Source organism: Candidatus Limnocylindrales bacterium (assembly GCA_035626395.1).
Taxonomy (GTDB): domain Bacteria; phylum Desulfobacterota; class Binatia; order UBA1149; family CAITLU01; genus DASPNH01.
The window spans coordinates 288,358-684,999 of record DASPNR010000031.1; the positions used below are offsets into that span (position 1 = coordinate 288,358).

The 396,642-nt window shown below is 68.3% G+C and carries 335 protein-coding genes (1 of these 335 only partly in view); 203 read left to right on the forward strand and 132 right to left on the reverse strand.

Going from position 1 to position 396,642, the window contains the following annotated elements; all coding sequences use genetic code 11:
• A protein-coding gene (locus tag VEC57_12780) for a glutathione S-transferase N-terminal domain-containing protein (GenBank protein HYB99999.1) crosses the window boundary here: on the reverse strand, nucleotides 1-524 show its 5' portion. It extends 502 nt beyond the left edge of the window; 524 of the gene's 1,026 nt are visible here — the first part of the coding sequence; the start codon lies at nucleotides 522-524; its stop codon lies off the left edge, out of view.
• Between the two features lie 37 nt (nucleotides 525-561).
• Here VEC57_12780 and VEC57_12785 point away from each other — a divergent pair, with 37 nt between their 5' ends.
• From VEC57_12785 to VEC57_12800, 4 genes are all read left to right on the forward strand, one after another.
• Nucleotides 562-1,653, forward strand: coding sequence for an AraC family transcriptional regulator (locus tag VEC57_12785; protein HYC00001.1), 1,092 nt, complete (start codon nucleotides 562-564; stop codon nucleotides 1,651-1,653).
• A 46-nt stretch (nucleotides 1,654-1,699) separates the two neighbouring features.
• On the forward strand, nucleotides 1,700-2,866 hold the full coding sequence (locus tag VEC57_12790; protein ID HYC00002.1) for a glutathione S-transferase family protein: 1,167 nt from the start codon (nucleotides 1,700-1,702) through the stop codon (nucleotides 2,864-2,866).
• Nucleotides 2,867-3,036: 170 nt separating this feature from the next.
• A complete protein-coding gene (locus VEC57_12795) occupies nucleotides 3,037-5,355 on the forward strand; it encodes a hypothetical protein (GenBank protein ID HYC00003.1) in 2,319 nt (772 codons plus the stop codon).
• Nucleotides 5,356-5,398: 43 nt separating this feature from the next.
• Entirely contained in the window at nucleotides 5,399-5,809 is a 411-nt protein-coding gene (locus tag VEC57_12800; protein ID HYC00004.1) for a GFA family protein, read from the forward strand.
• Nucleotides 5,810-5,884: 75 nt separating this feature from the next.
• Here VEC57_12800 and VEC57_12805 read toward each other — a convergent pair whose 3' ends face one another.
• A complete protein-coding gene (locus tag VEC57_12805; protein HYC00005.1) occupies nucleotides 5,885-7,636 on the reverse strand; it encodes a hypothetical protein in 1,752 nt (583 codons plus the stop codon).
• A gap of 1 nt (nucleotide 7,637) precedes the next feature.
• Nucleotides 7,638-8,192 (reverse strand): DUF2889 domain-containing protein, encoded by a 555-nt coding sequence (locus VEC57_12810; GenBank protein ID HYC00006.1) that lies wholly within the window; start codon nucleotides 8,190-8,192, stop codon nucleotides 7,638-7,640.
• A 172-nt stretch (nucleotides 8,193-8,364) separates the two neighbouring features.
• Between VEC57_12810 and VEC57_12815 the strand changes: the two genes are divergently transcribed.
• Complete coding sequence (locus tag VEC57_12815; GenBank protein HYC00007.1) at nucleotides 8,365-9,894, forward strand: right-handed parallel beta-helix repeat-containing protein; 1,530 nt, start codon at nucleotides 8,365-8,367, stop codon at nucleotides 9,892-9,894.
• Between the two features lie 62 nt (nucleotides 9,895-9,956).
• Here VEC57_12815 and thiC read toward each other — a convergent pair whose 3' ends face one another.
• On the reverse strand, nucleotides 9,957-11,576 hold the full coding sequence (thiC, locus tag VEC57_12820; protein ID HYC00008.1) for a phosphomethylpyrimidine synthase ThiC: 1,620 nt from the start codon (nucleotides 11,574-11,576) through the stop codon (nucleotides 9,957-9,959).
• A gap of 179 nt (nucleotides 11,577-11,755) precedes the next feature.
• Here thiC and VEC57_12825 point away from each other — a divergent pair, with 179 nt between their 5' ends.
• The 4 genes from VEC57_12825 to VEC57_12840 are packed head-to-tail and all read left to right on the forward strand — an operon-like array spanning nucleotide 11,756 to nucleotide 14,635.
• On the forward strand, nucleotides 11,756-13,309 hold the full coding sequence (locus tag VEC57_12825; GenBank protein HYC00009.1) for a redoxin domain-containing protein: 1,554 nt from the start codon (nucleotides 11,756-11,758) through the stop codon (nucleotides 13,307-13,309).
• A gap of 1 nt (nucleotide 13,310) precedes the next feature.
• Complete coding sequence (locus VEC57_12830) at nucleotides 13,311-13,586, forward strand: hypothetical protein (protein HYC00010.1); 276 nt, start codon at nucleotides 13,311-13,313, stop codon at nucleotides 13,584-13,586.
• Between the two features lie 9 nt (nucleotides 13,587-13,595).
• The gene (locus tag VEC57_12835) at nucleotides 13,596-13,826 is read left to right on the forward strand and encodes a hypothetical protein (GenBank protein ID HYC00011.1); all 231 of its coding nucleotides are present in this window, start codon (nucleotides 13,596-13,598) and stop codon (nucleotides 13,824-13,826) included.
• On the forward strand, nucleotides 13,823-14,635 hold the full coding sequence (locus tag VEC57_12840) for an exodeoxyribonuclease III (protein HYC00012.1): 813 nt from the start codon (nucleotides 13,823-13,825) through the stop codon (nucleotides 14,633-14,635). Before VEC57_12835 ends, VEC57_12840 begins: the two co-directional genes overlap by 4 nt.
• 78 nt (nucleotides 14,636-14,713) lie before the next feature.
• Here the strand turns inward: VEC57_12840 and VEC57_12845 are convergent, their stop codons facing one another.
• Together VEC57_12845 and VEC57_12850 are read right to left on the reverse strand one after the other, a co-directional pair.
• Nucleotides 14,714-14,932 (reverse strand): hypothetical protein, encoded by a 219-nt coding sequence (locus VEC57_12845; GenBank protein ID HYC00013.1) that lies wholly within the window; start codon nucleotides 14,930-14,932, stop codon nucleotides 14,714-14,716.
• A 283-nt stretch (nucleotides 14,933-15,215) separates the two neighbouring features.
• Nucleotides 15,216-16,442: a DUF4215 domain-containing protein gene (locus VEC57_12850; GenBank protein HYC00014.1), complete on the reverse strand. Its 1,227-nt coding sequence runs from the start codon at nucleotides 16,440-16,442 to the stop codon at nucleotides 15,216-15,218.
• 115 nt (nucleotides 16,443-16,557) lie between these two features.
• On the opposite strand from VEC57_12850, the gene VEC57_12855 reads away from it, so the two are divergent.
• Entirely contained in the window at nucleotides 16,558-17,964 is a 1,407-nt protein-coding gene (locus VEC57_12855; protein HYC00015.1) for an amidase, read from the forward strand.
• Between the two features lie 52 nt (nucleotides 17,965-18,016).
• Here VEC57_12855 and VEC57_12860 read toward each other — a convergent pair whose 3' ends face one another.
• Nucleotides 18,017-18,673 carry a methyltransferase domain-containing protein gene (locus tag VEC57_12860; protein ID HYC00016.1) on the reverse strand — a complete coding sequence of 219 codons (657 nt, stop codon included), beginning with the start codon at nucleotides 18,671-18,673 and terminating at the stop codon, nucleotides 18,017-18,019.
• Between the two features lie 153 nt (nucleotides 18,674-18,826).
• Between VEC57_12860 and VEC57_12865 the strand changes: the two genes are divergently transcribed.
• The 5 genes from VEC57_12865 (at nucleotide 18,827) to VEC57_12885 (ending at nucleotide 23,662) form a co-directional block, all read left to right on the forward strand.
• Nucleotides 18,827-20,227 (forward strand): sulfatase, encoded by a 1,401-nt coding sequence (locus tag VEC57_12865; protein ID HYC00017.1) that lies wholly within the window; start codon nucleotides 18,827-18,829, stop codon nucleotides 20,225-20,227.
• A 114-nt stretch (nucleotides 20,228-20,341) separates the two neighbouring features.
• The gene (locus VEC57_12870) at nucleotides 20,342-20,611 is read left to right on the forward strand and encodes a BolA family transcriptional regulator (GenBank protein HYC00018.1); all 270 of its coding nucleotides are present in this window, start codon (nucleotides 20,342-20,344) and stop codon (nucleotides 20,609-20,611) included.
• A gap of 29 nt (nucleotides 20,612-20,640) precedes the next feature.
• Nucleotides 20,641-20,964, forward strand: a complete 324-nt coding sequence (grxD, locus tag VEC57_12875; protein ID HYC00019.1) for a Grx4 family monothiol glutaredoxin — start codon at nucleotides 20,641-20,643, stop codon at nucleotides 20,962-20,964.
• A 29-nt stretch (nucleotides 20,965-20,993) separates the two neighbouring features.
• A complete protein-coding gene (locus VEC57_12880) occupies nucleotides 20,994-22,556 on the forward strand; it encodes a DUF4301 family protein (protein HYC00020.1) in 1,563 nt (520 codons plus the stop codon).
• Between the two features lie 128 nt (nucleotides 22,557-22,684).
• A complete protein-coding gene (locus VEC57_12885) occupies nucleotides 22,685-23,662 on the forward strand; it encodes a serine hydrolase (protein ID HYC00021.1) in 978 nt (325 codons plus the stop codon).
• Between the two features lie 46 nt (nucleotides 23,663-23,708).
• Here the strand turns inward: VEC57_12885 and VEC57_12890 are convergent, their stop codons facing one another.
• On the reverse strand, nucleotides 23,709-26,552 hold the full coding sequence (locus tag VEC57_12890; protein ID HYC00022.1) for a helicase C-terminal domain-containing protein: 2,844 nt from the start codon (nucleotides 26,550-26,552) through the stop codon (nucleotides 23,709-23,711).
• A 261-nt stretch (nucleotides 26,553-26,813) separates the two neighbouring features.
• On the opposite strand from VEC57_12890, the gene VEC57_12895 reads away from it, so the two are divergent.
• Nucleotides 26,814-27,080 (forward strand): hypothetical protein, encoded by a 267-nt coding sequence (locus tag VEC57_12895; GenBank protein HYC00023.1) that lies wholly within the window; start codon nucleotides 26,814-26,816, stop codon nucleotides 27,078-27,080.
• Here the strand turns inward: VEC57_12895 and VEC57_12900 are convergent.
• The 3 genes from VEC57_12900 to thiS are packed head-to-tail and all read right to left on the reverse strand — an operon-like array spanning nucleotide 27,064 to nucleotide 28,748.
• Entirely contained in the window at nucleotides 27,064-27,744 is a 681-nt protein-coding gene (locus VEC57_12900) for a thiamine phosphate synthase (GenBank protein HYC00024.1), read from the reverse strand. The two genes, VEC57_12895 and VEC57_12900, sit on opposite strands and share 17 nt — an antisense overlap.
• A 25-nt stretch (nucleotides 27,745-27,769) precedes the next feature.
• Entirely contained in the window at nucleotides 27,770-28,546 is a 777-nt protein-coding gene (locus VEC57_12905; GenBank protein HYC00025.1) for a thiazole synthase, read from the reverse strand.
• 1 nt (nucleotide 28,547) lies between these two features.
• Nucleotides 28,548-28,748: a sulfur carrier protein ThiS gene (thiS, locus tag VEC57_12910; protein ID HYC00026.1), complete on the reverse strand. Its 201-nt coding sequence runs from the start codon at nucleotides 28,746-28,748 to the stop codon at nucleotides 28,548-28,550.
• A gap of 62 nt (nucleotides 28,749-28,810) precedes the next feature.
• Here thiS and alr point away from each other — a divergent pair, with 62 nt between their 5' ends.
• Genes alr through VEC57_12940 form a run of 6 tightly spaced genes read left to right on the forward strand, consistent with a single transcriptional unit; the run spans nucleotide 28,811 to nucleotide 35,372 of the window.
• On the forward strand, nucleotides 28,811-29,938 hold the full coding sequence (gene alr / locus VEC57_12915; protein ID HYC00027.1) for an alanine racemase: 1,128 nt from the start codon (nucleotides 28,811-28,813) through the stop codon (nucleotides 29,936-29,938).
• Between the two features lie 18 nt (nucleotides 29,939-29,956).
• Nucleotides 29,957-31,528 (forward strand): bifunctional phosphoribosylaminoimidazolecarboxamide formyltransferase/IMP cyclohydrolase, encoded by a 1,572-nt coding sequence (purH, locus tag VEC57_12920; protein HYC00028.1) that lies wholly within the window; start codon nucleotides 29,957-29,959, stop codon nucleotides 31,526-31,528.
• A gap of 10 nt (nucleotides 31,529-31,538) precedes the next feature.
• The gene (gene purD / locus VEC57_12925; protein HYC00029.1) at nucleotides 31,539-32,846 is read left to right on the forward strand and encodes a phosphoribosylamine--glycine ligase; all 1,308 of its coding nucleotides are present in this window, start codon (nucleotides 31,539-31,541) and stop codon (nucleotides 32,844-32,846) included.
• The gene (purE, locus tag VEC57_12930) at nucleotides 32,843-33,481 is read left to right on the forward strand and encodes a 5-(carboxyamino)imidazole ribonucleotide mutase (protein ID HYC00030.1); all 639 of its coding nucleotides are present in this window, start codon (nucleotides 32,843-32,845) and stop codon (nucleotides 33,479-33,481) included. The genes purD and purE overlap by 4 nt, the downstream gene beginning before the upstream one ends.
• Before the next feature lie 21 nt (nucleotides 33,482-33,502).
• Nucleotides 33,503-34,111 carry an L-threonylcarbamoyladenylate synthase gene (locus tag VEC57_12935; GenBank protein HYC00031.1) on the forward strand — a complete coding sequence of 203 codons (609 nt, stop codon included), beginning with the start codon at nucleotides 33,503-33,505 and terminating at the stop codon, nucleotides 34,109-34,111.
• Complete coding sequence (locus VEC57_12940; GenBank protein ID HYC00032.1) at nucleotides 34,104-35,372, forward strand: DUF1015 domain-containing protein; 1,269 nt, start codon at nucleotides 34,104-34,106, stop codon at nucleotides 35,370-35,372. Before VEC57_12935 ends, VEC57_12940 begins: the two co-directional genes overlap by 8 nt.
• Nucleotides 35,373-35,589: 217 nt before the next feature.
• Here the strand turns inward: VEC57_12940 and VEC57_12945 are convergent, their stop codons facing one another.
• Both VEC57_12945 and rlmD read right to left on the reverse strand, forming a co-directional pair.
• Nucleotides 35,590-35,850: a hypothetical protein gene (locus VEC57_12945; protein HYC00033.1), complete on the reverse strand. Its 261-nt coding sequence runs from the start codon at nucleotides 35,848-35,850 to the stop codon at nucleotides 35,590-35,592.
• 49 nt (nucleotides 35,851-35,899) lie between these two features.
• Nucleotides 35,900-37,168 (reverse strand): 23S rRNA (uracil(1939)-C(5))-methyltransferase RlmD, encoded by a 1,269-nt coding sequence (gene rlmD, locus VEC57_12950; GenBank protein HYC00034.1) that lies wholly within the window; start codon nucleotides 37,166-37,168, stop codon nucleotides 35,900-35,902.
• A 95-nt stretch (nucleotides 37,169-37,263) separates the two neighbouring features.
• Here rlmD and VEC57_12955 point away from each other — a divergent pair, with 95 nt between their 5' ends.
• On the forward strand, nucleotides 37,264-37,995 hold the full coding sequence (locus VEC57_12955) for an MBL fold metallo-hydrolase (GenBank protein HYC00035.1): 732 nt from the start codon (nucleotides 37,264-37,266) through the stop codon (nucleotides 37,993-37,995).
• Between the two features lie 154 nt (nucleotides 37,996-38,149).
• On the opposite strand, the gene VEC57_12960 is transcribed toward VEC57_12955, so the two are convergent.
• Nucleotides 38,150-38,740, reverse strand: coding sequence for a CoA pyrophosphatase (locus tag VEC57_12960; GenBank protein HYC00036.1), 591 nt, complete (start codon nucleotides 38,738-38,740; stop codon nucleotides 38,150-38,152).
• A gap of 75 nt (nucleotides 38,741-38,815) precedes the next feature.
• Here VEC57_12960 and thiI point away from each other — a divergent pair, with 75 nt between their 5' ends.
• A complete protein-coding gene (gene thiI, locus VEC57_12965) occupies nucleotides 38,816-40,021 on the forward strand; it encodes a tRNA uracil 4-sulfurtransferase ThiI (GenBank protein ID HYC00037.1) in 1,206 nt (401 codons plus the stop codon).
• Nucleotides 40,022-40,024: 3 nt separating this feature from the next.
• On the opposite strand, the gene VEC57_12970 is transcribed toward thiI, so the two are convergent.
• Nucleotides 40,025-40,492 (reverse strand): DUF721 domain-containing protein, encoded by a 468-nt coding sequence (locus VEC57_12970; GenBank protein ID HYC00038.1) that lies wholly within the window; start codon nucleotides 40,490-40,492, stop codon nucleotides 40,025-40,027.
• 443 nt (nucleotides 40,493-40,935) lie between these two features.
• Here VEC57_12970 and VEC57_12975 point away from each other — a divergent pair, with 443 nt between their 5' ends.
• A complete protein-coding gene (locus tag VEC57_12975; GenBank protein HYC00039.1) occupies nucleotides 40,936-43,632 on the forward strand; it encodes a vitamin B12-dependent ribonucleotide reductase in 2,697 nt (898 codons plus the stop codon).
• Between the two features lie 97 nt (nucleotides 43,633-43,729).
• On the opposite strand, the gene VEC57_12980 is transcribed toward VEC57_12975, so the two are convergent.
• Nucleotides 43,730-44,044: a septum formation initiator family protein gene (locus tag VEC57_12980; protein ID HYC00040.1), complete on the reverse strand. Its 315-nt coding sequence runs from the start codon at nucleotides 44,042-44,044 to the stop codon at nucleotides 43,730-43,732.
• 141 nt (nucleotides 44,045-44,185) lie between these two features.
• Here VEC57_12980 and eno point away from each other — a divergent pair, with 141 nt between their 5' ends.
• From eno to VEC57_12995, 3 genes are all read left to right on the forward strand, one after another.
• Nucleotides 44,186-45,460 (forward strand): phosphopyruvate hydratase, encoded by a 1,275-nt coding sequence (eno, locus tag VEC57_12985; GenBank protein HYC00041.1) that lies wholly within the window; start codon nucleotides 44,186-44,188, stop codon nucleotides 45,458-45,460.
• A 258-nt stretch (nucleotides 45,461-45,718) separates the two neighbouring features.
• Nucleotides 45,719-45,925, forward strand: coding sequence for a hypothetical protein (locus VEC57_12990; protein ID HYC00042.1), 207 nt, complete (start codon nucleotides 45,719-45,721; stop codon nucleotides 45,923-45,925).
• Between the two features lie 428 nt (nucleotides 45,926-46,353).
• A complete protein-coding gene (locus tag VEC57_12995) occupies nucleotides 46,354-46,689 on the forward strand; it encodes an SCP2 sterol-binding domain-containing protein (GenBank protein HYC00043.1) in 336 nt (111 codons plus the stop codon).
• A 245-nt stretch (nucleotides 46,690-46,934) separates the two neighbouring features.
• Here the strand turns inward: VEC57_12995 and VEC57_13000 are convergent, their stop codons facing one another.
• From VEC57_13000 to VEC57_13010, 3 genes are all read right to left on the reverse strand, one after another.
• Nucleotides 46,935-48,284, reverse strand: coding sequence for a patatin-like phospholipase family protein (locus tag VEC57_13000; GenBank protein ID HYC00044.1), 1,350 nt, complete (start codon nucleotides 48,282-48,284; stop codon nucleotides 46,935-46,937).
• Between the two features lie 63 nt (nucleotides 48,285-48,347).
• Nucleotides 48,348-49,109 carry a nucleotidyltransferase family protein gene (locus VEC57_13005; protein HYC00045.1) on the reverse strand — a complete coding sequence of 254 codons (762 nt, stop codon included), beginning with the start codon at nucleotides 49,107-49,109 and terminating at the stop codon, nucleotides 48,348-48,350.
• 16 nt (nucleotides 49,110-49,125) lie between these two features.
• Nucleotides 49,126-50,205, reverse strand: coding sequence for a phosphotransferase (locus VEC57_13010; protein HYC00046.1), 1,080 nt, complete (start codon nucleotides 50,203-50,205; stop codon nucleotides 49,126-49,128).
• 297 nt (nucleotides 50,206-50,502) lie between these two features.
• Here VEC57_13010 and VEC57_13015 point away from each other — a divergent pair, with 297 nt between their 5' ends.
• The 10 genes from VEC57_13015 to VEC57_13060 all read left to right on the forward strand — a co-directional run bounded on the left by VEC57_13015 (nucleotide 50,503) and on the right by VEC57_13060 (nucleotide 60,651).
• Complete coding sequence (locus VEC57_13015) at nucleotides 50,503-50,856, forward strand: NADH-quinone oxidoreductase subunit A (protein HYC00047.1); 354 nt, start codon at nucleotides 50,503-50,505, stop codon at nucleotides 50,854-50,856.
• On the forward strand, nucleotides 50,847-51,383 hold the full coding sequence (locus VEC57_13020) for an NADH-quinone oxidoreductase subunit C (GenBank protein HYC00048.1): 537 nt from the start codon (nucleotides 50,847-50,849) through the stop codon (nucleotides 51,381-51,383). The genes VEC57_13015 and VEC57_13020 overlap by 10 nt, the downstream gene beginning before the upstream one ends.
• 16 nt (nucleotides 51,384-51,399) lie before the next feature.
• Nucleotides 51,400-52,617 (forward strand): NADH-quinone oxidoreductase subunit D, encoded by a 1,218-nt coding sequence (locus tag VEC57_13025; protein HYC00049.1) that lies wholly within the window; start codon nucleotides 51,400-51,402, stop codon nucleotides 52,615-52,617.
• A 25-nt stretch (nucleotides 52,618-52,642) separates the two neighbouring features.
• Nucleotides 52,643-53,170, forward strand: a complete 528-nt coding sequence (nuoE, locus tag VEC57_13030; GenBank protein ID HYC00050.1) for an NADH-quinone oxidoreductase subunit NuoE — start codon at nucleotides 52,643-52,645, stop codon at nucleotides 53,168-53,170.
• An 18-nt stretch (nucleotides 53,171-53,188) separates the two neighbouring features.
• On the forward strand, nucleotides 53,189-54,274 hold the full coding sequence (locus VEC57_13035; protein ID HYC00051.1) for a complex I subunit 1 family protein: 1,086 nt from the start codon (nucleotides 53,189-53,191) through the stop codon (nucleotides 54,272-54,274).
• Nucleotides 54,271-54,936: an NADH-quinone oxidoreductase subunit J gene (locus VEC57_13040; protein ID HYC00052.1), complete on the forward strand. Its 666-nt coding sequence runs from the start codon at nucleotides 54,271-54,273 to the stop codon at nucleotides 54,934-54,936. The genes VEC57_13035 and VEC57_13040 overlap by 4 nt, the downstream gene beginning before the upstream one ends.
• A gap of 91 nt (nucleotides 54,937-55,027) precedes the next feature.
• Nucleotides 55,028-55,375 (forward strand): NADH-quinone oxidoreductase subunit NuoK, encoded by a 348-nt coding sequence (gene nuoK, locus VEC57_13045; protein ID HYC00053.1) that lies wholly within the window; start codon nucleotides 55,028-55,030, stop codon nucleotides 55,373-55,375.
• A 14-nt stretch (nucleotides 55,376-55,389) separates the two neighbouring features.
• On the forward strand, nucleotides 55,390-57,378 hold the full coding sequence (gene nuoL / locus VEC57_13050) for an NADH-quinone oxidoreductase subunit L (protein HYC00054.1): 1,989 nt from the start codon (nucleotides 55,390-55,392) through the stop codon (nucleotides 57,376-57,378).
• A complete protein-coding gene (locus VEC57_13055) occupies nucleotides 57,378-59,207 on the forward strand; it encodes an NADH-quinone oxidoreductase subunit M (protein HYC00055.1) in 1,830 nt (609 codons plus the stop codon). The genes nuoL (VEC57_13050) and VEC57_13055 overlap by 1 nt, the downstream gene beginning before the upstream one ends.
• Nucleotide 59,208: 1 nt before the next feature.
• Nucleotides 59,209-60,651 (forward strand): NADH-quinone oxidoreductase subunit N, encoded by a 1,443-nt coding sequence (locus VEC57_13060; GenBank protein HYC00056.1) that lies wholly within the window; start codon nucleotides 59,209-59,211, stop codon nucleotides 60,649-60,651.
• A gap of 6 nt (nucleotides 60,652-60,657) precedes the next feature.
• On the opposite strand, the gene VEC57_13065 is transcribed toward VEC57_13060, so the two are convergent.
• A complete protein-coding gene (locus VEC57_13065) occupies nucleotides 60,658-62,631 on the reverse strand; it encodes an ATP-binding protein (protein ID HYC00057.1) in 1,974 nt (657 codons plus the stop codon).
• Between the two features lie 127 nt (nucleotides 62,632-62,758).
• Between VEC57_13065 and VEC57_13070 the strand changes: the two genes are divergently transcribed.
• On the forward strand, nucleotides 62,759-64,975 hold the full coding sequence (locus VEC57_13070; GenBank protein HYC00058.1) for a choice-of-anchor Q domain-containing protein: 2,217 nt from the start codon (nucleotides 62,759-62,761) through the stop codon (nucleotides 64,973-64,975).
• Nucleotides 64,976-65,115: 140 nt separating this feature from the next.
• On the opposite strand, the gene VEC57_13075 is transcribed toward VEC57_13070, so the two are convergent.
• Entirely contained in the window at nucleotides 65,116-69,264 is a 4,149-nt protein-coding gene (locus tag VEC57_13075; GenBank protein HYC00059.1) for a hypothetical protein, read from the reverse strand.
• A 652-nt stretch (nucleotides 69,265-69,916) separates the two neighbouring features.
• Here VEC57_13075 and VEC57_13080 point away from each other — a divergent pair.
• From VEC57_13080 to VEC57_13090, 3 genes are all read left to right on the forward strand, one after another.
• On the forward strand, nucleotides 69,917-70,273 hold the full coding sequence (locus VEC57_13080; GenBank protein HYC00060.1) for an RNA-binding protein: 357 nt from the start codon (nucleotides 69,917-69,919) through the stop codon (nucleotides 70,271-70,273).
• 233 nt (nucleotides 70,274-70,506) lie between these two features.
• The gene (locus VEC57_13085; GenBank protein ID HYC00061.1) at nucleotides 70,507-72,486 is read left to right on the forward strand and encodes a hypothetical protein; all 1,980 of its coding nucleotides are present in this window, start codon (nucleotides 70,507-70,509) and stop codon (nucleotides 72,484-72,486) included.
• The gene (locus VEC57_13090) at nucleotides 72,480-72,887 is read left to right on the forward strand and encodes a hypothetical protein (GenBank protein ID HYC00062.1); all 408 of its coding nucleotides are present in this window, start codon (nucleotides 72,480-72,482) and stop codon (nucleotides 72,885-72,887) included. Before VEC57_13085 ends, VEC57_13090 begins: the two co-directional genes overlap by 7 nt.
• Nucleotides 72,888-73,014: 127 nt before the next feature.
• Here VEC57_13090 and VEC57_13095 read toward each other — a convergent pair whose 3' ends face one another.
• Entirely contained in the window at nucleotides 73,015-74,628 is a 1,614-nt protein-coding gene (locus VEC57_13095; GenBank protein HYC00063.1) for a peptide chain release factor 3, read from the reverse strand.
• Between the two features lie 252 nt (nucleotides 74,629-74,880).
• Here VEC57_13095 and VEC57_13100 point away from each other — a divergent pair, with 252 nt between their 5' ends.
• Nucleotides 74,881-76,236: a lamin tail domain-containing protein gene (locus VEC57_13100; GenBank protein ID HYC00064.1), complete on the forward strand. Its 1,356-nt coding sequence runs from the start codon at nucleotides 74,881-74,883 to the stop codon at nucleotides 76,234-76,236.
• A gap of 96 nt (nucleotides 76,237-76,332) precedes the next feature.
• Nucleotides 76,333-77,115, forward strand: coding sequence for a J domain-containing protein (locus VEC57_13105; GenBank protein ID HYC00065.1), 783 nt, complete (start codon nucleotides 76,333-76,335; stop codon nucleotides 77,113-77,115).
• On the opposite strand, the gene VEC57_13110 is transcribed toward VEC57_13105, so the two are convergent.
• Complete coding sequence (locus VEC57_13110) at nucleotides 77,104-78,312, reverse strand: hypothetical protein (protein HYC00066.1); 1,209 nt, start codon at nucleotides 78,310-78,312, stop codon at nucleotides 77,104-77,106. The two genes, VEC57_13105 and VEC57_13110, sit on opposite strands and share 12 nt — an antisense overlap.
• A 117-nt stretch (nucleotides 78,313-78,429) precedes the next feature.
• On the opposite strand from VEC57_13110, the gene VEC57_13115 reads away from it, so the two are divergent.
• From VEC57_13115 to VEC57_13180, 14 genes are all read left to right on the forward strand, one after another.
• Entirely contained in the window at nucleotides 78,430-78,828 is a 399-nt protein-coding gene (locus VEC57_13115) for an MAPEG family protein (protein HYC00067.1), read from the forward strand.
• Between the two features lie 194 nt (nucleotides 78,829-79,022).
• Nucleotides 79,023-79,157: a hypothetical protein gene (locus VEC57_13120; protein ID HYC00068.1), complete on the forward strand. Its 135-nt coding sequence runs from the start codon at nucleotides 79,023-79,025 to the stop codon at nucleotides 79,155-79,157.
• Nucleotides 79,139-82,582: an NAD-dependent epimerase/dehydratase family protein gene (locus tag VEC57_13125; GenBank protein HYC00069.1), complete on the forward strand. Its 3,444-nt coding sequence runs from the start codon at nucleotides 79,139-79,141 to the stop codon at nucleotides 82,580-82,582. The genes VEC57_13120 and VEC57_13125 overlap by 19 nt, the downstream gene beginning before the upstream one ends.
• Before the next feature lie 76 nt (nucleotides 82,583-82,658).
• Nucleotides 82,659-83,636, forward strand: coding sequence for a zinc-binding dehydrogenase (locus tag VEC57_13130; GenBank protein ID HYC00070.1), 978 nt, complete (start codon nucleotides 82,659-82,661; stop codon nucleotides 83,634-83,636).
• Nucleotides 83,633-84,673 carry a Gfo/Idh/MocA family oxidoreductase gene (locus VEC57_13135; protein ID HYC00071.1) on the forward strand — a complete coding sequence of 347 codons (1,041 nt, stop codon included), beginning with the start codon at nucleotides 83,633-83,635 and terminating at the stop codon, nucleotides 84,671-84,673. Before VEC57_13130 ends, VEC57_13135 begins: the two co-directional genes overlap by 4 nt.
• Nucleotides 84,670-85,791: a glycosyltransferase family 4 protein gene (locus VEC57_13140; protein ID HYC00072.1), complete on the forward strand. Its 1,122-nt coding sequence runs from the start codon at nucleotides 84,670-84,672 to the stop codon at nucleotides 85,789-85,791. Before VEC57_13135 ends, VEC57_13140 begins: the two co-directional genes overlap by 4 nt.
• Entirely contained in the window at nucleotides 85,779-86,918 is a 1,140-nt protein-coding gene (locus tag VEC57_13145) for a glycosyltransferase (protein HYC00073.1), read from the forward strand. The genes VEC57_13140 and VEC57_13145 overlap by 13 nt, the downstream gene beginning before the upstream one ends.
• Nucleotides 86,915-88,051: a glycosyltransferase gene (locus VEC57_13150; protein ID HYC00074.1), complete on the forward strand. Its 1,137-nt coding sequence runs from the start codon at nucleotides 86,915-86,917 to the stop codon at nucleotides 88,049-88,051. Before VEC57_13145 ends, VEC57_13150 begins: the two co-directional genes overlap by 4 nt.
• The gene (locus VEC57_13155; protein HYC00075.1) at nucleotides 88,048-89,184 is read left to right on the forward strand and encodes a glycosyltransferase; all 1,137 of its coding nucleotides are present in this window, start codon (nucleotides 88,048-88,050) and stop codon (nucleotides 89,182-89,184) included. The genes VEC57_13150 and VEC57_13155 overlap by 4 nt, the downstream gene beginning before the upstream one ends.
• Before the next feature lie 30 nt (nucleotides 89,185-89,214).
• Nucleotides 89,215-89,499, forward strand: coding sequence for a hypothetical protein (locus tag VEC57_13160; protein HYC00076.1), 285 nt, complete (start codon nucleotides 89,215-89,217; stop codon nucleotides 89,497-89,499).
• Nucleotides 89,499-90,299, forward strand: coding sequence for a TIGR04290 family methyltransferase (locus VEC57_13165; protein HYC00077.1), 801 nt, complete (start codon nucleotides 89,499-89,501; stop codon nucleotides 90,297-90,299). Before VEC57_13160 ends, VEC57_13165 begins: the two co-directional genes overlap by 1 nt.
• Nucleotides 90,299-91,288: a hypothetical protein gene (locus tag VEC57_13170; protein HYC00078.1), complete on the forward strand. Its 990-nt coding sequence runs from the start codon at nucleotides 90,299-90,301 to the stop codon at nucleotides 91,286-91,288. Before VEC57_13165 ends, VEC57_13170 begins: the two co-directional genes overlap by 1 nt.
• Before the next feature lie 212 nt (nucleotides 91,289-91,500).
• Nucleotides 91,501-93,096, forward strand: coding sequence for a di-heme oxidoredictase family protein (locus VEC57_13175; GenBank protein HYC00079.1), 1,596 nt, complete (start codon nucleotides 91,501-91,503; stop codon nucleotides 93,094-93,096).
• 140 nt (nucleotides 93,097-93,236) lie between these two features.
• Nucleotides 93,237-94,763, forward strand: a complete 1,527-nt coding sequence (locus tag VEC57_13180) for a di-heme oxidoredictase family protein (GenBank protein ID HYC00080.1) — start codon at nucleotides 93,237-93,239, stop codon at nucleotides 94,761-94,763.
• Nucleotides 94,764-94,840: 77 nt separating this feature from the next.
• On the opposite strand, the gene VEC57_13185 is transcribed toward VEC57_13180, so the two are convergent.
• The 3 genes from VEC57_13185 to VEC57_13195 all read right to left on the reverse strand — a co-directional run bounded on the left by VEC57_13185 (nucleotide 94,841) and on the right by VEC57_13195 (nucleotide 97,804).
• Nucleotides 94,841-96,184: a hypothetical protein gene (locus tag VEC57_13185; GenBank protein ID HYC00081.1), complete on the reverse strand. Its 1,344-nt coding sequence runs from the start codon at nucleotides 96,182-96,184 to the stop codon at nucleotides 94,841-94,843.
• Between the two features lie 56 nt (nucleotides 96,185-96,240).
• Nucleotides 96,241-97,224 (reverse strand): hypothetical protein, encoded by a 984-nt coding sequence (locus VEC57_13190; protein HYC00082.1) that lies wholly within the window; start codon nucleotides 97,222-97,224, stop codon nucleotides 96,241-96,243.
• 160 nt (nucleotides 97,225-97,384) lie between these two features.
• Nucleotides 97,385-97,804 carry a nitroreductase family deazaflavin-dependent oxidoreductase gene (locus tag VEC57_13195; GenBank protein ID HYC00083.1) on the reverse strand — a complete coding sequence of 140 codons (420 nt, stop codon included), beginning with the start codon at nucleotides 97,802-97,804 and terminating at the stop codon, nucleotides 97,385-97,387.
• Between the two features lie 168 nt (nucleotides 97,805-97,972).
• Here VEC57_13195 and VEC57_13200 point away from each other — a divergent pair, with 168 nt between their 5' ends.
• A complete protein-coding gene (locus VEC57_13200) occupies nucleotides 97,973-99,223 on the forward strand; it encodes a cytochrome P450 (GenBank protein HYC00084.1) in 1,251 nt (416 codons plus the stop codon).
• A gap of 12 nt (nucleotides 99,224-99,235) precedes the next feature.
• Here the strand turns inward: VEC57_13200 and VEC57_13205 are convergent, their stop codons facing one another.
• Both VEC57_13205 and VEC57_13210 read right to left on the reverse strand, forming a co-directional pair.
• The gene (locus tag VEC57_13205; protein ID HYC00085.1) at nucleotides 99,236-99,448 is read right to left on the reverse strand and encodes a hypothetical protein; all 213 of its coding nucleotides are present in this window, start codon (nucleotides 99,446-99,448) and stop codon (nucleotides 99,236-99,238) included.
• A gap of 60 nt (nucleotides 99,449-99,508) precedes the next feature.
• Nucleotides 99,509-99,985, reverse strand: coding sequence for an SRPBCC domain-containing protein (locus tag VEC57_13210; protein HYC00086.1), 477 nt, complete (start codon nucleotides 99,983-99,985; stop codon nucleotides 99,509-99,511).
• Nucleotides 99,986-100,339: 354 nt separating this feature from the next.
• Between VEC57_13210 and VEC57_13215 the strand changes: the two genes are divergently transcribed.
• Together VEC57_13215 and VEC57_13220 are read left to right on the forward strand one after the other, a co-directional pair.
• A complete protein-coding gene (locus tag VEC57_13215) occupies nucleotides 100,340-101,740 on the forward strand; it encodes a S8 family peptidase (GenBank protein ID HYC00087.1) in 1,401 nt (466 codons plus the stop codon).
• Nucleotides 101,741-102,003: 263 nt separating this feature from the next.
• Nucleotides 102,004-103,992 (forward strand): DUF6600 domain-containing protein, encoded by a 1,989-nt coding sequence (locus tag VEC57_13220; protein HYC00088.1) that lies wholly within the window; start codon nucleotides 102,004-102,006, stop codon nucleotides 103,990-103,992.
• Between the two features lie 41 nt (nucleotides 103,993-104,033).
• On the opposite strand, the gene VEC57_13225 is transcribed toward VEC57_13220, so the two are convergent.
• Both VEC57_13225 and VEC57_13230 read right to left on the reverse strand, forming a co-directional pair.
• Nucleotides 104,034-104,741, reverse strand: coding sequence for a TetR/AcrR family transcriptional regulator (locus VEC57_13225; protein HYC00089.1), 708 nt, complete (start codon nucleotides 104,739-104,741; stop codon nucleotides 104,034-104,036).
• Complete coding sequence (locus VEC57_13230; GenBank protein HYC00090.1) at nucleotides 104,738-105,895, reverse strand: SRPBCC family protein; 1,158 nt, start codon at nucleotides 105,893-105,895, stop codon at nucleotides 104,738-104,740. The genes VEC57_13225 and VEC57_13230 overlap by 4 nt, the downstream gene beginning before the upstream one ends.
• A gap of 216 nt (nucleotides 105,896-106,111) precedes the next feature.
• Between VEC57_13230 and VEC57_13235 the strand changes: the two genes are divergently transcribed.
• The gene (locus VEC57_13235; protein HYC00091.1) at nucleotides 106,112-107,029 is read left to right on the forward strand and encodes a TauD/TfdA family dioxygenase; all 918 of its coding nucleotides are present in this window, start codon (nucleotides 106,112-106,114) and stop codon (nucleotides 107,027-107,029) included.
• Between the two features lie 66 nt (nucleotides 107,030-107,095).
• Here VEC57_13235 and VEC57_13240 read toward each other — a convergent pair whose 3' ends face one another.
• Nucleotides 107,096-107,869, reverse strand: coding sequence for an AraC family transcriptional regulator (locus VEC57_13240; protein ID HYC00092.1), 774 nt, complete (start codon nucleotides 107,867-107,869; stop codon nucleotides 107,096-107,098).
• A 119-nt stretch (nucleotides 107,870-107,988) separates the two neighbouring features.
• Between VEC57_13240 and VEC57_13245 the strand changes: the two genes are divergently transcribed.
• The 17 genes from VEC57_13245 to VEC57_13325 all read left to right on the forward strand — a co-directional run bounded on the left by VEC57_13245 (nucleotide 107,989) and on the right by VEC57_13325 (nucleotide 126,560).
• Nucleotides 107,989-108,738 carry a Bax inhibitor-1/YccA family protein gene (locus tag VEC57_13245; protein HYC00093.1) on the forward strand — a complete coding sequence of 250 codons (750 nt, stop codon included), beginning with the start codon at nucleotides 107,989-107,991 and terminating at the stop codon, nucleotides 108,736-108,738.
• Between the two features lie 354 nt (nucleotides 108,739-109,092).
• Complete coding sequence (locus VEC57_13250; protein HYC00094.1) at nucleotides 109,093-110,115, forward strand: helical backbone metal receptor; 1,023 nt, start codon at nucleotides 109,093-109,095, stop codon at nucleotides 110,113-110,115.
• Nucleotides 110,116-110,159: 44 nt separating this feature from the next.
• A complete protein-coding gene (locus tag VEC57_13255) occupies nucleotides 110,160-111,119 on the forward strand; it encodes an iron ABC transporter permease (protein ID HYC00095.1) in 960 nt (319 codons plus the stop codon).
• A gap of 151 nt (nucleotides 111,120-111,270) precedes the next feature.
• Nucleotides 111,271-112,086, forward strand: a complete 816-nt coding sequence (locus VEC57_13260; GenBank protein HYC00096.1) for an ABC transporter ATP-binding protein — start codon at nucleotides 111,271-111,273, stop codon at nucleotides 112,084-112,086.
• An 81-nt stretch (nucleotides 112,087-112,167) separates the two neighbouring features.
• Nucleotides 112,168-112,614 (forward strand): NADH-quinone oxidoreductase subunit A, encoded by a 447-nt coding sequence (locus tag VEC57_13265; GenBank protein HYC00097.1) that lies wholly within the window; start codon nucleotides 112,168-112,170, stop codon nucleotides 112,612-112,614.
• The gene (locus VEC57_13270; GenBank protein HYC00098.1) at nucleotides 112,601-113,101 is read left to right on the forward strand and encodes an NADH-quinone oxidoreductase subunit B family protein; all 501 of its coding nucleotides are present in this window, start codon (nucleotides 112,601-112,603) and stop codon (nucleotides 113,099-113,101) included. The genes VEC57_13265 and VEC57_13270 overlap by 14 nt, the downstream gene beginning before the upstream one ends.
• Nucleotides 113,102-113,128: 27 nt before the next feature.
• Nucleotides 113,129-113,638, forward strand: a complete 510-nt coding sequence (locus VEC57_13275) for an NADH-quinone oxidoreductase subunit C (GenBank protein ID HYC00099.1) — start codon at nucleotides 113,129-113,131, stop codon at nucleotides 113,636-113,638.
• A 12-nt stretch (nucleotides 113,639-113,650) separates the two neighbouring features.
• Entirely contained in the window at nucleotides 113,651-114,799 is a 1,149-nt protein-coding gene (locus tag VEC57_13280) for an NADPH-quinone oxidoreductase (protein ID HYC00100.1), read from the forward strand.
• Entirely contained in the window at nucleotides 114,799-115,986 is a 1,188-nt protein-coding gene (gene nuoH, locus VEC57_13285) for an NADH-quinone oxidoreductase subunit NuoH (GenBank protein ID HYC00101.1), read from the forward strand. Before VEC57_13280 ends, nuoH begins: the two co-directional genes overlap by 1 nt.
• A 22-nt stretch (nucleotides 115,987-116,008) precedes the next feature.
• Complete coding sequence (locus tag VEC57_13290; GenBank protein ID HYC00102.1) at nucleotides 116,009-116,554, forward strand: NADH-quinone oxidoreductase subunit I; 546 nt, start codon at nucleotides 116,009-116,011, stop codon at nucleotides 116,552-116,554.
• Complete coding sequence (locus VEC57_13295; GenBank protein ID HYC00103.1) at nucleotides 116,554-117,081, forward strand: NADH-quinone oxidoreductase subunit J; 528 nt, start codon at nucleotides 116,554-116,556, stop codon at nucleotides 117,079-117,081. Before VEC57_13290 ends, VEC57_13295 begins: the two co-directional genes overlap by 1 nt.
• Before the next feature lie 142 nt (nucleotides 117,082-117,223).
• The gene (gene nuoK / locus VEC57_13300) at nucleotides 117,224-117,535 is read left to right on the forward strand and encodes an NADH-quinone oxidoreductase subunit NuoK (protein ID HYC00104.1); all 312 of its coding nucleotides are present in this window, start codon (nucleotides 117,224-117,226) and stop codon (nucleotides 117,533-117,535) included.
• Between the two features lie 18 nt (nucleotides 117,536-117,553).
• Nucleotides 117,554-119,782: an NADH-quinone oxidoreductase subunit L gene (nuoL, locus tag VEC57_13305; GenBank protein HYC00105.1), complete on the forward strand. Its 2,229-nt coding sequence runs from the start codon at nucleotides 117,554-117,556 to the stop codon at nucleotides 119,780-119,782.
• Between the two features lie 27 nt (nucleotides 119,783-119,809).
• Nucleotides 119,810-121,306 carry an NADH-quinone oxidoreductase subunit M gene (locus VEC57_13310; protein HYC00106.1) on the forward strand — a complete coding sequence of 499 codons (1,497 nt, stop codon included), beginning with the start codon at nucleotides 119,810-119,812 and terminating at the stop codon, nucleotides 121,304-121,306.
• A 9-nt stretch (nucleotides 121,307-121,315) separates the two neighbouring features.
• Complete coding sequence (locus VEC57_13315) at nucleotides 121,316-122,806, forward strand: NADH-quinone oxidoreductase subunit N (GenBank protein ID HYC00107.1); 1,491 nt, start codon at nucleotides 121,316-121,318, stop codon at nucleotides 122,804-122,806.
• Nucleotides 122,807-122,834: 28 nt separating this feature from the next.
• Entirely contained in the window at nucleotides 122,835-123,854 is a 1,020-nt protein-coding gene (locus tag VEC57_13320; protein ID HYC00108.1) for a hypothetical protein, read from the forward strand.
• A 105-nt stretch (nucleotides 123,855-123,959) separates the two neighbouring features.
• On the forward strand, nucleotides 123,960-126,560 hold the full coding sequence (locus VEC57_13325) for an NF038122 family metalloprotease (protein HYC00109.1): 2,601 nt from the start codon (nucleotides 123,960-123,962) through the stop codon (nucleotides 126,558-126,560).
• Nucleotides 126,561-126,640: 80 nt separating this feature from the next.
• Here the strand turns inward: VEC57_13325 and VEC57_13330 are convergent, their stop codons facing one another.
• Nucleotides 126,641-127,084 (reverse strand): response regulator, encoded by a 444-nt coding sequence (locus tag VEC57_13330; GenBank protein HYC00110.1) that lies wholly within the window; start codon nucleotides 127,082-127,084, stop codon nucleotides 126,641-126,643.
• A gap of 195 nt (nucleotides 127,085-127,279) precedes the next feature.
• On the opposite strand from VEC57_13330, the gene VEC57_13335 reads away from it, so the two are divergent.
• Complete coding sequence (locus VEC57_13335; protein HYC00111.1) at nucleotides 127,280-128,533, forward strand: CoA transferase; 1,254 nt, start codon at nucleotides 127,280-127,282, stop codon at nucleotides 128,531-128,533.
• 32 nt (nucleotides 128,534-128,565) lie between these two features.
• Here the strand turns inward: VEC57_13335 and nagB are convergent, their stop codons facing one another.
• Nucleotides 128,566-129,378: a glucosamine-6-phosphate deaminase gene (gene nagB, locus VEC57_13340; protein HYC00112.1), complete on the reverse strand. Its 813-nt coding sequence runs from the start codon at nucleotides 129,376-129,378 to the stop codon at nucleotides 128,566-128,568.
• 143 nt (nucleotides 129,379-129,521) lie between these two features.
• Here nagB and VEC57_13345 point away from each other — a divergent pair, with 143 nt between their 5' ends.
• Nucleotides 129,522-130,334, forward strand: coding sequence for a PIG-L family deacetylase (locus tag VEC57_13345; protein ID HYC00113.1), 813 nt, complete (start codon nucleotides 129,522-129,524; stop codon nucleotides 130,332-130,334).
• Nucleotides 130,331-130,747, forward strand: a complete 417-nt coding sequence (locus VEC57_13350) for a hypothetical protein (GenBank protein HYC00114.1) — start codon at nucleotides 130,331-130,333, stop codon at nucleotides 130,745-130,747. The genes VEC57_13345 and VEC57_13350 overlap by 4 nt, the downstream gene beginning before the upstream one ends.
• A 42-nt stretch (nucleotides 130,748-130,789) precedes the next feature.
• Here VEC57_13350 and VEC57_13355 read toward each other — a convergent pair whose 3' ends face one another.
• Nucleotides 130,790-131,305, reverse strand: a complete 516-nt coding sequence (locus VEC57_13355; protein HYC00115.1) for a peptidylprolyl isomerase — start codon at nucleotides 131,303-131,305, stop codon at nucleotides 130,790-130,792.
• 47 nt (nucleotides 131,306-131,352) lie between these two features.
• Nucleotides 131,353-135,807: a hypothetical protein gene (locus VEC57_13360; protein ID HYC00116.1), complete on the reverse strand. Its 4,455-nt coding sequence runs from the start codon at nucleotides 135,805-135,807 to the stop codon at nucleotides 131,353-131,355.
• A 312-nt stretch (nucleotides 135,808-136,119) separates the two neighbouring features.
• Between VEC57_13360 and VEC57_13365 the strand changes: the two genes are divergently transcribed.
• From VEC57_13365 to VEC57_13375, 3 genes are all read left to right on the forward strand, one after another.
• On the forward strand, nucleotides 136,120-136,698 hold the full coding sequence (locus VEC57_13365; GenBank protein ID HYC00117.1) for a hypothetical protein: 579 nt from the start codon (nucleotides 136,120-136,122) through the stop codon (nucleotides 136,696-136,698).
• A gap of 94 nt (nucleotides 136,699-136,792) precedes the next feature.
• Nucleotides 136,793-137,839, forward strand: a complete 1,047-nt coding sequence (locus VEC57_13370; protein HYC00118.1) for an alpha/beta hydrolase — start codon at nucleotides 136,793-136,795, stop codon at nucleotides 137,837-137,839.
• Between the two features lies 1 nt (nucleotide 137,840).
• On the forward strand, nucleotides 137,841-139,034 hold the full coding sequence (locus VEC57_13375) for an acyl-CoA dehydrogenase family protein (protein HYC00119.1): 1,194 nt from the start codon (nucleotides 137,841-137,843) through the stop codon (nucleotides 139,032-139,034).
• Nucleotides 139,035-139,202: 168 nt separating this feature from the next.
• Here VEC57_13375 and VEC57_13380 read toward each other — a convergent pair whose 3' ends face one another.
• The 5 genes from VEC57_13380 to VEC57_13400 form a co-directional block, all read right to left on the reverse strand.
• Nucleotides 139,203-140,279, reverse strand: a complete 1,077-nt coding sequence (locus VEC57_13380) for a MopE-related protein (protein HYC00120.1) — start codon at nucleotides 140,277-140,279, stop codon at nucleotides 139,203-139,205.
• A 65-nt stretch (nucleotides 140,280-140,344) separates the two neighbouring features.
• The gene (locus tag VEC57_13385) at nucleotides 140,345-141,136 is read right to left on the reverse strand and encodes a glutathione S-transferase family protein (GenBank protein ID HYC00121.1); all 792 of its coding nucleotides are present in this window, start codon (nucleotides 141,134-141,136) and stop codon (nucleotides 140,345-140,347) included.
• A complete protein-coding gene (locus tag VEC57_13390; protein ID HYC00122.1) occupies nucleotides 141,133-141,591 on the reverse strand; it encodes an ABA4-like family protein in 459 nt (152 codons plus the stop codon). The genes VEC57_13385 and VEC57_13390 overlap by 4 nt, the downstream gene beginning before the upstream one ends.
• Nucleotides 141,592-141,609: 18 nt before the next feature.
• Nucleotides 141,610-142,077 carry a peroxiredoxin gene (locus tag VEC57_13395; protein ID HYC00123.1) on the reverse strand — a complete coding sequence of 156 codons (468 nt, stop codon included), beginning with the start codon at nucleotides 142,075-142,077 and terminating at the stop codon, nucleotides 141,610-141,612.
• Nucleotides 142,078-142,087: 10 nt separating this feature from the next.
• The gene (locus tag VEC57_13400) at nucleotides 142,088-142,702 is read right to left on the reverse strand and encodes a class I SAM-dependent methyltransferase (GenBank protein ID HYC00124.1); all 615 of its coding nucleotides are present in this window, start codon (nucleotides 142,700-142,702) and stop codon (nucleotides 142,088-142,090) included.
• Nucleotides 142,703-142,881: 179 nt separating this feature from the next.
• Between VEC57_13400 and VEC57_13405 the strand changes: the two genes are divergently transcribed.
• On the forward strand, nucleotides 142,882-143,748 hold the full coding sequence (locus VEC57_13405) for a phytanoyl-CoA dioxygenase family protein (protein ID HYC00125.1): 867 nt from the start codon (nucleotides 142,882-142,884) through the stop codon (nucleotides 143,746-143,748).
• A gap of 66 nt (nucleotides 143,749-143,814) precedes the next feature.
• On the opposite strand, the gene VEC57_13410 is transcribed toward VEC57_13405, so the two are convergent.
• Together VEC57_13410 and VEC57_13415 are read right to left on the reverse strand one after the other, a co-directional pair.
• Nucleotides 143,815-146,427, reverse strand: coding sequence for a penicillin acylase family protein (locus tag VEC57_13410; GenBank protein ID HYC00126.1), 2,613 nt, complete (start codon nucleotides 146,425-146,427; stop codon nucleotides 143,815-143,817).
• A gap of 158 nt (nucleotides 146,428-146,585) precedes the next feature.
• Nucleotides 146,586-147,920: a carotenoid oxygenase family protein gene (locus VEC57_13415; GenBank protein HYC00127.1), complete on the reverse strand. Its 1,335-nt coding sequence runs from the start codon at nucleotides 147,918-147,920 to the stop codon at nucleotides 146,586-146,588.
• A gap of 283 nt (nucleotides 147,921-148,203) precedes the next feature.
• Between VEC57_13415 and VEC57_13420 the strand changes: the two genes are divergently transcribed.
• Complete coding sequence (locus VEC57_13420; GenBank protein ID HYC00128.1) at nucleotides 148,204-149,910, forward strand: alkyl sulfatase dimerization domain-containing protein; 1,707 nt, start codon at nucleotides 148,204-148,206, stop codon at nucleotides 149,908-149,910.
• 53 nt (nucleotides 149,911-149,963) lie between these two features.
• Nucleotides 149,964-150,536 (forward strand): DNA-3-methyladenine glycosylase 2 family protein, encoded by a 573-nt coding sequence (locus VEC57_13425; protein HYC00129.1) that lies wholly within the window; start codon nucleotides 149,964-149,966, stop codon nucleotides 150,534-150,536.
• A gap of 16 nt (nucleotides 150,537-150,552) precedes the next feature.
• Here VEC57_13425 and VEC57_13430 read toward each other — a convergent pair whose 3' ends face one another.
• Nucleotides 150,553-150,963 (reverse strand): MAPEG family protein, encoded by a 411-nt coding sequence (locus VEC57_13430; GenBank protein ID HYC00130.1) that lies wholly within the window; start codon nucleotides 150,961-150,963, stop codon nucleotides 150,553-150,555.
• Between the two features lie 44 nt (nucleotides 150,964-151,007).
• On the reverse strand, nucleotides 151,008-151,742 hold the full coding sequence (locus VEC57_13435) for a sulfite exporter TauE/SafE family protein (GenBank protein ID HYC00131.1): 735 nt from the start codon (nucleotides 151,740-151,742) through the stop codon (nucleotides 151,008-151,010).
• Nucleotides 151,743-151,780: 38 nt separating this feature from the next.
• On the opposite strand from VEC57_13435, the gene VEC57_13440 reads away from it, so the two are divergent.
• Together VEC57_13440 and VEC57_13445 are read left to right on the forward strand one after the other, a co-directional pair.
• The gene (locus tag VEC57_13440; GenBank protein HYC00132.1) at nucleotides 151,781-152,224 is read left to right on the forward strand and encodes a YkgJ family cysteine cluster protein; all 444 of its coding nucleotides are present in this window, start codon (nucleotides 151,781-151,783) and stop codon (nucleotides 152,222-152,224) included.
• Nucleotides 152,225-152,289: 65 nt separating this feature from the next.
• Nucleotides 152,290-153,042 (forward strand): phosphoadenylyl-sulfate reductase, encoded by a 753-nt coding sequence (locus tag VEC57_13445; GenBank protein HYC00133.1) that lies wholly within the window; start codon nucleotides 152,290-152,292, stop codon nucleotides 153,040-153,042.
• 19 nt (nucleotides 153,043-153,061) lie between these two features.
• Here the strand turns inward: VEC57_13445 and VEC57_13450 are convergent, their stop codons facing one another.
• Nucleotides 153,062-153,967, reverse strand: a complete 906-nt coding sequence (locus VEC57_13450) for a crotonase/enoyl-CoA hydratase family protein (protein ID HYC00134.1) — start codon at nucleotides 153,965-153,967, stop codon at nucleotides 153,062-153,064.
• A gap of 14 nt (nucleotides 153,968-153,981) precedes the next feature.
• Here VEC57_13450 and VEC57_13455 point away from each other — a divergent pair, with 14 nt between their 5' ends.
• Both VEC57_13455 and VEC57_13460 read left to right on the forward strand, forming a co-directional pair.
• Nucleotides 153,982-154,437: a hypothetical protein gene (locus VEC57_13455; GenBank protein HYC00135.1), complete on the forward strand. Its 456-nt coding sequence runs from the start codon at nucleotides 153,982-153,984 to the stop codon at nucleotides 154,435-154,437.
• Between the two features lie 163 nt (nucleotides 154,438-154,600).
• Nucleotides 154,601-155,848: a hypothetical protein gene (locus VEC57_13460; protein ID HYC00136.1), complete on the forward strand. Its 1,248-nt coding sequence runs from the start codon at nucleotides 154,601-154,603 to the stop codon at nucleotides 155,846-155,848.
• Nucleotides 155,849-155,919: 71 nt separating this feature from the next.
• Here the strand turns inward: VEC57_13460 and VEC57_13465 are convergent, their stop codons facing one another.
• A complete protein-coding gene (locus VEC57_13465) occupies nucleotides 155,920-156,741 on the reverse strand; it encodes an enoyl-CoA hydratase/isomerase family protein (GenBank protein HYC00137.1) in 822 nt (273 codons plus the stop codon).
• Nucleotides 156,742-156,830: 89 nt separating this feature from the next.
• On the opposite strand from VEC57_13465, the gene VEC57_13470 reads away from it, so the two are divergent.
• The 5 genes from VEC57_13470 (at nucleotide 156,831) to VEC57_13490 (ending at nucleotide 163,346) form a co-directional block, all read left to right on the forward strand.
• Complete coding sequence (locus VEC57_13470; GenBank protein ID HYC00138.1) at nucleotides 156,831-157,787, forward strand: isoaspartyl peptidase/L-asparaginase; 957 nt, start codon at nucleotides 156,831-156,833, stop codon at nucleotides 157,785-157,787.
• Nucleotides 157,788-157,866: 79 nt separating this feature from the next.
• Complete coding sequence (locus VEC57_13475; GenBank protein ID HYC00139.1) at nucleotides 157,867-158,469, forward strand: hypothetical protein; 603 nt, start codon at nucleotides 157,867-157,869, stop codon at nucleotides 158,467-158,469.
• Nucleotides 158,470-158,716: 247 nt separating this feature from the next.
• Nucleotides 158,717-159,043, forward strand: a complete 327-nt coding sequence (locus tag VEC57_13480; protein ID HYC00140.1) for an HU family DNA-binding protein — start codon at nucleotides 158,717-158,719, stop codon at nucleotides 159,041-159,043.
• Nucleotides 159,044-159,130: 87 nt separating this feature from the next.
• Nucleotides 159,131-160,195 (forward strand): 3-deoxy-7-phosphoheptulonate synthase, encoded by a 1,065-nt coding sequence (locus VEC57_13485; GenBank protein ID HYC00141.1) that lies wholly within the window; start codon nucleotides 159,131-159,133, stop codon nucleotides 160,193-160,195.
• 145 nt (nucleotides 160,196-160,340) lie between these two features.
• On the forward strand, nucleotides 160,341-163,346 hold the full coding sequence (locus VEC57_13490) for a DUF349 domain-containing protein (GenBank protein ID HYC00142.1): 3,006 nt from the start codon (nucleotides 160,341-160,343) through the stop codon (nucleotides 163,344-163,346).
• Nucleotides 163,347-163,391: 45 nt separating this feature from the next.
• Here VEC57_13490 and VEC57_13495 read toward each other — a convergent pair whose 3' ends face one another.
• Nucleotides 163,392-163,976 (reverse strand): DUF488 domain-containing protein, encoded by a 585-nt coding sequence (locus tag VEC57_13495; GenBank protein ID HYC00143.1) that lies wholly within the window; start codon nucleotides 163,974-163,976, stop codon nucleotides 163,392-163,394.
• Nucleotides 163,977-164,108: 132 nt separating this feature from the next.
• Between VEC57_13495 and VEC57_13500 the strand changes: the two genes are divergently transcribed.
• The 6 genes from VEC57_13500 to VEC57_13525 all read left to right on the forward strand — a co-directional run bounded on the left by VEC57_13500 (nucleotide 164,109) and on the right by VEC57_13525 (nucleotide 171,588).
• Nucleotides 164,109-165,176 carry an acetylxylan esterase gene (locus VEC57_13500; GenBank protein HYC00144.1) on the forward strand — a complete coding sequence of 356 codons (1,068 nt, stop codon included), beginning with the start codon at nucleotides 164,109-164,111 and terminating at the stop codon, nucleotides 165,174-165,176.
• A 17-nt stretch (nucleotides 165,177-165,193) separates the two neighbouring features.
• Entirely contained in the window at nucleotides 165,194-166,360 is a 1,167-nt protein-coding gene (locus VEC57_13505) for an acyl-CoA dehydrogenase family protein (protein ID HYC00145.1), read from the forward strand.
• 11 nt (nucleotides 166,361-166,371) lie between these two features.
• On the forward strand, nucleotides 166,372-166,803 hold the full coding sequence (locus tag VEC57_13510; GenBank protein ID HYC00146.1) for an NUDIX hydrolase: 432 nt from the start codon (nucleotides 166,372-166,374) through the stop codon (nucleotides 166,801-166,803).
• Between the two features lie 138 nt (nucleotides 166,804-166,941).
• Nucleotides 166,942-168,189 carry a hypothetical protein gene (locus VEC57_13515; protein ID HYC00147.1) on the forward strand — a complete coding sequence of 416 codons (1,248 nt, stop codon included), beginning with the start codon at nucleotides 166,942-166,944 and terminating at the stop codon, nucleotides 168,187-168,189.
• Entirely contained in the window at nucleotides 168,171-170,066 is a 1,896-nt protein-coding gene (locus VEC57_13520) for a rhomboid family intramembrane serine protease (GenBank protein ID HYC00148.1), read from the forward strand. Before VEC57_13515 ends, VEC57_13520 begins: the two co-directional genes overlap by 19 nt.
• Nucleotides 170,067-170,157: 91 nt before the next feature.
• Nucleotides 170,158-171,588: a wax ester/triacylglycerol synthase family O-acyltransferase gene (locus VEC57_13525; protein ID HYC00149.1), complete on the forward strand. Its 1,431-nt coding sequence runs from the start codon at nucleotides 170,158-170,160 to the stop codon at nucleotides 171,586-171,588.
• 81 nt (nucleotides 171,589-171,669) lie between these two features.
• On the opposite strand, the gene VEC57_13530 is transcribed toward VEC57_13525, so the two are convergent.
• Nucleotides 171,670-172,647 carry an alkaline phosphatase D family protein gene (locus VEC57_13530; GenBank protein HYC00150.1) on the reverse strand — a complete coding sequence of 326 codons (978 nt, stop codon included), beginning with the start codon at nucleotides 172,645-172,647 and terminating at the stop codon, nucleotides 171,670-171,672.
• A gap of 147 nt (nucleotides 172,648-172,794) precedes the next feature.
• A complete protein-coding gene (locus VEC57_13535) occupies nucleotides 172,795-173,517 on the reverse strand; it encodes a YebC/PmpR family DNA-binding transcriptional regulator (GenBank protein ID HYC00151.1) in 723 nt (240 codons plus the stop codon).
• A 140-nt stretch (nucleotides 173,518-173,657) separates the two neighbouring features.
• Between VEC57_13535 and VEC57_13540 the strand changes: the two genes are divergently transcribed.
• A complete protein-coding gene (locus VEC57_13540) occupies nucleotides 173,658-174,089 on the forward strand; it encodes a hypothetical protein (GenBank protein HYC00152.1) in 432 nt (143 codons plus the stop codon).
• Between the two features lie 111 nt (nucleotides 174,090-174,200).
• Here VEC57_13540 and VEC57_13545 read toward each other — a convergent pair whose 3' ends face one another.
• The 7 genes from VEC57_13545 to VEC57_13575 all read right to left on the reverse strand — a co-directional run bounded on the left by VEC57_13545 (nucleotide 174,201) and on the right by VEC57_13575 (nucleotide 182,130).
• Entirely contained in the window at nucleotides 174,201-178,250 is a 4,050-nt protein-coding gene (locus tag VEC57_13545) for a S8 family serine peptidase (GenBank protein HYC00153.1), read from the reverse strand.
• 121 nt (nucleotides 178,251-178,371) lie between these two features.
• Nucleotides 178,372-178,785, reverse strand: coding sequence for a hypothetical protein (locus VEC57_13550; protein HYC00154.1), 414 nt, complete (start codon nucleotides 178,783-178,785; stop codon nucleotides 178,372-178,374).
• Nucleotides 178,786-178,810: 25 nt separating this feature from the next.
• On the reverse strand, nucleotides 178,811-179,401 hold the full coding sequence (locus VEC57_13555) for a TIGR00730 family Rossman fold protein (GenBank protein ID HYC00155.1): 591 nt from the start codon (nucleotides 179,399-179,401) through the stop codon (nucleotides 178,811-178,813).
• A 10-nt stretch (nucleotides 179,402-179,411) separates the two neighbouring features.
• A complete protein-coding gene (locus VEC57_13560; protein ID HYC00156.1) occupies nucleotides 179,412-179,717 on the reverse strand; it encodes an antibiotic biosynthesis monooxygenase in 306 nt (101 codons plus the stop codon).
• Nucleotides 179,718-179,722: 5 nt separating this feature from the next.
• Nucleotides 179,723-180,568, reverse strand: coding sequence for a glucose 1-dehydrogenase (locus VEC57_13565; GenBank protein HYC00157.1), 846 nt, complete (start codon nucleotides 180,566-180,568; stop codon nucleotides 179,723-179,725).
• Nucleotides 180,569-180,591: 23 nt separating this feature from the next.
• The gene (locus tag VEC57_13570; GenBank protein HYC00158.1) at nucleotides 180,592-181,659 is read right to left on the reverse strand and encodes an alpha-hydroxy acid oxidase; all 1,068 of its coding nucleotides are present in this window, start codon (nucleotides 181,657-181,659) and stop codon (nucleotides 180,592-180,594) included.
• A gap of 54 nt (nucleotides 181,660-181,713) precedes the next feature.
• On the reverse strand, nucleotides 181,714-182,130 hold the full coding sequence (locus VEC57_13575; protein HYC00159.1) for a VOC family protein: 417 nt from the start codon (nucleotides 182,128-182,130) through the stop codon (nucleotides 181,714-181,716).
• A gap of 269 nt (nucleotides 182,131-182,399) precedes the next feature.
• On the opposite strand from VEC57_13575, the gene VEC57_13580 reads away from it, so the two are divergent.
• Nucleotides 182,400-183,491, forward strand: a complete 1,092-nt coding sequence (locus VEC57_13580; GenBank protein HYC00160.1) for a transglutaminase-like domain-containing protein — start codon at nucleotides 182,400-182,402, stop codon at nucleotides 183,489-183,491.
• A gap of 510 nt (nucleotides 183,492-184,001) precedes the next feature.
• Here the strand turns inward: VEC57_13580 and VEC57_13585 are convergent.
• Nucleotides 184,002-185,207 carry a pyridoxal phosphate-dependent aminotransferase family protein gene (locus tag VEC57_13585; GenBank protein HYC00161.1) on the reverse strand — a complete coding sequence of 402 codons (1,206 nt, stop codon included), beginning with the start codon at nucleotides 185,205-185,207 and terminating at the stop codon, nucleotides 184,002-184,004.
• Nucleotides 185,208-185,534: 327 nt separating this feature from the next.
• On the reverse strand, nucleotides 185,535-186,722 hold the full coding sequence (locus tag VEC57_13590) for an LLM class flavin-dependent oxidoreductase (GenBank protein ID HYC00162.1): 1,188 nt from the start codon (nucleotides 186,720-186,722) through the stop codon (nucleotides 185,535-185,537).
• A gap of 182 nt (nucleotides 186,723-186,904) precedes the next feature.
• On the opposite strand from VEC57_13590, the gene VEC57_13595 reads away from it, so the two are divergent.
• Both VEC57_13595 and VEC57_13600 read left to right on the forward strand, forming a co-directional pair.
• A complete protein-coding gene (locus VEC57_13595) occupies nucleotides 186,905-187,981 on the forward strand; it encodes a zinc-binding dehydrogenase (GenBank protein ID HYC00163.1) in 1,077 nt (358 codons plus the stop codon).
• Nucleotides 187,982-188,078: 97 nt separating this feature from the next.
• Nucleotides 188,079-189,377 (forward strand): cytochrome P450, encoded by a 1,299-nt coding sequence (locus VEC57_13600; GenBank protein ID HYC00164.1) that lies wholly within the window; start codon nucleotides 188,079-188,081, stop codon nucleotides 189,375-189,377.
• A gap of 79 nt (nucleotides 189,378-189,456) precedes the next feature.
• On the opposite strand, the gene VEC57_13605 is transcribed toward VEC57_13600, so the two are convergent.
• Nucleotides 189,457-190,620, reverse strand: a complete 1,164-nt coding sequence (locus tag VEC57_13605; GenBank protein ID HYC00165.1) for an amidohydrolase family protein — start codon at nucleotides 190,618-190,620, stop codon at nucleotides 189,457-189,459.
• Between the two features lie 174 nt (nucleotides 190,621-190,794).
• Between VEC57_13605 and VEC57_13610 the strand changes: the two genes are divergently transcribed.
• Nucleotides 190,795-192,738, forward strand: a complete 1,944-nt coding sequence (locus tag VEC57_13610; GenBank protein ID HYC00166.1) for a cation:proton antiporter — start codon at nucleotides 190,795-190,797, stop codon at nucleotides 192,736-192,738.
• Nucleotides 192,739-192,841: 103 nt separating this feature from the next.
• Nucleotides 192,842-194,299, forward strand: a complete 1,458-nt coding sequence (locus tag VEC57_13615) for a wax ester/triacylglycerol synthase family O-acyltransferase (protein HYC00167.1) — start codon at nucleotides 192,842-192,844, stop codon at nucleotides 194,297-194,299.
• A 38-nt stretch (nucleotides 194,300-194,337) separates the two neighbouring features.
• On the opposite strand, the gene VEC57_13620 is transcribed toward VEC57_13615, so the two are convergent.
• The 4 genes from VEC57_13620 to VEC57_13635 form a co-directional block, all read right to left on the reverse strand.
• Nucleotides 194,338-196,047: an ATP-binding protein gene (locus tag VEC57_13620; protein HYC00168.1), complete on the reverse strand. Its 1,710-nt coding sequence runs from the start codon at nucleotides 196,045-196,047 to the stop codon at nucleotides 194,338-194,340.
• 177 nt (nucleotides 196,048-196,224) lie between these two features.
• Nucleotides 196,225-197,217: a deoxyhypusine synthase family protein gene (locus VEC57_13625; GenBank protein HYC00169.1), complete on the reverse strand. Its 993-nt coding sequence runs from the start codon at nucleotides 197,215-197,217 to the stop codon at nucleotides 196,225-196,227.
• Nucleotides 197,218-197,301: 84 nt separating this feature from the next.
• The gene (locus VEC57_13630; protein ID HYC00170.1) at nucleotides 197,302-198,312 is read right to left on the reverse strand and encodes an NAD-dependent epimerase/dehydratase family protein; all 1,011 of its coding nucleotides are present in this window, start codon (nucleotides 198,310-198,312) and stop codon (nucleotides 197,302-197,304) included.
• Nucleotides 198,309-198,914, reverse strand: a complete 606-nt coding sequence (locus VEC57_13635; protein ID HYC00171.1) for a CAP domain-containing protein — start codon at nucleotides 198,912-198,914, stop codon at nucleotides 198,309-198,311. The genes VEC57_13630 and VEC57_13635 overlap by 4 nt, the downstream gene beginning before the upstream one ends.
• A gap of 65 nt (nucleotides 198,915-198,979) precedes the next feature.
• Between VEC57_13635 and VEC57_13640 the strand changes: the two genes are divergently transcribed.
• The 6 genes from VEC57_13640 to VEC57_13665 all read left to right on the forward strand — a co-directional run bounded on the left by VEC57_13640 (nucleotide 198,980) and on the right by VEC57_13665 (nucleotide 204,481).
• Entirely contained in the window at nucleotides 198,980-201,385 is a 2,406-nt protein-coding gene (locus VEC57_13640) for a penicillin acylase family protein (protein ID HYC00172.1), read from the forward strand.
• A gap of 52 nt (nucleotides 201,386-201,437) precedes the next feature.
• On the forward strand, nucleotides 201,438-202,298 hold the full coding sequence (locus VEC57_13645; GenBank protein HYC00173.1) for a DUF1295 domain-containing protein: 861 nt from the start codon (nucleotides 201,438-201,440) through the stop codon (nucleotides 202,296-202,298).
• Between the two features lie 118 nt (nucleotides 202,299-202,416).
• A complete protein-coding gene (locus tag VEC57_13650) occupies nucleotides 202,417-202,833 on the forward strand; it encodes a hypothetical protein (protein HYC00174.1) in 417 nt (138 codons plus the stop codon).
• Nucleotides 202,834-202,846: 13 nt separating this feature from the next.
• Entirely contained in the window at nucleotides 202,847-203,452 is a 606-nt protein-coding gene (locus tag VEC57_13655; protein HYC00175.1) for a glutathione S-transferase family protein, read from the forward strand.
• An 80-nt stretch (nucleotides 203,453-203,532) separates the two neighbouring features.
• Nucleotides 203,533-203,793, forward strand: a complete 261-nt coding sequence (locus VEC57_13660; protein HYC00176.1) for a DUF4404 family protein — start codon at nucleotides 203,533-203,535, stop codon at nucleotides 203,791-203,793.
• A 19-nt stretch (nucleotides 203,794-203,812) separates the two neighbouring features.
• Entirely contained in the window at nucleotides 203,813-204,481 is a 669-nt protein-coding gene (locus tag VEC57_13665) for a DUF4126 domain-containing protein (protein ID HYC00177.1), read from the forward strand.
• A 75-nt stretch (nucleotides 204,482-204,556) separates the two neighbouring features.
• Here VEC57_13665 and VEC57_13670 read toward each other — a convergent pair whose 3' ends face one another.
• The gene (locus tag VEC57_13670) at nucleotides 204,557-205,615 is read right to left on the reverse strand and encodes a ferredoxin--NADP reductase (protein ID HYC00178.1); all 1,059 of its coding nucleotides are present in this window, start codon (nucleotides 205,613-205,615) and stop codon (nucleotides 204,557-204,559) included.
• 116 nt (nucleotides 205,616-205,731) lie between these two features.
• On the opposite strand from VEC57_13670, the gene aat reads away from it, so the two are divergent.
• The 10 genes from aat (at nucleotide 205,732) to VEC57_13720 (ending at nucleotide 216,519) form a co-directional block, all read left to right on the forward strand.
• Nucleotides 205,732-206,493 (forward strand): leucyl/phenylalanyl-tRNA--protein transferase, encoded by a 762-nt coding sequence (gene aat / locus VEC57_13675; GenBank protein HYC00179.1) that lies wholly within the window; start codon nucleotides 205,732-205,734, stop codon nucleotides 206,491-206,493.
• Nucleotides 206,490-207,194 carry a 16S rRNA (uracil(1498)-N(3))-methyltransferase gene (locus VEC57_13680; protein HYC00180.1) on the forward strand — a complete coding sequence of 235 codons (705 nt, stop codon included), beginning with the start codon at nucleotides 206,490-206,492 and terminating at the stop codon, nucleotides 207,192-207,194. The genes aat and VEC57_13680 overlap by 4 nt, the downstream gene beginning before the upstream one ends.
• A 43-nt stretch (nucleotides 207,195-207,237) precedes the next feature.
• Nucleotides 207,238-208,401 carry a CaiB/BaiF CoA-transferase family protein gene (locus tag VEC57_13685; GenBank protein ID HYC00181.1) on the forward strand — a complete coding sequence of 388 codons (1,164 nt, stop codon included), beginning with the start codon at nucleotides 207,238-207,240 and terminating at the stop codon, nucleotides 208,399-208,401.
• A 1-nt stretch (nucleotide 208,402) separates the two neighbouring features.
• Nucleotides 208,403-209,323 (forward strand): alpha/beta fold hydrolase, encoded by a 921-nt coding sequence (locus VEC57_13690; GenBank protein ID HYC00182.1) that lies wholly within the window; start codon nucleotides 208,403-208,405, stop codon nucleotides 209,321-209,323.
• A gap of 56 nt (nucleotides 209,324-209,379) precedes the next feature.
• A complete protein-coding gene (locus tag VEC57_13695; protein HYC00183.1) occupies nucleotides 209,380-210,012 on the forward strand; it encodes a CoA pyrophosphatase in 633 nt (210 codons plus the stop codon).
• A gap of 8 nt (nucleotides 210,013-210,020) precedes the next feature.
• Entirely contained in the window at nucleotides 210,021-210,563 is a 543-nt protein-coding gene (locus tag VEC57_13700; protein ID HYC00184.1) for an NUDIX hydrolase, read from the forward strand.
• Nucleotides 210,564-210,780: 217 nt separating this feature from the next.
• Nucleotides 210,781-212,298, forward strand: a complete 1,518-nt coding sequence (locus tag VEC57_13705; protein ID HYC00185.1) for a nitrilase-related carbon-nitrogen hydrolase — start codon at nucleotides 210,781-210,783, stop codon at nucleotides 212,296-212,298.
• Between the two features lie 43 nt (nucleotides 212,299-212,341).
• Nucleotides 212,342-214,036 (forward strand): NAD+ synthase, encoded by a 1,695-nt coding sequence (locus VEC57_13710; GenBank protein HYC00186.1) that lies wholly within the window; start codon nucleotides 212,342-212,344, stop codon nucleotides 214,034-214,036.
• A 92-nt stretch (nucleotides 214,037-214,128) separates the two neighbouring features.
• Nucleotides 214,129-214,986, forward strand: coding sequence for a 16S rRNA (cytidine(1402)-2'-O)-methyltransferase (rsmI, locus tag VEC57_13715; protein ID HYC00187.1), 858 nt, complete (start codon nucleotides 214,129-214,131; stop codon nucleotides 214,984-214,986).
• Nucleotides 214,987-215,154: 168 nt separating this feature from the next.
• On the forward strand, nucleotides 215,155-216,519 hold the full coding sequence (locus VEC57_13720; GenBank protein HYC00188.1) for an SGNH/GDSL hydrolase family protein: 1,365 nt from the start codon (nucleotides 215,155-215,157) through the stop codon (nucleotides 216,517-216,519).
• 13 nt (nucleotides 216,520-216,532) lie between these two features.
• On the opposite strand, the gene VEC57_13725 is transcribed toward VEC57_13720, so the two are convergent.
• Entirely contained in the window at nucleotides 216,533-217,396 is an 864-nt protein-coding gene (locus tag VEC57_13725; protein HYC00189.1) for a hypothetical protein, read from the reverse strand.
• Nucleotides 217,397-217,994: 598 nt separating this feature from the next.
• Nucleotides 217,995-220,052, reverse strand: coding sequence for an NAD-dependent DNA ligase LigA (gene ligA / locus VEC57_13730; protein HYC00190.1), 2,058 nt, complete (start codon nucleotides 220,050-220,052; stop codon nucleotides 217,995-217,997).
• A 167-nt stretch (nucleotides 220,053-220,219) separates the two neighbouring features.
• On the opposite strand from ligA, the gene VEC57_13735 reads away from it, so the two are divergent.
• Entirely contained in the window at nucleotides 220,220-220,531 is a 312-nt protein-coding gene (locus VEC57_13735; protein ID HYC00191.1) for a ComEA family DNA-binding protein, read from the forward strand.
• A gap of 134 nt (nucleotides 220,532-220,665) precedes the next feature.
• Here VEC57_13735 and VEC57_13740 read toward each other — a convergent pair whose 3' ends face one another.
• Nucleotides 220,666-221,064, reverse strand: coding sequence for a response regulator (locus VEC57_13740; protein HYC00192.1), 399 nt, complete (start codon nucleotides 221,062-221,064; stop codon nucleotides 220,666-220,668).
• Between the two features lie 229 nt (nucleotides 221,065-221,293).
• On the opposite strand from VEC57_13740, the gene VEC57_13745 reads away from it, so the two are divergent.
• The gene (locus VEC57_13745; GenBank protein HYC00193.1) at nucleotides 221,294-222,301 is read left to right on the forward strand and encodes a hypothetical protein; all 1,008 of its coding nucleotides are present in this window, start codon (nucleotides 221,294-221,296) and stop codon (nucleotides 222,299-222,301) included.
• A 2-nt stretch (nucleotides 222,302-222,303) separates the two neighbouring features.
• Here the strand turns inward: VEC57_13745 and VEC57_13750 are convergent, their stop codons facing one another.
• A complete protein-coding gene (locus VEC57_13750; GenBank protein ID HYC00194.1) occupies nucleotides 222,304-223,362 on the reverse strand; it encodes a beta-propeller fold lactonase family protein in 1,059 nt (352 codons plus the stop codon).
• 225 nt (nucleotides 223,363-223,587) lie between these two features.
• Between VEC57_13750 and VEC57_13755 the strand changes: the two genes are divergently transcribed.
• Nucleotides 223,588-224,148, forward strand: a complete 561-nt coding sequence (locus tag VEC57_13755; GenBank protein HYC00195.1) for a THUMP domain-containing protein — start codon at nucleotides 223,588-223,590, stop codon at nucleotides 224,146-224,148.
• A 102-nt stretch (nucleotides 224,149-224,250) separates the two neighbouring features.
• Here VEC57_13755 and VEC57_13760 read toward each other — a convergent pair whose 3' ends face one another.
• The 5 genes from VEC57_13760 to VEC57_13780 form a co-directional block, all read right to left on the reverse strand.
• Complete coding sequence (locus VEC57_13760; GenBank protein ID HYC00196.1) at nucleotides 224,251-225,261, reverse strand: alcohol dehydrogenase catalytic domain-containing protein; 1,011 nt, start codon at nucleotides 225,259-225,261, stop codon at nucleotides 224,251-224,253.
• An 84-nt stretch (nucleotides 225,262-225,345) separates the two neighbouring features.
• The gene (locus VEC57_13765) at nucleotides 225,346-226,551 is read right to left on the reverse strand and encodes an AI-2E family transporter (GenBank protein ID HYC00197.1); all 1,206 of its coding nucleotides are present in this window, start codon (nucleotides 226,549-226,551) and stop codon (nucleotides 225,346-225,348) included.
• Nucleotides 226,552-226,767: 216 nt separating this feature from the next.
• On the reverse strand, nucleotides 226,768-228,003 hold the full coding sequence (locus tag VEC57_13770; GenBank protein HYC00198.1) for an acyl-CoA dehydrogenase family protein: 1,236 nt from the start codon (nucleotides 228,001-228,003) through the stop codon (nucleotides 226,768-226,770).
• A 13-nt stretch (nucleotides 228,004-228,016) separates the two neighbouring features.
• The gene (locus VEC57_13775) at nucleotides 228,017-229,102 is read right to left on the reverse strand and encodes an acyl-CoA dehydrogenase family protein (protein HYC00199.1); all 1,086 of its coding nucleotides are present in this window, start codon (nucleotides 229,100-229,102) and stop codon (nucleotides 228,017-228,019) included.
• Nucleotides 229,095-229,733 carry a TetR/AcrR family transcriptional regulator gene (locus VEC57_13780; GenBank protein HYC00200.1) on the reverse strand — a complete coding sequence of 213 codons (639 nt, stop codon included), beginning with the start codon at nucleotides 229,731-229,733 and terminating at the stop codon, nucleotides 229,095-229,097. Before VEC57_13780 ends, VEC57_13775 begins: the two co-directional genes overlap by 8 nt.
• Nucleotides 229,734-229,908: 175 nt before the next feature.
• On the opposite strand from VEC57_13780, the gene VEC57_13785 reads away from it, so the two are divergent.
• The 13 genes from VEC57_13785 (at nucleotide 229,909) to VEC57_13845 (ending at nucleotide 244,391) form a co-directional block, all read left to right on the forward strand.
• Nucleotides 229,909-231,036 carry a carboxymuconolactone decarboxylase family protein gene (locus VEC57_13785; protein ID HYC00201.1) on the forward strand — a complete coding sequence of 376 codons (1,128 nt, stop codon included), beginning with the start codon at nucleotides 229,909-229,911 and terminating at the stop codon, nucleotides 231,034-231,036.
• A 29-nt stretch (nucleotides 231,037-231,065) separates the two neighbouring features.
• Nucleotides 231,066-232,199 (forward strand): hypothetical protein, encoded by a 1,134-nt coding sequence (locus tag VEC57_13790; GenBank protein ID HYC00202.1) that lies wholly within the window; start codon nucleotides 231,066-231,068, stop codon nucleotides 232,197-232,199.
• Nucleotides 232,189-232,956 (forward strand): TrmH family RNA methyltransferase, encoded by a 768-nt coding sequence (locus tag VEC57_13795; protein ID HYC00203.1) that lies wholly within the window; start codon nucleotides 232,189-232,191, stop codon nucleotides 232,954-232,956. The genes VEC57_13790 and VEC57_13795 overlap by 11 nt, the downstream gene beginning before the upstream one ends.
• A 104-nt stretch (nucleotides 232,957-233,060) precedes the next feature.
• On the forward strand, nucleotides 233,061-233,360 hold the full coding sequence (locus VEC57_13800; GenBank protein HYC00204.1) for an antibiotic biosynthesis monooxygenase: 300 nt from the start codon (nucleotides 233,061-233,063) through the stop codon (nucleotides 233,358-233,360).
• Between the two features lie 22 nt (nucleotides 233,361-233,382).
• Nucleotides 233,383-236,151, forward strand: a complete 2,769-nt coding sequence (locus tag VEC57_13805; GenBank protein ID HYC00205.1) for an MMPL family transporter — start codon at nucleotides 233,383-233,385, stop codon at nucleotides 236,149-236,151.
• A 105-nt stretch (nucleotides 236,152-236,256) separates the two neighbouring features.
• The gene (locus VEC57_13810) at nucleotides 236,257-237,354 is read left to right on the forward strand and encodes an alcohol dehydrogenase catalytic domain-containing protein (GenBank protein ID HYC00206.1); all 1,098 of its coding nucleotides are present in this window, start codon (nucleotides 236,257-236,259) and stop codon (nucleotides 237,352-237,354) included.
• Entirely contained in the window at nucleotides 237,351-238,070 is a 720-nt protein-coding gene (locus tag VEC57_13815; GenBank protein HYC00207.1) for a hypothetical protein, read from the forward strand. The genes VEC57_13810 and VEC57_13815 overlap by 4 nt, the downstream gene beginning before the upstream one ends.
• Nucleotides 238,071-238,207: 137 nt before the next feature.
• The gene (locus tag VEC57_13820) at nucleotides 238,208-238,903 is read left to right on the forward strand and encodes a porin (protein HYC00208.1); all 696 of its coding nucleotides are present in this window, start codon (nucleotides 238,208-238,210) and stop codon (nucleotides 238,901-238,903) included.
• 86 nt (nucleotides 238,904-238,989) lie between these two features.
• Nucleotides 238,990-240,060, forward strand: coding sequence for a MaoC family dehydratase (locus VEC57_13825; protein HYC00209.1), 1,071 nt, complete (start codon nucleotides 238,990-238,992; stop codon nucleotides 240,058-240,060).
• 6 nt (nucleotides 240,061-240,066) lie between these two features.
• Complete coding sequence (locus VEC57_13830; protein HYC00210.1) at nucleotides 240,067-241,173, forward strand: hypothetical protein; 1,107 nt, start codon at nucleotides 240,067-240,069, stop codon at nucleotides 241,171-241,173.
• Complete coding sequence (locus VEC57_13835; protein ID HYC00211.1) at nucleotides 241,151-242,833, forward strand: hypothetical protein; 1,683 nt, start codon at nucleotides 241,151-241,153, stop codon at nucleotides 242,831-242,833. The genes VEC57_13830 and VEC57_13835 overlap by 23 nt, the downstream gene beginning before the upstream one ends.
• Nucleotides 242,830-243,402, forward strand: a complete 573-nt coding sequence (locus tag VEC57_13840) for a gamma-glutamylcyclotransferase family protein (GenBank protein ID HYC00212.1) — start codon at nucleotides 242,830-242,832, stop codon at nucleotides 243,400-243,402. The genes VEC57_13835 and VEC57_13840 overlap by 4 nt, the downstream gene beginning before the upstream one ends.
• Complete coding sequence (locus VEC57_13845) at nucleotides 243,399-244,391, forward strand: TauD/TfdA family dioxygenase (protein ID HYC00213.1); 993 nt, start codon at nucleotides 243,399-243,401, stop codon at nucleotides 244,389-244,391. Before VEC57_13840 ends, VEC57_13845 begins: the two co-directional genes overlap by 4 nt.
• 192 nt (nucleotides 244,392-244,583) lie before the next feature.
• On the opposite strand, the gene modC is transcribed toward VEC57_13845, so the two are convergent.
• From modC to modA, 3 genes are read right to left on the reverse strand one after another with little or no spacing between them, the layout of a single operon-like run.
• Entirely contained in the window at nucleotides 244,584-245,669 is a 1,086-nt protein-coding gene (gene modC, locus VEC57_13850) for a molybdenum ABC transporter ATP-binding protein (GenBank protein HYC00214.1), read from the reverse strand.
• 1 nt (nucleotide 245,670) lies between these two features.
• Entirely contained in the window at nucleotides 245,671-246,357 is a 687-nt protein-coding gene (gene modB / locus VEC57_13855) for a molybdate ABC transporter permease subunit (GenBank protein HYC00215.1), read from the reverse strand.
• A gap of 18 nt (nucleotides 246,358-246,375) precedes the next feature.
• Nucleotides 246,376-247,293, reverse strand: coding sequence for a molybdate ABC transporter substrate-binding protein (modA, locus tag VEC57_13860; protein HYC00216.1), 918 nt, complete (start codon nucleotides 247,291-247,293; stop codon nucleotides 246,376-246,378).
• 119 nt (nucleotides 247,294-247,412) lie between these two features.
• Between modA and VEC57_13865 the strand changes: the two genes are divergently transcribed.
• From VEC57_13865 to VEC57_13890, 6 genes are all read left to right on the forward strand, one after another.
• Entirely contained in the window at nucleotides 247,413-247,925 is a 513-nt protein-coding gene (locus VEC57_13865; GenBank protein ID HYC00217.1) for a 4Fe-4S dicluster domain-containing protein, read from the forward strand.
• 85 nt (nucleotides 247,926-248,010) lie between these two features.
• Nucleotides 248,011-248,232 (forward strand): hypothetical protein, encoded by a 222-nt coding sequence (locus VEC57_13870; protein HYC00218.1) that lies wholly within the window; start codon nucleotides 248,011-248,013, stop codon nucleotides 248,230-248,232.
• A gap of 91 nt (nucleotides 248,233-248,323) precedes the next feature.
• The gene (gene gnd, locus VEC57_13875; protein ID HYC00219.1) at nucleotides 248,324-249,220 is read left to right on the forward strand and encodes a decarboxylating 6-phosphogluconate dehydrogenase; all 897 of its coding nucleotides are present in this window, start codon (nucleotides 248,324-248,326) and stop codon (nucleotides 249,218-249,220) included.
• A complete protein-coding gene (zwf, locus tag VEC57_13880; protein HYC00220.1) occupies nucleotides 249,220-250,734 on the forward strand; it encodes a glucose-6-phosphate dehydrogenase in 1,515 nt (504 codons plus the stop codon). Before gnd ends, zwf begins: the two co-directional genes overlap by 1 nt.
• A gap of 73 nt (nucleotides 250,735-250,807) precedes the next feature.
• Entirely contained in the window at nucleotides 250,808-251,527 is a 720-nt protein-coding gene (gene pgl, locus VEC57_13885) for a 6-phosphogluconolactonase (protein ID HYC00221.1), read from the forward strand.
• Nucleotides 251,528-251,584: 57 nt separating this feature from the next.
• Entirely contained in the window at nucleotides 251,585-252,082 is a 498-nt protein-coding gene (locus VEC57_13890; GenBank protein HYC00222.1) for a YchJ family protein, read from the forward strand.
• Nucleotides 252,083-252,092: 10 nt separating this feature from the next.
• On the opposite strand, the gene VEC57_13895 is transcribed toward VEC57_13890, so the two are convergent.
• Nucleotides 252,093-253,163, reverse strand: a complete 1,071-nt coding sequence (locus VEC57_13895) for a sigma 54-interacting transcriptional regulator (protein HYC00223.1) — start codon at nucleotides 253,161-253,163, stop codon at nucleotides 252,093-252,095.
• A 244-nt stretch (nucleotides 253,164-253,407) separates the two neighbouring features.
• On the opposite strand from VEC57_13895, the gene VEC57_13900 reads away from it, so the two are divergent.
• Nucleotides 253,408-254,109, forward strand: a complete 702-nt coding sequence (locus tag VEC57_13900; protein ID HYC00224.1) for a Crp/Fnr family transcriptional regulator — start codon at nucleotides 253,408-253,410, stop codon at nucleotides 254,107-254,109.
• Between the two features lie 40 nt (nucleotides 254,110-254,149).
• Here the strand turns inward: VEC57_13900 and VEC57_13905 are convergent, their stop codons facing one another.
• Nucleotides 254,150-255,970 carry a hypothetical protein gene (locus VEC57_13905; GenBank protein HYC00225.1) on the reverse strand — a complete coding sequence of 607 codons (1,821 nt, stop codon included), beginning with the start codon at nucleotides 255,968-255,970 and terminating at the stop codon, nucleotides 254,150-254,152.
• 331 nt (nucleotides 255,971-256,301) lie between these two features.
• On the opposite strand from VEC57_13905, the gene VEC57_13910 reads away from it, so the two are divergent.
• Entirely contained in the window at nucleotides 256,302-259,496 is a 3,195-nt protein-coding gene (locus tag VEC57_13910) for an AAA family ATPase (GenBank protein ID HYC00226.1), read from the forward strand.
• A 132-nt stretch (nucleotides 259,497-259,628) separates the two neighbouring features.
• Here the strand turns inward: VEC57_13910 and VEC57_13915 are convergent, their stop codons facing one another.
• Nucleotides 259,629-260,792, reverse strand: coding sequence for an acetate/propionate family kinase (locus VEC57_13915; protein ID HYC00227.1), 1,164 nt, complete (start codon nucleotides 260,790-260,792; stop codon nucleotides 259,629-259,631).
• A 5-nt stretch (nucleotides 260,793-260,797) separates the two neighbouring features.
• Complete coding sequence (locus tag VEC57_13920) at nucleotides 260,798-263,446, reverse strand: phosphoketolase family protein (GenBank protein ID HYC00228.1); 2,649 nt, start codon at nucleotides 263,444-263,446, stop codon at nucleotides 260,798-260,800.
• 162 nt (nucleotides 263,447-263,608) lie between these two features.
• Here VEC57_13920 and crcB point away from each other — a divergent pair, with 162 nt between their 5' ends.
• The gene (crcB, locus tag VEC57_13925; GenBank protein ID HYC00229.1) at nucleotides 263,609-263,983 is read left to right on the forward strand and encodes a fluoride efflux transporter CrcB; all 375 of its coding nucleotides are present in this window, start codon (nucleotides 263,609-263,611) and stop codon (nucleotides 263,981-263,983) included.
• A 211-nt stretch (nucleotides 263,984-264,194) separates the two neighbouring features.
• On the opposite strand, the gene cofC is transcribed toward crcB, so the two are convergent.
• Nucleotides 264,195-264,845: a 2-phospho-L-lactate guanylyltransferase gene (gene cofC, locus VEC57_13930; GenBank protein HYC00230.1), complete on the reverse strand. Its 651-nt coding sequence runs from the start codon at nucleotides 264,843-264,845 to the stop codon at nucleotides 264,195-264,197.
• Nucleotides 264,846-264,951: 106 nt separating this feature from the next.
• On the opposite strand from cofC, the gene rsmD reads away from it, so the two are divergent.
• The 4 genes from rsmD to VEC57_13950 are packed head-to-tail and all read left to right on the forward strand — an operon-like array spanning nucleotide 264,952 to nucleotide 268,308.
• Nucleotides 264,952-265,551: a 16S rRNA (guanine(966)-N(2))-methyltransferase RsmD gene (gene rsmD, locus VEC57_13935; GenBank protein ID HYC00231.1), complete on the forward strand. Its 600-nt coding sequence runs from the start codon at nucleotides 264,952-264,954 to the stop codon at nucleotides 265,549-265,551.
• Complete coding sequence (coaD, locus tag VEC57_13940) at nucleotides 265,548-266,045, forward strand: pantetheine-phosphate adenylyltransferase (protein HYC00232.1); 498 nt, start codon at nucleotides 265,548-265,550, stop codon at nucleotides 266,043-266,045. The genes rsmD and coaD overlap by 4 nt, the downstream gene beginning before the upstream one ends.
• Before the next feature lie 58 nt (nucleotides 266,046-266,103).
• Nucleotides 266,104-267,231, forward strand: coding sequence for a pyridoxal phosphate-dependent aminotransferase (locus VEC57_13945; protein ID HYC00233.1), 1,128 nt, complete (start codon nucleotides 266,104-266,106; stop codon nucleotides 267,229-267,231).
• Nucleotides 267,232-267,249: 18 nt separating this feature from the next.
• Entirely contained in the window at nucleotides 267,250-268,308 is a 1,059-nt protein-coding gene (locus VEC57_13950) for an acyltransferase family protein (GenBank protein ID HYC00234.1), read from the forward strand.
• A gap of 80 nt (nucleotides 268,309-268,388) precedes the next feature.
• Here VEC57_13950 and VEC57_13955 read toward each other — a convergent pair whose 3' ends face one another.
• Nucleotides 268,389-268,835 (reverse strand): NUDIX hydrolase, encoded by a 447-nt coding sequence (locus tag VEC57_13955; protein HYC00235.1) that lies wholly within the window; start codon nucleotides 268,833-268,835, stop codon nucleotides 268,389-268,391.
• Between the two features lie 71 nt (nucleotides 268,836-268,906).
• On the opposite strand from VEC57_13955, the gene VEC57_13960 reads away from it, so the two are divergent.
• A complete protein-coding gene (locus VEC57_13960; protein HYC00236.1) occupies nucleotides 268,907-269,968 on the forward strand; it encodes an alcohol dehydrogenase catalytic domain-containing protein in 1,062 nt (353 codons plus the stop codon).
• Nucleotides 269,965-270,984, forward strand: coding sequence for an alcohol dehydrogenase catalytic domain-containing protein (locus tag VEC57_13965; GenBank protein HYC00237.1), 1,020 nt, complete (start codon nucleotides 269,965-269,967; stop codon nucleotides 270,982-270,984). The genes VEC57_13960 and VEC57_13965 overlap by 4 nt, the downstream gene beginning before the upstream one ends.
• A 67-nt stretch (nucleotides 270,985-271,051) precedes the next feature.
• On the opposite strand, the gene VEC57_13970 is transcribed toward VEC57_13965, so the two are convergent.
• The gene (locus VEC57_13970) at nucleotides 271,052-271,273 is read right to left on the reverse strand and encodes a hypothetical protein (GenBank protein ID HYC00238.1); all 222 of its coding nucleotides are present in this window, start codon (nucleotides 271,271-271,273) and stop codon (nucleotides 271,052-271,054) included.
• Nucleotides 271,274-271,515: 242 nt separating this feature from the next.
• On the opposite strand from VEC57_13970, the gene VEC57_13975 reads away from it, so the two are divergent.
• Together VEC57_13975 and VEC57_13980 are read left to right on the forward strand one after the other, a co-directional pair.
• Nucleotides 271,516-273,033, forward strand: coding sequence for a hypothetical protein (locus VEC57_13975; GenBank protein ID HYC00239.1), 1,518 nt, complete (start codon nucleotides 271,516-271,518; stop codon nucleotides 273,031-273,033).
• Complete coding sequence (locus tag VEC57_13980) at nucleotides 273,030-275,096, forward strand: sulfatase (GenBank protein HYC00240.1); 2,067 nt, start codon at nucleotides 273,030-273,032, stop codon at nucleotides 275,094-275,096. Before VEC57_13975 ends, VEC57_13980 begins: the two co-directional genes overlap by 4 nt.
• 3 nt (nucleotides 275,097-275,099) lie before the next feature.
• Here VEC57_13980 and VEC57_13985 read toward each other — a convergent pair whose 3' ends face one another.
• Together VEC57_13985 and VEC57_13990 are read right to left on the reverse strand one after the other, a co-directional pair.
• Complete coding sequence (locus tag VEC57_13985) at nucleotides 275,100-277,163, reverse strand: hypothetical protein (protein HYC00241.1); 2,064 nt, start codon at nucleotides 277,161-277,163, stop codon at nucleotides 275,100-275,102.
• A gap of 96 nt (nucleotides 277,164-277,259) precedes the next feature.
• A complete protein-coding gene (locus VEC57_13990) occupies nucleotides 277,260-278,012 on the reverse strand; it encodes a hypothetical protein (protein HYC00242.1) in 753 nt (250 codons plus the stop codon).
• A 385-nt stretch (nucleotides 278,013-278,397) separates the two neighbouring features.
• Here VEC57_13990 and VEC57_13995 point away from each other — a divergent pair, with 385 nt between their 5' ends.
• From VEC57_13995 to VEC57_14045, 11 genes are all read left to right on the forward strand, one after another.
• Nucleotides 278,398-279,444, forward strand: coding sequence for a glycosyltransferase family 2 protein (locus VEC57_13995; GenBank protein HYC00243.1), 1,047 nt, complete (start codon nucleotides 278,398-278,400; stop codon nucleotides 279,442-279,444).
• Between the two features lies 1 nt (nucleotide 279,445).
• A complete protein-coding gene (locus VEC57_14000) occupies nucleotides 279,446-281,575 on the forward strand; it encodes a glycosyltransferase (GenBank protein HYC00244.1) in 2,130 nt (709 codons plus the stop codon).
• Nucleotides 281,572-282,678, forward strand: a complete 1,107-nt coding sequence (locus VEC57_14005; GenBank protein ID HYC00245.1) for a glycosyltransferase family 1 protein — start codon at nucleotides 281,572-281,574, stop codon at nucleotides 282,676-282,678. Before VEC57_14000 ends, VEC57_14005 begins: the two co-directional genes overlap by 4 nt.
• Nucleotides 282,675-283,607, forward strand: a complete 933-nt coding sequence (locus VEC57_14010; GenBank protein HYC00246.1) for a glycosyltransferase family 2 protein — start codon at nucleotides 282,675-282,677, stop codon at nucleotides 283,605-283,607. The genes VEC57_14005 and VEC57_14010 overlap by 4 nt, the downstream gene beginning before the upstream one ends.
• A 148-nt stretch (nucleotides 283,608-283,755) precedes the next feature.
• Nucleotides 283,756-284,910, forward strand: coding sequence for a glycosyltransferase family 4 protein (locus VEC57_14015; protein HYC00247.1), 1,155 nt, complete (start codon nucleotides 283,756-283,758; stop codon nucleotides 284,908-284,910).
• Nucleotides 284,911-285,023: 113 nt separating this feature from the next.
• Nucleotides 285,024-285,764 carry a polyprenol monophosphomannose synthase gene (locus tag VEC57_14020; GenBank protein ID HYC00248.1) on the forward strand — a complete coding sequence of 247 codons (741 nt, stop codon included), beginning with the start codon at nucleotides 285,024-285,026 and terminating at the stop codon, nucleotides 285,762-285,764.
• A 40-nt stretch (nucleotides 285,765-285,804) separates the two neighbouring features.
• Nucleotides 285,805-286,956: a glycosyltransferase family 4 protein gene (locus VEC57_14025; protein HYC00249.1), complete on the forward strand. Its 1,152-nt coding sequence runs from the start codon at nucleotides 285,805-285,807 to the stop codon at nucleotides 286,954-286,956.
• A 7-nt stretch (nucleotides 286,957-286,963) separates the two neighbouring features.
• Nucleotides 286,964-289,525 carry a hypothetical protein gene (locus VEC57_14030; GenBank protein ID HYC00250.1) on the forward strand — a complete coding sequence of 854 codons (2,562 nt, stop codon included), beginning with the start codon at nucleotides 286,964-286,966 and terminating at the stop codon, nucleotides 289,523-289,525.
• 6 nt (nucleotides 289,526-289,531) lie between these two features.
• Nucleotides 289,532-291,025, forward strand: a complete 1,494-nt coding sequence (locus VEC57_14035) for a flippase (GenBank protein ID HYC00251.1) — start codon at nucleotides 289,532-289,534, stop codon at nucleotides 291,023-291,025.
• Nucleotides 291,022-291,933: a class I SAM-dependent methyltransferase gene (locus VEC57_14040; GenBank protein ID HYC00252.1), complete on the forward strand. Its 912-nt coding sequence runs from the start codon at nucleotides 291,022-291,024 to the stop codon at nucleotides 291,931-291,933. The genes VEC57_14035 and VEC57_14040 overlap by 4 nt, the downstream gene beginning before the upstream one ends.
• Complete coding sequence (locus VEC57_14045) at nucleotides 291,930-292,901, forward strand: magnesium transporter CorA family protein (protein ID HYC00253.1); 972 nt, start codon at nucleotides 291,930-291,932, stop codon at nucleotides 292,899-292,901. The genes VEC57_14040 and VEC57_14045 overlap by 4 nt, the downstream gene beginning before the upstream one ends.
• Nucleotides 292,902-292,907: 6 nt before the next feature.
• On the opposite strand, the gene VEC57_14050 is transcribed toward VEC57_14045, so the two are convergent.
• From VEC57_14050 to VEC57_14070, 5 genes are all read right to left on the reverse strand, one after another.
• Entirely contained in the window at nucleotides 292,908-293,534 is a 627-nt protein-coding gene (locus tag VEC57_14050) for a hypothetical protein (protein HYC00254.1), read from the reverse strand.
• A complete protein-coding gene (locus VEC57_14055) occupies nucleotides 293,531-295,783 on the reverse strand; it encodes an MMPL family transporter (GenBank protein HYC00255.1) in 2,253 nt (750 codons plus the stop codon). Before VEC57_14055 ends, VEC57_14050 begins: the two co-directional genes overlap by 4 nt.
• 3 nt (nucleotides 295,784-295,786) lie before the next feature.
• Entirely contained in the window at nucleotides 295,787-296,221 is a 435-nt protein-coding gene (locus VEC57_14060; GenBank protein ID HYC00256.1) for a hypothetical protein, read from the reverse strand.
• Nucleotides 296,222-296,303: 82 nt separating this feature from the next.
• Nucleotides 296,304-297,035: a class I SAM-dependent methyltransferase gene (locus VEC57_14065; protein HYC00257.1), complete on the reverse strand. Its 732-nt coding sequence runs from the start codon at nucleotides 297,033-297,035 to the stop codon at nucleotides 296,304-296,306.
• A 142-nt stretch (nucleotides 297,036-297,177) separates the two neighbouring features.
• A complete protein-coding gene (locus VEC57_14070; protein ID HYC00258.1) occupies nucleotides 297,178-298,797 on the reverse strand; it encodes a glycosyltransferase family 39 protein in 1,620 nt (539 codons plus the stop codon).
• Between the two features lie 156 nt (nucleotides 298,798-298,953).
• Between VEC57_14070 and VEC57_14075 the strand changes: the two genes are divergently transcribed.
• Nucleotides 298,954-301,053 (forward strand): sulfatase, encoded by a 2,100-nt coding sequence (locus VEC57_14075; protein HYC00259.1) that lies wholly within the window; start codon nucleotides 298,954-298,956, stop codon nucleotides 301,051-301,053.
• A 10-nt stretch (nucleotides 301,054-301,063) separates the two neighbouring features.
• Here the strand turns inward: VEC57_14075 and VEC57_14080 are convergent, their stop codons facing one another.
• Nucleotides 301,064-302,653, reverse strand: coding sequence for an MBOAT family O-acyltransferase (locus VEC57_14080; protein HYC00260.1), 1,590 nt, complete (start codon nucleotides 302,651-302,653; stop codon nucleotides 301,064-301,066).
• Nucleotides 302,654-302,812: 159 nt separating this feature from the next.
• Here VEC57_14080 and VEC57_14085 point away from each other — a divergent pair, with 159 nt between their 5' ends.
• Nucleotides 302,813-303,796, forward strand: coding sequence for an acyltransferase (locus tag VEC57_14085; protein HYC00261.1), 984 nt, complete (start codon nucleotides 302,813-302,815; stop codon nucleotides 303,794-303,796).
• A gap of 68 nt (nucleotides 303,797-303,864) precedes the next feature.
• Here the strand turns inward: VEC57_14085 and VEC57_14090 are convergent, their stop codons facing one another.
• From VEC57_14090 to VEC57_14110, 5 genes are all read right to left on the reverse strand, one after another.
• Nucleotides 303,865-304,878 (reverse strand): hypothetical protein, encoded by a 1,014-nt coding sequence (locus tag VEC57_14090; GenBank protein ID HYC00262.1) that lies wholly within the window; start codon nucleotides 304,876-304,878, stop codon nucleotides 303,865-303,867.
• Nucleotides 304,879-304,994: 116 nt separating this feature from the next.
• Complete coding sequence (locus tag VEC57_14095; GenBank protein ID HYC00263.1) at nucleotides 304,995-308,009, reverse strand: HEAT repeat domain-containing protein; 3,015 nt, start codon at nucleotides 308,007-308,009, stop codon at nucleotides 304,995-304,997.
• Nucleotides 308,010-308,036: 27 nt separating this feature from the next.
• Entirely contained in the window at nucleotides 308,037-308,783 is a 747-nt protein-coding gene (locus VEC57_14100; GenBank protein HYC00264.1) for a glycosyltransferase, read from the reverse strand.
• 115 nt (nucleotides 308,784-308,898) lie between these two features.
• The gene (locus VEC57_14105; protein HYC00265.1) at nucleotides 308,899-309,855 is read right to left on the reverse strand and encodes a calcium-binding protein; all 957 of its coding nucleotides are present in this window, start codon (nucleotides 309,853-309,855) and stop codon (nucleotides 308,899-308,901) included.
• 133 nt (nucleotides 309,856-309,988) lie between these two features.
• Nucleotides 309,989-310,765 (reverse strand): class I SAM-dependent methyltransferase, encoded by a 777-nt coding sequence (locus VEC57_14110; protein ID HYC00266.1) that lies wholly within the window; start codon nucleotides 310,763-310,765, stop codon nucleotides 309,989-309,991.
• A 42-nt stretch (nucleotides 310,766-310,807) separates the two neighbouring features.
• On the opposite strand from VEC57_14110, the gene rfbC reads away from it, so the two are divergent.
• Both rfbC and rfbB read left to right on the forward strand, forming a co-directional pair.
• Complete coding sequence (gene rfbC / locus VEC57_14115) at nucleotides 310,808-311,389, forward strand: dTDP-4-dehydrorhamnose 3,5-epimerase (protein HYC00267.1); 582 nt, start codon at nucleotides 310,808-310,810, stop codon at nucleotides 311,387-311,389.
• Nucleotides 311,386-312,474, forward strand: a complete 1,089-nt coding sequence (gene rfbB / locus VEC57_14120) for a dTDP-glucose 4,6-dehydratase (protein HYC00268.1) — start codon at nucleotides 311,386-311,388, stop codon at nucleotides 312,472-312,474. Before rfbC ends, rfbB begins: the two co-directional genes overlap by 4 nt.
• Nucleotides 312,475-312,590: 116 nt before the next feature.
• Here rfbB and rfbA read toward each other — a convergent pair whose 3' ends face one another.
• Nucleotides 312,591-313,472: a glucose-1-phosphate thymidylyltransferase RfbA gene (gene rfbA, locus VEC57_14125; GenBank protein HYC00269.1), complete on the reverse strand. Its 882-nt coding sequence runs from the start codon at nucleotides 313,470-313,472 to the stop codon at nucleotides 312,591-312,593.
• Nucleotides 313,473-313,566: 94 nt separating this feature from the next.
• Between rfbA and gmd the strand changes: the two genes are divergently transcribed.
• The 4 genes from gmd (at nucleotide 313,567) to VEC57_14145 (ending at nucleotide 318,597) form a co-directional block, all read left to right on the forward strand.
• Nucleotides 313,567-314,574, forward strand: a complete 1,008-nt coding sequence (gene gmd / locus VEC57_14130) for a GDP-mannose 4,6-dehydratase (protein ID HYC00270.1) — start codon at nucleotides 313,567-313,569, stop codon at nucleotides 314,572-314,574.
• A 97-nt stretch (nucleotides 314,575-314,671) separates the two neighbouring features.
• Complete coding sequence (locus VEC57_14135) at nucleotides 314,672-315,931, forward strand: lactate racemase domain-containing protein (GenBank protein HYC00271.1); 1,260 nt, start codon at nucleotides 314,672-314,674, stop codon at nucleotides 315,929-315,931.
• Nucleotides 315,932-316,063: 132 nt separating this feature from the next.
• Nucleotides 316,064-317,689: an FAD-binding oxidoreductase gene (locus VEC57_14140; protein HYC00272.1), complete on the forward strand. Its 1,626-nt coding sequence runs from the start codon at nucleotides 316,064-316,066 to the stop codon at nucleotides 317,687-317,689.
• The gene (locus VEC57_14145) at nucleotides 317,686-318,597 is read left to right on the forward strand and encodes an SDR family oxidoreductase (protein ID HYC00273.1); all 912 of its coding nucleotides are present in this window, start codon (nucleotides 317,686-317,688) and stop codon (nucleotides 318,595-318,597) included. The genes VEC57_14140 and VEC57_14145 overlap by 4 nt, the downstream gene beginning before the upstream one ends.
• A 101-nt stretch (nucleotides 318,598-318,698) precedes the next feature.
• On the opposite strand, the gene VEC57_14150 is transcribed toward VEC57_14145, so the two are convergent.
• The 3 genes from VEC57_14150 to VEC57_14160 form a co-directional block, all read right to left on the reverse strand.
• A complete protein-coding gene (locus VEC57_14150; GenBank protein ID HYC00274.1) occupies nucleotides 318,699-319,661 on the reverse strand; it encodes a GDP-mannose 4,6-dehydratase in 963 nt (320 codons plus the stop codon).
• A gap of 124 nt (nucleotides 319,662-319,785) precedes the next feature.
• Entirely contained in the window at nucleotides 319,786-321,792 is a 2,007-nt protein-coding gene (locus tag VEC57_14155; protein ID HYC00275.1) for an ABC transporter ATP-binding protein, read from the reverse strand.
• Between the two features lie 6 nt (nucleotides 321,793-321,798).
• Nucleotides 321,799-323,550, reverse strand: coding sequence for an ABC transporter ATP-binding protein (locus VEC57_14160; GenBank protein HYC00276.1), 1,752 nt, complete (start codon nucleotides 323,548-323,550; stop codon nucleotides 321,799-321,801).
• Between the two features lie 96 nt (nucleotides 323,551-323,646).
• Between VEC57_14160 and VEC57_14165 the strand changes: the two genes are divergently transcribed.
• The 3 genes from VEC57_14165 to VEC57_14175 all read left to right on the forward strand — a co-directional run bounded on the left by VEC57_14165 (nucleotide 323,647) and on the right by VEC57_14175 (nucleotide 327,673).
• Complete coding sequence (locus tag VEC57_14165; GenBank protein ID HYC00277.1) at nucleotides 323,647-324,798, forward strand: aminopeptidase; 1,152 nt, start codon at nucleotides 323,647-323,649, stop codon at nucleotides 324,796-324,798.
• 63 nt (nucleotides 324,799-324,861) lie between these two features.
• Nucleotides 324,862-325,779, forward strand: a complete 918-nt coding sequence (locus tag VEC57_14170; protein HYC00278.1) for a class I fructose-bisphosphate aldolase — start codon at nucleotides 324,862-324,864, stop codon at nucleotides 325,777-325,779.
• A gap of 58 nt (nucleotides 325,780-325,837) precedes the next feature.
• Nucleotides 325,838-327,673 carry a sulfatase gene (locus tag VEC57_14175; protein HYC00279.1) on the forward strand — a complete coding sequence of 612 codons (1,836 nt, stop codon included), beginning with the start codon at nucleotides 325,838-325,840 and terminating at the stop codon, nucleotides 327,671-327,673.
• A 6-nt stretch (nucleotides 327,674-327,679) separates the two neighbouring features.
• On the opposite strand, the gene VEC57_14180 is transcribed toward VEC57_14175, so the two are convergent.
• Together VEC57_14180 and VEC57_14185 are read right to left on the reverse strand one after the other, a co-directional pair.
• Nucleotides 327,680-329,011: a citrate synthase gene (locus tag VEC57_14180; GenBank protein ID HYC00280.1), complete on the reverse strand. Its 1,332-nt coding sequence runs from the start codon at nucleotides 329,009-329,011 to the stop codon at nucleotides 327,680-327,682.
• 255 nt (nucleotides 329,012-329,266) lie between these two features.
• Nucleotides 329,267-329,905: a TetR/AcrR family transcriptional regulator gene (locus tag VEC57_14185; protein HYC00281.1), complete on the reverse strand. Its 639-nt coding sequence runs from the start codon at nucleotides 329,903-329,905 to the stop codon at nucleotides 329,267-329,269.
• 252 nt (nucleotides 329,906-330,157) lie between these two features.
• On the opposite strand from VEC57_14185, the gene VEC57_14190 reads away from it, so the two are divergent.
• From VEC57_14190 to ligD, 12 genes are all read left to right on the forward strand, one after another.
• Nucleotides 330,158-331,573 carry a sialidase family protein gene (locus VEC57_14190; GenBank protein HYC00282.1) on the forward strand — a complete coding sequence of 472 codons (1,416 nt, stop codon included), beginning with the start codon at nucleotides 330,158-330,160 and terminating at the stop codon, nucleotides 331,571-331,573.
• Nucleotides 331,570-333,138, forward strand: a complete 1,569-nt coding sequence (locus VEC57_14195; protein ID HYC00283.1) for a SagB family peptide dehydrogenase — start codon at nucleotides 331,570-331,572, stop codon at nucleotides 333,136-333,138. Before VEC57_14190 ends, VEC57_14195 begins: the two co-directional genes overlap by 4 nt.
• Before the next feature lie 104 nt (nucleotides 333,139-333,242).
• Complete coding sequence (fbp, locus tag VEC57_14200) at nucleotides 333,243-334,286, forward strand: class 1 fructose-bisphosphatase (protein HYC00284.1); 1,044 nt, start codon at nucleotides 333,243-333,245, stop codon at nucleotides 334,284-334,286.
• Between the two features lie 37 nt (nucleotides 334,287-334,323).
• A complete protein-coding gene (locus VEC57_14205; GenBank protein HYC00285.1) occupies nucleotides 334,324-335,511 on the forward strand; it encodes a hypothetical protein in 1,188 nt (395 codons plus the stop codon).
• 148 nt (nucleotides 335,512-335,659) lie between these two features.
• Nucleotides 335,660-336,115 carry a D-aminoacyl-tRNA deacylase gene (gene dtd, locus VEC57_14210; GenBank protein HYC00286.1) on the forward strand — a complete coding sequence of 152 codons (456 nt, stop codon included), beginning with the start codon at nucleotides 335,660-335,662 and terminating at the stop codon, nucleotides 336,113-336,115.
• A gap of 24 nt (nucleotides 336,116-336,139) precedes the next feature.
• Entirely contained in the window at nucleotides 336,140-336,619 is a 480-nt protein-coding gene (locus tag VEC57_14215; protein HYC00287.1) for a hypothetical protein, read from the forward strand.
• Between the two features lie 3 nt (nucleotides 336,620-336,622).
• Nucleotides 336,623-337,075 carry a tRNA (cytidine(34)-2'-O)-methyltransferase gene (locus VEC57_14220; protein HYC00288.1) on the forward strand — a complete coding sequence of 151 codons (453 nt, stop codon included), beginning with the start codon at nucleotides 336,623-336,625 and terminating at the stop codon, nucleotides 337,073-337,075.
• A 620-nt stretch (nucleotides 337,076-337,695) separates the two neighbouring features.
• On the forward strand, nucleotides 337,696-339,435 hold the full coding sequence (locus VEC57_14225) for a hypothetical protein (protein ID HYC00289.1): 1,740 nt from the start codon (nucleotides 337,696-337,698) through the stop codon (nucleotides 339,433-339,435).
• Nucleotides 339,436-339,612: 177 nt separating this feature from the next.
• The gene (locus VEC57_14230; GenBank protein HYC00290.1) at nucleotides 339,613-341,805 is read left to right on the forward strand and encodes a PAS domain-containing protein; all 2,193 of its coding nucleotides are present in this window, start codon (nucleotides 339,613-339,615) and stop codon (nucleotides 341,803-341,805) included.
• A gap of 4 nt (nucleotides 341,806-341,809) precedes the next feature.
• Complete coding sequence (locus tag VEC57_14235; protein HYC00291.1) at nucleotides 341,810-343,831, forward strand: PAS domain S-box protein; 2,022 nt, start codon at nucleotides 341,810-341,812, stop codon at nucleotides 343,829-343,831.
• A 294-nt stretch (nucleotides 343,832-344,125) separates the two neighbouring features.
• Nucleotides 344,126-345,076: a Ku protein gene (locus tag VEC57_14240; protein HYC00292.1), complete on the forward strand. Its 951-nt coding sequence runs from the start codon at nucleotides 344,126-344,128 to the stop codon at nucleotides 345,074-345,076.
• The gene (gene ligD, locus VEC57_14245; GenBank protein ID HYC00293.1) at nucleotides 345,073-347,043 is read left to right on the forward strand and encodes a DNA ligase D; all 1,971 of its coding nucleotides are present in this window, start codon (nucleotides 345,073-345,075) and stop codon (nucleotides 347,041-347,043) included. The genes VEC57_14240 and ligD overlap by 4 nt, the downstream gene beginning before the upstream one ends.
• A gap of 27 nt (nucleotides 347,044-347,070) precedes the next feature.
• Here the strand turns inward: ligD and VEC57_14250 are convergent, their stop codons facing one another.
• Together VEC57_14250 and VEC57_14255 are read right to left on the reverse strand one after the other, a co-directional pair.
• Nucleotides 347,071-348,717 carry an MASE1 domain-containing protein gene (locus tag VEC57_14250; protein HYC00294.1) on the reverse strand — a complete coding sequence of 549 codons (1,647 nt, stop codon included), beginning with the start codon at nucleotides 348,715-348,717 and terminating at the stop codon, nucleotides 347,071-347,073.
• A gap of 19 nt (nucleotides 348,718-348,736) precedes the next feature.
• Nucleotides 348,737-349,177, reverse strand: a complete 441-nt coding sequence (locus VEC57_14255; GenBank protein ID HYC00295.1) for a response regulator — start codon at nucleotides 349,175-349,177, stop codon at nucleotides 348,737-348,739.
• A gap of 401 nt (nucleotides 349,178-349,578) precedes the next feature.
• On the opposite strand from VEC57_14255, the gene VEC57_14260 reads away from it, so the two are divergent.
• The 3 genes from VEC57_14260 (at nucleotide 349,579) to VEC57_14270 (ending at nucleotide 352,401) form a co-directional block, all read left to right on the forward strand.
• On the forward strand, nucleotides 349,579-350,028 hold the full coding sequence (locus VEC57_14260; GenBank protein ID HYC00296.1) for a hypothetical protein: 450 nt from the start codon (nucleotides 349,579-349,581) through the stop codon (nucleotides 350,026-350,028).
• Between the two features lie 75 nt (nucleotides 350,029-350,103).
• Nucleotides 350,104-351,240 carry a hypothetical protein gene (locus tag VEC57_14265; GenBank protein ID HYC00297.1) on the forward strand — a complete coding sequence of 379 codons (1,137 nt, stop codon included), beginning with the start codon at nucleotides 350,104-350,106 and terminating at the stop codon, nucleotides 351,238-351,240.
• Nucleotides 351,241-351,312: 72 nt separating this feature from the next.
• Nucleotides 351,313-352,401, forward strand: coding sequence for a hypothetical protein (locus VEC57_14270; GenBank protein ID HYC00298.1), 1,089 nt, complete (start codon nucleotides 351,313-351,315; stop codon nucleotides 352,399-352,401).
• A 30-nt stretch (nucleotides 352,402-352,431) separates the two neighbouring features.
• Here VEC57_14270 and VEC57_14275 read toward each other — a convergent pair whose 3' ends face one another.
• From VEC57_14275 to VEC57_14290, 4 genes are all read right to left on the reverse strand, one after another.
• Nucleotides 352,432-353,226, reverse strand: coding sequence for a hypothetical protein (locus VEC57_14275; GenBank protein ID HYC00299.1), 795 nt, complete (start codon nucleotides 353,224-353,226; stop codon nucleotides 352,432-352,434).
• 84 nt (nucleotides 353,227-353,310) lie between these two features.
• On the reverse strand, nucleotides 353,311-354,753 hold the full coding sequence (locus tag VEC57_14280; protein ID HYC00300.1) for a hypothetical protein: 1,443 nt from the start codon (nucleotides 354,751-354,753) through the stop codon (nucleotides 353,311-353,313).
• A gap of 305 nt (nucleotides 354,754-355,058) precedes the next feature.
• On the reverse strand, nucleotides 355,059-357,044 hold the full coding sequence (locus VEC57_14285) for a hypothetical protein (protein HYC00301.1): 1,986 nt from the start codon (nucleotides 357,042-357,044) through the stop codon (nucleotides 355,059-355,061).
• On the reverse strand, nucleotides 357,041-357,523 hold the full coding sequence (locus tag VEC57_14290) for a hypothetical protein (protein HYC00302.1): 483 nt from the start codon (nucleotides 357,521-357,523) through the stop codon (nucleotides 357,041-357,043). Before VEC57_14290 ends, VEC57_14285 begins: the two co-directional genes overlap by 4 nt.
• 341 nt (nucleotides 357,524-357,864) lie before the next feature.
• On the opposite strand from VEC57_14290, the gene VEC57_14295 reads away from it, so the two are divergent.
• On the forward strand, nucleotides 357,865-359,367 hold the full coding sequence (locus tag VEC57_14295) for a sigma-54 dependent transcriptional regulator (GenBank protein ID HYC00303.1): 1,503 nt from the start codon (nucleotides 357,865-357,867) through the stop codon (nucleotides 359,365-359,367).
• 56 nt (nucleotides 359,368-359,423) lie between these two features.
• Here VEC57_14295 and VEC57_14300 read toward each other — a convergent pair whose 3' ends face one another.
• From VEC57_14300 to VEC57_14310, 3 genes are all read right to left on the reverse strand, one after another.
• Entirely contained in the window at nucleotides 359,424-359,831 is a 408-nt protein-coding gene (locus tag VEC57_14300) for a GFA family protein (protein ID HYC00304.1), read from the reverse strand.
• Between the two features lie 186 nt (nucleotides 359,832-360,017).
• Nucleotides 360,018-360,482, reverse strand: a complete 465-nt coding sequence (locus VEC57_14305; GenBank protein HYC00305.1) for an isoprenylcysteine carboxylmethyltransferase family protein — start codon at nucleotides 360,480-360,482, stop codon at nucleotides 360,018-360,020.
• 41 nt (nucleotides 360,483-360,523) lie between these two features.
• Complete coding sequence (locus tag VEC57_14310; protein ID HYC00306.1) at nucleotides 360,524-363,112, reverse strand: ATP-binding protein; 2,589 nt, start codon at nucleotides 363,110-363,112, stop codon at nucleotides 360,524-360,526.
• Between the two features lie 7 nt (nucleotides 363,113-363,119).
• Here VEC57_14310 and lnt point away from each other — a divergent pair, with 7 nt between their 5' ends.
• Genes lnt through VEC57_14325 form a run of 3 tightly spaced genes read left to right on the forward strand, consistent with a single transcriptional unit; the run spans nucleotide 363,120 to nucleotide 367,024 of the window.
• Complete coding sequence (lnt, locus tag VEC57_14315; protein ID HYC00307.1) at nucleotides 363,120-364,637, forward strand: apolipoprotein N-acyltransferase; 1,518 nt, start codon at nucleotides 363,120-363,122, stop codon at nucleotides 364,635-364,637.
• Nucleotides 364,638-364,643: 6 nt separating this feature from the next.
• Nucleotides 364,644-365,711 (forward strand): glutathione S-transferase family protein, encoded by a 1,068-nt coding sequence (locus VEC57_14320; GenBank protein ID HYC00308.1) that lies wholly within the window; start codon nucleotides 364,644-364,646, stop codon nucleotides 365,709-365,711.
• 2 nt (nucleotides 365,712-365,713) lie between these two features.
• Nucleotides 365,714-367,024 (forward strand): acetyl-CoA hydrolase/transferase C-terminal domain-containing protein, encoded by a 1,311-nt coding sequence (locus tag VEC57_14325; protein ID HYC00309.1) that lies wholly within the window; start codon nucleotides 365,714-365,716, stop codon nucleotides 367,022-367,024.
• Nucleotides 367,025-367,129: 105 nt separating this feature from the next.
• On the opposite strand, the gene VEC57_14330 is transcribed toward VEC57_14325, so the two are convergent.
• The 11 genes from VEC57_14330 to VEC57_14380 form a co-directional block, all read right to left on the reverse strand.
• Entirely contained in the window at nucleotides 367,130-369,160 is a 2,031-nt protein-coding gene (locus VEC57_14330) for a PAS domain S-box protein (protein HYC00310.1), read from the reverse strand.
• A gap of 236 nt (nucleotides 369,161-369,396) precedes the next feature.
• Nucleotides 369,397-371,268 carry an ATP-binding protein gene (locus VEC57_14335; protein HYC00311.1) on the reverse strand — a complete coding sequence of 624 codons (1,872 nt, stop codon included), beginning with the start codon at nucleotides 371,266-371,268 and terminating at the stop codon, nucleotides 369,397-369,399.
• 6 nt (nucleotides 371,269-371,274) lie between these two features.
• A complete protein-coding gene (locus VEC57_14340) occupies nucleotides 371,275-371,883 on the reverse strand; it encodes a carboxypeptidase regulatory-like domain-containing protein (GenBank protein ID HYC00312.1) in 609 nt (202 codons plus the stop codon).
• A 109-nt stretch (nucleotides 371,884-371,992) separates the two neighbouring features.
• On the reverse strand, nucleotides 371,993-373,537 hold the full coding sequence (locus VEC57_14345) for a hypothetical protein (GenBank protein HYC00313.1): 1,545 nt from the start codon (nucleotides 373,535-373,537) through the stop codon (nucleotides 371,993-371,995).
• Between the two features lie 47 nt (nucleotides 373,538-373,584).
• The gene (locus tag VEC57_14350; GenBank protein HYC00314.1) at nucleotides 373,585-375,540 is read right to left on the reverse strand and encodes a response regulator; all 1,956 of its coding nucleotides are present in this window, start codon (nucleotides 375,538-375,540) and stop codon (nucleotides 373,585-373,587) included.
• The gene (locus VEC57_14355) at nucleotides 375,537-376,382 is read right to left on the reverse strand and encodes an ATP-binding protein (protein HYC00315.1); all 846 of its coding nucleotides are present in this window, start codon (nucleotides 376,380-376,382) and stop codon (nucleotides 375,537-375,539) included. The genes VEC57_14350 and VEC57_14355 overlap by 4 nt, the downstream gene beginning before the upstream one ends.
• A 10-nt stretch (nucleotides 376,383-376,392) precedes the next feature.
• The gene (locus VEC57_14360) at nucleotides 376,393-377,385 is read right to left on the reverse strand and encodes an ATP-binding SpoIIE family protein phosphatase (GenBank protein HYC00316.1); all 993 of its coding nucleotides are present in this window, start codon (nucleotides 377,383-377,385) and stop codon (nucleotides 376,393-376,395) included.
• A gap of 8 nt (nucleotides 377,386-377,393) precedes the next feature.
• Complete coding sequence (locus VEC57_14365) at nucleotides 377,394-377,798, reverse strand: anti-sigma regulatory factor (protein ID HYC00317.1); 405 nt, start codon at nucleotides 377,796-377,798, stop codon at nucleotides 377,394-377,396.
• Nucleotides 377,779-378,141: an STAS domain-containing protein gene (locus tag VEC57_14370; GenBank protein ID HYC00318.1), complete on the reverse strand. Its 363-nt coding sequence runs from the start codon at nucleotides 378,139-378,141 to the stop codon at nucleotides 377,779-377,781. Before VEC57_14370 ends, VEC57_14365 begins: the two co-directional genes overlap by 20 nt.
• Before the next feature lie 26 nt (nucleotides 378,142-378,167).
• The gene (locus tag VEC57_14375) at nucleotides 378,168-379,037 is read right to left on the reverse strand and encodes an STAS domain-containing protein (GenBank protein ID HYC00319.1); all 870 of its coding nucleotides are present in this window, start codon (nucleotides 379,035-379,037) and stop codon (nucleotides 378,168-378,170) included.
• Nucleotides 379,038-379,344: 307 nt separating this feature from the next.
• On the reverse strand, nucleotides 379,345-380,262 hold the full coding sequence (locus VEC57_14380) for an NAD(P)/FAD-dependent oxidoreductase (GenBank protein ID HYC00320.1): 918 nt from the start codon (nucleotides 380,260-380,262) through the stop codon (nucleotides 379,345-379,347).
• A gap of 259 nt (nucleotides 380,263-380,521) precedes the next feature.
• On the opposite strand from VEC57_14380, the gene VEC57_14385 reads away from it, so the two are divergent.
• Nucleotides 380,522-382,072: an NAD(P)/FAD-dependent oxidoreductase gene (locus VEC57_14385; GenBank protein ID HYC00321.1), complete on the forward strand. Its 1,551-nt coding sequence runs from the start codon at nucleotides 380,522-380,524 to the stop codon at nucleotides 382,070-382,072.
• Here VEC57_14385 and VEC57_14390 read toward each other — a convergent pair.
• Nucleotides 382,032-383,876: a glutamine--tRNA ligase/YqeY domain fusion protein gene (locus tag VEC57_14390; protein ID HYC00322.1), complete on the reverse strand. Its 1,845-nt coding sequence runs from the start codon at nucleotides 383,874-383,876 to the stop codon at nucleotides 382,032-382,034. The two genes, VEC57_14385 and VEC57_14390, sit on opposite strands and share 41 nt — an antisense overlap.
• Nucleotides 383,877-384,007: 131 nt before the next feature.
• Nucleotides 384,008-384,286: a hypothetical protein gene (locus VEC57_14395; GenBank protein HYC00323.1), complete on the reverse strand. Its 279-nt coding sequence runs from the start codon at nucleotides 384,284-384,286 to the stop codon at nucleotides 384,008-384,010.
• Between the two features lie 18 nt (nucleotides 384,287-384,304).
• Between VEC57_14395 and VEC57_14400 the strand changes: the two genes are divergently transcribed.
• Entirely contained in the window at nucleotides 384,305-384,475 is a 171-nt protein-coding gene (locus tag VEC57_14400; protein ID HYC00324.1) for a hypothetical protein, read from the forward strand.
• A 130-nt stretch (nucleotides 384,476-384,605) separates the two neighbouring features.
• Here the strand turns inward: VEC57_14400 and VEC57_14405 are convergent, their stop codons facing one another.
• The 3 genes from VEC57_14405 to VEC57_14415 form a co-directional block, all read right to left on the reverse strand.
• On the reverse strand, nucleotides 384,606-384,797 hold the full coding sequence (locus VEC57_14405; GenBank protein HYC00325.1) for a hypothetical protein: 192 nt from the start codon (nucleotides 384,795-384,797) through the stop codon (nucleotides 384,606-384,608).
• Between the two features lie 1,127 nt (nucleotides 384,798-385,924).
• On the reverse strand, nucleotides 385,925-386,398 hold the full coding sequence (locus VEC57_14410) for a hypothetical protein (protein ID HYC00326.1): 474 nt from the start codon (nucleotides 386,396-386,398) through the stop codon (nucleotides 385,925-385,927).
• A gap of 215 nt (nucleotides 386,399-386,613) precedes the next feature.
• Nucleotides 386,614-387,036, reverse strand: coding sequence for a hypothetical protein (locus VEC57_14415; GenBank protein HYC00327.1), 423 nt, complete (start codon nucleotides 387,034-387,036; stop codon nucleotides 386,614-386,616).
• A 318-nt stretch (nucleotides 387,037-387,354) separates the two neighbouring features.
• Here VEC57_14415 and VEC57_14420 point away from each other — a divergent pair, with 318 nt between their 5' ends.
• Nucleotides 387,355-388,563: a DUF1329 domain-containing protein gene (locus VEC57_14420; GenBank protein ID HYC00328.1), complete on the forward strand. Its 1,209-nt coding sequence runs from the start codon at nucleotides 387,355-387,357 to the stop codon at nucleotides 388,561-388,563.
• Nucleotides 388,564-388,662: 99 nt separating this feature from the next.
• Here VEC57_14420 and VEC57_14425 read toward each other — a convergent pair whose 3' ends face one another.
• From VEC57_14425 to VEC57_14445, 5 genes are all read right to left on the reverse strand, one after another.
• Nucleotides 388,663-389,736, reverse strand: coding sequence for a DUF2332 domain-containing protein (locus tag VEC57_14425; GenBank protein ID HYC00329.1), 1,074 nt, complete (start codon nucleotides 389,734-389,736; stop codon nucleotides 388,663-388,665).
• A gap of 72 nt (nucleotides 389,737-389,808) precedes the next feature.
• Nucleotides 389,809-392,151: a tetratricopeptide repeat protein gene (locus VEC57_14430; GenBank protein ID HYC00330.1), complete on the reverse strand. Its 2,343-nt coding sequence runs from the start codon at nucleotides 392,149-392,151 to the stop codon at nucleotides 389,809-389,811.
• Between the two features lie 188 nt (nucleotides 392,152-392,339).
• Nucleotides 392,340-393,620 carry a vWA domain-containing protein gene (locus VEC57_14435; GenBank protein ID HYC00331.1) on the reverse strand — a complete coding sequence of 427 codons (1,281 nt, stop codon included), beginning with the start codon at nucleotides 393,618-393,620 and terminating at the stop codon, nucleotides 392,340-392,342.
• A gap of 4 nt (nucleotides 393,621-393,624) precedes the next feature.
• The gene (locus VEC57_14440) at nucleotides 393,625-394,047 is read right to left on the reverse strand and encodes a biopolymer transporter ExbD (protein HYC00332.1); all 423 of its coding nucleotides are present in this window, start codon (nucleotides 394,045-394,047) and stop codon (nucleotides 393,625-393,627) included.
• A complete protein-coding gene (locus tag VEC57_14445; protein HYC00333.1) occupies nucleotides 394,037-394,717 on the reverse strand; it encodes a MotA/TolQ/ExbB proton channel family protein in 681 nt (226 codons plus the stop codon). The genes VEC57_14440 and VEC57_14445 overlap by 11 nt, the downstream gene beginning before the upstream one ends.
• A gap of 203 nt (nucleotides 394,718-394,920) precedes the next feature.
• On the opposite strand from VEC57_14445, the gene VEC57_14450 reads away from it, so the two are divergent.
• On the forward strand, nucleotides 394,921-396,396 hold the full coding sequence (locus VEC57_14450) for an amino acid permease (protein ID HYC00334.1): 1,476 nt from the start codon (nucleotides 394,921-394,923) through the stop codon (nucleotides 396,394-396,396).
• The last annotated feature ends 246 nt before the right edge of the window (nucleotides 396,397-396,642 follow it).

Genomic DNA, 396,642 nt, shown 5'->3' on the forward strand with positions numbered 1-396,642 from the left:
TAGTGGGACTCGATGATGGCGCCGTTGCTCGCACCGCCGCAGACGATGTCCATACGCCCGCGCTGGCGCGTGAAGACCTCGCGCTCGAGCATTTCGCGGGTCGGCGCGTCCACGTCACCCGCACGTTCCCGAATGATCCAGCGGGCCGCGAAACGGCCAGTGTCGTCCTCGACCCATCGAAAATAATACATCGCCTGCATGAACCACTCGTCGGCCATGTCTTCGATGAGGTGACAGAGGAAAGCGGCAGCGGGATCGGGTGGAACGATGCTGCGAGCGCCGGGATGGCGCGCTTCGAGCTCGTGCGCCAGGGGAGTCGTGTCGACGGCATATCGCATCGAGCCGTCATCTGCCGGAATGCCGAGGATCGGAATGAGACGCGGACGGACCGCTTCGATGGCCGGGCCCATGTCGGGTCCTCGCAGCCGCCAGACGTGCGGCAATCGGCGGTAGCGCAGGATCGCACGCAGCTTCCGCGAAAAAGGGGAGGGGTTGGCGCCGATGATTTCGTAAGGCTGGTTCACAGGATTCCTTTGCGAGCGCCGCAGCTTAGCGGCGCGCATGCCGGCGGTCCTGGCTGCGCGGGTCAACTTTTGGTCGCCGGCGGCCAGCTGGTATGGCTGCGCGCGCAACATGCCAGCTCCGGGCAGCACACTGAATACCTGGGCCATCGTCGTCGCGCGCACGCTGGAGGCTCGCGGCATCGACAGCGCCGAGCTGTTTCGCCAGGCCGGCATGGATCCGGCCATCCTCGGCGACCCCAACGGCCGCTATTCCGTCGCACAAATGGCGCGCCTCTGGCGCCTGGCCGTGCAGGCCACGGGCGACCGGTGCCTCGGCATTCATGCCGCCGAGTACGTGCAGCCGGCGACGTTCCACAACCTCGGCCTCGCGCTGCTGGCCAGCGTGACGCTGGAGGATGCGCTGGTGCGCGCAGCGCGCTACTCGCGCATCGTCAGCAACGCCGCCGACGTCACCGTCGATGAGACGCGCGAAGGCATCCGCCAGACCCTCACGTTTCGCCGCGGCATGCCGCAGGTGGACGAGGACATCGATTTGTTCATGGCGGCCTCACGCAAGATGGGCGATCTGCTGACAGGCCGCCAGATCAAGCCACGCCAGATTCGCCTGCGGCGGCGCGCCACGCCGGAGATGGCCGCCGAGTTCGAGCGCTTCTTCGGCGTGCCCGTGGAGTTCGGGGCGGGCGAGAACTCATTGATGGTGGGTCTCGAGGACGCGCGCCGGCCTCTGCCGATGGGCAATGCCGTTCTGGCGGGCCAGACCGATCGCATCATGCTCGAGCAGATCGCGCGCAGCGACGATGCATCCATCGCCGAACGCGTGCGCGCGGAGCTGATCGCACGCTTGCCATCGGGAGAGCCCGGCCGCGCCGATCTTGCGCGCGTGCTGGCGATGAGCGAGAAGACGCTGCAGCGCCGGCTCAAGGACGAGCGAACGACGTACCAGCACCTGCTGGACGAGACGCGACGCGAGCTTGCCGAGGAGTATCTGCGCGACGGGGGACTCTCGGTTTGCGAGGTGACGTTTCGGCTGGGGTTTTCGGACCAGAGCAGCTTTACGCGGGCGTTCAAGCGGTGGACCGGCGTGGCGCCAAGAGAGTTTCGGGCACGGCCCGGCCCGCCTCATCTTTGACCCGCAAGGCCAAGCGACCCGCGTCCCATTCCGCTATGGTGCCGGCATGAACACGACCGCCGCCCCCTACACCCACTTCATGCTCTGGTGCTCCTACTATAGCGGGAAAATGCAGGCCTACCTGCGCTACAAGGAGATCCCGCACGTCGACGTGGAGCCGCAGTGGTGGGAGCTGGCCAACGTCGTCTACCCCAACACCGGCCGCATGCAGGTTCCCGCCATCCGCACGCCCGATGGCCAGTGGATGACCGACAGCACTCCGATGATCGAGTGGTTCGAGCAGCGCTTCCCGCAGGGACCGGTGCTGCCCGACGATCCCTACCAGGCCTTCTTCTGCCGCCTGCTCGAGGACTACGCCGACGAGTGGCTGTGGCGGCCGGCGCTCCACTATCGCTGGTCCTATTCCGAGGACGCCCGCGCGCTCGGCGCCCGCTTCTCCGATACGTTCCTCAAGGACTGGCTGATGCCCAAGGCGATCATGTCGGTGATGGCCCAGCGTCGTCAGTACCGCCTGTACGTCGCCGGCGACGGTGTGACGGCCGAGACGAGAGCGCACGTCGAGCAGACCTATCGGACGGCGCTCGAGCGCCTCGAAGCGATCCTCTCACGCCAGGCGTTCCTGCTCGGCGACAAGCCCTGCCTGGCCGACTTCGGCTTCTTCGCCTCGATGTTTCGACACTTCAGTCAGGATCCGACGCCGAGTCGCATCATGCACGAGCGCGCTCCGAACGTTTACGCCTGGCTCGGTCGTCTGTGGTCGTCGCGCGCGTCGACGCTGACGGGTGAGCATGCGGCGCCGGGAATGCTTCCCGAGGGATGGACGCCGCTGCTGAAGGACATCGGCGAAACCTACCTGCCCTACCTGCACGCCAACGCGAAGGCCTGGAGAGAGAACTGCCGCCGCTTCGATGTCACGGTGCAGGGCGTCACCTACCGAAACCTTCCCGTCGTGCAGTACCGTGTCTGGTGCAGGCAGGAGTTGCAGCGTCATTACGCAGCGCTTCCCGAGGCCGCGCGCGCGCAGGTCGAGCGTACGCTCGTGCAGGCCGGCTGCATGGAGCCGCTGCTGCGCGACGGGACGATCGAGTCGGGGCTGCACGCGACCTCGCGTCCGCCGATCTGCCAGCCGCGGCCGATGAGCTTCCGTCAGAAGTTTGCCGGCTACGTCACCGGCACGCACTGGCGGCCGCAGCGCGCGCCGGTCCGGCCGTGACCGTGCGTCCCGCCTCGCCGAGAATCACGGCGGGGCTTTCGCATTCCTCCGTGTAGCGCTGCCGGCGCGTGCCGCGCAGCCGCGCGATTGTGCGCCCAAGCCTCTTGTTGGCTGGCGCACGCGGGGCCTACGATCGTTTCTCGCCGCTCGCTCAGGGACAGGAGGGACCCATGCCACGACCTCGGCTTTCCTGGCCGCTCGCCATCGCCGCCGCCATCTGCATCTTCCAGAGCGCGCCGGCCGCACACGCCGCGCCATGCTTCGCCACCGATGGCGACGGGATCTTCGACAAGGACTCCAGCATCAACGGCGTCATCGCCATCACCGCCGAATCCTCCAGCGCCGTACCTGCGGCGGCCGACCCCTACGACTGCTCTTCGCTCGACTTCCTCATCACCGCCGGCGGCCTTCTCGAGCTCGACGGCGATCCGGGAAGCGGCAGCATCGCCGCCCTCATTCTCGACGACCTGACCATTCAGGCGGGCGGCGCGATCCGCGCCGACGGGCTCGGCTGCCGTCCCGACGCCGGCACGCCTGGCCAGGGTCCCGACGTAAACAACCTCTGCATCACCGGCGGTCCCGGCGCCGGCGGCAGCGGGAACGACTTCGGCGGCTCGGGTGGCGGCGGGCACGGCGGTCGCGGCGGCAACGGCGGAATCGGCAGCGGCGGCGCAACCTACGACTCGGCAACCGAGCCGGTGTTCTTCGGCGCCTCGGGCGGCAGGACGGGTGCAGCGATTGAGCCGGGCGGTCCCGGCGGCGGCGTCGTGCGAATCCTCGCTCATAGTCTCGTGCATGACGGCGTCATCAGCGCCCATGGCGGTGCCGGCGGAGGCGTGGGAAACCGAACGACCGGAGGCGGTGCGGGCGGCTCCATCTACATTGAAGTGGTGGAGCTCGGCGGCACCACCGGAACCTTCGAAGCCAGCGGGGGCGACGGGGCCGCAGCGGTCACCGTGGGCGGAGGCGGCGGCGGCGGCAGGATTGCGATCGCGTTCGAATCCTCGACGTTCGACTTCGATGCCGGCGATTTCGACGTCTCGGGCGGTACCGGCCTCGATGCCGGCGCGAACGGAACCGTCTACGTCCATGACGTGCAGGACGGGATCGTCACGATCTTCCACGGCTTCACGTTCACGGATCACGATCACATGGCCAGCCAGTGGACGAGCACGCCCTCGGCCACGAATCAGTACTGCGACGAATCCATCACAGCCGATGCTACGCCGTCGATCCATGCAGCGACACTCACGTTCGGCGGCAGCCTCCGCTGTCCTGCCAGCATCGGCTCCTTCGGCATCGTGCAGAGCGACGGCGAGTCGGCGCTCGAGCTGAGCCCGGAGTCGATGATCGAGGTGCACGGCGCATTGTTTCTGCAGGCAGCGGGCGACTTCATCGTCGGCAACGACTCGACAATCTCCAACACGCGGCGCGCCACCGACCTCACCATCGAGATCGCTGACGATGACGATCAGACCTGGTCGGGCGTCACCGTCGACGGCGCCCGCGAAGGCCGTATCGACATCGATGCCGCCATCGACCTCTCGCTGACCAACGGCACGTCGGTACGCGGCAACCCGCGCTGGCTGAATCTTTCGAGCCTCGGCGTGGACGCCACCTCGCTCGTCTCTGCCGACGAGAAGGGTTGCGATGCACAGTTCAGCGGAGTCAGCAGCGCCGGCATGGCGCCCGACTGCACCAACGTGTGCCAGCGTGGCCAACGCGGCGCCGGCGGAGCGGGCAACGACTTTGGCGGCTCCGGTGGCGGCGGACACGGCGGCAAGGGCGGCGCCGGCGTGGTCGGCGCGGGCGGCGACAGCTTCGAGGCAATTCCCGACCCGCGCCTGTTCGGTGCTTCCGCCGGCAACACCGGAGCGGCAACGGACGACGGAGGCGCCGGCGGCGGGCTCGTCGAGCTTCGCATCAGCGGAGCGCTCACCAACGACGGCGCCATTACGGCGCGCGGCGAGGACGGCGGCGGCGGTGGCAACCGGATAACGGGCGGCGGCTCGGGCGGAACGATCAACATCCGCGCCGCCACTCATGCGTGCACGACCGGAGGCTCGTTCTCCGTGGCAGGTGGTGACGGCGCCGAGCCGGGCGCCGGCGGTGGTGGCGGCGGACGGTTGCGTGTCGAGGTGGATGCCGACCAATGCGTGGCCGCGCCGTTGGCGGCGCTGAGCGCCGAGACGGTCGCACCGGGCGGCGCGGGCGGAGCGCTGGCGGGCGACGGCCTTCCCGGCACGATCGCGCTGTCGACCGGCTCGGCCTGCGCCGATCCGCGCCTGGTCGCGGGACAGCCGCAGCCTCGCGTGGTCAATGCGAGCGATTCGCTGATGATCCTGCAGACGGCGGTCGGAACCCAGTGCTGCAGCCTCTGCGTGTGCGACATCAACGATTCGATGTCGGTGACGGCTACCGATTCGCTCGCCGCGCTCAAGGCAGCCGTCGGCAGCGAGGTGGCGCTGGATTGTCCGGCCTGTCCGTAGGAGCTTTTCGCGTCCGGGTGCCGAGCCAGAACAGGAGGAGCCCATGGAGCTCGAAGGCGGCTGTTACTGCGGCGCAGTCCGTTACCGCGCCACCGGCGATGCGATGTTCAGCGGCCAGTGCCACTGTCGGGAGTGCCAGTACATCAGCGGCGGGCATCCCAACGTCATCCTCGGCATGCCGGAGTCGGGATTTGCCTGGACCAGGGGCGAGGGAAAGCCTTTCCGCCGCAGCGACCTCGCAAACCCCGTCACGCGCGAGTTCTGCGCCGAGTGCGGCACGCACCTCACCTCGCGCCCGCCCGGTCTTCCCGGCGCCGTGCTCATCAAGATCGGTACGCTCGATGATCCGAGCGTCTTTACCGGACCACAGATGGTCATCTGGACCATCGACAGGCAGAGCTTCCATCACATTCCCGAAGGCGTGCCGGTCTTCCAGAAGGTGCCCGGCGCATAGCGCTGGGCCGGCGGTGCCAGGGGCCGGGCCGGCGGCAGCGACGTTGCGCCCGCCAGCGCCAGCAAAGTTTCCGTCTCAGCCCTGCGGTTGGATGCGCAGGCGCACCGCCGCCGGAGCGGGCAGGCTCACGTCCAACCCCGCTTCGAGCTCTTTCGCCGAGCGCGTCACGCTCGTGCCGGTTGCCGCGTCGGTGACGAGGTAAGAGCGCTCCGTCTCGACCACGAACCACTGCGGAAGGCCGTTCAGCCGCGGGTACTCCTTCGGCAGATTCCACGTCCGCGCGTGACGCGGGACGTCCAAGACGATTCGCCCCGACCACGGCCTGCCCGCCTGGACGTGCACGAACAACTCACGCGTCTGCGGATTCATCGAGGCGCCCACGGCCACGTCCTCGTTCCACGGCACGGCGCGCACGCCGAGGGACTTGTAGTGTGCATACAGCATCGCGGTGCGGATGAAGTTGCCGTCCAGGTACCAGCGCTCGACGAAGCCGTCATCGTGCTGCTTGCCGAACAGGACCTCGATCTCGTCGTCGACCCAGCGCATGCATTCGGCAATGGGGCGGAACGGCAGCATGTACAGCATCGACTCGAGCGTGTCGGCGTAGCCGTCCATGTATCGCCATTCCCATTCGAACGACCGCCGCGTGGCGGCGGCGCGCATGATGCGCTCGATCTCCGCGCCGTACACGTCGGTTCCCTCGGCCAGATCGAAGGCGTGGTAGCCGGTGAGCACATATCCCCAGGTGTCGGCAACGTCGGCATCGATGGGGTTGCGCGAAGCGGCATCGTAGGAGTCGTGGAACATGCCGTCGCTCGTGCGCGGCAGACGCAGCACCGCGTCGAGAAAGTGCCGGATCGGCTCGCGGTAGCGCTGCGCCGCGGCTCGGCCCGACAGCTTTTCGACCAGGTAGAGCTCGCCGAGGCCCGGCACCAGTTCCGAGCCGTGATCGCGCAGCCGGAACTCGGCGCTGGCCGGCCTCATCGTCGGGAAGTGCCACAGCCTGGCAGGCAGTCCGTGGTTCTTGGGCATGACGTCGAACAGATACGCGTCGGCGATGCGCTCGGCCGCCGCGATGTATTTCTCGTCGCGGGTGGCGAGCCACAGCCGCGACAGCACGATGAGCAGTTCGCCGTTGACTTCGGTGCCGTCGCTGGCGAGCCGGCCGCGCGGCGTCTCGACCGGCGCGGCCTCGAGGACCGCATCGATGTCTTCGATCATCCGGTCCAGCCACGGCCCGCGCCCGAGCCGCTCGGCGACCGCGAGCAGGCCGTCCTTGCTGTACTCGACCGCACCGAAGATGTCCGCCTCCAGCCGGCGCTCGATTCGAATGCCCGACGGCAGCGCGATCTGGCACGGCAGGCGGCCGCAGATGCGGCGCTCGGCGGCCATGGTGTCCAGCCACGGCTGCACGCCGCCGGCGTCGAGCTCGTGCGCCGCGTACAGCAGATACGGGAAGAGATCGGCCCCAACGTCCTCGGAGTTCCAGTAGCGCATGTGCGCGACCGGAGACTTCGGGATCAGGCCTGTGGCAGGACCGCGCAGCGTCTCCCACGCATCGAGAACCCGCCGTGCTCGCACGTAAGCCTCCTGCCCGAGCACCGCGTTGATGCGAGCCGCCGCATCGTAGCTTCCCGCCGCCACAGCGCCATGCAGCTGATCGACCAGCAGCCTGCGGGGGCTGCTGCGGTCGGCGGGCAGGATCGGGCGCATGAGCAGCGGCGGCTGCTTCGGCAGGGGCGCCGGGTCTGCCTCCGGCGCCGCGCACGCCGCGGCGACGAGCAGCAGCGACAGCGCCGCTGCCATGCAGGCCGACAGGACGGCCAACTCAGACCTCGCGCACCGGCATTTCCGGATCGCGCAGGACGAGCGGCTCGGCCTTCTCGGCGATCAGGCTCTCGCGCTCGTCGCTATAGGTGAAGCAGGTGTTGCGCATGCCCGGAATGGCGGCGTTGACGGCGCGCCAGCGATCGATGGGCACGTCGGCGCGCTCGCGCTGCTCCTTGGGCACCTGCGAGAAGAAGCGCACGAAGTGGAGCTGGTACGCCGCCTGCGCGATCTCGACCACGAGTTCGGAGACGCGGTGGCAGCCGCCGCCGCCGCCGACCGCCTTTCGCGCCTCCAGCGTAAAGCCGCGCCCCACGCGCATTCCCACGAGGCGCTCCACGTTGGGGCGCGTCATGTTGCAGACGTTGGTGAACGGCCCGTTGCGGACCTCGCTGCGTGCGGCGACGATCTCGAGCGAAGGGTGAAGGATCTCGACCTCGACGTGCACGTCGTGGACCTCGTCCTGCAGAATTGCCTCGATCAGGAAGCGATCGCCCTCGACGGGATAGATGCTGACGGACTTGTTGCGGTGAAAGATCGCGCGAACCTGGGCCATGGCCCTATATCCCGATGCCGGTCCCGCTTGTCGAACGCGTCCGGCATGACCGCAGACGACTGGTGCGCGGCCGCCACGCATTGACTTAACGGCGTCGCCGCATTCTCATCGGCGCCTTTCTCGGACCTGGCACCGTGCGCCGGGACAGCCGCAGATCAAGGGAGGGATTTTCATGTTTCAGGAGTTTCGCGTCCTGCTCCTCGCCATCACCCTGGCGGGTTTGACCGCGGCGTCCGCCACTCCAGCCCATGCCGTTGCGGTGACCGCCGGTGAATTCTTCGGTGCCTGCCCGGGCCCCATCTTCGTCAGCCAGGACACGGAGATTTCCGGCGCCGTCCAGATCCCCGGCGACTGCACCGTCAGCGTCGATGCCGGCTTCGCGCTGACAATGGACCGCGTCAAGCTGACGGCAGGCACGTTCCGCCTCCAGGGGGACGCATCGTCCGTGTCCATCACCAAGAGCAAGCTTTCCTCCTCCGGCGCCGACGGCATCACGCTCGACTCGGAAGGGCCGATGACGATTGCGGAGAGCAAGATCGTCGCCGTGGCAGGCGGCATCAACATCCCGCCCAAAGGCGATCTGCTGGTGGACGGCAGCGCGATTTCGGCGTTCGGTCAGCTCGTCATCGGCGGCCCCGGCGGGCTGCGACAGATCGTCGGCAGCCAGCTGTCGTCGGAGACCGAGATCAGGCTGGCGCCCGGATTCACGCCGACCTTTCAGCCCACCTCCACGACGATCGATTCGAGCACGCTGGTCTCGCTCGGATCGATCAAGTTCTGGGGCGCCAGCTCCTACGACATCCTCGACAGCCGTGTCGAGGCCCTCGGCGGCGGCTCCGCGATCGATTTCGGGCAAGGCGCCTACCAAAGGACATGCAACCTGGTTGATTCCAGCTTCTCGTCGCCCGGCGGCAACACGCGGGTCTGGGGCGCGTGCGACTTCTTCGTTCAGGGCACGAAGCTGGACGCCATGGGCTCGATCGACTTCGGGCTGGGCGGCACGACCACTCTCGACGACGCTTCGCTGGCCGCGGAGACGGGGCCGGTCACGTGGATGGGCGGCGCGGTGACGATCGACGGCTCCGACCTCGAGGGGACCGACCTGACCTTCGGCAACGGCGGCGGAGTGGCCGTGGCCGCGAGCTCGCTGCAGACACCCGGCAGCATCCGCGTCCAGACGGCTGGTCCCGTCACGTTCGACGATTCCAAGCTGACCGCGGAGGCCGACAGCCCGACTGCACTTTGGATAACGAACGGCAGCGGGCGCTCGATCACCAACAGCAAGGTCAAGATCAAGAACGGCGGGGCATGGCTCATCGGCGGCGGGCCGCTCGTGCTGGGCAACATCAAGCTGTCGTCCAAGAGCGACGAAGGCCTCGTGCTGGAAGGATCGTCCTCCGCCAACATCAGCAACTCGCGCATCTCGACGCTCGGGCAGATCGCCGCGCGCTATTACGACGACATCTCGATCTCGCTGACCAAGGTGAAGACCGAGGGCGGCCTGGGCCTGCTCGCCGAGAGCGGCTCCAGCGGCGACAGCACGCTGACCGAGAGCAGCATCAAGGGGCCGCAGATGGCCATCCGTTCGTACGGCAGCACCTCGGCCATCGACAACAAGCTCATCATCGAGGGAACGGTCGAGCTCAGCTCGGTCGGCACCTGCACTTCCAGCGGCAACAATCCCGACGTCGCGTGCTTCTGAGAAAGGTCGCCGTCCGTCACTGCTGGCGTGCGCGCGAATGGTGATGGACGGCGCCTGGACCGCTACTGCACGCTGACGCGGTCGGGCGCCGGCGAGCCGATGTCTCGATACTCTCGCGCCTTCTCTTCCATTCCCTTCTCGACCGCCGCCGCCTCGGCCACGCCGCGCTGGCGCGCGTACTCGCGCACCGACTCGGTGATTCGCATGGAGCAGAACTTGGGGCCGCACATCGAGCAGAAGTGCGCGTGCTTGGCGTTCTCGGCCGGCAGCGTTTCGTCGTGGAATTCGCGCGCCGTCTCCGGATCGAGGGAGAGGTTGAACTGGTCCTCCCAGCGGAATTCGAAGCGCGCCTTGGACAGGGCGTTGTCGCGGTCCTGCGCGCCCGGATGCCCCTTGGCCAGGTCGGCGGCGTGGGCGGCGATCTTGTAGGCGATCACGCCGGCCTTGACATCCTCGCGGTCGGGCAGGCCCAGGTGCTCTTTGGGCGTCACGTAGCACAGGAGCGCGGTGCCATAGGAGCCGATCATCGCCGCGCCGATGGCCGAGGTCAGATGATCGTAGCCGGGCGCGATGTCGGTCGTCAGAGGCCCGAGCGTGTAGAACGGCGCTTCGTGGCAGACGGCGAGCTGGCGATCCATGTTCTCGCGGATCAGGTGCATCGGGACGTGCCCCGGTCCCTCGATCATCACCTGCACGTCGTGCTCCCACGCCTTCAGCGTCAGCTCGCCGAGCGTATCGAGCTCGGCGAACTGCGCCTCGTCGTTGGCGTCGGCGATGCAGCCAGGACGCAGGCCGTCGCCGAGCGAGAAGCTGACGTCGTACTTCTTCATCACCTCGCAGATCTCGTCGAACCGCTCGTAGAGGAAACTCTCCTTGTGATGCGCCAGGCACCACTGCGCCATGATCGATCCGCCGCGCGAGACGATGCCGGTTAGGCGGCTGGCAGTCAGCGGAATGTACGCCAGCCGCACGCCGGCGTGGATGGTGAAGTAGTCCACGCCCTGTTCGGCCTGCTCGATGAGCGTCTCCATGAAGATGTCGAAGGTGAGGTCCTCGGCGCGCGCGACCTTCTCGAGCGCCTGATAGATAGGCACGGTGCCGATGGGCACGGGCGAGTTGCGGATGATGGCCTCTCGCGTCTGGTGGATGTCGGCGCCGGTGGAAAGATCCATCACCGTGTCGGCGCCCCAGCGGGTGGCCCACAGGAGCTTGTCGACCTCGTCCTGGATCGAAGAGCGGATCGCCGAGTTCCCGATGTTGGCGTTGATCTTCACCAGGAAGTTGCGCCCGATCACCATCGGCTCCAGCTCGGGATGACGGATGTTGGCAGGCAGGATGGCGCGGCCGCATGCGATCTCCGCGCGCACGAACTCCGGATCGACGTTCTCGCGAATGGCGGCGAACTGCATCTCCTCGGTGACGACTCCCCGCCGTGCCCAGTGCATCTGCGACATGTTGCGGTCGCCGCTGGCCAGCCGCTTCTCGATCCACGGCTTGCGAAGAGGCGGCAACCCGCGCGCGACGTCGCGCTCGGCCGGTCCGGATGTGTCGTAGACGCGCAGCGGCGGCTCACCGCCCGACAGCGAGATCTCGCGGCAAGGCACGGGCATCTGCTCGCTGTGGTAGACCTTGCGCGAGCGCGGAAAGCTGTCGGCGATGGGAGGCAGGCTGGATTTGCTCATGAAGTCCTCGATTCGATGGCGCGCCCTGGAAGTGCAGCAGGACGCGGCTCAACCCTCTTCTTGTTAGACCCTTCCGCTGCAAGGGAGTCAACGCGTGCATCCGGCGATGTTGACTCACGCGCGGGAGAGCGGGACAAGATCGGGCCGCGCCGCACGCACGCCGCTTCGCCGATCGTTGCGTGGGCTGCATCGGCGGAACGTGCAACGTGCTCGAAGCCGGCAACATCGCTCCATCGTTCGATCTCGTCGATGTCCGCGGCGGCCGCGTCGTCACGCTCGACTCGCTGCGGGAGCGCGGCCCGGTCCTACTGGTCTTCGTGGAAGCCGACTGTCCGACCTCGCGCTTGACGCTCGAGCGGCTGGCGGCCGTTTCTGCCGCCGTCGAAGCCGCCGGTACGACGCTGCTGGCGGTGCACGAGGATCCGGTGCCGGTGGCGCGGGAAACGATGAACGCCTGCGGCGCCGGCTTCGCCGCGCTGTCGGAGCCCGATCCGTACACCGTCTCGCAAGCGTTCGGCCTGCGCGCCGTGCCGAGCGCGTTCCTGATCGACCGCGACGGCCGCGTGCAATGGTCGCTCGAGGGATGGAGCCGCGCCGAATGGACGACGCTGCTCGAACGCCTCTCCGTGCGCGGCGACCCCGCATGGCCGCCGAGCCCGGAGACCAAGCCCGGCTGCGGCTCCAAGAACACGCTGAGCGCGGAGCTTCGCGCGACGTGCCCTACGGATGCCGGGTTCGACGAGATCGAAGACATGTTCGAGCGCGGCTGGACCGACGGCCTGCCGGTGGTGCCGCCGACGCGGCCGCGCGTACGGCGCATGCTCGGCGACTACGATGCCAGCGTCAGTCTGGGCGCGGTGCCGCCGGGCATGGGGGAGCTGACGCTGGAGCGGCTTGCGGCCTGCGCCGTGCTTGCCGGATGCCACCCAAGCTATTTTCCGACCGTGAAGGCCGCGGCCGAAGCGGTGCTGGATCCGGCGTTCAACGTTCACGGCGTCACCAACACCACGCACTCGTGCAGCCCGGTCCTGATGATCAACGGACCCGTGCGCGCAAGGATCGGCATCAACTGCGGCATCAACTGTCTGGGCGGCTGGAACAGAGCCAACGCCACGATCGGCCGCGCAATCCGGTTGATGATCGGCCTGACCGGCCGTGGCAGGCCCGGCTCGCTCGACCGTGCGACGATGGGTCAGCCGGGCAAGATCAGTCTGTGCTTCGGCGAGAATGAAGAAGCCAGTCCGTGGGAGCCGCTGTCGGTCACGCGCGGCATGCCCGAGGGACGAAGCGTCGTCACCGTCATCGCCGCCGACGGCCCCACCACCGTCTCCGATCACTACAGCCGCGATCCGCAGCAGGTGCTGACCACACTGGCGCTGGCCGGCGCCGCGGCGTTCTCGCCCCATTTCTTTCCGCTGGCCGCCGATACCGTGTTCGTGCTCTCGCCCGAGCACGCCGCCACCTTCGCGGGCGCCGGCTGGGGCAAGCGCGAGGTCGCCGCGCGTATGGTCGAGGCTTCCAAACGTCGCGCCGGCGACATCCGCACCGGCGATCAGGGCCCCTTCACCGCCATGCTCGACGACGAGGCCATGATCGCCAAATGGACGAGCGCCGACGAGATCGTTCTCGTCGTCGCCGGCGGCGATGCCGGCCGTTTTTCCGCGGTGCTCGCGCCGTGGGTGGGATTCGGGCTCGGCTCCTCGATGACGAGCCGGCTCATCGACGAGGTGTGAGATGCAGGAATACGTAAGCCCCTTCGACGATCGCAGCACGGAACCGGTCGAGCATGCGCCCCGCCTGTCCTCGCTTGCCGGCAAGCGAGTGACGATGCTGTCGATCCGCAAGCCCAAATCCGCCGAGTTCCTCGACGAGCTCGGCCGCCTGCTGACCGACCACGGCGCCATCGTCACGCAGATGGAGAAGCCGACGTTCACGCGGCCGGCGCCCGCGGACGTGCTCGAGCGCGTACGGGCCGGGAGCGACGCGGTCGTCGAGGCGCTGGCCGATTGAGGATCCTGCGTGTCGTGCAGTGTGCACGACGTGGTTCGCCTGGAGAAGAGCGGCATCCCGACCGTGGCGGTGGCTACCGAGGCTTTCGTGGACGAGGCACTCGACCAGTCGCGTCTGCTGGGCATGCCTGCCTATGAAGTCGTGTATCTTCCGCACCCGGTCGCCATCCTCGATGAGGAGAACATCCGGCGCCTGGCTCGGGAGACCGCACGGAGCATCATCGAGAGGCTGGTGGCTTGACCCGAATCATCACCTGGAACGTCAACGGCATCCGGGCCGTCATCAAGAAGGGGTTCTGCGATTTTCTGGAGAGGGAGCGTCCCGACATCCTGTGCCTGCAGGAGGTCAAGTGCACTCCCGAGCAGATGCCGGTGGCCGAGCTCGAGCGCTTCGGGAGCCTCGGCTACACGGTGCACTGGAACCCGGCCAGAAAAGCCGGGTACAGCGGCGTGGCCACCTTCTGCAGGGCGGAACCGTTGTTCGTCACGCCCGGCACGGACTTCGAGCGCGGAGAAGGGCGCGTGCTGATCACCGAGCACGGCGATTTCACGCTGTACAACTGCTACTTCCCCAATGGCCGGCAGACCGCGGCCGGGCCGGACCCGCAGCGACTCGCATTCAAGCTCGAGTTCTATGAGCGCGTGCTCGAGCAGATCGAGGAGGAGCGCGCCGAGGGCAAGAACGTCATCGTCACCGGAGACTGGAACACGGCCCTGGAAGAGATCGATCTGGCCCGGCCAAAGGAGAACCAGGGGCAAACGGGCTTTCTCCCCGAGGAACGCAACGCCCTGCGCCGGTTCGTCGACCGAGGCTGGGTGGACGTCTTTCGTCATTTCCATCCTGCCCATCTGTACGAGGGGCGCCGTCCCGAGGAGCGCGACTACACCTGGTGGAGCTACTGGCCGGGTGCGCGCGAGCGCAATCTCGGCTGGCGCATCGATCACTACTTCGTCAACGAAGAGATGATCCCGCTGCTACGAGACGCGGCCATCTGGGACGATGTGCAGGGATCGGATCATTGCCCCGTCGTTGCGGACTTGAAGATCTGAAGGCGGGGCAAGACGGAAGGCGAGACAGGTGGCCGGCCGCCGCGTTTCCGCGACGACCGGCTCTACAGGAAGCTCGGGCTAGCGGACGCGCACGCTGCGCGGACGCCGCATCGCCAGGACCGGCGGGTGATGCGCTTGCACGCGCGTGTCCCGGCGGAGGAATGCCGCTCCGCACATGATGGCGAAAACGACGAGAGAGAATACGACGGCCGCGGCGAAGATCGGCGGCACGCTCGCAAGGAAACGAACGCTGACGACCAGGGCGATCATCGTGCTCAGCACGCCAATGGCGAGCATGCCGATGATTGCGGCTGCATCCGCCTCGCCTCTTCCGTGAGGGGTCCTGATTCGGTGCGGGGCTTCGTTCATCTGCTTCCTCTCTGCGACTACTGTCTGCTCCCTTTCCGGTGTTGAACCGCGCCCACCCCGGCTTTCGAGATCAGGCTAGAGGGGCCGATGCCGGCCAGCAAGGTCGGGCTCTGCGAAACCGTCAAAAAATCCGCTCGGGTCATTGCGACACCCTTGGACGCTTCAGGAGCCGCCGGAGGCCTGAAATGAGCGTTTAGGACGGTATCAGCGGTCAGAAGCCGCCGAATTCGCAGTTCGGCGTGCAGCCGTCGCCCAGCGAGTTGTTGCCGTCATCGCACACTTCGCCGAGGCCTTCCTGGATGGTGCCGTCGCCGCAATACTCGAGGTCACAGGTGGGCGAGCAGCCGTCGCCGCTCTCGTCGTCGCCATCGTCGCACTCTTCCGAGCCGGCGCAGCCGACGGCATTCCCGCACGTGGGCAGCGTGCAGTTGTAGTCGCAGCCGTCGCAGCTGGTGCGATTGCCGTCGTCGCACTCCTCGCCGATGTCGGCCTGAATGGTTCCGTCGCCGCAGTGGGCGGGGCCCGCGTAGAGCCGGTTGACGATGTCGTCGGTCATCCAGGTCAGGGCTTCGAGCAGGACCTGGGCAAGATCGGTGCGGCCGAACACCCCGCCGGTGGGATCGGTCAGCGGCGCAGGGAAATTGATGCCGGCCAAATAATCGGGGCAGTCGGCGAAGACGCCGGCAGCAAAACCGTTGTAGCTCTTGCTCACGGCATTGTCGGTGGAAACGAGGCCGGTGCTGGAGCGTCCGCGCGAGGGCGGCACGGCCGGCGCCAGACAGTCGTAGCGTTCGGCGAAGGCGCCGCTTCCGAGAAGGCCGTTGCGCTTGAAGCACGTCGCGCGGTTCTTGATCATCCGGCGGTAGTTGTAGCGCAGCCGGTTGCCGAGAGCGCGGCGGCAGGCGATCTCGTCAGACGACACCACGCGTTCCTCGTCGAAGAACGTCAGTGCCAGCAGCTCTTTCGAATCGGCCAGTGCGAGCTGGTAGAAGCAGACATCGATCTCGGCCCAGTCGTTGCTGCGCGGGCTGCACAACGCATCGACGCCGTGGTCCTCGGGCGTCCCGTTGAGCCGCAGATTGAGGTAGCTGCCCGAGCGCGACGTCAGCGCAGTCTGCAGCGCCTCATCGATCGCGGCATCGCCCGTGCCGGCACCTCCGAGTGCCACGGGGTCCTCGGAGCAGTCCACGGTCCATGCCAGAGTGCCGTTCTCGATCAGCGTCTCGCACTCGTGTCGCACCGTGGCGGCGTCGGTGGCGACCTTCCACAGCGCCTTGGCCGTGTTCATTCGGCTTGCCAACGGATTGAGCGCGGCCTGAGACGGAGCCGCGCACGCCACGACGGCGATGCCGGCCGAGGCGCCGGCAAGGACGCGCCGCAGGCGGCGCCAGCCTTGCACCCATCGCGATGAACGGAAACCCTGACCGGACTCGAACATTGCAGCTCTCCCCCCGAAGCTGAAGCGGCCCCAAACTATGAGGGTGGGAGCCGCCTTGCAATAGGGCTTTCGCGCAGTAGTCTCGCGCCGCCAAGCGGCGGCCACGGAGGATTCGATGAGCGACCTTTGGCAGCTTTCCATGCACGAGCTCGCGGGCCTGGTCAGGCGTAAGGAGGTCTCGCCCGTCGAGACCGTCAAGGCCAGCCTGCGGCGGATCGAGGAGGTCGATGGCGGCCTCAACGCCTTCGTTCACGTCTGCAGGGAAAGGGCGCTCGAGGAGGCCCGGATCCAGGAGCGAGTGCTGCTGGCTGGCGACGACGTCGGGCCTCTGGCCGGTGTGCCTGCCGGCGTCAAGGACCTCGAGGACGTGGCAGGCCTGCCGACCACCTTCGGTTCGATGGTTTTTCGCGAGTACATCGCGCCGCAGGACTCGGTGCAGGTGGCGCGGCTGCGTGCAGCGGGCGCCATCATCGTGGGCAAGACCAACACGCCGGAGTTCGGCTATACCGGCTTTACGAAAAACCGGGTGTTCGGCACCACGCGCAACCCTTGGAATGCGGAGCGCACGCCTGGCGGCTCCAGCGGCGGCTCGGCGGCCGCGATCGCGGCGCGCATGGTGCCGCTGGTGACGGCGTCCGACGGCGGCGGCTCCATTCGCATTCCGGCATGTTACGTCGGTGCCTTCGGCATGAAGCCGTCCTTCGGCCGCATCCCGCTCGGCCCCGAGCCGCGCCGGATGCTGCACTGGATGGACACGGTGCACTACGGGCCGCTGACGCGCAGCATACGCGATGCCGCGCTCTTCCTCGACGTCACCGCCGGCTACCATCCTGCCGATCCCGACTCTCTGCCCGCGCCACAGCGTTCGTTCGTCGAGTGCCTGGAGGAGCCGCTGCCGCATCTTCGCATCGCGTTCAGCCGCGACCTCGGCTACGCGCGCGTGCAGGGCGACGTCCTGCGCGAGGTTCGGGCCGCTTTGGATGTCCTGGCGTCGCTCGGGCACGACGTCGAGGAAATCAGCACCGTCTTCCCCGATCTCGGCCGCGGCTGGGCCTTCGCCGTCGGCGCCGAGCTGTACGCCGAGCTGGCGCGCGAGGTCGCCGGCAAGGAGCACGAGCTCGGGCGCAGCTTCTGGGATGGAACGCTGGCAGCCAGCCACCTGACGCCACTGCAACTCGGCGACATCCAGCGCGAACGGCACGAGCTGAACGAGGTGCTGTGGCGCCTCTTCGACCGCTTCGATCTGCTGGTCACTCCGACACTGCCGACCGAAGCGTTCGGCGCCGCCGGGCCATTCCCGTCCCAGGTCGACGGTGAGCCGCTCGACTCGCCACTGCATGCCGTGGCCTTCACGTACCCGTTCAACCTCTCCGGCCACCCCGCAGCCAGCCTGCGAGCCGGCTTCACCGACGCCGGCCTCCCCGCCGGCATGCAGATCATTGCCCCCCGTCACCGCGACGACCTGATTCTGCAGGTCGCCGCCGCCTACGATCGCAAGCGTCCGATGGATACCTGGCCGTAGACGGGACGCGCATAGCGGCCGTCGCTTGCGCCCGCGTTCGTGGTGGTGGCTTTCAGCCGTGGAGGGGCTTGTATGCCTCGTGAAGCTCGATCGTGCCGAGTACGGTCGAGAATGTGCCGCGCAGCTCGGGCGGGAAGAAGCCGCACGCTTTGAGGCTCTCGACGACGTTCATCGGGCGGCGCTGGGAGAAGACGTAGCGGCGGACGAGATCGGTGGGGTAGGCGAGCAGGGCGTGCAGACCTTCGGGCTCGCCGATCCAGTCGGCGACGATGAGGCGGCCGCCAGGGCGCAGCACGCGCCGGCACTCGGCCAGCACTTCGTGCCGCAGCGACACGGGCATGCCCTGCAGAAGCAGCGTGGCGGCGACGACGTCGAAGAAATCGGACTCGAACGGCAGCGCCTCGGCCACCGCCTGGTGCAGCTCCACCGGCCGCAGCGTCCCGAAGATCTTTCGCGAAGCCAGCTCGAGTGCGTCCTCGTCGGGGTCGACGCCATACAGGAGCGCGCCAGGCTCGCGCGTTGCCGCTGCCGCCAGCAGCTCGCCGCTGCCGCAGCCGACGTCCAGGAAGCGATCGCCGGATTTCAGCGCCGCCACCCGCAGGGCATCGGCGATGTACGAGCGCTCCGGGCTTGCCCACGACAGCAGGCGATCTTTGAGCTCGCTCAAGCGGTCGAGGCCGGACAGCGCAAGATTCGTCGGATCGGTCATGCGGGTCAGGTAGTACCGGCTCGCCGCGGCAGGGTCGTCTCGCGTCCTCGCGGCGGCACGGCGCGCGCACACAGGATTGCGTGCAAGCCCGACGGTTTCGGCTGCTGACGGCATCGAGTAAAGCATCCGTGCCGGGGGAAATCCATGCGGGTGTTGCTGAGTCTGGCCGTACTGGCCGCGTTTCTTGGGGCGGCTGCGGCGGGGTGCCGGCGCGAGCCGGTGCGTCCGTACGTCCTGCTCGTCACCATCGACACTCTGCGCGCCGACCATTGCTCCACCTACGGCTACCGCCCCGACACGACGCCGGTGATGACGCGGCTGGCGCAATCGGGCGTTCTCTTCCGCGCCGCCTACGCGCCGTCGGCCACCACGGCGCCGTCCCATGCGGCGCTGCTGACGGGGCGCCATTTCCGCGGCCTCGGCGTCCTCAAGAACGGGCACGTGGTGGCCGACGATGCGCAGACCATCGCCGAGGCGCTGGCCGAGCAGGGCTACGCCACCGCCGGCTTCGTCAGCTCCTACCCGGTGATTTCCAAGTTCGGCTTCGATCAGGGCTTTCAGGTCTACGACGACGAGTTTCTCGAGGAGGAGGCGTCGCTCGGTCGCCGCAACGGCGGCATCACGCATGACCGGCTCGCCGAAGCGACGGCGAATCGCTTCATCGCGTGGCTGAAGAAACGCCACGACGACAAGCCGGTGTTCGCATGGGTCCATTTCGTCGACCCGCATTTCCCGTACCGTGCGCCCGAGAAGTTCGACGGCGGCTGGTCGCACGACGTCGCCAGCATCATCCGCAAGTACGACGCGGAGATTCGCTACGCCGACCGCCACCTCGGCCGCATCGTCGACGAGTTCGAGCGTGCCGCCGGCGATGCTGGCGCGCTCATCATCGTCACCAGCGACCACGGCGAAGGTCTCGGCGACCACGGCTGGAAGTCCCACGGCATCAACCTGTACGAGGAGGCGGTGCGAATTCCGCTGGTGGCGCGGTGGACGGGGCACCTGCCGGCAGGCCGCGTCGTCGAGACGCCGGTGTCGCTCGTGGACGTGGCGCCGTCGATCCTTTCGGCCATCGGTGCGGCGCCGCTGGCGATCAGCGAGGGCGACGACATGTTCGGCGATCTCGACGAGGGACGGCTGATCTTCCTCCAGCGCCGCGCCTACAAGAACAACGAAGTGCGCGGCAAGGTCGTGCGCGGCGAGATGACGGCGGTCGTTCAGCGCGACAGCAAATACATCACGGCCCCCGACGAGAAGCGGCGCGAGCTCTACGACCTGCGCGATGACCCGAAGGAGGTGCGAGACCTCCTGCGCAAGCCCGACGTGATCACACCTCTTTCTGCATCGCCGCCGCCTGCGCCGGCGGGCGATGCCGGCGCCGGCGCCGCGGCGCCTGACGCGGGCGCCGCCCGAGCGGGCGACGTCGAACGGCGGGCCGAGCTCTACGATGCGGAGCTGGAGCGATGGCGCCAGGCCACGCCCGTGCCGGACAACGAGGTGCCGCTGGACAAGGAATCGCTGCAGGCGTTGCGCGCCCTCGGCTACGTCGAATGAGCGGCCGGGCCGAGCGGGCCGTCTGCGGCGCTGGCGTTCGGTGATTCGTCGCGACCGCTCCAACGGCATGCCGCGCGTCTTGCAATCGGGCGCTGCCGGAGAAATCTTCGGCGGATGGAGGCAGCGCGCATCCAGGAGCTCATCCGATCGGCCATCCCCGATTCGGAGGTGAGAGTGGTCGACACGCATGGCAGTGGGGACCACTTCGATGTGGTCGTCGTATCGCCTGCGTTCGCCGGTCAGTCGCTCGTGCAGCAGCATCGCATGGTTTACGGCGCGCTCGGCGACAACATGCGGCGCGCCATTCACGCGCTGGCCCTGCGCACCCTGACGCCCGAACAATATCGCCAGGAGCTCGTCTCCGACATCGAGACGGAAGACTGAGCGATCGGGATCCGAGAAGGACGAAGCCTATGGCCGAAGACATCTTCCAGAAGATCCAGAGCCAGGTCGAAAAGGACCGCGTCGTGCTCTACATGAAGGGGACTCCCAACATGCCGCAGTGCGGGTTCTCGCAGCGCACGGCCATGGCGCTGCGGGCGGTCGGCGCCGAGTTCGCAAGCTACGACGTGCTGCAGGACCCGATGTTGCGCGAAGGCATCAAGCAGTTTTCGAACTGGCCGACCATCCCCCAGCTGTACGTCGACGGGGAATTCGTCGGCGGCTGCGACATCGTCATGTCGCTCTACGAGAGCGGCGAGCTCGAGAAGATGGTGCACGGCGGGGTCCCGTCCTGAGCTGACGGCACGGCGCCGTACCTCCTCTCTTGAGCGCGCATCCGTTCACCGCCGGAGATCTGGCCGACCTATCCGCCCACGGCATCGCGCTGGAGGCAGCGCTCGAGCAGCTGCGCCTCTACGAGACGCCGCCGCCGCCGGCCCGCCTGGAGCGCATGTGCACGCCGGGCGATGGCATCCTCTGTTTGGGCGATGAGCAGGCCGAGCGTTACGCGCAGAAGTACGACCGCGCGGCCGAGCAGCTTGCGGTGGCCAAGTTCGTGCCCGCCTCCGGCGCGGCCAGCCGCATGTTCCGCGCCCTGCTGGCCACCGCCGCCGACGAGCGCGCCAAGACGCTCGATGATCTGATCGCGCTCGCGGGCGCCGGAAGCGGCGATGCCAAGGCCACGCTCGAAGTCGTGCAGAACCTTCCGCGCCTGGCGCTCTACGAGGATCTGCGCGACCTGGTGGCCCGCCGCGGGGCGACGCCGGAGGAGCTTGCAGCCGGCGATCTGCCGGCGCTGCTGTCGGCCCTGCTCTCGGATGATGGACTCGGGTACGCCGGCCTCCCCAAAGGACTGCTCGTATTCCATCGTGATGGCGGCGAGCGTCGCACGGCATTCGAAGAGCACCTGGTCGAGGCGGCGATGTACGCCCGAGGCCGCGGCGGCGTGTGCCGACTCCATTTCACCGTCTCGCCGGAGCACGAGCAGCGCTTTCGCGAGCTGCTCGAGCGAGTCCGGCCCCGCTACGAGCAGCGCTTCGGCGTGCGATACGAGGTTGGCTTCTCGCATCAGAAGCCATCCACCGACGCCATCGCCGTCGACCCGTCGGGCGCGCCGTTCCGCGATCGCAGCGGCAAGCTGCTGTTCCGTCCCGCCGGGCATGGAGCGCTGATCGAGAATCTCGGCGAGGTGGACGCCGACATCCTGTTCATCAAGAACATCGACAACGTCACGGTCGATGCACTCAAGCCGCTGACGAGCCTGTGGAAGCGCGTGCTCGCCGGCGTGCTGCTCGAGCTGCGCGACAAGCTCGCGCGCTGCGGCCGTGCCATCGAGACCGGCGATTCCGGCGCCGTCGACGCGGCGCTGGAGATGCTCGAAAAGGAGCTGGGCGCGTACCCGCCGCAAGGAGCGAGCGCCGCGCAGCGGCGAGAGCTGGCGCTGGAGCGGCTCGGCCGGCCGCTGCGCGTCTGCGGAATGCTGAGTTCCGATACCAATCCCGGTGGCGGGCCGTTCTGGGTCCGCGACGCGCACGGCAACGTCAGCGCGCAGATCGTCGAGGTCTCGCAGGTCGACCGCAACGACCCGGTTCAGCGCGCGCTGCTCGAGGGATCGAAGTACTTCAATCCGGTCGACGTGGTCTGCACGACGCGAAACTGGAAGGGCGAGCGCCTCGATCTGGCCCGTTACGTCGACCACGAAGCCGTGTTCATCGCGGAGAAGTCGCAGGACGGGCGGCCGCTGCGTTCGCTCGAGCGCCCGGGCCTCTGGAACGGGGCGATGGCGGGCTGGAACACCCTGTTCGTGGCCGTTCCGGCGCAGACCTTCCATCCGGTCAAGACGCTCAATGATCTTCTGCTTCCCGCGCACCAGGGCCCCGGCGCCTGACACGCCGGCGGGTATTCGGCGGCATCGCGTGCGCGTCCATCGAAAGTTGGCATTTGTACGTTCACGCCGGATCGCACCACGATCGCAATTGCTGGCGGCGCGAGCCGAAGTTATTTGACGTGGTTGCAATGCCTGCCAACAAGCTCTGGATCCCTCTCTCATTCGTCGTTGGCCTGCTGATCGGCGGCGTCGGCAGCCACTGGAGCGGCGGCGACCCGGGCTGCAACGATTACCTCTACATCAATCCTGATCATGCCTGCGGCGCCCCGCCCGTCATCCGCAAGACGTCCTATGCGGAGCTGACCGCGCGCGTGCAGGACATCATCGCCAAGGACCAGGCTGCCGGCGGCCTCCACGTTGCCACCGTCTACTTCCGCGACCTGCGCGGCGGCCCGGTATGGGGCATCAACGAAAGCATCAACTTCGCGCCGGCCAGTCTGCTCAAGCTTCCACTCGTGATGGCACTGTTCTCACTCAACGAGACCATGCCCGGCCTGCTGGATACCGAGATCGAGTTTCGCAGGGCACGTCTCGACCAGTTCGAGAAGCTGAAGCAGAGCGACGTGCCGGCGGTCAAGCTGGAGGAAGGCAAGCGCTACACGGTCGCCGAATTCGCCCGCAACGCCATCGTGTTCTCCGACAACCTCTCCTACTACACGCTGGTCGATTACCTCAGCAACGTGGTTCCCGACGGGCGCGCCCACATTCTGCGTACCTTCCAGGAGCTGGGCGTCATCAATCCGCGCAACATCAACGAAGAGGTCGTCACGGCACGCGTGTACGCGGCGCTGTTCCGGCTCCTCTACAACGTCTCCTACCTCGACGCCGACGCCTCCGACCTGCTGCTCGGCTGGCTGGCCGAGTCGTACTTCGGGGCGGGGCTGGTGGCGGGTCTGCCGAAAGGTACGGTGGTCGCCAACAAGTTCGGCGAGCGCACCATGCCCGACGGCTCCCAACATCTGCATGACTGCGGCGTCATCTATTTCCCGGACAACCCCTACCTGCTGTGCGTCATGACCAAGGGCCGCGATCAGCAGGAGCTGGGCCGGCTCATCGCGACGATCTCGCGCATGGTGTGGGAGGAACTGGAGTCGCGCCGTCGATGACGCGGCAGCTGCAGTGCTGCGCGCACTTGCGCGCGGCCGCGGCGACTCAGGTCCGCCGCGTTCGTGCGAGGAAATCGTCGATGGCCGCTTCGAGGTCTTCCAGGCGTACGAGCCGATAGCGGGAGCCGATCGGCAGCGCATCGACGATGCGGCGGAAATAGGGCTTGTCCGCCCGCGGCTCCACGATGACGATCATGCCCCGATCCGTGGGCGTGCGGATCAGGCGTCCCATCATCTGCTTGAGGCGCAGCAGCATGCGCGGGATCTGGTAGTCGCCGAAGACGCGGCTGCCGCGGCCGATGAGCAGCTCGGCGCGTCGCTGCAGCAGCGGGTCGCCGGGAACGTCGAACGGCAGCTTCTCGATGACCACGGCCTGGCAGGCGTCGCCGGGAATGTCGATGCCCTGCCAGAAGCTGCGCGCGCCGAGCAGCACGGAGGACGGGTTGTCCATGAAGCTTCGCACCAGCTCGTGCGGATCGCTGTTGCCGGCAGCGGGCATCATGACGTTGATGCCCGAGGCGGCGAGCGTGTTGCTGGCCAGATCCGCCACGCGAATCATGCGGTCGCGGCTCGTGAAGAGTCCCAGCGTGCGCCCGCCGAGCTTGCGCGCGATGACGGTGGTGGCGCGGACCATCCGGTCCACGAGCGCCGACTGGTCGGTGGCGTCGGCGATGAACAAGACCTCGAGGTTGTTCTCGTAGTCGAAGGGGCTGGGCACCGGCGGCGCCACGCGGTAGCGCTGGCCGGCGTTCTTGCGCAGGCACAGCTCGCGGAGAGCCCCGTCGCTCTCGTCGCCCACTGCCAGCGTGGCGCTGGTGGCGAACAGGGTGTCGGCGCGTTCGAGCACGCTCTCGCGGAAGTCGTCGCCGGGTAGCACCGGCGTGGCCACGAAACGCCACGCGACGGCATTGGCGCGCGCCAGTCCGCGCAGCCGGAAGACGTACAGATCCGATTTCGGATAGGGCAGGGCGCGATCCAGCACGGCCGAGGACTCTTCGAGCACCTCGCGCAGGCGCGCGCCGGCGCTGTCGGCGTCATCCTTGCCGGCGCCGAAGCGGCCCGCGAGCCAGCGCAGCTCACGCGCGAGGTCGAGAGCGGCATCGATCACTTCCTTCCATTCGGGGCCCGGTCCATCGGCCGGGATCAGCAGCTCGTCGCGGCCGAACTGGAACTGCGGCTCGCCGCCCTCGCCGCGTGCCAGACGCCGCGCGTTCTCTCCGACGGCGGAGACGAGCGCCAGCGCGCGTTGCGCCCGGTATGTGCTCTCGTCGTCGTCGGCCAGCGGCTGGCCGCCGCGCAGCCCCAGGATCTCCTCGAGCCGGTGTGCCAGCTCGATGCCCTCGGCGCTGCGTGCGTACGCGCTGTCGGCCTTGTCGACCAGCTCGTGCACCTCGTCCAGGATCAGGTGCCGCAGCGGCGGGTAGTCGGGCGGCCAGCGCAGCAGCAGGTCGTGATTGACGACGGCGATCTCGGCAGCCTCGAGGCGGTGGCGCGCCGACCGGAACACGCAGTGACCGCCGGTGGTCTCGCACGTCTGCCGGCGGCACTCGTCGGCGTCGGCGCTGGTGATTTCGCGGGCGAAGCGCTCGAACATCGGATTGAGCTGGTAGAGCACCGTCGGTACGCGATCGATCTCGCCGTGCGTGGCGCTGGTCGAGAATGCGGCGATGAGCGCGGTGGCGAACGCTTCGTTGGGGTCGCCGGCAGGCCCGTGACGCTGGCGTGACTCCAGGAAGCGGTCCAGTCGCCGCAGGCACACGTAGTTGGCGCGGCCCTTCATCACCGTGAAGCGAAGGTCGCCGTGGCCGAGCAGGCGCGAAGCCGTGGGAATGTCTTTTTCGAGGAGCTGCGTCTGCAGCAGCTTGCTCGATGTGGATATCACCACTTGCCGCCCGCTGTGGCGGGCGAAGGGAATGGCGACGGCCAGATACGCGAGCGTCTTGCCGATGCCGGTTCCCGCCTCGCCGACGGTGATGGTGGCGTGGCTGTCGGCGGCAAAGCAGTCGAAGACGTGGCGGGCGAACTCGAGCTGTCCGGGACGCAGCTCGTACTCGGGCAGCACCCGTCGCGCCTGCCCGAGGTCGGAGAGGCGTGCAGCGATGGCCTCCCAGGAAAACGGCACCGGCTCGAGCACGATGTCGTTGAACGGAGGTGAAGGAACAGCGATGTCGGCACGCTCGGCGACGGTGAAGCCGATGATGCGCTCGAGGCGGTCCCGCCATGGCGACGTCGGATGGAAGTGGACCAGCGCCGCGACCGCATTGGCCGCCGCGGGAGCCCCCGCGCGCGATTCGTGGATCAGCCCGATGACGACCCGCATCATGTCGAGCGCATCGTCGAGCGCGCGATGCCGCTCACCGCGCCCGAGCTTGTCGCGGCAGAACGTATCGAGCTTCATGTTGGGGCTGTCGGGATAGACGAGCGCGAGCAGCTCGACCGTGTCGAGAAAGCGGTGCTGGTGAAATCGCGGATTTACGGCGAGGCTCAGCCAGGTCTTCTCGAATGACGCATTGTGTGCAACCACTGGCGCGTTACCGATGAATCGATCGAGAGCGGCGGCCACTTCGGTGCACGGCGGTGCCCCGTTCACATCTTCTTGCGAAATTCCTGTGAGCCTCTTGATGAAAGGAGTAAGGTCGTGCGTCGTATGCACCAGCGAGTTGAACACCCGGGCGTGTCGCTGGCCAGGCTCGATCAGGATCGCTCCGGCCTCAATCAGCTCGTCGGTGGCGGGATCAAGGCCTGTAGCCTCGAAATCCAGGAAACACAGGGCCCCCTGACTGGCGACGGCTTCGACGAGACCGGGGTCCAGCCCCAGGCTGGCCACATCGACGGTGAACTCGAATCGGGAACTCGGTTGGAGCGGCAGGTCTTCTTGAAGGGCCGCCAAGCCTGCGACGCTTCGCACGAGCCTTAGCTACATGACTCGGCACCCGGAGGCCACCCCGAAGCTCCGGATGCGAGACGGAAAAACGAACGCTCATTTCATGAGCACCTGACGGTTGGTTGTGCACATTGGGTGCGAACGAACGAGGACGACCACGCGCAGACCACGCGGCATCGCTGTCTTCGCACCGCGAGGAAACATGGCGCGGCACTTGCTGGATCGGCAGCAGGGGCCACGGCCCGGTCCAACGACCGAGAGAGTAGGATGACGATGATGAACTATGTGTCGGCAACCCCCTCCTTCCGCGCACGGCTCGAGCCGGCTGCGGATGCAGCAGGCACGATCTTCGTCGCGGGCGCCTTCGACGGCTACGCCCTCGATATGCTCAAGGAATCCGCCAGCAGCGGCGTCGGGGCGGTGCGCATCTTCGTCGATGGTGTCGAGAGAGCCACGGCCGAAGAGCAGCTATCCACGCACCTCGGCGATCTGATCCGCCGGGGCGTCAAGGTCTACATCAGCTCGAGCGTCTGAGGGCGATCGAACAGCGCCAAAGGGCGGCGGTCAGCTCCTGCGCCGCGGCCGTGACGTCGGCGGCGTCCCAGATGGCGCCGATGACCGCGATCGCATCCGCGCCGGCGGCCGCGACCGTCTGGATGTCGTGCGCGCGGATCCCGCCGATCGCGACCAGCGCCGGCCGCTGCGCGCGGCTGCGGAGCACGGCCGCCGCACGCTCGAGCGTGCCGGTGCCCAACGGCGCGCCGTAGGGCCGCTTGCTCGGCGTATCGAAGATGGGTCCGAGCTGGACGTAATCGAGCTCGCCCGGCGCTTTCTCCACTTCTTCGACCGAATGCATCGACTGTCCGAGCAGACACGCCGCCGACAGGCGGCGCCGCACGACGGCCGGATGGAACCCGCCGCCTGGCAGATGCAGGCCGGCCGCGCCGGTCGCCAACGCGACATCCAAGCGATCGTTGACGGTGACGGTGAGGGAGCTTTCCTTCACCAGACGTGCGGCGGCGTCGTAGAGAGCATGCGCCGGCAGGCTGCGCCCGTCGCTTTGCCGGGCGCGAAGCTGGATCCAGCGAACGCCACCGGCCGCGGCGGCCAGGCACCGCGCGACGATCTCCTGGCTGTCGCCGGCGTCGCCGGTCACCAGCATCAGCGGCGGCGAAGGCAGCGGCCTCGGCGATGGCATGGCCTCCCGCTCCAGCCGGCGCCCTCTAGCCGATGAGGTCGGTGATCGGCGAAGAAGCGCTCGCGTGCAGCCGCTTGGCGATGCGCCCGGCAAGATAGGAGGCGCGGCCGGCGCGGACGCCGAGCTTCATCGCCTCCGCCATCAGCAGCGGGTCCTTGGCTCCGGCAATGGCCGTGTTCATGAGCACGGCATCGCAACCGAGCTCGAGCGCCTGCGCGGCGTCCGAGGCCGCACCGACGCCTGCGTCGACGATGACGGGCACCGAGCTCTGCTCGACGATGATGCGGATGTTGTAGGGATTGCGGATGCCCAGGCCCGATCCGATCGGTGCCGCCAGCGGCATGACGGCTTTGCAGCCGATGTCCTCGAGCCGCTTGCACGCAACCGGATCGTCGGTGACGTAGGGCAGCACGTCGAAGCCCTCCGCCACGAGCTGGCGCGCCGCCTCGATGGTGGCCGGGACGTCCGGAAACAATGTCTTCTCGTCGCCGATCACCTCGAGCTTGACCAGCTTGCCGACGCCGGCTTCGCGCGCCAGACGGCAGGTGCGAACCGCGTCGTCGGCGGTGTAGCAGCCGGCGGTGTTGGGAAGGATCGTCAGCTTCTTCAGGTCCAGGTAGTCGAGCAGATTCTGCTTGCTCGGGTCTGTGATGTTCACGCGGCGCACGGCCACGGTGACGATCTCGGCGCCCGAGGCATCGACCGCCCGGCGCGTCTGCTCGAAGTCGGCGTACTTGCCCGTGCCGACGATGAGCCGGGAGCGATATCGAACCCCGGCGAGCTCGAAGAAATCGTCGTCCAACTCAGCCTCCGCCGACGAAGTGCACGATCTCGACGACATCGCCGGCACGCAGCTGCGTGGTCGGCCAGGCCTCCGCAGTGACGACGTCGCGATTGAGCTCGACGGCGACGCGGCGGCCGCCGAGACCCAGGCGAGCGACCAGCTCGGCGATGGTGACGCCGTTTTCGACGTCGCTGTCTTCGCCGTTGATTTGCACGCGCATGGCGCGGGATAGCGAGGCAGTGGCGGTTTTACAACCTGCAGGTGCCTTGCTATCTGGCCGCAATGGCCGCACGAGCGGCTCCCTCCAGTCTCCCCGTCGCACGCATCGATCGCAGCGCGCTCATCCGCAACTTCGGCGAGGTGCGCCGCCTCGTCGGCCCCGGCGTCCGCGTGCTCGCGATGATCAAGTCCGACGCGTACGGTCACGGAGCCAGGGGCTGCGCCGACGCACTGCTTGGTGCCGGCTGCCGCGCGTTTGGCGTGGTCACCGTCGCCGAGGCTGCCGAACTGGCGCCGCACGTTCACGCCATCGCCCCCGATGCGCGCGTCGTGATCTTCGGGGGCATCCTTGCGCAGGACGCGCGCATGGCCGTGGAGGCCGGCGCCGAGGTGGCCACACAGGAGATCGCGGTGGTGCAGGCGCTCGGCGCGGCGGCCGCTGCGGTGGGCCGCGAGGCCGCCGTGCACATCAAGATCGATACCGGGATGCACCGCCTCGGCATCGCTCCGGGCGATGCCGTCTCCTTCGCCGCGGCGGCGGCCAAGGTCCGCGGCGTGCGTCTGACGGCCATATGCTCGCATTTCGCGCAGGCGGAGTCCGTCACCGGCGAGGTCACCTTCGGGCAGCTCGAGCACCTGCTGGCTGCCGATCAGGCGCTGCAGGCGGCCGGGTTTTCGCTGGAGCGGCACATGGCCAACAGCGCCGCCATCCTGACCCGCAAGGAAGCACACCTGGACATGGTGCGGCCCGGGATCATGCTCTACGGTATCCATCCCGACCCGTGCCTGCGCGACCGCGCCTCGCTGACGCCGGTGATGACGCTGGAGGCGGCGGTCGTGCGCGTGGCCTGGATCGCGGCCGGCGAAGGCATCAGCTACGGCCACACCTATCGCACCAGCAGCGATACGAAGGTGGCGACGGTGCGGTGCGGCTACGCCGACGGCTATCCGCGCCACCTGAGCAATCGCGGCATGGTGATGGTGGCGGGAACGGTTGCGCCGGTGATCGGCCGGGTTTGCATGGACCATACGATGGTGGACGTCACCGCCATCGACGACGTCGCGGTCGGCGACCGCGTGGTGATGTGGGGACATTCACCGAGCGTCGAGGAGATGGCCGAGCGCGCCGGAACGATCGGCTATGAGCTGGTGGCGCGCCTCGGCAAGCGCGTCGAGCGGATCTTCGAATAGACGGAACCGCAGCGGGGAATGAGCACGATGATCAAGACGGCGCTTCTCAGCGTCAGCGACAAGACGGGACTGGTCGAGCTTGCCAGCGCGCTCGACGAGCTGGGCGTCAAGATCCTGTCCACCGGCGGCACCGCGGCCGTGCTTCGAGGTGCCGGCATCGGCGTCGTCGAGGTCAGCGAACACACGGGCTCGCCCGAGATCATGGATGGCCGCGTCAAGACGCTGCATCCCAGGATCCACGGCGGGATCCTGGCGCGCCGCGAAGACCCCTCGCACGTGCGGCAGATGGCCGAGCAGGCCATCGAGCCCATCGACCTGGTCTGCGTCAATCTCTATCCGTTCGCCGAGGTCACCGCGCGCGGGTGCACCTACGAGGAGGCCATCGAGAACATCGACATCGGCGGGCCGTCCATGGTGCGCTCGGCAGCCAAGAATCACGCGGACGTCGTGGTGCTGGTGGATCCGGCGGATTATGCCCGCATCATCGAGGAGCTGCGTGGCAGCGGCCAGATCGCGCTGGCCACGCGCAAGGAGCTGGCGCGCAAGGCCTATGCGGCCACGGCCGCCTATGACGGCATGATCGCCGACTGGCTCGGTCGCCAGAGCGGCGCCGCCGCCGCCGAGTTCGGTCCGACCCTGCATCAGCAGTGGCTGCTCGTGCAGGGGCTGCGCTACGGCGAGAACCCGCACCAGCGTGCCGCCTTCTACAAGGCGCCCAGGATCGAAGGCCCGTCGGTGGCCGCCGCGCGCGTCCTGGCCGGCAAGGAGCTCTCCTACAACAACATCGTCGATGCGGATGCGGCGCTCCAGCTCGTGATGGAGTTCGAGGAGCCCGTGTGCGTGGCCATCAAGCATACCAATCCGTGCGGCGTGGCGGTGGCCGCCGGCGCCCGCGAGGCCTTCGACAAGGCGCGCCGCTGCGATCCGGTCTCGATCTTCGGCGGCATCGTCGGCTTCAACCGCGAGGTCGATCTCGCCACGGCCGAGGCGATGAAGGACGTCTTCCTCGAGATCATCCTGGCGCCCTCGTTCACGCCCGAGGCGCTCGAGCTGTACGCATCGAACAAGAAGCTGGCCGGCGTGAGGCTGCTGCAGGTGGATTCGCGGGCCGACGGCGGCGACGACGCGCTCGACATGAAACGCGTGCTCGGCGGCCTGCTGGTGCAGACGCGCGATCTGCAGGACTCGGCGGCCGCGCAGTGCAGGGTCGCGACGCGGCGTGCGCCGACGGCGATGGAGCTGCGCGCGCTCGATTTTGCCTGGAAGGTCTGCAAGCACGCCAAATCCAACACGATCGTGCTTGCGAACGAGGACCACGTGGTAGGCGTCGGCGCCGGCCAGATGAGCCGCGTCGACTCGGCGCGCCTGGCGGTGGCTCGCGCGCGCGAGCACGGGCTGAGCCTCGAAGGCTGCGTGGTGGCGTCCGACGCGTTCTTCCCTTTCCGAGACGGGTTGGACGTCTGCGCGGCCGCCGGCGCGCGTGCCGTCATCCAGCCCGGCGGCAGCCTGCGCGACGCCGAAGTCATCGCGGCTGCCGACGAGCATGGAATGGCCATGGTGCTGACCGGCGTGCGCCACTTCCGGCATTGAGACGGCGGCGATGAAAGTTCTCGTAGTCGGAAGCGGAGGGCGCGAGCACGCGCTGGCATGGAAGCTGGCGAGCGATCGCGCCGCCACCAAGGTTTTCGTCGCGCCGGGCTCGGAGGCCATGGCGGAGGTGGCCGAGCGTGTTTCCATCGAGGCGCTCGACATCCGCGGCCTGGCCGACTTCGCCCAGCGCGAGGGCATCGGCCTGACGGTGGTCGGTCCGGAGGCCCCGCTGGCGGCCGGAATCGTCGACGAGTTCCGCGCGCGCGGCCTGCGCATCTTCGGCCCCGACAGCGAGGGCGCGCGCCTGGAAGCTTCGAAGGCGTTCGCCAAGCGCCTGCTGACGAAAGCGGGCATACCCACCGCCGCCTACGCCGAGTTCGACGCGAGCCAGCTCCACGAGGCGCAGCGATTCGCGCGCGAGCTCGGCTTCCCCGTCGTCGTCAAGGCCGACGGCCTGGCGGCCGGCAAGGGCGTCGTGATCTGCGCCAGCGAGAAGGAGAGCGACGACGCCATCGCCGACATGCTGGTGGCAGGCAGTTTTGGCGAGGCGGGGCGCCGCGTCGTGGTCGAGGAGTTCATGGAGGGCGAGGAAGCGTCCTTCATGGCGATCACCGATGGGCGCACGGCGCTGCCGCTGGTGACCTCGCAGGATCACAAGACGGTTTTGGACGGCGACCGCGGTCCCAACACGGGCGGCATGGGAGCCTATTCGCCTGCGCCGGTGATCACGCCGGCGATGCACGAGCTCATCATGGCCACCGTCATCGAGCCGACCGTCACGGCGCTGCGCGAAGCCGGCATCGACTACCGCGGCGTGCTCTACGCCGGAATCATGGTGACGCCGCGCGGCCCCAGGGTGCTCGAGTACAACGTCCGATTCGGAGACCCCGAATGCCAGGCGATCCTGATGCGGCTGCGCTCGAGCCTGGTCGAGCTGCTGCTGGCAGCCATCGATGGACGGCTCGATCGTATCGAGCTGCAATGGGAGCCTGGAACCTCGGCGTGCATCGTCATGGCGGCCGAGGGCTATCCTGGCAAGGTCCGCGCAGGCGACGCCATCGAGGGAATCGAGAATGCACGACGCGTTCCGGCGGTGCAGGTCTTTCACGCCGGCACGCGCTGCGACAGCCAGGGCCGCTTCGTCACGGCGGGAGGCCGCGTTTTGGGCGTGTGCGCAACGGGCGCGACGGCGGTCGAGGCCACCGCGCGCGCATACGAAGCGGCGGGCAAAATCCACTGGACGGGTGCGCACTATCGGCGAGACATCGCCTGGCGCGCGCTGGCGCGCGAACGACAGCAGAACAAAGGAGCATCATGAGCACGAGCAAGGGCAAGGGCGGCGGCGCGAGCAGGAGCACGCGCGCGGCCGGTAAAGGCGCCAAGGCATCTCAGACGGGCTCGGCCAAGCGCGGGCGCAACTCCTCGGTCCGAGCCGCCGGCCGGCCGAGCAAGGCCGCGCGGCCGCTGGTCGGCATCCTGATGGGCAGCGCCAGCGACCTGGAAGTGATGGGCGAGGGCGCCAAGATCCTCGAGGAGCTGGGTATCGCGCACGAGGTGGTGGTGACCTCGGCGCACCGCTCGCCCGCCAAGACCGCAGAGTACGCCTCGACGGCGCGCGATCGCGGCCTGCAGGTGCTGATCGTCGGCGCCGGCGTCGCGGCGCATCTCGCCGGTGCGGTGGCTGGCATCACCACGCTGCCGGTGCTGGGCGTGCCGCTCGACTCCGGGCCGCTGCGCGGCATGGACGCGCTGCTGTCGACGGTGCAGATGCCCGCCGGTGTGCCCGTGGGCACACTGGCCATCGGCGCCGCCGGCGCGCGCAACGCCGCGCTGCTGGCGGCACAGATCCTGTCGCTGTCCGACGAACGCCTGGCGCGTGCGATGGCCGACCGCAAGAAGAAGATGGCCGACGCGGTGCCGGGGTTGGTGCGGCGCTATCCCGAGGGCAGTTAGCTGGACCTGCCAGCCGCGAGCATCGCCGAGGCCGCGTGCGCCCTTTCGAGCGGCGGCCTCGTCGTCTACCCCACCGAGACCGTCTACGGCATCGCGGCCGACGCGGGCAACGCCGCCGCCATCGAACGGCTGCTCGAGCTGAAGGGTCGCGACGCTGGGCGTGGCATCTCGCTGCTCGTTGCCAGCCTGGAGTCGGCAGCGCAGCTTCTTGCGCAGCCACCGCCGCCCGCCGCGCGCGCGCTCGTGGAGCGATTCTGGCCGGGGCCGCTGACGATCGTGCTGCCGGCAGCGAAGCACGTCGCGCCGGCGCTCGTGGGGCCGGGCGGAGGCGTCGGCCTTCGCTGCAGCAGCGATCCGGTCGCCGCAGCGCTGGTGACAGCGCTCGGCCGCGCCGTCACGTCCACGTCCGCCAATCCTTCGGGGCAGCCGCCGGCACGCACCGCCGAGGAGGCACGCCGTTACTTTCGCAGCGGCGTCGACGCGTTTCTCGATGGGGGCGCGCGCGTGGACACCACCGTTTCGACGGTAGTTGAGTTTTTGCAGTCGCGCGCGTATCTGCGCCGCGCCGGTGCGATCGACGCCGCCGCCATCGCCGCGCTCGCGCCGCTTTCGGAGGATTCCCTTGGCTAGATTTCGTCCCTTTCGCGGACTCCGTTATGCCGCCGCGCGCGTGGGCGCGCTCGACGACGTCGTCGCACCTCCCTACGACGTGATCAGCCCGGCCGAGCGCGACGACCTCTACGCAAGAAGCCCCTACAACTGCACCCGCCTCATCCTGAACAAGGACGGCCACGATGAAGCGGCGCGGCAGTACCGCGACTGGAGCGGCAGCGGCGTCCTGCAGCGCGACGAGGCGCCAGCCTTCTACCTGTACGTGCAGGACTTCGAGGCAGCCGGCCCTCGCCGCCGCATCGGCGTGCTGGGCGCGCTGGCGCTGGAGCCGTACAAGACCGGCGTCGTGCTGCGCCACGAGAACACCTTCGCCCACCACAAGCAGGATCGCCTCGAGCTGACCCGGCGCGTGAAGGCCAATCTCAGCCCGATCTTCTGCGTGTACTCGCGGCCCGGCTTCGTCCCCGAGCCCGATGGCGGCTGGGAGAGCGTTCCCGACATCGACGTCGTGCATCAGGGGAATCGCCATCGCGTGTGGTCGGTCCGCGAGGCCGGCAACATCGAGCGCATTCGTGCAGCGGTGTCGGACCAGGCGCTGTTCATCGCCGACGGACACCACCGCTACGAGACCGCGCTGAACTACTGGTACGAAATCTCCGGAGGCAAGGAGCCGCCGACGGGCGACGATGCGCCGGGCGACGAGGAGGCGCCCGCCGCGCACGTGCTCGCGTTCCTGGCGACGTTCGAGGATCCCGGCATGGTCATCCTGCCCACGCACCGCGAGCTGGTCGACAGCGGCGGCGCCGACTGCGACGCCTTCTGGCGCGCGCTGTCGTCGCAGTTCAAGCTGCGCCGCTTCGAGCGCAGCACGCAGGGCATCGAGCAGCTGCAGGCCGCTCTGGCAGCGGCCGACAAGGGGACGCATGCGTTCGGGATCGGCCTGCGCGACATGCAGCACCTGCTGCTGGCCACGCGCTCGGTGACGCGCCAGCCGCACTCACCGCTCGACGAGCTCGACGTCAAGGTCCTGCACGACGACATTCTCGGCCGCGCGCTCAGCGCTGCCGGCGGGAAGGACGCCAAGCTTGCCTACTCGATCGACGGCCGCGCGCTGCTCGAGCGCGTGCTACGGGGCGAGCTGGAAGGCGCCTTCCTGATGAACGCGACGCGGCCCGAGCAGATGGCGGCGGTCTGTCGCGCCGGCGAGCTGATGCCGCACAAGTCTACGTATTTCTACCCGAAGCTGCTGACCGGGCTCGTCTTTCACGAACTGCAATAGCGGCCGACAAACGACGCTGGCGCACTCCACGACGGATTGCAGCGGCGCCAGCAACCGATCGCAGCGGGTCGCAGAGCGGGCCCGTTCACGTCGCAGGCGCGCTCGGTGGCGGATCCGCAAAATCACTCAGCGGCCGAATCGTCGTGTTTGGCGAAGACGGGGCGCGTCGCCGGACTCGGGGCGGACCGTGGGGTGCCCCGCTGGAAAGCAGCGAATTCTACTCGACGTCTTCGCCGAAGTGCGCCCGTGCGATGCGGGCCTTGAGGTATTCGAGGGTGCCGAGGTCCTCGATGATGTCGCCCCCGGTGTCGTAGAAGAAAATCTCGCCGTCCTTGTTGCGGCCCACCGCCACCAGCCATTCGAGCTCGTCGCGGTCTTCGAGCAGGTAGTTGATGGCCTGCGAGACGCCCTTTCCCGGAATGATCGTGATCTTGGTGCGGGGAGCCGTGGATTTTGCTGCAGGCGTCTTTTTCTTCATGGGCCGGTCTCCCGGTGCGTGCGAAGCCGAGCGTAGGAGCGGGTCCGGCTCATGTCAACTCTAGGGTGCACACGGTTTCGACGTGGAAAGTGTGCGGAAACATGTCGATCGGGCACGCCTCCTTCAGGCGATAACCATGCTCGGCGGCAATGCGCAGATCGCGCGCCAGCGTCGTCGGATTGCACGAGACGTAAACCCATCGCGGTGCCCCGAGACGCGCGCACGGCGCGGCTGCGTCGGTCAGTCCGCTGCGCGGCGGATCGACGACGAGCACATCGGGGCGTACCGCCGCCTTCTCCAGGTAGTCACCTGCGCGCGCCGCGACGAAGCGCACGTTGGCCAGGCCCGCAGCACGCGCCGAAGCGCGGCCCGTCTCCACCGCCGTTCGATCCTCGTCGACCGCGGTCAGGCGCCCGGAGCGCCGTGCGAGGGCGAGCGAGAAATTGCCGGCGCCGGCGTAGAGCTCCAGGACGCTGGCGCCCGGCGCCGGCAGCGCGGCCTGCACCGTCTTCTCCACCAGCAGAAGATTTCCTTTCGTGTTGACCTGGCCGAACGAGGCGCCCGGCAGCTCGACGTCCACGCCCTCGGCGACCGTGAACACGCGTCGAACGTCGCCCCACTGTCTGCGCCAGCCACGCCCCTGCATGACGACGCCGCGGATGGGATTGGCGTGCTCGTCGACCACGCGCTGCGCCGCCACGGTGTCACCATGCCGCAGCCGGCCTCCGCTCTGGATGGCAAGGACCAGGCCCGGCAGGCGCCCGCGCGTGGCGATCTCGACGCGCATCACGCGCGTGGCCAGTGAGGCTACGAAGGCCTCGATCTGCGGAAGCGCCGCGCGAATCGGCTCTTCGGCCAGAAGGCAGTCGGCTACCGGCACCAGCCGATTGGTCCGGGCCTGGTAGAAGCCGATGCGGGCGTCCTGGAAGCGCAGGCTCAGGCGATTGCGGTACCCGAACAGCTCGGGGGACGGCAACACCTCGCGCACGGGAGGCTCGTGGATCGCGCCGATGCGCTCGAGCGCGTCCACCACGGCCCGTTTCTTGGCGGCCAGCTGGGCGGCATAGTCCACCTGCTGCCAGGGGCAGCCTCCGCACTGCTCGACGATCGGACACGGCGGCGCCACACGAGAAGGCCCGGGCTCGAGCACGTCCAGAGTGCGCGCCTGCAGATACGATCCCTGGTCGGCCGTCACCTGCGCGCGCACGCGGTCGCCGGGCGCGACTCCTTCGACGAAGACGACGCGCCCATCACCACTGCGAGCGACGCCGGCGCCGCCGAAGGCCAGAGACTCGATGGTCAGATCCAGCTCCACCATCGTACAAGTCGGTGCGGGAGCTGCCGTTTGCAACCGATGGCGCATTTCACCCCCGCCTTGACTTGCGGTCTTGCCAACCCGTACCCTGCCGAGTAGTGAAACTTACCGTCCTTGGCTCGGGGGATGCGTTTTGTGCCGCCGGCTCCCTACACAGCTGCAACGTCCTGGAGCATGGGGGCGGCAAGATCGTGCTCGAATGCGGCCCGGCCATCCTTGCCGGCCTCAAGCGCAACGGCTTCAATACCGGCGACATCGACGCGGTGGTGGTCTCCCACCTGCACGGCGACCACTTCGGCGGCATTCCGTTCCTGTTTCTCGAGTACCTGTTCGAGAACCCGCGCACGCGGCCGCTGACGCTGGTGGGCCCGCCCACCGTCCTCACGCGCAGCCTGGCCCTGTATGCTGGCTACTACCGCGAACTGCAGTCCTTCGAGCTGCCCTTCGAGATCAAGGTCTGCGAGATGCGGCCGGGCTCGCGCGCGGAAGTGGCCGGTTTCCAGATCGAATCGTTCCAGGTCCCGCACAACGCCGATCCGGTCGCGCTCGGCTATCACTTCACGTGCCCGGAAGGGCGGGTGCTTTTTTCGGGCGACTCGGCCTGGACCGAGGAGTTCATCCATCGGAGCCAGGACGTGGACCTGTTTCTGTGCGAGTGCTGCACGATGGAGCCGGCCACGCCCATGCACACCGCCTACACCGACCTGCTCGCGCACCGCGACCAGCTCGGCTGCAAGCGCCTGCTGCTGACCCACCTTGGCGAAGACGTGCGCGCGGCCGCCGAGTTCCGCTATGAGCGTGCCCGCGACGGCCTCATCATCGAATTCTGAAGCGACGCAACGGCGAATCCCGAAGCGACGGCGAATTCCGAAGCGACGCAACGAGCGCGGCCGCGGGCGTGTCTGCGGCGGACCGCGCCGCGCTCGCGCTTCGTGTCCGCCGTGGACATGCCCGTGGCCGCGCCCTCCTCGCGCGCGCCGCGGTTCAAGCCGAGCGGCGCATGCGCTCTTCGATCTCGTCGATGCGCTCGAGCAGGTTCATCGTGATCTGGTGCGTGGCGCCCCAGATCTCGTGCCGCCCCGCCGTGATGACGGAGATGTCGTAGTCGTTGCCGCCCCACTGCCGGACGCGCTGCGCGTGGTGACGCGGGTCGCGAAGCCGCTGCAACGGCACGTGAAAGACGTCGGCAACCTCGTCAGGGTTCGCACGGAACTGGTACCCTTGCGGCAGCAGTCCCACCCACGGCGTGATCACGTACTGCGTCGCCATCGTGTAGACGTCGTCCAGGCACCCGATGACCTGCACGTGCGAAGGATCGATCCCGATCTCCTCGGCGCTCTCCCGCAGCGCGCAGGAGACGAGGTCGTCGTCGTCGCTGCACATCTTGCCGCCGGGAAACGCGACCTGCCCTTTGTGGCTCGGCAGATGCTCGCTGCGCAGGGTGTAGATGATGTCGAAATCCTCCTCGGACGGCACGAGCGGGATCAGCACCGCGCACGGTATGGCCTCGGGCGCCGACAGCTTGCGCCGCGGCCGCCGGCGCAGATGCTCGGCGAGCTGTTGAGGAAGCGTCATCGAGCCAATGTGCGCAGGCTATGCGGGGTCTGCAAGCGGTCTGCACCGGGGGATCGTCTGCGCTAGGCTCCCTCGGTGACTGCCGACGTCATCGTTGCGCACTACAACGAGATCACGCTCAAGCTCGGGCACCGCTCCATCTTCGTGGCACGGCTCCTCGACAACGTGCGAAAAGCGCTCGCCGGGCTGCCCGTCGGTGCGGTGTCGCACAGCACGGGCCGCGTCGTCATCGAGCTCGCGGGCACCGGCGCCGACGCGGTCGTGCAGCGCCTGGTGGCGGTGCCGGGCATCGCCAACATCCTGCCCGCTCGCCGCCTGGAGCCGACGCTGGAGGCGCTCGACGCCGCCGTTGGCGAGGCGCTCGAGCATTGGCGGCCCTCAGGAAGCTTTGCGGTACGGGTGCGACGCGCCGACAAGCGCTTCCCCGTTTCCTCGCCGGAAGTGGGCGCGCGAGTGGGCGCGGCCATCGTTGCAGCCACTGCGGCGCGCGTCGATCTCGATCATCCCGACTCGGCAGTGCACGTCTTCATTCTGGCCGACCAGATTCTGCTCGCGTTCGAGCGCATCGAAGGCTGCGGAGGCCTGCCCGTTGGAAGCGCAGGACGGGTGGTGCTGCTGCTGTCGGGCGGCATCGATTCTCCGGTGGCCGGACTTCGCATGCAGCGTCGGGGCGCGCGCCTGGAGGCGGTGCACTTCCACAGCGCGCCGATGCTAAGCGCGGCAAGCCAGGAAAAGGCGCGGGCGCTGTGCGGGATCCTGGCGCGCGGACAGGGCTCGATCCGGCTGTCGCTGGTGCCGTTCGGCGAGACGCAGGCGCAGATCGTCGCCGCCGTCCCTCGCTCGCTACGCGTCGTGCTGTACCGGCGCATGATGATGCGCATCGCCAGCGAGTTCGGCCGCCGCGCGCGCGCCGGAGCCCTGGTGACCGGAGAGAGCCTCGGGCAGGTCGCATCGCAGACGCTGACCAACATGAGCGTGATCGAGCGTGCCGCGTCGATCTCGGTGCTGCGGCCGCTGGTGGGCATGGACAAGCTGGAGATCAGCCGCTACGCCGATCGCGAAGGCACCTTCGAGATCTCCATCCAGCCGGACCAGGACTGCTGCTCGCTGTTCGTTCCCAGGCATCCGGCGACCGCCGCCGATATGGACGAAGTGCTGGAAGCCGAGGCGCGGCTGGACACGGCGGCGATGGTGGAATCGTGCATCGACCGGGCGCGCGTGGAGTTCCTGGACGCGGTGTGGCCTGCGCATCGCTCGCCGGCTCGCGCGGCCATGACCTGAGGTTCAGCGCCGCTTGCGCGCGCTCGACCAGAGGCGTTCGAAGGCAGCGGTCAACTCGGGCCCGAGGCCCGGCGGCAAGTCGAGCTTGTTCGCATCGACGACTCGCGGCCTGGACGGCGGCGCCGCCGCCGGCCGCGAAGCGTCCTTTTTCTGCACCGGCGCATCCTCCTCGACGCGTCCGACCACGAAGAACAGCTCGCGCACCACCTCACGGCCCATTCGCTCGTTGAGGCGGCCGACGAGTTCCTTCTGCAGCAGGCTCAGCTCCTGCAGCCAGCTCGACGTCCGGACGGCGATCACCAGGCGCGTACCATCGAGGCGCACGGGCTGCGCATTGCGTGCGATGGTGGCGCCGACCACGTCATCCCAGGCCTGCCATACGCGGTAGTCATCGAGGCGTCGATGCAGGTTCAGGCGAGCCAGCGCCTGCTCCAGCACGCTCGACAGACGGATGGGCCCGGCACCCTTCACCAGCGGCCTCCGCGCCAGGAAGGATGCCCGCCATCGTCGTCGGCGGCTGCGAGATCGTGTCGCAACGAGGTCACGCGCCGCCTCCTATCAGAGCGCCGCCCTGGCGCCCAGGCATCGACATGGACGACCGGCGCAAGGGGGGACGGAAACGCACAATTCTCCCGTGTCCGCACAGGGCCGAAATTGCCCGACTCATGTCGGATGAAGTACGTCCCCCCATCGCTGATCATTTTCGGCCGCGGGGCTTGGCTGCCGGCGCCGGCAGGGGTACAAATCACAATATATTGTGGTATGGCGGTCCTCGGCGTCTATGGAATGTGTAGCTCCTTCCGGCAAGTGCGTTACCATCGAAACGGCAATAGTGGCGAAAGTTCGGAGAACCGCCTGGAGAATCTATGGATGAGAAAGCAGCTCGCGTAGTCGGAACAGAGGTGGAGCAGGCGATGTCGACCAGGACGGGGCGCGGCCTCAGCTTTTCGCGCCGGCTGTCCAAGGCAGGAGTCGATCCCTACAGCACGGTGGAGTGGGAGCTGCGAGATGCCGTCATCCAGGGAGAGGGCGGCAAGGTCGTCTTCGAGCAGCGCGGCGTCGAGTTCCCTGCCAACTGGTCGCAGCTGGCCACCAATGTCGTCGCATCCAAGTATTTCCGCGGCCCGCTCGGCAGCCCGCAGCGCGAGACCAGCGTCCGCCAGCTCATCGGCCGCGTCGTCACCACCATCGTGGGCTGGGGCGAGGCACAGGGATACTTCGCCGACCTCGTCGCGCGCGACATCTTCCGCGACGAGCTCACGCACCTGATGCTCGAGCAGTACGCCTGCTTCAACAGCCCGGTATGGTTCAACGTCGGCGTGGAGGCCCGGCCGCAGTGCTCGGCCTGCTTCATCCTGTCGGTCGACGACACGATGGACTCGATCCTGGACTGGTACCGCAAGGAAGGCGTGATCTTCAAAGGCGGCTCGGGCTCGGGCGTCAACCTCTCGCGCATCCGCTCGTCCAAAGAGGAGCTCGGCGGCGGCGGCACAGCCTCCGGCCCCGTCTCCTTCATGCGCGCCGCCGACGCCTCGGCCGGCGTGATCAAGTCGGGCGGCAAGACTCGCCGTGCGGCCAAGATGGTCGTGCTCAACGTCGACCATCCGGACGTCGAGGAGTTCATCTGTTGCAAGGCCGAGGAAGAAAAGAAGGCCTGGGCGCTGATCGATGCCGGCTACGACGGCGCCATCGACGGCACCGCCTACGGATCCGTCTTCTTCCAGAACGCGAACAACTCGGTGCGGGTCACCGACGATTTCATGCGCGCGGTGGCCGTCGACGGCCCCTGGAGCACGCGGCAGGTGCTGTCGGGGCAGCCGGCGCAGACCTACAGGGCGCGCGACCTGTGGCGCAAGATCGCCGAGAACGCCCATTTCTGCGGCGATCCGGGGCTGCAGTTCGATACGACCATCAACGACTGGCACACCTGCCCCAACACGGGCCGCATCAACGCGTCCAATCCGTGCAGCGAGTACATGCACCTGGACAACTCGGCCTGTAACCTGGCGTCGCTGAACCTGATGAAGTTCACCGATGCCTCGGGCCGCTTCGAGGTGGAATCCTTCGCGCATGCGGTGGACCTCCTGATCACGGCGCAGGACATCCTGGTCGACAATTCGAGCTACCCGACCGACGAGATCGGCAAGACCGCCCGCGAGTACCGCCAGCTCGGCCTCGGCTACGCCAACCTCGGCGCGCTGCTGATGTCGATGGGCCTTCCCTACGACTCCGACGCCGGCCGCGCCTATTCGGCGGCCGTCACCTCCCTGATGTGCGGGCGCGCCTACGACCAGTCGACGAGGATCGCCGAGGCGATGGGACCCTACGCCGGGTACGCCGCCAACCGCGAGCCGCAGCTGCGCGTCATCGAGAAGCACCGCGAGAAGTCGCGCGCGATCGACTCGGCCTACGTGCCGCTGGACCTGCTCTCGGCCAGCCGCGACGTCTGGGACTCGGCACTGTCACGGGGCCGCACCCACGGCGTACGCAACTCGCAGGTGACGGTGCTGGCGCCGACCGGAACGATCGCGTTCATGATGGACTGCGACACCACCGGTGTGGAGCCCGACATCGCGCTGGTCAAGTACAAGAAGCTGGTCGGCGGCGGCATGCTCAAGTTCGTCAACACCACGGTGTCGCGGGCGCTGCGCAAGCTCGGCTACGAGACGAGGCAGGTCACCGACATCCTCGAGTACATCGACGAGCACGACACCATCGAAGGCGCGCCGCACCTGCTCGAGGAGCACCTCCCGGTCTTCGACTGCGCCTTCAAACCGCGCTCGGGCGTTCGCTCGATCGAGCCGCTCGGCCACATCCGCATGATGGGCGCGGTCCAGCCGTTCCTGTCGGGCGCGATCTCCAAGACCGTCAACATGCCCACCGACGCGACCATCGAGGATGTGGAGAACATCTACTTGGAGTCATGGCGGCTGGGGCTGAAGGCCGTGGCGATCTACCGGGACGGCTGCAAGCGAAGCCAGCCGCTCAACACCGGCACCGACGCCAAGAAGGAGAAGACGGCCGAGGCGGTCGAGGAGCCGGCGCGGCCGGTGCGCCATCGTCTCGGCGCCGATTGCCGCTCGATCCGCCACAAGTTCGATGTGGCCGGACACGAGGGCTACATCCACGTCGGCTTCTTCGAGGACGGCACCCCGGGCGAGATCTTCATCAAGATGGCCAAGGAGGGCTCGACCATCTCGGGCCTGATGGACACCATCGCCACGCTGACCTCGCTGTCGCTGCAGTACGGCGTGCCGCTGGAAGCGCTGGTGAACAAATTCGCACACGTGCGCTTCGAGCCCTCGGGCTTCACCAAGAACCCGGACATCCCGGTGGCCAAGAGCCTGACCGACTACATCTTCCGCTTCCTCGGCAGCCGCTTCCTCGGCGAGAACAAGGTCGAGGCCACGGTGGTGACCGAGTCTGGCGAGGTCAAGGCGCCGTCGGGACGGCCCGAGCTGAAGGTCGTCGAGGGCGGGCAGGGCAGGCCGACCGATCTGTTCCTTTCGCAGAGCGATGCGCCCACGTGCTCGGACTGCGGCTCCATCATGATCCGCAACGGCGCCTGCTATAAATGCCACAACTGCGGCGCCACCAGCGGCTGCTCGTAAACGTCGCGTGCCGGTCTGGCGCCTTTCCTCGGCAAAGGCGCCAGGCCGCGAGCGGGAGGAAGGGAAGAGGAGACTGCGAAGGAGTGCGTCGCTGGAGCTAACGGGCCGCCGCGGCCGCATCGGAGCCGGGCACGACGATCATGACCTCGCCCGGCCGCACCCAGTTCTGCGAGGTGCGAAGCTCGGTCTCCAGCGCGCGTGGATCGCTCTTGAGCGACTCGAGCCGCTCTTCCAGGGCGGCATTGGCCAGAATGCGCTCGTGCACCCGGTCCGAACGGTCGGCGACCTGGGCGCGCAGGGCGCGCAGGCCCGGAAGGCCGTACGGGCCGAGGAAAAGCGAGTACGCGAGCACGATGGCGCTGATCCCGAGCAGCCGCACCAGCCAGACGAAGACGGTATGGGACGAGCGCATTCTTGCCGAAGTCCTGCTCGCGACTCGCCGGCGCCAGCCGAGGTCGCCAGCGGCCGCGCTTGCGCAGCACGAGACGCGGCAACCATACACGCCGCGCACGGCTGCGGCGACTGAAATACGCATCACGGAGAAGGCAGGATCATGAGGATCGAGTCCGTTCACGCGCGCGAGATACTCGACTCGCGCGGCAACCCCACCATCGAAGCCGAGGTCCGCGTGGCGGGCGGCGCCATCGGGCGTGCCTGCGTTCCATCGGGCGCATCGACCGGCCAGCACGAGGCGCTCGAGCTGCGCGACGGCGACAAGAAGCGCTACGGCGGCAAGGGCGTGCTCAAGGCCGTGGCCAACGTGAACAAGACCATCGCCAAGGCCGTGACGGGGATGGACGTGCGCGATCAGGCGGCGGTGGACCGGCGGATGATCGAGCTCGACGGTACGCCCAACAAATCCGCACTCGGCGCCAATGCCATCCTGGCCGTGTCGCTGGCGGTGGCCCAGGCGGCCGCGGCTCACACCAGGCAGCCGCTGTTCCGGTCCATCGGAGGCAGCCGCGCCACAACGCTGCCGGTGCCGCTCATGAACATCGTCAACGGCGGCGCCCACGCCGACAACCGGCTCGACTTCCAAGAGTTCATGATCGTGCCGCACGGCGCCCGTACTTTCGCGGACGCTCTGCGCATGGGCGCCGAGATCTTCCAGGCGCTCAAGGCCGTGCTCCATGGGCGCAAGCAGAGCACCAACGTCGGCGACGAGGGCGGCTTCGCGCCCGACCTGAAGACCAACGACGAGGCCATCGAGGTGGTGCTCGAGGCAATCGAAAAAGCCGGTTATTCCGCGGGAAAACACGCATCTTTGGCGCTCGATGCGGCAGCCACGGAGCTGTGGGAGGACGGCCGCTACCACTTCAAGAAATCGGACGGCGGCCGGAAGACCTCCGACCAGATGATCAAGCTCTACGAGCGTCTGGTCGGCCGGTACCCGATCGTCTCCATCGAGGACGGCCTTGCCGAGGACGATTGGGACGGCTGGGTCCAGCTCACCAGGAAGCTCGGCAAGAAGGTCCAGCTGGTCGGCGACGACCTCTTCGTGACCAACAGCGAGCGCCTGCGCCGCGGCATCGATGTGCGTGCGGCCAATTCCATTCTGATCAAGGTCAACCAGATCGGGTCTCTGACCGAAACCCTCGAAGCCATCAAGACCGCCCGCAAGGCCGGCTACACCTCCGTCATCTCGCACCGCTCCGGCGAGACCGAGGACGCCACGATCGCCGATTTGTCGGTCGCCACCGGAGCCGGGCAGATCAAGACCGGATCTCTCTCGCGCGGCGAGAGGACCGCCAAGTACAACCAGCTCCTTCGCATCGAGGAGTCACTTGGGAAACGCGCGATTTACCCTGGAAAGAAGGCATTCGCGTGACGATCCGCCGCGCGCGTGAAGCCACCGGGAATGCTCGCCACGGCTGCGATCGAGCGCGCCAGCGCATCCTTCGAAGAGCTCGCGACGTCGAATCGACGACATCTCGACGTGTGCATAGGCGCCCATGCGAGTGCGTTTTTGTTGACTCCCGTGTCTCTGGGTCTCTATAATTCGTTCAGTGTGTAAGCTCGGTGTGCACACCGTTCGATGCTTCGCCTGCGAGGGTGTTCGCGGATAACAGCTGAAGGAGGCAAACCAATGGCTGGAAGAAAGAAGGCATCGAAGAAGAAGGGCGGCAAGAAGAAGGCCGCCAAGAAGGCTGGAAAGAAGAAGGGCGGCAAGAAGAAGGCCGCCAAGAAGAAGGCTGGCAAGCGCAAGGCCAGCAAGCGGAGTGCCGCTCCCGCTGCCGAGGGAGCTGCACCGAAGCGTCGTCGCACCGCGCGTCGTCGCACCGCGAAGAAGTAGTCCGACTCGTCGGACTTGTTCGTAGCCGGCTGGCCATCGGCCGGCGAGCAACGGGCTGAACGGTCGGCCGGTTGTCGAGGATAGAAAGGGAAAAACCAGGTACGAGCGCCCGGTTTCGTACCTAAAGCGAGCACCCACAGGCGAAGCAGGAACCCCACGGGGTTCGAAGAAGCCTCCCGGACCTTCCGGGAGGCTTTTTTCGTCGGGGCGCTGCTGCCGGTGCGGGCTGCTGCTTGGAGCCGGCAACGGACGGCGCGGGCCGCGGACGTGACCGTCACCGCGCGGGCAGCGTCGGCATCTGGCCGGATCCGAGGCGCGGAACGATGCGGCTGGTGTGAGGAGGCGCCCCCCGTGGTCGCCGTTGACATCGAGTCAGGTGTCCAATACTAGACCGCAAAATTCAGCGCCCCACGGAGGATCAACCACCCATGGCCGAGCAAGCAACGAGTGCGAAGCAAGTTTTCGAAGTGATGCCTTCGCGGTTCAACGCAGCCGCTGCCCAAGGCGTCAACGCCACCTATCAGTTCGATCTGACCGGCGACGGCGGCGGCACCTGGCAGGTCAAGGTCGCCAACGGCACCTGCGAGGTCAGCGAGGGCGCCCCGGGCCCGGCCAACATCACCATCACCATGGCTGCTTCGGACTACCTCGACATGATCAACGGCAAGCTGAACCCGCAGATGGCCTTCATGGGCGGCAAGCTGAAGATCAAGGGCGACATGAGCCTGGCCCTGAAGATGCAGCAGATCTTCCCGAACGCGTAAGCGTCGGGTCAGACCGCTCCAAGTGAAAGGGGCGCCTCCGAGAAGGAGGCGCCCCTTTTTTTTGATTCCGCCGGCGGGCATCAAGGGCGTGCCGGCCTCTCGCGTCTCGGCGGCGGGCACACTGAGCGCGGCCGCGTGTCCGCGGCGGGCCGCGCCGCGCTTCGCGCTTCGTGTCGGCCGCGGGCAAGCCCACGGCCGCGCTCTGCGAGGTAGCTCGGGCCGCTACCGACCGGCACTCCGTACGACTAGGCCACGCCGAGGTTGCGTCGCGGCACGTCGCGCAGCAGGACCTCGGCGCTGCTCTCGCCAAAGCTGCCGCGGTTCATCTTCTCCAGGCCTGCCCGCACTTCGCGGCGCGTCATCAGAATCCCGTACGAGCCGAGGATCTGCTTGATGATGTCGTAGTGGGTGTCGATGGAATGCGTCACCGACGTGTAGCCGCGACGGCCGGCGCGCGGGCCATCCCAGAGGGCCAGCGGGTTCATCCCGAACATGTGCACGTCGGTGTCGGCCGGCTCCACCACGATGATGTCGCCGTGGAACTGGTCGTTGTTCTGGTACTCGCGCAGTCCGTATTGCAGGCGCGTGTGGAGCAGGGTCCGGAAGACCTGATTGATCACGCCGACCATGCCCGAGTCGGCGATGGGCGTGCCCTCGCTGACCCATTCCCCCTTGTCGATGTCATAGCGCCGATGCACGCGATTGGAGAAGGGCCGGAACGGGTTGTAGCAGATGATCAGGTCGGCGCCGTGCTCGATGGCTACGTCGAGATTGGCCGTGCGGCGCACGCCACCGTCCACGTAGTCGATGCCGTTGATGCGCGCGGGCTTGTAGAAGCCCGGCAGCGCCGTCGAGGCCTGGATGGCCTGGGAGATCGTCGCCGACGAATCCGTGTTGTGCCCGAAGACGACCTGTTCGGCCGTGTCCAGGTTCATCGCGCAGATGTACAGCTCCTTGCCGACCTGCTCGTGGAAGGATTTGAAATCGTTCGGGATTCCATTGCGCTCGAAGTTCTCGCGCAGGTACAGCTCGATGTTGCTGTTGTCGAACAGGCCCGAGGGCAGGTAGTCCTGCGGCATCGGGATGCGGCCGGCCAGAAGCTCCTGCACGACCGGTGCCGCCACGTCCTGGAAGGTCGCCAGGGACGGGTTCCTCTGGAACAGCCGCACTGCCGGCCGCAGCTTCTCCACCAGATGCGGCGAACTGCCGATCATGCGCGAGAGCGTGCGCGGCACGTACAACGCCAGGTCGGCCACGAACGCGACCGGCTTGCGCGCGAGCTCTTCGTAGTTGGGCTGGTAGAAATGGCGAGGCAGGAACCGGGAGACGATGTTGGAACTGCCGTCGAGGGCCCGCAGCGTTTCGGACGGGGCCACGCCCGCGGCCAGAGGGGCCGACAGGAGCGCGCCGGCGCTCAGGCCCACGTAGAGATCGAAGTCGGTGGTCTTGCGGTTGATCAGGAAGTCGTCGAGCGCCTTCAGGCCACCGAGCTTGAAAGCGCCGCCGGTGACTGCACCACCGGCAAGCACCAGCGCGACCTTCGGATTTCGCTTGCGGGTCGAGAGGTCGCTCTTCTGGATGATGGTGATGCCCATGACCGTTGTGAACCTCGTCGGGGCGTCTGCGGCGCGGCGGCCGTGCCCCTTTATTGACGAAGTTTACATTTCGACGCTCTGCGTTGTCCAGGCCCCACCACTGCGCATCCCCAGCAGCGCTGCGGCTTCGGCGAGCTCCTGCGGCGTGCCGACGGTGATCCAGGTGCCGTCGAAGCGGTATCCATACATAGGCTGCTCGGCGACCAGCATCTGCGGGTAGGTCACGCGGGTGATCGAGAACGGCTCGGAGGGCGGCATGTAGTCGAACACCACCGGCTCCAGAACCTGCACTCCCGTGTACATGAAGGGCTCCAGGGGGTGCTGCGCGTTCGGGCGGACGTGCTGCAGGAACGCTCCAATGCGCCCGTCGGGCTCGGTGCGGATCAGCCCGAACTGCTCCATGCGATCATGCTTTTGCAGCACCAGCGTAGCGGCGGCGCGCCGCGCCAGGTGGAAATCGATCACTGCGCGCAGATCGACGTCGACGATCGTGTCGGAGTTGAGAGTGACGAACGTGCAATCGCCGAGAAGGCGTCTGGCGTCGCGGATGCCGCCGCCGGTGTCCTGCAGCGGATTCTCCGGGCTGTAGTCGATGGCCAGCCCGAAGCGCGCCCCGTCGCCGAGATGGTCGCGAATCTGATCGCCGAGGTGGTGGAGATTGACGACGACGCGACCGATGCCGGCGCTCGCCACGCACTCGAGCGCATACTCGATCAGCGGCTTGCCACCGACGTTGACCAGAGGCTTGGGCACCGTGTCGGTGAGGGGCCGCAGGCGCTCACCGCGTCCCGCGGCCAGCACCATGGCGCGGATCTCGTTGCTCATGCGCCGGCGGTCGAGATCACTGCGCGGCACCGATGCCGGCATCGGTGCCGTCACGGGCCGCCAGAGCGAACAGCTCGGCGGTGGCCGTCACGCCATCGGCGCAGGCCAGCAGCTGTCGTGCCGTCGAGCACACCACCGGCAGCATGGCTCGATACGCCGGCTTGCCCTTGACGTCGGCCAGGTAGTTGAAGCGGCCGACGACCTTCAGCACGCGCTGCAGCGCCAGCAGCATGTAGCTGGCGCGAGTCTCCTCGAAGCTGCCCAGGCGCCCGGCCGTCTGCTGCTCGTAGAATCGCAGCACGAGCCGGTCGGCGAGCGCCGGCACGATCAGCTCGGGCGTCATGCGGTCGGTCAGGAGCGAGGCGACGTCGTAGAGCGCCGGCGCCTGCAGCGCGTCCTGGAAGTCGATGAAGCGCAGGCGCCCCTGCCAGTAGTGGATGTTCCAGGCGTGGTAGTCGCGGTGGGCGAAGACGCGCGGAAGACGGTCGAGGCGCTGCGCGACGCAATGAAGCTCGCGGCGGCTGGCCTCGATCAGCGACGACGGCGCCGCGCCGAGGCCGAACTCGAGGAAATGCTCGAACTCCCACGTGAAGAGCCGCTCGTCGAAGGCCTGCGTGAAGGCGTAGCAGCCGCTGCCGTCGTCCACCGCACGCGCCTGCAGCGCGGCGATCTGGTCGAGCGCGCTGCCGAACAGCTCCTGCGCATCTCCGCTGCGGGCGGCGTCCCACAGCGGCACGTCGCCGACGTCTTCGAGCACGATCAGAGAAGAATCCGGCGCCACTCCGTAAAGCACGGGTAATGCATCCGTGTGGCGCGACAGGAAGCGCGCGACGTTGACGAAAGGCAGCTCCTTGGGACCACCCGCGCCGTAAACCGACAGCTCCTCCGACGACATCGCCACCGCCGAGTCCTGCAGGACCATGATGACGACGCTGGCGGGCGCGCCCCGGTCCGCGCCGCCGCTCAGCCAGGCGCGCAGATAGCTGCGAGTGGAGGCATCGCCGCGCAATGGCGCGATGCGCTCGACCGAGGCACCCGGCCAGTGCCTCGCGGCGACCTCGCTCGTGAAAGCGTGTGCCTTTCCCGCACCATCCATCGTTGCCGTTCCGATCGACCCTGCCTGCGCTTGCTGTACGCCTGCCGCACCAACACCCATGTTCCGCTCCACTTCGTCAGTCGTTGGCTGTTCGCCGTCACCGGAGGCCGCGCTCTCGACTCGCGCCGCGGCCACGCGCGGCAGGGCCACCCCATGCTTCGTACAGAGCCTTCCCGAGTGCGGCAAGAGCCACTTGCGCGTATTCCCGCTTTTTTGACATCGGCGCCTCCCCTGGCGATAAGGCGCGGTCGCCGGCGGACCTACGCTGCACCAGGCCGGCACGCCGGCAACTCCGACATGTCCGACTACATCTCCGTCCTGCTCACGCTGGTGCTTGGCGCCGTGATCGTCGGCGTCATGTGCAACCTGAACCGCCTGCTCGGCCCCCGCGTCAAGACGGCGATCAAGGGGGAGACCTTCGAATGCGGCAACGATCCCAGCGGACCGGGCTGGGGCCGTTTCTCCATCAAGTTCTACATGGTGGCCATCCTCTTCATCGTCTTCGATGTGGAGGTCGTCTTCATGTACCCGTGGGCGGCGATCTACCGGGAGCTGGGGCTGTTCGGGTTCGTGGAAATGGCCATTTTCGTCACGATCCTGGCCGTCGGCTACGTCTACGCGTGGCGCAAGGGAGCGCTGGAATGGCGCTAGACGCTTCCGAGCTCGCGGCGCGCATCGCACGCGGCGTCGACGCATCGGCCGCGCGGCCTTTCGAGACGCGGGAGTCGCCGGGCATCGAGGTCGCCTCGGCCAGCGTTGCCGAGGTACTGCGCTTCCTGCGCGACGAGCTCGGCTACGAGCTCTTCGTCGACATCACGGCGGTCGACTACGAGGCGCTGCACGGAACGATCGAGATCATCTACATAGTCCGGTCGTTGAAGGACGCGGGCAAGGTGGTGGTCAAGGCAGTGCTGGACGCGCGTGATCCGCACGTTCCCACGGCCGCCGGCATTTTCGCGGGCGCCAACTGGGCCGAGCGCGAGGTGTTCGACATGTTCGGCGTGCGTTTCGACGGCCATCCCGACCTGCGCCGCATCCTCATGTACCCGGAATTCGAAGGGCACCCGTTGCGCAAGAGCTACGCCTACCAGCATCGCCAGTCGCTGGTGCCCGAGCGAGATCCGATTGCGGAGCCCTGGCCGCGACGCAGAGCCGTTCCTGCGCCGTCGCAGAAGTGAGGCGAACAGGCAGACCATGAGCAGCGAGAACGTGAACAAGGAAGACGAGACGACGCTGGCCGATCCGCTCTCCGAGGTGATGGAGCTGCAGATGGGGCCGTCGCATCCGGCCTGTCACGGCACCATCAAGTTCAACCTGAAGCTGGACGGCGAGAACATCATGGTTCTCGACACCGAGGTCGGCTACCTGCACCGCGGATTCGAGAAGATGGTGGAGCAGGGAACCTGGGGCCAGGCGATTCCGTACACCGACCGGCTGAACTACGCCTCGCCGCTGATCAACAACTTCATCTTCTGCGAGACCGTCGAGCGCCTGTGCGGCATCACCGTGCCCGAGCGCGCGTCCTACCTGCGCGTGATCCTGTCGGAATGCTCTCGCATCGCCGATCATCTGACCTGCCTCGGCATGGGCGCCACCGAGCTCGGCGCCTTCAGCGCCGGCTTCTACATGAACGAGGCTCGCGAGCTGCTCTACAACCTCAATTCCTGCGTCACCGGAGCGCGCGTCACGGTCAGCTACGGCCGCGTCGGCGGATTGGCCCGCGACGTCCCCGAGGACTTCGAGCGGATGGTGCGCGACGCGATGAAGCGCACCGACGAGGTGCTGGGCGACGCGGAGAAGCTGCTCGAGCGCAACCGCATCTTCACCGATCGCATGGTCGGCATCGGCATCATGTCGCAGGAGACGGCCAAGAGCTTCGGCATCACCGGCCCCATGCTGCGCGCCACCGGGATCGCGTACGATCTGCGCAAGGCCGCGCCCTACATGGTCTACGACCGTCTCGACTTCGACGTGCCCGTGGGCACCAAGGGCGACAACTTCGACCGCTTCGCGGTCCGCTTCGAGGAAGTGAAGCAGTCGATGCGCATCATCGACCAGGCGCTGAAGCAGCTTCCGGGCGGGCCGATCATCGTCGACAACCCGCTCTACGTCCTGCCCGACAAGAAGGATGTCTACACGAACATCGAAGGGCTGATGAACCACTTCAAGATCGTCATCGAGGGCATTCGCGTGCCGGCCGGTGAGATCTATTTCGCGGGTGAGGGCGCCAACGGCGAGCTGGGCTTCTACATCGTCAGCGACGGCAGCGGACGGCCCTACCGCGTGCGCGTGCGGCCGCCGTGCTTCTACGGAATGGCTTCACTGGAGAGCATGGCCAAGGGCCACATGGTCTCCGACCTCGTCGCGATCTTCGGAATGGTCAACATGATCGGCGGAGAGTGCGACCGCTGAGTCGGACCCACTGGCAGTCCAGGAAATGTCGCAGCAGGCAACGACCACCAAGGCGCAGTCCACCGGACCCGTCGCGTTCTCTCCGCAGGCGCTGGCCGAGTATCAGGAGATCCTGACGCATTATCCGGAACGGCGCGCGGCGCTGATGACGGTGCTTTGGCTGGCGCAGCGCGAGTTCGGCTGGATCAGCCCGCAGGTCGAGGAGTACATCGCCAGGCTCATGGATCTGCCGCGTGCGTGGGTCGAGGGCGTGGTCAGCTTCTACACGATGTACTACCGGCGTCCGATGGGGCGGTACCACCTGCAGGTCTGCACCAACCTGTCCTGCTACCTGCGCGGCGCCGAGGACATCTACAACGCGATCTCGCAGCGCCTCGACATCAGCCATGGACAGACGACCCCGGACGGCAAATTCTCGCTCGACCGCGTCGAGTGCCTCGGCTCCTGCGGCACGGCGCCGATGCTGCAGCTCGGCGACCGTTTCCACGAAAACCTGACGGTGGCGCAGGTCCTCGAGATGCTCGACAAGCTCGAGCGCGGCGAAAAGCTCTAGGCCGGCGAGGCAACGCTCATGGACTGGCTCATCGGCGGCATAAAGTCTCTTGTGGTGCTCTTCATGGTGCTGAACGTTTCGGCGTTCCTGCTGTGGATCGAGCGCAAGGGCAGCGCGCTCATCCAGAACCGCATCGGCGCCAACCGCGCCAACATCCTCGGCGTGATGCCGTTCAACCTCGGCTTCGTGAACACGCTGATGGCTGATCCGCTCAAGCTCTTCACCAAGGAAGACTTCGTGCCGGAGAAGGCCGACAAGCTGGTGCACTCGCTGGCCCCGTTCCTGTCGCTGTTCCCCGCCGTCATCACGTTCGCCGCTGTGCCCTTCGGCGACACCATCGAAATCGGCGGTCGCGTGATCGAGCTGCAGGCGGTGAGCATCGACGTCGGCATCCTCTACATCTCGGCGATGGTTTCGATGAGCGTCTACGGAGTGGTGCTGTCGGGGTGGGCCTCCAACAACCGCTGGGCGCTGCTGGGCAGCATCCGCGGCAGCGCGCAGATGATCTCGTACGAGCTGGCCATGGGCATCTCCATCGTCAGCATGATCCTGCTCTACGGCACGCTCGATCTTCAGGAGATGGTGCGGGCGCAGGGCGCCCTGCTCTTCGGCTTCCTGCCGGCGTGGGGCGTCTTCTACCAGCCGGTCGCGTTCATCATCCTTCTGGTGGCCGGCATCGCCGAGTCCAAGCGCGTTCCCTTCGATCTTCCCGAGGCCGAGTCCGAGCTGATCGCCGGCTACTACACCGAGTACTCGGGCGGCAAGCAGGCGGCGTTCATGCTGTCGGATTTCGCCGAGATCGTGATGGTCTCGGGCCTGGTGGCCACGCTGTTCTTCGGCGGCTGGCAGGTCCCGTACATCGGCAAGGAAGGCTCGGGCAGCCCCATCGAGATTGGCGGCCTGCTGCTGACCGCGCTGCAGCTGGGCGCGTTCACGATCAAGGTGCTGTTCTTCTGCTGGCTGCAGATCCTGGTGCGCTGGACCGTGCCGCGCTTCCGCTACGACCAGCTGATGAGCCTTGGCTGGAAGGCGATGATGCCGATCGCGCTGGTCAACATGATCGTGACGGCGCTCGTCATCCTGATCGTGGAGCAGTCGCAGTGAGCGCGCTCCTGTTCTACCCGCTGGCGGCCCTGGCCGTGGCCGGCGCGCTCGGCGTCGTGCTGGCGCGCAACCCGGTGCGCAGCGCGCTGTCGCTGGTGGTCACGCTGTTCTTCCTGGCCGTCTTCTACGTGTTCCTGCAGGCGCACCTGGTCGCGGCGCTGCAGATCATCGTCTACGCCGGCGCCGTCATGGTGCTGTTCCTGTTCGTGATCACGCTGCTCAACCTGGAGTCCGACCACGGCATCAACGAGCGGCCTGCGCTTTCGGCTGCCGGCTTCGTGGCCGGCGCCATCGTCGCCGTTCTTCTGGTCAAGGCGCTCCTCGACAGCACCGTGCCGGGCGGGCGTGGCGTCGTGCTCGATGAAGCGTTCGGCACCACGAAGGTTCTCGCGCGCCAGCTCTTCTCCGAGTACCTCGTCGCGTTCGAGCTGACCTCGATCCTGCTGCTGGTGGCGGTGGTCGGCGCGGTGGTGCTCGCCAAGCGCACGGTGGAAGAGGACGCGCGCGACAACGCCCGCATGATGGCCGCCGCCGAGCACGAGACCGACGAGAAGAACCGCATGATCGCCGCGCACGAGGCGGCGCACAGCCACCTCGACCACGGCCACGCGCCGCACTCCGGGCACGGCCACGTGCACGCGCCCGCCGGAGGGCATCGCTGATGGCTGTCTGTAAGGCCTTGCACGCGAAGGCGGCCGCGGGCGTGTCTGCGGCGGACCGCGCCGCGCTTCGCGCTTCGTGTCCGCCGCGGACATGCCCGTGGCCGCCCGCCGCGACGGCAGAGTGGAGACCGTGCTGATGGTCGGCACCGCGCACTACCTGGCGCTCAGCGCGCTGCTGTTCGCCATCGGCGCCATCGGCGTGGTCGTGCGCCGCAACGTCATCATCATCTTCATGTCGGTCGAACTGATGCTGAACGCGGCCAACCTGGCGTTCGTTGCCGGTGCCAACAGCCTCGGCACCATGGGCGGCCAGTCCATCGTCTTCTTCGTCATGACCGTGGCCGCGGCCGAGGCCGCCGTCGGCCTGGCCGTCATCCTGGCCCTGTTCCGCAATCGTCAGACGGTGGCGGCCGACGAGATCGCCCTTCTGCGAGGCTAGGAGCCCGCACCCCGATGCACGAACTGGCAAGCCAGCTCTTCGGCGCAACCGGCGCCCACGCCGCCACCGCCACCGCCGCCGCCACGATCGCGGCGCCATATCTGCGGTTCATTCCGCTGGCGCCGCTGCTGGGCGTGCTCTTCCACGTCTTCCTCGGCTACCGGCTCGGGCGCACCGCCGTCGGCGTCGTCGCGTGCGCTTCCGTGCTGGTGAGCTTCGCGCTGGCCACGCGCGCGTTCCTGGCGGTGATGGGCGCGCCCGAAGGCACGGCCCTGATCGACCCGGTCTACCAGTGGCTGGCCTCCGGCGACTTCAGCGCCAGCGTCACCTTCCGCGTCGACGCGCTCGCCTCGGTGATGATCATGATCGTCACCGGCGTCGGCTTCCTCATCCACCTGTACTCGACCGCGTACATGTCGCACGACGAGAACTACGCGCGCTTCTTCGCCTACCTCAACCTCTTCATGGCGGCGATGCTGGTGCTGGTGCTCGGCGACAACCTGCCGCTGATGTTCGTGGGCTGGGAAGGCGTGGGCTTGTGCAGCTACCTGCTGATCGGCTTCTGGTACACCGATCCCGACAAGGCCTCGGCCGGCAAGAAGGCCTTCCTGGTCAACCGCATCGGGGATGCCGCCTTCATCCTGGGCGCGTTCACGATCTTCTGGGCGCTGGCCGACCTCGGGCACGCCAGCCTCGCCTTCAGCGACATCAACGCCCACGCGGCGTCCTTCCCCAAGGGCATCGCCTTGGCGGCAGCGCTGCTGCTGTTCGTCGGCGCCACCGGCAAGTCCGCGCAGATTCCGCTCTACGTCTGGCTGCCCGACGCCATGGCCGGCCCCACGCCCGTCTCGGCGCTCATCCACGCCGCAACGATGGTGACCGCGGGCGTCTACATGGTGGCGCGCCTGCACGGCCTCTATGAGGCGGCGCCGGACGCGATGAACGTCGTGGCGGTGATCGGAGCGGCCACGGCCCTGATGGCGGCGACCATCGGCATCGCGCAGAACGACATCAAGAAGGTGCTGGCCTACTCGACCGTCTCCCAGCTCGGGTACATGTTCATGGCCCTCGGCGTGGGCGCCTTTGCCGCCGGCATCTTCCACGTCATGACGCACGCCTTCTTCAAGGCGTTGCTCTTCCTCGGCGCTGGCAGCGTCATCCACGGGCTGCACGAGGAGCAGGACATCCGGCGCATGGGCGGCGTGCGCGAGAAGATGCCGATCACGCACGCGACCTTCCTCGTCGGCGTGCTGGCCATCGCCGGAGTGCCCGGCCTTTCCGGCTTCTTCTCCAAGGACGAGATCCTGGCCTCGGCCTTTGCCGGCGGGCACTACGGCATCTGGGCGGCGGGCGTGCTCGGCGCCGGCATGACCGCCTTCTACATGACGCGCCTGTACGTGCTGACGTTCCGCGGAACCTTCCGCGGCGATTCTCACACCTGGGACCACGCGCACGAGAGCCCTTCGGCCATGACGATTCCGCTGATCGTGCTGGCGGCGCTGGCGGTCGTCGGCGGCTACGTCGGCATTCCGCACGCCTTTGGCGGGCACAACCAGTTCGGCAGCTACCTGGCGCCGTCGGTCGGCCATCACGCGCTCGACCTTTCGGTGGCCACCGAGCTGGCGCTCATGGGCGCATCGGTCGGCGCCGGCCTCCTCGGCATCGCGATGGCCTGGCGCATGTACACGGTCGAGCCGGAGGCGGACGCCGACATCGCGGGACGGCTGAAGGGCCTGTATCGCTCGATGGGTGAGGCCTATCGCGTCGACGCGCTCTATGATCGCACCGTGGTGCAGCCGCTGATGCGGGTCAGCGATTTCCTCTGGCGCACCGTCGACGTCGTCTTCATCGACGGCATAGCCAACGGCAGCGCCACCGCCGCGCGCTCGCTCGGCGGCATGTGGCGGCAGTGGTCGACGGGCAACGTCCAGCATTACATGCTGACGGTGCTGATCGGCGTGGCCCTTGTGGTGCTCGCGGTGAGCATCGGAGTTGCCGGCTGATGCGGCTGCTGAGCCTGCTGGTTTGGACGCCGGCCATCGGCGCGCTCCTGGTCTCGGCGCTTCCCCGGGAAGCCGAGACGCTCATGCGCCGCGTGGCCGTAGCCGTGTCGCTGGTGCCGCTGGCGCTCGCGTTCTGGATCTGGCGCCTGTTCGACCCGTCGCGCGGCGACTTCCAGCTTCTCGAGACGCTGCCGTGGCTGCCTTCGCTCGGCGCGGGCTACCGCCTCGGCATCGACGGCATCTCGCTCCTGCTGATCTTGCTCACTGTGGTGCTGACGCCGCTGGTGCTGATCTCGGCCGCCGACTCGGTGCACAAGCGCGTCAAGGGCTATCTCGTCTCGATGCTGCTGCTGGAGACGACGATGCTGGGCACGCTCGTCGCGATCGACGCACTGCTCTTCTACGTGTTCTGGGAGATGATGCTCATCCCGATGTACCTGATCATCGGGGTCTGGGGCGGCGAGCGGCGCATGTATGCGTCGATCAAGTTCATCCTGTTCACCATGGTCGGCAGCCTACCGATGCTTGCCGCGATCATCTACGTCGGGCTCCAGCACGCCGAGGCTGCCGGCAGCCTCAGCTTCGCGCTGACCGACCTGTACGGCACCGAGCTGTCGGAGCGAGCCGCGCAGCTGTGCTTCCTCGCCTTCTTCGTCGCCTTCGCGGTCAAGGTTCCGATGTGGCCGCTGCACACCTGGCTGCCCGACGCGCACGTGGAGGCTCCCACCGGCGGCTCGGTCATCCTGGCCGGCGTGCTGCTGAAGATGGGCACCTACGGCTTCCTGCGCTTCGTCATCCCGCTGTTCCCCGAGGTGATGGTGGGCGCGGCCTACTGGATCGGCGTCCTGGCGGTGGTCGGCATCGTCTACGGCGCCCTGGTGGCGATGGTGCAGCCGGACATGAAGAAGCTGGTGGCCTACTCCTCGGTCAGCCATCTCGGATTCGTGATGCTGGGCCTGGCCTCGCTGACCACCGTCGGCGTCGAAGGCGCCGTCTACCAGATGCTCAACCACGGCGTCTCCACCGGCGCGCTCTTCCTGCTGGTGGGCGTCGTCTACGAACGCCGGCACACGCGCCTGATCGCCGAGTACGGCGGGCTGTGGCGGGTGATGCCCGTCTACGCCGTCTGCTTTCTCGTCGTCATGCTGTCTTCGATCGGGCTGCCGGGGCTGAACGGGTTCGTCGGCGAGTTCCTGATCCTGATGGGCGGCTTCCGCTTCGACAAGGTGCTCGGCGCGATCGCCGCCAGCGGCGTCGTGCTCGGGGCGGCCTACATGCTGTGGATGTACCAGCGCGTGATGTTCGGACCGGTCACCAACAGCGCCAACGAATCGATGCCCGACATGTCGCGGCGCGAGCTCGGCGTGATCGCGCCGCTGATCGCGCTTGCGGTCCTCATGGGCGTCTACCCGGCGCCGTTCTTCGACATGATGCGGGCCTCGGTCGAGACCACGCTGGCGCACGCCACGCAGACCTCGGCGTTTGCCAGGGCGCACGGCGCCGGCGCCTGCGCCGACGTTCCCAGCGCCGCCGCCAGCGACGGCGGCGCGTGCGAGATCGGCACGGGCGGTGCCGCCATGCCCGCTGCCGCCAGTTCGGTGCCGGCCGCCGAGCGCGCGCAGCCCGGCCGTCCGACAGCCGCCGGCCCGCGCCCGTCGATGCTGCACTTTTCGAGCGGCGCAAAGCCCTCGCACGCGCCGGGCCAGCACGGCACGACCGTGCACGGCAACAGCGATCTGTCCGACCCGAACGCCGCCATCGAGAAGCTGCGCAGGCGCCTCGAAGAGCTGAAGGCTGCCGAAAAGGCTCAGCAGCAGGAGGCCCACTGACATGCCGCAGGCGCTGACTCCGATCATCCCGCTGCTCGTCGCCTGCGGCTGGGCAACGCTGGTCCTGCTTGTCGAGGCATTCTCGAGCAGCCGCCGCTTCGTCGGCGTCGCTTGGCTGACGGCGATCGGGCTAGCGGTCGTCGCGGCCCTCTCGATGCAGCCGCTCGCGGCAAATGTCGTCTACGGCAACGCGCTGGCGCTGGACGGCTACGCCACCTACTTCAACATTCTGGCGTGCGTGATCGGCATCGGTTCGGTGCTGCTGTCGGTCGACTATCTCGCCGACGCCGGAATCGTGCAGGGCGAGTACTACCCGCTGATGTTCTTCGCGGTGGCGGGCGTCGTCGTGATGGCCGCGGCCACCGACCTGATCGTGATGTTCATCGGCCTGGAGACCATGTCGATGGCCGTCTACGTGCTGGCGGGCGCGCTCAAGAGCCAGATGCGCTCCAACGAGGCCTCGCTCAAGTACTTTCTGCTCGGCGCCTTCGCCTCCGCCCTGTTGCTCTACGGCATTGCGCTGCTCTACGTGATGACCGGCACGACTGTGCTCGGCGGCATCCACTCGGCGCTCTCCTCGGGCAGCCTCACCGGCACCGATCATCTGGTGGTGGTGCTCGGCATGGGGCTGGTGCTGATCGGCCTCGGCTTCAAGATCGCAGCCGTGCCTTTTCATCTGTGGGCGCCCGACGTCTACGAGGGCGCGCCGACTTCGGTCACCGCGTTCATGGCAACGGCCGTCAAGGCCGGCGGCTTTGCAGCACTGCTGCGCACGGCGATGGTCGCTCTGGCGCCGCTGCACGAGCAGATGGTGCCGATCCTGTGGATCGCCGCCGCGGTGACGATGACGGTCGGCAATCTGGTGGCGCTGCGGCAGGCGAGCCTCAAGCGCATGCTCGCGTATTCCTCAATCGCGCACACCGGCTATCTGCTGGTCGGAGTGACGGCCGGAACGAGCGAGGCCGGCGCGGCGGTGCTGTTCTATCTGGCCGGCTATGCCGCCATGAACCTGGCCGCCTTCGGCATCATGTGCGCCGTCGCGCGCCGCGGGCAGCCGCGCGAGGCGATCTCCGACTACGCCGGCCTCGGCCAGACCAATCCGATGCTGGCCGTGGCGATGACCGTCGCGATGCTGTCGCTGACCGGCATCCCGCCGCTCGGCGGCTTCATCGGCAAGCTCTACGTCTTTACCGCGGCGCTCGATGCCGGGCTGTTCTGGCTGGTGGGCATCGCCGTCTTCAACAGCGTGATCTCGGCGGCCTACTACCTCGGCGTCGTGCGCACGATGTACTTCGATCCGCCCGCCGGCGCGGTCGAAGCGCGGCCGTATGCGGCCGTGATCGTGGTCGCGGCCACCGTGGCCACGGTGCTGCTCGGCGTGGCGCCGGCGCCGGTGCTGAGTGCGGCCGCGCGGGCGTTCGAGAACGTGGCGCTCGGCGGGTGAGCTGCGTTACGGCTTGCCGCCCAGCCCGAACCAGAACGTAGCCCCGCGATCCACCGCACCCTCCGCCCAGATCTCGCCGCCGTGCAGCCGCACGATGCGCTGCACGGAGGCCAGGCCCACGCCGTGCCCCTCGAACTCGGTGGCGTGATGCAGGCGCTGGAACGTTCCGAACAGCTTGCTGGCATGGCGGGGATCGAAGCCCGCGCCGTCGTCGCGCACGAAGAAGAGCGCGCGGCCGTCGCGCTCGGCCTTTCCGACCTCGATGTGCGCGGCCGGGCGCTTGCTAGTGAACTTCCACGCGTTGTCGAGCAGGTTCTCCATCGCGATCCGAAGCAGGCGCGGCTCGCCGATCGCTTTCAGTCCCTGATCCACCTTCCATGACACGTGGCGACTCGGGTGCTCGCGCTGAAGGCGCTGGAGCGTCTCCAGGGCGATGGTGGCGAAGTCCACGGGCTCGGGCTCGAACTCGGCGCGCGAGATGCGCGACAGCCCGAGCAGCGCGTCGATGAGCTCGCCCATCCGTCGCGTGGTGCGACAGACGTCCTCGAGCAGCCCGCGCGCCGGCTCGCTCATGGCCCAGGCGTGCTCGTCGCGCAGGATCTGCGTGTACCCGTTGATCGCGCGGAGCGGCGCGCGCAGGTCGTGCGAGACCGAGTAGCTGAAGGCGCCGAGCTCACGGTTGATGCTCTGCAGCTGCGCCGTGCGCTCCTCGACGCGTTCTTCGAGCGTGGCATTGAGGCGGCGAAGCTCCTGGTCCGCCCGCTTTCGCTCCTGCGCATTGACGATGAGCTGTCCGAGCAGGCGCAGCATCGGCTCGAACGTCATCAGGTCCTGACGAGTGCGGCGCATCCAGACGTAGCCGGCGAAGCCGACGGTGCTGCCCTCCAGCATGATCGGCACCAGGATGATCGACCGGACCGCGAACGGGGCCAGAATCGCGCGAAAGGCTCCGGCGCTGTCGTCGAGGGAGGCGGTGTCGGCAACGGCCGCCGTGCGCCCGGCGCGCAGCTCCCCATAGGCCGGCGCCAGCCGTTCGAGCGCCACGACTTCGTACTCACCGCGACGTTGCTCGTATTCGGGACTCCAGACGTGCACGAGCTGCGCGCGCGTATGCGTGTCGTTGGAGCGGTAGACGGCGCAGCCGTCCGCGTCCAGAAAATCGCCGACACGCGCGAGGACGGAGTCGACGGCGGCGTCGATGTCGTCGCTGGGAAGATTGACGAGGTCGGCGGAGAGGCCGGCGATGAGCCGCATGGCGGCGTCGGCACGCTGGCGCTCGGCGTCGGCCGCCTTGCGATCGAGCGCACCGGCGAACATTTCGCCGAAAATCTTGACGGTCGCCACGGCCTGTCGCGTCCATCGCGGCCGCGGCTCGTGTGCCAGCAGCGCCAGGAAGCACGACAGGCGGCCGCCGAGCGCGATCGGCACGGCCATGACGGCACGCAGCTGGCGGGAGGTCAGCCAGTTTGCCGGGTCGAACCGGTCCGGCGCCTCGGAGACGTCACCGGAGCAGAACGGTATGTCGTCATCGAGCTTGGCGAGCAGCCAGTCGAACGCCTGCAGCGGCAGGTCGCGCACCGGCTTCCCGTGCCGCCGCTCCACGGAGGTCGCGCTCTGCCACACGTGACGCAGACGTCCCGCCCGTCGGTCCTCGGGAATGTCGAACATCGCGACCAGATCGGCGCCGTAGAAATGGCCGATGCGCTCGACCGCATGCGCGACGGCACGATCGACGTCGGCCGACGGGGTGCGGATGAACAGCGTCGACAGCTCCGCAGCAAGGCGCAGTTCCTGGACGCGCGAACGATCGGCGTGCGCGCTCGGGCTCTGGCTGCGCGATTCGCGTTCCATCTCGGTGGCGGGGCGCTCCGAACGCCGCATGCACTGGCGTCTGCGGCGGGGAAAGGCGGCGGCGCGAGCTCGTGCCGCCGCTCCCCTTGCATCGACGTACACCGTTGCGCGCAGCGATGCCAGAGCCATCGCGCACGCAACGCGAGCGAGCGCTTTAACACGACCTAAATCTTTGCCGCGCGCCGCGACGCGGCGAATGCGTTGGAGGCGTGACATTTGCATTGCGTGCATCGGGCTGAGCGGCAACAATCCGCCGATGCCTATACGACGTATCCCGCTCGCAGCCGCGGCGACGCTGATCGCCGCCGTCGCCGCTTTCGCCACTGGTCCGATGGCCGCCCCTGCGCATGCCCTGGCCGCGACCTACCACGTCGCCACCACGGGAAGCGACGCGACCGGCGACGGCTCGCCGGCCACCCCATGGGCCACCATCACGCACGCTCTCGACAACGCGGTCGACGACAGCCTGATCCTGGTGGCGCCGGGCACGTACTTCGGAGTGGTGCAGCTGCGCGGCCGCTTCGAAACCGGCGTGACCGTGCGCTCCTCGACGCCGTACCAGGCGCGCCTTCGCTACGACGCCAGCGTGGTGCGCTGCTACTACGGCAAGGGCATCACGCTCGAAGGCTTCGACATCTCGCACGACGGCCCCGGCGCGGGCGCGCTCCTGATGCAGGTCTCCGACGTCATCGACGATCCCGCCGGCATCGAGCGCGTGGAGAACATCGTCGTCCGCAACAACATCTTCCACGACAGCTACAACAATGATCTGCTGAAGATCAACGACAACGCCCGCGCCGTGCAGGTTCTGGGCAACATGTTCTACAACCAGGCCGGCTCCGACGAGCACATCGACATCAACAGCGTCTCGGACGTGCTGGTGGAGGGCAACGTCTTCTTCAACGACTTCGCCGGCAGCGGGCGCAGCGACACCGACACCTCCAGCTACGTCGTCATCAAGGACAGCAACGCCAATTCCGACGGCCGCCTGGGCTCGGAGGACGTCACGGTGCGGCGCAACGTGTTCCTGCACTGGGAGGGCAGCAGCGGGCAGGGCTTCGTGCGCGTGGGCGAGGACGGCACCGCCAACTTCGAGGCCGTCGGCGTGCTGATCGAGAACAACCTGATGCTCGGCAACAACGCGATGCAGATCCGCTCGCCGCTGCAGTTCCAGGGAGTCAAGGACGTCACCGCGCGCGCCAACACCATCGTCGGCGACATGCCGGCCAAGGAGTACGGGTTTCGCATCGTCACCGTCGGCGACTCGCCGGCCAGCGACGGCATCCACATCCACAACAACATCTGGTCCGATCCCAGCGGCACGATGGGCGACACGTTCAATCGCGGCGGCGCCACCGTGAACCTCACCTTTGACAACAACCTTTACTGGAACGACGGCAACGCCTTCCCGACCTCCAGCGAGTCCATCGTCGAGGTAGCGGATGACGCGGGCGCGGTCGTCGGCGACCCGCTGCTGCCGGATCCGGACATGGCGCCGCTACCGCGCTGGAACCCGGCGTCCGGCACGTTCGCCGATGGATCGACCACGATCCAGCAGGTCTTCGAGAACCTGGTGCTGAGCCACGGCGTGCCCGCTGCCGGCAGCGCGGCGATCGGCGCGGCGGATCCGGCCAACATGCCGGCAGACGACATTCTCGGTCAGCTGCGCAGCGAAGGCGGCGCACCCGACATCGGCGCGTTCGAGAAGCCGTCCTGCCAGGGTGCCGGCAATGGAACCGCCTGCAACGACGGCAACGCATGCACCGGCAACGATCAATGCCTGGACGGCGAGTGCGTCGGCGACGCCGGTGCGATGAACGGCGTCGCCTGCGACGACGGCAATTCGTGCACCGGCAACGATGCGTGCAGCGGCGGTGTCTGCGCCGGCAACGCTTCGGCCGCCGACGGCATGGCATGCGACGACGGCGATCCCTGCAGCCACGATGACGTCTGCGCTGCCGGCACGTGCGCGGCCTCGCCGCAGCCGAAGTCGGGCTGCACCGAAGCCGGCAGCGGCGGGCTGGACCTGCGCGACCGCATCCTCTGGACATGGAAGGGCGCGTCTTCGCTGAGCGAGCTCGGCGACCCGACCAGCCAGACGAGCTACCGGCTGTGCATCTACGACACCACGGCGAACGTGCACTCGGTGGCCGCGACCACGTCTGCACCGGCCGGCGGCACCTGCGCCGCGCGGGCGTGCTGGCGCTCCCGCACCGGCAGGGGCTACCAGTACGCCGATCGCGACGCCACGCCCGAAGGCCTCTCCAAGCTCAAGCTGACGGTAGGCGCGACGGGCCAGGCCTCCATCAAGCTTCTTGCACGCGGGCCGCTGCTGGAGCTTCCGGCGCTGCCTCTGTCGCAGGAATCGCACGTCGTGGCGCAGCTGCTGACATCGGATGCCGGGTGCTGGCAGACCACGCTGCCGGCGCCGGCCGTCGTCAACGATGCGAGCCGCTTTCGGGATTCGCGCTGAGCTGCAGGCCGTGCGTCATCATCCTGCGAACCTGTCGAAGGGTCGCAGCCGCGTCACGCCGGTTGCTTGCCGCTCACGCCGCGTCCGTTGAGGAGTCGCGCGCAGTCGAAGCCGCCGCGGCCGTCGGGCCAGTCTCGCATTCAGAGCATCGGGCACGACAGCATCAGATCGCTTCCCACCGCCTTGCGCAGCGTCGCCAGCGCGTCGGTCGCCGTGACGCTGCCACTGGCGTTGACGTCGCACACGCATGGCGTGCACTGCGCCGACCCCACCGCCGTGCGCAGCACGAGCAGCGCGTCGCTCGCCTTGGGAAGCTCGCCGTCGGTCAGCGGCTGCCCGCAGCGCTTGCACACCTCGTCGACGTCGCGGCAGGTGGCCGCGGGGCAGGCCTCCAGGCACGGCGCGAGGAAATCCGCGGCCTCGAGCGGGCACTCGTCGGTGCAGTCGACGATGTCGTCGCCGTCGCTGTCGACGTCGGGCGTGCCGCAGCCGCAATGGCCGGGCTCGCCCTTGGTGTCGTCGTCGGGGCAGAGGTCGACGTCGGAGGGATCGAGCGGATCGCCGAAGCCTTCTTCCTCCACCTCGTCGCCGATGCCGTCGTCGTCGTCGTCCTCGTCGCACGCGTCGCCGAGATCGTCGCCGACATCGTCATGCCCGTGGTGGTGCGAGCCGTCGTCGTACTGATGCGGAAAGAACATCGGACGGTCCGTGTTGATCTGGGTGGGATTGGCGACGTCGGGGCAGTTGTCGATGGAGTCGGCGATGCCGTCCCCGTCGCCGTCTTCTTCGACGCGAACGATCCATTCAAAGCCGGTGAAGTCGTTGCCGTCCTCGTCCTCGATCCCGCCCGGCAGCACCTGGATCGTGACGTCGCCGAGTGGCGGCTCGGCAAAGCCCGTGAAGAGATGGTAGTCGCGCCCGCCATCCTGCTCGGTGAAGTCGACGTGCACGACGTCGACGTCGGTTGCCGGCGATCCGGCCACGAGGACGTCGGCGGCATCGACTCCCGTGACGTCTTCCCAGAACTGCACGACCACCGTCGGCAGCGCGGCCACCGGCGTGGCCGCCTTCGGAAGATGGACGCTGACGCCGGGCGCGCCCTGCGCCTTTGCGAGCTCCCACGCCAGATAGACGGGCACCGGCCCGGGCTCGGTAACCGTGCCCCGCGAACGCGAGGCGCGCTCCTTGAGCGACGAGGCGGGACCGGCTGCGGACACGGCGCCCGCCGAGCCGTGGTCGCTTCCGCTGGCGTGCGTACCGGCAGCCGCCTGATGTGCGAACAGGCCCGGCTCGCCGCCGATCTCCGCTCCCGAGAGGTAAGTGTGCAGCCGCCAGAACACCGGGTCCCACGGCGAGGAAGCGGTGGAGGCCATCGCGCCGCTGATCAGGAAGTGGAGGTTCGAGTGCCAGGTCTTGGCAAGGATGCAGCCGAGCGCACGGTCCGTGGCGAAGTCGTCGATCGTGGCCTGGCCGATTCCCACCGGCATGCCGCCCTCGTCCTGGCAGGTGTCGCCGCCGGCAACAGGCTCCATCGGCCGCATGATCGGGGCTCCTTCGCCGTCGGTTGCGCCCTCGCGCGTGAACCACGGCGGCAGCGGGCAGAGCGCCTCGGGCGGCGCGAACGTCTGCCCGCATTGCGGAGCGTCGGTGAAGCGCGAGGGATCGGTGGTGTCGTAGCCGTTCTCCTGCTTGGGGATGGGAACCGCGCCGTCCCACATACCGACCGCCGGATAACCGAAGAAGGCCCGCCAGGCATTGAACGAGTCGACGATGACGCGATGGAAGCCGATCCAGCTCTCGCCCGGAAACGCCGGCTGCGCATCGTCTTCGGCGTGCAGCTGCTCGTGCATGCGGCCGACGCGCGCGAAGCCGTCGATGGCCTGTCCAAGCCCGTCGAGCGCCTGCAGGTCCGGGTCCAGCGCCTTCTCGCAGCAGCCGGCGTAGAGCTTCTCGGGCTGCCGGTCCGGATCGTCGCGGTTGCGCTCGACCGTGAAGCGCAGTTCCTTGCTGCACGTGATGTCGGGCGCCTGACCGCCCTCGATCGTCACCGTGGCCTGCACGAAATGCTCGCCCGGGCTCTTCCAGAAGAACCACAGCCGGTTCCAGTCCGAATCGACTTCGCCGGCGGCCGGCTCGCGCTTCTTGGTGACGATGCGGCTGGTGGTCTCCTGGTTCGCCTTGAAGAGGAACGTGCCGGCCATGCCGCGGCGGAACGCGGAGAAGTCCTGATAGCTGGTGATGGTGGCGCCCTGCACGATCCATCGGATCGTCTTGATGTCGGCTTCGGTCTTTCCTTCCGGCAGCAGCACCGAGGCTTCGAGCACGACCTCCTGCCCGACGTTCTTGGTGCTTCCGCCCGCGCTGACGCTGACCGGCGAGACCCTGCTGGCGTAGTCGCCGGGGTCCTTGATGACGGTGCACAGCGCATTGCCGCCGCCGCACGCGACGATGGCGCCGGTGTCGGTGCGGGTCACGTGTGCGTCGGCGCGGTAGACGGTGATCGGCGGCGAGGCATCCAGGATCGAGACGTCGCAGCCGCCGGCGACGCGCAGGTACAGGATGCCGGTCTCGAGGTCGCAGCCGGGCTCGCCGTCAGCCACCGGCTCGCGCGCGCCCGCAGGGCACGACGTCTTGGCACGCACGCGCTCTCCGGTGCTGGTCTTGCCGGTGACGATGACCTCGACGCCGAGCAGGCCCGGCTCCTCCGAATCGTGCAGGCCGACGTCGAGCATGAACTTGATCTCGGTGCCGTCGAGCGGACCGATCTGCGCGACATGGGGCGGCGAGGGCTCGGTCGACGTGACGGTGGCGGTGGCGTTCTCTTCGGCATCGGCGGCGAAGACGCGCACCGACGCCTCGATCTCGGTGAACGTCTCGTGCTTGGCGCGATTGGAGATCTCCTCGACGAGCTCGATCTGCGTTCCGGGCGCGTAGACGAAGTCCTCGAGCTCGTGCTCGAGGCGGAAGTCCGGGTGCACGATCTTGACCACCGCCGCATCGGGCGAGCACGTCGGCGTCTGCTCGTCCTGTCCCGATGCCGAGCCCGCCTGCAGCGCCGCGCCGTCACCGGGCGAAGGGCACCGCACGTCGGCCTTGGCCGTCACCGGCGCGCCCTCCAGGTCCTGCGCCGACGCGTGCCCGCTCAGCTCGACGACGCCCGCGTGCCTGGCGAAGTACTCGAACACGAGCTCGAAGCTCTCGCTTGGCAGCAGCGTCGGGGCGGTGTCGGTTTGCGGAGACGAGAGCAGCGTCAGGTTGGCGTTGCTGACGGCGACGTCGCCGGTGACGTCGTGGAGGATCTCGCTGCCGGCATTCGTGATGCGCAGGCGGGCGGTGACGAAGCCGCCCCTCTCCACCTGCGGCGGCTCGACCAGCAGCGTTGCGCGCAGCTTCGGCGTCGTCACGCCCCAGCTCGGGCTTGCGTCCAGAAAGTCGTTGTCGGTCAGCCGGCGGAAGCCGCTCCCGTCGGGACGGATGATGCAGATCTCGAGGCCGTTGCTGAGGTCGCCGCCGAAGAAGCGGCAGGTGAAGGCGACGTACTGGCCGTCCGGCGACCACGAGGGCCCGATGGCGTATTCGACACCGGTTCCGAACAGGAAGATCGGAGTCAGCGGCGTGCCGTCCGATTCGACCAGGCACAGCGACTGCCCCGTCCCGCACGTGTAGACGATCTTGTCCTCGAAAGGATGCCAGTCCAGGCCACTCGATCCGTTGCCCGCAACCAGGAGCTGTCCGGCTCCAGGCATGTCGGCGTCGGCGTCGACGACGTAGAGGCCGTGCGTGCCGGGGCGGTCGCTGTAGAAGGCGATGCGGCTGCCGTCGGGCGAAAAGCTCGGATCGTAGTTGTTGCCGGGGGCGTCGGTAATGCGGCGGATGTCGTCGCCGCCGGCGCCTGCGACGTAGATTTCCAGATCCTGGAAAGCGATCTCGGGCTCGGCGGCATCGCGCGTGGAGGCGAAGGCAACGGTGGTGCCGTCGCGCGACCATGCCGGAGTGCCGTAAGTGCTCGCGTCCCGAAGAAACGGCCGCACGCCTCCGCCGGCTATGTCGGTCTCGGCGATGCTGACGTAGTCGAACGTGTCGCTGGAGAACAGTACGGTGCCGCCGTCGGGCGAGATGGCGGGCGAGTGATCGGAGGCGTCGGTGGCAAAGAGCTGGCGCTCCTGCGTCCTGTCGGGACGGATCGAGTACAGGTCGTAGGTCGTCGTCTCGCGGTAGGAGCTGAAGACGATGATTCCCTCGGCATCCTGCGCCTGCGCCGGCCAGGCGGCGGCCAGGAGTGCCAGCATCGGACAGAGAAGGAGCGCGCCGCAAAGAAAAGCCTTGCCCGACGCGTGCATGCGTTCATGCTGCCACCGCCCGCCGGCCACAGACAAGAGGGCCACGTGACGGTGCCGGAGTCGCATTGGGTCGAGAGGCCGGAACCTCATTCGGAGCAGTGCTGGCAGCACATGGATGGCGAAGATGGGCCGCGGCGCGGGAGCTGGGGCGTGTCGGGTCCACCTGCACGGATGCACGGTCACGGGCGGCGGCAGCGTCCGGAAACGGCTCGAGTCGGAGCCGAGTGATGGGGACTGACGCCGGACTGCGAGCGGCTCCGGGGCCTCGCAGCGGGGAAATGGAGCCCGGATCCCTTCCCGCTCGAGATGGAAATCCCGCCACCGACGAAAAAAAAGAACGGGGCAGGAGAGGCAGAACGGCATTTCCGACTGGCATTTGCCCGTCGAACATGCGGAAATGGCCGCGGGTTCGATGTTCTCCACATCGACGCTGTCGCCATTCCCACCGAGGCGGTTTTGTTCCCTTCGAGAGTTGTCGAGCGCTCAGCCCTGAGCTTGCACAGAAGCATGACCCAACCTGTGAGTCGCCGAGGATTGCTCGGAATCAATAACCGCGTCTGCGCCTTCGGCGCTGGCGCGCATGGATAGAAAGAAAGAAGACATGGGTAAGAAGATTTACGTAGGAAACCTCCCCTTCAGTGCCACCGAAGAGCAAGTGCGCAAGCTGTTCGCTGCGCATGGAGAAGTTCAGTCCGTTGCCTTGATCACCGATCGCGAGACCGGCCGCCCGCGCGGCTTCGGCTTCGTCGAGATGGACGCGGCCGGCGCGACCAAGGCGATCTCGGCCATCAACGGGCAGGAGATGGACGGCCGCACGCTGAAGATCAGCGAGGCCGAGCAGCGGGAGCGCGGAGGCCGTGGTGGCGGCGGCGGCGGCGGCGGCAACCGTGGCGGTGGCTATGGCGGGGGCGGCGGCGGCGGTTACGGCGGTGGCGGCCGCGACCGCGATCGCTGGTAGGAAATCGATGATCGACGCGTCTGCAGCGATGCCGGCGTCGTCTCGATGAGGAGCGCGCGACGGGTTTCACCGTCGCGCGCTTTTTTTTGGCGGCAACGACGACGCTCCTGGCGCTGGGTGCGAACGGAGCGAGCGGCACCTCTGGCGCCACCGTTGAGCCCGAGGCGGCCGGCGCGGGGGCCGACATGGCGCCGGTTTGCGCGCAGAGGCGTCCGCTGGTTCGGTGCGCCTCGATGTCGCGGCGACAATCCGAGCTGGCGCGCATTCGCGAGCGCCTGGCGCTGCGCCAATCGGCGCTGCAGAGCGCGCTGCAGCGGGAAGCGTGGTTCGGCCGCGCCGGGGTCCTCGTGCTGATGGTGGGGCTGGCGGCGTTGTTCGCACGCTCCGATCAGCTGTTCGAGCCGGCAGCGTGGCGCACCGTCATCCTGACGCTGGGCGCGCTGGTTCCGCTGGTGCTGGTGCGCCGGCTGTGGTCGCGCCGGCGGGTGCGGCTGTCGTACTCGGTGGACTGGCTGCAGCAGGCGCTGCGCCGCCTCGACGACGACTTCGCCTTCGGACAGGCCGACGGCAGCGAGTATCTCGATCCCGAGCATCCCTATGCCGGCGATCTGGACATCTTCGGCGACGGTTCGCTGTTCCAGCGCCTGAACGCATGCCGCACCGCGCTCGGCCGCGACGCGCTCGCTTCGTGGCTTGCCGGCAGCTTCGGCCGCAGCACGCTCGCCGAGCGGCGCGAGGCCATCGAGGAACTGGCCGCGGGCCTCGACTTGCGCGAGAACATGGAACTGGAGCTTCGCGTTCTCGAGTACCGCGGCGCAGGCGACGAGCGCGACCGAGAGTCGCTCGAGCGCAGCACACGCTCTCTCGTCGAATGGATGCGCTCGCCGACGCCAGCCTCCGATACGCCACTGCGCATCGGCTTCGAGATCGTGGCGGGCTTGCTGGCATCGGTCGCGTTCGTGGTGTGGGCGACAACCGACGCGGGCTTGTCGGTGCTGGCGCCGTTCTACCTGTTCAACGGATGGCTGCTGCTGCGCGCGCGCGACGTCGAAGAGCTGGTGGTGCGCTTCGAGCGCGTGCGCGACACGCTCGAGGCATGGAGCCGCGTGCTGGTCCTGCTCGAGGGCATGCAGGTCCGCAGCGCGCTGCTGCGGCGGTTGCAGGCCGCCGTCCACGGCGACGGCGAGGCCGGCCGCGCCTCGCAGGCGCTCGTGCGGCTGAAGCGGCTGGCCGATCTCCTCTCGCAGCGCCGCAACGTCGTGTGGCTCCTGAGCTTCGACGTCCTGTGGCTCGCCGACCTGCACGTCCGCCGCCGTCTGCTGGCGTGGAAGCGCCATCATGGCGCCGACATGGCGAGCTGGATGGAGGCGGCGGCGATGCTGGAGGCGCTGTGCGCGCTGGCGTCCTATCGAGCCGCGATCCCGGAGTCGGTGCATGCGGGCATCGCGGGCTGCGGCGGCCGTGCAGTTGTTGCCTCGAGCGGCGCTGGCGATGGCACCGGCAACGGCGATGGTGCAGCCGGCCACGGCGACGACGATGCGAGCGGCGCTGCTGCTGCCGTCGTTGCCGGTGGCGCCGGCGCGATCCTGGCGTTCGAAGATCTTGCGCATCCATTGCTGCCGGCGTCGACGCGCGTCGGCAACAGCCTGTCGCTGTCGCCGCTGGGGACCATCTGCGTCGTCACCGGTTCCAACATGAGCGGCAAGAGCACGTTCCTGCGCACGGCGGGCGTTGCGGTGGTGATGACGCAGGCCGGCCTGCCGGTTCCGGCGCGAGCCATGACCATGCGTGAGAATCTGGCGGTCGTGACGTGCATGAACGTGCACGACTCGCTCAAGGACGCGTCCTCACTGTTCCACGCCGAAGTGCGGCGCCTGCGCCAATGCCTGGACCGCGTCGCCGCCGGCACCGCCACGCTGGTGCTGTTCGACGAGATCCTTGCCGGCACCAACTCGCGCGAGAGGCACATCGGCGCCATCGCGATCCTGGAGAGCCTGCGCAAGCTGCCGGCCGTAAGCCTCGTCTCCACGCACGACCTGGGCCTGGCCGAGCTGGCGGGCGAGCACCCCGACGAGGTTTCCGTCGTCCACTTCCGCGACCACGTTCGCGACGGCCGCATGACGTTCGACTACACGCTGCGCCCCGGCCCGTTGCCCAGCACCAACGCGCTGCGTGTCATGCGGCTGGCGGGGCTCGACGTTCCCGCGTGCTGACGACGGCGCCGGAGCCCGAGGCGCCCGCCATCGACCTGCGGCAGATGGCCGTTCGTGTTGCCCGGCGGCGCCCGACAAGATCGGCGGCGGTGGACGAGCACGGCGGCGGACACTGGACCGAGCGCAGCAGCTACATCGTGCTGTGTACGCTGCTTGGCGTCGTGCTTGGCTGGCTTCCGTTCTTTCTCCACGGCCCGAGTGCGGACAAGTACTCCATTCTCCACATGAATGGGCCGGTGGCGGTGTGGGCGTGGTACGTGGCCCGCATGCTCATCGGCCTCTACGTCGGTGTCGCCGGTGTGCCGCGGTCCTGGTACCTGCGCGGCCCGCTATGCGGCTTCGTGTCGATGTTTCCCCTGACCATCGTCAGCCTGGCCACGCCCGGCTGCGGCGAGCCTTGAATGTTCTGGAACCTCCTCACCGGTACGGTGACGGGCCTGGTCATAGCGGCTGCTGCGAGACTGCTTACGGGTCGCAGCTCTGCCTACGATTAGCCGCGCAGGCGCACCTGCTCGTCTGCCAGATGCCTCAGTGTCCGCTGGCGGCGACTCGCTCGCGCGTGGCCGAGAACGTGATGTTCGGCCACTTCTTCATCGTGTAGCCGAGCTCCCAGTCGTTGCGCGCCAGATAGATGGGCGCGTTGTCGCGGTCGTCGGCCATGTTGGCGTGCTGCTCGACTTCGAAGCGGCGAAGCTCGGCAGGATCGGGGGAGGCGACCCATCGGGCCGTCTCGTATGGCGCGGGCTCCAGCGCGACGTCGATGTCGTACTCGGTCTTCATGCGCGCCGCCAGCACGTCCAGCTGCAGGCGGCCGACGGCGCCGATGATCCAGCTGGCGCCCAGGCGCGGGCGGAAGATCTGCACGACGCCTTCCTCGGCGAACGCCTCGAGCGCCCGCCGCAGCGACTTCGACTTCATCGGTTCGGTCAGGCGCAGGCGCATCAGGATCTCGGGCGCGAAGTTGGGAATGCCCGTGAACACGAGCGGCTCGCCCTCGGTCAGCGTGTCGCCGACGCGCAGGGTGCCGTGATTGGGAATGCCGATGACGTCGCCGGCCAGCGCCTCATCGACCGTCTCCCGGTCCTGCGCGAAGAACAGGATCGGGTTGCGCACCGAGATGGTCTTCCCGCTGCTCGACAGCCGCAGCTTCATGCCGCGCGTGAAGCGTCCCGAGCAGACGCGGAAGAACGCGACGCGGTCGCGGTGGTTGACGTCCATATTGGCCTGGACCTTGAAGACGAAGCCGGCAACGCGCGGCTCGTGCGCCTCCACGATGCGGGTCATCGTCGGCTGCGGGCGCGGCGAGGGCGCGTGGCGCACCATCGCCGACAGCGTTTCGCGCACGCCGAACGCGCGCAGCGCGCTGCCGAAGTACACCGGCGTCTGGTGCCCCTCGCGATACTGCGCCAGGTCGAACTCCGGATACCCCTGGCGCGCGAGCTCGACCTCGTCGAGAAGCTCGCACGCCTCGTCGGCACCGAGGGCTTCCGACAAAGCCTCCGGGTCCGAGGGCACGGTCTGCGCCGAGTCGCCGTCGCGCTCGAACGGCACGTAGTGGTCGCGCACGATGTCGAACAGGCCGCGCAGGCGGCCGCCCATTCCGGCCGGCCACGTCATCGGCGCCACGTCCAGCGCCAGCTTGGAGGCGATCTCGTCGAGCAGCTCGAAGGGGCTGAGCCCTTCGCGGTCGATCTTGTTGATGAAGGTCAGGATGGGGACGTTGCGCAGCCGGCAGACCTCGAACAGCTTGAGCGTCTGCGGCTCGATGCCCTTGGCCGCGTCGAGCACCATGATCGCGCTGTCGGCGGCCGTCAGCGTCCGGTACGTGTCTTCGCTGAAGTCCTCGTGACCGGGCGTGTCCAGCAGGTTGCAGGTGACGTCGCCGACCTGGAACGTCATGACGGCGGAGGTCACGGAGATCCCCCGCTCCTGCTCGATCTTCATCCAGTCCGAGCGCGCCCGCCGCTGGTTGCCGCGCGACTTGACCTGTCCGGCAAGGCGTATGGCGCCGCCCGCGAGCAACAGGCTTTCGGTGAGCGTGGTCTTGCCCGCATCCGGATGGGCGATGATCGCGAACGTGCGGCGCTTGCGAACCTCCTCTTCGAGTGCGCCGGTGGCGGCTGCTGCTGTCGTCTCGATCACGAAACGGCTGTTTATCCGCTCCAGCCGTCGAATCCATCGATGAGCGGTCACACGACCATCCCCTCCGCGGCAGGTTACGTGCGCCCGCCGAGCTCATGCCGCGATCATGGTCCCGTCGGGCTTGACCGCGCGCTGTCGGAGAGGCGACACGCGCCGACGCGATTATGCTCTCCATGGCGTTGCCGGCGCGCGGCCGCCGATGCCATCACCTGCCGCGAATACGACAGCACGAGCGTGCGCGGAGGTTGTGTCATGGGAAAGCCCGCTCTGGTGGGACTCGTCGTCAGTGTATCGATGTGGCTACACGGCGCAGCGGCTGCCGAGACCGCGGCGCCCGGATCCTGCGCTCGCCAGGTCCTGCAGGCGTACGCGCGCATCGTGCGCAGCGACGTGCGCATGCTGTCGCGGTGCGCGCTGGCGATCGAAGCGGGGACCGGCGCCGATGTCGCCTGTCGCGCGCTCCACACCGTCGGCATCGGCATGGACCGCGTCACGGTGTCGGCGCATCGTACGCTTCGGCTGCGATGCCGGCAGTGGCCGCAGTGGCTGGGCACGCCCGACTGCCGGGCGCTTCCTCATGCGTCCGATCGCGGCAGGCCTGCGGTCTGCGCGGTGCACGCTGCGCACTGCATGGCGCTCGACCTGATGACGAAGGCGCTGGGAGAGCCGGCCATCGACCGGATGAGGGCGGAGCAGCCGGGCATCTTCGACTTCGAGCTCGGCGGCATCGCCGGCAACCAGCTCGCGGCGTGCGTGGCGCCGCCGGCGTCGACGACGACCCTGCCGCCCACGACGACAACGACGGTGACGACCACGCTGCCGGCGGCCACGACCACGATGCCCTCTCCCACGACCACGGTGGTCGCGGGCTCGACGACCACCACCGTTCCGTCCCCTCCGCCCTCGCCCACCACGACGAGCCACCCCGGCCAGACCACGACGACGTTCGAGCCGGCACCGACGACCACGGAAGCGGCACCGGAGCCGACCACCACGACAGCTGTTGCGCCAACGACCACGGAGCCACGGCCGACGACGACCACCGAGCCGGCGCCCACCACGACCACGACGTCGATCGTGACGACTTCGACGCTGGCCGACGTAACGACGACGGTGCCAGCGGCGCCGCCGCTGCTGGTCGTCAGCGAGATCGCGAGCAACCCCGAGGCGCTTTCGGACAGCACCGGGGAGTACTTCGAGATCTACAATGCCGGCAGCGAGCCGGTCGACTTGCACGGCCTCCTCGTGCGCGATGGCGGCACCGACTCCTTCACCATCACCGCTTCGGTTGCGCTGGCTGCGGGCGCCTACGCCGTGATCGGCAGATCGGCTGCCGCCGCTGCCGGCCGCGTCGATTACGTCTATGGCCCCGCGATGTCGCTGACCAACAGCTCCGACGCCGTCGTTCTGGTGTGGCAGGGCTTCGTCGTCGACAGCGTCGCCTACGGCGCCGGTTTCCCGCTGACGCCCGGCGCCGCCATGTCCTTGCGGCCGAGCAGGGCCGATGCTGCCGCCAACGACGCAGCCACGGCGTGGTGCCGCGAGACGGCGCCGCTCGGCAACGGCGACTTCGGCAGTCCGGGCGCACGGACGGTTTCTTGCCACTGAGAGAGCTGCGGTGGATGATGTGGGCGGACGGTATGGCTTCTTTGCGGGGATCGTGACTTCCAACGCTTCATGCATCCTCGCACCGTTTCGACTCCAGTGACCGCAGACTTCGACGAGGATCTCCTGAGCCCCGAGGGGCAGGAGCTTTCGCGCAAGCGCGCGCAGCTCAAGCGGCTCGAGGACACGCTGATCGAGCAGGAAGACCGTCTTGCGATCCGCCGCAGCGAAGTCGCCAGTTTCGAGCGCATGTACCTGCGCGAGATCGGCTCGCGCTACGAGCGGCGCGACGAGCTGCTCGCTGAGCTGGAGGAGCTGCGAGCCGCGGCTGCCGGCGAGACCGTCGCCGACGGCGAGGGCGCGGCAGCCAGGCGTGCCGCGCGGCCGCCGTCGGAAGAGACGGCCCTGACGGCGAGCGAGGAGGAGCAGGCCGAGCGTCAGGATGATCCGCGGTTGCGCGAGCTGTACCGCAAGCTCGCGCGCCGCGTGCATCCGGATCTGGCCGACGGCGAGGAAGAACGGCAGCGGCGCCACGCGGTGATGGCCGAGGTCAACATGGCCTATGAGCGCGGCGATATGGAAGCGCTGCAGCTGCTGCTCGCCAGCGAGGTGCACGCACCCGAAGCGATCCAGGGAGACGGGATCGCCGCCGAGCTGGTGCGCGTCATCCGGCGCGTCCATCGCGTCGAGGGCGGGCTTCGCAAGGTTGCCAGGGGCCTTCGCACTCTCGCGCATAGCGAGATCGGCAGGCTGTTCGCGGAAGTGGAGGCCGCCAGGACGCAGGGCCAGGACCTGCTCGGCGATCTGGCGGCGCGCCTGGACGGCGAGATTGCCCAGCTCGGCGAGGAGCTGCACGCGTTGCAGGACCGGCTAGCTCGCTGAGGGTTCCGGCGCGGCGAACGCTTCGGCAATGTCGCCCGTCCCGCACCAGTCCGCGACCTGCGTCTTCGCTTCCGGCGGCAGCGCCGACCAGTGGCCGCGGATGTCGCGCCATACGCGCACCTGGAACGTCTTGACGACTGTCCGGTAGGGATGGCCGAGCATCTCTCCGTCGAAGAGCGCACGCCCCGCATCGAACGCCTTTTCGTTGAACACCGATTGGCCGCGCGCACGCCATTGCAGGTAGGCGCTCTCGTTGGCGCGCATCAGCGGCACGAACGTCTCGAGCACGAGCTGCAGCAGCGGCGTCAGGTGCGCGCCTGCCGACGGCTGACCCTGCTGCTCCACGTGCCGGCGGTCGCGAATCCTTACCAGCCATGCGTGCGCGGCCGGCGCCAGCTCGCGCATGCGCCGCGCCGCCGCCGGATCGGTCAGGTTCATCGAAAGCTGTCCGTAGACGCTCGCGTCGGCCAGCGTGAACGCGTCGCCGAACAGAAAAGGCCGCTGCGACACGATCGCCTGCAGGATCGCCAGGCATCGCTCCCACAGCTGCTCGAGCAGCGCGTGCGTGGGCGGGAATCCTTCACGAGAAGGAGGCGTGAGCGCGGATGCGAGTCCGGGCACGCTGTAGCCGCGCGGCGCGACGCTGAAGAGATAAGGCAGGCGCCGGACCTGCCGCCGCTCGAACCAGGCCGCGACCAGGCCGGCTGCTCCGGGCGGCAGATGCCGCCGGTACTCGCGCGCCAGGCGGCGGCCGGGATGGTCGTTGTCGCCGGCCGACAGCTTCCAGCGATTGTGATGCGCCATGTAGAGGCCGATCTCGTCGAACGCCTCGTCGAGTAGGCGCGCCACGAAGCCATTGGCGGCATCGGCAGGGACCAGCGGCGCCAGCCTGTGCCGATGCCGGTAGCGATCGTCGAGCCACGGCGCGAGGGCAGAGGAGTCGTAGAGGACGTGCCCGCCGGGAGTGACCAGGAACGGCACCAGGGGATATTCGTCGAGCGGGTCGTTGGCGGGCGGACGCAGCGCCGTGCGGCTGCGCGTGGCGGCGTGGATCGTCGCGGCGATGCGCAGGTTCTCGAGCCGGCCGCCGTCGCGCGGCAGGCGGCGAAAGGACGCCTGCTTGCGGGCCAGCAGCGCCTCGAGCTTGAGCACGAACGGCGAGAGCTCGGGACCCCACACGACATATTCGCCCGCCACGCGCCGACCATGCCGCAGAAGCCGTCGGTGCGCGAATGGGTTGGCCTGCCGGCGTCGACATTGTAGTCAGGCGCCGGCGGCATCGCCGCAGCGGAGGTCAACGAAATGTCGCAGCCCATGCTCACGCCCATGCTCGCGCTCATTCTGTGGACCTTCGTCGTCTGGTTCTGGATGTACGCCACCCGCATTCCTGCCATGCAGAGAGCCGGCCTGGACCCGGCCAAGATCAAACGAAAGGCCGACCTGGACGTGCTGCCGACGCGCGTCCAGCAGATCGCCGACAACTACAACCACCTGCACGAGCAGCCCGTCCTTTTCTACGCACTGGTGGCCTACTGCGTGCTCGCGGGAACCGCCGACGGGACCAACGTGGTTCTGGCGTGGGCTTACGTGCTCCTTCGAGTGGCGCACAGCCTGGTTCAGTGCACGTTCAACTTCGTTCCCGTCCGCTTCACCGTGTTCGCATTGGGCACCGTTGTGCTGATGATCATCGCCGTCCGTTCGCTGCTCGCCTGAGGCGCAACGACGCCACGACGTCCGCGCAAGGCGCGCTTCGCGCGTCTCACCCCCGTATTGTCTTCCGGCGCGCCCCGAATTCCCGCGCCATTCCCTGAAAAGAAATCGATCTCTCGAGGCAGGCTCGCGCGCTTGCCAAGCGCTGAAAGCTTCACGCGTTGCAGCACCAGCCTTCATGCATTCGAGGCAGCGTCGTGTCGACGGCGACGTTCGTCGCGACGATCGCGGTTGCGGCGGCCATTGCTGCTCGCTCGACGGCAACCCACGACATGGACGTCATGATGCCCGACATCAGCCTCGAGGTGACTACATGTCCAAGCGGGTTCTGATCACCGGCGGCGCAGGATTCATCGGTTCGCATCTTTGCGACGAGCTTCTGGCGCACGGGTACGAGGTGCGCGCACTGGACGTGCTCGTTCCTCAGGTCCACGGCGCCGATGCGCAGCGTCCGGCCTACCTCGATGAGCATGTCGAGCTGCTCGTCGGCGACGTGCGTGACCGGGAGCTCCTGACGCGGGCGCTGAAGAACGTCGACGCGGTCGTGCATCTGGTCGCCGCGGTGGGTGTGGGCCAGAGCATGTACGAGATCGAGCACTACACGAGCACCAACAACCTTGGAACGGCGGTGCTGATGGAGCTGCTCGCCGAGCGGGGGATCGAGCGGCTGCTGGTCGCGTCCAGCATGAGCATCTACGGCGAAGGCGCTTATCGCTGCCCCGTCACGGGCCGCCTCGAGGAGGCGGGTGAGCGCTCGTTGCTCCAGCTCAAGGAGGGCCGGTGGGAGCTGCGCTGCGCCGACGGCCACGTGCTCGAGCCGCTGCCGACGGCGGAGACCAAGGCGCCGCGCCCGTCGTCGGTGTATGCGCTGTCCAAGTACGACCAGGAGAAGATGTGCCTCATGGTCGGCAAGGCCTACGGCATTCCGACGACGGCGATGCGTTTCTTCAACGTGTTCGGCCCGCGCCAGGCGCTTTCCAACCCGTACACGGGCGTGCTGGCGATCTTTTCCGCCCGCTGCCTTGCAGGACGGGCCCCGCGCATCTTCGAGGACGGGCTGCAGCGGCGCGATTTCGTCAACGTTCACGACGTCGCGCGAGCGTGCCGGTTCGCGCTCGAGGCCGGCCCGCAGTGCTCCGGAGAGGTGTTCAATATCGGCAGCGGCCGCGCCGTCACCGTGCGCGAAGTGGCCGAAAGCATCGCCTGTACGCTCGGCTGCACGCATCTGGAGCCGGAGATCTCGCGCGAGTATCGCGTGGGCGACATCCGGCACTGCTTCGCCGACATCTCCCGCGCCAGGCGCCTGCTCGGCTACGAGCCGGCGGTCGCGTTCGAAGAGGGGCTGATCGAGCTGGCGCAGTGGCTGCAGACGGCGGCGCCGGGCTCGCTGAACAACCCCGCCGATGCTGGCGCCGAGCTCGCGCGCCGGGGCCTCGTCGTCAGCGCGGGCGGGCAGGAGGCATGGAAGCAACCCTCGGCGCAGCCGGCGGCGGCCGGTAGGAGCATGTCGGCAGAGCCAACGCCGTCGGCTGCGCCGCGCGGCGAGGATCTCGGGACGTGCGCAGCCTCCGACGGCCGCGCCGGCGTGGCGAACGACGGCAACGGTGCATCGCGCGGCGTGGCGAGCGGCGCCAGTGGCAACGGCGCCGCGCACAACGGCAGCGGCGGCACCGCCGGTGCCACCGCCGGCGGCCGCAGGCCATCGCAGCTCGGGCTGGTCGAATGGTTCCGCATCGGTGACCGCGACAAGGTCGCGCGCGTGCTCGAGGACGTCGGGCGGCTCGGCATCACCAAGCTTCGCACCGGCATCTCGTGGGCCGACTATCATCGGCCCGGCGGCAAGGCCTGGTACGACTGGCTCCTTCCCGCCCTGGCCGAGCACGTCGAGCTGCTGCCGTGCATCATGTACACGCCGCCCTCGCTCGGCATTGCCGAACGCACGTCGGCGCCACCGCGCGACACCAAGATGTTCGCCGACTTCATCGACATGCTGCTGACCGAATACGGCACACATTTCGGCAGCATCGAGCTGTGGAACGAGCCGACCAACCCCAACCACTGGGACCGCACGCTCGATCCGGACTGGTCGATCTTCTGCGACATGATTGGCAAGGCCGCGTACTGGGCGCGACATCGTGGCAAGCAGACGGTGCTCGGCGGCGTCGGCACCGACAACTTCGACTGGTTCCGCGTCATCGGCGAGCAGGGTGCGCTGACCCACATCGACGTGCTCGGCGTGCACGTCCGGCCGGGCACGTGGGAGCAGGATCCGCACGATCTGCCCTCGCAGCTCGAAGCGCTCGAGGCCCAGCTCACTCGCATGGGCCTTCGCCGCCGCGTCTGGATTACCGAGGCAGCCTACTCGACGTGGCAGCAGGACGAGCACCGGCAGCTACGCGAGTTCCTGCGCCTGATCGAGTGCCCCGTCGAGCGCGTGTACTGGTCGACCATCGAGGACATGGATCCGGAGGCGGCGTTCGCCGATGGCTGGGAGCAGGACGAGCGGCACTTCCACTTCGGGCTGCGCCGCCTCAACGGCGCGCCCAAGCTGCTCTACCGTGTCCTCTCCAGCGGTGGCGTGCCCGAGGCGTCGCGCTTCGTGCGGCTGGCCGGGCGAGGCCGCGAGCATCTTCGCGACAGCGGCCGCGCCCCGCGGCGCGCGGCCGGGCGCCGCGCCACCGTCCAGCGCAGCAAGCCTGCGCTGGTCATGGGAGGCGCCGGCTTCATCGGCACCAACCTGTGCGCGCGCCTGCTCGAAGACGGTCGCGAGGTCATGGTGTTCGACAATCTGTCGCGTCCGGGCGTCGAGCAGAACCTGGAGTGGCTCGAGGAGAGCTACGGCGACCGCGTGCACGTCATCGTCGAGGACGTGCGCGACGGACATGCGGTGCGGCGGGCCGTGCAGCGCGCGTCGATGATCTTCCACCTCGCTGCGCAGGTCGCCGTGACGACGAGTCTCGTCGATCCGATCGAGGACTTCTCGATCAATGCCGCCGGCACGCTCAACGTGCTGGAGGCCTGCCGCCGGCGCACGTCGCCGCCGCCTCTGCTGTTCACCTCGACCAACAAGGTCTACGGGTGCCTCGAGGATCTGCCGCTGCGTCTTGCCGGCAGCCGCTACGAGCCGCTGGATGCGCGGCTGCGCGAGCACGGGGTGGGCGAGGAGCGCCCGCTCGATTTCCACAGCCCGTACGGCTGCTCCAAGGGAGTGGCCGACCAGTACGTGCTCGACTTCGCGCGCTGCTACGCGCTGCCGGCCGTGGTGCTGCGCATGAGCTGCATCTACGGGCCGCATCAATGCGGCAACGAGGATCAGGGATGGGTCGCGCATTTCGCCCGGCAGGTGATCGAGGAGCGGCCCATCACGCTCTATGGCGACGGTTTCCAGGTGCGCGATGCGCTGTACGTCGAGGATCTGGTCGAGGCGATGCTGCTGGCGATGGGCAGGATCCGCCGCGTGGCGGGCCGCGCGTTCAACATCGGCGGTGGGCCGGGCAACGCCGTCAGCCCGCACGACGTGCTCGAGCGGCTGGCGGGCCTGCATGGAACCCTGCCGCGCGTCCAGTACGGGCCGTGGCGCCAGGGCGATCAGAAATACTACGTCTCCGATACGCGCCGCTTCCAGGACGAAACCGGCTGGCGGCCCCGCGTCGATGTCGGGCGCGGCATCGCCGAGCTCTATCGCTGGCTGCAGTCGATGCCGGTGACCGCGGCGGCACGGCTCGACGCCGCAGCCGTGGCCGCCGCGCCAACCTGAGGCGGGAACGGGCATGCAAGCGAACGTGGCTTCTACCGAAGCATCCCGGCCGCACGACGCGGTTGAGCCGGCGACGATGCGCGCGGCGCGTCTGGTCTCGCCGGGCCGCTGGAGCGTCGAGCGCGTCGCTCGTCCTGCCATCGCGCCAGGGCAGGTGCTCGTGCGACTGGAAGGCTGCGGAGTATGCAGCTCGAGCCTTCCGGTCTGGGAAGGCCGGCCGTGGTTCGAATATCCGCTCGCACACGGCGCGCCCGGGCACGAAGGCTGGGGCCGGGTGGAAGCCGTGGGATCGCAGGCATCCGGGCTCGTGCGCGGCGATCGAGTCGCGCTGCTGAGCTACGCCGCCTTCGCCGAGTTCGAAGCGGTCGACGCGAAAGCGACCGTCAAGCTGCCGGCGGCGCTCGACGCGATGCCGTTTCCCGGCGAAGCGCTCGGCTGCGGGCTCAACGTGTGGGCGCGCGCCGACATCCGTCCAGGGCACACCGTGGCCGTGGTGGGTGCCGGCTTTCTCGGCGCTCTTCTCGTGCGGCTGGCCAGTGCGGAGGGTGCGCGTGTCCTCGCCATCTCGCGCCGCCCGTTCTCGCGTAGCCTGGCCAGCCGCATGGGAGCCGGCGAGGCGTTCGATCTGGACGAGGCGACGGTGCCGCGCGTCCTGGAGGCGACGAGTGGGCGCGGATGCGATCGCGTCATCGAGGCCACCGGGCTGCAGCAGCCGCTCGACGTTGCCGGCGCCATCGTGGCCACGCGCGGCCGGCTGGTCATCGCCGGCTATCACCAGGACGGTCTTCGCCACGTCGACATGCAGTCGTGGAACTGGCGCGGCATCGACGTCGTCAATGCGCACGAGCGCGAGCGGGACGCCTACATGGCCGGCATCACGCGTGCGGTCGATGCCGTATGCGCGGGACTGCTCGACCCGCGCCCTCTGATCACGCACGTCTTTCCTCTCGAACGCATCGGCGAGGCGCTGGACCACACCCGCACTCGCCCGCAGGGTTTCGTCAAGGCCATCGTGACGATGGGCGGTGCCGCAGCCGATGCGAGGCCGTCGTGAGAGCGATCGCCGTCATCAAGAGCGAGAGCGCGAGGCGGCGCCGGCCGTCGACGCTGCCGCGCCTGGGTTTTGCGGGAACCGGGTGGATCGGTCTTCATCGGATGCAGGCCGTGCAGGACAGCGGTCTTGCGGAGATCGTCGCCATCGGTGAGCCAGATCCGGCCTGCGCCGCCAGCGCGCAGGCGGTTGCCGCCCAGGCCGATGTCTTCCGTGATTTCGAGCAGCTTCTGGAGTGCGAGCTCGAGGGCATCGTCATCGCCACCCCGAGCGCTTTGCACGCGGCGCAGGCGCAGGCAGCGCTGGCGCGCAGGATCCCGGTCTTCTGCCAGAAGCCGCTCTCCCGCACGGCGGCCGAGGCCGCCAGCGTCGTACGCGCGGCGCGCGCGGCCGATCGGCTGCTCGCCGTCGATCTCTCCTACCGCCACGTCGCCGGCGTGTCGCGCATGCGTGAGATGGTGCAGGGCGGGCAGATCGGCGACGTCTTCGCCGTCGATGCGACGTTCCACAACGCGTACGGCCCCGACAAGCCATGGTTCCGCGACGTGCGTCTGTCGGGCGGCGGCTGCGTGATCGATCTCGGCACGCATCTGATCGATCTGCTTTCGTGGATCCTGGACTTTCCGGTCTGGGGCGGCGTGCAGAGCCGGCTCTACTCGTGCGGCCGCCTGCTCGACCATCTCAGCCGCGGCGTCGTCGAAGACTACGCCGTTGCCAGCTGGGTCTACGCCAACCGCATCGATGCGCGCGTCGCCTGCTCCTGGAACCTCTCGGCGGGGCAGGACTGCGTCATCGAGGTCAACGTCCATGGCAGCAGGGGATCGCTGGCGCTCTACAACGTCGGCGGCTCCTTCTTCGACTTCGTCGTCGAGCATCGGCAGGGAACGTCGCGCGATCGCATCGCCGGTCCTCCCGATGCCTGGGGAGGCCGGGCGATCATCGAATGGGTCGAGCAGCTTTCCCTCTCGCGACGCTTCGATCCGCAGGCGGAACGCCTGGTGGACGTGGCCCGGCTCGTGGACGCCATCTACCATCGATGAAAGTCCTGATGAACACCGACACGCTCGGCGGCGTGTGGACGTACTCGCTGACGCTGGCGGCGGAGATCACCCGCCGCGGCGGCGAGGTCGCTCTGGTGACGGCCGGCAGGCCGCTTTCGCGCGACCAGATCCATGCGCTCGAGCAGCTGCGCAGCGTGCACGTCTACGAGACGGGCTACCGCGTCGAGTGGATGCAGGATGCGTGGGACGACGTCGACGCGCTCGGCCAGCGCATGCTGCAGATCGCGGCCGATCTGCGGCCCGACCTCATCCATCTCAACGACTATTCGCATGGAGCTTTGCCGTGGCAGCAGCCCGTGGTCGTCGTCGGCCACTCCTGCGTCCTATCGTGGTTCGCGTCCACTTCGGGAAGCAGTCCTGGCGAGCTGTGGGCTCATTACCGCCGGCGCGTTCGCGAGGGCCTGGCCGGCGCCGACGTCGTCGTGGCGCCGACGCCGTGGATGCTGCAACGGCTTGAGGAGATGTACGGGCCGCTCGGCCGCACGCGCGTCATCGCCAACGGGCATGACATGAGCCTGGTCACGTATGCGGCCAAGGAGAAGCTGATCTTCTCGGCCGGGCGGCTGTGGGACCGCGCCAAGAACCTGACCGTACTCGCGCACGCCGCATCCAAGGTGGAGTGGCCGATGTACGTGGCCGGCGAGGCGCAGCATCCGGAGAGCCGCAGCTTCGCTCATCTGGCCGGCGTGCACGCGGTCGGCGTGCTCTCGCCAGACCAGATGCGCGATTGGTACGCCCGCTCCAGCATCTACGCGCTTCCTGCGCGCTACGAGCCGTTCGGGTTGACCGTGCTGGAAGCGGCGGCTGCCGGCTGTGCGCTGGTGCTCTCGGACATCGACAGTCTGCGCCAGAGCTGGGACCGTGCGGCGGTCTTCGTTCCGCCCGACGACTCCGATGCGTGGGCGAATTGCCTGAACGAGCTCATCGACGATGCGGACCGCCGCAACGGACTCGGTGTGGCGGCGCGCGAGCGAGCGCGCGACTTCACGGCCACGCGCATGGGCGACGAGTACATGACGGTCTACAAGGAGCTGATCGGCGAGCAGCGCGGGACCGGTCGGAAGGCGACGCAAGGAGAGCTGTCATGCGCTTCGTGATGTTCTACCACTCGCTGGTGTCGGACTGGAACCACGGCAACGCGCACTTTCTGCGCGGAGTGGCCAGCGAGCTGCAGGCGCTCGGGCACCGCGCCGTCATCTACGAGCCTGCCGAAGGCTGGAGCCGCACGCAGCTCGAACGCGACCACGGCAAGGTCGCGGTCCGCGCCTTCGCGAGCGTGTTCCCGGAGCTCAAGAGCCGCCTCTACCGCATGGACACGCTCGATCTGGACAAGGCGCTGGCCGGTGCCGACGTCGTGATCGTGCACGAGTGGAACGACCCGGAGCTCGTCGCGCGCATAGGCAGCCACCGCGCCGCGGCGGGCCGCTACCGCCTGTTCTTCCACGACACGCATCACCGCATGGCGACGGCGCCGCACGAGATGGCCCGTTACGACCTTCGCCACTACGACGGCGTGCTGGCCTTCGGCCGCATCATCGCCGACCTCTACGTTCGCCGCGGCCATCGCGCGTGGACCTGGCACGAGGCAGCCGACGCGCGCGTCTTCCGCCCGAGCCGCCGCAACGCCTCCGGCGGCGACCTGGTGTGGATCGGAAACTGGGGCGACGAGGAGCGCAGCCGCGAGTTGCTCGAGATGCTGCTGCATCCGGTGCTCGAGCTGGGTCTGAAGGCGCGCGTCTACGGGGTGCGCTATCCGGCGCCGGCGCTGCGTGCGCTCGAGCGCGCCGGCATCGAGTACGGCGGCTGGCTTCCGAACTACGCGGTGCCCGAGATCTTCGGCCGTTATCGTCTGACCGTGCACGTCCCGCGCCGGCCCTATCGCGAGAAACTGCACGGCATTCCGACCATCCGCGTCTTCGAGGCGCTGGCGTGCGGCATTCCGCTCATCTGCCTGCGCTGGAGCGACAGCGAGCAGCTGTTCACGTCGGGCAAGGATTATCTGGAAGTGGACAGCGGGCGCGAGATGACGCGCGCGATGCGGCGTGTGCTGAGCAGCGAGCGGCTGGCGCACGACCTGGCCGAGCACGGCCACCGCACCATCCTGCGGCGTCACACGTGCGCCCACCGCGTGCATCAGCTCCTGCGCATCGTCGAGGCGTGCCAGCGGTCGGCGCCGTCGCTCAAGCCCCGGGCCGCCGCACAACGCGAGCTGGAGGCGTCGTGAAGCTTCGCATCGCATTCTTCGGATCGAGCCTCGTGTCGGCCTACTGGAACGGCGCCGCCACCTACTACCGCGGCATCATCCGGGCGCTGCACGCGCGCGGCCACCGCGTCTGCTTCTACGAGCCGGACGCCTACGGTCGCCAGCAGCACCGCGACATCGAGGATCCGGAGTGGGCGCGTGTGGTGGTCTACGACGCAGGCGACGACAGCGGCGTCCTGCAATGCCTGGAGGCGGCCGCCGATGCCGACGTGGTGGTCAAGGCCAGCGGCGTCGGCGTCTTCGACCAGCTTCTCGAGCGCGAGGTTCTGTCGCTGCGCTCGCCGTCGCGGCAGGTGATCTTCTGGGACGTCGATGCTCCCGCCACGCTCGAGCGCGTGGCGCAGAACCCGGACGACCCGTTCCGAAGTCTGCTCGGCCAGTACGATGCGGTGCTGACGTATGGGGGCGGTCCGCCGGTGGTGGCCGCCTATGAAAGCCTCGGGGCGCGCCGGTGCGTGCCGATCTACAACGCGCTCGACCCCGACACGCATCATCCGGTGGACCCCGATCCGCGCTTCGACTGCACGCTGGCGTTTCTCGGCAACCGCCTGCCCGACCGCGAGGCACGCGTGCGCGAGTTCTTCCTGGAGCCGGCGCGGGCGCTTGCGCGCCACACGTTCCTGCTCGGCGGCAGCGGCTGGGAGCAGAACCTCGACAGGCCCGCCAACGTGCAACTGCTCGGCCACGTCTTCACGGCGGACCACAACGCGCTGAACTGCACGCCGCGCGCGGTGATGAACATCAGCCGCGACAGCATGGCCCGCTTCGGCTTCTCGCCCGCCACGCGCGTGTTCGAAGCCGCCGGCGCGGGAGCCTGCATCGTCTCGGATGCCTGGGAGGGGATGGAGATGTTCCTCGAGCCGGGGCGCGAGATTCTGACGGCCAACGGCGCCGGCGACGTCGTCGAGTGCGTCGGCGCGCTGACGCCGCAGCGCGCACGGCGTATCGGTGCGGCCGCCTACCGGCGGGTTTTGGCCGAGCACACGTACGCGCACCGCGCTCTGGAGGTGGAGGCGCATCTGACGGGCGGCCGTGCGGGCGGAGCGATCAGCCGCCCGGCCTCCGCGCTGGAGGCGCAGGGAGGCGTGGGATGAGACTCGACATCGTCGTTCTCGGCCTGTCGATCACGTCCTCCTGGGGAAACGGGCACGCGACGACCTATCGCAGCCTGCTGCGTGCGCTGCGCGAGCGCGGACATCGCGTCACGTTCCTGGAAAGGGACGTTCCCTGGTACGCGGCCAATCGCGACCTGCCGGCGCCGTCCTACTGTCCGGTGCATCTCTACGACGGCATCGATCAGCTCGAGCGCGAGCACGCGGCTCGCGTGGCGGCGGCCGACCTGGTGATCGTCGGCTCCTATGTTCCCGACGGCATCGCCGTCGGCGACTGGGTGCTGGCCACCGCCGCCGGCGTGACCGCGTTCTACGACATCGATACGCCCGTCACGCTCGCCAACCTCGAGCGAGGCGGCGCCGAGTACCTTCTGCCGCGGCAGATCGCTCTCTACGAGCTCTATCTGTCCTTCACCGGCGGGCCTACGCTGCAGCGGCTCGAAAGCGACTTCGGCTCGCGCTGCGCGCGCGCGCTGTACTGCTCGGTGGATGCCGACGCGTATCCGTGCAGGCGCACGCGCTGCGACTACGATCTCGGCTATCTCGGCACCTACAGCGAGGATCGCCAGGCGCCGCTCGAGGAGCTGATGTTCGAGACCGCGGTGGCATGGCCGCGCGGCAGCTTCATCGTGGCGGGGCCGCAGTATCCCGCCAGCGTCTGCTGGCCGACCAACGTGGAGCACGTCGAGCATCTGGCGCCGCCGCAGCATCCCGGATTCTACGCTTCGCAGCGCTTCACGCTGAACCTGACGCGCGCGGACATGAAGCGCGCCGGGTTTTCCCCGAGCGTGCGCCTGTTCGAGGCCGCCGCGTGCGGCACGCCGGTGATCAGCGACTACTGGCCCGGCCTGGAGCAGCTGTTCGTGCCCGGCCGCGAGATCCTCATCGCACGCGACGCCGACGACGTGCTCCGCATGCTCAGCCAGTGCGACGAAGGCACGCGGCTCCAGATCGGCGAGGCGTCTCGCCGGCGCGTGCTGTCGCGCCACACCTCGCGCCATCGTGCGCACGAGCTCGAGCAGTTCTTCACCGAAGCGCGCGATTCCAGCCGGACGCGTCGCGTCCGCGCCGCGACCGGCGGCTCCGCGTCCATCCACCGAACCATGGAAGGCTAGCGCCACGCGCGGTCTCCGCAGGAGGAAGCCATGTCTCAAGCACAATCGACGACGGACCACGAAACGATCAGGCAATGGGCCGAAGAGCGCGGCGGCAAGCCGGCGACCGTTCGCGGGACGGGAAAGGGCGACGATGCCGGAATCCTGCGCATCGACTTCCCGGGCTACAGCGGCGAGGACACGCTCGAGGAGATCGACTGGGACACGTTCTTCGAGAAGTTCGACGAGTCCGACCTCGAGTTCCTCTATCAGGACGAGACCGACGACGGAGGCAAGAGCCGCTTCTTCAAGTTCGTCCGGCGGTCGCACTCCTGATGGGAATGGCCAGCCACGCGGCGACCGACGTGCACGCGCGGGTACAGGACCTGGCGCCGTGGTTCCACAACCTGCACCTGCCCGACGGCACCGAAACGCGTCCCGATCACACGTTCGGCGACTTTCCGTCCAACAAGTGGGAGGCGATCCGCCATTGCGTGCCGGAGGACCTGTCGGGATGGACGGCGCTCGACATCGGCTGCAACGCCGGCTTCTACAGCTTCGAGCTGGCCCGCCGCGGCGCCTGCGTCACCGCCATCGACCACGATCGCCACTACCTCGAGCAGGCCTGCTGGGCCGCCGAGCAGTACGGCCTGCAGGACCGTATCCAGTTTCGCGAGATGCAGATCTATGACCTCGCCCGCGTCGGCGAGCAGTTCGATCTGGTGTGGTTCATGGGCGTGTTCTACCACCTGCGCTATCCGCTGCTGGGCCTGGACATCGTTTCACGCCGCACGCGCCGGCTGCTGATCTTCCAGACGATGACGTTGCCGGGCGAGGAGGTGCAGACGCCGCCGTACGATCTTCCCCTGGCCGAGCGGCACCGGATGACCGAGCCGGGCTGGCCGAAGATGGCGTTCATCGAGAAACGCGTGGAAGCCGATCCGACCAACTGGTGGGCGGCCGATCATGCGTGCGTCGAAGCGATGCTGCGCTCGTGCGGCATGAAGGTGCTGGCGCGTCCTGCCCACGAGGTCTACGTCTGCGAGCCGACCTTCGTCGACCGCGACGGCATCGGCGAGCAGCTCGACCGCGAGTACGAAGCGGCCACCGGCATCGGCCGCCGGAGGGACGGCTGATGCGGGCGCGGCCGCAGCTCGGCGTGTGCCAATGGTTCCACTACCTCGACTACGAGTGCGTCGAGAGAAGCGTCGAGCTCATGCACGAGCTGGGCGTGCGTCATCTTCGCACCGGCATCTCGTGGGCCGACTATCACCGCCCGGCCGGCAAGCAATGGTACGACTGGCAGATGGAGCAGCTGGCCGATTTCGACGTGCTGCTGTCGGTGTGGCACACGCCGCCGTCGATCTCCGAAGGCGGCACGTGCAACAGCCCGCCGCGCCGCCTGCAGGACTATGCGGATTTCATCGGCCAGCTCTGCCGCCAGTACGGCGACTACTTCACCGACCTGGAGCTGTGGAACGAGCCCAACAACTGGTTCAAGTGGAACTTCCGCGACCATGATCCGCGCTGGCACAAGTTCGCGCGCATGCTGGCCATGGCCGCAGCCCGCGCGCGGTGCCACGGGAAGACCGCCGTCCTCGGCGGCATCATTCCGGTCGACGCTCAGTGGCTCGACCTCATGCACCGCTACGACGCGTTGATCAACGTCGAGGTCATCGCCATCCACGCGTTTCCCGAGATGTGGTGGCCCGATCACTACAACTGGGACTGGCACCGCGACTGGCACGGGTGGCAAGCCAAGGTGGAGACGATTGCCGCGCAGTGCGCGGGCAGGCCCGTGTGGGTGACCGAGACGGGACTGGCAACGTGGGATCCGCACCATCGGCGCCTGGCTCGCGGGGATCTGCAGGTGCGAATGCTCGAGCAGGCGTCGCGCGCTCCGGTGCAGCGGCTCTACTGGTACAGCCTGCTCGACCTCGACCCGGAGCGCGAGGCGCTCGACGGCTTCCACGTCGACGAGAACCACTATCACATGGGCCTGGTGGGCTGGGACGGCACGCGCAAGGACGCGTTCTTCCGGCTGCAGGAGCTGCTGCTGGATGCGGAGCCGGCGGTAACGGCGGCGCAGGCATCGGCCGCGGTGGTGCAGGCGCGGCACAAGTAGGACCTCTGCACGCGACGGGCGCACGCGGGTCTGGCCGGCGCTGCGATCGCGACGCGGACGGCACCCGCGGCCGTTGATGCGGCGGCCGCCGGTTCGCGGCCGGTATGGCGCCGCCCTCGCAGACAAGGGCGCCGGCGAGGGACCGGAAGCCTAAGGCGCTTCGTGTTCCCGGCTTGGTAGCGCCGGTGCCGGCGTGTTAGGGAACGGGGATCATGCCGCAGCCCGGCAGCACGACGAGCCTTCGCGCCCGACGCGCGGCATCGGCGGCCGTGCTCGCTTGTGTCTTCGCCGGCATGGTGGCGGCCAGCGCGTGGCGCGTGCAGCTTTCGGCCGCCGCGTCCGTTGCCACGGGCCGAGCGCCGCTTTTTTCCACCGAACACCTTCCGGTTCCCGATGAGCCGCTGCTTCGCGAGCAGCTCGAGGACGCGGTGGAGCTGCGGCGACGCGAGGACTACGACCGCACGCTCGACGCCCGCGACCCTGGCGAACTGATCGAGCACGCCACGCTGAACGAGATCGATTTCGACCGCCGCACGCTCGGCATCGACACGCTCTTCGTCGTCGGCGACGAGCTGTTCGGTTATCTGTTCCGCCCCGAGAATGGCTGGGGCCGCGGCAGCGTTGATCGCACGGCGGCCGGCTTCACGCCGCAGCTCAACCGAATTCACGACGGTGCCAGCGGCGGGCCCGACGCGTTCGGCTGCTTCAGCTGCCATTCCAAGGGCGGTCCCGACGGTGCGGGCACGCAATCGCAGAACGCGTTCCTGCACGGCAACGGCAAGGGGCTCGGCGGCGCCGACCAGCGCAACCCGCCGCACCTTCTCGGGCTGGGGCCGGTGGCATTGCTGGCGCGCGAGATGAGCGAGGAACTGCGCGACCAGGCCGCCACCGCACGCGAACGTGCGCGCGGCGAGGGCCGCGACGTCGAGCACGCGCTCAGCGCCAAGGGAGTGGCGTTCGGCCGCATCACGGCGCGCGCCGACGGAACGATCGATACCTCGTCGGTCGATGGCGTCGACGGCGACCTGACGATCAAGCCCTTCGGCTGGAAGGGACATCACGCCACGCTGCGCGGGATCGTGGAGGAGTCGCTGCACATCCACCAGGGCCTGCTGTCCAAACGCATCCAGCTCGCGGTGCGCGACGAAGGGCTCGATGCGGCGCCGTACGGCAAGGGCAGGTGGGACGACGTCGACGAGGACGGCGTGCTGCTCGAAATCGATTCGGCAATGGTGACCACCGTGGTCGGCTACCTGGCCCAGCTCGAGGCGCCGGTCACGCGGCCGCCACGCGATCCGGGCCTGCTCGATGCGTTTGCCCAAGGCCGCGCGCAATTCGAGTCCGTCGGCTGCGCGCACTGCCACGTGCCCACGCTCGAGCTCGCGGATGCCAGCTTCGACGTGCGCGAGAAGCTCGATGCCGAGCGGCCGACTTTCCTCATCGACGTGGCCAAGGACGGCGAGACGCCCAAGATCGAGCCCGAGTACGCGCGCGAGGACACTTCCTACCTCGTCCACCTGTTCAGCGATCTGAAACGTCACGACATGGGCGAGGCGCTGGCCACGCCGGGACCGCAGGGAACCATCGGCGCGCGCATGTTCCTGACACGGCCGCTGTGGGGGCTGGCCGAGACGGCGCCCTATCTCCACGACGGCCGCGCGCCCACCGTCCACGATGCGATCGTGCTCCACGGCGGCGCCGCGGCCGGCGCGCGCGACGCCTATCTGGCGCTGGGAGAGGGCGAGCGCGCCAGCGTGCGCGTGTTCCTGACGTCGCTCTCGCGCAAGCCCAAGCTGTTCGTGCCGTGATGCGCGGCGCTGGCACGAAGCTCGTCGTTCGGAGCTGGCGCGCATGCCGGGCGTGGATGGAGCGCCGTGCCGACGCCGAGCGTCGTTCGATCGTCGGCGCCGGCACACGTTGGCGAGCTGCAGGGGCGGCAACGCTTGCGGTGGCGTTCGCATTGCCGGGGCTGAGCGGCTGCGACGGTCCGCGCGCCACCGACTCGCACGCCGGCGTGCCGGCCGCATGGCCGGCGCATTGTCCGCCGGCGCGTCGCATGGATCCCCTGAGCATCGAGGCGGCGCGCGAGGCGCATCGCGTGGCCGAGCGCCGCCACGAGCTGCGCCTGCGCGAGGCCGCGGTGCCAGGCTCGTTCCTGCGCGACGTGCACGAGGCGCTCGATCCGCAGCGGCTGGCGGCCGGCGACATCTGCGTGAGCGAGCTCGCGGATGTCGGCCAACTGCTGTTCGAGCATGAGTACGGCTACGAGGACGGCCTGGGCGCGGGCCAGGCCGCCAGCGGCACCGCCGGCCCCTTCCGGCGCGTGCACGAGGGGCTGTTCGGCGGCCCCGAGACCATCTCGTGTCCTTCCTGCCATTGGATCGGCGGCCCCAACGGCGCCGGCGCCGAAACCGACAACGCGTTCCTCTCCGGCGACGGCGCGATGCCGAGCAGCGGGGATGCGCGAAACCCGCAGGCGCTGCTCGCGCTCGGCGTGGTGCAGGCGCTGGCGCTCGAGATGACGCGCGAGCTGCAGGCGCAGCGCGACGAGCTGCTGCGCAAGGCCGGCAGCGGCGAGGGCAGCGAAACGCGCCTGAGCGCCAAGGGCGTCGACTTCGGCGTGCTGCGCGCCGGCAGCGACGGCAGGCTCGACGCCTCGGGCGTCGAGGGCGTGGATGCGGATCTGGTGGTCAAGCCGTTCGGATGGAAGGGAACGCTCGCCGATCTGGAGGACTTCTCGGCCGAGGCGCTGCAGGTGCACATGGGCGTGCAGAGCGACGGCCTGCTCGCCGATGCCACCGCCGATGTCTACGGCACCGGCAGCGACGCCGACGACCGCGATGCCGACGGCCGGCGCCGGGAATTCGGGCGCGGGCCGCTGGCGGCCATGAGCGTGCATCTTGCGCTGCTCGAGATGCCGATCGTCGAGCCGCTGGTTCAGGATCGTGACCTCGGTGCGGCGGCGCAGGCGCTTCTCGCGCCGACCACCACCAGCTTCGTCGTCGACTTCCAGCGCGGCCGGCAGCATTTCCACGAGCTCGGCTGCGCGAGCTGTCACCGCCCGATGCTGGTGCTGGAGAGCCCGATGCTGACGCTCGAAGGCCTGCCGCCCATCGACCTGTCCGAGCACATGCGGCGCCCGGCCCTGCGCTACGACAGCAACGTCGGAGGTTATCCGGTGTGGCTGTTCAGCGACCTCAAGCGGCACGACATGGGCAGGGCCAATCGCGCGCAGCACGTCCAGCGCGGCGTGGCCGAGCAGGAGTACCTGACGCCGCGGCTGTGGGGCGTCGCGGATTCGGCGCCCTACCTGCACGACGGCCGCGCTCCCAGCCTCGACTACGCCATCGCCGGCCACGACGGCGAAGGCCGCGCCGCGCGACGCAAGTACGCGGCACTGTCGATCGAGGAGAAGGGCGCGCTGCGGGTCTACCTGATGTCGATGCGCCGGGAGTCGCGCCTCATCGTCCCGTGAGCCTCGTGTCTTCCCGATGTCGATGCGCCGCCAGGCGCGCCTCATCGCGGTGAGCTGCTGCGGTCCGAAAACGTCTTTCAGGGATTCTTCCGATCCGACGCCTTCTGCAGCACGTAGAGGTCGAGGACGCCGACGCCGGCTTTTCCGCGGATGGGATGACGGACCGAGCTGATCAGCAGCGCCGGGCGGTGCATGCCGTCGGGATCCGGCGCGCGCCGGATGTGCCAGCCGAACCAGGCCTCCTCCACGTCGCCGAACATCTCGTGCAGCACCGCGCCGGTTCTTCCCGACCGCAGCTCGATCCGTCCGACCTTGGCCACGAAGTCATGGTGGTGCCACGGCGCACCGATGGCGACGTCCTCGACGCCGTCGCCATCGATCTCGCCTGCCGAGACGACCATGCGGCCGTAGAGCTCCTTGGGCTGCTTTCCCTTCCATCTGTGCAGGACCGCGCCGTCGGCGCCGGAGTGCACGAACACCTCGCCGGGGACGACGCGATCGTCGTCGTCGCTGCGCGGCGCCCCGACGACGATTTCTCCGCGTCCGTCGCCGTTGATGTCGCCGAGCGCGGCGACGACTTCGCCGAAGCCGCTGCGGCTGCTCTGGCCGATCCAGTAAAAGATGGGCTGTCCCGTGGCTGCCGACAGCACGTGCACGCCGCCGATCTCGGCGTCGCTTACCCCTTTCTCGCGGTACGCGCCCACGGCAAGGTCGCTGCGGCCGTCGCGGTCGAGGTCGTCGACGCGCGCGACGGACCAGCCGAACGAGAACGTCTTCTTCTTCGGCGAATACGTCTGCAGGACGGTGCCGTCCTTGCCGCTGAGCAGGTAGGCACGCCCCGCACTGGCCGAAGGCGCACCCGCGAACACGTCCACGGTCCCGTCGCCGTTCTGGTCGCCGGCCACGCACAGGTCCCATCCGAGCTGCTCGTGGCGATCGCCCGGACGGCTCCACAACACCTTGCCCGTCTTCGGAGAGCGCGCCGTCACCAGGCCCGTCGTCGAGACATTGCCGACCTTTGCGTTGGGGGCCGACAGCACGACGTCGGCCAGCGCGTCGCCCGAAACGTCGGGCACGGGCAGCACCCAGTGTCCGAGCAGCCCGTCCTGATGCTCGCCATCCCACGAACGGATCTTGACGCCGGTGCGACCCGACCACACGGCCGCCCGGCCGTTCTCGGCCACGCCCTGGAAGCGCGTGAAGCGCATGCCGGCGGCGATGTCGGCGACCTGGTCGCCATCGACGTCGAGCGGCTCCCCGAAGCGGAAGCCGAGCTCGCCGCCGTCGGCTTCGCCGGTGACGCGGCGGGCAAGACACCAGCCGCCGCCGCTGCCGGCGCACGGGCTTTCGGCGCGGCCATCGCGCGAATCGACGGAGAGGAGGAGAAGGAGCAGTGCCGAAGCGATGCGGCGGAGATGCATGACGCCGGCAAGAGAGAGGCGCCGCCGGCACGAACCTGCCGGCGGCGCCCAGGGGATCAGTCGACGCAGCAGCCGACCCAGCTCGTCTGCGCGCCGCAGTTCAGACCGGTGGTGATGCTGCCGAGGTCACCGGTGGCGTTGTTGAGCGCGATGCGGTTGCCGTGGGCGCCGGTGTGGACCGTGGCATAGAACCAGCGCGTCGTGTTGCCGGCGTTGATGCACTGGTCGTCGCCGGGCTGCGCCGGATCGATGGCCCAGAACGACGTGACGGCGTCGTTGCTCGGGTCCTTGATTCCGTCGAGGTCGCCGGCGGTCTCGGCCGACAGCAGGTCCGTCACCGTGCATGCATGGGTGCCCGCAAAAGCGGACTCGCATGCGGCGTCGGCGCCCGCGACGCCGGGCGTCAGGTTGTAGTTGAACAGGCCGTTGGTGCTCTCGAGCATCGCCTTGAGCACGGTCCCCGGAAGCGCCGGCATCGTCGTCGTGGTGGTCGTCGTCGGCGACGGATTGCACGTGGTCGGCTCGGTGTCGCACGCGACGGCCGCGCACTGCACGTCGATGAAGATCTTCTCGTCGTCCTTCTTCGGCGAATCGCAGCGCATGCAGTAGCGCGTGCCGGTGCCGAACTGCACCTGCGCATTGATCGCGCCCTGCGGCGCATCATCGGACAGCGTGAAGGCGACGCCGGACTTGATCTTGACGAGCAGCTTGCCGTCGGCGATCTGCGCGAGGTTCTTGCTGTCGTCCTTGTACTTCCACTGCGAGCCGTTGGTGGTCCAGGACGCGCCGCCCGGCAGCAGGATGCAGTCGTCGTCGCTTGCGCTGTAGACGTGGACGGACGCGCCGTTGGTGGCTGGGTCGCCGGCCTCGGCGTAGGCGATGCCAGCGTCGCCGGAGAGGAGCTGGATCTGGCGCTTGGCCGGATCGGAGTTGTCCTTGACCATCATCTTCTTGGACGAGATGTCCTCGGCCGAGGCCGAGGTGACTGCGGCGGTCATCAGCAGTGTCGCGGCGAATCCAATGATCGAAACGTTCTTCATTTGTCACCCCCGTTCTGGATGGCGGGCCGGCGCGCGGACCGCGGTTGGCCCGGCACCTTATGCCAGCGCGCGCGCTTTGTAGAGCCCCTCGGCTGTTTCGATCGCTGCCGGCGCCGGAGGCCGCCGCCCAGGCCGGCGGACCGGCCTGGCTGCCGCCACGTCAGGTGCGTTCGAGGACCACGACGGGAATCTGGCGGGAGGTGCTGCGCTGGTAGTCGTCGTAGGCCGGCCAGATACGGGCCATCTCCTTCCAAAGACGCTCCCTCTCGGCGCCCGTGGCGGTGCGGGAGCGGGCGCGGAACTTTTCCGGCCCGACCTGCACGTCCACGAGCGGCTCGACGCGCAGGTTCTTGTACCAGCCCGGATGCTCGGGCGAGCCGCCGCGGGAGGCGACGATCACGTAGTGGTCTCCGTCGCGGCCGTAGATGAGCGGGATGGTGCGCGGCTGGCGCGTCGTACGGCCCATCGTCGTCAGCAGCAGGGTTGGGACGCCGTTCCAGATGTGCCCCTCGGCGCCGTCGCTCTCGAGGTACTTGCGGAGATGGTCTTCGATCCAGTCGGGCAGCTTCATGTCGGACATGCGCAGCCTCCTTTTCGCTCGAGCCGAGTTTAACGTGTCTTCGCCATCGGTGGTGCTGTTTCGCGTCGACACGGGAAGGACGGCGCGCGAGGGGCTCCGGTTCGACCACCGGTCGGATGCACGTTACAACGGCGTTGTCGCAAAGGGGCGGCAACAGGAGGTGTCACGATGGGCGCGACGCATGAACGACCGGCGCCGGCCGCTGCATCCGACGAGTCCTGGAAGGACGATCCCTGGCTCGGAGTCTTCCCGCCCGAGCTCGCCCGCCAGAGCGATCCCTACAAGCTGCTGGCGCGTCTGCGCGACCACGATCCGGTCAACGAAACGCCCATCGGCCTGTTTCGGCTCACACGCTACGACGACGTCGTGCGCATGCTGAAGGAGGTGCCCTCGGGCGTACGCTTCTCGGACGGGACGGCGTTCGGAATGGCGGCGACCGCGGGCGGCGTGAACCAGTTCATCCTCCAACGGGACCCGCCCGACCACACGCGCCTTCGCAAGCTGATGAGCCAGGCGTTCAAGCCGCGCGCGATGGACCGCTTGCGGGCGCGCGTGCAGGAGCTGGCGGACGAGCTGCTCGACGAGGTCATCGAGCGTGGCGAGCTCGACGTGATCCGCGACCTTGCGCTTCCGGTGCCCTCCACCGTCATCTGCGAGATGATGGGTGTTCCGCTCGCCGACCGCGCCCGGTTCACCGAGTGGACCTCCCTGGCAACCCACCTGCTGGCGGCGGCGTTGCTGCCGCCCGACGCCATTGCGCGCAGCGCCGCCGCCGCCGACGAGCTGGCGGCGTATTTCCAGGAACTGATCGCGGACCGCCGCCAACATCTCGGAGAGGACATCCTGAGCGAGCTGATCCGGGCCGAGGAGGCCGGTGATCGCCTGAGCCAGACCGAGCTGCTGTCGCAGTCGATCGGCCTTCTCATCGCCGGCTTCGAGACCACCATCGGTCTGATTGGCAACGGCGTAAGGGCGCTGGTCACGCACCCGGACCAGCTCGAGCTGTTGCAGGAGAGCCCCCACCTCATCGGCAGCGCCGTGGAGGAATGCCTCCGCTACGACGGTCCGATCCTGCTCACGATCCGCATCACGCGCGAGGATACGCAGTTCGGCGGCAAGACGATCCCGCGCGACCGCCCCGTCATGTGCATGCTCGCAGCGGCCAATCACGATCCGGCGCATTTCGCCGATCCCGAACGCTTCGACATCCGCCGCACCGACAACGACCACCTCGCCTTCGGCGGCGGCGCCCACTTCTGTCTGGGCGTGCACCTTGCGCGCATGGAGACGCAGATCGCGATCGCAACCCTGGTCCGGCGCGTGCGCGATCTGGAGCTGGCGAGCGAGGAAGTGGAGTGGGGACGCTCGCTGTTCCGCGTCCTCGGCCGGCTGCCGCTGGCGTTCCGGCCGCGCCACTGAGGCGTGCGACGATCAGCGGCCCTTGCGGGCGCGCTTGACGGGGGTCGTGGCGGTGGGCGGGTTCTTCGATCCGCCCGACACGCGCGCCGATCCGCCACCGGGAGGATCGGCGGCATCGCCGGTGGCGTCGACGCTGCGCCCCTTGCCCGCCGCCAGATGATCCTGGCGCGCCTTCCCTTTGGAGTCGTAGCTCTTTTCCGAGGTGTCTTTTGCAGAGGGCGCCATGGGTGAGAGGACCCCGGCCGCCGCGCATTTATTCGCGCGAGCGGCGCGGCCGCGCAGCCGCTACTGCCGCTCCGAGCGATGCTTGAGCCCTTCGGCGGCCAGGCGGAAACCGGCTTCCATGTGCGCGGCGTACAGAGCGCGCACCAGCGGGGCGAGCAGCCCGCTGAGATAGTCGATGCTGGTGTAGCGGGTGCGCGCCGCCCCCAGTGCCTCCACGGTCTGGTAACGATTGGCGACGAGCAGCGTGGGCGCCAGCATGTGCATGCCCCACGCCAGACGGTGCGGCGGTTCGAATACGTTGAGCGTCTCGATCTGACGCATCGGCTTTCTGCCCGGAAAGCACACCTGCAGGACGACCTCGTCGCCGATGCGGCCGCTGCACTCCACGTTCGGGGTGAATCGGTTCCACTCTCCGTAATGCTCGAAGTCCGTCAGCACCGCCCACACTCGCTCCGCCGGAGCATCGATGTCGATGGTTGCCGAAGGCGCGAACGGAAACAGCCGGCCCTGCGCGAATCGCTTCTCGATGTCGTTCATCGGGCGCATTCGCGCGTTGTCGTCTTTTTTCGCGGCGGTGACCAATCCGGTCGAAGAGGACGCGGGCCCGCGGCGTCACTCCCCGCTCACGCACGTCGACAGACCGAGCGAGCCGCCGGAGGGCGAAACGCGGCGGGTGGCACGGCGGCGGCGGTGAAAACGGCATTTCGCCCTCGGGGCGTTGACACTTTTTGCGGCCATTCCTCGACACTTCGGCCGCGCTTCTTACTTTGGCAGGACGTAGTCGCAGCGGCGTTTTCGCGGCTGCGGCGGAAGCGATGGGTGGGGGCGAAGCTCCAAGTCGCCCCGGATTTCACAGGCCGGCCCGGAATGGGCCGGGAGAACGGAGCTCTGATGTCACGTACACGTGCCTTCGCGCTGGCCGCATTCGGCTCGAGCGCGCTTTCTTTTGTTCTGACGGCGCCCGCTGCGGCGGACCGCGCCGACGATGTGGCCAAGGAGCTGCAGCGCCACGCGCACGTGCGCGACGAGATCGTCGTGCAGTACCGTGCGGGCGTTTCGCAGCGCGGCAAGGCCGCGGCGCGCGGTCGCGTGGGCGGCCAGCGCAAGGAGCTTCTGCTCGATGAGAAGTGGCGCGCCGACAAGGACGGCGGCGGCGAGCTCGAACTGGTGCGCATTCCTCCAGGGCACGGCGTTGCCAACGCGGTGCGCGACATCGAGGAGGATCCCGCGGTCGCCTTCGCCGAGCCCAACTTCGTGTACACGCATCAGGCTGCGTCGAACGACTCCTACTACACATCCGGTTATCTGTGGGGGATGTACGGCGATGCGACCTCGCCGCGGGCCGTCTACGGCTCGCAGGCCGGCGAGGCGTGGGCAGCCAACAAGACCAACTGCAGCACGGTGTGGGTCGGCATCATCGACACCGGCGTCATGTACAGCCACCCCGATCTCAACGACAACTACGGTCGCAATCCCGGGGAGATCGGCGGCAACGGCAAGGACGACGACGGCAACGGCTATCGCGACGACGTGCGCGGCTGGGACTTCGCCGCCAACAACAACAGCGTCTTCGACGGCGCAGCCGACGATCATGGCACGCATGTGGCCGGCACCATCGGCGGCGAGGGCGGCAACGGCCAGGGCGTGGCCGGCGTATGCTGGAAGGTCAAGCTGCTGGCGGGCAAGTTCCTTGGCCCGGAGGGCGGATCGCTGGCCAACGCGCTGCGCGCCATCGACTACTTCACCGACCTGAAGAAGCGTCACGGCATCAATCTGGTGGCGACGAACAACTCGTGGGGCGGCGGCGGTTACTCGCAGGCGTTGTACGATGCGATCGAGCGCGCTCGTGCGGCCGACATCCTGTTCGTGGCGGCGGCGGGCAATGGCGGCCTGGACGGCTACGGCGACAACAACGACGTGATCGCCAGCTATCCGGCCAGCTATCCCAACGCCAACGTGATCAGCGTTGCCTCGATCACGTCCAGCGGCGGCCGCTCGAGCTTCTCGAACTACGGCGCGACCAGCGTCGACATCGCGGCGCCCGGGTCGTCGATCGTCTCGACGGTGCCGGTGCGGAAGCTGCTCGGCGGCGTCTCGGCGGGCTATGCAACCTTCAGCGGGACGTCGATGGCAACTCCGCACGTCACCGGCGCGGCCGCGCTGTACAAGGCCAGGCATCCGGCTGCCACGGGCGCGCAGATCAAGAGCGCGATCCTGGCAAGCGCGGTGCCGACGCCGTCGATGGCAGGCATGTGCGTGACGGGCGGACGCCTCGACGTCAGCGGGTTCTGAGAACAGAACGGCGCAAGGCCAGCCCCGCTGCCCGTCGCGCCGCCGTCTACGTCCTGGTGTGGGCCGAGCTGGCTTACGCGATCGCGCTCGCTTGGCAGCCGTTCGGCATGGCGGCGCTGTGGAGCCTGAGCGGCAACAACTGAGGGACGCGCCATCAACTGAGGGACGCGCTGCGCCCGTTGTGCGTGCTCCAGGCTGCGAGGAGGCCCCGGCCAAGGCTCGGGCGCCTTACTAGCCTGCGAGGCCATTGTTATAACGGAGGCATGATCGAGACTCGCACCCCCCTTCCTGTTCTTGTTGCCGTGGCCGTCGCCGTGACGAGCGGCGCGTGTGCGACTCGCCGAGTCGAGCATGTCGAGGTCCCATACAATCAGGGCTACGACGACCGCTATTACCAGGACACCGAGTACGAGAGCGCTCCGGTCTACGAGGAACGCATCCAGGAGCGCTACGACGACCGGGGCTACGAGCAGCGATACGATGAGCGTTACGACGCCGGATATCGCGAAGCGCCGCCACCGGCATCGGCCGAGGTCGTCGAAGAGGACTACTTCTATCGCTCGCTGGCTCCGCACGGCCGCTGGGTGCAGCACGCCGAGTTCGGCTGGGTGTGGTCGCCCTCAGGCGTTGCCGCTGGATGGCGGCCCTACACGGAAGGCGAGTGGGTGTGGGCGGATGAGTACGGCTGGTACTGGTCGTCGTACGAGCCCTGGGGCTGGGCGACGTACCACTATGGCCGCTGGTACTTCGATCCGTTCTACGGCTGGTCGTGGGTGCCGGGCTATACGTGGGCGCCGGCATGGGTGAGCTGGCGCGTGGGCGGCGGCTACATCGGATGGTCGCCGCTGTGGCCGGACTACTTCGATCATCACCATCATCATCACTGGTGGTACCGCCACCGCCACGATCATGACTGGCACCGCCGTCATCGCGGCCGCGACTGGGATCCGTGGATCTTCACGCGCGATCGCGACTTCACCTCGCCACGCGTAGGCCGGCGCCAGATTCGCGATGCGCGCGAACGCGATCGCATTCGCGATAGCGCGCGAGAGATCCGTGTCGATCGCCGCCGCCCGGAAACGATCGGCCGCGCTCTCGACCGCCGCATCGTCGAGCGCGCAACCGGACGCCCGATCCGCCCCGCCAAGATCGAACGCGCCGACAGGCCGGGAAGGGCGCGCGAAGGACAGCGCGATCGCGTGCAGGTGTTCCGCCCGCAGGTCCGGCAGGCCCGCGACAAGACGCCCGACAAGATCGGGGTGGCCAAGCCGCAATCGCGCGAGGAGCGCGAGCAGCAGCGGCGGGCGTGGGAAACGCTGCGCGGCGACGATCGCGGCCGCGACGGCCGCGCCGGCGAAGACCGCACGCGCGATCGCGACGGCCGCGCCGGCGAGGACCGCACGCGGGATCGCGACGGCCGCGGCGGCGAGGATCGCATGCGGGACGTCGGCGGTGGCGACGAGCGCGGACGCGACGGCCGCGGCGGCGAGGATCGCATGCGGGACGTCCGCGGTGGCGGCGAGCGCGATCGCGACGGCCGCGGCGGTGATGGTCGCATGCAGGACGTCGGCGGCGGCGGCGACCGCGGCCGCACTCCTTCAGGCACCGTCGACGAGCGCGGTCGCGACGAACGGGCGCCGGCGCAGCGGCCGAGCGCGGTGCCGCCCGGCGGCGCGGCAGGGCGACCCGAGGACCGACGCGGTGGGCCTCCGGCCACCGAAGATCGCATTCGCCAGCGCCAGGACTTCGACGACCGCGGTCGCGGCGGCTTTCAGCGTCCCGACGATCGCTTCGATTCGCGGCGCGCGCCCGAGCCGCGCGAGCGCATCGATACGCGCACGCCGTCGACGCGTCAGCCCACGCAGAGGCCGCAGATGGAACGGACGATTCCGCAACCGCGAAGCACGCGGCCCGAGTTCGCTCCGAGCGGGCGCCAGCCCCCCACGCCGCGGCCCGAGCCGCGTCGCCAGTTCGCGCCCAGCCCGCGGCCCTCAGCGCCGCCGCCCGGTGCGCGCGAGATGGACCGGCCGCGGCCGAATGTTCGCGAGACGTCGCGGGAGATCGAGCGCGTGGCGCCGCCGCCGCGCTCGTCCTCGCCGCCGCCGATGCGCGAAGCTCCGCGCTCGTCAGGCGGTTATTCGCCGTCGCGAATGGGCGGCGACGGAGGACCGCGCGGAGGTGGAGGTGCCGGCATGTCGGCGCCGCGTGGCGGTGGTGGAGGAGGCGGCCGCGGCAGCGACCGCGCGCGCTGATCCTCTGCATTGGCCGCCGGCCGCGGCAACCCGGGCGGCTCTCAGTGCTGCCGCTTCCTGCGCGTGCCGGGCACCTGCCGCAGCGCAGGTGCATCGGCGGCGCCCACGCTGCGCCGGCAGAAGCGAACGAGAGTGGCGATGATGCGCTCGGCGGATTCCATCTGTCCCGCCACGGGAGAGAGCGGTCCGACCAGAGCTTCGGCGACGGCGCCGACCAGCGCTGCAGCGCTGAGCTCGACGTCCTGGCGCGGAATCTCGCCGGCGGCCACGGCCTGTCGCAGCAGGCCGGCCATGTGGCGGCAGTAGGTCCGCCGGTACACCAACCGTTCCTCGTCGACGAGTGGATCGACCGGTTCGTAAAGCAGTGCCCATGCCAGGCGCCGGTGGCGCAGCACGCCCCGGGCATGCGCTGCCACTGCCGCTTCCAGACGCTGCATGCAGGTCCCGCCGGTTGCCGCCTGATCCACGGCCGCCAGGTCATGCGCAGCGGCGTGCCGGAACACCTCGACGAACAACTCCGCCTTGGAAGGGAAGTGACGGTACATCGCGCCGGCGGCAACGCCTGCGCGATCGGCGACCGCCTGCACCGACGCTGCCCCATAGCCGCCTTCTTCGAGAAGCTGGCGGGCCGCGTCGATCAGCCGCTCGCGCGTCGCGGTGCGCGCGTTGCCCGCGCCGCTCGCGGAGGAATCACCGGCCGCTGCGCTCTTCTTGCTGCGCCGGCGCGCGGTGGGGCGTCTGGTGCTCACGCTGCACTTCGAGCAGCGGTCTCGAGCGCCGCATGGAGGGTTCGGTGGAAATGGCCGATGGCTGATTCGAAGAGCCCGAACTCGAAAAAATCGTTCGCGCCGGTGGCGAGGCCTCTCTGGATCGCGCAAGCCACTTCGCGATCCTCGGCCGCACCCGCGTCGACGAGCTGGGAGGCGGTGGTGATGCGCTCGGCGGCGTCCGCGTCGTCGGGCGAATGGTCGGTCAGCATGTACGTGACCAGGCGCGTGCTGTCGATGCTCAGCGGCTCCACCGACACCAGGAAGATGCGGCCGGGAAACGTCGCCACCATCGTGTTCGGGAACAGATGATAGACGTAGGTCAGCGTGCCTTCGGCGCTGCGCAGGGGCGGCGCAACCTCGCGCATCCGATGGATCGACTTGTAGGGAAACGCGATGCGGGTGTTGTCGCCGAAGTGCTCGACGACGTTGAGGTTGTCGAATTGCAGCGGGTAGAAGGTCCCGCGATGCGTGGAACGGATGTGATAGCCCTCGAGGAAGCCTTCGACCATGATTTTCCAATTGGCCGCGACGTCGCCTTCGTAGGCGCTGGGGCCGACGCACCGGAAGCGTGACGGGATCAGATCGGTCAGCGAGGCGGCGCTGGCCGCCGAGTCGGGTGCGCCGGCGACGGGCTCGTTCTGCGTCACGAATACGATTCCGGAGGTTTCCACCGTCTTCACCGGCACGAGCCCGCGCACCCCTTTGTCGAGCCCGGGAAAGCCGTGCTCGTGCGGCACGTGGCGCAGATTGCCGCTCAGGCCGTAGGTCCAGCCGTGGTAGCGGCACACGAATGCCTTCTCGCATCCGGCGCCATCGACGAGCTGCGCGCCTCGGTGACGGCACGCGTTGCGGAACGCCTGCACCGAGCCGTCCTCGCCGCGCACGGCGAGGATCGGCGTTCCGGCGGCGCGGCGTGCGACGTAGGACCCGGAAGTTGGCAGCGCCGCCGACGGGCAGAACGCGCTCGGCAGCCGCCGCAGAAGCGCGAGCTCGGCGTCGTAGCGCTGCGCGCTCCGGTAGTTGTCCACCGGCTCGCGCCAGATTGCGCGGCCGAGGTCGGTGGTCCGGTGGTCGATGTGCTCGAGGATGCGGCCGACGACGGTGGGGTCGTCGGCGAGAATGGCCGTGCTCATCGTTCGCTTCTCCGCACGTCCTGGTCGCGGAATGGTGCGGCCGTAGCGTGCCGTTCGCTTCCTGCGCCGCCGGACGGCCGGCGTCCGCAGTGAATCAGGATTCACGCACTAGTGAACCGGGATTCACATGTCAAGGAGCGTCCTCGATGCATCGGCGGCAAGCTGGTATCGTCCGGCGCGAATCCGCCGGACCGGCTGCGACACTCGGAGGGCTACATGACGACCGCTGCGAACACCGTCACCAAAACCGCGACCTGGAACGTGAAGCGACTGTCGGGGTCGCTCGGAGCCGAGATCCGGGGGATCTCGCTGGCCGCGGCGGATGCTTCCGATGCCGAGGCGATCAAGGCGCTGCTGACCGAGCACCTGGTGCTGTTCTTCCCCGATCAGGGACTGACACCCGACCAGCACATCGCGTTCGGCCGCCTGTTCGGCCAGCTCGAATCGCATCCGAACCTGTCGATCGGTGCCGAGCGTCCCGAGTTCTTCGAGCTGCATGCCTACGGCGGCCAGGGCGCGGTGGCCGATGAATGGCACAGCGACCTGTCGTGCCAGGCCCGGCCGTCGCTGATCGCGATCCTGCACATGGTCCGATGTCCCGACGTCGGCGGCGACACGATGTGGACCAACACCTACAAGGCCTACGACGAGCTCTCGGCGCCGATGCGCGAATTCTGCGACGGCCTCTCGGCGCTGCACGACGCGCATCCTCACGGCAAGCCCGAGCAGATGGCGGTGCACCCGGTCGTACGCGTTCACCCCGAGACGGGCAGGAAGGCGCTGTTCGTCAACGAGCACTTCACGCGCCGCATCGTCGAGCTGAGCCATCAGGAGAGCGAGGTGATCCTGGCGTTCCTGACGCGCTGGGTGGCGAGCCCGCGTTTCACGGTGCGTTATCACTGGACGCCGGGAACGATCGCGATGTGGGACAATCGCTGCACGCAGCACCACGTGCTCAACGACTTCGAAGGCGACCGCATCATCCAGCGCGTCACGGTGATGGGCGACGATCCCAAGCCCGCCACGCCTCCTCGATGGAAGCCGTACATCAAGGGGGTCACGGCCGGAAGCCATCGCGACTTCCAGCTGCAGACGTTCCTGAGCAGCGCCCGGAGCGGCGCGCGCGAGAGTTGACGCACGCGACGTCAGCGGCCGGCGCGCGCGGCTGTCAGGCGACGGCACGCGCCGAGGGCGGCGGCGTCAGCAACGGTGGAACTGCAGCTTGGAGCGGTCGATCATGTCGCTCGGGCTGATGCCGAACGTTTCGGCAAGAACGTGATCGGCGTGTGCGAGATCGTAGAAACCTACGATGTGCGCGACGTCGGTGAAGCTCAGGTCCTCGCGCCACAGCATCGCTGCCTTCCACACGGCGATCCAGCGTCGCACCTGCGGCAGGGTGCATCCGATCTGCTTGGCGAACAGCGCCCGCAGGCGCGACTCGGACAATCCCACTTCGGCGGCGAGCGCCGAAACCGCCAGCTCGTCGAGGCGGCGCTCCTCGCACAGCTCGAGCACGCGACGGACCCGCGCGTCGTACTCGGGCGCCGGCGGCGCATCGCCGGCCACGGCGGCAACCACTCGATGAAACAGGTCGATGGCCGCCGAGCAGGCCACCTCGCCGCCGAACGACTGCCGGCAAACCTCGCGAGCCCGCGCGAGCGCCTCCGCATCGATCCGCTGGATGCTGTTGCGTGCGAGCCTCGGAGCCAGAGCGCGGTAGGCGGTGCTGGTGATGCCGGCGTCGATGATGGTCAGGTCGCAGTCGACCGCTTCGATGAACCGGCGGGCCACGTTCGGCGCGACCAGCACCCCCTCATACCGCGCCGGCGGCTTGTCGCCCGCCTCGAGCAGAACGTCGCCGCGGTTGGCGATGATGATGGTTGCCGCCAGGCGCCGGTATGGCCTGGTCCGCCGGTCCACCACCAGCGTCTGCGCCTGTACGAGCAGGCAGCGGTCGAAGAGGTAGGCCCTCATTGCCTGCCCGTGCCAGTGCGAGGAAGGCATGGGCGGCAGACTAACCGCCCGGCGCCGCTGTCGCGAAACGGCGCAATGGAGAGCTTCGCGTTGAGAACGGGCGGGGATAGGATCGGTGCATGAGCCAACATCTAGCCATGCGCTCGGGCAACCCCGCCCTCAGCGCCGACACCTTCCGAGTTCCCCGCGTCGCCGGCGATGCCATGACCGTCGGCGGAACCGTCAACAAGACTGCAATCGCGCTGCTACTGCTGATTGCCACCGCCGCCTACACCTGGAACCTCGGCCGCGCCGGCGACCCGATGGTCAACACCCTGACGATGGTGGGCATCGTCGGCGGATTGATCACGGCGCTGGCAACCGTGTTCAAGAAGGAGTGGGCGCCCGTGACCGCACCCGGCTACGCCTTGCTCGAAGGCCTTGCGCTGGGCGGCATTTCGGTTGCGTTCGAGGCGCGCTATCCCGGCATCGTCAGCCAGGCCATCTTTCTCACCTTCGGGACCCTCGGCGCGCTGCTGATTGCGTATCGTTCGGGGCTCGTTCGGGCCACGGAGAACTTCAAGCTCGGTGTGGTCGCTGCCACCGGAGGGATCGCGCTCGTCTATCTCATCGGGTTCGTGATGAGCTTCTTCGGCACTTCGATCCCTCTCATCCACGGCAGCGGCATGGTAGGCATCGGCTTCAGCCTGGTCGTGGTCGGCATTGCCGCCCTCAACCTCGTGCTGGACTTCGACTTCATCGAGCAGGGCGCCGAGCGCGGCGCACCCAAGTACATGGAGTGGTACGCGGCGTTCGGGCTGCTCGTGACGCTGGTCTGGCTGTACCTCGAGATCCTACGCCTGCTCTCCAAGCTGCAGGAACGGCGCTAGCGCGCGCGGCCGGAGCGGCTCCCGCTTCGCGCACAAGGGCAGCGCACGCGACGCTGGCGCGACGGCCGGCCGCGGCTCCGGCGCACCGCGACGGCCCGCGCCATCTTGCGGAAACCGTCCTGGACCGGCTGCGACACGGGAAGAGACAAAGAAAAACCGGGCAGCCGCGGGGGGGAACGGCTGCCCGGTATCTTTAGGACCGGAGGTCGAAGGGCCTGTGGAGGGGCCGGGCCCGGCGACCTTTTTTCCGGCTCCCTGGACAGTGTGGGGGGAGCACCGTCCAGGAGTCGCCAACGGGCGGAAGAAAAAGGAGGGGAAACTCCCGTTCCGTCGGCTTCGGAAACATTGACGCCCATGGCTACGATTCATTCGAGCACCCGCGGCAGTTTTCCCGACCCGCCGCGACACACATCGGGAGGCGGCACTGCCGTGCGCCGCCCTCCACCGCATCGCGGTACTCTCACCCGCGTCTTCGCGGGCATTCGGGTCACCGCCGCGGCCGCGGCGATGTCGTTATCAGCCCCCGGTCCAGCCACCGTGGAGGCGGCCAATGCGCCTGCGCGCATCGTTTCGCTGGTACCGGCGGTGACCGAGACGCTGTTTGCCATAGGTGCTGGCCCCAGAGTGGTGGGCGTGTCCACCTTCTGCGATTTTCCGGAACAGGTGGTTTCGCTTCCCAGGGTAGGCAGCTTCGTCGCGCCCGTCGCCGAGGCCATCGTCGCGCTTTCGCCCGATCTCGTGATCACGTCCCCGACGCCGGGCAACCAGCCGGCGGTGCGGGCAATCGAGCGCGCGGGTGTCCGCATCGCCGTCGTGCGGAGCGAGGGCGGACTGGCCGAGGCCAAGGCGGCGATTCGCGACGTGGCTTCGGCGGCGGGCGTCGCGGCTGCCGGTGCCGACCTGGTCGCGCACCTGGAGGCGGAGCTCGAGGCGACCTCGGCATCGGTCCAGGGCCTGGCGCGGCCACGGGTTGCGGTGGTCGTTGGCCGCGACCCGCTCGTGCTGGCCGGACCCGAGAGCTATCTCGGCGAGCTGGTCGCCATCGCCGGCGGCACCAACGTCGCCTCCGGCCTCAGGGGGCGCTGGCCGCGCGTGGGACATGAATTCCTGATCGAGAACGCGCCCGAGGTCATCATCGACCTGACCATCGCCATGGCAGGAGAGGGTACGGCGCAATCGGCGCAGTCGGCGTGGAACGATCATCCCGCCATTCCGGCCGTGGCGGCGCAGCGCGTCTACCCCAGCTCCGACCGTGCGACCGGGGACGCCGTCATGCTGCTGCGGCCGGGCCCGCGCCTTGCGCGGGCATGCTCACTGCTGGCGGGCTGGATCCATCCGGCACGCGCGCCGCGCCCGCAGCCGGGCGAGCAGCAATGACGCGGCGGCTGACGCGAGCACGCTGGGTGGCAGGTGTCGGCGCGATGGTCGCGGCGGCCGGGATCGCCGCGGTCTTGGGTGTCATCATCGGCAGCGTGCCGGTCGACTTCGCGGCAGCGTTGGCCGATGCCGGGACGGCCAGGACGATCCTGCTCGACCTGCGCCTGCCGCGCGTGATGCTGGCCGGTCTCGTCGGCGCTGCGCTGGCCGTCTCCGGCGCAGCGCTCCAGCCGGCGCTGCGCAACCCGCTGGCCAGCCCCGAAATCATCGGCGTTTCCGGCGGTGCCGCGCTGGCGGCGGTGGCCGCGCTGGCGCTGCTGCCCGCGGCCACGCTGACGCAGAACATCGTTCCGCTGATCTCGTTCGTCGGGGCCGCGGCCTCCATGCTGCTCGTCTACCAGCTCGCGCACGTTCGCGGCCGGCTCGACCCGTACGCGCAGGTTCTGATCGGCGTCATCTTCAATACGTTCGCCGCTGCGCTGATCCTGCTCATTCACGCGCTCGTGGACCTGAACCGCTCCCACTCCATCGTCTTCTGGATGATGGGCGGCATTGCCATCGAGCCGTATCCGGTGATCGCGCTGGTGGCGGTGGTGGTCGCGCTGGCGGCTGCGGCGCTCGCCGCCGACGCGCACTCCCTGAACCTGCTCTCGCTCGGCGACGACACGGCGCGCAATCTCGGCGTTGCGACGGACGCGGTGCGCAGGCGGGTGTTCGTGGCGTCCTCGCTGCTGGTGGGCGCGGTGGTTGCGCTGTGCGGGATCATCACGTTTGCCGGCCTGGTCGTGCCGCACGTCCTGCGGCGCATGCTCGGCAGCGACAACCGGCTGCTGATCCCCGCCTCGTTCTTCGGCGGGGCGGCGTTCCTGATCGCCTGCGATGCGCTGGCACGCTGGGTGAGCGCGCCCGCCGAGCTGCCCGTCGGTGCCATCACCGCGCTGACGGGGGCACCATTTTTCGTTTATCTGCTGCGACGCCGACCGTGGCGGGACGAATCGCTGTGAGCACCTACCGCCCCGCCCGCGCGAGCAACGTCTACGTGCTCGTCCCGCCGTCTTCCGCCTTCCGCCGAGCGGTGCCGGCGTCGGGGTCGGCGTCGGCGTCGGCGTCGGCGGGCCGACGTCAGGTCCACGTGCGTTCGCGCCGAGGTGCTCGATGACGACGGCGCTGGAGATGGCCGGCGTCAGCTTCGCCTATCCCGGCGGCGGGGCGCGAATCGCGGACATCGACGTCACCGTCCGCGTCGGCGGCACGCTGGCGATCGTGGGGCCGAACGGCTCCGGAAAGACGACGATGCTTCGGCTCGCCAGCGGCGCGCTCTCGCCGAGCAGCGGCCGAGTCCGCGTCTGCGGCGATCTGGACCCGGCAAGGGCGCCCGGCCGCGAGCTCGCACGCCGCGTCGCCGTCGTCGCGGCCCATACTCTTGCCGGCTTTCCCTACTCCGCCGAAGAAGTCGTGCTAATGGGCCGCGCCCCGCACGTCGAGGGGTTTCGCCTGGAGTCGCAGGAGGATCTGCGCATCGCGCACGCTTCGATGGAGGCGATGGACGTCTCGCACCTGGCGCAGCGCGACTTCGACAGTCTCTCGAGCGGCGAGAAGCAGAGGGTCGCCGTAGCGCGGGCGCTGGCGCAGCAGCCCCAGCTTCTTCTGCTGGACGAGCCGGCTGCATTCCTCGACATCAAGCATCAGGTGCAGCTCTACGACCTTCTCTGGCGCAGATGCCGCGAAGGATCGCTCACCGTGGTCTCGGTGCTCCACGACCTCAATCTTGCGGCCCTGTACTTCGAGTCGGTGGCGATGCTGCACGGCGGCCGAATCTTCGCGCAGGGAGCGCCGGGCGATGTCATCACCTACGCGAACGTGAAAGAGGTGTTCGAAACCGACGTGTACGTCGACCGCAACCACCTGACGGGGCATCTGAACGTCCTGCCCCTGCCGCTGGGCGTGGTGGCCTCGCCGAAGGGCCCGTGACGGTCTTTGCACAGACCCTTCGGAATTGACTTGCCGTAGGCGGGGTGTTACCCGAAAGTACTCGTAATCCAAAGGGTTTTGATGCAGTTCGATTACATAAACATCCCGATCTTTCTGGGATTGGGAGCCTTCCTGTGTGCCCTGATGATGGGGCTGGGCGCGCTCCTGCGACCTGCCAACCCCGAGCGCGCCAAGACGACCACCTACGAGTGCGGTGAAGTCGTCGAAGGCAACTCCTGGATCAACTTCAACATCCGCTTCTACGTCGTCGCACTCGTCTTCGTCATCTTCGACGTCGAGGTGGCGTTCGTCTACCCCGTCGTCGCGGTCTTCAAGCAGTGGGTTGCAGACGGGCGCGGACTCGTCGCTCTGACGGAAATTGCTCTCTTCATTGCCATCCTGGTTTGTGGTCTCGTCTACGTTTGGCGCAAAGGCGATCTGCAGTGGGTGAAGAAGGTAGCCGCCGCTCGCGCCCCGCAGGCTCCGCCGCCGACCGCGCCGGGAGGAAGAGTCTATGTCACTGATTAACAGCGTCCCGGAGATGGTGCTGACCACCAAGCTGGATCAGCTCCTGAACTGGACGCGCAAATCCTCGCTCTGGTACATGCTGTTCGGCCTTGCCTGCTGCGCGATCGAGATGATGCAGACGGGCGGGCCGCGCTCCGACCTCGATCGATTCGGCATGGCGCCGCGCGCCACTCCGCGCGTGTCGGATCTGATGATCGTGGCCGGCACGCTCACGCTCAAGATGGCGCTTCGCACCAAGGTGCTCTACGAGCAGATGCCCGACCCGAAGTACGTGCTGTCGATGGGAAGCTGCGCCAACTGCGGCGGCCTGTTCCAGCTCGCCTACTCGGTGTGCGACGGCGTCGACAAGATCATTCCGGTCGACGTCTACGTGCCAGGCTGTCCGCCGCGGCCGGAGGCGCTGACCGAGGGCCTGCTGCTGCTCCAGCAGAAGATGATGCAGGAGCGCTGGCTGGTGAAGGCGGACCGAAGCGCGGACGCAGCCTGAGACGAAGCGATCGAACACCAGGCGCCGATGGACATTCAAGCGATTCAAAAGCTGCTGCATGACCGGTTCGGCGCAGTGGTCGGGCACGTGGCCAGCGCCCGGCTGTTCGATTACATCGAGGTCGCACCGGACAGGATCGACGACGTCGCGTACTACGTTGCCACCGAGCCGGCGCTTCTCTTCGATTCGCTCAGCAACCTGTCGGCCTGCGATTACCCGCAGCGCGGCAAGATCCAGATCGTCTACGACCTCTACTCCTATACTCACGACCATACGCTGGTGCTGAAGGTCGACGCCGACCGTGCCAACCCGCGCGTGGCCACGGTCGAGCGCGTCTGGCCGGCGGCCAACTGGCACGAGCGCGAGGCGTACGACCTTCTCGGCGTCGTCTTCACCGGCCACAGCGATCTTCGCCGAATCCTGCTTCCGGACGACTGGGTCGGCCACCCGCTGCGCAAGGACTACGTGGAGGCGCCCGACTACCACGGCATCTCCACGATCCGCGAAAGCGTCCTCAACGTTCCGGGGCGCAACTAAGGAGCCGGTGCGATGTCGGTCGAGGTAGAATTCGCCGAGGGCGGCGAGGCATTCGGCACCGAAGAGATGACCCTGAACATGGGCCCGCAGCACCCGAGCACGCACGGGGTGCTGCGCTTCATCGTCAAGGCCGACGGCGAAGTGATGCGCGCGGCGGTGCCCGACATCGGCTACCTGCACCGCAGCATCGAGAAGATCGCCGAGAAGGTCGGCTGGCACGGCTTCATGCCCTACACCGACCGCGTCGACTACGTCGCCGCGATGACGACCAACCAGGCGTGGGCGATGGCCGGCGAGGCGCTCGGCGGCATCACCGTCCCGCGCCGCGGCGAGTATTGCCGCGTGATCGCGTGCGAGCTCGGCCGCATCTGCTCGCATCTGCTGGCCGTCGGCGCGATGGGCATGGACATCGGCGCCATCACGCCGTTCACGCACGCCATCCGCGAGCGCGAGCTGATCAACGACCTCCTCGAGGAGCTCTGCGGGTCGCGCCTGACGTTCAACTACATGCGCATCGGCGGCGTGGCCTGGGACCTGCCGCCCGGCTACGCGACGCGCGTTCGCCGCTTCCTCGACCACTTCGAGCCGATCGTCGACGAGTTCGACGACCTGCTCTCGAACAACAAGATCTACGTCGAGCGCCTCGCGAACGTCGCCGTGGTCTCGCGCGAGATGGCCATCGCCTACAACCTGGTCGGGCCCAACCTGCGCGCCAGCGGCGTGCGCTACGACCTGCGCAAGAACAGGCCCTACAGCGTGTACTCGGATTTCGAGTTCGACGTGCCGGTGGGCGAGGGAAAGTACGGAACGGTCGGCGACTGCTGGGACCGGTACGCCGTGCGCATCGAGGAGATGCGCCAGAGCGCGCGCATCCTGCGCCAGGCCATCGAGGGCATTCCCGAGGGGCCCGTGATCGCCAAGGTCCCGCGCAACTTCAAGCCTGCTCCGGGCGAGTTCCATTCGCGCGTGGAGACCGCGCGCGGCGATCAGAGCTGGTATGTGGTCTCCGACGGCTCGGAGTATCCCTACCGGGTGCACATCCGCACCGGGTCGTTCTCGGCCATGTCCATCGTCGATGCGCTCTCGCGCGGTCTCATGATCGCCGACCTCATCGCCGTGATCGCCAGCTTCGACATCGTCGCGCCCGAGGTGGACCGGTAATGCAGGCGTTTCTCGACAGCATCGCTGCCGGAATGGAAGGCATTCCGCACTGGCTGGTCTACGCCGTCGGCGCGATCACGTTCGGTGCGATCGTGGTGTTCGGCTTCATCCTTCCGGTGGCGGGCGTGACGAGCTGGGTGGAACGGCGAGTCTGGGCACGGATCCAGTCTCGCATCGGCCCCAACCGCGTCGGGCCCGGGGGCTTCCTGCAGTGGCTCGCGGACGGGCTGAAGAACCTGCTCAAAGAGGACGTGATTCCCGACGCGGTCGATCAGCCGCTGTTCCGCCTTGCGCCGTACGTGGTGGTGGCGGGATTCGTGGGCGCCTTCGTGGCGCTGCCGTTTGCCGGCTCGTTGATCATCGCCGACCTCAACATCGGCATCCTCTACGTCACGGCGGTGACGTCGCTGGTGGTGGTCGGCATCCTCATGGCCGGCTGGTCGTCGAACAACAAGTGGTCGATGCTCGGCGGCATCCGCTCGGCCACGCAGATCATCTGCTACGAGATCCCCGTCGGGCTGTCGATCTTTCCGGTCGTGCTGCTGTCGGGCACGCTGTCGATGCAGGGAATCATCGCCTCGCAGGGCTGGGCTCCGCACCAGTGGCACATGTTCCACAGCCCGTTCCTGTTCGGCGCGTTCCTGATGTTCTTCGTGGGCGCGCTGGCCGAAGGAAACCGGACCCCGTTCGATCTTCCCGAAGCCGAATCCGAGCTCGTCGCCGGCTTTGCCACCGAGTACAGCGGAATGCGATCGCTGCTGTTCTTCCTGGCGGAGTGGGGCAACCTCTACGTGATCGGTGCGCTGGTGACGACGCTCTTCATGGGCGGCTGGCAGGTGCCGGCTTTTACCGACGACGCCGTGCTGCTGACGGTCGCGCAGTTCGGCACGTTCTTCCTCAAAGCCTATTTATGGGTGTTCGTGGCGATGTGGATCCGCGCAACCCTGCCGCGCGTGCGCATCGACCAGCTGATGTCGCTGTGCTGGAAGTACATGGTGCCCATCGGGCTGGTCAACGTCATCGGCACCGCCGTCCTGATGGTAGCCATCCCCGAGGGCAGCGACGTCCTGCGCTGGGCCATGGTGGCCGTGGCGCTCTTCGTTCTCGTCAAGTTCGCTCTTCGCGTGCGCTATCACCTGCGCCGCGCCAATTACGGTCGCATGGGACTCGGAGCGGCCAGAGCCTGATATGGGTTACGTCGGAAACATCATGACGACCATGTCCACGATCTTCGAGGGCATGGCCGTGACGTTCTCGCACTTCTTCCGCACGCCGTACACGATCCAGTACCCGGATCGCATGCCGGTGCGCATCCAGGACACGCTGCCGTACCGCTACCGCGGGTTCCTGGAGGTCGACCTCGAGATCTGCACCGGCTGCCTTGCCTGCGAGCGCGCCTGCCCGATCGACTGCATCTACATCGAGGCCCGCAAGGACAAAGAAACCAAGCAGATGATCCTGGAGCGCTTCGACATCGACCTGGCCAAGTGCATGTACTGCGGCCTGTGCTCGGAGCCGTGCCCGACCGGATCCATCCATCATACGCGCGAGTTCGAAGGCGCCGACTTCTCGCTCGAGTCCATGGTGCGCCGCTACGTCAAGGTCCCGGTGCCGGCGTACAAGCCCAAGAAGAGCGGCGAGGACGATCCGGCCATCGTGCCAATCCTGGAGCGCGGCATGCGCTACGTGAACGAATTCGCCACGGCCGACTCGCCCGGCTCCAAGGTCGTCACGCCCGAGGAGGTCGAGCGCTGATGGATGCGGCCGCAGCCCCTGCGATGACTCCGGCCGATGCGATCTTCTACGCGGTGGCCGTGGTCGCGCTGATCGGCGGCCTCGGCGTGGCGCTGTCCAAGCACATCATCTACTCGGCGCTCTCGCTCATGATCTCGCTGATGGGCGTGGCCGGGCTGTTCCTGACCTTGTCGGCCGACTTCGTGGCCGGCGTCCAGCTTCTCGTCTACGTCGGCGGAGTCCTGGTGCTCACCCTGTTCGCGGTCATGCTGACCCAGGGCATCCAGGACGTGGCCGTCTCCAATCGCGGCGTGGGCCGGTTGGCGGGCGGGGCGATCACGCTGGCGGTGTTCATCGTGATGGCACGCGCCGTGACGGCGGCAACGTGGGCAACGGCCAAGGAGCCGCTGCCGCCGGTGTACTCGACCAACGCGGTGGGGGACCTGCTGCTCGGCAAGTACGTGCTGCCCTTCGAGGTGGCGTCGATCGTGCTGCTGGCAGTGCTGGTCGGAGCCGTCGTGCTGACACGGAAAGAGACTGTGGAATAGAACGGAGTCACGTCTTGCATTCGGGCATTCTGTGCTCGAAGCGGGTGGGCAACGTCGCTGAAAGTATGGGGTCACGTCGTGCAGCGCGCCCGCCGGCGCCAGGCACGACCGGACTGCGTCACAAGAGGGGACTTCGGACAAGATGGCTCCGGTCGGATTGCAGCACTATCTCCTCGTGAGCCTGGCCCTGTTCAGTCTGGGCCTGTTCTGCGTGCTCACCCGCCGCAACGCCATCGGCGTGCTGATGGGCATCGAGCTGATCCTGAACGCCGCCGCGATCAACTACGTTGCCGTCTCGCGCTACGGCGCGGGCAGCTTCGACGGCGACGTCTACGCCATCTTCATCATCATGCTGGCGGCGGCCGAGTCCGCCATCGGCCTGGCCGTCGTGCTCGGAATCTATCGCCGCATCCGCGGCGTGGACGTCTCGCGCATGACCGAGCTGCAGGGCTGAGCGGGGCAGGGCAGGGACATGGTCGAGCACGCCATCGATACCATCGCCGTCTCCAGCTCGCTGCGCTGGATCTGCCTGCTGCCGGCCATCGGCGCCGCGATCAACCTGATCTTCGGCCTGCGCATCCAGCGCTCGGTCGGGCGCCTGGCCGTGGCCGCGCTCGGAAGCGGCATGTCGATCGCGGCCTTCGTCGTGGTCGTCATGAACTTCCTGACGCTGCGCTCGATGCCGCCCGAGAGCCGCCTGCTCACGGACCACCTCTTCACGTGGATCGACATCGGCACGCTCGACGTCTCCATCGCGTATCAGTTCGACCCGCTTTCGGCGGTCATGTGCCTGGTGGTGACGGGCATCGGCAGCCTCATCCACATCTACTCCTACGGCTACATGGACCACGAGCCGGCGCTATGGCGGTTCTTCGGCCTGCTCAACCTCTTCATGTTCTCGATGCTGACGCTGGTGCTCGGCGAGAACGTGCTCCTGATGTTCGTGGGCTGGGAGGGCGTGGGCCTCTGCTCGTGGGGCCTGATCGGTTTCTGGCACTCCGACCACAACAACACGACGGCCGCCAACAAGGCGTTCCTGGTCAACCGCGTCGGCGATTTCGCGTTCATCTGCGGCACCTTCATCGTGTTCTGGACGCTGGTGGCCGAGGGGCACGGCACCCTCGTGTTTCGGGAGATGGCCGGCGTCGTCCAGCACCTGGACGGCCATTCACTGTGGGGCATTCCGGTCGCGACGCTGGCGACGCTGCTGCTCTTCATCGGCGCGACCGGCAAGTCGGCGCAGATCCCGCTCTACGTCTGGCTGCCCGATGCCATGGCAGGCCCGACGCCGGTCTCGGCGCTCATCCACGCGGCCACGATGGTCACCGCCGGCGTCTACATGATCGGCCGCCTGAACTTCCTGTTCTCGATGGCGCCCGACACGCTCCAGGTCATCGCCTTCGTCGGCGCGGCCACGGCGCTGTTCGCGGCCTCGATCGGCCTGACCCAGTTCGACATCAAGAAGGTGCTCGCCTACTCGACGGTCTCCCAGCTCGGCTACATGTTCCTGGCGATGGGCGTCGGCGCGTACGCCGCCGGCATCTTCCACCTCGTCACGCACGCGTTTTTCAAGGCCTGCCTCTTCCTCGGCTCCGGCTCCGTCATCCACGCCATGCACCACGAGCAGGACATGCGGCGCATGGGCGGCCTGCGCCGCTACATGCCGGTGACGTTCTGGACGTTCTTCATCTCGACCCTGGCCATCGCCGGCATTCCGCCGCTGGCCGGCTTCTTCTCCAAGGACGAGATCCTGTGGAAGGCGTTCCTGTCCAACCCGGTGCTGTGGGGCATCGGCGCCTGCGCCGCGTTCATGACGGCCTTCTACATGTTCCGCCAGGTCTTCATGACGTTCTTCGGCGAGTGCCGCGCCGATCATCACACCGTCGAGCACCTGCACGAGTCGGCGGCGCCGATGACGATGCCGCTGGTCGTCCTGGCCTTTGGCGCCATCACCGTAGGCTGGCTCGGCATTCCGCATGCGCTCGGCGGCAACAATCTGTTCGAGCAGTGGCTCGAGCCCGTGTTCGCGGCCTCGCACGTCGAGGCGCAGGGCCAGGGTGGTGCGCATGCGACCGCCGCGGCGCACGGCGAGGGCGCCCACGGCGCCGCGGCGCACGGGGAGGCCGCGCACGCCAAGGCTGCTCCTCCCGACTCCCACGGCAAGGGCGGCACCCACGGCGACCCTGCGCACGGCGAAGCGACTCACGGCGAAGGCGTCGTCGGCGGCGAGCATCACGACCTGACGACCGAGTACCTGCTGATGGGCGTGTCGATCGCGCTGGCGTCCACCGGCATCTTCCTGGCTTACCTCATGTACGGCGCGCGCCGCCTGAATCCCGACAGCTTCGCGCGAGTCGGCGGCGGGCTCCCCTACAGGCTCAGCTACAACAAGTATTACGTCGACGAGGTCTATCACGCGCTCTTCGTGCGCGGCGCCATCAACCTGTCGCGCGGTCTGGCATGGTTCGACGCCAAGGTGGTCGACGGCATCGTCAACCTCACCGCGACGATCACCCACGCGGCGTCGGCCTTCAACGGCGCGTTCGACAAATACGTCGTCGACGGCCTGGTGAACTTCACCGCCAGCACCTTCGACCGCGCCGGCGGCGCGCTGCGCCTGGTGCAGACAGGCAGCATCAACGCCTACCTCTACGTCATCCTGATCGGCGTCACCCTTACGCTCTTGGCCAACGCCTGGTAGCCGCGCGAAGCAGGCAGGACAGCAAACATGGACCATCTCCTCTCCTTGATGACCTTCATTCCGCTGCTGGGAATGTTCGTCGTGCTCGCCCTGCCGCGCGACAATCACCAGCTCATCCGCGTCACCGCGCTGGCGTTCACGATCCCGAGCTTCCTGCTCGGCATCTGGCTCTACCAGAACTTCGACCGCTCGCTCGTGACGATGCAGTTCGTCGAGCGTTTCCAGTGGATCCCGTCGTTCAACATCCAGTACATCATGGGCGTCGATGGCCTCTCGGTGACGATGCTGCTGCTCACCGCGCTGCTGTGCCCGATCTGCGTGCTGGCGGCGTGGGACATCGACAAGGGCGTCAAAGGTTTCTTCGCTCTCTTCCTGCTGCTCGAGACCGGCATGATGGGCGTGTTCGCCGCCCTCGACTTCTTCCTCTTCTTCATCTTCTGGGAGGTCATGCTGCTGCCGATGTATTTCCTCATCGGCATCTGGGGCGGCCCGCGCCGCGAGTACGCGGCCATCAAGTTCTTCCTCTACACGCTCGTGGGCTCGGTGCTGATGCTGGTGGCCATGCTGGCCCTGTACTTCACCAATGACCCGCACACGTTCGACATGATGGTGCTGATGGACAAGGCGCCTACCTACAGCCGGGCGCTGCAGTCATGGGCGTGGATCGCACTGTTCATCGGCTTCGCCATCAAGATTCCGGCGTTCCCGTTCCATACCTGGCTGCCCGACGCGCACGTGGAGGCGCCGACGTCGATCTCGGTCATCCTGGCCGGAGTGCTCCTGAAGATGGGCACCTACGGCATCCTTCGCATCTGCTTCCCGATCTTCCCGCTGGCCACGCAGGACTACGCGTTCTGGGCGCTGGCCGCGCTCGGCACCTGGAACATCGTCTACGGGGCCCTGTGCGCCATGGCGCAGGAGGACATGAAGAAGCTGGTGGCCTACTCCTCCATCTCGCACATGGGCTACGTCATGCTGGGCATGGCCACGCTGACGCCGCAGGGAATCAACGGCGCCGTGCTGCAGATGTTCAACCACGGCACCGTCACGGCCATGCTCTTCCTCATCGTGGGCGTGGTCTACGACCGCGCCCACCACCGGCGCATCGACGGCTTCGGCGGCCTGGCCTCGGTGATGCCGGTGTACACCGGCATCATGACCATCGCCTTCTTCGCCGCGCTGGGGCTGCCCGGTCTGTCGGCGTTCATCTCCGAAGTCCTGGTCCTGCTCGGGGCGTGGCAGTACAACCAGGCGCTCACCGTGGTCGCCGCTTCGGCGGTGGTGCTGACGGCGGCCTACATGCTGTGGATGCTCCAGCGCGTCTGGCTTGGCCCCGTCAACGAGAAGTACGCCGACCTGCCCGACGTCAACATGCGCGAGAAGGTGATGTTGGTGCCGCTGGCGATCATCGTCATGATCCTCGGCGTCTACCCGCACGCCGTCCTCGACCTGATGAACCCGACGCTGGTCGCGCTCAACGGCATCGTGCGCGACGCCACTCCCGCCGTCGCCTTGCTGCAGTAAGGACGGCCGATGGACCTGAGCAACGTCGAGTCGCTGCGCTACCACTGGCCCGAGCTGATCCTGGGTGGCGGCAGCATTCTGATCCTGCTGCTCGAGGTGACCACCAGGCTGCGCGAGCGCCTCGGCGAGATCGCGCTGCTGATCGCGGCGCTGGCACTGTTCGCCGTCGGCTACACGGCGGGCTCCGATCAGGGGTATCTGTTCAACAAGATGGTCGTCCTCGACGGCTTCGCGTTGTTCTTCAAGATCGTGCTCGGCCTGGCCGCCATCGGCGCGATCTGGATGTCGACCGGCTCGCGCGAGCTCCAGGGCGAGCACCCCGGGGAGTACTATTCGATCCTGCTGGCCAGCACCCTCGGCATGTACTACATGGCCTCGAGCACGAACCTCCTGATGGCGTATCTCGCCCTCGAGTTCGTCAGCCTGACCTCCTACATCCTGGCTGGCTTCCTGCGGCACAAGCCGCGCGGCTCGGAGGCCTCCCTCAAGTATCTGATCTACGGCGGCGTCTCCTCGGGCGCGATGGTCTACGGCCTGAGCCTCATCTACGGCCTGACCGGCTCGCTCGACTTCATCGAGGTTGGCCGCAGCCTCGGCACGCTCATCCAGACGCCCGGCAACGGCGCCATCATCTTCATCGCGCTGGTGCTGTCGCTGGTCGGCTTCGGCTACAAGATCGCGATGGTGCCGTTCCATCAGTGGAGCCCGGACGTCTACGAGGGCGCGCCGCTTCCGATCACGGCGTTTCTCGCCGTCGGCTCCAAGGCCGCGGGGCTGGCGCTGCTGATCCGCTTCTTCTACCCAGGCCTCAGCCATGCCGGCGGCGACGGAACCTGGGTGCCGATTGCCGGCGTCGACTGGCCCTCGCTCATGGTCGTGGCGGCGATGGTGACGATGACCGTCGGCAACCTGACGGCGCTTCGTCAGGACAACGTCAAGCGGCTGCTCGCGTACTCCTCCATCGCGCACGCCGGCTACCTGCTGATGGGCTTCGTCGCGCTCTCGGACACCGGGCTGCGCGCGATGCTGTTCTACACGGTCGTCTACTACCTCATGAACCTCGGTGCTTTCGCCGTGCTGATGACGGTGATGAACGGCTCAGGCGGTCGTGAGGACATGGGCGCATTTCGAGGGCTTGCGTGGCGCGGCGGCGCGCTGCCGGCGGCGGCGATGCTGATCTTCTGCTTCTCGCTGGCCGGGTTGCCGCCGTTCGCAGGGTTCGTCGGGAAGATGTACCTGTTCGCGGCGGTCGTCGAGAAGCAGATGTGGCTGCTGGCACTGGTGGCGGCGGCCAACAGCGTGGTCGGGCTCTACTATTACGCGCGCATCGTCAAGGCTATGTATCTGGAGGCGCCGGTCGATGGCGACCCGGTGATCGTCATGGATGCGAGCAATGCGGTGCTGGTGGGCATGATGGTGCTCGGCACCATCATCTTCGGGCTGTACTGGACGCCGGTGGTATCGTTCGCGGACCGCTCGCTCGTCTTTTTCGGCAGCTGAAGCGACAACCGATCTACGAGGTGCAGGCATGAATGTTCTTGTCCGTGGAGTGTTCGCTGCGGCGCTGGTCGGGTTGTTCCTGCTTCCTTTCGTTCTGCCGGGATGCGGTCCGGGTGGCGGCGACCCGGACCTCGGGACGGCCGATTTCTTCCTGCAGAACGACGGCACCAAAACCATCACGGAGCTCACGTTCACCGTGAACCCTCCGGCCGGCGTGGAGTTCGAGCGCCCCAACGGCCTCTGCGAAGGGCCTGCCGGTGAAGCCGCCAGCTTCGGCATCGCGCCGGCTGCAGCAGCCGTGCACGGCATGCCGACGGCCGCGCTTCCCGCTGCGACGGCTGCGTCCACCAGCACGACGATGCCCGGGACCGGCGCCGGCGGCACCTGCGACCACAACGGCGTGCGTGAGGGCTTCGAGGAGTGCGACGACGGCGACCTCGACAACACGGATGCCTGCACCACCGACTGCGAGGTGCAGTGCGCGGGCGGCGCGCCCGACACGCGCGTCGATGCGGGCGAGGAATGCGACGACGGAAACGCCGTCGATGGTGACGACTGCAGCAACGAGTGCCAGAAGAAGTCTTTGATCGCCGCGTCGGTGTCCTCCACCGGAATCCTGACCGTCACCATCATCGATCGCGCGGGCATCGATACGGACGACGACGAGCCGATCGTTCGCTGCTCCTACGAGGGCGACGGCGCCGACATGATCATCGACATCGAGAGCTGCGTCACCAGGCAGAACGGCGTCTGCAATGCCAGCGTCATCGCCGATCTGACGATCTCCATCGACACGACGACCACCACCACCGAGGAGGCCGAATGCGGCAATGGGGACGTCGAGGAAGACGAGGAATGCGACGAAGGCGAGGACAATAGCGACAACGGCCCATGCACGGAGGATTGCCAGGACGCCGCCTGTGGCGATGATCTGGCCTGCACCGAAACCGGATGCACGACTGGTCCGGCCAACGGCAGGGAGGAATGCGACGGCGACGACGATTCCGCCTGCGAAGGCCAATGCCAGTCGGATTGCTCCTGTCCCTGACCGGCGCCGCCGGGCAAACGGCGCCGCAGCGATGGACCTGGGCCTGCCCGGCACGTAAGACCTCGGCGCCGCAATCGCGCCCGGTGCGATGGCAGGGGGAGGGCAATGTCCGAATCACGGCGTCGATGGCGCGCGCAGACGATGGCGGCGGTCCTGTGCTTCACCGCGATCTGCCGTGTGGGGCATGCGTCGCAGGCCCTCGAGGTTCCTTGCGCGACCGCGCAAAGTCCTGATCCGTTGCCGCTGGCGGTCAGCGCCGCCGAGCTCGCCGCCGCTCGGCGCGTGGTACCGCGCGAAACCGGCTTCGACATCGTCGTCACGGCGGGAGCCGCGCTTTCCGCCAACGCGGCGGCGATGGCGGCGTTCGAGCGCGCGGTGCAGCAATGGGAGGCGCTCTTTACCGATCCCATCAGCGTCAACATCAACGCCAACCTCGCCAATCTCCAGAGCGCGAACACGATTGGCACGACCGCCGCCGTCAAGCTGCAGACCGCATACGACGGCATGCGCAACGCTCTTGTCGGCGACGCAGCCGACGAGTCCGACGATTCCATCGTGGCGTCGCTGCCCACGTCGGCGCAGTTCGGCTACCTGATGCCCAGCGGCTTCACGCGCGCGAACGTATTCGGGACCAAGGCCAACCTGAAGGCCCTCGGCTTCGCCGGGCTGGACGGCAGCTTCGGCGCCAGCGACGGCACCATCACGCTCAACAGCCAGTTCTCGTTCGACTACGACAATTCCAACGGCGTCAGCGCCGGCACGCTCGACTTCGAGACCGTGGTCGCGCACGAGATCGGGCATCTGCTCGGCTTCTCCTCTTGCGTCGACACCATCGACAATCTTGTCGAGAGCGGGAGCAGCGGTGCGGCGGTCGATATCGGAACGCTCGATCTCCTGCGGTTCCGCCGGGCCGCGCCGGACAATCCGGCCACGGCGGCGCAATTCACCACTTTTCCTCGCAGCATGACCTACGGGACCGACGACATCACCGACGACATCGACGGCGAAGCCCGCATGTCCACCGGCGCCTTTCACGGCGACGGCCGTCAGGCGAGCCACTGGAAGGACGACTCGCTGACCGGCTCGCACATCGGCCTGATGGATCCGACGCTGGGCAGCGGGCAGGTGTTCACCATCACCGCCAGCGACGTGCGCGCGCTCGATCTCATTGGCTACGAGACGGCTCCCTGTGGCGACGGCAATGTCGATGCGGGCGAGGACTGCGACGACGGCAACCGGCAGGACGGTGACTGCTGCTCGTCGGGCTGCTTCTACGAGAGCGCCGGCGCCGCCTGCGCCAGCGACGGCAACGTCTGCACGGACGATACCTGCGACGGCGCCGGGAGTTGCACGCACGCCGCCAACGCCGCCTCGTGCGAGGACGGCATCTTCTGCAACGGTCCCGACGTCTGCAGCGGCGGCATATGCACGCACGCCGGCGATCCGTGCAGCGGCGGCGGCGAGTGCAACGACATCTGCAACGAGGCCGCCTCCAACTGCCAAGAGCCCGCCGGCACACCATGCGCCAGCGACGGTAACGTCTGCACGGCCGACGTCTGCGGGTCCGGCTCGTGCACTCATGTCGCCGCTGCGGGTCCGTGCGATGACGGGCTCTTCTGCAACGGCACCGACGCCTGCAGCGGCGGAGCCTGCTCGGTGCACAGCGGCGACCCCTGCACGACCGGCGGCGAGTGCTCGGCGGCCTGCAACGAGGACGCCAATGCCTGCGGCGACAGCAATGGGGCCGCCTGCAGTGATGACGGCAACCCGTGCACCAGCGACGTGTGCAGCGGCAATGTGTGCACGCATCCGCCGACCTCCGCGGCGTGCGACGACGGCGTCTTCTGCAATGGCGCCGACTCGTGCAGCGGCGGCACCTGCACCGTGCATTCCGGCGATCCGTGCGTGGGGGGCGGCGAATGCGCCAACGTCTGCAGCGAGAGCGCCGACGCCTGCAGCGCGCCGGCCTCGACTCCATGCACCGACGACGGCGACGTCTGCACCATCGACGCCTGCGACGGCGACGGCTCGTGCTCGCACGTCTTCGACGGCAGTCTCGATCCCGCCTGCGACGCCTGTCCGCCCTCGCCCGAAGCCGGATGCCGCGTCAGCAGCCGCGCAAGCCTCGTCATCGGCAATAGCGACATCGACGGCGCCGACTCGCTGTCGTGGAAGTGGCTGGCCGGCCAGGCGACGACGCAAGAGGAGCTCGGGGCCCCCGATTCCGACACGGTCTACCGGCTGTGCGTCTACGTCGGCGACGGCGTTGCCGCGTCGCTCGCGGCCGAGCTGGCCGTCGACCATCCCACCGGATGGACGAGCAAGTCGCCCAAGGGCTGGAGCTACATGGAACAGACCGGAAGCCAGTCCGGTGTGAGCGGCATCAGGCTGGGCGCCGGTCCGGATGGCCGCGCCAAGCAGCAGTGGAAGGCGCGCGGCGAGCAGACCGTGCTTCCCGAGCCGGTCGACGAACAGCGGTATTTCCACCCGTCCGCAGTGGTCGTCGTGCAGGCGAGACACAGCCTGGGCCAGTGCTGGACGAGCGCGTTCGCGGCCGCCGCCATGAAGCTGAACCTGCCGCCCAAGGTCAAGGCTTCTTCAGAGCTGTGCGGCGACCACACCGCGATCGGTCTGGAGCAGTGTGACGGCAGCGACGACGAGGCCTGCCCTGGGGAATGCGACGCCGACTGCTCCTGCCTGCCCTGAGCACGTTCCCGTCGGTGCACCGCCGAGGACGTCGCTGCTCGGGCGCAGCCGCGAGCGGCAGAGAAGTGTTCCCAGGGCCGCTAGTCGACGGCGACGATCTCGATCCCGTAGCCAGTCACCGTGGAGACGAGCTCCAGGAATGCCTCGAAGGTCACGGGCTTGGAGATGAACGAGCTGCCGCCGAGCTCGTAGGTTTGATGGACGTCTTCCTCCACCTGCGACGTGGTCAGGACGAAGACGGGGATGTTGCGGAGGTCTTCATCCGCCTTGATGGCGGCCAGGCACTCGCGGCCATCCATCTTCGGCATGTTCAGGTCCAGCAGGATCAGCCCCGGCCGCGGCGACGTCCATGGCTCGGCGTATTTGCCCCGGCGCTTGAGGTAGTCCATCAGCTCCTCGCCGTCGGGGACGAAACGCAGCTCATTGGCCAGGCGACGCTCCTCGAGTGCCTCCTGCGTCAGCATGCGGTCTTCCTCGTCGTCGTCGGCGATGAGGATGACGATGGGTGTGCGATCAGCCCTCACGGTGAGCGCTTCCTCCTTGGATCCCTGGCGACTGTGGTGCGCTAGGCGCGTCTCGGCAGAGACGACCCCGAACAGGGAGTTTCGTACCATGGCGGCAGCGCAGTGTGTAGAGCAGGGAATCCATTGGGGCGGGCCGGCGGCGTGCCGCGCGCCGGCCCGCACAGCACCGGGCTCGGGTCGATCGGTGTCGCCGTCGTGAAGGTGACGTTGCCGGGACCCGCGCTCAAGGAGAACGCGATGCTCGAAGGCGTTCGAGTCGTGGAAATGGGTGTCTGGGTGGCCGGTCCAGCCGCCGGCGGGATCATGGCGGATTGGGGCGCCGAGGTCATCAAGATCGAGCCGCCCTCGGGCGACCCCATGCGGGCCTTCTTCCAGCTCGCCATCGGCAGCGAGGTGCCCCACAACCCGCCTTTCGACCTCGACAACCGCGGCAAGAAGAGCGTCGTGCTCGATCTTCGCAGCGACGCCGGGCGCCAGGCGGCCCTGCGCATCATCGCGACGGCCGACGTGTTCGTGACGAACATGCGTCCGGCCGCGCTGGCCAGGCTCGGCCTGTCCCATCACGAGCTGCTGACGCGGTTTCCGCGCCTGGTCTACGCCAGCATCACCGGCTTCGGTCTGGAGGGAAGGGAGGCCGACCGTGCCGGCTACGATATCGGCGCGTTCTGGGCTCGCTCCGGCATCGCCGATCTTTTTCGCACCTCCGATCAGCCGCCGCTGGCGCTGCGTGGCGGCTTCGGCGACCACGTCACGGGCATCTCGGCGGTGGCGGGCATCCTGGCTGCGCTGCTCGAGCGCGGCCGCAGCGGACGGGGCCAGCTGGTGGAGACCTCGCTGCTGCGCGCCGGTATGTACTGCATAGGCTGGGACCTCGGCATCCAGCTCGTCTACGAGAAGCTGCGCAGGACGCTGCCCCGCCACGAAAGCGACAACCCGATGGTCAACTGCTACCGGGCCGGCGACGGTTCCTGGTTCTGGCTGATCGGTCTGGAGGGCGACCGCCATTTCCCGGTGCTGTGCAAGGCCATCGACCATCCCGCGCTGGCCGCCGACCCGCGCTACGCCACGCCGAAGGACCGCCGCATCAACCGCCGCCAGCTCATCGCCGAGCTCGACGCGATCTTCGCGCAGCGAACTCGCGCGCAGTGGGCGGAAAGCTTCGACCGCGAGGAGGTCTGGTGGGTGCCGGTACAGACGCCGGCCGAGGCCGTGGCGGATCCGCAGGTGCTGAGCAATGGCGGGATCGTCGAGGTGGAAGGCCGCCAAGGTGCGGCGGCGCAAAAAGCGGTGAACACGCCCGTGAGCTTTCGCGCGCCGCACTCGGCAGCGCTGCCCTCTTCGCCCATGCCTCGCCGCGCGGTGCCCGCGCTGGGCGAGCACACGGTCGAAGTGCTGCGCGATGCGGGCATGGCCGAGGCGGAGATCGAGGCGCTTACGAAACGGGCCTGAGACGGCGCGACCGCCGCGCAGCCCAAGCGCCCTCAACCCGCAATGGCGGCCGCGACGCGAGGTTTGTTCTGCGCGACCAGCTCGGCGCGCTTTCGTTCCACGTGCTTGTAGTACTCGATGCGCTCGAGCTCGCCGGCCGCTTCCTCGTCGATGACGACGGCGGCATCGCGATGAAGCTGCAGCGCCGACGCCGTCACCCACGACGTCACCGGCCCCTCGATCGCCTGCGCCACCACGTGCGCCTTGTGCGCGCCGCTGGCCAGCAGCACGCAGTGGCGCGCCTCGAAGATCGTTCCGACGCCCATGGTGATGGCGAACTCGGGCACCTGCTCGACCGAACCGAAGAAGCGCGCGTTGTCCTGGACGGTCTCGGCCGCCAGCGTCTTCAGCCGCGTGCGGCTTCCCAGCGACGACCCCGGCTCGTTGAAACCGATGTGTCCGTCGCGCCCGATGCCGAGGATCTGGAGGTCGATGCCGCCGGCCTCGCGGATGCTCTCTTCGTACCGGTCGCAGAACGCGCCCGGGTCTTCGGCGAGCCCATCGGGGATGTGCGTCCACGCCGGCCGCTGCGCGAGCCGCGAGAACAGATGCGTCTCCATGAAGTGGTGGTAGCTGCGCTCGTCGTGTTGCGGCAGCCCGTAGTACTCGTCGAGGTTGAACGTGGTCACGCGCGAGAAATCGAGGCCCTCATGGCTGAGCCGCACGAGCTCGGCATACAGGCCGAGCGGCGTGGACCCGGTCGCCAGGCCGAGCACACAATCGGGCTTCTCGCGTACCAGATCGGCGACCATGCCGGCCGCGACCTTGCTCATGCGCTCGTAGCTGGGCTCGATGACCACTCGCATGGACGACCTCTCCGCAGGCAGACCACTTCGAGCGTAGCGCGGCTGCCGGTGGCGAAGAACTTTTCTGCGGCGCGAAAGAGGCAAAGACGGCACAATCCGATGCCAACGACGCTCGCGTCGTGCAGACTCGTCGCAGGTGAGCCATGAACCGCGGGTCCACCCACAAGCTGCCGCACGAGCATCGCGTGCTGGCCGTGCACGCGCACCCGGACGACGTCGAGTTCCAGTGCGCCGGCACGCTGGCGATCCTGAGAGGGCTGGGCTGCCCGATCGTCATCGCCACGATGACGGCGGGAGACGGCGGATCGGTCGAGCTGTCGCCGCAGGAGATCTCGCAGGTGCGGCGCGCCGAAGCGCGGGCGTCGGCGCAGCTGCTGGGCGCGGAATACGCCTGCCTGGAGCTGTGCGATCTGCGCATCGACGTCACCGACGACGCACGCCGCCGCGTCACCGAGCTCGTGCGCCGCGCAAGGCCGGACATCATCCTGACGGCGCCGCCCGTCGACTACATGTCCGATCACGAGATGACCAGCCGCCTGGTGCGCGAGGCGGCCTTCAACGCGTCGGTCAGGAATTTTGCGACGCTGGCGCCGCAGCCGGCGCCGATCCTCGCTCACGTGCCGCATCTCTACTATGTCGACTCGCTCGAAGGCGTCGACATCTTCGGCCACCCGGTCCTGCCCGACTTCTACATCGACGTGAGCGCGACGTTCGAGACCAAGAAAGCCATGCTGGCGTGCCATGCCAGCCAGCGACAGTGGCTCGCGGCCCAGCACGGCATCGACGAGTACCTGGATTCGATGGAACGCTGGAGCCGCCGTCGCGGCGAGGAGATCGGCGTGGAACATGCGGAAGCGTTTCGCCAGCACCGCGGGCACGCGTATCCGCGCAGCAACCTGCTGCTGAGGCTCGTGGCCGCGGTGCAGGAGCAGCCGACGAAGGAGGTTCGCCCATGAAACGAACGCTGGTTGCCTGCGTGGCCGTGCTGCTGCTCGGCGGCTGCTTTCGCTGGAGCAGCGGCCTGACGCCGGTGCAGCCGCCCCATGGCGCGGTGCTGACGGAGAACAGGCCGCTCCTGTCGTGGGAGCCGGGCGAGGAGGACGCCGACGAAGTCCTCTACGATCTGGCCGTTTTCGACAGCGGCGGCAGGGTCGTCTACCAGATCGACCGCCTTTCCGAGACGAGCCACGTGCTGGAGCGGGCGCTGCCGCCGGGCCGCTATCGCTGGACCGTCCGCCCTTTGTACAGGACCGGCACGCAGTGGAAGGCCGGCGAGTGGAACGGCCGAAGGGACTTCCTCTTCGTGGGCCTGTACGCGCAATGGGGCTCGGGCGCGTACGTGTTCGACATCGCCGAAGCGACGCAGTGAAGCGGACGGCCGGTTGCGGCTACCTCTGCACCGCCAGTCGCTTCAGCGCTGCACCGTGACCTTGATCATTTTGACCGGCTGCACCGGCCGGTCGTTGGGCCCCGTGCGAACCTTCTCGATCTTGCGCACGACGTCCATCCCTTCGGTGACCTTGCCGAAGACCGGATGCTTGGACGGGCCGGGCGAGAACCAGTCGAGGTAGGCGTTGTGCACCGTGTTGATGAAGAACTGCGAGCCGCCGGTGTTGGGCCGTCCGGTGTTGGCCATCGAGAGCGTGCCCGGCTCGTTGGAGGCCTTGAAGTCCGGCGGAAATTCGTCGGCGATGGTGCCGTGCGGCGGCCCGCCGGTGCCGCAGCGCGAGCTGTTGGGGTCCTTGCTGTGCGGACAGCCGAACTGCAGCATGAATCCGTCGATGACGCGGTGGAAGTGCAGGCCGTCGTAGAAGCCCGACTCGGCCAGCTTCAGGAAGTTCTCGGCGGTCACCGGCATCTTGTCCAGATACAGCTCGGCCTTGAACGTGCCCAGGGAGGTTTCGAACGTCGCGGTTGGATTGGCCATGTCCGGCTCTTAGCGAGGACGCGCCGGCGGTTCTACAGCCGCCAGCCCTAGCGCAGGAGCACCATCCGCGTACGCGAGAGAGGCTCGCCTCCGGTGGGCGTCAGCGTGCCGGAGAACGTCACGTACCCTGCATCGCCGGCAGCATCCGGCGCCAGACGCACGAACGCCGTAACCTTGCCGCTCTCGCCGGGAAGGCTCGCCCACCGCACCACGTTGCCGTCGACGACGCCGTCGCTCGGATACACCGCCTCGACGATGAGCTCCTCGGGCAGCGTCAGCTCCATCGCGCCGCCATCGGACAGGTGCTGGTAGCGCCCGACGAGCGTTGCGCCGCCGCCATCGATGATCCAGCGCTGCCCCGTGAGCGAGAAGCGCGCAGCGCGCACCACCGGCGGCTTGGGTGCCTTGATCGTGACGAGCGTGTGGAATTCTTCGCTGGCCGTGCGGCCTTCGGGATTTCGAACCACCGCGGTCGTGGTCAAGAAAGCGGCGCGCGCAGCGCTCATGCCGAGGCCGACGTTGCCGCGCACCACCACCGTGGCCACCGGCGTCGGAAGCTGCGTCCACGTCAGCACGCTGCCTCGCACCTCGCTCGGCGGCGGCTGCACCGAAGTCGGCACGATCTCGGCCGGCAGGCTGACGACCAGGCGCGCGCCCGGCAAAAGGTCGCCGAGCCGCACGGCCATCGCCGTCGGCCTGGCGTCGCGGGCGAACAGGCGTCCGACCACGTCGACGGCGGGTCCGGCGCCCGGCAGGCTGCGGTCGGGAATCTCGACGGGATCGGCATCCGAAATCGATCCGCCCATGCGCGCGACGGTCGCGTCGTTGACGATCAGCGAGCCCGGCGCCGGCTCGGAGGCAAGACGCGAGAAGATGCGGGCCAGCTGCGGCGTTCCCGCCTCGGCCACCGTGTAGGCCACGCGGACGTCGGCGCCGGCACGTGTCAGCGTTCCGCGAGTGGTCGCCGCCGTGACGAACTCGACGTCGGACGGCAGCGAGTCGGTCATGACGACCGAGGAGACGTCGCTGCAAGGCGCCAGCCACCGAACCTCGTACGTCAGCTCGGTGCCTTCCAGGCTCGCGGCCGGATCGCTGACCGCGGGGCCGCTCTCCTGCACCAGCGTCGTGAACTGCGCGAAGGTTGCCACCTCCGCCTCGTTGGTCAGCGTCGCCGTCAGCGTCAGCGCCGTGCCAGGCGCCGCTTCCTCATCGACGGTGCCGCGAATGACGAGGCTGCCCGAGGGCGCGTGCACGTCGCTCCAAGTCAGTACGCCGGCGGCGGCGCTCTCCGCCGGCGGCGACGTGGAGGTGACGGTGAAGCCGGGGGGAATGCCTACGGTCAGCGAGTTGACGTCGGTGATGCGGCTGTAGCGCAGGCTGTAGGAGCCGGCCGCACCCGGGCGCAGGTTGCGCACGCCGGTGACGCTCAGCAGCGGCTCGGCATCCTCGGCGATGACGGTGGTGTCGTCGAGCGCCATCGTCGTGAAGGAGCCGGTGGCCACGACGCTTGCGTTGTCGGTCAGGGCCGCATCGACGACCATGCCGGTTCCCGGCACGACGTCGGAGTCGACGACGGCGCGAATGGCGATGCTCCCGCTCGGCGACGGCACGTTGAGCCAGCGCAGCACGTTGCCGTCGATCGTCGTCGGCGGCGGCGACACCAGCGTCACCGTCAAGCCGTCCGGAATCGTCACGTCGAGCGAGTTCGGGAAGCCGATGTCGCGGTAACGGATCGAGTAGCTGGCTCCCATGCCCACGCGCACGTTGCGGTTGCCGACCACCGTCACCGTGTGCGGCCGGATGAACGCGGCGGCGCCGCGATCCGGAGCGGCCGCCGTGCTCGCCGTCGCGGTGCGCGCGGCAGGCGCTGCCGGCGCCGACGCTGCAGTGGACGTGGAATTCGCAGCGGCCGCCGCAGTGGCCAGCGCGGGCGCCGGCAGATGCGTCTTCGACAGCCACAGGTCGCACTCGCCGACGATGTCGGTGCTGGCGCACGCGCCGGCATGCAGTCCCGGCGAGGGCAGCTCGCCCTCGGCGGGCGTCCCCTGAAGCTGTGCGCACGCGGCAATCGATGTGCCGCTGGAGAGGCCGCCGGCCACGTTGACGGCCACGACCAGGCTGCCGCGGTCGCCGGGCGCCAGGTCGCCGAGGATCCAGGTCGCGCTCGCATCCTCGAACGAGGCTGGCTGCACCGAGGCGCCGCCGAAGGTGACGCCGGCGGGCAGGGCCAGCTCGAGCACGGCGCCGACGGCGGCGTCCACGCCGTCATTGCCGTAGCTGATGGTGTAGACGAAGCCTCCCGGAGAGCGCGACGAGGAAAGATGCGCGACGACGTCGACGCGCAGCAACGCCGTGTCGCCGGGCAGCGCGATTCCGGTCGTCTCGGCCGCCTCGGCGCTGACGCCCTCGCCGGTGCTGATGGTTGCAACGTTGATGACGCTGTCGCCGTCGGCCAGCTCGGTGCCGACCACGACGGTGATGTCGATGCTGCCGCTCTGGCCCGGAGCCAGCTCGCCGATCGTCCAGGTATCGGTGGTGCCCTCATCGGGTGGCGGCGCGGCCGAGAAGAACGTCGTGCCGGGATCGACGAGATCGCTCAGGACCACGCCCGAGACGGTTCCTTCTCCGGTATTGCTGTACGAGACCGTGTAGGTCAGCAGCGAGCCGGGTGTGACGGGGTCGAAGTTGTCGACTTTGGTCAGCACCACCTCGCGGCGCACCTCGACCTGGCACGTGGCCGAGCAGCCGTCGCCGTCACCGCCGTTGCCGTCGTCGCACGTCTCGCCGCAGGTCTCCTCGGTCGAGCCGTTTCCGCACGTGGTGCCGGTGCCCTGGCAGGCACCGGCCGCGCAAGCATCCAGCGGCGTGCAGATGTCGCCGTCGTCGCAGGCCAGCGCGTTGGCCACGACGACGCAGCCGATGGCGCTGTCGCAGGAGTCGTCGGTGCACACGTTGAGGTCGTCGCACACCAGAGGAGGCCCGGGCACGCAGGCACCGCTGCTGCACTGATCGCCGTCGGTGCAGGCGTCGGCGTCGTCGCAGGGGGCGGTGTTGAAGGCGCTCGTGCAGGAGTCGGTGGCCTCGTCGCACTCGTCGCTGGTGCAGATGTTGTCGTCGCCGCAGTCGCGCACGGCGCCGCTGCAGATGCCGCCGGAGCAGTGGTCGTTGACGGTGCAGAACAGCGAATCGTCGCAGGGGTCGCCGTTGCCGTCGTGGACGCATCCGGACGCGGGGTCGCACGAGTCGTCGGTGCAGACGTTGAGGTCGTCGCACACCAGCGGCGGGCCGCCGGCGCAGCTCCCGCCCGAGCACGTGTCCAGCGTCGTGCAGGCATCGGCGTCGTCGCAGGGGAGGGCATTGTTCGTGTAACCGCAACTGTCGGCGCCCTCGTTGCACGCGTCGTCCGTGCACACGTTGGCATCGTCGCAGGCGTCGCCCGAGCCCACGCAGGAACCCGCCGAACAGGCATCGGTGGCCGTGCAGAAGAGCCCGTCGTTGCAGGGGGCGGTGTTGAACGGGTTGGTGCAGGTATCGCCGACCTCGTTGCAGACGTCGTCGGTGCAGACCTGGCCGTCGCTGCAATCGCGCGCAGGGCCGGTGCACTGTCCGCCCGAGCACGTATCGCCGACGGTGCAGTAGAGCCCGTCGTCGCAGGCGAGCGTGTTGTTGGCGTGGGCGCAGAAGTTGCCGGCCTCGTTGCACGAATCATTGGTGCAGATCGTCGAATCGGAGCAGTCACGCGCGCTGCCGCTGCATGCGCCGCCCGCGCAGACGTCGCCGACGGTGCAGAAGAGGCCATCGTTGCAGGGCAGGGTGTTGTTGGTGTTCGTGCAGGTGTTGGCGGCCTCGTCGCAGGCGTCGGTGGTGCAGAAGTTGGGATCGGAGCAGTCGCGCGCGCTGCCGGTGCACGCGCCGCCCGAGCACGTGTCGGCGACGGTGCAGAAGAGGCCGTCGTCGCAGGCAAGGGCGTTGTTGACGTTGGAGCACGTATCGAGCGCCTCGTTGCACGAGTCGTCCGTGCAGAAGTTCGAGTCGTTGCAGTCGTAGGCGGGTCCCGAGCAGATGCCGCCGTTGCAGGTGTCGCCGGTGGTGCAGAACAGGCCGTCGTCGCAGCCGGTGCCGTCGGGGACGGAATTGCCGCCGCAGCCGCCGGTCTGGTTGCACTGGTCGGTGACGGTGCAGGGATTGTCGTCGAAGCAGGTCGCACCCTGGCCGACGAACTGGCAGTTGAACTTGCAGCAGGTGGTTTCGTAGAAGCAATCGTTGCCGGTGGTGCAGGTCCCGTTGGCGGGATTGCCATCGATGTACACCGCGCCGCCCGGATCGCATTCCTCGCTCGGCTCCAGATTGCCGTCGCCGCAGACGGCATGGCCGATCGACGGCGCGGCGAGCAGCGCCGCAGTCATCGCCATCGCCAGCGAAAGCGCCTGCAGCCAAGGAGCATGACGATGCGGCGTCACCGGCGTCGGACGCGCCGGTGCCCCAGCTTCACTCGTGTCCATCCGTTTTCCCCAACCCCAAGACGAGAAGATGGCGGACCGTAGCGTGTTGCCGCCGTCAAGCCCATCGCAACTTCGCGACGTCGGTCGACGGCACGCCCCTTCGATGGGGCGGCAGATCCATCAAATTCGTGCGGCAGCCGGAACAGACGTCCGCATCGGACCACCGGCAGGCATCGCAGCGAGCTGCGACGCCGGCGTACAAAAATGGGCGATCAAAGGCGTGCAACCGTGCTGGAACAAGCGTTTTCACGGCGCTAACATCGCGGCTGGATGCTGTGGTGGTGTGGTGGAACGGCGGCCGTTGCCGTGACGATGGCCGTCTTGCTCGGCGGATGCAGCGCGGCGCCTCCGCGCAGGGTCGACGACGCCTGCGCGATCTTCTTCGAGAAGCAGGATTGGTACGAGGAAGCCCGTCAGGCGCACGAACGCTGGGGCGTGCCGATCTCGGTGCAGCTCGCCTTCATTCGCCAGGAGTCCTCCTTTCGCAGCGACGCGCGGCCGCCGCGCAAGTGGTATCTCGGCTTCATTCCGGGGCCGCGGCCGTCCAGGGCCTATGGCTATGCGCAGGCGCTGGATTCGACCTGGGCCGAGTACCAGCGCGAAACCGGCAACCGCTGGGCCGACCGTGACGACTTCGGTGACGCCGTCGACTTCATCGGCTGGTACAACGCCCGCGCCGCTCGCACCTGCGGCATCGGCAAGGCCGACGCCTACCGCCTCTATCTGGCCTACCACGAAGGCCCGACCGGCTACCGGCGCGGCAGCCATCGAAAGAAACGGTGGCTGCTGACCACGGCCGAGAAGGTATCGGCGCGCGCCGCACGCTACGACTCGCAGCTGCGTACGTGCGAGAAGAAGCTGCAGAAATCGGACGGCTTCTGGTTCTTCTGACGGCGGTTTCCCCGCCCGCGTCCTCCTCTCTATACTCCGCGCCCGGCGCATGCGGCCCCCGCGGCCGCGAATCCAGACGAGGAAGGCAGCCTGCGTGATCGAAGATGTTCGCAACGCCGTCGTGCGTGCCACCTTGAGCCTGCCTCGACCGGTCCTGGCGCTGCTGGCCGGGCCTCCGGTGGTGATCGACGGACAGACGCTCGACATTCAGCTGCAGGTGCTGCTGCAGATGATGGCCAAGGCCCGGCAGCCGCTGCTGCAGGATCTTCCGCTGGACGTCGGCCGCCGCCTCTTCATCCAGTCGGCGGCCGTGCTTGCCGGAGACGTGCCGGTGATGTCGCGCGTAGAGCGGCGCGACATCGACGGGCCGCACGGCTCGATCCCTCTGCACATCTACGTTCCGCGCGTCGGGCGCTCGCCGCATCCGGTCGTCGTCTACTATCACGGGGGCGGCTGGGTGATCGGCGGGCCCGACAGCCACGAGCAGGTTGCGCGCCGCATCGCCGAACAGGCCGAGGCCATCGTCGTGTTCGTCGACTACCGCCTGGCGCCCGAGAACAAGTTCCCGTGCGCGGCCGAGGAAGCGCTGGCCGCGTTTCGATGGATCGCCGCCAATGCCGCCGGCTTCGGCGGCGATCCCTCGCGCATCGCCGTGGCCGGAGACAGCGCGGGCGGCAATCTTGCGGCCGTGGTCGCGCTGGAGACGACTCGCGCGGGCGAGCGCGCGCCCGACTTCCAGCTCCTCATCTACCCGGTCACCGACGTCAGCCGCGATTCTCGCTCCTACGAGCTGTTCGCTGACGGCTTCTATCTGACGCGTTCGCTGATGCACTGGTTCCGCGACCACTACCTGCCCGACTCCAGCTGCGGCGGCGATCCGCGCGTCTCGCCGCTTCACGCTCCCGATCTGTCGGGGCTGCCGCCGGCGTTCGTCATGACGGCCGGCTTCGACGTGCTGCGCGACGAGGGCAGGGCCTACGCCGAACGCCTTGCCGAAGCGGGCGTGCGCGTCGAGTACCGCAACCATGCGTCGATGATCCACGGCTTCGCGTCGATGGCCGGCGGCGTGATCGCCGAGGCGACCGCGGCCATGGAAGATGCCACCGGCGCGCTGCGCAAGGCGCTGCACGGGGCCCGCTGACATGAACGATCTCGAACGCTTCCGCGGCGATGCCGCCTCCTGGCTCGCCGCCCATTGTCCGCCTTCGCTCATCGGCCGGGAGACCACGCCCTTCGACGGCTGCTGGGGCGGGCGCCGGTACGACTGGCAAGCCGACGAGAAGCGCTGGGTCGAGGCGATGGTGGAGAAGAGGTGGATCGCCCCTGCCTGGCCGATCGAGTACGGCGGCGGCGGTCTGACCGAGGACCACGCGCGCATCATCCGCCAGGAGATGGCACGGCTGAAGATCCCGCCGCCTCTTGCCGGCTTCGGTCTGACGATGATCGGACCGGCGTTGCTCGCGTTCGGCACCGAGGAGCAGAAGCGAGAGCACCTGCCGCCGATCGTGCGCGGCGAGATCCGCTGGTGTCAGGGGTACAGCGAGCCCGGCGCCGGCTCCGATCTGGCCTCGCTCCGCACCTCGGCGGTGCGCGACGGCGACGAGCTCGTCATCAACGGCCAGAAATGCTGGACATCCTATGCGGACCTGTCGGACTGGATGTTCCTCCTCGTTCGCACCGATCCGGCGGCGAAGAAGCAGCAGGGCATTTCGTTCGTTCTCCTCGACATGACCACGCCCGGGGTGACGGTGCGGCCGACGCTGCTGATCAGCGGCAAGTCGCCGTTCTGCGAAACGTTCTTCGAGGACGTGCGGGTGCCGCTTTCGAGCGTCGTCGGCGGCTGGAACCAGGGCTGGACGGTCGGAAAGGCCGTGCTCGAGTTCGAGCGGTCGACGCACGGCGAAGTCTTCAGCACCGTCGGCACCGCCGAGGAGAATCCTCTCGTCCAGGCCGCGCGGCGCCATGCCGGCAGCGACTCGCGAGGACGCATCGGCGATGCCGTGCTGCGCGAGCAGATCGCGCAGAGCGAGATGGACCGGCGCTGCTTCGAGCTGACCATCGCGCGCCTGCATGCCGGCCTGGCATCCGGCGAGAAGCCGGGCGCCGAGAGCTCGCTGCTCAAGTACTACGCTTCGGAGTTCAACATGCGCCGCCAGCATCTGATGACGGCCATCGCCGGCCCCGCCGCTCTCGGCTGGGAAGGCGAAGGCTTCGACGAGGACGAGCTGGAAGTTACGCGCGACTGGCTGCGCTCGCGCGGAAACTCGATCGAAGGCGGCACCAGCGAGATTCAGCTCGGCGTCATCGCCAAGCGCATGCTCGGACTGCCGGACTGATCCTCTCCGTCTCGACCGCACGCGTGCTCGCGCGCACCAGGGAGCGTGCCCAGCAGCGAGCGCGCCGTGTGCCGGTGGAGCGGCGTGCCGCGGCGAACGGCGTGCCGTCTGCGGATGGAGCAGCGCCAGCGTTGCAACGCATGCTCGGCGCGGCTTGCCGGCGCGGCCCTAGTTGCAGACGCACTCGCCGAAAATTCCGCCCGAGCAGGTGGCGATGCCCGTGCCGCATTCTCCTTCGCACGACTGCGTGACGTTCTCGTCGACGGCGCCGTCGCAGTCGTCGTCGGCGTTGTTGCAGCTCTCGGCGGCCGGCGAGCCAGGCTGACACACCGTCGGCTCGCCGTCGGTGCAGGCCGAAACGCTGCGGAAGCAGGCGCCGACGCCGCAGGTGACGGTGCCGAGGTCCTCGTCGACCTCGGTGTCGCAGTCGTCGTCGACGCCGTTGCAGGTCTCCTCCTGCGGCGCCCGCCCGACGCACTCGCCGAAGATGCCCGCGCTGCAGGTCGCAGTTCCCGGGCCGCAATCGGACGCGCACGACTGCGTGACGTTCTCGTCGACCGCGCCGTCGCAGTCGTCGTCGGCGTTGTTGCAGCTCTCGGCGGCCGGCGAGCCAGGTTGACACACCGTCGGCTCGCCGTCGGTGCAGGCCGAAACGCTGCGGAAGCAGGCGCCGACGCCGCAGGTGACGGTGCCGAGGTCCTCGTCGACCTCGGTGTCGCAGTCGTCGTCGACGCCGTTGCAGGTTTCGGGCTGCCCGCAAAGAGTCGTTGTCGGCGCCTGCACCGTCGTGGTCGTCGCGCTCAGGGTCGTGGTGGTGGTGCTGCTGGAGGGAGGAACGCCGGCGATGGCAGGTGCGCACAGCAGCGATGGCTTGAACTTGGAGAGCTGATGGCTGCCGAACTGGTCGCTGAAGGTTGCGGGCGGCAGCTCCTCGGCAGGGCATCGCACCGTGTAGCAGATGGTCTGCGATGCTTCGCCGCCTGCGATGGCAAGAGGCCTGCCCCCGCTGAGCTCGACGATGCTCTTGCGAACGGGCAGGCAGACGTGCTTGGCCTTGGGCTTGAGCGTGCACCCTTGCAGCCCGTACTCGCTGCGCAGAGCGTCGAGATTGACCTGCGCCGCCTCGAAAGCCTTGTCGGTCTTGATCTTGTAGCAGAGCTGATGGTCGTAAGCGGGAGCTGCGGATGCAGACGCTGCCACCGCTGCCGCACAAAGCACGTAGACGAGGCCTATCAGTGTTCGCACGGCGACACCTCCTGCGATTGGCTTCTACACCGCAGGCGCACGCGATGTCCACTGGTGCGTGGGTATCAGCTCATCTCGCGGCTGAAGCGGATGGTGCCTTTCTCCATCCCGTCGGTGACGATCGAGAGTCCGCCGCTGCGGATCATCCACTCCAGACGGTGGTCGCGGTACTCGCGCACGAAGACACCGGGGGCCAGGACACGGGCAAGGTCCGGAATGCCCGCCATCGACGCCGTCGCCTCCTGCGTCGTCTGTGCCACCGACGGCCGCGCGTTGACGCGCTCCTGCCAGCTCGCCAGTGCGCTGCCTGCGCGCGGCCCGTTGCCGAAGGCGGCGGCGCCGTTGACGTACGGGATCACGCTGAGGTCGGCCCAGCCGAAGGCGGCGCCGTTCATCCATTCGCGACCGCCGAGATGACGCTCCAGCCAGGCGTTGAGGCCCGTGGCCTGCCGCGCCGCTTCGCCGAGCAGCTTGTCGGCGAGGTCGCCGGTGGCGCGCTTGAAGACGAGAATCTCCATGGCGCCCCAGTTGATCGCGTCGTAGTGCGTGTCGCAGACGTCTTCGAGAATGCGAGCGCGCGCGCGCTCGGCGGGCAAAGGCGGGAGCAGGGGAGGCGACGGCCAGCGGTCCTCGATGTACTCGAGGATGACGGTCGAGTCGTAGACGCAGGTCTCGCCGTCCACGAGCGCGGGAACTTCGGCGCGGGGATTGAGGCGCAGGAAGTCGGCCATGACGTCGTCGCGCCCGCTTCCGATCACGTCGGGTGTGACGAGCGCGAAGTCGACGGCTTTTTCGCGCAACGCGATCTTGCACTTCTGCGCATACGGCGAAAGGGGATGCTCGTAGAGCGTGATCACAGGTCGGCTTCTCCTTCTTCGAGCAGCGCCTCTCGCTCGAGCAGCAGGCGGACCAGGAGGTACAGCATCAGGCCGACGGGCCCTGCAATCAGCGTGAGCAGCAGGCACGGCGCGAGCCAGACGCGGCGGATCCCGCGACGAACGGCATCGCGCGCCTCCCACGCCCCGATGAACAGATCGAAAACGAGGTAGTGGACCCACCCCGCCAGCGCCAGGCGCGGGCTGTCGAAGAAGCGCAGCACGCCCTCGAGCGTGAAGAAGCCCGCGCCTTCGGGCACGTCGGTGCCGCTGACCATCAGGAACAGGTAGACGGCGCCGAGCAGGATCGGGATGAACACCGAGTGAACGATCCAGTGCGTCAGGCGCGTTCCGGGGTAGACGAGCAGCATGCCCCAGGCTGGAAGCACGCCGTAGTTGCAGAACAGGAAGAGGCGCTCGAGCTCGGGCTGCGTCATCGCTCTGCGCGCCGCGTCTCAGCTGGCTGAGGCCAGCTTGCGCACGACCTCGAGCGCTTCCTCGACGTGACGCGTGGCCTGGAGCTGCGAGTTGAAGACGTGGCGTACCACGCCCTGCTTGTCGATGACGTAGGTGACGCGGCCGGGAAGGATCCACATCGTGCTCGGCACGCCGTACCGCTTGCGCACGACGTTGCCGGCATCGGCGAGCAGCGTAAAGGGCAGGTTGTGGTGCTTGGCGAACGATTCGTGGGCCGCGACCGAGTCGCCGCTGATGCCGAGGACTTCGGCCCCTGCATCGCCGAAGTCCTGGTAGGAGTCGCGAAAGCTGCACGCCTCTTTGGTGCAGCCGGGCGTCTCATCCTTGGGATAGAAGTAGAGCACGACGGCCTTCCTGCCGCGGAAATCGCTCAGGCCCACTTCGCGGCCGTTCTGGTCGCGCAGGCGAAAATCCGGCGCCTCGTCGCCGACGTTGATGGTGCTCACGCTCGTTCCCTCACCTGGTTGCGGTTCCCCAATAGTTGAAGGTCATCGGGCGCGGGCCCGGCAGGTACATCGTCTCGAGGCTGGCGACGTGAAAGCCCGCGTCCTGCACGATTCTCGGCACGTCCCGGTTGAGACGGCAGCCGCCGGAGATGCGTCCCCACAGCGGATTGAGCCTGTCCTGCCATTTGCGCACGGACTCGTCGGGAGCGCGGCCGTGCTCGCAGAAGAACATCTGTCCGCCGCTGCGAAGCACGCGCCGCATCTCGAGCAGCGCCGAGTGCACGTCGGGAATGGTGCACATCGTGTAGGTGATGACGATGCTGTCGACGCTGGCATCCTCCAGCGGAATCTTCTCGCCCGACAGCGGCAGCCACTCGACGTCGAGGCCCGTCTCCTGCGCACGCCTGCGCGCGATCCTGCCCAGCTCCGGGGACGGGTCCAGCCCGATCAGCTTCTGCAGCCGGCTCTTGTCGTAGAAGGAGAGGTTGAGGCCCGAACCGATGCCGACTTCGAGCACGCGCCCGTGCGCCAGGGGCACGATCTTGCCGCGCTGGCGCATGATGCACTTGTCGCGCATCGCGTAATCGAGAAGGTGCGGCAGCACGTAGCGCGCATACAGACCCATCGAGGGCTATGTATGCCGGACCGATGCGGGCGAGCAAACCTCGTCAGGCCGGTCGCGACGCCAATGCCTGCATCGCCAGAGGGCGGCGTGGTCACCGCGCGGAATGCTTCGGTTCCATCGCGCCCGCGCTTGCTGCCGGGCCGGGGCCGCGGCAAGTCTTGGCGCAGGAGGTGCCCGCCATGGCCATCCCACGGTTCTCTCGTGACGTTGCCCCGGCCGCCGTCGTCGATGCGCTGAAAGAGCAGGGCTGCGCGGTGGTCGAACGGCTCATCGATGCCTCGATGACGGCGCGCGTGTTGGACGAGCTGGCGCCATTCATCGAGGCCACGGCGCCCGGGACCGACGATTTCGCCGGTCACAACACGCGCCGCACCGGCGGCCTGATCGCGCGCTCCGCCGCCTGTCGCGAGCTCGTCCTGCATCCGGTCGTTCGCGAGGTGGTCGGCGGGCTGTTGGCGGACGCGACCAGCTATCAGCTTCACCTGACGCAGATGATCGCCATCGGTCCAGGCGAGGGCGGCCAGCAGATCCATCGCGACCAGTGGGCGTTCGACTTCTTTCCGTTTCCCCGCGGCTACGAGGTCCAGTGCAACACGATCTGGGCGATGTGCGATTTCACGGACGCCAACGGCGCCACGCGCATCATCCCCGGCAGCAACAAACGCGAAGACCGGCTCCAGTTCGGCTACGAGGACACCGAGCCGGCGGAGATGCCCGCCGGCTCGGTGCTGCTGTACACGGGATCGGTCTATCACGGCGGCGGCGCCAACCGCTCGCAGTCCGTGCGCTACGGCCTCAACATCACCTACGCGCGAAGCTGGCTGCGCCAGGAGGAGAACCAGTACCTGGCCGTGCCGCACGACATCGCGCGAACGCTTCCCGACGATCTCCTGCGTCTCATGGGCTATCAGCGCGGTGCCTACGCGCTCGGCTACGTCGACGACCTGCGCGACCCTCTCGATGTTCTCAAGGGGCCCGGCCACGGCATGGACACGCGCCTCGGCGACCTCGGCAATGCACGCGACCTCCTGCGGCGACCCGGCTGAAACGAGAAGAGGGAATGGCGAGCACGCCATTCCCTCTCCTTCGCATCAGGCAAATGGTGCCCGGCGTCAGCGCTTCCGTTCCACCTGCACGACCTGCTGGAAGGTAGGCCTGTTCACCCACGGCATCGGATCGACTTCGACCAGTCCGAAGGGACGGAAGTGGATCTCCTCGCTGGCCGGATCGACGCTCCAGTCGTTCGGATCCGACGACGAGAACTCCGTCGTCAGCTCCGACACCGCCGCCTGCAGGCTCGAGACGAGCGCGGCGCGGCAGCCGCTGGCCGTTCCGTCGGCGCAGCGCAGCACCTGATACGGGCCGGTGACCGGTTCGCCCGCGGCCATCCGCATCGTCTTGTCGATCAGGCCGTAGTAGCCGGACTGGTAGGCCGAGCCGATGTCGCTCGGCTCGTCGTCGAAGCCGAGCGGGATGTCGCCGTAGTACGGCGCCAGCTGCGGCCCCACCACCGCATCGATCATCTCGGGGAACCAGGCGTCCATGATCGCCACGGCCGAGGTGTGGTCGTAGTCGCCGTTGTTGTCGCGGTCGCGACGCATCGCCCCCGCGGTGACCCAGTCGCCGAGGATGCCGAGGACCGTCTCCAGCCCGGGCTCGGTTCCGATCAGCTCGAGCGCCGTGGGCAGCAGCTCCTGTCCGCGCAGGTCGGTGTAGCCGGCATCGCCCATGATTCCGACCATCTCGGGAACGCTGACCTGGCCGGCCTCGAGCGCATCCTTCAGCCGCACCTCGAGCATGTCGACGCGGTGAACGCTGCTGAAGGAATAGTTGGTGTCGGCCGCCTGCCAGCCGCGCGCCGGCTTGTTGTTCCACGAGGTGAAGTAGCCCTTGGCCGGATCGAGCTCGCTCGGATGCTCGTCGGCGGGCACCAGTCCCTGCCACTCCCATTCGCCCGTGCCCCAGGAAGGCATGGCAAGGTCGACGCCCGGCGCGCGCTTCGGCACCAGACCGGAGTGGTAGTAGAAGAGCTCCTCTTCGTTGACGTAGACCCAGTTGAAGCTGCCGGGAACCAGGCTGATGGCGCGCTCGAACGTGCGCGCCGTGGCGGTCTTCTTGTTGATGCGCTGGAACGCCAGAGCGTTCAGGCCTTCCTTGAAGAAGCTGGTGCGCTGCTTGACGAGCGCCACCGGCGCGCCGTCCACCGTCGCCCTCGCGAACACGAGGCCATGGATGGTGCGCTGTACGGTCGCCGCGACGTTGTGCGGGTGCGAATCGCAGTAGTCGGGATCGGACTGTCCGGGGCCGACGCACCAGGTATCGACGCGCTCGTACATCGGCACGCACACGCCGTTGAACATGTATCCCTTCGACTCGATCGACACCGGCGTGACGCCGTCCGGCTCGCACAGCAGCTCGGCGCGCACGTCGGTGTTGTCGGAGCCGCCGGCGGTGGCGGTCCATGCGTAGTTGCGGCCGCGTCCGAGCACGACGTAGGGCGTGCCCAGGGGCGCGACGCCGCGCGTGTGGAAGCCGCCGCCGCTGGCGCTGAATTCGTAGAGCAGCTCCGGCACCAGGTAGGCCGCCTGCGGCCCGCCGACGAGAATGGGATGGTTGCCGACGGCCTTCTCGGCCGTGACCGCCAGGAAGTTGCTCATCGAGGGATGCGGGCCCTTGCGCTGCAGGAAGCGCGTGTCGATGAACGAGCTCTCCTGCGCCGGCATCGGGCCGGTGAACTGCACGAACGGCTCCGAGATCAGCGAGCCCGGGTCGGGCATCGCCACCGCGTCCGCATCGACCGTGCCCTGCACGTGGTAGGGGAACGAAAGATCCGTCGTCGCCGACGACTCGGGCTCCTCGAGAGCGCGCAGGTCGTTCCACAGGGCGGTTCCCGTGGCCTCACCGAGATCGGTCTGCAGCTTCTGCAACAGCAATGCGTTTTCGTGCTCGCCGCCGCCGCCGGAGCCGAAAAGGTACTCGAGCAGCACCGCCACCGCCAGGATGTCGATCTTCTTGAACGGCTCGACCGGCGTGCGCTCCAGGCCGATGTACTCAACGGGCGCGCGTGCGAACGGGTTCTGGTTCACCCACGTGATGAACGCGTTGATGCCGGCGACGAAATTCTGGATGTCGCTGTCGGCGCGCTTGCCGAGGCCTCCCGACGAGGCAATCAGATCATCGTACTGCTGCTGCAGATCCTCGTCGTCGTAGCCGGCGAACGCGTAGATGCCCTCGTCCTGCGACAGGATGAACGGATCGTTGCCCACGAACTCGGAGAGGCGGCCGCGTCCGGCGCGTCTGGCAAGGTCCATCGCGAACAGGCGGTCCCAGGCAGAGGCCAGGCCGATGCCGTACATGATGTCGGGACGGCGGCGCGCGGTGATGTGGGGAACTCCCCACTCGTCGCGAACGATCGTGACGCCGGGCCTTCCGCCTGCAGGGAACTGGCTATCGCTTCCGGTCTGCGCGATCGGAGCGTCCTTGAAGTAGTCGGCAAGGTCTTCGTCGACCAGCGTCATCGGCGCGTAGGTGAGCGCCGCGTAGAGCGGGCGCTGATCATCGACGTTGGGCGGCAGCTCGCCCGTGTCCAGATACGCCAGACCTTCGGCGGGCGTCAGGTAGCCGCGGTTGCCCGGCGGCAGGATGTTCATGAACAGTCCGGTGTCTTCCTGCGCGGCCGCGAGCGCGGGAGACAGAAATAGCGAGAGCGTGGCGGATGCCGCCACGAGCCGGCGCCGTAGGTGATGCACGATAGGAACCCCTCCCCGAAGAATGGCGCAGGCGATGCCGGCGCGGTGCCGGCCCCACGCCGACGCGTGCTTATACGCCGAGAAGGCGGCGCTTCACAACGAGAGGAATTTCCTCGATGGCGCTGTCGGTTGCGCTATTCGGGCATCCAGTTGCCGTGGAAGCCGAACGGCACGCGCTGGGGCAGCGCGATGCGAGCGACGGGCCTTCTGGCGAAGTCGCGGGCATCCAGGATGACCAGGTCGGAGCCGTTGCGGCCCTCGTCGTAGACGAAGGTCAGGATCCACCCTTCGTCATCGCCCTTGCAGGAAGGATCCGGCGCGAATACGCCCTCGCTCGGGTAGCAGCCCGGCCCGAAGTCGTGCTGCACGGAGCTGCCGGTCACCAGATCGTACTTGAGCAGGGCGTTGGCGGACGATTCCACGGATGAGACATTGTGCACGGCATAGCCGTAGCGGCTGGCGATACCCGTGCGGCGGTCGTCGACGCGCGGGAATTCGATGGCGCGATCGTCGAGCGCGCTCTCGCGGCTGTGTCCGGTCGCCAGGTCCAGCTCCCATCGATGCAGGCTGGCCGTGTCGAAACGGCCCGAGTCCGCGCGCCAGAGCTCGGGGTAGCGCGCGACGTCCACGACCACACGGTCGCCTTCCTCGAACGCGTTCATCGGATGAAAGACGTAGCAGGGATCGACCTCGAACCAGCGCACCTGCGAGGCATTGCCGCCGCGGGGCATGACTCCGACGCGCGCGCCGTAGTCGTCGCTCCAGGTGTAGGGCATCGTGCCCTGCATCGCGCGCATCAGGTCGAACACGATCGGCAGGTCCATGAAGATCACGTGGCGTGCGGTGATGGCGAAGTCGTGCATCATCGTCGGCCCCGGGACGTCGATGTCCTCGCTCTGCACCAGGTTGCCCGCGGCATCGGCGCGGTGGTAGGTCAGGTACGGTGGAAAGAAGCCGTAATCGAAGAAGTGCAGCTCGCCGGTGACGGGGCAGATCTTCGGATGCGCCGTCATTCCCGTCTTCAGGCGGCCGCCGAAGTCGAAGACGCCCTTGCTTTCCAGCTCACGTGTCACTTCGAAAGGCAGCGTGGTCTCGGCCAGCGCCAGCATGCGGCCGGCGTGACGGACGATGTTCGTGTTGCTCGGGCCGGCGCTCAGATCGCGAACGCCGTCCGGGCTGACGACGCGCGCGCCTTCGGTGAGCTGGCGCGTTTGCAGCCAACGGTTGCGGTACCACAACGCGCGGCCGTCGCCGAGCTCGACGCCGTGGAGCATGCCGTCTCCGAAGAACCAGTGCGGAGGCTGCACGTCGCGCGGGTTGGGACCGTTGCGGACGTAGCGGCCGCGCAGGACGGGCGGAATGGCGCCCTCGACCTTCAGGTCGAGCTCCGTGCGCTCCTCGGCGACGGGCGCGTAGTTCCCGCGCAGGAAGAACGGGACCTTTTCCTCGGCGGCTGCGGCTGTCGTCATGGCGGGACCTCCGTCTGAACGCCGTAGACACCCGCGGCATTGGTTCCGCAAGCCGCAGGAGGCAGGGTCGCTCGCGATGGGGGACCCGGCCGGCCGCGGACGCCGCAGCCGCTGCGCCTTGCGCCAACACTGCACGACCGCTCCGATGTCTGCCGAGCTCATGATCGACCGCCGCATCTCCCCGACCACGCCGTGCGCACGGGACGAGTCAGGATTCCGGCCGTTCATCCAAGGTCGCGAAACCGTCGGTGCGCGACGATCACGCCTGCGCGCAAAGCTCCGGATGGCGCCACAGCCGCGGTGGCTGCTCGCGGCGGGTGCGCTGTGCGCCGTCGTGGTGTCGGGATGCGGCGAACGCTCGGCCCCCGATGCGCCGGATGCCCCGGCAGCGCCGCCGACCTTCGTGCGCCAGGTCGTGGAGGTGACGCCGTCGGTGCACGTCGCCACCGGCTACGGCCTCGCCAACTCGGTGATGATCCGCGGGCAGGGCGGCGTGATCATCGTCGATGCGATGGAAAGCGCGGAGGCCGCCGCGCCCGTGCGCGAGGCGTTCCGTGCGATCAGCCCCGATCCGGTTCGCGCCATCCTCTACACGCACAACCATGCCGATCACGTCTTCGGCGCCGCGGTCATGGCGGGGGAGGATCATCCGGAGATCCTCTCGCACGCCTCGCTGGTGCCCGAGCTGCAGCGGCTGGCCAGCGTGACGCGGCCGGCCATCCATGCCCGCAGCATGCGGCAGTTCGGCACGCTGCTGCCGCCCGCCGAGGCGGGCGACTGCGGCATCGGCCCTCGCCTGCACGCCGGACCCGGCACGACGTCGGTTCCGCTGCTGCCCACGCGCACGTTCGACGGCGAGCGGCTGGAGCTGGAGATCGCGGGCGTGCGAATGCAGCTCGTGCACGCGCCGGGCGAGACTCCGGACCACATCTTCGTCTGGCTGCCCGAGCAGCGCGTCCTGCTGCCCGGCGACAACTACTACCACGCGTTCCCGAACCTCTACGCCATCCGCGGAACGGCCTACCGGGACGTCACCGAATGGGTCGCGAGCATCGATGCGATGCGCGAGCTGCGGCCGGCGTTCCTGATACCGGGACACACGGCGCCGGTGATCGGGGAGGCCGACATCCATGCGCGGCTGACCGACTACCGCGATGCAATCCAGTTCGTCCACGACCAGACGGTGCGAGCGATGAACGACGGCCTGACGCCGGAAGAAGCCGTCGCACGTGTACGGCTGCCGCGCGCGCTGGCCGACAAGCCCTATCTCGCCGAGCGCTATGGGCGGGTCGACTGGTCGGTCCGCGGGATCTACGCGGGCTATCTCGGCTGGTTCGGCGGCAACGCGGCGGAGCTGTCGCCGCTGCCGGCGGGCGAGCGTGCGCGACGCGTTGCCGCACTCGCCGGCGGCAGCGATGCGCTGCGCAACGCCGCGCGCGCGGCGTTGGATGGCGGCGACGTGCGCTGGGCGCTCGAGCTGGCCGACCACCTGCTCGCGCTGGGCGAGCTGACGGCGGAGGCCCGGCAGCTGCGCGCCGCGGCGCTGCGCTCGCTGGCTTCGCAGGAGACCAGCGCCAACGGCCGCAACTACTACCTGACGCAGGCGCTGGAGGCGGAAGAAAAGGTCGTCGTCGGCCAGCCCGATCCTGCCACGATGCCGCAGGAGCTGCTCGACGTGCTCCCCGTCGAGGGATTCCTGCGCGCGATGACCGTCCGCTTCGATCCCGAAAAGACGCTGCAGACGACCACGCGCGTCGGCTTCCGCTTCACCGACACCGGAGGCGAGTACGGTCTGTCGCTGCGCAACGGCGTCGCCGAGTTTCGCGCGTCGCTGCCGCCGGATGCCGACATGACGGTGACGACGCACTCGCAGATCTGGAAGGAGATCGTCACGCGCAAGCGCAACGCCACCGCAGCCTTCGTCACGGGCGACGTCAGCGTCGACCGCAACCGGCTCGAGCTGGCGAAATTCCTGCTGCTGTTCCGCTGATGGCCGGCGACTTCCACGGTGCGTGCGCGCATCTTGCCTCGGCGGACGAGCGCATGGCCGCGCTGATCGAGATCATCGGGCCGTGCACGCTTGTTCCTCGTCGCGGCCGCTACGCAGCGCTGGTGCGCGCGATCATCGGGCAGCAGGTTTCGACGGCTGCGGCCCGCACGATCTACGCACGCCTCGCAGCGGCTGCCGGCGGGCGCCTGACACCGGATGCCGTTGCCGCGCTTTCGCCGGCCGAGCTGCGAGCGGCAGGCCTGTCGGGACAGAAGGCGTCCTACGTGCGCGATCTGAGCGAGCGCGTGCTCGACGGACGGCTGCGCCTGCAGCGGATGCACCTGCTCGAAGACGAGGCCGTGATCGAGGAGCTGGTCGGCGTGCGCGGGATCGGGCGATGGACCGCCGAGATGTTCCTGATGTTCGTGCTGTGCCGGCCCGACATCCTGCCTGTGGACGACCTCGGCATCCGCAACGGCTTCCGCCGCGTCTACGGCCTGCGCAAGATGCCGAGCGTCGCCCGCATGCACCAGCTCGCGCGACCGTGGCGGCCGTGGCGGACGGTGGGCAGCTGGTACCTGTGGCGGGCGCTGGAACTGCCGCCTGCTGCACGAGCGGGCGATTGAGCGCCGGCCCGACGCGTCAGCGCTGCACCACGGCCAGCGCCATGTAGATCAGGCAGGCGATCTGGATCGCGAAGAACGTGAAGCGCACGTTGACCGCCAGCGCGCTGCCGGAGGAGACGTGTGCGAGCGTCTGGCCCACGCGCGCCAGCACATGGATCTGGGCGGCGGTTGCGAAGCTGCCGGAGGTCAGGCCGCTGACGTGGCCGGCCAGCACCACCGCCGCGAACAGCGGCAGGTTCTCGACGCAGTTGGCGTGGGCACGGTTGAGCCGCCAGTACGCGTCGCTTCCATGCGGCTGCCCCGAAGGAAAGCCGTTGGGTGCGACCTTGCCGCTCAATACTTGCGAGACGCGAATGGCGCCGATGGTGAGCACGATGCCGATGGTCCAGAACACGAAGCCGATCAACGCGTAGAGCGGTGTGGTCATCGAAGCCTCCTTGCCGATGACGGAGAAATCGACCGGAGGCAGACTCAATACAAGCCGAGCAGACGGCCTGCCATCGCGGCCACGGATACGGCCAGCACCGGCCGCAGCGCTCGCTCGCCGCCGGCAACCGCCGCACGCGCACCGAGCGATCCTCCTGCCGCGAATCCCGCCGACATCAGCAGCCCCGGCAGCCACGCGATCTGACCGGCCAACACGAAGACGGGAAGGGTGAAGATCGTCTGGATGAACACGACGGCGACCTTGATGCCGTTGGCGCGCATCAGGTCGTAGCCGCAGCGGGCCAGCACCAGCATCAGGAGCAGGCCGATGCCGGCCTGGAACGCGCCGCCGTAGGCGCCGACGACGAGCAGCCACATCCAGGCCGCGCGCCGCGACAGCACCCGCTCCTTCGGTTGCGCGCGCGGCGGCCGCAACGTCGGCGCCAGCAGCAGCAGCATGACCAGGCCGAAGGCGCGCTCAAAGGTATGGTCGGCCAGGTGCGAGACCGCGACCGCGCCGGCGGCGCCGCCGATAACCAGCGGCGGAAGCACGCGCATCGCCTCGGCCCAGTCGATCGCGCCGCGCCGTCCGAGCTCGGCCGCCGAGACCGCTCCCTGCACGAGCACGCCCAGTCGATTGGTGCCGTTGGCAACGGAGGCGGGAAGGCCGGCCAGAATGAGGATCGGCACGGTCAGCAGCGATCCGCCGCCGGCCAACGTGTTGACGGCGCCGGCCACCAGTCCGGCACCCACGAGCACGACGGCTTGTGAGGTTGTCATCGGCTCGATGCCGCGATTGTCTCAGGCAAAGGACGACGGTGGAAACTCCACAGCGCTGGTATGGCCAGGGCCTGGCCTTCGAATGCACCTCGTGCGGCCGCTGCTGCACCGGCAGCCACGGCTATGTCTGGGTGACGGTCGAGGAAGCGCGGGTGCTCGCCAAGCGGCTTTCGCTGTCGCTCGACGACTTCGGCCGGCGCTATCTGCGTCGCATCGGCAACCGCTACGCGCTGGTCGACGGGCGCGGAGGCGACTGCGTGTTCCTGGCGGGCAAGGTGTGCGCCGTCTACGAGGACCGGCCGATGCAGTGCCGGACGTTTCCCTGGTGGCCCGCCAACGTGGCGTCCGCCGAGAGCTGGCGTGCTGCCGCCGAGTGCTGCGAGGGGATCCGGCCGGAGGCGCCGGTAGTGAGTGCCGAGTCGATCGAGCACGCGCTCGATCAGTCGCGCGGCGCCGGTCTGGCAGTCGCCAGGCAGACCTAAGAGGCGCAAATGGACGAAAAATCGTCCCGTTGACTCCCCTTCGCATCCGTCCCATCTTCCGTTTCGTGAGCCAGGCAGCCGGCACGACCGTGGAATTCGATTTCGACGTCGAGGGCTTGGACCTCGACGGTCTCAACGCCGTCCTCGAGCGCAAGAGCGCGGAGGAGCGCATTGCGTGGGCCCTGGACGAGCTGAAGCCGCACATCATCCTTTCCTCCAGCTTTGGCGCCCAGGCCGCCGTCTGCCTGCACATGTGCACGCTGCAGTGGCCGGAGATTCCCGTCGTCGTCACCGACACCGGCTACCTCTTTCCGGAAACCTACCAATTCATCGACGAGCTGACCGAGCGCCTTCACCTCAATCTGAAGGTCTACCGTGCCGAGATCTCGGCGGCCTGGCAGGAGGCGCGCCACGGCAAGCTCTGGGAGCAGGGGGTCGAAGGCATCGAGCAGTACAACCGCATGAACAAGGTCGAGCCGATGCAGCGCGCCCTCGACGACCTCGGCGCCAAGGGCTGGATCGTCGGCCTTCGCCGCAGCCAGTCCAGCACGCGCAAGAACCTGAGCGTGCTCGGCGTGCAGAACGGCTACCTCAAGGTCCATCCGATCGTCGACTGGAACGACAAGCGCGTGTTCGACTACATGCAGGAGTACGACCTGCCCTATCATCCGCTGTGGGAGCAGGGGTACATCTCGATCGGCGACACGCATACGTCGCATCGGCTGGTGGATGGCGTGACGGAAGAGGAGACGCGGTTTTTCGGGTTGAAGCGCGAGTGTGGTCTCCACGAACCTTTCAAGAAGGACGGCGACAAGTAGACGCGGGCGCTGCGAGGCGTTACTCGAACTTGCCGTGTCTTCCGGCGCCTTGGGCGAAGCGGGTGGCGCCGTGCACGGTCTCGCCGCTCAGGATCACTTCGCGGCCTCGCAGCGTCTCGTTGCGCATCGCGTTCTCGTAGCTGAGGTCCCATTGCTCGTAGGCGCTGATGCGGTCGCTGCGCATGCAGCGTTCGGGGAAGGCGGCGATCTGCCGCGCGAGGGCTTCGGCCTCCGGGCGGGCCTGGCCATCTTCGACGACGCGGTCGGCGAGGCCGATCCGCAGCGCTTCCTCGGCGCCCACGGGGCGGCCGGTCAGGATCATGTCGAGGGCGCGGCCGTGGCCGATCAGACGCGGGAGGCGCACGGTGCCGCCATCGATCAGCGGGACGCCCCAGCGCCGGCAGAACACGCCGAAGACGGCGCTGCGCTCGGCAACGCGAAGATCGCACCAGATCGCCAGCTCCAGGCCCCCGGCGACCGCGTATCCGGACACGGCGGCGATGACCGGCTTGGTCAGGCGCATGCGGGTCGGGCCCATGGGACCGTCGCCTTCGATCCGGATCAGGTTGCCCTTGCCCTCGGAGACGCCCTTGAGGTCGGCCCCGGCGCAGAAGGTCCCGCCATCGCCGAACAGCACGGCCACTTTGGCCGACTCGTCCTCCTCGAAGGCACGGAAGGCCTGCGCAAGGGCGGCGGCAGTGTCGCGGTCGACCGCATTGCGGCGATCGGGGCGGAAAACAATGACCGTATGGATGCCTTCTTGAACTTCGACCCTTACAGACATCGCCGACCTCCGTGTAGAATGACCGCCGGCATTATCGCCATGGGGGGCCCAGTTTCCACGTAAGCAGCCCACTTTTGCGCTTGCGTCGTCGGGCAAACCGAAGAAGATCAGCGTCTGTGGCCCGATTCCTTGGGCCGGCAAGGAGAATGCGCACCATGCACCGACCCATTCCGAGGGCTCTAGCCACCATCCTTCTGCTCACCGCAGCGGGTTGCGCCCTGCCCGAGGTGAGGCCGTTGGTTTCCGGGCCCACGCCCGGACCTTCGCCCTACGGGCCATGGTACGAGCAGCACTGGCAGGTCAACGCCGTCATGATCGAGCCGGCCGATGCCGACGCTCTGGCGGCCGCCGAGGAAGCGGCGGCCGAAGATGCGGTGGTCGAGGAAGGCTACGCCGACACGGACGCTGCCGACACGGATGCCTACGCGGACGGCGGTGTGGGATCGGAAGATGCGGTCATTCCGCCCGACGACAACTACGAGCCGCTTCCGCCCTCCGAGCCCGGCGCGGCCAATCCGGCCGAGCCGCTCGACTCCTCGCTCGATGCGGCGCCGGCGCCGCCGCGGCGTCCTGCAGGCCCGGCGCGCACCGGCGATCCGGTTCGCTACTGAGCTTCCCGGCCAGGCGCCCTCCGCAGCGACTGCGGACGGCGCCTGGCCTTTTTGCATCGCCGGAGCATCCGGCGCTCTGCTCGCTCGAATACGCAGCTTCTGTTCTAGTCCATCGACACCGATATCGCCGAGCCTTTCGCGGGCTGGCAGGAGGACGAAACTGGTGAAGCTCATCTTCGCGCGGCGTCTGGTCTGCGCAGCAATGGTCGTTTCCTGCATGCTCACCGCTCCGGTGCAGGCGCAGCAGGCGCAGCTCGGACACGGAGCACGTTCCAAGGCCGCCGACGGCACCACCGTCATCTACGACAAGGTCCGCGGCGTTCACGTCGTTCCCGATCAGCAGAACACCTTCTACAGCGGCGACCGCTTCTACCGGCACATCGAAGGGATCTGGATGACGGCGGCCGCCAGCAAGGGGCCGTGGGATCTGGCTTCGCCAGTCGATGTCCCGCTGTCGCTGCGCGATGCATACCTGCCGCCGAAGAAGAAGGTCACGGCCAAGCTGCCCAACGGCATCGAAGCCGTCTACCAGCCCGAGCTCAAGGTGTTCGCCGTGCCCACGCAGGCCGGCGTTTATATCCACGACGGCCGTTACTACCGCTACGCCGACGGCGTCTGGCTGACCAGCGTCAAGATCGAGGGGCCATGGGAGCTGGCGGCGACGAAGAAGCTGCCCGGGCCGCTCAAGCATCGGGTCAAGCCGCCGGCAGCCGGGACCAAGGTGACGCTGCCTTCGGGCACCGTCGTCGAATACGACGCCGACCTGCTGATGTTCCGCGTCGTCGGACAGAACGAGGTGTTCCTGAGCGACGGGATGTTCATCACGCGCCGTGACGGAAAGTGGATGTCGGCTTCCGCGCCCGATGGAAACTACCTCGAGATGCACGCCCAGCGCGTTCCCGCCGCACTGAAAGCGCACTACAAGAAGACCGAACCCCGTCCTGCCGCGGCCAAGAAGCCGCCTGCGAAGAAACCCACGACCAAGGAAGAGCGCGAGGCGCTGCGCGTGGAGCGCGACAGGATCCGCGCCGAGCGCGACAAGCTTCGTGCGGAGCGCGAAGCGCAGCGGCGCGCGTCGCGGTCGCAAGCCACTGCGAAGGTGCGTGGCGCCGGCGGTGCCGAGAAGAAGCCCAAGCACGGGCCGGGCGCAGCAGCAGCAGCCAAGGCCGACAGGAAAGCGGACGCAGCAGCAGCCAAGGCCGAGAGGAAGGCGGGCGCAGCAGCAGCCAAGGCCGACAAAGCGGACGCCGCAGCAGCCAAGGCCGGCAAGGACAAGGCTGCCGCGGCAGCAGCAGCGGGCCAGGCACCGGCAGCCGATGCGCCTGCACCGGCCGTTACGCCGCCGCCCGCCACTCCGCCTCCGGCGGCGGCACCGGCGTCCGGTGCGCAAGAGAAGCCGGCGCAGCCCTAGCGGCCGCCGAGCCGGCGCGGAAATCATGAACTGTCGTCGTGGCGACGTGCGCTCGCCACGAGGCGCGGGGCTCAGCTCCTGCGCGGCAACCGTGTTTCCAGGTAGCGGCGCATCGCCGCCGTCGACTCCGCATCGGCGGCCGCGCCGAGCAGCGCATCGCCGTCGGCGAAGCTGGTGATGCCGGCGCTCATCGCCTGCACCACTGCATTGACGTGCTCCTTGGTGATGACCACCGGCACGGAGGGCTTGGCGGCGACCTCCTCGGCCAGCATGCGCGCTTCCTCTTCGACCCGCGCTGCCGGCACGACGCGATTGACGAAGCCCATCGCCTTTGCCTCCTGCGCGCTGAAGCGGCGGCAGGTGAGGACCAGCTCCTTGGTCATGGCCGGACCGATCTCGCGCACCAGGCGCGGGATGCCTCCCCACGCCAGCGGAATGCCGATGTCGACTTCCGGAATGAACATCACGGTGTCCTCGGCGACCACGCGCATGTCGCATGCCGCCATCAGCACGATGCCGCCACCGACGCTGTGGCCATGCACCTGCGCGATGGTGGTGGCGCGCATGCGCTCGACCGCGTCGGCCATGCGCAGGCCGTACTGCCCGACCTCGCGTCGATAGAGCCAGGTGTTGCCGGAGCCGGGCATGCCGGGCAGCAGCGGCGGATCGCGCAGATCCGCGCCCGCGCAGAACGACCGTCCCTGCCCGCGGACGATGACGGCGCGTACCTCGCGCTGCTCGTCGAACCAGCGCGCCGCGCGAGCCAGTTCCTGCAGCATCGTGGCACCCATGGCATTGAGCCGGTCGGGGCGCGCCAGCGTCAGGCGTCCGACCGCGCCGCGTGCTTCGACGATGATGGTTTCGAACGTAGGAACCTCGGCAGCTTCGCTCATGCGCCGCTCCTAGCGCGGACGCTGGACGGGCTCCAAAACCACCTCTCCTTGGCTGCCGGGGTGCCGGTCGCTACAAGGGCCGGCACATCGTGGCTTCCCGCTCCAAGACCTCTGCCGTCACCGGCCGGCGCGCGTCGACGGCTGCGCGCGTGGCGCTGGCGCTGCACGGCGGCGCCGGCGACGGCGATCCGGCCGCCATCGACGAAGCCGTCGAAGGAGCGCGACGGCTGGCGCTCGCCGAGGTGCTGGCTCGCGGCCGCGCGCTGCTTCACCGGGGCGTCGATGCGGTCTCGGTGGTCGAGACGTGCGTGGCCGCACTGGAGGACTTCGAAGGTTTCAACGCCGGGCGCGGCTCGGTGCTCACGACCGAAGGAACCGTGGAGATGGACGCCGCGATCGCCGACGGCGCCTCGCTGCGGGTCGGCGCCGTCGCGGCCGTGCGGACGCTGCGCAATCCGATCAGGGCCGCGCGCATGGTCCTGGATCAGAGCCGCCACGTGCTGCTGGTGGGCGAGGGCGCCGAGCGTTTCTGCCGCAGCGCCGGAGCCGAGACGGCGCCGCCGGAGTATTTCCTGGTCGCGCGTCCGGCTCGTGGCAGCAAGTCGGGAAACAAGGCACGCATGAAATCGGCAGCGGGCAAGATGGGCACGGTCGGCGCCGTGGCGCGCGATCGCAGCGGCCATCTCGCAGCCGCCACCTCCACCGGCGGCATCTCGCGCAAGCTTCCGGGCCGCGTCGGTGATTCGCCGGTCCCGGGCGCCGGCGTCTTCGCCGACGATGCCACCTGCGCCGTCTCGGCCACCGGCGACGGCGAAGCGATCCTGTGCGCGCAGGTCGCCCACGAGATCGACGCGATGCTGCGCCTGACCGACAGCTCTTTGCCGGTGGCCTGCGCCGCCGCGATGAAGCGTCTGGTGCGAGCGGGCGGCCGTGGCGGTGTGATCGCGGTCGACAGCACGGGCGCGGTCACCTGCCGCTACAGCGCACGCTTTCTTTACCGCGCATGGTTTTCGGGTGAAGGAGCCATGCGCGTGGCCGTCACATAGGCCATGGCGCCCGAAAGGGTCGGGCAGCGCTTCGAAGGAAGCGGCTTCCCGGCTGAAGCTTCTCCGGCTGGCGAGGGACATGCAGAGAACCACGACCGCCAAGCATGGCCCCAGCGCCTGGTCCCGCTTCTGGGGCGCCGCAGCCGCGTGCGCTTTCTGGCTGTCTCTGGGCGCCGCCTTGTACGAAGCGGCGGTTCTTGCGCCGCAGTGGGTGAGCTCGGCCGCCGACCTGCGGGCATGGAACCAGAGCGGCGTCCGTCCGGAGCCGGCGCGGCTGATGACGCCGCTGGCGGCGCTCGCGGTGGGAGCGACGCTGCTGGCGTGGCTTTCGAGCCTGGGCATTCGAAGCAGCCGGCGCTGGTGGCTGACGCTGGCGTTGGCGTGCGCGTCTGGTCTGGCATGGGCCGTCGTCATGGGGCTGATCCCCGCCGAACGCGGGCTTCGCGGCGCGTCCCTCACCGACGCGCAGATCGCCGAGCTGACCAACGAGTGGGTGCGATGGAGCGCGGCTCGCCTGCTCGTGCTGCTGCTCGGCGCTTACGCGGCGTACCGCGGACACGTGGCCCGCATCTTCGGCGCGGCCGTCACCATCACCGAAGCTCGCGACATGCGTCGCGGAGCCTCGAGGGACTTCGTTTTGAGCGACGAGGATCCCGACGCCATCACTCTCGGCGACGACTAGAAGCCTCCGCTCGATACCATTCCGCTCATCGCAGCGGCGGCCAGGCCGCCTCATGCTGCATCGGCATGCGTCTCGAAGCCAAAAAATAGGGGTTTGCACAGCCCGTCGCATTGACTACAGGCTTTTTTTTGCTGCAAGATGCACGCCTCGCGGAGCGTATTCCCGAGAAAAGCTCAAAAATCACCGGAAAATACGCTGGTTCCGCGAAAATGCGGGCCGTCACGCCCGGGAGAAGGAGTAAGGAGGCATGGCAAAGAAATCTGCACCGATCGCGGCTACGCAAACGAAGAGCCAGCTCATGGGCTCGATTGCGGAAGCCACCGGTTTGTCGAAGCGGCAGGTGGCGAGCGTGATCGAGGCCCTGGGCGATCACATCATCCGTCATCTCAAGCCCAAGGGCGCCGGCAAGTTCACCTTGCCCGGGCTGGCCAAGTTCACTGCCGTGAACAAGCCGGCCCGCAAGGCGCGCAAGGGCAAGAATCCGTTCACCGGCGAAGAGATCATGATCAAGGCCAAGCCGGCCTCGCGCGGAATCCGCATCCGTCCGCTCAAGGCCCTCAAGGACCAGATCTGAGACCTTCGGTTTGATTCTCTGCGGCGCAGCGTGGAAGAGGGGCCCCGGCGCCCTCTTCCACGCGCGGCGCAGGTGCGAGACTCTGCAGTGTTCCATCGGACCGACGACCTACGCATTGCAGGGCTCCGACCTCTCATCGCTCCCGCAATCCTGATCGAAGAGCTGCCGCTTTCGGAGCAGGCCTCCACCGTCATCGCCGACGCCCGCGAGCAGGCCACGCGCATCGTGCTCGGCCAGGACGACCGCCTGCTGGTGGTCGCCGGCCCCTGCTCGATCCACGATCCGGCCGCGGCGCTCGATTATGCGCGCCGCCTCCTGGCCGTGCGCCAGAAGCTCGCCGGCGAGCTGTGCATCTTCATGCGCGTCTACTTCGAGAAGCCGCGCACGACGGTGGGATGGAAGGGGCTGATCAACGATCCCGACCTGGACGGCAGCTTCCAGATCAACCGCGGCCTTCGCGTGGCGCGCCGCGTGCTGCTCGACCTCGCCGAGCTCGGCATGCCGGCCGGCTCCGAGTTCCTCGACACCATCAGCCCGCAGTTCATCGCCGACCTGATCTCCTGGGGCGCGATCGGCGCGCGTACCACCGAAAGCCAGGTCCACCGCGAGCTGGCCTCGGGCCTGTCCGTGCCGGTCGGGTTCAAGAACGGCACCGACGGCAACATCCAGATCTGTATCGACGCGATCCGCGCCGCGCGCAATCCGCACCACTTCCTGTCGGTGACCAAGCAGGGCATCTCGGCCATCGTCACCACGCGCGGCAACGACGCATGCCACGTCATCCTGCGAGGCTCGAGCAGCGGCCCCAATTACGACGCCGAAAGCATCGCCGCGGTGGCCACCAGGCTGCGCGAGCAGAGCCTGCCCGACGGCGTCATGATCGACTGCAGCCACGGCAACAGCCGCAAGGACTACAACCGCCAGTGCGAGGTCGCCTCGGCTGTCGCGCGCCAGGTTGCCGATGGATCGACGTCGATCACGGGCGTCATGCTCGAGTCGCACCTCGTCGAGGGACGCCAGGACCTCGTGCCCGGAAAGCCGCTCACGTACGGCCAGAGCATCACCGATGCCTGCATCTCCTGGGACAAGACGGTGCCGGTCCTAGAAGAGCTGGCGGAGGCGGTGCGCACGAGGCGCGCGCGCAGGTATTAACCGCTTCGGCAGGACGCCGATCCATCCCGACTCGAACGGCCCTGTGCGCGGCAGGGGGAAACAGGCGCGCCCCTGGCGATGCCGTCGCCGCGGCGCGATGGTCATTGAGCGGCGCTGTGGTACGCAGGGCGCGCCGGATCGTCCCATGGGAATCTTCGACCGACTCAAGCCGCAACCCCGCTGGAAGCACCCGGACGCCGCCGTTCGCCGGACGGCGATCGCCGATCTGGATGACGCCGTCGAGCTCGCGACGCTGGCGGAGCACGACCCCGATGCCGAGGTACGGGCCGCTGCCGTCGCCAAGGTCGCCGATCCCGTCGTGCTCGGGCGCGTGGGCGCCTCGGATGCAGACGCCGGCGTTCGGGATGCCGCCGCCGAGCGACTGCTCGCTCTGGCCCTCGATGCCGCAAATCCCGAAGCCGCCACCGCCGCCGGCCTGCTGCCGGACCTGCGGCGCGTCTCGGTGATCGCCAAGAGCGCTGCAGCCGATGACGTGCGCGCCGTCGCGCTGGCCAGATTGACGGACGAACGCAGCCTCGGCGGCGTTGCCCGTCAGGCCAGAGTCGAGAGCACGGCGCTCGCCGCTGCGGCACGTCTGACCTCGCCCGAGGAGCTGCTGGCCACCGCGCTGAACAGCGAGCACAGGGAGGTGGCGCTCGCCGCGTTCGATCGCGTCGTGCAGGCAGGACCGGCGGGCGCCGACGTGGCGCTCCTCGAGACGATCGAAGCGCGCGCGAAGCACAAGTCCGTGGCCAGACGAGCACGGACGATGCGGCAGGCCATCGAGGACGAGGAGAATGCCCGTCGTGCGGCCGAAGAGCAGAGGCGCAGCCAGGAGGCGTCATTGTGTGCCGCCGTGGAACGGCTGCGCGATGTTGCCGATCCCGATGGCATCGCCGCAGAACTGGCACGTCTCGATGCGGCGTGGGACGCGCTGGCCAGCACGGACGAGGCGGCAACGCAGCGATTCCGTGCGGGCGTCGACGCCGCACGGCTGCGCATGACTCAGCGCCGAAGCGAGATCGCGGCTGCCGCCGAAGAGGCACGCCGCCGCCGTGAAGCTCTGGCAAGCCGCGAGGAGCTCTGCCGGCGCATCGAAACGATCGAACGCCATGACGGAGGCGGGACAGACGGCGCGAGCGCAGGCGAGGCCGAAAGCACGGCGACGGTCGAGACCGTTCGAGAGCGCCTGCGCTCGATCGAAGAGGAATGGGCAGGGCTCGCGCCGCTTCCGGGCTACGAGCGCGACGTCGAGGGACTCACGGCGCGATTCGAAGCGGCGGCGCAGGCATGCCGGAAACGGCTCGAGCGTGAGGCGGCACTCCAGGACGCCCGCTCCGCGCTCGAGGCTCTCGTCAGCGAAGCGGAATCGCTTCCGACGCGCGACGGCAAAGCCGCCGCCGACCGCTGGCGGACGCTTGCACGCGAAGCGCAGGTGCTGGCGGCCATGTTGAACGATGCGTCCCGGCCGTCCTCCGATCTGATGGATCGTCTTGCCGAGGTCGGGAGAACGCTGGCGGCGCGCGAGACCGAGGCACGCGAGGCGGCGGCAAAGGCCGCGCGCGATCACGCCGCCAGGCTCGCGCAACTGGTGGCGCGCGCCAGGAAGGCGGCTGAAGCGGACACGATCACCTTGCGCGAAGGCGAACGACTGCTGCGGGACATGGCGACGGCCCTCGACAACGCCGGCAGAACCGAGAGGACCACGGACATCGCTGACGCTCTTGCGGTGCTGCGGACGTTGCAGGATCCGCTCGCGCGGCGCGTGAAGGAGCTGCGCGACCTCGACGAGTGGCGCAGGTTCGCCAATGCGCAGCGGCAGGAAGAGCTCATTGCGATGGCGGAAGCCATCGTCGCGGCTCTGAAGGCGGAAGAGGAGGCGGGCGCGGCCAGCGATCTGCCGGCCACCGCCAAAGCGCTGCGCGAGCTTCAGTCGCAATGGCAGAAGGTCGCCGACGTGCCGCAACAGAGCGCGCAGCAGCTGTGGAGTCGGTTCAAGGCCGCCGCCGACTTCATCCGCAGCCGTTGCGAGGTCCACTTTGCCGAGCTGCGACAGCAGCGAAGCGCCAGCCTGGCCGCCAAGGCCGAGCTCGTCGCACAGGCGGAAGCGCTGGCCGAGTCCACCGATTGGAGCAAGACCGCAGCGCGCCTTCGCGAGCTGCAGAAGGCCTGGGAGGAGACCGGGCCGGTGCCCGGCGATCAGGCGCGCGATCTGACGAAGCGTTTCCGCGCCGCATGCAATACGTTCTTTACCCGCCGCCGCGATGATCTGACCGCCAAGAAGGCGGAGTGGGCCGAGAACCTGGCGCGCAAGGAAGCGCTGTGCGAGCAGGCCGAGCAGTTGGCGGAATCGACCGACTGGGACGCTGCGGCCGCGGCGTTGAAGAAGCTGCAGGCCGAGTGGAAAGGCATCGGGCCGGTGCAGCACGCCAAGAGCGAAGCGGTGTGGAAGCGGTTCCGCGCCGCGGCGGACAGGTTCTTCGAGCGATACCACAAGCGGCACGAGCTGGCCGCCGCCGCGCAGCTGGCCGAACGCGAAGCGATCGTGGTCGCGATGGAAGCGCTCGCTGCGCTCGAGACCGTCCCCGACGATCTGGCCGGGCAGGTGCAGGCGCTGCGGACGACGATGGCCAATGCGCCGCACGTCGAGGGCGCCGGTATGCAGGCGCTGCGCGACCGATGGACCGCCGCCCTGGCCACGCTCGTCTCGCGCTCGCCTGCCGCCTTCGCGGGCACCGACCTCGACCCCGTCGCGAACCGCCAGCGCATGGAGCGGCTCATCGCGAAGGTCGAGTCGCTGCTCGGCGAAGACGCGCCGGTGGCGGCAACGGGCAAAACGGCCACCGAGGTGCTTGCCGAGCGGCTGCGCGCGGCGCTCGAGCGCAATGCGCTCGGGGCCCGTCCCGACGCGACGAAGTGGCGTGCCGCCGCCAGGGCGGTCGAAGAAGCGCAAGAGGCGTGGCGCCGGCTCATGCGACTGCCCGGGGCGGAGACGGACGCGCTCGAAAAGAGGTTCGAGGCCGCCTGCGCCCGCGTGATGGATCAGGTCAAGCCGCACGTCCGCTCTGCGGATGCTGCCGAGGGCGGTTTCGGCGAACGCGGCTCCGACCGCCGCTCCGGTCGACCGAAACGCTCCGGTGGCAGGCGCTGACGGCAGCCGCGTCGACGCCGGCGAACCGACGCGCCAGCCACATTCTCAGCCCGGACGTCGCAGCGGCAGGACGCCGACGTCGTAGACCGGCCATCCTCCTTCCTCGGCGCGTGCGGCTTCGTGCAGGCGATGCGGCCGCGGCTCCCGGCCGATCCCCAGATGCAGGACCTGCATCCCATGCAGCGTGGCCGCATCGGCGAGCAGTCGCCGGTGGCACTGCCACCACAGTGTCTCGGCGCACATCACGGCCACGTCCGTGCCTCGTGCGATGGCGAGCAGCTTCTCGAACGCTTGTCGAAACGACGGGGTGTCCATGTACTCGGCGTAGGCACGGAACGCTTCGACCTGCCACGCCGGGTGGCGCGTCTCGGCAACAGGCCTGGCACGCCGGCGGCCCCCCAGTTCCTCGCCCCACCACTCGTAAGCGATTCCCGCGCCCGGAAGCGACCTCTCCAGCGCCTGGCGCGCGAAGTGCGGGTGGCGCCGCGAGGCGGGGTAGCGGCGAACGTCCACGCATCGGCGGACCCGCGCCTCTTCGAGCACCGCTTGGAGTTCCTCGGTGGTGCGGGCGCCGTGGCCGACCGTGAAGAACATCCCGGTCCAGTAGCGGCGCCGCTCTGGCGGCGCCACCGACGGCGCCGCAATGCGGTCACGCAGCCTGCCGCGTCGCCGCCGCACGCCATTTGCGCGCGAGGTGAAGCGCTCGGCGGGTTGGCGCCGGCGCATTCACCTTTGCCCGCACGCCACGCTAAGGTCCGGGCCATGACATACGATCCATTCGCCCGTGGCCCCCACCCCGTAGGCGTTCGCACCGTCGATCTCACCGACGCTTCCCGATCGCGCTGGCTGCCGACGGAAGTCTGGTATCCCGCAACGGCGGCGCACGCCGGGAAGGACACGGCCGCCGAAACGCGCGACAAGTACGACCTGCTCCCCGGCTTCCCGCCGCTGTCGCAAAGCGCGGTGCGCGATGCCGAGGCCGAGCGCGGCAAGTATCCGCTGGTGATCTTCAGCCACGGCTTCGGCGGCCATCGCCGCCAGAGCACGTTCCTTTGCACACACCTGGCAAGCCACGGCTACGTCGTTGCCGCGATGGACCACACCGGCAACACCGTCATCGACATGGCGCAGATGACGATGCAGGTGATGATGGGCCAGCCGATGCCCGACATCGCGGCAACCATCCACGAGCTGATCCAGGCCCGCCCGGCCGATGTGCGCTTCGTCATCGACAGCGTTCTTGCCGGCAATGCCGGCGTGCCCGCCGACTTCGTCGACGAGAGCCGCATCGGCATGAGCGGACACAGCTTCGGCGGCTGGACGACGCTGAAGACGGCGGGACTGGAACGCCGCATTCGCGCGGCGCTTGCGCTCGCGCCGGCCGGCGGACCCGGGCCGCTACCAGCGGAGCCTCTGATCGAAGCGCTGGACTTCGCCTGGGGCCGCGACGTTCCGACCCTTCTTCTGGTGGCCGACAAGGACACGCTGCTGCCGCTGTCGAGCATGCATCACATCCTCGGCCGCGCCACCTGCACCAAGCGCATGATCGTGCTGGAGAACGCCGACCACATGCACTTCTGCGACGAGGTCGAGCAGACGCACGAGCTGTTCCGCTCGATGCCGCCGCCGGGCCCGCTCGCCGACGTCGCCAAGGGCGTGCCGCCGATCTCGGAGCTCTGCCCCGGCACGCACGCCTACGACTTCAACAATTCGCTCGGCCTGGCGCACATGGACGCCAACCTCAAGGGCAGCGAAGAGGCCGCAGGTTTCCTGTCGCAGGATCTACCGGCGGTCTTCGCCGAGCGCGGCATTCGCATCTCGGTGGTCTGAGAGCGGCCGGCGGCACGATGGACTTCGCGCCGGACGCCCAGAACGAGAGCATCCGCAGCGAGGCCGCGCGCCTGGCCGCCGCGTTCGACGACGAATACTGGCGCGCCAGGGATTCCGCGCACGAGTTTCCGTGGGAGTTCTACCGCGCCTTCGCCGAAGGCGGGTGGCTCGGCGTGCTGGTTCCGCAGCAGTACGGCGGGGCGGGCCTGGGCGTGCGCGCCGCCGGCACCCTGCTTCGCACCGTTGCCGCCAGCGCCGGCGCCATGAACGCCGCCTCCACGCTGCACCTGTCGATCTTCGGCATGGGGCCGGTGATCCATCACGGCTCCGAAGCGCTCAAGCGCAAGTATCTGCCGCCTACCGCCACCGGGGAGCTGCACGTCTCCTTCGGCGTCACCGAGGACGATGCCGGCACCGACACCTCGCGCATCCGCACCACGGCGGTTCGTCGCGGTGATCACTGGATCGTCAACGGGAAGAAGGTCTGGAACACCAAGGCGCAGCAGGCGCAGAAGATCCTGCTGCTCGCGCGCACTACTCCTCGGGAGGACTGCAAGCGGCCGCTCGACGGCCTGACGCTGTTCCTGGCCGACCTGGACCCGAAGTTCTGCGACATCCGCGAGATTCCCAAACTCGGCCGCAACGCCGTCAACTCGAACGAAGTCTTCCTGCGGGATCTGCCGGTCGAGGATGGCGACGTGGTCGGTGAGGTCGGCCGCGGCTTCCATCATCTTCTGGATGGCATCAATCCCGAGCGCATCGTCATTGCCGCCGAGGCGGTCGGCATCGGCGTGCGGGCAGTGGAGTGCGCGTCGCGCTACGCGCGCGAGCGCATCGTGTTCGGGCGGCCCATCGGACAGAACCAGGCGATCGCGCATCCGCTCGCCGACTCGCATGCCGAGCTCGAGGCTGCCGATCTGCTCTGGCAGAAGGCCGCCTGGGCCTACGACAACGGCCAGGAAGCCGGCGCCCTGGCCAACATGGCCAAGCTGCGCGCGTCGGAGGCGGGCTTTCGAGCGTGCGATCGCGCGCTGCAGACGCTCGGCGGCTTCGGCTACGCGTGCGAGTACAACATCGAGCGCTACTGGCGCGAGTCGCGCCTGATGCGCATCGCGCCCGTCTCCAACGAGATGGCGCTGAACTACCTTGCCGAGCGCGTGCTCGGCCTTCCCAAGAGCTACTGAGAAGCGCGGGCGTGGCCGTCGAGTATCCACAGGAGCCGCGCGTGGCCATCGGCGCCGTCGTCGTACACGACGGGCGCGTGCTGCTGGTCGAGCGCGGCAAGTCGCCATCCAAGGGTGCGTGGGCGGTTCCCGGCGGAAGCGTCGAGCTCGGCGAGACATTGGCTCAGGCGGTCGAGCGCGAAGTGCTCGAGGAGACGGGCGTGACGGTGCGCGCAGGCAGAGTCGTGCACGCTTTCGATGCGGTGGTGCGCGACGAACAGGGCCGCGTTCGCTTCCACTACGTCATCGTCGATCTGGAGGCTCGCTACGTCCACGGCAATCCGGTAGCGGCCGGCGACGCCAGCGATGCGCGCTGGTTCTCGATCGACGAGCTCGCGGGCGTGCGCGTACATCCGGTGACGATGGAGGTTCTGCAGCGCGCGCTCGAAGCGGCGCCTCGCTGATCGGTAGCGCAACGCACGCCAGCCGCAGCAGCGCGCTCTTTCGTGCGCGCGCTGGTTCGACACGTTCGAAATGCCCGAGTAGTCTGCGGTTACGTGGCGTTTCTGCGCTCCCACGATCTCGCCCGTGCATGCTTCCGCTTGGGGGCTTGCGTGCTCGTGCTGCTGGCGCCGGCATGCACCACCACGGCGTCACGCAAGCCACCGGGCGATGCGGTCACGACGCTGGCGCCGCGCAGCCCGGCAGAAGATCTGTTCGAGCGATCGCCGGTGCGTCTTCGCATCCGCAGCTTTGCCGCGCAGGCGTGGCGGCTGGCCGAGCCGAACTGGTCGCGCGTTCCCGAGCACGAGCGCGGGCGGGTGCAGAAGGTTTTCCTGGCCACGTTCGGCGAGGCCAACGTGGCCCCGATCGCCACTCGCCGGTTCATCGCTGCGGCGCAGGAGCCGGGTGCGCCGGCGAGCCAGGCGCTGGAGTGGTGGAAGCAGGGCGCCGCCGCCGAGATCAAATTCGCCGAGGCCACGGCCTCGCGGCCCCATCCCGAATCGCGGAAGGAGTTCCTCGAGCGCTACGCGTCGGTGCGCGAGAACGATGCGCCCGAGATTCGCATGTCGCGCATCCGCCGGCTGGCCGAGGCCACGCAGGCCGTGCAGTCGACGCTCGATCTGACGCACGCCATCGGGCACGCCGTGGCTCGCGTGATCAACGAGGTGTCGCCGCCGGCGCAGCGTCTGGACGATCGCCGCCTGGCCGAGACGATCCGCCAGGAGCGCAGCGACCGCCGCACGCTCGAGAGCTACGAGGCGGTGGTGCTGGCGGCGATGCTGCAGCGCTACAGCCAGGTCGAGCTGCAGGATCTGGATGCCTACGTCGCATTCGCCGAAAGCGAAGCCGGCCGCTGGTATCATCGCACGGCCTCGCAGGCATTGGTGGCGGCAGCCGAGGAGGCCGCGCGCGACATCGAGCGTACGCTGGCTCAGACCGAGCCGAGCGAGCCGGTGTTCGACGCCGACTCGCTGCTGCTGACGCTGCCCTCGGGGCGCCGCGTGCGCATGCTGGGCGTGGTGGGCATGCGGCTGGATGCGCTGCCGGCCATGATGTTCCGCTACGAAACGTTTCTTCCGATCGCCGATCTGGCCGCGGTCAGGCGCGAGGCGGGGGAGGTCTGGGAGCGTGTGCGCAGCGACGTCGAGGCGCTGGGAACCCGCGCGGTCGTGCTGCAGGCCACGGGCTCGGTGGCCGGCTGGGTCTTCACCAAAGCGTCCTCGCGCAGCTTTGCGTGGCGCCGCGACGGTGAAGCCGGATGGGTCCCGATCAAGAACGGCCCGGGCAGGAGCCCCAATCCCCTCGAAAGCCTTCACGACGAGACACTGTGGAGCGTACCGCCCTGACCACCACGACCACGCTCGAGCTCGCACCACTCTCGCGCACCGCACGCCTGCACGCCAACGGCCTCGGTGGAATCGTCCTGCTTTTCGTCGCGCCCGCCTTTCTGGACGCACTCGATTCGACGCTCGGTCTGGCCGTTGCCGGACCTGCGTTCCGCACGACCATTCGTCTGGCGGCCGTCGGCGTTCTCGCCGCGCTGGCGTATTCGCTGGCCAGGCGCGCTCGCCGCGCCCGCATCGTCTTCGAACAGGACCGCCTGCGGGTCGAGGGCGTCAGCCACCAGCCGCGCATCATTCCGTACCGCGACATCACGGCGGCACATGCCTACGGCAGCGGCGCAAGTCGCCGCGCCGTTCTCGGCGTGCGCACGAGCCTGCCGGTGTCGCTGCCGCAGGCCGCGTTCGCATCGGCCGGCGCGCTCGATCAGTTCCTGGCCGACCTGAGCACGCGCGTCCGCCAGTCCAGCGGCGATCGCGAGTTCGAGGCGTTCGTGCGGCGCAGCCAGCTGGGCGAGCAGACCTCGCGAGGATGGATCCCGATCACCACGAGCTTCATCGTTCTCTGCGTGGTGGCGCTCGCCGTGGCCATCGCTACGCGCGTGCATGCCGATCCGCTGGGGATGCTGCGGTTCGGTGCGCTCTCCAGCGCGATGGTGCGAGCGGGCGAGTACGAGCGCGTGATCAGCTACGTGTTCGTCCATTGGAATCTGACACACCTGTGGGCCAACGTCGCGCCGCTGATTGCGCTCGGCTGGACCGTCGAGCGCCTGCTCGGATGGCGCTTGTACGCGCTGATGCTGCTGTCGGTGACGCTGGTGAGCTCGATGCTGGCCATGTCGAGTGGTGGCGGCGTGCTGCGCGTGGGCGCCTCCGGGCTGGTCTGCGCCGCCTTCGGCATCCTGCTCTACCTCAACGTGCGGCGCAGCCGCGAGCTGCCGCCGCTTTCGCAGGTGCCGATGATCCTGTGGGCGATGCTGCTGCTGGTCCAGGGATTTCTGCTCATCGGCTGGATACGCGCCGGCTCTCCGTCCACCGGCATCGATCATCTCGGCCATGCGTTCGGCTGGATCGCGGGAGGCGCGGTGGCTGCGGCGGCCACCAGCCGCCGCTCGCTGTGGGAGCTGCGATCGTTGCGGACGTCGGCGCTGCGTGCAGGCCCATGGATCGCGGCGGGCGTTGCCTGCGCCGCGCTCACGACCTCGGTTCTTCGCGCGGTCGGATTCACGCGTGAGGATCGCGTGCACGCCGCCTCGGTCCTGCTGACGGCGCCCGAGACGCCGCCGGCGCTGCGCGGCGAGCTCGCACGCCAGACCATCGCCTCGCCTTTGTCGGCGCCCGAGCAGCTGCGCAAGGCGCAGCACGCCGTGCGCATGCTTCTTCGCAGCAATCCGTACGATGGGCGCCAGCTCGATCTGCTTGCGCGCGTGCAGTCGCGGCTCGGCCACGACCAGCGGGCGATCGAGACGGCACGAACCGCGCTGCTGTGGCATCCCGACAAGCCCGCCGCCGCCGAGCATCTGGCGCAGCTGATGTGGCGCAACTACGAGCGGCGCGGCGCCCTGACCCTCGGCGGCCCGGCGCCGACGCTGGAGCTGATCCGAGAGGGCGGCGCGGTTACAGCCCGGCTTTCCGCGCTCGAGGCCGCGCAGGGCCGCCGCGGCCTCGTGGCCTATATCGTCGTGCACGCCGGCAATCAGCTGGGCGGCCTGCTCGTGCTACGCATCGGCGGCGACCTGCGTCAGTCCTATGTTCTGGGCCACGTGCCGGATTGGGCGCTGCAGGAGCGCTGGACGCTGACGACGGTGGCGCGCACCGCCTTCGAGCTGGTGGACCTGCCAGCGGGCGAGCCGGACGTGGACGGATTTTCTTTCGGCAAATAGGCGGGGTCGCCGGCCAGGGCCCTTCCAGCCCGCCCCGCCACTGCGGCATACTCGCCGCTCCCGCTCTACCGTTCGGATCAGGAGGTTCGCCATGGAACAGCTCAGCGGACTGGATGCTTCGTTCCTGTACTTCGAGACATCCAACGCGCCCACGCACATCGGCTCCTTCGCGATCTACGATCAATCCACCGCGCCCGGCGGCAAGGTCACGTTCCGCGGCATCCTCAAGAACCTGCAGAGCCGCCTGCACCTGGCGCGATGCTTTCGGCAGCGCCTGGTGCACGTCCCCTTCGACCTCGACCATCCGTACTGGCTGCAGGACCCGGACTTCGATCTCGAGTTCCACGTCCGGCACATCGCGCTGCCAGCGCCGGGCGACTGGCGCCAGCTCTGCATCCAGGTCGCCCGCATTCACGCGCGCCCCCTCGATCTGTCCAAGCCGCTCTGGGAGATGTACGTCATCGAAGGCCTGGACTCTGTAGCCGGTGTGCCCAAGGGCAGCTTCGGCGTACTGACCAAGATCCATCACGCCGCCATCGACGGCGTTGCCGGCGCCGAGCTCGCGGCCGCGGTTCACGATCTGGAGCCCGATGCGAAGCCGCTGCCGCCTGCGGAGGCGTGGAAGCCCGAGCCGATCCCGAGCGCAAGCGAAATGATGCTCAAGGCGGCGACCGGCATGGTCGGCAACCCGTTCCGCGCCGCTCGAACGATCGCCCGCACCGTGCCGGGCATCGCCAGCATGCTGTGGCCTTTTGGCGGCGAGGAGGTCGAAGGTTCCGGTCCGGTGCCGCGCACGCGCTTCAATGGCGTCGTCTCGCCGCATCGCGTGGTCGAAGGACGCGAGTTCTCCCTCGAGGACATCCGCGAAATCCGCAGGCGCGTTCCCGGCGCGACCGTCAACGACGTCGTGCTGACGATCTGCTCGGGCGCCTTGCGCCGCTATCTGCAACATCACGGCGAGCTGCCGCAGGAGTCGCTGGCCGCCATCGCTCCGATCTCGGTGCGCGGCGAGTCCGAGAAGGGCGCACTCGGCAACAAGATTTCGGCCATGTCGGTGACGCTGTTCTCGGATGTCGCCGATCCGCTCGAACGCCTGGCCAAGGTGCACCGTGGCACGCGCAGCTCCAAGGCCACCGCCGAAGCCATCGGCGCGCGAACCATGACCGACATCACGCAGTTCCTGCCCGGCATGCTCGCCGGCCTGGCCGCGCGCGTCTACACCGGCCTCGGGCTCGCAAACCGCGTGCGACCGATCCTCAACACCGTCATCACCAACGTGCCGGGGCCGCAGATTCCGCTCTACTTCACCGGCGCCCGCATGGTGTCGCTCTATGGGCTCGGGCCGGTGATGGACGGCATGGGCCTGATCCATCCGGTATTCAGCTATTCGGGGCGCATCAGCATTGCGGTGACCGCATGCCGCGTCCAGATGCCCGATCCCGGCTTCTACGCGCAGTGCCTGCAGGCGTCGTTCGACGAGCTGCTTACGGCGGCGCGCGGACCGGTGCAGGCGGTGGCGTAGCGCGCGTCGTCCGCAGAGTTGGCGTGCTCGGCAAGGTCTTCAGCGACTGGTCGGCATCTTCACGACAGGCGCAATCGCCAGCTACATCTCGGCAAATGCAACGCGCTTCTCGATCCTCACCACGCCGTTTGGATCCAGCACCCGCAGCACCACCGTCGGCTCGGGCGCATCCCAGTCGATCTCGATCTCGCCAAAGTTCGCACTCGTCAAGGCCCCGCCGACACGATTGGCGTTGGCTGCCGGCCGATGAATGGGCAGCGGGCGGTTCAGGCTGCTGGTCGTCAAATCGTACAGGACGCGACCGCTGGGCAGCGTCGTCCGCGACAGCTCGGCAAGGTGGCGGTCGCCGCTGACGAAGATGGTCGGGACATCGCCTGCGTCCTCGACTTCGTCCATCAACCGATCCTGCTCGCGCGGGAAGTTGCTCCAGCTCTCCCAGCCATGCTGCTGCGCGAGCACTTGAATGCTGGAAGCGATGATTCTGACAGCTGCCGGTTTGCGAAGCTCCTCCTCCAGCCAGTCCCACTGCTCTTCGCCCAGGACGGTGGCGTCTTCGTCCTCGGTGGCTACGTACGGCCCGCGGCCGCGTACCGGCAGCACCCACGTCCGGTCGCGTGCAAGCGGGCTGCGAAACGTGCGCGTGTCCAGGAGAATGATGTGCACGGCGCGCCCGGGCGGACCGATGATGACCGAGTCGTAGACGCCGTCGCGCCCGCGCCGCTGCTCGGATGCGTCCGGATCCCAGGCGGCCAGGAATATCTCCTTCGCCTGGTGCCGCAGCGGATTGTCGGCGCCCGCGTCGTCGAGCCCGTAGTCGTGATCGTCCCAGGTCGCCAGCAGCGGCACGCTTGCCAGCAGGCTCTGCACGCCGGGCCGCGCAAGCTGGCGCCGGTAGTGCGCGGCCAGTGCGTCGACGCTGGCAGCGTCGGCGTAGACGTTGTCGCCGATGAGCAGCGCAAGATCGGGCTGCCGCGCGAACACCGCGTTCCAGAACGGCTGCGGGCGGTTCTGGTCGAGGCATGAGCCGACGAAGATGCGGCGCATCGGCCCGACGGGCATCGGCGCCCTCGGTAGCGCGGCGGCTTCCGGGAGCAGTTGTGACGCGGTCGGCGCTAGCTGCGGGGCCACCGCCCGCGAGGGAGCGCCGCAGGCCACCGCAAGCAGCAGAAAGCCGACGCCCAGGAAGCGCATCACCGCCGGCTCGGTCTATGCCAGGTTATGGAAGACCTTCTGGACGTCGTCGTCCTGCTCCAGGCTGTCGGCCAGCTTGAGCACGTCCTTGGCCTTGTCTTCGGGCAGCTCCATCGGCGTCAGCGGAATGTATTCGGACTCCGCCGACAGCGGCTTGATGCCGCGGTCTTCCAATCCCTTCTGCAGACTTCCGAAGTCCGTGAACGCGCAGCGCAGGATGAGCTGCGGCTCGCCCTTCTCGCCCGTGCCTTCGCCCATCTCCTCGAGGCCGTGCTCGATCATGTCCAGCTCGAGGTCATCCTGATCGATGCCCGTGGGGTCGAGCCGGAAGACGCCCATGCGCTTGAACTGGAAGCTGACGCTGCCGCTGGCCCCGAGGTTGCCGCCGTTCTTGGCGATGATGTTGCGCACGTTCGCGATGGTGCGCGTAGGGTTGTCGGTGGCCGCTTCGACCAGCATCGCCACTCCGTGCGGCGCGTAGCCTTCGTACAGGATCTCCTGGTAGTCGGCGACGTCCTTGCCCGCGGCGCGCTTGATGGCGGCCTCGATCTTGTCCTTGGGCATGTTGACGGCGCGCGCATTCTGCACCACGCGCCGCAGCTGCGGGTTGCTCGCGGGGTCGGGGCCGCCGGCCTTGACGGCGATGACGATCTCCTTGCCGATGCGCGTGAAGGCTTTCGCCATCCGGTCCCAACGCGCGAACATCGTGTGCTTGCGGGTCTCGAAAATTCGTCCCATGGCGCACGTCCAATGCTGATTTTTGGCGGGTTTGGCAAACTCCCCGGCCGCGGGCGGCGGCGCTGTCGCCAGTCAGGGCGGAGCGCCGACAGTGGCACGAGCGACCGCGCAGGCGACCTGGTCGCTCGTCGCGGGCAAGTGTGAAAGCTGCAGTCCCGGACTGGCATCAGGTCGGGCGGCTGAGCATCGTGCCGGTTGTGAAGATCACGCGAATCCGACCGGCGCTCGCTGCTCTGCTTCTAGCCTGCTGCGCCCTTGCCTGCGGCCCTAACGTCCACTTGCGCGAGTATAAAACCTTGCCGCGTCCGCATTACTGCAACCCGACGATGTTCGGTACCGAGGATGTCGTGCCCGCAGGCGCGTTGCTCATGGCGGAAATGGGTCTCGGTGAGACGGGCTTCTCCAAGGATTGCGACGTGGGCCGCAACAAGCAGCGTCTGCGTACCTATGCATGCAGAATCGGCGCCGATGCAGTCAAGATCGTGAAGGAGCAGTATCCCGACCTGATCAGTACCTGCTATCGCGTGCGCGCGAAGATCTACAAGCTTCCGGTTGAGCAGCCGCCGTCCTGAGGATCCACCTGCCGCCGGCGCCGCACGACTCCGCGGCAGGGCACCGTCGAGCACGGCGATCGTCACCGGCGGCAGCGGAACGGTGCGGCCGAGCAGGATGCGTCCGTACGTTCATGGTGCGACGAGCCTCGTCATCGCCGCGTCGACGGCGCGCAGGTCGCTCGCGGCCGTCATGGGAATTCCCGCCAGCTCCAGCGTGACCACCAGCGGACCCGGGGCGGCACCCGAGAGGTCCACATCCTTTGCCGCCATCATCACCGAGGACCGTCCTGCGGCGCTGCTGACAACGCGCATGCGGCGCACGCCCTCGGCGAGCGTGCCGCTGCGATCGAAGAACCTGGCGCTGGTGCCGCTGGCGCGCACTTCCTGGTCGGCCGCCTCGACCGTAGCGGTGAAGAACGGGCCGCTTTCGTCTGCGAGCGTCACCGACAGCGTCTGACCGATCAGGCCAAGCGAAGCGAGATCGATGGATGCCTGCAGCTTGACCAGGAGGCTGCCTTCGCCGGTGATCGCAGAGCGCTCGATCCTGACGCGCCGGACTGCGAAATCCGGAACCGATGCGACCTGCGCCAGCGGTCCCCGATTGCCGGCTTCATCGACCGCACGCACCGCGTAGAACCTCTCCTCCGGCATCGGAGCGAACGTCGTGCTCTCCTCGCTGCCGGAGTCTTGCGGCGCGGGCAGCGAGATCGGCGTGGCCGCGCTCGCGTTGGCGTAGGTGATGGGCGCGTCCGAGGCGAGCAGCTCGTACGACGCAGCCGTTCCGCAACGACCGTCGTCGCCCGGCGCCGTCCAGGCCAGCACGACGTTGCCCTGGTCCAGGACGAGGCTGAGATCGTCGATACGCGCCGGCCGGCGCGTGTCGGTGCCGAGCGCTCCCGTGTTGTGCTCGTCGTGGTGGAACGTCCGCCACTGGTCGTTGACGGCAGCGCAGGCGTCGCCGGCCATGTCCCAGACGAAGATGTTGCCGAGGCGCGTGCTGACGACGACTTCGAGATCGCCGTCGTCGTCGATGTCGCCGACCAGCGGAGTCGAGATCACCCACTGCCCGGTGAACTTGGGCCAGCCCGCCGGCTCCAGGCCGAGAGCGTTGAACGCATGCACCCAATAGCCGCCGCTGCTCACCAGCATCTCGGGCAGGCCACCCGGCGCACCGTCGACGTCGGCCACCGATGCGCTGGTGAAGAACTGCCAGTCCTCGACGACGCGCGGGAAGGCCGGCTTGTGCGCGGCGGTGGCCGCGTTCCAGACGGAGAAGTAGTGATCGAACGGAGTAGGGGTGCCCGAGCCGATGGCCAGCCCGGCGATGCCGTTGCCGACGGTGCCGGCCATCAGGTCCACCTGTCCGTCCAGGTCGACGTCGCTGAAGGAGGGATGGGCGACGTAGTAGTGCACCGGCGCGTCACTAGGCTTGCCGAGCCCGCCTTCGGCCGTTTCCTCGTCGCCATCGCCGCCGGCGCCGGTGCTGCCCATCGCGCCGTTCATGGTCGCGAAGACGCTGCCGTCGTGGTTGAAGACGGTGGCGTCGCCGACGAGCAGGCCCGATGCGATCTCGAGCGTGCCGTCCCCATCGATGTCGGCGGCGGCGGGGCTGGTTCCGACGCCCTCGGCCACCAGCGGCACCGCGTCCGGCGACAGCGACGGCAGCGCCACCGGCCAGCCGGGCTCGATGCTGCCGTGCTCGTCCACTGCATAGAGCCGGCCCGAGCCGCCCTGACCGGCAATGTTGGGCGTGCCGTAGGTTTCGTTGGTGCCGAACACCATCTCGATGTCGCCGTCGTCATCGATGTCGGCGACCACCGGCACCGAGATGATGTACTCGGGGCGCTTGCTGCTGACGCCGCTGCTGGAGGCAGGGTCGTAGATCGCGACGGGGAAGGGCGCGCGCCGCGTGCCGTCGCTGTTCCACACGTAGAGCTTCTGATCCCACGCGCCCGCCACCAGCTCGAGCTTGCGATCGCCGTCGAAGTCCACGAGCGCCGGCACCACCAGCACCGGCTCGCCCTTGGCATTGGGCTTCTGCACCCCGCTGTATTGATCGCGCGTGGCGCCGATGTCGGTGGAGACCGGAAAGCCGTCCTGCACGCCGCCGTCGGCGTTCCAGCAGTAGACCTTTCCGTCGTAGCTTCCCGAGCAGATCTCCTGCATGCCGTCGTCGTCGATGTCGCCGACGCTGACGCCGCCGATGAGCGAGGAGCCGACCACCGGCACCTCACCGTTGCTTTCCTCGCCGTCGTACGCGGGCGAGCAGCAGGTGGGCAAGGCAGGAAGAGGGTCGGTCGCTACGGGGAAGCCGGGCAGAACGCTGCCGTCTTCGCGAAACGCGTACACCTGGCCGTCGGCGGTGGACAGGATGATCTCGAGCTTGTTGTCGCCGTCCAGGTCCACGAGCTTCGACGAGATCGATTCCAGCGAAGCCGGCAGCGTCTGCGGCCACCCGGCATGGGCATCGGCGTCAGGCCGTCGCACCCACACCTGCATGCGATCCTCGCCCTCGTTGCCGAGGTCGTCGGTGACGCGAAGGCGCAGCGTGTAGGCGCCAGGCGTCAGCGCGGTGGTGTCCCAGTCGAAGCTGAAATTGCTGGCCATGCTCGCGGACGACAGCGCCGGGTTGCTCATCTGGTCGTCCGCCGCCAGCAGCGGCGTCCATGTCGTCGGCTGCACGCCCTGGCCGACCTCGAGCACCACATCGAACGAGTCGGTCCAGCGCGCGTTGGCGTAGAAGGCGACGGCGGCCGTGCCGTCGACGTACGTGAACCAGTCGGGCGAGTTGATGTCCGCTTCCGGCGGAATGGTGCCGGGCGCGACCATGTCCACCGCCGATTTCGCATTCATGCGGCCGTAGCCGGTGTAGCGGTCCCAGCCCTCGGCCAGATGATTGGTGTAGGGGCCGGAAGGATCGTCCGCGATGACGACGTCGTCGGCGGTGCGATCGATGATCTGGCGCACCTCCTGCGCCGAAATGTCCTGCAGCGCCAGCCCGCTCGCATCCAGCACGCTGGCCTCGATCAGCTCGCGAGCGCGCGAGAACACCAGCGCGGCCACGCCGGCCGCGTGCGGCACGGCCGAGGAGGTGCCGCTGGAGTCGCCGAAGCCGCCGCCCTGCGAGGTCGTGGGCGAGTCGCTCGGCGCCACCACGTCCAGCTTGGCGCCGTAGTTCGAGAAGTTGGCCTTGCGAAGGTACGTCGTCACCAGCTCTTCGTTGTCGGGCACCACGGCGCCGATGGCCATGACGTCGTCGAACTGCGTCTGGAAGTTGTGGTGGAAGCTGAACTCGTTGGCCGACGCCGAAACCGCCAGCACATTCTTGCGCGTGGCGTAGTCGAAGGCGGCGCGCGTGGCGCTGGAGGCGCCGGTGGCGCCGAGCGCCATCGTGATGACCGAGTGACCGTGGTCGGCCGCCCACACGGCGCCCTTGGCGGCGCCCTCGGTCTTGTGAACGAACGTGTCGTCGACGCGGACATTGGTCAGCGGACAGTCCGGGCAGATGCCGGCAATGCCGATGCCATTGTCGGTCTCCGCGCCGATGAAGCCGTTGCGGCCGGTGCCGTGGCCGAAGTCGCGGTGGTCGTATTCGTCGCCGTCGTCATCGTCGGCGTCCCAGCCCGAGATGTCGTCGATGAAGCCGTTGGAGTCGGTGTCGATGCCGTCCTCGAAGACGCGCAGATCGCTGCGCGAGAGGACGCCGGGAAGGATGGTGTCGGTGAGGCGTGAGTCGCCGGCGAAGTCCTGCACGTTGAAGACGCCATCGCCGTTGCAGTCGTGCGGATCGTCGACGGGAGGATTGCATGCGGCGCCGTCCGGCACCGGCAGCTCGCCGCGGTTGAGCCAGATCTTGTTGCGAAGGTCGACGTGGTCGTAGTTGACGCCCGAGTCCAGAATCATGACGACCGTGTCGGGCCGTCCGGTCGTGGCCGACCAGGCAAGGTCGGCCGAGATGCCGCTGGCGTGCGGGACCGGCGGAAAGTTGGCGCTGTAGCTGAGCAGGTTCCACTGGCCGGTCGGCGTGGCGCAGGAAAACCCGGCCTCCGGACACGGACCGTCGGGCTCGAACTGCGGGTCATCGGGGGGCGCCGGCGGAAAGGCCACGGCGCTCAGGCCGCTCGCGACCAGACAGACCGTAGCGAGAAAAACGAAAGCACGACGACACGTTGCCGGCATGACGGTCCCTCCGGGGAAGCATGGCGCCAGGCGGCGCGCCGATAGCCCTGCCGACGGCAGGTAAGGCCATCTAGAATGCTACTTACGGGGGCGTCAACGGGGTCGGGGGGAAAGAATCCAGCTAAAGTCCGCTATCGGACATGAGCTTCCGGAGGTTGTCACGAATCGTCGACTTCATGTCGCCGCCGAACAGTCCCATCGTCAGGTCGCTTAGCGAATGTGCTCGCAGCTGGACCTCTCCGCTGGCGGCGTCGACCGCCGTCAGCGTCGAGTCCACGCCGCCCGTTCCACCGACCCCGGCATATCGAAGGCCGCGATTGCCGTAATGGATGAAGACGTGGATGTTGACGACGAGAGTCCCTGGCTTCGCGGCTGCCGAGGCGTCCTGGAGTGCGTAGCGACCTTGCAGCCGCCCGCGCAGCAGCTGCTCTGCCAGTGCCGTGAACTCGTCGTTCCATGCCTCGGCTTTCGGCATCAGCGTCGACCACGGCATCCGGCCCGGTGGGCGACCCGCCGTGCGGGTCCTGCGGCTCATCCGGCGCAACGAGCGCGCAGCGACGTCACGTCTCGATCTTGTCGATGACCGAAGGCCCGGCCGCAGGCTCATAGGTTCGCATGAGATCCAGCAGCGCCGCCGGTTCCTCCGCGATCAGCACCGCGCGGCGGTGCTTGGCCTTGTAAAACCCCTCGCTCTGGGCGCGGTCCAGCAGGCGCAGCAGGTCCTGATAGTAACCCTCGACGTCGAGCAGCCCGCAAGGCTTGCGGTGAATGCCGAGCTGGTTCCACGTCAGGATCTCGAACCATTCCTCGAAGGTGCCGATGCCGCCGGGCATGGCGATGAAGCCGTCGCTGAGATCGGCCATCAGCGCCTTGCGCGCGTGCATCGATTCGACGACGCGGAGGTCGCTGACGCCGTAGTGCGCCAGCTCGCTGTCGGCCAGCGCCTGCGGAATGACGCCGGTGACGTGCACGCCGGCCGCGAGCGCGGCATCGGCGACGACGCCCATCAAGCCGATGTTGCCGCCGCCGTAGACGAGCGCGATGCCGCTGCGGGCCAGCTCGCGCGCCAGCGCCTCGGCGGCCTGCTTGTACTGCGGCCGCACGCCGAAGCTGGAGCCGCAAAAGACACAGACGCTGCGAAGGACGGTCATGGCGGAAGGGTCACGGCTCGAGCTCCCACGAATACCGCCGCACCGGATCGCAGACGTCGATCGAGTAGAAGCTGTAGAACTTCTCGCGCCCCAGCTCCTGCGCGCGGAGGTGCTCGGGGTGGGAGCGCCAGGCATCGTGCGCTTCCCTGGAGCTGAATTCGACGATGGAGACGCGCTCGCCATCGCCGGCGGCGAACGTCTTGATGGAGACGAAGCCGGGCATCGTGCGCGCCAGGGCCTCGATGCGCTGCGCGGTCTGCTCGTACTCGTGGACGTGCTCGGGGCGCAGCCGCGAACGGAAGATGGTCAGGATCATGATTCCTAGCGCTTCATCTCGCGGCGCTCGCGCATGAAGGGAATCTGCATCGACCACATGGTGCCGCCGGTCAGGCCGCCGTCCACCACGAGCGCGTGGCCGTTGACGAAGCTCGACTCCTCGCTGGCCAGCCACAGCGCGGCGTTGGCGATGTCCTCGGGTAGGCCCGGCCGCTGGATCGGCTGCATCGCGCCGATGCTCTGCTTGACCATCGTGATCGCCTCGTCCTCGCGCTCGGGATTGGCCACGCCTCCCATCGACTCGACGAATGCGCCGGCAAGCAACGGCGTGGCGATTGCGCCCGGACAAATGCAGTTGACGCGGACGCCGCGCTCGCCCAGCTCCATCGCGACCGTCCGCGTCAGCGCGATCACGGCCGCCTTGGCCGCGCTGTAGATGTGCGGCGAGTAGCCGGCGCGAAGGCCTGCGACGCTGGCGGTGCTGATGATGCTGCCCGAGCCCTGCGCGGCCAGGATGGGCGCGGCGTGCTTCATGCCGAGGAACACGCCGCGCACGAGCACGTTCATGGTCACGTCGTACTCCTCGACCGGAATCTCGGCGATGGGACCGATGGTTCCGCCGAAGCCGGCATTGTTGAACACGACGTCCAGGCGCCCATGCTTGCGCACCGCGGCGTCGATGCACCCATGCACGTCTTCTTCGCGCGAAACGTCGGCGTGCACATACACGGCGGCCTGGCCGATGTCGCGGGCGAGGCGCTGCCCGCGCTCGTCGTTCACATCGGCGACGACGAGGCGCGCGCCTTCGCGCGCGAACAGGCGTGCCGTGGCCTCGCCGATGCCGCTTGCGCCGCCAGTGATGACCGCGACCTTTCCCTCGAGTCGTTGCATGGGTTTCCTTTCTCGCGTGCCGTTCAGAGCAGCACGTCGCGGCCGAGCTCGTGCGGCCGCGAGGCGCCGCACAGCGCCATGGCGATGTCGATCTCCTCGCGCAGCATCGCGAGCACCCGCGCCACCCCACGGCCGCCGGCGGCCGCCAATCCCCAGATCGCCGGACGTCCGATGGCCACGGCACGCGCCCCAAGCGCCAGCGCCTTGACCACGTCGGTGCCGCGGCGAACGCCGCCGTCCATGTAGACTTCGCAGCGCCCGTCGATGGCATCGACGACGGAGCCGAGCACGTCCAGCGTGGCGGCGGCCGTATCGAGCTGACGGCCGCCGTGGTTGGAGACGAAGACCGCGCTGGCGCCGTGGGCGACGGCCAGCCGCGCATCGTCTGCGTGCAGAATGCCCTTGACGACCACCGGAAGCGTCGTCTGCGCGGCCAGCCACGCCACCGCGTCCCACGAAAGCGCAGGGTCGAAGAGCGATGCGACGTAGGCGGCAAGACCCGAGCCCTGCACGTGCGGCAGACGCCCGTGTCCGGCGCCGGCGAGATTGGCGAGCGAGAGGCCGTCGGGAAGCGTGAAGCTGTTGGCGATGTCGCGCTCGCGACGGCCCCACACCTGCCCATCCACCGTCAGCACGAGCGCGCCGCATCCGGCCTGCTCGGCGCGGCGCACCAGCTCGCGAGTCAGACCGCGGTCCTTGTAGACGTAGAGCTGGAACCACAGCGCCCCATTGGCGACCTGCGCGACCTCTTCGATCGAGGCGGTGGCCAGAGTGCTCAGGATCATGAGCGAGCCAGCGGCCGCCGCCGCTTTGGCCGTGGCCAGCTCGCCGTCCTCGTAGGCGAGGCGCTGGAACGCCACCGGCGCGACCATCAGCGGCATCGCAAGACGCTGCCCGAGTACCGTCGTCTCCAGGCTGCGGTCTTCGACGCTTCGCAGAACGCGGCCGCGCAGGCGCAACCGATCGAAGGAGGAGCGGTTGTCGGCGAGCGTGCGCTCATCGCACGCGCCGCCGGCGAAGTAGTCGAAGACGTCCTCGGGAAGATGGCGGCGCGCCAGCTGTTCGTATTCGTCGAGGCGCAGCGGGCTCACGCGCCAAACTTGGAGGGAAGCGGCGGCGGAAGCAAAGCGCTGGGGCGCCTGGTGCTACTCGGCGAGCAGGCCCTTTCCCGGCACGTGGTTCATCTCCAGGCGGATGCCGTCGGGATCCTCGAACAGCACGGAATAGTAGCCGGGCGCCCACGCGCCCTCCTCGGGCGCATGGACGATGGTCGCGCCGATTTCCTGCAGGAACGCGTGCAACTCGTCGACGTCGGCACGCTCGCGAGCGCGGAAGCAGATGTGGTGCAGCCCGACGCGCTCCTGGACAAAGCGCTCGCCGGCGTAGCGCGCGTCACCGGCGCGCACGCCGAAAGCCGTTCGTCCGCCGACGCAGTAGTACCAGCCGTCGACGTCCAGCACGGCCTTCATGCCGAGGAAGGGCAGAAGCTTGGAATAGAACGCGCGGGCGCGAGCGAAGTCGCTGGTCGTGACGAAGGTGTGGGCGATGCCGTTGATCTCCATCGTGGCGGCTGACTACCGCAAAGGCGCAGCCTGCGCCAGAGGACGAACGCCGGCGGACGGGCGTGCGTGCCGTCGCAACGAAGCGGCACGCCGTACTTGCGGCGGTCTCTTGCCGCTTCATACTGCGGCTCATGCACCACCTCGGACCTGGCCGAACTCTTCATACGCTGCCGTTCCTCGTCGCCTGTACGTCACTGCTGCTCCCGCTCCCGGCCGCCGGCGCTGCAGAGCCGCGCAAAGCCACGTACGCGGTCGATAGCCGCCTTGCCGTGACGATCCCCGAGGGCGCACTTCGCGTGCGCATATGGCTGCCGATGCCGCAGAAGGATGCGGCATCGGAAATCGACGACCTCGTCACGAAGCTGGATCCCGGAGGAACCGCATCGGCGCCCGCTGCTGCGCAGGTGCAGGGAGCGTCGTCGAGCGGCGAGGGGGCCGCCACCGACGCGGCGAGCGCCGAAGGCGGGCCGGGCAAGGCCGCTCCCGCAGCCGCCGGACCGGCGATGATCGTCGGCCGCGATTCGCACGGCAACGAGATCGGCTACTTCGAGCTGTCGCGCCCGCGGCCCGGCGAGGTCGTCGTGCATCAGCAGTTCGAGCTGACGCGCAGCGAGATTCTCGGCGACCTGGATGCTGCCAAGACGCGACCGCTCAACGCGGCCGAGAAGAAGGAGCATCGCGACGCGCTCGAGCCGAGCACGTACATTCCGGCCACGCCCGAGATCAAGAAGCTGGCCGGTGAGATCGTCGGCGACGAGAAGAACCCTCTGAAGATCGCGCGCAAGATCTACGACTGGGAGCTGTCCAACGTGGACTATTGGGCCAAGGAGCCCGACCGCTACGAACCCTCGCCGATGGGCAGCGCGGTCTATTGCCTCTCCACCCGCAGCGGCAACTGCGCCGATTTCCATTCTCTCTACATCGCGCTCGCGCGCGCGGCCGGCATCCCGGCCCGCATGGTGTACGGCTCGCTGCTGAAGAAGCAGCTTGCCGGATCGCGCGAGGACGCCGGCACGCACTGCTGGGTCGAAATCTTCCTGCCCGAGCTCGGCTGGCTCAGCGTCGACGTCTCGCTGGCCGACCTCTACCACGGCAACGTCGAGAAGACGGAAAAGAACGCCAGGCTCCTGGCGGCGGCCACACCCACGGGCGAGTTCGGCGAGGATGCGAAGATGGTCGACTACTACTTCGGCAACCTCGACGAGCGACGCGTCGTCTGGTCGCGTGGGCGCGACATCATGCTCGATCCGCCGCAGGGCAGCATCGCCCTGAACTCGCTGCCCAAGGCGTACGTGGAGGTCGACGGCAAGGAGCACGGGGCCTGGAAGCGTACGACGACGTTCAAGGAGGTCGCACGGTAGCTGCGACCGCCGCGCGTCCGGCATCGGCGGCCGAAGCCGCTAGCGCCGCCGACGGCGCAGGACGACCGGCAGCGTGGACGGCGTGTCCGTGAAGGTGGGCCAGACTGCCGCCGCCGCCGGCGCGGCCGCCTCGCCCACCTTGACGACCACCGCTATCGTTCCTAAAGGCGCCCCGTACGGGCGGGAGGATGCGTCGGCAGAGCGGCAGACAACGCATTTCGTGCGCGGAAGACGCAAGAAATGCGTGGTTTTCCCCGCGACCACGGCGCTAGACTCCGCGACTTCGAAAGCCGGTCTTCCTCGCCGCTTCACCTTCGACCGCTGGCGGCGAGCACGACGGGCGACGCTGCCTGAGCACTCGGCTCGGCTGTTCGCATTCCGCGAAACGAGCGAGGTCTCTCCCCCGTAGACCTCGGCGTGGCGGGACCTCCCCCGCCGCAGGCAGCGTCGCCTCTCCCCGTCTTGCATCGAGCGCGGCGAGAGCCGCTTGGATTGCCGCCGCAGCGGTGGCTATGCCGAGCGCTTTTCGCGGTCGGCCAGCACGCCTGCGCGGCGGCCGACGACCTCGAGCGCGGCCAGCGCCTCGTCGAGATGGTCGCGCGTGTGCGTGGCCATGTACGAGGTCCGGATCATGGCGCGCCCCGGCGGCACTGCCGGCGAGACGACCGGATTGGCGAACACGCCTTCCTCGTGCAGCTCGGCCACCATGCGAAAGGCCGTGAAGTCGTCGCCGACCACCATCGGAATGACGGGGGAGGCGGCGTCGCCGGTATCGAATCCGAGCTCGTCGAGGGCCTGCTTCATGTAGTGCGTGTTGTCCCAGAGCTGCTGGCGGCGCTCCGGCTCGCGCTCGACGATCGCGAGCGCGGCAAGAACGGCGGCGGCGCTGGCCGGCGGCATCGCCGCCGAGAAGATGTGCGTGCGCGCGTTGTGCCGGATGTAGTCGATCACCTCGCGATCGCCGGCGACGAAGCCGCCTACGCCGGCCAGCGACTTCGAGAAAGTTCCCATGACCAGGTCGACGTGGTCTTCGACGCCGAAATGCTCGGCAGTGCCGCGCCCGTGCTCGCCCAGCACGCCGATGCCGTGCGCGTCGTCGACCATCAAGCGGGCGCCGTAGCGACGCTTGAGCTCGACGACCTCCGGCAGTCGCACCAGATCGCCTTCCATCGAGAAGACGCCGTCGACGACGATCATCTTGCCGAACGTGTCCGGGACGCGCGAAAGCTTGTCGGCCAGATCGCCCATGTCGTTGTGGCGGTACTTGACGATCTTGGCCAGGCCGAGCCGCGCGCCGTCGATGATGCAGGCGTGGTCGAGATTGTCGAGGAAGACGATGTCGTGGCGTCCGAGAAGGGAGGAGAGGGTGCCGACGTTGACCTGAAAGCCCGTGGAGAAGATGAGCGCCGAGTCACGCTTCATGAACGTCGCCAGGCGCTCCTCGAGCTCGGCGTGCAGCTCGAGAGTACCGTTGAGCAACGGCGAGCCTGCGCAGCCGGTGCCGTACTGCTCCACCGCCCTTGCGGCAGCGGCGCGTACTTCGGGATGGTTGGCCAGACCGAGATAGTTGTTCGAGCCCAGCATGATCAGGCGATGGCCGTCGATGGTCACCACCGGATCCTGCGCCGAGCCGATGCGGCGGAAGTAGCGGTAGACCCCGGCATCGCGCAGAGAGTCCGCCCGCGTGTAGTCACGACACTTCTGAAAGATATCCACGATAGATTCCCCGCCTTCCGAGCCTGTCGCCGGACCGCGTTCTTGCGGCGGCGAGAGGAGGGATGCCCGGTTCCCAGCCGCAGCCCAACCACCCGAGAGGCCGATGGTTCCGAAAACGGGAGCGATGTGCAACGTCGCACTGCGTCGTAATCGGCCGCGACGGGCGGGGAGGCCGTCAAGTCACCGGAATTCTTGGATTGAGCGGCATCGGGTGCTGCAGGTTGTGCACCGCGCGCGCACGTAGGCGGGCATCACCGAGCCGGTGCGTCGGCCGTGCCCGGCGCGCGAATGCCGCGGCGGGCCGGCGCGCCGGCCGCGTCGCCGGCATCACGCCGCGGGCTTGGCGGCGGCCGCCTTCTTGGCCTCCGTTTCCTCCTGATGCTTCTGGATCATCTCCATCGCCGCGGTCATCGCCGCGCCCATCAGCTCGCCGGCGTTGTTCTTGGCGTAGGCCAGGGAGTCGACGCGCACCGCGTTGGCCTTCTCGAAGTGCGGCAGCACCTGGCGCTGGAACAGCTCGTACGACTTCTTGGTCTTCTCGAAGCTCGCCCAGTTGTGCGCCAGGAACAGGAAGCAGCCAAAGCCGCCGGTCTGCGCCTGCAGCCTCTCGAGCTGCGCGATCGCATCCGCCGGCGTTCCCACCACGGCAAAGCCGGACTCGGTCATCGCAGCCAGAGGATCGGCGGCGTAGAATTCGGGAGCGTTGGCGGTCGGATTGATGCCGACGAAGTAGCCGTGCCACTTCTCGAAGCCGTACTTCACGTCCTCGAAAGCCTGCTCGCGCGTCTCGGCCAGATGCATCGGGCCCACCACGCGCAGCATGCTGCGATCCATCGTGCGGCCGTTCTCGGCAGCGATGTCGCAGGCGACCTGCCAATTGGTGCCGAGCACGTCGTAGCCGGAGTTGGTGGTCGCGGCCACGCACAGCATTCCCAGGCCGTACTTGCCGGCCAGGCGGCCGCCCGACGGCGTGGCCGTGCTCGCCACCGCGACCTCGGGCCGCGGCTTGGTGTACGGCAGCAGCTGACAGCGGGCATTGACCAACTCGTACCAGTCCGTCTTCTCCGTGACGGTTTCGCCCGCCATCAGCCGAAGGATCACGTCGAGCGACTGCGCCATGCGCTCGCGCTGCTGAGACGGATGAATTCCGAGCATGAATGCATCGGAGGGCAGCAGCCCCGGCCCCACGCCGAACATCACGCGACCGCGCGTCATGTGATCGAGCTGGATGATGCGGTCGGCCACCATGAGCGGGTTGTGATAGGGCAGCGAGACCACGCCGGTCCCGAGCTTGATGCGGCTGGTGCGCTCGGCAGCGGCGGCGATGAACAGCTCGGGCGAAGAGATGATCTCGAAGCCGGCCGAGTGGTGCTCTCCGATCCAGGCCTCGTCGAAGCCGATGCGGTCGAGCCATTCCACCAGCTCGATATCGCGCCGGATGGCCATCGTCGGGTCTTCGTCGACCGGATGGAAAGGCGCGAGGAAGATTCCGCAACGAAGCCGGCCGCTGGTCATGGGGTCCTCCTTCCCGTTGCACGCAAAGCGGCGAGGGGTGTGCGCAATGTAGCGAGCCGAGGACGGCAAGCAAGCCTGGTGGCACGCGTGCCCGGTGATGCTCGCAACATGGAACGTGGCTGCCATCGCCTGCCTCCGCCTTCGCGTTCGTCAACAGTGGCCGCCGGGCGTAGTGTCCGCCCATGCGTGCGGTCGTCCTGCGCAGCGGCAAGCTGATCGTCGACGACGTCATGGAGCCCGAGCCCGGGCCGGGCATGGCGCTGGTGCGGACGCTGGCGTGCGGCATCTGCGGCTCCGACCTGCACGCAGCCAGGCACCTCGAGCGCATGGCGAGCACGCAGAAGCGCGCCGGTTCGCCCTTCGCGCTCGATCCCTCTCGCGACATCGTCATGGGACATGAGTTCTGCGCCGAGATCCTCGACTACGGCGCCGGCTCTTCGCAGCCGCTGCCGGTCGGGACGACGGTATGCGCGATGCCGATCGCCATCGGCGCCAGCGGCCTGCAGACCATCGGCTACTCCAATGATCTCCCCGGCGGCTACGCCGAGCGCATGCTGCTGACCGAGATGCTGCTGCTGCCCGTACCCAACGGCCTGCCCGCGCATCGGGCTGCGCTGACCGAGCCGATGGCCGTGGGAGTGCACGCCGTGGCCAAGGCCAACCTGCAGCCCGACGATGTCGCGCTCGTGCTCGGCTGCGGTCCCATCGGCCTGGCCGTCATCGCTGCGCTCGAGCTGGCCGGCGCATCGCCGGTGGTGGCGGCGGATTTCTCTCCGGCGCGACGCGCCCTGGCGCAGAAGATGGGCGCCGACGTCGTCGTCGATCCTGCGGTCGAATCGCCGTACCAGCGCTGGGAGGATCTGGCCAATCCCGAGAAGGTCGACCCTCACTCACCGCTGACGTTGATGGGCCTGGGGCCGCAGCTGCGTCCCGGCGTGGTCTTCGAGTGCGTGGGCGTGCCTGGCGTGCTCGCCCAGATCCTGGCGGGAGCGATGCGCCAGACGCGCGTGGTCGTGGTGGGCGTGTGCATGGAGAGCGACACGATCGAGCCCATCTTCGGCATCCAGAAGGAGCTCTCGCTCCAGTTCGTGCTCGGCTACACGCCCGAGGAGTTCGCTTCCACGCTCGGCCACATCGCCGACGGCCGCATCGACGTGACCCCACTGGTGACCGGGCGCGTCGGCCTGGAAGAGGTGCCGCGCGCATTCGAGGAGCTGGCGCACCCCGACCGTCACGCCAAGATCATCGTCGAGCCGTAGCGCCGCATTTTTTTCCTCCGCTGAGGCACGTTCGCGTCGCTTTGCCGGCGCGCCGCCCTATCCTTCTCCACGGTCGCCGCCGCGGCGACCTGCAACGATGGCTGCCATCCCTCGCGACAGTGCGCTTGCCGCCGTGCGCCACATGGCGCGCAATCCCTACACGTTCATCTCCGAGCGTGCGCGTGTCGTGGGCGCCGACGTCTTCGAAGTGGCGCTGCCGTTCCAGAAGATCATCTGCATGACCGGAGCGGCTGCGTGCGAGCTGTTCTACGACCACCGTCGTTTCCTGCGGCAGGGCGCGGCGCCGGGCAGGATCCAGAAGACGCTGTTCGGGCAGGGCGGCGTGCAGGGCCTGGACGACGAGCCGCACCGGCACCGAAAGGAGATGTTCCTCGGGCTGCTGGCGCCGGAGGCGGTCTCCGCGCTCACGGCGGAGTTCGAGCGCTGCTGGCAGAAGGAGGTCGCGACGTGGAAGTCGCAGGATTCGATCACCCTCTACCACGAGATGCAGCGCATCCTGACGCGCGCCGTGTGCGCGTGGGCTGGCGTGCCGCTGCCCGAGGATGAAGTCGAAGCCCGCACGCGCGAGCTGACCGCGCTCTTCGACAAGGCCGGCGCGGTCGGACCCAAGCACTGGTGGGCCAGGCTGGCGCGCAGGAAGTCCGATGCGTGGGCGGCCAGCATCATCGACAAGGCGCGACGCGAGGGAGACGGCGGCGACACCATCGTCGCGCGCATCGCATCGCACCGCGAGCTGGACGGCCAGCTCCTGCCGCCGAGGATCGCCGGCGTGGAGCTGCTCAACATCCTGCGGCCGACCGTGGCCATTTCCGTCTATCTGACGTTCGTCGCGCTGGCGCTGTACGAGCATCCCAAGTGCCGCCTGCGCATCGCCGCCGGCGAGCACGACCTGGTCGAATCGTTCGTCCAGGAAGTACGGCGCTTCTACCCTTTCTTCCCTGCCGTCGGAGCGCGCGTGCGCGACGGCTTCGAGTGGCAGGGGATGACGTTCCCGCGCGGACGGCGGGTGATGCTCGACTTGTACGGCATCCAGCACGACCCGCGCCTGTGGCAGGAGCCGCAGCGTTTCGACGGCGAACGTTTCCTGGACGTGCAGCCGGACATCTTCCGCTTCGTTCCCCAAGGCGGCGGCGATGCGCACGGCGGCCATCGCTGCGCAGGAGAGCAGGTCACCGTCGAGCTGATGAAGACGGCGACGCGCCTGCTGGCTCGCAACCTCAGCTACGAGGTGCCCGACCAGGATCTGTCGATCGACTACTCGCGCCTTCCCGCGCTGCCGCGCAGCGGCTTTCGAATCCGTCGCGTGCGCGTCACCACCACAGGCATGGGGATGCCGCCGCGCAAGGACGAGGCGATTTTGCGCCGCGTCGGCTGATGCCGGCCGCTGCGCGCCGGGCAGCGGGTGCCTCAGCCACTGGGGCAGCGGCTGCTGAGCGGACGCCGCGCCTGCCGATCTACGCCGGCATCGCGCGCCCCATCAGATCCTCGAAGTTGGCCCGGTAGAACCTGTCACGAGCTCCTTCGTCCAGGCCGGCAATGGTTGTCTCGAAGCGCCGCACCGGATTGCGGCCGCCTTCGACGTGCGGATAGTCCGAGGAGAACAGGCACACCTCCGGCCCGGCCTGCGAGATGATCCAGCCGACGTCTTCGGCCGGATACGGCGTGACTCGCACCTGTCGCCGCACGATCTGGCTCGGCAGCGCCGACAGCTTGCGCAGCCGCTCTTCGTTCCTGGCGAAGGCCGCCACCGCCGAGTCCATCGAGCGCATCCATCCCGGCACCCACGACGCGCCCTGCTCGATGACTCCGAACTTGAGGCCGGGCCAGCGGTCCAGGATGCCGTCGAAGATCAGCGTGGCCAGCGTCTGCATGGGCGGGTAGGGAATCGCCATGTAGTCGACGGACCGGAAGTTCTCCTCGCCGCCATGGAAATCCGGAATCGGTGGCCGGCCGTTCTCGAAGTACATCGGGTCCAGCAGCGTGCCGCCGCCGCCGACGTGGAAGAGGATCGGAACTCCCGCCTCCGCCGCCTGCTCCCAGACCGGAAACAGGCCCACATGGCTCGGCGAATGACGCGCCGGGCACGCGGACGCAATCAGCAGCGCCTTGGCGCCCATCTCAATGGCCTGCTCGGCGGCGCGGCGAGAGAGCTCGAAATCGGCCAGCGGCACGTAGCAGCTGGGCAGAAGGCGCGAGTCGACGCTGCAGAAGTCGAGCATCGCGCGGTTGTGCGCGGCGGCGACGCCGTAGGCGACCTCGACGTCGGCGCGGTGCTCGAGCTCGTTCAGATACTTGTTCAGGAACGTGTTGAAGACGAGCTGCGTGGCGAACCCGAGCAGGTCGAGCGCGCGCGGCCGGTCTTCCTTCAGGAAGGAGCCGGTGGCGCTCCAGTTCTTGCGCAGCATGATCTGTTCGGCGTCGGCAGCGCGGTAGTCGGGATCGGCGTGGCGGGCGCGGGCTTCGTCGATCAGCTTGTGCTCGCCCGGGCGCACCGCCGACAGCGCCAGCCGCGGCATGCGCTCGCGGACGCGCGCATCGAGATACGGATCGAGCCACTCCGGCGTTTCCATGATGTGGGAGTCGGCATCGTGGACGATGCGGCCTTCGATGTAGGGCATGCTCCGTCTCCTGAGCTCGGGCCGCGGTCCACGCACGCGGTGGCCTTGCGGGCCGCGGCGCCGTGCGACGACGCGGCGTCGCAGCGATTCCAGCCTCGCCTATACATCGAGTGCCGAATCCTTGGGAACCGCTGCGTTGACGCCGCCGCCGCCCGCCGTCACCATCGCAGGCTCATGCTGCTCATCGAGGTGGTCGTGCTGCTCGCCGTCGCCTGCGCGACGCTGGTGCTGGGGCGTGCTCTGCGCGTTCCGCCCATTGCCGCCTATCTGATCGGTGGCGTGCTGGCGGGGCCGGGCGGCATAGGGCTGGTCGATCACTCCGAATGGCTCGAGTACCTCTCGGAGCTGGGAGTGGCGCTGCTGCTGTTCGGAGTGGGGACCGAGGTGTCCCTGGAACGGCTGCGCGACGGCATGCTGCGGACGCTCGGCGGCGGTGCGGCGCAGGTGCTGGGCAGCATCGCGGCGGGCGCCGGCATCTTCGCGATGCTCGGCTCCAGCACGGCGTCCTCCACCGTCGTCGGTTTCCTCGTCTCGCTCTCGAGCACGGCGCTGGTCTTCAAGATGTTCGCGGATGCGCGCGAGCTGTCCACGCCCCATGGCCGCGCGGCCACCGGCATCCTGATCTTCCAGGACTTCGCTCTCATTCCGATGATGCTGTTCCTGCCGGTGCTGGCGGGGCCGGCCGAGGGCGCGGCGATGTCGGCGGCGATGGCGGTCACGCGTGCGATCGCCGCCGTGTCGGCGATCGTGGTGCTCGCGCGCGTCATCCTTCCGCGTGTGCTCGAGTACGCCGCGCGCCTGGGCATCGCCGAGCTGCACGCGCCGCTGGCGCTGCTGATCGCTCTCGGCACCGCCACGGCGGCGCAGGGCTTCGGCCTGTCGCTGCCGCTGGGCGGTTTCCTGGCGGGGCTGGCGCTGTCGGGAACGGTGCATGCGCAGCGCGTGGTGGCCGAGCTGCTGCCGCTGCGCGACGCCTTCATCGCCGTCTTCTTCACCAGCATCGGCATGCTTTGCGTGCCGGCGCAGGCTCTGGCCGACCCTGCATCGCTTGCGGGTATGGCAGCCGCAGTGGCCGCCAAGGGCCTGGTATGTGCAGCCGTGGTGGCCGTGGCATGGCGGTCGTGGCGGCTGGGCATGGCGGCGGGCGTGGCACTGATGCAGATCGGCGAGTTCTCCTTCGTCCTCGCGCGCGAAGCGGTGCGCCTCGAGCTGCTGCCGCGCACGACCGAGCAGGCATTCCTCGCGACCGCGGTTCTCAGCATGGCGCTGACGCCGGTGCTGATGGCGGCCACGCGCCGCCTGCTCTCGCTCGACCTGGACCGCGGAGCGACGCGCGAGGCCAGGCTCCGCCATCACGTGATCGTGGTCGGCTGCGGCTCCACCGGCCGCGCGGTTGCCAACGTTCTGCGCGACACGTCGATCCCGTTCATCGTCGTCGACTTCGATTCGCGGCTGGTGCGGCAGGCCGAGCGTGAAGGGCTGCCGGTCATGTTCGGCGACGCCACCCGGCGCGCCGTGCTCGAGGAGGCCGGGGTCAAGAGCGCGCGGGTAGTCGTCGTTTCGGTGGGCGAGCCGGTCGCCACCAGGCGCAGCGTGGGCCTTGCTCGCCAGCTCAATCCCCGAGCGCCGATCCTGGTGCGCGCCTCGCGGGTGGAGGAGATCCCGGAGCTCGAGCAGATCGGCGCCACCGACGTGGTGCCGGCGGAGTTCGAGGCCTCCATCGAGCTGTTCGTGCGGATGCTGATGCGGCTGGGCGTGTCACGGCACGTCGCGCGCGTCCAGGAGAGCATCATCCGGCTGGGCAACTACCGGGCGCTGCGAGGCACGCTGGGCTCGTCCCACTTCATGGCGGAGATCGAGAAGCTCATCCGCGGCGGCGTCATCGAGCACACCGAGGTCACCGCCGACAGCCCGGCCGTCGGCAAGACGCTGTTCGAGCTGGATGTGCGCGAAAAGACAGGGGCGGTGGTGCTGACCATCGTCCGCAACGAGGAGCCGATCCCGAACCCGGGGCCGGAGGTCACGCTGCAGGCGGGCGATCTGGTGGTGCTGTACGGCCCCCATGCGGCGATCGCCTCGGCGCTCGACATCCTGGAGCCTCCGCCGGATCAGCCGTAATTCTCGACGAATTTGATAGAACGCGTTTCAAAAATCGTCAAAGTTCCGGTATGGACTCGCTCGCGGCGGCCACACTCCCGGGCCGACCGTCAAGGAGATCGCCATGGAGCGACTGACCGGTATCGACGCTTCGTTCTTCTACATGGAGACCCCGGCGCAGCACATGCACGCCGTGGCCGTCACCATTCTCGACCCCTCCGAAACCAAGGGCACCTCCGATCTGGAAGCGATGCGCGCCGAGCTTGCGCGCCGGCTCGTGGCGATGCCGGCCTTTCGCCGCCGCCTGGCCCACTTCCCGCTCGGGCTCGACCATCCGGCCTGGATCGAGGCGCCGGTGGACGTGGATCGACACGTCTTTCGCGCCGCGCTGCCGTCACCGGGCCGACGGCGTCAGCTCGAACAGTTCGTCGGCGATTTCGCGAGCGTGCCGCTCGCTCGCGATCTGCCGCTGTGGGAGTGCTGCCTGCTCGAAGGGCTGGAGGGCGGGCGTCTGGCGATGCTCGTCAAGGTCCATCACGCAATCATCGACGGCGTCTCGGGCGCGCAGATGCTGGCGCAGCTCTGCGACTTCGAGCCCGTGGTGCCGGTGGAGAAAGCGATCGTCCAGGACTGCACCAACGCCGAGCCCGAGCCGTCGCTGATCGACCTGGCCCTGACGTCCCTGCGCGCGCGGCTCGTCGATCCGGTACGCATGGGCACGGCGATGCTGCGGACGATCCGCTGGGGGCTGCAGGCGGTGACATCATCCAAGGATGACGAATCGGTGACGCTTCCTCTGGCCGCGCCCTCGACCCCCTTCAGCCATGCGTTGACGCCGCGGCGCTCCGCCGGCTTCGCGCGCGCGTCTCTCGAGGACGTCAAGAAGATCAAGAATGCGTTCGGCACCACCATCAACGATGCGGTGCTGGCGGCATGCACGCGGGCGCTGCGGCGCCAGCTGGAGCGGCGCGGATGCTTGCCCGATCGCGCGCTGGTGGCCTCGGTGCCGGTGTCGGCGCGTCGGCCGGGCGAGCACGCTGCGAGCTACAACCGCGTCAGCGCCATCTTCGTCGGCCTCCCGGTCCACATAGCCGATCCTGTCGAGCAGCTGCGCTGCGTGCACGCCGACGCCAGCGCGGCCAAGCGCATGATGGGATCGCTCGGGAAGGACATGCTCGGGCAGTGGATGGAGCTGGCGCCGCCGCTGCTGTTCGCGCAGGCGATGCGTCTGTACTCGGCGTTCCGGCTCGCCGACCTGCACGCGCCGGTTCACAACGTCGTGATCTCGAACGTGCCGGGCCCGCCCGTCCCGCTGTACGTGGCAGGAGCGCGCGTGGAGGCGCTGTATCCGCTCGGCCCGATTCTGGAGGGCGCGGCGCTCAACATTACCGTCTTCAGCTATCGCGATGCTCTCGACATCGGCGTCGTGACCTGTCCCGACCTCGTCGACGACGTCGGCGCGATCGGCGACGACATTGCCGCCGCCGTAGCCGAGCTGGCGGCGCTGGCGGACGCCGAGGCGTACCGCGCCGGAACCGGCGCCGGCCTGGATGTCGACCTCGATCACCGCACGGCGGCCTGAGCCGCGTCTGCGTCGAAATGCGGCGGCCGCCGCCCGTGTCATTCCGGAATCGTGAAAAAGAATGCGGCGCCGCCCTGCTGCGGTGTCGCCTCTGCCCACACGCGGCCGCCGTGGCGCTGCACGATGCGATGGACGATCGCCAGCCCGATGCCCACTCCTTCGAACTGTGCCGCGCTGTGCAGGCGCGAGAAGGGGCGGAACAGCTTGTGCGCGTACGTCATTTCGAACCCGACCCCGTTGTCGCGCACGAAGAAGGCGCCGCCTGCGTCCGCCTGCTTCACGCGTCCCACCTCGATGACGGGTGCGGCCACGCCGCCGGTGTACTTCCACGCGTTGCCGAGCAGGTTCTCGAGAAGGATGCCGAGCAGGCGCCGGTCCCCGACGACGCTGCATCCTTCCTCGATGCGAACGTCGACCGTACGCGACGGATCCTCGGCGCGCAGTGCGGCGGCCACGGAGTGCGCGAGCTCGGAAAGATCGACGCTCTGGCGCCGCAGCGGCTCGCGCGAAAGCCGCGACAGCGACAGGAGCGCGTCCATGACGCGGCTCATGTGCTGGGCGCTGCTCTCGATGCGCAGGAGATCGTCATGAACGTCCTGCTCCACCGAGTCGCCGAGCCGCTCGCTGACGAGACGGCTGTAGCCGGCGATCACCCGCAGCGGTCCACGCAGATCGTGCGACACGGAATAGTTGAAGCCCTTCATCTCCTGAACGGCTGATTCCAGGTCGGCGGTCCGCTCCTTGACGCGGCGCTCGAGCTCTTCGTTGAGACGCCGAATCTTCTCCTCGGCGTCCACCTGCGCGGTGATGTCGCGGATGTTGACCACGTAGGCCTGGATGGCCGAGTTGTCGAGCCAGTTGGTGGCCGTGATGTCCAGCCACAGGTAGCGCTCGCCCGACAAACGCCGAATGCGGCTCCGCATGGGAACGCCGGGACGAGCGGCCAGCTCGAGCATCAGCTTGCCAACCTTGTCGCGGTCGTCGGGGTGGACCCACTTCCAGATGCTGTTGCCGATCTGGGACTCGTCGCCGGCGCCGAACATCGCGATGCCGGCGGGCGTCGTATAGAGCAGACGTCCCTTGGCGTCGAAGAGGCTGACCGGATCCTGGGAATGCTCGATCAGCGCACGGAAGCGCTCCTCGCTGGCGCGCAGGTCCTCCTCGATCTGCTTCCGGTTCAGCGCATGGGCGAGAAGCTCGGCGACCATGCGCAGCATCGAAGCCGTCTCCGCATCCCACTCCCGCTGCTCGCGAACGCAGGCCAGCGAAAGGAACCCCAAGGTGCTGATGCGTGCCTGGATCGGCACCATGATGATGGCGCGGTGACCGCGCGCCTGCAGCATGGCCCTGCCGCTGGCGAGCTCATCGGAAAGGTCGGCCACGTTGGATATGGCCACGATCTGGCCTTGTCGCAGCGCCCCCTCCCACCACGGCGCCTGATCCATCTCGATGCGGGAAAGATCGTCACCGGCGGGCACGGCGCCGTCGCCGCTCCAACCGCGCAGCAGCGTCAGATGGTCGCCACCGGGCGCAGCCACCATGATGGACGCGCGGTCGACGCCGGTGAATTCGCCGACGGTCGCCAGCGCCCAATCCAGCCAGGCCTCGAACTCGCTGATCGGCAGATGGATGAAGCGCGCCGACAGACGGCTGATCAGCTCCTCGAGCTGCAGCCGGCGTCGAAGCGCCACTTCGACCCGCTCGGGAAGAATGGATGCCAGGAGGGGGGCGTGTGCACCGATCGCCATCTAGCGAGTGCTCAATAATGATGAGTGGAGTCTCATTTCCATGCGCCCGCTCGCGACTTGTGCCGCAAAGACGCGCGCGGGCCGAGGGCCGCTCCGAACTCGCGAAGACTGCTTCAGCCGGCCGGCGAAGTCGAGATGTTTTCTCATCTCGCGCAGCTTCGGCGCCTGAAGACGTTCTCAGTTCGACGCGTCAAGGACGTAGGCGAAGACGAGCGGCGCCACGATCGTCGCGTCCGACTCGACGATGAAACGCGGCGTGTCAATCGCCAGCTTCTCCCAGGTGATCTTTTCATTGGGAACGGCGCCGGAGTAGGAGCCGTAGCTCGTCGTCGAGTCACTGATCTGGCAGAAGTAGCCCCACAGCTTGATGTGCTCGAGCTGCAGGTCCTGGCGCATCATCGGAACCACGCAGATCGGAAAATCGCCGGCGATGCCGCCGCCGATCTGGAAGAAGCCGATCAGCCGGTCGGGCGTCAGCTTCTGGTACCAGTCGGCCAGCGACATCATGTACTCGATGCCGCTTCGCACCGTGTGCACGTTCTTGACCGTGCCCCGGATGCAGTGCGAGGCGTAGATGTTGCCGAGCGTGGAGTCCTCCCAGCCCGGCACGAAGATGGGCAGCTTCTTCTGGCACGCCGCCACCAGCCAGCTGTCGGCGGGATCGATCTGGTAGTGCTTCTGAAGCACGCCGCTGTCGATGAGGCGGTAGAAGAACTCGTGCGGGAACAGCCGCTCGCCGCGCCTGTCCGCGCCCATCCATTCGTCGAGCACCGCGTCCTCCAGCCGGCGGATCGCCTCTTCCTCGGGAATGCAGGTGTCGGTGACACGGTTGAGGTGGCGGTCCAGGAGCTCCTGCTCGTCCAGCGGCGAAAGGTCGCGGTAGTGCGGCACGCGCACGTAATGATCGTGCGCGACCAGGTTGAACAGGTCCTCTTCGAGGTTGGCGCCCGTGCAGCTGATCGCGTGGATCTTGCCGCGCCGGATCATCTCGGCCACCGAGATGCCGAGCTCGGCCGTGCTCATCGCTCCCGCCATCGTCAGCAGCATGTGATTGCCGCCTTCGAGGAAATCGCAGTAGCCCTGCGCCGCATCGACCAGTGCGGCGGCGTTGAAGTGACGGTAGTGGTGGCGCAGGAAATCGGCGATGCCTTCGGGAGCTTTGTACGGCATGGCCGGGTATCTGGGACGGACGTTCGGGTTTTTCAACCGCTGCGGCAGCCGGGGGCGTCGTGTGCCGCCGCGCCGGTCGGTGCCTCAGGCTGCGCTGCGACGGTCGAGCCACTGGCGGCGCCACCTGCAGCTGTCGCCGATGGTCTCGTCGAAAGGACGGAAGACGATGCCGAGCTCGCGTATGGCTCGCGAGGAGTCGAGCATGATCTTCTCGTGCATGGTCCGCACCGCCGTGCGCGTGATCAGCACGTCCGAGCCGGTCCAGCGTCCCCATGCCTCGGCGGCCGCCGCATAGGCCAGCAGCGCAAGATGCGGGATGCGGATGCGCGGCGCGCCGATGCCCGTCGCGCGCTGCAGGGCAGCCAGGATCTCCTGCATCGTCTGGAAGGTTCCTCCCACGATGTATCGCGCACGGTCGGGCGCACGGCGGCCGGCCTCGATCATTGCGGCGGCCACGTCGCGCGCGTCCACGATCATCGTGCCGCCGTCGATGACGGCGGGGACGCGACCGGCCGTGAACTCGTCGATCAGCTGCCCAGCCGCCGTCGGCGCGGCGTCGTAGGGTCCCCAGATCCAGCCGGGCAGCACTTCCACGATGCGAATGCCGGAGGTGCCGTGCCACTGCGCGAGCGCGGCGTCCGTGCGCAGCTTGCTGCGGAAATAGGCGTTGGCGATCTGGATGGGCAGAGGCGGCGTGTCCTCGTCGCCCGGCGATCCGTCCGCTTTCTTGCCGATGATGCCGCCTGAGCTGACGTGGACGAACGCTCGCGCGCCGGCGCGGTCGGCGGCCTCCAGGAGCGCCAGCGTTCCTTCATGGTTGATCCTCTCGAGCGCAGCTTCGTGCTCGCCGCGGCCGAACGCTTCGCGGAAGTAGGCGGCGGTATGAAAGACGACGTCGCAGCCGGCCAGCGCTGCGGCAAAGCCGGCCACGTCGCGCATGTCGCCGGTCGCAATGGTCGCGCCGGTATCGGCGAGCAGAGCCTGCGCCTTGGCGGCATCACGGGCCAGGCCCGTGACCGGGTGGCCGGCGGCGAGGAGCGCTCGAACCAGGTTGTTGCCCAGCAGGCCGGTGGCGCCGGTGACGAAGGCTCTCATCTCCCGCGGCTCCAGTATCCGGCCGGGTCCTCTTCCAGCCCGAGCCACAGCACCGCATAGCCGCCGTGCACGCCGATGCCGACGGCCTTCCAGTCCTCGCCGCGCCAGCGCTTGCGGTTGAGCATCACGTCGCTGTGCGTGGCGCTGCTCTTCCACACTTTCATGATGGTGCGCGGGCGCGCCGTCGCCGAGGTCCAGTAGCCGATCTCGAAGCCCGATCCTTTGTATGGCGTAAGTTCACGAGGCTTGTTCCACATGCAGCCGGGGTCGCTATGATCGGGACGGTAGCAGCAGGCGGTCCATGGACCGTGCGACGACCAGCTATGGATGTTGCACTTGGCGTCGAAGCCATTGCGTTGAAGGTCCGCTGCGTGCATGCGTGCGACCGTGGTCAGCGAGCGCGACAGCGGGACGGCAGGAAGACGATGGTCGGCACGATAGGCAAGGAACAGCTCATAGAGCTCGCGCTCCTCTTCGCTGGGCGCAGCGCCGGCCGCGGCGCTTTCGGCGCCGGCAGCGGGCACCGCAGCCGTTCGGACGGTGCCGCAGCCGATGCAGCTTGCGAGCAGGGCCAGGAAAACGGCCCGAGCGAAAATTCTCACGCCGTCCCTCCGGCTCCGGGGGCGCACCATGCGCACGACGCGATGCGGATGCCAGAGGAGAGGTCATGGCTACGGTAGGCTCGCCGCCCGCCGCTCTTCCGGCCAAGCGCACGGCTCGAATGCTGCGCCGCCTGCTCGCGTCGCTGGCGCGGCGCAACGAGACGCGCACGTACCCGGCGCTGGAAGCGGCCAACCTTCCGCCGACGCGCGCGCGCCTCGAGATCGTCCGCGACGGCCGCGGCATTCCCCACATCTATGCCGAGCACGACGCCGACCTGTTCGCCGCGCTCGGCTATCTGCAGGCGGCGGACCGCTTCGTGCAGCTCGACATCATCCGCCACATCGGCGCCGGCCGCGTCTGCGAGCTTGCCGCGGACCTGCCGGCGCCGCGCAAGGACGAATGGTTCGGCGGCAAGCGCCTCTCGGACCTGGACGCGTTCGTCCGGCCGCTTTCGTTGGTCGAGCGCAGCCGGGAGGACTTCGGCGGCATGGACGAACGGGCACGCGAATGCCTGACCGCGTTCGCTTCCGGCGTCAACGCCGCGGTGCGCGCAATGGACGGCGTCTATCCCTCCGAATACCTGGCGCTGGCGGCGGTGCGCGAGTGGGAGGCGAGCGATTGTCTCCTGGCCGCACGCACCAGCGCGCTGCTGGTCAGCATGGTCAACTTCGATTCGGAGCTGACGTTCGATGCGGTGCGCTCGGCGGTCGGCGACGTCGTGGCGCGCAAGATCTATCCAGACGCGCCGTGGGAAGCGGTGCCGACTACGTACAGCGCTCGCGGCGCGATGCCGCCGGAGACGCCGCTGCATCCGCCGATGGCGGGCAGCAACAGCTGGGCCGTGGCCTCGGCACGCTCGCGCACGCACGCGCCGCTGCTGGCCAACGATCCGCACGTGCCGGTGCTGCCGCTTCCGACCTACTGGCATCACGTCCACATCGAGGGGCCGCGCTTTCGCGCGCAGGGCGGGATGTTTCCCGGCTGCCCCGTGCTCGGCTTCGGGCACAACGGCCACTTCGCCTGGAGCGTGACCACCGGCTACCGCGACTCGTGGGACTTCTACCGGATCCGGCGCGAGGTTGCCGATCCGACCCGCTACGCGACGATCAACGGACCGGGAGTCATCCAGCGCCACAGCGAGCCCCTGTCGGTGCGCTTCGGCCGCAGCGGCCGCAGCATCGAATGGGAGAGCTGCGAGCACGGCATCATCCTTCCCGGCTGGAAGCACCACGACGGCGCCGACCTCGCCATCCGGCAGGTGCCGTCGGACGCCGGCATGTACTTCGAGGGCCACCTCGCGCTGCTCGCATCGCAGACCGTGGCCGAGCATCGCGCCGCGCTCGCGCGCATCCACGAGGGGCCCTTCGACTTCAACCACGTCTACGCGCACCGCGACGGCTTCATCGGGTGGGAGCTGTACGGCCGGCTGCCGCGGCGCCGCGGCGATGGCCTGTTCGTCCGCGATGCCGACGATCCGGCCGGCGCGTGGGATGGCTACCTCTCGTTTCCGGAGATGCCCAAGATGCTGGCACCGGCCGCCGGCGTCGTGGCCTCGGCCAACTCGATCGTCAATCCGGCCGATTACAAACGTATTGCCACCAAGGTGCACTTCGAGCCGCGCTACCGTCAGGCGCGCATCGAAGACCTGCTGGCCCACCGCTCCCAGCACACGATCGACGGATTCGCCGACATGCAGCGCGACGTCGAGGCCGATCATCTGCTGGCGCCGCGCGCCGGCTTCATCCGCCTGTGCAAGCACGCCGGCAACCCCATTGACGGCGACGCGGCGCAGGCGCTGGACATTCTCGACACCTGGAACGGCGTGTGCGACCTCGAGACCCGCGGCATGGCCGTCTTCTTCTACGCGCGCAAGGAGATGGCCCGCCTTTGCTTCACGCCGCTGCTCGGCGCCGCGGTCGCCCGGCGCTATCTGGCAGGCCGCCGCGTGCTGCCGCGCATGCACGATCTGCTCAGCGACTCGCACGACCCGCTGATCGAGGAGATCGAGCGCGCTGCCGGCGTCACGCTCTCCGATCTGGCGGTGCGCGCACTGCAGCACGCGGTCGCCAAGGTGCGCGCCGTGTGCGGCAACGATCCGCAGAAATGGTTGTGGGGGCGGATCCAGCGCGCGCGCCTGGGCGTGCTGCTCAGCGAGCTGCCGCTGTACGGGCGTCGACTGCTCGCGCTGGATGAGCCGTTTCCGGGCGAGGAGTACACGCTCAGCCCGGCGCGGTGCCTGGACGAGAGGGGCGGGCTGCGGCTGCTGGTCGGCGCCAGCAGCCGCTTTCTGTGCGACTTGTCCAAGCCCGAGGAAGCCTACTTTGCGCACAGCAGCGGACCGAGCGCCGACGTCGGCTCGGCCTTCCATGCGAACCTGTCGGGGCCATGGGCGAAGTTCGAGTACTTCCGCTCGTGCCTGTGGAAGCCCAACGAGGTGCCCGACGTCGTCGAGCGGCTCGTGATCCGCTGACGCACGCGCGCATGTTGCGACCCGGCCGCGGCCGCAATAGGAAGCGCCGCAGATGAAGCGTGCGACACGCCTGGTCCTGCTCGCCTACGTCGCGGCGCTGATCGTCGCCATCATCGTCGGGCGCGCCCTCTTCCCCGCGCATCCGCTGCTGGTGGCGCTGGGCGCCGACCTCGCGGCCACGCTGGCGATCTTCGCGTTCAGCATGGCCTTCGACAACTCGAGCTTCTACGACCCGTACTGGAGCGTGGCGCCGCTCCCGATGGCGCTGTACTGGGGCTTCAGCTCCACAGCCGCGCACGCCAACGGCGCGCGTCAGGACATCGTGATCATCCTGCTGATGTTCTGGGGCGTGCGGCTGACCTACAACTGGTACCGCGGCTGGCAGGGCCTCGGCCACGAAGACTGGCGCTACGTCGACATGCGCGCTCGCAGCGGGCGAGGCTATCCGGCCGTCAGTCTGCTCGCCATTCATCTGTTCCCCACGCTGATCGTGTTCGCCGGACTGCTGCCGGCGTACGCGGCCATGACCTACCCGCTGCCGCTCGGCTGGATCGACGGGCTCGGCACGGCGATGGCGGCCGGCGCCATCGTCATCGAGACGATGGCGGATGAGCAGCTGCGCAGGTTCCGCGCGGGCGGCGCCGGCGACGGCTCGGCGATCCTTTCGCACGGGCTGTGGAGGTATTCGCGGCATCCGAACTACTTCGGCGAGAACCTCTTCTGGTGGGGACTGGCGCTGCTCGGGATCGGCGCGGGCGCTCCCTGGTGGTGGGCCATCGCCGGCGCCGTCGCCATCACCGTGATGTTCGTGTTCGTCAGCGTGCCGCTGCTCGACCAGCGCATGCGCCGGCGTCCGGGCTACGAAGACCACATGAAGCGCGTCTCCGCGCTGGTGCCGTGGTTCCCGCGCTGACGTCGCCGCGCGTTTCGACCTCGAGGCCATTGCCACGAGCGTGACGGAACATTATCGTCGCCGCGGCGCTGCGTCCCGCACGCAACGCTGAAATCTTGTTCAGGGGGAGACATTTCCAATGCGAATGACGATTGCCGCCGTGGCGGCCACGATGATGATGGCCGGCGCCGCGCTGGCCGGTCCGCCGCCGACCCTTTACGACCACCTCGAGTGCTTCAAGATGCGCGACACGATCAGCTTCGGCGCCACCGTCAACCTCGAACCGTCGTTCAACAACCCGGGAATCGTGCTGCAGGAGGGCTGCCGCCTCGCGGTCAAGAGCAAGGAGATCTGCTTCCCGGTGGCCAAGACCGTGGTGGACAGCGAGGAGCCTACCATTCCGGTGGCCGGACAGGATCTCGCCAACGGCTTCCTGTGCTACTCGGTCAAGTGCCCGTTCGACGGAGTGCCCGATTTCGAGGTCTCCGATCAGTTCGGCACTCGCACCGTCGGACGACTGAAAACGTCCAAGCTCTGCGTTCCCGCCGACTGGTGAGCAGGAGCCGGGCGTGCTGCGCCTCTACGACTTCCTCGATTCCGGCAACGGCTACAAGGTACGTCTTCTGCTGACGCAGCTGGCGATTCCCTACGAGCTGGTCGAGGTCGACATATTGTCGGGACAGACGCGCACGCCCGAGTTTCTCGAAAAGAATGCCAACGGCCGCATTCCGCTGCTGGAGCTGGAGGACGGCCGGCGCCTGGCGGAGTCCAACGCGATCCTCTGCTATCTGGCCGAAGGCACTCCCATGCTGCCGCAGGACCGGTGGCAGCGCGCGCAGGTGCTGCAGTGGATGTTCTTCGAGCAGTACAGCCACGAGCCCAACATCGCCACCTCGCGCTTCCTGTTGCGACACACGGCACCTGAGGATCTGCGCCGCGCGCTGCTGCCGGCCAAGAAGATCGCCGGCGAAGCGGCGCTCGGCGTGATGGAGCGCCATCTGGCGGGGCATGCATGGCTGGTGGGCGAGCGTTACGGCGTTGCCGACATCGCGCTCTACGCCTACACGCACGTGGCCGGCGAGGGCGGCTTCGATCTGGCGCCCTATCCGGCGGTGCGCGCGTGGCTCGACCGCGTGCGCGGCCAGCCCGGCCACAAGCCGATCACCTCGAGGTGATGCGCGCGGCGTGCCTCGCCAAGGCCACCGGCTGTGCTAGTGTGGCCCTGCCGGCAACGAGCGCCGGCAGGGAGAATGGCGTGTCCCATCCAGAGCTCAATGAGCGTCTCCAGGAGCTGCACCGTGAGCTTCACGGCCTGCAGGAGCTCGACGATCCCGAATCCCAGCGCCTGCTTGCCGAGCTCCGGCGCGACATCGAAGCGGTGCTGGCGCGCAGCGAGCACGAAGAAGGTCTTGCCGACCGCCTGAACGACATGGTCGAGCGATTCGAGCGGACCCATCCCACGCTGGCCAGCGCCATGGGCGCCGTGGCCGACCAGCTGGCGCGCATGGGAATCTGATCGCGCGCGTCTAGCCGGCATGGAGCATCTGGCCGAAGTCACTCGAACCATCGCACTGACGATGGGCGTGGCCTGGGCGGCAGGGCTCAACCTCTACGCCGCCATCCTGGTCCTCGGCGTGCTTGGCGCCTCCGGCAGCATGGACCTGCCGGCAGGCCTCGAGATCGTCGCCCATCCGCTCGTGATCTTCGCGGCCGCCCTGATGTACGTCGTCGAGTTCGTTGCCGACAAGGTTCCAGGCGTCGACACCGCCTGGGACGGAATTCACACGTTCGTGCGCATTCCTGCCGGCGCGCTGCTGGCGGCCGAGGCGGTCGGCAACGTCGATCCGGCCGTCTCGATGGCGGCCGCACTGCTCGGCGGCGCGGTCTCGGCCACCACGCACGCAGCCAAGGCCGGCACGCGCGTGCTCGTGAACACCTCGCCCGAGCCCTTCAGCAACGGCATCGTCTCCATCGCCGAGAATGCCGCGGTCTTCGGCGGCCTGTATCTGGCCACCACGTATCCGATCGCGTTCCTGGTGCTGTTCGTCGCGATGTGCGCGTTCGCGGCCTGGTTCCTGCCCAGGCTCTGGCGCGGCGTCGTGACCGCCTTCCGGCGCCTGGGCTCGCTGCTGCGCGGACAAAGGATGGCAACGGCCGGCGCTCCCACGAGCATCGTGGACGAGGATCAGAGGCCTACGGTCTGACGGACCGGTTTCGCGTCGCGGCGCTTTCGGCGGCCGCCGCTGTCGTACGGACGTGGAAGGCGCAGGCAGCTCGGCTCAGTCCGGATATTCGACTTCGCAGTCGTCGGTGTCGGGCACGGACTGGCAGGTGAGGATCCAGCCCTCGCCGATCTCGCCGGCGCTCAGGAAGTCGTTGTGCAGCATGTGCACGCTGCCTTTCTTCAGCCGCGCCATGCAGCAGCCGCAAAAGCCGCTCTCGCACGAAAACGGCGGCTCCATTCCCTGGCGCTTGCAGGCATGGAGCACGGTCTCGCCTTCGCGCACGCCCACCGTGGTCCTGGCGCCGTCGAGAAAAACCTGCACGGGCCGCTCGGCGATGCCTTCGCCGGCGACCTCGCCTTCGTCTTCGAGAGAGGAGAAGCGTTCGATGTGGATGAACTCGGGCGCGACGCCCGCCGCCACCAGGGTCTTCTCCACGGTGTCCATGAACGGCCCGGGGCCGCAGATGTAGAACTCGGCGCCGATGCGATCGGCGATGTAGCGGCGCACCGCGGCGTCGTCGATGAAGCCGTCGCGCACGTCCAGGCGGTGGATCACCTGCAGGCGGTCGGGGTTGCGCGCCGCCAGGTCGTCGAGCTCGCCGCGGAAGATGATGCAGTCTTCGTCGCGGTTGGCGTAGATGAGGCGCAGCGAGCGACGCGTCGTCGCGAGCGCGGTCTTGATGATCGAGATGACCGGCGTGATGCCGCTGCCGCCGGCCAGCAGCACCAGATCGACGTCGCGCGGTCCGAGCACGAACATGCCGCCCGGCGGCAGCACCTTGACGACGTCGCCCTCCTTGAGGTTGTCATTGATCCAGTTGGAGATGCGGCCGTCCGCCACGCGCTTCACCGTCACCTTGTGCTCGGTCTCGGTCACCGGGCAGCTGGCCAGCGAGTAGCAGCGGTAGAGCGTCCGTCCCTGGTAGGGCAGCTGCAGCGTCAGGAACTGTCCGGCCTGGTACGCGAACAGGTCACGCAGCTTAGGCGGGATCTCGAAGACGATCGAGCTGGCGTCCGCGGTCTCGCGCACGATGCGGCGCACGCGCAGGTCGTGGTAGTGATGGCGCGCCTTGGCGGCGTCGTCGCCGCTGCTCGAGGGCTCGTTGGGGCTCATCGCTCGCGAGAAAAATTCGCGGCGGCCGATGCGGCCGCCCGTTTGCGAGCGTTTCTCTACGGGCTCAGACTCGCGAGCACAAATTGCTGCGCCGCACGCCGCCGGCCAAGACCCACGTGCCCGTCTACCGACTCGACAACGCGCTCATCTTCCCTCCACCCGAAGAGGCCGATCCGAGCGGCCTGCTCGCCGTCGGAGGAGATCTCTCGCCCGGACGGCTGCTGCTGGCGTACGCGATGGGGATCTTCCCCTGGTACACCGAGGAAACGCCGCTGCTGTGGTTCTCGCCCGATCCGCGCGGGATCCTGCTCCCCGAGCATCTGCGCGTCAGCCGCTCGCTGCGCAAGCGGCTTCGCCTGCGCAACTACGAGGTCACGCTCGACCGCGACTTCGGCGCCGTGATGCGAGCGTGCGCGACGGTCGAGCGACGCCGCCAGGACGGCACCTGGATCACACCGGAGATGCTCGAGGCCTACGAGAGGCTGCACCGCCTCGGCGTCGCGCACAGCGTGGAGGTGTGGAGCAGTGGCGAGCTGGTGGGCGGGCTGTACGGCGTCTCGCTCGGCAGCGTCTTCTTCGGCGAGTCGATGTTCTCCATCATGACGGATGCCTCCAAGATCGCGCTCGTGTGGCTGACCCGTCAGCTCCAGCGCTGGGGCTTCTCGCTCATCGACTGCCAGATCCGCAACGAGCATCTGCTGAACATGGGCGCCGACGAAGTCGCACGAGAGCGCTTCCTGCAGCTTCTGGCCGGCGCGCTGCAGTCGCCCACGCGCCGCGGCCCGTGGAGCTTTGATGATGATTTCGTGCCGCACGAGGCGCTGCCCTCGTCGGCGCCGGGACAACGGCCGCCGGCGCCGCGCGGGGGAAGCACGTGAACCTGGTCCTGCTCGAGCGCGACGAGCTGTGCCGCAGCCGCGCCGTGCTGCGCGGCCGGCGGCGCGATCACATCGCCGAAGTGCACCGCGGCGAGCCCGGCAGGGTGCTGCGCGTGGGCGTGGTCGGCGGCATGATCGGAACCGGCACGGTCGTGGCCATGGACGCTTCGAGCGTCGAGCTCGACGTGCGTCTGGAGGAGAACCCGCCGCCGCCGCTGCCGTGCACGCTGGTGATGGCGCTGCCGCGTCCGAAGGTGTTGCGGCGCATGCTGCAGGCGGCCGCGGCCTTCGGCATCAAGAACATCGTCCTGTTCGGCGCGTGGCGCGTGGAGAAGTCGTACTGGCAGACGCCGGTGCTGCAGGCCGAGCAGATTCGCCGCGAGCTGCTGTGCGGGCTCGAGCAGGCCCGCGATACGATCCTTCCGGTCGTGACACACAAGCGGCTGTTCCGTCCGTTCGTCGAAGACGAGCTTGCCGCCGTTGCCGCCGGCTCGCGCTGTCTCGTCGCGCACCCCGCAGCCGCAGCCGAGTGTCCGCGCGCCGTGAGCTCGGCGGTTACGCTGGTGATCGGCCCCGAGGGCGGGTTCGTCGAGTTCGAGCTGGAGCTGCTCTCTGCAGCCGGCGCCGAGCTCGTCAGCCTGGGCCCGCGGCCGTTGCGCGTGGAGCAGGCGCTGGCGGCGCTCGTAGGCCGCCTGTTCTGAGCGGCGTGTTGACCTTCGTGCATCCGGCGCTTATGCAGCGCCCATGCAGCGCAGTGGACCTCTGGCCGGTGTGCGCGTGCTCGAAGTCGCCGCAATCGGTCCGGTCCCCTTCGCCGGGATGATCCTTTCGGATCTCGGCGCCGACGTCGTTCGCATCGACCGTACGCGTCCGGATCCGGCGTCGACGTGGAGCGACCCGCGCATGGATGTTCTCGGCCGAGGCCGCCGCTCGCTGGCTCTCGATTTGAAGACCACGCAGGGAGCGGAGGTGCTGCTGCGGCTTGCCGGGAATGCCGATGTGCTGCTCGAAGGCTTCCGCCCCGGCGTCGCCGAGCGGCTCGGCATCGGGCCGGACGCCTGTCTGCAGCGCAATCCGCGCCTGGTCTACGGCCGCATGACGGGATGGGGACAGCAGGGGCCGCTGTCGGCGGCCGCAGGCCACGACATCAATTACATCGCGCTGACCGGCGCCCTGCACGCCGTCGGCGGCGAAGGCGCACCGCCTTCGCCGCCGCTCAACCTCGTCGGCGATTTCGGCGGCGGCGCGCTGTATCTGGTGGTCGGCGTGCTGTCGGCGCTGATCGAGCGACAGCGCTCGGGCAAGGGCGACGTGATCGACGCGGCCATGATCGACGGCGCCGCCTCGCTGATGTCGATCTTCTACGTCATGGAGCAGATCGGCTTCTGGCGCGACGAACGAGCGACCAACTTTCTCGACGGCGGCGCGCACTTCTACGGAACTTACGAGACGTCGGACGGTCGCTATGTCGCCATCGGTGCGATCGAGCCGCGCTTCTACGACGAGCTGCTCGCGCGCCTCGGCATCGACGGCGCCGACCTTCCGGCGCAGCACGATCGCGACGGATGGAAGCAGGCTCGTGCGCGGCTTGCGGCGGTCTTTCGGACCCGCACGCGCGCGCAGTGGTGCGAGCTGCTCGAAGGCACCGACGCCTGCTTCGCTCCGGTCCTGTCCATCGGCGAAGCCGCCACCCATCCGCATCTGCGCGAGCGCGGCACCATCCTCGATGTCGGCGGCGTCCGGCAGCCGGCGCCGGCGCCACGCTTCGCGCGCAGCGCGTGCGAGCGGCCGCAGATCGCGCCGCGCCCCGGTGCCGACACCGCCGCGGTGCTTCGCGAAGGCGGCTTCAGTGCCGGCGAGATCGACGCGCTGCGGTCGGCCGGCGTCATCGGCGGCGAGGCTGTGTGACGTGAGAGCTGCGCGCCTCTTGCTGATCGCGGCGCTGCTCCTCGTGGGCGCGCTCCACGCGCGGGCGGAGCTCGAGCACGTCGAGCTGATGACCGGTGGCGCCGCCGTTACCGATCCCGTCCCCATCGTGGTGGCCATTCACGGCCTCGGCGACAGACCCGAAGCCTTTCAGCTCCTTCTCGATGATCTGGCCGCCAAGGCTCGGCTGATCGTCCCGCGCGCGCCGACTCCCTACGGCACCGACGGCGGCGGCGCCTGGTTCGAGATGCATTCGGGTGACGAGCCGATGACGGCGGCCGTGGCAAAGGCCGCCGAAGAGGTCGCCGCCCTCATTTCTGCCGTGCACGCGAAATACGGCGGGCCGCCGCGCGCCGTCGTCACCGGCTTCTCCCAGGGCGGCATCGTGACGTTCGCGCTGGCCGCGGCGCGGCCCGATCTGGTAGCTGCGGCGGTTCCTGTCGCAGGTTTCCTTCCGATGCCGATGTGGCCGGCACAACGGCCGAAACTGCGACCGTTGCCGCGCGTTCTGGCATTGCACGGCGAGAAGGACCCCGTCGTGCCGATCCAGTCCGCCAAGTGGTCGATCGAAGCGCTGCGCAGCAACGGTTTCGATGTTCAGCTGCGCAGCTATCCCGACCTTGGACACACGATGGCCAGGGAAGTGATCGCCGATCTTCATGAAGCGATCGTGGTGGCGGTGACGGAGCTGACGCCCAAGAAGGAGGAAGCGCCCGCGCAGGCCTCCAGTCCGGGCGTCCCGCAAGCGGCGGGCGCCGATGCATCCGATGCCGATGCGGCGCCGGGCAGCGTCGATCGCGCGGCCGACGGCGAGGTGCCTGCCGCGCCGGCACCACCGACGCCTGCACCGACGGTGCGCGTACCTGCGCCGCAGGCCGCCGAGCCGGCGCAAGCGTCGCCTTAGCCGATGCTGACAGGTTCCCGCTCGACATCGCGTCGTCCGGGGCTATCCTCGGCGACGTGGCGGGCGACGAGTTCCATTTCGATTGTGATCTGCGCCAGCGCGTCCGCACGCACCTCGAGACGTTCGAACGACGCGCCTATCGCCGCTGCGGCCTCAAGCCGGCCGCCGTCGCCGTCACGCTGCTCGCCGATGACCTGATGCGTCCGTGCTTCGTGCTCACCCGCCGCGCCGCGCGGCTTCGCACGCACAGCCGGCAATGGGCGCTTCCGGGCGGACGGCTCGATGCCGGCGAGAGCGCCGAGCAGGCTGCGGTGCGCGAGCTGGCCGAAGAAGTCGGGCTCGAGCTCGGGACCGATCGCGTGCTCGGTCTGCTCGACGACTACCCGACGCGCTCTGGCTACGTGATCACGCCGGTGGTCATCTGGGCACCGCGCAGCGCGGCGTTGCGGCCCAATCCGTGCGAAGTGGCCGAGGTGTATCGCGTACCGCTGGCCGAGCTCGAGCATCCGGACGTTCCGCAGGTGCGGCGAATTCCCGAAAGCATCCGGCCGGTCATCTCCATTCCGCTCATGGGCACCAACATCCACGCGCCGACGGCGGCCGTGCTGTATCAGCTGCGCGAGGTCGCGGTGTGGGGACGCAATACGCGCGTGGCCCACTTCGAGCAGCCGGTCTTCGCCTGGAGCTGAGAGCGCGCATGCATCGGCGGCCGCTGCTCGCGCTGCTGGCGCGATACGTTCCATCCGGCGGCGACGACCGCGAGGCGCGCGACCGCATCGCCGCTTTCGTCGAGGCGCACGCCGACTGCTTCGAGCGCTCGCTCCTGATCGGACACGTCACGGCTTCGGCGTGGATCGTCGACCGCGAGCGCACGCATGCGCTGCTGACGCATCACCGCAAGCTCGGGCGCTGGCTGCAGCTCGGCGGCCACACCGATGGCGATCCCGACGTCCTGCGTTCCGCATGCCGCGAGGCAACCGAGGAGTCGGGTCTGCGGAGCCTGCAAGTGCTCGATGCGGGCCTCTTCGACTGCGACGTGCACCGCATTCCCGCGCGCGGCGACGAGCCGGCGCATGACCATCACGACGTACGCTTCCTGCTGCAGGCCGACATGGCCGAGCCGCTGGTGGTCAGCGAAGAGTCGCACGACCTGAGCTGGGTGCGGCTGGAGGACGTTGCTGCGCTGGAAACCGACGCCTCCGTCCTGCGCATGGTCGAGAAGGTGCGGCGCACGCGTTGAGCGATCCGCACTGTCCTCCCAGGATTCATGTCTGCACGCTCGACCCGGTGGGCATGATGCCGGTGAACGAGGCCCGGCCTTCATCGAGCGAGGAGGGAACGGGTGTGCTCGAGCGATCTTCGCCGCGGCATGCGCGCACTCCCGGCCGATCCCGCGCATCACTCAACCGCGACTCGGCGCGCTGGCAAACGGTCAATGCCCCGCGTACCCTCCGCCGGTGGAAAACGAGAAGAAGGACTCCGAAGATTCGATCCGGCGACCGGCGCGCGGACCGCGCGTAGCGGTCGCGCAGATCTCTCCGACGCTCGGCGACGTTGCCGCGAACCTGGAGCTGCATCGTCAGGCGGCGCAGCGGGCCGTCGATGAGGGCACGCAGCTGATCGTCTTTCCGGAGCTCAGCCTGACCGGCTACCGTCTTCGGGATTCGGTTCCCGACGTTGCCGTCAAGCTGGGCGATTCCACACTCGCCGAGCTCGCGAGCCTGTCTGCCGGCGTCTCGCTGGTGGCCGGTTTCGTCGAGGAGGCGCCCGACCATCTCTTCTACAACTCGGTCGGCTACTTCCAGGGAGGCAAGCTCCTCTCCGTCCATCGCAAAGCCTATCTGCCCACCTACGGCATGTTCGACGAGCAGCGCTACTTCGCGCGCGGCCGGCGACTGGAGGCGTTCGATTCGGCGCACGGACGTGTGGCGATGCTGATCTGCGAGGAGATGCTGCATCCGTCGGCGCCTACGATCGTGGCCTGTGACGGCGCGACGATGATCCTGACGCCGTCGGCCAGCCCCGCACGCGGCGTGACCGGCGAAGGCGAAGCCGACACCAACGCGCGAGCGTGGGAATCGTACAATCGCGTCATCGCGCGCACCTACGGACTGTGGGTCGTCTACTCCAACCGCGTCGGCGTCGAAGACGGCGTGGCGTTCTGGGGCGGCTCCGAGATCATCTCGCCGGCGGGCGAGACCATCGTCAAAGCCGCCTATTACGATGCCGATTATGCCAGCGCCGTCCTGGCCGAGGACGCGGTGCGACGACGGCGCATCGTCAGCCCCATCGTGCGCGACGAGGACCTCGATCTGACCATCAACGAGCTGTCGCGGATTCGTGGTCGCGCGGTCGAGCGCGAGCAGAGGGACCGGCGTGGCGGTGAGCAGCGTGGCGGAGAGCAGCGCGGCGGCGAGCAGCGCGGGGACCGCCAGCCGTTTCGAGGGCGCGACGACCGCCAGCGCGGCCGCGACCGGCGGCCGTTCGATCGCGGTGGCGAGCAGCGGCAGTTCGACCGGGATGACGACGACAACCGCGGCAACCGCGTCGAGGACGACGACAATCGCGGCAATCGGCGCTTCGACGACAACCGTGGCTTCGGCGGCGGGCGCGGCGACCGCTTCGGCAAGAAGCCGTTCGGCAACAAGTTCGGCGGAGGCGGCGGCCGCTTCGGCGGCAACAAGCGTTTCGGCGATCGCGATGATCGCCGCGGCGGCGACGGCGGCTTCAATCGCCGCGACGATGCCGGCCCTCCGCGCGGACGCTTCGGTGCACCACGCGGACGCGACGATCGCGGGTTCGGCGGCGGCCGCGACGACCGCAACATCGGCGGCGGGCGCGAAGGCGACGATCAGCCGAAGTGGCGCGGGCGCCCGCGCGTGGGAGAAGAGACGCCGCCGCGCGAGCGGCAGCGGCCTGGACAGGATGAGCGGCGTCCGCGGCCCGTGCGCGTCAAGAAAGAGCGTGACGAGTAGGCGGCGCGCCGTCCTTCGCGATCAGACTCAGGAGTAGCTCCCGGTGCCGCCCGCAAAGAAAGACAAATCCGCAACGAGCGCTCGCAAGAAGGCGTCGGCCGCGGCCAAGAAGCCGGCGACCTCCAAGTCCGCCCACGGTGCGAAACCGGCCTCGAAGAAGGCGCAGCCGAAAGCCGCCCCGGCCAGGAAGAAGAGCGCGCACACGGCGAAGGAGCCGGCCAAGGCGGCCGGCAAGAAGGCCGGCAAGAGCGCGCCGCAGAAGAAGGCGGCGGCCAAACCCGCCAGGAAGCCGGCGGCGGGCGCAGCGAAGAAGAGGTCGCGCGTTTCCGAGCCCGCCATCGAAGCGATCGCAGGCGGCGCCGACTCGGCCGAAGAGACCCTTCAGGCTGCGGAGCGTCACGTCGGTACGCAGCCGAGCAAGCAGGATCACGAATCCAGCTACGGCGACGCCGGCCTCGCCGACGCCGCCGGCGACGAGAACGCCCACCTGGACGACGAGGCGCCTGAGGACATCGAGCGCACCGGCGATGCGGATGAGGCGGGCGAGTTGGACGACGAGGATTTCGACGTCGAGGACGATGATGCCGGGCTCGCTGCCGGCAATGCCGCGCCGGCCGATGCCGCGCCGGATGATGACGAGTTGGGCGATGCCGAGCCGGACGACGACGAGTTCGATGACGACGAGCTGGATGACGACGAGCTGGATGATGACGAGCTGGATGATGACGATACCGAGCTCGACGACGACGACCTCACAAACGACACGGACGTCGCCGACGAAGACGAGGGAGACGAAGCGACCGGGACCGGCGTAGCTCCCGCCAAGGAGCTCGGCTTCGTCGCCGTCACCGCACCCGCCGCAACCACGCCGGAAGGCGATGGCATACCGAAGACGGAAGAGCCGCTCGCACAGCTCGCGAAGTTTCCATCCACCAACTACGCCGTCGTCGAAAAGATTCTCGTCGGCTTCCTCGCAAGCGAAGTGCGGAAGGTGGGGCTGTCCCGCGCCGTGCTCGGGCTTTCCGGCGGCGTCGATTCGGCCGTTTCTGCGGCCATCGCCGCGCGTGCACTCGGCGGCGAGAACGTGCTCGGCGTGATGATGCCGTATCAGACGTCCAGTCCAGAAAGCGTGGCCGACGCGCTGGCGGTTGCCGCTTCGCTCGGCATCGAGACCATGACGGTGGAGATCACGGCGCAGGTGGACGCGTATTTCGAGCGCTTCCCCGACGCGAGCCGGCTGCGCCGCGGCAACAAGATGGCGCGCGAGCGCATGACGATCCTCTACGACCATTCGGCCGCCCGCTCGGCGCTGGTGGTGGGCACGTCCAACAAGACCGAGCTGCTGCTCGGCTACGGCACGCTTTACGGCGACATGGCCTCGGCGCTCAATCCCATCGGCGATCTCTACAAGACGCAGGTATGGGGCCTGGCCCGCCATCTGGCCTTGCCGCCGGCCGTCATCGAGAAGGCTCCGACGGCCGATCTTTGGAGCGGACAGACCGACGAGAACGAGCTCGGCTTCAGCTACCATGAAGTGGATCGGCTGCTGTACTGGATGATCGACGAGCGCTGCAGCTTCGGCGAGCTCGAAGCGATGGGTTTCGAGCGCGAGTTCATCGAGCGCATCGCGCGCATGGTGCGGCGCTCGCAGTTCAAGCGCCGGCTCCCGATCATCGCGAAGATCTCGGCGCGCACCGTCGACCCCGACTTCCGATACTCGCGCGACCTGGGTCTGTGACGGCGCCGGCCGGCACCCGTTGCCGGCGGCCGCGACCGTGCCGAGCTTCGCTTGCCTCGCCGGCACCGCCCTCGCATGGATTGGCCTGACGCATGCCAGGAAAGCTCTACGTCGTCGCCACGCCCATCGGCAACATGGCCGACCTCAGCCCTCGTGCGGCCGGAGTGCTGCGGGAGGTCGACATCATCGCCGCCGAGGACACGCGCGTGACGGGGCGGCTTCTCGAGCGCATGCAGGCGCCGGCAAGCACCGTTGGCCCCGAGGCGAGGAGCCAGCGCATGCTCAGCTATCGGGAGGAGACCGAGCGCAAGCTCGCTCCGGCCCTGGTCGCGCGCATGCAGAAGGGCGAGAGCGTGGCGCTGGTGTCGGACGCCGGGACGCCCGGTGTGTCCGATCCCGGATACCGCCTGGTGAGCGCGGCTGCTGCCGCGGGCATCGAGGTGGTGGCCGTGCCGGGACCGTCGGCGGTCGTGGCGCTCCTTTCGATCAGCGGCCTTCCCACCGACCGTTTCAGCTACGAAGGGTTCCCGCCCGCCAAGGCGTCGGCGCGCCGCCGCCTGTTCGAGAGCCTGCGCGGTGCGGGGCGCACGGTGGTGTTCTACGAGTCGCCGCGGCGCGTGAAGGCGTTTCTCGAAGAGCTGGCCGCGACGCTGGACGATCCGGTGGTGGCGGTGGGACGCGAGCTCACCAAGATGTACGAGCAGGTGCTGCGCGGCCGCGCCAGCGAGGTCGCCGCGGGCATGGCCGCTGGCGCGCCGCGCGGCGAGTTCACCATCGCCGTGCACGTCGCCGCAGGTGAGCAGGAGCTGTCGGGCGATGCGCTGGAGAGCGAGGTGACGGCGCTGCTCGAGGCAGGCATGCCGGCCAGGGACATCGCGGCGGCGCTGAAGCCGCGCGGCGCGCATCGTCGCGACGTCTACGACGTCATCCGGCGTCTCGAACGAAAGTAGGAGACGGCGCGCGGCGCCGTGCTTGCGCCATCGGCGGAGCGCCGGCCGTTGAGGCCGCTCGCGCGGCCGCTGTCATGCGCGTCGCAGGCGCTCCCGGCGGCAGTCGCGCGCACGAGGTGTTTGCGGCGATTGCCTGCATCGCGTTCCTGCGACAACGTCATCGGATCGATGAAGACCAGGAACGTGAGCAGCGGCCGCGCCGGCGCGGCGCGTGCGCCGAGACGCTGCCGGTACTGCGGCGAGGCGTTTCCCGGCCGCGCCCCGGTCTGCCCTTCGTGCGGCGCGTCGCGCATCAGGCCGATCAAGCGCGCGTCCTTTGCCGCAGCGGCCTTCGTGATGGCGGTGGCGGCGATCGAGCTCGCGCTGCGTGCCTACTTCGCCATCCTGCTCGGGCCGAGCCTGTTCTGGTACGGCACCAGCTTTCACCGCATGAACGTGCGAGAGCCCGCCGAGCATTCGCCGCTGGTGCGCAGCCTGTATCAGCGCCGCCTGCGCGGCATCGACGACGAGCACCACAACGTCCGCCAGCACGAGTTCGTCGCCGGCAGCTACACCAAGTACTTTCCCAACGAGAAGCGCTTCACCTACGATGCCGACACCGGCGAGGTCTATCCGGTCACGATCAACAGCCGCGGTCTGCGCGGCGCCGAGCCGGCCGTCCCCAAAGCCCCGGGAACGTTGCGTGTCGTCACGCTCGGGGCATCGTCGACGTTCGGCTATCACGACCCGGACGACGGCACGTACCCGGCAATCCTCGAGCGCATCCTCAACGAGCGGTGCACGCACGGGCAACGCTTCGAGGTCATCAACCTCGGGATTCCGCACCTGACCTCGGATCAGATCGTCTCGCTGTTCACCGCCGAAGGGCTTCCGCTGCGGCCCGACGTCGTCACCTTCTACGAAGGCATCAACGACAGTTCCGAGACCGGCCAGGCGGCATCGCCGGTGGGCGACAAGCCGAAGAAGCCGCTCAAGGCGCTCGAGCACTGGGCACGCGACCGGCTGGTCCTCGTGTTCCTGGTCGACGAGCTCCTCTCACTGCGCAAGCAGCGTTTCGATGCGGCGCAGGTCGAAGCGGCCGCGCAGGGCACGCCCGAACGATTCGTCGCCAATCTGGCGCGGCTGCATGAGGAATGCGCGCGACGCGGGATCCTGTTCGTCTACGCGAAGCAGCAGGCCCGTTCGCTGCTGATCCCGCGCGAGCAGATCAGGGGCGTCACCTACGCTGCCGAGCTCGAGCGCGTTCGCGAGAAGCTAGCGAGGGAAGGCCGCGTGTCGCGGACGGAGATGAACTTCCTGGTCCACGAGCGCGTCGTCTCGGCCGGCGAGCGATGGGCGCGCGAGGCCGGCGTTCCCATCGTCGACGTGATCGCCGCGCTCGATCAGGACCGCGACGTGCTGGTCAGCTGGGTGCACCTCAATCCGCGCGGCAACTCCATGGTCGCCGACGCCTACTCCCGCGTCATCCTCGAGCACACCTGCCCGTCGGGCACCGAAGCCTCGCTAGGCAGCCGGACGACGCACGGCGGCTGAGACCGCCGACCCGCTAGAAGAGCGCGGCAGTCAGCTCGGCCAGGAACCGGAAGCGCTGGTCGATGAGCCAGAGCAGATCGTCGTCCTCCGGCGAGATGAACGGCGCCGACTCCAGCGCGAAGCGCTGCGAGTAGACGAGGCGGTTGGTGATGCCCACCAGCACCGGCCGCGATACGTAGATCCAGACGCCGATGAGGCACTCGTGCAGAGGCCGCGCCCAGAGGTGGGCGTAGCGGTCCAGGAAGATGTCGATGGCGTGCTCGAGCCGGCGCGAGAGCTGCATCGGATCGGGCGAAGTCAGGAAGTCCAGGCCGAGGTCGTCGACGCGAGTGATGGCCAGCGCCATGATCGCGCGCGCGCCTTCCTTCTCCGCACATCGATCGGCCAGGCGGCGCTGCGCATCGCGAATGCGCGCGCCGACGTCGCGGGCGCTGGCCTGGATGCGGGTGCAGTCGAACAAGACGCGGCGGCCGCCGACGTTCGCTTCGAACAGACCATCGGGGCCGAAATCGAGTGCGAAGCCCGAAGCATTCAGTCGCGCCGCCAGCGTCAGCTCCAGGCCGAGGTCGCGCGGGTTGTCGGTGGAGTTGCGCGCGTGCTCGTCGGCCTCTTCGCCGGCGCGGCGGATGAGCTCGCGCAGCCGATGCTCGAGCGGCCCGTCGGCGAAGAACACCATTCCCTTGTACAGACGGCGCAGCTCGCTCGCTTCCAGGAGCGACGATGCGAGACGATGCGACACGCGCTCGCGCACGATCTCGGGGAGATTGACGGTCTCGTCGGCGCGGATCAGGTCTTCGAGGTCACGTCTGTACTGCGCAAGCCGCAGGCGATCGAAGGTCAGACCGCAATCGGCCAGCCACGAAACGGCATCGTTCATCGTGTCCAGGAGTTCGCGGAAAGCGCTCTCGCCACCGGAGGGAGCAGCAGGTTTGAGCAGTGCCATGCGTCAGTTCACCCGGGCCAGCGGTTCGCCGGCGACGCGTGCGCCGGAGGTTGTCGATGTCGAGCCGGCGGTGGGTGCGGCGGGGCGGCCGACCTCGCGAATGAGTGTGCATCCGACCTCGCCGGCGGACACAGGTCCGGTGACCGTCTGGATGTGACGAGCGCTGTCCATGCCCCTGCTTGTTCCTGTGTGCGCGGCCAGGCCAGGGCCGTGCACGATGTAAGGCCGAACTCCTTTTTAATTCGGGCCCTCGTCGGTCAATGCCGGACGCGGAAGCCGGCTTCCCCGGCCGGCGGCTCCTCGTTCGACTGCACGCGGACGACCCGGGCCGAGGGAGGGCCGGTGTGACACCAGGCCTCTAGCTCTCGGACCGCCGCGGCTTCGCCCTCGACGATTGCCTCAACACTACCATCCGAGCAATTGCGAACCCAGCCGGCCACTCCGAGCCGCGCCGCTTCCCGCCGCATCGACTCCCGGTACCAGACACCTTGGACGCGGCCATGGATGCGAAGGTGAAGACGCAGCGCCGTGCTCATGCCTTGCCGCCCAGAAGCCGGCTGAGCCCGTCCTCGTCGAGCACGACGACCCCGAGCTCATTGGCTTTCTTGAGCTTGCTGCCCGGATCGGCGCCGGCAATCAGGTAATCGGTCTTGGCGCTGATCGCGGAGGCGACCGTGCCGCCGGCCTGCTGGATTCGCTCCTTGGCCCGGCTGCGCGGTATCGAGAGCGTGCCGGTGATGACGAAGCTCTTGCCGGCCAGTGGGCCCGATGCGGCGGCGGCCACCGGTTGGGGGTGCACCCCGGCCCGATCGAGGTCGGCGATCATGGTCCGATTGGATTCGTCGGCGAAGAACAGCCGTACCGAGGCGGCCATCTCCGGACCGACGGTATCGAGGTTCTCCAGCTCCTCCTGGCTCGCTTCCGCCAGCCCCGCCAGCGATCCGAAGCGGCGCGCCAGCACGCGCGCCGCCGACTCCCCGATGTGCCGGATGCCCAGAGCGTAGATCAGGCGATCGAGCGGCCGCGTGCGGCTCTCGTCGATTCGCTGCACCAGGTTCGTCGCGGACTTCTGGCCCATCCGCTCGAGCTGCATCAGCGTCTGCGCATCGAGCCGGTACAGGTCGGCGAAGCTCTTGACGTGACCGCCCTCGACGAGCTGAGCGATGATCTTTTCGCCGAGACCATCGATGTCCATGGCGCCCTTGCCGGCGAAGTGACGCAGCGAGGACTTCAGCTGCGCGGGGCACTGGCGGTCGCTGCAGCGGAAGGCCGCCTCGCCCTCGATGCGCGCAACGGGCGAGCCGCATGACGGGCACGTCGTCGGCATTTGAAACCTGCGCTCGCTGCCGTTGCGCTTCTCCAGCACCGGGCCGACGACGTACGGAATGACGTCCCCGGCGCGCTCGATGACGACGGTGTCGCCGATGCGGATGTCCTTGCGCTCGATCTCATCCATGTTGTGCAGCGACGCGTTCGAGATCACCACGCCCGCCACCTGCACCGGCTCGAGCTCGGCCACCGGAGTCAGCGAGCCCAGGCGCCCGACCGACGCGAAGATGTTGCGCACGCGGGTCGTTGCCTGCCGGGGCTTGAACTTGAATGCGATGGCCCATCGCGGCGACCGCGACAGCTCGCCCAGCCGCTCCTGCTGCGCGACGTCGTCGACCTTGATCACCACGCCGTCGATCTCGACCTCGAGCGAGTCGCGCTCGGCATCGATCTTTTCGTAGAAGGACATGACCTCGTCGACGCCGCGCGCCTTGCGGATGCGCGGGAACACCAGGAATCCCCAGCGCCCGGCCTCGGCCAGATACATCGAATGCGTCGGCAGCGGCTCGGGCGCCACTGCGCCGTGGCTGTGCACGTAGAAGTCGAGCGGCCGCCGCGCAGTGATCGACGGGTCGAGCTGGCGCAGCGAGCCGGCGGCGAAATTACGCGGGTTGGCGAAGACCGCTTCACCCTGCTCTTCGCGCTTGGCATTGAACCGCACGAAGTCCGCCTTGGCGATCACCACCTCGCCGCGCACCTCGATCTGCGCCGGCAGCGTTCCTTCCTGGCTCGCCTTCATCTTCAGCGGCACGCTGCGCAGCGTGCGCACGTTGGCGGTGATGTCCTCACCGACGCTGCCGTCGCCGCGCGTGGCCGCGCGAACCAGCTCTCCGTTCTCGTAGAGAATGTTCACCGCCACGCCGTCAAGCTTGGGCTCGACGACGTAGATGACCTCGTCGATCCCCAGGCCCTTGCGCACGCGTGCATCGAACTCCTCTACGTCCTCGCGGCCGAAGGCATTGGCGAGCGAGAGCATGGGACGCAGGTGGCGCGACGGCGCGAAGCGTTCCGATGGCGGAGCGCCGGGCCGCTGCGTCGGCGACTGCTCGATGACCAGATCGGGATGCGCGCGTTCGAGCTGCTCCAGCTCGCGCAGGAGCGCGTCGTATTCGGCATCCGAAATGGTGGGCGCGTCCAGCAGATAATAGCGGCGGTTGTGCTCGTCGATCTCCCGCCGCAGCTCTTCGGCACGCGCGCGCTCCGCCGCGCCGGCCGGGCGCGGCGCGCCGCGCGTGGTGGTTCGTTCGCGCTGGACGGCCACGGCGCGCTTCCTAACACGACCCGACGAGCATTCCATCACATCGATGTCGTTGCCCGAGCGCCGCTGCCCGATGCATGGTCGGCCGCGAAATCGCCGGGTCGCTGCGCGCATGCATGAGGCGGCGGGCAGCGGACGGCGGCTTCGACCAAGACAAGGAGGACTCAGGAATGAGCCACGATCACTGGAACAAGATGAAGACGGCTGTGGTGGCGGTGGTGCGGGGAACGGCGGCGGCGGCCGTGCTGGTGACGCTGCTTGCCGGCGGCGCCGCTGCCGCCGATGGCGGCAAGATCAACCTGAACACCGCCAGCGCCGAAGAGCTGGCCACGCTGCCCGGCATCGGTGCGTCCAAGGCTGCCGCCATCGTCGCCGAGCGTGCGAAGAAGCCGTTCGCGTCCGTCTCCGATCTGGAGCGGGTGCGCGGCATCGGTCCGGCAACCGTCGAAGAGCTGACCGGCAAGGTGATGGTCGGGCAGTAGCGAGCGTCGACGCCGTCAGCGCCCGACCTGCTGCGTCGCGTAGCACGTGCTCCCTCCGGCAGGCTCCAGGCCTGCCGGGAAGCTGGCGACGCGACGGGGCATCTCGGGCGCTTTCGGTGCCGGCGTTGCGGGGATCAGGCCAGGATGGCAGCCATCGTTTCGACGAGCTGCGCGGGTCGGAACGGCTTGGCGATGACGGGGCAGCCGAAGTGCTCGGCTTCGTGCTGGCCGGGAATGCTCAGCAGATCGCCGGTGACGACGGCGCTGCGACGCAACAGCGCGGGGTGATGGTCGCGCAGTTGCTGCAACAGCGCACCACCGGTGTCTCCGGCCAGGTTCCAGTCCAGAACGATGGCATCGAAGCTCGCGCGCTGCAGGCATTGGATGGCCTCCGCTGCGCTTGCCGCGCCGGCCACCTTGGCGCCGGCGGCCTCCAGAATGGTCAGCGTCATCGAACGGATGTCGGCGTCGTCTTCGACGACCAGAATGGAGCCGGTGAGTCTGGGCCGGCTGCTACCGTTACCGTTCAGCATGGGGAAAACCGCGACCGGGCGAGGCTGGTCCGGCGACCAATATACGAGGCGCCGCGGCCACTAGCCAGACAGGCGGGGAACTGTCCGCTGTCTGATGCCTCCGCGGCCCGAGGCGATGCACCGGGATTGCGCAGCCTCCTCGACGAGCATACCCAGGGCTGCGGAGACCTTACCCGACATGTCCGAGTCGCCTGGTACGCGGCGGGGCGCCGGCCGGCGCCGACGCCCGGTGTCGCTGTTCGTTCTTGCTGCTGCGCTCTTGGCAGCGCCGGTGCACGGCTTCGCTGCGGCGCAGCATGGCAACGATGCGCCGCAGCCCGAACCGCCGTGGTCCTCTGCCTCGCCTGCGCTCATCCCCTCCTCCTCGGGCGTGACCGACACCGTCGCGCCTCTGGTACAGGCCGATCCTTCGCCGCCGCGCGAGGAAGCTGCCGACCGACCCGCAACCAGCCGCCGCGCACCGCTGGCGCTGGCGCAGCGCGCCGAGCCCGCCGCCGGTGACGATGCTGCCGCGAGCGACGATGGTGCTGCGGGCGCCGGTGCAGCCGAGAGCGACAGTCCTGCCGCGGCCGACGATGCTGGCGCGGGCGACGTTGGAATCGGGGATGCTGTTGACGACGATGCGGCCGCTGCCGAGGAGGCCGAGGCTGGCGGAGAGACCGGACAGGGCGCGGATTCGCCGATCCGCGTTCTGGGCGAAGGCAGCATGGTCCTCTACCTGGTCGACCACTCTCCGCTGTGGTCGATGCACGTCGAGAACGTGCCCGCGGATGTTCTTTTCCGGCTGTGGCGCGGCGCAGGCGGACCGGAGGTGCTGAGCAAGCAGGTGCTCGATCATCCGTTCACGATGTCGGTGCACAAGCTCAGTCCCGAACGCATCGTCGCGCGCGTCCTGGATGGCTTCAACTACACGCTGCAGTACCGCGCCGGACGCCTGGCTTCGGTGCACGTCATCAGCGCGCTTCCCACGCGCGTCTACAAGACTCCGCGTCTGGTCCAGTCGCGTTCCAAATGGACGGAGACCGAGCTGAGTCAGCTCGCGGTCACGCAGGACGCGGCCTCCTCAGGCCCGGGCATTGCCGAGCCCGAAGCCGTCGTCGCACCGCCGTCCGGGCCCGCCGACCAGCCCGTGCCCGCACTGCCGGCCAGGCCTCGCGCCGGTTCCGAAAACAAGGAGCCCGCGGGAGCGGAGGCTGCGCCGCCGAGGCAGCGCATTCCGCACCGTGGCGCTCCGTAGCGTCAGTCGAGCTCGTGCATGGCCAGGTCGGCCGGAAACGAGTCGGCCTCCTGCGGCCGCGTGCTGCTGGACGGGAAGCTGGCCGGCAAGCCGTTCTGGTCGATGATGAAGGCGTCGACCCGGTCCAGACCGGCCTGCGCCGCGTACAGGATGCCGCCGTGCAGCAGCAGCTCGTTCGGATAGGAGGCGGGATCGGCGGCGGTGCGGAACGTTGGCGATTCTTCGGGGAGCATTCCGTTGGCATCGATGTCGTAGACGTCGATGCGCCCCGCGTTGTAGGCCGAGGCGTACAGAAGATCGCCGTTGAGGAGCATCGCCGAGTAGAACTCTTCGGTTGCGGTTCGCGACTGGAAGTCGTCGGGCAGCGTGCCGTCGTTGCGGATGCGGTAGGCGCGGATGCTCTTGTCGGTGCCGGAGGTCACGTACAGGATGCCGTCGCGCACGACGATCTCGTCGGCCAGAGCCACGCGGTCCTGCGGATCGACGTCCTCGGCTGCCGTGGGAACGTCGCCGTCTTCCTCCAGGACGAACACGTCGATGTTGGAGGTGCGGCGGGCGCCCGCGTAGAGGATGCCGTCGGTGAGCTCGAGCGAGACGTAGTTGCCGCGGAAGCTGCCGGTGCCGCTGCCGGTGGGCGTGGTGGGGATGAGGTTGTTCTCATCGAGCCTGTAGGACTCCACGCGCAAGCGTCCGGTTGCAGCGACGTAGAGTACGCCATTCTCCACGATGATCTCGTTCGGCTCGTAGTTGTCGAGGAACTCCGACTCCGCGCTCGGCTCGGCCGGAAGGCTGCCATCCTCCCCGAGTGTGAGCGAGATGATGCGGTCGCCCAGCGCCGCGTGCAGCACGCCATCGGCGATCGCCAGACGGCGCGGGTTTTCGACGAAGATCGTGTCGAACGGATTGGAAGGCAGCAGGCCGTCGACGCCGAGCCGATACGCGTCGATGCGGTCCCCCTGCGCCATCGCCACGTACAACACCAGGTTGCCCGGTGCAGCGCTCGTGGGCGGGCCCGCCGGCAGTTCCGTGGACGTCCCACCGCCGGCACCACAGGCCGACACGCAGCAGAACGCCGCTGCGGCAAGGCACCAGGACACCGAAGCACGCACCGAATGCGCCCGCCGAACCGACACCATCGTGAGAAGCATCCGCGAGGCTTAGCCGGGGAGCCGCCGCCTGTCCAGCCGGCTCCGCAGCGTGCGCACCGGGCTCGCAATCGTGGCGGCCCTGCCTTCTGGCGCCCTCGTGGTCTTTGCCGCGGGACCATGCGCTTCCGATAATGAGCGATGGCGCGAGGTCGCAGCGATGGCGAGGACTGGAACGTCCTGGCCATCTGCAAACAGGGTCTGACGGGTCGGGCGCTGACCGCGCTCGGCCGCCTCGGCCGCTTCCGTACGGCCGGCTATCCACAGGTTCTCATCGGCGTCGTCGAGCAGGGCGGCAACGACGGCGTGCTCGCTGCCATCGCCCCCGCCGCGCATGGCCATGACGACTTCGGCGAGCTGCTCGAGCGCGTCGTGCCGGTGGAGAAGGCCATCCCTTTCGTTCGCGACGACGTCACCGAGGCGCTGTGCGTGGAGCTGGAGCCGCTTGCGTCGCGTCTGTGCAGCCGAACGTTTCACGTGCGTGCGCACCTGCGGGGCCTCAAAGGCCGTCTCGAGCATCCTGCGGTCGAACGCGCGCTGGGCGGCTTCCTCGTCGACCGCGCGCGCGAGGCGGGGGCGACGCCGACGGTGCGCTTCGCCGATCCGGACGTGCTCGTTGCGGTGGAGGTCGTCGGACGGCGTGCGGGCTACGCGTTCCTGACGCGCGAGATGCGAAGCGCGCGCATGATCCGCGCGCGCTGACCGCGCGGCGAGCCGCCACTGGCGGCCGACGCGGCACCTGGCGCCGCTCGACGCCGTTGCATGACGCACGCGGCACGCTCGCGCTCGTGCCAGCGCTCGGATTCAGGGCTGAAGGAGGACCTTGATGGCGCCGCTGCGCTTGTCGGAGGCGGTCTCGAAGGCCTGCTGCACGTCGTCGATGCCGAAGCGGTGTGTGATCAGCGCACGCAACGCATCGGCGCGCGACGCCAGCACGTCGAGCGCCACGGCGAAATCGGCGCCCTCGGGCGGACGGTTGTAGACCATCGATCCGATCAACCGCACTTCCTTCAGCAGCATCACGAACGGATCGAACACCGGCGTGGCATCGAAGAGGCCGACGATGACGACGGTACCGCCGCGCTGCACGGCCATGACGGCGTCGGCGACCGTGGTGGCGGCGCCACCGACGGTCTCGATGGCGAGGTCGGGCTTGTGCGACAGCGAGCGCAGCTCGTCGGGTGCCAGCACCTGGTCGGCGCCGAGCATCTCCGCGATGCGCCGCTGATGCGGATGGCGCGCAGTGATGGCGACGAACTCGGCACCCAGATGACGCGCCGCTGCCAGCGCGAGCAGTCCGATCGTTCCGGCACCGAGCACCAGGACGCGGCTTCCCGCGCGAACGCCGCCCAGACGTGCGGCGTGCACGCTGACCGCAGTGGGCTCGGCCATGGCGCCGAGCTCGAAATCCAGAGAGGAGGGCAGGGCGAACAGCGTGTACGAGGGGACGAGCACGTGCGTGGCCATCCCGCCGGGCTGGCTGACGCCGAACAGCTCGAGCCGGCTGCACAGGTGGTAATCCCCGCTGCGGCACCGCGCGCACTGGCCGCATCGCTGCAGCGGCTCGACCACCACCGCATCGCCCTCGCGAATCGCACCGCCAGCGCCGGGACCGACGGCGTCGACGATTCCGCTCATTTCGTGGCCCGGGCAGACCGTCGGCACTTCACCGTTGCGGCGGAACACGTGCAGGTCGCTTCCGCAGATGCCGCAGCGCTTGACGCGCACCCGCACCTGATTCTCCGACGGCTGCAGGCCGGATGTCTCGACGACGTTCACGCGATGCGGCGCAACGAAGCGCACCTGCCGATCCATGGACGGGATGTCTAGCGAGAGGCCCGCCGCAAGCAAAACCGGCCGGAGCACCAGGCCGCGACGGATCGGCGCGAGCGACGCCGATCAGTCGCCCAGGAACTCGCTCACCGGCCGCAGCGAATCGGAATTGTCGGCGATGATCTTGACCACCACCATCATCGGCACCGCCAGCAGCGCGCCGGGAATTCCCCAGATGAACGCCCAGAACAGCATCCCGACGAAAACCGCCACGTTGTTCAGCTGCAGTCGCTTGCCGAGCACATAGGGCGCGATCCAGTTCGACTCGATGAGGTTCAGCAGCAGGAAGACCGCCGGCGGGATCACGGCGCGACCGAGAGAATCGAATGTCAGGAGCGCAGCCAGCGTGAGCACGATGAGATTGATGACGCCGCCGACGTACGGAAGGAAGTTCAGAACCGCCGCCACCACGCCCCACAGGATCGGGTTCGGCATCTCGCACAGCCACATCGCGATGGCGGTGGCGACGCCGACGCCCAGATTGATGAGCGTGGTGGTGACCATGTAGGTGGACACGTCCGCCTCGATCGACCGCGCGATGTTCACCGCCTTCTTGCGATCGGCGATGTGCGGCAGCACGCGGATGAGCTTGAGCAGGAAGAAATCTCCCGCCGCCAGCAGGAAGTAGGTCAGGAAGGCGACCGTGCCGAGGAACCCGAACATGTCCATGGTTCCGCCGAACACCTGCGAGACGAGGCTCGGCCCCGCCACCTCCACCGTCTGCGGGGCGCTCGATCCGATCGTCGTCGCGCTCTGCACTTCCTCGGCGGCGCGCGTGACTTCCTCGACGGCAGGCCGGATGACGGCCAGCTTCGCTTCGACCTTCGCGAGGCTCTCGGGTGCCCGCTGGATCCACGTCGCCGCAGGGCCGGCCAGGTTGTAGGCCGCCACGCCCGCCGAGCCGATGACCGCGGTGATCACCAATGCCGCCGTCAGCGGCGCCGGCACGCCGAGCTTCTTGGCACGGCGGATGACCGGGCTCAGCAGGAAATCCAGCATCAACGACAGGGCGATCGGCACCAGGAACGCACGTGCGAGGTGGAGGGTGTAGACCGTGGCAAGAAACAGCAGGCCGAAAAGAGCGACGGTGCGGGCGTCGGGAAGCTCGCTGACATGCACCTGTCCGGGCGCGTCCTCCTCCTGCCGAACCTCCTCGTGCGGCACCTGCGGCTGAAGGTCGGAAACATCGCGCTCGTGCTGCTGCGCGTCAGCCTCGCCGGCACCGACATCGGGTGAGTGCAGCTTCAGATTCCCGCCCGAGGACGCCGACATCGCCCATCGAGTATGTCACCGCCCCTCGCGCCTAACCGTATCAGCCCCAACTTTTTCCCCACCTGCGAAGCGCGCGCAGACACGAGCAGCCGCGCAGAGTGCGTCGGATGCGAGGCGCAGGTCCAGGCGTGAGCGGAGGCGGGCATGGGGCCCGCCGGAGCGAGGCCCGAGGACTGCAACGAAGCGGATGACGCGCGGTGCGCGTCCGCCTCCGATTCAGTTCAATTCCGCGCTCGAGTAGCCGAGGATGCTCCGCGCCACGATGAGCTGATTGATCTGCTGGGTGCCCTCGTAGATGTCGGTGATCTTGGCATCGCGCATCCACTTCTCGAGCATCATCTTGCGCGAGTATCCGAGCGGCCCGGCAAGCTCGACGCACTTCTGCGTCACGCGCGTGACCGTCAGACCCGCATTGGCCTTGGCCATTGACGCTTCCTTCGAGTTGCGCTGGCCGTGGTCCATCATCGTGCACGCCTTCCACGTCAGCAGGCGCGCCGCCTGCAGCTGCGCCTCCATGTTCATCACCTCGCGCTCGAGCACGGTCTGCTCGTAAGGGCTGGCCTCGTAGCGGATCGCGATGCCCTGCTCGGTCAGGCATTCCTTGAGCAGGTCGAGCGCCGCGCGCGCCACGCCGATGCCGCTGGCGGCGACGATGGGACGGGTGCTGTCGAACGTCGCCATGACGCCGCCGAAGCCGGCGCGCGAATCCTTCTCGACGATCTCGGGCGTGCCGAGGATGTTGTCGTAGGGGATGCGTGCGTCCTCCAGCGTGATCATCGCGGTGTCGGAGGCGCGAATTCCCATCTTGTCCTCGACCTTGGTGACGGTGACGCCCGGCGTGCCGGCCGGCACGATGAACGACTTGATGGCGGCGCGTCCTTTGGTCTTGTCCAGCGTGGCCCAGACCACGACGAAGCCGTCGGACTTGTCGAGCGCGCGATGGCCGGAGGTGCAGAAGATCTTGGTGCCGTTGAGCACCCACATGTCGCCGTCACGCACGGCCGTCGTCGCCACCTGCTTAGAGTCGGATCCGAAGTGCGGCTCGGTGATGGCCATGGCGGCCCATTTCGGCTTGCCCTCGTAGAAGCTGGCCAGGAACCGCTGCTTCTGCTCGGGCGTGCCGACGGCCTGCACGGCTGCGCCGCCCAGGCCCGGATTCGGGATGGACAGGTACAGGCCCGCATCGCCCCAGGCCAGCTCCTCGATCTGCATGCAGGCGAGCAGCGTGTTCTCGTTGCGCTTCTTCTCGCCCGACTTCTCGGACTTGCCGCCGCCGAGGCTGGTGGCGTCGCGATTCATCTTGCTGGCGTCCCAGACGGTGTTGAAGAAGTCCCACGGATCCGTGTGCTCTTCCTCGTCGTACTTGCGGGCGATGGGCCGCATCATGCCCTCGGCGAGCATGCGTGCCATTGCGATACGGTTCTGGGCGGCGTTGGAGAGGCTGAAGTCCATGTCTGTGCTCCTGTTATACCGAGGCGAGACCTTCGAAGATGCTGAAGCCGCGGCCGTTGCGGACCCACTGTTCGACCGGATGATCGCGAATGAAGCCGTGTCCTCCGAGGACCTGCAGCCCGTTGTCGGTCACCTTCATGACCATGTCAGCGCAATAACGGTGAGCCAGCGCGACCTCCCGTGACGCATCGCCGCTCTGGTCCAGGTTCCAGGCAGCCTCCCAGTTCAGCAGCCGCGCAGCCTCGGTCTCGATGGCCATGTCTGCGAGCATGAAAGCGATCGCCTGCTTCTGCGCGATCTTGACGCCGAAGGCGTCGCGGTCCTTCGCGTAGCCGATGGCATAGTCGAGCGAGGCCTTGGCCACGCCCACCGCCATCGCCGACTGCGCGACGCGCGCGCGACGCAGCATGCCGGTGGCGTCGCCGCCGAGCCTTGCCGAGGCGGGCACGCGACAGCCCGACAGCGTGATCTCGTAGGTCGCCAGCGCGTGCAGCCCGAGGCTCTTCTCGCGCTCGCCGATGGTCAGCCCCGGCGTGCCGGTCGGCACCAGGAACGCGCCGATCCCGTCGCTGGTGGATGCGTAGACCAGGATGTTGGGCGCCTCGGCTGCCAGCGGCACCATGCACTTCTGTCCGTCCAGCACGTAGTCGCCGGCGTCATGCCGCGCGGTCGTCTTCATCGACAGGATGTGGAAGCCCATGCGCGGCTCCATCACCGCCGCCGATCCCGGCACGAAGCGATCGCCGACATACGCCGGCAGGATCTGCTGCTTCTGTTCTTCGCTGCCGAGGCGCAGCACCGCGTCGACGATCAGCCGCGGCGACAGCACGTGCAGCGCGATGGCCAGGTCGCCTTCGGCCAGCCCCTCGGCGACGACCGCCCCGGTGACGGCCGAAGGATCGCTGGACCCGTAGCCGCCGTAGGCCTCCGGGATGCTCCCCTGGATGAACCCGAGCTCCCATGCCGCGTCGACCAGGCTCTGCGGGACCTTGCACGCCTCGTCGGCGTCGCGCGCGGCAGGGCGGATCTGGTCGGCCGCGAACCTGGTCACGGTCTCGCTGATGAGCTGTTGTTCTTCGTCCAGCTCGAAATCAATCACGGTGTTCTCCCTTGTCTTGTGCGTCCCGGTCGGGCCGCAGGTTGTCGAGAAGCTGGTCCACGAAGAGCCCGAGCGTGCGCTCGAGGCTGAAGCGGTCGGGGTCGAGATAGAACTGCGTCTCGGCGCCGATGACCGCGCTGGTGTAGGCGGCGGCGACGACGTCGGCATCGACGTCGCGCCGGAACAGGCCCTGATCCTGTCCCGCTCGAACGATGTTGCGAAGGAAAGCGCGGAAGCGGCGCATCATGCCGCGCATCTGCTCGCGCAGGTGATCGTGCGTGTCGATGGACTCCACCATCAGCTTGATGGCGAAGCGCGGCCGGTCGCCCGAGCGCGCGTGCTCGACACACACGTTGGCGATGCGCCGCAGGCCCTCGGCGCAGTCGACGTCTCCGCACGCGCTCTGCACGCGCGTCTCGAACTCGGCGATGCGATCGAGAACGGCAGCCGCCAGCAGGTCGTCCTTGTCGCGGAAGTGGTAGTAGATCGCGCCCTTGGTGACGCCGGCGTCCTTGGCGATGCGGTCGATGGAGGTGGCGTGGTACCCGTAGCGGGAGAAGCAATCGATGGCCGTCTCGGTCAGGTCTTTGCGGGCCGCCTCGCGTCGCCGTGTTCGCTCCCCGATTTGCATACCGACCGTTTAGTACGCCGGCTGCGGGCGTGTCAACCGCTGTTTACTTGGTGTCAGCGGCCGGGGCACGGAAAAAACGAGAAAGGGTGGGTGTCCGGCGGCGGCCACGCCGGCGGATTCTCGCGTCCCCGCAGTTGACTGCCGGGGCAGGGATGAGGATTCTCGCCCCGCTTCCGTGGCCTACATCCGTCACATCCCACCGTCCCAGGCCGGCGGCCGCCTGGCGCAGGTGTATCGCGAGATTCGCACGGAGGTCCCGCGCGTCCCCAACCTGATGCAGGTCTTCAGCCTGCGTCCCGAGACGATGGAGGGGGTCTACCGGCTCTGGCTGTCTCTGATGTGGAACGGGCGCGTTTCGCGCGGGCTGAAGGAGGCGCTGGCCGTGGCGGTGGCGCAGGCAGCGCGCTGCGACTACTGCGCCGAGGCCCACCTCATCTACATGATCGCCTCGGGCGTCGACCGCGACAAGGCCTGGGACATCGCGGGTCAGGGTGATCTCGCCGCCGACCTTACCGACGCCGAGCGCGAGGCCCTGCGCTTTGCGGTGCGCCTGACGCGCGAGCCGCGCGCGGTCAAGGCCGACGATCGCGCCGCTTTCGCAGCCGCATGGCCAGAGATCGACCAGCGCGTCGAAATCGTGGCAGTCATCGCAGGTTTCAACAGCGTCACCCGCCTCGCCAACGCGCTCGGCGTCGTCTCGGAAATCCCGGGGCCTTTGCGACGCTTCCAGGCCGGCCGCCGCAGCGCCATCGCGTTGCTGGGTAGACTGACGGCGATGAGTCTGGATTTGTCGGAGAAACCCGTGCCGGCCCAGCCGCCCGAGCACAACCGCCCGGCCATGCGCCAGCTCTTCCTGGATCAGCTCGGCTTTGCGGCCTTGCCTCCCGGCTTCGAGCTGATGGAGGCATGCCCGGAAGTCTTCGACGGTCAGCTTCGCACCATTCGAAAGGCCGTAGCCGTCATGCCCCGCGACCGCTGGATGCGCATAGGGCTGGTCGTGGCGCGTCTGACCGGATGCGACTACTTCGCGACCCACTGCGGGGAATGGCTGAGCGCCCGCGGCGAGGCCCCGGCCGACATCATTGCCGCCAGTGAGGGCTCGCCGTGCAGCCTTCCCGACTGCGAACATGCCTGCCTGCGTTTCGCCCGCGACTTCACGCTGCACTCGCACACGCTCGGTGAGGACCGCACGCGCGAGCTACGCCGCCTGGGGCTGTCCGACGGCGCGATTCTCGATCTCGCCTACGTCACGGCGACGTTTCATGGGATGGTTCGCTTGGTTCTCGGCTTGTCGCCGTTTTAAGATCGAAGAGGGCGCGAAGGAGAGTCACCTTGGAATCGCCGCAAATCTCCGGAAAGGTCTTCCGCTTCCTGTCGACGATGCATCCTTCGCTCTCCAAGGCCGAGCGAAAGAAGTACAGCGAATACGATCCGGAGCGCTGGTATCCGTGGACGCCGGACATCGCCAGCGAGTTCACCGACCTCATGCGCCGCTCGCCGCGCGACACGAGCTTCGCGCGCGGCCTGGCCTACACGGCCCAGAAAAGCCTTCCCGAGGATACCAAGCTGACGCCCGGCGATCTCGTGCGCGGGCTGCCGACGCTGCCGGCAGCGTTCACCGACGGCCGCGGCAGCGGATTCGACGTGCAGATCGAAGGTCCGGGGCGTGCGACGGTGTCGTACCGGGGCATGCCCGGCTTCACCAACGCCTGCATCGCCATCGCCGGCGAACTGACCCAGCGCATGCAGGCACTCGGCGCGCGCGGCCTCGAGGTCAAGCACGCCAGCGGCTGCCGCCTCCAGGGAGCCGACGCGTGCAATTTCGAAGTGCGCTGGGCGCCCGATGCCGGCGAAGACGTCGGGCCTGCGGCGGCCGCGCCGCGTGCCGCGCAGGCCGCGCCGCAGCCAGCTGCGGCTTCGCCGGCAGCTGCCGGTTCGCAGGCTGCGCAGCGCTCGGCGCAGGCGGCGGCGCCCGCACGCGAAGCCGCCCCGACCGTCACCGTCGGCAGCCGAACCGAAAGCGCCGTGCGCGAGCCGTCGCGGTCGCAGACTGCGCCATCGCCCGCACGAAGCACCGAAGGCGCTCGCCCCGGCGAAGCGGCTCGCGCCGCCGAGCCTTCGCGTCCGGCGGCGTTTGCCGCTCGCGCCGCCGAGCCTCCGCGCACGGCCTCGCCGGCGGCACCGCCCGCGGCTTCCGCGCGAGCGACTGCCGGCGTGGAGGCCGGCACAGGCGGCAGCGCGCAGGATCTGTTCGAGCAGCTTCGCGTGCGGCTGCTCGAGGCCGAGCAGCAGTCGTCGCGGCACGCCGATCTGGAAAATCGCATCGCCGATCTGGAGGCCGAGCTTGCGGCGGTGCGCGAGCAGGCACGCTCCGAAATCGATCAGGCGCGTGCGGAGGCCGAACAGGCCGCCGACGCGCTCATCGCCCTGAAGCGTCAGATTCGCGCGCTCGTCGGTGACAACTGAGCAGTTCGCGCGCGGCGGCAACAGGCCGCGCGCGCGCGTGGTGCTGCTCGAGCCCAAGCGCGGCGCCAATGTGGGTGCCGTCTGCCGCGCCATCAAGAACATGGGCGCGCACGATCTGTTCATCGTCGGGGGCCGGTACGATCCGGGCGAGGCGCGTCGCACCGCCGTGCACGCCGCCGACGTGTTCGACGCGCGGCACGACGTCGGCTCCTTCGACGCGGCGGTAGCAGGCTGCGCGCTGGTCATCGGGACGACGTCGCGTCGCGACCCTTGGCACATCCCGGTCGAGCCCGTGCGCGAGGTTGCGCGCGCCTGCGCAGAAGCGCTCTCGGCGAGCGAGGATGAAGGCGCCGAGGTTGCCTTCGTCTTCGGTACCGAAGAGCGCGGGCTGTCCAACGCCGAGGCGGCGCGATGCCATCGGCTGGCGTGCGTCCCCACCGCCGGCGAATACGCCTCGCTCAATCTTTCGCAGGCGGCCGTCGTGTGCCTGTACGAATGGATGCTGGCGAGCAGCGGCGGCGACGGGCGCGAGCTTTCCGCTCGCGCTCGCGCGGCCGACGCCGTCTCCGTGTCCGCGGCGCTGGCCGACGTCGAAGACATGCTCACCGAGATCGGTTTCCTCGAGGGCGATCAGGCCCGGCGCGTGATGGCCACCGTCGCTTCGATGCTGACTCGCGGTGGGCTCGACGAGCGCGAGGTCCGCATCCTTCGTGGTATCGTGCGACAGGTGCGCTGGTACTCACGGCAATGTCGCTGATGTTGCATGCGGCTGCGGCGGCGCCTAAGGTCGAGCGTCGCAGCGGCCGTCGCGACTCGCGCAGCGCACGATGCGTCGAGGGAGCGGCCGTTGCCGGAGGTCGCATGCTGGTCGTGGTAGCCAAGATCAAGGCCAAGGCCGACGCCGCCGACGAGGTCGCCAGGCTGTTCGAGAGCTACGTTGCCTGGGTCAAGGACAACGAGGCCTCCACCATCACCTACAGCTGCAACCGCTCCCGCAAGGATCCGACCGAGTTCCTCTTCTTCGAGCGCTACTCCGACGAAGCCGCCATGCATGCCCACTCCTCTTCCTCCCGCTTCGCGGAGATGGTCGGAGGACTGGCCGGCAAGCTCGACGGCACCATGGACGTGGTGATGTTCGACGAGGTGGCGGCTAAATTCTGAACGTGCCTGAGGAGGCTGTGCCTTGAGGCGGTGGATCGTCAGTCTGGCGCGCAGCCCGCGTCTGTCGCTGTCGGCCTTCGTCGCGCTGGCGCTGGTGGCGCTGGCCGGCATTCCGCGCATCACGTTCGACGGCTCGCTCGCCTCCCTCAGCGTTCCCGATGATCCTTCGGTCGTCTTCAACGAGGAGGTGCGGCGCCAGTTCGGCGACGAAGAGATCGGCATCGTCCTGCTCGAGCATCCCGAGCTGTTCTCGGTCGATACCATCACGGCGCTGCGCCGGCTGACCGACGAGCTGGCCAAGGTCCGGGGCGTCAGCCGTACGCTCAGCATCACCAACGCCTCGGATCCCGTGCTCGACGTGTTCAATCCGCCGCCGCTGCTGCCGGTGGGCCCGGTGACGACGGCGACGGTCCAGCACCTGCGCGAGCGCGTGCGTGCCAATCCCGTCTACACGCCCAACCTGCTTGCACGGGACGAGCGGGCGGCTGCCGTCACGGTTTTCTTCAAGAGCGCCGTCACCACCGAGGACGAGGCGGCGGTGGACCGCGCGGTGCGGAAAGTCCTCGCCGGCTACACCGGCTCGGGCAGGCTCTATTACACCGGGATGTCGCACATCCGCGTGCAGGCCGTCGAGCGCATGCAGAACGACCTGCTCGGCTTCCTGCCTGCAAGCCTGATGCTGATGATGTTCGTGCTGTGGCTGGTGTTCCGCTCGGTGCGCGCCACCGTGCTGCCGCTGGTTGCGCTGGCGCTGGACGTCGGCTGCCTGGTGGGCCTGATGGGCTGGTTCGACCAGCCGATCACGCTTGCCACGCTGGTGCTGCCCTCGCTGCTGCTGGTCATCGGAGGCTCCTACGCCATCCACGTCGTCGACGCGTACCTGGACCGCGTGCGCACGACGGCCGAGGAGAAGCACGATCCGGTCTCGCTGTTCGATCGCACGCTGTCGGCCGTCTCGCTGCCGGTTCTGGTCTCGGCGATCACCAATGCGATCGGCTTCGGCTCGCTCGTCATCCATCCGATCCCGGCAATTGCCGCTCTCGGCAAGTTTGCGGTGCTCGGCACCGCCATCGTCACCGTCGGCTGCCTGATCGGAATTCCGCTGGCGTTCCTGAGCATGCCGGGCAGCAAGCGAACGCTGCACATGCGAGCCAAGACAGCCGGAGATCCGTCGGCCTCGCGGCTGGACCGCCTGGTCATGCGCATCGGCGCCGCCGTCGTCGACTACCGCCAGCTGGTGCTGGCGGGCGCGACGGTGCTGACGGTGGTAGCGGCCTACGGCGCCTGGCAGGTGCGCGTGGACACCGACTTCCTCAAGGCATTCCGCGCCGACTCCCCCGTGCGCCAGGATTTCCAGGCCATCAACGACAAGCTGGCGGGCCCGAGCCCGATCTCGGTCGTGGTCAGCTCGAACGCGCCCGGGTATTTCCGTGACATCGCTGCGCTGCGGCAGGTCAAGGACTTCCAGCGCTTCGTCGAGGAGCTTCCTGGCGTCGACGAGAGCCTGTCGCTGGTCGACTACCTGGACGCGCTCGATCTGGGATTGCAGAACTCCGGCGGCGACATCGTCGTCGGCGACGATGGCCAGGTGAAGGAGCCCGAACCGGCGAAGAGCTTCTGGGACGCGCCGGCCGAGCAGCTCCCGCAGATCTTCCAGATCGTCGCCGCCAGCCCGCGGACGTTCGCGGGAGTGGTCGACGCCGATTTCCAGAAGGTGCACATCACGCTGCGAACGTCGCTGACGGGCTCGCTGGAGACGGCGCAGCTCATCGAAGAGGTACGCAAGTACTCCTCGGGCATGTTTCCGAAGGGCGTCGACGTGCGCATGACCGGCACGCTGGTCGTGATGAGCGAGGTCTCCAACCGCGTGCTGCAGGGACAGGTCGAGAGCACGGCACTGGCCTTCGCGATCATCTTCATCCTGCTCGCGTTCATGTTCCTGTCGCTGCGCGTGGGCGTCACGGCGATGATCCCCAACATCATCCCGAACATGGTCTTCTTCGGCGTGATGGGCTTCGGATCGATCGAGCTGAACATGGCCACCAGCATCATCGCCGCCGTGGCGCTCGGCATCTCGGTCGACGACACCGTCCACTACATGGCTCGGCTCAACCACGTGGTGAAGACCAGCCCGACCCAGCGCGATGCGCTCATCCAGACGCTCGGGCAGATGGGCCGCCCCGTCATCGCGACCACTCTGACGCTGGCCGCGGGCTTCCTGGTGATGGTGACGTCCAACTTCGTCGTCATCAGCGCGTTCGGCTGGCTGACGGCGATGACCATGACGGTGGCGATGCTGACCAACCTGTTCCTTCTGCCGGCGATCCTGGCGACGGTGCCGGTCGTCAGCGTCTGGGATCTCGCCTACTCGCGCCTCGGCGAGAGTCCCAACCTGACCATTCCGCTGTTTCACGGACTGGGCCGGCTCGGCGTGCGCCTGGTGATCCTGCTCGGGCAGCTGCGCAAGTTCGCCACCGGCGAGTACATCGTGCGAAACGGCGACGAAGGGCGCGAGATGTATCTGATCCTGGCCGGCGACGCCGAAGTGCGCCTCGACAAGGGCGCGACCATTCCGCTCGGCCGCGGCGGCATCCTCGGCGAGATGGCGCTGCTGCGAAAGGCGCGGCGGGGCGCGGACGTCGTCGCCGCCACCGACGTCGAGGTGCTGGTGATCGACGAGGACTTCCTGCGCCGCCTGCGCATCCGCTACCCGCGACTGGCCTCCAAGTTCTTCCTCAACGTCGCCCGCATCCTCAGCGACCGCCTGGAAGAAGCCAACCGCCGGCTGTAGGAACGAGGTCAGGTCTTGCGTTCGAGCATTTTTCTCCGCTGCGTCGTACGCGACACGCCAAGCACGCGTCGCTCGCCACGCACCACCGCCCGACAAGGATAAGCCATGCCGCGTGCTGCTGTCGTTTACCGCAAGGACGAGCCGATGAAGGTCGAAGAGGTGACGCTGCGCGAGGTCGCACCGCACGAGGTGCGCGTGCGCGTGCACGCCTGCGGCGTCTGCCACAGCGACCTGTCGGTGCTCAACGAGTTCTTCGCCTGCCCAACGCCGGTCATCCTCGGCCACGAGGCCGCCGGCATCGTCGAGGAAGTCGGCGCCGACGTGAAAGGCTTCGCGCGCGGCGATCACGTCGTCGCCGCCTGGTCGCCGGCATGTGGCCAGTGCCGATTCTGCCGCCGCGGCCGGCCGCACCTGTGCAACCTCGCCGACGATCCCACCTCGCGCGCCCTCGACCGCGTGCGGGCCGGCGACGCGCAGGTGGCGCAGTTCCTCGGCGTGGGCGGCTTCTGCGAAGAGATCCTCCTGGCCGACAACGCGCTCATCAAGATCGATCCGGAGATGCCGCTGGACCGTGCCGCGCTGCTCGGCTGCGCCGTCATCACCGGATACGGTGCCGCGCGCTACGCGGCCAGGGTCGCCGAGGGCGACGACGTCGCGGTCTTCGGCTGCGGCGGCGTCGGCCTCAACATCATCCAGGCGGCCCGTCTGGCGGGCGCGGCCGCGATCATCGCCATCGACCTCGATGACGCGAAGCTCGAGATGGCCAGGCGGTTTGGCGCAACCCACGTCCTCAAAGGCGACGCACCCGACCTCCACAAGGCCATTCGGCAATGGACCCGCGACCGCGCCGGCCTCGACTTCGCATTCGACGCCGTCGGCAACGTCGAGATCGCGCGCATCGCCTTCCTGTCCATCGCCAAGGGCGGCGAGGTGATCCTCGTCGGCATCGCCCACATGAAGGACAAGCTGGCGCTGTCGCAGATCGCCGCGGTGACGCAGGAGAAGGGCGTGCGCGGAACGACCAACGGTTCGGCGGATGCATGGCAGACCGTGCCGCACCTGATCGACCTGTATCACCAGAAGAAGCTTCTGCTCGACGAGCTCGTCACGCGCACCTACACGCTCGACGAGGCCAACCAGGCGATGGACGACCTGCGCAGCGGCCGCAACGCGCGCGGCGTGATCCTGATGGGACGGCCGTGATGCGGTCGTACCTGGCGCGCCGCAGGAGCTGCGCATGGGTCGAGGCGACCGCCGCCGTCGACGCCGCTACCCGCCGGGCCCGCGGCCATGTCGCTTCGGGCGTCGAAGGACGCATCGTCTTTGCGGTCGCGCTGCTGGCTGCGCTGGCGATGCCGTCGCCCACACGGGCGCAGGTCAACGTGGACACGCCCTTCGGCAACGCCAATGATCCGGTGCGACCCGTACCGCCGGCACCGGTTGCGACGGGAAGGGGCATCGTCTCGGCCACCATCGTGGAGGCCGGCAAGGCCGAGATCGTCGAGCGCGAAGACGACGGCAAGCCGCTGGCGGCCGTCGCTCTCGACGTACGGCTCGAAGGCGGCTCGACGACGCCCGGCGTCGACGACAAGACGGTGACGGCCGAGCTCGCCAGCGGCGAGACGGTTCCCCTCTACGCCTCCTGCGTCCCTGCCAAGGATGATGCCGTGGAAGTGCGACCGCTGTTCGGCGTCGTCATCGGCGCATGGACCGTCCGGATCGACGATCGGAGCTTCGAGTGTTTCGGACGCACCGCGCGCCTGGCGATGATGGCCAACACCGGCCCTTACCACCTCCTCGTCGGCGGCGCGCCCAGCGAACAGAAGAGCGCGCGCATCGTGCTGATCTTCACGGCGCAGCCCTCGGAGATTCGCAGGGTGAGGCTGCCAGGAGGCGCCGTCGTCGAGATCTCCCGCTGAGCCGTCGCCACGGTTGCGTAACACTTGCCGCTGCGCGATAGGGCGTGGCCGCGCCATTCCAGAGACAGCTGCTCTTTGGAGCGGCAACCCGCGGCCGCGACCGCGGCTGCAATCGAGGCGCGAGTGTGGAGGGCAAGATGAACAGGAAATGTGTTCGCGCCGCCGGCGCGGTCGCCGCGGCGATCGTCGTCGCAGCCGCGGCGGCCACGGCACAGGCCGCCGTCGAGTATGTCAGAATCTGCAGCGTCTACGGCGCAGGGTTCCACTACCACCCGGGCTTCGACGTGTGTCTGAACGTCGCCACCAACGACGCCCGCGTGCCAACCGAGCGCGGCACCTGGCGCTGGCGCGTACCGAACAATCCGCGCGAATGGGTGAGCGGGGCGAAGAAGGCGTGCAAGGGCAAGCTGATCGAAGTGGGCGAATTTTCGAGCGCCAATCTCGCGCTCAACGTGTACGGGCGGTATCAAGGCGCCAGCGGGCTGCCGCTCGCTCTCGAGCCGGGACAGTACGTTTCCTCGGTGATCTACCAGGGTGGCTTCACCGGCGTCGGCCGCGGCAACTTCTGTCTGTTCTGGCACTACTACGATCCGACAATCGTCAATGACGTGCCGATCGGCGATCAATACACTCCCATCGGCTGCATCGACACGTTCTCGATGGCCGGCACTCCGCTGACGGCCGCGTTCGTGCCGGACACGCCGCTTCCGCCGGCGACCACCGAGCCGGTCACGATCGTGGCTGCCAACGGCGACCTGTGGAGCGCCCCCGAGCCCGACGACATCGGCGGCGCGCTTACCGCGTCGGTCTGCGTGCAGAAGGCCAAGCAGTGAAGAAGGCCTGATTTGCGGGCGGCGGACGGCTACGCGATAAGTCCGCCGCCCGCGACCGTGCGCGGAGCATCCAAGGAGCTCGTTCCGTGGCTGTCATCCACAAGAAGACCGGCAATTTTCTCGAGGACTTTCGGGTTGGCTCGCTGCTTCGCCACAAGGGCGGCAAGACGGTGACGGAGGGTCTGTTCAACGCCTTCACCGAATTCAACATGACGACCAATCCGCTGCACAAGAACCGCGAGTACGCGCGCCTGTACGGCTACAAGGACATGATCTGTCATCCCGGGCTGGTGATGGCCATCGTCTTCTCGCAGACGGTCGAGGACATCTCGGAGAACGCCCGCGCCAACCTCGAATACATCAACATGCGCTTCGGCGCGCCCGTCTACCCCGGCGACACGCTGGAAGCCGAAACCGTCATCCTCGGCGTTACGCCGTCGACCAAGAATCCCGACCTCGGCGTGGTGCACGTCGCCAGCGTGGGGCGCAAGCAGACCGGCGACGTCGTCATCGCCTACGAGCGCAAGGTGCAGGTGTGGCGTGACGACAAGAACGCGGTCATCAAGGAAGCCACCATCGACCAGAAGCCGCAGGTCGAGTGCGAGCCGTGGCTGCCGCCGTATGATCCCGGCCGCGGCTACAAGGCCAAGGCGCACCTTTCCAACGACGACACCTACTTCGAGGACTTCCGCGCCGGCGACACCATCGAGCACTCGCGCGGTCGCACCGTGACCGACGAGCACATCGCGCTGACGGCGCAGCTCGACAACACCTCGCAGGTGCACTGCAACCAGGTCCTCATCGATCAGGATCCCGAGAAGTACATCGGCGGGCGCCTGATCATCTTCGGAGGCATTCCGTTCAACTTCTGCATGGGCGTCTCCAGCCCCGACATCAGCGACAACGCGTTGGCCGACATCCTCTATCCGACCGGACGGCACGTGGGGCCGCTGTTCGCCGGCGACACCGTCTTCGCCGCCACGGATATCCGCGAGACCCGTGATCATCCGCGCCGGCCCGATCTCGGTGTGCTGGCGGTGACGCTGCGCGGGCACAAGTTCCGCAAGCCCAAGGACGGGGAGACGGGGCTGCAGAAGGTGGACATCTTCGTGCTCGAGCGCGAGATCGCGGTGAAGCGGCGCTCGCATTACGCCTGACCCACGATGAGCGCCGGGAGCAATGAGCTGCGTCGAGGATGGGAAGCCATCGACGGCGCCGCCGCTCTCGTCGGCGCCTCGTCCCTGGCGCTGCTCGTCGCCACCGGCGAGGAGCGGCTCGAGTTCCTGCACGGTCAGACCAGCAACGACGTGCGCGGCCTGCTGCCTGGTGCCGGTTGCGCCGCGCTGTCGCTGACGCCGCAGGGGCGCCCGCTGGCCATCTTCTCGCTCTACAACGACGCCGAGCACGAGCGGGTGCTGATCGCGACGACGACGCAGGAGCGTGCCGCCGTGCGCGCGGCGCTGGAGCGCTTTCTCGTCGCGGACGACTGCGAGGTCGAGGAGGCGCCCGAGCTGACGGCCTGGACGCTGGCCGGACCGCAGGCACCTGCCGTGCTCGAACGCGCCGGCATCGCGGGCGTGCGCGACGACGCTTCGGCGACGAACGAGCGTGCCGGCGCGACCGCAGGCGCGGACGCATCCGCCGCAGCATCGACTGCAGCCGCGGCCTGGCGTCTGCATCGCGGCCGCATCGGCGAGCGGGAGGTGCTCGTTCTGCAGCGCGGGGATCTGCGCGTTCCCGCCTTCGACATTCTCGCCGCCGACGCGCAACTGCAGACGACGTACGCCGATCCGGTCGCGGCTGCGCTGCGCGAGGCGGGTGCGGTCGATGCCGACGCGCAGGCGCTCGAGGTCGTCCGCGTCGAGAGCGGCACCGCGCGCTATGGTACCGACGTCGACGAGTCACGCATCGCGATCGAGGCGCGCCTGGAGTGGGCGATTCATTTCGGCAAGGGCTGCTACGTCGGGCAGGAAGTGATCGAGCGCGCCGTCAGCCGCGGCCGCATCCAGCACATGCTCGCCTTGCTGGCGGGACAGGGGCTGACCGCCGGTGCGCAAGTCGTCGGCGGCGGCGAGCGCGACGTCGCCACGTCCGTGGTCGACTCGCCGCGGCTGGGCCGCATCGCGCTGGCCTACCTGCCGGCCGGACAGGCCGACGCGGGAGGCGAGGTGCAGCTTCGCAGCGATGCCGGCACCCACGTCGCCACGGTGTTGCCGTGGCCGCGCGCTCGCGTGCTAGCCGGCCGCGATGGCAGGAAGGATCGCCCGTGAGGCGTGCGGCGGCGGCGAAGGCCCGGCGCGGCATCGCCGCCCGCGCCAGGAGCTGATCGTGTCGTCGCCGGTGCGCTGGTTCGTTCGCGGTGACATCGACGGCTTCTTCGGTCTGGCGCTCGACAACCTGATCCAGCTCCTCGTGATCGTCGCGCTCTGCCGCGGCGTGCTCGGCTTCGACGATGCGCTGCTGTTCGGGCACGTGCTGCCGGGTGCGGCGGTCTCGGTGCTCATCGGCAATCTCTTCTACTCCTGGCAGGCACGTGGCCTGGCGACCCGGCATGGGCGCGACGATGTGACGGCGCTTCCCTACGGCATCAACACGCCGAGTCTGTTCGCCTACGTGTTCCTGGTGATGCTGCCCGCCCGGCTCATGGCCGAAGCCGGCGGCGCCGCGCCGGCCGAAGCCGCGCGCATCGCATGGCGCGCCGGTCTGGCCGCGTGCCTCGGCAGCGCGCTCATCGAATGCGGCGGCGCCGCGGTGGCGGGCTGGGTGCGAAAGCAGACGCCGCGTGCTGCGCTGCTGTCGTCGCTGGCGGGCATCGGCGTCTCCTTCATTGCCATCGGCTTCTTCTTCAAGGCCTATGGAAGCCCCGTGGTGGGAATCGTCACGCTTACGATCGTGCTGGTCGCCTACTTCGGTCGCGTCCGGTTCCGCGCCGGCATTCCTGGCGGCCTGGTCGCCGTCGTGGCCGGTACGCTGCTGGCGTGGGCGACCGGAATGGTGTCGACCGATCCGCAGGCCTGGTCAGCCGCGTCGGCCAACGTCGGCTTGCGCATGCCGGTTCCGGTCCTGGGCGAGCTCTGGGAAAGCGTGCGCGGCGGCGACCTCGTGCGCTACCTGTCGGTGATCGTGCCGATGGGCGTGGTCAATGTGGTCGGCTCGCTGCAGAACATGGAGAGCGCGGAGGCCGCCGGCGACGATTTCGCCACGGCACCGTCGCTGCTCGCCAACGGAATCGGCACGCTCGCTGCGGCTGCCTTCGGAAGCTGCTTCCCCACCACGATCTACATCGGCCATCCCGGCTGGAAGGCCATGGGCGCGCGCATCGGCTACTCCGTCCTCGGCGGCGCATTCGTCACCATCGTGTGCCTGACCGGCTCGGTGGCGCTGATCTCGCTGGCGGTGCCGATCGAGGCCGGCATGGCCATCGTCCTGTGGATTGGAATCATCATCGTCGCGCAGGCCTTCGCGGCCACGCCGGCCAGACATGCCGCAGCGGTTGCCATCGGCCTTCTGCCCGGCATCGCCGCGTGGGGAGCGTTCATGCTCAAGACCGGCGTGCGGGTGGGCGCAGCGGCAGCGGCCACGGGCGCAGCATTCGGCCCGCATCTGGAGACGACGCTGGCATCGTTCGATCTGTCGGGCCGCGGAATCTTCGCGCTGGAGCAGGGCTTCATCTTCACGTCGATGGTGCTGGCCGCGGTGACTGCCGAGATCATCGAGCGCAGGTTCTCGCGCGCCGCGACGTGGTGCATGGTCGCGAGCGCGATGTCCTGGATCGGCCTGATGCACGCGTACGCCTGGACGCCCGGCGACACGGCCGTGAACATCGGCTGGGGCACAGGCGCCTCCTGGGCAGTCGCGTACGCGAGTGCAGCGGCGGTGCTGTGGCTGGTGCCGGTGCTGACGACGCCGAGCGAGGAGGCGGGGCATTGAGCGCGCGGATCCTGATCTTCGCCTACGGCTCCAACCTGTGCGCGGAGCGTCTGACGGCGCGCACACCGAGCGCCCGTGCGGTGGGCATCGGCCGTCTGCGCGGTCACCGGCTCTGCTGGCACAAGAAGGGCCGCGACGGCTCGGGCAAGTGCAACGCCCTGGCCACCGGCAATGCGGCCGATGTCGTCTGGGGCGTCGTCTACGAGCTCGACGCTGCCGAGAAGATCCTACTGGACGGTTGCGAGGGGCTCGGACGCGACTACTTCGAGAAGACCGTCACCGTCGAGGGCAACGGGCATTCGTGGCAGGCGGTCGTGTACTGCGCCAACCAGGAGATGCTCGACGAAGCTGCGCGCCCCTATGGCTGGTACAAGACCTTCGTCACCACCGGTGCGCGCCGTCACGGCCTGCCGGAGGCGTACTGCATGGCGCTGGAAGCAGTCGAGGCGTGCGACGATCCGCTCGTTGCGCGTCACCGCCGCGAGCTGGCCGTGCTGGCCGAAGTCCCCCACGGCGCCGGCGAGGCGGCGCCCGTGCGTGACGGCGAGGGCGGGAGCGCGCAGCAGTGAACGCCTATCGCTCCTTCGCCGAGCAGGCGCTGCACTACTTCGTGCGGCCGCACGCCGGCATGCCCGACGCGGCCGTGGCATCGCCGGCCGACTGGCGCGGGCCCCAGCTGGCGGCGCGGCAGGACGAATGGCTCGTGCGCCTGACCGCGCGCGAGATCGGCGAGATAGGCGAGGCAACCGATGCGTTGATGGCGCGCGGTGTGCCGATGGCCGACGTGGCGCGCGACGACTTCGTGCTGCCGACGCTGGCGGGCACGATCCGCGCGTGGCGCGACGAGATCGACCATGGTCGCGGGTTCCTTCTCGTGCGCGGCCTGCCGGTGCGGGACTGGGGCGACGACAAATGCGCGTATGCCTACTGGGGGCTCGGACACCATCTCGGCACACCCGGCGCGCAGAACCCGCAGGACGAGCTGCTGGGCCACGTCATCGATTACGGCGAGAAGGCCGACAATCCGGTCGTGCGTCTCTACCGCACCGCCGGCAAGATCGACTTTCACTGCGACGCGGCCGACGCGGTCGGCCTGCTGTGTCTGCGTACCGCACGCTCGGGCGGGCAGAGCCGCATCGTCAGCTCGGTGGCGGTGTTCAACGAGGTGCAGCGGCGGCGTCCGGATCTGGCTTCCCGTCTGTTCGAGCCGTTCGTGCTCGACCGCCGCGGCGAGGAGCGCGCGGGCGAGCCGGCCTCCGTGCCGATCCAGCCGTGCTGCTTCGGCGAGGACGGGCGTCTGCGCACGTTCTACCACAGCGAGTATTTCCGCTCGGCGGCACGCCTGCAGGGCATCAGCATCGACGAGCGCGCACGCGAGCTGCTCGACCTCTACGACCAGCTGTGCGCCTCACCCGACTTTCACCTCGACATGTGGCTCGAGCCCGGGGACATCCAGATCATCTCCAATCACACCACGGTTCACTCGCGTACGGCGTACGAGGATTGGCCAGAGCCGGACCGCAAGCGGCACCTGCTGCGGCTCTGGCTGTCGCTGTGAGCGTCGCCGGCGCTGCGGTGCGAGGGGAAGCCTCGCGCCGAGCCGGCGCTGCGGTCAACGGGGGAGCTTTCGCATCGCGCCGGTGCTGCGGTCAACGGGGGAGCTCTCGCGTCGCGCCGGTGCGCGCGCCAGCGGCCTCGCAGGGCCGGAGACCGAGCCATGGCGCGGCCGACGCCGCGCGACTCCGAAGTGTCAATGCTGCAGGTTCGGCGCGGCCAGCGCCACGGACTTGAGCAAGGCGTGAACCGTCAGGCCGGGCCGCAAGCGAAGACGCTCGACGGCCTGCACCGTCACGGCGGAAAGCAGGTGCGCGTCGCCGACGGCGATTCGCACCAGCACGTCGCCGCTGCGCTCGCGCAGCTCGACGATGCTGCCCGCCAGAACGTTCTGGAAGCTCGACAACGCCGGCGCGCGCAAGGCCAGCGCGACGTCGCGCGCCAGCACTCGCACGCGCACACGGCTGCCCGCCGGGTGCGTCGACCGCGGTACCAGCAGGCTTCCGCCGGCGAACGAAAGCCTCGTCAGCCGCACTTTCTCGTCGTGCTCGGCGACCGTCGCCTCGAGCACCGTGCCGGCATCCGCACGCTCGCTCAGCATCGCCACGTCCGTCCGCGACGACAGCTCCTCGAGCGATCCGGCGGCAACGCTGCGCCCGCCCGACAGGATCACCATCGTCGTGGCCAGCCGCACCGTCTCTTCCAGGGTGTGGCTGACGTAGATCATCGGCACTCGCAGCTCGTCGCGCAGCTTTTCCAGGTACGGAAGGATCTCGGCCTTGCGCGCGTCGTCGAGCGACGCCAGCGGCTCGTCCAGCAGCAGCAGGCGCGGCTGCGACAAAAGCGCACGACCGATGGCCACCCGCTGCTTCTCGCCGCCCGAGAGGCGGTGCGGAAGCCGCGGCAGCAGCTTCTCGATGCCGAGCATCGCCACCGCCGCCGCGAACGTCGTGGTCTCGGTCCGGCCGCGGCTGCGGCGCAGGCCGTAACGCAGATTGCCCTCGACGGTCATGTGCGGAAACAGCCGCGAGTCCTGGAACACGTAGCCGATGGCGCGCCGGTGCGCTGCCACGCACTGGCCGAGCACGTGGTCGTAGAGCACGGCGCCATCCAGCGCGATGCGTCCCTTGTCGGGATGCGAAAGACCGGCCAGCACCGACAACACCGAGGTCTTGCCGGCTCCCGATGGCCCGAACAAGGCGGTCACGCCGTTGCTCGGCACGCGGAAGTCGACGTCGAGCGAGAAGCCACCGAGTCTTTTGCGGACGGCGACCTCGAGCACGTCAGCGCCCCAGCCGCGCGCGCACGCGCCGGCCGATGATCTCGGAAGCCAGCAGCCCGAGCAGCGCCAACACGAAAGCGACGCCCGCCAGCTTGGCCGCCGTCTCCTCGCCGCCGGGCGTCTGGAGCGCGGTGTACATCGCCAGCGGCAGCGTCTGCGTATGCCCGGGGATGTTGGAGACGAACGTGATGACGGCACCGAATTCGCCGAGGCCCGCCGCGAAGGCGAGGATGGCGCCCGACAGCACGCCCGGCGCCATCAGCGGCAGCGTGATCGAGAAGAAGCGGTCCACCCGGCCCGCACCGAGCGTGCGCGCGGCCTCCTCGAATCCCGGGTCGATGGTTTCGAGCGAGAGGCGGATCGTGCGCACCATCAACGGAAACGTCATCACCGCCGTGGCCAGCGCGGCGCCTTCGGGCGTGAACGCGAGATGGATGCCGAATCGCTCGATCAGGATGCTGCCAACGGGCCCGCGGGCGCCGAACAGCAGCAGCAGCCCGTAGCCGACGACGACCGGCGGAAGCACCAGCGGAAGGTGCACCAGCGCATCCAGGAGCGCACGGCCGCGAAAGCGCCTGCGCGTCAGGATCCAGGAGACGATGACCGCCAGCGGCAGGCTGAAGACGACGCTGCGCAGCGCCACCGACAGGCTCAGACGGATCGCGCTCCACTCCAGCTCGCTCAGCATCGACCGACCGATCTGGGCTCAGCGGATGGTGAATCCGCGGCGGCGAAAGATCTCGCGGCCGTGCTCACCGGTGACAAAATCGAAGAACCGGTCGATCTCCGCGCGCTGCCGTCCCGCGATCCTGGCCATGGGATATTCGATCGGCTCGTGGCTGTCGTCGGGGAAGACGGCAACGGTGACGACGCCGCGAGATGCGGACGCGTCGGTTGCGTAGACGATGCCGAGCGAGGCCTGCCCCTGCTCCACCATCGCAAGCGCCGCGCGCACGTTCTGCGACGGCGCCAGCCGGTCCTTGGCAAGCTCCCAAAGTCCCAGCCGCATCATCGCCTGCTGCGCATAGCGTCCCGCAGGGACGTGCGAAGGATCGCCCAGGGCCAGACGACCGTTGCCGAGGCGGTCGAGCAGGGGAAAGCCTGCATCGACGATCACCTCCGCGCCGCCGGCCGCCGGCGCTCGCGGCGCTGCGGGCGCGGCCGCCGCCGGTGCGTGCGGCGTCGCCGTTGCCGCCGGGTGCGCGGGGTCCGACGCCGATGCGGCTTGCGACTGCGCGTCCACCGGGGCGATCAGCACCAGACGATTGCCGATGACGCTGCGCCGCGACTCCCCGGCGATCAGCGAGCGCTGCTCGAGGCGATCCATCCACTCGGCATCGGCCGAGCAGAAGACGTCGGCCGGCGCACCTTCCTCGATCTGACGGGCCAGCAGCGAGCTGGCCGCGAAGGAGAACCGCAAATGGATGCCGCGCGGAGCCAGCGCGGCCGCCACGTCCTCCAGCGCTTCGGTCAGACTGGATGCGGCAAAGACGGTGACCGGATTGGTAGCGGCGCCATCGGCGGGCACCAGCGCGCTCGCGGCCAGCAGGGCCACCGCCCATGAGACGACCTTGCGGCCGACGTGCGGTGAGCGCCGGCCGTGGGTGCGCGAGGTGCGGGTCACGCGGCGACTATAGTGAGCGATGGCTCGCTCGGGAAACGCCGCAGCTCGACGATCGCCCGTGCGAGCCTGGAGGCGCGGCCCTGGTGTTGCCGGACGCCGACGGAGCTACAATGGCCGTCATGGGCGCAATCGAGATCATCAAACGCAGGCTCAAGGAAGAACGCATACCCGACGCACCATGGCCCGATGAGGTGGGCGAGAAGAAGAAGCGGCCGCGCGAGGTCGCGATGATGGACATGAACCAGTGCTTCCCCTGCGGCCGCTGTCCCGAGTTCTGTCCCGTGCAGTGCATCGAGTATCTGAAGGACGGCACCCTGCCCGGCCGCGGCGTGCAGCCTGTGCAGGATCGCTTCCAGGAGTGCATCGGCTGCTACATCTGCGTGGAGGTATGCGCGATCCTCACCGACTATGATGCCGTGCGGATGTATGACGTGAGCCTGGTCGAGCAGCTCCTCGGCGTCACCATCGGCGACAAGCCGCCGGCGGAATACATTCCGGCGCAGCCGTACGAGGAGTACTTCAGCGAAGGCGGCGAGAAGAGCGTCTGGCATCTGGGCAAGGGATCGCGCATCCGCGCCAAGATGAGCGAGGAAGAGCGGCGCATCTGCCGCAGTGAGCGTGACCATCTCTGATGGGCGACGCGGCCGGCGTGTGCAGCCGGCGGCGGAGCGCGAAAACATTGCGCCGCATCGGCCGGCGACGGCGAACAGGAGTCTCATGAGCCCCATCAGGATTCTCGCGATCGTTCTCATCGGGGCCGGCATCGTCGGCCTGGCCTACGGCACGTTCAGCTTCACCAAGGAGACGCACGACGCCAGGATCGGACCGCTCGCGTTCTCGGTGCAGGAGAAGGAGACGGTGCATGTCCCGACTTGGGCAGGCGCGGGCGCCATCGGTGTCGGCGTGCTGATGCTTCTGCTGGACCGGCGCAAGGCGTGAGATTGATCGTCATCGGAATGCGCAGGGCGTTGCATCGCGATGACTGGTGGGCCCGGGCGGCGCGCCGACGCTACGCGGCCAAGGAGCAGCCATGAACATCGGCTTCATCGGTCTCGGGCGCATGGGCCTCAACATGACGCGCCGGCTGCTGCGCAGCGGGCACAGCGTGGTCGGGCTCGACCGCAGCGCGGCAGCGGTGGAGGAAGCGGCCAGGGCAGGCGCCATCCCGGCGCCTGATCTGCAGGAGCTGACGCGCGCGCTGGCTCCGCCGCGCGTGGTGTGGGCGATGATCCCCGCAGGCGCTCCCGTCGATGAGCTCATCGGCAACATCACGCCACTGCTGCAACCGGGCGACGTGCTGGTCGACGGAGGCAACTCCAATTACAAGGACACGCAGCGGCGCGCGCGCCAGCTCGAGAGCGGCGGCATCCATCTCGTCGACGCCGGCACCTCCGGCGGCATCTGGGGCCTCGAGCTCGGCTACTGCATCATGGCCGGCGGCAAGGCAGAGGCCATCGCGCTGCTCGCACCGGCTTTCGAATCGCTGGCCCCGCCGCGGGGTTGGCTGCACGTGGGGCGCGAAGGCGCGGGCCACTTCGCCAAGATGATCCACAACGGCATCGAGTACGGGATGATGCAGGCCTACGCCGAGGGCTTCGACATCCTGCAGGCAAGCTCCTACGGCTACGATCTGCAGAAGGTCGCGCACCTGTGGAACCAGGGCAGCGTGGTGCGCTCGTGGCTTCTGGAGCTGGCCGAGCGCGCGTTCGAGGAGGATCCGCAGCTGGAGAAGCTTCGCGGCTACGTGGACGACTCGGGCGAAGGCCGCTGGACGGTGCAGGAGGCGGTCGATCTGGCGGTGCCCGCTCCGGTGCTGGCGCTGTCGCTGTTCGCTCGCTTCCGCTCGCGCCGGGAGGACTCGTTCGCCGACCGCATGCTGGCCGCGCTGCGCAACGAGTTCGGCGGCCACGCGGTCAAGAGCAGGTAATGGCCACCCGCATCACGGCCGTCACCACGCCGGCGATCAACGAGAAGCTCGAGGCGCCGCCATGCGCGATGGTCGTCTTTGGCGCAAGCGGCGACCTCTCCAGCCGCAAGCTGATTCCGGCGATGCATCAACTCTTCTGCGGCGGCTTCCTCAGCGACCGCTTCGCCATCGTCGGCGTGGCCCGGCGGGCGCTGAGCTCGGAGGATTTCCGTCGCGAGATGCACGCAGCGGTCGCCGAGCGCAGCACGGATGCGAACGTCGATCCGGGCGTGTGGGACCGGTTCGACGATGCGCTCGAGTACGTGCCCGGGGAGTTTTCGGATCCGCAGACCTACCGGCGCCTGGCCGAGAAACTGGCGCAGCTCGACCGCGAGCGCGGCGTCGCCGGCAACCGTCTCTTCTATCTGGCCACGCCGCCGACCGAGTTCGAGCGCATCGTGCAGTGCCTGTCGGAGGCGGGGCTTCTGCAGCCGCCGCATCAGGAGCCGTGGACGCGGGTCATCATCGAGAAGCCCTTCGGGCGCGATCTCGAGTCGGCGCGCCGTCTCAACGAGATTCTCTCGAAGATGCTGGACGAATCGCAGATCTTCCGCATCGATCACTATCTGGGGAAGGAGACGGTGCAGAACATCATGGTTCTGCGCTTCGCCAACGCGATCTTCGAGCCGATCTGGAACCGGCGCTACGTGCAGTACGTGGAGATCTGCGCTGCCGAGGCCATCGGTGTCGGCACGCGCGGCCGCTTCTACGAAGAGACCGGCGTGCTGCGCGACATCGTGCAGAACCACATGCTGGAGGTGCTGGCGCTGACGGCGATGGAGCCGCCGATCACGGCGTCCGCCGACGACATCCGCACCGAAAAGCTCAAGGTCCTCAACGCGCTCCGCGATCTTCCCGACGACCAGATCGAGCGCGACGTCGTGCTGGGCCAGTACCGCGGCTACCGGGACGAGCCGAACGTCTCGCCGTCCTCGACCACGCCGACCTACGCCGCGCTGCGAGTGTTCGTGGACAACTGGCGCTGGCAGGGCGTGCCGTTCTACCTGCGGTCGGGGAAGATGATGCCCCGGCGCGTCACGCAGGTTTCGCTTCACTTCCAGCCCGTGCCTCTTCGGCTGTTCGGCAGCCGCGAGGAGTGGTGCTCGGTGGAATCGAACGTGCTGACTCTGCGAATCCAGCCCGACGAGGGGATCTCGCTGCGGTTCGAATCGAAGATCCCGGGGCACCGCATGGCCATCGGCACCGTGGCGATGGACATGGATTATGTGGAGACGTTCGGCGGCAAGCCCGCCGAGGCGTACGAACGCCTGCTGCTGGATGCCATGCGCGGCGACGCCACGCTGTTCTCGCGCCGTGACGCGGTCGAGGCCTCGTGGACGTGGATCACGCCCATCCTGGAGCACTTCGAGCGCCGTCCGCCGCGCGACTTTCCCAACTACGACCCGAAGACGTCGGGCCCGGAGCGCGCCCGCGAGCTCATCGAGCGCGACCGTCTGCAATGGGCCGAGCTGTAGAGGCCGGCGGCGTTGTCGCCGCGCCGCCGGGTGCCGCGCGGGAAACGGTGGCGCGTCCACCGTGCGACCGCGAGTGACGGCGGGGGAAGTGATGGCGCTGGCGGTCTTTGACAGCGGCGAGGAGCTTGCCGAAGCCGCCGCCGATGCCGTTCTGGAGATCGGGCGCGCCAGTCACCGCGAGCGCGGCTGTTTCCGCGTCGGCCTCTCGGGCGGCCGCACGCCACGCGAGCTGTACGCGCGGCTGGCGGCACCGCCTCGCCGGCAAGTGCTGCGAGCCTGCCGCCCAGTCATCGTCTTCGCGGATGAGCGCGCGGTCCCTCCCGACCATCCCGACAGCAACTACGCGATGGTGCGCGCCGCGCTGCTGGATCCGGCCGGAATCCAAGCCTCGTGCGTGCATCGCATGCGCGGCGAGACGCAGCCGCTGGCCGCTGCAGCCGTCGAGTACGAGAGCGCGGTGCGCGAGCCGCTCGATCTGCTGATCCTCGGCGTCGGTCCCGACGGCCACACCGCTTCCATCTTTCCCCACTCGGCCGCCGCTGCAGAAACCGATCGGCGCGTGGTGGCCGTGACCGACAGCCCCAAGCCGCCGCCGCGTCGTCTGACCGTCACCCCGGTGGTCATCGCCGAAGCGCGCAGCATCTTCGTGCTCGCCACCGGCGCCGACAAGGCGCCGGCCATTCGCCGCGCGCTCGATCCGGATACGGCCGTGCTCGAGATCCCCGCGCGTCTGCTGCGCGAGCGCCAGTGGTTCGTCGATCGCGCTGCGAGCGGGCGCGGCGTCGCTGCTTGACGGCAGCGCAAGCCCGCGCCACGCTCGCCCGATCGCCGTTCTTCCGAGGAGGTTTCCGTGTCCGAATGTCCTTGTGGCTCGAAGGTGGAGTTCTCGCAGTGCTGCGAGCCGTTCCTGCTCGGCACGCGAGAGCCGCAGACGGCCGAGCAGATGATGCGGTCGCGCTATACCGCCTACACCCGCGCCGATGTCGACTACCTGATGGCCACGCTTCATCCGGACAACGTGAGCGAGGGCGATGAAGAGACCACCCGCCGCTGGGCCAGCGAATCGCAGTGGCAGGGACTGCAGATCGTTGCCACCGAAGCCGGCGGTGCCGACGACGAGCAGGGAATCGTGGAGTTCGTCGCCCGTTATCGCGACCGCGCAGGCGAGATGCATGCCCATCACGAGCGCAGCGTCTTCACTCGCCTCGATGGCAAATGGCGTTTCCACGAAGGCGCGGCGCCGGAGCCCGCTACCGTGCGGCGCGATGCGCCCAAGGTCGGTCGCAACGATCCGTGCCCGTGCGGCAGCGGCCGGAAATACAAGAAATGCTGCGAGCGCGCCGCCTGAGGCGGCGGCCTCAGCAGGGCTCCTCTCGCCGCTGCAGGCCGAACTCGCGGATCAGCGTGTACGCATGCGAGCGCGCCAGCTCCAGGCGGCGCGAGCATTCGGAAACGTTCCAGCCGCTGTCGATCAGTGCCCGCTCGAGAAAGCCCGCCTGAAAGCTGCGCGTCGCTTCCTGAAAGGTCGTGCCGCCGCACTGGGTCCGCGACAGCCCAGGAGGGAACAGGTGCTCGACCTCGACTTCCGGGCGCCCCGCGCCGGCTGCCCGGATCACGGCGGCTTCGACCGCGTGCTCGAGCTGGCGGGCATTTCCCGGCCACGAGGAGGCCAGAACTGCGCCGATGGCCGCGGGGCTCAGGCGCACAGGGCCCAGCCGGTGCTTGTCCGCCGCGCGCCGGCAGAACAACTCGGCCAGCGCCTGGATGTCTTCGGTGCGCTCGGCCAGGCTCGGCAGGCGGATCGGCATCACTTCGAGGCGGTAGAGCAGGTCGGCGCGGAACTTGCGCTCGAACACCGCCGCGTGAAGATCGACGTTGGATGCCGAGATGACCCGCACGTCGGCCGTGCAGGGTCGCGGCGAGCCGAGCGGATAGTATTCGCCGCACTGGAGAAACTGCAGCAGCTTGGCCTGCGCCGCCAGCGGCAGCTCCCCTACCTCGTCCAGGAACAATGTCCCGTGGCGGGCCGCGGCGATCTTTCCCAGGATCGGCACGCGTGCGGTGGAATGCGCGCCGGCCGCGGCGCCGAAGAGCTCACTCTCGACCAGGGTCTCCGGAAGGGTCGCACAGTTGACCTGCACGAAGGGACCGCGGCCCCGAGGGCTGGCTTCGTGGATCAGGCGTGCGAGCTGGGTCTTTCCGGTGCCCGACTCGCCGCTGAGCAGGACATGGACGTCGAGGTCGCACACGATGGCGGCCTGCTCCAGGGCCGCAACGAACCGGGCAGAACGTCCCACCATCTGCTGATGCCAGCGCTGCAACCTGGACCGCCGGTCGTGCAGCGCCTCGTCGGGCCGTCTCGCTGCCCCGGTGCGCGCAGAATCGCCTTGCCGCAGTTGCCTCGTGGCCGCCGGCCAGAGCTGTCCCATCGTGATCCTCACTTCCGTTGCGCGACTCGCGGTCGGTGCGCCTCGGTCATCATCTGGGCGTGGTGTAGCAGGGATTGGGCCGCCAGACTGTGTGGCTGTTCATACTGAAGTCACGACAGGCATCCCCGGGTCGTGCCCGACGGCCGTGTGCGCTGCGGGCGGCGGCGGCGTGTCCGGCGTTGGCGACACCTGCGCCGGGGGCCTATACGCTCGGTGCCGCGCGTGGCGCGGCAGGGGCGGGAGAGTGACTACCGAGCAGATTCGCGGCTTTCTGCGGTCGTCCCCGCTGCTGCATCCGTTGTCGGAGGAGCTGGTTGCCAAGCTGGCGGCACGGGCGCGGCTGGCGCAGTGGGCGCGCAATCAGGTCATCGTGCGCAAGGGCGACCCCGGTGACGCGATGATGATCGTCGTCACGGGACGAGTGAAGATCACCTCGGTCGCCGACAGCGGCCGCGAGCGGATCCTCAACATCATCGAGCCGGGCGAGAGCTTCGGCGAAATGGCGTTGCTGGACGGTGAGCCGCGCTGCGCCGACGCCGTGGCGCTGGAGCCGACCACCGCGCTGGTGCTCGGCCGCCCGACGTTCGAAGAGCTGCTGCGGTCGGAGCCGGCGTTCGCGCAGCAGATCATCGCCGATCTGTGCCGGCGGCTGCGCAAGACGACGACGCTGCTCGAGGATTCGCTCTTCCTCGATCCGACCACGCGGGTCGCCCGGCGCCTTCGCGCGATGATCCACGAAACGGGCCGCCCTCCCAGGAACGGCACCCACTGGACGCTTCAGGGGCTGTCGCAGCAGGATCTGGCGGACGCGGTGGGCCTTACGCGCGAGAGCGTCAACAAGGTCCTCAGCACCTGGCGTAGCGAGGGCATCGTGGAGCTGGAGCGCCGGACCATCGTCGTGCACAACCTGGCGCGCATTCACCAGATGGCACGGATCGACGTTTAGCGGACGCGCGACCGCGGGCAAGGCCGCCGGCGCGCCGCTCTCAGTACTGGATGCTTGCCGCGATGCATTGGCTACGCTCCACCAGCGTCCGTTTCTTCGGGTCCTTTACGAAGGGCCCGGTCCACGTCGTGCGACTTTCGCCCATCGGCATGGCGGGGTCCTCGAGAAGCGGCAGGTCGAGATCGCGCACGATTCCCCCGATCTCGGGATCGGCGCTGACGCTGCGCAGCGCGGCCTGGAACTTCTTGACGTGCCGCTGGCGCGGGTCGCCCTGGACATTGAATCGGTAGGCGCAATCGATGAGCAGGCTCGAGTTGTGCGGCAGGTAGAAGAGCAGGTCCGCATAACGCGCCGCCGTCAGGTCGTCGATGTCGCACAGGCGGTCCGGGAACAGGCGTTCGGTCAGATCGTCGGCCAGGACCGCCGAAATCGCCTGGGCGACGCCGCTGGAGCCGTCGAAGCGGTCGACGAACCTGAGGAGCCTGGCGCAAGCGTCGGCCAGCCCCTCTTCCTGCTCCCGTTCGCGCAGCTGATCGCCGTGCTCCGGAGGCTTCACGCGCAGGACGAACGGCACGGGGTGTTTTTCCATCATTGCGTGCAGTGCGGCGTGGTCCGCCGAGTGGACCACGCTCGCGTTGTGAATGATCATCGCCACCGTTTCGGCCAGCAGTTCGGTGGCGTCCGCGCGGCCCCTGGCGTCTTCGAACACGAAGTCCTTCCAGTAGGGAAAGCCCGGCACCCAGGTCGAGATGTGCTCGGCCCAGCGCTGGATCTCGATCCAGTCGGTATGGTGCTCGTCGTCGTCCGGCAGCTCCGCCAGCACGTCGCGCACGAACTGGCGGATCGGCTCGTGATAGGCGTTGAGGTACTGGCCGTAGCGAGAGGGGTTTCTCGGCGGTTCCAACTGGAAGGCGTAGGCGGGAAAGGCCCGGTTCGGATGATCGTAATACGTCGCGCCGAACCATCCGAAGGGGAACAGCTTGCGGATTTCAGTTCCGTCGGCAGCGAAGGGGGTGTACGGCTGGCGCACCGTGCGGTTGATGAGCGATCGTTCGCCTTCGAGGACGGCGTTGTTGACGGGCAGCGTGAGCCAGAGATGGGGCTCGAGCAGCTGAAACACGAGGTTCTCGACAGGCAACAGCGTCTTGGTGGCGGCGTTGATCGCGTCGTGCGGAAAATGCACGCGCGTATGGTCGATGAGGTTGATCCGATGGATCGCCCCCTGCAGCGCGAAGTACTTGGCCAGCCGCCACGCCTCGGTTGCACCGGGCACCACAGGATCGTCGAGCCAGACGTACTCGTGGCGCTCCGCGGCGAAGCGGGCGAGCGCGATGGCGACCACCTCGAAGGCCTTCCGGTCCTTGCGACGGCGTAGCAGGACGACGGTCGGAGCTAGGAAGGCGCCAGGGATCGGCTGCTGTACCCGCTCCATGCACGAATAGTCCGATTTCCAGTACTCGTCCCTGGCGCCGCCGTCGATGACGGAGGCGAAGCGGTCTTCATCCTCCTGATCCAGCCCCTCGCACAGAAACTTGCTGTAGAGCCCTTCGGAGATGAGCTGCCTGAACAGGTCATCGTCCACTTCCGCGTATCCGGCGCACCTGGTTTCGATCCAGCGCTGACCGGCGAAAGCGCGTGCCTGGAAGTAGTAGGGGCCGAAGTTCCAGAAGTAGTATGCCGCCACGTACTCTTTCCAGTCATCGCTCTCCTGCTGCGGGATGTTGGCGACGACGGCAGCCTGTCCGAAGGGGTGATCGCTGGACACCTGAGGTGTCGGTGCAGCGCCTTTGTAGAGGAAAGTTCGCCGCGGCCACTCCTTGATGCGCTCGACGCGCGTCGTCACGTAATCGACCAGGTTCATCCTGCCATCGTGCTTTCGTTCGACTTGCTGGTTCGGAGCCGCTGCCGAGCCGTTCTCGAAATCTTCCAACATCGTGCCTCCAGTCCGAGATCGCGTGCATAAAGCCTAACTTTCACTCTTGAATGAAGGGCGACGGGCAAATAGTTTCGTTTGGACGCGTTGGGGGTGGCTTTTGCCACATTGTTCGTTCTGTGTGCGGGAGTATCCGGCGGGCGAGCGCTACTGCTCGACCTGCGGCCGAACACTGGCCGGTGGTGTGCCGGCCGCCGCACGCTCGTGTGCCAGCTGCGGCATGCCGCTCGCTGCCGGCGACGCTCGACGTGGCGTTGCGGTGCATCCGGCCTGTGCCGTCGCGGATGGCCCCGCTCCTACTGACACCGCTGCGCGCACCGGCACCTACGAAGCCGCTGCGCAGCGGCGGCACGTCACCGTCATCTTCTGCGACCTGGTCGATTCCACCCGTCACTCCGGCGGCACGGACCCCGAAGACTGGCGTGAGGCGATGGCCGCGTACCGCAGCGAGGTGACGGCGGCGATCGAGCGCTACGGCGGCCACGTCGCGCAGTTCCAGGGCGATGCGCTCGTTTCGTATCTCGGCTTTCCTTTCGCTCGTGAGGACGACGCTTCGCGTGCCGTGCACGCGGGCCTGGCGATCCTGGAAGCGTTGAAAGAGGTCAATCGCCGCACCTCGGCGCTCGGGATCCCCGAGCTGGCCGTGCGAATCGGCATTCATTCCGGCCCTGCCGTCATCGCGCGCGTGGCCTACGAGACCGAAGTGGCCGGTGTGACGACACACGTCGCGGCGCGGATCCAGGCGCTCGCCGAGCCCAACACGGTCGTGGTCAGCGAAAATGTCCGGGTGCTGACCGCCGGCGAGTTCGTGACCAGCGAACTCGGCACCTTCGAGATGAAGGGGGTGGACGAGCCTCCTTGCCTCCATGTCGTCGTCGCGACCAGCGGCGTCCGCAGCCGTCTCAAGGGCGTGGAGCGATTGACCCCGTTCGTCGGCAGGCGCCGAGAGCTGGAGGTGCTGACGGCGGCGTGGGAGCGGGTGAAGGCCGGAAGCGGCGGCGCTCTTCTGGTGGTGGGTGAAGCAGGGATCGGAAAATCGCGTCTGGTCCTGACGCTGCACGAGCGGCTGGCCGGCGAATCCTACACCTGGCTCGAATGCACCGGCTCCCCGTACACGACTCACGCCGCATTCGCTCCCATCGTCGAGCTGGTGCAGCAGGGGCTCGACATCAGCGACGACGACGACGACGAGTCGCGCCTGGCCAAGATCCGGCAGCGTGCGGCCAACGACGGCCTGGATGCCGAAGTGCTCATCAGCGCCCTGGCGCCGATGCTCGGCATCGAGTCCGATCATGCCGGTGCGGCCAGCGACATCGATGCGCGCACGCGCACCATCGAGACTCTGGTGCAGTGGGGGGTGACGCTCGGCGAGCGCCAGCCGGTGCTGCTCCTGTTCGAAGACCTGCACTGGTGCGACCCCTCGACGCTCGAGTTCCTTCGCCGGTTCATCCCGCAGGCCGCCTCGTCGCGCGTCCTGGTCCTGATGACCTCGCGCCCCGGGGCCGAGCTGCCACTGCAGGACCTTGCGCCCGAGGCCGTCGTGACGCTGGCACGCCTGCCCAAGGCCACCGCGCGAAGAATGCTGCGGCTGGGTTACGACCCGAGCACGTTCTCCCGCCAGACCGCCGACGCCATCCTCGACCGCGCCGACGGCATCCCGCTCTACGTGGAGGAGCTGGCGAAGATGATGGCGGACGCGGCACGGCGGGACGGCTCCACCAGCGATGCCGAGAATGGCCGCCGCGTCGCCCGGGCCGGCCGCGGCGCGCCGCCGATTCCGGAAACCCTGCAGGACCTGCTCACCGCGCGCCTGGACAGCCTCGGTGATGCGAAGGAGGTGGCGCAGCTGGCCAGCGTGATCGGACGCGAGGTGCCTCTGCGGCTGCTCGAGTGCATCAGCCCGGTTCCCGTTGCCGCCCTGTCGGCGAGTCTCGAGCGCCTGGTGGAGGCCGAGATCCTGTTCGCACGTGGCACCGGCGCGCGTACGACGTTCCTGTTCAAGCACGCGCTCATCCAGGACGCGGCCTACCATTCGCTGCTCAAGGCCACGCGACGCCACCATCACGGCCGCGTCGCCGATGAGCTCGTCAGCGGGTTTCCCGACGTGCTGGCCACGCAGCCCGAGCTCATCGCGCAGCACTACACCGAAGCGCAACGTGCGCCGGAGGCGGTCGCGATGTGGATCCGCGCCGGCCGCCACGCCGTCGAGTGCTCGGCGCACGTGGAAGCCATCGCGCACGCCGAGGCGGGCCTGGCATTGATCCACGACCTTCCCGATGAGCAGCAGAGGCTGCAATCCGAGCTGGCCCTGCAGCTCGTGCTGGGTCCTTCATTGATGGCCAGCCGCGGCTATGCGGATCCGGCGATGGAGCGTGCATACACGCGGGCGCAGGAGCTGTGCCGCAAGCTCGGCAATCCGCCCGAGCTCTATCCGGTGATGTTCGGCCTCTGGACGTTCCACTGCGTGCGCGCACGTCACGACGAGGCCGGCGAGATCGCCCGCGACATGACCAGGCTGGCCGAGCGCGAAGCCAGCGAGGCCATGCTGCTCGAGGCCGACGTCTGCGCCGGCATCACGCATTTCTACGTTGCCGACTTCGGCAGCGCCTGCAGCAGGCTCGAGCGGGTCTCGCGTCTCCACGACCCGCAGCGCGATGCCGATCACCCGCTGATCTACGGACAGGACCCTCGTGCGGCGGCGCTGGCGCACCTGATGCTGGCACGCTGGACGCTCGGCGACGTCGAAGGGGCGCTGGTTTCCGCCAACGACAGCGTCGCGCTGGCACGATCGACCAACCATCCTTTCAGCGCGGCCTATGTGCTCGCCTTCGGCGCGTGGCTGCACCGCCTTCGCGGCGACGCGGCTGCATGCCTGGCTCTGGCCCAGGACGCCATCGACATCGGCGGCAAGCGTGCGGTCTCGGTGTTCCTTGCCATCGCCGAGATTCTCAAGGGTGCGGCGATGGTCTCGGTCGGCCAGCAGGCTGCAGGGCTCAAGCAGCTGCATCTGGGCCTCGACCGTTTCGACGCCACCGCCAGCACTCTCATCACGCCATTCTGGTGCTGCCTGCGCGCACAGGCCTATGCCGAGGTCGGGCGGCTGGACGAGGCGATGGCATTCGTCGAGGAGTCGCTGCGGCGGGTCGAGCGCGCCGGAGAGCGGCAGGCGGAGGCGGAAATCTATCGCACCCGCGGATGGCTGCGGCAGCTGCGTGGGGAAGGGCCGGCGGAGATCGAAAGCGACCTGCGGCGCGCGATCGACATCGCCGAGGCGCAGCACGCCGCATCATGGAAGCTGCGTGCGGCCATCCCGCTCAGCCGTCTGCTGCTGCGCACCGAGCGCCTGCGCGAAGCGGCCACGCTGCTGGTCGATGCGCGCAAGCCCTTTCCCGTGGCATCGGCCGAGCCCGACGTCGTCACCGCCGATGCCCTCCTGACGCAGCTCCTGTCCTGAGTCGCCGCCGCAACGTTGCAAGGCGGGTTGCTGCGCCACAGATGGCGCCGACGTGCTGGCGCTGCAGTCGTGGCCAGGCTGCGGCCCGCTCACGATCCGGCAGTGCACGGTTTCCGCAACTGCAGCCCCGTCTCACCGCAGAATCGCGCGCGCCGCCTCGGCGATCACTCCCTCTTCATCGGTCGGAATCACCCACCCCGACACCGGCGATTTCTGGCGGGTGATGCAGGGGCCGCCGCGCGCGTTGGCGACCTCGTCCATCTCGACGCCGAGCCAGGCGCACGCGCGCCCGATGCGCTCGCGAATGGCCACCGAATTCTCGCCGATGCCGCCCGTGAAGACGATGGCGTCGATGCCGCCGAGCACCGCCGCCATCGCCGCGATCTGGCGCTGCGCCTGAAGGACGAACGCATCCACCGCCAGTCGCGCCGAGGCGTCGGGCGAAGCCAGCAGGTCGCGCATGTCCGAGCTGAGCCCCGAAAGGCCGAGCAGACCGGAGCCGGCGTACAGCAGCCTCTCGAGCTCCTCCAGACGCATCCCGCGCGTGCCGAGCAGGTAGAGAAGAACGCCAGGGTCGATGCTGCCGCAGCGCGTGCCCATGACCAGGCCATCGAGGGCCGAGAAGCTCATGGTGGTGTCGACGCTGCGCCGGCCGCGCATGGCACACAGCGATGCGCCGTTGCCGAGATGCGCCACGACCACGCGGCCCTCGGCAACGTGCGGCGCCACTGTCGGCAGCGACGACGCGATCGATTGAAAGGAGAGGCCGTGGAAGCCGTAGCGGCGCACGCCCTGCGCGTAGAAGCTCGGCGGAAGCGCGAAGTGGTCGACCTCCGGGGCGTGGCCGCGATGGAACGCGGTATCGAAGCAGGCGATCTGCACGGCCTGCGGATGCGCGGCGGCGGCCGCACGGATGGGCGCGAGATTGTGCGGCTGGTGGAGCGGCGCCAGCTCGGTCAGCGCCTCCAGCCGCTCGAGAACGGAGGCATCGACCACGACCGGAGCATCGAACTCCGGACCGCCATGGACGATCCTGTGTCCGTAGCCGGCGACGTCGAGGTGCGGCTGCTGCCGGCGAAGCCACGCATCGACGTACTCGAACGCATCGGCGCTCGCGTCGAGTGCCACCGGCGATTGCACGGCGGCGCCGCCACCGTCCTCGGCCGAGAGCTCGAGCCGGCTGCCGCGGCGCTCCACGCGCGCACGCAGCAGAAGCCGGGCATCCTCTTCTTCGCAGCCGTAGACGGCGACCTTCAGACTGGAGGAGCCGGCATTGACGACGATGATGGCGCGCACGGGCGCTACTCGTTGTCGGCGCTGGTGTCTTGCGTCCGCTTGGAGTCGCGCCCTGCCGCCGGGCGTTCGATGGCGCCCGTCGCCTCGCGATCGCTTGCGGCGGCGCTGCCAGTGTCACCTGCGGCGTTCCGGTCGCGGCCGCGCCCGCCATGCCCGCCACCCGGCTTTGCGTCCTCACTGCCGTCGCCGCTGCCGTCGAGCGACGTCGTCGTGGGCGTCCCGCGGCCGGCAGCCGGCGCTCCGAGCAGCGAGCCGCCGGAGGCGTAATCGCCCCAGCGCCAGTCGCGCACCTCGGGCATGTCGTCGCCGTACCTGGTGATGTGGCCCTTGTGGTCGATGAGCTTGTCGCGGATCGCCTGCTTGAGGTAGGCGGCGCGCGATCCTAGGTGCGGCAGCCTGTCGACGACGTCGCCGACGAGGTGGAAGCGGTCCATGTCGTTGAGCACGACCATGTCGAAGGGGGTGGTCGTGGTGCCTTCCTCCTTGTAGCCGCGCACGTGCAGGTTGGAGTGATTGGTGCGCCGATACGTGAGGCGGTGGATCAGCCATGGGTAACCGTGGAAGGCGAAGATGATGGGCTTGTCGCGGGTGAACAGCAGGTCGAAGTCGGCATCGGAGAGGCCGTCGGGATGTTCGCGCGGCGGCTGCAGCTTCATGAGGTTGACGACGTTGATGACGCGCACCCGCAGTTCGGGACACAGCGAGCGCAGCAGATCGGCCGCCGCCAGCGTCTCCAGTGTCGGCACGTCGCCGGCGCACGCCAGCACCACGTCCGGCTCGCCGTCCTGGTCGGTGCTGGCCCACTCCCAGATGCCGATTCCGCTGCTGCAGTGCTTGATCGCCTGGTCCATGCTCAGCCACTGTGGCGCAGGCTGCTTGCCCGCCACCACCACGTTGATGCGGTTGCGGCTGCGCAGGCAGCGCTCGGTCACGTACAGGAGCGTGTTGGCGTCGGCCGGCAGATAGACGCGCACGACGTCGCACTTCTTGTTGACGACGATATCGAGGAAGCCCGGGTCCTGGTGGGTGAAGCCGTTGTGGTCCTGCCGCCACACGTGCGAGCTGAGCAGGTAGTTGAACGATGCCACCGGACGCCGCCATGCGATCTTGTTGCACGCCTCGAGCCACTTGGCGTGCTGGTTGAACATCGAATCGACGATGTGGACGAAGGCCTCGTAGGAGGAGAAGAAGCCGTGGCGGCCCGTCAGCAGGTAGCCTTCGAGCCACCCCTGACACTGATGCTCGGAGAGCATCTCGAGCACGCGCCCGTCCGGCGACAGGCCGGTATCGCCTTCGACCGTCTGTGCTACCCATGCACGCGAGGTCACGTCCAGCACGTCGTTCCAGCGGTTCGAGTTGTTCTCGTCGGGGCTGAAGAGACGGAAGTTGGACGTGTCCAGGTTGTCGCGCATGACGTCGCGCAGGTACTTGCCCATCACGCGCGTGGCCTCGGCATCGACGGCGCCGGGCGCCGGCACCTCGACGCCGTAGCAGCGGAAGTCGGGCAGCTCGAGATCGCGCAGCAGCGCGCCGCCATTGGCGTGCAGGTTGGCGCTCATCCGCCGCGTGCCCTTCGGCGACAGCTCGGCCAGCTCCGGCACCAGCGCGCCGCGCTCATCGAACAGCTCTTGCGGCCGGTAGCTGCGCAGCCATTCCTCGAGCACGCGGATGTGCCCCTCGTCGGCCATCTCGCTCATCGGCACCTGGTGCGAGCGCCACGAGCCTTCGGTCTGCTTGCCGTCGACCTGCCGCGGCCCGGTCCAGCCCTTGGGCGAGCGCAGCACGATCATCGGCCAGGTAGGCCTGCCGCGCAGGCTGCCGCTGCGCGCGTCGTGCTGGATGCGCCGGATCTCGGCAACGACCTCGTCCATGGCAGCAGCCATTTTCTGGTGCATCGCCTGCGGCTCGTCCCCTTCGACGAACCACGGCCGGTAGCCGTAGCCGCGCATCAGCGCCTCCAGCTCCGCGTGCGGAATGCGTGCGAGAACCGTCGGATTGGCGATCTTGTAGCCGTTCAGATGCAGGATGGGCAGAACGGCGCCGTCGCGCGCGGGGTTGAGGAACTTGTTCGAGTGCCAGCTCGTCGCCAGCGGGCCCGTCTCGGCCTCGCCGTCGCCGATCACGCACGCCACCAGCAGATCCGGATTGTCGAAGGCCGCCCCGTAGGCGTGCGACAGCGCATAGCCCAACTCGCCGCCTTCGTGGATGGAGCCGGGCGTCTCCGGCGCCACGTGACTGGGGATGCCGCCGGGGAACGAAAACTGCGTGAACAGCTTTTTCAGTCCCGCCTCGTCCCGCGTGATGTTCGGATACACCTCGGTGTAGGTTCCTTCGAGGTACGCGCATGCGACCATCGCGGGGCCACCATGGCCGGGACCACAGACGTACAGGACGTCGAGGTCGTTCTTCCTTATGACCCGGTTGAGATGGACGTAGAGGAAGCTCAAACCGGGCGTCGTTCCCCAGTGGCCGAGCAGACGGGGCTTGATGTGTTCGGCCCGCAGCGGCTCGCGCAGGAGAGGATTGTCGAAGAGATAGATCTGACCGACCGAGAGATAGTTGGCGGCGCGCCACCAGGCGTGGATCAGGCGCAGCTCGTCCTGCGAGAGAGCCGTATCAGAAGTGACGTCCGGTGCTCGACTCGGTTGCGACATGAGAGCCTCTCGGCGCGCGGCGAAATCTCTCTACTGCGTAGCACGACGCGACGGCGCCGGTAACCCGCCTCGATGCCGATGTCTCGTCACAACCTGCGCCGGCGGCACGCGACTGCACGCAAGGGTGTTCATTCTCATCTGCGCTCTCGATAAGAACTGCTCGTGCTCCTCGCCCTTTACGTCGCGGCCGGTGGCGCCCTCGGCGCCGTTGCACGCTACCTCGTGACGACGGCGATGGCGCATCTCTGGTCACACCCGCTCCCGATCGGGACCATGGCGGTCAATGTCTCGGGCTGCCTCGTCATCGGGGCACTGGTCGGCGCAGCGGACAGCCGTGCATTGCTGACGGCGGAGTCGCGCGCGTTTCTCATCATCGGGGTCCTTGGCGGCTTCACCACGTTCTCGGCGTTCGGGCTAGAAGCCTTCGAGCTGCTGCGGCGCGGGCAGGTGCTGCTGGCGCTCGTGCACGTCGCCGGACAGTGCGTGCTGGGAATCGGCGCGGTAGCCGCAGGGTTCCATCTGCTGCGCGGACGCTGAACGGCGGCCATCCCGGCTCCTGATCCAACGCGGTTTCGAGCGCGGACCGCGCCGTCCAGCCGTCGTCGCTAGGGCGCGATACGACCCGTGCCTGCGGCAGCGATGCATGCACCCACGCCGGCAAAAACTGCGACGCCGGTCCATGCAACGGGGCGCATCGGCGGGCCGGGCACGATCACCGTTGCAGGCAGCGGTGTGGCGTCATCACTGCTCACGCAGCCGTGATCGCGTCGAGCCGTCGCCATTCTTCCACGAGCGCGCAGGTGCGGCCGCCCTGCGCCGGCAGCGACAGCAGGTCGGCGGGCGTGTCGACGTCGATGGCGAAACCGTCGAGGCAGAGAATGAGCATTTCCACCTGCGCCTGCCGGCACGCTCGCCGATACGCGGCCAGGCTCTCGCCCTCGAAGCAGAAGCCGATGACGGTTGGCGGGCTGGTCAGAAGCGCATTAGTGCCGGTGGCGGTGGAGGAGGGGGCAGCAACGACGGGATAGCGGGCGGGGTCGGTGGCGAACATGCCGTCGATCTCGAGAGGATCGATCAGCGGAACGTCGCCGGGAATCGTCAGGAGGCGGCGCACTCCTTGCGCTTCGAGATGCCGCGCGGCCATTGCCACGGCGCCGTTGAGGCCGCGCGCCGCTCCCTCTTCGAGCGCCTCGGCGCCGCAGCGGCGCGCGTGGTCGAGAAGAACGCCGTCGCCGCTGACGACCACGATTCGATCGAGGCTCTCCGCAGCGGCCAGCGCGGCCAGCATGTCCTCGAGCATGGCCAGCGCGAGCGCCTCGCGGCGTGCGGCATCCAGACAGGAGGCCAGGCGCTGCTTGCCGCCGGCGATCGAGCGTACGGGAACCAGCGCGGCGTTCACGGCGAGGACCGTAAAGCAGTCGAAATGTCCAGTAAAGATGCGCGACTCCCCGGTTTGCCCGCCTCCATCCCTCGGCTATAACGCCGCGGGTTTCGGCAACGAGGCGATGAGAGTCATCGGCGGCACGCTCGGCGGACGGCGCCTCGTGGCCGCGCAAGGTCGCGACACGCGACCGACCACCGATCGCGTGCGCGAAGCGCTCTTCAGCCGCCTGGAAAGCCGCTACGGTCTGTCGGGCGCCAGGGTGCTGGACGTCTTCGCCGGCACGGGCGCTCTTGCCATCGAGGCGCTCAGTCGCGGCGCCGCCAGCGCCGTGTGCATCGAGAACGATCGCAACGCGCTCGCCGCCCTGCGACGCAATCTCGACGCGCTCGGCCTTCGCGACCGCGTCAAGGTCGTCGCCGCGGATTTCCGCGACGCGCTGGCGGCCGAGGCTCGCGGCGGCGCCAGTTTCGAGGGCGTGCTCCTGGATCCGCCGTATGCTCAGGGGATGGCGGCGGCGGGGTTGGCGCTGCTCGACTCGCTGGGGCTGGTTGCGCCCACGGGCTGGGTGGTGGCGGAGGTGGGAAGGCGAGAGAATGCGCCCGAGCGCGTCGGCTCGCTGACCAGGCAGCGCGAGGACGTCTACGGAGACACCAAGCTGGCGCTGTACGAGCGGCCGGGCCAGGACGGAGCAGATTCGACAGGGGACACGAAGCTCTCATGATGAACTCCAGGTTTGCCGTCTACCCGGGCTCCTTCGATCCGATGACCAACGGCCATCTCGACATCGTGCGGCGTGGGCTGACGGTGTTCGATGAGGTTCGCGTGGCCGTCGCCTACAACCAGGAAAAGCCCTCGGGCCTGTTCACGCCGACCGAGCGCGTCGAGATCATCGACGAGACGTGCACCGAGTTCGCCGGCCGCGTCTCGGTGGACGCCTTCCACGGCCTGCTCATCGATTACTGCCGCCGCATCGGCGCCGGCACCATCATCCGCGGCCTGCGTGCCGTGGCGGATTTCGAATACGAGTTCCAGATGACGATGATGAACCGCCATCTGGCGCCCGACATCGAGACCGTTTTCCTCATGGCCGACGAGGCGCACTTCTACACCAGCTCGCGGCTGGTCAAGGAAGTCGCCACCCTCGGCGGCAACGTTCACGGACTGGTACCCGACGCGGTCGAGGCGCGCCTGCTCGCCAAGCTCGGAAGAGAATAGAGAGATGCCGAACCTTTCCTCACGTCTGTCCCGCGTAAAGCCGTCTTCCACCCTGGCCATGACCTCCAAGGTCCTGGAGCTGCAGCAGAAGGGCGTCAAGGTCGTCGGCTTCGCCGCCGGCGAGCCCGATTTCCCGACCTGGGAGCACGTGTGCGAGGAAGCGCACGAGTCGATCCGACGCGGCGAATTCCGCTACACCGCCGTCGGCGGCACGCCTGCGCTCAAGCAGGCGATTCGCACGAAGCTCGAGCGCGACAACGGCCTGAAGTACTCCGATGCCGAAGTCATCGCCTCCTGCGGCGGCAAGCACTCGCTCTACAACGCGATGCAGTCGGTGCTCGACGAAGGCGACGAGGTCCTGATTCCGGGGCCGTACTGGGTGAGCTATCCGGACATGGCCGCGCTCTCGGGCGGCGTGCCGAAGTTCGCGATGGCCAGCGAGGCCAACGGCTTCCTGCTGACTGCCGAGGAGCTGGAGGCGGCGCTGACGCCGTCGATCAAGCTGGTGATCCTGAACAGCCCCTCCAATCCCACCGGCGCCACCTACTCCGAGAAGCAGATGGCCGACCTCGGGCGCGTGCTCGCAAAGCACTCGTGCTGGGTCATCGTCGACGACGTTTACGAGAACATCCGCTACGACGGCACCAGGCCGCGCCATCTGGTGGCGATGGAGCCGTCGCTACGCGAGCGCGCCATCATCTGCAACTCGGTCTCCAAGACGTACGCGATGACCGGCTGGCGCATCGGCTACACGGCGGCGCCTGCGGCGGTAGTCAAGGCGATGACCACGCTGCAGAGCCAGTCGACGTCCAATCCCTCATCCATCGCGCAGGCGGCGGCGGCTGCGGCGCTATCGGGCTCGCAAAGCATGGTCGAGCCGATGGTGGTCGAGTTCAAGAAGCGGCGCGACTACATCTGCCAGCGCATCAACTCCATCCCGGGCCTGTCGGTGCAGGTGCCCGGCGGCGCGTTTTACGTCTTCGTCAACGGCGCCGGCGTCTTCGAAAAGGCCGGCGTGGGCGATGGCGACGGCCTCGCCCTGAAGCTGCTCGAGGGCGCGCACGTAGGCGTGGTCGGCGGCAACGACTTCGGATCCAGCGACCATTTCCGCATCTCGTATGCGACGTCGATGGAGCTGATCCGCCAGGGCATGGACAACATCGAGCGTTACCTGAGCTCGCTGTAGGCGACGCTCTCTTCCGCCATGCCGGAGCCGCCGCGCATTGCCGCCATCGACGTGCTGCGCGGCGTGGCCATCCTGGGCGTGGCCGGGCTGCACGTGAGCTGGCGTTGGATTCAGGAGTTGCCGCTCCTGGATGTGCGCACGCGCCCCCTGATCGTGCTCAACCTCTTCTTCACGTTCGGGGCTCCGCTGTTCCTGGCGCTGTCGGCAGCAGCCTTGTCGCTGCGATACCGCGAGCGCTTCGCCTCGTTGGCCGATTTCATCGGTTTTCTGCGCCGCCGTGCCGTGCAGCTCCTGCCGGCGTACGTGCTCTGGAGCATCACGAGCGCTGCCTCGCACGACGTGACGCTGGTTCTCGATCCTTTGCGCGTGGCCTCGCTGCTGCGCTACGGCACCGGCGATGCGCAGCTCTACTTCGTGCCGCTGCTGTTCCAGCTCTACCTGGTCTGGCCGCTGCTGCAGCCGATGGTCGCAGCCGTTTCGCGCATTCGACATGCAATCCTGCTTCTGGCCGGCGGCGCCGCGATCTCGTGGGCGGCGGCATACCAGTACATCGGAACGCCCTTGCTGCTGGTGCTGTTCCTCGTTTACGTCTGCACGGGCGTTGCGGCCGCGCCGCTGCTCGCAGGCGGAAAAATGCGGTCGGCGGCGCCGGCGGGCGCAGCAGCCGTCGCGACCGTTCTGTCGTTCGCCGTCTTCGTCGATGACTTCTTCGACACGCTGATCGCATACCCGACGAAGGACGCGGCGATTCTCGCCAGCATGATCTTTCAGACGGTGCCGATGATCTACATCGTCGCATTCACCCTGCTCGGTGCGCTGGCGGCGCCGGCGCTGGCGTCGTCATGGGCGGGGCGTGCACTGGCGGCACTCGGTCGCGCCTCGTACGGCATCTTCCTGAGCCACCTTCTGGTCGCGCGCTTCCTGGTCTTTCCGCTGCTTCTGGGAGACGCGGACGCGGGGACGCCGGTGGTGCCGATGATCGTGGCATGGCTGGCCACCGTCGTCCTCAGTCATGCCTTCACGCTGGCGCTGGCGTCGGGACGGTGGACGTCGTGGATCGTAGGGGCACGCGCGTAAGACGGCGGCACCGAGTCTGGCGGTGGGCGGCGGCGGCGCCGACCGGTGCGACGATGGCGCCGACGGGGTACGCGGGCCGTTCAGCGAACGAGCTGTCGCGACGGATCGGGCCGGCGCCCGCTGCGCCGCAGCTCGAAGTAGTCCGCGAGCACCTGCGCATGGTCGAAGGCCAGGGGCGAGGGCAGCGAGCCTTCGTCCACGACGATGGCCGAGGCAGCATCGTCGCCGCCCACCGGCTCTCCCTGGGCACGGGCGATGAAGACCGCCGTCACCGTGTGGTGGCGCGGATCGCGAGCAGGATCCGAGTACACGTACAGCAGGTCGACGAGGGTTACCTCCAGGCCCGTCTCTTCGCGCGCCTCGCGCACGGCGGCCTTCTCGAGCGACTCCCCGTAGTCGACGAAGCCGCCGGGGATGGCCCAGCCCTTGGGCTGCCCACCGCGCTCGATGAGCACGATGCCGCCTCCTTCCAGCTCGATGATGGCGTCGGCGGCAAGAAAGGGTCCCTCGTTGTTTCGTACGCTCATGACCGGCTGTTTCGTCCTCTTGCGTTCTCGGCGCGTGTCTTCGAGCAGGTATTGTGGCAGAGGACCCCGCGATGAAACAGATCGTCCTGCAGGCGCCCGGGCATCTGGAGATCGTGGAGGCTGCCGATCCCAGGCCCGGTCCGCGCGATGTGGTGCTCCGCGTGCACGCCGCGCTCACGTGCGGAACCGACCTCAAGGCCTATCGTCGCGGCCATCCCAAGATGCCGCCGCCGACGCCGTTCGGCCACGAGTATGCGGGCGTGGTCGTGGATGCGGGAAGGGAAGTGCAGGGCTTCCGCGTTGGCGACGCGGTAATGGCCGTCAACAGCGGGCCCTGCGGCCGCTGCTTCTTCTGCCAGCGCGACCAGGAGAACCTGTGCGAGTCGCTGATGGACGAGATGGTGCTCGGCGCCTATGCCGAATACCTGCTCGTGCCCGAGCGCGTGCTGCGCCGAAACGCGTTCGCCAAGCCCGAGCAGCTGACGTTCGAGCAGGCGGCGCTGCTCGAGCCGCTCTCGTCGGTCTGCTTCGGCCTGACCTTCGTCCCGCAGAACAAGATCCGCGACGAAGCCACCGTCGTCATTCTCGGCGCCGGCCCCATCGCGATGTTGTGGCTGCGCGTGCTTCAGTCGCATGGCGCCGCTCGCGTCGTCGTTGCCGGCCGCCGCAGCGCAAGGCTGGCGACCGCCGCTGCGATGGGAGCGCTCGCCACGATCGGCGAAGGCGAGGATCTTGCCGGTCGGGTGCAGGAGCTGACGAGCGGGCGCGGCGCGGACGCGGTGATCGAGTGCACGGGCATGCCGCAGATGTGGGAGCTGGCGCCGACGCTGGCACGCCGCGGTGGCACCGCCGTCCTGTTCGGCGGCTGCGCGCGCGGCACCATCGCCACTTTCGACACCTACCGACTGCACTACGACGGCGTGCACATCGCCAGCCCCTTTCACTTCCGCCCGCGCGACGTCGCCGAAGCACGCCGCCTCCTGTGCTCGCCGTCGCTGGACTGGTCGCCGCTGATCAGCGGCCGCGCGGCGCTGGCGGACGTGCCCGAGCTGTTCACGCATCTCGGCGATGGCGGGGAGATGAAGATCGCGATCGCTCCGCACGGGGCCGCATCGGCGCAGGCCACGCGATGAAAGTCGCCCGTCTCTACAGCGCCACCGACATCCGCATCGAAGAGATGCCGACACCCGAGCCGGGGCCCGGACAGGCGCTGGTGCGAACGCGCGCGTGCGGCATCTGCACCGGCGACATCATGGGTTGGTATCTGGCGCGCAAGGCGCCGCTCGTCTTCGGACACGAGCCCGCCGGCGACATCGTCGCGCTCGGCAGCGGCGTGGAAGGGTATCGCGAGGGCGATCGCGTCTTCGTGCACCATCACGCGCCGTGCGGAACCTGCCGTCACTGCCGGCGCGGGCATTACGTGCACTGCAGGACCTGGCGAAGGACCAATCTGTATCCGGGCGGCATGGCCGAATACTTCCTGGTCGGCCCGGAAAACCTGGCTGCCGATACGCTGCGCCTGCCCGACACCATGAGCTACGCCGCCGGCAGCCTGGTCGAGCCCGCTGCCTGCGCCGTCAAATCGCTCAGACGAGCGGACCTGCGACCGGGCGATACGGTGCTGATCGTCGGTCTCGGGATCATGGGGCAGCTCCACGTCCTGCTGGCCAGGCAGCTCGGCGTGCGGGTGGTCGCCGCCGACCTCGTCGATTTCCGGCTGCAGAAGGCGCTGGCGCTTGGCGCCGATGCGGTCATCGACGTCCGGCAGACGACGCTGGCTCAGGGGATGATGGACGTCGGCGGCGGGGAGAAGGCCGATGCCGTGATCGTCGGCCCCGGTTCGATCGAAGCCATCGAGGCCGGAATCGCTGCGGCCGGCCCGGGCGCGCGCGTCGTGCTGTTCACGAGCTCCAAGCCGGGAGACGTGCTGCCGCTCAAGCCCTCGGAGCTCTACTTCGACGAGATCTCGCTGGTGCCGAGCTACTCGTGCGGACCCGACGATACGCGGCGCGCCTTCGAGGCCCTTGCCGAGGGCGTTCTGCGCGAGGAGGATCTCATCACGCACCGTTTCGGCCTGGAGCGCATCAATGAAGCCTTCGCCGCCGCCGCCAGGGTCGACGAAGCGCTGAAGACGATCGTGGAGTTCTGAAAGGAGGCGGACGGCGCGCGGTCATCCGGCCGGATGACCGCGCGTGTCCTCGAACGCTGGCGCAGTCTTACTTGCGCATGCTCTTGTGGAAGAGCGCCTCCTGCTTTTCGGAGGCGACACTGGCGCGGTCGGCTGCCGCTTCGGCGCGATTGGCCGCAGCCTCGGCACGATTGGCGGCCTCTTCGATCCGCTGCAGGTCATCCGAGGTCACCGAGTCGCTGCTCTTGGCCGCGCAACCGGCGGCGACCACTGCGACGGCAAGTGCTGCAAAGGCTGTTTTCCAGTTCATCTCGATGCGCTCCTTGTTTCGTGTCGTATGCGCGGCCGGCGCGGGCTTCCGCGCCTGCCACGGTCCCGGACTTCTCGGACGAGAGCCACCCCCGCGCGGCGCACGGAAAATAAGCCCAGGTATGGTCATTTGACAAATCCCGCGCGCGCCCTCGGCCGCAGCTGCGCAGGCTTGCCGATGAACGCGGGAACGGCGTCGGTCGGCGGCCCGATCGCGAGGACGGCTGTTTGGAAGAGGCGAGCATGCATCGCTATCATCCCGCGATGGCAGTCAGTCGGCGGCGATGGATTCAGCGACGCGGCATCGCTGCCGGCACCGGCATCGGATGGCCCGAGCTGCTGGCGGCGGCGTTCGCCATCGCCCTGTATCTTCCTGCGCTCGGCTTCGGCTTCGTTTTCGACGACCGCGCCCTGATCGGCAGCGATGGATGGCCGCTGTGGCTGGGCGGCAGCCTGCCATACCGGCCGGTGCGATGGGCGAGCTATCTCCTGGATGGATCGCTCGGCGGATCGGCCGCCGTCTATCACGCTCATAATGTTGCCTGGCACGGTCTCGTCGCCGCTTGCACCGTCGCCGTCGCGCGCGCCCTCGGCGCCGGCGCCACCGCCAGCGTCGTGGCTGCCATCTGCGCGGCGGCCCATCCGCTGGCGGTCGAAGCGGCGGCGTACGTCGCGGGCCGGCGCGACCTTCTGGCAGTGGCATCAGGGCTGATCGCGCTGCTGGCCTGGCTGCGCGGCGCAGCGGCGCTGGCGGCCGCCGCGCTGCTGCTCGCGGTCGGAGCCAAGGAGAGCGCGCTGGCCTTCGTTCCCGTGCTCGCGGCCGCATCGGCGTGTGCGCTGGCACCGCGCTCGCTGGCGGCGGCGCGCGCATTGAGCGTCGGCATCGCTGGCGGCGTCGCACTTGCCATCGCTTACGGAGTCATCGGGCCGTTTGGCCCGAACATCGGCATCGACGGATACGCGCGTGTCGGCGCCACTGTGCTGCACTACGCCGCGACCATCGCGTGGCCGGCGGCACTGTCCCCCGAGTATCCGGACCTGCGCCGGTTCCGCCCCGATGTCGCAGGCGGCGAAGAAGTCCTGGCCGCGGCCGGTGCAACCACGCTGCTGCTGACGGTTGCGGCGATCACGCTGGCGGCATGTCTGCGCGCTGCGCGGCGAAGCGAGCCGCGGCCGCTCCTGTTCTGTGCCGCGTGGATCACGCTGGCGGCGATCTGCCTGTCGGTGTGGGGCGGGCTGCACGAGCCCGGGGCCGACCGGCACGCGTATCTGTTGTTGCCGGCGCTCGGCGTCGGACTCGCGCTGCTTCTGACCCGAGCGCAGCAGGCGGCATCACTGTTGCCGGCGCCCGCATCGCTGGCGCCGATGGCGGCTGCGATCCTGGCCATCGCCGCTCTGTCGGCGGCCACGCGCGAGACGATGATGCACTGGCGCGACGAATCGACGCTGTGGTCGCGGGCGGTGCAGGTGGCTCCCGCTTCGGCACGCATGCGCTACAACCTGGCGTCAGTGCTGTCGGGGCGCGGTGAGTATGCGCAGGCGCAGTTCGAGCTGTCGCGTGCGCTTCGCAGCGAGCCCGATTACGCCCCCGCGCATCTGGCCCGTGCCGCCGTACGCTGCGCGCGCGGACGCTCGGCCGCGGCGCGGCCCGATCTCCTGCGTGCGCTCGAGCTCGGCGCTCCCTCCGATGATGTCGCGGGCATCGCCCGCGACTGCACACTGATCGAATTTGCCGGCCTGGCGGCGGCCGGCCTCCGGTGACGGCCTCCGTCGTCGCCCTGATCTGCTCGCTGCTGATCGCGCGGGGGCAGGGGTACGGCGGGCCGGCTATCGCGACGCTCCTGTGGTGGAACGCGGCGCTGGCCGCGATGCCGCTCGCGCTCGTGTGGATTGCCGAGCGCGCTGTGGCTTTCATCCTGCGCCAGCGTGCGGCACCGGCCGGCGTCACCGCGCGCACTCCGACGCGCGGTGCATCCGACGCCGCCGCAGCACCCGACGCGGCCGTTCACGCTGCAACACCCGTCGTGTCTGCCGGCTCGCCCGCACTCTCGGCACCACGGTCCGCTTCAGCCGTCGAGAGCGCGTCGCTGGTCGCGCAGTCGTCGTGCGCGCTGGCGATGTTCGGCTGGTGGTGGCTCGAGCCGCACGCGGTGCTGACCGCATGGACCGGCGCAAGCCTGAGCAGCCGCTGGTGGCTCGCGGCGCTCGGCGCCATCGTCGGTGCCGCGCTGGCTGCGGCGGCGGCGCGGCGGCGCGACGCTCGTTGTGCTCGCGAGGTCTCGGCGGGAACGCTGGTGGCGTTCCTGCTCGCCGGAGGGGCGATGTATCGCGCGGCCGACGATGTGGCGGCGGGCGAGCGCGCCGTCGCGGCGGCCACGATCGCAGCCGCCGCGGCGACATGCGGCCTGCTCGCGTACGTTCTTGCGCGTGGCCGGCTCCGCGGCGCGGCCGTCGTGCTCGGCGCCGCAGCCGCGATCGCGATCGCGCTTTGCATGCTGCCCACCGCCGGCACGCAGCGCACCGCGAAGGCCGGCGCCGCGCGCGAGTCGGTCCTTCTGGTCGTCATCGACACGCTCCGCGCCGATGCCGCAGGCGCGATGCCGGGCCTGAAGACGTGGATGCCGCACCTGGCTCGCATCGCCGGTGATGGCGTGACGTTCACGCAGGCGATCTCGCCGGCGCCATGGACGCTGCCCGCCACCGTCAGCCTGCTCAGCGGATGGAACCCGCACCGCCACCGCGCAGGCGCCAGCGTCTCGCCGTGGGAGGTCCTGCCGGGCGAGCCGCGCGCCTGCTATCTGGGCCCGGCGCTGCGAGATGCCGGCTACGTCGTCGGCGCCTTCGTCAACAATCCGTATCTGCGACCCTATTTCGGCTTCGGCCGCGGGCATCTGCTGTTTCGTCCGTATCACGGCACCGCCGACGACGGTGTGACGCTGGCGCTTCAGTGGCAGCGCCGCATCCAAGGCCGGCCCTTCTTCACGATGCTGCACGTCATGGATCCGCACTGGCCGTTCTCGGCCCCTGCGGGATTCGGAGCGGAGCGCTCCGACTGCGCAAGCTGCGATTCGCTCGGTGAGCTGCAGTACAAGCCCACCTCGGAGGCGACGCGGCGTGAAGTGCGAGCACGCTATCGTGCCGAGGTCGAATACACGGACGCGCAGCTCGGACGTCTCTACGACGCCTTGAACGAGAGCGGCGCCCTCGACAGCGCCTGGCTCATCGTCACCTCCGATCACGGCGAAGAGCTGTGGGATCACGGCGGATTTCTGCACGGACACACCCTCTACGACGAGCTGCTGCGCGTGCCGCTGGTGGTGGTTCCGCCGCGCTCCCGCGGCGGCGTCGCGCGCGGCAGCATCGCGGGATGGCAGGTTCGGCTCGAAGACGTGGCGGCCACGATCCTCGACATCGCGGGCCTGGATGGTTCGCTCGCGCCCGACGGCGCCTCGCTGCTGCCGCTGATCGCGCTGCCGCAATCGGCGCCGGTGCCGGCGCGCGTGCAGCTGAGCGGCTACGTCAAGTCGCCGCTCGATATGAGCTATGCCCTGCGCGGCCACGCCTACAAGGCGATCTTCCGGCCCGACAACCCGTTCGCCAGCGAGGTGTTCCACGTGTTCTCCGACCCGCGCGAGAAGCACAACCTGCTGTCGCCGCAGGCCGATGCGCTGGCGCGCCTGACGGCGGGCAACAAGCTGCGCGAGCTTCAGGGCATCGTGGCCGCGCGCGGTTTGCAGCTGGAGCGCCAGCCGCTGCCGCAGTCGAGCGCCGCGCCCGATGCCGATCTGCTGCGCCAGCTTCGCAGCCTCGGCTACGCGAATTGAGCGTCACCGGATCGGCTCGCCCTTGCCGTTCAGGCTGCGCTCGAGCTTGTAGATCGCGATCGGGGCGAGATAGCGCTCGATCCTTACCGGCAGCCGGTCGTGCGTCGCTTCCAGCAGTGGAAGATGCACGCGGGTACGGCCGACCAGGCTCCCGCGCACGAACGCCGCCGGCTGCGGACGACCGAAGCCGCCGGTGACGAAGTACACGGGCACGTTCGGGAACGCATGCACCAGCGCGGAGAGCTGCTGGCGTCCGACCTTGGTGGTGTCGGGGTAGACCGAGACGTTGTTGCGCCCGTACAGCAGCCACAGCGCCGGACCGAGCATGTGCGCGCTGAGGGTGCGGTTGATCGCGATCAGGCCGCCGTCGGGAATGGCCGCGACGACCTCCTCGAGCTGTTCGGTGGCGCCCTGGTAGAGCGGCTTGCCCCAGACCGTGCGGCCACCGGCGACGACGCCGAAGAGCAGCGCCGCCACGGCGATCACGCCTGCCGCCGGATGGCGGCGCCACGCGTGCTCTGCCGCTGCGACCGCCAGCAGCAGCAGTCCTGGCAGTAGCACAGGAACGTAACGACGCACGCCCCACGGCAACGTCGGATGCACGTGCGGGTTGTAGAACAGCACCAGCGACGTGACGGCCAGCAGCGCCAGCACCATGGCGCTGCCGGGCAGCTCGCGGCGGCGCTGCCAGACGATGACGGTGCCGGCGGCGGCCAGGGCCAGTCCTGCCCATCCCATGTAGAACGACAGCCAAAGCGGCGTGCGCGTGGCAAGGAATGAGGAGACCGCCGCGTGCCCGGCCACCAGCGCGAGGACGAAGCCGAAGCGCAGCGCGCGCCTCCACCCGAGCCACCAAGCAAGGGCAGCCGCCGCAATGCTCGCCGCGACGGCGCCGACGGCGAGCAGCGTTGCGTGGTGGACGAGGAGATACAGGAGCAGGACGCGCGCGTTCGTTCCATTGTCGAGCAGGGGCGCCGCGTACGATCCCGGCACGCGCACGAGCTCGACCGCTGTCAGCAGCGCCCAGGCCCCGATCATCGCGAAGAACGCCGGCGGCAGCGGCGCGGCCGTCGACTCGGACGAAGCGGTCGCGGCGGCGCGGAAGGAGGGCAGCAGCACCAGCGTGCCGGCCAGGAAGATCGCAAAGTCGATGCGCAGGAGCATGGCCGCGCCGAACGCTGCCGCAGCAAGGACGATGTCGGCGTGGCCACGCTTGTGATCGTAGGCCGCGGCTGCGGTCAGGCCGGCCCAGGCCAGGTACCACGCCGGCTGCTCCGACATCGCGAAATGTGCCGAATAATACGCCGCTCCGTTGCCGGCAATGACCGCCACGGCCAGCAGCGTCCATGGCAGCGTCAGCCAGCGCCTGACCAGAACGAACGTCGTCCACACGGCCAGCGCCGCGAAGAACGTCGCATAGGCCGGTGCCGCGCGCGCGCCGGCAATCTCGGTGACGAGCGCCGCCCACACCGAGGGCACCGGAAAGAACGCCGGCCACGCCCTGGTGTCCTCGAGCGAATGCATCAGCAGCGCGCCCGGCACGCGGCGATACGGCGGGCCGCCGCCCCCGACCACCTGCGACATCGAGTCGAACAGGCTCCGCCGCAGGATCGGGCTGAGCCTGGGTGCCAGCTCGTCGTCGACGGCGAACTTGCCGGTGCGCGCCAGCGCGACGCCGGTATCGAGATAGGCGCTCGCGTCGGAGGCGGCCAGGAACGTGGGATAGGGCGGCCAGTAGGCGAGCAGGGCCAGCAGGAAGACGAGCGGCCCGATCCGGTCGTGCCAGACCGGGATCGATTCGTCGCGGCCGCGGATGAGCAGCTGGTAGAGGAAGCCGACGAAAGTGATGAAGCCGTTGCCCAGCACCACCGACGCCAGTGAGAAGCTCTCGAAGGCTGCCAGAGAGGAAGCCACCGCCGTCGTGCAGAGCACGCTGACGAGGACCTGCGCCCACAGCCGCGGAAGCGAGGATTGCCGCCCGCGCCACCACCCCTGCCCCGGAGCCAGGGCGCAGGCGTAGACGGCGATCGCGCCGCGTGCCAGCGCAGGTATGAGCTCAGGAGCCACCGGGTAGCCAGTAGTGCCCGGATCGAACGAAAAAAAACGGGGCGGTGCATTTCTGCACCGCCCCGTCGTCAGGACCGTGGCTTGCGCCGCGGTTCGTTACTGGGGCTCGGGCAGGTCGCTCTTGCTAGCCGAGCCGCCGCCGAGAGCCGCGAAGGGACGGCCATCCGGATCCTTGATCATGATGTCGACGACCTGGATCTGGGTGCAGGTCGGCAGCGCCGCGCCGGTCGGACCAACGAAGGGCTTCAGAGCCTCGGCGCTGTTCGCGTCGAGCGAGAGGCCGCCGTTGCTCGGATCGTCGAAGTAGAACGTCACCGGGAAGTCGATGACGGTCATGTCGCCGTTGCCCGTTCCGTTGCCGTCGTTCAGCGAGGCGCGGCTCAGGGTCGCCAGCGTCCAGCCCGAATCGTCCGGGCCGATCGGGGTCGTGCCGTCGCTCTGCATGATGCCCTTGCACTTGCTCTTGACGTACACGATGTGGCACGGGCCCGGAGGCAGCTCGAGCAACTCGTCGTTCGAGTCGGTCACGGTCGCGCAGTCGGGAACCAGCTTGCCGCTGGTCGAAACGCTGCAGCCGCCCTTGCCGGCCGGATCAAACAGAAACTCGGTGCCCTGGCCGGTTCCCGCTTCGTCCTTGTTAGGAGTGACGGGCTCGCAGGCGGGCGTGCCGCCGCTGGTCTCGGTGTTGACGACCGGGTTCTCGGTCGACGGGCAGGCGGCATAGGCGCGAATCATCGAGCTCTTCAGACCCTTCGCCTTCGCAACCACGTTGAAATCACATTGAGCGCTGGCCGTGCCCGCGTAACCGACGAGGGCAAGGGCAGCCATGGGCATAATCAGTTTCTTCATTCGGACTCTCCTCCCACAAATTGCTGTCGACAGTTTGGGTTCTTGCTGCGGCCTTTGCGGAACTCCCTCCCGCTCGGACCGACGTTGTTTCCACCAGGGGAGCGATCTCCTCCCCAGCTCCTGCAAAAGATGCCCTGGCTGATGTATTGGCCGGCCTCCCCTGGCAGGTCGGGGGCAGTTATAAGGGCCGTGTCGCGTTATTGTCAAGGACGGATACGGCCGTTTCGCGAGGAGTTTTGCCGAAGATTTTCGCTGCTTGCGCGGCGCGCGGCCGTCTCACTCAGAGACATCCTGCCAGCACTCCCCGAATGCCATCGGCAAGCCGTCCGCCCCCGCCGCAACGCCAGCCGCGGCGCCGACCCGGCGACGCGATGGACGCCCATTGATGCACACCGGAAGCATTCCTGACATAACGCCTGCGGTGAAGGTCGTCATCCAGATCCCCTGTTTCAATGAGGAAGCGGTGTTGGCGGAGACCATGGCCGATCTTCCGCGAACGCTTACGGGCGTCGACGAGATCGCGGTGGTCGTCGTCGACGACGGCAGCACCGACGGGACTTCTGAAGTGGCGCGCCGTTGCGGCGCCGACCACGTGCTGCGGGTGCCGGTCAATCAGGGGCTGGCGCGTGCATTCTCGTCGGGCCTCGACTTCGCCCTCAAGCTCGGTGCCGACATAATTGTAAACACAGATGCGGACCACCAATATCGGGGCGACCAGATTCAGCGCCTGATCGATCCGATCCTTCACCACGAGGCCGACATCGTGGTTGGCAACCGCCGGCCGGGGCGGCTGGCCCACTTCTCGCCGCTCAAGCGGCTGCTGCAGGTCATCGGCTCGTGGGTGGTCAGTCGCCTGTCGGGGCTTCACATTCCGGATGCCACCAGCGGCTTCCGGGCGTTCTCGCGCGAGGCGGCGCTGCGCATGAACGTCGTCTCGGATTTCACCTACACGCTGGAGACCGTGATCCAGGCGGGCAAGAAGCAGCTCTTCGTCGCGCACGTCGACATCGACGCCAACCCGCAGAAGCGGCCTTCGCGCCTGTTTCCCGGCATCCCGAGCTACATTCTGCGCAGCATCTCGACGCTGGTGCGCATCTACGCGCTCTACGAGCCGATGCGCGTCTTCACGATCATCGGGCTGCTGCTGCTCTCGGGCGGCGGCGCCATCGGCCTGCGCTTCATGTGGTACTTCTTCACCGAGGGCGGCGGCGGGCACATCCAGAGCCTGGTGCTGGCGGCGGTGCTGCTGCTGGCGGGCTTTCAGACCATCCTGATCGGCCTGATGGCCGACCTCATGGGATCGAGCCGGCGCATTCTCGAAGACTCGCTGCTGCGCATCCGCCGGCTCGAGCTGCGCGAGTATCCCAGGCCCGAGCCGATCACGGCCGTGGATCCGCTGCCGCAGGCAGGCCCGCCGGCGGGCCGGCAGTGACATGCGGGTCGCCTTCTTCGGCACCTACAACCGCGGACACAGCGCCAATCGCATCTACGCCGATGCGGTGCGTTCGGGCGGCTACACGCTGGTGGAGATCCACGAGCCGCTTTGGGAGCGCACGCGCGACAAGGATGCGGCGTTCTTCGCGCCGGCCGCTCTGCCGCGGCACGCGCTGGCCTGGCTCGGCGCGGCGTGGCGGCTGGCGGGCGTGTGGCGCCGCAGCGGCGGTGCACCGGTGGCGCTCATCGGCTTCAACGGCCAGCTCGACGTCCTGCTGCTGCGCGTGCTGACGCTGCGCTCGCGGCCGCGCATCGTGTTCGCGCCGCTGGTGACGTTGACCGAAACGCTGGTCGAGGACCGGCGCGTCTACGACCACGGCTCGCTTGCGCATTCGGCGCTGCGCGCGCTCGATCGCCTGACCTGCCGCGCCGCCGACGTCGTCGTCACCGACACCGACGAGCACAGGCGCTACTTCGTCGAAGAGATCGGCGTGGAGCCCTCCCGGATGCTGGTATGCCACCTCGGCGCCGACCTCGACGCTTTCGATCGGGAAGGGGGGCAGGTCTTGCATTCGAGCATCTGCTCCGATGCGAAACATGACTCGGGCACGGTGGAGGTGCTGTACTTCGGCCAGTATCTGCCGCTGCACGGCCTGGACGTGATCGTCGATGCAGTCGGGCGGCTGGCTTCGCGCCTGGATCTGCTGTTCACGTTCATCGGCACGGGCGAGGAACGCGCGCGCATCGAGCCCGCGTTGCGTGCGACGAGGGCGCGGGTGCAGCTCATCGACTGGGTCGCCTACGAGGAGCTGGCCGGCCGCATCGCGCGCGCCGACATCGTGCTCGGCATCTTCGGCGCCTCGCGCAAGGCGCGCATGGTGATTCCGAACAAGGTCTACGAGGCGGCGTTGGTCGGCCGCGCCATCGTCACCGCCGATACGCCCGCGGTCGCCGAGGTCTTCGTTTCCGGGCGCGAGATCCTGACCTGCGCCGCCGACGGGCGTGCCCTGGCCGATGCCATCGCGCGCCTCGCCGACGATGCCGATCTTCGCGCGCGCCTCGGATCCCAGGCGCGCGAGCTGATGCGGTCGAGGTTCGGCCGCGACGCGCTCGGCCGCTGCTGGAGCGTGGCCGTTGCCGGCGCCGAGGCGCTGCAGCGCGAGCGGCCGCGCATGGGCGTGGCGGTGCTCTGCTTCAACGACGCGCGCCGCACGCTCGAGTGCCTGCACTCGCTGGCGGGCGACGGCTACCAGAACGCGCATGTGCTGGTCGTGGACAACGGCTCGGCACCGATGCAACGGGCCGAGCTCGAAGAAGGGATCCGCGGCCGCCTCGACGTCGAGCTGCTCCTGCTGGAGCACAACCTCGGCTACGCAGGCGGCAACAACGTCGCGCTCGAGCGCCTGTTCGGGGCTGGATGCGAGGCGGTGCTGGTGCTCAACAGCGACACGCGCATCGCGCCGGGGACTCTGCAGGAGCTGGCCGCGGCGCTTCGCACCTCGCGCGCGGCGGGCCCGATCGGTCCCACGGTATCGCGCGACCGGCCCGGCGGCGCCGTCGAATCGGTGGGCGAGCGCTACTGGCCCTCGCTGCTTTGGGCGCCGCGATCGCTGCTGCGGCCGCGAGCGCGGCGCCAGCGGCCGCATCGCGTGGGCGGGATCAGCGGCTGCGCGATCCTGATTCCGCGCGCTCTGTATGAGCGCGTCGGCGGCTTCGACGAAACGCTGTTCGCCTACTACGAGGAAGTCGACCTGTGCCTGCGCGCGCGCCAGGCGGGCTTCGCTCCCACGGTCGTGCCGGCCGGCGAGGTGGGGCACGAAGGACGGCGCGGCTTCGCCGGCGGCATGACGCCGCTGGCGGCGTATCTCAAGGCACGCAACCTGTGGTCGGTGGCCGCGCGAAGGCTCGGCCCCGGTCGCCGCGCCTTCTTCGCTGCCGGCTACGGCGCGCTCATTGCCGCCAGCGCCGCCGGCTATCTGCTGCGCGGGCGCAGTGACATCGCCTCGGCCCTCGTGGCAGGCGTGCGCGCCGCCGCGCGCGGCGAGATCGGGCCGCCGCCCGATCGCCTGTTCGCGGCCTCGGGGTATCCTGCGCCGTCCTCGCAGGATTCCATGGAGCCCGCGGCATGAAGATCGCCATCGGCGCAGTGGCAGGCACGGTCGGCGGGCCCGCAACCTACGCGGTCGAGCTGGTGCGCTCGCTGGTGGAGGAGTTTCCCGACGACGAGTTCGTCGTGCTGACCGATCAGCCGCAGGCCTTTGCCGCGTTCGCCGACGTGCGTGAGGTGCGGCTGCGCTCGCCGTGGGAGCAGCCGCTTTGGGACCACGTGCGCGTCCCGTCGGCGCTGGCGCGCGAGCGCTTCGATCTCTATCACGGTACCAAGGGCGTCGTGCCGCGGCGCCTGACGATTCCGGCGGTCGTCACGATCCATGACCTCGCCAACTACGTCCTGCCCTCGAGCTTCGGCTGGCCGCAGCGCTTTCATCTTCGCTGGGAGACGCCGAAGGCGCTGCGCCGCGCGCGTGCCGTCATCGTCCCCTCGCGCAGCACGGCGGCCGACGTCGCACGATTCTTTCCCGAAGCCTCCGCGCGCGTGCGCGTCATCGCCGAAGCCCCTTCGCCGCGCATCCATCCGGCAAGCGCCGCCGACATCGCCGCCTGGCGCGGCCGGCGCGGCATCGAGCGTCCCGCCTGCGGCTATCTCGGCACGGTGCAGCCGCGCAAGAACATCGACCTGCTCGTCGAGGCCTTCCTGCGCGCCGCCGGCACGCGCGACTGGCGGCTCGTCATCGCAGGGCGAATGCGCCCAGGCTACCGGCCGGCGTTCCGGGCGCCGGGCGCGGATGCACGCATCGTCTATCTCGGGCCGCTGGAGGACGAGGAACTGTCGGCGTTCTTCGGCTCGATGCGCTGCATGGTCTCGCCGTCGGCCTACGAAGGCTTCGGGCTGACGGTGCTCGAGGCGATGGCCGCCGGTTGCCCCGTGGTCGCGCTGCGCAACAGCTCGCTGCCCGAGGTCGCCGGCGATGCCGGCGTTCTGCTGGAGCGGCCCGATGCAGGCGAGCTGGCGCAGTGGATCGAGCGGCTGATGACCGACGACCGCACCGTTGCCGACCTTTCGCGCCGCGGCCGCGCCCACGCCGTGCGCTTCTCCTGGAAGGACGCTGCGCAGCGCACGCGCGCCGTCTACGAGACGGCAGCCGGATCGCTGGCGGCGGGAGATGCGGCGTGAGCGGGCGCGTGCGCGTGACGGCGGTGGTGCTGAACTGGAACGGCACCGACGACACCGTCGCCTGCGTGCAGAGCTTGCTCGCGCTCGAAACGGGCGACGCGGAACTGGACATCCTCGTCGTCGACAACGGCTCGCGGCAGAGCCCGGCCGCCCCGATCAAGGCCGTCGCTCCGCAGGTGCCCATCCTGTTCACGGGCGCCAACCGCGGCTACGCGGGCGGCAACAACGCCGGCATCCGCTACGCCGCGGCACGCGGCGCCGACTTCATCTGGGTGCTGAACAACGACGCCGTGGTCGAAAGGGACGCGCTGGCGCCGCTGCTGGAAAGTGCGGCCGCGAATCCCTGCGCCGGCGTTCTCGGCAGCCGCATCCTGCGCGCCGACGATGCGAGCCGCGTGTGGGTCGCGTGGGGACGCGTGACGTGGCGCCAGAGCCTGGTCGCGCTCGAAGGCGAGGACGCCTCCGACGGCCCGCGCTACCACGGCGAGCACGATGTCGAGTGGATTCCCGGATGCGCATTGCTGTTTCGATCGCGCGCGCTGGCCGAGGTCGGCGGCTTCGACGAGAGCTTCTTCGCCTATCACGAGGACGTGGACTGGGCCGCGCGCGCCGCCGGCGCCGGATGGAAGTGCCGCTACGTGGGGCGCTCGCGCGTCATCCATCGCGTGCACGGCAGCTCGGGCGGCGCCTCCTACTACGGCGGCTTTCGCAAGTATCTGTCGGCGCGCAACAGCGTGCTCTACGCGCGCCGCCATGGCCGGCCATGGCAGGTGGCATGGATGGCGGCCTGCATCCTCGCGACCTTTCCGTTCCAGCTGCTGCGGCGCAGCGTTCGCGGCGAGGGAGCCGGCGTCGTCATCAAGGCAAGGGGGTGGATGGACGCGCTGCGCGGACGTCCGCTGCCTCTGAAGGACCTCGGGCTGCGTTGAGAAATCGCGCCAGCAATACTATGCGCCCGTTGCATCGAGCGCGGCTGTCGCTCCAGGAGCAGATGGAAGCCGCTCGCGCGCGGCCGCTGGCCGGCGCGATGCAAGCGCATCCGCAGGCGGCTCGCGATGGCACCACGGCGAGCCACCGATGAAGCGGCGCATCCTCGTCCTCAACGAACGCGACGTGAAGAGCCCGCTGGCCGGCGGAGCCGAGATCCACATCTTCGAGATCTTCCGGCGCCTGGTCGAGCGCGGGCACGAGGTAACCCTGCTGGCGGCGACCTATCCCGGCTGCGCCAGGGAGGAGATGGTGCAGGGCGTTCGCGTGCGGCGCCTCGTCAACCGCTATCCCTACTACGCCGTCGCGCCGTGGGTCGCGCGCCGGGAGGCGCGGCGCGGCGGCTACGACGTCGTCGTCGACGTCCTCAACAAGATCCCGTTCCTGAGCCCGTGGTTCGTGAACGTCCCGTGCTTCGCCATCGTGCACCATCTGTTCGGCACGACCGCCTTCCGGCAGGTCAACATCGTGGCGGCGCTGATCACGTGGCTGTCGGAGAAGCTGATCCCGTACGTGTACAGGGGCGTGCCGATGCTGGCGATCTCGCCGAGCACCAAGGAGGACCTGATCGATCGCGGCGTGGTGCCGGCTCAGATCTGGGTGGTGCCACCCGGCGTCGATCAGGACACGCACGTGGCGCCCGACGACGGGCTGTCGCGAAGGCCCATCGTCCTGTGGATCGGCCGTCTGGAGAAGTACAAGAGCACCGACCACATGGTCGATGCAATGGCCGGCGTGGTGCGGGAAGTTCCGGATGCAAGGCTCGTCTTTGTCGGCGCCGGAACGGCGCGGCCGGCGCTGGAAGCCAAGGTACGCGAGCTCGGGCTGAGCCAGTACGTGGAGTTCACCGGCTTCGTTCCCGAAGAGGAGAAGCTGGCCTGGCTCGGCCGGGCCGCGGTGGTCGTGCAGACCTCGGAGAAGGAAGGCTGGGGCATGACGGTCATCGAAGGCAATGCGTGCGGAACACCGGCGGTGGCCAGCAACGTCAAGGGCCTGCGCGATTCGGTGCGGCACGGCGAGACCGGGCTGCTGTACGAGTACGGCGATACCGAGGCACTGGCGCGCTCCATCGTGGCGGTGCTGACGGATCGGGAGCTGCGCGCGCGACTGATCGCCGGCGGCAGGGCATGGGGCGAACGCTTCTCGTGGGACCGCGTGACCGACGACACGGCGGCCTTGATCGAGGAGGCGATCGCTCGAACAGGCTCGCACATCCGGCTGAAGTCGTCGCCGTTCGAGCCGTGAAAGAGCGCGCGATGCCGGCGGGCCGATGGGATGCCGCGTCTGCGCTGAACTCCACGGGCGCGCGGACAATGGTGCCGGCCCTGGTTTTTGTATAGCCTGCGAATCACCGGCCCATGCGCAAGATCGTCGTCATCCCCACCTACAACGAAAAGGAGAACGTGGCGCTCATCGTCCCGGCCATTCTCGGCGTGGACGGCGAGAACGAGGTGCTGATCGTCGACGACAATTCGCCCGACGGCACCGGACGCATCGCGGACGAGATGGCCGCGGCAAATCCGCGCATCCACGTGCTGCACCGGCCCGGCAAGCAGGGCATCGGCCCCGCGTACCGCGCCGGGTTCCAGCGCGCCATCGAGCTCGGGGCCGACCTCATCGTGCAGATGGATGCCGACTTTTCCCATCCGCCGACCTCGCTGCCGACCTTCTACGAGCTGGCAGGCGATCACGAGCTGGTGCTCGGCTCGCGCTACATCGAAGGCATCACGGTGGTGAACTGGCCGATGGGGCGCCTGATGCTGAGCTACTTCGGCAACATGTACGCCAAGTTCGTGCTCGGCGGCCTGCCCGTCAACGACGCCACCGGTGGCTTCAAGTGCTGGCACCGCAAGGCGCTCGAAGCCATTCAGCTCGATCGCGTGCAGTCGAACGGATACGGCTTCCAGATCGAGATGACCTACCGCGCCTGGCTGCTGGGCTGCCGCATCAAGGAGACACCGATCATCTTCGCCGACCGCAAGCTCGGTACGTCCAAGATGCACAAGTCGATCGCCCTCGAAGCTCTGCTGATGGTGTGGTGGCTGCGCCTGCAGGCAATGCTCGGGCGCATCCGGACGCAGCCCGCGCCGACGACCTGAGCGGCACCGCGCGCAGGCGCGCAGCCGGTTCTTGACGAACATGCCACGCAGCATCCTGGTCCTGAACGAACGCGACCTTCGCAATCCGCTTGCCGGCGGCGCCGAGGTGCATCTGTTCGAGACGTTCGGGCGGCTCGCCCGGGCAGGACACGAAGTGACCGTGCTGGTCGCGTCGTTCCCCGGCTGCCGGCGAGAGGAGATCATCGACGGCGTGCGCGTGGTCCGGCTGACCAACCGCTACTTCTACTACCTGGCGGTGCCGATCATCGCGCGGCGCATGATCGCGCGGGGCCGCTACGAGGTCGTCATCGACGTGCTGTGCAAGCTGCCGTTCCTGAGCCCGTGGCTGCTGCCGCGTCCGTGCGTGGCGATCGTGCATCACCTGTTCGGCACGACGGCGTTTCAGCAGGTGGCGTTTCCCATCGCCACCGTCACCTATCTCTCCGAGAAGCTCATCCCCCGCGCGTACAGGGACTGCTGGTCGATCGCGGTGTCGCCATCCACGCGCGACGATCTCGTCGTGCGCGGCCTGGACCGCTCGCGCATCCTGGTCATTCCCAACGGCGTCGACTGCGACCTCTACCATCCCGACCCGCGCCACCGCTCGCCGACGCCGCTGATCGTGTGGCTGGGGCGCGCCGAGCCGTACAAGCGCGTCGATCTTCTCCTGCAGGCGCTGGCGCAGCTTCGGCCGCTGGTGCCGGGGGTTCGTCTTGCCATCGTCGGCGACGGCACGGCCAGCGCCGATCTGCAGCAGATGGCCGAGCGCCTCGGCGTTGCCGACATCGTCGACTTCCTCGGCTTCGTCGACAGCGGCCTCAAGGTGGCGATGCTGCAGAAGGCGCACGTGCTGGCCAACACGTCCGAGAAGGAAGGGTGGGGGCTGACGGTGCTCGAAGGCGCGGCGTGCGGCACGCCCACGGTGGCCAGCAACGTGCCGGGCCTGCGCGACTCGGTGCGCGACGGCGACACCGGGCTGCTGGTGCCGCACGGCGACATCGTGGCCCTGACGAGCGCACTGGTGTCGGTCCTGACCGACGACGATCTGCGCGAACGCATGGCGCGGCGCGCGCGGCAGTGGGCGATCCAGTTCACGTGGGACAGGAGCGCGCACGACGTCGAGCGGATCATCGAGGCGGTGGCTGCCGATGCGCCGGTGACCGGCATCGCTTCGCCGTTCGCGGATGGATAAGGCGGCGGTGACGGCAACGCCGCCGTCGTCGCGCGAGCGCGAACCGGCGTCGACGCCCGGGCGGCCGCGACCGCATGAGCACCGCGCCGCGATCACGCCCACGCCGCCGCCGTGGCTCACGCCGATTGCGGCGGCGTCGGTGTTCGCCGCCGCAGCCATCTATTTCCTTCTCTACCGAAGCTACGGTTTTCAGGTCGAAGATGAGGGCACGCTCTACTTCCAGCTTGCGCGCTGGGTCTCCGGCCAGCGCCCCTACTTCGACTTCCACACGGGCTACACACCCGGTTTCTTCGCGACGTTCGGGCGGATCCTGGACGCGGTCGCCTTCGATCTGGCTGCGATGCGCACGGCGCTGGCAATGCTCAACGCGGCCACCGCCTGCGGCCTGTACGTGATCGCGGCGCGCGTGGTGGGGCCGTTCCTGGCGGTCATCGCGCCGCTGGTGTGGACGGCGTTCCTGCCGGTGCGGCCGGGTGACTTCGCCAGCTTCAACGTGCCGTATCCGGTGTGGCCGGCCACGGCTGCATGGATCGCGACCGCGCTGTGCATGACCGGATGGGCCGCCCGTGGCGGCAGTCTGCGCCTCCTGATTGCGGGCGCCGCCGCCAGCTTCGCGTTCGCCAACAAGATCAATGCCGGCGCCTTCGCGCTGGCCGCATGCGTTTGGGCCGTGTGCCTGTTCGCCAACGATCGGCGGATGATCGACCGCGTCGCGATGTCGGTCGCCGGCATCGGCATGCTTGCCGGCGTGTGGTTTTCGCTGGGACTGGTCGTCGCGACGGTCGACGCGATCGTGCACGTGCTGCCGTGCCTGGCGGTGACGATGGTGGTGCTGACGATCGGGCGCGCCAGTTTGACGACGACGCTGCACGGCGGCGCCACGGCGGCGCTGCTGTGGCTGGCGGCAGGCTTTGTCCCCTGCACGGCCGTATGGGCGGTGCCGGCGCTGGCGCGGCTCGGCATCGAGGGCTTCGCGCGCGAGGTGCTGCTGATCGGGTCGGGAGCGGCCGGCCTCTACTACGTCGATCACCCCACGCCACAGACCTACGCCGTGGTCACGACGCTCGCCGCCATCGGCGCTGCCGTCACCAGCCGCCTGCTCGCGCGCGGCCATCTTCCGGTGCGGTACGTCGCCGCGGCGGCAATCGCCGCGCTCGCGGCCACGGCGCTGGCGGCGACGCAGTTTGCGGTCGCGCCCGAAGGTTTTCGCCGCAGCGTGGCATGGCAGCTCGAAAACGCGTCGTTCTGGCTTTCGCCGCTGGCCAACATCGGCGGCATTACGCTGCTGGCGCTGCGTCTGGCTCGGCCGCGCGCGCGTGCGCCGGAGCGGGCGCTGGCCGCACTGGTGCCGCTGGCGGTGGCGATGTACGTGCAGCTCTTCCCGCGCTCCGACTTCATGCATCTGATCAACTCGGTGCCGCTGACGCTGGTGGTGGCGGTGGCGCTGCTGGCGCGCGTCATCGACTGGTTCGAGCCGGCCGACGAGCGCCCCGCCAGCATCGCTCCCGCGCTGCTGCGCACCGGCGTGGTCGCCGCGGTCATGGGCGTGCTCATGATCCGCTTCGGTCTGAACCTGGAGCCGCTGGCCAAGGTCGCCACCGGCGCCGATGCGCGGCAATGGGCGGTGCAGACCGACCGCATCGCGATATGGGTGGAGGCAGGGGCCTCCGACGACCTCGTCGCGTTCGGCAGGACGGTCGACTACGTCGCCGCGCATACGCAGCCGGGCGAGACCGCCGTGCAGTTCCCGGCCGTTGCCGGCGCGCTGTACGGCGCATCGCTGCACAGCCCGGTGCCGCACGACTACTGGTATCCGGGCCGGCCCGATCGCCACGACGAAGCCGCGATGCTCGCAACCATTCGCGAGGCTCCGCCGCGCTACATCGTCACGCTCAACGACGGCTGGACCTTCTTCATCGGCTCGGCGCAGTATTTCGCCGACGCGGAGGACTTCGCGCGCCGCAACTACGCGCTGGCCGCGCGCTTCGGCCGCTTCGACGTGCTGGCGCGAAACGACGTTGCGCGCGGGGCGGTCGAGGAGTGGATACCCACGGGCCCCTCGGCCGCGATGATCGAGCCGGAGGTGGCGCCGCGGCGGCAGGCCGCGCGGCGCTGGTGCGCCGGATTGAAGGCGGCCGACGCACGCGAGGCGCAGCTCCCCGCCGAGCGCGCGAAGGCGATCCTGTTTCTGCGCGCGCTGCGCGACGGCGGCGACATGCGGGCCGCCGGCTGGCTGCTGGCCGGCTACTTCAGCGGCGACGAGCGGCTGCGCAGCGAGGCCGTCGGAGCGATGGACGTGGTCGAGCGCGTCTTCACCGCCGCACGGCACCGCTGGGCGGGCGACTTCCGTGCGGCTTCGTTGCGTCCCTTCCTGGAGCCGCACGCCGACCGCGCACGCGACCTGCTCGAGCACGGCGACCCGCGCGCGCACCCGTTTGCAAGCGCCATCGTCTCCATCACAAATCCCGGGCTTGCCCGACGGCCAATCGTTCATCCGCCGCCGCGCTCGGCCCTGCCGGGCACGCGCGCAGCGCCTGCCGGCGTCGAGCGCGGCGGGCGAGGCACGTAGAACCTCATGACCGGCACGACCGCGACCAGCTCGCCGCCGCATGCAGCGCGCAACGTGGCTCAGCGGGTGTGGTACGGCCTGCTGACGCAGGCGGTGGACAAGGTCCTTCCCGTCCTCATCCTGCTCTACCTGGCGCGCGTGCTCGAGCCGGCGGCGTTCGGCGTCTACGCCTTCATCATCGCCTACCTCGCGTTCTTCCAGATCATCTCCGACTACAGCATCGACACCGTGCTGGTACGCATGATGAGCCAGCAGCCCGACGACCGCGACGAGCTGCTGCGCGCCGGCCTGGCGCTCAAGCTCATGATGTCGCTGGTGTCGGCCGTGGTCGCCGTGGCCTTCGTCGGCCCAGCGTCGGGGGATCAGACGCCGCCGGTGCTGATGGCGGTGGCGGCGCTCAACCTTCCCACCGCGCTCGGCGGGGCCTATCGCGCCTGGCAGCGCTCGCGGCTCGAGATCGGCACGCTGTTCCTGCAGGCGGCGCTGCGCGCGACGCTGCTGGCGGGCGGCGTTGTGGTGGCGGTGTGGAGCGGGGCGGGGCTGGTGGCGATTTTCGCGTCCATGTCGGTGGCCAACCTGCTGACGTTCCTGATCATCGCCGCCAGCATGCGAGGCCGCGTGCGGCCGGGTTTGAGCTTCGACCCGGCGCGCTGGCGCGCCATCGCCGCGGGCGTCTGGCCGCTGATGGTCAACGCTTTCGCGATGACGCTGAGCCTGCGCGCGGGGCAGATCCTGCTGATGTCGATGCGCGGGCCGGTCGACGTGGGGCTTCTCGGAGCGGCATCGCGGGTGACCGAGGCGTTCACGCTGCTGCCCGAAGCGCTGATGATCAGCGTCTACCCGATGATGGCCGACCTGCACAGCCGCGAGTCGCCTGCGCTGCTGCGCACGGCCGCGCGCTCGAGCCGCTATCTGGTGGCCATCACCGGGCTGCCGGTGGTGGCGTGCGCGGTCGCCGGCCGCGGCATCATGAGCCTGCTCTTCGGGTCCGAGTTCGTGGAGGCCGGTCCGATCCTGTCGCTGCTGGCGTTCATGGCGCTGCTGAGCGCCACCGGCACGGTGATCCTCAACGTGCTGGTGGCTACGCACGGCGAGCGCGTGCTGTCGCGCAACACGCTGGCCTTTGCCGCGGTCAACCTGGTGCTGAGCGTGTTGCTGATCCGCAGCCACGGCGCTATCGGTGCGGCTGCGGCCATGCTGGCCACCAGCGCGGCCTCGCAATTGTCGCTGGCCGTGATTCCTTCGACTCGACAGTACGTACGGGCTGCCCTGGTGCCGGCGCTGCGCGCCTTTGCCGCCGTCGCCATCGCCGTCATTGCGGGCAAGCTCAGCGGGCTGTCGGCCACGCCTCTGCTCGTGCTGTCGATCCTGGTGTACGTGGCCGCGGCCGCGGTGCTCGGAGTTTTCGGCGCGGACGAATGGCGGCTGCTCAAGGCGGTGCGCTCCGGTCCCAAGGTCGCTTCGGTGCCGGCGGCCGAGCAGCGCGGAGACGTCCAGTGAGCGGGCCGGGCGAGCGCTTGCCGTGCAACCTTTGCGGCAGCCGCATCCAGCGTCTGTTCCACGACCAGGGCTACCGGCGCGTCGTCGAGTGTCAGGTGTGCGGGCTCGTCTTCGTCGACCCGATGCCCAACGCGCAGGAGAAGGCCGAAATGGAGCGGCTGGCCTACGAAGGCGAGCTTTTGCCGGAGGTCGCCGATTTCTTCCGCAACTGCCACCGCGACTTCCAGGACGACCCGGTCATCGGTGCCTTTCGCAACGGCCTGCTGTGGATGGGGCTGCACCGCACGCCCGGCAAGCTGCTCGACGTCGGGCCCGGCACCGGGATCTTCCTGTACCTCGCGCAGAAGGAGTTCGGCTGGGAGCCGCACGGGATCGACATCTGCGACGAGAGCGCCGTCAAGGCGCGGGAGGAGTTCGGCATCCGGCTGACCGTCGGCGACTTCAACACGTATGCCTGGGAGCCCGGGTCCTTCGATGCCGTGACGATGCTCGACATGCTCGAGCACACCATCGATCCGCTGGCTTCCCTTACGCGGGCCTACGAGCTGCTGCGGCCGGGCGGCGTGCTGTACGTGGCCGTGCCCAATCAGCACTGTCTGATGACGATGATCCTGGACGAGTACATCCGCCTGGGCCTGCCCGGCGCGCGCTTCTTCCAGGACCGCCTCTACGTGCCGCCGCACGTCTACTACTTCCAGCCGCGCACGCTGCGGCGGATCCTCGAGCGGGCGGGCTTCGAGATCGTCGGCGTGCGCAGCGGCAACGTCTATCTCGGCCGCTATCGGCTGCCGCTGTGGATGCGCATACCGATGGAAGTGGTGCTGCAGACCGGCAACGTCTTCGGCATGGGGGCCAAGGTGATGGCGCTGGCGCGCAAGCCGGAAGGGGAGGCGGGGCGCGTCGGATGATACGCGCGGCCATCTCGCGCAGCGCCGGCGCGCCGGCGCTGCCGGTTCCCTTCGCGGAAGCCGCCGCGGCGGCCATCGCAGCCGAAGATGCGTCGCAGGTGGTGTGGGTGGACGCGAGCGCGTGCAGCACGGAAGAGTTCGCGCTGCTCGAGAAGAGCTTCGGGCTGCATCCGCTGACGGTCGAGGACCTGCGCCACCGCAACCAGCGAGCCAAGCTCGAGGAGTTTCCCGGCTACCTGTTCCTGGTCGTGCACTGGTTCCGCACCATCGAAGCGACGATCAAGCCGGACGAGGTGCACTGCGTGCTCGGCCGCAACTGGCTCGTCACCGTATGCGACCGCGAGGGCGTCGAGCCGATCGAGCAGGCCTGGGCAGGCTTCCTGCGCGGCCGCGTGCGCCAGCCCGCCGGCGCCGACGGCGAGCTGTATCGCGTGCTCGACCATCTGGTGGACTCGCACGTGCCGGTGCTGACCAGGTTCGAGGACCGCCTCGAGCGCCTCAGCGAAGCGGTGACGAGCAACGGCAACCACGGAGAGATCGAGCGCATCGTCAGCGTGCGCCGCGCGCTCGTGCGCTTTCGCCGTGCGCTGGCGCCGCAGCGCGACGTGCTGACGTCTCTGGCCAGGCGCGAGCACGCGCTGGTCAACGAGCGCACGCTGCTGTACTTCCGGGATGTCTCCGATCACCTGCAGCGCGAATACGAGACCATCGAATCGCTGCGCGAGCTGGCGCAGAGCGTGATGGAGGTGGAGCTGGCGGTCAGCGAGCGCAGGCAGAGCCAGGTCGTCCAGCGGCTGACGGTGATCTCGACGATCTTCCTGCCCCTGAACTTCGTCACCGGCTTCTTCGGCATGAACTTCACGCACATGCCCTTCGACGACGACCGCTTCCTCCTCGGCGCCATGATCTCGATGGTCACGCTGCCGACGGCGCTCGTCCTCCTGTTTCAGCGCCGCCGCTGGATCTGACCGCAATCAGTCGGCAACCAGGGGGAGCAGCTTGACCACGTCCGGCCTGTTCTTGAAGTTGTCTTCGATGATCAGGCGCATGTTGCGGCGGACGTAGTCGCGCGACGGCTCCAGGATCGCGATGGGGCGGCGCGAGGCGATGTTCATGTCGTCGCCGCCGTCTTCGAGCTTGAACTCCGACAGCACCACCGCCGCCGCATCTTTGGACAGGATGAACTCGATCAGCAGCTTCTGGCGCTGGTCGGCGTTGCGGTCGAGCTGCGGCACCTCGGCCCACAGCTCCTGTTGCGCCGCCTCGAGCGCCGCCAGGTAGCGCAGCGAGTCCTCGTGCCCCGGCTGTCCCGGCGGCCAGTTCGGCTGCTCCTTCTGGCGGACCTCGGCCACCACGCGCCGCATGAGCTTGGTGTTCAGCGCAGTGGCGACGACGTCCGTATCGCCGCGCCGCACCACGCGGACCTCACCGACCTTGCGCGCCGGATCGGGCACGACGACGCGCTGGAGGATCCGCTCGCCGGCGGCATCCAGCAGAGGCGCGATGTGCGGCGGCACCGCCACGTCGCTCGCACCGGCAGCGCGCGCTGCACCGACGGCCACCAGCAGCACGACCAGCCGAAGCCCGCGAACACCCCTCACCGCCGCTTCCTCCGATCCGTGGCGATCAGCGAGGCCGGCGTGACGAATACGTCGCAGAGCATGGCGGTGATCATCGTCAACCCCGTCAGCAGCGAGAAGTAGACGGTCGGCTTGAAGCTGCCGAAGCAACCGACCCAGAAACCGAACACGAGAAAGAGATTGTTGACCACCAGCGCGCTGCCGATCCCGGTCGTCGTGCGCCGCACCGCCTCCACCGCATCGCCGCGATACTCGTCGCGGTATTCGGCCAGGTAGTGGATCGTATCGTCGACGACCAGGCCGATCACGGCCGAGGCGATCATGGCCGTGCCGGTGCTGAGATCGATGCCGAAGAAGCCCATCATGCCGCCGGTCCAGAACAGCGGCATGATGTTGGGCGCCAGCGAAATCAACGTCAGCTCCAGCGACCCGAACAGCAGCGCGATGGCGACGAAAACGGCGGCGCAGCCGGTGACGAAGCTGCGCACCAGGTCGAGGACGAGGCGATTGGAGTCCTGCGAGATCGTGTAGAAGGCCCCGGTCGGCGTCAGCTCGTACTGCTCGCCGAAGATCGCACGGCCCTCCTCGGTGATCTCGTCGGCCAGCGGCGCCGACACCGCCGTCCCCACCGCATGCATGCGCACGCTGACGCGCACGTGGCGCAGGTCGCGGGTGATCAGCTTGTCCAGCAGCGAGCGATCCTCGGCCGCTTCCAGAAGATCGAACAGGTAACGGGTGTCGCGCTCGTCCTGCGGAAGGGTGAGCCCTTCGCTCCTGTTCTCGGCGCGATGAAGCTGGCGCAGCGCCGCCAGGACACTGGTCGTGCCGGTCACCGGTTCCTTGGCCTTGGCCGCCGCCTCGAAGCGCTCCAGGCGCGCGACGTCCTGCAGCGAGTTCATCGGCTGTCCGTCGCGGCGCCGGATCATGAAGTCGAGGATGCTGGCGCCGGTCAGGTGCTCGTCGATGAAGAGCGTGTCGCGGTGCAGCGGCGCGTCTTCCTGGAGAAAGCGCACGAGGTCGGTGTTGACCCGCATGAGCGGAAGGCCGAGCAGCGAAACGACCGTGATGATCGCGAACACGGACAGCACCAGGCGCGTGCGCTGCGCGGTGATCTCCGCCGTCCACTGGAGGAAGCGGCGCAGCAGCGGATGCTGTGGCACCTCCACGTGCTGCGCCTGCGCGGGGAGGAACGTCAGTCCCACCGGCACCAGCGTGATGCCGACGACGAACGACAGCAGCACGCCGATGGCCGCGAACAATCCGAACTGCCGCACCGCCGGCAATTCCGCCACCAGCAGGGAGCCGAGCCCGAGCGCCGTGGTGATCGAGCAGAAGAAGCAGGGGAAGCCCATGCGCCGTACCGCCGCCATCGTACGCTCCAGCGGCGAAAGCGACGCCGGCGTTCGCAGCCATGCCTGCACCAGGTGCATGCTGACCGCCACCGACAGAACCATGATGACGGGCGGCAGCAGGGCCGTGATGGCATTGAGCTGCAGGCCGGCCAGGCCGTAGATGCCGAGCGTGATGCCCACGCTGATGCCCGTCACCGCCAGCGGCAGCACCACGCCGAGCACGTTGCGGAAGAACAGCGCCAGCATCGTTCCCAGCAGGACGACCGCGACGGGCATGAGGATGCGACGGTCGCGGTCGACGTAAACCGCCACGTCGTGCTTCTGCACGGCGATGCCGGTCAAATGCATCGTGACGCCGTCGCGCGTGCGCTCGTTCATCAGGGAGCGGAGCTCGGCGATCAGCCGGCTGCGGTACTCGTCGTCGCCGGGACGGTCCTCGATCTCGAGGATGATGCCGGCGGTGCGGCGGTCGCCCGAGATCAGCCAGCCGGTGAAATCGGGGTTTCGTTGCAGCGACGCATGCGCCTGCTCCCGCACCGACGGCGCATCGAGCGGACGCGGGATCAGCGGGGCCTCGACGGCGCCGATGTCGCCGCTGACGAGCTGCTTGGCATTGGTCAGGCTGAACACGCGTCGCACGCCGGCCAGGGTGCCAACGTGGGTGGTGATCTCGTCGAGGCGCAAAAGCCCCTCCGGCTCGAGGAGCGCCGGGTCGTGCACGGCCAGCAGAAGATCTTCGTCGCTGCCGAAAAGCTGGCGGAAGCGCTCGTAGGCGGCGAGCTGCTCGGGGTTGCGCGTGTTCAGCGACTGGTTGTCCTTCTCGATGCCGACGCGCGCGGCGTGGAAGCCGAAGAACGCCACTACTGCGGCGAGCAGCGCCAGAAACGGGAAGCGCCCGCGCGTGAGCAGCCAGCGCATCGTCTAGCGCGCGGCCTCCGAGGAAGTGGCGGGAGAGGTCCGTGCCGCTCGCGTACGCAGCCGCTCCTGGTCGAAGCTGATTGCCGGTTCCTCTCCCAGCGCCGCATCGTAGACGAGCCGGGCAACCCAGCGCCCGTCGGCCGCATGCGCCTCGGTCTCGGTCACGTAAATGTGGATGAGGATCTCACTGGCGGCGTCGCGGTAGAGAAAGCCGGTGCGTGCGCGCGCCCGATCGAGGCGATCGAGCATCTCCTCCCGGATCGTCGCCTCGTCGGCGGGGCCAGTCACCAGCACGTGCTGCACGATGCTGGTCTTCTCGCGCCCATCGGTGGTGCTCTGGTTCATCGTGCGAAAGCGGGTCTGCGCCAGGGCTGCCCCGCAGCAGGCGAGGACGACGGCGACGGCCACGGCGACGCGCAGCGACGACATCAGCAGCACCAGAACGCTGCGAACGATTGCATTTCGGGGAAGGCCAGGCGCAAGCGCGCATGATGACAGAAGCCGCGGCAAATCTCTTCCGTTACGGCCGCGAAAGCACCGCCGCCAGCGATACGCCAAAGGGCAGCCCCGTGCGGGCGGCGATGGACGCTTCGAGGCGGTAGATGCCGCGAAGCAGTCCGTTGATGGGCGCCGGCACCACGCCAAGGTCGGCGCCGGCGCCTTCGTCGCCACCGACGGCGCGCCTGAGAAGGCGAACTGCGGCCGCCGGCGCGAAGATCGCGCAGCTTGCCCAGCCAAGGTAGTCGAGCCGCAGGCCACTGCGCTCGAGAAGGCGGCGCAGGCCGGCGCGGGTGTAGCGCCGCTTGTGCTCGAGCGCCACGTCGTGGCTGCTCCACAGGAAGGGCCAGGCAGGCACGTGAAGGGCCAGCGCGCCGCCGCTTCGCAGCACGCGTGCCAGCTCGGAGAGAAAGCGCGCGTCGTCGTCGACGTGCTCGAGGACGTCGTAGGCGGTCACCACGTCGAAACTGCCGCCGGCAAAGGGCAGCTCGGGCGCGCTGGCGGCGACCACCGAAGCGATGCCGCGCGAGCGCACGAAGCCGAGCGCATCCAGGCTGCGGTCGCACGCAACGACGCTGCCGTAGCGCGCGAGCTCGGCCGCGTTGGCGCCGGCGCCGCAGCCGACATCCAGCAGCCGAAGTCCGGGCCGGTGCAGCCGCTCGCCGAGCAGGCGCCGCATGAGCAGACGCTTGCCCGAAAACCACCAATGCGTGGATTCGACCGCGTACATCTCCTCGATCTGCTCGCGTTGCACGGGGCGATGGTTTCAGGGGCGGGAGGGAGAGTCGAGGGCGGGCGATGCTTGCGGTGCCATCGCCCTTGCCGTTGTTTGGCGGCCGCATGCGCGCCGTTTCCGCAACGCGGCCTCAGACTCCGTGGCGATAGCGCGGTCGTTGCTACGGATGGCGATGACCGGTGACACTCTCACGCTCCAGCAGCAGCACGTGCCCTCGCCCCGGTGGCAGCCAGCGCCGATAGGATCGCGCGTCGATCTGGCGATAACCGTCGAGCGGCCCGAACGCGACGACGTAGCGATCATCGACGACCCACCACCAGCTCTTGACCGAGGATGGCTGTCCGGGCCTCGCCTGCGCATCGCTCGGCGCCGTGCGCAGGCGAGCGGCCAGTCGCTCGGCGTTGTATTCCATGCCGCCATCGATCTGCGTGGGCGGCACGCCGCGCTGCTCGAGCGCTGTCAGCAGTTTCCAGCGCGCGCGGTTCCACTCCATCCAGTCGTGCGTGCCGGCGACGGAGAAGGCGGCCATCGCCGCCGTGCACGCCACTGCCGTCGCGCTGACTCGTGCGACCGAGCCGGCGGCCAATGTGGCCAGCAATGCCAGTGGGACGATGGGAACCAGGTAGCGATCGAAGTAGTAGGCCGACTGCAGCAGCGAGCCGGCGAACGTCAGCGCGAATGCAAAAAGGAGGAAGGCTGGCACCGGCTCACGGACATGTCGGACTGTGGCCGCCAAGCGGCCGAGCAGGAGCGCGGCGGACACGATGGAGACCAGCGTCAGCGGCACGCCGAGCAATGGACCGACGCGGGGCAGACGATCGAGCGCGAGGAAGAAAGCATCGCGCAGCGTGACGGAGCCGACGCCGAGGTCGTAGGCCACGTTGGTAAGGTAGAACATCAACGAGCCGTCGCGCAGGTACAGGAACAGGGCGAGAAGGCCCAGGACTACGACGCTGGTAGCGACGATGATGCGCTCGAGCCGGTCGCGCGGCCGCAGCATCACCGTCCACGGGAGCAGGAAGAAGCCTAGCGTCACCAGGGCGCGGAACTTCGCGTCCCCGATTTCGAGCAGCGAGACGCCGGTGGCCTCGGAGATCTTGTTCTGCACGGCCAGAGGGCCATGGCCGGTGGCGATCCAGCCGACATAGGCGCCAAGCGTGACCGCAGGCAGCATGCCTGCACAGATGGCCAGCCGCAGACGCTGCGACATCGGCTGCGCGGGAATCAGCAGGGCCGCGGCGCTCGCTGCCGCTGCGACGAAGATCCCGTGCTGCCGGATCAAGAGCGACGCCGACGCCGCCGCTGCGCCCAGCAGCAGCTGCGTCGTCGCTTGGTGCTCGAGACCTCGGATGTAGGCCCACGCCGCCAGAAGGGCGAAGACGGCAAACGGGACGTCTGTCATGAACGTGAAGGACAGATTGAGATAGACGGGGCAGCTGCCGACGACGGCGGCGGCCAGCGCCGCCGCGGCTGCCGAAGCGCCTGCGCGACGCGCGGCCGCGAAGACCAATGCCATGCCAGCCGCGCCCAGCAGCAGCGTCGAAGCGCGAAAGATTTCGTAGGAAGGACCGAACAGCTGGCACAGCAGCGCTCCATACCCGGCCTGAAATAGCAGGCTTGCACCCGTCCAGGGCAGCAGGTCGAGAGGACCGTCCTGGCAGATCGAGCGAGCGGCGTGCGCGTAGGCCCAGTCATCGCTGAGGGGGAAGTTGCCGGACGGGCCGACGGCGAGCACCGCCGCCAGCCAGAGAAACAGCACGCAGAGCAGCGGTGCCGACATTCCGCCATTGTGCGTGATGGCGGATACCGACTACAACGGACGACGTGCGAACCGTTGGCGCGGGGGAATCACGACAACCGTATGCTTGACGTCGCCCATCGGCTGTAGCTAAAGCAATGCATGGCGAAGTCTTCGATACGCCTCCAAACTTTGTCAATGCTCGCCATGGTAGTCGCTTTCGGCTGTCAAGCACGCGAATCAGTTCAGCCGGTGCGTCGATTCGTTGAGGATGCGAGCGTCACCACCTCCTGCACGGCTACAGGAGATACACTCTCGCCCACTGCGAATGCCACTGCCACCATTGCAGACGACGTGCGTTTAGTACTGTGGGCACCTGCAACCGCGCCACTGCTCTATTTCGAGCCAATCAAGGCCTCGCGGCGCCTATCGTACATGCCGGAGGTTTCTGCGCCATTGGAGACGGCTGCGACGCTGCTGCTCGAGCCATCATTCAAGCATGAGGGCGTATGGCATGAACTGCCGTCGCGGCTGGCGGATGTGCAGCGCGATGCGAGTGGCGTGCGCGTCGAGGTCGTGATCGGGCTTCCGCCATCCGTGCCGGAAAAAGCTCCTATTGGCGTCCATGTGGCTGCGCATGCTGTGCAGTGCGACCGTGGAATGGCTCACGAAACGGAGGCGATGATTGTGCCAAAGGGCGCTTCGCTCGAGTTCTCGTTCGGCTTGGCCCGCGGTTCTTCGAAGGCGGCGCCGCCGGTACGGTTCTCGATCGACGCCTGCGAACAGACAAACTGCAGCACCGTTTTTGATGAAATTGTCGATCCGCAAGCGGCAGCATCAGCTGAATGGGCGGATCGTATCGTCGACCTCGAAGCGATGGCCGACAAAAATGTGCGCTTCATTTTCCAGACGGAGGCGGCCGCAGCGGCAGACGCTCCAATCATGCCAGTGTGGGGCGATCCTGTCGTCTACGCTCGGGCGGACCGTCGAGAGGATCCTCCGCCCAACGTAGTTCTGATTTCGCTCGACACGCTCTCCGCCCGCCATCTGAAGCCGTACGGTTACGCGCACCAGACCACTCCGTTTCTTGATGATACCTTCGGCGAAAATGGAACCATTTTCGAGCATGCCGTAGCCGCCGCGACCTCCACCAGCCCGTCTCACATGACGATGTTCACCGGCCGCCAACCATCGGTCAACGGCGTGACCACTGGCGTCGAGGTTCTTCCCACCCAGATCCCGACAATCACAGAAATCATACGCGCGGCCGGTCTCGCGACCGCCGCCGTCACCGAAGATGGATGGCTGGCTGTGCAGCACGGCTTCGGTCGCGGGTTTGGAACGTACGTCGAGAACAAGAGCCCCGACATCATGCAGCCGACCGGCCAGATCGATCGGACACTCGACAAGGCGATCGCCTGGCTTGGCCGCAACGCCAACCGTCATTTCTTCTTGTTCATCCACACGTTCCAGGTCCACGATCCATTCACGCCCCCGCAAGAGTATGCCGCACTGTTTCCGACGGTGTACGGCCACGAGGTGACCGCGAATTCGCCGCGGCATCTCTTGGAGCATCGCGCGTACGACCAGGAAATTCGTTACGCCGACGATGAGCTCAAGCGACTTTTCGCCACGCTCCGGAACCACGATCTCGATGAGAACACTGTTGTCATCGTGGTTTCCGATCATGGTGAAGAGTTCGGCGAACATGGCTGGATCGGGCATGGCGCACATCTGTTCGAAGAGGTAAGCCGGGTGCCTCTGATGTTCTGGGGCAAGGGTATCGGCAAGAAGCGTCGCATCGTAGATCCCGTCGGACATGCAGACCTAGCGCCGACGATTCTGGAACTGCTGCGGCTGACGGTGCCAGCCGGTGTGCAGGGAAGGAGCCTGGTGCCCATCCTCGCGGACGGCCCACAACACCTCGAGCCACGACCGTATTTCACGGAGTCCTGGGGCGCTGCCACGAAGAACGTGTCATTCGAGCCCATTGACTTCGTACGTCCGGCCTTCGCAGTTCGACTTGGCGATCGGAAGCTCGCTCGGTACAAAACGAACGAGGGTTTCCGTTTCGAGTACTACGACCTCTTTGAGGATCCGCTGGAATGGGGCAATCTCTACGCGCAACGACAGCAGGAAGTGGCCGACCTCGAACGTCTGCTCACACACTACGAAGCGGACTGTGCAGCTGCGCACGCCGAAGCCATTCGAGCCACTGCTTCACCGAAGAATCCGGACGAGCCGACCATGGATCCGCGACAGCTCGATAAGTTGCGCGCGCTTGGGTACCTCGACTAGTCGTCGTTCTTCAGAACTGGAAGTAGATGAAGGAGCCGCCGAATCCCGCGAAGACGGCCACCAAGCCCAGCATAGCACCAATCATCACACTTTCTGCGAACGCCAGGGGAGCTGGTGCAAGCCTTTGGCGGAGCAGCGTTCGATGTGTGCGAACGTAACGTTCCACCGGGTGGAGCGCTGCGCTAAGCGTGACGACGGCGAGCTGAAAAACGGCAGAGTATCCAACGTATGGCCCAGTGATCACGGTTTCAAGGATGCGAACTGCGTCGCCGAAGGTTGCCGCACGAAAGAAGACCCACGCTATACATACGGCGTGAAACAGGAGGACGATTTTTGGGACGTCGCGCAGATGTACTTTGTCGACGACGGTGGTGTGGCCATGCGAAACGGCGCGGTGTATGACCAGGAGCATTCCGTGAATTGCTCCCCAGATCAGAAAGTTCCATCCGGCGCCATGCCAGATGCCGCCGAGCACCATCGTCATCAGTAGGTTGGCATACGCGCGTCCGCGGCTGGTCCGGTTGCCGCCTAGTGGAATGTAGAGGTAGTCGCGTAGCCACTCCGACAGTGTGATATGCCAGCGTCGCCAAAATTCGCTGGGATTTCGTGACAGGTACGGTTCGCGAAAATTCAACGGAAGCTCGAAGCCTAACAGGAGGGCCAGCCCGCGCGCGATGTCGGTGTAGCCGGAGAAATCGAAATAGATCTGGAAGGCAAAAGAGTAGATGGCCAGCAAGTGCTCGGCACCGCTGGCATAGCCGGGAGAGCCGAAAACCCGATCGACATACTCCGCCAGCAGCGCGTCCCCAAAAACTACTTTCTTGATGAGGCCGCCGCAGATCAACCAAACTGCCCGGTGCGCCCTCTCGGCTGTCAGCGTCGTGGCGGATCGGAACTGTGGCAGCAGGTTCCAGCCACGAAGGATTGGGCCAGCGATCTGATGAGGAAAGAACGAGATGAACAGGACGTATTCGGAGAATGTGGCGGCAACGACGCCTCGGTTGCGGTAAGCGTCTACGGCAAGACCGATGATCTGAAAGGTAAAGAAGGAGATGCCGAGAGGAAGTAGAACATCCGGCACCCGAGCGGGCGCGGCGCCGGTCAACTCCCGCATCACATTAAACGATTCGACAGCGAATCCCGCGTACTTGAAGTATCCCAATGTAGCGAGGCTGACGATAATGGAGGTCACCAAGTAGAGACGCGGTCGGCTCGAACGCAGGATGCCGAGCAGCAGGACATAGTTTACCGCCAGGATCGCGAGCAGAAGCAGGACGTACTGCGGGATCCACATGCAGTAGAAGAAGAGACTGGCGACGAGGAGAAGGCCCTGCCGCAAGCCCGCCGGCAACAGCCAGTAAGCCAGGAAGACGACGGTGAAGAACAGGAGGAAGGGAAGGCTGTTGAAGAGCATGGTTTCGCAGGTGTCAGGTGCGGACGATATGTGCGGATAGTGCCGGAAGGCAGGCGTGAGCTTGCGACTGCATCTCCCCATCAACCGATAGAACGAACTGGTGCCGCCGAGATGATATGCGACGAGAGCTACGTCAAGAAGGTGGCTTGCATCGCCGCCGGGCCGGCCGAGGGTGATTGCGAGCATCCGCTGACACAAACGCCGGTTGTTCTGGGGTGCGGACAGTCACAGACTGGCGGAACTGCCTTACGGCGTTGATGCAGGCAGCAGCTTTGTTCGTGGATGGGCGATTGGCGGTTCATATGACGGAATGTATGCTGGCTGATCGGGCTCGTGGCTAGGAACATGGGGAGTGCAGAACAACGGCCGAGGACGGGCCGTGTGCGATCAGGGTCGGCGGACTGGCTCAAAGCTGCCGCAATCATTGCCGTCGTCATTACGCATAGCATGCCGACCGCGTTCCAGCCCACCTTCACCGCCGTCGACCGCAGCATAAACAACCTTGTCAGCTTCCATGTCCCCGTGTTTCTACTGGTCGCGGGCTGGCTGAGTGCTTCGCGTCAGCCGCTATCGTGGTCGTCCCTGGCACGGCGCATCGGCAGAGTCATTCCTCCATATGTTATCGCGAGCACCGTCATGACGGCCCTCGGGTACGCGCGATGGGACGCTTTCGCCTGGAATCTTGTGCTCGGCAGTGCGCTTGGCCCGTACTACTACATTCCGGTATGGGTCGTATGCGTGCTGTCGGGTTGGGTTTGGTCTCGGCTTTCGCCTCGCGCGACGGTGGTTGTTCTTGCCGTCGTCCTGGTTGCGACTGCCATACGATATTTCGTGTGGCCGATGTTCTGGTGGACGTGGGCCATCCGCGACCCGATTGGGCAAGGATGGTTGGCGTGCTTCCTCATTGGCTGGTCGGCGAGAATCTTTTCGGCCGAAATTTGGATGCAGGCACGTCCGGAGTGGGCCGTGCTCGCGGTGCTGATGTGCCTACCGTGGCTCATCGTACCGCATACGTGGTCAGGTGAGCACGGAATTACTCTGCGGCACACTTCCCGTGTCGCGTACGCGGTCGGTGTGGCATGGCTTGGCGTCGCGTGGCTTCGACCGGAGGCGCCACGTCCGGTTCAATGGCTCTCGTCAGCGACCCTACCGATATTTCTCTATCACGAGCCGATCTCGATCTTCCTACGAACCGAGCTCGCTGCGTGGCCTCCGATGAGCAGAGTAGTGGTGGTGGCCACGGTTGCCACCCTCGTCACTTGTGCGGGTGTGGCCGTTGCGCAGAGGCTGATCCCAGTTCGCCTGCGGTCCTACCTGCTCGGCGCGTGAACCGATACGCGCTCACCCGGCAACGTGCGGCAGGCCCAGGGGGCTGAGCCCACTGTCGACAGCGACGTTCACGGATGGCCGGCAAGCGCTTCGACCCTCTGGTCCAATGCGCGTGAGACCTCGGGAGCAAGCCTTCGTGCAATGAGTCCTATGCCATTCATATCTGGTCCTGCGTGATAGTGGCCGAACGCATCACTGAATGCTGCGTCCGGCAGCGCATCGTGGAGGTCCAGGCAAGCGCTGCCGTGGTCACGAACGATCGTGCAGGCCAGAGAACCAGCACGTTCGAGTAGATGAAGGTCCTCGACGCCCATTCGTCGCATGTGTTCGACGTCGACGGGCACGATGTAAGCAACTACGGGTATGCCGTCTGCGCGTAAAATCCGTAGGAATGAGCCGAAGAGCTCGAATACGGGATGATCGGCGGAAATGTGGCGCAGCGGGTCAATGTACCGCTCAGTCAGCGCCTCCTTATTGAGGCGAGTATTTGTATTGTCGGTGAATCCCGCAGCTGGGATTGGTAGAGCTGTTCCTCTACCTCCAAGCCATTGTGGCGCCTGCGTTTGTGCCCACTTTCTGAATCGTTCGAGGCCGTCGCCCGTGCGGACCTGTTCGGCGCGCATCATACGCCAAAGCCGATTGCAGCCTGTAGCCACCGCGAGCTTGTAGAACAGAAGCTGGTCCAGGGTCATGCCGAACCAGTGCAATGGCTTAGAGATGACTTCTGGCAACCTCGTCGCCTCAATCCAACCGTATGCTTCCTTCCGTGACCATTGCGACCGCCAGCCGTCAAAGAAAGCTCTTGGGTTGAAAGCGAGGACCACGACTCCTGGATGAGTCCGTGTGAGCTTTTCCGCGAACGCGTAATACTCGAATGCGGAAATGCCGAAATCTGCAAGGTGCTGGACCTCAACGGCTTGCGGCCGAAGGCGCAGGAGTTCTTCGTGAAGTTGTTCGGGCAGGGCACGTCCCCCTGCTGCCTGAATGACTGTGGAGTCCCCGAGCATTATTACGCGCTGAGTGTCTGGCGGCGGAGGAAGTGCTGCGACAAAGCTAATGCGTTCGGCCATGGTGGTGGCCATATCCAACGCCGTGTACGTGTAGGGGACTGCGTACCTGTCGAGGCTGGAAACGATCAGCCAGACCACAGCGACGCAGCCCACAAGGAACCCAGTACTCGACAATGCGAAACGCGAGATCACCTTACCCGCCCCCACCGCACCACCCCATACCCCGCCGTCTCCCGAACCTGCGGCGAGGCATCGTTCTTCACCATCGCCTGCAGTTCCTCGATGTCCGCCTCGTCGGCAGCCAGCTGCGACCACGCCCATGCGGCGGCCACGCGTTCCTCTTCGCTCGCGTTGGGCTCCAGCCGCTGACGTGCAGCGCTCAGGCACTCGCTGCCGCCGACGATGCTGCACAGCCACATCGCCGTGGCGCTGGCCCGCGCAAACCCGGCGGCTGCATGACGTGCCAATATCGCATCGGCTGCCTCCGGGTTCCTGCGTGCCTCCATGAGCGCCACCCGCGGCGCCAGCACCGAATCAATCGTGAACCACCTCGCCGCAGCATCGAGGCGATTGCCCGAGCAGCGATGGCGGGCCAGGTGCAGCAACGCCAGAACGGCCGTGCGATCGAGTCCCAGCCAGCGGGGGCGCATCGTCGACCACACGCGCAGCGAGCGCGGACAACCGCCTACGCCGAGCTCGGCGGCATGCGCAAAGGCCAGCTCGCGCAGCAGCGGATCGGAATCGGGCTCGGCCATGACTTCGCGCAGCTTCGCGGCGACTTCACCCTGAATCGCTTCGCCGTCGCCGTCACGGCCGGCATGCCACCAGAACGAGCTGCGCCACTTTCGCGAGCCCAGACCGAGCAGCAGGTTGCGGGCGGCGCCCGCGACCGCGTCGTCGTCGGCTTCCAGCAGGGGAACGACGGTCCCGATGCACGCCGAGTCGCACGAAAGCCCGGCCGTCCGTAGCGCGCGCACGGCATCGGCGGATTCGAATGCGCCCGCGATCACGCCGGCGATCAGCGCATCTCGCACGGCGGGCGCACGCGATCGGTCCGCCGCCTTGACCGCGGCCGAGCGTACCTCCGGATCCTCATCGCTCAGCGCGGAACGCAGCAGCTCGAAGTCGCCGGCGATTTCCAACTCCGACATCGCGGCCACGGCGCGAAGGCGGTCGTTTCGTGATTCGGATTCCAGCTGCGACTGCAGGTCCGCCATTCGTCCTGTGCCGAGCGCATCGGCGACGGCAGCGGGCGTCGGCCAGTCCTCAATCGGCGCCAGCGCCAGGTCCTTGCGCGCCAGAATCGAGTAGCGGCCGATGGTGACCAGGGGCGCATAGTTTCTCTCGACGAAGTCCGCGAAGAAGAAGTAATACGCATGCGCGTCGGCGAAGAAGAGCTGATGCTCGCGCAGGGTCACCACCAGGCGCGGCGGCTCGCGCTCGAGCGCGGTCAGCACCTCCACTTCGGCATCGTGACCGGGCCAGCCGGGAAAGTAGTAGCCATGCCGGTTGCCAGGGCTGCGCAGCGCCAGGAACGAAACGAAATCGAGTGCGGGAAACGTAAAGACGGCGTCCCTGGTGCCCGTCTGCGCATCGATCAGCTCGACGACGCGCTCAAGCTCGCGAAAGCGTCCGGCATGGCCGGCGTTGATGGAGAAGGGCGCGTGCGGCACGGCAAGCCGCGTCTCCGGCGTGCGCACCGGGATGGCGCCGCGCAGGTCCCAGCGCGCATCGAGGAAATGTCCGACACGAATGAGGGCAATGGCCAGCACCGGCAGCGACACCGCCACGCCGACGGCTCGCCGCGCCGTGGCGCCGCTGGCGGCGGACCAGCGGATGGTGACGGCCTGAAGGCCCCACACGACCAGCGGGAACAGCAGCGGCATCGCTGTGACCCAATGCATGAAGTCGGTGCGCGGGAAGATCTGCAGATAGAGCAGGATGCCGGCAAGGATCGCGGGCCCCAGCACCTCGACGCCGAGGGTGCGGTCGCCCGGCTCACGCCGCCGCGCAAGCCAGGCGAAGATCGCCAGCCACTGCACGAACGTGGCAGCGGCAAAGGCGCGCGGCTCCAGGTTCACCATCAGCGAGGCGTAGAAGCCCGACGGCATCGGCCGCGTCGCGACCACCGCGGCAAAGAGCACGGCAACCGCGGCGACCGCGCCGACGACGATCTTCCACGGATGCCATCCGCGCGCCCGCAGCCAGGCAGGCGCGAACCAGACGAGACCGCTGCCGATGACGGCCAGCACGTCGAGCCGGATGGGCGGGCCGCCGAGGTAGTAGAAGGACTCGAACCCGGTGCCGAGGAACAAGGCCCGGCGCGTGAACCACTCGGCGCCCAGGATCGAATATGCCCACACCAGCCACGGCGTCCCCACCAGCAGAAAGCCGGCGCCGAGCGCAAGGCCGCTGCCGAGCAAAGCGGGTATGTCGCGGCGCGGGTTGTGTCGATAGGCGTCGCGCGCGATCGCCAGCGCGCAGGCGGTGACGGGGCCGACGAAGGCGAAGATCTCACCGCCCGTGGGAGCCGAGGCGAAGACGAACAGCAGCCCGAGCTGCACCGCCAGCCACCACGCCCACCACAGCAGGGACTCCCAGAACCCGCGCGGCCGGCCATGGGCTGCCAGCGCCACCAGCGCGGCGGCGGCGAGCTGGAACAATCCGACGTTGGGCTTGAACGTGAAGCCGAGGCCGGCCAGCGCGCCGTGCGCGATCAGCAGCGGCAGCGTCGGCGTGCGCCGCAGCGGAAACAGCAGGACGGCGCTCAGCCCGAAGAGCAGGACGTTGTACCAGACAGGGTACGGGATGTTGAAGGAGGCGAAGTCGCCGGGGAACACCGGCATCGACGCAAGGTAGAGAAGCGGCGCCATCAGCGCCCACTTCCACGACCGCGTCAGCGTCACCGTGACCAGGAACAGCGTGGTCAGCGCGCCTGCGTTGACGGCGGCCAGCAGGTAGCGGCCGGGCATGACCGAGGGTCCGAACCACCGCATCAGCATCTGGTGGATCGTGTGGACGCCGGGCGTGTAGCCGAAGTGGAAGTCGAGGTAGGGCACCTCGCCGCGCGACCAGCGCCAGAACTGCATCAGCAGCGTGCCCTCGTCTTCGCGGTTGAAGCCGTAGTCGGCAAAGCTCGTGAAGTAGAGCAGGCCAACCAGCGAGACGGCAAGCGCTACAATGACATGGGTACGCGCGATCATTGGCTCCGGCATCGTTCTAGCTGGGTATTATCCCGTTTGTCGTCTATAAGCTCGGTAGATCCGCCATAGATCGATGAAGGCTACGGCTCCGGCGCGTAGGGTGACGCCGGAGCCAGCAGCGTCCGCCCAGCGTTCTAGTGGAAACTCGTATAGCCGATAACGTATAGACTCTCCTTCTGTCAGCTGCAGCCTGGCGATCAGCTCCACATCGAAGGCCCATCGGCACAGAAATGGCTTGGCGAAAGCGTTTTGGATTGCGGGTGTGTTGCGGAATAGCTTTGCGCCGCACTGGGTGTCGTAAACGGACAAACCGAGGGCAGCAGAGGCAAGCGTGGCAAAAAGTCGGCCTATGTAGTGGCGCAGAGGGTCGCGCTGAATGTAGGCGCCGAGACGGCTGAGGCGGCAGCCCATGACACCCACTAGTTCCGGGTTAGAGTTCAGTACATTCACCATCCCGTCAACAGCATCGAGAGGCGTGGCCAAGTCAGCATCCCAGTAGCCGACAAGTGACGCCCTGGTGGCGAACGCCCATTTCATGCCCTCCCGTACCGCTCCGGCCTTTCCTCGATTTTGTGGTAAACGAATGCTGTCGGCTCTGCCGTGCGACTGCTCGCAGAACCGCGCAAGAACCGAATGCGTGCGGTCGCTGCTGCCGTCATCAACGAAGCACAGACGACTCCATGGACGATCGTCGAGAAACTGGTGAAAAGCGGCGAGATCAAGTCGTTGCTCTTCATTGTGACACGGCACCACAAGAGTCAGCGCAGGTTTCATCGCGCATACTTACGCAAAAGCGGGCGATCGTACGACATCTAAAATGCGAGCCGCTTAGACAGTCGCTTGCGAGAAAAAAGCCGCGGAAACGTCACCGCCTCCGCGGCTTCATAAGCTAGTCGATGCAACCGCAGTCGATCTCGCGCGATGAATTGAAAGCGTACCCAGCTGTCACGAACTCACAGCCATCTTCCGTGCCGAAATCCGTACTTGCCTGCGCTCGTGATGGCGCAACTTCGAACTCATAGCGACACGTGTCATTGTCCGAACCGCTTTCTCCGGCGTCGACACATATGAAATCGGGGCCTTTCCCGTTTATTGAATCACTGCCGGAACCGCCGCAGTAGCGTGCCCCTACGACGTCGTCGGGAACGGGATCGCCCCATGCGACGACAGGTGTAAGCGCGTCATCGCCGGCCTCGCCATTCAAGGAGTCCGCTCCACCGCCACCAATCAATGTGTCGTTGCCTGAGCCACCATAAAGGACATCGTCAGAAATGCCACCCCACATCGTGTCGTTACCATCGCCGCCAACGATGATGTTGTTAGAGTAGTAGGAGCCTACGAGAATGTCTGCGCCGTCGTCTCCGTACAATTGTTTACCGCCGAGTCCCGCGCCTTGAATCTTGTCTGCCCCGGCCCCGCCATTAACCACGTCTCCTCCACTGCCGGTCTCGATTTCGTCGTCACCGCCGTTGCCGTTTATCGTGTCATCTCCTGCGTCCGCGCAAATTACGTCGGCACCTGCGGTTCCGTTGATGGTGTGAGTCGATGTATTGCCGACGATGTCACAGATTACACACTTCCCATCCGGCGAGTTTCCTCCAGTCCCTGCCCCGCACTGATCGCAGGCGGTATGGGTGGACGGGCCGCAGGTCGTGCCGACCCCGCAGATTACATCACAGCGGTAGATGGTGGCACCGTTCGGATAGTTGGTGATGCCACTTCCGGCAGTGCATGTGTCCGTCGCCGATGTAGAGCAGGCTGCGGACGCGACGGTCGTCATCGAAAGGTAAAACAAGATCGCGAATGCTATTGTTTTCAACACCTTTTTCCCTCCATTTTTCTTCACGAGCACAGTGTCGCGCTGCGATGATATGGAGCAGTCGAAACTGAGTCGAGGGACGAAAAGGCGGGAAGGTGTTCTAAAGCACGTTCGCGCGCTGTTGTTCTTATCATCACGCCGCCGCAGCTTGCGCCGGCGGTCACCGGCGGCAGAGAGCGACCAGGTCGAGCGCGCGATCGATGGAATCGGCGCGGACGAAAAAATCTTCAGGAACGATCTCGGCAGCGCCCTGCGGCCGCGCCTGGCGACGCACCACCTTGGCCAGCCGCGCGAACGCGAAGTTGACCACGGAGCGCGGCAGCATGTTGCGGACGCCGAGCGGGTCCAGGCGCAGGATGTTGCGGACTGCGCGAGCGCGCCCCGCCTCGAACTCTTCGACCTTCTGGTTGCCGTGCATGCCCTGCATCTCGACGCGGCCGAACACGCCGGCGAGCAGCGAGTGAAGCTCGGGCCCGGTGTATTCGCGCACGTGATAGGGGTTCTCCGAGACCGTGCGCAGGCGGTTGGGCGTTGTCATGATCAGCACGCCTTCGGGAGCCAGCCGCGCGTGCAGGCCGCGAAGGAACGGAAGGGGATCGGCGATGTGCTCGATCACCTGGAAGTTCAGGACCACGTCGAAGGTGTCGGTGAAGCTGCCCGGCCTGGTCAGGTCGACCTGCTGGAAACGCAGGTTGGGTTTGCTCCACAGCCGGCGGCATTCGGAGATGGCCTGGTCGGAGTAATCGACACCGACCACTTCCTTTGCCACGTCGGCGATGATCTGGGTGCCGAAGCCTTCACCGCAGCCGGCATCCAGCACGCGCTTGCCTGCGGAAAGGGTGGAGGCGAATCGATAGGCGGCCACGTGGCGGGCAAAGTCGTAGTCGAATCCCTCGCCCCAGCCGGGACGCTCGCCGGTGAACTTGTTCGGATCCATGGGCTCGGGGTATTTCTCCCGAAACGGCCCGAGAGGCAAGGCATGAAAGTTCTTCCTACCGAAATTCCCGGCGTCCTGGTGCTCGAGCCCACCGCGTACTCGGACGAGCGCGGGTTCCTGCTCGAGGCCTTCCAGCTCCAGCGCTATCGTGAGGCAGGCGTTTCCTGCGATTTCGTTCTCGATACGCACTCGCGCTCGCGTCGCGGCGTGGTGCGCGGGCTGCACTACCAGCTCGTTCGCCCGCAGGCCAAGCTGGTGCGAGTGGTGCGCGGCGCGGTCTTCGATGTGGTGGTGGACGTGCGACGGGGCTCGCCCACGTTCGGGAAGTGGGTGGGGACGGTGCTCGACGATCGCCAGCACCGCCAGGTGTTCGTCCCCGTCGGCTTCGCGCATGGCTTTGCCGTGCTCTCGGAGGAAGCGGACTTCCAGTACAAGTGCAGCGACTACTATGCACCCGACGATCAGCACGGCATCGCCTGGGACGATCCCGAGATCGGCATCGCGTGGCCGCGCGAGCTCGGCGACGTGGTGGTCTCGGAGAAGGACCGGCGCAATCCGCGGCTGTCGGCGTGCCCGGCGCAGGACCTGCCGGTGTACGGCGCGGCGGGCGGTTGCGGCGCGTGAGCGAGCGCCGAACGCAAGGTGACGGAGGCGAGCCGGGCGCGGCGGTGCATCGTCCGCGCAACGTGCTGGTGACCGGCGGCGCCGGCTTCATCGGCTGCAACTTCGTTCGCTATCTGCTGGCGACGGATCCCGACGTGCGCATCGTCGATCTGGACGCGCTGACGTATGCCGGCTCGCTCGAGAATCTGACGCAGCTTCCGGATCCGGCAAGGCACACGTTCGTGCACGGCGACATCTGCGACCGGGCGCTGGTGGACCGGCTGCTGCGCGAGAGCGACATCGATACGATCGTGCACTTTGCCGCCGACAGCCACGTGGATCGTTCGATCGCCGGGCCGGCGCCGTTCATCCAGACGAACATCGTCGGGACGTTCCAGCTGCTGGAGGCGGCGCGGGAGCTGTGGTTGCGCGGCGGTGGTGGTGGCGCTAGCGGCGGTGGTGGTGCCGGCGCCGGGCGGCGGTTTCATCACATCTCGACCGACGAGGTCTACGGCACACTAGGGCCCGACGATCCTGCATTCACCGAGACGACGCCGTATGCGCCGGGCTCGCCCTACTCGGCGTCCAAGGCCGCTTCGGATCACCTGGTTCGCGCCTACTGGCGCACCTACGGCCTGCCGGTGACGATCTCGAACTGCTCGAACAACTTCGGCCCCTTCCAGCACGCCGAGAAGTTCCTGCCCACCGTCATCCGCGGCTGTCTGACGCGTACGCGCATTCCGGTCTACGGCGACGGCAGCAACGTGCGCGACTGGCTCTACGTCGACGACCATTGCCGCGGCATCGATGCGGTGGTGCGCCGCGGGCGTACCGGCGAGTTCTACAACATCGGCGGCCTCAACGAGTGGTCCAACATCGAGCTGGTGCGCAGGGTGTGCGCGATCATGGACCAGCTGCGGCCGGCGGCGGCGCCGCACTTCGAGCTGGTCGAGATGGTGACCGACCGGCCCGGCCACGACTGGCGCTACGCCATCGACATCACGAAGATCCGGCGCGCGCTCGGCTGGCAGCCGCAAGAGCCGTTCGATGCGGCGCTGCGAAAGACGATCGAGTGGTACGCGGCGCGGATGCCGGCGCGCGGCTGACGCCGGCGGGCCGGAACCTGCCCACGAGTCGCTCGATGCGGCGACGGAGAAGGTGGCGTGGCGGCGCGCTTTCCGGTGCCACCGAAATGCTCGGATGCAAGACCTGACCCTCTTCTTCAGCGGCGTTTTTCTTGGGCGATCTGGGCGAGGTATTGGCCGTAGTCGGTTTTCAGCAGGGGGTTGGCGAGGGCGAGGAGGTCGGCGGCGGTGATCCAGCCCATGCGAAAAGCGACTTCCTCGGGACAGGCTACCTGAAGGCCCTGCCGGAGCTGGATGGTCTGGATGAAGTTCGATGCCTGCAGCAGCGCTTCGGGCGCGCCGGTGTCGAGCCAGGCTATTCCGCGCCCGAGCTTCTCCACGCGCAGCTTGTTCTGATCCAGGTACAGACGGTTCAGGTCCGTGATCTCGAGCTCGCCGCGCGTCGACGGCAAGAGCTTTTCGGCAAGCGAGACGACGTTCTTGTCGTAGAAGTACAGGCCCACCACCGCGTAGTTGGACTTCGGCTGCTTGGGCTTCTCCTCGATGCTGAGGACATTGCCGTCTTCGTCGAACTCGACGACGCCGTAGGCCTGCGGGTCCTTGACCCAGTAGCCGAACACGGTGGCTCCCTCGGTGCGCTGGGCGGTTGCGTGCAGCAGGCCCTGGATGCCGTGCCCGTAGAAGATGTTGTCGCCGAGGATGAGTGCGCACGCATCACCGGCGATGAAATCGCGGCCCACCAGGAACGCCTGCGCGATGCCGCCGGGCGAGGGCTGGACCGCGTACTGCAGGCGCAGTCCCCAGCGCGAGCCGTCGCCCAGCAGCCGCTCGAACAGCGCGCGCTCGTGCGGCGTGGTGATGAGCAGGATGTCGCGGATCCCCGCCAGCATCAGCGTGCTCAGCGGGTAGTAGATCATCGGCTTGTCGTAGACGGGCAGGAGCTGCTTGCCGACCGCGTGCGTCAGCGGATGCAGGCGCGTGCCGGCGCCGCCGGCAAGGATGATTCCCTTCTCGATCATCGCCGTCCCGCTATAGCAGTCCGGGGGCAGGCGCGCACGTCGCCGCGGCGCCGTTGTCGTTGACACCGCTTTCGGACCCTCCTAAGCCCGGCCGGTGGCCAAGCGTGCGTTCATCACCGGCGTGACGGGCCAGGACGGCTCGTATCTGGCCGAGCTGCTGCTGGAGAAGGGATACGAGGTTCACGGCCTGGTGCGCCGGACCAGCTCGATGGCCCGCTCGCGCATCGATCATCTCCACGACGACACGCACCCGCACCGCGACCGCTTCCATCTCCACTACGGCGACGTCACCGATCCTTCGCGGATGCGCGAGCTGCTCGAGACCGTCGAGCCCGAGGAGGTCTATCATCTGGCCGCGCAGAGCCACGTGCGCGTCTCCTTCGACGAGCCGATCTTCACCGTAAGCGTCGATGCGCTCGGCGTGGTGGCGATGCTCGAGGCGGTCCGGCACATGAAGCGCCCGGCACGCTTCTATCAGGCATCTTCGAGCGAGATGTACGGCAAGGCCGAGGCGGTGCCGCAGAACGAGCGTACGCCTTTTCATCCGCGCAGCCCGTACGCCTGCGCCAAGGTCTTCGCGCACTATCAGACGCTCAACTACCGCGAGGCCTACGGCCTGTACGCGTGCAGCGGCATCCTGTTCAACCACGAGTCGCCGCGGCGCGGCGAGACGTTCGTGACGCGCAAGATCTCCAGGGCCGCGGCGCGCATCAAGGCCGGGCTGCAGGACAAGCTTCGCCTCGGAAATCTGGAGGCCAAACGCGACTGGGGCTACGCGCCCGACTACGTCGAGGCGATGTGGATGATGCTCCAGCAGGACCGCCCCGACGATTACGTGGTGGCCACCGGCGAGACGCACTCGGTGGCCGAGTTCCTCGACCATGCCTTCGGCCACCTCGGCCTGGACTGGCACGACCACGTCGAGGTCGACCCGCGCTTCGAGCGCCCGGCCGAAGTGGACCTGTTGCTGGGCGACGCGAGCAAGGCGCGCCAGATTCTCGGCTGGAAGCCGCGCGTGACCTTTGCCGGCCTCGTTCAGATCATGGTCGATGCCGATGTGGCCGCTGCCGCGGCGGACGCCAAAGTGTTTGCTCCAAGCTAGGACTATGCTCTAAACCACTCCGGCATCACCGCAGTCGGGTCGTTGCGCGGGGGAAAACAAGAGCGCACGGTCCCGGGACGGCGACACCTGCTTCTGAATGGACGCAGACCCTCCAAGTTGGCACGAGCTGTTGCGCGGCTACGAGCTGCGCGACATCGCTCCGACCGCACCCTCGCTCTCCATCGACCCGGCCGCGGCCTGCCGCGATGCCCTGCAGTCGGCGGCGCTGGTCGACTTCGCACGCTCGGCGGCCGCCGAAGGGCGCTCGCTGACGCTGGTCATCAACGACCCGCATCGTCTGACCGACACGCCTGCCTTTCTCGATGCGGTCGTCGGCCTTCTGGACGCCGGGCTCGCCGCCGAGAAGCTGCCCGCCCTTCGCGTCCTGGTCGCCACCGGCAGCCATCTCTCCACGCCCGAGGAAAGAGCCGCGCATGAAGCGGCGATGCTGTCTCGCCACGCCGATCGCCTCGCCGAGGTGGCCTGGCACGACGCGCGCAATGAGAGCGGCCTGCGCAAGGTCGGCAACCACGTTCTGCATTCGTGGATGGCGGAGGGCGGCTTCTACCTGGGCTGCGGCAGCATGGAGCCGCACTACTTCGCCGGCATCACCGGCGCGCACAAGACGCTGACCGTGGGCGTCATGTCGATGGAGAGCCTGACGGCCAATCACGAGCACGCGCTCTCGTCGCAGGCGCGCCCCCTCAAGCTCGACGGTAACCCGGTGCACGTCGGCGTCGTCGATGCGCTGGCCGATCTCGAGGATTCCGGCGCACGCCTGCTGGCCCTCAATCAGGTTCTCGTCGATGGAAAGGTGATCGCGGTGACGGCCGGGCATCCTCTCGAGGCGCTCAACCACGGCATCGCCACCGTGCGTGCGTGCTTCTCGGCTGCGGTCGAGGAACCGGTCGATCTGGTCGTGGCGCAGGTGCAGGGGCCGCTCAGCCGCGACCTCTATCAGGCCGACAAGGGCATCAAGAATACCGAGGCCGCCGTCCGCGAGGATGGCGTGCTGCTGCTGGAGTCGCCGTGCCCGAAGGGTGTGGGAATCGACCACTTCGTGGAACTGCTGCGTGCCGCGCCGACCGTCGATGAAGCGCGGGCGATCGTGCAGGAGCGCGGCTATCGCCTCGGAGACCACAAGGCGGTGCGATTGCGTGCGCTGACCGACGAGCGGCGCGTGCACATCGGCGTGGTCAGCAGGGGCGTACCCGCAGATCTTGGCGACGTGCTGGGCATGAGGATCTTCGCTGATCGAGCCGCCGCAGCCGCGTGGGCACGCGAGCTCCTCGGCGGCGATCGCGCCACGGGCCTGATCGTCGCCGACGCCGGCAACGTCGCCATCGACGCAGCGTAGAGAAAAAGCGCGAGCGAGCGCTTTTCGCGGTCGTGCGCATGGCGTCGTTCTGGCGCGGCTGTTCGATCGGCCCCACCGAGTTCACTGCACCAGGCTCGCCAGCCTGCCTTCTCGCTGCTACGTTCGGACGTCATGCCCTCGCCCGAGCACTGGAAGACGCAGACGCGCCTGCCGCGGGGCAAGGTGGACGCATGGCGGCGCGAGCGCGATGCCGAAACGCTCGCCGCCTATCTCGAGGACGCCGCTCACACGCCTGGCGGGCACTCGCCGGAGATTTGCTTTCCGGCCAATGAGGCCGAGGTCGCGGCCGTTCTGGCCGGGGGCATTCCCGTGCTGGCCATCGGCGCGCAATCGTCGCTGACCGGCGGCGCCACGCCCTTCGGCGAAGTGCTGCTATCCACCTCCAGGATGCGCCAGAGCAGCATCGCCAACGGCCGCGCGCGCGCAGGCGCGGGGCTGTTGCTGCGCGAGCTGGAGGAATCGGTGGCGGCGGCCAATGCCTATTTCCCGCCGGTGCCGACCTACGACGGTGCCAGCGTCGGCGGCGTCATCGCGACGTGCGCTGCCGGCGCCGCGACGTTCAAGCATGGAACCACTCGCGGCTGGGTGCAGGAGCTGACGGTGGTGCTGGCGTGCGGCGAGGTGCTCGAGATCGAGCGCGGCCAGGTCACGTCGCACCCGCGCGGATATTTCGAGGTCGAACGCACATCGAGCGAGGTGCTGCGCATTCCGGTGCCGCTCGGCGCGCATCCCGACGTTCCCAAGAGCTCGGCCGGCTACTGGACCCAGCGCCCGCTCGATCTCATCGACCTGTTCATCGGGGCCGAAGGCACGCTCGGCGTGGTGGTGGAGGCCGTGCTGCGGCTTTCCTCGCCGCGGCCCTCCTGGCTGGCGGTGCTGGTGCCGGTCGCCGACGACGCGGCGGCCGTTGCCCTGACGACCGAGCTTCGCGAGGAAGCCAGGTCCGCCCATCGCACCGGCAACCCTTGCGGTCTGGACGTCTCCGCCATCGAGTACATGGATGCGCGATCGCTGCAGGTGCTGCGCGAGGACGGTGTTGCCGAGCGAGTCGGCGTGACGCTGCCAGCATCCGCGCGCGCGTTGCTGCTCATTCAGGCCGAGCTGCCCGCCGGCTTCGATCGCGCGCGTGCCTATCATGAGCTGTCCGAGTCGTACGCCGCCGACATCGACGGGCCGGTGGTGCGGCTCTGCCGCATCCTGGAGCGCCACGGCGTGCTGGCGGACGCGGTGCCGGCGCTGCCCGGCGAGGAAGATCGCCGCCGCGCGCTCTTCGCGCTGCGCGAAGCGGTGCCGGAGGGCGTCAACCGGCGCGTGCGCGAAGTGCAGCGCAGCGGCGCCGCCAGGGTCTCGAAGTCCGGCGGCGACGTCATCGTGCCCTTCGAGCGTTTCGAGGAGTCGCTGCAGCGCTATCGCGCTCTGCTCGCCGAAGCCGGGCTGGACGCCGCGATCTGGGGCCACATCAGCGACGGCAACGTCCATCCGAACATCCTGGCCCGCAGCGATCGCGACATGGATCACGCGCGCCAGACCCAGCTCGCCATCGGCGAGGTGGCCATCGCTCTCGGCGGCAGCCCGATGGCCGAGCACGGCACCGGTCGCAATCCGATCAAGAAGGCCCTGCTCGAAAAGCTCCACGGCAAGGCGGGCGTGGCCTCGATGCGCATGGTCAAGCGGTGTCTGGATCCGCACTGGCAGCTGGCGCCCGGCGTGCTGTTCGACCTCGAGGAGACGCGATGAGCGCCGAGGGCCGGGAGATCCTCGTCGTCGGTGCGTCCGGGCTGGTAGGGCGCCTGATGATGGCGCGCTTCGGCGAGCGGGCGGCCGGCACGTATGCCACCACGGCCGGGCCGGGGCTGCTGCAGCTCGACATCACCGATGCCGAAGCCACGCGCCGGCTGGTCACCGAAATCTCACCGCGCGTGATCGTGCACACGGCAGCGCTGACCGACGTCAACCGCTGCGAGCGCGAGCCGCAGACCTCCGAGCGCGTCAACGTCCAGGGCACGCGCAACGTGGCCGCGGCAGCGGCCGATGTCGGCGCGCGCTACATCTTCTTCTCCACCGACTACGTGTTCGGCGACGACGGGCCGCACGAGGTGGATCAGGTACGCACGCCGCTCAACGTCTACGGCTGTCACAAGGCGAAGGCCGAGGACGTCGTTGCCGGGCTCGAAGATCACGTGATCCTGCGCGCGTGCAACGTCTACGGCTATCAGAGCGGCGGCAAGAACTTCGCCATGGGGATCTTCGAGTCGCTGCACCAGGGCCGTCGCGTGCTGGTGGCGGTGGATCAATGGGGCTCGCCCACGCTGGCCAGCGATCTGGTGGAGGCCACGATGCGCATCGTCGATGGCGACGTTCGCGGCCCGATCCATGTGGCCGGGCCCGATCAGGTCACGCGCCTGGAGTGGGCGCGCCGCATCGCCGAGGTGTTCGGGCTGGACGTCTCGCTGCTCGAGCCGGTGCCGTCCTCGGCGCTGGGGCCGGCTGCGCCGCGGCCGCGCCGCGGCGGCCTGTGCTCGCGCAGGACCGAGCAGAGCCTGGGCATGACCTTCCGGCGTCTGGATGAAGGGCTGCTGGTGATGCGAGGCGACCTCGAAGATGCCGGCGTGCTCCCGCGCGCGACGCCGCGGCGCGCGCACTGAGCGGTTCGATGGCGCAGAGCCCGATGCAACGCGCAATCGGCGCGTTTCCCTGGGAAGGCGATGATCGTCTGCGCAAGGTGCCGAGCTTGTCGAGCACGAACCTACGTCTCGCCCCGATCGATGCGGGCCAGGTCTGCATCGACCATGATCGCGGCAAGCTGTTCGACGGTCGTGGTCGCGCGCCAGCCGAGATCGCGGGCGATCCTGCCCGGATCGCCGATGCGCGCGGCAGCGTCGCCCGGCCGCGACAGCGCCGGATCGCTGGTGACGTGGTCGCGCCAGTTCAGGCCGGCGCGTGCGAACGCGATCTCTGCGAATTCGCGCACGGTGCATGAGCGTCCGGTGGCGATGACGTAGTCGGCCGGCGCGGGGGCGGACAGCATGGCCGTCATCGCCTCGACGTATTCGGGCGCGTAGCCCCAGTCGCGAGCGGCTTCCAGATTGCCGAGCGTCAGCCCCTTTTGCAGCCCTCGCGCGATCCGCGCGGCAGCCAACGTGATCTTGCGGGTGACGAACATGGGCGGCCGCAGAGGCGACTCGTGATTGAAGAGGATCGCCGAGCAGGCAAACAGGTTGTGCTCTTCACGATACTGGCGCACGAGCCGATGCGCGGCGGCTTTGGCGGCGCCGTAGGGACTGAGCGGCTGCAGCGGCGTGTCCTCGTTCAGCGGGTGCACGCCGGACGCACCGAACATCTCTGCCGTCGATGCCTGGCAAAAGCGTATCGGTGCGCCGCTGTCGCGGATCGCGACGAGAAGGCGGGCGACGCCGAGCTCGTTGACGTCGCGGAAGTGGCCGGGATTCGTCCAAGATTCGGGAACGAAGGTGGCTGCCGCGAGATTGTAGATGGAGTCGGGCTGCGCCTGGTCGATAGCCGCTCGCAACGAGCGCGCGTTGCGAAGATCGCCCTGCACCTGCGCGACCGCGGGCGGCGCCGAGTCCTGCTCGTGCACGAGCGCAAAGACCGTCACGCCACGCGAGCACAGCAGCTCGCACAGGTAACGGCCGTCCTGCCCGGCGGCTCCGGTAACCAGAGCCCGCCTTGCTGCCCCCGCATTCTTCATGGTCAAGAGCCGACAACGTATCGCGAGGATGCGCGGCGGTCCAAGGCAAAAGCCGCGCTTCCGCGCGCTACGCAGCCCGCGCTACTGGCGGTTCGGTACGCGGCGCCACCGCTGCGTCCACGCGCTACGCAGCCGGCGCGACCGCCGCTTCGGCGTGCTGGAGGCGGTAGAGCCTCGCGTAGAGGCCACCGGCCGCCATCAGCTCGGCATGCGAGCCGCTCTCGCGCAGCTCGCCGTGGTGCAGCACCAGGATTCGATCCGCATTCTCGATCGTCGCCAGCCGATGCGCGATGACGAGGGACGTGCGTCCCTCCTGCAGCCGCGCCACCGCATCCTGGATGAGCTCCTCGGTGTCGTGATCGACGCTGGAGGTGGCCTCGTCGAGCACGAGGATCTCCGGTCCGTAGGCCAGCGCACGGGCGAACGAGATGAGCTGGCGCTGGCCGGTCGAGAAGTTGTTGCCGCGCTCGCGCACGGGCGCGTCGTAGCGCTGGGGCAGCCGCTCGACGAAGCGGTCGACGTGCACGGCGGCGGCGGCGCGGTGAACGGCCTCGTCGGTCAGGTCGCTGCGCCCCATGCGGATGTTCTCGGCCACCGTGTCCGAGAACAGGAAGACGTCCTGCAGCACGGTGACGATGCGCCGGCGCAGCTCGGTCAGATCCCACTCGCGCACGTCGAGGCCGTCGACGAGAATGGCGCCGGAGTCGACGTCATAGAAGCGCGCCAGCAGCTTGGTGATCGTCGTCTTGCCCGAGCCGGTGGCGCCGACGATGGCCACGTGCTCGCCGCGCGCCACCTTGAACGAAACGCCCTTGAGCACCGGCTCGCCGGGCAGATAGGAGAAGCGCACGTCGCGGAATTCCACCGTACCGAGCGGCGGCGGCGCCGGCTTCGGTTGCGCCGGGCTCTTCAGGGCCGGCTCCAGCTCGAGCAGGCCGAATACCTTCTCGCAGGCGGTGATGGCCGACTGCAGCACGGCATACTTCGTGGAGAAGTCGCGCACGGGGATGAAGAACTTGTTGATGTATTCCATGAACGCGACCAGCGTTCCGAAGCCCACCGCGCCGGACACCATGGACGCGGTCGACACCGGCTCTCCCACCACCAGATGCGCGCCGTACCAGAGGATGGCGGCGGTGGAGATCGCGCTCATCGCCTCGACGATCGAGAACAGCGCCGCCTCGTAGATGTTCGACCAGTGGTTGGCCCTGCGGTGCGCGTCGTTGAGACGCTCGAACTCGGCCGCCACCTGCGGCTCGCGCGCGAAGAGCTGGATCACCGCCATGCCGGTGATGCTCTCCTGCAGGTAGGCGTTGATGCGCGCGATGCGCTCGCGGATGAGCCGATAGTACTTGCGCGTCTTTCGGCGGAAGAAATCGACGAACAGCAGCATGACCGGCAGCGTGGCCAGCGCCACCAGCGCCAGCTTGGTGTGGATGGTCAGCATGATCGCGACGATGCCCACCAGCGTGATCACGTCCATGATCATGGTGATCGCGCCGGCGGCGAACATCTCGTTGATGACGTCGACGTCGGTGGTCATGCGCGTGACCAGGCGCCCGACGGGGTTGCGGTCGAAGAACGCCGTCTCCATCGACGCGACCTTTCTGAAAACGGCGATGCGAAGGTCCGAGAGCGACTTCTGCGCCACCAGCATCGTCAGAACGTGCTGCCAGTAGAGCAGCGTGAACTCCGCCACGACCATGGCGCCGAAGGCCAGCGCCCACCACCACAGGCCGTCGGTGCGGCCCACGGCGATGTACCCGTCGATGGCGCGCTTGACGATCCAGGGCTGTGCCAGCAGGCAGGCCGATACCAGAGGCAGCAGCGCCAGCGAGGCGAAGAACGTCCACTTGTAGGGCGCCACGAAGCGCCACATCGAGCGCAGCATCGCCCAGTCGCGCGTGCCCAGGAGCTGCTGCTCGTCGGCCATGCCGCGCGAGACGCGCGCCTCGACCCCGCCGGCGTTGTCGCGCGCGCCATCGGCGTTCGAACCGGTCGTGGCCGCAGAGATGGCGGTGCCCGCGGTGTCGCCGCCGGCGTCGGTGCCGCGGCGGTGGGTGCTGCCGTCGTTGATGCCGTCGCGACCGTGCCCGCCGCCGCCGGCGCTCTTTCGTTCCTCGTAGGCCACGGCGCGCTACATCGCCTCCAGCTCTTCGCTCAGGCGCTGGCGCCGGTACAGGTCGGCGTAGAGGCCGCCCCGCGCGAGCAGCTCGCCGTGCGTGCCTTCCTCGAGCACGCGGCCTTCGTCGATCACCGCGACGCGGTCGGCGCGGCGCACGGAGGAGACGCGATGCGAGATCAGGATCGTCGTGCGGCCCTTCATCACGTTGTCGAGATGGTCGAGGATGCGGCGCTCGGTGGCCGCGTCCACGCTCGAGAGCGAGTCGTCGAGGATCAGGATGCGCGGATCGCGGGCGATGGCGCGCGCCAGCGTCAGGCGCTGCTTCTGTCCGCCCGACAGCGTCACGCCGCGCTCGCCCACCGGCGTTGCCAGGCCGGCCGGGAACTCGGAGAGGTCCGAGTCCAGGCCCGCCATCTCGACCAGGCGGCTCATCTCGTCGGCGGCGCCGTCGTCGCGCCCGAAGCCGATGTTCTCCTCGATGGTCGAGGAGAACAGGAACGGGTCCTGCGGAACGAAGCCGATGGCGCTGCGCAGCCTTGCCAGATCCCATTGCCGTACGTCGACGCCGTCGACCTGCACGCTGCCGCCGGTGGCGTCGAAGAGGCGCGGAACCAGATGCGCGAGCGTGGACTTGCCCGATCCGGTGCGGCCGAGAATGCCGAGGCTGGTGCCGGCCGGGACGGTCAGGGAGATGTCGTGCAGGATGCCGTCGCCGTTGGTGGCGCCGTCAAAGCCGAAGCCGACGCGCTCGAAGCGGATCTCGCCGCGGACCTCCGCCGGCATGAAGCCATTGGCGGGCGTGGCCACCGCGGGAACGATGTCGAAGATCTCGCCGAGGCGGATCAGCGCCGCCTTGCCGCGCTGCCAGATCGCGATCATCCAGCCCACCGCCATGATCGGCCAGGCAAGGATGTGCAGGTAGCCCATGAACGCGATGAGCTGCCCGAGCGTCAGGCGCCCGTCGACGACCAGGCTGCCGCCGTAGCCGAGCACGATCAGCACGCCGAGCGAGGAGACGACGCGGATCAGCGGAAAGATCTTTCCGCGCAGGCGCGCGGCCACCATCGCCTGCTCCTTGTAGGATGCGTTGAGCTTCGCGAACTGCTCGGCGCGCGCCTGCTCGCGGCCGAAGCTCTTGACCACGTGCGCGCCCGCCAGGCTCTCCTGCGCGAACGCCGACATCTCGGCCAGCTTCTCCTGCGTGTGGACGGTCGCTTCCATCATCGGGCGCGTGTACCGCTTCATGATGTAGAGGACGACGGGGAAGGGCGCGATGGCGGCCAGCGTCAGCGGGACGTCCATCATCATCATCAGGGTGAAAGCGTAGACGCAGTAGAGCGGGGTGTTCAGGATCGTCAGCAGGCCCGGCCCGAGCAGCAGGCGCACGGCGCCGATGTCGTTGACCAGGCGCGACATCAGGTCGCCGGTTCGCTGGCGCTGGTAGTAGCCCTGGTGCAGCTTCAGCAGGTGCTCGTACAGGTCATTGCGAAGATCGTACTCGACGTCGCGGCCGGCGTTGAACACCATGACGCGCGAGACGGTGCGCACCAGCGCCTGCGCCACGGCGATGCCGATGATGAGCAGCGCGTAGAAGGCGACCGTGCGAAGCTTGTCGGCCGCAGGCGCATCGCTGCCGACCGCGTCCACCGCGTGCTGGGTCAGCCACGGGATAGCCATGACGAGAGAGGCGGTGGCGAACAGGCAGACGCCGCCGATGAGGTAGCGGTACGCGTAGCGGCGGACGTATTTCCACAGGCGCTCCATCGTGCTCGGTCCGCTTGTAAAGGGGACGCTGGGGTTTTGCTAAACCGCCGGCGTCCGGCGGCGGCGTGGGTTTCGCGAATCCGCTTCTGGCGCCCGGTGCTGGCCGCGACGCTGTCGCTGTTCGCATTCGGGTGCTCGGGCTGCCGCGCCGTCTATGTCACGCGCCTGGCCTACGAGCAGGCGCGCTACCTGGCCAGCGCCGAGTCCGTCGAGGAGCTGATCGCCAGGACCGAGGATCCGGAGCGGCGAAAGGCGCTCGAGCTCGTGCTGGAGGCGCGCGAGTTCGCCCGCCGCAGCGGCCTGGAGGTGGGCGGCAGCTACCGGAAGGTCGCCAACATGAAGTCGGCCTCGCCCTTCCACGTGGTCACGGCCGCCTACGCCGACCGGCTCGAGCCGTACACGTGGTGGTATCCGGTGGTGGGCGCCATTCCGTACCGCGGCTACTTCGAGCGCGAGGCGGCACTGGAGTACGCGCGCGAGCTGGAGAAGGACGAAGCTCTGGACACGGCGGTGGTGGAGGCATCGGCATACTCGACGCTGGGCTGGTTCGCGGATCCGTTGCCGTCGACGGTCGTCGATCGCGGCACGATGGCGGTGGCGACCACGGTGCTGCACGAGCTCGTGCATCAGACGCTGTTCATTCCGGGGCAGGTCGCGTTCAACGAGACGCTGGCCACCGCGGTCGCCTACAGGCTCGCCGACGATTTCTTCGCCGAGCGCGGTGAGGTCGAGCGCGCGGAGAGATTGCGCCGCGCGCGCGCGGCGTGGGTGGCGCGCAGCCGGATCCTGGACGATGCCGCGGCAACGCTGAAGGCATTCTTCGAGCGTGCGCGCCAGGAGAGGTGGCCGCGCGAGCGGATGCTGGAGGAGCGAACCCGGGTGTACGAGCAGGTGCAGGCCGATGCCATCGCTGCCGATCCTGTGTTCGCGGCGGAGTTCCGCGGCCGCACGCTCCACAACGCCACGTTCCTGGCCATCCACCGCTACGCTACGCGAGCGGCCGAGATCGAAGCGTTCCTCGATACACAGCCGAGCGTGAAGGCCGCGCTGGATCGCATTCGCGAGCTGACCAAGGAGGAGCGCGATCCGTATCTTGCGCTGCAGCGCTCGAGCGTTACGGCCGAAGCGAGCGCCGCGGGTTCGCTACGCCCTGCGCACCGCGCGTTCTCCAGCCGCACCGGCTGCGCCGACGCGGAACGCAGGCGCCGGCCCCCGCGCAGCGGTCGGGTTGCTCCGGATCGGGCGTGATGATTCTTAGGAGCGAACTTGGCCGCCGTCTGCGTGGCGGCGCATCACGACAGGAGAGGAGCCATGGCCACGGAGCGGGTACGCGAGATCTTGAGCTGGTATGCAGGTGAGAACCCCGGGGTTCTTTCCAACCTGGCGCGCATCATGAACACGGGCAGGCTCGCCGGTACGGGCCGCTTCGTCATCCTTCCGGTCGACCAGGGTTTCGAGCATGGCCCCGCCCGCAGCTTCGCTCCCAACCCCGACGCCTACGATCCCCGTTATCACTTCCAGCTCGCGCTCGATGCCGGCTGCAACGCATACGCTGCGCCGCTTGGCTTCATCGAAGGCGCCGCCGCCGAGTACGCCGGTGAGATTCCGCTGATCCTGAAGGTCAACAATCACGACTCGCTCTCTCCCGACGGCACCGATCCGGTGATGTCGGTGACGGCATCGGTGAAAGACGCGCTGCGGCTGGGCTGCTCGGCCATCGGCTACACGATCTATCCGGCTTCGGCTCAGTTCCGCGTGATGTACGAGGAACTGGCCGAGCTGACGCGCGAGGCCAAGGCCAACGGGCTGGCGGTCGTCGTATGGTCGTATCCGCGCGGCTCCGGCATCAGCAAGGAAGGCGAGACCGCCGTCGACGTCTGCGCATACGCCGCGCAGATCGCGGCTCTGCTCGGCGCCAACATCGTCAAGGTCAAGCCGCCCACGGCGCACGTCGAGCAGGCCGAAGCCAAGAAGGTCTACGAGAAGGAGCAGATTCCGATCGGCACGCTGGCCGAGCGCGTGCGCCACGTCGTGCAGAGCTGCTTTGGCGGACGCCGCATCGTGATCTTTTCGGGCGGCGCCAAGGGCGCCGACGAGAAGGTGTTCGAGGAGTGCCGCGGCATCCGCGAAGGCGGCGGCTTCGGCTCCATCATCGGCCGCAACAGCTTTCAGCGGCGCAAGCCCGAGGCGCTGCAGTTCCTGGGCGAGGTGATGAAGATCTACGCGTAGATCGACGTCGTCAGCGCCGCATCTCTACACACATGGCGCCGCCTGCACAGGAGGCCGCATGACCCGCCGTGCGGTGCCGGCACTGCTGCTCGCGGCTGCGATGGCTGCTTGCGACGACCCCGCCGCACCGCCGCGCGGCCTGCACCGCGAGCAGGTCGTCGCTCGCGTTGACGATGTGCTATTTGCGCCGGCGGCACCGCTTGCGCATTCCACCGCAGACTACCCTCGCCGCGCCGTCGGCGACGACTCGCGCGTCGTTCTGCACCCGAGGATGGCCGCCGCGACCGCCGAAGAACCTGGCAGCGGCGGCTGGCAGGAAGCGGCGCGTGTGCGGCTGCAGGTTCCTGCCGATGCTGCGCTCGAGCTGGCGTACGCCGCGCCGGCTCCGTCTTCCGCGGTGGGCACCGCCGGCATACGCATCCGCCTGAACGACGGCGGCAAAGACAACACGGCGTTCGAGGAAACCCGACCGTTGTCGGAGCTTTCCGCGTGGCGGGAGGTCCGCGTGGCCCGGCTGCCGGAAGGCGAAGCCACGATGATCGTCGAGACGACGGCGCCGCCGCACGCGCCAGTCGTGGTTGCTGCGCCGTCGCTGACGGGGCCGGCGACCGGTGCGGAGCGTCCCAACATCCTTCTCGTATCGCTGGACACGCTGCGCGCACGGCAGCTGAGCCTCTACGGCGGTGCGCAGCAGGCCTCGCCGCGCATGGAGGCGCTCTTCGGCAAGGAGGGCGTGGTATTCGACCAGGTGCTGAGCTCGGGCGCGGATACCATTGCCGGGCACATGGCGATGCTCGAGGGCGTCAATCGCTGCCTCGTGCACGAACCCAAGCACAAGCACTCGAAGGCGGTCCGAACGCTGGCCGAGGCGCTGCGCGCGGCGGGCTACCGCACCGCCGCCTTCACCGAGAACGGCATGCTGCTCGGTGACGATGGGTTCAGCCGCGGCTTCGATCGCTGGTTCGAAGACCGCCGCACCGATCATTCGATCGGCTACATCGACGACACGTTCGACCGCGGCATCCATTGGCTGCGGCAAAACCGAAACCGCCGGTTCTTTCTGTTCCTTCACACATACGCTGTGCACAACCCCTACCAGCCCCCGTCGCCGTACGCGGAAAGGTTCGCCGCGCCGGCCGATGCGGACGAGGCGGCCCAGGACCTTGCCGCCTACAGCGGCGAGGTGGCGCACGCCGATGACCAGGTGCAGCGGCTCGTGGCTGCTCTACGAGAGCTGGGCGTCGAGAACGACACGATTCTCATCGTCACCTCCGACCACGGGGAGGAGTTCGGCGAGCACGGCCGCCGCTATCACGGCACCAACCTGACGCAGGAGATTTTGCACGTGCCGCTCCTGCTGCGCGCACCGGGACGCTTGCCCGCCGGCGTGCGGCGCACTGGGCTGTTCGGGCTGATCGACGTGCCGCCGACGATTCTGGAACTTGCAGGCCTGCAGCCGTGGCCGGAGATGGAGGGGCGATCCCTGGCGGCCTTGATCGACGCCGCGCCCAGCGTCGACGGCCGGCGATTGTACGCGGAGGCGTGGACGCGCCTGGCGGTGACGTACGGCGGCTACGACGAGAGCTGGCGCTCGCCGTCCGTGGCCATCACGGAGCTTCCGTGGCGCCTCGTGCGCCTGACGGGCGCAGGCGGTCCGCAGTACCAGCTCTTCCATCTGCGCGACGATCCGATGGAGCGGACAAACCTGTACGAGCAGCGCCACGCCGAGGTCGCAGCGCTCAAGGCCGCGGCCGACGCGTATCTGGCCGACTGCGCGCGGCGCCAGCAGGAGATGGAGGATGCGCTGGGACGGCAGGACGCGCCGCGAGAACCCGAGCCGCAGGAGGATGCCGACCGCCGGGAAAAGCTGCGCGCGCTGGGCTATCTCGACTGATGCGGCCTAGAGCCGCCCGCGCATCAGCTTCCGCTCCAGCGTCTGCGGCACCGGCCGCGTGTCGATGCTGGAGTAGTCGCGCAGCCACTCGCCGGTGTAGACCTGGCGCGGGCGCGTGATCTTCTGCTCGTTGTCGAGCACGTTCTCGGCCCACTGGGCGAGCCATCCCGAGGTGCGCGGAATGGCGAACAGCACCGGGAACATGGAGGTGGGAAAGCCCATCGCCTGGTAGATGATGCCCGAGTAGAAGTCGACGTTCGGGTAGAGCTTGCGCGAGATGAAGTACTCATCCTGCAGCGCGATGCGCTCGAGCTCGACGGCGATGTCGATGAGGGGATTGCGGCCGGTCACCTCGAACACGTCGTGCGCCACTTCCTTGATGATCTTGGCGCGCGGATCGTAGTTCTTGTAGATGCGGTGGCCGAAGCCCATCAGCCGCCGCTCGCCCGCCTTGACGCTCTTGATGAAGTCGGGGATCCGATCAATCGATCCGATCTCCTCGAGCATGTGCACGACTTCCTCGTTGGCACCGCCGTGCAACGGACCGTACAGAGCGGCGGCCGCCGCGGCGGTGGCGCAGTACGGATCGACGTGGCTGCTGCCCACCGCCCGCATCGCGTTGGCCGAGCAGTTCTGCTCGTGATCGGCGTGCAGGATGAACAGCACGTCCAGCGCGCGCTCGAGCACGGGGTCGGGCTTGTAGCGCAGCTCGGTCATCTTGAAGAGCATCGACAGGAAGTTGCCGGTGTAGCTGAGCTCGTTGTCCGGCTGCACGTAGGGCAGACCGAGCGAGCTTCGATAGGCGTAGGCGGCGATGGTGGGCATCTTGCCGATCAGGCGCCGTACCTGCAGCCGCCGCGACTCGATGTCGTGGATGTTCTTGGCGTCGGGATAGAACGTCGAGAGCGCGGCCACCGTGCCTACGAGCATGCCCATGGGATGGGCGTCGTAGTGGAAGCCGTTCATGAAGTTCTTGGTCTTCTCGTGGAGCATCGTGTGCATGGTGATGTTCTCGGTCCATGCATCCATGTGCTCGATGTTGGGGAGCTCGCCCTTGACGATGAGATAGGCGGTCTCCAGGTAGGTGCTCTTCTCGGCCAGCTGCTCGATGGGATAGCCGCGGTAGCGCAGGATTCCCTTGTCGCCGTCGATGTAGGTGATGCTGCTCTTGCAGGCCGCGGTGTTGGTCAGGGCGGGGTCGTACGTCATCAGGCCGAAGTCGTCGTCGCCGGCCTTGATCTGGCGAAGGTCCATCGCGCGGATCGTCCCGTTCTCGATCGGGACTTCGTAGGTCTTGCCGGTCCGGTTGTCGGTGATGGTCAGGGAGTCCTTCGCCATGGCCTCTTCTCCGCTAATCTCATTCGCGCAGCACATTAGCAGGGGAAGGGGTTGGTTCAACGCGCCGCAGCGCGTCCGACGATGGTGTGGAAGCACGACGAGTCCTGTCCGCCTTGAAGCGCGCCTCGTCGGCGAGCTGCTGTCCGCTGCAACGCACGACCGTCGTCTCGCGCAACTCCGTATCAACGAGAAGTGAGGTTGCACGGTGCGGCGCCGCCGTCACGGCAAAGATGCCGCCTGCCGCGCGGGCGAACTCTACTGCGCCGAGTCCGGAGGCAGCAGCAGCCCGCTGGTGAAGATCTCCACGAGCGTGTCCGCATGTGCCTCGATTCGATCGGGCTGGAGCGGATCGAAGTCCCACAGCATGTTGATCAGCGGCGCGGCATCGAAGAAGTGCGGCACCGCGCCGAGAAACGCGAAGATCACGCACTGGATGGGCAGGTCCTTGACCAGCCCCGAGGCGCGGCCAAGGCGAAACATCTGCTCGATCTGCTGGATGAGCGGACGCAGGTGCTTCTCGACCATCCACTCCAGGCGCGGCCCGCGCACGGCCGATTCCGAAATGATCAGGCGACCGACCTCGGGATAGCGCGCGTTAAAGTAGACGAAGCGGCGGGCCATGATGCGGATAGCCTCGCGCGGCCCGACACGGCCCATGTCCTCCTCGACGCCCTGCAAGACGCTGGTCATGCGTCCGAAGGCGAGCTCGACGCTGGCGCGCCACAGCGCCTCCTTGGAGCCGAAGTGGTAGTGGATCAGCGGCTGCGTGACGCCGACCCGGCGGGCGACGGAGGCCGTGGTCGCGCCCTCGTAACCGTTCTCGGCGAACTCGACGAGCGAGGCCTCCAGGATTCGTTCGCGTGAGACCTTGGAGGAACGTCCGCGCTTTCTCAAAGCTTCCTGCACCGTGTGCACCCCCTCGTCGGGTGGCGCTGCTGCCGGCGGACGTGGCCGAGGCTGGCGGCACCGCGGGAATCGAAACGCGATCAGTATTTCTGAAGCGGCCAATAAGGCAAGCCATGCGGTGCCTTCGCCACCATTGTAGAGCCGCCAGCATCGGCTAACGTGTCCGATGTGCCTCGCCGCCGGCAAGCCCTGCGCCCGTCCCTGCCCGTTGTGCTGTTGTTTCTAGCGTTTGGCGCCATCGTGCCGGGGCGCAGCAGTCTTGCGATCGCGCAGGTTCCGATCTTCGGCGCACCGGGCATCCTGAACCCGCAGGCCGATAAGGACGATAGTGCCGACGAGCTGCCGCGCGTCGCCACCGACCGTAGCGGAATATGGGTGGTTGCCTGGCAGACCACCGGCGGCGGGCCGCTCGGCCTTGGCCGCGACTCCGACATCGTCTTCACGCGCTCGCCCGACAATGGCGCGACCTGGACCATGGCCGCGCCGGTGGCGGCAAGTGCCCGCGAGGATGACGGCGATGACACGCAGCCCGTGGTCGCCACCGACGGCAAGGGCCGCTGGATGATGGCGTGGACCTCCACCCAGAGCCTCGGCGGCCGCGGCCGCGACCGCGACATCCATGTCTCGGTCTCCAACGACGACGCCATCACCTGGACCACGCCCAAGGCCGTCAACAACAACGCCACCCGCGACTACGGCGCCGATGAGCAGCCCGACATCGCCACCGACGGCAAGGGCCGCTGGGTTGCGGTCTGGCAGTCGACCGATTCGCTCGGCAACACCATCGGCGGCGATCGCGACATTCTCTCGGCGGTCTCCACCGACGGCGGCCTGAGCTGGAGCAACCCGGTTCCGGTCAACACCAACGCTGCCGACGATCAGCGCTTCGACACCTCGCCGCGCATCAGCACCGACGGCAACGGCGTATGGGCGGTGGCGTGGTCGTCGGGCGGCGAGTCGCAGTCGCGCGTCGGCTACGAGCGCGGCATCCACGTTGCGCGCTCGACCAACGGCGGCATCACGTGGAGCGACCCCATGGTCCTTGCGGGCAAGGAAGGCGACATGCGCCCGGGCGTCGGCCCGCGCATCACCAACGATGCGCGCGGGCACTGGGTCTGTGCATGGGCCTCCAGTGATTCGCTCGGCAACACCAAGGGTCTCGACCGCGACGTGCTCGTGGTGCGCTCGGGCGACGACGGCGTGACCTGGAGCAAGGCCGCGCCCATCAACGCCGAGGCCACGCGCGATGCCGGCGATGATGCTTCCCCCGAGCTGATCACCGACGGCCACGGGTCATGGCTGGCCGTGTGGACGTCCTGGGACAACCGGCGAGGGACCACCGGCGCCGACGGCGACATCTTCGTGTCGATCTCGCGCGACAACGGCGAGAGCTGGGCGCCATCGCTGGTGCTCAACAGCAACGGCGCTTCCGACTTCGGCGAGGATCTCAATCCCTCCATTGCCACCGACGGTCGCGGCACCTGGATCACGGTGTGGGACAGCACAGAGCCCGGCGGCACCTACGGCTACGACCGCGACCTGGTGATGGCCAGCGGCCGCTTCGGCGGCGCCGCTGCCGGCCCTTCGGGCGGCGCGCCGCGGCCATCGCCGGGAGGCGTGCCGGCGGCGCCCGCAGACGGCGGAGCGACGCGTTGACGACTCCCGAGCGCGCTTCGGGGCCCGAGAGCGAGCCGGCCGCGACGGCCGCGCGCGCCTACCACGAGCGGACACGGCACAGTCCCGACAGCGTCCGGCGCAGCGGCTACCGGCTGAACTGGGAGAACCAGCCGATCCCGTTCAAGATCTACACCAGCGATCTTCCGGTGGTCGCGCTTCCGCAGCAGGTCCCGCCCTCGGACGCACGCATGATCGAGACGCTGCTGCGCGGCGTGCCGGCGGACGAAAACACTCCGCTCGACCTGCCGCATCTGGCGCGCATCCTGTTCCTGAGCGCCGGCGTCGTCCGCACGCGCCGCTATCCGAGCGGGCACCTGCAGATGTTCCGTGCGGCCGCCTGCACCGGCGCGCTCTACCACATCGACGTCTACGTCGCGTGCGCCGACATCGATGGCCTCGAAGCCGGCGTCTACCACTTCGGGCCGCACGACTTCGCGCTGCGAAGGCTGCGCGCCGGCGATCATCGCGGCGCGCTGGTCGAAGCCACCGGCGGTGCTCGCGAGATCGCCGAGGCGCAGGCCGTGCTGGTGCTGGCGTCGACGTACTGGCGCAACTCATGGAAGTATCGCGAGCGCGCCTACCGCCACAGCTACTGGGACAGCGGCACCATCCTGGCGAACGTGCTGGCGCTGGCCGACGCCGACGGCATCGCCTCGAAGGTCTTCGCCGGCTTCGTCGACGCCGAGGTCGAGCGCCTGCTCGGCCTCGATCCGCAGTGCGAGGGCGTGACCGCGCTGGTGGCCCTGGGACGCGGGCAGCGCCGTCCGGAGCCTGGCGATTCCGCCGCCGCGCTGGCGCCGCTCGAACTGGCAACGCAGCCGTTGTCGCCGCGGCCCGTGCACTACGCGCTCCTCACGCACACCCATCACGCCACCGCCATGACGTCGCCCGGCCAGGTCGCGGCGTGGCGCGCCGGCGCGATGCTTCGTCGCGGGCCGGAGGCCGGCGACGGCGCGCGCGAGCTGGCGCCGCCGGCAATCGCCGATCGCAGCCTGGATGAGACCATCCTTCGGCGCGGCTCGGCCCGTCTGTTCGAGCAAGCACCCATCACCGAGGAGGAGCTGTCGGCGCTCCTTGCCTGTGCGGCGTCCGGGATGGACTGCGATTTCGCACGCAGCCGCGCCGACCGCGTGTGCGACACCTACGTCATCGTTCACGACGCCGGCGACCTTCCGATGGGTGCGTACTACTACGACGCCGGCAGCGGGCGCCTTCAACCCCTGAGCGCGCGCGTGACGCGGCACGGCTCCGGCTTCGTCGCGCTCGAACAGGACCTGGCCGCCGACGCGGCGGTGAACGTGTATTCGCTGTGCGATCTGGAAGGCGTTTTTCGGGCCCTCGGCGGCCGCGGCTACCGTGCCGCGTCGCTCGAAGGCGCGGTCGCCGGAGGTCGCGCCTACCTGGCTGCGTACGCCATGGGTCTGGGCGCCACCGGACTGACCTTCTACGATGATTACGCCACCCAGACGTTCGAGCCTCACGCCGAAGGCAAGTCGGTGATGTTCCTGACCGCAGTCGGTCACCGCACCCGATCGAGCGCTTGAAGCACCTGTGGTGCTCTGATGAATTACCGCCCTCCCGCCCTCCAGGCGGGTTCCGACGCCGGCGCGCCGCGATGGCCGAGCGCTTCAGGAGGGGACATCGAAGAATGGAAGAGTCACAGGAACTGATCGGCGAGTCGCTGCGCGTTCACCTCCTGGGCGTAGCAGGAAACCTCTGCATCGATCAGGGCGTGGCCAACGTCCTGCTCGATCTCGCGACCGTAGCCAAGACGATCTCGTGCGAGGTCAACCGCGCCGGCCTCGTCGGCATTCTCGGCATGACGGCACAGCGCAACGTGCACGGCGAGCAGGTGCAGAAGCTCGACGTGTACGCCAACGAGCTGATCATCGAGTCGCTGCGGGCTTCGGGCAGCGTCTGCGGCATGGCGTCCGAGGAGAACCAGGGCATCATCCTGCCTTCGAGCAAAGGCGAGAGCGCCGAGTATCTGTGCCTGTTCGACCCGCTCGACGGCTCCTCCAACATCGACGTCAACGTCAGCATCGGAACGATCTTCTCCATCTTCCGCCGCAAATCGAGGAGCGGCGCCGCGGTGATGAGCGACTTCCTGCAGTATGGCCGCGAGCAGGTGGCCGCCGGCTATTTCGTCTACGGCACCAGCACGATGCTGGTGTACACGTGCGGCGACGGCGTCAACGGCTTCACGCTGGAGCCCTCGACCGGCGAGTTCCGTCTGTCGCACCCGCGCCTGCAGACGCCGTCGCGCGGCAGCATCTACAGCTGCAATGAGGGCAACTCGCAGACGTGGGACGCCGGCACGCGCGCCTACATCGAGGCGCTCAAGGAGACGAGCAGGGAAGCGGGGCGGCCCTACAAGTCGCGCTACGTCGGCTCCTTCGTGGCCGACTTCCACCGCAACCTGCTCAAGGGTGGCATCTTCCTGTACCCCGCCGACCGCAAGGATCCCTCCAAGCCCGCCGAGGGAAAGCTTCGCCTCATGTATGAGTGCAACCCGATGGCGTTCATCCAGGAGCAGGCCGGCGGCCGTGCGCTCGATGGGGATCTCACCCGCGTGCTCGACATCCAGCCCAACGGGATCCACCACAAGATCCCGCTGGCCATCGGAAGCAGTGCCGACATCGAGGAATACTCGGAGTACTATGTCCGGCATGCAACGCGCGGAGCAGCCTGAGGTCCCGGCGACGGGCAGACGAACCATTTTCCCGACGATGACTCGTGCGGCGGCGCTTGCCGTCGCCGGTGTCCTTGCCGTCGCTGCTGCAGCGGCGCCGAGTGCGTTTGCGGGCGACACGCCGCGCGAACGGTGCGACGTCGCTTTCGTGCTCGGCGCCCTGCCCGGCAGCACGACGCTGACCGCCATCGACTTCGTCGTCTCGTATGAGCGGCCGAAGATCTTCTGGAAAGATCCGATGAACCAGATCCACTGCGTGGGGCTGCCGCAGGGCTCGGCCGTGGCCGCCAGCGACAATCTGGTCAAGGAGGAGCTGACGGTCGCCTATTCGTCGGCCACCGGTGTCATCGGCGGCACACCGCTGGTGCGGTGCGACGTCTACGTCCCGCCCGGCGACACGCCGGAGCCCTCGGACTTCCCACAGATCACCGTCACGCAGGCCACCGACGCCGGCGGCACGGCCATCGATCCGGCGCCGGTGATGCTGGTCGGGCAGATCCGCTGCGGCGCCGAGATCACGACGACGACCAGCTCGACGACGACGTCGAGCCACCCGACGCTGACGACGACCACGACCACGCTGGAGCCGGAGACGTGCAGCGTGCTGCTGCGTCTCGACACCGCCGGCAGCTTCCGCCGCGTCAGCTTCGAGCTCGGCTACGAGGACGCCGGCGGGCGCCTGGCCGGCAACGCCAACGTCGTCTGCCACAACCAGACCAGCGCGCAGATCGGCATCGACGAGAACAAGAACGAGCAGACGGTCTCCTTCAACCTGGTCTCGCTCCAAGCATTCACCGGGCCGCGCGACCTCGTCGAGTGCGACTTCGTGCCCACGCACTTCCTCGGCGACGCCGACGATTTCGACGTGCTCGTCCTGGCTGCCAGCGACGCGAACAACGTCCCGATCACCGGTACTCTGCCGGACGTGTCGGCGAGCCACGTCATGTGCCCGTCGCTCACGACAACCACGACCGCGGGGCCGACGACGACGAACACGACCGTGACGACGACGACCGGCGAGCCGCTGTGCGGCGATGCCGACAACAGCGGCGAGGTCCAGGCCAGCGACGCACTGGCGGCGCTGCGCGAGGCGGTGGGGCTGACTTCGCCCTGCACGCTGGCGCGCTGCGACACCGACAGCAGCGGCGTCATCCAGGCGTCGGATGCGCTGCGCATCCTGAAGGCGGCCGTCGGCGCCGACGTCACGCTGGACTGCCCGACCTGAGCGGCCGCGTCCGTCGGCTGGGCGTCGGCGTGGACTGGCCGTCGCCGACGCGGGGGCCGGCCGGTCCGCGTGACCGCGCACGCGTCCGTGGCGGCTTCGGTCGCGGTGGCCAAAATGCTCAAATGCCAGACCTGACCCCGTTCCTGCGATGCGAGGGCTCGTGCAGAGAGTTCACGGCGCTGCGGTCCGTGTCGGCGGCGATGTGGTTGGCCAGATCGGCGCCGGCCTTTGCGTGTTCGTCGGCGTGGGCCACGACGACGGCGAGGCCGACGCGCAGACCCTGGCCGAGCGCGTCGTGAACCTGCGCGTTTTTCCGGACGATGCGGGCAAGATGAACCGCTCGCTTCTCGATACCGGCGGCAGCCTCCTGGCGGTCTCGCAGTTCACGTTGATGGGCGATACGCGCCGCGGCCGGCGTCCCTCTTTCGTCGCGGCCGCCGCGCCCGAACATGCCAATCCCCTCTTCGAACGGTTCGCATCCGAGGCCGCATCTCTTGGCGTGGGGGTTGCTACCGGCCGATTCGGTGCTCATATGGATATCGACATCCACGCCGACGGCCCGGTGACGCTGATGCTGGACACGAAGGAGAGCCGGCGCGGCTGAACGGCGGGATAAAGGAACGACGTCGTGGCGCGAGCAGGGTTCTGGCCCGTAGGTGGCTACAAGATTTCCTTCCGCAAGGACGGCCACTGGTACGCCGACGACGACCGCATACCCAACGCCCGTATCGCACGGCTGTTCTCGCGCCACCTGTGTCCGGACGGCAACGGCGGCTGGGTCATCGACGTCGGCATCGATCGTCATCCGGTCACCGTCGAGGATACGCCGCTGGTGGTGCGACGTATCGATGGCGACGCCGAGAATGGTTTTCAGGTCCGCACGAACGACGGCGTCTCCTCGTCCCTGGACTGCACGACTCTCGAGATCGGAGACGGCGACGTGCTGTACTGCACGGTCGACCGCGGCGACAAGCGCGGACGCATGAAGGCGCGCTTCCTGCGTCCGGCCTACTACGAGCTGGCGCGCTACATCGACTTCGACGGCGACATGCCGGTGCTGCACTGCCGCGGGCGCCAGTTCCCCGTCGAGCACCACCACGCCGCCTGACCCTTGCGCATCGTCCTGCTGGAGCCGGAGATCCCGCCGAACACGGGATCGGTGGCACGCCTGGCGGCGGCCACGCAGACGCCGCTGGACCTGATCGGTCCCTTGGGGTTCTCGCTCGAGGACCGCTATCTGAAACGTGCCGGTCTGGACTATTGGCCCTGGGTCGATCTGACCGTGTATGACAGCTGGCAGCAGTATCTGGCCGCGCCGCATCGCGGGCGTCTGCTCGGTCTGTCGGCGCGCGCAACCCGCTCCTACACCGAGGCGGCCTTCTGCGAGACCGACCGCCTGCTGTTCGGCAAGGAAACCTCGGGCCTGGGGGCCGACATCATTTCCATGCTGGGCGAGCATGTCTTCACGATCCCCATGAGCAGCCCGCACGTCCGGAGCCTCAATCTTGCCAACGCCGTTTCCATCGTTGTGTACGAGGCCCGGCGCCAGCTCGCTCTGGTCTGAACGGGCGGGAGCGCCGGCGCGGTCCGCGGCGGCGCCGGCTTCTTTGCTCCCAGCAGAGGGTGCGCGGATGTGCGCGAGCGGTCGCTGCTGCGGCCCCGTCGTCTATACTCGCGGACATGCCTTTCAGGACGGACCGTAGCCAAGGCCGTGCGCCGCGGCCTTCCCAGGATATTGCCCCCCCCAGCGCCTGGCGATGGGCCGCGCTCGCGCTTCTGACCGTCGTCGCCGCCACGGGTGCGCAGGCGCAGTCGGGCTCGCGCGAGTACGAAGATCGGAATTCCCGCTCCTACGAAGATCGCCGCTACGGCGAAGAGCGCGACCCGCGCTACCAGCAGCGCCCCCCGAGCCAGCGACGTCCGGAGCCGCCGCCGCGCCGCGCGCCGATGCACCCGGCCTACCAGCCCGACGCGCGCGAAGCCGACCGTCATCGATCCGCCGAGCGTCCAGCCTACCGCCCCGAACCGCGCCCCTCCGATCGTCACCCGTCGCCAGCCCGCCCCGGCCCGCGCGGCCCGTTGGCTCAGCATCATCCGTCATCGCCGCGCGACGACGCACGCCATCCCGAATCCACCCGACCGGACGACGGCCGGCGTGAGTACTTCGAGGAGCCGGGGCGGCCGATGGGAATGCACCACGGCTGCGGCAATCCGGTCGGCGTGGAAGTCATCACCACTCCCGACCGTCCCGTGCCCGGCGCGCCGCTGCGCGTGATCGCGGTTTCCGAGCGCGCCATCGACGGCGAGCTGCTGCTGATCTCGCCCAGCGGCGAGCGCGTCGCCGAAAGCGGCGAGCGCCGCGGCGGGCCGCCGTACTGGTGGTACGTGCAGGTGATGCCGCGCGAGATCGGACGGTATCGCGGCGTGCTCCGCACCGGCGGCACCACCGCGTGCGCCGACACCGACGTCACGCATAACCCGTCGCCGTTGCCCGAGCCGCCTTCTGCGGCCGTATGGCCGGTGCAGCGGCGCTGGGACCGCAACATGGAAAACCTCTACTCGGCCTGGGTGGAGAAGCTCTTCGACGATCCGCTCGACGCAACTCCGAGCTGGAAATCGCTGCACGAGGTCACGCGCCAGTCCGAGCGCAACTTCCTCTACGACCACCTCGGTCTGGGCGAGGATTCCGACGGCGGACTCAAGCTCGAGCCCGACTGCGCCGATCTGCCGTACTTCCTGCGCGGCTACTTCGCCTGGAAGATGCGGCTGCCCTTCGGCTGGTCGAAATGCCACCGCGTCGCCGCGGGCCAGGCGCCGACGTGCGTCGAGTGGCACAACAACCTGGAGCCAGGCGGGTCGGGAGGCGAGCTGTCGCGCGTGCAGAAGTTCCTGGCGCGCGACGTGGGCTGGGGCGTGCACTCGGGCACCGATCGTACCCTCGGCGACGACGACGAGTCCGACGTCTATCCCACGCGCCTGTCGGCGCAGACACTGCGGCCGGGCACCGTCTTCGCCGATCCCTACGGTCACATCCTGGTGCTGGTACGCCGCCTGCCGCAGACGCCGTCGGCGTCGGGGCAGTTCCTCGCGGTGGATGCGCAGCCCGACGGCACGGTCGCGCGCAAGCAGTTCTGGCGCGGGACGTTCCTGTTCACGGTCGACCCGAAGCTCGGCGGCGCCGGCTTCAAGAACTGGCGTCCGATCCTCCCCATGGACGACTCGCTGCGCCTGCTGACCAACGATGAGATCCTCGATCACCCCGACTACGGCGATTTCTCGATGGAGCAGTACGAGAACGGCGCCGAAGGCTGGTACGAGCGCATCGACGAGGTGCTCTCGCCCGAGCCGCGCGATGCCGAGCAGGTGGTACGCGAGATCGTCGATTCGCTCGAGCAGCAGGTGCGCGGGCGCGTCGACTCGGTACAGAACGGCGAAGACTACATGGCCAAAAACTCCGGCGTGGTGCCGATGCCCAAGGGTGCCGCGATCTTCCAGACCGTCGGCGCCTGGGAAGACTACGCGACGCCGTCGCGCGACCTGCGCCTGCTCATCGCCATCGACGTCGTGCGGGGCTTTCCCGACCGCGTTGCGCGCAACCCGCGGCGCTTCCGTCTGCCGGGCGGCGGCGGCGACGTTCGCGGCCAGCTCCAGGCGCTGCTCGAGGAGGAGACGCGCCGGCGCACCTTCGATTACACGCGCAGCGACGGCTCGCCGTGGACGCTGCGGCTGTCGGACGTGCTCGAGCGCGCCGTGGATCTGGAGATGGCCTACAATCCCAACGACTGCATCGAAATCCGCTGGGGCGCGCCCGAAGGCAGCGAGGAGCGCTCCACCTGCAGACGGCACGCGCCGCAGGAGCAGCGCCGGCGCATGAACCATCAGAACCGCGACTGGTTCCGCGAGCGGCGCCGGCCTTCCACCTGACACGGGTGCGCTTCGCCTTGGCACGGTGCGCGCCGCGGATGCGAGGTGCCGCTACCGGCACGGCCGGGTGCCTCTCGCATTCGGCTCGCGACGCCGCCGCGCGGGCGCGGGTGAGGCGACCACGCTTCCAACCAACCGACCATTGCGCCCAGCGCGGCAGTTGAGCATACATCTGCCGTGGAGCAGGCAGCGGCGATCGTCGGCGCGGCGGTGATTCTGCAGATTGCTGGCGCACTGCTCGCCTACACTCTGGGGCGCCTGCTGCGCTCGCCCATACTGGAGTGGGTTGTACCGCTCCTTCTTCTCGGCATTTCCGCCGCCGGAGCATTCCGTCTGCGCGAGGTCACGGCTGCCGGCGCCACGCCGGCAACCGTTGCCGATCAGCTGTCGCTGTGGCTGTCGGCGCTGACGACGATCGGCCTGGCCACGGCGAATGCATGGCTGCGCCGCCGCCGGCCGTCGCTGCTCGACCCGCGCAGGTCCCAGGAGCAGGAGCATGCGGCGCGCCTGTCGCTGTTCCTGAACGAGTTTCCGGCCCACATCTGGACCACCGATCGATCGCTCAGGATCGACACCGTCGCCGGCCGCGGCATCGAATCGCTCGAGCTGACGGCCGAAGGTCTGCTCGGCCGCAGCGTCGAGGAGGTGTTCACGTCGGTCGGCGTGGTGCCCGAATACATGACCGCTCCTCGCCGGGCGCTGGCCGGCGAGACGGTGCCGTTTCTGACGCCGGTGCGCGGCAACATGCTCGAAGGTGCCGTCGCGCCGCTGCACGACGGAGACGGAAACATCATCGGCACCATCGGCATCAGCCTCAACGTCAGTGAGCGCGAGCGTGCCTCCGAGCAGGCGCGCAGCGAAGAAGAGATCCTTCACGAGATTCTCGATCACACGCCGTCCATCGTCTTTCTCAAGGACCGCGAGGGGCGGTTCCTCTGGGTGAACCGGCGATGGGAGGAGCTGTCGCGGCGGCCGCGTACCGAGGTCGTGGGCGCCAACGACTACGACTTCTTCCCGCCCGAGGCCGCGACGGGCTTCCGGCGCACCGACGCCAAGGTCTGGGCCACCGGCCAGGCTGAGACGTTCGTGGAGCCATTGGTGGGCAAGCGCCGCTCCCGCACGATGCTGTGCAGCAAGTTCCTGCTGCGGCGCAGCGACGGCACGCCCTATGCCCTGTGCGGGATCGCCAACGACATCACCGAGCGGGCCCGAATGGAGGAGGAGCTCAAGCGTCGCGAAGCGCTTCTGGTGGAAGCGCAGGCGCTCGCGTCGCTGGCGAGCTGGGAGCTCGATTTCCGCAGCGGCGAGCATTTCGCCTCCGAGCACATCTACACCATGCTCGGCATCGACGCGCGCGAGAACACGATTTCCACTTTCGACGACTTCCTCGCGCACGTGATCGAGGAAGACCGCGCGACCCTGATGGAGGCCGTGCACCGTGCGTTCGTGCAGAACGAGCCGACCGTCGCCGAATTCCGCGTCCGGCAGGGCGACGGACAGATCCGCTGGCTGCGGGCGCAGGGCAGAATGGACCGCGACGAGGACGGCGTGCCGGTGCGGTTCTATGGCTTCACGCAGGACATCGACGAGGAGCGGCGTGCGGAAGAGGAGATCCGGCGCCTGACCTCGCAGCTCGAGCACGGCGTGCGCGAGCGTACGCTGCAACTCGAAGGCGCGGTGCAGGAGCTGAGCAGCTTCAGCTACGCCGTCTCCCACGATCTTCGCCAGCCGCTGCGCTCGATCGCCGGATTCCTGGCGCTGATGGAAGAGGAAGCCGGCGATAGCCTGGGCAGCGTCGCGCACTACCTGGAGCGTGCGCGGACCGCCACCCGCCGCATGGACAACATCATCGGCGATCTGCTTGCGCTTGCTCGCGTCACGCATGCACCGCTGCGGCGCGACCGCCTCGACCTGACCGAGCTCGCTCGCGAGATCTCCATCGAGCTCAGCCGTTCCGAGCCGAACCGCGACGTGCAGTGGGAGCTCAGTGACGGCCTGTCTGCCTCGGCCGACCCCGGCCTTGCGCGCCTGGTGCTGCAGAACCTGATGAGCAACGCCTTCAAGTTCACCCGCAAGACCCCGCGCCCGGTCATCGAAGTGGGCTCGCGCGAGATCGACGGACAGACGGTTCTGTACGTGCGCGACAACGGTGTCGGCTTCGACATGGCGCGCGCCAAGCGCTTGTTCGAGCCGTTCCAGCGCCTCCACGATGCCGCCGAGTTCGAAGGCAGCGGGATCGGCCTGGCAACGGTAGCCCGCATCGTGCGTCATCACGGCGGCTGGATCCGGGCCGAATCGCGCCCACAGCACGGCGCCACGTTCCTGTTCACGCTCCCGGCTGCCGTGGAGACCGAAGAGGAGGCGGCGTGATCGCGTGAGCGCACTGGCCGAAACGTGGCCCTGGTGGAGCGTGCTCGCGCAGCTCGCCGTGCTCGCGCTGGCCGCGCGCGCTCTGCTGGCGGGCATTCAACCATCGCGTCCCGCTCCGGGCGCGACGCCGGCGGACGCGGCCGCCGTTGCGCGCCGGCGCGTGCTGGCCCTGATGGTCGAGCAGCTTCCCGCGCACATCTGGACGGTCGATGACAAGCTGCGCTTCGTCAGCGCCGGCGGACGGGGTCTGGAGGCGCTCGGCTTCAAGCCGCAGGACCTTACGGGCCGCTCCGTGCGCATCATCAGCGGGGCCGAAGGCCTGTCCGAGTACAATCACGAGATCCATGCGCGGGCGCTGGCGGGCGAGACCGTGCGCTTTCGCCGCTGCATGGGCGAGGCGACCATCGAAGGCGCGGTCGGGCCCATCCGCGACACCGAGGGCACGATCACCGGCGTTGCCGGCGTGGGCATCGACGTCACCGCTCAGGCCGCCGCCGAAGAGCTGGCGCGGGCAACCGCGCAGACGATGCAGGAGATTCTCGATCACGCGCCGGCCAGCATCTTCATCCGCGACCTCGACGGCCGCCTCACCTTTGCCAATCGCAGCTGGGAGACGTTCACCGGCAGGACGCGCCAGGAAGCCGTCGGCACCACCTTCCACGAGCTGTACCCGCCGGAGCTGGCCGAGGTGTACGAGCGCAATTTCCGCGATGCGCTGGCGTCCACAGAGGCGGTGTCGGTCATCGAGAAGGGCATGGTCGGCGGCGAGGAACGCTCGTTCCTGACCGTGCGCTTTCCGCTGCGCCGGCGCGACGGCACGGTCTACGCGCTGTGCGGCATCTCGACCGACCGTACCGATCACATTCGCATGCAGGAGGAGCTGCGGCGGCGTCAGGAGCTGCTCGATCACGCACAGGCGATGGCGCGCCTGGCCAGCTGGGAGACCAACCTGCGCACCGGCGAGCGCTACTGGTCCTCGCACATGTACGCGATCCTCGGGCGCGAGCCCGATTCGGTGGCGGATCGGCAGGGCTACTCGCCCGATCTGCTGCTCGCGCACGTCGTCGACGAGGACAGGCCGCGCGCGATGGAAGAGGTGATGGCGGCGCTCTTCCAGGAGAAGCAGTACCGCGTGCAGTATCGCGTGCGCCGCGCCGACGGCCGCCTGGCCTGGCTGCTGGTGGTCGGCAACGTCGAGCGCGACGAGGACGGTGCGCCCGTGCGCTTCTACGGGTTCGTCCAGGACATCACCGAGCGCATGGAGGCCACCCAGGAGATCAGCGTGCTCAACGAGCGCCTCGAGGAGCGCGTCCGCCAGCGCTCGCAGCGGCTGGAAGTCGCGGTCAAGGAGCTGAGCAGCTTCAGCTACGCGGTATCGCACGACCTGCGGCAGCCTCTGCGGGCGATCGCCGGCTACATGTCGCTGCTCGAGGAAGAAGTGGGGCAGCGCCTGCCGCAGGAGGCGCGTCAGTTCATCGGCCGCGTGCAGGCAGCGGCACGGCGCATGGACGCGATCATCGACGACCTGCTCGCGCTTTCGCGCGTCTCGCACGTGTCGTTCGAACGCATCGCGCTCGACCTGAGCGCGATGGCCCGCGACGTGGCCGGGGACGTTTCGGCTGCGGATCCGTCGCGCGACGTGCGCTGGGTGATCGAGGAGGGCCTGACCGTGCATGCCGACAAGGGGCTGGTGCGCATCATCCTTCAGAACCTGTTCGGCAACGCCTTCAAATTCAGCCGCGGGCGTGAGCAGGCCGTGATCGAGCTCGGGAGCGAAGTCGAAGACGGCGAGCGCGTCTACTTCGTCCGCGACAACGGCGCCGGCTTCGACTCGGCCCATGCGCAGCGCCTGTTCCAGCCCTTCCAGCGCCTGCACGATGCATCGCGGTTCGAAGGGACCGGCATCGGTCTGGCGACGGTTGCACGTGTCGTGCGCCGTCACGGTGGATGGATTCGCGCGCAGTCGGCGCCGGATCAGGGCGCGACGTTCCGCTTCACGCTGGCTGCGAAAGACGACGCGAGCTGAGCTTCGCTTTCTGGTCGACCCCCGCCGCCGGTCGCCGTCGCCGGCCTCGAAGTCGGGCAGGCGTGCGCGATCCTGCTGCCGGGGCCGCGACAGGTACCAGCATGCGGGGTGCGCCGCGGCCACCCGAAGGTATAAATCTTTCGCACAGGCCTTGGCCGCCCGGTGCGCGTGTTACGTTGCGAAGCGTGCGTGCGATGCGGCGCCCAGGGGCACCGGTCCCTGGGTGGGCGGTAGTCGAGCGGTGGAGACGCGCACGAAAGCTTGCAGCGCCTCGCGCCCAAGGAGCTCGTCACCATGGCCCGTTCGATCTGGAAAGGAAGCCTCGCGTTCGGACTCGTCGAGATTCCGGTTTCGCTCGTGGCGGCCGAAGAGGCCGACGAGCTGGCGTTCCACCAGATCGACCGCCGCACCTTCTCGCGCGTGGGCACGACGCGCATCAACAAGGAGACGGGCGAGCCGGTGCCGTGGAGCGAGATCGTCAAAGGCTACGAGTACGAGCCCGACGAATACGTGATCCTCTCCGACGAGGAGCTGCGGCGTGCCAACGTCAAAGCGACCAAGACCATCGAGATCGAGGACTTCGTCGACCAGGCGGAGATCGACCCCCGCTACTACGAACGCCCCTACTATCTGGAGCCGATCAAGAAGGGCTCGAAGAGCTACGCGCTGCTGCGCGAGACGCTCGAGCGAACCAAAAAGGTCGGGATCGCACGCGTGGTGTTGCGCACGCGCCAGCGCATCGGCGCCGTGATGGTGCGCGACGGCGTGCTCGTCCTGGAGCTGCTGCGTTACGCCTACGAGCTGCGTGACCCGAAGAAGATGGACCTGCAGGTGCCGGCCGATGCCGAGGAGCTGGGTGTCAGCGACCGCGAGGTCAAGATGGCCGAACGCCTGGTGCAGGGCATGAGCGCACGGTGGAACCCGAAGAAATACAAGGACGACTATCGTGACGACGTCCTGGCGATGATCCAGAAGAAGATCAAGGCCGGCCACACGCACGTGATCGAGGTGCCCGACGCCGAAGGCGAGGCCGACGAGACACCGCGTGCCGATGTGGTGGATCTGATGCCTCTGCTCAAGAAGAGCCTCGAGTCGCGCGAGGCCAAGGTGTCACGCTCGGTGGCGGCGCGCGCGAGCTCGGGCGAGAACGAAAAGCCGAAGACGGCCAAGTCCAGCGCCAGGAAAACCGGCGGCAACAAGAAGAGCTCGGGCGGTGAAGGCCGTGGTACGCGGCGGAGTGCGTGAAGATTGCCGATCGCAGCGGCTCCCGAACCGATGCAGCGTCGGTGCGCGGCGCGCGTGCGGCTCCGATGCCGGAATGGATCGAGCCGAGCCTTTGCACGCTGGTGACGGCGCCGCCGGCCGGCGGCGACTGGCTTCACGAGATCAAGCTCGACGGCTATCGCATCCTGGCGCGAGTCGAGGACGGGCAGGCGCGGCTGCTGTCGCGCAACGGCAAGGATTGGACCGGCCAGTTCGCATCCATCGCCCGCGCCGTGGCCGCTCTTCCCTTCGAGCGCGCCATCCTCGACGGCGAGGTCGTGATCCTGAAAGCCGACGGCACCACCAGCTTCCAGGAGCTGCAGAACGCGCTCAGCCGCCAGGGCCAGAGCGGCATCACCTACTTCGCGTTCGACCTGCTGCACTTCGGCGACCATGACCTGACGGCGGCGCCGCTGCGCGAGCGCAAGCGCCTGCTGCAGGCCGCGCTTGCGCCGTCCGACACGGCAGGAGTCATCCGCTACACCGACCACGTTCAGGGCAGCGGCGTCGAGTTCTATCGCCAGGCATGTGCGCACGGCCTGGAGGGGACCATCGCCAAGCGCGCCGAATCGCCCTACAGGTCCGGCCGCTCGCGCGACTGGCTCAAGATGAAGTGCCTGCAGGGGCAGGAGTTCGTCATCGGCGGCTACACCGAAGGCACCGGCAGCCGCACCGGCTTCGGCGCACTTCTGCTCGGCGTCAACGAGGAGGCGGGGCTTCGGTACGCCGGCCGCGTCGGCACGGGCTTTACCGAGACCTCGCTGCGCGAGCTGTCCGAGCGGCTGCGCGCGCTCGAGCGCAGGCAATGCCCGTTCTCGAAGCGCCCCACCGACATCCGCGCCGGCGTGCACTGGGTCGAGCCCGAGCTGGTTGCCGAGGTGGTGTTTCTCGGGTGGACCCGCGATGGGCTTCTGCGCCAGCCGTCGTTTCGCGGTCTGCGCAGCGACAAGCGTGCGGCCGACATCGTGCGAGAGCAGCCGCTGGCGGCGCCGCCTCCCGCGCAGGTACGCAGCGATGCGCGCGTGGCTACGCGGGTCGCCGGAATCCGCATCACCAATCCGGCCAAGGTGCTGTATCCGGATCCGGGCGTGACCAAGTACGAGCTGGCGCAGTACTACGACATGGTCGCGGAGTGGATGGTGCCGCACGTGTCGCATCGGCCGCTGACGCTGGTGCGCTGCCCGGACGGCTACGAAGGCGAGTGCTTCTTTCAAAAGAACGTCGCCGAGGGCACGCCGCCGCAGGTCGGGCGCGTACACATTCCCGATCTCAAGGAGATCGAGGATTCCACGTACCAGTACGTCAAGGATGCGGCCGGGCTGGTCGCGCTGCTGCAGCTCGGCGTGCTCGAGTTCCATATCTGGGGCTCGCGCCAGCAGCACCTCGAGCAGCCCGACCGCGTCACGTTCGATCTGGATCCGGGTCCTGGCGTCTCCTACGAAGAGGTCATCGAGGGCGCGCTTCTGGTGCGCGACACGCTGGCGCGGCTGCAGCTGCGCAGCCGCGTGATGCTGACCGGCGGGAAAGGCCTGCATGTCGTGCTTCCTCTCGAGCCCGAGCACGACTGGGCAACGGTCAAGGACTTCTCACACGCGTTCGTGCAGGCGCTGGTGCGCTCCCATCCGACGCGCTACACGGCGCACCTGGCCAAAGTTCGTCGCGAGCGCAAGATCTTCCTCGACTATCTTCGCAACGGACGCGGGGCCACGGCGGTCGCCCCCTACTCGACGCGCGCGCGTGCCGGCGCGCCGGTGGCCGTTCCCATCGATTGGGACGAGCTGCGCCCGTCGCTGCTGCCGAATGCATTCAACGTCCGCAACCTCGCTCGGCGGATGCAGCGCGTCGCCGACCCGTGGCTGCAACAGGAGATCGCTCCGCAATGGCTCGGCAAGACGCTGTCGGACGCTCGTGCCGCGCTCGGCCCGCACAAGCGCAAGAGCACGCGCTGAACGACCCTACGCGCTGCAGCGGTGAGGTCACCGCGCCAGCGGCAGCGTCATATAGAACGTCGCGCCATTGCGGGCATCGCTCTGCGCCCACACGCGACCGCCGTGACGCTCGACGACTCGGCGCACGGTTGCCAGACCGATGCCGGTGCCGTCGAACTCGCCGTCGGTGTGGAGCCGCTCGAAGACCCGGAACAGCTTGTCACCGTACTGCGGGTCGAAACCGATGCCGTTGTCGCGCACGAACAGGACCGCCTGCCCGGGCGGTGCCTGGTCGTCGTTCTCGACGCCGATCTCGATGATCGACTGGTCGCGTGGCATCGAGAACTTGATGGCGTTCGAAAGCAGGTTCGCCAGTGCCGTGCGCAGAAGCGCGCGGTCCGCCTGCACGGCCGGAAGCGCGCCCACGCTCCATTGGATGGGCCGGTCCTGGTTCTCCGCGCTCAGCTCGCGCTGCAGCTCGCGCACCAGCTGGGCCACGTCGACGCGCTCGGTGCGCAGCCCGGTGCGCCCCGTGCGAGAGAACGCGAGCAGATCGTCGACGAGCCGGCCGAGCTTGCTGGCGGCGGCCGAAATGCTTTGGAGATGCCGCCGCGACGTCTCATCGAACGACTCCGCGCGCACCAGCAGCAGATTGGCGAATCCGTCCAGATGCCGCAGCGGCGCGCGAAGGTCGTGCGCCACCGCCGACGTGAACGCCTCCAGCTCGCGCGTGGTGGCCTCGAGGCCGGCGGTGCGTTCGACGACCCGCTCTTCGAGCACGGCGTTGAGGTGCTGGAGCACGCCGTTGAGCTGCTGGACCTCGGCCTCGGCACGGCGGCGCTCGCTGATGGCCGCCGCCAGCACCATCCCCGACGACGCGAGCACGGCCATGAAGCTCTGCAACGCGAGCAGGTTTTGTGCGGCGTTTGCTGTGGCGAACGGTCCCGACTCGCGGGCGGTGCTCTGCGTCGCGATCAGCGACACGACCATGGTTGCGCCGGCAGCGCCCGGCGGCCCGAAGCGCAGCGCGCCCCATATGATGAACGGAAACATCGCGTACGCGCCGCTATTGCCGCCAAAGAAGCGCTGCTCGAACACGATCAGCGCAGCCAGCAGCAACCCCGTCAGCAGAGCCAGCGCCTCGCGCGGTCGCGCCAGCAGCCCGCCCAGGCGAGGCGCGCTCCGCCACGTCAACAGCACCGGCGCGACGATCAGGCTTCCCATCGCATCACCGAGCCACCACGTCAGGAGCGCGCTGCCGTACTGTTCCTCCGGCAGCACGCCGGCAAGCCACGCGCTGTTCACGCCGATGAGCGCGCTGGCGGCGGGGCTGACGACGGCGGCCACGGCGATCAGGGACAACGCGTCCTGCACACGATCCAGCGACTTGCGAAAGCCCACGACGCCGAGAAGCTGCGCTGCGATGACGGCTTCCAGCGTATTGCCGAAAGCGATCGGCAGCGTGACCACCAACGGTACGCCGATCGAGAGATTGGTCAGGAAGGCGCCGAGCGCGATGCCGGGCCACAGCGCAGGTGCCAGCAGCATCGCTGCAACGGCCATTCCCGTCGGCGGCCACACTGGAGCGGCCAGGCCGCCGATGGCCGCGAGCGACAGGCCCGCGCGAGCGGTGGCGAGGTAGGCAAGCGCAAGTAGAGCGATCTTTGCGCTCCGCGGAAGATTGCGCCGACCCATCACCGTGACTCGCCGAGATCTACTCCGGATGCGGTGGCGGGATGTTCACTTTGGCCCAGAACGCACTGAGCAGCCGCAGCGTCTCCGCGAACCGTTCGAACTCCACGGGCTTGACCACGTACGCGTTCGCGCCCAGGCGGTAGGCCTCGAGGATGTCGCGATGCTGGGCGGAGGAGGTCAGGACGACCACCGGGATCAGCGACAGCGTCTCATCCCCCTTGATCTGTCGCAGAACGTCGAGACCGTTGATGCGCGGCATCTTGAGGTCGAGAAGGACCAGCGCAGGATTGCCGGGCTCGCGGGTCGCGTACGGCCCGCGCCGATACAGATAATCAAGAACCGCCACTCCGTCGCGCAGCAGGATGAGGGACTGCGCGTCCTCCTCGAGATCCAGAGCCCGCGTGGTCAGCTCGGCATCGTTGGCGTCGTCTTCGGCGAGAAGAATCAGCTTGGATTCCACGATCTCACCATCGTTCCCGTGGAGTAGAAGACGATAGTGGCAGTGGATTGATCAGATGCGCGGCCCAGGAGTGAGCACTGCTCAACCCTGCATCGGTTTCCATGCCCATGGTTTGCCCCTTGCTGCGGGGGATGGCGAACCCCTCGCCCTCGTCCGCAGGAGATGCGTAAGTACGCCGTATGCAGCGGGCATTCCAGCGCTTCTGGATGGTTTGCCTCCGATGGGGAAAGGCGCGTGTGGCAGATCACGACTGCCTCCGGAGTCGGCTTGCAGCGCAGTGCGGCAAAAGAGTTTGTCCTGACCCCATTGCAACCCGAAGTGGCGCTTTCTACTGTCCGACCGAGGCGGCGCCGGTGGTGCCGCAAGCCACCGGCACTGCGGGTGCCGCGGAGGGGACCGACATGAGCCTGATCTTTCCTTCGATCGGCTTTTTCCAGGCCCTCCGGGAGGCGATGGCCGCCGACGCCGAACGCTTCCGGAGACTCGGATACTTCGACACCACTTTCGGCGTGTCCGTGCTGGAGGACGGCGCCAGTCGCCAGTTCGTCCTGGCCTTCGACGTCTTCGACTGCGTCGATGTCCGCGAGGTCGAGGACCTGTCCAGCGAGAAGGTCGACTTCGTGCTCGAGGCCGACATCGCGGTATGGCGAGGCATGATCGCCAACATCAAGCAGAAGGGCGCGGCCGATGCCGAGCACGGAATCAACACGCTGACGCACTTCGGCGAGCGGATGCGCTGCGTCTACGACGACCCCGACGGCCACGACAAGATGTTCCGCTTCGCCGAAAGCATCCAGGAGTTCTTCAATCTTGCGGCCAGGGTCGACGTCGAAGTCGCGGCCGCAGCATGAGATTGGCGGCCAGGGTCTCGAATCCACGGATTGCGGAGGCTCGTAGCCTTAAGACGTGACCGACGGGAGGAGGCGATGAGCTACCTCAGCACCACCGAGTTCCTCGACGACAAGGATTTCGTCGATCGCTACATGTACACGATGCGCACCGGCAACCTCGATTTGTCGTGGATGGACGCCGCCACCGAGGATGTCGAGGTGCAGGCGGCGAACAGGCGCCGCGGTCTGACGTTCCGCGACCTCGACGTCGGCAGCTACGGTTACACCGACCTGCCGCCCATCGCGCGCGGCGCGAGCACCCTGGCGCCGCGGGGGGCCGAAGAGCCGCCGGGGCTCCCCGACATGAACGCCGGCACCGTGCGCAAGGCCGACGTGTGGGCCTACAACATCGAGGGCTATTACGAGGAGGCGATGTCGCGGCAGTGGAACGCCGCGACCGACATCCCGTGGAAGCAGTTGTGCGAGCACGACCTCGGGGAGGACCTCGGCAAGGCCTACTCGCAGTTGCTGACGTTCCTGACCGAAGTGGAGATGATCGCCACCGACGTGCCCAGCAAGTGGCTCAGCCAGATCAGCGCCGACTACTTCGAGGTCAAGAACTTCATCGCCACCCAGTGCATGGACGAGGCGCGACACGCAGAGATCTTCCGCAAGCGGGCCCTGACCACCGGCTACGGCCTGATGAAGGCCAGCATGCAGAACGAGCGGAATCTCAAGTTCCTGCGCGAAGCCGACAGCTTTGCCGAAGCCTCCACCACGCTGCATCTGCAGGCCGAAGGCTTCGTGCTGACGCTGTTCCGTTTCAGCGAGTATCTGGCGCCGACCGACGGCGACAAGCGCCTGTTCCGCCTGGTCATGCAGGACGAGGCGCGCCACGTCGGCTACGGCATGCAGCACCTGAAGTGGCACCTGGAGAACGCCCCCGAGTCGCGCGAGATCATTCACCGCCATCTCGCCGAGGCCGAGAACTTCGTCTTCGGCGGCATCTTCGCGCCCGAAGTCCTCGAGTCGTTCGTGGTGCTGGCCGGCAAGGGCACCGGCAAGGACAACATCCAACAGGGCCTGGAGATCGTCAACCGCTTCAACATCCAGCAGGTCGAGGAGTATTTCGAACGACTCGACAAGTGCGGCATGCCCGAGCGGCGCGAGCGCAGCGACCTTTGGAAGGTGCTGGAGATGGCCAGGGCGGGGATGGCCGCTGCACGATCATGAGAGCGAGCATCCGCATCGAGCCGCGCCGTTCTCGCGAGCTCGCAGCGCGCCGCTGACACCGACGGGACTGCCATGGCCTACTACGCCGACAAGTACTTCTTCGAAGACGAAGAGACGATGGTGGCCAACCAGCGGCTGTCGCAGGGCATCCTCGACTTCGGCTGGTTCCACGTCGCCACCGAGCGCGTGCGCGTTGCGCCCGCGCAATGGCAGCGCGGGCTGACCTACGACGACTGCAACGTGGGCCGCTACGGCTGGGACGCGATCCCGGAGAACATTCGCCACAACTACTCGATGGCGGCGCGCGGGTCGGTGCTGGTGCCGGACCTTCCCGATCTCGGCTACACCATCAACCGGAAGTCGGAGGTATGGTCCGACAACTGCGCCGCGCTGTACGAGGAGTCGAAGGCGCGACGATGGGCGCCGGCTGTCGACATCGACTGGGAAGCGGCCAAGACGGCGTTGAAGTCGCCCGAGCAGATCAAGGCGATGCGCCAGCTGTGCACCGCGATGGAGGAGATCGCTCTGGCCATTCTCGAGTTCCCGGGCCGCTGGGTCTTCTGGATCAACCAGGAGCTCCTCGAGCTGAAGAGCTACCTGTGCGCGCAGATGATCGACCAGGCGCGGCACGTCGAGGTGCTGCGCAAACGCGCACTGACCATCGGCGGCCTCGGTCGCGCCAGCGCCGTCATCGAGCAGGCGCTCAAGGAGATGGTCTCGGCGGAGACGTATCCGGCCGGCTCGCTGACCGTGAACGTGATGCTCAACAGCCTGGTGCTCGGCGTGCAGCGCAGCGCCGCCGCTGCCAGCGACGTCGATGCGAAGATGTTCCGTCTGTGCATGCAGGACACGGCACGCCAGCTTGCCTATGCCACCGGGCACGCGCGCTACTACCTGCGGCGCAATCCCGCAAAGGCCGGGCTCCTGCACGAGCACCTCGACGAAGTCGAGCACACGCTCTTCGGCGTAGCGGCGGCGCCCGAACTGCTGGAGCCGCTCGTCATCCTGACGGGCGGCGGAACGTCACGCGATCAGATCGAGCGCGGGCGCGAGCACGTGGCCACGATGCACCGGCGCATCGTCGCCGAGTACTTCGAGCGGCTGGCCAGCGCCGGGCTCGAACGTCGCGAGCGCAGCCGGCTCGCCAGGCTTCTTGCCTGAGTCCCTCTGTCGAGCATCCGCGGTCGCCTTTCAGTCGTCGAGAATCTCATCGGGAAAATCGACCACGCGGTCGCCGAGCGTCAGGATGAGGAAGCGGTGCACCTCGTCGGCGACATTGGCGCCGCCGGTCACCGGCCAGAAGCGGCCGTTCAGGCGCATGCGCGAGGCCTTTGCGTAGGGCTCGCGCACGAACTGCATCGCCTGATCGTGCGGGACCAGCGGATCGTTCTCGGAAACGAAGACGAGCGCCGGCGGATGCTTCTCCGGCCGCGCGAAGCTGGTGCCGGCCAACGCGTCCACGAAACCCGCAGGCTCCTCGAGGATGTCGGAAGGCTCCACCTTCTCGCCGACCAGCTGCGGCTGCGGTGCCACGGTGGCATCCGCACCGGCGCCGCCTCGCCCCAGGAGGCGCTGGCGCAGGCCGAGCGTCTTGTGATGCGCGGCCGCCAGCGCGGCAGGCTCGCTCGGCGAGAACATCGCCAGCGCCAGCACCGGAAGCTCGCCGCATACGCTCAGGCTCAGGGCCGCGCCGGCATCGGAACCGAAGAGGACGAGCGGCGAATCCAGTCGCGCGGCGACCTGCGCGATGCGAGCGCGCGCTCCTTCCCATGAGTCGTCCAGGATGCGCGGATCGCCTTCACGGTCGGGCATGACGCGAGTCAGGCAGTAGACCTCCCAGCCGCGGTGCGCGAGCATCGAGGTGACCGGCCGCCAGCAGCCGAAGGATTGGAAGAGCCCGGCCAGGACGAGGATCGGTGCGCGGTAGCGCCCGGATTCCGGCGCGTCGTAGTGGAGGTAGAACTCTCCGAAGGACATCGCCGGCATGGCCGGCACCGTAGCAGAGGGGCAGGGCGGGGTCAGGCCCGGCACTCGAGCGGCTGCCCGAATGCAAGACCTGACCCCAGGCTGTTACGGAAGCTGGGCGTGGAACCAGAGGGCGCCGCTGCGGCGCACCTCGACGGTCTGTCCGGCGGCGTCGAAGCTCATCGGCAGCTCGCCGGCTTCGTCGGGATCGTTGTCGAACTCGATCTCGCCTTCGTCGCCCGAGACGTTGATGGTGCCGCGCACAACGCCGCCCACCCGAAGCTCGTAGGCGCCGGCAGGGACGTCGTCGATCTGCACCTTCAGGTCGGCGTCGCAGTCCTCGTCGATGCGGAAGCGGACCTCGCCCTCGCCGTCGTCGGCAACGTTCTCGGCTTCCATTTCGATCTGCACGTCCGTCTCCTCGCAGGTGCCCGGAGTGGTGGTCGTGCCGTCGAAGACACCCGAAAAGAAGACCGTATCGCCCTGCACGACCTCGATCAGCTTGCCCACCGGGTCGATGGCCAGCGGCAGGTCGTCGTCATCGTCGTCGCCCGACTCGAACTCAATCTCGCCCTCGGGACCCTTGTCGGCGTCGACGACGGTGATCTGACCGGCGACGACGCCGTCGACGACCAGGTCATAGATTCCGAGCGGCACGTCCTCGATCTCGACGTCGAAATGGCGGTCGCAGTCGTCGTCGACGCGGTAGCGTACCTCGGCGTCGCCGTCGGGATCGGCGCCAGTGGAAGGCAGCGGCACCCGCGTGTCGCGTTCCTCGCAGACGTCGACGCCCTGCGACGTCGTCTCCAGCGTCCCGCTGAAGAGCACCGCGCCGCCCTGCGCCACCTCGATGAGCTGACCGCGTGGGTCGAAGGTCAGCGGCAGCTCGTCGCCGTCGTCGTCGTTGGTGGCGAACTCGATCTGCGCTTCGCCGAGCGCGCCGACCGTGATCGTGCCGCGCTGGATGTCACCGACGAACAGGTCGTAGGTGCCGGAGGGCACGTTCTCGAGCTCGACCTTGAACTTCCTGCGATCGTCGCGCAGCTCGAAGTCTGCGCGCGCGCTGCCGCCGGCGGAGAGCTCGGTTGGCGCGAGGAAAACGCGGATTCGGGTGCGCGAGCCCTCGCCGTCGTCGCCGCCGCTGGCGGCAGGATCGGGGAACGTACCGCTCAGCACGACGTCGGTGCCGTCGCTGATCGCGACCGTTCTGCCACGCGGGTCGAAGTCGAGCGCAGCGCCGTCGCCGGTGCGCAGGCGCAGCTCGCCGCGGCCGTCCGCCTCGACGGTGAACGTCTCTTCGATGATGCCGCCGACGATGAGCTGGTACTCACCGGGCGCCAGTCGCTCGACGCGCAGTGCCAGCTTGGACTTGTGCGGGCGGAAGATGGCGCGGATGGCGCCGACGGCGTCGCTGTCGATCCCTGTGTTCTCGAACAGGGCGCGCACGCTGCTCTGCGACCTGGCGGCGGCGACGCCGGCGCCAGCGGTCAGCGCGAGCACGGCCGCTGCGGCCGATGCGAGCGCGGTCTTCGGAATGAAACGATGCACTGCAATTACCTCCCGGCGCGCGTCCTGCGCGCCCTGCTTGCGTTGACGCGGCAACGGTCGCCGCGCGTGATGGCAGCGGGAAGAGCAAGACCGATGCCGCCGAGCTCGGCGCCGCAAACCGTGGAGATCGCGTGGCTTTCAGGGCACACCCGACCGCGGCCGGCGGCAGCGGGTGACATCGCGCGCGGGCTCGCCCAGCGCGTGTCGCTCAGCGCCGGGTCGTGGCCGAGCTTCGGAACGCCGGCGGTGGGAGAGGGTTTGTCGACGAGCTGGCGCGCCGCGAGGCCGATGCACGCCCGGCGCGTTCAGAGCTCGCAACGGACGCGCGATGCGAGGACGCGGCACAGCAGGGGAGCGGCAAAGGCGTCATCGCCGATGGCGATCTCGAGCAGCGCAGTGCCGTCGACGAGCGAGACCAGATCGGCGCCGCCCGCACGCAGGGTCATGCGCCAGGTGTTGCCGCGCACGTTCTTGATCTGCGCCTTCATCACGCCGTCCACACTGCCGGCGGCGTCATCGTAGGCGTAGGCGGGCCTGGGCTTTGCCAGCCGCTCGAAGGCGGAGGCCAGGACGGCGCCGAAGCCGCCATCCATCTGCGCCAACGTCACCGACACCGTCTCGGTGTCGGGTGACAGCACCGACGCAGGCGCGAGGTTGAAGAAGACCTTGAGCGCAAGGGTGTCGGGGCGCGAAGGCGAGAGCATGGCAGCGGCGATGCGAGCTCGCGCGATGCCTTCGAGCGCAGGCGGCGCCGGGGATGCGCATTCGTCGCAGGCGGTGCCGAGCGGATCTTCGAGGCAGGTGCCGTCGCAGCAGTCGCCTGCGCCGTCGCCGTTGCCATCGATCTGGGAGGGATTGATGATCTGTGGGCAATTGTCGTCGCAAGCCGAGGCGCCGGCATCGCACGGCTTGTCCAGGGCGGTTCCGCTGGCGCTGCCGTCGTCGGAGACCGAGTCGCCATCGTAATCGAGGGGACCAACGCCGACGACGGTGCTGTGCACCAGCTTGTTGCCGACGAACACGTGGACGCTGCCGCTGCCTGCGCCGCCGGTATCGTCGATCGTGACGGCGGCGCCCGCAGCGCTGCTCAGGACGAGGCTTTCGGTGCTGGTGTCGCCGTCGACGTCGGGAGCCGTAAGGGCGACGTTCCCGGACGCGACCAGCGTCACCGTCATCGACGAGGAAACGTCGGCGACGTTGCCGAGCAGGTCGGCGGGCATCAGACGCAACGTGCGCGTGGATGCCGTCCCGTCGGCGGGAAGCACGATGCGGTCAGCCGGCATGACCAGCTGACGGCCGCTCCCATCTTGCTGCGGCGCCACGCGCAGACGCGAGCGCGAGCGCGCTCGCCATGCCGACGGCGTGACGGTCGTGAACAGCCGTGCCGTGTGTGCGGGACCACTGACGACCCGGATCTGGTCCGTAGTCGGCTCGCTGCCGTCGGTATCGATCGCGAACGGCGTGCCGAGCTGCGGATGCTGCGGGGCGGGCAGCCAGATGTGATCCAGCTCGAACTCGATCTCGCTGGGAAGATCGGGATCGGGCGCCGGTGCCTCGCCGCCGCCGAGGAGGCGCTTGGGATCGGTGGGCGGGAAGAAGGGCCAGCGTGTCAGCAGCATGGGCCCATTCGTGAAGATCTGTTCGGGATCGTTGCCGGCAAAGGCACCGGCAACCAGCGAGACGACGTTGCCGCCGATGCTGGCGGGCGCGCCAATGTGCAAGCCGAGGGTCGAGGAGAAGCGGCCGCCTTCGAAGCTGCCCGTCTGCCGGCCCACGTGCGCAAGCGCTTCCTGGCGCTCCACCTCGTTGTCGGAGGATCCGTCGCCGTCGTGCGCGCCCACGACGCCGTCGCCGTCGAGGTCGGCGAAGGCGTAGATCGCGATCGGGCGCAGGTCCATGTCGGGCGACGTCAGCACGGTGGTGCCGGTGCCGTTGGTTACGAGCACCGTGAACGGCGCCTCGGCGCCTTGCCCCGTGCTGCCGCCGCCGGCGACGACGGTGGCAAGCGGCGCCGTATCCGGCGATGGCACTGCCGCACCGGTGTGGCTGCCGAAGCGTGCGACGATGTCGATGTCGCCGGTGACGGCGGTGTTGATGCTGTCGTCGCTCGTGCCGAAGTCTTCGTCTTCGCCCGCATCGACCAGAGCCACATCGGGCATGATGGACCAGGCCTGGCCTGTGGCCGGGTTGACGGGATCGCCGCTCACCACCTGCTGCGACGGCGACGGCGACGCGCCGAGAATCACGGCCGCGATGGCGGCGACCGATGCGCGGATCGCGTGGCCGCTCATGGCGCCGACTCCGCCACCTGCGGCGTCACGTGATTGCTGAGGAAGCTGCCTTCGCCCGGCAGCCGCACGTAGAGCACGACTCGCACCGGGCCGGGATCGAACACGGGCGGCAGCGCCAGCTTCATCGTATGAGCGTCGATGTGCGTGATGGCGGCAGCCGCATCCGCGCTGCCGGCGCTCTCCAGCGCCGTGATCTCGTTGGCGGCAAGACCGTCGCCGAGGCCGGCGTAGCTGCCCGAGCGCGCGGTGCCTCCGGCAGGATAGCGCGCGAACGTCGTCCCCTGGCTGACGACGACGTTGAGCGGGAACGACACCTGGAGCACATCGTCGAACGCCCACGTGCCGGTGAGCTCGAGCAGTCCGGCGGCCGCGCCGCCGCGAACGACGGCGTCGCCGATGAGCAGGACGGGATCGGTGGAGCCGGCTCGGGCGGGCGCGGCGCAGAAGAGGATGGCCATTGCGACCGCCACGGCTGTCATGCTCGCGCGTCGGCAGGACCCCCGCACGTGGCAGGCTGGTGCTGCCGAGGTCGCCGCGGCCGGGCGCGCGACGTCGGCCGCGACGGGATGACGGAGTGCGATCATTCTTGCCACGCTAATTGCTTGCAGGAGACGTGCCGGCGCGGGAGTCGTTCACGGCGTTGGCAGCGCTGGAAGCCAAAGACTTTTCCAACGTGTGCGGCCCACAGGTGCGACCGCGCGGGTGCTGACCCGTTCGCCGCGCGCGACTTCACCCGCGGCGCGGCAGATGCCCCGGCCGAGGCTTCCCGAGTTTGCAGAGCCATGCCGCTTCGTCACCGTTGGCGAGACCAGGATCATCTATGGCCGACCTTCTCATTGTCGAGGACGAAGAAGTGCTGCGGATGACTCTGGCGCGAAATCTGCGCGGACGGGGTCACGTCACGCGCACGGCCGAGAGCGCCGAGGACGCCCTCGCGTTGATCGCCGAAGGCCCGCCCGACCTGATCCTGACCGACCATCGCCTCCCCGGACGCACGGGTCACGACCTGCTGCGCACGGTCAAGGCCGAGCATCCCGAGATTCCCGTCGTGCTCATCACGGCGCACGGCACGGTCGAAGATGCCGTCGCCGCCATGCGCGATGGCGCTGCCGACTACCTGCGAAAGCCCGTCGACCTCGGCGAGCTGCAGCTCGTCGTCGAGCGCTGCCTGCGCGGCGAGGGCCTGCGCCGCGAGCTCGAATACTACCGCACGCGTCATCTGGCCGACGGCGAGGTCGAAGGCATTCTGGGAGGCTCGCCTGCGGTCGAACGTCTGCGTGCGCTCATCCAGCGCGTCGCGGGCCTGCAGCGCGAGGGCGGCGTGGGGCCGACCGTGCTGCTGAGCGGCGAAACCGGGACGGGCAAGGGCCTGGTCGCCCGCGCCATCCATCGCGCATCGATCCGCCGCGAGGCGCCATTGATCGAGGTCAACTGCACGGCCATCCCCGAGGACCTGCTGGAGGCCGAGCTGTTCGGTTACGAGCGCGGCGCCTTCACCGGCGCAGTGGCTGCCAAGCCGGGGCTCCTCGAGGCTGCCGAAGCCGGCACGATGTTCTTCGACGAGATCGGACACATGAGCCTGGGCCTGCAGGCCAAGCTTCTGAAGGTCATCGACGAACGGGTGGTGCGGCGCCTGGGAAGCACGCGCGACCGGCCGGTTCGATGCTCGTTCGTCACCGCCACGCACATGGACCTGGAAAAGTCGGTGGCGGAGGGACGCTTTCGCCAGGACCTCTACCACCGCATCCACGTCGTGGAGGTGCGCCTGCCGCCGCTGCGCGAGCGCGGGCAGGACGTTGCGCTGCTGGCCGAGGTGTTCCTGGACCGGCACGCTGCTGCCTATGCGCTGCCGCGCCCGCGGCTGACCGAAGCGGCGCGAAGCGCGCTGGCGCGGCATACCTGGCCCGGCAACATCCGCGAGCTCAGCCACACGATCGAGCGCGCGCTGGTGCTGGCCGCCGCGGATGTCATCGACGAGGCCGACCTTGCGCTGCCGGCGGGCGGCAACGCCACAGCGGCGGCTGCTGCTGGCCGCGCAACAGCCGTGCCCGCAGGCAACCGCGCGGCCGCAGGGGCCGATTCCTCGTGGCAGGCTTCCCGTCGAGATGGCGATGCGGCCGACCGTGGCTCGCCGAGTGTCGATCTGGCGGCAGGTGCGTTGCGCGTCGATTTCTCCCGCGGGCCGATACCGTTCGAAGAGCTCGAGCGCGAGCTGCTGCAGCGTGCGCTGGCTCACGCCGGCGGCAGCAAGACCGAGGCAGGACGGCTGCTCGGCATGTCGCGCGACATGTTCCGGTACCGGCTGGCGAAATACGAAGCCTGATCGCCCGACGAGCTTGCGGCCGCTCGATGGAGGACGAACCGCAGGTCGCCGGCCGGTCATTCCGATGGCGGACCTTCCTGCAGGCATGGGAGCCCGTCGGCAAGCTGGAGCCATTTCAATCTGTGGCTCGTCCAGACGTGGACGATTGGCGGGAACAGCTCGGGATCATCGAGGCTGGCGGTGGTGACGTCGATCGCGGGCCCGTACCTGGTGGTCCAGTAGGTTAGCGGTGTGCCGCAGCGCCCGCAGAACGTTCGCGTGACGTCGGCGGAGGACTGGAACTCCACCGGCTTGCCGGCGAAGAAGGAGAAGCTCGCGGCCTCCACGTGTATCCACGGCACGATCGCCGCTGCCGACGCCTTTCGGCAGCTGCGGCATTGGCACGTCGTGCTGATCACCGGCTCGCCTTGGATACGGTACCGGACCTCTCCGCACAGACAGCCGCCTTCGATGGTTCCGGTCATGGGTTGGCTCCCTTGTCGTGGCGCCTGCAGCAGGGCCGCAGAGCGCGTGCACAGTCATACGAGGCATGCGTCCGGACGGCTGCCCGGCAAACGGCACGCGTACGCTCGGGCCCGCGGATGTAGGGTCGGCAGTCAGTGAACGAATGCGTGAGCGGCGGGCGCGGAGCGCGTGGTTGGGCAGCATTCTCATAGGTAGCGCCGCACCTTGGAGCAATACTGACGATAGGCCTCCCCGAACCTAGCTTCGAGGTAGCGCTCCTCGCGAACGATGACGCCGTAGTGCATGACGACGAGCAACGGCACAAGCATCAATACGCCCCACAAGCTGTTCAGGATGAGCGAGAGCCCTACGAAGATCGTGTCGAGACTGACGTAGAGAGGATTTCGCGAGACGCCGAACGCTCCCGTGGCAACGATCGTGTTCGTGGGGAGGTATGGGTTGATCGGCGTCTTGGCTTTGATCATCGAATAGGCGCCCCACGCGTTGAAGGCGATGCCCAGGAGAAGCACCGTCATGCCCAACGGCCATGCGAAACGGTCGGGAAAGACCTCCAGCGGCCACAGCCACCGGAGCAGCAGAACGAGGATCAACGCTCCTGCGTAGAGCGCGGGCGGCGGCAGGACGACTCCGGGATGATTCGTCTGTGTCATGTGCGGATACCTTCATGAACCCGGGCCGCAGCGGCCGTCGGCTAGCGCCTCTCCAGTGCCAGCGCCTGCGAGGCCGGCGGTAGCGTTACCCGAAAGCACGCGCCGCCTTCGCGCGCGCTGCCGACGGTGATGGTAGCGCCGTGCGCGTCGGCAATCTTCTTCACGGTCGCCAGCCCGATTCCCGTGCCCTTGGCCTTGGTGGTGAAAAACATCCGGAACAGCTCGGAGGCCTTCTCCTGCGGAATGCCCGGCCCGCCGTCGCGCACCTCGACCCAACGCTGCCCGCTCCCGTCCACGCCGACGCCAACCACGACCGCTCCGCCGCGCGGGCTGGCATCAATCGCATTCGCAACGAGCTCGATCGTGAGCTGCTCGAACAGCGCGGGGTCGACGCGTACGGCGCCGGCATCTTCGGCGGCGTCCACGTGCACGACGAGGCCCTTTGCTTCGGCCTTGCCTCGCGTCTGCGCCACGGCCTCGCGCGCCAGCTCGGCCAAGACCACCGGGCGCGGCTCGGGATGGAACGGCCGTGCGAAGTTGAGCAGCGCATCGATGCGCGCGCTGAGACGATCGGTCTCGCGCACGAACGCCTCCACCAGATCGGTGCTCGGATGGTCGGCCAGCTCGATCGCGGCCTGCTGCGCCGACGCCCGCATGCCGGCCAGCGGATTTCGGATCGTGTGCGCCACTGCGCTGGCCAGCTCGCCGACGGCGGCGAGTCGCTCCTTGACCACGAGCTCGTCCTGCGCCGAGCGCAGCTCCTCGAGCGCGCGTCCGAGTTCGACGTTCTTGCCCTCGAGGTCGCGCGCCATTGCATCGATGGTGCGAAACGCTTCGGCGTTGTGCAGGGCCACCGCGAGCTGGTCGGCGATGGTGCGAAGCAGGTCGACCTCGTCGCGCCGGTGAGCGCCGCCCGAGCGTTTGGGGCCGACCAGCAGGAATCCCACCGCGCGGCCTTCGAGAGTCATTCCTGCGGCCAGGTCGGCGCCGATCGCCGTCATCGCCGTTGCGGCGGCCTGCTCCCGCGCATCCTTGGAAGACGGCCGCCGCGCATCCAGCACGCCCTCCGCACGGCACACGAGCGCGGCCATCGGCTCGAGCTTCTCCTCGACGCCCTCGCCCTGCGGCGTTCGCATCGCCGCGCTCTGCCCCGGCGGATGCACCAGCTCGCCGCGCAGCCGCGGCACCGGGCCGGTCATCGTGTAGATGCGCGCGAATTCCGGCTGCAATGTCGTGTCGATCAGCTCGAGCACCGCCGGCACCAGGCGGTCCAGCTCCAGGATGCGCGTGAAGGCCCGCGCGGTCGCGCGAACGACATCGCGGTACTCGTAGCGCCGGCGGTCGTAGAGGCGGTTGACCACCTCCTGCAACCGCTGCCGGCTCGGGTTGGTCACCAGCACCAGAGCCACGATCAGGATGCCCTCGGCGATGCGCGACGCCACGGGCGTGGCATTCTCGAAGAAGTAGTCGAACAGCCCGATGATCAGCGAGTAGCTGCCGAAGACCAGCACGCTCAGCGTGGCATAGACGATGGTGCGCTTGATGACCGTATCGACGTCGAACAGGTCGTGGCGCGCCACGGCGTAGCCGATGCCGAGCGGGAACAGCACGAACGGGATGGCCAGGAAGTTGAAAGGCAGCGATAGCGCACCCGAGTAGAAGGCGATCAGGAACACCATCGTCGGCAGGAACGCGCCGATACTGCCGAGCATCACCACCAGCGTCCGCTGGCGCACGGCTTCGCTGCGCGCGGTGAAGAAGTGCCACGCAAAGAACGCGAACGCGGCCAGCGCGCTGCCGGCCATCGCGACGTGGACGATGCGGTCCAGCGCCAGCAGCAGCGAGGGATTGCGGAAGAAGGCAAGGTTGGAGAGCGCGCCGTAGGTCACCGAGCCCGCCAGCGCGACCAGGAGCGCCAGGTCCACACCGCGTCCGCGCTTTCGCTCGACGGGAAAGCGGCTGAGCATGTACAGCGTCGCCGTCGGAGTCAGCCCGGCGAAGAAGAAATAGGCGACGCGAAAACGGTACGGACCGAAGAGGTCGATCGATGTCGCCAGGTAGAGCGCCTGCGCCACGGCGAAATAGAACACCGCCATCGGTGCAGGGTCGCCCGGCTTCAGGTACAGCATCGCGACCGCCAGCAGCAGCAGCACGACCGAATCGAAGAAGTACACGCCCGTGCTGACGGCCCAGGACTCGAACCCGAACGCGGAGACCGGCACGCGCACCACGTAGCGCTCGCCGCCGCGCTCGGCCTCGTAGGCGACTGTCTCGCCGACTCGTTTCGTCGCCAGGATGGCGTCCAGGTCGGCGCTGGTGCGCAGCGGCCGGCCATCGGCGGCAAGCAGCCATGAGTGATACTCCAGGCCCGAGGCGGCGCCGGGCCAGCTCGGCAGTCCCACCGCCGGCACGAACAGATTCTCCCAGACGAAGAAGCCCGGATACGGCGCGCCGATTCGCTGGATGGAGGAGATGCCGCAGATGGCGACGATCACCGCCGCGGCCGCGGCGACGACGAGCTGGACGATCGCGGCGCGGCTGCGAAAGCCCGTGCGTCGCCCCTTGTCATCGCCACCGACGACCTCTAAGGGCGGACCCGTGGGCTTCTCGTCGTCCTCCGGCCACGGCACCGTTTTTGTGGCGACGCTTCTCACTTGCGCGGCCTACACCCTAGCCTACCCACCATTCGACGGGAACGCGCTGGCGTGGGTGGCGCTGGCTCCCGTGGCGGCGGTGCTGATGGATCCGCGCGTGCGCTTCGGGCTTCCCACGGCGCTGCTGGCGGGCTTCGCGTTCGGCTACGTGACGTCGCTCGCGATCGTCGGCTACTGGAGCTTCATCGCCGCGCGCGATTTCTTCGCACGCTCCACGCCGTTCAGCGTGGCATTCACCCTGGCCGTTCCGCTGCTGAGCTCGGGCATTGCGCTCTGGTATGCGGGCGCGTTCGCGTGCATCCGCCTGCTGGCCACGACAGGCATCGCTACCCGCATCGCCGGCTTTGCGTGCATCTGGACGGCGTTCGAATGGATGCGTGCGACCATCGGTTACGGCAATCCGTGGGGAATCCTCGGCGATGCTCTGGCGCCGTTTCGCCTGGTGCGACAGGTCGCGGATCTCGGCGGCGTCTGGATGCTGACGTGGCTGGCCGCCGCGTTCGCCGCGTGCGCGGCAACGGCGTGGGTGGAGCGGCGCGCGTGGCCGTTGCTGCTTTGTGCGGCCATCGTCGCCGGCCCCTGCGTGTACGGATGGTGGCGCCTGGAGACGCTGGCACGCGAGACGTCGGCGCACGTGCCGCTGCGCATCGGGCTGGTGCAGCCGGCGCTGGGCGGCCGCGCGCTCTGGGAGCCGGCCAGCGCCGATGCGCACGTCGAGCATCTGGCCGGACTGAGCCGCTCGGGCGAGCTGTGGGATGTCGACCTGATCGTCTGGCCCGAGAACGCGCTGCCGTTCCTCCTCGACGCCAACGCCGAGCGCGAGCAGGCCCTGCGCGCGCTGGCCGTGTCGCTGGATGCAGCCATCATCGCGGGCGGCTCGCGCAGCGCTACGGTTGCCGCCGGCTCGGCGCGCATCTTCAACTCGGCATTCTTCTTTCCGATGGACGGAAGTGCGCCGCTGGTTTCCGACAAGATGCGACTGATGCCGTACACCGAAACGCGTCCGCATTGGGCGAGCTGGCTCGGCGGCAGCACGTGGCAGGGCGCCTACTCGCAGGGCGACCAGCCAACACTGTTCCCGCTGCTCGACCAGCGCATCGGGTCCCTGATGTGCTTCGAGGCTGCCGATCCGCGGCTGGCGCGGCGACTGGTGCGCGATGGTGCAACGGTGCTGGTCAATCTCTCCAACGACTCGTGGTTCGATGCCGGCGCCGGGCCAGAGCAGCATTTCGTGGCCACGCGCCTTCGCGCAGTCGAGACGCACCGGCCGCTGGTTCGTGTGGCGACCACCGGCGTATCGGCGGTCATCGACGCGACCGGCGACATCATGGCCCGCCTGCCCACGCGTCAGAGTGCGGCCGCGCTGGTCGAGGACGTCCGGCCGGCCACCGTCGTCACGCCCTACGTCCGGTGGGGCGATTGGATCGTCTGGCTGTCGATGGTGGCGGGCGCCGGCATCCTCGCCGTCCGCCTCGCAACGGGCGGGCGGGAGCGGTACTAACGCGCCATGAGCATACCCTGGAAGTTCTATGCCGCTCCGATGTCCTACTTCTCGGGCAAGGTCCGGCCGGCGCTCGTGTACAAGAAGATCGAGCACACCGAGATCTGGCCGACGCGCGAAGTGCAGAAGGAGATCATCACCCCCAAGACCGGCGTGCGCTTCATTCCGGTGATCGAAACCGACGGCGGCGAGATCCTGCAGGACAGCCCGCGCATGCTCGAGCGCATCGAAGAGTTGTATCCGTCGCCGGCGATCTTTCCCGAGGATCCGGCGGTGCGCATGGTGGCCGAGGTGATCCAGGACTTCTGCGACGACGTTCTCGTGCCGCTGGCGCTGCACTACCGCTGGAGCTTCCCCGAGCAGCGGACGTGGGTGGAGGAGGACTGGGCGGCCGTCTTCGGCCCGATCGCGAACAAGCTGGCCGCGCAGATGGCCGGCGCGCTGGCATTCGTCGGGGTCACCGACAAGACGCGTCTGACGATGGAGGAGTGGTTCCTCCACTTCCTCGAGCTGCTCAACCGGCACTTCGCGCACAGCCGTTACGTCCTCGGCGACTGCATCACGGTCGCCGACTATGCGATTCACGGTCCGATGTTCGCGCACTTCGCGCGCGATCCGGTGCCGGCGCGGATCGTGCGCGAGACGGCGCCGAACGTGATGGCGTGGCTGCACGAAGTCAGTGCCGCCGGGCCGCCGGCCCCGTGGGCCAAGCCGCCCGAGGTGCGCGAGTCGCTGGCGCCGTTGCTGGCCGAGATCGGCGCGGTCTTCGTGCCCGCGCAGATCGCGGTGAGCAGCTTCGTCAGCGAGGCCATCGGCAACCAGCCTGCCGGCGAGGAGGCCTCGCGCGTGATCGGGATCATCGAGCAGAGCGTGTTCGGAATACCCGAGCAGCGCATCGCCAGCGCCTATTCCGTCTGGCGTCATCGCCGCACCGCGCAGCGCTACGCCGCGCTGGCGAGGGCCGAACGCGGCGTGGTCGACGAGATTCTCGGTCCGGCCGGCGTGCTGCCGTATCTTCAGACGATTCCGACGGCGCGCCTGACGATGGACCGCTTCACGCTCAGGATCGGGTGACGATGAACCGGACGTACCGGTCCAAGGTTCGAAGCGCGGCCGAAGCGGCCGCAATGGTGGCGGCGCGCGACACCGTCACGGTGCCGCTGGGGCCCGGGCAGCCGGCAGCGCTCCTGCAGGCACTCGGCGAGCGCGACGACTACGAGGACCTCGAGATCTTCACCGCGCTGCTGCTCGCGCCCTATCCGCTGTTCACGCGCAGCGGAGTCCGGGTGCTGTCGGGCTTCTACGGACCCGTCGAGCGGTCGCTGCGCCAGCAGGGGATGCACGTCGAGTTCGTGCCGGCCGACTTCCGTCGCTACGCGCACGTGGCGCGGCGGCTGAAGTCGCGCGTGGTCGTCACCGTGGCGGCGCCGCCGGACGCGCGCGGCAACATGTCGCTGTCGCTTCACGCCGGCGCTACCGTGGCCGAGATGCACAACGCCGCGGCCGATCCGGATCGGCTGCTGATCGTGGAGGTGAATCCTCATTATCCGCGCACGTTCGGCCTCGGCGACGAGCACACGCACTCGCTCAGCGTCGAGGAGGCGGACGTGATCGTCGAAAGCGAGGCGGCGCCGCCGGTCCTCGCCGACGCGGCCTCGAACGACGTCTCGCGCGCCATCGCCGAGCACGTCAGCCGCTTCGTCGTCGACGGCGCCACGCTGCAGACCGGCATCGGCGGCATCCCGAGCGACGTCGTCGCAATCCTTGCCGCCGGCAAGTGCGGCAACTTCGGCATCCATTCGGAGATGTTCACGACCGGCCTGATGAAGCTGTATCAGGAAGGCAAGGTCACGAACGCCAAGGGAATGTACGACGGCTACTCGATCTGCACGTTCGCGCTCGGGAGCGCCGAGCTCCACGCGTGGCTGCACGAGCAGGAGAAGGTGCGCTTCCTGCCCGTGCACCTCGTCAACGATCCCGCCGTCATCGGGCGCAATCGCAACATGGTTTCGATCAACGGCGCGCTGGCGGTGGATCTGGCGGGGCAGATCGGTGCCGACACGATTGCGGGGCGGCAGTTCTCCGGCATCGGCGGGCACGAGGACTTCGTGAGTGGAGCCTCCATGGCCGAGGGCGGCCATTCCATCGTCTGCCTCCCGTCGACCGCCACGGCGGGCGGCACGATGATCTCGCGAATCGTCGCCGGCTTCCCGGCAGGCGCCATCGTGACCACACCACGCCATCAGGCCGACATCATCGTCACCGAATACGGCGCGGCCGAGATCGCCGGCCTGACCGTTGGCGAGCGCGCCCGGGCGCTGGCCGCCATCGCGCATCCCGACTTCCGCGATTCCCTGTCCGAGGAGGCGGCCCGCCTGCAGCGCTAGCGCGGTGACGCCGCGACGCTGACGCGGCGGGGCCGTCGGTGGTGATCACGCCGCTCGGCAGCGTCGGCGACGCCGGTGCGAGGAACGGCGTCGCCTGCGACGACGCTAGCGCAACGTCCCGAGCGTGAAATAGAACGTGGCTCCTTTCTCCGGAGCGCCGGTGGCCCAGACGCGGCCGCCGTGGCGCTGCACGATGCGCTGCACCGTTGCCAGGCCGATGCCGGTGCCTTCGAACTCGGCCACCGCGTGCAGGCGCTGGAACGCGCCGAACAGCTTGTCGGCATAGCGCATGTCGAAGCCCGCACCATCGTCGCGCACGAAGTAGGCTCGCTCGCCACCGGTGTCGTCGATGCCGAATTCGATGCGCGCCGACGCGTGCTTGCTCGTGTACTTCCACGCGTTGCCGATCAGGTTCTCCATCACGATGCGCAGCAGCGACGCGTCGCCTTCGGCGCGAACCTGGTCCGGAATGATGAACTCGACGTCGCGGTCGGGCTGACCCTGGCGCAGCTCGGCCGCCACGCCGCGTGCCAGCGTCGCCAGGTCGACCGGCCCGCGGCGCATCGAGCTGCGCGTCACGCGCGCGAGCGCGAGCAGATCCTGGATGAGCTGTCCCATGCGGGCCGAGGTCGCGTGCACGCGGTCGATGTAGAAGCGCGCCTGCTCGTCGAGCCCGTCGCCATACTCTTCGAGAAAGACGTGCGCGAAGCCTTCGATCACGCGCAGCGGTGCGCGCAGGTCGTGCGACACCGAGTAGCTGAACGCCTCCAGCTCCTGGTTGGCGGCCTGCAGCTCGGCCGTGCGCTCGCGCACGCGCATCTCGAGCTCCTCGTTGAGCCGGCGGATCTCCTCCTGCGCACGTCTCTGCTCGGTGATGTCACGGGCGATTCCCTGGATCGCGGTGGGTTTGCCGTCCCGCCGCAGGACGTGCGGGCTGACCTCGAGCAGCACGTCGGTGCCGTCCTTTCGCCGGAGCTCGACTTCGAGCCGGTCGGGCACGCGCTCCGGCGACGACATCAGGCTCGCGACGTTGGCGAGGCTCCGAGGCGTCAGCAGTTGGGCCATGTTCAGGCGCGCCAGCTCGGCCATCGTGTAGCCGGTGGCGGCGATCGCCGCGGGGTTGCCGGCTAGGAAGTTGCCGGCAAGATCGTGCACGTAGATGACCTCGTGCGCGTTCTCGAAGAGCTGGCGGTAGCGCTCCTGGCTCTCCCGCAGGCGTGCCGCCGCGCGCTTGCGCTCGGTAATGTCGCGCACGACGACCTGGATGGCGGGCTTGCCTCCGTACATCATCGGCATCGCCGCGGTTTCCACGTCGATCACGGTGCCGTCCAGGCGGACGAACTTCTCCTCCACCAGCGGGCCCGGCCGTCCCTCCTGCAGCATCTGCCGCATGCGCTCGACCACCAGAACGCGGCTGTCGGGGTGGACCATGTCCAGCACCGGCCTCCCGATCAGCTCGGAGGCATCCCTGGCGCCGAGCAGCCGGCAGCCGGCGGTGTTGGCGAACACCAGCACGCCGCCGGTATGGACGGCAATTCCGTCAGGGCTCATCTCGACGAGTTGCCGGTAGCGCGTCTCGCTTTCATGCAGCGCCTGCTCCGTGCGCTTGCGCTCGGTGATCTCGCTGAAGACGCCGTCGGCTCCGATGATGACCCCGTCCTCGTAGTGCGGGCGCGTGGACGCGTGCACCCAGCGCATGTCGCCGTTCTTGTCGAAGACGCGGAACTCCACCTGCACCGACTCGCCGCTCATGTTGCGGGCAAAGACATCGGCCAGCAGCTGCAGGTCCTCGGGATGGATGAAGCGCGGAAACTCCTGCCCCATCACCTCTTCGACGGTGTAGGAGGAGACGAGCTCGATGGCCGGGCTGATGTAGGTGAAGTTGCCGAAGGCGTCCAACGTGTAGACGACGTCGCTGAGGTTCTCGATGAGCGAGCGGAAACGGCGCTCCGAGCGCTCGAGCTCCGCGTAGTCCCGCCGCGGTTTGTCCTGGAGCGGCGTGGCTTCGGCACTGGCGGCCTCGGCGGGCGGCGTGGACTCGGCACCGGCGGCCTCGGCCCGAGCTTCGCGCGTTACCGGATCGTGATCCGGAGACGGAGCGGCATGTTTTTCGGACGCGGCGGCAACGCCCGGCATGGGCGTGTCCGAAGCAACTGCTCGTGTCCCGCCGTCGGCGGTCACGGCAGCGGCTGCACCGCCATGGCGAGCGCCTGGGGAAGCTGGGGTGGAGTTCCGCATCGGCGTGCTCATTTTAGACCTACGGCAAACGTGGAGCGATGGCTTTTGACCGTCGAGTCAGCAGCGGGAACGGGACAGTGCCATCGTCACGAGCTGCAATCCGCACTTCCCTCCCCGTCTGACGCGGTGCGCGATCAGGTGCCGAGCGTGAAGCGGAAGGTCGCTCCCGCGCCCGGCGCCGCTTCGGCCCGTATCTGGCCGCCGTGATGCTCGATGATGCGCCGAACGGTAGCCAGGCCGATGCCGTGGCCACCAAAATCGTGCGCCGAGTGCAGCCGCTCGAAGACGCGGAACAGCTTGGGCGCCTCCTCCATGTCGAACCCGGCTCCGTTGTCCCGCACGTAGAACTCGGGCCCGGTTCCGTTGCCGGCCTCGGCACCGACCTCGATGCGAGGCTGGCCCGAGCGCGCGGTGAACTTCCATGCGTTGGAGAGCAGGTTCTGCAGTGCCACGCGCACCAGCGTCTCGTCGCCGCTGGTGCGAAGGTCGCGGGCGATCTGCACCTGCACCTGACGGCGCGGCTCGCTGGCGCGCAGCTCCTCGGTGATGGCGTGCGCCATTGCGGTAAGGTCGATGGGGCGGCGTTCCAGCTTGACGTGCCCGACGTGCGAGAACTCGAGCAGGTTCTCGATCATCCGGTCCATGCCGAGAGCGCCGCTGCGGATGCGCTCGAGAAGATCGCGGTCCGCATCGGTCAGCCGCTCGGCAGCATCTTCGTGCATGATCTGACTGAAGCTGATGATGCGCCGCAGCGGTCCGCGAAGATCGTGCGACACCGAATACGAGAACGATTCGAGTTGCCGATTGGCCGCTTCCAGCTCGGCCGTGCGCTCGCACACGCGCCGCTCCAGGTCCTCGTTCAGACGCTTGATCTCCTCTTCGGCCAGGCGCCGTTCCTCGATCTTTCGCTTCAGCTCCTCATTGACGTGCTTGAGCTCGGCGTTGAGGGCGACGCGGCTGGCGGCGAGCTGGCGGTCTTCTTCGATGCGAGCTTCGAGATCGCCCGCCATGCGATTGAAGGCGGCAGCGAGCTGGCCGACTTCGTCGCGTGAAGTCACGTCGACGCGGGTGCTCAGATCGCCGGCCGCCAGCCGTGCCGTGCTGGCGGCCAGGGACGCGATCGGACGCGCCACGCGCCGCGCGTACAGCAGGCCCCACGCCAGCGCGATCACGAGAACGGCGGCTCCCGTGGCCAGAAGACGCGTGCGCAGCGCCTTGTAGAATCCGAGCTCGGCATCCAGCGAGCGCGCCAGCGCATAGGAGACGCCGGTCTGGCCGATCTCGCCTACGCGCAGCAGGTATCGACCGCCTTCGATATCGATGGTCGTCATGGCACCGGGCGTGCCGACGAGCTTCGGTGCGAGCTGTCCGAAGACCGGACGCGCGGACATGGAGACCTGCACCACCGACGACGACCACAGGGCGACATGGGCGTTGGTCATCTTCTCGAGCGTCGACAGAAGCTGATCGCCGACGGCGAATCCCGTCACCAGCGCACCCGCGACCTTTTCATCGGCGAATGCGATCGGCGCGCCCACGACCTGGTAGATACCCGCCTCGGTGACCAGCATGCCTTCGAACACCTGTCCGGAAAGCGCCGTGGCCACGGAGGCGGCTGCCGCCTCGTTGGTGCCGTGACGATGGGGCTCGGTGGCGCTGGCGAGCAGCCTGCCGCGGTCGTCGACGAGCAACAGCAGATCGCTTCCCACCATCTGCCGGGCATCCTGCGCGGCATCGAGGACCGTGGCGTGATCGAGTCCGGGAGTATCGATGACGGCGCGGATCTGTGGAACGCCGGCGAGCATGCGCGTCTGCACGCTCAGCTCCTGCGATCGCAGGCGGAACACTTCGGCGACGGTCTGGTCGGCGGCAGTCAGATCCTTGGCGAGGCGGTCGACGATGGCGCCCGTGATCCAGACGTTGGAAATGGCAAGCAGCGCACCGAGCAGCCCGATGACGAGCACGCAGATGCCGAGCGAGATCCTCTGTCCGAGCGAAAGAGTCATGACCGTTCAGTATCGGGACGGGTAGTCCTTGCCCCACTTGTTCTTGTGCTCGATGGTCAGGCTTTCCTCGCGCACTTCCAGCCGCAGGTCTTCGACGAGCCGCAGGTCGAGGTCATAGATTCCCTTCTCGGTCACCTGCACGCGCCGCTCGCTGTTCTGCGGCGTGCGCGGATACCATGTGCGTACGGTGGCATTGCCGATCGGGACGCCCTCGAGGCTGAAGCTGCCGTCGTCGCCGGTGACGGTGAACCAAGGATTGGCCAGCACCACGATGCTGGCGACCATGCGCGAATGAATGTTGCAGTAGATCTTGATCAGCCCGGTCTCCTCGAATCGGACCGAGCGCGACTGCCCTCGCGGATACAGTCCCAGATCGAACGGACGTGCGCGCGACAGCGAAAACACGTTGTGCGCGACGATGTCCTCGTTCGGAAAGTGCACGGTCGTGCCGGCCAGGACCGGCAGCACCTCGGGCACGAAGCGTTTGTCGATCTGTCGGATGGACCGATCGGGCGGCGGAGCGACGGGTGCGGCCGGCGTGTCCATCTCGTCCAGGAACACGACGACGCCGGCGTGGCTGGCCTTGCGTCTGCCCTCGCTGTCGAGGACCGTCACCGATCCTCGCACGGTCGCGGTGGCCGGCGCCGGCTCGGCTCGAGCAGGCGCCGCAGTCGCGAGCGCAATGGCGGCCAGCAATGCGGTGCTGCGATGGCGGCGGCGCACGTCAGAACCCCACCGCGAGCAGGGCACCGACCAGATTGCGGGCCTGGTTGCGGCCGCGTAGCGGGGAGCCGTCGATCAGCGCGAAGCGGTCGCGCGACCACTCGAGCTTCAGCAGCATCCGGTCGTTGGGCCTGTAGCCGGCGCCGAGGGCGATGCGCCAGAGGCTTTCGGTGTCGTACCCGAAGCCGTCGGAGCCGTCGGCGAAGGGACGGCCTTCGAAAACGTAGCCTTCCTCGTCATCGAAGGTGCCCACGAAGCTCGCGCGCGCCGCCACATAGAAGCGTCCGTCGAACATCGTCCACAGCGGCTCGAGCTGTCCGTAGTAGATGGTGCGCGAGAACGCGTCGTTGGCATCGTCGACGAACACCTGTCCGAACTGCGCCTTGACGTGGCTGGCGCGAGGCAGATCGTAGCGAAGGTCGAGCTCGTAGGAGTAGGCGTCGACCTTGTCGGAGGCGCTGACGCCGGCGCTGGAGAAATAGTCCCATCCCCCCACCGGCATCCAGTAGTTGCCGCCAAGGCCCATGGCGGCAACGGATGCATCCCCATTCCAGTACGCGCTGGCGCTGGCGTAGAGCGAGTCGGTGACGTCACGGAAGATCTTGAGGCTCAGGAACTTCTCGGCATCGTCGTCATCGGCGCGCCGCAGGTTGCCGTTCATCGCAGTGGCGATCCAGCCCACACCGGCCGTGGTGCCGTAGAGGAGCAGGCCTTCGTCGATGGCATACGGAATGGCGGCCGACCACGTGATGAGCGGGTTGTCCAGGACGTCGCGGGTCCGATAGTCCTCGCCAAACGGGACATCCATGCGGCCGACCTTCATTCCCACGCCGCTCGGCCACCCGAAAAGCACGGAGGTGACGTCGCGCAGCTGGACGTACAACTCGCCCACGCGCACGTGCGGCTCGTCCTCGTGCCCGATCTGAGCGAGCGCCAGCTCGCTGTGCAGGTAGACGTCCTCCCAGGCCTGGGCACGCAGCTCGAGATTTCCCTGGTAGTTGAGGAAGGAGCCCTTGTCGTCGGTCCCGTCCTCCTCCGTCCACACGAGCCCGCCGGCGGCGAATCCGAAGAGATCGACGTTGCGGTACCAGGGGCGTGCGGCGACTTCGCCGCCGGCGTCGTAATCGCCGTCCGCGGAGGGCAGGGCAGGCAGCTCGTCCTGCGACAGATCCACTCGCGCCCGCGAGGCGTGCGGGTCGGGCGATGGCGGCATCGGCGGCGAGTCTGCGGATGTCTGTGGTGCGTCGCGCGCCGGCGGCGGCTGCCTGACGGTCGTTGCAGGGCCTTGCTCGGCGTCACTGCGCGCGTCCAGCCGGCGCTCGAGCGATTCGACCTTCTCGAGCAGACGCCGGATCACCGCGTCCTGATCGCGAAGTCGGCGCTCGAGCTCCTGCACGCGCGCATCATCGCCGGCACGCGCGATCGGCGGCGCGGCCACCAGAATGCCGAGCGCGGCTGCGGCGCCGCGCAATGTGGCTCGATGCATGCCCTCCCCCAACGCGAGCAGGCCCGGTACGTATCCCCTGCCGCGATCCCCCATGATCACGGCAGCGGTTCCTTATCATGCCGGGACGGCTGGAGAGAACCGCTTTCTCAGGGCAACGCCGTTTCGTCGCCTGCGATGCCGGCCAGCGCGGTGACGGCGACCAGCAGCTGTTGAGCATCGACCGGCTTGGTCAGATGCATCTGATAGCCGGCCGCCAGGACGGCGCGGCGGTCTTCGGGCTGGGCAAAGGCGGTCAGGGCCAGCGCGGGCAGCGCGTTTTCGCCGTAGCCACGCCGGCGGATCTCACGGATCAGATCGTAGCCATCCTGCTCGGCCATGCCGATGTCGCTGACGAGAAGGCTCGGGGCGAACGACTCCAGGTGCCGCAGGGCTTCGGGGACGTCGCCGGCCTCGGCCACCTCGGCTCCGGCTTCGGTCAGGATGCGCCGAACCGGTGCGCGGGCGCCGGGGTCGTCGTCGACGATGAGCACGCGAAGACCGGTGAGGTCGTGCGCGCTCAGCGGTGATCCGGGCCGGCGCGCGGCATGTGTGCGCGTCCCGGCCTCTCCGGTCAGGCTCACCGGCAGCGTGACCGTGAACGTCGCGCCTCGTCCCTCACCGGCGCTCGCGGCACGCACACTGCCGCCGTGCATCTCCACCAGGTGCTTGACGATGGCCAGGCCGAGGCCGAGGCCGCCGCCGCTCTTGCTGCCCGCGCCTTCCTGGCGGAAGCGCTCGAAGATGTGCGGCAGGAAGTCCGGCGCGATGCCGCGGCCGGTGTCGCTGACCTCCAGCACGACGTGCGAATCCGCGCGCTGCAGCGACGCGCGCACGACGCCTCCGCGCGGCGTGAACTTGATCGCGTTGGCAAGCAGGTTCCACGCCACCTGCTGCAGGCGCGCCGGATCGCCCAGCACGAACGCAGCCTCGTCACCGGGCGTGCGCTCGATGCGGATCTGCTTGGCCAGCGACGAGGGTGTCACGACCGCGATGGCCGCATCCAGCACCGACCCCAGATTGACGACCTCGGTGTTGAGGCTGAGCTTGCCCGAGGTGATGCGCGAGACGTCGAGAAGATCGGCGATCAGGTGCGCGAGCAGGTCGGCGCTTCGCTCCATCGCCTGCAATCCGGAGAGAAGCTGCGGGTCGTTGCACACCTGCGTCAGCACGCCCGCCCACCCCACGATGACGTGCAGAGGGTTGCGCAGCTCGTGCGAAAGCGTCGCCAGGAAGTCGTCCTTGATGCGATTGGCGCGTTCGGCTTCCGAGCGGGCGGCACGCTCGCTCTGCAACAGCCTCTCGCGCTCGGCCTCCACGCGGCGGCGCTCGGTGACGTCGCTCGCCATGGCGAGGTAGACGCCTGGCGAGAACGTCGAGAGGTTCCACTCCAGGTCCACGAGGCTGCGGTCGCTGCGCTCGAGCGGAAAGAAGCCCTGCCAGTGCCCGTGCTCCTTCAGCTGCCTGCGCACCGCCGGAATCTGGTGCTTGTGCTCGGCAGCCACCAGCGCAGCGCCGTTGATGCCGATGAGCTCGGCGCTGGAACGGCCGAGCAGGCGGCACATCGCGGGATTGACGTTCACGTACGTCATGTCTTCCGAGAGCAGCGCGATGCCGGTGGGAACCTGATCGAAAACCGCACGGAAGCGTGCCTCGCTCTTGCGCGTGGCTTCTTCGGCACGGCGGGTGCGCACCAGCGCCTTGACGGTGGCGATGAGGACCTGCGGCTCGACGGGATGGATGAGGTAGCCGTCCGCGCCGGCTTCGAATCCCTTGACCTTGTCCAGCTCGGCCACGAACGTCGCCGAAAGGTGCACGACCGGGATCCGTTCGGTCTCCGGCTGCGCGCGCAGGCGCCGGCACACCTCGAAGCCGTCGATGTCGGGCAGGTTGATGTCGAGCACGACCAGAGACGTGTCCGCCCGCACCATCGCGATGCCGTCGGTTCCGGTGGCCGCCTCGGCGACCTCGAAGCCGGCCGACCGCAGGATCCGGGACGTCGAATACCTGGCCGCCGGGTTGTCGTCGATGACGACGATGTTCTCCTGTTGTTGCGCCTCGATCATCGCGCACTCCCGTTGAATCGGTAGTGCGTAGGGATGATCACCGAGAAGGTCGAGCCCTTGCCGACCTCGCTTCGCACCGCCACCCGGCCGCCGAGCAGCTCGGCCAGACGCTTGCTCAGCGACAAGCCGAGTCCGGTGCCGCGATAACGGCGCTGCATCGGCGTCTCGATCTGCACGAAGTCCTGGAACAGCGTGCCCAGGTGCTCGGGCGAGATGCCCGCTCCGGTGTCGGCCACGGAGAATTCGACCGTATCCTCCGACAGCATGCGCGCCGACACGCGCACGCTGCCGCGGGTCGTGAACTTGAGCGCGTTCGAGATGAAGTTGCGCAGGATCTGCGAAAGCTTGCGATCGTCGCTGAACACGCGCGGCACGCCGTGCGGCTCCTCGAAGATCAGTGCCACGTTGGTGTCCTGCAGCAGAGGTCGGAACATGCCGCGCAGCGCGGAAAACAGGTCGACCAGCTCGAACCATTCGGGCGAGATCGTGACGCGGCCGGCTTCGACCTTGGCCAGGTCCAGAAGGTCGTTGACCATCTCGGTCAGCTCCTCGGCCGAGGACCTGATCAGGCCGACCTGCTTGACCTGCTCGTCGTTGAGCGGCCCGTCCATGCAGTCGAGAAGGATGCGCGTGATGCTCCGGATGGAGCCGAGCGGGGTGCGGAACTCGTGGCTCATGTACGAGAGGAACCGGCTCTTGAGATCGGAGACCTCTTTCAGCTGCGCGGCCTGGTCCTCGAGCTCCGCGTACAGGGCGACGACGCCGGCGTTGGTGGCGGCCAGCTCGCTGGTCAGGATCTCGATCTGGCTCTCGTACTCGGCGATCTTGCGTTGCATGTCCATGGGATGCTCACTATTCGAGCACGCGCGCGACCAGCACCGTGGCGTCGTCGCGGCTGCGGCGGAAATCACGATACAGCACCGCCGCCACCACCGCCGGATGACAGGTAACGAGACCAGGATAATCCGCAAGGTTCCAGCGCGTGGCCACGCCGTCCGAATGCATCACCAGCAGCGTGCCCGGAAGGCACGGGTACTCGAGCTCCCGCAGGTTCCGGATCTGCGCGCCGACGGTGCCGTTGTGGGAGAACAGGCCGCGCGAGGCGCCCTCGTGAATGAGCGCTCCGGAGATGTTGCCGATGCCGCCGTAGCGGACCGTGGCCGATCCGTGGGCGATCTGCGCGACGGCCACCGCTCCGCCGCGAGTCTGCGTCATGCGCTCATTGGCCAGTGCGATGATGGAGGCCGGTGATGCCGTCGCAACGCAGTCGAATGCCGCCAGGGCGGCTTCGGTCGCAAGCGCTGCCTGCGGTCCGTGCCCGAGCCCGTCGACGACCATGATCGTCGTCGCGTCCTTGCCGGAGTGGCACGCCCATCCGTCGCCGCAGACCTGCTCGCCGGGATAGGGGAGGCACACGGCGGCGACGGCCACTTGGTGCTCGGCCTTGCCGACGCGTGCGACGACGACCGTGCCGCGGCCGGGATGGGAGAAGGCATCGAAGAGATCGGATTGCCGCTGGACGGCGCCCAGGCCATTGCCCGCCGTGCCGGCCGTCGAGAAGCCGTCGGCCATGCACCTGTCGAGGTCGCGCATGCCGGGGCCGGAGTCGATGGCGATGACCTCGATGATGGGCGAGGCCTCCGTGCCCACGCGCTGCAGCAGAATCTGGCCGCCGCGGGCGTGCAGAAGCGCGTTGGTGGCCAGCTCGCTTACGATGATGCCGACGCGCCCGGCGGCGCTCTCGCCGACGCCGGCATCGCCGCACAGCGCGGCGGCCCGGCGGCGCGCTTCGCCGATCTGGCTGCGCTCCTCGATGGCGATGCGGTGGGTGCAAATGCGCAGCACGTCCTTCTCTACTTCCAGCGCGTGATCGCCACGCGCGTTCCCTTTCCGACCTCGGAGGTGATCTCGAATTCGTTGACCAGCCGCTTGGCGCCCGGAAGGCCCTTGCCGAGGCCGGCGCCGGTGGTCCATCCGTCGGTCATCGCCAGCTCGAGGTCGCGGATGCCGGGACCCTGATCCTCGAAGGTCAGGCGCAGGCCGACGCGTGCGCCGTCGGCGAGCACTTCCCACCGCATGATCCCACCGTTGCCGTACAGCACCGCATTGCGCGCCAGCTCGCTGGCTGCGGTGATCATCTTGGTCTGATCGACGAGGCTGAAGGCGAGATCCTGCGTCAGCGCGCGGATCTGCTGGCGGCTGAGCACGACGTCGCTCGCCGACCGGATCGGCATGACGTCACTCTTCAGGATCGCCATGGACGCTCTCGGACGCGAAGTGCGCGCGAAGCAGGGCCATTCCCTTCTCGACGTTGAGCGCCGTCTGCACCCCGGCCAGCGACAGACCCAGCTCCACCAGCGTGATCGCCACGGCTGGCTGCATGCCGACCAGCACCGTCCTCGCATCCAGGATGTGCGTCATGGCGGCGGTGTTCGTGATCATGCGGCCGATGAAGGAGTCGACGATCTCGAGCGCGGAGATGTCGATGAGGACGCCCTTGGCGCCCGTTTGCATGATCTTGTCCGTAAGATTGTCCTGCAGCGTCTGCGCGAGCTCGTCGTGCATCTCCACCTGTATGGTGACCAGGAGGATGGGCCCCATGCGCAAGATCGGTATGCGTTCCATGATCAGTCCGCCGCCTGCCTGCGCGTCGCCGTGTTGCGAGTGACCGTGTAGCCGACGCGCCGGAGCGCCAGCGCCAGCGCGTCGGCCAGCGTCGACTTGGTGACCACGCCCTGCAGATCCACGCCGAGGTGCACGATGGTCTGCGCGATCTGCGGCCGCACGCCGCTGACGATGCAGTCGGCGCCCATCAGCCGGATCGCCGTCACCGTCTTGAGCAGATGCTGCGCCACCAGCGTATCGACCGTGGGTACGCCGGTGATGTCGATGATGGCCAGCTCGGAGCCGGTGTCGACGATCCGCTGCAGCAGGGACTCCATCACCACCTGCGTTCGCGAGCTGTCGAGCGTGCCGATCATGGGCAGTGCCAGCACGCCATCCCACAGCTTGACCACCGGCGTGGACAGCTCGAGCAGCTCGAGCTGCTGGCGCTGGATGACGTCCTCGCGCGTGCGCTGGTAGGAACGAACCGTGTAAAGGCCGAGGTCGTCGACGATCGTGCTGATGCGCCAGGTCGTGGCTGCCAGGTCGCCCGGCGCGTTCGCGTACTGGCGCTGGGTCAGGTCGAACAGCGGCTTCTTGAGCGAGAACAGGAAGGTGGCCGTTTCCGAGGACGAGAAGCCCTGCAGACAGCGCGAGCGCGAGATGTCCTCGAGGAAATCGCGCATCGCCGACCACGAGGGGGATTCCAGATCGTCGGTGCCGGTGGCGATCGCTTTGGTCAGCAGCTGCAGGAACTCTCGGGTCTGCGCGTGCAGCTCGGAGGTCGAGATCTTCTTCGACGATGTTCTTTCCAGCTCCGTCTGCCACTGGCGCAGCACCGTGTCCTGGTTCTGCTCGAGAAGGGCCGCAACATCGGTGGTCGGATCGGGCATACAAGTGTCCTCACGCATTCGTCTGGGCACTGCCGCGGCGGCGGTGCTTGAATGTCCTGTTCGCGACGGTGTCGGTTCCGCTCGAGCCTGCCGGCCATCCCGCCCGTTGCATTGGCAGGACCTGGCGCCTCCGTGGCCTTGCTCGGATCGCAGGCCGCTTCCTTGTCTCAATGCCGCTGCACGGTCGAGAGCGCCAACGAACGACCCACCCCTCCAAGGGACGGCGGCTCGTACGAACGGCAGCGTTCCAACCTCGGAACGTTGCGACGCGGCTCCGCTCTCGCACTGACGATGCTGCGGGCCTCGATCAGGCGTAGTTGGGAGGCAACGAATTGTGGACCGCCGTGGCGGCCGTCGCCGCATGGGCTGTGCCGACGCTCATCTGATTCAGGGCATTGACCAGGTCGCCGGCTGCGTACAAGCCCGGAATCGACGTCTGCTGGTGGTCATCGACCAGAAGCTCGCCGTTCTCGTCATGGTCGGCTCCGAGCGTGATCGCCAGGCCGGTTCGCGCCTTGCAGCCCAGCATCGGATACAGCGTGTCGAAGATCCTGCGCTGGCCGCTCTCGAACGTGACGACCACTCCCGCATCCTCGTTGGCGCTGATGGCGCGGACCGGATCGGTCACCACGCGCACGCCGGTGTTCTCGAGCTCGAGGCGCGACCGCTCGTCGCCGCTCTGCTGGACGATCAAGGTCAGGCGCGACGTGTAGGTGCGCAGGAACGTCGCGTGGCTGAGACCGCTTGCCGGATCGGGAACGAAGACCGCCACGTTCTTGTCCACGACCTCGAAAGCGTCGCAGATCGGGCACCAGCGCACGCGGCCGGCCAGCGTCGCCTGCCGGAGGTCGGGGATCTCGACGCAGTTGTCGATGACGCCGCTGGCGAGGATCACGGTGCGGGCACGGATCGTGTCGGCGCCGACGGAGGCGACGAAGAGATCGCCGGTCTTTTGCAAAGCCTCCACACAGCCGGTGCGGATCCTGGTCCCGTACCGCTGGGCCTGCTCGCGAAGCCGCGAGAGCAGCTCGCCCCCGGCGATGCCGTCGGGAAAGCCGGGAAAGTTGTGGGTCACCGGGATCAGCGCCGCGCGGCTGTCGCCGGCGTCGACGACCAGAAAGCGGCGGCGATAGCGAGCCAGGTAGATGGCGGCGGTCAGGCCGGCCGGACCACCGCCGACGATCAGGCAATCCAGCGGCGCCGCAGTGGTGTCGTTCGCCGTCATAAAGGGGAGGCGCCGGGCGGGCGCCGCAGAATCCGAGCCTAACATGCATGGCGGCGATAGCCGGTCGTGCCGGGCCCTTCGCGGCACCGACCGGGGAGGAGAACCTCATTCTCTGCGCAGGTGCGGGCGTGCCTGGAGCCGGCGGTGTTTTGGAAACTTGACGCCGGCGTCAAGGGCGTGTACCCAAGAGCTATCCATCCCGCCCGCCGCACGCCCGCGGCCACCGCGCGGACCGCCAAGGCCGCGACGAGGAGGCACCATGCCCGAGCCCGCCGCCCGCCCCGAGCATTTCGACGTAGCCATTGTGGGTGCCGGACTCTCCGGCATCGGCGCCGCCTATCACCTGCAGACGCGATGCCCGGGCAAGACCTACGCCATCCTGGAGGGCCGTGACGCCATCGGCGGCACCTGGGACCTGTTCCGCTATCCAGGCATCCGCTCCGACAGCGACATGTACACCCTCGGCTATTCCTTCAAGCCGTGGCGGGCGGCCAGGGCCATCGCCGACGGCCCATCGATCCTTCAGTACGTGCGCGAGACGGCGCAGGACAACGGCATCGACGAGCACATCCGGTTCCGCCATCTGGTCCGGCGCGTGTCGTGGTCGAGCCACGACGCGCGGTGGACGGTGGAAGCCGAATGCGACGGCCGCACCGTCTCGCTGACGTGCAGCTTCCTCTTCATGTGCGCCGGCTACTATCGCTACAGCGACGGGTATACGCCCGACTTCGCCGGAATGGACGCCTACGAAGGGCGCCTGGTGCATCCGCAGAAGTGGCCGCAGGACCTCGACTACGGCGGCAAGCGGGTGATCGTCATCGGAAGCGGCGCCACGGCCGTCACTCTGGTGCCCGCGATGGCACGGACCGCGGCGCACGTGACGATGCTGCAGCGCTCGCCGACGTACGTGGTTTCGCGTCCGGGCGAGGACGCCATCGCCAACTGGCTGCGCACGGTCCTGCCCGCAACGACGGCGTATGCGCTGACGCGCTGGAAGAACGTCCTGCTGCAGCTCTTCTTCTACAACTGGGCGCGCTCGCGGCCCGAGCGCGTCAAGCGGGCGCTGGTCGCCAAGGTGCGCGAGATTCTCGGCCCCGATTACGACGTCGCCACCCACTTCACGCCGCGCTACAACCCGTGGGACCAGCGCCTCTGCCTCGTCCCTGACGACGACCTGTTCGACGCGATCAAGCAGGGCAGCGCCTCGGTGGAGACGGGCCACATCGAGACCTTCACCAGGACCGGCGTTCGTCTGACCGATGGGCGCGAGCTGGAAGCCGACATCATCGTCACGGCAACGGGGCTGGTGCTGGAGCTGCTCGGCGGGAGCGAGGTCTTCGTCGACGGCCAGCGCATCGAGTTCAGTCGCACGCTCACCTACAAGGGCATGATGTACAGCGACGTGCCCAACCTCGCCTCCGCGTTCGGCTACACCAATGCTTCCTGGACGCTCAAGTGCGATCTGACCTGCGAGTACGTGTGCCGCCTGCTGCGCCACATGGACCGCGGCGGCTACGTGCAGGCCACGCCCCGCCTGACCGAGCCCATGGAGACCGAGCCGTGGCTCGATTTCACCTCGGGCTACGTGCAGCGCTCGGTCGCGCGCTTCCCACGGCAGGGCAAGCGTACGCCCTGGCGCCTGCATCAGAACTACGCGCGCGACCTGGCGATGATCCGCTTCGGAGCGATCGACGACGGCGTCATGGAGTTTCGCGGTGGCGTGCCGGACGACCGGCAGCGCTCGTTGCGGCCGTTGCCGGCGCCCGCGCTCATTCCCCGCGCTTCTGGATGTTTGCCCACTCGTCCTTGAGGGTCACCGTGCGGTTGAACACGGGGCGGGCGGAAGTCGAATCGGGGTCGACGCAGAAGTAGCCGAGACGCTCGAACTGATAACGCTCGCCGGGGGTGGCCGAGGCCAGAACCGGCTCGAGCCTGGCATCATCGATCACTTCCAGGGATTTCGCGTTGAGCTGCTCGAACGGCGAGCGGCCTTCCTCGACCTGCGCCGGATTGTCGACGCTGAAGAGCGTGTCGTAGAGGCGAACCTCGCCCTGCACCGCGGTCTCGGCGGCGACCCAGTGCAGCGTCGCCTTGACCTTGCGACCGTCGGGCGAGTTGCCGCCGCGGCTGGCCGGATCGTACGTGCAGCGCAGCTCCACGATGTTGCCGGCCTCGTCCTTCACGGCCTGGCGGCAGGTGATGAAGTAGGCGTAGCGCAGGCGCACTTCGCGGCCCGGCGCCAGACGGAAGAATTTCTTGGGCGGGTCCTCCATGAAGTCGTCACGCTCGATGTAGAGCTCGCGGCCGAACGGCACGATGCGCGTGCCCGCGGAGGCGTCCTCGGGGTTGTTGATCGCTTCGAGCTCGTCGGTCTGCCCTTCCGGCCAGTTCTCGATGACGACCTTGAGCGGACGCAGCACCGCCATCACGCGCGGCGCGGTGCGGTTGAGCTCGCTGCGCACCTCGTACTCGAGCTGGCCGAGCTGCACGAGGTTGTCGCGCCTGGCCACGCCGATGCTCTCGCAGAAGGCGCGCAGCGCCTGCGGCGGATAGCCGCGCCGGCGCATGCCCGAGATCGTCGGCATGCGCGGGTCGTCCCAGCCCTTGACGTGACCGCCTTCGACGAGGCCGCGCAGGATGCGCTTGCTCATCACCGTGCGCGTCAGATTCAGCCGCGCGAACTCGTACTGGCGAGGCCGCGCGTTCTTGCCGAGCGGCGTCAGGTCGACGTTGTCGAGGACCCAGTCGTACAGCGCACGGTTGGGCACGAATTCGAGCGTGCAGATCGAGTGCGTCACGCCTTCGATGGCGTCCGAGAGGCAGTGCGCGAAGTCGTACATCGGATAAATGCACCAGGCATCGCCGGTGCGGTGGTGCGAGGAGTGCTGGATGCGATACAGCACCGGGTCGCGCATGACGATGTTGGGCGAGGCCATGTCGATGCGGGCGCGCAGCGTGCGCGCGCCGTTCGGGAACTCGCCGGCTCGCATCCGCCGGAACAGGTCGAGGCTCTCCTGCCCGGAACGGTCACGGTAGGGGCTGGGGCGCCCTGGCTCGGTCAGAGTGCCGCGATACTCGCGCAGCTCGTCGGCCGAAAGGTCGCAGACGAACGCCTTGCCCTTCCCGATCAGTTCCTCGGCGAACAGATAGATGCGCTCGAAGTAGTCGGCCGCGTGGTAGAAGTGCGCTCCCCAGTCGAAGCCGAGCCAGCGCACGTCCTCCATGATGGCCTGGACGTACTCGACGTCCTCCCTGCTCGGATTCGTGTCGTCCATGCGCAGGTGACAGCGGCCGCCGAACTCGGCAGCGACGCCGAAGTTGAGGACGATCGATTTGGCGTGGCCGACGTGGAGATAGCCGTTGGGCTCGGGAGGAAAGCGGGTCACGACGGCGCCGCCGTTGCGGCCCGCCGCGACATCGGAGGCGATGATCTGTCGGATGAAATCGCCGCCGCCGCCGGCCTCGCCTCGTGCGCCCGCGGGCCCCGGTGACGATGCGCTCGCGCCCGCGGGCGCTGGGGATTCGTTCGCGCCGGTGGGAGCCGCCGCCGATGCGGTCGTGCCGATGGCGGCGCCGCTTGATGCAGGCGCAGAAGGTTTATTCGGCGTGGACACGAAGACTCCCGCAGCGAAGCGTCGCCGGTCTATATGCGGGACGGGGAGGGGGGACAAAATTCGCGGCGGGCGGCCGGCCGTCTCGCAACACGCAGGAGATCGGCCAGCCCCCTTGCCGCCGCCGGGCCCGCTCAGCCGTGCCCCCCAGGGACCGGCGCCTCGTGAGGCGGGACCATCGTCGCAGCAATGGAATGGATCGACGATGCCTGCGCCTCTGCCACAACGGCGGGTCGCGACACGGCGGGCGAGAGAGATCCTACGCGTGTGGCCTTGCGGAAGGGATAGGCGGGATGGGCGTCGCGGGCCGCCGGCTCCTGCTTCGCCCACGTCCCCGAGGTGCAGCCCGAGGAGGTCAGCAACACGAATGCCGCCATGCTTGCCGCCAGCAGCAGCGTGCAGGACTCCATCATCGACCGTCCTTCGGGAGAGTGCGCGACCTGGGCGAAGCGCGCGTGCGCGCCCGCGGCGTCAGCGTGAAATCTTCTGCTCGATTGGTGCCGCCGGATTGCGGCCTCGGTTCGTTTCATCGCCTTGTCCTCGGCTTCGCGAGCCTGGATCGCGAAGCGTCTGCCGCGCCGCAGCGGCGCGGTGACGGGTGACGAGGCAACGTCCGGACTCGATCAAACTCCTGCGAGTCGCGCGCGTCAAGGCATTTTCGTCATGCCGTTCGGCGCAAAAAAAGGGACGCCGCAGTGCGCGGCGTCCCTCGATTTTTCCGTCTCTGGCGGCCTACTGCCCGCCGCCACCGCCTCCGCCGCCGCCGGGCACCGGCGTATCGATCTTGACGTCGATGTCCTTGCTCCCTGCGTCGCCGCCGCCGCCAACGATGCCGGAGCGGAAGGCGAGGAAGCCGACGACGACCACGATCACGAAGATCGCGACGATCGCGACTGGTCCGCTGCTGCTGCCACTGTCTGCCATGAACGTATCCTCCGTCTTGTTGTGGCTCGACCGCATGAGTCGTGGCGAGCCCGAGATTCAGGGGGATACCGGACAACAAGGAAGCGTCCGGAACACCTGACTACGCTGTCGACGATGGCACTGCCCCGGCAAAACCGTCAACGCACCTGCCGTCGATCCGATCCCCATCAGGCGAGGCGCAAAAGAGGCTGGTCCGGCGGGCCCTTGCCGCGTGAAGTGAAACGGTCCGGTTGAACGGCAAAACACGCCAATGCCGAAGCGGCAGGCATGCCGGCTGCCGCGGACGCAGCCCGGCAGTCGAGCCCGGATTGTGGCGCTGGCAGCGCAGGCCGGCGGGAAACGGCATGCCTTGATACGGGGTTGCCCACCCACCCGCGACGTCGCAGGTTTCGAATTGGGAGGGATGACCCAGGCGGCGTCGGGCAGGAAAAGCGCGACAGAAAAAAAGGAGCGGGAGGGGACGAGCACACCGGCCAACCTCTGGCCGGGAGGAGTGCAGAAGACTCTTTATGGGACGTACGAGCCGGCGTGCCCAGCTCGAGAGACTTCGTTTGCCAGAGGTTGACCGGTGCGCGAGGCGGATAGTGGTGTTCTCGTCCTCACACGTCAACATCGCCGCGGTGCGAGTGCGGGGCGTGCCAGGCCCGACCTGCGTGCACGTGGTGGCCGAAGCTGCCGCGCCACGCGCGCCGAAGCCTGCCGGCAATGTCGCCGCAGCAAGACCGCTCGGCGGTGGTGCCGATAATTCAAAGCGTTAGGCAGGGCTGCTGCTTCGCCGGCGCGCGCCCGCCGATCCGGCGCCGCGGCCGCGGTTGCCGTCGGTCGTGCAGGACATGAGCAGTCGACGATGACGCCTGCTCCACAGACCACCACACCCGCAAAAGCAGGGTGCGGGCCGATGCCCGCGCTTTTCGCGCAAACATCGCCCGCACCGCGCTTCCCGCGCCGTAACGGACCACCTGCTGCCGCCATGGACCGCCTGCGCGCCGCAGCGTTGGCCTCCCCCCGAAAACCAGCGCGGCGACGCGCACCTCCCGGCGATCCTCCTCCCCCTGTTCTCAGGCAGCCCGCCCGCCGGCGCCTCGAAGGCGAAGCATCTGCCGGCGACGCTCCGTTGCCGCGGGAAGCTACTCGAACACGCCCATTGCCTTGCCGTGCAACATGATCTGGCCGCGGGCAGGCGAAGCGCTCCTGCCGGACCCGGTGTCAGCGGAGGCTGCAGGCACGGCAGGGGCCCAGTCCAGGAGCATCGTCATGACCAGCAGGCGTGCGGGGTAGGTGATGTCGACCATCGTCTTTTGGCCGGGCTGTCCGGCTGCGCCCGTGACGACTACCACGGCTCGCTGCGCGTCGAGGCCGGCCTCCACCATGTAGCCGCGCACGTACTCGACGACCTGCTCGCCCTGCGGCCGTGCGGTCGACTCCGCAATGGCGTAGCGCACACCTTCGATGGCCGCGCTGCGAACGATGTACTGGGTGAAGATGGCGCTGCCGATCTCGACCAGACCGAAGAGGAACACGCTCATCAGAACAGCCACGACCGCCAGTGCGACCCGCGGCTGTCGGGGTCGGTCCTGGTGCAGCAGGTAGATCGGCTGCATGGCGGCGTGGTGTCGGTGCGCGTACATCATGCCCGTCCAAGAGCAACTCGCGTGCCGCAAAGGAGTCTGCGGCCGGAGCCAGCGAAAACGCGTGCTTACGCCGCAGCCCGATCGCGGGGGCGGTGACGGCCGCCGCCGGCGCCGTGGTCAAATAGCCTCCGGCGCCGTCCGATGCGGTCATAAGCCACCTTCGAAAGTCCTGAAAACACGGCGCGTTATCTGAGCCGCGGCTCATTTCCGCGCGAGATTTTCGCTGCCATGGCCGCGCACGGCTCTTCCTGCGGCGCGACAGGCGTGGTGTTATTTACATCGTTGTAGGCCGCGCGTCGGCGGCCGCAGAAGATCACAAGCCGCCGCACCGGCGGTTCGAGGGAAGGAATGCCGCCCAGCTCGACCCCGTGCTCTTCCTTCTGGCAACCCTTGGCGCCGTTTGCCGCGGACCGGCGCTCGCCGCGGCCGTTGCGGCTGCTCTGGCCGCGCCGCCGGCAACCGCGTGCGACCGCGCCTGAGCTCGTCAGCACCGCCCTTCCCGCGTTCTTCGAGAATCCGTCCTTCGTCGTGCGCGTGGAGGCCTCGTGCGTCGGTGCTGGCCGGGCGGCGGGGTCGAACTGCTGCGCGACGGCCTCGGCGTTGCGCACGTCTACGGAGCGACCCGATCCGACTCGCTCGTCGGCGCACGCTACGTCACGCGCGAGGAGGGCTGTTCATGATCGACGTGCTGCGCCACCTTGCGCGCGGCTGCATGACCGAGGTGCGCAGGGCGCGCGGCAATGGCGACGGCACGCTCGATGCCGTGCCGGATGGAGAGGCCAGCGTACTGTGAGAAGTGCTCGCCCGTTGTCTGCCGGAGCTTCGTGAGGCAAGATTCGATTATGCAAAACATCAAGGTTTCGTTCTCGGCGCCCGTCGCCGCGTTCCTCCTCCTCGCTTGCTTTGCAACCGTTTCGACTGCCGCGGTGAAACCCGGCGACAAGATCGACAAGACCAACTCGGAGAAGATCAAGGACCTCGTCTCGCCGGGCGTCAAATGGTGCGTCGACAACGGGATGGACATGGACATCATCGAGACGCGTCCCATCCCGATGCCGGAGGATTACAAGGCGGCCACCGAGAAGTACTCGGGGCAGGTCAGGCTCAACTCCAACAACATGGTGGAAAACTGGGTTGCCGGTAAGCCGTTCCCGGTCATCGATCCCAACGATCCGCAGGCCGCGCAGAAGATCATGTACAACTTCGAGCGCACCCACTACTTCACGGAGACGCTGGACCTGAACCTGACCGACGCCGACACCGGCGCGCTCTACATCGACGCCAACGGTCACCGCCATTACAACGTCGAGCGCCATTTCGTTCCCGAGTGGCTGCGCGTCTATCGCTTCAACGGTCGCATCAAGCATCCGCCCATCAACATCGAGCCCAACAACGACCAGGTCTTCCAGAAGGCGGGCCTGTACCCGCTGATCGAGCCGTTCGATCTGAAGGGCGTCGGCGGCATCTCCTTCCGCTATCTGGACCAGACCAAGCACGACGACACGTGGCTTTACCTTCCGTTCGTGCGCCGCGTGCGCCGCATGTCGACCACGCAGCGCAGCGATGCGCTGTTCGGCCAGGACATCGACGTTGACAGCTTCGGCGGCTACGCCGGGCAGATCCCGTGGTTTACGTGGAAATTCCTGGGCGAGAAGCCGCTGCTGATGTCGCTGCACGGCCAGCGGCTTCCTCCCGAGCCGTGCAAGAAGGACGGCGGCATGACGTTCTGCGAGCCGTGGGAGCTGAGGCCGGCGGTGTACGTGGTCGAAGGAAGCAGCAAGTTCCCCGGCTACGCGTATTCGAAGCGCGTCATCTACCTCGACAAGGAATCCAACATCATCGGCTACTCCGACCTCTTCGACGCCAATGGCGAGCTGTGGAAGACGGTCATGATCAGCTTTCGCGTCGACAAGAAGCCGAACCCGAAGGTGAAGTACTCCTACGACGAGGAGCGGATGTTCGCCTACGCGTACTCGGTCATCGACACGCAGCTGATGCACGGCACGCGCGTGGCCATCCCCGGCCTTGCATTCCAGCACGAGCCGGGCTGGTACCTCGACCTCGGCCCCGACGCGCCGACCAGCGTGGGCGAGGAGTGGTTCTCCATCGCCGGCCTCGTCAACGCCGGCCGCTGACGAGCGCCGAAACCGATTCGTGTAATGAAAGGCCACGCACCTCGTCCCGAGGTTCGTGGCCTTTCTTTTGCGGGCGAGGTTGGTGTCTCGCAGTGCGGCTCAGGCCGCCAGGTAGTGGACGTCGCGGCCGTGGAAGCCGGCCGTTGCAACTTTGCGGGTCTTTCCTCCCGGCCACAACGTCAGCGTCACTTCGGTCTGGTCGCCGCCCGGCTCCATGCGAAGCCACGCAAGAGGAGCGTCCGTGGTGGCGCGCCGACCTGCGGCCGCAACGTTGGACAGGAAGCGAGTGCGCGTGTCGTGGTCCAGATACTGGATGACGATGGAGTGGAAGACGACGGTAGCAACGCCGGGCGTTGCATCCAGCAGCTTTCCTCCGATCCAGTCGGCGCCGTTGGCGCGCTCCACCGTCACCGGAACACGTCGGGCGACTTCGATGGCGGCATCGAGGAGACGGAAGCGGTCGAGCTGATCCGGCCACGCGAACGAGAGCAGGGTCAGGCGCCCTTCCTCGCTGGTCGGATCGATGGGCTGCAGGTCGCAGCCGGCGCGCTCGACGACGTTTGCCTCGACGTCGAAGGGCGGGGGCGTCTGGATCCAGCAGTCGCGCAGGATCACGGGCGAGGCCGGGTCGCCCCAGCACGCCGCGCCGGCCTGATATCGGAAGTGATCCCAACGCAGGTTGAGCCCGCCGCTGGCCCCCATCTCCAGACACCGCAGCGGAAGGCCCGTCTCGCGCGCGACCGTCAGGAAGCCGCAAATAAGCGCGGCAGCGCGGCCGACCTCGTTGGTCTGAACGCCGACATTGGCCACCGTCTGCCGCAGCTCGTCCTTGTGATCGAGCGCGTGCAGCCGCAGGAGCGACCATGCGGCGGTCGCGTTGCCGTCACCGCCGGTGGACGGGTAGTGCCGCGCCAACTCGGGTGCCTTGCCCGAGAGAACGCGCCGGTGGATCGCTCCCATGAATCGCAGCGCCATTGCGCTGGCCGCCGGCTCGTGCGGGTAGCCGTCGAGGATCTCGGCGATCACGCCTCCGTGTTCGATGTCGTCGGCAATCTTGTCGATCAGCGTGCCGTAGAAAGGCGAGCCGAGGCTCTTGCAGTACTGCGCCTGCAGGCGAAAGTAGTTCGCGATGTCCTCGCGCGTGTGTGTCGGTGTGTCGCTGGCGTGGTTCATCGGCGATCGGAGCGCGAGGTCTACTCCTCGATCAGGAGTCAGGCAAACGCGCAGGCGGCCTCGATGTCGGCGCTATGTCTGTGGCGGTGGACACGCCCGCAGCATTCTGGCGACTTCCAACGCCGGCCCGGAAGTCGCTCCCTGCAGCATCGACGCCGGCACCTTGCGCAGGACCTTGCACGCGCGCTCCTTCTCGCCGAGCGAATCGGACAGACGCGCCGACTGGTAGTGAGCTTCCAGCCATCCGGCGCGCGTCTCGGGCGAATCGACGATCTCGTCCCATAGCGCGCGAGCCACGGTCGTGTTGCCCTGCGCTTCCAGGATGCGAGCGGCGCCGGCACGCGCCGAGACCTCCTCCGGCTTCTCTTCGAGCACCGAGCGGTATAGCGCCAGCGCGCGTTCACGCTGGCCCGCGTTCTCGTTGAGCGAGGCGGCTGTCGAGCGCATGCGCTGACGCACTGCCGGCGTGAGCGTCTCGTCGGCTTGCGGCGAGGCCAGCGCGGCTTCGGTCAGAAGAAGACAGGCGCGTCGTCCGGCATCGGCGTCGGCGACGTTGCCCTTGGCCTGCTCACGCGCGGTCAGGACGAGCAATCGCGAGGACAGATCGTCGAGATACACCGGCTCGAGCCTGGCGACCTCGGGACGAGCCGCTTCGGTGGCGGCGAGCTGGAGCCGGCCCAGGCGCGAAGCGGCGGCAAGTCGCAGCCGCACGATCTGCAGTCGCTGCTCGACGAGCTTCGGATACTTCTCTTCGAATCCTTCCAGATGCGCGAGCGCCTGTTCCCACCGCGGCGGCTGCTCGGTCGCTTCCATGTAGGCGCTCATCAGCGCCGCGCGCCCGCGAAGGTCCTGCACCGTGCTCTCGCCGAGAGCCGCGGCATCAACTCTGGCGCTCTTGTCGTGGAAAGCGGCGAGCGCGTCGGTGGCCTTCTTGCGCAGCACCGGATCCGGCGGCGTGTCCTCGGGCAGCTGCTCGAGCTGCTTCACGTACGACTGTGCCGTCGCGAACGCCGCGCGGAACTCGAACGACGGATCGCCTTTGACCTTGGCGTAGTGCGCAACCGCTTCGGTCCACTTCTCCTGGCGCTGGCGGATTTCGCCGAGGCGGAAATGCGCTTCGCCGGCGGCCTTGTGATCGGGAAACGCGGTGACGAACTCCTTGATCGCTTTCTCGTAGCGTTGCTCGCGTTCGGCAGATGCGGCAGTATCGGCGGAAGCGTCCGCAGGTGATGCGCCGCCCTTGGCCGCGGCCGCGTCCTTGTCGGCCGCAGTCTTCCCGCCAGCGTTCTTGCCGGCCGCCTTGTCCGAACCGTCCTTCTCGCTCGCTATGCTGGCGTTGTAGATGGCCTCTTCGGCCTTGAACCGAAGATAGGCCGCGTCGTCGCGATAGTAGGCCTTGCCCTTGTCGGCCAGCGCCAGATCGAACGCAGCGATCGCGCCGTCGCGATCGTTGGTTCGGAACTTTGCCAGCCCCAGCAGATAGGCGGCTTCGCCGGCATGCTCCCTGGCCTTCTCGTCCGTCGAGGCGAGCTCCTGTTCCAGGCGCGGCATGGCGTCCTTGTACTTTCCATCCGCGATCATCTTCTTGGTGATGTCCCATTCGGACGGAGGAGGCGGCGGCGGCGGCGGCTCGGGCGCGGCCTTCGCCGTGCTGCCCCAGACGCCGGGATTGCTCAGGCCCATCTTCAGAATCTGTCCTGCCCGTCCGGCCAGCGGCCCGCCGGACGCCTGCACGCTCGACAGCAGCGCGGTCGCTTCACTGCGATAGGCATCGCGCACCGATGGACGCGAGGCTGCGGCCATGGCGAGCGCTCTCGCGCGCGCGATCCTGGCGCGTGGCTGGTCGGCGGCCGAGGCATGATCCAACGCATCCTTGGAAGCTTGGAGAGCGCCGTCGACATTGCCGAGCTTCAGATAGGCCTCGGCGAGCGCGAGCGCGGCCTTGCGCTTGCGCTCGGGAGGCGCGGCGGGCGACTCCAGGATGAACTCGAAGTCGGCGGCGGCCCAGTCGGCGTGATCGCTTTCGAGGTAGACGAGGCCGCGCCCGAGGCGGCTCTCGAAGATGATGGGGTTGTTGCCGCTGCCGGTGGCGAATTCGCCGAAGCCGCTGGCGGCCTCATCGAGGAGGTCCTTGCGCTTCTGGCCGCTGAACGCCTGCGCGCCCCAGTATCGGAGCCAGTTCAGATAGTAGAGCGCCTGCGCCGCCTGTGCCTGGTGGTCGCGCCACTGCGGCGTCTCGAACAGCGCGTCCATGTCGCCGTCGGCGGCGATGACGGCCTTGCTCATGCCGTCGAGCGCTTTCCGGTGCGTGTCGTAGATGCGCTCGAGCGGCCCGGCGATGCTCTCGTACTGCGCGGCCGACGGTGGGGCATTGGATTCGAGCAGCGACAGCGCCTGCTTTCCGAGCTGCTCCACGCTCTGCGCGTCGACAGGAACGGGAAGGAGGTGCAGGACGAGTGCGAGCAGGATCGCGCGCGCGCCGACCCGGCGCCCAAAGCGAGCGGCGCGGCGGGCGGACGGCAATTGGTGCGGTGCGTGCGCGGCGGGCTCCGGTCGCGTGCGCTGCGCGTGTCCGATGCGCGAACGATCCTGCATGGGACAGCTCATTTCAGGCGTCCCAGAAAGGCTGCCATCTCGACCTGCCAGCGCGAGCCGAAGGTCAGGATCATCACCTGGCGCAGCAGCGACTTCTCTTCGCCGAGGGCGACGATCTCGCCGTCGCCGGCCTTGGCGATCTGGCGGTAGGTGCCGGCGACCTCCTTATAGAAGTCGGGCATCGGCGAGGGCTTGTACGGCTCGCCCGGATGGAAGTGCGCCCACAGCTTGCGCGAGTACTCGTCGTGCAGGCGCGCGCTGACGTCGATCGCGCCGACCGCGCCGTTGCTCTTCTTGAACTCCGCAACGAGCGAGAGCAGCTCGGGCATCGACTCCGGATGCGGCGGCGAGCTGCCGATCAGGATGATGAAGCGCCGCGCCGTTTTGCGCCAAGTCAGGTCATCGAGCGCCGACTGGAATGCCTCCTTGACGGCCTCGTGATAGTCGCCGCCGCCGCCCGAATGAAGCTGGCTGACGAACTTCTGTACCTTGTCGGTGTGGAAGCTGAAGTCGACCCATTTGGTCGTGTATTCGTCCTTCTTGTCGCGGTAGGCGACCACGGCCACGCGGCTGGCGGGCACCATGCGTTGCAGCTCGCCGATGAACTGCTGCATCTCGCTCTTCACGTTGTCGAGCACCGACTCCATGCTGTCGGTCGTATCGACGAGGATGGCCAGATCGATGCCGACCTTGCGAAGGCCTCCGAGCACGTCGCCGAAGCCGCCGCCGGGACCCGGCGCGCCGCCGGCAAGACCGGAGCCGCCGATGGACAGCGGCACGTTCTCGAGCGTGCCGGGCGAGCTGCCGATGGTGGGCCCGATGCCGCCGATGCGCGGCATCTCCACCGACCGGACCGATGCGGCAGGCGCCGGCCCTGGGGTGGGCGAGCCGAACGAAGGGCCCGAAACCGAGCCTGCCGACCGCGTCGGCACGTGCTGCGGCCGAAGCTCACCGGCCAGGTCGCGCAAGGAAGGAAGGCCGGTCTCCAACTCCGATTCGGTGGTGTCGGGAGCGGGCTCGCGGATCTCGACGTTGATCCTCTGCACCTGCTGCACGACCGCCACACCGATGGTGCCGAGCACCAGCAGCAGGCCGACGTGAATGGCGGCCGACAGAAGGAACGCCGTGCCGGTGCGGGCGACCGGAAATGCGTCGGCCAGAGGATCCTCGATTGCCGGTTTGCCGGTGCGGCCGGTGCGGGCTTCGCGCTCGCCGTGCGGCGGCGACGCGGGGCCATCCTCCTGCGGCTGGCGCGGATCGGGATGCTGTGGGTCTTGCGGCGAGGCCACGTCGTTACTGGGCCGGTCGTCCCCGTTCGGCCGCGATGGCGACCTGCGTGGCGCCGGCGCGCTGCGCCGCAGCCAGGATGCGCACGGCATCGCCCAGCAGGACCTCGCGGTCGCCCTGCAGCACCACCGGCATGTCGCCGCGCGTGGCGATGAGGTCGCGCAGGGTGCCCTCGAGCGTCTCGAGCGTCACGAGCGTGTCGTTGACGTAGATCTCCGCCATCGGCGTCACCGTGACCGTGATCTCGCGCGGCGCCGCCTGGGTGTTGTCGACTTCGGGCAGCATCACCTTGGCGCCGGTGTCGACCATGGCCACGCTGGTGACCATGAAGATGATGAGCAGCACCAGGAATATGTCGGTCAGGGGCGTGATGTTGATTTCGGCCATGACGTGGCCGCGGCCCTTGCCGGGCAGTTTGCTAAAGGCCATGAGGGCCTCCAGCGGTCGCCCGCTGCAGCCGCATCGCGCCGACGATGCGGGAGGTCGCCACGACCAGCGCCGACTCGATGCGATCGAGGCGTACCTGGAAGTAGTTGTAGAAGATCAGTGCGATGATGGCCACGCCCAGTCCCAGGGCGGTCGCCACGAGCGCCTCGGAGATGCCGCCGGCCACGACGGCAAAGCCGCCGCTGCCCATCACGGCCATGCTGTGGAAGGCCTTGATGATGCCGACGACGGTTCCGAAAAGTCCGATGAAGGGTGCGCTGGAGGCAACGGTGCCCAATATCCATAGAGGACGCTTGAGCTGCTCGACTTCTTCGAAGCGACGCTCTGCGGCAATGTCTTCGACTTCGTCCAGGCTCAGCACTTCGCTCTGACGAACGACTTCGCCCAGCACGCGTCCGGGCGGGCTCTTCTTTTCCTGCTCGACGTGCTCGAGCGCGGCGGCATGGTTGCCGCTGGTCAGGTCGGCATAGACGGTGCGCGTCAGGTTCGCCGTCTTCTTCACCAGACCGCCCATGGCCCAAAGGCGCTCGGCGATGATGGTGACGTTGAGGATGGACATGAGGACCAGCGGGTAGGTGGCGATCCAGCCCTGCTGGAACATCTCCCAAAGGCTGAGGTCGGTCGTGGCGGCGGCGGCTGCGGTTGGATCCACTGTGATCGGCTCCTGGGTGCTTTGGTGAAACCCGGTCCACTATATGCCGGCACGCCCCGGAAAGAAGTGGAAACTACCCGTGTGGGTCGCCGTAAACGACGCGGCGTGAGCAACGGGCTCTCGTGCTGAAGAAGGCTAATGCACATTGAGCCGGTGTCCAGAAATTGCCGGCCTCATCGCGGCATGTTAGAGGCCCTTTCGTCTTGGCCAACCAATTCTTCGCGCGCAAGTCGGTCGAGCAGCTCCATGCGGAGCTGGCCGCTGCCGATCGGCTGCACCGTGTCCTGGGGCCCTTCGCGCTGACGTCTCTCGGCGTCGGCGCCATCATCGGCGCCGGCATCTTCGTTCTGGTGGGGCTCGGTGCACGCGATTTTGCCGGGCCGTCGCTGATGCTCTCGTTCGTGCTCGCGGGCATCGGCTGCGCGCTGGCGGGCCTGTGCTACGCCGAGTTCGCCGCCATGATCCCGGTGGCCGGTAGCGCCTACACGTATGCCTACGCCACGTTGGGCGAGTTGTTCGCGTGGATCATCGGCTGGGATCTGATCCTCGAGTACGCGGTGGCGTCGTGCGCCGTTGCGCATGGGTGGTCGAAGTATTTCCAGGCGTTCCTGGCGCTCTACGGGTTTCATCTGCCGCCATCGCTGACGATGGACCCCTTCACCGCGCTCAGTCTGCATCCGGATATCGTGGCCGGGGCGGTCCATGTGCTCGGGGTTCCCATCATCTTCGACATCTCGGCGCTGGTGATCGTCGTGCTGCTGACGGCCGTGCTGGTTCTCGGCATCCGCGAGAGCGCCGGCCTGAACACGCTGATCGTTCTGCTGAAGCTGGGGATCATCCTCTTCGTGATCATCGCCGGGCTTCCGCACGTGAACCCGGAGAACTGGCAGCCGTACTTCCCGAACGGACTCACGGGGACCCTGCGGGGGGCGGCCTACATCTTCTTCGCGTACATCGGCTTCGATTCCATCAGCACGCATGCCGAGGAGGCGCGCAATCCCGAGCGTGATGTGCCGATCGCGCTGCTGGGATCGCTTGGACTGTGCACGCTGCTCTACATCGCCGTGGCCGCGGTGTTGACGGGAATGGTGCCGACGCCGCAGATCAACATCGACGCGCCGCTGGCGGACGCCTTCTCGCAGAACGGGCTGCCGATCGCCACGACGATCATCGCCCTCGGCGCGGTGGTCGGAATCACCAGCGTGCTGCTGGTGATGATGCTGAGCCAGGCGCGCGTGCTGCTGGCGATGGCCCGAGATGGGCTGCTGCCGAGGTGGTTCTTCGGGGCGATCCACCCGCGCTTCAAGACGCCGCACTACTCGACGATGCTGACCGGCGGCCTGGTGGCGATGGTTGCCGCCCTGCTGCCGCTGGAAGTGCTGGCGGAGATGGTCAACATCGGCACGCTCTTCGCTTTCGTGATCGTGTGCGCCGCGGTTCTGGTGATGCGGCGGACGCGACCCGAGGTACGCCGTCCTTTCCGAACCCCGTTCGTTCCGCTCGTGCCCATCCTGGGCATCGCCTGCAACGGGCTGCTGATGATCTCGCTCGGCTGGCACAACTGGTTGCGACTCATCGTCTGGCTCGCCATCGGCATGCTCATCTACTGGTTCTACGGCCGCCACCACAGCCGGCTGCACACCGGCGACGTCCAGGACGTGCACTCGGCGACGCGGTGATCGCGCAGTCGGCCACGCGGAGATCGCGCAGTCGGTGACGCGGTGATTGCGCAGTCCGTGACGCGGTGATCGCGCAGTCGGTGACGCGGTGGTCGCGGGCACACCTCATTTCTGTAGATACACATCGCCGCGCAGCCGCATCAGCGGCGGCTTTCCGGGCCGGCAGCCGAGTTCCCACAGCAGGTTGTCGGGCGCGCAGCCGGTCAGGCGGATGCGGCCGCGGTGGATGAAGTCGCGGTGGTGCTC

Coding starts and splice junctions, on each gene's coding strand:
- VEC57_13425 (HYC00129.1), top strand. CDS start 149,964: ATGGCCGCGCTGATCGAGATCATCGGGCCGTGCACGCTTGTTCCTCGT.
- VEC57_13575 (HYC00159.1), bottom strand. CDS start 182,130: ATGGAGATCAACGGCATCGCCCACACCTTCGTCACGACCAGCGACTTC.
- VEC57_13245 (HYC00093.1), top strand. CDS start 107,989: ATGAGCCAACATCTAGCCATGCGCTCGGGCAACCCCGCCCTCAGCGCC.
- VEC57_14140 (HYC00272.1), top strand. CDS start 316,064: ATGCCCTCGCCCGAGCACTGGAAGACGCAGACGCGCCTGCCGCGGGGC.
- VEC57_14335 (HYC00311.1), bottom strand. CDS start 371,268: ATGACTCTTTCGCTCGGACAGAGGATCTCGCTCGGCATCTGCGTGCTC.
- VEC57_13945 (HYC00233.1), top strand. CDS start 266,104: ATGACCTCCAAGGTCCTGGAGCTGCAGCAGAAGGGCGTCAAGGTCGTC.
- VEC57_14045 (HYC00253.1), top strand. CDS start 291,930: ATGATACGCGCGGCCATCTCGCGCAGCGCCGGCGCGCCGGCGCTGCCG.
- VEC57_14180 (HYC00280.1), bottom strand. CDS start 329,011: ATGGCGAAGGACTCCCTGACCATCACCGACAACCGGACCGGCAAGACC.
- VEC57_13100 (HYC00064.1), top strand. CDS start 74,881: ATGGGAAAGCCCGCTCTGGTGGGACTCGTCGTCAGTGTATCGATGTGG.
- VEC57_13720 (HYC00188.1), top strand. CDS start 215,155: ATGAAGACCAGGAACGTGAGCAGCGGCCGCGCCGGCGCGGCGCGTGCG.
- rlmD (HYC00034.1), bottom strand. CDS start 37,168: ATGGTGGAGCTGGATCTGACCATCGAGTCTCTGGCCTTCGGCGGCGCC.
- VEC57_13415 (HYC00127.1), bottom strand. CDS start 147,920: ATGACGACAGCCGCAGCCGCCGAGGAAAAGGTCCCGTTCTTCCTGCGC.
- VEC57_14290 (HYC00302.1), bottom strand. CDS start 357,523: ATGACAGCCGTGGCGGTCGCAATGGCCATCCTCTTCTGCGCCGCGCCC.
- VEC57_13735 (HYC00191.1), top strand. CDS start 220,220: ATGAGCCACGATCACTGGAACAAGATGAAGACGGCTGTGGTGGCGGTG.
- VEC57_14225 (HYC00289.1), top strand. CDS start 337,696: ATGGGAATGCACCACGGCTGCGGCAATCCGGTCGGCGTGGAAGTCATC.
- VEC57_13345 (HYC00113.1), top strand. CDS start 129,522: ATGAACCGCGGGTCCACCCACAAGCTGCCGCACGAGCATCGCGTGCTG.
- VEC57_13480 (HYC00140.1), top strand. CDS start 158,717: ATGGCAAAGAAATCTGCACCGATCGCGGCTACGCAAACGAAGAGCCAG.
- VEC57_13545 (HYC00153.1), bottom strand. CDS start 178,250: ATGCCGGCAACGTGTCGTCGTGCTTTCGTTTTTCTCGCTACGGTCTGT.
- VEC57_13590 (HYC00162.1), bottom strand. CDS start 186,722: ATGACCAGCGGCCGGCTTCGTTGCGGAATCTTCCTCGCGCCTTTCCAT.
- nuoH (HYC00101.1), top strand. CDS start 114,799: ATGCAGGCGTTTCTCGACAGCATCGCTGCCGGAATGGAAGGCATTCCG.
- VEC57_13640 (HYC00172.1), top strand. CDS start 198,980: ATGGCTACGGTAGGCTCGCCGCCCGCCGCTCTTCCGGCCAAGCGCACG.
- VEC57_13525 (HYC00149.1), top strand. CDS start 170,158: ATGGAACAGCTCAGCGGACTGGATGCTTCGTTCCTGTACTTCGAGACA.
- VEC57_13670 (HYC00178.1), bottom strand. CDS start 205,615: ATGAGCCCCAACGAGCCCTCGAGCAGCGGCGACGACGCCGCCAAGGCG.
- VEC57_14285 (HYC00301.1), bottom strand. CDS start 357,044: ATGAGCGGCCACGCGATCCGCGCATCGGTCGCCGCCATCGCGGCCGTG.
- VEC57_13170 (HYC00078.1), top strand. CDS start 90,299: ATGCGGGCGCGGCCGCAGCTCGGCGTGTGCCAATGGTTCCACTACCTC.
- VEC57_14330 (HYC00310.1), bottom strand. CDS start 369,160: ATGCCGGGCGTTGCCGCCGCGTCCGAAAAACATGCCGCTCCGTCTCCG.
- VEC57_13920 (HYC00228.1), bottom strand. CDS start 263,446: ATGTCGCAACCGAGTCGAGCACCGGACGTCACTTCTGATACGGCTCTC.
- VEC57_14295 (HYC00303.1), top strand. CDS start 357,865: ATGGCCGACCTTCTCATTGTCGAGGACGAAGAAGTGCTGCGGATGACT.
- VEC57_13080 (HYC00060.1), top strand. CDS start 69,917: ATGGGTAAGAAGATTTACGTAGGAAACCTCCCCTTCAGTGCCACCGAA.
- VEC57_14090 (HYC00262.1), bottom strand. CDS start 304,878: ATGGCCACCACCATGGCCGAACGCATTAGCTTTGTCGCAGCACTTCCT.
- VEC57_13630 (HYC00170.1), bottom strand. CDS start 198,312: ATGAGAGCCTTCGTCACCGGCGCCACCGGCCTGCTGGGCAACAACCTG.
- eno (HYC00041.1), top strand. CDS start 44,186: ATGAGGATCGAGTCCGTTCACGCGCGCGAGATACTCGACTCGCGCGGC.
- VEC57_13955 (HYC00235.1), bottom strand. CDS start 268,835: ATGAGCGTACGAAACAACGAGGGACCCTTTCTTGCCGCCGACGCCATC.
- VEC57_13560 (HYC00156.1), bottom strand. CDS start 179,717: ATGATCCTGACCATCTTCCGTTCGCGGCTGCGCCCCGAGCACGTCCAC.
- VEC57_13725 (HYC00189.1), bottom strand. CDS start 217,396: ATGAACGATGCCGTTTCGTGGCTGGCCGATTGCGGTCTGACCTTCGAT.
- VEC57_13130 (HYC00070.1), top strand. CDS start 82,659: ATGCGCGCGGCGCGTCTGGTCTCGCCGGGCCGCTGGAGCGTCGAGCGC.
- VEC57_14160 (HYC00276.1), bottom strand. CDS start 323,550: ATGGAGCGCCTGTGGAAATACGTCCGCCGCTACGCGTACCGCTACCTC.
- VEC57_13830 (HYC00210.1), top strand. CDS start 240,067: ATGAGCGCCGGGAGCAATGAGCTGCGTCGAGGATGGGAAGCCATCGAC.
- VEC57_14100 (HYC00264.1), bottom strand. CDS start 308,783: ATGAAACCTGCGCTGACTCTTGTGGTGCCGTGTCACAATGAAGAGCAA.
- VEC57_13055 (HYC00055.1), top strand. CDS start 57,378: ATGCGGCTGCTGAGCCTGCTGGTTTGGACGCCGGCCATCGGCGCGCTC.
- VEC57_13160 (HYC00076.1), top strand. CDS start 89,215: ATGTCTCAAGCACAATCGACGACGGACCACGAAACGATCAGGCAATGG.
- dtd (HYC00286.1), top strand. CDS start 335,660: ATGCGAGGGCTCGTGCAGAGAGTTCACGGCGCTGCGGTCCGTGTCGGC.
- VEC57_14025 (HYC00249.1), top strand. CDS start 285,805: ATGCCACGCAGCATCCTGGTCCTGAACGAACGCGACCTTCGCAATCCG.
- VEC57_12810 (HYC00006.1), bottom strand. CDS start 8,192: ATGGCCCAGGTTCGCGCGATCTTTCACCGCAACAAGTCCGTCAGCATC.
- VEC57_14320 (HYC00308.1), top strand. CDS start 364,644: ATGAGCATACCCTGGAAGTTCTATGCCGCTCCGATGTCCTACTTCTCG.
- VEC57_14375 (HYC00319.1), bottom strand. CDS start 379,037: ATGCCCGATCCGACCACCGATGTTGCGGCCCTTCTCGAGCAGAACCAG.
- VEC57_13375 (HYC00119.1), top strand. CDS start 137,841: ATGAACGATCTCGAACGCTTCCGCGGCGATGCCGCCTCCTGGCTCGCC.
- nuoL (HYC00054.1), top strand. CDS start 55,390: ATGCACGAACTGGCAAGCCAGCTCTTCGGCGCAACCGGCGCCCACGCC.
- VEC57_13325 (HYC00109.1), top strand. CDS start 123,960: ATGTCCGAATCACGGCGTCGATGGCGCGCGCAGACGATGGCGGCGGTC.
- VEC57_13255 (HYC00095.1), top strand. CDS start 110,160: ATGGTCGCGGCGGCCGGGATCGCCGCGGTCTTGGGTGTCATCATCGGC.
- VEC57_12975 (HYC00039.1), top strand. CDS start 40,936: ATGTCGACCAGGACGGGGCGCGGCCTCAGCTTTTCGCGCCGGCTGTCC.
- VEC57_13800 (HYC00204.1), top strand. CDS start 233,061: ATGCTGGTCGTGGTAGCCAAGATCAAGGCCAAGGCCGACGCCGCCGAC.
- thiC (HYC00008.1), bottom strand. CDS start 11,576: ATGAGCAAATCCAGCCTGCCTCCCATCGCCGACAGCTTTCCGCGCTCG.
- VEC57_12850 (HYC00014.1), bottom strand. CDS start 16,442: ATGTTCGAGTCCGGTCAGGGTTTCCGTTCATCGCGATGGGTGCAAGGC.
- VEC57_14425 (HYC00329.1), bottom strand. CDS start 389,736: ATGAACCACGCCAGCGACACACCGACACACACGCGCGAGGACATCGCG.
- VEC57_12790 (HYC00002.1), top strand. CDS start 1,700: ATGAACACGACCGCCGCCCCCTACACCCACTTCATGCTCTGGTGCTCC.
- VEC57_13365 (HYC00117.1), top strand. CDS start 136,120: ATGGCCGTCTTGCTCGGCGGATGCAGCGCGGCGCCTCCGCGCAGGGTC.
- VEC57_14350 (HYC00314.1), bottom strand. CDS start 375,540: ATGATCGAGGCGCAACAACAGGAGAACATCGTCGTCATCGACGACAAC.
- VEC57_13290 (HYC00102.1), top strand. CDS start 116,009: ATGACGACCATGTCCACGATCTTCGAGGGCATGGCCGTGACGTTCTCG.
- purE (HYC00030.1), top strand. CDS start 32,843: ATGAGCACGAGCAAGGGCAAGGGCGGCGGCGCGAGCAGGAGCACGCGC.
- VEC57_13200 (HYC00084.1), top strand. CDS start 97,973: ATGGGCGCGACGCATGAACGACCGGCGCCGGCCGCTGCATCCGACGAG.
- VEC57_13565 (HYC00157.1), bottom strand. CDS start 180,568: ATGCAACGACTCGAGGGAAAGGTCGCGGTCATCACTGGCGGCGCAAGC.
- nuoE (HYC00050.1), top strand. CDS start 52,643: ATGTCGCAGCAGGCAACGACCACCAAGGCGCAGTCCACCGGACCCGTC.
- VEC57_13250 (HYC00094.1), top strand. CDS start 109,093: ATGGCTACGATTCATTCGAGCACCCGCGGCAGTTTTCCCGACCCGCCG.
- VEC57_12845 (HYC00013.1), bottom strand. CDS start 14,932: ATGCTCGCCATTGGCGTGCTGAGCACGATGATCGCCCTGGTCGTCAGC.
- VEC57_13950 (HYC00234.1), top strand. CDS start 267,250: ATGCCGGAGCCGCCGCGCATTGCCGCCATCGACGTGCTGCGCGGCGTG.
- VEC57_14270 (HYC00298.1), top strand. CDS start 351,313: ATGGCCTACTACGCCGACAAGTACTTCTTCGAAGACGAAGAGACGATG.
- VEC57_13905 (HYC00225.1), bottom strand. CDS start 255,970: ATGAACCTGGTCGATTACGTGACGACGCGCGTCGAGCGCATCAAGGAG.
- fbp (HYC00284.1), top strand. CDS start 333,243: ATGGAAGAGTCACAGGAACTGATCGGCGAGTCGCTGCGCGTTCACCTC.
- VEC57_12990 (HYC00042.1), top strand. CDS start 45,719: ATGGCTGGAAGAAAGAAGGCATCGAAGAAGAAGGGCGGCAAGAAGAAG.
- rfbA (HYC00269.1), bottom strand. CDS start 313,472: ATGATCGAGAAGGGAATCATCCTTGCCGGCGGCGCCGGCACGCGCCTG.
- VEC57_13780 (HYC00200.1), bottom strand. CDS start 229,733: ATGCAAATCGGGGAGCGAACACGGCGACGCGAGGCGGCCCGCAAAGAC.
- VEC57_14405 (HYC00325.1), bottom strand. CDS start 384,797: ATGGCAGACAGTGGCAGCAGCAGCGGACCAGTCGCGATCGTCGCGATC.
- VEC57_13490 (HYC00142.1), top strand. CDS start 160,341: ATGGGAATCTTCGACCGACTCAAGCCGCAACCCCGCTGGAAGCACCCG.
- grxD (HYC00019.1), top strand. CDS start 20,641: ATGGCCGAAGACATCTTCCAGAAGATCCAGAGCCAGGTCGAAAAGGAC.
- VEC57_14395 (HYC00323.1), bottom strand. CDS start 384,286: ATGATGGAGTCCTGCACGCTGCTGCTGGCGGCAAGCATGGCGGCATTC.
- VEC57_14080 (HYC00260.1), bottom strand. CDS start 302,653: ATGCTCGCAATCACCCTCGGCCGGCCCGGCGGCGATGCAAGCCACCTT.
- coaD (HYC00232.1), top strand. CDS start 265,548: ATGATGAACTCCAGGTTTGCCGTCTACCCGGGCTCCTTCGATCCGATG.
- gnd (HYC00219.1), top strand. CDS start 248,324: ATGAACATCGGCTTCATCGGTCTCGGGCGCATGGGCCTCAACATGACG.
- VEC57_12960 (HYC00036.1), bottom strand. CDS start 38,740: ATGACGCTTCCTCAACAGCTCGCCGAGCATCTGCGCCGGCGGCCGCGG.
- VEC57_13205 (HYC00085.1), bottom strand. CDS start 99,448: ATGGCGCCCTCTGCAAAAGACACCTCGGAAAAGAGCTACGACTCCAAA.
- VEC57_14265 (HYC00297.1), top strand. CDS start 350,104: ATGAGCTACCTCAGCACCACCGAGTTCCTCGACGACAAGGATTTCGTC.
- VEC57_13645 (HYC00173.1), top strand. CDS start 201,438: ATGAAGCGTGCGACACGCCTGGTCCTGCTCGCCTACGTCGCGGCGCTG.
- VEC57_13235 (HYC00091.1), top strand. CDS start 106,112: ATGACGACCGCTGCGAACACCGTCACCAAAACCGCGACCTGGAACGTG.
- VEC57_13320 (HYC00108.1), top strand. CDS start 122,835: ATGAATGTTCTTGTCCGTGGAGTGTTCGCTGCGGCGCTGGTCGGGTTG.
- VEC57_14355 (HYC00315.1), bottom strand. CDS start 376,382: ATGGACATGCAACGCAAGATCGCCGAGTACGAGAGCCAGATCGAGATC.
- VEC57_13240 (HYC00092.1), bottom strand. CDS start 107,869: ATGAGGGCCTACCTCTTCGACCGCTGCCTGCTCGTACAGGCGCAGACG.
- VEC57_13360 (HYC00116.1), bottom strand. CDS start 135,807: ATGGACACGAGTGAAGCTGGGGCACCGGCGCGTCCGACGCCGGTGACG.
- VEC57_13740 (HYC00192.1), bottom strand. CDS start 221,064: ATGCTGAACGGTAACGGTAGCAGCCGGCCCAGACTCACCGGCTCCATT.
- VEC57_14370 (HYC00318.1), bottom strand. CDS start 378,141: ATGGGGCCCATCCTCCTGGTCACCATACAGGTGGAGATGCACGACGAG.
- VEC57_14170 (HYC00278.1), top strand. CDS start 324,862: ATGGCCACGGAGCGGGTACGCGAGATCTTGAGCTGGTATGCAGGTGAG.
- VEC57_13625 (HYC00169.1), bottom strand. CDS start 197,217: ATGCCGTACAAAGCTCCCGAAGGCATCGCCGATTTCCTGCGCCACCAC.
- VEC57_13355 (HYC00115.1), bottom strand. CDS start 131,305: ATGGCCAATCCAACCGCGACGTTCGAAACCTCCCTGGGCACGTTCAAG.
- VEC57_13230 (HYC00090.1), bottom strand. CDS start 105,895: ATGAGCACGGCCATTCTCGCCGACGACCCCACCGTCGTCGGCCGCATC.
- VEC57_12800 (HYC00004.1), top strand. CDS start 5,399: ATGGAGCTCGAAGGCGGCTGTTACTGCGGCGCAGTCCGTTACCGCGCC.
- VEC57_13125 (HYC00069.1), top strand. CDS start 79,139: ATGTCCAAGCGGGTTCTGATCACCGGCGGCGCAGGATTCATCGGTTCG.
- VEC57_12795 (HYC00003.1), top strand. CDS start 3,037: ATGCCACGACCTCGGCTTTCCTGGCCGCTCGCCATCGCCGCCGCCATC.
- rfbC (HYC00267.1), top strand. CDS start 310,808: ATGAAAGTTCTTCCTACCGAAATTCCCGGCGTCCTGGTGCTCGAGCCC.
- nagB (HYC00112.1), bottom strand. CDS start 129,378: ATGCGAGTGGTCATCGAGCCCAGCTACGAGCGCATGAGCAAGGTCGCG.
- VEC57_14150 (HYC00274.1), bottom strand. CDS start 319,661: ATGAAGAATGCGGGGGCAGCAAGGCGGGCTCTGGTTACCGGAGCCGCC.
- VEC57_14075 (HYC00259.1), top strand. CDS start 298,954: ATGCTCGCCATGGTAGTCGCTTTCGGCTGTCAAGCACGCGAATCAGTT.
- thiS (HYC00026.1), bottom strand. CDS start 28,748: ATGCGCGTGCAAATCAACGGCGAAGACAGCGACGTCGAAAACGGCGTC.
- VEC57_13270 (HYC00098.1), top strand. CDS start 112,601: ATGTCACTGATTAACAGCGTCCCGGAGATGGTGCTGACCACCAAGCTG.
- VEC57_13760 (HYC00196.1), bottom strand. CDS start 225,261: ATGGATCGGCAGGTGCGCTTCGTTGCGCCGCATCGCGTGAACGTCGTC.
- VEC57_14440 (HYC00332.1), bottom strand. CDS start 394,047: ATGGCCTTTAGCAAACTGCCCGGCAAGGGCCGCGGCCACGTCATGGCC.
- VEC57_14015 (HYC00247.1), top strand. CDS start 283,756: ATGAAGCGGCGCATCCTCGTCCTCAACGAACGCGACGTGAAGAGCCCG.
- VEC57_13475 (HYC00139.1), top strand. CDS start 157,867: ATGCAGAGAACCACGACCGCCAAGCATGGCCCCAGCGCCTGGTCCCGC.
- VEC57_14240 (HYC00292.1), top strand. CDS start 344,126: ATGGCCCGTTCGATCTGGAAAGGAAGCCTCGCGTTCGGACTCGTCGAG.
- VEC57_13035 (HYC00051.1), top strand. CDS start 53,189: ATGGACTGGCTCATCGGCGGCATAAAGTCTCTTGTGGTGCTCTTCATG.
- VEC57_13185 (HYC00081.1), bottom strand. CDS start 96,184: ATGCATCTCCGCCGCATCGCTTCGGCACTGCTCCTTCTCCTCCTCTCC.
- VEC57_13190 (HYC00082.1), bottom strand. CDS start 97,224: ATGAAGAACGTTTCGATCATTGGATTCGCCGCGACACTGCTGATGACC.
- VEC57_13145 (HYC00073.1), top strand. CDS start 85,779: ATGCGCTTCGTGATGTTCTACCACTCGCTGGTGTCGGACTGGAACCAC.
- VEC57_12980 (HYC00040.1), bottom strand. CDS start 44,044: ATGCGCTCGTCCCATACCGTCTTCGTCTGGCTGGTGCGGCTGCTCGGG.
- VEC57_13555 (HYC00155.1), bottom strand. CDS start 179,401: ATGACCGTCCTTCGCAGCGTCTGTGTCTTTTGCGGCTCCAGCTTCGGC.
- VEC57_14385 (HYC00321.1), top strand. CDS start 380,522: ATGCCCGAGCCCGCCGCCCGCCCCGAGCATTTCGACGTAGCCATTGTG.
- VEC57_13310 (HYC00106.1), top strand. CDS start 119,810: ATGGACCATCTCCTCTCCTTGATGACCTTCATTCCGCTGCTGGGAATG.
- modB (HYC00215.1), bottom strand. CDS start 246,357: ATGCTGAGCGAGCTGGAGTGGAGCGCGATCCGTCTGAGCCTGTCGGTG.
- VEC57_13505 (HYC00145.1), top strand. CDS start 165,194: ATGGACTTCGCGCCGGACGCCCAGAACGAGAGCATCCGCAGCGAGGCC.
- VEC57_13960 (HYC00236.1), top strand. CDS start 268,907: ATGAAACAGATCGTCCTGCAGGCGCCCGGGCATCTGGAGATCGTGGAG.
- VEC57_13175 (HYC00079.1), top strand. CDS start 91,501: ATGCCGCAGCCCGGCAGCACGACGAGCCTTCGCGCCCGACGCGCGGCA.
- VEC57_12945 (HYC00033.1), bottom strand. CDS start 35,850: ATGAAGAAAAAGACGCCTGCAGCAAAATCCACGGCTCCCCGCACCAAG.
- VEC57_14325 (HYC00309.1), top strand. CDS start 365,714: ATGAACCGGACGTACCGGTCCAAGGTTCGAAGCGCGGCCGAAGCGGCC.
- VEC57_13550 (HYC00154.1), bottom strand. CDS start 178,785: ATGAGCCGCAGGACCCGCACGGCGGGTCGCCCACCGGGCCGGATGCCG.
- nuoK (HYC00104.1), top strand. CDS start 117,224: ATGGCTCCGGTCGGATTGCAGCACTATCTCCTCGTGAGCCTGGCCCTG.
- VEC57_13275 (HYC00099.1), top strand. CDS start 113,129: ATGGACATTCAAGCGATTCAAAAGCTGCTGCATGACCGGTTCGGCGCA.
- rsmI (HYC00187.1), top strand. CDS start 214,129: ATGCCAGGAAAGCTCTACGTCGTCGCCACGCCCATCGGCAACATGGCC.
- VEC57_13025 (HYC00049.1), top strand. CDS start 51,400: ATGAGCAGCGAGAACGTGAACAAGGAAGACGAGACGACGCTGGCCGAT.
- alr (HYC00027.1), top strand. CDS start 28,811: ATGGCCGCACGAGCGGCTCCCTCCAGTCTCCCCGTCGCACGCATCGAT.
- VEC57_13195 (HYC00083.1), bottom strand. CDS start 97,804: ATGTCCGACATGAAGCTGCCCGACTGGATCGAAGACCATCTCCGCAAG.
- purD (HYC00029.1), top strand. CDS start 31,539: ATGAAAGTTCTCGTAGTCGGAAGCGGAGGGCGCGAGCACGCGCTGGCA.
- VEC57_13010 (HYC00046.1), bottom strand. CDS start 50,205: ATGGATGGTGCGGGAAAGGCACACGCTTTCACGAGCGAGGTCGCCGCG.
- VEC57_13610 (HYC00166.1), top strand. CDS start 190,795: ATGCTGCTCATCGAGGTGGTCGTGCTGCTCGCCGTCGCCTGCGCGACG.
- VEC57_13115 (HYC00067.1), top strand. CDS start 78,430: ATGCTCACGCCCATGCTCGCGCTCATTCTGTGGACCTTCGTCGTCTGG.
- VEC57_13455 (HYC00135.1), top strand. CDS start 153,982: ATGCACCGACCCATTCCGAGGGCTCTAGCCACCATCCTTCTGCTCACC.
- VEC57_13700 (HYC00184.1), top strand. CDS start 210,021: ATGCATCGGCGGCCGCTGCTCGCGCTGCTGGCGCGATACGTTCCATCC.
- VEC57_13865 (HYC00217.1), top strand. CDS start 247,413: ATGGGCGCAATCGAGATCATCAAACGCAGGCTCAAGGAAGAACGCATA.
- VEC57_14380 (HYC00320.1), bottom strand. CDS start 380,262: ATGACGGCGAACGACACCACTGCGGCGCCGCTGGATTGCCTGATCGTC.
- VEC57_14250 (HYC00294.1), bottom strand. CDS start 348,717: ATGGGTCGGCGCAATCTTCCGCGGAGCGCAAAGATCGCTCTACTTGCG.
- VEC57_12860 (HYC00016.1), bottom strand. CDS start 18,673: ATGACCGATCCGACGAATCTTGCGCTGTCCGGCCTCGACCGCTTGAGC.
- VEC57_13220 (HYC00088.1), top strand. CDS start 102,004: ATGATCGAGACTCGCACCCCCCTTCCTGTTCTTGTTGCCGTGGCCGTC.
- VEC57_13835 (HYC00211.1), top strand. CDS start 241,151: ATGGCAGGAAGGATCGCCCGTGAGGCGTGCGGCGGCGGCGAAGGCCCG.
- VEC57_13405 (HYC00125.1), top strand. CDS start 142,882: ATGGCCATCCCACGGTTCTCTCGTGACGTTGCCCCGGCCGCCGTCGTC.
- VEC57_13070 (HYC00058.1), top strand. CDS start 62,759: ATGCCTATACGACGTATCCCGCTCGCAGCCGCGGCGACGCTGATCGCC.
- VEC57_13295 (HYC00103.1), top strand. CDS start 116,554: ATGGATGCGGCCGCAGCCCCTGCGATGACTCCGGCCGATGCGATCTTC.
- VEC57_13685 (HYC00181.1), top strand. CDS start 207,238: ATGCAGCGCAGTGGACCTCTGGCCGGTGTGCGCGTGCTCGAAGTCGCC.
- VEC57_13615 (HYC00167.1), top strand. CDS start 192,842: ATGGAGCGACTGACCGGTATCGACGCTTCGTTCTTCTACATGGAGACC.
- VEC57_13975 (HYC00239.1), top strand. CDS start 271,516: ATGCATCGCTATCATCCCGCGATGGCAGTCAGTCGGCGGCGATGGATT.
- zwf (HYC00220.1), top strand. CDS start 249,220: ATGGCCACCCGCATCACGGCCGTCACCACGCCGGCGATCAACGAGAAG.
- VEC57_13530 (HYC00150.1), bottom strand. CDS start 172,647: ATGCCCGTCGGGCCGATGCGCCGCATCTTCGTCGGCTCATGCCTCGAC.
- VEC57_13535 (HYC00151.1), bottom strand. CDS start 173,517: ATGGGACGAATTTTCGAGACCCGCAAGCACACGATGTTCGCGCGTTGG.
- VEC57_14110 (HYC00266.1), bottom strand. CDS start 310,765: ATGGATCCGAACAAGTTCACCGGCGAGCGTCCCGGCTGGGGCGAGGGA.
- VEC57_13165 (HYC00077.1), top strand. CDS start 89,499: ATGGGAATGGCCAGCCACGCGGCGACCGACGTGCACGCGCGGGTACAG.
- VEC57_13390 (HYC00122.1), bottom strand. CDS start 141,591: ATGACGCAGCCCGAGCTCGAGCGCCTCTTCCTGTTCTGCAACTACGGC.
- VEC57_13140 (HYC00072.1), top strand. CDS start 84,670: ATGAAAGTCCTGATGAACACCGACACGCTCGGCGGCGTGTGGACGTAC.
- VEC57_14205 (HYC00285.1), top strand. CDS start 334,324: ATGACTCGTGCGGCGGCGCTTGCCGTCGCCGGTGTCCTTGCCGTCGCT.
- VEC57_13435 (HYC00131.1), bottom strand. CDS start 151,742: ATGACAACCTCACAAGCCGTCGTGCTCGTGGGTGCCGGACTGGTGGCC.
- VEC57_14020 (HYC00248.1), top strand. CDS start 285,024: ATGCGCAAGATCGTCGTCATCCCCACCTACAACGAAAAGGAGAACGTG.
- VEC57_13665 (HYC00177.1), top strand. CDS start 203,813: ATGGAGCATCTGGCCGAAGTCACTCGAACCATCGCACTGACGATGGGC.
- VEC57_14365 (HYC00317.1), bottom strand. CDS start 377,798: ATGGCGATCCTGAAGAGTGACGTCATGCCGATCCGGTCGGCGAGCGAC.
- VEC57_13465 (HYC00137.1), bottom strand. CDS start 156,741: ATGAGCGAAGCTGCCGAGGTTCCTACGTTCGAAACCATCATCGTCGAA.
- VEC57_13870 (HYC00218.1), top strand. CDS start 248,011: ATGAGCCCCATCAGGATTCTCGCGATCGTTCTCATCGGGGCCGGCATC.
- VEC57_13820 (HYC00208.1), top strand. CDS start 238,208: ATGAACAGGAAATGTGTTCGCGCCGCCGGCGCGGTCGCCGCGGCGATC.
- VEC57_13280 (HYC00100.1), top strand. CDS start 113,651: ATGTCGGTCGAGGTAGAATTCGCCGAGGGCGGCGAGGCATTCGGCACC.
- VEC57_13350 (HYC00114.1), top strand. CDS start 130,331: ATGAAACGAACGCTGGTTGCCTGCGTGGCCGTGCTGCTGCTCGGCGGC.
- VEC57_13020 (HYC00048.1), top strand. CDS start 50,847: ATGGCGCTAGACGCTTCCGAGCTCGCGGCGCGCATCGCACGCGGCGTC.
- VEC57_13075 (HYC00059.1), bottom strand. CDS start 69,264: ATGCTGGCACTCCTGGCCGCCGCCTGGCCGGCGCAGGCGCAGGATGCC.
- VEC57_13005 (HYC00045.1), bottom strand. CDS start 49,109: ATGAGCAACGAGATCCGCGCCATGGTGCTGGCCGCGGGACGCGGTGAG.
- VEC57_13765 (HYC00197.1), bottom strand. CDS start 226,551: ATGTCGGCGTCCTCGGGCGGGAATCTGAAGCTGCACTCACCCGATGTC.
- VEC57_13000 (HYC00044.1), bottom strand. CDS start 48,284: ATGGGCATCACCATCATCCAGAAGAGCGACCTCTCGACCCGCAAGCGA.
- VEC57_13265 (HYC00097.1), top strand. CDS start 112,168: ATGCAGTTCGATTACATAAACATCCCGATCTTTCTGGGATTGGGAGCC.
- VEC57_13085 (HYC00061.1), top strand. CDS start 70,507: ATGTCGCGGCGACAATCCGAGCTGGCGCGCATTCGCGAGCGCCTGGCG.
- VEC57_14300 (HYC00304.1), bottom strand. CDS start 359,831: ATGACCGGAACCATCGAAGGCGGCTGTCTGTGCGGAGAGGTCCGGTAC.
- VEC57_12995 (HYC00043.1), top strand. CDS start 46,354: ATGGCCGAGCAAGCAACGAGTGCGAAGCAAGTTTTCGAAGTGATGCCT.
- VEC57_13620 (HYC00168.1), bottom strand. CDS start 196,047: ATGGCGATCGGTGCACACGCCCCCCTCCTGGCATCCATTCTTCCCGAG.
- VEC57_14095 (HYC00263.1), bottom strand. CDS start 308,009: ATGATCGCGCGTACCCATGTCATTGTAGCGCTTGCCGTCTCGCTGGTT.
- VEC57_13810 (HYC00206.1), top strand. CDS start 236,257: ATGCCGCGTGCTGCTGTCGTTTACCGCAAGGACGAGCCGATGAAGGTC.
- VEC57_13995 (HYC00243.1), top strand. CDS start 278,398: ATGCACACCGGAAGCATTCCTGACATAACGCCTGCGGTGAAGGTCGTC.
- VEC57_13965 (HYC00237.1), top strand. CDS start 269,965: ATGAAAGTCGCCCGTCTCTACAGCGCCACCGACATCCGCATCGAAGAG.
- VEC57_13260 (HYC00096.1), top strand. CDS start 111,271: ATGACGACGGCGCTGGAGATGGCCGGCGTCAGCTTCGCCTATCCCGGC.
- VEC57_12885 (HYC00021.1), top strand. CDS start 22,685: ATGCCTGCCAACAAGCTCTGGATCCCTCTCTCATTCGTCGTTGGCCTG.
- VEC57_14035 (HYC00251.1), top strand. CDS start 289,532: ATGACCGGCACGACCGCGACCAGCTCGCCGCCGCATGCAGCGCGCAAC.
- VEC57_14005 (HYC00245.1), top strand. CDS start 281,572: ATGAAGATCGCCATCGGCGCAGTGGCAGGCACGGTCGGCGGGCCCGCA.
- VEC57_12815 (HYC00007.1), top strand. CDS start 8,365: ATGTTTCAGGAGTTTCGCGTCCTGCTCCTCGCCATCACCCTGGCGGGT.
- nuoL (HYC00105.1), top strand. CDS start 117,554: ATGGTCGAGCACGCCATCGATACCATCGCCGTCTCCAGCTCGCTGCGC.
- VEC57_13770 (HYC00198.1), bottom strand. CDS start 228,003: ATGGACTTCAGCCTCTCCAACGCCGCCCAGAACCGTATCGCAATGGCA.
- VEC57_13650 (HYC00174.1), top strand. CDS start 202,417: ATGCGAATGACGATTGCCGCCGTGGCGGCCACGATGATGATGGCCGGC.
- rsmD (HYC00231.1), top strand. CDS start 264,952: ATGAGAGTCATCGGCGGCACGCTCGGCGGACGGCGCCTCGTGGCCGCG.
- VEC57_14175 (HYC00279.1), top strand. CDS start 325,838: ATGACCCGCCGTGCGGTGCCGGCACTGCTGCTCGCGGCTGCGATGGCT.
- VEC57_14260 (HYC00296.1), top strand. CDS start 349,579: ATGAGCCTGATCTTTCCTTCGATCGGCTTTTTCCAGGCCCTCCGGGAG.
- VEC57_12830 (HYC00010.1), top strand. CDS start 13,311: ATGCAGGAATACGTAAGCCCCTTCGACGATCGCAGCACGGAACCGGTC.
- VEC57_13420 (HYC00128.1), top strand. CDS start 148,204: ATGGCGCCACAGCCGCGGTGGCTGCTCGCGGCGGGTGCGCTGTGCGCC.
- VEC57_14145 (HYC00273.1), top strand. CDS start 317,686: ATGAGCGCCGAGGGCCGGGAGATCCTCGTCGTCGGTGCGTCCGGGCTG.
- VEC57_14085 (HYC00261.1), top strand. CDS start 302,813: ATGGGGAGTGCAGAACAACGGCCGAGGACGGGCCGTGTGCGATCAGGG.
- VEC57_13500 (HYC00144.1), top strand. CDS start 164,109: ATGACATACGATCCATTCGCCCGTGGCCCCCACCCCGTAGGCGTTCGC.
- VEC57_13210 (HYC00086.1), bottom strand. CDS start 99,985: ATGAACGACATCGAGAAGCGATTCGCGCAGGGCCGGCTGTTTCCGTTC.
- VEC57_13430 (HYC00130.1), bottom strand. CDS start 150,963: ATGACCACACCGCTCTACGCGTTGATCGGCTTCGTGTTCTGGACCATC.
- VEC57_14070 (HYC00258.1), bottom strand. CDS start 298,797: ATGTCGGCACCGCTGCTCTGCGTGCTGTTTCTCTGGCTGGCGGCGGTG.
- VEC57_13600 (HYC00164.1), top strand. CDS start 188,079: ATGGCTGCCATCCCTCGCGACAGTGCGCTTGCCGCCGTGCGCCACATG.
- purH (HYC00028.1), top strand. CDS start 29,957: ATGAGCACGATGATCAAGACGGCGCTTCTCAGCGTCAGCGACAAGACG.
- VEC57_13215 (HYC00087.1), top strand. CDS start 100,340: ATGTCACGTACACGTGCCTTCGCGCTGGCCGCATTCGGCTCGAGCGCG.
- VEC57_14305 (HYC00305.1), bottom strand. CDS start 360,482: ATGACACAGACGAATCATCCCGGAGTCGTCCTGCCGCCGCCCGCGCTC.
- VEC57_13605 (HYC00165.1), bottom strand. CDS start 190,620: ATGCCCTACATCGAAGGCCGCATCGTCCACGATGCCGACTCCCACATC.
- VEC57_13400 (HYC00124.1), bottom strand. CDS start 142,702: ATGGGTCTGTATGCGCGCTACGTGCTGCCGCACCTTCTCGATTACGCG.
- VEC57_13065 (HYC00057.1), bottom strand. CDS start 62,631: ATGGCTCTGGCATCGCTGCGCGCAACGGTGTACGTCGATGCAAGGGGA.
- VEC57_13970 (HYC00238.1), bottom strand. CDS start 271,273: ATGAACTGGAAAACAGCCTTTGCAGCACTTGCCGTCGCAGTGGTCGCC.
- VEC57_13015 (HYC00047.1), top strand. CDS start 50,503: ATGTCCGACTACATCTCCGTCCTGCTCACGCTGGTGCTTGGCGCCGTG.
- VEC57_13060 (HYC00056.1), top strand. CDS start 59,209: ATGCCGCAGGCGCTGACTCCGATCATCCCGCTGCTCGTCGCCTGCGGC.
- VEC57_14410 (HYC00326.1), bottom strand. CDS start 386,398: ATGCAGCCGATCTACCTGCTGCACCAGGACCGACCCCGACAGCCGCGG.
- VEC57_13990 (HYC00242.1), bottom strand. CDS start 278,012: ATGAAGAAACTGATTATGCCCATGGCTGCCCTTGCCCTCGTCGGTTAC.
- VEC57_14055 (HYC00255.1), bottom strand. CDS start 295,783: ATGCGCTGGCTGCTCACGCGCGGGCGCTTCCCGTTTCTGGCGCTGCTC.
- VEC57_14135 (HYC00271.1), top strand. CDS start 314,672: ATGGACGCAGACCCTCCAAGTTGGCACGAGCTGTTGCGCGGCTACGAG.
- VEC57_14275 (HYC00299.1), bottom strand. CDS start 353,226: ATGCCGGCGATGTCCTTCGGAGAGTTCTACCTCCACTACGACGCGCCG.
- VEC57_13595 (HYC00163.1), top strand. CDS start 186,905: ATGCGTGCGGTCGTCCTGCGCAGCGGCAAGCTGATCGTCGACGACGTC.
- VEC57_12855 (HYC00015.1), top strand. CDS start 16,558: ATGAGCGACCTTTGGCAGCTTTCCATGCACGAGCTCGCGGGCCTGGTC.
- nuoK (HYC00053.1), top strand. CDS start 55,028: ATGCCCGTGGCCGCCCGCCGCGACGGCAGAGTGGAGACCGTGCTGATG.
- VEC57_12900 (HYC00024.1), bottom strand. CDS start 27,744: ATGCCATCGCCGAGGCCGCTGCCTTCGCCGCCGCTGATGCTGGTGACC.
- VEC57_13895 (HYC00223.1), bottom strand. CDS start 253,163: ATGGGACAGCTCTGGCCGGCGGCCACGAGGCAACTGCGGCAAGGCGAT.
- VEC57_12870 (HYC00018.1), top strand. CDS start 20,342: ATGGAGGCAGCGCGCATCCAGGAGCTCATCCGATCGGCCATCCCCGAT.
- VEC57_14000 (HYC00244.1), top strand. CDS start 279,446: ATGCGGGTCGCCTTCTTCGGCACCTACAACCGCGGACACAGCGCCAAT.
- VEC57_13755 (HYC00195.1), top strand. CDS start 223,588: ATGGCGCGAGGTCGCAGCGATGGCGAGGACTGGAACGTCCTGGCCATC.
- VEC57_13315 (HYC00107.1), top strand. CDS start 121,316: ATGGACCTGAGCAACGTCGAGTCGCTGCGCTACCACTGGCCCGAGCTG.
- VEC57_13155 (HYC00075.1), top strand. CDS start 88,048: ATGAGACTCGACATCGTCGTTCTCGGCCTGTCGATCACGTCCTCCTGG.
- VEC57_12785 (HYC00001.1), top strand. CDS start 562: ATGCCGGCGGTCCTGGCTGCGCGGGTCAACTTTTGGTCGCCGGCGGCC.
- VEC57_12895 (HYC00023.1), top strand. CDS start 26,814: ATGACGATGATGAACTATGTGTCGGCAACCCCCTCCTTCCGCGCACGG.